This is a genomic window from Cupriavidus sp. P-10 (assembly GCF_003402535.2).
Lineage (GTDB): Bacteria > Pseudomonadota > Gammaproteobacteria > Burkholderiales > Burkholderiaceae > Cupriavidus.
The window spans coordinates 2,432,083-2,885,710 of record NZ_AP025170.1; the positions used below are offsets into that span (position 1 = coordinate 2,432,083).

Annotated in this window: 405 protein-coding genes, 5 tRNA genes, 1 other RNA gene, 2 pseudogenes and 2 riboswitches (2 of these 415 running past the window's edge); of the genes and pseudogenes, 181 read left to right on the forward strand and 232 right to left on the reverse strand. The window is 66.4% G+C overall.

Translation table 11 applies throughout. The annotated features are described in order from the left end of the window. The 8 genes from fabF to CTP10_RS11255 form a co-directional block, all read right to left on the reverse strand. On the reverse strand, positions 1 to 1,225 hold the 5' portion of the coding sequence (gene fabF, locus CTP10_RS11220; protein WP_116322242.1) for a beta-ketoacyl-ACP synthase II. The gene continues 8 nt to the left of window position 1, outside the view; the window shows 1,225 of its 1,233 coding nt (coding positions 1-1,225); the start codon lies at positions 1,223 to 1,225; its stop codon lies beyond the left edge, outside the window. A 184-nt stretch (positions 1,226 to 1,409) separates the two neighbouring features. Beyond that, positions 1,410 to 1,649 (reverse strand): acyl carrier protein, encoded by a 240-nt coding sequence (acpP, locus tag CTP10_RS11225; protein WP_008644813.1) that lies wholly within the window; start codon positions 1,647 to 1,649, stop codon positions 1,410 to 1,412. Positions 1,650 to 1,829: 180 nt separating this feature from the next. Further along, positions 1,830 to 2,579 (reverse strand): 3-oxoacyl-ACP reductase FabG, encoded by a 750-nt coding sequence (fabG, locus tag CTP10_RS11230; protein ID WP_116322243.1) that lies wholly within the window; start codon positions 2,577 to 2,579, stop codon positions 1,830 to 1,832. A gap of 41 nt (positions 2,580 to 2,620) precedes the next feature. Then, a complete protein-coding gene (gene fabD / locus CTP10_RS11235; RefSeq protein ID WP_116322244.1) occupies positions 2,621 to 3,550 on the reverse strand; it encodes an ACP S-malonyltransferase in 930 nt (309 codons plus the stop codon). A gap of 78 nt (positions 3,551 to 3,628) precedes the next feature. Then, the gene (locus CTP10_RS11240; RefSeq protein ID WP_116322245.1) at positions 3,629 to 4,609 is read right to left on the reverse strand and encodes a beta-ketoacyl-ACP synthase III; all 981 of its coding nucleotides are present in this window, start codon (positions 4,607 to 4,609) and stop codon (positions 3,629 to 3,631) included. A gap of 52 nt (positions 4,610 to 4,661) precedes the next feature. Beyond that, positions 4,662 to 5,741, reverse strand: coding sequence for a phosphate acyltransferase PlsX (gene plsX / locus CTP10_RS11245; RefSeq protein ID WP_116322246.1), 1,080 nt, complete (start codon positions 5,739 to 5,741; stop codon positions 4,662 to 4,664). Positions 5,742 to 5,904: 163 nt separating this feature from the next. Further along, the gene (gene rpmF / locus CTP10_RS11250; RefSeq protein ID WP_029046300.1) at positions 5,905 to 6,084 is read right to left on the reverse strand and encodes a 50S ribosomal protein L32; all 180 of its coding nucleotides are present in this window, start codon (positions 6,082 to 6,084) and stop codon (positions 5,905 to 5,907) included. Between the two features lie 120 nt (positions 6,085 to 6,204). Further along, positions 6,205 to 6,795, reverse strand: a complete 591-nt coding sequence (locus CTP10_RS11255; RefSeq protein ID WP_116322247.1) for a YceD family protein — start codon at positions 6,793 to 6,795, stop codon at positions 6,205 to 6,207. Between the two features lie 195 nt (positions 6,796 to 6,990). Between CTP10_RS11255 and CTP10_RS11260 the strand changes: the two genes are divergently transcribed. Together CTP10_RS11260 and CTP10_RS11265 are read left to right on the forward strand one after the other, a co-directional pair. Next, positions 6,991 to 7,590 (forward strand): Maf-like protein, encoded by a 600-nt coding sequence (locus CTP10_RS11260; protein ID WP_116322248.1) that lies wholly within the window; start codon positions 6,991 to 6,993, stop codon positions 7,588 to 7,590. Positions 7,591 to 7,606: 16 nt separating this feature from the next. Then, positions 7,607 to 8,338 (forward strand): SAM-dependent methyltransferase, encoded by a 732-nt coding sequence (locus CTP10_RS11265; RefSeq protein ID WP_116322249.1) that lies wholly within the window; start codon positions 7,607 to 7,609, stop codon positions 8,336 to 8,338. 65 nt (positions 8,339 to 8,403) lie between these two features. Here the strand turns inward: CTP10_RS11265 and CTP10_RS11270 are convergent, their stop codons facing one another. The 4 genes from CTP10_RS11270 to CTP10_RS11285 are packed head-to-tail and all read right to left on the reverse strand — an operon-like array spanning position 8,404 to position 11,720. Then, a complete protein-coding gene (locus CTP10_RS11270; RefSeq protein ID WP_116322250.1) occupies positions 8,404 to 9,579 on the reverse strand; it encodes a S49 family peptidase in 1,176 nt (391 codons plus the stop codon). 56 nt (positions 9,580 to 9,635) lie between these two features. Further along, positions 9,636 to 10,034 (reverse strand): Rieske (2Fe-2S) protein, encoded by a 399-nt coding sequence (locus CTP10_RS11275; protein ID WP_116322251.1) that lies wholly within the window; start codon positions 10,032 to 10,034, stop codon positions 9,636 to 9,638. Beyond that, a complete protein-coding gene (locus CTP10_RS11280; protein WP_116322252.1) occupies positions 10,027 to 10,686 on the reverse strand; it encodes an HAD-IA family hydrolase in 660 nt (219 codons plus the stop codon). Before CTP10_RS11280 ends, CTP10_RS11275 begins: the two co-directional genes overlap by 8 nt. Before the next feature lie 29 nt (positions 10,687 to 10,715). Then, complete coding sequence (locus tag CTP10_RS11285) at positions 10,716 to 11,720, reverse strand: RluA family pseudouridine synthase (protein WP_116322253.1); 1,005 nt, start codon at positions 11,718 to 11,720, stop codon at positions 10,716 to 10,718. Between the two features lie 803 nt (positions 11,721 to 12,523). On the opposite strand from CTP10_RS11285, the gene CTP10_RS11290 reads away from it, so the two are divergent. The 5 genes from CTP10_RS11290 (at position 12,524) to CTP10_RS11310 (ending at position 19,422) form a co-directional block, all read left to right on the forward strand. Continuing rightward, complete coding sequence (locus CTP10_RS11290) at positions 12,524 to 15,664, forward strand: Rne/Rng family ribonuclease (protein ID WP_116322254.1); 3,141 nt, start codon at positions 12,524 to 12,526, stop codon at positions 15,662 to 15,664. Positions 15,665 to 15,879: 215 nt separating this feature from the next. After that, complete coding sequence (gene moaA, locus CTP10_RS11295) at positions 15,880 to 17,004, forward strand: GTP 3',8-cyclase MoaA (RefSeq protein ID WP_116322255.1); 1,125 nt, start codon at positions 15,880 to 15,882, stop codon at positions 17,002 to 17,004. Positions 17,005 to 17,022: 18 nt separating this feature from the next. Continuing rightward, entirely contained in the window at positions 17,023 to 17,622 is a 600-nt protein-coding gene (gene mobA, locus CTP10_RS11300) for a molybdenum cofactor guanylyltransferase MobA (protein ID WP_116322256.1), read from the forward strand. A gap of 37 nt (positions 17,623 to 17,659) precedes the next feature. After that, entirely contained in the window at positions 17,660 to 18,958 is a 1,299-nt protein-coding gene (gene moeA / locus CTP10_RS11305) for a molybdopterin molybdotransferase MoeA (protein ID WP_116322257.1), read from the forward strand. Between the two features lie 182 nt (positions 18,959 to 19,140). Further along, positions 19,141 to 19,422: a hypothetical protein gene (locus CTP10_RS11310; RefSeq protein ID WP_116322258.1), complete on the forward strand. Its 282-nt coding sequence runs from the start codon at positions 19,141 to 19,143 to the stop codon at positions 19,420 to 19,422. 99 nt (positions 19,423 to 19,521) lie between these two features. Here CTP10_RS11310 and rmuC read toward each other — a convergent pair whose 3' ends face one another. The 6 genes from rmuC to CTP10_RS11340 all read right to left on the reverse strand — a co-directional run bounded on the left by rmuC (position 19,522) and on the right by CTP10_RS11340 (position 26,229). After that, positions 19,522 to 21,021 carry a DNA recombination protein RmuC gene (rmuC, locus tag CTP10_RS11315; protein ID WP_116322259.1) on the reverse strand — a complete coding sequence of 500 codons (1,500 nt, stop codon included), beginning with the start codon at positions 21,019 to 21,021 and terminating at the stop codon, positions 19,522 to 19,524. Between the two features lie 37 nt (positions 21,022 to 21,058). After that, a complete protein-coding gene (locus CTP10_RS11320; RefSeq protein WP_116322260.1) occupies positions 21,059 to 22,054 on the reverse strand; it encodes a 2-hydroxyacid dehydrogenase in 996 nt (331 codons plus the stop codon). 4 nt (positions 22,055 to 22,058) lie between these two features. Next, the gene (locus CTP10_RS11325; protein ID WP_116322261.1) at positions 22,059 to 23,495 is read right to left on the reverse strand and encodes a sodium:proton antiporter; all 1,437 of its coding nucleotides are present in this window, start codon (positions 23,493 to 23,495) and stop codon (positions 22,059 to 22,061) included. 165 nt (positions 23,496 to 23,660) lie between these two features. Next, the gene (locus CTP10_RS11330; protein ID WP_116322262.1) at positions 23,661 to 24,347 is read right to left on the reverse strand and encodes a LutC/YkgG family protein; all 687 of its coding nucleotides are present in this window, start codon (positions 24,345 to 24,347) and stop codon (positions 23,661 to 23,663) included. A gap of 92 nt (positions 24,348 to 24,439) precedes the next feature. After that, a complete protein-coding gene (gene pncB, locus CTP10_RS11335) occupies positions 24,440 to 25,615 on the reverse strand; it encodes a nicotinate phosphoribosyltransferase (RefSeq protein ID WP_116322263.1) in 1,176 nt (391 codons plus the stop codon). A gap of 77 nt (positions 25,616 to 25,692) precedes the next feature. Then, positions 25,693 to 26,229 (reverse strand): hypothetical protein, encoded by a 537-nt coding sequence (locus CTP10_RS11340; protein WP_116322264.1) that lies wholly within the window; start codon positions 26,227 to 26,229, stop codon positions 25,693 to 25,695. A 308-nt stretch (positions 26,230 to 26,537) separates the two neighbouring features. Between CTP10_RS11340 and fdxA the strand changes: the two genes are divergently transcribed. From fdxA to CTP10_RS11355, 3 genes are all read left to right on the forward strand, one after another. Continuing rightward, a complete protein-coding gene (fdxA, locus tag CTP10_RS11345; protein ID WP_116322265.1) occupies positions 26,538 to 26,861 on the forward strand; it encodes a ferredoxin FdxA in 324 nt (107 codons plus the stop codon). A 97-nt stretch (positions 26,862 to 26,958) separates the two neighbouring features. Continuing rightward, a complete protein-coding gene (locus CTP10_RS11350) occupies positions 26,959 to 28,068 on the forward strand; it encodes an NAD(P)/FAD-dependent oxidoreductase (protein ID WP_116322299.1) in 1,110 nt (369 codons plus the stop codon). A gap of 210 nt (positions 28,069 to 28,278) precedes the next feature. Continuing rightward, positions 28,279 to 28,354: transfer RNA gene (locus CTP10_RS11355), tRNA-Asn, on the forward strand. Between the two features lie 134 nt (positions 28,355 to 28,488). Here CTP10_RS11355 and CTP10_RS11360 read toward each other — a convergent pair. From CTP10_RS11360 to CTP10_RS11380, 5 genes are all read right to left on the reverse strand, one after another. Continuing rightward, positions 28,489 to 29,259: an IclR family transcriptional regulator gene (locus tag CTP10_RS11360; RefSeq protein WP_116322266.1), complete on the reverse strand. Its 771-nt coding sequence runs from the start codon at positions 29,257 to 29,259 to the stop codon at positions 28,489 to 28,491. 84 nt (positions 29,260 to 29,343) lie between these two features. Beyond that, entirely contained in the window at positions 29,344 to 30,507 is a 1,164-nt protein-coding gene (locus CTP10_RS11365) for a CaiB/BaiF CoA transferase family protein (protein WP_116322267.1), read from the reverse strand. 12 nt (positions 30,508 to 30,519) lie between these two features. Further along, positions 30,520 to 31,686: an acyl-CoA dehydrogenase family protein gene (locus tag CTP10_RS11370; protein ID WP_116322268.1), complete on the reverse strand. Its 1,167-nt coding sequence runs from the start codon at positions 31,684 to 31,686 to the stop codon at positions 30,520 to 30,522. Positions 31,687 to 31,767: 81 nt separating this feature from the next. Continuing rightward, positions 31,768 to 32,745: a Bug family tripartite tricarboxylate transporter substrate binding protein gene (locus CTP10_RS11375; protein ID WP_116322269.1), complete on the reverse strand. Its 978-nt coding sequence runs from the start codon at positions 32,743 to 32,745 to the stop codon at positions 31,768 to 31,770. A 49-nt stretch (positions 32,746 to 32,794) separates the two neighbouring features. After that, on the reverse strand, positions 32,795 to 33,184 hold the full coding sequence (locus CTP10_RS11380; protein ID WP_116322270.1) for a cupin domain-containing protein: 390 nt from the start codon (positions 33,182 to 33,184) through the stop codon (positions 32,795 to 32,797). A gap of 487 nt (positions 33,185 to 33,671) precedes the next feature. Here CTP10_RS11380 and rpsU point away from each other — a divergent pair, with 487 nt between their 5' ends. From rpsU to CTP10_RS11395, 3 genes are all read left to right on the forward strand, one after another. Next, positions 33,672 to 33,884 (forward strand): 30S ribosomal protein S21, encoded by a 213-nt coding sequence (gene rpsU / locus CTP10_RS11385; protein WP_010814647.1) that lies wholly within the window; start codon positions 33,672 to 33,674, stop codon positions 33,882 to 33,884. A 180-nt stretch (positions 33,885 to 34,064) separates the two neighbouring features. Next, positions 34,065 to 34,976, forward strand: coding sequence for a nodulation factor ABC transporter ATP-binding protein NodI (gene nodI, locus CTP10_RS11390; protein WP_116322271.1), 912 nt, complete (start codon positions 34,065 to 34,067; stop codon positions 34,974 to 34,976). A gap of 13 nt (positions 34,977 to 34,989) precedes the next feature. Next, a complete protein-coding gene (locus CTP10_RS11395) occupies positions 34,990 to 35,844 on the forward strand; it encodes an ABC transporter permease (protein ID WP_116322272.1) in 855 nt (284 codons plus the stop codon). A gap of 51 nt (positions 35,845 to 35,895) precedes the next feature. Here CTP10_RS11395 and sugE read toward each other — a convergent pair whose 3' ends face one another. Beyond that, positions 35,896 to 36,216, reverse strand: coding sequence for a quaternary ammonium compound efflux SMR transporter SugE (gene sugE, locus CTP10_RS11400; RefSeq protein ID WP_116322273.1), 321 nt, complete (start codon positions 36,214 to 36,216; stop codon positions 35,896 to 35,898). Here sugE and CTP10_RS11405 point away from each other — a divergent pair. Next, positions 36,210 to 36,500: a hypothetical protein gene (locus CTP10_RS11405; protein WP_147316280.1), complete on the forward strand. Its 291-nt coding sequence runs from the start codon at positions 36,210 to 36,212 to the stop codon at positions 36,498 to 36,500. The two genes, sugE and CTP10_RS11405, sit on opposite strands and share 7 nt — an antisense overlap. Before the next feature lie 24 nt (positions 36,501 to 36,524). Here the strand turns inward: CTP10_RS11405 and CTP10_RS11410 are convergent, their stop codons facing one another. The 30 genes from CTP10_RS11410 to CTP10_RS11555 form a co-directional block, all read right to left on the reverse strand. Further along, on the reverse strand, positions 36,525 to 37,730 hold the full coding sequence (locus tag CTP10_RS11410) for an O-succinylhomoserine sulfhydrylase (protein WP_116322300.1): 1,206 nt from the start codon (positions 37,728 to 37,730) through the stop codon (positions 36,525 to 36,527). A gap of 323 nt (positions 37,731 to 38,053) precedes the next feature. After that, on the reverse strand, positions 38,054 to 39,583 hold the full coding sequence (gene purF, locus CTP10_RS11415) for an amidophosphoribosyltransferase (RefSeq protein ID WP_116322275.1): 1,530 nt from the start codon (positions 39,581 to 39,583) through the stop codon (positions 38,054 to 38,056). Positions 39,584 to 39,692: 109 nt separating this feature from the next. After that, positions 39,693 to 40,190 carry a CvpA family protein gene (locus tag CTP10_RS11420; protein ID WP_116322276.1) on the reverse strand — a complete coding sequence of 166 codons (498 nt, stop codon included), beginning with the start codon at positions 40,188 to 40,190 and terminating at the stop codon, positions 39,693 to 39,695. 42 nt (positions 40,191 to 40,232) lie between these two features. Beyond that, the gene (locus CTP10_RS11425; RefSeq protein ID WP_116322277.1) at positions 40,233 to 40,943 is read right to left on the reverse strand and encodes an SPOR domain-containing protein; all 711 of its coding nucleotides are present in this window, start codon (positions 40,941 to 40,943) and stop codon (positions 40,233 to 40,235) included. Between the two features lie 67 nt (positions 40,944 to 41,010). Continuing rightward, positions 41,011 to 42,321 carry a bifunctional tetrahydrofolate synthase/dihydrofolate synthase gene (gene folC, locus CTP10_RS11430; RefSeq protein WP_116322278.1) on the reverse strand — a complete coding sequence of 437 codons (1,311 nt, stop codon included), beginning with the start codon at positions 42,319 to 42,321 and terminating at the stop codon, positions 41,011 to 41,013. 137 nt (positions 42,322 to 42,458) lie between these two features. Further along, positions 42,459 to 43,331, reverse strand: a complete 873-nt coding sequence (gene accD / locus CTP10_RS11435; RefSeq protein WP_116322279.1) for an acetyl-CoA carboxylase, carboxyltransferase subunit beta — start codon at positions 43,329 to 43,331, stop codon at positions 42,459 to 42,461. 175 nt (positions 43,332 to 43,506) lie between these two features. Then, positions 43,507 to 44,307, reverse strand: a complete 801-nt coding sequence (trpA, locus tag CTP10_RS11440; protein ID WP_116322280.1) for a tryptophan synthase subunit alpha — start codon at positions 44,305 to 44,307, stop codon at positions 43,507 to 43,509. Between the two features lies 1 nt (position 44,308). After that, positions 44,309 to 45,220 (reverse strand): DNA-methyltransferase, encoded by a 912-nt coding sequence (locus tag CTP10_RS11445; RefSeq protein WP_116322281.1) that lies wholly within the window; start codon positions 45,218 to 45,220, stop codon positions 44,309 to 44,311. Beyond that, positions 45,220 to 46,413, reverse strand: a complete 1,194-nt coding sequence (gene trpB, locus CTP10_RS11450) for a tryptophan synthase subunit beta (RefSeq protein ID WP_116322282.1) — start codon at positions 46,411 to 46,413, stop codon at positions 45,220 to 45,222. The genes CTP10_RS11445 and trpB overlap by 1 nt, the downstream gene beginning before the upstream one ends. A gap of 124 nt (positions 46,414 to 46,537) precedes the next feature. Beyond that, entirely contained in the window at positions 46,538 to 47,260 is a 723-nt protein-coding gene (locus tag CTP10_RS11455; protein ID WP_116322283.1) for a phosphoribosylanthranilate isomerase, read from the reverse strand. Continuing rightward, positions 47,247 to 48,065 carry a tRNA pseudouridine(38-40) synthase TruA gene (truA, locus tag CTP10_RS11460; protein ID WP_116322284.1) on the reverse strand — a complete coding sequence of 273 codons (819 nt, stop codon included), beginning with the start codon at positions 48,063 to 48,065 and terminating at the stop codon, positions 47,247 to 47,249. The genes CTP10_RS11455 and truA overlap by 14 nt, the downstream gene beginning before the upstream one ends. A gap of 145 nt (positions 48,066 to 48,210) precedes the next feature. Continuing rightward, positions 48,211 to 51,021 carry a FimV/HubP family polar landmark protein gene (locus CTP10_RS11465; protein WP_116322285.1) on the reverse strand — a complete coding sequence of 937 codons (2,811 nt, stop codon included), beginning with the start codon at positions 51,019 to 51,021 and terminating at the stop codon, positions 48,211 to 48,213. A 276-nt stretch (positions 51,022 to 51,297) separates the two neighbouring features. Then, on the reverse strand, positions 51,298 to 52,434 hold the full coding sequence (gene asd, locus CTP10_RS11470; RefSeq protein ID WP_116322286.1) for an aspartate-semialdehyde dehydrogenase: 1,137 nt from the start codon (positions 52,432 to 52,434) through the stop codon (positions 51,298 to 51,300). 90 nt (positions 52,435 to 52,524) lie between these two features. Further along, positions 52,525 to 52,656 carry a hypothetical protein gene (locus CTP10_RS11475; RefSeq protein WP_012353360.1) on the reverse strand — a complete coding sequence of 44 codons (132 nt, stop codon included), beginning with the start codon at positions 52,654 to 52,656 and terminating at the stop codon, positions 52,525 to 52,527. Between the two features lie 98 nt (positions 52,657 to 52,754). Then, positions 52,755 to 53,822: a 3-isopropylmalate dehydrogenase gene (gene leuB / locus CTP10_RS11480; RefSeq protein WP_063238336.1), complete on the reverse strand. Its 1,068-nt coding sequence runs from the start codon at positions 53,820 to 53,822 to the stop codon at positions 52,755 to 52,757. Between the two features lie 22 nt (positions 53,823 to 53,844). Further along, positions 53,845 to 54,495: a 3-isopropylmalate dehydratase small subunit gene (gene leuD / locus CTP10_RS11485; protein WP_116322287.1), complete on the reverse strand. Its 651-nt coding sequence runs from the start codon at positions 54,493 to 54,495 to the stop codon at positions 53,845 to 53,847. A gap of 10 nt (positions 54,496 to 54,505) precedes the next feature. Then, on the reverse strand, positions 54,506 to 54,637 hold the full coding sequence (locus CTP10_RS11490; protein WP_116322288.1) for an entericidin A/B family lipoprotein: 132 nt from the start codon (positions 54,635 to 54,637) through the stop codon (positions 54,506 to 54,508). 14 nt (positions 54,638 to 54,651) lie between these two features. Continuing rightward, positions 54,652 to 56,061, reverse strand: a complete 1,410-nt coding sequence (gene leuC / locus CTP10_RS11495; protein WP_116322289.1) for a 3-isopropylmalate dehydratase large subunit — start codon at positions 56,059 to 56,061, stop codon at positions 54,652 to 54,654. Between the two features lie 351 nt (positions 56,062 to 56,412). Next, on the reverse strand, positions 56,413 to 57,114 hold the full coding sequence (locus CTP10_RS11500; protein WP_116322290.1) for an ABC transporter ATP-binding protein: 702 nt from the start codon (positions 57,112 to 57,114) through the stop codon (positions 56,413 to 56,415). Continuing rightward, positions 57,114 to 57,887, reverse strand: coding sequence for a high-affinity branched-chain amino acid ABC transporter ATP-binding protein LivG (gene livG / locus CTP10_RS11505; protein WP_116322301.1), 774 nt, complete (start codon positions 57,885 to 57,887; stop codon positions 57,114 to 57,116). Before livG ends, CTP10_RS11500 begins: the two co-directional genes overlap by 1 nt. A gap of 8 nt (positions 57,888 to 57,895) precedes the next feature. Then, complete coding sequence (locus CTP10_RS11510; protein ID WP_442875078.1) at positions 57,896 to 59,176, reverse strand: high-affinity branched-chain amino acid ABC transporter permease LivM; 1,281 nt, start codon at positions 59,174 to 59,176, stop codon at positions 57,896 to 57,898. A 14-nt stretch (positions 59,177 to 59,190) separates the two neighbouring features. Further along, positions 59,191 to 60,117, reverse strand: a complete 927-nt coding sequence (gene livH, locus CTP10_RS11515; protein ID WP_116322292.1) for a high-affinity branched-chain amino acid ABC transporter permease LivH — start codon at positions 60,115 to 60,117, stop codon at positions 59,191 to 59,193. 85 nt (positions 60,118 to 60,202) lie between these two features. Beyond that, entirely contained in the window at positions 60,203 to 61,318 is a 1,116-nt protein-coding gene (locus tag CTP10_RS11520; RefSeq protein WP_116322293.1) for a branched-chain amino acid ABC transporter substrate-binding protein, read from the reverse strand. Positions 61,319 to 61,855: 537 nt separating this feature from the next. After that, positions 61,856 to 63,157: a citrate synthase gene (gene gltA / locus CTP10_RS11525; protein ID WP_116322294.1), complete on the reverse strand. Its 1,302-nt coding sequence runs from the start codon at positions 63,155 to 63,157 to the stop codon at positions 61,856 to 61,858. 43 nt (positions 63,158 to 63,200) lie between these two features. Beyond that, positions 63,201 to 63,488 carry an FAD assembly factor SdhE gene (locus tag CTP10_RS11530; RefSeq protein WP_116322295.1) on the reverse strand — a complete coding sequence of 96 codons (288 nt, stop codon included), beginning with the start codon at positions 63,486 to 63,488 and terminating at the stop codon, positions 63,201 to 63,203. Between the two features lie 78 nt (positions 63,489 to 63,566). Further along, positions 63,567 to 64,268 (reverse strand): succinate dehydrogenase iron-sulfur subunit, encoded by a 702-nt coding sequence (locus tag CTP10_RS11535; protein WP_011298473.1) that lies wholly within the window; start codon positions 64,266 to 64,268, stop codon positions 63,567 to 63,569. 34 nt (positions 64,269 to 64,302) lie between these two features. Further along, positions 64,303 to 66,081: a succinate dehydrogenase flavoprotein subunit gene (sdhA, locus tag CTP10_RS11540; RefSeq protein WP_022535986.1), complete on the reverse strand. Its 1,779-nt coding sequence runs from the start codon at positions 66,079 to 66,081 to the stop codon at positions 64,303 to 64,305. Positions 66,082 to 66,084: 3 nt separating this feature from the next. Beyond that, complete coding sequence (sdhD, locus tag CTP10_RS11545; RefSeq protein ID WP_116324062.1) at positions 66,085 to 66,450, reverse strand: succinate dehydrogenase, hydrophobic membrane anchor protein; 366 nt, start codon at positions 66,448 to 66,450, stop codon at positions 66,085 to 66,087. Between the two features lie 11 nt (positions 66,451 to 66,461). Continuing rightward, the gene (gene sdhC, locus CTP10_RS11550; protein ID WP_012353373.1) at positions 66,462 to 66,872 is read right to left on the reverse strand and encodes a succinate dehydrogenase, cytochrome b556 subunit; all 411 of its coding nucleotides are present in this window, start codon (positions 66,870 to 66,872) and stop codon (positions 66,462 to 66,464) included. Between the two features lie 280 nt (positions 66,873 to 67,152). Beyond that, positions 67,153 to 68,046 (reverse strand): GntR family transcriptional regulator, encoded by an 894-nt coding sequence (locus tag CTP10_RS11555; RefSeq protein ID WP_116323731.1) that lies wholly within the window; start codon positions 68,044 to 68,046, stop codon positions 67,153 to 67,155. Positions 68,047 to 68,478: 432 nt separating this feature from the next. On the opposite strand from CTP10_RS11555, the gene CTP10_RS11560 reads away from it, so the two are divergent. From CTP10_RS11560 to CTP10_RS11590, 7 genes are all read left to right on the forward strand, one after another. Continuing rightward, a complete protein-coding gene (locus tag CTP10_RS11560) occupies positions 68,479 to 69,462 on the forward strand; it encodes a malate dehydrogenase (RefSeq protein ID WP_116323730.1) in 984 nt (327 codons plus the stop codon). Positions 69,463 to 69,592: 130 nt separating this feature from the next. Next, positions 69,593 to 70,573, forward strand: a complete 981-nt coding sequence (locus CTP10_RS11565) for an HpcH/HpaI aldolase/citrate lyase family protein (protein ID WP_116323729.1) — start codon at positions 69,593 to 69,595, stop codon at positions 70,571 to 70,573. A gap of 45 nt (positions 70,574 to 70,618) precedes the next feature. Beyond that, positions 70,619 to 71,800 (forward strand): bifunctional 2-methylcitrate synthase/citrate synthase, encoded by a 1,182-nt coding sequence (gene prpC, locus CTP10_RS11570; protein WP_116323728.1) that lies wholly within the window; start codon positions 70,619 to 70,621, stop codon positions 71,798 to 71,800. A gap of 167 nt (positions 71,801 to 71,967) precedes the next feature. Continuing rightward, a complete protein-coding gene (locus CTP10_RS11575; RefSeq protein WP_116323727.1) occupies positions 71,968 to 72,534 on the forward strand; it encodes a hypothetical protein in 567 nt (188 codons plus the stop codon). A 289-nt stretch (positions 72,535 to 72,823) separates the two neighbouring features. Then, complete coding sequence (gene acnA, locus CTP10_RS11580) at positions 72,824 to 75,532, forward strand: aconitate hydratase AcnA (protein ID WP_116323726.1); 2,709 nt, start codon at positions 72,824 to 72,826, stop codon at positions 75,530 to 75,532. Positions 75,533 to 75,783: 251 nt separating this feature from the next. Then, positions 75,784 to 75,933 (forward strand): hypothetical protein, encoded by a 150-nt coding sequence (locus tag CTP10_RS11585; RefSeq protein WP_199414746.1) that lies wholly within the window; start codon positions 75,784 to 75,786, stop codon positions 75,931 to 75,933. Positions 75,934 to 76,041: 108 nt separating this feature from the next. Further along, on the forward strand, positions 76,042 to 77,244 hold the full coding sequence (locus tag CTP10_RS11590) for a DUF2863 family protein (RefSeq protein ID WP_063242056.1): 1,203 nt from the start codon (positions 76,042 to 76,044) through the stop codon (positions 77,242 to 77,244). A 63-nt stretch (positions 77,245 to 77,307) separates the two neighbouring features. Here CTP10_RS11590 and trmB (CTP10_RS11595) read toward each other — a convergent pair whose 3' ends face one another. Then, positions 77,308 to 77,994, reverse strand: a complete 687-nt coding sequence (gene trmB, locus CTP10_RS11595) for a tRNA (guanine(46)-N(7))-methyltransferase TrmB (protein WP_116323725.1) — start codon at positions 77,992 to 77,994, stop codon at positions 77,308 to 77,310. Positions 77,995 to 78,120: 126 nt separating this feature from the next. Between trmB (CTP10_RS11595) and CTP10_RS11600 the strand changes: the two genes are divergently transcribed. Beyond that, a complete protein-coding gene (locus tag CTP10_RS11600) occupies positions 78,121 to 79,758 on the forward strand; it encodes an ABC transporter substrate-binding protein (protein WP_116323724.1) in 1,638 nt (545 codons plus the stop codon). 130 nt (positions 79,759 to 79,888) lie between these two features. Here the strand turns inward: CTP10_RS11600 and CTP10_RS11605 are convergent, their stop codons facing one another. The 7 genes from CTP10_RS11605 to CTP10_RS11635 all read right to left on the reverse strand — a co-directional run bounded on the left by CTP10_RS11605 (position 79,889) and on the right by CTP10_RS11635 (position 87,735). Further along, the gene (locus CTP10_RS11605) at positions 79,889 to 80,773 is read right to left on the reverse strand and encodes a spermidine synthase (RefSeq protein ID WP_116323723.1); all 885 of its coding nucleotides are present in this window, start codon (positions 80,771 to 80,773) and stop codon (positions 79,889 to 79,891) included. Positions 80,774 to 80,818: 45 nt separating this feature from the next. Continuing rightward, a complete protein-coding gene (locus CTP10_RS11610) occupies positions 80,819 to 81,571 on the reverse strand; it encodes a tetratricopeptide repeat protein (RefSeq protein WP_116323722.1) in 753 nt (250 codons plus the stop codon). Between the two features lie 121 nt (positions 81,572 to 81,692). After that, complete coding sequence (locus CTP10_RS11615) at positions 81,693 to 82,823, reverse strand: PLP-dependent cysteine synthase family protein (protein ID WP_116323721.1); 1,131 nt, start codon at positions 82,821 to 82,823, stop codon at positions 81,693 to 81,695. Positions 82,824 to 82,949: 126 nt separating this feature from the next. After that, positions 82,950 to 83,387, reverse strand: coding sequence for a universal stress protein (locus CTP10_RS11620; protein WP_116323720.1), 438 nt, complete (start codon positions 83,385 to 83,387; stop codon positions 82,950 to 82,952). Positions 83,388 to 83,593: 206 nt separating this feature from the next. Next, positions 83,594 to 84,097, reverse strand: coding sequence for a DNA-deoxyinosine glycosylase (locus CTP10_RS11625; RefSeq protein ID WP_116323719.1), 504 nt, complete (start codon positions 84,095 to 84,097; stop codon positions 83,594 to 83,596). A gap of 59 nt (positions 84,098 to 84,156) precedes the next feature. Next, positions 84,157 to 86,058: a molecular chaperone HtpG gene (htpG, locus tag CTP10_RS11630; RefSeq protein ID WP_116323718.1), complete on the reverse strand. Its 1,902-nt coding sequence runs from the start codon at positions 86,056 to 86,058 to the stop codon at positions 84,157 to 84,159. A gap of 138 nt (positions 86,059 to 86,196) precedes the next feature. Next, complete coding sequence (locus CTP10_RS11635; protein WP_116323717.1) at positions 86,197 to 87,735, reverse strand: aminotransferase-like domain-containing protein; 1,539 nt, start codon at positions 87,733 to 87,735, stop codon at positions 86,197 to 86,199. Positions 87,736 to 87,867: 132 nt separating this feature from the next. On the opposite strand from CTP10_RS11635, the gene CTP10_RS11640 reads away from it, so the two are divergent. The 7 genes from CTP10_RS11640 to CTP10_RS11670 all read left to right on the forward strand — a co-directional run bounded on the left by CTP10_RS11640 (position 87,868) and on the right by CTP10_RS11670 (position 92,990). Continuing rightward, positions 87,868 to 88,581, forward strand: a complete 714-nt coding sequence (locus tag CTP10_RS11640) for an alanyl-tRNA editing protein (RefSeq protein ID WP_116323716.1) — start codon at positions 87,868 to 87,870, stop codon at positions 88,579 to 88,581. Continuing rightward, positions 88,578 to 89,225, forward strand: a complete 648-nt coding sequence (locus CTP10_RS11645; protein WP_116323715.1) for a LysE family translocator — start codon at positions 88,578 to 88,580, stop codon at positions 89,223 to 89,225. Before CTP10_RS11640 ends, CTP10_RS11645 begins: the two co-directional genes overlap by 4 nt. Positions 89,226 to 89,336: 111 nt before the next feature. Further along, positions 89,337 to 90,260, forward strand: a complete 924-nt coding sequence (locus tag CTP10_RS11650) for a DMT family transporter (RefSeq protein ID WP_116323714.1) — start codon at positions 89,337 to 89,339, stop codon at positions 90,258 to 90,260. Positions 90,261 to 90,275: 15 nt separating this feature from the next. Further along, on the forward strand, positions 90,276 to 90,734 hold the full coding sequence (locus CTP10_RS11655; protein WP_116323713.1) for a RidA family protein: 459 nt from the start codon (positions 90,276 to 90,278) through the stop codon (positions 90,732 to 90,734). 6 nt (positions 90,735 to 90,740) lie between these two features. Continuing rightward, positions 90,741 to 91,070, forward strand: a complete 330-nt coding sequence (locus tag CTP10_RS11660) for a DHCW motif cupin fold protein (RefSeq protein ID WP_116323712.1) — start codon at positions 90,741 to 90,743, stop codon at positions 91,068 to 91,070. 51 nt (positions 91,071 to 91,121) lie between these two features. Then, positions 91,122 to 92,312, forward strand: coding sequence for an aminotransferase-like domain-containing protein (locus tag CTP10_RS11665; RefSeq protein ID WP_116323711.1), 1,191 nt, complete (start codon positions 91,122 to 91,124; stop codon positions 92,310 to 92,312). Positions 92,313 to 92,345: 33 nt separating this feature from the next. Next, positions 92,346 to 92,990, forward strand: coding sequence for a glutathione S-transferase family protein (locus tag CTP10_RS11670; protein WP_116323710.1), 645 nt, complete (start codon positions 92,346 to 92,348; stop codon positions 92,988 to 92,990). A 37-nt stretch (positions 92,991 to 93,027) separates the two neighbouring features. On the opposite strand, the gene CTP10_RS11675 is transcribed toward CTP10_RS11670, so the two are convergent. Then, a complete protein-coding gene (locus CTP10_RS11675; RefSeq protein ID WP_116323709.1) occupies positions 93,028 to 93,681 on the reverse strand; it encodes a LysE family translocator in 654 nt (217 codons plus the stop codon). 413 nt (positions 93,682 to 94,094) lie between these two features. Here CTP10_RS11675 and CTP10_RS11680 point away from each other — a divergent pair, with 413 nt between their 5' ends. Further along, positions 94,095 to 95,777: an L-lactate permease gene (locus CTP10_RS11680; protein ID WP_116323707.1), complete on the forward strand. Its 1,683-nt coding sequence runs from the start codon at positions 94,095 to 94,097 to the stop codon at positions 95,775 to 95,777. A gap of 183 nt (positions 95,778 to 95,960) precedes the next feature. Beyond that, entirely contained in the window at positions 95,961 to 97,790 is a 1,830-nt protein-coding gene (locus CTP10_RS11685) for an ABC transporter ATP-binding protein (protein ID WP_116323706.1), read from the forward strand. 88 nt (positions 97,791 to 97,878) lie between these two features. Here the strand turns inward: CTP10_RS11685 and parC are convergent, their stop codons facing one another. The 3 genes from parC to CTP10_RS11700 all read right to left on the reverse strand — a co-directional run bounded on the left by parC (position 97,879) and on the right by CTP10_RS11700 (position 103,152). Next, entirely contained in the window at positions 97,879 to 100,218 is a 2,340-nt protein-coding gene (parC, locus tag CTP10_RS11690) for a DNA topoisomerase IV subunit A (RefSeq protein WP_116323705.1), read from the reverse strand. 69 nt (positions 100,219 to 100,287) lie between these two features. Then, positions 100,288 to 101,094, reverse strand: coding sequence for a lytic transglycosylase domain-containing protein (locus CTP10_RS11695; protein ID WP_116323704.1), 807 nt, complete (start codon positions 101,092 to 101,094; stop codon positions 100,288 to 100,290). Between the two features lie 66 nt (positions 101,095 to 101,160). Further along, positions 101,161 to 103,152: a DNA topoisomerase IV subunit B gene (locus tag CTP10_RS11700; protein ID WP_116323703.1), complete on the reverse strand. Its 1,992-nt coding sequence runs from the start codon at positions 103,150 to 103,152 to the stop codon at positions 101,161 to 101,163. A 344-nt stretch (positions 103,153 to 103,496) separates the two neighbouring features. On the opposite strand from CTP10_RS11700, the gene CTP10_RS11705 reads away from it, so the two are divergent. After that, positions 103,497 to 104,708: an MFS transporter gene (locus CTP10_RS11705; RefSeq protein ID WP_116323732.1), complete on the forward strand. Its 1,212-nt coding sequence runs from the start codon at positions 103,497 to 103,499 to the stop codon at positions 104,706 to 104,708. A gap of 524 nt (positions 104,709 to 105,232) precedes the next feature. Further along, a complete protein-coding gene (locus CTP10_RS11710; protein WP_116324088.1) occupies positions 105,233 to 106,381 on the forward strand; it encodes an IS110 family transposase in 1,149 nt (382 codons plus the stop codon). Between the two features lie 867 nt (positions 106,382 to 107,248). Here the strand turns inward: CTP10_RS11710 and CTP10_RS11715 are convergent. Continuing rightward, on the reverse strand, positions 107,249 to 109,180 hold the full coding sequence (locus CTP10_RS11715) for an ATP-binding cassette domain-containing protein (protein ID WP_116320914.1): 1,932 nt from the start codon (positions 109,178 to 109,180) through the stop codon (positions 107,249 to 107,251). Positions 109,181 to 109,607: 427 nt separating this feature from the next. Between CTP10_RS11715 and CTP10_RS11720 the strand changes: the two genes are divergently transcribed. Next, complete coding sequence (locus CTP10_RS11720) at positions 109,608 to 110,786, forward strand: benzoate/H(+) symporter BenE family transporter (RefSeq protein ID WP_116320926.1); 1,179 nt, start codon at positions 109,608 to 109,610, stop codon at positions 110,784 to 110,786. Between the two features lie 17 nt (positions 110,787 to 110,803). Here CTP10_RS11720 and CTP10_RS11725 read toward each other — a convergent pair whose 3' ends face one another. Beyond that, positions 110,804 to 111,313 carry a hypothetical protein gene (locus CTP10_RS11725; protein WP_116320913.1) on the reverse strand — a complete coding sequence of 170 codons (510 nt, stop codon included), beginning with the start codon at positions 111,311 to 111,313 and terminating at the stop codon, positions 110,804 to 110,806. Positions 111,314 to 111,566: 253 nt separating this feature from the next. Here CTP10_RS11725 and CTP10_RS11730 point away from each other — a divergent pair, with 253 nt between their 5' ends. Further along, positions 111,567 to 111,899 (forward strand): DMT family transporter, encoded by a 333-nt coding sequence (locus CTP10_RS11730; RefSeq protein WP_116320912.1) that lies wholly within the window; start codon positions 111,567 to 111,569, stop codon positions 111,897 to 111,899. Positions 111,900 to 112,272: 373 nt separating this feature from the next. Here CTP10_RS11730 and CTP10_RS11735 read toward each other — a convergent pair. After that, positions 112,273 to 112,347: transfer RNA gene (locus CTP10_RS11735), tRNA-Arg, on the reverse strand. Positions 112,348 to 112,446: 99 nt separating this feature from the next. After that, complete coding sequence (locus tag CTP10_RS11740; protein WP_158577676.1) at positions 112,447 to 112,620, reverse strand: hypothetical protein; 174 nt, start codon at positions 112,618 to 112,620, stop codon at positions 112,447 to 112,449. Positions 112,621 to 112,959: 339 nt separating this feature from the next. On the opposite strand from CTP10_RS11740, the gene CTP10_RS11745 reads away from it, so the two are divergent. Both CTP10_RS11745 and CTP10_RS11750 read left to right on the forward strand, forming a co-directional pair. Then, complete coding sequence (locus CTP10_RS11745) at positions 112,960 to 113,253, forward strand: hypothetical protein (protein WP_116320911.1); 294 nt, start codon at positions 112,960 to 112,962, stop codon at positions 113,251 to 113,253. Positions 113,254 to 113,341: 88 nt separating this feature from the next. Then, positions 113,342 to 114,118 carry a PP2C family protein-serine/threonine phosphatase gene (locus CTP10_RS11750; RefSeq protein ID WP_116320910.1) on the forward strand — a complete coding sequence of 259 codons (777 nt, stop codon included), beginning with the start codon at positions 113,342 to 113,344 and terminating at the stop codon, positions 114,116 to 114,118. A 25-nt stretch (positions 114,119 to 114,143) separates the two neighbouring features. On the opposite strand, the gene CTP10_RS11755 is transcribed toward CTP10_RS11750, so the two are convergent. From CTP10_RS11755 to CTP10_RS11800, 10 genes are all read right to left on the reverse strand, one after another. Next, positions 114,144 to 115,472 (reverse strand): sigma-54 interaction domain-containing protein, encoded by a 1,329-nt coding sequence (locus CTP10_RS11755; RefSeq protein WP_116320909.1) that lies wholly within the window; start codon positions 115,470 to 115,472, stop codon positions 114,144 to 114,146. Beyond that, complete coding sequence (locus CTP10_RS11760) at positions 115,469 to 118,597, reverse strand: peptidase domain-containing ABC transporter (protein ID WP_442875079.1); 3,129 nt, start codon at positions 118,595 to 118,597, stop codon at positions 115,469 to 115,471. Before CTP10_RS11760 ends, CTP10_RS11755 begins: the two co-directional genes overlap by 4 nt. Next, the gene (locus tag CTP10_RS11765) at positions 118,578 to 119,330 is read right to left on the reverse strand and encodes a peptidylprolyl isomerase (protein WP_116320907.1); all 753 of its coding nucleotides are present in this window, start codon (positions 119,328 to 119,330) and stop codon (positions 118,578 to 118,580) included. Before CTP10_RS11765 ends, CTP10_RS11760 begins: the two co-directional genes overlap by 20 nt. Positions 119,331 to 119,413: 83 nt before the next feature. After that, positions 119,414 to 120,793 (reverse strand): HlyD family efflux transporter periplasmic adaptor subunit, encoded by a 1,380-nt coding sequence (locus tag CTP10_RS11770; protein ID WP_116320906.1) that lies wholly within the window; start codon positions 120,791 to 120,793, stop codon positions 119,414 to 119,416. Next, positions 120,790 to 123,402: an FHA domain-containing protein gene (locus CTP10_RS11775; protein ID WP_116320905.1), complete on the reverse strand. Its 2,613-nt coding sequence runs from the start codon at positions 123,400 to 123,402 to the stop codon at positions 120,790 to 120,792. The genes CTP10_RS11770 and CTP10_RS11775 overlap by 4 nt, the downstream gene beginning before the upstream one ends. A 260-nt stretch (positions 123,403 to 123,662) precedes the next feature. Further along, positions 123,663 to 125,090, reverse strand: a complete 1,428-nt coding sequence (locus CTP10_RS11780) for an efflux transporter outer membrane subunit (protein ID WP_116320904.1) — start codon at positions 125,088 to 125,090, stop codon at positions 123,663 to 123,665. Between the two features lie 224 nt (positions 125,091 to 125,314). Continuing rightward, positions 125,315 to 125,578 (reverse strand): hypothetical protein, encoded by a 264-nt coding sequence (locus CTP10_RS11785; protein ID WP_116320903.1) that lies wholly within the window; start codon positions 125,576 to 125,578, stop codon positions 125,315 to 125,317. Positions 125,579 to 125,637: 59 nt separating this feature from the next. Continuing rightward, on the reverse strand, positions 125,638 to 125,907 hold the full coding sequence (locus CTP10_RS11790) for a hypothetical protein (RefSeq protein ID WP_063241792.1): 270 nt from the start codon (positions 125,905 to 125,907) through the stop codon (positions 125,638 to 125,640). Between the two features lie 549 nt (positions 125,908 to 126,456). Continuing rightward, positions 126,457 to 126,885, reverse strand: a complete 429-nt coding sequence (locus CTP10_RS11795) for a DUF4399 domain-containing protein (RefSeq protein WP_116320902.1) — start codon at positions 126,883 to 126,885, stop codon at positions 126,457 to 126,459. Positions 126,886 to 126,930: 45 nt separating this feature from the next. Further along, positions 126,931 to 127,356, reverse strand: a complete 426-nt coding sequence (locus tag CTP10_RS11800) for a DUF4399 domain-containing protein (protein WP_116320901.1) — start codon at positions 127,354 to 127,356, stop codon at positions 126,931 to 126,933. 316 nt (positions 127,357 to 127,672) lie between these two features. Here CTP10_RS11800 and CTP10_RS11805 point away from each other — a divergent pair, with 316 nt between their 5' ends. Then, a complete protein-coding gene (locus CTP10_RS11805) occupies positions 127,673 to 128,839 on the forward strand; it encodes a formylglycine-generating enzyme family protein (RefSeq protein ID WP_442875125.1) in 1,167 nt (388 codons plus the stop codon). Positions 128,840 to 128,932: 93 nt separating this feature from the next. On the opposite strand, the gene CTP10_RS11810 is transcribed toward CTP10_RS11805, so the two are convergent. Then, the gene (locus CTP10_RS11810) at positions 128,933 to 131,014 is read right to left on the reverse strand and encodes a serine/threonine protein kinase (protein WP_116320899.1); all 2,082 of its coding nucleotides are present in this window, start codon (positions 131,012 to 131,014) and stop codon (positions 128,933 to 128,935) included. A gap of 428 nt (positions 131,015 to 131,442) precedes the next feature. Between CTP10_RS11810 and CTP10_RS11815 the strand changes: the two genes are divergently transcribed. The 5 genes from CTP10_RS11815 (at position 131,443) to CTP10_RS11835 (ending at position 135,590) form a co-directional block, all read left to right on the forward strand. Next, entirely contained in the window at positions 131,443 to 131,712 is a 270-nt protein-coding gene (locus CTP10_RS11815) for a hypothetical protein (protein WP_116320898.1), read from the forward strand. Between the two features lie 59 nt (positions 131,713 to 131,771). Next, positions 131,772 to 132,041 (forward strand): hypothetical protein, encoded by a 270-nt coding sequence (locus CTP10_RS11820; protein WP_116320897.1) that lies wholly within the window; start codon positions 131,772 to 131,774, stop codon positions 132,039 to 132,041. 91 nt (positions 132,042 to 132,132) lie between these two features. After that, entirely contained in the window at positions 132,133 to 132,405 is a 273-nt protein-coding gene (locus CTP10_RS11825) for a hypothetical protein (RefSeq protein ID WP_116320896.1), read from the forward strand. 115 nt (positions 132,406 to 132,520) lie between these two features. Next, positions 132,521 to 132,763, forward strand: coding sequence for a hypothetical protein (locus tag CTP10_RS11830; RefSeq protein ID WP_116320895.1), 243 nt, complete (start codon positions 132,521 to 132,523; stop codon positions 132,761 to 132,763). 859 nt (positions 132,764 to 133,622) lie between these two features. Continuing rightward, the gene (locus CTP10_RS11835; RefSeq protein WP_116320894.1) at positions 133,623 to 135,590 is read left to right on the forward strand and encodes a DEAD/DEAH box helicase; all 1,968 of its coding nucleotides are present in this window, start codon (positions 133,623 to 133,625) and stop codon (positions 135,588 to 135,590) included. Positions 135,591 to 135,684: 94 nt separating this feature from the next. Here the strand turns inward: CTP10_RS11835 and CTP10_RS11840 are convergent, their stop codons facing one another. Both CTP10_RS11840 and egtD read right to left on the reverse strand, forming a co-directional pair. Then, positions 135,685 to 136,944, reverse strand: coding sequence for an SUMF1/EgtB/PvdO family nonheme iron enzyme (locus CTP10_RS11840; protein WP_116320893.1), 1,260 nt, complete (start codon positions 136,942 to 136,944; stop codon positions 135,685 to 135,687). Between the two features lie 136 nt (positions 136,945 to 137,080). Further along, positions 137,081 to 138,187, reverse strand: a complete 1,107-nt coding sequence (gene egtD / locus CTP10_RS11845; protein ID WP_116320892.1) for an L-histidine N(alpha)-methyltransferase — start codon at positions 138,185 to 138,187, stop codon at positions 137,081 to 137,083. A 527-nt stretch (positions 138,188 to 138,714) separates the two neighbouring features. Here egtD and CTP10_RS11850 point away from each other — a divergent pair. From CTP10_RS11850 to ilvA, 4 genes are all read left to right on the forward strand, one after another. Beyond that, a complete protein-coding gene (locus CTP10_RS11850; protein ID WP_116320891.1) occupies positions 138,715 to 139,419 on the forward strand; it encodes a TerC family protein in 705 nt (234 codons plus the stop codon). 133 nt (positions 139,420 to 139,552) lie between these two features. After that, positions 139,553 to 140,347 (forward strand): thymidylate synthase, encoded by a 795-nt coding sequence (locus CTP10_RS11855; protein WP_116320890.1) that lies wholly within the window; start codon positions 139,553 to 139,555, stop codon positions 140,345 to 140,347. After that, on the forward strand, positions 140,344 to 140,844 hold the full coding sequence (locus CTP10_RS11860; RefSeq protein WP_116320889.1) for a dihydrofolate reductase: 501 nt from the start codon (positions 140,344 to 140,346) through the stop codon (positions 140,842 to 140,844). Before CTP10_RS11855 ends, CTP10_RS11860 begins: the two co-directional genes overlap by 4 nt. 214 nt (positions 140,845 to 141,058) lie before the next feature. Further along, positions 141,059 to 142,666, forward strand: coding sequence for a threonine ammonia-lyase, biosynthetic (ilvA, locus tag CTP10_RS11865; protein WP_116320888.1), 1,608 nt, complete (start codon positions 141,059 to 141,061; stop codon positions 142,664 to 142,666). Between the two features lie 72 nt (positions 142,667 to 142,738). Here ilvA and pmbA read toward each other — a convergent pair whose 3' ends face one another. Then, a complete protein-coding gene (gene pmbA, locus CTP10_RS11870; protein ID WP_116320887.1) occupies positions 142,739 to 144,106 on the reverse strand; it encodes a metalloprotease PmbA in 1,368 nt (455 codons plus the stop codon). Between the two features lie 57 nt (positions 144,107 to 144,163). Between pmbA and yjgA the strand changes: the two genes are divergently transcribed. Both yjgA and mog read left to right on the forward strand, forming a co-directional pair. Then, the gene (gene yjgA, locus CTP10_RS11875) at positions 144,164 to 144,778 is read left to right on the forward strand and encodes a ribosome biogenesis factor YjgA (RefSeq protein ID WP_116320886.1); all 615 of its coding nucleotides are present in this window, start codon (positions 144,164 to 144,166) and stop codon (positions 144,776 to 144,778) included. Then, positions 144,775 to 145,422, forward strand: coding sequence for a molybdopterin adenylyltransferase (mog, locus tag CTP10_RS11880; protein WP_116320885.1), 648 nt, complete (start codon positions 144,775 to 144,777; stop codon positions 145,420 to 145,422). The genes yjgA and mog overlap by 4 nt, the downstream gene beginning before the upstream one ends. 51 nt (positions 145,423 to 145,473) lie before the next feature. On the opposite strand, the gene CTP10_RS11885 is transcribed toward mog, so the two are convergent. Both CTP10_RS11885 and orn read right to left on the reverse strand, forming a co-directional pair. Continuing rightward, positions 145,474 to 146,355, reverse strand: coding sequence for an AEC family transporter (locus CTP10_RS11885; protein ID WP_116320884.1), 882 nt, complete (start codon positions 146,353 to 146,355; stop codon positions 145,474 to 145,476). Between the two features lie 96 nt (positions 146,356 to 146,451). Then, entirely contained in the window at positions 146,452 to 147,090 is a 639-nt protein-coding gene (gene orn / locus CTP10_RS11890; RefSeq protein WP_116320883.1) for an oligoribonuclease, read from the reverse strand. Between the two features lie 96 nt (positions 147,091 to 147,186). On the opposite strand from orn, the gene CTP10_RS11895 reads away from it, so the two are divergent. From CTP10_RS11895 to CTP10_RS11905, 3 genes are all read left to right on the forward strand, one after another. Further along, positions 147,187 to 148,434: a M48 family metallopeptidase gene (locus CTP10_RS11895; RefSeq protein ID WP_116320882.1), complete on the forward strand. Its 1,248-nt coding sequence runs from the start codon at positions 147,187 to 147,189 to the stop codon at positions 148,432 to 148,434. Continuing rightward, positions 148,431 to 149,399, forward strand: a complete 969-nt coding sequence (gene rsgA, locus CTP10_RS11900; RefSeq protein WP_116320881.1) for a ribosome small subunit-dependent GTPase A — start codon at positions 148,431 to 148,433, stop codon at positions 149,397 to 149,399. Before CTP10_RS11895 ends, rsgA begins: the two co-directional genes overlap by 4 nt. 65 nt (positions 149,400 to 149,464) lie before the next feature. Beyond that, entirely contained in the window at positions 149,465 to 149,770 is a 306-nt protein-coding gene (locus tag CTP10_RS11905; RefSeq protein ID WP_116320880.1) for a putative signal transducing protein, read from the forward strand. Positions 149,771 to 149,800: 30 nt separating this feature from the next. On the opposite strand, the gene CTP10_RS11910 is transcribed toward CTP10_RS11905, so the two are convergent. Continuing rightward, positions 149,801 to 150,793 (reverse strand): CobD/CbiB family protein, encoded by a 993-nt coding sequence (locus tag CTP10_RS11910; RefSeq protein WP_116320879.1) that lies wholly within the window; start codon positions 150,791 to 150,793, stop codon positions 149,801 to 149,803. 168 nt (positions 150,794 to 150,961) lie between these two features. Next, on the reverse strand, positions 150,962 to 151,660 hold the full coding sequence (locus CTP10_RS11915) for a pirin family protein (protein WP_116320878.1): 699 nt from the start codon (positions 151,658 to 151,660) through the stop codon (positions 150,962 to 150,964). Between the two features lie 161 nt (positions 151,661 to 151,821). On the opposite strand from CTP10_RS11915, the gene CTP10_RS11920 reads away from it, so the two are divergent. Together CTP10_RS11920 and gluQRS are read left to right on the forward strand one after the other, a co-directional pair. Beyond that, on the forward strand, positions 151,822 to 152,742 hold the full coding sequence (locus CTP10_RS11920) for a LysR family transcriptional regulator (protein ID WP_116320877.1): 921 nt from the start codon (positions 151,822 to 151,824) through the stop codon (positions 152,740 to 152,742). Between the two features lie 10 nt (positions 152,743 to 152,752). Next, entirely contained in the window at positions 152,753 to 153,658 is a 906-nt protein-coding gene (gene gluQRS / locus CTP10_RS11925) for a tRNA glutamyl-Q(34) synthetase GluQRS (RefSeq protein WP_116320876.1), read from the forward strand. A gap of 52 nt (positions 153,659 to 153,710) precedes the next feature. Here the strand turns inward: gluQRS and CTP10_RS11930 are convergent, their stop codons facing one another. Continuing rightward, positions 153,711 to 155,210, reverse strand: coding sequence for a DEAD/DEAH box helicase (locus CTP10_RS11930; protein ID WP_199414626.1), 1,500 nt, complete (start codon positions 155,208 to 155,210; stop codon positions 153,711 to 153,713). 284 nt (positions 155,211 to 155,494) lie between these two features. Here CTP10_RS11930 and CTP10_RS11935 point away from each other — a divergent pair, with 284 nt between their 5' ends. Continuing rightward, positions 155,495 to 155,692: a hypothetical protein gene (locus tag CTP10_RS11935; protein ID WP_147316222.1), complete on the forward strand. Its 198-nt coding sequence runs from the start codon at positions 155,495 to 155,497 to the stop codon at positions 155,690 to 155,692. 167 nt (positions 155,693 to 155,859) lie between these two features. Here the strand turns inward: CTP10_RS11935 and CTP10_RS11940 are convergent, their stop codons facing one another. From CTP10_RS11940 to rpoD, 4 genes are all read right to left on the reverse strand, one after another. Continuing rightward, positions 155,860 to 157,494, reverse strand: coding sequence for an acyl CoA:acetate/3-ketoacid CoA transferase (locus CTP10_RS11940; protein ID WP_116320874.1), 1,635 nt, complete (start codon positions 157,492 to 157,494; stop codon positions 155,860 to 155,862). 647 nt (positions 157,495 to 158,141) lie between these two features. Continuing rightward, positions 158,142 to 158,495, reverse strand: coding sequence for a DUF1428 domain-containing protein (locus CTP10_RS11945; protein ID WP_116320873.1), 354 nt, complete (start codon positions 158,493 to 158,495; stop codon positions 158,142 to 158,144). A gap of 217 nt (positions 158,496 to 158,712) precedes the next feature. Beyond that, positions 158,713 to 158,791: transfer RNA gene (locus CTP10_RS11950), tRNA-Ile, on the reverse strand. A gap of 10 nt (positions 158,792 to 158,801) precedes the next feature. Beyond that, positions 158,802 to 161,072: an RNA polymerase sigma factor RpoD gene (rpoD, locus tag CTP10_RS11955; RefSeq protein WP_199414625.1), complete on the reverse strand. Its 2,271-nt coding sequence runs from the start codon at positions 161,070 to 161,072 to the stop codon at positions 158,802 to 158,804. 19 nt (positions 161,073 to 161,091) lie between these two features. Between rpoD and CTP10_RS11960 the strand changes: the two genes are divergently transcribed. Continuing rightward, a complete protein-coding gene (locus CTP10_RS11960; protein ID WP_063241761.1) occupies positions 161,092 to 161,448 on the forward strand; it encodes a hypothetical protein in 357 nt (118 codons plus the stop codon). A gap of 92 nt (positions 161,449 to 161,540) precedes the next feature. Here the strand turns inward: CTP10_RS11960 and dnaG are convergent, their stop codons facing one another. The 3 genes from dnaG to CTP10_RS11975 all read right to left on the reverse strand — a co-directional run bounded on the left by dnaG (position 161,541) and on the right by CTP10_RS11975 (position 165,524). Continuing rightward, positions 161,541 to 163,361 (reverse strand): DNA primase, encoded by a 1,821-nt coding sequence (gene dnaG / locus CTP10_RS11965; protein ID WP_116320871.1) that lies wholly within the window; start codon positions 163,359 to 163,361, stop codon positions 161,541 to 161,543. A gap of 200 nt (positions 163,362 to 163,561) precedes the next feature. Then, on the reverse strand, positions 163,562 to 164,011 hold the full coding sequence (locus CTP10_RS11970; protein ID WP_116320870.1) for a GatB/YqeY domain-containing protein: 450 nt from the start codon (positions 164,009 to 164,011) through the stop codon (positions 163,562 to 163,564). 253 nt (positions 164,012 to 164,264) lie between these two features. After that, on the reverse strand, positions 164,265 to 165,524 hold the full coding sequence (locus CTP10_RS11975) for an NAD(P)/FAD-dependent oxidoreductase (RefSeq protein WP_116320869.1): 1,260 nt from the start codon (positions 165,522 to 165,524) through the stop codon (positions 164,265 to 164,267). A 157-nt stretch (positions 165,525 to 165,681) separates the two neighbouring features. Between CTP10_RS11975 and tsaD the strand changes: the two genes are divergently transcribed. Continuing rightward, positions 165,682 to 166,716 (forward strand): tRNA (adenosine(37)-N6)-threonylcarbamoyltransferase complex transferase subunit TsaD, encoded by a 1,035-nt coding sequence (gene tsaD / locus CTP10_RS11980; protein WP_116320924.1) that lies wholly within the window; start codon positions 165,682 to 165,684, stop codon positions 166,714 to 166,716. Positions 166,717 to 166,793: 77 nt separating this feature from the next. Here tsaD and folE2 read toward each other — a convergent pair whose 3' ends face one another. The 4 genes from folE2 to CTP10_RS12000 all read right to left on the reverse strand — a co-directional run bounded on the left by folE2 (position 166,794) and on the right by CTP10_RS12000 (position 170,996). Next, on the reverse strand, positions 166,794 to 167,597 hold the full coding sequence (gene folE2, locus CTP10_RS11985; protein WP_116320868.1) for a GTP cyclohydrolase FolE2: 804 nt from the start codon (positions 167,595 to 167,597) through the stop codon (positions 166,794 to 166,796). Between the two features lie 255 nt (positions 167,598 to 167,852). Then, entirely contained in the window at positions 167,853 to 169,769 is a 1,917-nt protein-coding gene (gene dxs, locus CTP10_RS11990) for a 1-deoxy-D-xylulose-5-phosphate synthase (protein WP_116320867.1), read from the reverse strand. A gap of 43 nt (positions 169,770 to 169,812) precedes the next feature. Next, positions 169,813 to 170,697: a polyprenyl synthetase family protein gene (locus tag CTP10_RS11995; protein WP_116320866.1), complete on the reverse strand. Its 885-nt coding sequence runs from the start codon at positions 170,695 to 170,697 to the stop codon at positions 169,813 to 169,815. Then, positions 170,694 to 170,996, reverse strand: a complete 303-nt coding sequence (locus tag CTP10_RS12000; protein ID WP_116320865.1) for an exodeoxyribonuclease VII small subunit — start codon at positions 170,994 to 170,996, stop codon at positions 170,694 to 170,696. Before CTP10_RS12000 ends, CTP10_RS11995 begins: the two co-directional genes overlap by 4 nt. A gap of 391 nt (positions 170,997 to 171,387) precedes the next feature. On the opposite strand from CTP10_RS12000, the gene CTP10_RS12005 reads away from it, so the two are divergent. From CTP10_RS12005 to CTP10_RS12015, 3 genes are all read left to right on the forward strand, one after another. Next, positions 171,388 to 172,491, forward strand: coding sequence for an aromatic ring-hydroxylating oxygenase subunit alpha (locus CTP10_RS12005; RefSeq protein ID WP_116320864.1), 1,104 nt, complete (start codon positions 171,388 to 171,390; stop codon positions 172,489 to 172,491). Between the two features lie 193 nt (positions 172,492 to 172,684). Beyond that, positions 172,685 to 173,608 (forward strand): DMT family transporter, encoded by a 924-nt coding sequence (locus tag CTP10_RS12010; protein ID WP_116320863.1) that lies wholly within the window; start codon positions 172,685 to 172,687, stop codon positions 173,606 to 173,608. A 53-nt stretch (positions 173,609 to 173,661) separates the two neighbouring features. After that, entirely contained in the window at positions 173,662 to 174,519 is an 858-nt protein-coding gene (locus CTP10_RS12015) for a sulfurtransferase (RefSeq protein WP_116320862.1), read from the forward strand. A 13-nt stretch (positions 174,520 to 174,532) separates the two neighbouring features. On the opposite strand, the gene CTP10_RS12020 is transcribed toward CTP10_RS12015, so the two are convergent. The 4 genes from CTP10_RS12020 to polA all read right to left on the reverse strand — a co-directional run bounded on the left by CTP10_RS12020 (position 174,533) and on the right by polA (position 180,875). Further along, the gene (locus tag CTP10_RS12020; RefSeq protein WP_233528196.1) at positions 174,533 to 175,345 is read right to left on the reverse strand and encodes a ZIP family metal transporter; all 813 of its coding nucleotides are present in this window, start codon (positions 175,343 to 175,345) and stop codon (positions 174,533 to 174,535) included. Between the two features lie 202 nt (positions 175,346 to 175,547). Further along, positions 175,548 to 176,426 carry a dienelactone hydrolase family protein gene (locus tag CTP10_RS12025; protein WP_116320860.1) on the reverse strand — a complete coding sequence of 293 codons (879 nt, stop codon included), beginning with the start codon at positions 176,424 to 176,426 and terminating at the stop codon, positions 175,548 to 175,550. A 111-nt stretch (positions 176,427 to 176,537) separates the two neighbouring features. Continuing rightward, positions 176,538 to 177,863 carry an NAD(P)/FAD-dependent oxidoreductase gene (locus CTP10_RS12030; RefSeq protein ID WP_116320859.1) on the reverse strand — a complete coding sequence of 442 codons (1,326 nt, stop codon included), beginning with the start codon at positions 177,861 to 177,863 and terminating at the stop codon, positions 176,538 to 176,540. Positions 177,864 to 178,052: 189 nt separating this feature from the next. After that, positions 178,053 to 180,875 (reverse strand): DNA polymerase I, encoded by a 2,823-nt coding sequence (polA, locus tag CTP10_RS12035; RefSeq protein WP_116320858.1) that lies wholly within the window; start codon positions 180,873 to 180,875, stop codon positions 178,053 to 178,055. 4 nt (positions 180,876 to 180,879) lie between these two features. Between polA and CTP10_RS12040 the strand changes: the two genes are divergently transcribed. The 4 genes from CTP10_RS12040 (at position 180,880) to CTP10_RS12055 (ending at position 184,414) form a co-directional block, all read left to right on the forward strand. Continuing rightward, entirely contained in the window at positions 180,880 to 181,827 is a 948-nt protein-coding gene (locus tag CTP10_RS12040; RefSeq protein ID WP_232232318.1) for a TIGR00730 family Rossman fold protein, read from the forward strand. Positions 181,828 to 182,061: 234 nt separating this feature from the next. Beyond that, the gene (locus CTP10_RS12045) at positions 182,062 to 182,475 is read left to right on the forward strand and encodes a hypothetical protein (protein ID WP_116320923.1); all 414 of its coding nucleotides are present in this window, start codon (positions 182,062 to 182,064) and stop codon (positions 182,473 to 182,475) included. 143 nt (positions 182,476 to 182,618) lie between these two features. Continuing rightward, entirely contained in the window at positions 182,619 to 183,611 is a 993-nt protein-coding gene (locus CTP10_RS12050) for a homoserine kinase (protein WP_116320857.1), read from the forward strand. Positions 183,612 to 183,616: 5 nt separating this feature from the next. Beyond that, entirely contained in the window at positions 183,617 to 184,414 is a 798-nt protein-coding gene (locus tag CTP10_RS12055; protein ID WP_116320856.1) for a BPSS1780 family membrane protein, read from the forward strand. Positions 184,415 to 184,465: 51 nt separating this feature from the next. Here CTP10_RS12055 and CTP10_RS12060 read toward each other — a convergent pair whose 3' ends face one another. Then, complete coding sequence (locus CTP10_RS12060) at positions 184,466 to 185,224, reverse strand: IclR family transcriptional regulator (protein WP_116320855.1); 759 nt, start codon at positions 185,222 to 185,224, stop codon at positions 184,466 to 184,468. Positions 185,225 to 185,403: 179 nt separating this feature from the next. Between CTP10_RS12060 and sauS the strand changes: the two genes are divergently transcribed. The 3 genes from sauS to CTP10_RS12075 all read left to right on the forward strand — a co-directional run bounded on the left by sauS (position 185,404) and on the right by CTP10_RS12075 (position 189,917). Next, positions 185,404 to 186,861 carry an acylating sulfoacetaldehyde dehydrogenase gene (sauS, locus tag CTP10_RS12065; RefSeq protein ID WP_116320854.1) on the forward strand — a complete coding sequence of 486 codons (1,458 nt, stop codon included), beginning with the start codon at positions 185,404 to 185,406 and terminating at the stop codon, positions 186,859 to 186,861. After that, positions 186,858 to 188,387 (forward strand): acyl--CoA ligase, encoded by a 1,530-nt coding sequence (locus CTP10_RS12070; protein WP_116320853.1) that lies wholly within the window; start codon positions 186,858 to 186,860, stop codon positions 188,385 to 188,387. Before sauS ends, CTP10_RS12070 begins: the two co-directional genes overlap by 4 nt. A 237-nt stretch (positions 188,388 to 188,624) precedes the next feature. Next, positions 188,625 to 189,917: an MFS transporter gene (locus CTP10_RS12075; RefSeq protein WP_116320852.1), complete on the forward strand. Its 1,293-nt coding sequence runs from the start codon at positions 188,625 to 188,627 to the stop codon at positions 189,915 to 189,917. A 35-nt stretch (positions 189,918 to 189,952) separates the two neighbouring features. Here the strand turns inward: CTP10_RS12075 and CTP10_RS12080 are convergent, their stop codons facing one another. Continuing rightward, complete coding sequence (locus CTP10_RS12080) at positions 189,953 to 192,301, reverse strand: UvrD-helicase domain-containing protein (RefSeq protein WP_116320851.1); 2,349 nt, start codon at positions 192,299 to 192,301, stop codon at positions 189,953 to 189,955. Positions 192,302 to 192,565: 264 nt separating this feature from the next. Between CTP10_RS12080 and CTP10_RS12085 the strand changes: the two genes are divergently transcribed. Continuing rightward, on the forward strand, positions 192,566 to 195,433 hold the full coding sequence (locus tag CTP10_RS12085; RefSeq protein WP_116320850.1) for a valine--tRNA ligase: 2,868 nt from the start codon (positions 192,566 to 192,568) through the stop codon (positions 195,431 to 195,433). Between the two features lie 122 nt (positions 195,434 to 195,555). Next, positions 195,556 to 196,446, forward strand: a complete 891-nt coding sequence (galU, locus tag CTP10_RS12090) for a UTP--glucose-1-phosphate uridylyltransferase GalU (protein WP_116320849.1) — start codon at positions 195,556 to 195,558, stop codon at positions 196,444 to 196,446. 63 nt (positions 196,447 to 196,509) lie between these two features. On the opposite strand, the gene CTP10_RS12095 is transcribed toward galU, so the two are convergent. The 6 genes from CTP10_RS12095 to CTP10_RS12120 form a co-directional block, all read right to left on the reverse strand. Then, positions 196,510 to 196,737 carry a sulfurtransferase TusA family protein gene (locus CTP10_RS12095; protein ID WP_029045528.1) on the reverse strand — a complete coding sequence of 76 codons (228 nt, stop codon included), beginning with the start codon at positions 196,735 to 196,737 and terminating at the stop codon, positions 196,510 to 196,512. A gap of 28 nt (positions 196,738 to 196,765) precedes the next feature. Beyond that, positions 196,766 to 197,350 carry an NUDIX domain-containing protein gene (locus CTP10_RS12100; protein WP_116320848.1) on the reverse strand — a complete coding sequence of 195 codons (585 nt, stop codon included), beginning with the start codon at positions 197,348 to 197,350 and terminating at the stop codon, positions 196,766 to 196,768. 50 nt (positions 197,351 to 197,400) lie between these two features. Then, positions 197,401 to 198,444, reverse strand: coding sequence for a threonine aldolase family protein (locus CTP10_RS12105; protein WP_116320847.1), 1,044 nt, complete (start codon positions 198,442 to 198,444; stop codon positions 197,401 to 197,403). 64 nt (positions 198,445 to 198,508) lie between these two features. Further along, positions 198,509 to 198,697 carry a 4-oxalocrotonate tautomerase gene (locus CTP10_RS12110; protein WP_029045525.1) on the reverse strand — a complete coding sequence of 63 codons (189 nt, stop codon included), beginning with the start codon at positions 198,695 to 198,697 and terminating at the stop codon, positions 198,509 to 198,511. Between the two features lie 54 nt (positions 198,698 to 198,751). After that, entirely contained in the window at positions 198,752 to 199,528 is a 777-nt protein-coding gene (locus tag CTP10_RS12115; protein WP_116320846.1) for a class II aldolase/adducin family protein, read from the reverse strand. Between the two features lie 139 nt (positions 199,529 to 199,667). Further along, positions 199,668 to 200,939, reverse strand: a complete 1,272-nt coding sequence (locus CTP10_RS12120; protein ID WP_116320845.1) for a YbfB/YjiJ family MFS transporter — start codon at positions 200,937 to 200,939, stop codon at positions 199,668 to 199,670. 141 nt (positions 200,940 to 201,080) lie between these two features. Between CTP10_RS12120 and CTP10_RS12125 the strand changes: the two genes are divergently transcribed. The 3 genes from CTP10_RS12125 to CTP10_RS12135 all read left to right on the forward strand — a co-directional run bounded on the left by CTP10_RS12125 (position 201,081) and on the right by CTP10_RS12135 (position 204,361). Further along, the gene (locus tag CTP10_RS12125) at positions 201,081 to 201,977 is read left to right on the forward strand and encodes a LysR family transcriptional regulator (RefSeq protein ID WP_116320844.1); all 897 of its coding nucleotides are present in this window, start codon (positions 201,081 to 201,083) and stop codon (positions 201,975 to 201,977) included. A 126-nt stretch (positions 201,978 to 202,103) separates the two neighbouring features. After that, positions 202,104 to 203,588: an NfeD family protein gene (locus tag CTP10_RS12130; RefSeq protein ID WP_116320843.1), complete on the forward strand. Its 1,485-nt coding sequence runs from the start codon at positions 202,104 to 202,106 to the stop codon at positions 203,586 to 203,588. A gap of 2 nt (positions 203,589 to 203,590) precedes the next feature. Then, entirely contained in the window at positions 203,591 to 204,361 is a 771-nt protein-coding gene (locus CTP10_RS12135) for a slipin family protein (protein WP_116320842.1), read from the forward strand. A 62-nt stretch (positions 204,362 to 204,423) separates the two neighbouring features. Here the strand turns inward: CTP10_RS12135 and alaS are convergent, their stop codons facing one another. Further along, complete coding sequence (gene alaS / locus CTP10_RS12140) at positions 204,424 to 207,048, reverse strand: alanine--tRNA ligase (protein ID WP_116320841.1); 2,625 nt, start codon at positions 207,046 to 207,048, stop codon at positions 204,424 to 204,426. Positions 207,049 to 207,343: 295 nt separating this feature from the next. Between alaS and CTP10_RS12145 the strand changes: the two genes are divergently transcribed. The 3 genes from CTP10_RS12145 (at position 207,344) to CTP10_RS12155 (ending at position 210,190) form a co-directional block, all read left to right on the forward strand. Next, entirely contained in the window at positions 207,344 to 208,564 is a 1,221-nt protein-coding gene (locus tag CTP10_RS12145) for a CaiB/BaiF CoA transferase family protein (protein WP_116320840.1), read from the forward strand. A 134-nt stretch (positions 208,565 to 208,698) separates the two neighbouring features. Further along, positions 208,699 to 209,154, forward strand: a complete 456-nt coding sequence (locus CTP10_RS12150) for a DUF2214 family protein (protein WP_116320839.1) — start codon at positions 208,699 to 208,701, stop codon at positions 209,152 to 209,154. Between the two features lie 37 nt (positions 209,155 to 209,191). Continuing rightward, a complete protein-coding gene (locus CTP10_RS12155) occupies positions 209,192 to 210,190 on the forward strand; it encodes a tripartite tricarboxylate transporter substrate binding protein (RefSeq protein WP_116320838.1) in 999 nt (332 codons plus the stop codon). 113 nt (positions 210,191 to 210,303) lie between these two features. On the opposite strand, the gene CTP10_RS12160 is transcribed toward CTP10_RS12155, so the two are convergent. Next, complete coding sequence (locus CTP10_RS12160) at positions 210,304 to 212,085, reverse strand: potassium/proton antiporter (RefSeq protein WP_116320837.1); 1,782 nt, start codon at positions 212,083 to 212,085, stop codon at positions 210,304 to 210,306. A gap of 376 nt (positions 212,086 to 212,461) precedes the next feature. Here CTP10_RS12160 and CTP10_RS12165 point away from each other — a divergent pair, with 376 nt between their 5' ends. From CTP10_RS12165 to CTP10_RS12175, 3 genes are all read left to right on the forward strand, one after another. Next, the gene (locus tag CTP10_RS12165) at positions 212,462 to 212,923 is read left to right on the forward strand and encodes a tripartite tricarboxylate transporter TctB family protein (RefSeq protein ID WP_116320836.1); all 462 of its coding nucleotides are present in this window, start codon (positions 212,462 to 212,464) and stop codon (positions 212,921 to 212,923) included. Positions 212,924 to 212,936: 13 nt separating this feature from the next. Next, entirely contained in the window at positions 212,937 to 214,439 is a 1,503-nt protein-coding gene (locus CTP10_RS12170) for a tripartite tricarboxylate transporter permease (protein WP_116320835.1), read from the forward strand. Between the two features lie 175 nt (positions 214,440 to 214,614). Further along, entirely contained in the window at positions 214,615 to 215,088 is a 474-nt protein-coding gene (locus CTP10_RS12175) for an aminoacyl-tRNA deacylase (RefSeq protein WP_116320922.1), read from the forward strand. Between the two features lie 107 nt (positions 215,089 to 215,195). Here the strand turns inward: CTP10_RS12175 and katG are convergent, their stop codons facing one another. Next, positions 215,196 to 217,460 (reverse strand): catalase/peroxidase HPI, encoded by a 2,265-nt coding sequence (gene katG / locus CTP10_RS12180; protein WP_116320834.1) that lies wholly within the window; start codon positions 217,458 to 217,460, stop codon positions 215,196 to 215,198. 348 nt (positions 217,461 to 217,808) lie between these two features. After that, positions 217,809 to 218,693 (reverse strand): LysR substrate-binding domain-containing protein, encoded by an 885-nt coding sequence (locus CTP10_RS12185; RefSeq protein WP_116320833.1) that lies wholly within the window; start codon positions 218,691 to 218,693, stop codon positions 217,809 to 217,811. 157 nt (positions 218,694 to 218,850) lie between these two features. Here CTP10_RS12185 and CTP10_RS12190 point away from each other — a divergent pair, with 157 nt between their 5' ends. The 4 genes from CTP10_RS12190 to CTP10_RS12205 all read left to right on the forward strand — a co-directional run bounded on the left by CTP10_RS12190 (position 218,851) and on the right by CTP10_RS12205 (position 223,249). Then, positions 218,851 to 219,828, forward strand: coding sequence for a Bug family tripartite tricarboxylate transporter substrate binding protein (locus tag CTP10_RS12190; RefSeq protein ID WP_116320832.1), 978 nt, complete (start codon positions 218,851 to 218,853; stop codon positions 219,826 to 219,828). A 71-nt stretch (positions 219,829 to 219,899) separates the two neighbouring features. Then, complete coding sequence (gene ggt, locus CTP10_RS12195; protein ID WP_116320831.1) at positions 219,900 to 221,525, forward strand: gamma-glutamyltransferase; 1,626 nt, start codon at positions 219,900 to 219,902, stop codon at positions 221,523 to 221,525. A 169-nt stretch (positions 221,526 to 221,694) separates the two neighbouring features. Beyond that, positions 221,695 to 222,555 carry a PhzF family phenazine biosynthesis protein gene (locus CTP10_RS12200; protein WP_116320830.1) on the forward strand — a complete coding sequence of 287 codons (861 nt, stop codon included), beginning with the start codon at positions 221,695 to 221,697 and terminating at the stop codon, positions 222,553 to 222,555. 76 nt (positions 222,556 to 222,631) lie between these two features. After that, positions 222,632 to 223,249 carry a pyridoxamine 5'-phosphate oxidase family protein gene (locus CTP10_RS12205; RefSeq protein WP_116320829.1) on the forward strand — a complete coding sequence of 206 codons (618 nt, stop codon included), beginning with the start codon at positions 222,632 to 222,634 and terminating at the stop codon, positions 223,247 to 223,249. 3 nt (positions 223,250 to 223,252) lie between these two features. Here the strand turns inward: CTP10_RS12205 and CTP10_RS12210 are convergent, their stop codons facing one another. Continuing rightward, on the reverse strand, positions 223,253 to 224,689 hold the full coding sequence (locus CTP10_RS12210; RefSeq protein ID WP_116320828.1) for a CoA transferase: 1,437 nt from the start codon (positions 224,687 to 224,689) through the stop codon (positions 223,253 to 223,255). Positions 224,690 to 224,945: 256 nt separating this feature from the next. On the opposite strand from CTP10_RS12210, the gene CTP10_RS12215 reads away from it, so the two are divergent. The 7 genes from CTP10_RS12215 to CTP10_RS12245 all read left to right on the forward strand — a co-directional run bounded on the left by CTP10_RS12215 (position 224,946) and on the right by CTP10_RS12245 (position 229,503). Beyond that, positions 224,946 to 226,703, forward strand: a complete 1,758-nt coding sequence (locus tag CTP10_RS12215) for a glutamine--tRNA ligase/YqeY domain fusion protein (RefSeq protein WP_116320827.1) — start codon at positions 224,946 to 224,948, stop codon at positions 226,701 to 226,703. Continuing rightward, complete coding sequence (locus CTP10_RS12220; RefSeq protein WP_116320826.1) at positions 226,703 to 226,939, forward strand: RNA-binding S4 domain-containing protein; 237 nt, start codon at positions 226,703 to 226,705, stop codon at positions 226,937 to 226,939. The genes CTP10_RS12215 and CTP10_RS12220 overlap by 1 nt, the downstream gene beginning before the upstream one ends. Positions 226,940 to 227,012: 73 nt before the next feature. After that, positions 227,013 to 227,396 carry an MAPEG family protein gene (locus CTP10_RS12225; protein WP_116320825.1) on the forward strand — a complete coding sequence of 128 codons (384 nt, stop codon included), beginning with the start codon at positions 227,013 to 227,015 and terminating at the stop codon, positions 227,394 to 227,396. Positions 227,397 to 227,399: 3 nt separating this feature from the next. Further along, complete coding sequence (locus CTP10_RS12230) at positions 227,400 to 227,999, forward strand: YceI family protein (RefSeq protein ID WP_116320824.1); 600 nt, start codon at positions 227,400 to 227,402, stop codon at positions 227,997 to 227,999. A gap of 101 nt (positions 228,000 to 228,100) precedes the next feature. Further along, a complete protein-coding gene (locus CTP10_RS12235) occupies positions 228,101 to 228,409 on the forward strand; it encodes a hypothetical protein (RefSeq protein WP_116320823.1) in 309 nt (102 codons plus the stop codon). A gap of 136 nt (positions 228,410 to 228,545) precedes the next feature. Continuing rightward, positions 228,546 to 229,094 carry a YaeQ family protein gene (locus CTP10_RS12240; protein ID WP_116320822.1) on the forward strand — a complete coding sequence of 183 codons (549 nt, stop codon included), beginning with the start codon at positions 228,546 to 228,548 and terminating at the stop codon, positions 229,092 to 229,094. A gap of 61 nt (positions 229,095 to 229,155) precedes the next feature. Next, positions 229,156 to 229,503, forward strand: coding sequence for an FKBP-type peptidyl-prolyl cis-trans isomerase (locus tag CTP10_RS12245; RefSeq protein WP_116320821.1), 348 nt, complete (start codon positions 229,156 to 229,158; stop codon positions 229,501 to 229,503). 72 nt (positions 229,504 to 229,575) lie between these two features. Here CTP10_RS12245 and CTP10_RS12250 read toward each other — a convergent pair whose 3' ends face one another. Beyond that, complete coding sequence (locus CTP10_RS12250) at positions 229,576 to 229,896, reverse strand: hypothetical protein (protein ID WP_116320820.1); 321 nt, start codon at positions 229,894 to 229,896, stop codon at positions 229,576 to 229,578. A gap of 267 nt (positions 229,897 to 230,163) precedes the next feature. On the opposite strand from CTP10_RS12250, the gene CTP10_RS12255 reads away from it, so the two are divergent. Together CTP10_RS12255 and CTP10_RS12260 are read left to right on the forward strand one after the other, a co-directional pair. Next, on the forward strand, positions 230,164 to 230,928 hold the full coding sequence (locus CTP10_RS12255) for a gamma-glutamylcyclotransferase (RefSeq protein ID WP_116320819.1): 765 nt from the start codon (positions 230,164 to 230,166) through the stop codon (positions 230,926 to 230,928). A 15-nt stretch (positions 230,929 to 230,943) separates the two neighbouring features. Then, a complete protein-coding gene (locus CTP10_RS12260; protein ID WP_116320818.1) occupies positions 230,944 to 231,744 on the forward strand; it encodes an ankyrin repeat domain-containing protein in 801 nt (266 codons plus the stop codon). Positions 231,745 to 231,812: 68 nt separating this feature from the next. Here CTP10_RS12260 and CTP10_RS12265 read toward each other — a convergent pair whose 3' ends face one another. Next, positions 231,813 to 233,528: a long-chain fatty acid--CoA ligase gene (locus tag CTP10_RS12265; RefSeq protein ID WP_116320817.1), complete on the reverse strand. Its 1,716-nt coding sequence runs from the start codon at positions 233,526 to 233,528 to the stop codon at positions 231,813 to 231,815. A 189-nt stretch (positions 233,529 to 233,717) separates the two neighbouring features. Between CTP10_RS12265 and trxA the strand changes: the two genes are divergently transcribed. Further along, positions 233,718 to 234,563 (forward strand): thioredoxin, encoded by an 846-nt coding sequence (gene trxA, locus CTP10_RS12270; protein WP_116320816.1) that lies wholly within the window; start codon positions 233,718 to 233,720, stop codon positions 234,561 to 234,563. 17 nt (positions 234,564 to 234,580) lie between these two features. Continuing rightward, positions 234,581 to 234,958 carry a cupin domain-containing protein gene (locus CTP10_RS12275; RefSeq protein ID WP_116320815.1) on the forward strand — a complete coding sequence of 126 codons (378 nt, stop codon included), beginning with the start codon at positions 234,581 to 234,583 and terminating at the stop codon, positions 234,956 to 234,958. 44 nt (positions 234,959 to 235,002) lie between these two features. Here CTP10_RS12275 and CTP10_RS12280 read toward each other — a convergent pair whose 3' ends face one another. Then, positions 235,003 to 235,443 (reverse strand): bacteriohemerythrin, encoded by a 441-nt coding sequence (locus CTP10_RS12280; RefSeq protein WP_116320814.1) that lies wholly within the window; start codon positions 235,441 to 235,443, stop codon positions 235,003 to 235,005. A gap of 133 nt (positions 235,444 to 235,576) precedes the next feature. Here CTP10_RS12280 and CTP10_RS12285 point away from each other — a divergent pair, with 133 nt between their 5' ends. Then, on the forward strand, positions 235,577 to 236,155 hold the full coding sequence (locus tag CTP10_RS12285) for an AAA family ATPase (RefSeq protein ID WP_116320813.1): 579 nt from the start codon (positions 235,577 to 235,579) through the stop codon (positions 236,153 to 236,155). A gap of 13 nt (positions 236,156 to 236,168) precedes the next feature. On the opposite strand, the gene tcdA is transcribed toward CTP10_RS12285, so the two are convergent. After that, entirely contained in the window at positions 236,169 to 237,038 is an 870-nt protein-coding gene (gene tcdA, locus CTP10_RS12290) for a tRNA cyclic N6-threonylcarbamoyladenosine(37) synthase TcdA (protein WP_116320812.1), read from the reverse strand. A gap of 204 nt (positions 237,039 to 237,242) precedes the next feature. Here tcdA and CTP10_RS12295 point away from each other — a divergent pair, with 204 nt between their 5' ends. From CTP10_RS12295 to CTP10_RS12315, 5 genes are all read left to right on the forward strand, one after another. Next, positions 237,243 to 239,576: an AsmA family protein gene (locus CTP10_RS12295; RefSeq protein WP_116320811.1), complete on the forward strand. Its 2,334-nt coding sequence runs from the start codon at positions 237,243 to 237,245 to the stop codon at positions 239,574 to 239,576. Positions 239,577 to 239,915: 339 nt separating this feature from the next. Beyond that, positions 239,916 to 241,109, forward strand: coding sequence for an MFS transporter (locus CTP10_RS12300; RefSeq protein WP_116320810.1), 1,194 nt, complete (start codon positions 239,916 to 239,918; stop codon positions 241,107 to 241,109). 161 nt (positions 241,110 to 241,270) lie between these two features. Next, positions 241,271 to 241,909 carry a pyridoxamine 5'-phosphate oxidase gene (pdxH, locus tag CTP10_RS12305; protein WP_116320809.1) on the forward strand — a complete coding sequence of 213 codons (639 nt, stop codon included), beginning with the start codon at positions 241,271 to 241,273 and terminating at the stop codon, positions 241,907 to 241,909. 210 nt (positions 241,910 to 242,119) lie between these two features. Beyond that, complete coding sequence (locus CTP10_RS12310; protein ID WP_116320808.1) at positions 242,120 to 243,361, forward strand: SAM-dependent methyltransferase; 1,242 nt, start codon at positions 242,120 to 242,122, stop codon at positions 243,359 to 243,361. A 27-nt stretch (positions 243,362 to 243,388) separates the two neighbouring features. Continuing rightward, complete coding sequence (locus CTP10_RS12315) at positions 243,389 to 244,456, forward strand: DUF72 domain-containing protein (RefSeq protein ID WP_116320921.1); 1,068 nt, start codon at positions 243,389 to 243,391, stop codon at positions 244,454 to 244,456. Between the two features lie 12 nt (positions 244,457 to 244,468). Here the strand turns inward: CTP10_RS12315 and msrA are convergent, their stop codons facing one another. The 5 genes from msrA to CTP10_RS12340 all read right to left on the reverse strand — a co-directional run bounded on the left by msrA (position 244,469) and on the right by CTP10_RS12340 (position 249,896). Then, positions 244,469 to 245,011 (reverse strand): peptide-methionine (S)-S-oxide reductase MsrA, encoded by a 543-nt coding sequence (gene msrA / locus CTP10_RS12320; protein ID WP_116320807.1) that lies wholly within the window; start codon positions 245,009 to 245,011, stop codon positions 244,469 to 244,471. A 112-nt stretch (positions 245,012 to 245,123) separates the two neighbouring features. Beyond that, on the reverse strand, positions 245,124 to 246,680 hold the full coding sequence (locus tag CTP10_RS12325; protein ID WP_116320806.1) for a class I adenylate-forming enzyme family protein: 1,557 nt from the start codon (positions 246,678 to 246,680) through the stop codon (positions 245,124 to 245,126). Beyond that, a complete protein-coding gene (locus CTP10_RS12330; protein ID WP_116320805.1) occupies positions 246,677 to 247,930 on the reverse strand; it encodes an acyl-CoA dehydrogenase family protein in 1,254 nt (417 codons plus the stop codon). Before CTP10_RS12330 ends, CTP10_RS12325 begins: the two co-directional genes overlap by 4 nt. A gap of 80 nt (positions 247,931 to 248,010) precedes the next feature. Continuing rightward, the gene (locus CTP10_RS12335) at positions 248,011 to 248,829 is read right to left on the reverse strand and encodes an alpha/beta fold hydrolase (protein WP_116320804.1); all 819 of its coding nucleotides are present in this window, start codon (positions 248,827 to 248,829) and stop codon (positions 248,011 to 248,013) included. Next, positions 248,826 to 249,896 (reverse strand): peptidase M29, encoded by a 1,071-nt coding sequence (locus tag CTP10_RS12340; RefSeq protein WP_116320803.1) that lies wholly within the window; start codon positions 249,894 to 249,896, stop codon positions 248,826 to 248,828. The genes CTP10_RS12335 and CTP10_RS12340 overlap by 4 nt, the downstream gene beginning before the upstream one ends. Positions 249,897 to 250,049: 153 nt before the next feature. On the opposite strand from CTP10_RS12340, the gene CTP10_RS12345 reads away from it, so the two are divergent. Next, positions 250,050 to 250,610: a flavin reductase family protein gene (locus CTP10_RS12345; protein ID WP_116320802.1), complete on the forward strand. Its 561-nt coding sequence runs from the start codon at positions 250,050 to 250,052 to the stop codon at positions 250,608 to 250,610. A gap of 17 nt (positions 250,611 to 250,627) precedes the next feature. Next, the gene (locus CTP10_RS12350) at positions 250,628 to 251,065 is read left to right on the forward strand and encodes a MarR family winged helix-turn-helix transcriptional regulator (protein ID WP_116320801.1); all 438 of its coding nucleotides are present in this window, start codon (positions 250,628 to 250,630) and stop codon (positions 251,063 to 251,065) included. Between the two features lie 19 nt (positions 251,066 to 251,084). Here CTP10_RS12350 and CTP10_RS12355 read toward each other — a convergent pair whose 3' ends face one another. After that, a complete protein-coding gene (locus tag CTP10_RS12355; protein WP_116320800.1) occupies positions 251,085 to 251,570 on the reverse strand; it encodes an Lrp/AsnC family transcriptional regulator in 486 nt (161 codons plus the stop codon). A 149-nt stretch (positions 251,571 to 251,719) separates the two neighbouring features. Here CTP10_RS12355 and kynB point away from each other — a divergent pair, with 149 nt between their 5' ends. The 3 genes from kynB to kynA are packed head-to-tail and all read left to right on the forward strand — an operon-like array spanning position 251,720 to position 254,573. After that, positions 251,720 to 252,370, forward strand: coding sequence for an arylformamidase (kynB, locus tag CTP10_RS12360; protein WP_116320799.1), 651 nt, complete (start codon positions 251,720 to 251,722; stop codon positions 252,368 to 252,370). A gap of 36 nt (positions 252,371 to 252,406) precedes the next feature. Continuing rightward, positions 252,407 to 253,663: a kynureninase gene (gene kynU / locus CTP10_RS12365; protein WP_116320798.1), complete on the forward strand. Its 1,257-nt coding sequence runs from the start codon at positions 252,407 to 252,409 to the stop codon at positions 253,661 to 253,663. Positions 253,664 to 253,676: 13 nt separating this feature from the next. Further along, positions 253,677 to 254,573 carry a tryptophan 2,3-dioxygenase gene (gene kynA / locus CTP10_RS12370; RefSeq protein WP_116320797.1) on the forward strand — a complete coding sequence of 299 codons (897 nt, stop codon included), beginning with the start codon at positions 253,677 to 253,679 and terminating at the stop codon, positions 254,571 to 254,573. A gap of 89 nt (positions 254,574 to 254,662) precedes the next feature. On the opposite strand, the gene CTP10_RS12375 is transcribed toward kynA, so the two are convergent. Next, positions 254,663 to 255,472, reverse strand: a complete 810-nt coding sequence (locus CTP10_RS12375) for an IclR family transcriptional regulator (protein WP_116320796.1) — start codon at positions 255,470 to 255,472, stop codon at positions 254,663 to 254,665. Between the two features lie 219 nt (positions 255,473 to 255,691). On the opposite strand from CTP10_RS12375, the gene CTP10_RS12380 reads away from it, so the two are divergent. Beyond that, on the forward strand, positions 255,692 to 256,885 hold the full coding sequence (locus CTP10_RS12380; protein ID WP_116320795.1) for an acyl-CoA dehydrogenase: 1,194 nt from the start codon (positions 255,692 to 255,694) through the stop codon (positions 256,883 to 256,885). 169 nt (positions 256,886 to 257,054) lie between these two features. Here the strand turns inward: CTP10_RS12380 and CTP10_RS12385 are convergent, their stop codons facing one another. Then, a complete protein-coding gene (locus CTP10_RS12385) occupies positions 257,055 to 257,696 on the reverse strand; it encodes a peroxiredoxin (protein WP_116320794.1) in 642 nt (213 codons plus the stop codon). A gap of 252 nt (positions 257,697 to 257,948) precedes the next feature. On the opposite strand from CTP10_RS12385, the gene CTP10_RS12390 reads away from it, so the two are divergent. From CTP10_RS12390 to CTP10_RS12400, 3 genes are all read left to right on the forward strand, one after another. Then, positions 257,949 to 258,275, forward strand: a complete 327-nt coding sequence (locus CTP10_RS12390) for a DUF883 family protein (protein ID WP_022536174.1) — start codon at positions 257,949 to 257,951, stop codon at positions 258,273 to 258,275. A 173-nt stretch (positions 258,276 to 258,448) separates the two neighbouring features. Continuing rightward, a complete protein-coding gene (locus CTP10_RS12395; protein ID WP_116320920.1) occupies positions 258,449 to 258,829 on the forward strand; it encodes a phage holin family protein in 381 nt (126 codons plus the stop codon). Next, positions 258,826 to 259,350, forward strand: a complete 525-nt coding sequence (locus CTP10_RS12400) for a DUF3318 domain-containing protein (protein ID WP_116320793.1) — start codon at positions 258,826 to 258,828, stop codon at positions 259,348 to 259,350. Before CTP10_RS12395 ends, CTP10_RS12400 begins: the two co-directional genes overlap by 4 nt. Before the next feature lie 16 nt (positions 259,351 to 259,366). On the opposite strand, the gene CTP10_RS12405 is transcribed toward CTP10_RS12400, so the two are convergent. The 11 genes from CTP10_RS12405 to ybgC form a co-directional block, all read right to left on the reverse strand. Further along, entirely contained in the window at positions 259,367 to 262,198 is a 2,832-nt protein-coding gene (locus tag CTP10_RS12405; protein WP_199414623.1) for an EAL domain-containing protein, read from the reverse strand. Positions 262,199 to 262,480: 282 nt separating this feature from the next. Then, positions 262,481 to 262,556: transfer RNA gene (locus CTP10_RS12410), tRNA-Lys, on the reverse strand. A 69-nt stretch (positions 262,557 to 262,625) separates the two neighbouring features. Then, complete coding sequence (locus CTP10_RS12415; protein WP_116320791.1) at positions 262,626 to 263,741, reverse strand: YeeE/YedE family protein; 1,116 nt, start codon at positions 263,739 to 263,741, stop codon at positions 262,626 to 262,628. Between the two features lie 45 nt (positions 263,742 to 263,786). Then, a complete protein-coding gene (gene queC / locus CTP10_RS12420) occupies positions 263,787 to 264,470 on the reverse strand; it encodes a 7-cyano-7-deazaguanine synthase QueC (protein WP_116320790.1) in 684 nt (227 codons plus the stop codon). Between the two features lie 137 nt (positions 264,471 to 264,607). Continuing rightward, positions 264,608 to 265,366: a tol-pal system protein YbgF gene (gene ybgF / locus CTP10_RS12425; protein ID WP_116320789.1), complete on the reverse strand. Its 759-nt coding sequence runs from the start codon at positions 265,364 to 265,366 to the stop codon at positions 264,608 to 264,610. A gap of 18 nt (positions 265,367 to 265,384) precedes the next feature. Beyond that, the gene (gene pal, locus CTP10_RS12430) at positions 265,385 to 265,894 is read right to left on the reverse strand and encodes a peptidoglycan-associated lipoprotein Pal (protein WP_116320788.1); all 510 of its coding nucleotides are present in this window, start codon (positions 265,892 to 265,894) and stop codon (positions 265,385 to 265,387) included. Between the two features lie 15 nt (positions 265,895 to 265,909). After that, entirely contained in the window at positions 265,910 to 267,262 is a 1,353-nt protein-coding gene (gene tolB, locus CTP10_RS12435) for a Tol-Pal system beta propeller repeat protein TolB (RefSeq protein WP_116320787.1), read from the reverse strand. A gap of 208 nt (positions 267,263 to 267,470) precedes the next feature. Continuing rightward, entirely contained in the window at positions 267,471 to 268,526 is a 1,056-nt protein-coding gene (gene tolA / locus CTP10_RS12440; RefSeq protein ID WP_116320786.1) for a cell envelope integrity protein TolA, read from the reverse strand. A gap of 70 nt (positions 268,527 to 268,596) precedes the next feature. Beyond that, complete coding sequence (gene tolR, locus CTP10_RS12445) at positions 268,597 to 269,040, reverse strand: protein TolR (protein ID WP_029045462.1); 444 nt, start codon at positions 269,038 to 269,040, stop codon at positions 268,597 to 268,599. A gap of 63 nt (positions 269,041 to 269,103) precedes the next feature. Further along, positions 269,104 to 269,787 carry a protein TolQ gene (gene tolQ / locus CTP10_RS12450; RefSeq protein ID WP_199414622.1) on the reverse strand — a complete coding sequence of 228 codons (684 nt, stop codon included), beginning with the start codon at positions 269,785 to 269,787 and terminating at the stop codon, positions 269,104 to 269,106. Further along, the gene (gene ybgC / locus CTP10_RS12455) at positions 269,784 to 270,188 is read right to left on the reverse strand and encodes a tol-pal system-associated acyl-CoA thioesterase (protein WP_116320785.1); all 405 of its coding nucleotides are present in this window, start codon (positions 270,186 to 270,188) and stop codon (positions 269,784 to 269,786) included. Before ybgC ends, tolQ begins: the two co-directional genes overlap by 4 nt. A gap of 154 nt (positions 270,189 to 270,342) precedes the next feature. Further along, a riboswitch (ZMP/ZTP riboswitch) is annotated at positions 270,343 to 270,444 on the forward strand. A 133-nt stretch (positions 270,445 to 270,577) separates the two neighbouring features. Here ybgC and glyA point away from each other — a divergent pair. Beyond that, on the forward strand, positions 270,578 to 271,825 hold the full coding sequence (gene glyA, locus CTP10_RS12460) for a serine hydroxymethyltransferase (RefSeq protein WP_116320784.1): 1,248 nt from the start codon (positions 270,578 to 270,580) through the stop codon (positions 271,823 to 271,825). 158 nt (positions 271,826 to 271,983) lie between these two features. After that, entirely contained in the window at positions 271,984 to 272,448 is a 465-nt protein-coding gene (nrdR, locus tag CTP10_RS12465) for a transcriptional regulator NrdR (RefSeq protein ID WP_116320783.1), read from the forward strand. A gap of 34 nt (positions 272,449 to 272,482) precedes the next feature. Here the strand turns inward: nrdR and CTP10_RS12470 are convergent, their stop codons facing one another. The 6 genes from CTP10_RS12470 to CTP10_RS12495 are packed head-to-tail and all read right to left on the reverse strand — an operon-like array spanning position 272,483 to position 279,180. Then, a complete protein-coding gene (locus CTP10_RS12470) occupies positions 272,483 to 272,950 on the reverse strand; it encodes a type IV pilin protein (RefSeq protein WP_116320782.1) in 468 nt (155 codons plus the stop codon). After that, entirely contained in the window at positions 272,947 to 276,546 is a 3,600-nt protein-coding gene (locus tag CTP10_RS12475; protein ID WP_116320781.1) for a pilus assembly protein, read from the reverse strand. Before CTP10_RS12475 ends, CTP10_RS12470 begins: the two co-directional genes overlap by 4 nt. After that, the gene (locus tag CTP10_RS12480) at positions 276,543 to 277,157 is read right to left on the reverse strand and encodes a pilus assembly PilX family protein (protein ID WP_158577675.1); all 615 of its coding nucleotides are present in this window, start codon (positions 277,155 to 277,157) and stop codon (positions 276,543 to 276,545) included. The genes CTP10_RS12475 and CTP10_RS12480 overlap by 4 nt, the downstream gene beginning before the upstream one ends. A gap of 12 nt (positions 277,158 to 277,169) precedes the next feature. Further along, positions 277,170 to 277,994, reverse strand: a complete 825-nt coding sequence (locus CTP10_RS12485) for a PilW family protein (protein ID WP_116320779.1) — start codon at positions 277,992 to 277,994, stop codon at positions 277,170 to 277,172. Further along, positions 277,967 to 278,557: a type IV pilus modification protein PilV gene (gene pilV, locus CTP10_RS12490; protein ID WP_116320778.1), complete on the reverse strand. Its 591-nt coding sequence runs from the start codon at positions 278,555 to 278,557 to the stop codon at positions 277,967 to 277,969. Before pilV ends, CTP10_RS12485 begins: the two co-directional genes overlap by 28 nt. After that, positions 278,548 to 279,180 (reverse strand): GspH/FimT family pseudopilin, encoded by a 633-nt coding sequence (locus CTP10_RS12495; protein WP_116320777.1) that lies wholly within the window; start codon positions 279,178 to 279,180, stop codon positions 278,548 to 278,550. The genes pilV and CTP10_RS12495 overlap by 10 nt, the downstream gene beginning before the upstream one ends. Positions 279,181 to 280,499: 1,319 nt before the next feature. Here CTP10_RS12495 and CTP10_RS41260 point away from each other — a divergent pair. The 11 genes from CTP10_RS41260 to CTP10_RS12550 all read left to right on the forward strand — a co-directional run bounded on the left by CTP10_RS41260 (position 280,500) and on the right by CTP10_RS12550 (position 289,724). Continuing rightward, a complete protein-coding gene (locus CTP10_RS41260) occupies positions 280,500 to 280,778 on the forward strand; it encodes a PilW family protein (protein WP_442875082.1) in 279 nt (92 codons plus the stop codon). Beyond that, positions 280,772 to 281,347 (forward strand): pilus assembly protein, encoded by a 576-nt coding sequence (locus CTP10_RS12505; protein WP_116320776.1) that lies wholly within the window; start codon positions 280,772 to 280,774, stop codon positions 281,345 to 281,347. Before CTP10_RS41260 ends, CTP10_RS12505 begins: the two co-directional genes overlap by 7 nt. Next, positions 281,344 to 283,170: a PilC/PilY family type IV pilus protein gene (locus CTP10_RS12510; RefSeq protein ID WP_116320775.1), complete on the forward strand. Its 1,827-nt coding sequence runs from the start codon at positions 281,344 to 281,346 to the stop codon at positions 283,168 to 283,170. The genes CTP10_RS12505 and CTP10_RS12510 overlap by 4 nt, the downstream gene beginning before the upstream one ends. Further along, positions 283,167 to 283,601 (forward strand): type IV pilin protein, encoded by a 435-nt coding sequence (locus CTP10_RS12515; protein WP_116320774.1) that lies wholly within the window; start codon positions 283,167 to 283,169, stop codon positions 283,599 to 283,601. Before CTP10_RS12510 ends, CTP10_RS12515 begins: the two co-directional genes overlap by 4 nt. A gap of 1 nt (position 283,602) precedes the next feature. Continuing rightward, positions 283,603 to 284,139, forward strand: a complete 537-nt coding sequence (locus tag CTP10_RS12520) for a GspH/FimT family pseudopilin (RefSeq protein ID WP_116320773.1) — start codon at positions 283,603 to 283,605, stop codon at positions 284,137 to 284,139. 70 nt (positions 284,140 to 284,209) lie between these two features. After that, positions 284,210 to 285,325, forward strand: a complete 1,116-nt coding sequence (gene ribD, locus CTP10_RS12525; protein WP_116320772.1) for a bifunctional diaminohydroxyphosphoribosylaminopyrimidine deaminase/5-amino-6-(5-phosphoribosylamino)uracil reductase RibD — start codon at positions 284,210 to 284,212, stop codon at positions 285,323 to 285,325. A 39-nt stretch (positions 285,326 to 285,364) separates the two neighbouring features. Beyond that, positions 285,365 to 285,985, forward strand: a complete 621-nt coding sequence (locus CTP10_RS12530; RefSeq protein ID WP_116320918.1) for a riboflavin synthase — start codon at positions 285,365 to 285,367, stop codon at positions 285,983 to 285,985. 222 nt (positions 285,986 to 286,207) lie between these two features. Beyond that, positions 286,208 to 287,317, forward strand: coding sequence for a bifunctional 3,4-dihydroxy-2-butanone-4-phosphate synthase/GTP cyclohydrolase II (gene ribBA / locus CTP10_RS12535; RefSeq protein WP_116320771.1), 1,110 nt, complete (start codon positions 286,208 to 286,210; stop codon positions 287,315 to 287,317). Positions 287,318 to 287,390: 73 nt separating this feature from the next. Next, positions 287,391 to 287,888: a 6,7-dimethyl-8-ribityllumazine synthase gene (ribH, locus tag CTP10_RS12540; protein WP_029045447.1), complete on the forward strand. Its 498-nt coding sequence runs from the start codon at positions 287,391 to 287,393 to the stop codon at positions 287,886 to 287,888. Further along, positions 287,881 to 288,417 (forward strand): transcription antitermination factor NusB, encoded by a 537-nt coding sequence (gene nusB / locus CTP10_RS12545; protein WP_116320770.1) that lies wholly within the window; start codon positions 287,881 to 287,883, stop codon positions 288,415 to 288,417. Before ribH ends, nusB begins: the two co-directional genes overlap by 8 nt. A gap of 122 nt (positions 288,418 to 288,539) precedes the next feature. Then, positions 288,540 to 289,724 (forward strand): pyridoxal phosphate-dependent aminotransferase, encoded by a 1,185-nt coding sequence (locus tag CTP10_RS12550; protein ID WP_116320769.1) that lies wholly within the window; start codon positions 288,540 to 288,542, stop codon positions 289,722 to 289,724. 72 nt (positions 289,725 to 289,796) lie between these two features. Here the strand turns inward: CTP10_RS12550 and CTP10_RS12555 are convergent, their stop codons facing one another. Beyond that, positions 289,797 to 290,879, reverse strand: coding sequence for a lytic transglycosylase domain-containing protein (locus tag CTP10_RS12555; protein WP_116320768.1), 1,083 nt, complete (start codon positions 290,877 to 290,879; stop codon positions 289,797 to 289,799). A 671-nt stretch (positions 290,880 to 291,550) separates the two neighbouring features. On the opposite strand from CTP10_RS12555, the gene ubiD reads away from it, so the two are divergent. Together ubiD and CTP10_RS12565 are read left to right on the forward strand one after the other, a co-directional pair. Next, the gene (gene ubiD, locus CTP10_RS12560; RefSeq protein ID WP_116320917.1) at positions 291,551 to 293,080 is read left to right on the forward strand and encodes a 4-hydroxy-3-polyprenylbenzoate decarboxylase; all 1,530 of its coding nucleotides are present in this window, start codon (positions 291,551 to 291,553) and stop codon (positions 293,078 to 293,080) included. Positions 293,081 to 293,200: 120 nt separating this feature from the next. After that, positions 293,201 to 295,225: an acetoacetate--CoA ligase gene (locus CTP10_RS12565; RefSeq protein WP_116320767.1), complete on the forward strand. Its 2,025-nt coding sequence runs from the start codon at positions 293,201 to 293,203 to the stop codon at positions 295,223 to 295,225. 15 nt (positions 295,226 to 295,240) lie between these two features. Here CTP10_RS12565 and CTP10_RS12570 read toward each other — a convergent pair whose 3' ends face one another. After that, positions 295,241 to 295,894, reverse strand: coding sequence for a glutathione S-transferase family protein (locus CTP10_RS12570; RefSeq protein ID WP_116320766.1), 654 nt, complete (start codon positions 295,892 to 295,894; stop codon positions 295,241 to 295,243). A 240-nt stretch (positions 295,895 to 296,134) separates the two neighbouring features. Here CTP10_RS12570 and CTP10_RS12575 point away from each other — a divergent pair, with 240 nt between their 5' ends. Both CTP10_RS12575 and CTP10_RS12580 read left to right on the forward strand, forming a co-directional pair. Beyond that, a complete protein-coding gene (locus CTP10_RS12575; RefSeq protein ID WP_116320765.1) occupies positions 296,135 to 297,349 on the forward strand; it encodes a polyhydroxyalkanoate depolymerase in 1,215 nt (404 codons plus the stop codon). Positions 297,350 to 297,427: 78 nt separating this feature from the next. Continuing rightward, on the forward strand, positions 297,428 to 298,330 hold the full coding sequence (locus CTP10_RS12580; RefSeq protein WP_116320916.1) for an aldose epimerase family protein: 903 nt from the start codon (positions 297,428 to 297,430) through the stop codon (positions 298,328 to 298,330). A gap of 33 nt (positions 298,331 to 298,363) precedes the next feature. Here CTP10_RS12580 and CTP10_RS12585 read toward each other — a convergent pair whose 3' ends face one another. The 3 genes from CTP10_RS12585 to CTP10_RS12595 all read right to left on the reverse strand — a co-directional run bounded on the left by CTP10_RS12585 (position 298,364) and on the right by CTP10_RS12595 (position 300,967). Continuing rightward, positions 298,364 to 298,741, reverse strand: a complete 378-nt coding sequence (locus tag CTP10_RS12585) for a DUF5594 family protein (RefSeq protein WP_116320764.1) — start codon at positions 298,739 to 298,741, stop codon at positions 298,364 to 298,366. Between the two features lie 70 nt (positions 298,742 to 298,811). Beyond that, a complete protein-coding gene (locus CTP10_RS12590; RefSeq protein ID WP_116320763.1) occupies positions 298,812 to 299,945 on the reverse strand; it encodes a CoA transferase in 1,134 nt (377 codons plus the stop codon). 8 nt (positions 299,946 to 299,953) lie between these two features. Beyond that, a complete protein-coding gene (locus CTP10_RS12595; RefSeq protein ID WP_233528195.1) occupies positions 299,954 to 300,967 on the reverse strand; it encodes a Bug family tripartite tricarboxylate transporter substrate binding protein in 1,014 nt (337 codons plus the stop codon). Between the two features lie 90 nt (positions 300,968 to 301,057). Between CTP10_RS12595 and CTP10_RS12600 the strand changes: the two genes are divergently transcribed. After that, on the forward strand, positions 301,058 to 302,038 hold the full coding sequence (locus CTP10_RS12600) for a LysR family transcriptional regulator (protein WP_116320762.1): 981 nt from the start codon (positions 301,058 to 301,060) through the stop codon (positions 302,036 to 302,038). Between the two features lie 29 nt (positions 302,039 to 302,067). Here CTP10_RS12600 and CTP10_RS12605 read toward each other — a convergent pair whose 3' ends face one another. From CTP10_RS12605 to CTP10_RS12615, 3 genes are all read right to left on the reverse strand, one after another. Beyond that, on the reverse strand, positions 302,068 to 302,442 hold the full coding sequence (locus CTP10_RS12605) for a hypothetical protein (RefSeq protein ID WP_147316221.1): 375 nt from the start codon (positions 302,440 to 302,442) through the stop codon (positions 302,068 to 302,070). Between the two features lie 640 nt (positions 302,443 to 303,082). Further along, on the reverse strand, positions 303,083 to 303,322 hold the full coding sequence (locus CTP10_RS12610; protein ID WP_116320760.1) for a hypothetical protein: 240 nt from the start codon (positions 303,320 to 303,322) through the stop codon (positions 303,083 to 303,085). Between the two features lie 108 nt (positions 303,323 to 303,430). Further along, positions 303,431 to 304,318, reverse strand: coding sequence for a phage integrase N-terminal domain-containing protein (locus CTP10_RS12615; RefSeq protein ID WP_116320759.1), 888 nt, complete (start codon positions 304,316 to 304,318; stop codon positions 303,431 to 303,433). A gap of 1,553 nt (positions 304,319 to 305,871) precedes the next feature. Between CTP10_RS12615 and CTP10_RS12620 the strand changes: the two genes are divergently transcribed. From CTP10_RS12620 to trmB (CTP10_RS12635), 4 genes are all read left to right on the forward strand, one after another. Next, positions 305,872 to 306,087 carry a helix-turn-helix domain-containing protein gene (locus CTP10_RS12620; protein ID WP_116320757.1) on the forward strand — a complete coding sequence of 72 codons (216 nt, stop codon included), beginning with the start codon at positions 305,872 to 305,874 and terminating at the stop codon, positions 306,085 to 306,087. A gap of 19 nt (positions 306,088 to 306,106) precedes the next feature. Then, positions 306,107 to 306,259: a hypothetical protein gene (locus CTP10_RS12625; RefSeq protein ID WP_158577674.1), complete on the forward strand. Its 153-nt coding sequence runs from the start codon at positions 306,107 to 306,109 to the stop codon at positions 306,257 to 306,259. Between the two features lie 557 nt (positions 306,260 to 306,816). Beyond that, a tRNA-Gly gene (locus CTP10_RS12630) sits at positions 306,817 to 306,891 on the forward strand. A 75-nt stretch (positions 306,892 to 306,966) separates the two neighbouring features. After that, entirely contained in the window at positions 306,967 to 307,755 is a 789-nt protein-coding gene (trmB, locus tag CTP10_RS12635) for a tRNA (guanosine(46)-N7)-methyltransferase TrmB (RefSeq protein ID WP_116320756.1), read from the forward strand. Between the two features lie 64 nt (positions 307,756 to 307,819). Here trmB (CTP10_RS12635) and CTP10_RS12640 read toward each other — a convergent pair. From CTP10_RS12640 to CTP10_RS12665, 6 genes and pseudogenes are all read right to left on the reverse strand, one after another. Then, positions 307,820 to 308,296 (reverse strand): annotated as a pseudogene (locus tag CTP10_RS12640) (IS3 family transposase); the annotation flags it as partial. A 68-nt stretch (positions 308,297 to 308,364) separates the two neighbouring features. Next, positions 308,365 to 309,882, reverse strand: a complete 1,518-nt coding sequence (gene ltrA, locus CTP10_RS12645; RefSeq protein WP_116324054.1) for a group II intron reverse transcriptase/maturase — start codon at positions 309,880 to 309,882, stop codon at positions 308,365 to 308,367. A gap of 679 nt (positions 309,883 to 310,561) precedes the next feature. Continuing rightward, positions 310,562 to 311,349: pseudogene (locus CTP10_RS12650) on the reverse strand (IS3 family transposase); the annotation flags it as partial. Positions 311,350 to 311,461: 112 nt separating this feature from the next. Beyond that, complete coding sequence (locus CTP10_RS12655; protein ID WP_116317883.1) at positions 311,462 to 312,343, reverse strand: undecaprenyl-diphosphate phosphatase; 882 nt, start codon at positions 312,341 to 312,343, stop codon at positions 311,462 to 311,464. 88 nt (positions 312,344 to 312,431) lie between these two features. Then, entirely contained in the window at positions 312,432 to 312,992 is a 561-nt protein-coding gene (locus tag CTP10_RS12660; RefSeq protein WP_116317884.1) for a DUF1439 domain-containing protein, read from the reverse strand. 52 nt (positions 312,993 to 313,044) lie between these two features. Further along, positions 313,045 to 313,350, reverse strand: coding sequence for a YkgJ family cysteine cluster protein (locus tag CTP10_RS12665; protein ID WP_116317885.1), 306 nt, complete (start codon positions 313,348 to 313,350; stop codon positions 313,045 to 313,047). 286 nt (positions 313,351 to 313,636) lie between these two features. Here CTP10_RS12665 and CTP10_RS12670 point away from each other — a divergent pair, with 286 nt between their 5' ends. From CTP10_RS12670 to CTP10_RS12695, 6 genes are all read left to right on the forward strand, one after another. Continuing rightward, the gene (locus CTP10_RS12670) at positions 313,637 to 314,491 is read left to right on the forward strand and encodes a TetR/AcrR family transcriptional regulator (RefSeq protein WP_116317886.1); all 855 of its coding nucleotides are present in this window, start codon (positions 313,637 to 313,639) and stop codon (positions 314,489 to 314,491) included. After that, positions 314,488 to 315,600 (forward strand): efflux RND transporter periplasmic adaptor subunit, encoded by a 1,113-nt coding sequence (locus tag CTP10_RS12675; RefSeq protein WP_116317887.1) that lies wholly within the window; start codon positions 314,488 to 314,490, stop codon positions 315,598 to 315,600. Before CTP10_RS12670 ends, CTP10_RS12675 begins: the two co-directional genes overlap by 4 nt. A 28-nt stretch (positions 315,601 to 315,628) precedes the next feature. After that, complete coding sequence (locus CTP10_RS12680; RefSeq protein WP_116317888.1) at positions 315,629 to 318,862, forward strand: efflux RND transporter permease subunit; 3,234 nt, start codon at positions 315,629 to 315,631, stop codon at positions 318,860 to 318,862. Positions 318,863 to 318,976: 114 nt separating this feature from the next. Next, complete coding sequence (locus CTP10_RS12685) at positions 318,977 to 319,630, forward strand: protein-L-isoaspartate O-methyltransferase family protein (RefSeq protein ID WP_116317889.1); 654 nt, start codon at positions 318,977 to 318,979, stop codon at positions 319,628 to 319,630. Between the two features lie 13 nt (positions 319,631 to 319,643). Beyond that, positions 319,644 to 319,967: a rhodanese-like domain-containing protein gene (locus tag CTP10_RS12690; protein WP_116317890.1), complete on the forward strand. Its 324-nt coding sequence runs from the start codon at positions 319,644 to 319,646 to the stop codon at positions 319,965 to 319,967. 113 nt (positions 319,968 to 320,080) lie between these two features. Next, the gene (locus CTP10_RS12695; RefSeq protein WP_116317891.1) at positions 320,081 to 321,592 is read left to right on the forward strand and encodes a TolC family outer membrane protein; all 1,512 of its coding nucleotides are present in this window, start codon (positions 320,081 to 320,083) and stop codon (positions 321,590 to 321,592) included. A 102-nt stretch (positions 321,593 to 321,694) separates the two neighbouring features. Here the strand turns inward: CTP10_RS12695 and CTP10_RS12700 are convergent, their stop codons facing one another. Next, a complete protein-coding gene (locus CTP10_RS12700; RefSeq protein WP_116317892.1) occupies positions 321,695 to 322,525 on the reverse strand; it encodes an META and DUF4377 domain-containing protein in 831 nt (276 codons plus the stop codon). A gap of 300 nt (positions 322,526 to 322,825) precedes the next feature. Here CTP10_RS12700 and CTP10_RS12705 point away from each other — a divergent pair, with 300 nt between their 5' ends. Then, positions 322,826 to 323,869 carry a glycosyltransferase family 4 protein gene (locus tag CTP10_RS12705; RefSeq protein WP_116317893.1) on the forward strand — a complete coding sequence of 348 codons (1,044 nt, stop codon included), beginning with the start codon at positions 322,826 to 322,828 and terminating at the stop codon, positions 323,867 to 323,869. 8 nt (positions 323,870 to 323,877) lie between these two features. On the opposite strand, the gene waaA is transcribed toward CTP10_RS12705, so the two are convergent. The 3 genes from waaA to CTP10_RS12720 are packed head-to-tail and all read right to left on the reverse strand — an operon-like array spanning position 323,878 to position 327,666. Continuing rightward, complete coding sequence (gene waaA / locus CTP10_RS12710) at positions 323,878 to 325,176, reverse strand: lipid IV(A) 3-deoxy-D-manno-octulosonic acid transferase (RefSeq protein WP_116317894.1); 1,299 nt, start codon at positions 325,174 to 325,176, stop codon at positions 323,878 to 323,880. Next, positions 325,176 to 326,300: a lipopolysaccharide heptosyltransferase I gene (gene waaC, locus CTP10_RS12715; RefSeq protein WP_116317895.1), complete on the reverse strand. Its 1,125-nt coding sequence runs from the start codon at positions 326,298 to 326,300 to the stop codon at positions 325,176 to 325,178. Before waaC ends, waaA begins: the two co-directional genes overlap by 1 nt. Beyond that, positions 326,281 to 327,666: a phosphomannomutase/phosphoglucomutase gene (locus CTP10_RS12720; protein ID WP_116317896.1), complete on the reverse strand. Its 1,386-nt coding sequence runs from the start codon at positions 327,664 to 327,666 to the stop codon at positions 326,281 to 326,283. The genes waaC and CTP10_RS12720 overlap by 20 nt, the downstream gene beginning before the upstream one ends. A gap of 330 nt (positions 327,667 to 327,996) precedes the next feature. Between CTP10_RS12720 and CTP10_RS12725 the strand changes: the two genes are divergently transcribed. The 13 genes from CTP10_RS12725 (at position 327,997) to CTP10_RS12785 (ending at position 342,694) form a co-directional block, all read left to right on the forward strand. Further along, on the forward strand, positions 327,997 to 329,136 hold the full coding sequence (locus CTP10_RS12725) for a glycosyltransferase family 4 protein (RefSeq protein WP_116317897.1): 1,140 nt from the start codon (positions 327,997 to 327,999) through the stop codon (positions 329,134 to 329,136). Further along, positions 329,136 to 330,455: a sugar transferase gene (locus CTP10_RS12730; protein ID WP_116317898.1), complete on the forward strand. Its 1,320-nt coding sequence runs from the start codon at positions 329,136 to 329,138 to the stop codon at positions 330,453 to 330,455. The genes CTP10_RS12725 and CTP10_RS12730 overlap by 1 nt, the downstream gene beginning before the upstream one ends. A 20-nt stretch (positions 330,456 to 330,475) precedes the next feature. Continuing rightward, a complete protein-coding gene (locus CTP10_RS12735; RefSeq protein ID WP_116317899.1) occupies positions 330,476 to 331,606 on the forward strand; it encodes a glycosyltransferase in 1,131 nt (376 codons plus the stop codon). After that, on the forward strand, positions 331,606 to 332,871 hold the full coding sequence (locus CTP10_RS12740; protein WP_116317900.1) for a lipopolysaccharide biosynthesis protein: 1,266 nt from the start codon (positions 331,606 to 331,608) through the stop codon (positions 332,869 to 332,871). Before CTP10_RS12735 ends, CTP10_RS12740 begins: the two co-directional genes overlap by 1 nt. 382 nt (positions 332,872 to 333,253) lie before the next feature. Beyond that, on the forward strand, positions 333,254 to 334,723 hold the full coding sequence (locus tag CTP10_RS12745; RefSeq protein WP_116317901.1) for a UbiA family prenyltransferase: 1,470 nt from the start codon (positions 333,254 to 333,256) through the stop codon (positions 334,721 to 334,723). Then, the gene (locus tag CTP10_RS12750; protein WP_116317902.1) at positions 334,723 to 336,021 is read left to right on the forward strand and encodes an FAD-binding oxidoreductase; all 1,299 of its coding nucleotides are present in this window, start codon (positions 334,723 to 334,725) and stop codon (positions 336,019 to 336,021) included. Before CTP10_RS12745 ends, CTP10_RS12750 begins: the two co-directional genes overlap by 1 nt. Before the next feature lie 2 nt (positions 336,022 to 336,023). Further along, positions 336,024 to 336,788, forward strand: coding sequence for an SDR family NAD(P)-dependent oxidoreductase (locus CTP10_RS12755; RefSeq protein ID WP_116317903.1), 765 nt, complete (start codon positions 336,024 to 336,026; stop codon positions 336,786 to 336,788). Positions 336,789 to 336,910: 122 nt separating this feature from the next. Beyond that, entirely contained in the window at positions 336,911 to 337,855 is a 945-nt protein-coding gene (locus tag CTP10_RS12760; RefSeq protein WP_116317904.1) for an NAD-dependent epimerase/dehydratase family protein, read from the forward strand. Continuing rightward, on the forward strand, positions 337,856 to 339,136 hold the full coding sequence (locus CTP10_RS12765) for an NAD(P)/FAD-dependent oxidoreductase (protein WP_116317905.1): 1,281 nt from the start codon (positions 337,856 to 337,858) through the stop codon (positions 339,134 to 339,136). After that, the gene (locus tag CTP10_RS12770) at positions 339,136 to 339,525 is read left to right on the forward strand and encodes a GtrA family protein (protein WP_116317906.1); all 390 of its coding nucleotides are present in this window, start codon (positions 339,136 to 339,138) and stop codon (positions 339,523 to 339,525) included. Before CTP10_RS12765 ends, CTP10_RS12770 begins: the two co-directional genes overlap by 1 nt. Positions 339,526 to 340,112: 587 nt before the next feature. Continuing rightward, on the forward strand, positions 340,113 to 340,385 hold the full coding sequence (locus tag CTP10_RS12775; protein ID WP_147316185.1) for a hypothetical protein: 273 nt from the start codon (positions 340,113 to 340,115) through the stop codon (positions 340,383 to 340,385). Between the two features lie 3 nt (positions 340,386 to 340,388). Beyond that, positions 340,389 to 342,098, forward strand: a complete 1,710-nt coding sequence (locus CTP10_RS12780) for a hypothetical protein (protein ID WP_116317908.1) — start codon at positions 340,389 to 340,391, stop codon at positions 342,096 to 342,098. Then, a complete protein-coding gene (locus CTP10_RS12785) occupies positions 342,095 to 342,694 on the forward strand; it encodes a hypothetical protein (protein ID WP_147316186.1) in 600 nt (199 codons plus the stop codon). Before CTP10_RS12780 ends, CTP10_RS12785 begins: the two co-directional genes overlap by 4 nt. On the opposite strand, the gene CTP10_RS12790 is transcribed toward CTP10_RS12785, so the two are convergent. Further along, on the reverse strand, positions 342,691 to 344,340 hold the full coding sequence (locus CTP10_RS12790) for a hypothetical protein (protein WP_116317910.1): 1,650 nt from the start codon (positions 344,338 to 344,340) through the stop codon (positions 342,691 to 342,693). The two genes, CTP10_RS12785 and CTP10_RS12790, sit on opposite strands and share 4 nt — an antisense overlap. Next, the gene (locus tag CTP10_RS12795; RefSeq protein ID WP_147316188.1) at positions 344,295 to 344,741 is read right to left on the reverse strand and encodes a hypothetical protein; all 447 of its coding nucleotides are present in this window, start codon (positions 344,739 to 344,741) and stop codon (positions 344,295 to 344,297) included. Before CTP10_RS12795 ends, CTP10_RS12790 begins: the two co-directional genes overlap by 46 nt. 173 nt (positions 344,742 to 344,914) lie before the next feature. Between CTP10_RS12795 and CTP10_RS12800 the strand changes: the two genes are divergently transcribed. After that, positions 344,915 to 345,916 carry a class I SAM-dependent methyltransferase gene (locus CTP10_RS12800; RefSeq protein WP_158577636.1) on the forward strand — a complete coding sequence of 334 codons (1,002 nt, stop codon included), beginning with the start codon at positions 344,915 to 344,917 and terminating at the stop codon, positions 345,914 to 345,916. Positions 345,917 to 345,955: 39 nt separating this feature from the next. Here the strand turns inward: CTP10_RS12800 and CTP10_RS12805 are convergent, their stop codons facing one another. Genes CTP10_RS12805 through rfbB form a run of 12 tightly spaced genes read right to left on the reverse strand, consistent with a single transcriptional unit; the run spans position 345,956 to position 359,783 of the window. Continuing rightward, positions 345,956 to 347,041, reverse strand: a complete 1,086-nt coding sequence (locus CTP10_RS12805) for an MraY family glycosyltransferase (protein WP_116317912.1) — start codon at positions 347,039 to 347,041, stop codon at positions 345,956 to 345,958. 9 nt (positions 347,042 to 347,050) lie between these two features. Next, the gene (locus CTP10_RS12810) at positions 347,051 to 347,842 is read right to left on the reverse strand and encodes a glycosyltransferase (RefSeq protein ID WP_116317913.1); all 792 of its coding nucleotides are present in this window, start codon (positions 347,840 to 347,842) and stop codon (positions 347,051 to 347,053) included. Between the two features lie 8 nt (positions 347,843 to 347,850). Next, positions 347,851 to 348,873 (reverse strand): glycosyltransferase family 2 protein, encoded by a 1,023-nt coding sequence (locus tag CTP10_RS12815; RefSeq protein ID WP_271815238.1) that lies wholly within the window; start codon positions 348,871 to 348,873, stop codon positions 347,851 to 347,853. Between the two features lie 56 nt (positions 348,874 to 348,929). Continuing rightward, positions 348,930 to 350,603, reverse strand: coding sequence for a hypothetical protein (locus tag CTP10_RS12820; protein WP_147316189.1), 1,674 nt, complete (start codon positions 350,601 to 350,603; stop codon positions 348,930 to 348,932). Between the two features lie 20 nt (positions 350,604 to 350,623). Then, entirely contained in the window at positions 350,624 to 351,577 is a 954-nt protein-coding gene (locus CTP10_RS12825; protein WP_116317916.1) for a CgeB family protein, read from the reverse strand. After that, positions 351,574 to 354,105, reverse strand: a complete 2,532-nt coding sequence (locus CTP10_RS12830) for a glycosyltransferase family protein (protein ID WP_158577637.1) — start codon at positions 354,103 to 354,105, stop codon at positions 351,574 to 351,576. Before CTP10_RS12830 ends, CTP10_RS12825 begins: the two co-directional genes overlap by 4 nt. A 7-nt stretch (positions 354,106 to 354,112) precedes the next feature. After that, positions 354,113 to 355,534 carry an ABC transporter ATP-binding protein gene (locus CTP10_RS12835; protein WP_116317918.1) on the reverse strand — a complete coding sequence of 474 codons (1,422 nt, stop codon included), beginning with the start codon at positions 355,532 to 355,534 and terminating at the stop codon, positions 354,113 to 354,115. Next, on the reverse strand, positions 355,524 to 356,342 hold the full coding sequence (locus CTP10_RS12840; RefSeq protein WP_116317919.1) for an ABC transporter permease: 819 nt from the start codon (positions 356,340 to 356,342) through the stop codon (positions 355,524 to 355,526). The genes CTP10_RS12835 and CTP10_RS12840 overlap by 11 nt, the downstream gene beginning before the upstream one ends. Before the next feature lie 37 nt (positions 356,343 to 356,379). Beyond that, positions 356,380 to 356,931, reverse strand: coding sequence for a dTDP-4-dehydrorhamnose 3,5-epimerase (gene rfbC, locus CTP10_RS12845; RefSeq protein ID WP_116317920.1), 552 nt, complete (start codon positions 356,929 to 356,931; stop codon positions 356,380 to 356,382). Next, positions 356,928 to 357,806, reverse strand: a complete 879-nt coding sequence (gene rfbA / locus CTP10_RS12850) for a glucose-1-phosphate thymidylyltransferase RfbA (RefSeq protein WP_116317921.1) — start codon at positions 357,804 to 357,806, stop codon at positions 356,928 to 356,930. The genes rfbC and rfbA overlap by 4 nt, the downstream gene beginning before the upstream one ends. A gap of 8 nt (positions 357,807 to 357,814) precedes the next feature. Continuing rightward, positions 357,815 to 358,729 carry a dTDP-4-dehydrorhamnose reductase gene (gene rfbD, locus CTP10_RS12855; RefSeq protein WP_116317922.1) on the reverse strand — a complete coding sequence of 305 codons (915 nt, stop codon included), beginning with the start codon at positions 358,727 to 358,729 and terminating at the stop codon, positions 357,815 to 357,817. Next, positions 358,719 to 359,783 (reverse strand): dTDP-glucose 4,6-dehydratase, encoded by a 1,065-nt coding sequence (rfbB, locus tag CTP10_RS12860; protein ID WP_116317923.1) that lies wholly within the window; start codon positions 359,781 to 359,783, stop codon positions 358,719 to 358,721. The genes rfbD and rfbB overlap by 11 nt, the downstream gene beginning before the upstream one ends. Before the next feature lie 231 nt (positions 359,784 to 360,014). On the opposite strand from rfbB, the gene CTP10_RS12865 reads away from it, so the two are divergent. Next, positions 360,015 to 360,863, forward strand: a complete 849-nt coding sequence (locus CTP10_RS12865; protein ID WP_116317924.1) for a symmetrical bis(5'-nucleosyl)-tetraphosphatase — start codon at positions 360,015 to 360,017, stop codon at positions 360,861 to 360,863. 35 nt (positions 360,864 to 360,898) lie between these two features. Here CTP10_RS12865 and CTP10_RS12870 read toward each other — a convergent pair whose 3' ends face one another. The 7 genes from CTP10_RS12870 to CTP10_RS12900 all read right to left on the reverse strand — a co-directional run bounded on the left by CTP10_RS12870 (position 360,899) and on the right by CTP10_RS12900 (position 366,529). Beyond that, the gene (locus CTP10_RS12870; protein WP_116317925.1) at positions 360,899 to 361,732 is read right to left on the reverse strand and encodes a lysophospholipid acyltransferase family protein; all 834 of its coding nucleotides are present in this window, start codon (positions 361,730 to 361,732) and stop codon (positions 360,899 to 360,901) included. After that, complete coding sequence (locus CTP10_RS12875) at positions 361,729 to 363,036, reverse strand: dihydroorotase (protein WP_116317926.1); 1,308 nt, start codon at positions 363,034 to 363,036, stop codon at positions 361,729 to 361,731. The genes CTP10_RS12870 and CTP10_RS12875 overlap by 4 nt, the downstream gene beginning before the upstream one ends. Before the next feature lie 68 nt (positions 363,037 to 363,104). Further along, positions 363,105 to 364,076, reverse strand: coding sequence for an aspartate carbamoyltransferase catalytic subunit (locus CTP10_RS12880; RefSeq protein WP_116317927.1), 972 nt, complete (start codon positions 364,074 to 364,076; stop codon positions 363,105 to 363,107). Between the two features lie 99 nt (positions 364,077 to 364,175). Next, positions 364,176 to 364,712 (reverse strand): bifunctional pyr operon transcriptional regulator/uracil phosphoribosyltransferase PyrR, encoded by a 537-nt coding sequence (gene pyrR, locus CTP10_RS12885; protein ID WP_116317928.1) that lies wholly within the window; start codon positions 364,710 to 364,712, stop codon positions 364,176 to 364,178. After that, positions 364,709 to 365,134 (reverse strand): Holliday junction resolvase RuvX, encoded by a 426-nt coding sequence (ruvX, locus tag CTP10_RS12890; protein WP_116317929.1) that lies wholly within the window; start codon positions 365,132 to 365,134, stop codon positions 364,709 to 364,711. The genes pyrR and ruvX overlap by 4 nt, the downstream gene beginning before the upstream one ends. Continuing rightward, positions 365,127 to 365,699 (reverse strand): YqgE/AlgH family protein, encoded by a 573-nt coding sequence (locus tag CTP10_RS12895; RefSeq protein ID WP_063240247.1) that lies wholly within the window; start codon positions 365,697 to 365,699, stop codon positions 365,127 to 365,129. Before CTP10_RS12895 ends, ruvX begins: the two co-directional genes overlap by 8 nt. 122 nt (positions 365,700 to 365,821) lie before the next feature. Then, complete coding sequence (locus CTP10_RS12900) at positions 365,822 to 366,529, reverse strand: pseudouridine synthase (protein WP_116317930.1); 708 nt, start codon at positions 366,527 to 366,529, stop codon at positions 365,822 to 365,824. A gap of 169 nt (positions 366,530 to 366,698) precedes the next feature. On the opposite strand from CTP10_RS12900, the gene CTP10_RS12905 reads away from it, so the two are divergent. Continuing rightward, positions 366,699 to 368,267, forward strand: coding sequence for a cryptochrome/photolyase family protein (locus CTP10_RS12905; protein WP_116317931.1), 1,569 nt, complete (start codon positions 366,699 to 366,701; stop codon positions 368,265 to 368,267). A 34-nt stretch (positions 368,268 to 368,301) separates the two neighbouring features. On the opposite strand, the gene CTP10_RS12910 is transcribed toward CTP10_RS12905, so the two are convergent. From CTP10_RS12910 to hemC, 3 genes are read right to left on the reverse strand one after another with little or no spacing between them, the layout of a single operon-like run. After that, positions 368,302 to 369,492 carry a heme biosynthesis protein HemY gene (locus tag CTP10_RS12910; RefSeq protein ID WP_116317932.1) on the reverse strand — a complete coding sequence of 397 codons (1,191 nt, stop codon included), beginning with the start codon at positions 369,490 to 369,492 and terminating at the stop codon, positions 368,302 to 368,304. A 5-nt stretch (positions 369,493 to 369,497) separates the two neighbouring features. Beyond that, positions 369,498 to 371,807, reverse strand: coding sequence for a fused uroporphyrinogen-III synthase HemD/membrane protein HemX (hemDX, locus tag CTP10_RS12915; protein WP_116317933.1), 2,310 nt, complete (start codon positions 371,805 to 371,807; stop codon positions 369,498 to 369,500). A 9-nt stretch (positions 371,808 to 371,816) separates the two neighbouring features. Beyond that, positions 371,817 to 372,836, reverse strand: coding sequence for a hydroxymethylbilane synthase (hemC, locus tag CTP10_RS12920; RefSeq protein ID WP_116317934.1), 1,020 nt, complete (start codon positions 372,834 to 372,836; stop codon positions 371,817 to 371,819). 68 nt (positions 372,837 to 372,904) lie between these two features. Between hemC and ppc the strand changes: the two genes are divergently transcribed. Further along, on the forward strand, positions 372,905 to 375,994 hold the full coding sequence (gene ppc, locus CTP10_RS12925; protein ID WP_116317935.1) for a phosphoenolpyruvate carboxylase: 3,090 nt from the start codon (positions 372,905 to 372,907) through the stop codon (positions 375,992 to 375,994). 95 nt (positions 375,995 to 376,089) lie between these two features. On the opposite strand, the gene CTP10_RS12930 is transcribed toward ppc, so the two are convergent. Then, positions 376,090 to 376,701 carry a ferritin-like domain-containing protein gene (locus CTP10_RS12930; RefSeq protein ID WP_199414522.1) on the reverse strand — a complete coding sequence of 204 codons (612 nt, stop codon included), beginning with the start codon at positions 376,699 to 376,701 and terminating at the stop codon, positions 376,090 to 376,092. 145 nt (positions 376,702 to 376,846) lie between these two features. On the opposite strand from CTP10_RS12930, the gene CTP10_RS12935 reads away from it, so the two are divergent. From CTP10_RS12935 to CTP10_RS12955, 5 genes are all read left to right on the forward strand, one after another. After that, positions 376,847 to 377,446, forward strand: coding sequence for a sigma-70 family RNA polymerase sigma factor (locus CTP10_RS12935; RefSeq protein WP_116317936.1), 600 nt, complete (start codon positions 376,847 to 376,849; stop codon positions 377,444 to 377,446). After that, entirely contained in the window at positions 377,443 to 378,222 is a 780-nt protein-coding gene (locus CTP10_RS12940) for an anti-sigma factor (RefSeq protein WP_116317937.1), read from the forward strand. Before CTP10_RS12935 ends, CTP10_RS12940 begins: the two co-directional genes overlap by 4 nt. 130 nt (positions 378,223 to 378,352) lie before the next feature. After that, positions 378,353 to 379,765 carry an argininosuccinate lyase gene (argH, locus tag CTP10_RS12945; protein WP_116317938.1) on the forward strand — a complete coding sequence of 471 codons (1,413 nt, stop codon included), beginning with the start codon at positions 378,353 to 378,355 and terminating at the stop codon, positions 379,763 to 379,765. A 195-nt stretch (positions 379,766 to 379,960) separates the two neighbouring features. After that, the gene (locus CTP10_RS12950) at positions 379,961 to 380,503 is read left to right on the forward strand and encodes a TRAP transporter small permease subunit (RefSeq protein WP_116317939.1); all 543 of its coding nucleotides are present in this window, start codon (positions 379,961 to 379,963) and stop codon (positions 380,501 to 380,503) included. Continuing rightward, positions 380,500 to 382,233 carry a TRAP transporter large permease gene (locus CTP10_RS12955; protein ID WP_116317940.1) on the forward strand — a complete coding sequence of 578 codons (1,734 nt, stop codon included), beginning with the start codon at positions 380,500 to 380,502 and terminating at the stop codon, positions 382,231 to 382,233. The genes CTP10_RS12950 and CTP10_RS12955 overlap by 4 nt, the downstream gene beginning before the upstream one ends. A gap of 128 nt (positions 382,234 to 382,361) precedes the next feature. On the opposite strand, the gene CTP10_RS12960 is transcribed toward CTP10_RS12955, so the two are convergent. From CTP10_RS12960 to CTP10_RS13030, 15 genes are all read right to left on the reverse strand, one after another. Further along, positions 382,362 to 384,632 carry an arginine/lysine/ornithine decarboxylase gene (locus CTP10_RS12960; protein WP_116317941.1) on the reverse strand — a complete coding sequence of 757 codons (2,271 nt, stop codon included), beginning with the start codon at positions 384,630 to 384,632 and terminating at the stop codon, positions 382,362 to 382,364. A gap of 159 nt (positions 384,633 to 384,791) precedes the next feature. After that, positions 384,792 to 385,358: a dCTP deaminase gene (gene dcd / locus CTP10_RS12965; protein ID WP_116317942.1), complete on the reverse strand. Its 567-nt coding sequence runs from the start codon at positions 385,356 to 385,358 to the stop codon at positions 384,792 to 384,794. Between the two features lie 117 nt (positions 385,359 to 385,475). Further along, complete coding sequence (locus tag CTP10_RS12970) at positions 385,476 to 386,306, reverse strand: formate dehydrogenase accessory sulfurtransferase FdhD (protein WP_116317943.1); 831 nt, start codon at positions 386,304 to 386,306, stop codon at positions 385,476 to 385,478. A 64-nt stretch (positions 386,307 to 386,370) separates the two neighbouring features. After that, positions 386,371 to 386,757, reverse strand: coding sequence for a hypothetical protein (locus tag CTP10_RS12975; RefSeq protein WP_116317944.1), 387 nt, complete (start codon positions 386,755 to 386,757; stop codon positions 386,371 to 386,373). Positions 386,758 to 386,794: 37 nt separating this feature from the next. Then, complete coding sequence (locus tag CTP10_RS12980; RefSeq protein WP_116317945.1) at positions 386,795 to 388,027, reverse strand: formate dehydrogenase subunit gamma; 1,233 nt, start codon at positions 388,025 to 388,027, stop codon at positions 386,795 to 386,797. Between the two features lie 64 nt (positions 388,028 to 388,091). After that, on the reverse strand, positions 388,092 to 388,328 hold the full coding sequence (locus CTP10_RS12985; RefSeq protein ID WP_116317946.1) for a hypothetical protein: 237 nt from the start codon (positions 388,326 to 388,328) through the stop codon (positions 388,092 to 388,094). Further along, positions 388,325 to 389,059 carry a formate dehydrogenase FDH3 subunit beta gene (gene fdh3B / locus CTP10_RS12990; RefSeq protein ID WP_116317947.1) on the reverse strand — a complete coding sequence of 245 codons (735 nt, stop codon included), beginning with the start codon at positions 389,057 to 389,059 and terminating at the stop codon, positions 388,325 to 388,327. The genes CTP10_RS12985 and fdh3B overlap by 4 nt, the downstream gene beginning before the upstream one ends. A gap of 21 nt (positions 389,060 to 389,080) precedes the next feature. Next, positions 389,081 to 392,119, reverse strand: coding sequence for a molybdopterin-dependent oxidoreductase (locus CTP10_RS12995; protein ID WP_116317948.1), 3,039 nt, complete (start codon positions 392,117 to 392,119; stop codon positions 389,081 to 389,083). 69 nt (positions 392,120 to 392,188) lie between these two features. Next, the gene (locus tag CTP10_RS13000) at positions 392,189 to 392,404 is read right to left on the reverse strand and encodes a formate dehydrogenase (RefSeq protein WP_116317949.1); all 216 of its coding nucleotides are present in this window, start codon (positions 392,402 to 392,404) and stop codon (positions 392,189 to 392,191) included. A gap of 177 nt (positions 392,405 to 392,581) precedes the next feature. Then, positions 392,582 to 393,214 carry a TorD/DmsD family molecular chaperone gene (locus CTP10_RS13005; RefSeq protein ID WP_116317950.1) on the reverse strand — a complete coding sequence of 211 codons (633 nt, stop codon included), beginning with the start codon at positions 393,212 to 393,214 and terminating at the stop codon, positions 392,582 to 392,584. 27 nt (positions 393,215 to 393,241) lie between these two features. Continuing rightward, the gene (locus tag CTP10_RS13010; RefSeq protein ID WP_116317951.1) at positions 393,242 to 395,422 is read right to left on the reverse strand and encodes a 4Fe-4S binding protein; all 2,181 of its coding nucleotides are present in this window, start codon (positions 395,420 to 395,422) and stop codon (positions 393,242 to 393,244) included. Between the two features lie 99 nt (positions 395,423 to 395,521). Then, positions 395,522 to 396,145 (reverse strand): DUF3306 domain-containing protein, encoded by a 624-nt coding sequence (locus CTP10_RS13015; RefSeq protein WP_116317952.1) that lies wholly within the window; start codon positions 396,143 to 396,145, stop codon positions 395,522 to 395,524. 22 nt (positions 396,146 to 396,167) lie between these two features. Further along, positions 396,168 to 396,716, reverse strand: a complete 549-nt coding sequence (locus CTP10_RS13020) for a DUF3305 domain-containing protein (RefSeq protein WP_116317953.1) — start codon at positions 396,714 to 396,716, stop codon at positions 396,168 to 396,170. A gap of 26 nt (positions 396,717 to 396,742) precedes the next feature. Next, positions 396,743 to 397,831, reverse strand: coding sequence for an iron-sulfur cluster carrier protein ApbC (gene apbC / locus CTP10_RS13025; RefSeq protein WP_116317954.1), 1,089 nt, complete (start codon positions 397,829 to 397,831; stop codon positions 396,743 to 396,745). Further along, complete coding sequence (locus CTP10_RS13030) at positions 397,815 to 398,987, reverse strand: RNA-guided endonuclease InsQ/TnpB family protein (RefSeq protein WP_233527983.1); 1,173 nt, start codon at positions 398,985 to 398,987, stop codon at positions 397,815 to 397,817. The genes apbC and CTP10_RS13030 overlap by 17 nt, the downstream gene beginning before the upstream one ends. Positions 398,988 to 399,336: 349 nt before the next feature. Between CTP10_RS13030 and CTP10_RS13035 the strand changes: the two genes are divergently transcribed. After that, positions 399,337 to 399,975 (forward strand): OmpA family protein, encoded by a 639-nt coding sequence (locus tag CTP10_RS13035; RefSeq protein ID WP_116317955.1) that lies wholly within the window; start codon positions 399,337 to 399,339, stop codon positions 399,973 to 399,975. Between the two features lie 309 nt (positions 399,976 to 400,284). After that, a complete protein-coding gene (gene metG, locus CTP10_RS13040) occupies positions 400,285 to 402,345 on the forward strand; it encodes a methionine--tRNA ligase (protein WP_116317956.1) in 2,061 nt (686 codons plus the stop codon). A 69-nt stretch (positions 402,346 to 402,414) separates the two neighbouring features. Here the strand turns inward: metG and bamE are convergent, their stop codons facing one another. From bamE to CTP10_RS13055, 3 genes are read right to left on the reverse strand one after another with little or no spacing between them, the layout of a single operon-like run. Then, the gene (gene bamE, locus CTP10_RS13045) at positions 402,415 to 402,963 is read right to left on the reverse strand and encodes an outer membrane protein assembly factor BamE domain-containing protein (protein WP_116317957.1); all 549 of its coding nucleotides are present in this window, start codon (positions 402,961 to 402,963) and stop codon (positions 402,415 to 402,417) included. Positions 402,964 to 403,006: 43 nt separating this feature from the next. Next, complete coding sequence (locus tag CTP10_RS13050; protein ID WP_116317958.1) at positions 403,007 to 407,164, reverse strand: translocation/assembly module TamB domain-containing protein; 4,158 nt, start codon at positions 407,162 to 407,164, stop codon at positions 403,007 to 403,009. A 28-nt stretch (positions 407,165 to 407,192) separates the two neighbouring features. Then, entirely contained in the window at positions 407,193 to 409,004 is a 1,812-nt protein-coding gene (locus CTP10_RS13055) for an autotransporter assembly complex protein TamA (RefSeq protein ID WP_233527984.1), read from the reverse strand. A gap of 247 nt (positions 409,005 to 409,251) precedes the next feature. Between CTP10_RS13055 and CTP10_RS13060 the strand changes: the two genes are divergently transcribed. From CTP10_RS13060 to panC, 3 genes are all read left to right on the forward strand, one after another. Continuing rightward, complete coding sequence (locus CTP10_RS13060) at positions 409,252 to 409,443, forward strand: DUF3460 family protein (protein WP_029046065.1); 192 nt, start codon at positions 409,252 to 409,254, stop codon at positions 409,441 to 409,443. 16 nt (positions 409,444 to 409,459) lie between these two features. Further along, positions 409,460 to 410,350 carry a segregation and condensation protein A gene (locus tag CTP10_RS13065; protein ID WP_116317959.1) on the forward strand — a complete coding sequence of 297 codons (891 nt, stop codon included), beginning with the start codon at positions 409,460 to 409,462 and terminating at the stop codon, positions 410,348 to 410,350. A 167-nt stretch (positions 410,351 to 410,517) separates the two neighbouring features. Further along, the gene (panC, locus tag CTP10_RS13070) at positions 410,518 to 411,366 is read left to right on the forward strand and encodes a pantoate--beta-alanine ligase (protein ID WP_116317960.1); all 849 of its coding nucleotides are present in this window, start codon (positions 410,518 to 410,520) and stop codon (positions 411,364 to 411,366) included. A 57-nt stretch (positions 411,367 to 411,423) separates the two neighbouring features. Here panC and CTP10_RS13075 read toward each other — a convergent pair whose 3' ends face one another. Further along, complete coding sequence (locus CTP10_RS13075; RefSeq protein ID WP_116317961.1) at positions 411,424 to 412,617, reverse strand: PepSY-associated TM helix domain-containing protein; 1,194 nt, start codon at positions 412,615 to 412,617, stop codon at positions 411,424 to 411,426. 158 nt (positions 412,618 to 412,775) lie between these two features. After that, positions 412,776 to 414,284, reverse strand: a complete 1,509-nt coding sequence (locus tag CTP10_RS13080) for a cobyric acid synthase (RefSeq protein WP_116317962.1) — start codon at positions 414,282 to 414,284, stop codon at positions 412,776 to 412,778. A gap of 60 nt (positions 414,285 to 414,344) precedes the next feature. Here CTP10_RS13080 and cobU point away from each other — a divergent pair, with 60 nt between their 5' ends. The 4 genes from cobU to CTP10_RS13100 are packed head-to-tail and all read left to right on the forward strand — an operon-like array spanning position 414,345 to position 417,926. Next, positions 414,345 to 415,010 carry a bifunctional adenosylcobinamide kinase/adenosylcobinamide-phosphate guanylyltransferase gene (cobU, locus tag CTP10_RS13085; protein WP_116317963.1) on the forward strand — a complete coding sequence of 222 codons (666 nt, stop codon included), beginning with the start codon at positions 414,345 to 414,347 and terminating at the stop codon, positions 415,008 to 415,010. Further along, on the forward strand, positions 415,004 to 415,987 hold the full coding sequence (cbiB, locus tag CTP10_RS13090) for an adenosylcobinamide-phosphate synthase CbiB (protein ID WP_116317964.1): 984 nt from the start codon (positions 415,004 to 415,006) through the stop codon (positions 415,985 to 415,987). Before cobU ends, cbiB begins: the two co-directional genes overlap by 7 nt. Further along, the gene (cobD, locus tag CTP10_RS13095; RefSeq protein WP_116317965.1) at positions 415,984 to 417,003 is read left to right on the forward strand and encodes a threonine-phosphate decarboxylase CobD; all 1,020 of its coding nucleotides are present in this window, start codon (positions 415,984 to 415,986) and stop codon (positions 417,001 to 417,003) included. Before cbiB ends, cobD begins: the two co-directional genes overlap by 4 nt. An 8-nt stretch (positions 417,004 to 417,011) precedes the next feature. Next, complete coding sequence (locus tag CTP10_RS13100) at positions 417,012 to 417,926, forward strand: cobalamin-binding protein (protein WP_116317966.1); 915 nt, start codon at positions 417,012 to 417,014, stop codon at positions 417,924 to 417,926. Here the strand turns inward: CTP10_RS13100 and CTP10_RS13105 are convergent, their stop codons facing one another. Genes CTP10_RS13105 through CTP10_RS13135 form a run of 7 tightly spaced genes read right to left on the reverse strand, consistent with a single transcriptional unit; the run spans position 417,927 to position 424,818 of the window. Beyond that, positions 417,927 to 418,520, reverse strand: coding sequence for a histidine phosphatase family protein (locus CTP10_RS13105; protein ID WP_116317967.1), 594 nt, complete (start codon positions 418,518 to 418,520; stop codon positions 417,927 to 417,929). It lies immediately after the preceding gene. Beyond that, positions 418,505 to 419,320, reverse strand: coding sequence for an adenosylcobinamide-GDP ribazoletransferase (locus CTP10_RS13110; protein WP_116317968.1), 816 nt, complete (start codon positions 419,318 to 419,320; stop codon positions 418,505 to 418,507). The genes CTP10_RS13105 and CTP10_RS13110 overlap by 16 nt, the downstream gene beginning before the upstream one ends. Then, a complete protein-coding gene (gene cobT, locus CTP10_RS13115) occupies positions 419,317 to 420,357 on the reverse strand; it encodes a nicotinate-nucleotide--dimethylbenzimidazole phosphoribosyltransferase (protein WP_116317969.1) in 1,041 nt (346 codons plus the stop codon). The genes CTP10_RS13110 and cobT overlap by 4 nt, the downstream gene beginning before the upstream one ends. 56 nt (positions 420,358 to 420,413) lie before the next feature. Beyond that, complete coding sequence (gene cobO, locus CTP10_RS13120) at positions 420,414 to 421,046, reverse strand: cob(I)yrinic acid a,c-diamide adenosyltransferase (protein WP_116317970.1); 633 nt, start codon at positions 421,044 to 421,046, stop codon at positions 420,414 to 420,416. Continuing rightward, positions 421,043 to 421,891 carry an ABC transporter ATP-binding protein gene (locus CTP10_RS13125; RefSeq protein ID WP_116317971.1) on the reverse strand — a complete coding sequence of 283 codons (849 nt, stop codon included), beginning with the start codon at positions 421,889 to 421,891 and terminating at the stop codon, positions 421,043 to 421,045. The genes cobO and CTP10_RS13125 overlap by 4 nt, the downstream gene beginning before the upstream one ends. Further along, positions 421,888 to 422,895, reverse strand: a complete 1,008-nt coding sequence (locus CTP10_RS13130) for a FecCD family ABC transporter permease (protein WP_116317972.1) — start codon at positions 422,893 to 422,895, stop codon at positions 421,888 to 421,890. Before CTP10_RS13130 ends, CTP10_RS13125 begins: the two co-directional genes overlap by 4 nt. 15 nt (positions 422,896 to 422,910) lie before the next feature. After that, positions 422,911 to 424,818, reverse strand: coding sequence for a TonB-dependent receptor domain-containing protein (locus CTP10_RS13135; protein WP_116317973.1), 1,908 nt, complete (start codon positions 424,816 to 424,818; stop codon positions 422,911 to 422,913). Positions 424,819 to 424,892: 74 nt separating this feature from the next. Beyond that, positions 424,893 to 425,210, reverse strand: a riboswitch (cobalamin riboswitch). A 188-nt stretch (positions 425,211 to 425,398) separates the two neighbouring features. Here CTP10_RS13135 and CTP10_RS13140 point away from each other — a divergent pair. The 7 genes from CTP10_RS13140 (at position 425,399) to CTP10_RS13170 (ending at position 430,299) form a co-directional block, all read left to right on the forward strand. Next, entirely contained in the window at positions 425,399 to 425,716 is a 318-nt protein-coding gene (locus CTP10_RS13140; RefSeq protein WP_116317974.1) for a hypothetical protein, read from the forward strand. Then, positions 425,713 to 426,057: a cell division protein ZapA gene (locus tag CTP10_RS13145; RefSeq protein WP_116317975.1), complete on the forward strand. Its 345-nt coding sequence runs from the start codon at positions 425,713 to 425,715 to the stop codon at positions 426,055 to 426,057. The genes CTP10_RS13140 and CTP10_RS13145 overlap by 4 nt, the downstream gene beginning before the upstream one ends. 291 nt (positions 426,058 to 426,348) lie before the next feature. Continuing rightward, positions 426,349 to 426,566, forward strand: a non-coding RNA gene (ssrS, locus tag CTP10_RS13150) — 6S RNA. Between the two features lie 98 nt (positions 426,567 to 426,664). Further along, the gene (locus CTP10_RS13155; RefSeq protein WP_199414523.1) at positions 426,665 to 427,147 is read left to right on the forward strand and encodes an EVE domain-containing protein; all 483 of its coding nucleotides are present in this window, start codon (positions 426,665 to 426,667) and stop codon (positions 427,145 to 427,147) included. A gap of 20 nt (positions 427,148 to 427,167) precedes the next feature. After that, positions 427,168 to 427,992, forward strand: a complete 825-nt coding sequence (locus tag CTP10_RS13160; RefSeq protein ID WP_116317976.1) for a sulfite exporter TauE/SafE family protein — start codon at positions 427,168 to 427,170, stop codon at positions 427,990 to 427,992. A 192-nt stretch (positions 427,993 to 428,184) separates the two neighbouring features. Beyond that, positions 428,185 to 429,576 carry a transposase gene (locus CTP10_RS13165; RefSeq protein ID WP_116317977.1) on the forward strand — a complete coding sequence of 464 codons (1,392 nt, stop codon included), beginning with the start codon at positions 428,185 to 428,187 and terminating at the stop codon, positions 429,574 to 429,576. Positions 429,577 to 429,600: 24 nt separating this feature from the next. After that, entirely contained in the window at positions 429,601 to 430,299 is a 699-nt protein-coding gene (locus CTP10_RS13170; protein WP_116318260.1) for an SIMPL domain-containing protein, read from the forward strand. A gap of 126 nt (positions 430,300 to 430,425) precedes the next feature. On the opposite strand, the gene CTP10_RS13175 is transcribed toward CTP10_RS13170, so the two are convergent. The 5 genes from CTP10_RS13175 to CTP10_RS13195 form a co-directional block, all read right to left on the reverse strand. Next, positions 430,426 to 431,976: a malonate--CoA ligase gene (locus CTP10_RS13175; RefSeq protein ID WP_116317978.1), complete on the reverse strand. Its 1,551-nt coding sequence runs from the start codon at positions 431,974 to 431,976 to the stop codon at positions 430,426 to 430,428. A 105-nt stretch (positions 431,977 to 432,081) separates the two neighbouring features. Beyond that, positions 432,082 to 432,864 carry an enoyl-CoA hydratase/isomerase family protein gene (locus CTP10_RS13180; RefSeq protein ID WP_116318261.1) on the reverse strand — a complete coding sequence of 261 codons (783 nt, stop codon included), beginning with the start codon at positions 432,862 to 432,864 and terminating at the stop codon, positions 432,082 to 432,084. Positions 432,865 to 432,907: 43 nt separating this feature from the next. Beyond that, complete coding sequence (locus CTP10_RS13185; protein WP_116317979.1) at positions 432,908 to 433,921, reverse strand: Bug family tripartite tricarboxylate transporter substrate binding protein; 1,014 nt, start codon at positions 433,919 to 433,921, stop codon at positions 432,908 to 432,910. A gap of 152 nt (positions 433,922 to 434,073) precedes the next feature. Continuing rightward, entirely contained in the window at positions 434,074 to 435,579 is a 1,506-nt protein-coding gene (locus CTP10_RS13190) for a malonyl-CoA decarboxylase domain-containing protein (RefSeq protein ID WP_116317980.1), read from the reverse strand. A gap of 69 nt (positions 435,580 to 435,648) precedes the next feature. Further along, complete coding sequence (locus tag CTP10_RS13195; RefSeq protein WP_116318262.1) at positions 435,649 to 436,356, reverse strand: GntR family transcriptional regulator; 708 nt, start codon at positions 436,354 to 436,356, stop codon at positions 435,649 to 435,651. A gap of 810 nt (positions 436,357 to 437,166) precedes the next feature. Here CTP10_RS13195 and CTP10_RS13200 point away from each other — a divergent pair. Then, complete coding sequence (locus tag CTP10_RS13200) at positions 437,167 to 438,258, forward strand: YjgN family protein (RefSeq protein WP_116317981.1); 1,092 nt, start codon at positions 437,167 to 437,169, stop codon at positions 438,256 to 438,258. 26 nt (positions 438,259 to 438,284) lie between these two features. Then, positions 438,285 to 439,319 (forward strand): M48 family metallopeptidase, encoded by a 1,035-nt coding sequence (locus CTP10_RS13205; protein WP_116317982.1) that lies wholly within the window; start codon positions 438,285 to 438,287, stop codon positions 439,317 to 439,319. Positions 439,320 to 439,338: 19 nt separating this feature from the next. On the opposite strand, the gene lgt is transcribed toward CTP10_RS13205, so the two are convergent. Beyond that, positions 439,339 to 440,157, reverse strand: coding sequence for a prolipoprotein diacylglyceryl transferase (gene lgt, locus CTP10_RS13210; RefSeq protein ID WP_116317983.1), 819 nt, complete (start codon positions 440,155 to 440,157; stop codon positions 439,339 to 439,341). Positions 440,158 to 440,197: 40 nt separating this feature from the next. Then, positions 440,198 to 441,151: a LysR family transcriptional regulator gene (locus tag CTP10_RS13215; protein ID WP_116317984.1), complete on the reverse strand. Its 954-nt coding sequence runs from the start codon at positions 441,149 to 441,151 to the stop codon at positions 440,198 to 440,200. Positions 441,152 to 441,302: 151 nt separating this feature from the next. Here CTP10_RS13215 and ilvD point away from each other — a divergent pair, with 151 nt between their 5' ends. Beyond that, the gene (gene ilvD, locus CTP10_RS13220; RefSeq protein WP_116317985.1) at positions 441,303 to 442,976 is read left to right on the forward strand and encodes a dihydroxy-acid dehydratase; all 1,674 of its coding nucleotides are present in this window, start codon (positions 441,303 to 441,305) and stop codon (positions 442,974 to 442,976) included. Between the two features lie 78 nt (positions 442,977 to 443,054). On the opposite strand, the gene CTP10_RS13225 is transcribed toward ilvD, so the two are convergent. The 3 genes from CTP10_RS13225 to CTP10_RS13235 are packed head-to-tail and all read right to left on the reverse strand — an operon-like array spanning position 443,055 to position 445,547. Beyond that, positions 443,055 to 443,534 carry a hypothetical protein gene (locus tag CTP10_RS13225; RefSeq protein WP_116317986.1) on the reverse strand — a complete coding sequence of 160 codons (480 nt, stop codon included), beginning with the start codon at positions 443,532 to 443,534 and terminating at the stop codon, positions 443,055 to 443,057. Beyond that, positions 443,531 to 443,965, reverse strand: a complete 435-nt coding sequence (locus tag CTP10_RS13230) for a DNA polymerase III subunit chi (protein WP_116317987.1) — start codon at positions 443,963 to 443,965, stop codon at positions 443,531 to 443,533. The genes CTP10_RS13225 and CTP10_RS13230 overlap by 4 nt, the downstream gene beginning before the upstream one ends. A gap of 43 nt (positions 443,966 to 444,008) precedes the next feature. Continuing rightward, on the reverse strand, positions 444,009 to 445,547 hold the full coding sequence (locus tag CTP10_RS13235; protein ID WP_116317988.1) for a leucyl aminopeptidase: 1,539 nt from the start codon (positions 445,545 to 445,547) through the stop codon (positions 444,009 to 444,011). Positions 445,548 to 445,734: 187 nt separating this feature from the next. Here CTP10_RS13235 and lptF point away from each other — a divergent pair, with 187 nt between their 5' ends. From lptF to CTP10_RS13250, 3 genes are read left to right on the forward strand one after another with little or no spacing between them, the layout of a single operon-like run. Further along, the gene (gene lptF, locus CTP10_RS13240; protein WP_116317989.1) at positions 445,735 to 446,862 is read left to right on the forward strand and encodes an LPS export ABC transporter permease LptF; all 1,128 of its coding nucleotides are present in this window, start codon (positions 445,735 to 445,737) and stop codon (positions 446,860 to 446,862) included. Then, positions 446,859 to 448,028 carry an LPS export ABC transporter permease LptG gene (lptG, locus tag CTP10_RS13245; protein ID WP_116317990.1) on the forward strand — a complete coding sequence of 390 codons (1,170 nt, stop codon included), beginning with the start codon at positions 446,859 to 446,861 and terminating at the stop codon, positions 448,026 to 448,028. The genes lptF and lptG overlap by 4 nt, the downstream gene beginning before the upstream one ends. Before the next feature lie 8 nt (positions 448,029 to 448,036). After that, complete coding sequence (locus CTP10_RS13250) at positions 448,037 to 448,435, forward strand: sirohydrochlorin chelatase (RefSeq protein ID WP_116317991.1); 399 nt, start codon at positions 448,037 to 448,039, stop codon at positions 448,433 to 448,435. 84 nt (positions 448,436 to 448,519) lie between these two features. Here the strand turns inward: CTP10_RS13250 and cobA are convergent, their stop codons facing one another. The 6 genes in view from cobA to CTP10_RS13280 are tightly spaced (at most 38 nt apart) and all read right to left on the reverse strand, a layout consistent with a single transcriptional unit that may run on beyond the window. Next, complete coding sequence (cobA, locus tag CTP10_RS13255; protein ID WP_116317992.1) at positions 448,520 to 449,320, reverse strand: uroporphyrinogen-III C-methyltransferase; 801 nt, start codon at positions 449,318 to 449,320, stop codon at positions 448,520 to 448,522. Between the two features lie 38 nt (positions 449,321 to 449,358). Beyond that, positions 449,359 to 450,663 carry a sulfate adenylyltransferase subunit 1 gene (locus tag CTP10_RS13260; RefSeq protein WP_116317993.1) on the reverse strand — a complete coding sequence of 435 codons (1,305 nt, stop codon included), beginning with the start codon at positions 450,661 to 450,663 and terminating at the stop codon, positions 449,359 to 449,361. Between the two features lie 25 nt (positions 450,664 to 450,688). Next, the gene (cysD, locus tag CTP10_RS13265; protein ID WP_442875087.1) at positions 450,689 to 451,666 is read right to left on the reverse strand and encodes a sulfate adenylyltransferase subunit CysD; all 978 of its coding nucleotides are present in this window, start codon (positions 451,664 to 451,666) and stop codon (positions 450,689 to 450,691) included. Positions 451,667 to 451,679: 13 nt separating this feature from the next. Then, positions 451,680 to 452,492, reverse strand: a complete 813-nt coding sequence (locus CTP10_RS13270) for a phosphoadenylyl-sulfate reductase (protein ID WP_116317994.1) — start codon at positions 452,490 to 452,492, stop codon at positions 451,680 to 451,682. Continuing rightward, a complete protein-coding gene (locus CTP10_RS13275) occupies positions 452,489 to 453,073 on the reverse strand; it encodes a DUF934 domain-containing protein (protein ID WP_116317995.1) in 585 nt (194 codons plus the stop codon). Before CTP10_RS13275 ends, CTP10_RS13270 begins: the two co-directional genes overlap by 4 nt. A gap of 18 nt (positions 453,074 to 453,091) precedes the next feature. Next, positions 453,092 to 453,628: the final stretch of a nitrite/sulfite reductase gene (locus tag CTP10_RS13280; protein ID WP_116317996.1), read on the reverse strand. 1,146 nt of this gene lie beyond the right edge of the window; only the last 537 of its 1,683 coding nucleotides appear in the window; the start codon falls outside the window, past its right edge — the gene reads right to left on this strand; the stop codon is at positions 453,092 to 453,094.

Below are 453,628 nucleotides of genomic sequence, written 5' to 3' on the forward strand. Positions count from 1 at the left end.
GGCGGAAGACAAGCGTACCGTTGGTACCGCCGAAACCGAAGTTGTTCTTCACCGCAATGTCGATCTTCATCTCACGCGCCGTGTTGGCCACGTAGTCCAGATCGCATTCCGGATCCTGGTTGTCGATGTTGATCGTCGGCGGCGACACCTGGTTGTGCACGGCCAGCACGGTGAAGACCGATTCCAGGCCGCCGGCGCCGCCCAGCAGGTGGCCGGTCATCGACTTGGTCGAGTTCACCACCATCTTGTAGGCCTGGTCGCCGAACGCTGCCTTGATGGCATCGGATTCGTTCTTGTCGCCGAGCGGCGTCGACGTGCCATGCGCATTCAGGTAATGAACCTGATCCGCGTTGATGCCTGCGTCCTTCAGCGCGTTGACCATGCAGCGGCGCGGGCCGTCCATGTTCGGCGCCGTCATGTGGAACGCATCGCCGCTCATGCCGAAGCCGATCAGCTCGGCATAGATGCGCGCGCCGCGCGCCTTGGCCGACTCGTACTCTTCCAGCATCATCACGCCGGCGCCCTCGCCCAGCACGAAGCCGTCACGGTCCTTGTCCCACGGACGCGAGGCCGCTGCCGGGTCGTCGTTGCGGGTCGACAGCGCGCGGGCCGCGGCAAAGCCGCCAATGCCCAGCGGCGACACCGTCGACTCGGCGCCGCCCGCCAGCATGGCGTCGGCGTCACCGGCCTGGATCAGGCGAGCGGCAAGGCCGATGCTGTGCAGGCCGGTCGTGCACGCGGTCACGGCAGCCAGGTTCGGGCCCTTGATGCCGTGGATGATCGACAGGTGGCCGGCGATCATGTTGATGATCGAGCCCGGCACAAAGAACGGCGAAATGCGGCGCGGACCGCGCTCGGTCAGCACCGCTTTGGTGTCTTCGATCATCGGCAGGCCGCCGATGCCCGAGCCGACCAGTACGCCGATGCGCTCGGCGTTGGCTTCGCTCACTTCCAGGCCGCTGTCCTTCAGGGCCTGCGTACCCGCGGCGATGCCGTAATGGATAAACGTATCCATATTGCGGGCTTCCTTGGCCGGGATGTAATCCTCGGCATTGAAGCCCTTCACTTCACCGGCGAAGTGCACGGAAAGCGCGGAGTGATCGAATTTGGTAATGGTGGCGATGCCGGACTTGCCGGCTACCAGGTTGGCCCAGCCTTCGGCAACCGTGTTTCCGACCGGAGACACAAGGCCAAGCCCAGTGACGACGACGCGACGACGGCTCACTATGTTTTCCTACGGGTGCGTGAAGATGCAACGGAACGACGGATCAGCCTGCCACCGGCTCGCCGGCGGACAAACGCATTCCATTCTGCGTCTTCGAACAGACGAAAGCCACAGAAAACAGCAAGGCACGGCCGCGACGGCCCGCCCACCTGCCTTCTGTGGCTCGGAATTCAGATACGACGGCTTAGGCCTTGACGTGCGCGGTGGCGTAGTCGATTGCCTGTTGCACGGTCGTGATCTTTTCGGCTTCCTCATCGGGAATTTCCATGCCGAATTCATCTTCCAACGCCATCACGAGTTCAACCGTGTCCAGCGAATCCGCACCGAGATCGTTCACGAACGAGGATTCGTTCTTGATGTCTGCCTCGGCCACGCCAAGCTGTTCTGCCACGATTTTCTTGACGCGTTGTTCGATATTGTCCATGTAACCCTCCAGGGAAGTTCGACAAAAAGTGGGCGCATTTTAGCAGGTTTGGGGCAACAGAAATGCCGCCTGCCAAGCTTTGCAAGAATCGCGCCCGTTTGGTTCGGAAAACTACGACTTCACTACGGCTTCAGGCAGCTTCTTCCGGCTTTTTCCGGAAAACCGCCACCCGAAAACCGGTTAATTCATGTACATCCCGCCGTTCACATGCAGTGTGGTGCCGGTGATATAGGCGGCTTGCGGACCGGCCAGAAAGGCCACCGCATTGGCGATATCCTCGGGCTTACCCAGGCGGCCCAGCGGGATCTGCTGCTTGAGCGAAGCATGCTGCTCTTCGGACAGCGCCTTGGTCATGTCGGTATCGATAAAGCCCGGCGCGACGCAGTTGACGGTCACGTTACGGCTGCCGATTTCCGCGGCCAGCGAACGGGTCATGCCGGCCACGCCCGCCTTGGCGGCCGAGTAGTTCATCTGCCCAGGGTTGCCGACCGAGCCGACCACCGAAGTGATATTGATGATACGGCCCTGGCGCGCCTTCATCATCGGGCGCAGCACCGCGCGCGACAGGCGGAATACCGAAGTCAGGTTGGTCTGGATGACCGCGATCCAGTCCTCGTCCTTCATGCGCATCGCCAGCTGGTCCTGCGTGATACCCGCATTGTTCACCAGCACGCCGATACCGCCGTGCGCCTTCACGATCTCGTCGATCAGGGCTTCGCAAGCGGCCGCGTCATTGACGTTCAGCACCGCACCCTTGCCCTTCAGGCCTTCGGCGCCGAGGTATTCCGTGATGCCGGCAGCACCGGACTCGCTGGTGGCCGTGCCGATCACGGTGGCGCCCTGGCGGGCCAGCTCCAGCGCGATGGCGCGACCGATGCCGCGCGAGGCGCCGGTGACCAGCGCAACCTGGTTATCGAGAAGTTTGGTCATGCAGAGTGTCCTTTCGTACTCTTTCGTGCTTTGTGCCTGGCTTATTTCAGCAGCGCCAGCGTGTCCTGCAGCGAGGCCGGATCGAAGATCGCGCCGCCAGTCAGGTTGCCGTCAATGCGCTTGGTCATGCCGGCCAGCACCTTGCCCGGGCCGCATTCGATCACGTGCGTGACGCCTTCGGCGGCAAGCTTCTGCACGCACTCGACCCAGCGCACCGGCGCCGCGGCCTGGCGCACCAGCGCGTCCTTGATCGCTTCCGGATCGTTGACGATCGCGACATCGACGTTGTTCACCAGCGGGATCGACGGCGCCGAGAACGCCACCCCGGCCATGCGCTCGCGCAGGCGGTCCGAAGCGGGCTTGAGCAGCGACGAGTGGAACGGCGCCGATACCGGCAGCGGCAGCGCGCGCTTGGCACCCTTGGCCTTGGCGATCTCGCATGCCTTCTCGACCGCGCCCTTGTGGCCGGCGATCACGACCTGCGACGGGGCGTTGAAGTTGACCGCTTCGACCACGCCGGCGGCAGCCGCCTCGGCGCACGCGGCACGGACGTCGTCATCGGACAGGCCCAGGATCGCAGCCATGCCGCCCTCGCCCACCGGCACGGCTTCCTGCATGGCCTGCGCGCGGAAACGCACCAGCGGCACCGCGTCGGCAAACGGGATCACGCCCGCGGCCACCAGCGCCGAGTACTCGCCCAGGCTGTGGCCCGCCACGAGTGCCGGGGCCGGGCCGCCGGCATCGAGCCACGCGCGGTAGACCGCCACGGCGGCGGTCAGCATCACCGGCTGCGTATTGGTGGTCAGGTTCAGCTCTTCGGAGGGACCCTCGGCGATCAGGCGGCCGAGATCCTGGCCCAGCGCGGCCGAGGCTTCTTCCACGGTGGCGCGCACGACGGCGTTATCCGCAAAGGCATTGAGCATGCCGACCGACTGCGAACCCTGGCCGGGAAATACGAAAGCGAATTTCATCGGATTGGAACCCTTTATGGAACGGGAAGCCGGCGCGGCGGCGCGCGGCATTGGCGCGCACCGGGCACCGGCTGCGAATTACATGCGCAGCAGAACCGCGCCCCAGGTAAAGCCGCCGCCAACGCCTTCCATCAGCACGGTCTGGCCCGGGCGGATGCGACCGTCACGCACGGCGACGTCGAGCGCCAGCGGGATCGACGCGGCCGAGGTGTTGCCGTGCTCGTGCACGGTGGCGACCATGCGTTCGGCGGGCAGGCCCAGCTTCCTGGCGGTGCCTTGCATGATGCGGATATTGGCCTGGTGCGGGATCAGCCAGTCGACCTGCTCCGCCGAAAGGCTTGCCGCTTCCATGGCTTCGCGCGCAACCTTGTCGAGCACGGTCACGGCGAGCTTGAACACGGCCTGGCCATCCATGTGCAGGAACGGGTTGCCGGTGATATTGCCGCCCGAGACATTGCCCGGCACGCACAGGATGTCGACGTGGCTGCCGTCCGAGTGCATCGCGCTCGACAGGATGCCAGGCTCCTCCGACGCGGTCAGCACGACTGCGCCGGCGCCATCACCGAACAGCACGCAGGTGGTACGGTCGTTGAAATCCAGGATGCGCGAAAACACCTCGGTGCCGATCACCAGCACGTTGCGGTGCGAGCCGCTGCGGATGAACTTGTCGGCCGTGGCCAGCGCATAGACAAAGCCCGAGCACACCGCCTGCAGGTCGAACGCCGCGCAGTGGTTGGTGATGCCCAGTTTTTGCTGCACCATGCACGCGGTGCTGGGAAACACGAAGTCCGGCGTCGAGGTGGCGACGATGATCAGGTCGATGCTCTGCCTGTCGATGCCGGCGGCCTCGATGGCCTGCTCGGCTGCCTTGACGGCCAGATCGCTGCTGGTTACGTCGGGCTCGGCCCAGTGGCGCGCCGAGATACCGCTGCGCGAGACGATCCACTCGTCACTGGTCTCGATGCCCTTTTCGGCAAGCTGCGCCGCCAGATCATGGTTGGTCACGCGCCGCGGGGGCAGGTAGCTCCCGGTACCGATGATTTTTGCGTACTTGGTCATGTAGTGTCGGATCGTATGGACCGCAGTTCCCGCTGGCCGGCGCGCAAGGCGCTCAGGCGGCGTGGGTGCTGGGATGCGCGCTGGGCGCGTCTGTCTCCGGGGCGGTCTGCGCCACGCCAGCGGCGCTGGACTTATCGGCGAAAGCCCGTGCGATACGGGGAATCACGCCATTCTTGGCGGCATCATACCCGCGTTTGATAGCCCACTCAAAAGAATGGGCATCGGCCGAACCGTGGCTCTTGATCACGAGGCCGCGCAGGCCCAGCAGCGACGCACCGTTGTAGCGCGCCGGATCGAGCCGCTTGGCCAGCCGCGACAGCACCGGCATGGCCACGGCCGCGAGCAGCTTGGTGAACCACGAGCGGGTGAATTCTTCCTTGATCATGCCGCCGATCATCTTGGCGAGGCCCTCGGTACTCTTGAGCGCCACATTGCCGACAAAGCCGTCACAGACGACGATATCGGTCGTTCCCTTGAAGATGTCGTTGCCTTCCACGTTTCCGTAGAAATTGAGCTCGGAAGCGCGCAGCAGTTCGCCGGCACGCTTGACCACCTCGTTGCCCTTGATGACTTCCTCGCCGATGTTCAGCAGGCCGACGGTCGGGCGTTCCTTATGGTCCACCACGGCCACCATGGCCTCGGCCATGCGGGCGAACTGCAGCAGGTGCTCGGGTTCGCAGTCGGCGTTGGCGCCGAGATCCAGCACGGTGGTGCCCCAGCCTTCCTGGTTCGGGATGGTGGTGGCAATGGCCGGCCGCTCGATGCCCTCAAGCGTTTTCAGCACATAGCGCGACACCGCCATCAGCGCGCCGGTGTTGCCGGCGGAGATGCAGGCGCCGGCCTGGCCTTCCTTGACCTGAGTGACGGCCACGCGCATGGAAGAATCCTTCTTCTTGCGCAGCGCCACCTCGACCGGGTCATCCATGGTGATGACCTCGGTAGCCTCGACGATGCACACACGCGGATGATCCAGAGCATGCAGCTTCTTCAGCTGCGCCCGGATAGCGTCCGGCAGGCCCACCAGCACCATCTCGGCATCGTCGTGGCGGGAAAGAAAACTGATCGCCGCGGGCACGGTCACGGACACGCCGTGGTCGCCGCCCATGCAGTCGATAGCGATTTTGATCGTCATTGTTCCTGGTACGGATAGCGCAGCGGCGCACACCACGCCCGGTGGTTATCCCGAGCGCCCAACAAAAAAGCGGCAACGATCTTGCCGCTTTTTTGTGTCTGACCGTCTTGTGTCCGACTTACAGGCATGCGCGAGCGAGACGCAATGTCACGCCACGAAGCTATCAGTCGTTCTTGGTCTTGATGACCTTGCGGCCACGGTAGTAGCCGTTCGGGCTGACGTGGTGACGCAGGTGGGTTTCGCCGGTGGTCGGCTCGACGGCCAGCGGGGCGACCGTCAGGTGGTCGTGCGAGCGATGCATGCCGCGCTTGGACGGCGACTTCTTGTTCTGTTGAACAGCCATGATGACTCCTTCGAGAATTTTTCAATATTAACACACGCATCCCGCCCAAGGCGTAGCCGGGGCCCGGCCGGATGCTTCATCAACTACCACCTGCGGAACGCTGCAATCGGCCGGTTGGCCTCAGTGCTTGTTCTTCAGGCCGGCCAGCGCCGCAAAGGGCGACGGCCGCTTTTCTTCCTCTGGCTCAGCTTCGGGCTGGGCCTCGCCGTCCGTGCCGGTCACGAGGCTCTCGTGCACCGACGGGCAGGCGTCATGCTTGGGGGCCACCGGCAGCGCCAGCAGCACCTCATCTTCAATCAGTTCCAGCAGCGAAAAGTGCTTGGAGCCGGCGATCACGTCGACATCGTCGTCGTCCATCGGCGCGGCATCTGCCGCTTCTTCGCTTTCCACTACCTCGAAGCGCGTGGCCGTTTCGATTGGCTCGGCGTAGGGCGTCAGGCAGCGCTGGCAATCCAGCCACATCCGGCCCTTGACGGTCACATCGAGGAACAGCCGCCGCGCCACCGTGGCGCCCGGCTCGGCCGCCTCTTCGCGCACGAAGCCAGTGGCCGTATAGGCAAACGTCTCTTCGGGTGCCGAGGCTGGCGCTTGCGCCGCGGTCTCGGCTAAGATGCGCGGCAAATCCCGCACCGCCACGTCGCCGTTCAGGCTTTCGCTCTTGCGGCAGAACGCGAAGAGATCGAGCGCGCGCAGGTCAATTGGCTGGGTCATGTGCGTGGCTCCGGTCGTATTGCAATGACTGGCTCGCCACATTCCACGCCTGTGCTGACTGCGGCCGCGCACATCGGCGGCACAGCGCCCAGGTGAGGATGCGGCAAAACGCGCGATTATACGATGTAAACCTTGTGGAGGTCAAAGGTCTTGCCAGGCAAACCTTGCCTCATTCCTGTTACGCTTCAATCACTTATGCATCAAGACCCCCGCCCCAGGCTGATCCTCGGCTCCGGCTCACCCTACCGCCGCGAGTTGCTCGAGCGGCTGCGCATCCCCTTCGAAGTGGCCACCCCGGACATCGACGAAACCCCGCTTGCCGGCGAAACGCCGGAGGCAACCGCCCTGCGCCTGTCGCAACGCAAGGCCGAGGCCATCATGGCGCGGCACCCGGGTGCACTGGTGATCGGCTCGGACCAGGTGCTGACACTGGACGGGGCGCAGATGGGCAAGCCCGGCACGCACGACAAGGCCGTGGCGCAACTGCGCCGCATGCGCGGGCGTACCGCCACCTTCCACTCGGCGCTATGCCTGCTGGACGGTCGCACCGGCACCGTGCAACTGGCCGACGTGCAGACCCGCGTGACCATGCGCGACCTGAGCGATGCCGAGATCGAAACCTACCTGCAGCTGGAACGTCCCTATGACGTGGCGGGCAGCGCCAAGTCCGAAGGACTGGGCATCACGCTGCTCGAGCGCGTCGAGTCCGACGACCCCACGGCGCTGGTCGGACTGCCGCTGATCGCGCTGACCGGCATGCTGCGCCAGGCCGGCTACCCGCTGCTCGCGGCATGACGCACCGGAACTAACCATGAGCGGCAATCTTTTCCTGATTCCCAATACCCTCGGCAAGCGCGACGAAGCCGATCCGCTGGCCGAAGTCATTCCCGCCGGCGTGCAGCAGATCGCTGCCAGCCTCGACTACCTGGTCGCCGAAAACGCCAAGACCGCCCGTGCATTCCTGAAGAAGCTGGGCGAAACCACCCCGCTGGCACGCCCGATCCAGCAGATCGAGATCCGCGAGCTGAACGTCAACACGCGGGCCGATGCGCTGGCCGAACTGCTCGCGCCGATCCAGGCCGGCCGCGACGGCGGCCTGCTGTCCGAAGCCGGCGTGCCAGCGGTGGCGGACCCCGGCGCCGAACTGGTGCGGCTGGCGCATGCGCGCGGCATCCGGGTGCGCCCGCTGGTCGGGCCCAGCTCAATCCTGCTGGCGGTGATGGGCTCGGGCCTGAACGGCCAGAGCTTTGCCTTCAACGGCTACCTGCCGGTTGATGCCAACGAGCGCGCGCAGCGGCTGCGGGAGCTGGAACAGCGCTCGCGCAAGTCCAGCCAGACGCAGGTGTTCATCGAAACGCCGTACCGCAACGCGGCGCTGCTCGAAGCGATGCGCCAGCATTGCGCCGGCACCACGCTGCTGTCGGTGGCGGTGGACCTGACGCTGCCGACCGAAACCATCGTCACGCTGCCACTGTCGGCCTGGCGCGCGGACCGGATCGAGCTGCACAAGCGGCCGGCAATCTTTTCGCTGCTGGCCGCCTGAGCACGCCGGCAAATGCAGAAAGGGGCGCAATGGCGCCCCTTTTTCACCTGGCCAATCGATGCGCCTCAGTGCATGCCCTGCATGCGCGTGCTCCACAGCATGGTCTTCATCGCCGCGGTGCCGACCGCGGCACCGAAGCGCTTGGCCACGCGCTCGGCGATGTTCTCCCTGACCGTATAGTCGACGATATCCTCTGCCTTGAGCACGTCGCGCGCGACGGAATCGGCAGTCCCTAACGCGTCGGCCAGGCCCAGTTCGATGCTGCGCTCGCCCGACCAGAACAGCCCGGAGAACAGATCCGGATCGTCCTTGAGCCGGTCGCCCCGGCCTTCCTTCACCACGTCGATGAACTGCTCGTGGATTTCCTTGAGCATCGTCTCAGCGTAGGCCTTCTGCCTGGGCACCTGCGGCGAGAACGGGTCGAGCATTCCCTTGTTGGACCCCGATGTGTACAGCCGACGCTCCACACCCAGCTTGTCCATCAGGCCGGTAAAGCCGAAACCATCCATCAGCACGCCGATCGAGCCGACGATGCTGGCCTTGTCGACATAGATCTTGTCGGCCGCCGCAGCCACGTAATAGCCACCCGAGGCACAGATTTCCTCGATCACCACATAGAACGGCTTGGACGGATAGAGCCCGCGCAAACGGTGGATCTCGTCATTGATGATCCCGGCCTGCACCGGCGAGCCACCCGGCGAGTTGATCTTGAGGATCACGCCGGCGGCATTGGCGTCGGCGAAGGCCGCCTGCAGCGAAGCATTGATCGATTCGGCGCTGGCCGGCGTACCGGCTGAAATCTCGCCCTCCAGCGTGACCATTGCGGTATGGCGGCCGGACGTGTTGATGCCGTCGCCCTTGAAATCGAACAGCGCGATGAAGATCAGCGCCAGCAGGCCCAGCCCGACGAAGCGGAAGAAGATGCGCCAGCGGCGTGCGGCGCGCTGCTCGCGCAGCGATGCCGTCAGCACCTTTTCCAATACCTCGCGCTCCCAGCCCGCCGCGCCCACCGGTCCGCTGCCGGCCGCTCGGGCATCCCCAGCCATGCGGGCCTTGCGTTCGCGCTGCTCGCGCCGCGCCGCATCGTCGCCGGCGCGCAACTCGTGGTCCAGTGGATAGTCGGCCTGCTTCGCGGTGACCAGGCGTTCGGACTCGGGCCGGTTCGCATTGTCCTGCCCAGGTTCACGCGATTCGTCCGATGTTCCCGGTTGACCATTAGGCGGCTTCTGTTCTTCTGTCATGCAACTCGCTCGTGGAAAGCTTGGAAACACAATGGGCGGGCCAGGCCGCCCGTCATTCAGGCGCCGTCCGCTTGCGCGGCGGCGCGGTACGGACCTTCAGGCAACCAGAAGACCTGGCCATCGCGCTCTTCTATGCGCAGCTTGGCCAGCGCCGCGCCGCGGCAGGGACCGCCGACGCATTCGCCGCTATCCGGTGCATAAACCGCGCCATGTGTGGCGCACATCAAGTATAGGCCCGAGCTATCGAAGAACCGCCCCTCCTGCCAGTCCAGTTCCATCGGCACATGCGCGCACTGGTTGAGGTAGCCATGCGCGGCGCCGTCGAACCGCACCACGAAGGCACCAATCTCGCGGCTATCCAGCGCCACCGAGAAGCGCACCCCCAGCCCGCCCTCTTCCAGGTCTGCCGCGGCGCAAAGCCGCACCGGCCCCTGGCTGGCACCGACCTCAGGCATGGGCCAGCAACCAGTCGGTCAGGTCGGCGATCGACGAGGCGCAATGCACCGGCGCCATCGCCCGCAGCGAGTCGCCTGGATGTGCACCATAACACACACCAATCCCGGCAGCACCAGCATTGACCGCCATCTGCAGGTCATGGGTGGTGTCGCCCACCATCACCGTGCGCTCCATATCCTGGCCGAGTTCGCGCGTCAGTTCCTGCAGCATGGCCGGATGCGGCTTGGAGAAGGTCTCGTCGGCACAGCGGGTGGCGTCAAAGAGCTGGGTCAGGCCGCTGGCGGCCAGCGCGCGCTGCAGGCCGACGCGGGTCTTGCCGGTGGCGACACCAAGGAAGTAATGCTCTCGGCGCAGCGTTTCCAGCATCTCGCGCACGCCGTCGAACAGCACGAGGTCGGCGTCGCGGGTCAGGAAGTGGTAGCGATAGCGCTCCGCGAGGCGCGGGTAGTCGACGGGGTCAAGCGTGGGCACGGCGTACGACAAGGCATCCTTCAGCCCCAGCCCGATCACATGGCTGGCCGCGCTGTCGTCCGGCACGGGCAGGCCCAGGTCGCGGCTGGCAAGCTGGATGCACTTGGCAATGGTCGGGGTCGAGTCCATCAGTGTCCCGTCCCAGTCGAATACGATCAGGTCAAACTGTTGCCTGGCCATGGTTGTCCTTTGGCGTGAATTGCGCAGCCCTACTCCGGAGCACGCAGTTGTCGCAATTGTTGCAGGAATCCGACGCATTCGTCCGGCAACGGCGCCTCGACGGTCAGCGGTGCGCCCGTTGCCGGGTGGATAAACACCAGCCGATGGGCATGCAGGAACATGCGCTTGATGCCCGGCTTCGCCGCGGAGCGCGCCAGCGACTTGTTCAGCGCGAAATCACCGTACTTTTCGTCGCCGACGATCGGGAATCCCGAATGGGCCAAGTGAACGCGGATCTGGTGGGTCCGGCCGGTCTTGAGCTCCGCTTCCAGCAAGGTAAAACCGGAAAACGCCTCGACCCGGTTGAACACCGTGTGCGAAGCCAGGCCGTCAGCCTGGACCCGTACGCGCCGCTCCCCTTCTGCCGTGGTGTACTTATATAGAGGCAGCTTCACATGCTGCCGCGAATTCGGGAATTCGCCGGCCACGCAGGCGAAATACCGCTTGTCCATGCTGTTGCCGCGGATCTGCTCATGCAGGTGGACCAGCGCCGAGCGCTTCTTGGCCAGCATCAGGATGCCCGAGGTCTCGCGGTCGAGGCGGTGCACCAACTCCAGGAACTTGGCCTGCGGCCTGGCCTGGCGCAACTGCTCGATCACACCGAAGGCAACGCCCGAGCCGCCATGGACCGCCACGCCGGCGGGCTTGTTCACCACCAGTAGCTGAGCATCCTCGAACAGCACCGGGAATTCGCTGGCTGGCACGGGCTGCGCCCCGGCGGATTGAGACGGAGTCGCCACACGCATCGGGGGAATTCGCACCACGTCGCCCGATTGCAGGCGATAAGTGGCATCGATACGCCCCTTGTTGACCCGCACCTCGCCCGACCGCAATACCCGGTAGATATGGCTCTTGGGTACGCCCTTGGCCACCTTCAGCAGGAAGTTGTCGATGCGCTGGCCTTCAGAGCCTTCATCGATCGTGACATACGCCACCTGCGGGCTTGCCGGCGCTACATCGGCAGGCTTTTCAATTTGATGGCGTAACTCATTCATTTTCAATATAATTTCCTCGCTGTTCCGGCCGGGGGCCGGCAGCGCAAGACCTGTGTAAGCGATCAATCCCGTGATTAATCTTGGATTGACCGCATTCTACACTTGGGGTCGCCGCCAACCCGGCCCGTCTTCCGCCCTGCGCCGCTTCATTGCGTGATCCGCGCGGGCGCCAGACAACCAAATGGCGGTAAAAGCAGCACGCACGATATCGCCGGCACGCAGGAAGTCGCCCAAAGGAGGCTTCGGCGCAGCAGGCGATGACGTGGGAACAGAGTGTTCAGGTAAAACAGAATTTAAGAGTGGATGCCCCGTAGGCATCCGCTTCGGTGAGAGAAGTCCCGCCTGCACCGGGAAACGGTGCCGGCCGGCAGGCCAGCCTGCCGCCTGACTGGAAATACCGGCGCCCGGTCGCAGAACTCCAAGAAGTAGTAGGTGCGCCCGCCAGGAGATGTCAGGCAGCATTGGCAGCCTTGCCGTGTCCGAAAAATTTGCTCTTTGACGCGTCTAGGCCTTCCGCGGTCCGGCCGCGATGCCGCCGGCGCCAGTTGCGCCGCTGCCCAGCATCGCCTCCGGAACGGGAACGCGCCAGTGTCTGCCAGAGCAGCCGCCGGCGTCCTCTCCCGCCCCACGGACGTTACCCCGACGTCATCGCCTCTCTTTCACCCGCGCCCAGCCGCTCGCCTTCGCGCGAAACGGCGCTTTCCGGCAATTCTCGCGCCTTCGCTCGCTCCCTCGCGTGCTCCATGGATCGCCGCGGACACCGCCCAGACGGTGCAACCGCGGCTCTGGAGTGAGGTATTGCGATGAAACGCATGCTGTTCAACGCGACGCAACAGGAGGAATTGCGCGTCGCCATCGTCGACGGTCAGAAACTGATCGATATCGACATCGAGACTGCCGGGCGCGAACAGCGCAAGGGCAATATCTACAAGGGTGTCATCACCCGTATCGAACCCTCGCTGGAAGCCTGCTTCGTCAACTATGGCGAAGAGCGCCACGGCTTCCTGCCGTTCAAGGAAGTTGCCCGCGCCTTCTTCAAGGAAGGCATCGACGTGCGCAACGCGCGCATCCAGGATGCCCTGCATGAAGGCCAGGAACTGATCGTCCAGGTCGAGAAGGAAGAGCGTGGCAACAAGGGCGCGGCCCTGACCACCTTCATCTCGCTGGCCGGCCGCTATCTGGTGCTGATGCCCAACAACCCGCGCGGCGGCGGCGTGTCGCGCCGCATCGAGGGCGAGGACCGCCAGGAACTGCGCGAGACCATGTCGCAGCTGACGGTGCCGGAAGGCATGAGCATCATCGCCCGGACCGCGGGCATCGGCCGCTCGGCCGAGGAACTGCAGTGGGACCTGAACTACCTGCTGCAACTGTGGAAGGCCATCGACGGCGCCGCCGGCGACAACAAGGCTCCGCTGCTGATCTACCTGGAATCCAGCCTGGTCATCCGCGCCATCCGCGACTATTTCCAGCCGGATATCGGCGAGATCCTGATCGATACCGACGAGATCTACGAACAGGCCCGCGCCTTCATGAGCGTGGTGATGCCTGACAACATGAACCGCGTGAAGAAGTACCGGGACGACGTGCCGCTCTTCTCGCGCTTCCAGATCGAACACCAGATCGAGTCGGCCTACTCGCGCATGGTGATGCTGCCCTCGGGCGGCGCCATCGTGATCGACCACACCGAGGCGCTGGTCTCCGTGGACGTGAACTCCGCCCGCGCCACCAAGGGCGCCGACATCGAGGAAACCGCGCTGCGCACCAACCTCGAGGCCGCCGACGAAATCGCCCGCCAGCTGCGCCTGCGCGACCTGGGCGGCCTGATCGTCATCGACTTCATCGACATGGAGTCGGGCAAGGCCCAGAAGGACGTGGAAACGCGCCTGAAGGATGCGCTGCGCCACGACCGCGCCCGCGTGCAGATGGGCAAGATCAGCCGTTTCGGGCTGATGGAGCTGTCGCGCCAGCGCCTGCGCCCGTCGCTGTCGGAGGGCTCGCACATCACTTGCCCGCGCTGCAATGGCACCGGCCATATCCGCGATACCGAATCGTCCGCCCTGCAGGTGCTGCGCATCATCCAGGAAGAGGCGATGAAGGAAAACACCGCCGCCATCCACTGCCAGGTGCCGGTGGAGGTTGCTGCCTTCCTGCTGAACGAGAAGCGCCAGGAAATCAACCTGATCGAGCTGCGCTTCAAGGTCAACGTGCTGCTGATCCCGAACAAGCACCTGGAAACGCCGCACTACAAGCTGGAGCGCCTGCGCCACGACGACCCGCGCCTGGAAGACAGCACCGCCAGCTACAAGATGGCCGAGGCTGCCGCCAAGGAACTGGAAGCCGACACCAGCTACAGCAGCCGCCGCAAGGAAGAAGCCAAGCCGCGCCAGGAAGCCGCGGTCAAGGGCATCACGCCGGAACAGCCGGCACCGGTCTCCGTGCCGCGCCCCGAGCGCGCCCCGCGTCCGGAAGCTGCTCCGGCAGCCCCGCCCGTCCCGGCGACCAAGCCGGTGGAAGCCGGCGGCTTTATCGCCTGGCTGAAGGGCCTGTTCGGCGCGCGTCCTGCGCCTGCGCCGGTGGTTGAGCCGGCCAAGCCGGTGGCGGCCGCCGAAAGCCGCGGCGCCGAAGGCCGCCGCGAGCGCGGCCAGCGCGGCGAAGGCCGTGGCCAGCGTGGCGAACGTGGTGAACGTGCCGAGCGCGGTGAACGTGCCGAGCGCGGCGAGCGTGGCGAGCGCCAGGAACGCGGCGACCGCCAGCCGCGCGGACAGCGCGCCGAGCGTGGTGAGCGCGCCGAGCGCCAGCAAGGCGAGCGTGGCGAACAGCGCGAAGGCCGTGGCGAGCGCCAGGGCCGCCAGCCGCGCCAGCAAGAAGGCCAGGCCACCCCGGCCGTCGCCCGCCAGGCTGAAACCGCTCAGGGTGAACGTGCCCAGGGTGAACGTGCTCAGGGCGAGCGCGCCGAAGCCCGCCAGGAAGGCCGCCGCGAGCGCAGCCAGGAACGCCGTGAACGCCAGCGTGACCGCCAGCGCGAGCGCAGCGACCTGCGTGAAGCCGAGGCCGGCGAAGCGCCGCAGCCGGAAGCCGTAGCCGCCGCCCAGGCCCTGGGCGTGCTGCCGCAAGCCGCCGCAGACGAAGTGCCGGCCGTTCGCGCCGAACTGCCGGAAGGTGCTGAAGAGTTCGCAGACGCCGCCGACGGCGAGGAACGCCGCCGCCGCAACCGCCGCGGCCGCAACCGCTATCGCCGCGAGCGCGACGAGACCGGCCAGGGCGCGCAAGGTGAAGGCGAAGCCGCCCTGGAAGGCGCTGCTGAGTCCGAAGACATCGCTCCGGCGACCACCCAGGCGGCGCCGCAAGCAGCACCCCAGGCGGCCCCGCAAGCTGAACCGGCACCGCAGGCAGCTGTCGTTGTTGCCGCCGCGGAAAGCGTCGAAGCGATCCGCATCGCCGTGCCGGAAGACGTGACGCCGGCCCCGGCAGCGGAACCGGCACCGGTAGCCGCACCCCAGACCGTGCCCGTGGCTGAGCCCGCCCCGGCCGCCGTGGCCGTGCAGGCGGAAGCTCCCGCAGCAGTGACCGAGGTTATCGCAGCCGTAGCCGTTCCCGAACCGGTCGTGGCCGCAGCAGTGGAACCCGCCCCTGTCGTTGCCGCGCCCGCCGCGGAGCCGGCCGCCGCGCCTGCCCAGGTGGCCCAGGCTGCACCGGCAGCGTCCGCTACCCCGGCCGCTGCGCCGGTCGCGATGGAAAGCCTCGAGCCGATGCTTGCGGGCGCCGGCCTGCAATGGGTCCACACCGATGCCGACAAACTGCGCTCGGCCCAGGAAGCCGCTGCCCGCATCGCGCCGGCGCCGCGCGTGCCGCGCGAGCGCAAGCCGCTGCCGCCGCTGCCCCAGGGACCGATGATCCTGATCGAGACCAAGGGCCGCGAAGTGGAAATGGCGTCGCAGCAGTAAGCCTGGTTTGGGTGCCGCCGCTGGCACCCACGCCGCGGCAGAAGGGACAGCCTTGGCTGTCCCTTTTTTTATGCACGGCAAATCCCCGCGATGCGGGGGAATGCGGCTCCCCGGGCGCCCACTCGGCTAGAATGGCAGCAAATGCATCCGGGCTCCCGCAGTTCCCCCGGCCTGGCCTTGCCAGGCCCCTCACCGGAGCAGCCCACCCACAGGCCATGACCGAATCCGTCATTCCTATCTTCGACCTGCGCGACCATCGCTACCATTCGATGACGCCGCGCATTCCCGGCAAGCTGGAAGCGCCCACCGGCCTGGTGGCCGACACCCGCGGCAGGCCGCTGCATGACCTGCGCATCTCGGTGACGGATCGCTGCAACTTCCGTTGCGTCTACTGCATGCCAAAGGAAGTGTTCGACAAGGACTACACCTTCCTGCCGCACTCGGAACTGCTCAGCTTTGAAGAAATCGAGCGCACCGCACGCCTGTTCGTCGCGCACGGCGTCGAGAAGATCCGCCTGACCGGCGGCGAGCCGCTGCTGCGCAAGAACATCGAGCACCTGGTCGAGATGCTGGCAAAGATCGAGACCGTCTCTGGCAAGCCGCTCGACCTGACGCTGACCACCAACGCCTCGCTGCTGGCGCGCAAGGCACGCTCGCTGCGCGACGCCGGCCTGACTCGCGTCAGCGTCAGCCTGGACGCGATCGACGATGCCACCTTCCGCCGCATGAACGACGTCGACTTTGCCGTCGCCGACGTGCTGCACGGCATCGAGACCGCGCAGGCTGTTGGCCTGGCGCCGATCAAGGTCAACATGGTGGTCAAGCGCGGCACCAACGACCAGGAAATCGTGCCGATGGCGCGCCATTTCCGCCACAGTGGGATCATCGTCCGATATATCGAATTCATGGACGTCGGCGCCAGCAACCACTGGCAGATGGACGAGGTGTTGCCCTCCGCCGAGGTCGTGCGCCGCATCGATGCCGAATTTCCGCTCGAACCGGTGCAGGCCAACTACAGCGGCGAAACTGCCGAGCGCTGGCGCTATCGCGACGGCAGCGGCGAGATCGGCGTGATCTCCAGCGTCACCCATGCCTTCTGCGGCGATTGCAGCCGCATCCGGCTGTCCACCGAAGGCCGGCTCTACCTGTGCCTGTTCGCCACCGAGGGCTATGACCTGCGCGCACTGCTGCGCGGCAGCTACAGCGACCTGGAGATCTCGAACGCGATCGCCCAGGTGTGGCAGGGCCGCACCGACAACTATTCCGAGCAGCGCGGCGACCCGGCAGTCCGCCAGGCACGGGCTGAGCGCAAGATCGAGATGTCCTATATCGGCGGCTGAACCCGCCGCCGCACCCTCATGATTGCACGCGACGACATCACCGGCCTGATCCTCGCAGGCGGCAGGGGCAGCCGCATGGGCGGCACCGACAAGGGGCTGCAGCCGCTACACGGCACGCCCATGGCGATGCACACGATGATTCGCCTCGGCCCGCAGGTCGGCGGCCTGATGATCAACGCCAACCGCAACCTGGCCGCCTATGAATCGTTCGGCGTGCCGGTCTACACCGATTCCGTGCCCGACTTCGCCGGCCCGCTGGCCGGCATGCTGGCCGGGCTTGAGCAATGCCCGACGTCCTGGCTGGTGACCGCGCCGTGCGATTCGCCGTTCCTGCCCACCGACCTGGTGGCGCGGCTCGCACAGGCGATCGAGACCGAAGGCGCGGAACTGGCGATTCCGGTCACACTGGATGAAACCGGCAAGCGCCAGACCCAACCTGTGTTCTGCCTGATGCCGGTCAGTGCGCTCGACAGCCTGGTCGCATATCTTTCCGGCGGCGGCCGCAAGATCGAAACCTGGGCCGCCTCGCACCGGCTGGCCGAGGTGATGTTCGACGACGCCGCGGCCTTCGCCAATATCAACACGCTGGACGAACTGCGCACGCACGAAAGCCGCTAGCCGCCGACATCCGCAAACATCCCGCCGCCGAGCCACCATGCCTTCCCTGCAATCCGTCATTTCCTGCCTGTCTGACTACGACCCCACCGCACTGCCGGTGGACCAGGCCAACCGCATCATCGGCGAGGTGGTGGAGCCGGTACGCGGCATCGAACAATTGCCGGTCCGCAGCGCACTCGACCGCGTGTTGGCCGAGGATATCGTCTCGACCATCAACGTTCCCGCCCATGACAATTCAGCCATGGACGGCTATGCCTTCCGCAGCGAAGCGCTCGCCGCCGCGCAGACCGACATGGTCGAACTGGAAGTGATCGGAAGCGCCTTCGCCGGCGATGCCGGCGCGCTCGCGCCCACGGCCGTGCAGACGGTACGCATCATGACCGGCGCGGTGATGCCTGACGGCTGCGACACGGTGGTGCCGCAGGAATTCGTCGAAACGGTTGCCGACGGCGCACGCATCCGCTTTGCCGCCGACTGCGTGCGCGCGGGCGACAACCGCCGCCTGCGCGGCGAAGACCTGGCGCACGGCCAGGCCGCGCTGCCGGCGGGCCGCATCATCCAGCCAGCGGACCTCGGCCTGCTGGCCTCGCTGGGCATTGCCGAAGTCCGCGTACGCCGGCGCCTGCGCGTCGCCTTCTTCTCCACCGGCGATGAACTGCGCTCGATCGGTGAGCCGCTGGATGCCGGCTGCGTCTATGACTCCAACCGGTACACACTGCACGGCATGCTGCGGCGGATGAATGTCGAACTGCTCGACATGGGCGTGGTTCGCGACGAGCCCGAAGCATTGGAAGCGGCCTTCCGCACCGCCTGCGAGAGTGCCGACGCGGTCATCACCTCGGGCGGCGTCTCGGTCGGCGAAGCCGACTACACCAAGCAGATCATGGCGCGCCTGGGCGACGTCACGTTCTGGAAGATCGCCATGCGGCCCGGCCGGCCGATGGCATTCGGTCGCATCGGTACTGGCAGCGACGGCAGGCACTCGGCACTGCTGTTTGGCCTGCCGGGCAACCCGGTCGCGGTCATGGTCACCTTCTACCATTTCGTGCGTGCCGCGCTGCACCGCCTGATGGGTGCCGACGTGCCGCCGCTGCCGCTGCTGCGCGTGCGCAGCGCGCAGGCCATCCGCAAGAAGCCGGGCCGCACCGAATACCAGCGCGGCATCCTGGCACCGGCGGCAGACGGACAGTGGGAGGTGCGCATCACCGGCCAGCAGGGCTCGGGCGTACTGCGCTCGATGAGCGAAGCCAACTGCTTTATCGTGCTCGGCCACGAGCAGGACTCGGTCAAGGCCGGCGACCCGGTCGAAGTCATGCTGTTCGACGGGCTGGTCTGAGCGCAGCAGCAGGCCGGCCGCTTCGGTGCGGTCGCAATGTGTCGTATTTATGATGCACATTTGCCGCCGTGACGCGTCCGGCGCACGGCTTTCGACTGCGGCGCGAGCAGCGGGCTTTGCTTTGGGTCGGCCAGTCGATACACTTGGCGCACGATTCAGCAACAATCAAGTTATTCCCCGTCATGAATCAGGAGATCGCCTACCTCCACCCCGTGAAGACCGCCCGCGCGCTGGTGCTGGTCTACCTGTGCTTCTCCCTGCCGATCGTTTCGCTGGGCCTGTTTGTCACCTTTATCCGCTATGGCGACCTGCCGGCGATCACGGTCTTCAGCGCAATCATCCTGAATGCGCTGATCGGCTTCGGCCTGCTGTGGCTGGCGTGCAAGGCCTACAACTGGGTGGCCGCCCGCTTTGGCGGCATCGAAGTCCACGTGCGCGAACTGGCGCCCGAAGAAGATCGCTGAACCTTCTGAACCCAGCGGTGATCGCCGCGCGGGTTCACAGGCCGGCAGGTTGCCGGCCATCCTGCCCGCGCTGCGGGCCTACCCTGCTCCAACCCGCGCTTAGCCGCCGCTGTCATCCGGCGTCTCCGCCGTCTCCACCCCTGCCTCTGCGGCGTTGAGTCCCAGCAACTGCTGCGCGGCATCACCCGGCAGCGCTTCCACCGTCCGCAGCTTGCGCGCCATCTGACGCGTGCGCACCTCGGCCTGCTCGATATTGCGCGCGGCGCGCTCAAGCGTGTCGCGGGTCTTGGCCAGCACGTCGCCGAACTTGCCGAATTCAGTTTTCACCGCGCCCAGCACTTCCCAGACTTCACTCGAGCGTTTTTCCAGTGCCAGCGTGCGGAAACCCATTTGCAGGCTGTTCAGCAGCGCGGTCAGCGTGGTCGGGCCCGCCACGGTGACACGGTAGTTGCGCTGCAGCAGGTCGGTCAGGCCGGGGCGCCGCAGCACTTCGGCGTACAGCCCCTCGGTCGGCAGGAACAGGATCGCAAAATCCGTGGTCTGCGGTGGCGACAGGTATTTCTCGGCGATGGTCTGCGCCTCTCGGCGCAACGCAACTTCCAGTTCGCGGCCGAAGGCGATGACGCCGTCCGGGTCACCGCGTTCCTGCGCATCGACCAACCGCTCGTACTGTTCCTTGGGAAACTTGGCATCGACCGGCAGCCACACCGGCGCGCCGCCGTCGCCACCGCCGCCCGCGGCCTTGCCGGGCAGGCGGATGGCAAATTCCACCCGCGCGCCGGAGTTGCGCACCGTTTCTACGTTCTTGCCGTACTGCTCCGGCGTCAGCATCTGTTCCAGCAGCATTTCGAGCTGGACTTCGCCCCAGATGCCGCGCGACTTCACATTGGTCAGCACCTTCTTCAGGTCACCCACGCCCTGCGCCAGCGCCTGCATCTCGCCCAGCCCGCGATGCACCTGCTCGAGGCGGTCCGATACCAGCCGGAACGACTCGCCCAGGCGCTGCTCCAGCGTCGCATGCAGCTTCTCGTCGACGGTGCGACGCATTTCCTCCAGCTTGGCCGCGTTGTTGGCCTCGATGTCGTGCAGCTTCTGCTCCAGCGTGGCGCGCACCTCGGCCAGCCGGCGCTCATTGGCTTCTGACATCTGCGCCAGCTGCTGCTGCAAGCCGTCGCCGAAGCGGCGCAGCGCTCCAGCCTGTTCGTCACGTGCCTGCTGGCTTTGCAGCATCAGGTGCTGGCGCACGTGCTCGAGCTGCTGCGTGTTGGACTCGGTCAGCTTGGCCAATTGCTGCGCGAAGGTGTCGATCTGGTTGTTCTGCAGCGTGGCGATGCCGGTCAGCTGCGACGACAGCGCCTGCTGGAAGCGCAGCATCTGCTGGGCCGACTCATCGCGGTTGCCGCGCGCCGCCTCGGCTACGTCGGTGCGGACCTCACGCTCCACGCGCTCCATGCCGCGCGCCCCTTCGACGCGCAACTCGGCAAGTTGACGGGCCAGTTCGGCGCCGGGCGAGGCGGCCTGCTGGCGCAGCAGCACGATGACTAGCAGGACGACCGCGAGCAGCGCCACGGCCAGCGTCAGGAACGGAATCAGCGACATGCAGCAACTAATTAAGCGACAGACAGACGGGCGCGCCTCAGCGGCGGCGCGGCATGACTTCAGGGTTGATCACGGTGGGCGGATGACCGGCCTGCGGCCCCTGGTCGAGCGCGGCGATCAGGTTGTCGGCGGCCAGCATCGCCATGGCGCGGCGGGTTTTTTCCGAGCCGCTGGCGATATGCGGCGTCAGCACGACGTTGGGCACCGTCAGCAGGTCAGGATGGACGCCGGGCTCGCCCTCGAACACATCCAGGCCGGCGCCGAAGATGCGCTTGTCGCGCAGCGCCTGCGCCAGCGCGGCGTCGTCGACGATGCCGCCGCGGGCCAGGTTGACCAGCGTCGCAGTCGGCTTCATCAGCGCCAGCTCGGCAGCGCCGATGGCATGGTGGCTCTGCGGGCCGTAAGGCAATACCAGCAGCAGGTGGTCGGACTGCCGCAGCAGATCCTCCTTGCTGACGTAGCGGGCATTGAGCTCGCGCTCGGTGTCCGCCGGCAGCTGGCTGCGGTTGTGGTACAGCACGCTCATGCCAAACCCGCTGGCACGGCGCGCCAGCGCCTGGCCGATGCGGCCCATGCCCAGGATGCCGAGCGTGCTGCCGTACAGGTCCACGCCGACCAGCATGTCGTAGCTCCAGCGCTGCCACTTGCCGGCGCGCAGGTAGTGCTCGGCCTCGGTGACGCGTCGCGCCGTGGCCATCAGCAGCGCCCAGCCGAAGTCGGCAGTGGTCTCTGTCAGCACGTCGGGCGTATTGGTGGCGACGACCCCCGCGGCGGTCAGCGCCGGCACGTCGAGGTTGTTGTAGCCGACGGCCATGTTGCACACCGCGCGCAGCGACGGCAACGCGGCGACCAGGCCGCCGTCGATGCGGTCGGCGGCGTTGGCCAGCACGCCGGCCTTGCCGGCCAGCCGCGCCTTCAGGGCGGCGGCGTCGAGCACCGCGTCCTGCTGGTTGTCATCGACATCGAAATACTGCGCCAGGTGGTCGATGACTTCAGGATAGATGGCGCGGGTGACAAGGACGGACGGCTTCATGGCATCACACGTGGAAGAAAAGGAAGGTCATGATGACGAACAGCGGCATCAGGAAGATGCCCGAGTACAGCATGTAGCCGAAGAAACTCGGCATGCGCACGCCGCGGTTCTCGGCAATGGCCTTGACCATCAGGTTGGGCGCGTTGCCGATATAGGTGTTGGCGCCCATGAACACCGCGCCGGCGGAAATCGCGGCCAGCGTCGAGGCATCGCGCGTCATCAGCGTGGCGGCATCGCCGCCGGCGGTGTTAAAGAACACGAGGTAAGTCGGCGCATTGTCCAGGAAGGACGACAGCAGCCCGGTCGCCCAGAAGTACATGCTGTCGACCGGCTGCCCGTTACTGTTGCTGACTGCGCGGATCACGCCGGCGAAGGCGCCATCGGTGCCGGCCTTGAGCATGGCGATCACCGGGATGATGGTCAGGAAGATGCCGGCAAACAGCTTGCCGACTTCCAGGATCGGCTCCCAGTTGAACTCATTGCCGGCGCGCGCGGTATGCGGTGTGACCAGCAGCGACACCACCGCCACCACGATCAGCAGCACATCGCGCAGCGCCGCCTGCAGCGGCACGTCGGTGCCGAGGACGCTAAACGAGATGGCCGGCTGCCACAGCCCGCTCATCAGCACGAGGCCGATCAGGGCCAGCAACAGCACGAAATTGATCTTGCCGTCGATCGTGATGCCGTTCGAGTCCGGCGTGGGATCGTTCCTCTGCGGCAGTTCTTCTTCCTTGTTGCGGTAGTAGTGGCTGTCGACCAGGTAGAACAACACCAGCAGCACCGCGCAGATAAACAGCGTCTCCAGGTAGATGTTGCGCATGGTCCAGAAGAAGTCCACTCCCTTCAGGAAACCCAGGAACAACGGCGGATCGCCCAGCGGCGTCAGCGAGCCGCCGGCATTGGCCACCAGAAAGATAAAGAACACGACCACGTGCGCCACATGGCGACGGTTGTCGTTGGCGCGCAGCAGCGGCCGGATCAGCAGCATGGCCGCGCCAGTGGTCCCCATGAGGCTGGCCAATGCGGTGCCCAGCGCCAGGATGCCGGTGTTGAGCCGCGGCGTGCCGTGCAGGTTGCCGCGCACGCAAATGCCGCCCGCGACGATATAGAGCGATGCGATCAGCGAGATGAACGGAATGTACTCGGCCAGCAGCGCATGCACCGCGCTGGCGGCGGCCGCATGCGTGCCGAAGGCCGCGGCGAACGGCAGCAGGAACAGCAGCCCCCAGCCAGCGGCGATCTTGCCATAGTGGTGGTGCCAGAACTTCGGCGCGAGCAGCGGCCACAGCGCAATCGACAGCAGGATGCCGGCGAACGGCAAGCCCCAGAACGGCGACAACGAAGCCCCGTCGACATCAGCTGCATGGGCGGCTGCAGGGAAGGCAGCAAGGACCGCGGCCAGCATGGCCAGTATCGGCAACAGCACGAAGGCACGTCGCATCAGGCAGGATCTCCTCGGGAATGCAGCATTCATGGTGCATCGAGCCCCGCCACGAACGGCGTGCGGGCTCGCACGGCAAGCCTGCAAGTGTAATTCAACCGCCTCGCGCGACCGTGCTCCGTCCCGCGTTTGCAGACCTTTCTTACGTCCGTGCTGCCCGACGCTTCAAGCCTGCTCGACCAGGATCACATGCACGCGATACGGGCCATGCGCGCCCAGCACGATGGTCTGCTCGATATCCCCGGTGCGCGACGGTCCGCTGATGATATTGGTCGCGCGCGGCAGTTCGCCGCGTTCGCTGCGTACCAGCGCAAATGCATCTTCCAGGCCGGCGACCACGCGCGAGCGTGGCACCACCGCAATATGCGTTTCCGGCAGCAGCGCCGCGGAGGCGAACGTTGCCGGCCCTGACAGCAGCATCAGCGAGCCGGTCTCGGCAATCGCGCAGAAGCAGCCGGTGATGCCGACCAGGTCGCCGTGATCGCGATCCGCCTCGACCTCGCGCAGCGGCGGCCGGCATTCGACCGCGATGCCCGCGTCCTGCCATGGCAGCGTGCCCAGCGCATCCCATGCCACCGCGCGCTGCACCAGGTTCAGGCTGTCGAGAAAACGCCGCGCGGCCGCCGGCACTTCGTCCAGGGTGGCGACACGGTCGACGGTAGACGCCATGCGCTGCGCCTGCGCCAGGAAGGCATCGACGAGGTCGGCGGCGGGCATCGGGCGCGGGCCTTGCGGATGGCGCGCGAGGTAATCGGCCACCGCACCGCGTTCGCCCTGCGTGGGCTGGCGCGGCCTGCCCTGTGCGGCACGGATGCGGGCGAAGATGCGGTCGCGGGCGTCGTTGGTTTCCATAGGGCCTGGCAATGCGGTTGGCAAGGATGCGGCAAGTTGCGCGATGCGCCGATTATAGTTGCCGCGGCACGGTACGGCGTGCCGGAATCCCGCTATGCCGACTGGACCGAGAACACCTGCCGCAGGTACGACAGGTAACCGGCATCGTCGCACATGGTCTTTTCCGGCGTGTCCGACAGCTTGGCCACGGGCTGGCCATTGCAGCGCACCATCTTGATCACGATCTGCAGCGGCGTGTAGCCGAGATCGTTGGTCAGGTTGGTGCCGACGCCGAACGCCAGCCGGCAGCGGCCGTGGAAGCGCTGGAACAGCTCGATCACGCGCGGAATGTCCAGGCTGTCGCTGAAGATCAGCGTCTTGGTGCGCGGGTCGACGCGGCTGGCGGCGTAGTGCGCCACCATGCGCTCGCCCCACACGACCGGGTCGCCCGAGTCATGGCGCACGCCGTCGAACAGCTTGCAGAAATACAGGTCGAAGTCGCGCAGGAAGGCGTCGAAGCCGTAGGTATCGGAAAGCGCGATGCCAAGGTCGCCGCGGTATTCGCGCGCCCAGCGTTCGAGCGCGAACACCTGCGAATCGCGCAGCCTCGGTCCCAGCGCCTGGCAGGCCTGCAGGTATTCGTGCGCCATGGTGCCGAGCGGCACCATGTTGTGCAGGCGGGCAAAATGGACGTTGCTGGTGCCGGCCAGTTGCGGACCGAGCTCGCGCCGCATGGTCAGCAGCACCTCTTCCTGCCAGTTCCGCGAGAAGCGCCGGCGCGTGCCGTAGTCGGCGATGACGCATTCGGCCAGTTCGGGCGCCTGCAGCAGGGCCAGCTTGTCTTCCAGACGGCGACGGCCGCCGGCCAGGTCGGGCCGCGGCTGGGTGCGACGGAAATAGACCTCGTTGACGATCGCCAGCACCGGCACTTCGAACAGGATGGTATGCAGCCACGGGCCGATGATCGAAATCTCGATCTCGCCGTTGCCCTGCGGCGCCTCGCGCACGGACACATACTTTTCGTTCAGGTGGAACAGCCCGAGGAAGTCGATGAAATCGCTCTTGATGAAGCGCAGGCCGCGCAGGTAGGCGAGTTCGTCGTCAGTAAAACGCAACTGGCACAGATGCGCGATCTCGGCACGGATCTCATCGATATACGGGGTCAGGTCGACGCCGGCGTTGCGGCACTTGAAGCGATATTCGACCTGCGCCTGCGGAAACTGATGCAGGACCACCTGCATCATCGTGAACTTGTACAGGTCGGTGTCGAGCAGAGACTGGATGATCATAGCTAGCCAGACGGCGATGTGCCGGGTCAGTCCGACATGCTAACCGAGACTGCGCGCGCCCGGGCGCTGACAGGCGTTCAAGCGCCGTCGAGGAACGGCTGCGGCGCGCGCGGCGCAGGCTTCCCGGCCGCCCTGCCCTGCAGGCACCATAGTGTCCGGCCGTCGCTCCCGGGACAGGACACCAGCGTGGCGGCGCTGCGCGGCACGCGCTCCGGCAGCGGCTCGGCAAAGGCGCCGTTCTCGGCAAGGATGCGCTCGGTGTAGACGGCAGCGCCCGCGCGCTCGAAGCGCAGCACCTGCATCCGGTCTCCCGGCTTCGGCTGCAACTCAGGTCCGCAAGGCATCAGGCCGGCGCGGCCGCAATGGGCAATGGCATCGCCCGCGGGCGAATCGGTCACGCTGAAGTGGTCCCAGTCGAAGCCGGTCAGCGCCGGCAAGGCGACCGGCGCCTCGGATCGTGCGCGCCATGCCACCAGCCTGGAGACCACGCTGTCCGCCATGCCCGGCTGGACCAGGGCTTGCGCACCGGCGGGCGGCGCGATCGCCGAAAATGCCGCGAGCATCACAAACAGCGGCATGGCGACGCGGCAGCAACGATGAAACGGGCGTGGCATATAGGAATCTCCCGGCGTGGTGGCATGTGGCACTCAGGCGGACCTATCATGCCTATGGATACGCAAGCCCGCCAGCGGGCCGCCATGTCTTGGATCAAAAGCACATAAAGAAATAAGAAAACTATCTGATCCAGCTATATAGACCCGCTATCCTTGCCAGAAGGCTCGGCTACAATACCGGTTTCCGAAAGGCCATGGCCGGCGCTCGTCCAGCCCATCCTGCCACCCATGGCAGATGGACGCGTCCGCCGGCAAGAAGCGGCCCAACAGTTTCCCATCAAAAGCCGACCCGTTTTCCTGGAACCGAAATGACTCACGTTGTCACCGAATCCTGCATCCGTTGCCGCTACACAGACTGCGTTGACGTATGTCCGGTGGATTGTTTCCGCGAAGGCCCGAACTTCCTGGCCATCGACCCGGATGAGTGCATCGACTGCGCCGTGTGCGTGGCCGAATGCCCGGTGAACGCCATTTACGCCGAGGAAGACGTGCCGGGCGACCAGCAGCACTTCATTGAACTGAACGCTGACCTGGCGCGCGCCTGGCCTTCGATCACCAAGACCAAGGCCCCGCTGGCCGAGGCCGAGGAGTGGAAGGACGCCACCGACAAGCTGCAATACCTGGAGCGCTGAGCGCAAGCTGAGCCCACCAGGCAGCAAAGAAAGCCGTCCCCACGCGCTTTCCGCAATGCCGGGCACCCGCGTGCCCAACCAACGTATCAGGACGAATATGGACTTGAGCATTCCAAATCCCGTTGCCGACACGACCAAGCAGGTCGAAGTTGGCAGCCCCGCAGGCGGCCAGCCGCTGGAAATCGACGCGCTGATCGTCGGTGCCGGTCCGGTGGGCCTGTTCCAGGTCTTTGAACTGGGCCTGCTCGAGATCAAGGCCCACGTAATCGATTCCCTGAAAGTCGTTGGCGGCCAGTGCGTTGAGCTGTATCCGGACAAGCCCATTTACGACATCCCGGCCGTGCCAAGCTGCACCGGCCAGGAACTGACCGACAACCTGCTCAAGCAGATCGAGCCGTTCGAGCCCACCTTCCACCTGGGCCAGGAAGTCTCCGTGGTGGAGCGCCGTGAAGACGGCCGCTTCTTCGTCGAGACCTCGCTCGGGACCCGGTTCATCACCAAGACCATCTTCATCGCCGCCGGCGTGGGCTCGTTCCAGCCGCGAACGCTGAAGGTCGAGGGCCTCGACAAGTTCGACGGCAAGCAACTGTTCTACCGCGTCAAGGATCCGAGCCGTTTCCACGGCCGCAACCTGGTGATCGTCGGCGGCGGCGACTCGGCGCTGGACTGGACGCTGGACCTGGTCGGCAAGGCCGAGTCGGTGGTGATGATCCACCGCCGCGACGGCTTCCGCGCCGCACCGGCCTCGGTGGCCAAGATGAAGGAACTGTGCGAGCAGCTGGAAATGCAGTTCGTGGTCGGCCAGATCGGCGGCTATGAAGAAAAGGACGGCGTGCTCACCGAGATCAAGGTGACGGGCGCCGACGGCGTGACCCGCCGCCTGCCGCTGGACGACCTGCTGGTGTTCTTCGGCCTGTCGCCCAAGCTCGGCCCGATCGCCGAGTGGGGACTGGACCTGGAGCGCAAGCAGATCAAGGTGGACACCGAGAAGTTCCAGACCAATATCCCGGGCATCTTCGCGGTGGGCGACATCAACACCTACCCCGGCAAGAAGAAGCTGATCCTGTCGGGCTTCCACGAGGCCGCGCTGGCCGCGTTCGGTGCCGCACCGTATATTTTCCCCGAAAAGAAGATCCACATGCAGTACACCACGACTTCGCCGAAGCTGCACAAGGTGCTGGGCGTGGAATCGCCGGTGTTCGACTGACCGGTGACTCACGGTGCCGCAGAAAAAAGCCGCCGCAAGGCGGTTTTTTCTGGCACAAACGAAAATCCGTCGCTATAATGCGGCCTCGCTGTTGAACACCAAGGTGGGACGCAGCCAGCCAGTCGCCCCAAAGCCCTTGACGACAAACAAATTGTTGACGAGGTGTTGACGGCGAAAAGAGAAACTGGCTATAATCTTTTTCTCAGCTGTTCCCCGATAGCTCAGTCGGTAGAGCGACGGACTGTTAATCCGCAGGTCCCTGGTTCGAGCCCAGGTCGGGGAGCCAACCGATACGGAAGCCCGGTGCAAACGCACCGGGCTTTTTCGTTTGGCGCGGCCCGTTTGCCAACCGGCTTTCAGTGCTGGCCGCCACGGCAGGCCTGGTGCTGCCGCAGCGCCCTGCCCCCTCACCCTGCCCCCTTACTTATCCCGCAGCGAACCGCCTGCCGCCTTCAGTGCCGTGACGATGGCGCCGGCATTGGCCTCGACCCGGTGCAGCGGACCCGCCACCGACATCCCGTAGAGCGCGCCGCCCAGCGTTATCGGAATCGCGATGGCGCCCAGATCCGGGAACGACTCGCCGAAGTTTGGATACCACCCCTGCGCCTGCCATTGCTGCATCGCCGCCTCGAACACCCGCAGCGAGTCCACCGTGCGCCCGGTGCGCGAAGCAAAGGAAACGCCGGCCAGCAGTTCCGCGCGGCTCTCCGCGTCCAGGGCGCCGAGGATGGCACGGCCGATGGAATTGACATGCGCGTCGCGCAGTTCGCCCGGCGCGGCGATATAGCGCACCGGGTTGGCGGACTCGCGCACCTCCAGGTACAGCACGCGGCCATCGTCCTGCAGCTTGCCAAAGATCACGGTCTCGCCGGTGTCATCGCGCAGCGACTCCAGCACCGGCTGCACGCGTTCGAGCAGCGGGTCGTTGCGCGCGATGCGCTGGGCGATGTCGAGCAGCCTCCGCGTGGGGTAATAGCCCTGGCGGCGGCCGGTTTCATACAGGTAGCCCAGCGAGGCCAGCGTGCGGATCAGCCCGAGGCAACTCGACATCGGCGCGCCCAGCAGCTTCGCCAGCTCGGTCAGCGTCAGCGAGCGCCCTTCGCGCGCATAGATCTCCATGATCTCGATCACGCGCAGCGCCGTCTTGACGCTGCCGTAGCCGGATTTTTCCGCCGCTTCGTTTTCTGCCATCGTTGGCTTCCTCGACTTCCGTGTGCTTTCGCCGGAATTGTACGCGGCGTGTGCGCCGCACCTGCCAATCGCGGCGCAGTCGGGTCAGCCGCCCGCTTCGTCCTGCGCCTGCGGCAAGCCCTCCGGCCAACTGCGAATATTGCCCGGCGTGCGCGAGAACCGTGTGGGGATGCCCACGCCCCGCAGGCGCCCTTCGCTCGGATGATCGTATTCGAACATCATGCCGGTGGCACGCAGGTGCGGGTCATCCACCAGGCTGTCGAAATGCGGCAATTCGCTGTGCGGGATATCGGCGTCCCGCAGCAACGCCAGCCATTCCGCGGTAGTGCGCTGCGCGACGATCTCGGCCAGCGTGGCGTAGAGCGCGTCGATATTGGCGCTGCGCGCGGCCGGCGTGGCGTAGCGCGGATCGCGCGCCAGCCCGGCATGGCCTGACAGGTCAAAAAAGCGCAGCCACTGCGCGCTGGTATAGGGCAGCAGCGCGAGATGGCCATCGCTGGTGCGGTACGGCTTGCGGTGGGCCGACATCACGCGCGGATAGCCAGCAGGCCCGAGCGGCGGCACGAAGGTCTGTCCGGCGAGTTGCTCGGTGGCGAGGAAGGACACCAGCGTCTCGAACATCGGCACCTCGATGGCCTGCCCCTGGCCGGAACGCTCGCGCTCGTACAACGCCATCGGGATCGCGTAGGCGACAGTCAGGCCGGCGACCTTGTCGGCCAGGATGGTGTTGACATACTGCGGCCCCTCGTTCGAATTGGCGCCCTGGAACTGCGCCATTCCGCTGCGCGCCTGGATGATGTCGTCGAAGGCCGGTGCGCCGGCATATGGCCCCTCTTCCGAATAGCCATAGGCGCCGCAATAGATCAGCCGTGGATGGTCCGCCCGCAGCGATGCATAGTCCAGCCCGAGCTTGCGCAACGACTGCGGCCGCACGTTGGAGACAAAGACATCCGCCGTGGCGATCAGCGCCTTCAGCGCGGCAAGGTCGTCCGGCTGCTTGACGTCGAGCACGACGAACCGCTTGTTGCGGTTCAGGTTGAGGAAGCTCGCGCCCATCGCGGCATGGCGCGCCGGCTCGGCATGGCGGAACACATCGCCGGCGGGCGCTTCGACCTTGATCACCTCGGCGCCCATGTCACCGAGGATCTGCGTGGCATACGGCCCCATCGCGACCGAGGTCATGTCGATTACGCGGATGCCCGCCAGCGGGCCGGTGGCTGCGGGCGCGGGCGCTTGCTCGTTGTGCATCGTTCCTCCCGTTCAGTACGACTTGGGCAAACCCAGCACGCGCTCGGCGATAAAGCACATGATCAGTTGCGGGCTGACCGGCGCAATGCGCGGGATATAAGACTCGCGCAGCAGGCGCTCGACGCGGTATTCACGCGAGTAGCCCATGCCACCTAGCGTCAGGATCGCGGTCTGGCACGCGTTGTGGCCAGCCTCGGCGGCGAGATACTTGGCCGTGTTGGCCTCGGCCCCGCAGGACTGCCCCGCGTCATAGCGCGCGGCTGCCTTCAGCATCATCAGGTTGGCCGATTCCAGCTGCATCCACGCCTGCGCCAGCGGGTGCTGGACGCCCTGGTTCATGCCGATCGGGCGGCCGAAGACGACGCGCTCCTTGGCATACTGCGTGGCGATCGCCAGCGCCGCGCGCCCGAGCCCGATGGCCTCGGCAGCGATCAGGATGCGCTCGGGGTTCAGGCCATGAAGGATGTATTCGAAGCCCTTTCCTTCTTCGCCGATCCGGTCCTCTTCCGGGATGAACAGGTCGTCGATGAACAGCATGTTGGTATCGACGGCGGCGCGGCCCATCTTGTCGATCTCGCGGATCTCGATCTTGCTGCGGTCAACCTTGGTGTAGAACAGCGACAGCCCTTCCGTCGACTTCTTCACCTGCTCCAGCGGCGTGGTGCGCGCCAGCAGCAGCATGCGGTCGGCCACCTGCGCGGTCGAGATCCAGATCTTGCGCCCGCTCACTGAATAGCCGCCCGGCACCTTGCGCGCGAAGGTCTTGAGCTTGGTGGTGTCGAGCCCCGCATCGGGCTCGGTCACGCCGAAGCAGGCCTTCTCCTTGCCGGCAATCAACGGTGGCAGGAAGCGGCCCTTCTGCTCATCCGTGCCGAACACCACCACGGGGTTCAGGCCGAACACGTTCATGTGCACGGCCGAGGCACCGGTCATGCCCGCGCCCGACTGCGAGATGGTCTGCATCACCAGCGCCGCTTCGAGGATGCCGAGACCGGCGCCGCCGAAGGACTCGGGCATCGCCACGCCCAGCCAGCCGCCCTCGCACAGGGTCTTGTAGAACTCGTGCGGGTAGGTGCCGGACTTGTCGAGCCGGTCCCAGTACTCCATGTCGAACTGCGTGCAGACTTGCTGCACCGCTTCGACGATCGATGCCTGTTCTTCGGAGAGATCGAAATTCATAGGTGTTGCCTGCTTAGTGTCTTGTCGGATCGTGTCGGGTCGGGTCGGGTCGCGTCGGATCGTGTCGGGTCGCGTTCTTGCTTATTCCGGCTGGATGCCGGCGTCCTTCACCAGCCGCGACCACTTCTGCAGCTCGGCCACCACAAACTGGTTCAGCTCGGCCGGCGTGCTGCCGAACGGCTCGAAGCCCAGCGCGTGGAACTGCGCGGCATGCTGCTTGCTGGTGGCAATGGCAACCAGCGCCCGGTTGAGCCGCTCGACCACGGGCGCCGGCACGCCGGCGGGCGCGAACACGCCGTTCCAGGACGTGATATCGAAACCCTTGAGTTCGGGCGCACTGCCAACCGGCGGCAGGTCGGGCAGCAGTGCGCTGCGTTGCGCGGTCGTCACGGCCAGCGCGCGCAGCTTGCCGGCGCGCACGTTGGCGATACCCGCGGCAAAGTCGACGAACATCGCCTGCACCTGGCCGCCCATCACGTCGGTCATCGCCGGCGGCGTGCTCTTGTACGGGACGTGCAGCATCTTCAGGCCCGCCATCTTCGACAGCGTCGCGCCGGCAACGATGCCGGTGCTGTTGCCGCTGGCGTAGCTCATGCCGGGATGCGCCTTGGCGTAGTCGATGAATTCGCGCAGCGTCTTCACTGGCAACTGCGGATTGACCACCAGCATGAACGGCAGGTTGCCCATGCGCGAGACCGGAGTGAAATCCTTGACCGGGTCGTAGCGCAGCTGCTTCATCAGCGACGGGTTGGCCGAATGCGTGGTGTTGGTGGTCATGAACAGCGTATAGCCGTCGGCCGGCGCCTTGGCGACGAACTCGGCGGCGATGGTGCCGTTGGCGCCCGGCTTGTTGTCGACCACCACCGGCTGCTGCAGCGACTCGCCCAGGTACTTGGCGGTCAGCCGCGCCACGGCATCGGTGCCGCTGCCAGCGGCGAACGGCACCACCAGGCGCAGCGGCTTGGACGGAAATTCATCGGCGGCCAGGGCCGGTGCCGCGAACAGCGCGGCGGTACACCCCAGCACGAGGCTGGCAAAAGCGGTCTTGAAGCACTTCACGGTCTGTCTCCTGTCGTTATATGAACCCTTGCCGTGGCCGGCCGCAATCTCAGGCGGGCCGTATCACGCGCTCGGGCGATTCCTCATACGGTGGGGAATAGATCACCAGGATCCTGGCCGGCTCGTCGCTCACCACCGTGAACACATGCATCTCGTCCGGGGGAAAGAAGCAGCAGTCGCCCGGACCCAGTTCCTTGCGCTGGCCCGCAACCTCTGCAATGGCGCGACCTTCCAGCACGTAGCACACTTGCTCGATGCCGGGGTGCGCATGGGGCAGCGCGCCCTTGCCCTTCTCGATGGTGCCGTGGATCACTTCCAGGTGGCGCGAACCCACGGTCTCGGGGCCGATCAGCCGGCGGTTCAGCGTGCCGACATGGTTGGCGGGGTGGTATCCCTCGACCTCTTCGGTCGAGATGAAATAAACGGGGGGTTGCGGCACGCTGCTCTCCTGTCGGGGCCTCGCCAATGCTCGGCGATTAATTCATATCCATGAATCTTAGTTTATACATATGAATTACATCGTCAAACGATTTCGGGCGTTTTGCGGGTTTACCGGGAGCAGTGTCCGGGTCATCACCCGATGCTTCCGATGGGCTGGTCGACAAGGGAGGAAAGGCGGATAATCCGCCGCTTGGTACCCGCGCCTGCGGCGCCAATCGCACGCCATTCTTGACAGATGCGTCGTATACCTGCCATAGTTACGGGCGTATAGCATTCATGGAAACCGGTACTGTCAGGCTCCGGCTGTATTTGGACCTGGCGATATCACCCCTGACACTGGTTGCACGGACTGAAACGTCCACATCTTTCAGGTTCGCGGGGGCGCATCCGGGCATCAGCCCGGCGTGCAATACCAGTCGCTCCGGCGACCGCAGTTTCCCCCCGTTTGAACCAGCCGCTAGTGCGGCAATCCCTAAAGGACTGAATTGACTAAGATCGTCTTGAAACCCGGTGAGCCCGTTGAAGTTGCAATGCGGCGTTTCCGTCGTGCCATTCTGCAGACTGGCCTGATCGTTGAACTCAAGAGCCGTACCGCTTACGAGAAGCCGACGACCGAGCGCAAGCGCAAGAAGAAGGCCGCCGAAGCACGCCTGCGCAAGCGCCTGCGCATGCAAATGCTGCCGAAGAAGATGTACTGATTCGGGCAAGCTTCGCAAAAGACCGCCAGTTCGCTGGCGGTTTTTTTATGCCCGCGCGCAATGCGTTCCGGACATCCGCCACCCGGCGGCTTTTGCTGCACTGCGCCACCTGATCGATATGCCGATGCCCGGCATAATGGCGGATATTGCGCCCCCTTAAGGCGCCAACCGGATCCTGCCTTGACTGCCATCCTCGAGTTGCGCAAGGTGCGCAAGCAATACGGCGATACGGTCGTTGTCGACGACCTCGACCTCCAGGTGTTTCGCGGCCAGTGCTTTGGCTTGCTCGGCCCAAACGGCGCCGGCAAGACCACCACGCTGCGCCTGCTGCTGGGCCTGACAACGCCCATGGCCGGCACGCTGACGCTGTGCGGCGAACCCATCCCCGAGCGGGCGCCGCAGGCACGCATGCGCGTGGGTGTGGTGCCGCAGTTCGACAACCTCGACCCGGATTTCTCGGTAATCGAGAACCTGCGCATCTTCGGGCGCTACTTCGGGCTGTCGTCGGCCGAGATCGAGCGCCGCGTGCCGAAGCTGCTGGAATTCGCCCGGCTGGAAAGCCGTGCCGACGCCCAGGTGCGCGACCTCTCCGGCGGCATGCGCCGGCGCCTGACGGTGGCACGCGCGCTGATCAACGACCCCGACCTGCTGGTGATGGACGAGCCCACCACCGGCCTGGATCCGCAGGCGCGCCACCTGATCTGGGAGCGACTCAAGTCGCTGATGGCGAGCGGCAAGACCATCCTGCTGACCACGCACTTCATGGAAGAAGCCGAACGGCTGTGCAACTACCTGTGCGTGATCGACGGCGGGCGCAAGATCGCCGAAGGCAAGCCGCACGAGCTGATCGACAGCCAGATCGGCTGCGATGTGGTCGAGGTCTATGGCGATGAACTGGACACGCTGCGCGGCACGCTGACACCGCTGGCGCAGCGCACCGAAATGAGCGGCGAGACGCTGTTCTGCTATGTGCGCGAGCCGGCCCCGCTGCTGGACGCGCTGCACGGCAGGAGCGGCGTGCGCTACCTGCACCGCCCGGCCAACCTGGAGGATGTGTTCCTCAAGCTGACCGGCCGCGAGATGCGGGACTGAACCAGGGACTGACATGAGCGAACAGGATCCGCGCACTGACACGCCCGCCATCGCCACCCGGAGCGCTGGCCCGCCAACGCGCCAGACCTATCCCCAGCCGCTGCTGCCGCGCAACCTGCGCAACTGGATGATGGTCTGGTATCGCAACTACCTGGTGTGGAGGAAGCTGGCCATCCCGTCGATGATCGGCAACCTGGCCGATCCGATGATCTACCTGTTCGGCCTCGGCCTGGGGCTGGGGCTGATGGTGGGCCAGGTCAACGGCGTGTCGTACATCGCCTTCCTCGCCGCCGGCACCACCGCGTCGAGCGTGATGATGTCGGCCAGCTTCGAGTCGATGTACTCGGCTTTCTCGCGCATGCACGTGCAGCGCACGTGGGAAGCGATCATGCACGCGCCGCTGACACTGGGCGACGTGGTGCTGGGCGAGATCTTCTGGGCGGCCAGCAAGGCGGTGCTGTCGGGCCTGGCGATCATGCTGGTGGCGGCCGCGCTGGGCTATGCGCAGATGCCGGGCGCGCTGCTGGCGCTGCCGGTAATCGTGCTGGCCGGCATTGCCTTTGCCGCGCTGGCGATGATCGTCACCGCGCTGGCGCCCAGCTACGACTTCTTCATGTTCTACCAGACGCTGGTGATGACGCCGATGCTGCTGCTGTCGGGCGTGTTCTTTCCGGTGGAGCAATTACCGGAAGGCGTGCAGACGGCCACCAGGTTGCTGCCACTGGCGCATGCGGTCGAGCTGATCCGGCCGCTGATGCTGGGCCGGCCAGTGGAAGGCGCCGGGCTGCACCTTGCCGTGCTTGCCGCATATGCGGCGGCCGCGCTGGTGGTTTCGCTGGTGCTGCTGCGCAGGCGGTTGCTGCGCTGAGGTTCGGCTGAGGTTCGGCTGAGGTTGCGCTGGTGCTGGGCGCGGGCAGGCTCAGGCACTGCCCACCAGCTTGAGCCCGGCAATGCCGCACACGATCAGCGCGATGCAGCCGATGCGCGCCGCGGTCGCGGGCTCATTGAAGAGTATGATGCCGAAGATCGCGGTGCCGACCGCGCCGATGCCGGTCCAGACCGCATAGCCGGTTCCCACCGGAATGTGGCGCAGCGCCAGTGCCAGCAGGATCACACTGATAGCCATGCCGACCAGCGTGATGATGCTCGGCACCAGACGCGTGAACCCGTCGGTGTATTTGAGCCCGATTGCCCACACCACCTCGAACAGCCCTGCCAGGGCCAGCAGTGTCCATGCCATACCGAAATTTCCCGTTGCGACGTATCGCGCGCAACGATAGCGGAGAATCCGCCATCTTGCAGCGCGTTGCCGTGGCGTTGGCGGCCGTGTTGACCACCCTTTCGCTGGGCGGCTGCATGGTGATGGCCGTGGGTAGTGCCGCGGTTTCGACCGTGGCAACCGTCGGCTCCGCCGCGGTCAGCGTGGCCTCGACCGCGGTCGGTACCACCTATGACATCACCGCTGCCGGCGTGAAAGCGGTGGCCGGCAGCAACGATCCGCCGCCGGCGCAGGAAGCACCGTAAGCGCTGTCAGCCTCGCAGTCAGCCTTATGCGCCCAGGCCGCGCAGCAGATCGGCCTTCAGGTCCTCGACCGACTCCAGCCCCACCGCCAGCCGGATCAGCCCTTCGCCCACGCCCGCCGCGGCCTTGGCCTCCGGGCTCACGCGCGCGTGCGTGGTGGTGTACGGGTGCGTGATGGTGGTGCGGGTGTCGCCCAGGTTACCCGTGATCGAGCACACGCGGGTGTTGTCGATCACGCGCCAGGCGTTGGCGCGCTGCTGCTCGGGCGTGGCGCCCTTCAGCTCGAACGAAACGATCGCGCCACCGCCGCTCTGCTGCCGCATGGCGATCTCATGCTGCGGGTGCGACGCCAGCGCCGGGTGGAACACGCGCGCCACCGCGGGATGCGACTCCAGGAACTGCGCCAGCGCCAGCGCGCTGGACGAGTGGCGTTCCATGCGGATTGCCAGCGTCTCCATGCCCTTGAGCAGCACCCAGGCGTTGAACGCCGACAGCGTCGGGCCGGCGGTGCGCACGAACGGGAACACCTTGCCCATGATGAAGTCGTGCGAGCCCAGCACCGCGCCGCCCAGCACGCGGCCCTGGCCGTCGATATGCTTGGTGGCGGAGTGCACCACGATATCCGCGCCGAACTTCATCGGCTGCTGCAGCGCCGGCGAACAGAAGCAGTTGTCGACCACCAGCAGCGCACCCGCGTCGTGGGCTATGTCGGCCACCGCGGCGATGTCGGCCACTTCGGTCAGCGGATTCGACGGCGTCTCCAGGAAAAACAGCCTGGTGTTCGGCCGAACGGCGGCGCGCCACGCGTTCAGGTCGCTCGGGTCGACGAAGGTGGTCTCGACGCCGAACTTCGAGAAGATATTGCCAAACAGCGTCATGGTCGAGCCGAAGATCGCGCGCGAGCTGACCAGGTGATCGCCTGCCTGCATCGACGACAGCACCACCGACAGGATCGCGCTCATGCCCGACGCCGTGGCCATGCAGGCCTGCGCGCCTTCCAGCGCAGCCAGGCGCGACTGGAACATCGACACAGTGGGATTGGTGAAGCGCGAATAGGTGAAGCCCTCTTCCGAGTTGGCGAAGCGTTCGGCGGCCTCGGCTGCGCTGTTGAAGCAGAAGCTCGAGGTCAGGTACATGGCCTCGGAATGCTCCATGAACTCGCTGCGCAGCGTGCCGGCGCGCACGCCAAGGGTATCGATGCCGAGCGTTTCAGGATTGAGCGGTTCGTTCATGCTGGTGTCGCGGTCGTACCCGCGCGAATGCAATGGTTGCGGCCCGCCGCGCCAAGGCGGCCGGCCATGAAAAAAGCCCGTGCGATCGAATGGTCGGATCGACGGGCTTGCTGTTCTGCGGATGCCTTTGGCAGGCTGTAGCGGGCTGTAGCGGTTGGCCAGCCAGTTGCGCAAACACTGTGCGCATTGGCAAGGTTGCCGACCGCCATCTCTTTAGCTGTTTCGGGCTGGACCCGCGTCCGCAAGCTGACTATCAAATCGACGCCCGGCCATGTTACGGCCGGGCTTCGCATCCGTCAACGCGCGGGCGCGTGGTGCGCGGCTTACTCGTTGCCGCCGGAGCGCTGCAGGTGCAGTGACGAGCGCTCGGTGTCGCCGCCGGTGCCGTCGCGGTCAGCCTGGCTGCGCGCCGTTTCCAGCCGCTCCAGGTAGGCCTCGTCGATATCGCCGGTGACATAGCGGCCATCGAAGCACGATGCGTCAAAGTCCTTCAGCGCCGGGTTGATGTCGCGCACCGCCTGCTTCATCGCTTCCACGTCCTGGTACACCAGCTTGTCCGCGCCGATGATCTTCGCGATCTCTTCGTGCGTGCGCCCGTGCGCCACCAGTTCGCTGCGGGTCGGCATGTCGATACCGTACACGTTGGGGAACTTCACCGGCGGCGCTGCCGAGGCGAAGATCACCTTGTTGGCGCCGGCGTCGCGCGCCATCTGCACGATCTCGAACGAGGTGGTGCCGCGCACGATCGAGTCGTCGACGATCAGCACGTTCTTGCCCTTGAACTCGACGCCCATGGCGTTGAGCTTCTGGCGCACCGACTTCTTGCGCACCGCCTGGCCGGGCATGATGAAGGTGCGGCCGACGTAGCGGTTCTTGAAGAAGCCTTCGCGGTAGTTCACGCCCAGGCGGTTGGCCACCTGCATCGCGGCCGGGCGGCTGGAGTCGGGGATCGGCATCACCACGTCGATGTCGCCGGCCGACACTTCCTCGCGGATTTTCTCGGCCAGGTAGTCACCCATGCGCAGGCGCGCGTCGTAGACGGGCACGCCGTCGATGCACGAATCCGGGCGGGCCAGGTAGACGTACTCGAAAATGCAGGACGTCAGCACCGGGTTGTCCGCGCACTGCTTGCTGTAGAGCTTGCCGTCCAGGTCGATGAAGATCGCCTCGCCCGCCGCCACGTCGCGCTCGAGCTTGTAGCCGATGCCTTCCAGCGCCACCGACTCCGATGCCACCATCCATTCCTTGCCGGTCGGGGTCTCGATGCTGCCCAGGCACAGCGGGCGGATGCCGAACGGGTCGCGCACCGCAAGCATGCCATAGCCGGCGATCTGCGCGGCGATCGCATACGAGCCGCGTACGCGGCGGTGCAGGCCGCTTACCGCGGTGAAGATGGTGTCCGGGTCCAGCGCCATGCCGCTGCTGGCACGCTGCAGTTCGTCGGCCAGCACGTTCAGCAGCACTTCCGTATCGGAGTGCGTGTTGATGTGGCGACGGTCGCGGCGGAACATTTCTTCGCGCAGCTGCTGCCAGTTGGTCAGGTTGCCGTTGTGCGCCAGGATCACGCCGTAAGGCGCGTTGACGTAGAACGGCTGCGCCTCTTCCTCGCTCGACGCCGAGCCGGCGGTCGGGTAGCGCACCTGGCCGATGCCGGCGTCGCCCGGCAGGCTGCGCATGTTACGGGTGCGGAAGACATCGCGCACAAGGCCGTTAGCCTTGTGCATGTGAAAAGTACTGCCGTTGGCGGTGGCGATGCCGGCAGCATCCTGTCCGCGATGTTGCAACAACAGCAGGCTGTCGTAAATCAGTTGGTTGACAGGCGTGGCTGAAACCACACCGACGATACCGCACATGCCAAGCTCCCAGGAAAGGCTTTGAATCAGGGGGCGCAGCCTGGTCCGGCTATCCTTCCGGACCGCAAGGCCTGCGTACTACTGACCGGGCACCATGCCCGGCTTGATGTCATGTCTTGACGTACTTCGCCAGCTCCGGCGGCAGCCAGGGCTTCATCGATTCCATGGCTTGCATCACATAGGGGCGGCTCACCGCATCGCGCCAGAACGGTTCTTCCGGCAATTTCGTCAGGCTGGCGAGCGTCACCATCACCATCACCAGCAGCACGCCGCGCAGCAATCCGAACACCAGCCCGAGCCCGCGGTCCGCCGGCTTGAGGCCGGTGCTCTCCAGCAACTGCCCGACCACCATGCCGGCCAGCGACGCCCCGAGCACGGTGCCGATCAGCAGCACCACGAAACCCAGCGCGTGGCGGGCCAGTTCACCGCCGGGCAGCGACTCGGGCATCCAGCCCGCGGCCACTGCGCCGTAGCGGAACGCGACCCAGAACGCCACCACCCAGCCGATCAGCGACAGCACCTCGCGCACCAGGCCGCGCAGCACGCCCAGCACGCCCGAGGCCAGCAGGATAAAGACCACGGCATAGTCGAAGAAAGTCGGCTGCATCGTCGCTCGCTGCCGCGCCCATGCGCCAGGCAGCGCTGGTCCTTACTGTTCGATCACCTTCGAGGTCAGGCCCGCCGCGCGCACGCGCTTGTCGGCGGCATCGGCGGCGTCGCGGTCGCTGAAGGGACCGGCGCGCAGCAGGATGCGCTCGCCGTCGGCCAGCGCTTTCTTTTCCACATAGGCCGGAACCTTGCTCGCCTTGAGCTTGGCCAGCCAGGTCTTCGCCTTCTCTTCCGACGAGAAGGCGCCGATCAGGATCAGGTACTTGCCGCTGCCCTGGGGCTTGGCCTCAGGCTTGGCGTCGGGCTTGGCCTCGGCGCGCTGAATGGGCTTGTCGGCAGGCTTGTCCGCCGTATTGACGATTTCCTCGCCGGCATCGAGCGCCGCGGCGTCGCTGCGGGCCGCCGGCGCCGGCGGCAGCGGGTCGGCCTTGCGCGGCTCGACGCGGGGCTTGCTGCTGCCCTGCCCGCCGCTCACCTTGACCGCGACATCGTCGGCCACCGGGCGCGGCTTGGTCTCGAACACGATCGGCAGCACGATCACCGCGGCCACCACCAGCACCACGGCGCCGATCAGCCGGCGGCGCGCGCGCTGCTTCTGCGGGAATTCAGGGTCCAGCGTGTCGTCGGCATATTCGTCGGCGAGACGGCGCGACGAGGCGATGCCTGCACCCGGGTCGTTGCGCTGACGGCGCGCACGCTCTGGTGCCGGGTCGTTGCCCTTGCGGGAAGAAAACAGCGAAAGCAGGCCCATAGATTGGTTCGGTGCGACGGCCCCCTCAGGCAGGGGCCAGTCTTTGCGTTTGCCGCTCAGTGCCAGGTCAGTTGGCTTGCGTGGCCCGGTAGGCCATCACGCCGGCGACGGTATAGAACGATCCGAAGACGAGAATTCTATCATTCTCGGTCGCTCTCTCCATGGCGTCGCGGAACGCCGCCTCTGGACTGGAAAAGCAGGCGGCCGTGGCGTCGGGGCCGGCGCGGAAACCGCCCCCCTCCAGCTTCGCCAGCACGTCGGCGGCGCTGGCGGCGCGCTCGGTCGGCAGGTCGCACAGGCACCAGTGGTCGACCTTGTCGGCCACGTGCTGCAGCACGCCGGCGATATCCTTGTCCTGCATCGCGCCGAACACCGCATAGGTGTAGCGGAAGAAGCCCATGTTCTCCAGGTTCTGCCCCAGCGTGGCGGCAGCATGCGGGTTATGCGCCACGTCAAGGATCACCGCGGGCCGTCCCGGCAGCACCTGGAAGCGTCCCGGCAGCTCAACGAAGGCCAGCCCGTTGCGCACTTCCTGCGCGCTCACCGGCAGTTGCTGGCGCATGGCCTGCAGCGCGGCCAGCGCAGCGGCGGCGTTCAGAAGCTGGTTGGCGCCGCGCAGCGCGGGGTAGCCCAGCCCGTTGAGCTTGCGGCCGCCGCCGCTCCAGTCCCATTGCTGGCGTTCCTGGCCCTTGGCCGCGTGGAAGTGGAAATCGCGGCCCACCATCCACAGCTCGGCGCCGATGGCCTCCGCATGCGCCACCAGCGACTTGGGCGGCACCGGGTCGCCGCAGACCGCCGGCACGCCCGGGCGGAAGATGCCGGCCTTTTCAAAGCCGATTTCCTCGCGTGTGTTGCCCAGGTACTGGGTATGGTCGATATCGACGCTGGTGACGACGGCGCAGTCGGTATCGATCACATTGGTCGCATCCAGGCGGCCGCCCAGCCCGACTTCGAGGATGATCGCGTCCAGGCCGGAAGCGGCGAAGAAATGGATGATCGCCAGCGTGGTGAACTCGAAGTACGTCAGGCTGACCGGATCGGCAAAGCTGTTGCGCGCGCGCTCGACCGCCTCGAAGTGCGGCAGTAGCTGCGCGTCGGTCGCCATCTCGCCATTCAGGCGCGCACGCTCGTTGAACGAGATCAGGTGCGGCGAGGTATGGCAGCCCACCTTGTAGCCGGCTTCCAGCAGGATGCGCTCGAGCATGGCGCAGGTCGAGCCCTTGCCGTTGGTTCCGCCCACGGTGAAGACCGTGGCGTCGATGCGCAGCCCGAGGGCTTCCTTTACGCGCGTGATGCGCGTCAGGCCCATGTCGATGCCCACGGGATGGGCGGTTTCGAGATGGGTAAGCCATTCGGGGAGCGTGTGGAAGACAGGCATTTCAGGTGTACGAGGAAAGCGTTTGCTACCAGATTCGGGCAGGCGGGCGCAAAGTCAAGGGCCGGCGCTGCGGGCGTCCAGAAAAGGCGAAAGGCGCGTCAACCACCCGCGCCTTCGGTATTGCGATTGCTGCGGCGTTATGCCACCGCGTCGGCCGGCTGCTTCTGCAGCAGCGCCAGCAGCTGCGCCAGTTCGGCGCGCATCTTGCGGCGGTCGATGATCATGTCGATGGCGCCCTTCTGCAGCAGGAACTCCGAGCGCTGGAAGCCTTCCGGCAGCTTCTCGCGCACGGTCTGCTCGATCACGCGCGGGCCGGCAAAGCCGATCAGCGCCTTGGGCTCGGCGATCACCACGTCGCCCAGGAAGGCGAACGAGGCCGACACGCCACCCATGGTCGGGTCGGTCAGCACGCTGATGAACGGCAGCTTGCTCGCGCTCAGCTGATTCAGCATGGCCGTGGTCTTGGCCATCTGCAGCAGCGACAGCAGGCTTTCCTGCATGCGCGCGCCGCCCGTGGCGGTAAAGCAGATGAACGGCACCTTCTGCTCGAGCGCGGCCTGCGCGCCGCGCACGAAGCGCTCGCCCACGACCGAACCCATCGAGCCGCCCATGAATTCGAACTCGAAGCAGCTCGCCACCACCGGGATGGTGTGGATGGCACCGCCCATCACCACCATGGCGTCGGTTTCGCCAGTTTCTTCCATGGCCGCCTTGATGCGGTCCGGGTACTTCTTCGAATCCTTGAACTTGAGCGCGTCGACCGGCACGATCTCCTGGCCGATCTCATAGCGCCCTTCGGCGTCCAGCAGCCCGTCCAGCCGCGCACGCGCGTTGATGCGCATGTGGTGGTCGCACTTGGGGCAGACGTGCAGGTTGGCCTCGACGTCGGTCCGGTACAGGGTGGACTCGCACGACGGGCACTTGACCCACAACCCCTCCGGGATGCCCTTGCGGGTACGGGGGTCGGTCTGTTGAATCTTGGGGGGCAGGAGTTTATCCAACCAGCTCATGAAAGCTCCTTTCGGATAGCTGCGCGCCGCCGGCAAACCCTGTGTCAGGGCGCACTTCGGCAGGTGGCAGGGAATCAACCCGCAAATTTACCACGCCGGGCCCGTGACCTCGAAGCGCGGCGCGCAAATTGAGCACGCCGCATCACTTACCGAGGCCTGCCGAGCCCGGATTAGATCACTTGCTGTCCAGCGCCTGGCGGATCTCGGCGATAAACGCCTGCAGCGCCGCCACCGCCTGCTCGCGCGGCGTGTCTTCCAGCAGTTGCACCAGCCTGCTGCCGATCACCACGGCGTCGGACACGCTGCCGATCGCGCGCGCGGTCTGCGCGTCGCGGATGCCGAAGCCCACGCCCACCGGCAGGTTGGCGTGCTGCTTGATCAGCGGCAGGCGCGAAGCCACGCTGTCCAGGTCGATCGATGCAGAACCGGTCACGCCCTTGAGCGAGACATAGTAAAGATAGCCGCTGGCGACCTTGGCCACTGCCTCGATGCGTGCATCGGTGGAGGTCGGTGCCAGCAGGAATATCGGATCCATGCCGTTGTCGCGCATCAGCCCGGCGAAGGATTCGCACTCCTCGGGCGGATAGTCGACCACCAGCACGCCATCCACGCCGGCCGCGCTCGCAGCCTTGGCGAAGGCCTCTTCGCCCATGCGCTCGATCGGGTTGGCGTAGCCCATCAGCACCACCGGGGTCTCGGCATTGGTCTGGCGAAACTCGCGCACCCACTGCAGCACCTGCGTCAGCGACACGCCCTGCGCCAGCGCGCGCTCGGAGGCGCGCTGGATCACCGGGCCGTCGGCCATCGGGTCGGAGAACGGCACGCCCAGCTCGATCACATCGGCGCCGCCCGCCACCAGCGCGTGCATCAGCGCCACGGTCAGGCCGGGCTCGGGATCGCCGGCGGTGACAAACGGAATCAGGCCCTTCTTCTGCTGCGCGGTCAGCGCCGCGAACGTCTTCTGGATACGGGACATATCAGGGAATCAGGTGAGGCCGCGGCGCCGGCGAGGCGTCGTCGTTGGCGGCGGCCGGGGTTGCGGTGACGTCAGGCTCGATCGCGGGCATGGCTTGCGCGGCCGCGGCCACGCGCCCGCACGCCACCTGCACGTACTCCGGGTTGATCTCGTAGCCCACAAAGCGCCGGCCGTGGCGCAGGCAGGCCACCGCGGTGGTGCCGCTGCCCGCGAACGGATCCAGCACCAGGCCGCCCGGCGGGCAGCTCGACAGCACCATGCGCTCGACGATTTCCAGCGGCTTCTGCGTCGGGTGGTTGGCGCGTTCGGGATCCTGCCGGTGGATGCGCGAGATGCTCCACAGGTCCTTGGGGTTGTAGCCCACCTCCAGCCACTTCTTGCCCTCGAAGCGCGGGCGGCTGCGCGCCTTCTTGGTCTCGGGGTCATACGGAATCCGGACCGGGTCGAGATCGAAGTAGTAGTCGCGCGCCTTGGCAAAGAAGCCGATGTTGTCGTGCACCGACGAGAACTTGCGCGTGGTGCCGCCCATGCTGGGCACGCGGCGGTCCCAGATGATCTCGTTGATCATCGTCAGGCGCCGCTTGAGCATCACGAACAGCTCCGGCGAATACTGCCAGGTGCAGAACAGGTAGAGCGTGCCCCTGGGCGCGAGCTTGGGCACGACCGCGTCCATCCAGCGCTCGGACCAGTCCAGGTAGGCCTGGCCCGACAGCAGGTCGGAATCGTTGCCATAGTCCTTGCCCAGCCCGTACGGCGGATCGGCGACGATCAGGTCGACCGAGCCGTCCGGCAGGCGGGCAATGCCCTCGAACATGTCTTCCTGGAACAGGTGCAGCGGCGGCGCGTCGGGCGCGCCAGGCAAGGCGTCGGGCCCGCCGACGGCAAGGCCCTGGGGGTGGGACAGCGCGCGCATCAGAGCTTGAGCCCCGCGCGCTCGGCGACCGTGTGCATGTCCTTGTCGCCGCGGCCGGACAGGTTCACCAGCAGCAGCTTGTCCTTGGGCAGCGTCGGCGCCAGCTTGCAGGCGTAGGCGATCGCGTGGCTCGATTCCAGCGCCGGGATGATGCCCTCGATGCGGCAACAGTCATGGAAGGCCTTGAGCGCTTCGTCATCGGTGATCGGCACGTACTGCGCGCGGCCACTGTCCTTGAGCCAGGCATGCTCGGGGCCAACGCCAGGGTAGTCCAGGCCGGCCGAGACCGAATGCGTCTCGATGATCTGGCCGTTGTCGTCCTGCAGCAGGTAGGTGCGGTTGCCGTGCAGCACGCCGGGCGTGCCGCCGGTCAGCGACGCGGCATGGCGGCCGGTGTCGAGGCCGTCGCCGGCGGCTTCCACGCCGATCAGCTGCACATCCTGGTGCTCGATATACGGATAGAAGATGCCCATGGCATTGGAGCCGCCGCCGACGCAGGCAATCACCGCATCCGGCTGGCGGCCGGTCATCTCCGGCATCTGCACCTTGGCTTCCTCGCCGATCACGCACTGGAAGTCGCGCACCATCATCGGGTACGGATGCGGGCCGGCCACTGTGCCGATGATGTAGAAGGTGTTCTCGACGTTGGTGACCCAGTCGCGCATGGCTTCATTGAGCGCGTCCTTGAGCGTGCGCGAGCCGCTTTCCACCGGCACCACGGTCGCGCCCAGCAGCTTCATGCGGTAGACGTTGGCGGCCTGGCGCTTGACGTCTTCGGCGCCCATGTAGACCACGCACTCCATGCCGAAGCGTGCAGCGATAGTGGCCGTCGCCACGCCATGCTGCCCTGCCCCGGTCTCGGCGATCACGCGCGGCTTGCCCATGCGCCTGGCCAGCAGCGCCTGCCCGATGACGTTGTTGATCTTGTGCGCGCCGGTGTGGTTCAGGTCTTCGCGCTTGAAAAAGATCTGCGCGCCGCCGAGCGTCTCGCTCCAGCGTTGCGCGTGGTAGATCGGCGACGGGCGGCCGACAAAGTGCTTCAGTTCGCGGCGGAATTCGGCATCGAACTCCGGGTCCTTCTGAGAGTGCGCATAGGCTTCGCGCAACTCGTCCAGCGCGTGGACCAGTGTCTCGGAAACGAAGGTGCCGCCATAGGGGCCGAAATGGCCACGGGAATCGGGCAGGTCGTACATGTCTAGGCTCTTCGGAACAGCGGCCTTGCCTTGACCGGCAAGGGCGCGTAGTTGGCTGGGGTGCGCGATGGCCGCCTTGAAGCGGCGGACACGGGGTGGGCAAGGGATCGGGCTTCGATCCGGCTCATCCGGCCTCGGCGCTGCGGACAGCGCGCACGAATTCGGCAATGCGGGCGTGGTCCTTCACGCCCTTGGCGGCCTCTACCCCGCTGCTGACGTCCACAGCGTAGGGCCGCACGCGTTCAATCGCGCCAGCGACGTTTTGCGCGTTCAACCCACCACTCAAAACGATGCGAGGAGCGCCGCTTGCGTTCAGGTTGCCGGTTGCCGTAACCGGAGGATTGGGCGGAAGCCATGCCGGAGGAATCAGGGTCCAGTCGAAGACGTGGCCGCCACCGCCGTAGCCTTCGACGAAGGCATCGAGCAGCAAGGCAGCGGCATCACGGTATTGGTCGGCAAATTCTACCAAATCGAGCCCCGGACGGACACGGGCGGCGCGCAGGAACGGCAGCCGGCAGCGCTGGGCGGCCTGGGTGCAGAACTGCGGGGTTTCGTCGCCGTGCAGCTGCAGCAGCGTCAACGGCACACGCTCGGCCACATGGGCGATGTCCTCCAGCTCGGCGTTGACGAACAGCCCCGTCACCGCGACGAACGGCCCCGCGGCCTCGGCCAGCGCCGCCGCCCGCGCCACTTCGACGTAGCGCGGGCTCTTCGGGTAGAAAACCAGCCCGATCGCGTCCGCGCCGGCATCGACGGCGGCGCGCACGTCGTCCTCGCGGGTCAGGCCGCAGATCTTGATGCGGGTACGCTGTGGCAGGTGCATCGCACTGCCCTCAGGCTGCGTCATTGAACACTCCATGAAACAGGCTCGCGGACGGATCGGCCGCGGGGATCGGGTAAGCATCAGGATACTTGACCCCGACCAGGTAAAGGCCATCCGGCATGAACGTAGGCGCTGCCAGCTTGCGGTCGCGCCCGGCCAGCACCTGCGCCAGCCACTGCGGCGGGTAGCGGCGGCGGCCCACCGCCACCAGGCAGCCCATCAGGTTGCGCACCATGTGGTGCAGGAAGGCGCTGGCGCGGAAGCGCAGGAACACCCAGTTGCCGTCGTCACGGATGGTGACGTCGTACATGGTCTTGACCGGCGACTTGGCCTGGCATTCGGCGGCGCGGAAAGCGGAAAAGTCATGCTCGCCGACCAGGCACGCGGCGGCTTCGCGCATTGCCTCGACGTCGAGCCGCTGGCCCGGCGGCAGCATCTGGTAGCCGGCGCGGCCATGCACCATCGGCACCCGATGCGGGCCGGTGTAGAGCGCGTAGTAATACATGCGCTCGTACGCCAGGAAGCGGGCGTGGAAGCCCTCGTCGACGGGCCGCGCCCACTGCAGCGCGATCGACGGCGGCAGGAACGCATTGACGCCGCGGACCCAGGAAAAAGGCTCGCGTTCCAGCTCGGTATCCAGGTGGATGACCTGTCCCAGCGCGTGCACGCCGGTATCGGTGCGCCCCGCCACGGTGGTCAGCAGGCGCACGCCGGCGAAGCGCTCGATGGCGTCTTCGAGGTGATCCTGCACGGTATTGCGGTGCGGCTGCGACTGCCAGCCGGAAAAGGCGGCGCCGTCGTAGTGCAGGCCAAGAGCGATGCGGTTCATGTCAGGGGAAAAAGCATGGGTCCGGCAACGTCGGGCAAGCTTGCGTGCCGCGCGCGCCGGAAAAGCAAATGCGCCGGAAGGGACGCTTCCGGCGCATCGCTTCATGCCGCGGCAGCGGGTGCCGCGGCGGACCGTCAATGATAGCTCAGGCCACTTCCAGCAGCAGCGAACGGGCCTCGGCCTGCAGCGGATCCTGCGACTGATCTACCACCTCCTGCAGCAGCTCGCGCGCCCCTTCCTTGTCGCCGATCTCGATATAGGCACGGGCCAGGTCGAGCTTGATCTGCATGTCGCGCCCGCCGTCGACACCATCGGTCGACAGCGTGCTGGGCGAAACGCCGCGAGCGGTGTCGGGATTGGTCTCGTCGGGAACGCGGGACAGGTCGAACGGCTCGGCCAGCTTGCCGTCGCGCAGCATGGTCGTTGCAGGCAACGGCGCGAACGCCTCGTCCGCCGCGGCCGGCGAGCCGCTGGTAGCCGACGGCCCACCGCCCAGGTCGAGCGACAGGCCGGACATGTCGAACTCCAGCGGGCGCGAGCGGGTGGGCGTATCCAGGCGCGGCACCTCGTGCTCGTCCTCATCATCTGCCAGCGGGTCGGTGGCACGGGCCGGGAAGTCCAGGTGCAGTCCGCGGTCCAGGCGCACGGCCGGTTCGGTCGGGTCCGAATCGGTGCCGAACACCATGGCCGCCGATGCCGGCGCCACGATCGGGTCGCCCGCCGCGGGCGCCGGGAAGGCGTCCAGCGGCAGTGCCAGGTCGCCCAGCGAGGGCTCCAGGCGCGGGATCGATGCCGGATCCTGCGACGGGTCCTGCGTGCGCCACTGGTCCGTTGCCGGCGAGGCCGTATCCGGGCCCGCGGCCTCCGGCGTCACCACCATATACATCGCGTTGCCCGGCTCGAGCGCGCGCCCCATTTCTGCTGCCTTCAGCCATTCCGCACCGTGTCCGCCGGTCTGGGCGAACATTTCTTCTGCTATCACGCGGAAACCTTCCACATCCTGTCTGTTGCTGTAAATCTCCAGGAGCTTGAGCCGCACCGGCTGCTGCTCCGGGTTTTTCTCCAGGGCTTCGCGCAGGATCTCCTCGGCCTGCACATCGCGCCCGTAGGCGATATAGACCTCGGCCTCGGCGATCGGGTCGACCTCATTGGCTTCCGGCGTGTTGTTGCCGATGCGGAAATCGGCGCCGAACACGCTGTGCTGCGAGGTGTCGACACTCTGCCCGCCGGCGGCACCGAACAGCGAATTGGTGCCGGCCATCACCGTGCTTTCCTGCGACAGGATGCTGTCGCCAAAGCCGGTCGCCTCGCTTTCCTTCTGCTGCTGGCGGCGCCGATAGATCGCGAAGACGCCGAGCAGCGCCACCACCAGGCCACCGCCGGGCAGCAGCAGCGGGTTGGCGAGCAGGCCGTCAAGGAACGACGGTTCCTGCACCGGTGCGGGCGGTGCCACCACGGGTGGCGTCGGCTTGACTGCCGGGGCCGATGCCGGCGCAGCAGCAGCCACTTGCGGCGCCGAGGCTCCGGCGGCAGCCACTGCCGACGCTGCGCCAGCGGCGGCGGGCACGGCGGCGGCAGCGGTAGCCGCCGCTGCCGCTGGTTCCGCCGCATCCGCCTTCGGCGCCTGCGCGGCCACCACGTTCGGTGCGGCCGCTTCCGGCTTGGCCACTGCGGCCGCCTTTTCCTTCTCCTTGTCGGCAGGCGCCGCCTGGTTGGACTGGCTCAGCTTGGCGATCTCGGCATTCTTCAGCTCGAGCAGCTTCTGCATGTCGCCGATATTCTTTTCCAGCTGCGCCAGGCGCGTCTCGGCTTCCTTGATCTGGCGCTCGCGAGCGACGTTGGCTTCGGCCTTGGCGGCAGCATCCGCCTGGGCACCCCGCTCGGCCTTGCTCAGCTTCAGTTCGTCGCGCGGGCCATCGGTCGGGGCCGCCTGTTCCTGCACGCGCGCCGTCACGTTGCCGGACTGCTGGCGGCCGCTGTCGGGCTCGACCGACTTGGCCGCGGCGGCACTCGCCAGGCGGCTGCGATAGGCGTCGAAGCCCTGCGTGCGCGCGACCACTTCGCGGCGTGCCTCCTTCCGCGTGACGGACTGCGCCTGTTGCTGGGTCGGCACCTGCAGCACCGCGCCGCTGCGCAGCCGGTTCATGTTGCCGCCGATAAAGGCATTGGGATTGTTGCGATAGAGCGCGACCAGCATCTGGTCCAGCGACACCGATTCGGCGCCCTGTACGGCTTCGCCGGCAATCCCAGACAGCGTATCGCCGCGCTTGACGGTATAGCCGCCGCCCGGCGCCGTGTCGGCGCTCGGTGCGGTTGCCGGTGCCGGCGCGCGCCTGGCTTGCCGTGCCGGGCGCACGGGCGCTGCCGGACGGGCGGATTCGGCGGCGGACGCGGCCTCCTGTGCCGCCGCTTGCGGCGCTGCGTCAGCCGCGGGCTGCGGCGCGGTGGCGGGTGAAGCGTCGGGCGTTGCCGCCTGTACCACCGTCGACGGCGAGTAGGTCTCGTTGGAGGGCTTGGCTCCGGCGGGATCAAGCAGGAATGTGTAGGCGCGCGAAACCTTGCCGCTGGCCCAACTCATGTCGACCAGGATATCGACAAACGGCTCGCTGATCGGCTGGGTCGAACGGACCTTGGCGACATAGCTGCCGTTGCGTCGGCGCTCGACCTCCAGGCGCAGCGTACTGACCGCGGGCTGGTAAGTCAGCCCCGCCGCGGCATACGCCCCCGGCGACGCCAGCCTGACGTTCAGCCCGGCGGCCTCTTCGGGCGTGACCCCGCTGATGTCGATTTCAGCCTGTAGCGGCTGCCCCAGATTCGACTGAACCCGCAATTGCCCGAACCCCGCGGCATATGCGGCCGGCTGCGCAAGCAGCAGGCCCAGTGCCGTGACGGCCAGCGTTGACCAGCGCTGACGGGCAGTAGGCGCATCTTTCCGGCGATGTTGGCTCACACTCACCTTTATGCTCCGTTATGTTTTAGTAGCGATATACATCGACAAACCGACCCCATAAACAGGTCCGGCAGGCTGGCGAGGCATTCTGGTTGCACCTCTTGTCCAGCCGGCGCGCAGGCGCCGACCCCTGCGAGCCGGGGCGCATGCCGGCGTATTGTGACGCATCGCCCGGGAAAATAGGCGCCCGGATACAACAACGCCGCGCGTGGGCGCGGCGTTGTCGGCAAAGCGGTCTTTTCTGTTGCCTGGCTGCAACGGACGCAACCAGGCAACTTCCCATCAGGATTCGATCAGGATACGCAGCATGCGGCGCAGCGGCTCGGCCGCGCCCCACAGCAGCTGGTCGCCCACCGTGAAGGCCGACAGGTACTCGCCGCCCATCTGCATCTTGCGCAGGCGGCCGACCGGGATCGTCAGCGTGCCGGTCACGGCAGCCGGGGTCAGGTCGGTCATGCTGGCTTCACGCGTGTTCGGCACCACCTTGGCCCACGGGTTGTGAGCGGCCAGCATGCCTTCGACCTCGTCCAGCGGCACGTCCTTGCGCAGCTTGATGGTCAGCGCCTGCGAGTGGCAGCGCATCGCGCCGATGCGCACGCACAGGCCGTCGACGGCGATCGGCGTGGCGCCGGTCGCGCCCAGGAAGCCTTCGCCACGGCCCAGGATCTTGTTGGTCTCGGCGCCGCCCTTCCACTCTTCCTTGGACTGGCCGTTGCCCAGGTCCTTGTCGATCCAGGGGATCAGGTTGCCGGCCAGCGGCACGCCGAACTGCTTGGTTTCCTCGGCGGACAGGCCGTGCTGGGTCGCCAGGATCTGACGGTCGATTTCCAGGATGGCCGAGGCCGGGTTATCCAGCAGCGGCTTGACCGACGCGTTCAGCGTGCCGAACTGCGTCAGCAGCTCGCGCATGTGCTGGGCGCCGCCGCCCGAAGCGGCCTGGTAGGTCATCGAGGTCATCCATTCGACCATGTCGGCCTGGAACAGGCCACCCAGGCCGATCAGCATGCAGCTGACCGTGCAGTTGCCGCCGATGAAATTCTTGACGCCCTTGGACAGCGCGTCCTTGATCACACCCTGGTTGACCGGATCCAGCACGATGATGGCATCGTCCTTCATGCGCAGCGACGAAGCCGCGTCGATCCAGTAGCCCTTCCATCCCGCCGCGCGCAGCTTGGGGAAGACTTCGTTGGTGTAGTCGCCGCCCTGGGCGGTCAGCACCACGTCGCACTTCTTCAGTGCCTCGATGTCGTTGGCATCCTTGAGCGTGGTTTCGTTCTTGGCCATGGCGGGCGCCTTGCCGCCGGCGTTGGACGTGCTGAAGAAGACGGGCTCGATGTGGTCGAAATCACGCTCTTCCTGCATGCGTTGCATCAGGACGCTGCCGACCATACCCCGCCAACCGACGAGACCTACAATCATGATTTACCTCGGATGTGATTTTTACTTCCCCGCCATTTTCCTCGCCCGGCGTGGCTGCGCGGGGAAGACGGGCAGGCACGACGAACGGATCTAGGCGATCGCGGTTTTAATAATGGTTTTAATCGTCGTTGCGGTCTGGCCGAGCGAAATCGTGCCGACCGGGCCGCGGGTAGCGGTCAGGGCGACAACAGCAGTCAGGGTGGACTGGGAAAATCGGGCCATTCGCAGAGTCTACACGATTTTGCGGCGCCGCCGCAGCGTGCAAATTGGGGACAAATAAAACGAGGGCACCGCGCTGGCGGTGCCCTTTTGCGTGTGACTTACAGTGCCGCCAGCACGGCTTCACCCATCTCGCGGGTGCCGACCTGCTTGCAGCCCGGCGTCAGGATGTCGCCGGTGCGGTAGCCCTGGGCCAGCACCTTCTTGACGGCGTTCTCGATGCGGTCGGCCTGCTCGGCGCGGTTCAGCGAGTAGCGCAGCATCATCGCCGCCGACAGGATGGTGGCCAGAGGATTGGCCACGCCCTTGCCGGCGATGTCAGGTGCCGAACCGTGCGACGGCTCGTACAGGCCCTTGTTGTTCGCATCCAGCGACGCCGACGGCAGCATGCCGATCGAGCCGGTCAGCATCGCGGCCTCGTCCGACAGGATGTCGCCGAACATATTGCCGGTGACGATCACGTCGAAGCTCTTTGGCGCCTTGACCAGCTGCATGGCCGCGTTGTCGACATACATGTGCGACAGCTCGACTTCCGGATATTCCTTGCTGACGTCGATCACGATGTCCTTCCAGAACTGGAAGGTTTCGAGCACATTGGCCTTGTCGACGCTGCACAGCTTCTTGCCGCGCTTGGCCGCGGCCTGGAATGCCACATGCGCAATGCGGCGGATTTCCGGCTCGCTGTAGCGCATGGTGTCGAAGGCTTCGCGCGCCCCCTTGAACAGGCCGTCCGGCGCTTCGCGCAGGCCGCGCGGCTGGCCGAAGTAGATGTCGCCGTTCAGTTCGCGCACGATCAGGATGTCCAGGCCGGCCACCAGCTCGGGCTTCAGGCTCGAGGCGCCGGTCAGCTCCGGATAGCAGATCGCCGGACGGAAGTTGGCAAACAGTTGCAGGTGCTTGCGCAGGCCCAGGATGGCCTGCTCGGGGCGCAGCGCGCGCTCCAGGCTGTCGTATTTCCAGTCGCCGACGGCGCCGAACAGGATGGCGTCGGCTTCCTTGGCCAGCTTCAGCGTGTTCTCCGGCAGCGGATGGCCTTCGGCCTCGTAGCCGGCGCCGCCCACCGGGGCGGTTTCCAGTTCGAACTTCTCGTCGAGCGCGTTCAGGACCTTGACGGCCTCTGCAACGATTTCGGGACCAATGCCGTCACCCGGCAGGACTGCGATCTTCATTGTTGTCTTCCCTCGTAGAGTCTTATCCGACCAGGCGGTTGTTCAGCCACGGCATCTTCGCCACGCGCTCGGCCTCGTAGGCCTTGATCTTGTCGGCATGGCGCAGGGTCAGGCCGATATCGTCGAAACCGTTCAGCATGCAGTACTTGCGGAACGGGGCAATGTCGAATTCGTAGCCCTGCCCCGACGGCGTGAGCACCACCTGCTTGTCCAGGTCGATGGTCAGCTGGTAGCCGTTGAACGCGTTGGTCTCGTTGAACAGGTGGTCGACCTGCTGCTCGCTCAGCACCACCGGCAACAGGCCGTTCTTGTAGCAGTTGTTGAAGAAGATATCGGCAAAGCTGGGCGCGATCACGGCGCGGAAGCCGTATTGCGTCAGCGCCCACGGCGCGTGCTCGCGCGAGCTGCCGCAACCGAAATTGCGGCGCGCCAGCAGGATCGACGCGCCCTGGTAGCGCTGCTGGTTCAGCACGAAGTCCGGGTTCAGCGGACGCTTGCTGTTGTCCATGCCGGGCTCGCCGACATCCTTGTAGCGCCACTCGTCGAACAGGTTGGGGCCGAAGCCGGTGCGCTTGATCGACTTCAGGAACTGCTTCGGGATGATGGCGTCGGTGTCGACGTTTTCGCGGTCGAGCGGGGCCACGAGGCCGCTGTGTACGGTGAACTTGTCCATGTCTCTTTCCTTACTTCTTGGCCGCGCGCTCGAGCGAGCTGCCTGCGGCCTGCGTGTCCTTGCCCAGGCCGGCCATGGTATTGCAGCCAGCCAGCTGCAGCATGCCCAGGCATGCCAGCCATGCGATCAGGGTTCTTTTCATCTGCCGCGCCCCGCTTAGCCCAGCTTGCGGATGTCGACGAAATGGCCTTCGATGGCGGCAGCGGCTGCCATCGCCGGGCTCACCAGGTGGGTACGGCCACCGGCGCCCTGACGGCCTTCGAAGTTGCGGTTAGAGGTCGACGCGCAGCGCTCGCCCGGATCGAGGCGGTCGGCATTCATGGCCAGGCACATCGAGCAGCCCGGCTCGCGCCACTCAAAGCCGGCGGCCTTGAAGATCTTGTCCAGACCTTCGCGCTCGGCTTGCTCCTTGACCAGGCCGGAACCCGGAACCACCAGCGCCAGCTTTACGTTCGATGCAACCTTGCGGCCCAGCTTCTGCACCACCCACGCGGCGGCACGCATGTCTTCGATGCGGCTGTTGGTGCACGAGCCGATAAAGACCTTGTCGATATTGATGCTTTCGACCGGCACGTTGGGCTGAAGGCCCATGTATTCCAGCGCGCGCTCCATGGCGTTGCGCTTGTTCTGGTCCTTTTCCTTCTCGGGATCCGGCACGCGGTCTTCAATGCTGATCACCATTTCCGGCGATGTGCCCCAGGTCACCTGCGGGCGGACGTCTTCGGCGCGCAGTTCGACCACCTGGTCGAACTTGGCACCGGCATCCGAATGCAGCGTGCGCCAGTAACTAACCGCCTGCTCCCACTCCACGCCCTGCGGCGCGTACGGGCGGCCCTTCACGTATTCCAGCGTGACATCGTCCACCGCCACGAGGCCGGCGCGCGCGCCCGCCTCGATGGCCATGTTGCAGACCGTCATGCGGCCTTCCATGGTCAGGTCGCGGATGGCCGAGCCGGCGAACTCGATGGTGAAGCCGGTGCCGCCGGCGGTGCCGATCTTGCCGATCACGGCCAGCACGATGTCCTTGGCGGTGCAGCCGCGCGGCAGCTTGCCTTCCACCTTGACCAGCATGTTCTTCGCCTTCTTGCCCAGCAGCGTCTGCGTGGCCAGCACGTGCTCGACTTCAGACGTGCCGATGCCGTGCGCCAGCGCGCCGAAGGCGCCATGCGTGCTGGTATGCGAGTCGCCGCACACCACCGTCATGCCCGGCAGCGTCGCGCCCTGCTCCGGCCCGATCACGTGCACGATGCCCTGGCGGTGATCGGTCATCTTGAACTGGGTGATGCCGAAGCTGTCGCAGTTTGCATCCAGCGTATCGACCTGCAGCTTCGACACCGGATCGGCGATGCCCTGGCTGCGGTCGGTGGTCGGCACGTTGTGGTCCGACACGGCCAGGTTCGCGCTGATGCGCCATACCGGACGCTCCGCCAGCTTCAGGCCCTCGAACGCCTGCGGGCTGGTGACTTCATGCAGCAGGTGGCGGTCGATGTAGAGCAGCGTGGTGCCGTCTTCCTCGACGTGGACGGTGTGGTCATCCCAGAGTTTGTCGTAGAGCGTCTTGGCCATGATGCGATGGCGGGCCGAATGACCGATCCTTGGCAGGAGAGGTCCGCGGTGACCGCGCAGTAGTTTGCAGGGGTTTTTGTTCGCTTCGGTCGCGGTGGCGAACACGGGCGTCGTATTGCAATCAGTCTCGATGATCGCGCCGGAAGCCGCCTGAAGCGAGCGTTATTTCAAGCGTTGCCGCAATGCTTGACTTGGCAATCGATTATGCCACAGGGGGTATGGGGATCAGCGCCCTGCCCGGCCGGGACGGCGCCTGGAATGTAATGTGATTGGCGAAAGGGGGCTTTCGCGGATGGCGAAAACGAATCGCCAGAGGGCCGCCACCCCGTTGCAGGGTGGCGGCCGCGGACATCAGCCGCCCAGGTAGGCGGCCTTGATCCGGTCGTTGGCCAGCAGGTTGGCGCCGGTATCGGCCAGCACCACCTTGCCGGTTTCCAGCACATAGCCGCGATCCGCGACCTGAAGCGCCTTGTTGGCGTTCTGCTCGACCAGGAACACAGTGACGCCTTCGTCACGAATGGTCCGGATGATGTCGAAGATCTGCGCGATGATCAAGGGTGCGAGGCCGAGGGTGGGCTCGTCCAGCAACAGCAGGCGCGGCCGGCTCATCAGCGCGCGACCGATCGCCAGCATCTGCTGCTCGCCGCCCGACATGGTGCCGGCGCGCTGGCTCGCGCGCTGGTTCAGGCGCGGGAACAGCTTGAAGACGTGCTCGATGCCTGCCTCGATCTCGTCGCGCCTGGCAAAGAAGCCGCCCATCTTCAGGTTCTCCAGCACCGTCAGGCTCGGGAACACGCGCCGGCCTTCGGGCGAGATCGCCATGCCCAGCCGCATGATCTCGTGCGTCGAGCGGTTGGTGATGTCCTCGCCTTCGAACAGCACGCGCCCGCTGGAGGCGCGCGGCGTGCCGCACACGGTCATCATCAGCGTCGTCTTGCCGGCGCCGTTGCTGCCGATCAGGGTGACGATCTCCCCCTTGTTCACTTCGATCGATACGCCCGACAGCGCCTCGACGGCGCCGTAGTGGGTATGGACCTGTTCCAGCTTCAGCATCAGTCCTCTCCCAGGTAGGCCTTGATCACGCGCGGGTCGTTGCGCACTTCCTCCGGCTTTCCGATCACGATCGGCTTGCCGTGCTCCATCACCAGGATGCGGTCGGACACGCCCATCACCAGGCTCATGTCGTGCTCGATCAGCAGCACGGCAATGCCGAACTCTCGCCGCAGCTGGTCGATCAGCTGCTGCAGCTCGACCTTCTCCTGCGGGTTCAGGCCGGCGGCGGGTTCGTCCAGCATCAGCAGGCGCGGCTTGGTGATCATGCAGCGCGCGATCTCCAGCCGGCGCTGGTGGCCGTACGACAGCGTGCCGGCCTCGCGGTTGGCAACCTTGGTCAGGCCCATCCGCTCCAGCCAGACCGCCGCGCGCTCCAGCGCTTCACGCTCGGCACGGCGATAGGCCGGGGTGGCAAACAGGCCGCGCAGGATGCCGGACTGCACCTGCAGGTGTTGCGCCACCAGCAGGTTCTCCACCACCGTCAGCGACTTGAACAGGCGGATGTTCTGGAAGGTCCGCACCAGGCCCTGGCGCGCCACCTTGTGGCTGGGCAGGCCGGCGATGTCGTGGCCATCCAGCGTGACATCGCCCGCGGTCGGCTTGTAGAAGCCACCGACACAGTTGAACACCGTGGTCTTGCCGGCGCCGTTGGGGCCGATGATGGCGAAGACCTCATCCTTGCGGACATCGAAATCGATGCCGTCCACGGCCAGCAGGCCGCCGAAGCGCATCTGCAGGCCCGAGACCTTCAGCAATTCTGCGTTTGTACTCATCGGCGCATTCATCGAGGAAGCTCCACGTGGGGACGGTTCGCGGGCAGCAGGCCCTGCGGTCGCCACATCATCATCAGCACCATCACCAGGCCGAAAATCAGCATGCGATATTCGGCAAAGCCGCGCGCCACCTCGGGCAACACGGTCAGCAGGATCGCCGCCAGGATCACGCCCAGCTGCGAGCCCATGCCGCCCAGCACCACCACGGCAAGGATCAGCGCCGACTCGATGAAGGTGAACGATTCCGGGTTGACCAGCCCCTGGCGCGCCGCGAAGAACGCGCCGCCGATGCCGGCGAACGAAGCGCCCAGCGTGAACGCCGACAGCTTGATGCGGGTCGGGTTCAGGCCCAGCGAGCGGCACGCGATCTCGTCGTCGCGCAGCGCTTCCCAGGCACGGCCCATCGGCATGCGGATCAGGCGGCTGGTGACGAACAGCGTGAAGCCCACCAGCAGCAGCGCCAGCAGGTACAGGAAGATCACCATGTGCTGGCCGCTGTAGTCCAGGCCGATCAGGTCATGGAAAGTCTTGGCGCCCTCCACGCTTGCGCTGCGCGCCATCTCGATGCCGAACACGGACGGCTTCGGGATGCCCGAGACACCGTCCGGGCCGCCGGTCAGGCTGGTCAGGTTATTGGCCAGCAGGCGGATGATCTCGCCGAAGCCCAGCGTCACGATGGCAAGGTAGTCGCCGCGCAGCCGCAGCACCGGGAAGCCGAGGATGAAGCCGAAGGTCGCCGACATCGCCGCGGCGATCGGCAGGCATTCCCAGAAGCCCAGACCGAAGTACTGGTTCAGCAGCGCGTAGGTATAGCCGCCGATGGCGTAGAAGCCGACGTAGCCCAGGTCGAGCAGGCCGGCATAGCCCACCACGATGTTCAGGCCCAGCCCCAGGATCACGTAGATCAGCGCCAGCGTGGCCACGTCGACCGCGCCGCGCGAGCCGAAGAACGGCCATACCAGCCCGACCGCCAGCAGCACCCATACCGCCACGCGCTGCTGGCGCGCGCCGAGCTGCGGCACCGACGGCAGGCGCACGGCGCTGCCGGCACGCGACAGCATCGGCTTGAACAGCTGGAACAGGAACACAGCGGCCACGGCAATCCATACCGGACGCCAGTGCGGCTCGAGCACCACCTTGTAGCCTTCCAGCTTGAGCTGCAGGCCCAGGATGGGAATGGTCAGGATCGCCGTCATCACGGCGGCCGTGATCGCGCTCTTCAGCGACTGGCCCGGCGTGGCGCCGCGCGCGGCTTGCCCGACGGGCATCGCAGAAACTTGATTAGTCATTGTCTCGCCCTCCCTCACACCTTCTCGACATCAGGCTTGCCCAGCAGCCCGGTCGGACGGAACAGCAGCACCAGCACCAGCAGGCTGAATGCGACCACGTCCTTGTATTCGGCCGGCATGTAGCCCGAGGCGAAGGTTTCCGCCAGGCCCAGCAGCACGCCGCCGAGCATCGCGCCCGGGATGCTGCCGATGCCGCCCAGCACCGCCGCGGTAAAGGCCTTGATGCCGGCGATAAAGCCGATAAAGGGATTGAGCTTGCCGATGCTCAGCCCGATCAGCACGCCGCCCACGGCGGCCAGCATCGCGCCCAGCACGAAGGTGAACGAGATCACCTTGTTGGTGTCGATGCCGAGCAGGTTGGCCATGCGCATGTCTTCAGCACAGGCGCGGCAGGCGCGGCCCATGCGCGAACGGCCGATAAACAGCGTCAGCGCGATCATCATCACCAGCGTCACGCCGACGATCAGCAGACGCGAATACGGCACGGTCACGGCGAAGTCGCCGCCCATCTGGAACTCGATGGCGCCTGAAATCAGCACCGGCACGGACACGTCGCGCGCGCCCTGCCCGATCTGGACATAGTTCTGCAGGAAGATCGACATGCCGATGGCGGAAATCAGCGGCACCAGCCGCGGACCGCCGCGCAAGGGCCGGTATGCCACCCGCTCGACCGCAAAGCCGTAGACGCCGGTGACCAGCACCGAGACCAGCAAGGCGGCGCCCAGCACCAGCGGCAGGGGGTAGCCTGCCTGGGCGCCGATCGCGGTGAGCGTGACCAGGCCGACATAGGCACCGATCATGTAAATCTCGCCGTGCGCGAAATTGATCATGCCGATGATGCCGTAGACCATTGTGTAGCCGATGGCGATCAGCGCATAGATCGCACCCAGCGTCAGGCCGTTGACCAGCTGCTGGGTGAACTGTGGAAGGAATTCATTCATTGGGGAAGCCTCAGGAACTTGAAGCCCGATACCAGAACGCCCCGCCCGGAGTCCGGGCGGGGCGTGTGCGGGAGGGAGCGCCTGCTTAGTTTGCGGCGGTCTTGCTGGCGTCCTTGTGCCAGGTGTAGACCACGAACTTGAAGGACTTCAGGTCGCCCTTGTCGTCGTACTCGACCTTGCCGATCGGCGTCTGGAAGGCGTTCTTGTGCATGTACGCCGCGACCTTGGCCGGGTCGGTGCTCTTGGCGCCGGCGATGGCGTCGCCGATGATCTTGACGGCGGCATAGGCCGGCATCTGGAACGGACCGTTGGCGTCACGCTTCTTGTCGGCAAATGCCTTCACCAGGCCGGCGTTGGCGGGGTCGGCCGAGAAGTCGGCCGGCAGCGTCACCAGCATGCCTTCCGACGACGGGCCGGCGATCGCGGTCACGTCCTTGTTGCCCACGCCCTCGGGACCCATGAAGGTGGCCTTCACGCCCTGCTCGCGCGCCTGGCGCAGCAGCAGGCCCATTTCCGGGTGGTAGCCGCCGAAGTAGACAAAGTCCACGCCCTGCGACTTCAGCTTGGTGATGACGGCGGAGTAGTCCGAATCGCCGGCGTTGATGCCCTCGAACACGGCCACCGGGATCTTGGCGGCTTCCAGGTCCTTCTTCACCGAGCTGGCGATGCCCTGGCCGTACGACTGCTTGTCGTGCAGAATCGCGACCTTCTTCGGCTTGACCTTGCTGATGATGTACTGGGCAGCGGCCGGGCCCTGCTGGTCGTCGCGGCCGATGGTGCGGAAAATGAACTTGCGCTTCTTGGTCTCGGTCAGCTGCGGCGCGGTGGCCGACGGCGTGACCATCACGATGCCTTCGTTCTCGTAGATGTCCGAGGCCGGGATGGTCGAGCCCGAGCACACGTGGCCGATCACGTACTTGATGTTCTGGCTGACGATCTTGTTGGCCACCGCGACGGCCTGCTTCGGCTCGCAGGCGTCGTCCATCATCACCACTTCGAACTTGTTGCCGCCGGCGCCGCCGGCTGCGTTGATCTGTTCGATGGCGGTCAGCGCACCGGCCTTGACCATGTCGCCGTACTGCGCCACCGAGCCGCTCATCGGGCCGGCAATGGCGATCTTCACGGTTTCGGCGTTGGCGGCGGCGCCAAAGGTGGCCAGCATGGCGGCCAGCGAAATGGTGGTAAGACGGGACAGCGTCATCAGGAGCTCCTCGATTTATGTTTGGGTCATCCAGGCAGAAACGGAATGACCTGCGCAATCGAACAACACCCGCGGACTACTGAGATCGGACTGGCGGAAAGGCGGCCCGAGACGCGGAAGACGGGCCTGCAGAACAGCTGAAGAGATGCGGGGCCCGGCGTGTGTCAGTCCCGCTGGGTATGGGGACCAAGGTTCGGAAAGACAACGTTTGATGCGTTCTCTATTGCGCAAGCGATTCGCCTGCCCCGCTTGCCGCACCGCACGCCGGAGGGATGGCCCGGCTGCCGTCGGCAAAGCAGCCCGCATTATAGGGTCAAATTCCCTGCGCCACGCGACAATCGCACAATAAATGCGGAACTCTATTGGGGAAACGCGACACAATTTTCCACTAATTGCGCCCCGGACCATTCAAGGTGCAATTTCCTGCCCTTGTCGGCGTTGCACCGCACAAGAGCGTCCATTGCCACAAAAACAAACGCCCCGGCGGGCCGGGGCGTCTGCATTTGCTGCTGCGCAGCGCGGGATGTCAGCCAGCGATCAACGCTTGGCGATATCCGGCACGTCGCGGCTGGCTGCGCCGACGAACAGCTGGCGCGGACGGCCGATCTTGTATTCCGGATCGGTGATCATCTCTTCCCACTGCGAGATCCAGCCCGGGGTGCGGGCCAGCGCGAAGATGCAGGTGAACAGCGAGGTCGGGATGCCCAGCGCGCGCTGGACGATGCCCGAGTAGAAGTCGACGTTCGGGTACAGCTTGCGGCTGACGAAGTACTCGTCTTCCAGCGCGATCTTTTCCAGCTCCATGGCCAGCTTGAACAGCGGGTCGTTGTGCAGGCCCAGTTCGTTCAGCACTTCATGGCAGGTTTCGCGCATCAGCTTGGCGCGCGGATCGTAGTTCTTGTACACGCGGTGGCCAAAGCCCATCAGGCGCACGCCCGAGTTCTTGTCCTTGACCTGCTTGATGAACTCGCCGATGTTGTCGACGCTGCCGATCTCTTCCAGCATCTTCAGTGCGGCTTCGTTGGCGCCACCGTGGGCCGGGCCCCACAGGCAGGCCACGCCGGCGGCGATGGCTGCGAACGGGTTGGTGCCCGACGAGCCGGCCAGGCGCACGGTCGAGGTCGAGGCATTCTGCTCGTGGTCGGCGTGCAGGATGAAGATGCGGTCCAGCGCACGCTCCAGCACCGGATTGACGGTGTACGGGGCGCACGGCGTACCGAACAGCATGCGCAGGAAGTTGCCCGAGTAGGACAGGTCATTCTGCGGATAGATGTACGGCTGGCCGATGTTGTACTTGTACGCCATGGCGACCATGGTCGGCATCTTGGCGATCAGGCGGATGGCCGAGATCTCGCGCTGGTGCGGATCATCGATGTCCATCGCGTCGTGGTAGAACGCGCTCATGGCACCCACCAGGCCCGTCAGCACGGCCATCGGATGGGCATCGCGGCGGAAACCGCGCATGAAGAACTGCAGCTGCTCATGAACCATGGTGTGGTTCATGACGTGGCCGGTGAATTCTTCCTTCTGCTTGGCGTTGGGCAGCTCGCCCTTGAGCAGCAGGTAGCTGGTCTCGAGGTGGTCGCACTTCTGCGCCAGTTGCTCGATCGGGTAGCCGCGGTACAGCAGCTCGCCCTTGTCGCCATCGATATAGGTGATCTTGGAATTGCACGAAGCCGTCGACATGAAACCGGGGTCGTAGGTGAACTTACCGGTTTGTCCGTACAGCTTGCGAATGTCGATCACGTCCGGGCCAACGGTGCCCGTATAAATCGGCAGCTCAACGCTGGGGGAACCATCGGAGAACGATAGCGTGGCTTTCACATCGGACGGCGTCATGTCGGATCCTTCAAATGCTGTGAATAATAATGTTGACCAAAACTCAGACCGAACGCAGCAGGTTCACTACGCGCTGCATCGGGGGCGTGTCGAGCTCACCGTCCAGTTCCTTGCGGGCAAGGAGCAGGTCCATCAACTCGTTGTCGCTGAGCTCGAACAGCTGGCTCAGCGCAGCCACGTCCTCATCGGACAGGCTCTCCTCGTAACGGTTGAAAAAACGTTCGACGATGATGTCGTTCTCCAGCAGGCCGCGGCGGGCGCGCCAGCGCAACCGTGCGCGCTTGTGCGGATCGGCCTGATGGGAGAAGGTGGTGGCAGGACTCTCAGTCATGGCTTCCTACTTTCGGCGCGCCCGCCAGATATAGCCGCTCTGGCTGACGCGCCGCTTACTACAGTGACAGCCGCAGGATCAGACAGCGCGGCGGACCATCAGCTCCTTGATCTTGCCGATGGCCTTGGTCGGGTTCAGACCCTTGGGGCACACGTCGACGCAGTTCATGATGCTGTGGCAGCGGAACAGGCGGTACGGGTCGTTCAGGTTGTCCAGGCGCTCGCTGGTGGCCTGGTCACGGCTGTCCGCGATGAAGCGGTAAGCCTGCAGCAGGCCGGCGGGGCCGACGAACTTGTCCGGGTTCCACCAGAACGAGGGGCACGACGTCGAGCAGCTGGCGCAGAGAATGCACTCGTACAGGCCATCCAGCTCGTCGCGCTCTTCCGGCGACTGCAGGCGCTCTTTCTCGGGCGGCGGCTCGTCGTTGATCAGGAACGGCTTGATCGAGTTGTACTGCTTGAAGAAGTTCGTCATGTCGACGATCAGGTCGCGCACCACCGGCAGCCCGGGCAGCGGACGCAGCACGATGCGGTCCGGCAGCTCGCGCATGTTGGTCAGGCAGGCCAGGCCGTTCTTGCCGTTGATGTTCATCGCGTCCGAGCCGCACACGCCTTCGCGGCACGAGCGGCGGAACGAGATGGTCTCGTCCAGCTTCTTGAGCTTGACCAGCGCGTCCAGCAGCATGCGCTCGTGACCGTCCAGCTCGACCTCGTAGGTCTGCATGCGCGGTGCCGCATCCTTGTCCGGATCGTAGCGGTAGACTTCGAAAATACGCTTCATTTCTGTGGGTCCTGTTTTCTCTACGACGCGGTGCTCAGAAGGTACGGGCCTTCGGCGGCACGCTTTCCACCGTCAGCGGTTCCATCTTCACCGGCTTGTAGTCGAGGCGGTTGCCTTCGCTGTAGAACAGCGTGTGCTTGAGCCAGTTCTGGTCGTCGCGGTTCGGGAAGTCGCTGTGCGCGTGGGCACCGCGCGATTCCTTGCGGGCCGCCGCCGAGATCATGGTGGCCTTGGCCACTTCCACCAGGTTGGCCACTTCCAGGGCTTCCACCAGCGCGGTGTTGAAGACCTTGGACTTGTCCTTCAGGTGGATGTTGTTGGCGCGCTCGGACACTTCCAGGATGCGCTCGACGCCTTCGTCCATCAGCTTCTGCGTACGGAACACGCCGGCATGCGACTGCATGTTCTTGCGGATGTCGTTGGCGACGTCCTGCGTGTACTCGCCCGACGACGTGGCCTGCAGCTTGGCCAGGCGCGACAGCGCGAGGTCGGCGGCATCGGCCGGCAGCGGCTTGTGTTCCTTCTGCTTCAGGTTCTGCGCGATGATGTGGTTGCCGGCGGCACGGCCGAACACCACCAGGTCGAGCAGCGAGTTGGTGCCCAGGCGGTTGGCGCCGTGCACCGACACGCACGAGCATTCGCCGATCGCATAGAAACCGTTCAGGACTTCGTTCGGGTTGCCGTTCTTCGGCACCACGACCTGGCCGTGATAGTTCGTCGGGATACCGCCCATCTGGTAGTGGATGGTCGGGACCACGGGGATCGGTTCCTTGATCGCGTCGACGTTGGCGAACTTCATGCCGATTTCGCGGATCGACGGCAGTCGCTTCATGATGGTCTCGGCACCGACGTGGGTCAGGTCGAGCAGCACGTAGTCGCCGTTCGGGCCGCAGCCGCGGCCTTCCTTGATTTCCTGGTCCATCGAGCGCGAGACGAAGTCACGCGGCGCCAGGTCCTTCAGCGTCGGGGCATAGCGCTCCATGAAGCGTTCGCCGTCCTTGTTGCGCAGGATACCGCCTTCGCCGCGCACGCCTTCGGTGATCAGCACGCCCGCGCCGGCCACGCCGGTCGGGTGGAACTGCCAGAACTCCATGTCTTCCAGCGGCACGCCAGCGCGTGCGGCCATGCCCAGGCCATCACCGGTGTTGATGAAGGCGTTGGTGGAAGCGGCGTAGATACGGCCGGCACCGCCGGTCGCGAACAGCGTGGTCTTGGCTTCGAGGATGTAGACCTCGCCGGTTTCCATTTCCAGCGCGGTCACGCCCAGCACGTCGCCGTCCTGGTCGCGGATCAGGTCCAGCGCCATCCACTCGACGAAGAAGTGGGTCTTGGCGCGCACGTTGCGCTGGTACAGCGTGTGCAGCAGCGCGTGGCCGGTACGGTCAGCCGCGGCGCAGGCGCGCTGCACCGGCTTCTCGCCGTAGTTGGCGGTGTGGCCGCCGAACGGGCGCTGGTAGATGGTGCCGTCCGGGTTGCGGTCGAACGGCATGCCGAAGTGTTCGAGCTCGTACACGACCTTCGGGGCTTCACGGCACATGAACTCGATGGCGTCCTGGTCACCCAGCCAGTCCGAGCCCTTGATGGTGTCGTAGAAGTGGTAGTGCCAGTTGTCTTCGCTCATGTTGCCCAGCGAGGCACCGATGCCGCCCTGCGCCGCCACGGTGTGCGAGCGGGTCGGGAACACCTTGGACAGCACGGCCACGTTCAGGCCGGCTTCCGCGAGCTGGAGGGATGCGCGCATCCCGGCGCCGCCAGCACCGACGATGACCACGTCAAAGCGGCGACGCGGCAATCCAGTCTTGACTGCGACCATTTATTACACCCTCCAGAGAATCTGAGCAGCGTAGCCCGCGCAACCGACGAGCCACAGAATCGTAAGTACTTGCAGCACGAGGCGCACCGCCATCGGCCTCACATAGTCCATCCAGATGTCGCGCACGCCGATCCAGGCGTGGTAGAGCAGCGACAGGATGGTCAGGAACGTGATGATCTTCATCCACTGGTTGGCGAAGAGCCCTGCCCACGCTTCGTACGAAGCGCCGTTCGACAGCAGGAAGGCAATGGCCAGGACCACGGTGAACACCACCATGATCACGGCCGTGACGCGTTGCGCGAGCCAGTCTTTCAGGCCGTAGTGGGCACCGACGACCAGACGCTTGGGACCGATATTGTTATTTGCCACCTTGATTCTCCTCAGAACAGGCCGAACAGCTTCAGGCCGAAAATCAGGGTAAGCAGCAGGCTGACAACCAGCACGCTGATGGCAGACTTAGCCGAAGCGGGCTTGGACACACCAACGTGCACATCCAGCAGCAGGAAGCGGATACCCGCGCAGAAATGATGCAGATACCCCCAGATCAGGGCCAGCACAACCAGCTTGACAAAGCCACCGGACAGCAGGGCCGAAAACTTTGCGAAGCTCAGTTCGGAGGTGATGCTCTGCTCGAACAGATACAGGACGAAGGGAAGGAGGAGGAACATCAAGGCACCGCTCACGCGATGCAGGATGGATACCTTGCCGGCCCAGGGCAACCGGTATTTCGCGATCTGCGAAATACCGATATTCCGGAACTCCGGCCTGGCTTGTTTGACGGCTTCAGCCATGCGAGACCCCATTAGCGGTAAACAAAGAAACGAAACTGCCATTGCCTGCATGCAGCGGGATGCACTGTGGCAAATCCACGAGATTTTAGCGCCTTTGTTGCGCGCTGCACCAATAATTTTCAGCTATCGCGCACCAACACGCGCCGCCCGACAATCGCACACTGCACACAAAACACGGCAATTGCCACGCAACATCCACCTGCGCCGCGCAACAGCCAACGCCACCATCACGAAAGCCGCAATAATCCACACCAATGCGGGAGAACACCGGCGCAGTAACTCAGCTCAGGTCGTTCTGGTAGTAATGCCTGGTCGTCACATACAACCCGCGGCGCACCTCTACAGGGCGATCGCCGTAGGTATAGGAAACGCGCTCGACCGACAGCAGCGGCGAGCCCAGCGGCACGGACAGCAGCTCGGCCGCCGTCTCGTCGGCGGCCACGGCACGGATCTTTTCCGAGGCGCGGATCATGCGCGTACCGAACTCGGCCTCGAACAATGCATACATGGGGCCCTTCCACTCGGTCAGCTTTTCCGCGGTGAGGCCCTTGAAGTTGGCGCCGAGCAGCCAGATCTCGTCGAGCACGGTCGACTCGCCGGAGAAATTCAGCACGCGGCGGATCTGGACCACGCTGTCGCCGGTGCGGATATCGAGCAGCCGCGCGATCTCGGCGGGCGCGCGCAGGCGCTTGCACTCCAGCACGTGGCTGGCGCCGTAATGGGGCTCGCCTTCGTCGGGAACGAGGCGCAGGAAACGGAACTTGACCACGTCCTCATGGTGCGTGGTCACGAAGGTGCCCTTGCCCTGCCGGCGCGCCACCAGGTTCTCTGCGGCGAGTTCGTCGATGGCCTTGCGCACCGTGCCCTGGCTCACCTTGTACCGTGCCGCCAGCTCCATTTCGCTGGGGATCATCTCGCCTGGCTTCCACTCGCCGGACTGCAGGCTGCGCATGATGAGCGCCTTGATCTGCTGGTACAGCGGGCTGAAGGTGGGCGACGGGGAGGCCTGCGGGCCTGGCTGCGCGACGGCCTGCGGTGCGGGGGATGCCGACGGGGTGGACGGGGGCAACGAGGGCGACGAAGACGGCTGCGTCCCGGCGCCAGGGGTGGCCGCGCCAGAGTCCTGCGCGCCAGGGGCGGCAGCGCCGGAGAGGGACGTAGACAGGGAGGACATAGCGGGGATTTCACCACAAAAGGGCGGCGGGCGCCAGCCTGACGTTAATTGTCTTATGTCTTATATAAGACATATGAATTGACAGCCAGTGAGGCCGGGCCTACACTCGCGCTGGTCCATGCCCGCGAATGCCGTGAATGCCGCGCTCGTGCCGCCGGCGGATGCCTTTGCCGGCACCCTCCCCCGCGGCCCGGACTGGAAATCAGTCTGGAAATGGCGGCTCGCTTCGCAGTAGACTTACGCTTCGTTGTATCACCATGACCCGTTGTGGCTCTCCCTCACCGGTTCCGCCCCGTGGCCCCCGCCACCTGGCGCCGGCGGACGGCCGCTCCCCGCTGTGGCGACAACCAGCACCCGGCGTGCACGCCGCCTTGAGTTGGCGACGGTGTGCCGCCGACCGGCTACCCCCTTCTATCGTTTGGAGATTTACTCATGGCTAAAGCCCCAATGCGCGTCGCAGTGACCGGCGCCGCTGGCCAGATCGGCTATTCCCTGCTGTTCCGCATCGCCAACGGCGACATGCTGGGCAAAGACCAGCCGGTCATCCTCCAACTGCTCGATCTCCCGCAAGCCCAGGCCGCCGTCAAGGGCGTGGTGATGGAACTGGAAGACTGCGCATTCCCGCTGCTGGCTGGCGTGGTCATCACCGATGACCCCAAGGTTGCCTTCAAGGATGCCGACGTGGCCCTGCTGGTTGGCGCCCGTCCGCGTAGCAAGGGCATGGAGCGCAAGGACCTGCTCGAAGCCAACGCCCAGATCTTCACGGTGCAGGGCAAGGCGCTGGACGAAGTCGCCAGCCGCAATGTCAAGGTGCTGGTGGTCGGCAACCCGGCCAACACCAACGCCTACATCGCCATGAAGTCGGCACCGAACCTGCCGCGCGAGAACTTCACCGCCATGCTGCGCCTGGACCACAACCGTGCCCTGTCGCAGATCGCCGCCAAGACCGGCAAGCCGGTGTCGTCGATCGAGAAGATGTTCGTGTGGGGCAACCATAGCCCGACCATGTACGCCGACTACCGTTACGCGACCGTCGACGGTCAGAGCGTCAAGGACCTGATCAACGACCAGGTGTGGAACAACGACGTGTTCCTGCCGACCGTCGGCAAGCGCGGCGCCGCCATCATCGAAGCGCGTGGCCTGTCGTCGGCTGCCTCGGCCGCCAACGCCGCCATCGACCACGTGCATGACTGGGTCCTGGGCAGCAACGGCAAGGTCGTCACCATGGGCATCCCGTCGAACGGTGAGTACGGCATCCCCGCCGACACCATGTTCGGCTACCCGGTGACCACCGCCAACGGCAAGTACGAAATCGTCAAGGGTCTGGAGATCGACGCCTACAGCCAGGAAAAGATCAACATCACCCTGAAGGAACTGGAAGAAGAGAAGGCCGGCGTGCAGCACCTGCTGGGCTGATCTTCAGCGCGTTCCAGGAAAAGGACCGGGGTTCCGCAACGATTCAAAAAATCGGCGCGGAACCCCGGTTTTTTCGTATTGGGGCGCTATGATGTGCCCTCCCCGAGCAACCATAACCACCTGAATTCCCGTGCATCCATCCGAGGTCTTGTTCCAGGGCGAAGCCATCCCGGTCCAGTTGCCGGTGTGTGACCACTACGCGGGCAGCGAAAAGCTGATGCGCAAGTCGCTTGCCCTGCAGCAAGAGCTTGGTCCCGTCTTCGACATCACCTTCGATTGCGAGGATGGCGCCGCCGTCGGCGAGGAGCGCGAGCACGCCGAACTGTGCGCGCAACTGGTCAACAGCCCGCTGAACGCGCACAACCGCGTCGGCGTGCGCATCCACGATCCCGCCCACCCGAACTGGCGCCAGGATGTCGACATCCTGGTGCGCGCCGCCGGCGCGCGGCTGGCCTACGTGGTGGTGCCCAAGGTGACCGACGTGGTCGAGGTCGCGCGTGTGACCGACCATGTCAACCAGGTGGCGCGCAATGCCGGCATCGCCCGCCATATCCCTATCCATGTGCTGATCGAGACACATGCCGCGCTCGAGCAAGCTTTCGATATCGCCGCGCTGGTACAGGTGGAGTGCCTTAGCTTCGGCCTGATGGACTTCGTCTCGGCGCACCACGGTGCGATCCCCGGCGATGCCATGCGCTCGCCGCAGCAGTTCGAGCATCCGCTGATCCGTCGCGCCATGCTGGAAATCTCCGCGGCCTGCCATCGCCACGGCAAGGTGCCGTCGCACAACGTCAGCACCGATGTGCAGGCACCGCAGCGGGCGGGCGACGACGCACTGCGCGCGCGCGCCGAATTTGGCTACCTGCGCAAGTGGAGCATCCACCCGGGCCAGATCGCGCCGATCGTCGCCGCCTTCCGGCCGGGCGCGGAAGAAATCGGCGCAGCCAGCCAGATCCTGCTGGCCGCCCACGAAAACAACTGGGCGCCGATCCGCCACGACGGCCAGCTGCACGACCGCGCCAGCTACCGCTATTACTGGTCGCTGCTGCAGCGCGCCCAGGCCACCGGCACCCCGCTGCCGGACAATGTGGAAGCGCTGTTCTTCGCCTGACACCGCCAGAACAACAAAATACGGACGCGACCGAAGGAGACCCGGATGTCCGCTTCGAAGACCGCTGCACCCGCCGCCACGACCGAGCCCACGGCGCCAAAAGCCAAGAAATCCGTCGCCCTGTCCGGTGTTGCCGCCGGCAATACCGCGCTGTGCACCGTCGGCCGTACCGGCAACGACCTGCACTACCGCGGCTATGACATTCTCGATATCGCCGAAACCTGCGAATTCGAGGAAATCGCCCACCTGCTGGTGCACGGCAAGCTGCCGACCAAATCCGAACTGGCCGCCTACAAGGCCAGGCTCAAGGCCCTGCGCGGCCTGCCCGCCAACGTCAAGCTGGCGCTGGAATGGGTTCCGGCCAGCGCGCATCCGATGGACGTGATGCGCACCGGCGTGTCGGTACTGGGCACGGTGCTGCCGGAGAAGGATGACCACAATGCCCCGGGCGCGCGCGATATCGCCGATCGGCTGATGGCCAGCCTGGGTTCGATGCTGCTGTACTGGTACCACTACAGCCACAATGGCCGCCGCATCGAGGTGGAGACCGACGACGACTCGATCGGCGCCCACTTCCTGCACCTGCTGCACGGCGAGAAGCCCTCGGCGCTGTGGGAGCGTGCCATGCACACCTCGCTGATCCTGTACGCCGAGCACGAGTTCAACGCGTCGACCTTCACCGCACGGGTGGTCGCCGGCACGGGCTCGGACATGTACTCGTCGATCTGCGGCGCGATTGGCGCGCTGCGCGGCCCCAAGCATGGCGGCGCCAATGAAATGGCCTTCGAGATCCAGAAGCGCTATGACAACGCGGACGAGGCCCAGGCCGACATCACCCGGCGCGTCGAGAACAAGGAAGTCGTGATCGGCTTTGGCCACCCGGTGTACACCACCGGCGACCCGCGCAACCAGGTGATCAAGGAAGTGGCGAGGAAGCTGTCGAAGGATGCCCGCTCGATGAAGATGTTCGCCATCGCCGAGCGGCTGGAAACCGTGATGTGGGACATCAAGAAGATGTTCCCGAACCTGGACTGGTTCAGCGCGGTGAGCTACCACATGATGGGCGTGCCGACCGCGATGTTCACGCCGCTGTTCGTGATCGCGCGTACCTCCGGCTGGGCCGCGCACATCGTCGAGCAACGCATCGATAACAAGATCATCCGCCCCAGCGCCAACTACGTGGGCCCCGAAAACCTCAAATTCGCGCCGATCGGCAAGCGTAAGTGAACCCGGACTAACCGGACACCCGGATTATGTAACCAAAGGCCAGCGCACTTCGCCGGCTCAGGCAAATCGTAGAGAATAGCGGCGGACTTCCATTCCAGGCGCCGCCTGATGTGACGGCGGCGAACGACAAACAGACCAGATTTCAGAATCCGAAAGGCACTCACAAAATGAAACATCTTGTACTCGCAGCCTGCATTGGCGCCTTCAGCCTGACCACCGCGACCGCCGTGATGGCGCAGGAACCGGCCAAGAAGACCACCACGAAGAAGTCCTCGACCAAGAAGAAGGCCGCAGCCGGCGCCGCTGCCGGCGCAGGCGCCGCCGCCGCTGCCACCCCGACCGGTGAAAAGTGGCAGTGCGAGCTGGGCAACAGCATCTATATCTCGGGCGACATGCTGCGCGACGAAGTGCTGACCGTCCACTGGCAAGGCCGCGACTACAAGCTGCCGCGCCAGTCCACCGTGACCGGCGCCGACCGCTACTACGACGCCCGCACCGGCCTGGACCTGGTGGTGATCCCGAGCAAGGCCATGCTGTTCAACAAGAACCTGGGCCAGCGCCTGGCCGACGACTGCCAGAGCGCCGCCATGCAGGCCGGCGCCGCCGCACCGACCCAGGCCGGCGGCCTGCGCGCCCCGGTTACCGCCCCGCTGCTGGTCACGCCCCCGGGCGGCCCGACGATCCAGCCGCAGCAGCCTGACGCCGCCCAGCAGTCCGCGGCACCCAAGCAGTAAATCCGTGCAGGGCACTCGCGGCCGCCTGCCTGGCGGCCGCCGGGCGCCCTGCCTGCCTTGCCGGCGGGGGCAATCCCCGCGGGAAGCCGCTGTCGCGCCGACAGGGCAAGCGACCTGGCCGATCGAGACCGGGTGGCGGCAAAGCCGCGCGGCGGTTAGAGTATGCAGTTGCAGTGCGCTGCCGACCTCGGACCGCGGTCACATGCCGCGGCAGCGCACCGGGGTCTGATTCCAGTTTCAGAGGTCCGAGCCAAATGCCATCGCATCATTCTTCGATCGGAGTACGGCAATGCCCCATAACCTCAAGAACACGCTAAAAGAATTCAAGATCGGCGCTTCCGGCAAGGGCCAGTTCTATTCCCTGCCGCAACTGGCGCAAGAACTGGACCTGGACCTCGGGCGCCTGCCGGTATCGATCCGCGTCGTGCTGGAAGCGGTGCTGCGCAACTGCGACGGCAAGAAAGTTACCGAAGAACACGTCAAGCAGCTTGCCGGCTGGAAGCCGATTGCCGAGCGTGTCGACGAGATCCCGTTCGTCGTGGCCCGCGTGGTGCTGCAGGACTTCACCGGCGTGCCGCTGCTGGCCGACCTGGCCGCGATGCGCAACGTGGCCGAGAAGATGGGCCAGGATCCCAAGAAGATCGAGCCGCTGGTGCCGGTCGACCTGGTGGTCGACCACTCGGTGCAGGTCGACCATTTCCGCGAGAAGAAGGCGCTGGACCTGAACATGCAACTGGAATTCAAGCGCAACCACGAGCGCTACCAGTTCATGAAGTGGGGCATGCAGGCGTTCGACACCTTTGGCGTGGTGCAGCCGGGTTTCGGCATCGTCCACCAGGTCAACCTGGAATACCTGGCTCGCGGCGTGCACAAGAAGGATGGGGTCTACTACCCTGACACGCTGGTCGGCACCGACTCGCACACCACCATGATCAACGGCATCGGCGTGGTCGGCTGGGGCGTCGGCGGCATCGAGGCCGAGGCCGGCATGCTAGGCCAGCCGGTGTACTTCCTGACGCCGGACGTGGTCGGCGTGGAGTTGACCGGCCGCCTGCGCGAAGGCGTCACCGCCACCGACCTGGTGCTGACCATCACCGAGATGCTGCGCAAGGAGAAGGTGGTCGGCAAGTTCGTCGAGTTCTTCGGCGAAGGCACGGCCAGCCTGTCGGTGCCGGACCGCGCCACCATTGGCAACATGGCGCCGGAATACGGCGCCACCATGGGCTTCTTCCCGGTCGACGGCAAGACCATCGACTACTTCCGCGGCACCGGCCGCACCGACGAGGAAATCGACGCGTTCGAAGGCTACTTCCGCGCCCAGCAGATGTTTGGCATCCCCCAGGCAGGCGACATCGACTTCAGCAAGACGCTGAAGCTGGACCTGTCCACGGTGGCGCCGTCGCTGGCAGGGCCGAAGCGCCCGCAGGACCGCATCGAGATCGGCAACGTCAAGAGCACCTTCGCGTCGCTGTTCAGCAAGCCGGTGGCCGAGAACGGCTTCAACAAGGATCCGGCCGAGCTGGACCAGCCCTACAGCACCAGCAACGGCATCGAAGTGAAGAACGGCGACGTGCTGATCGCCGCCATCACCTCGTGCACCAACACCTCCAACCCCAGCGTGCTGCTGGCCGCCGGCCTGCTGGCCAAAAAGGCGGTCGAGGCCGGGCTGGAAGTGGCGCCGCACATCAAGACCTCGCTGGCGCCGGGCAGCCGTGTGGTGACCGAATACCTGAAGGCCGCGGGCCTGCTGCCGTACCTGGAAAAGCTGGGCTTCGGCGTGACCGCCTACGGCTGCACCACCTGTATCGGCAATGCCGGCGACCTGACGCCCGAGCTGAACGAGGCCATCATCCAGAACGACCTGGTGGCGGCCGCCGTGCTGTCCGGCAACCGTAACTTCGAGGCGCGCATCCACCCGAACATCCGCGCCAACTTCCTGGCTTCGCCGCCGCTGGTGGTGGCGTACGCCATCGCCGGCAATGTCACGCGCGACCTCATGACCGAGCCGGTCGGCAAGGGCAAGGGCGGCCGCGACATCTGGCTGGGCGACATCTGGCCGACTTCGGAAGAAATCCATGCGCTGATGAAGTTCGCGATGGACGCCAAGACCTTCAAGGGCAACTACGAGCAGGTCAAGAAGCCGAGCAAGCTGTGGGGCGCGATCCAGGGCACCAAGGGCCAGGTCTACGACTGGCCCAGGTCAACCTACATCGCCGAGCCGCCCTTCTTCCAGGACTTCAGCCTGGAGCCGTCGGGCGCCACGGCCAGCGTGCGCGGCGCGCGCGCTCTGGGTATCTTCGGCGATTCGGTGACCACCGACCATATCTCGCCGGCCGGCTCGATCAAGGACACCTCGCCCGCGGGCAAGTACCTGCAGGAGCATGGCGTGCTCAAGGCCGACTTCAACAGCTACGGTTCGCGCCGCGGTAACCATGAGGTGATGATGCGCGGCACCTTCGCCAACGTTCGCATCAAGAACCTGATGATCCCGCCCAAGCCGGACGGCGCACGCGTGGAAGGCGGCATTACCATCCACCAGCCCACCGGCGAGCAGATGTCGATCTACGACGCGGCCATGAAGTACGTCGCCGAGGGCACGCCCACGGTGGTGTTCGGCGGCGAGGAGTACGGCACCGGCTCGTCGCGCGACTGGGCCGCCAAGGGCACGCAGCTGCTGGGCGTGAAGGCCGTGGTGGCGCGCAGCTTCGAGCGGATCCACCGCTCCAACCTGGTTGGCATGGGCGTGCTGCCGCTGCAGTTCAAGGGCAGCGACAGCGCACAGACGCTGGGCATCACCGGGAACGAGACCTTCGACATCGAAGGCATCGAGGGCGACCTCAAGCCACAGCAGGACCTGGTGCTGGTGATCAAGCGCGCCAACGGCGACGTGCAGCGCGTGCCGGTGTTGCTGCGCATCGACACGCCGATCGAGGTCGATTACTACAACCACGGCGGCATCCTGCCGTTCGTGCTGCGTCAGCTGCTGGCAGCCGCCTGACGCCCCGCGGACCGCGATCCGCGATCCGCGAAAGCCAACGCCGCCTGCCCGGCCCCGTGACGCGGGGCCGGGCAGGCGGCGTTTGTCATTGTGAGCATGGTGCGGCCTCGGGATCACCTCGCGCCCCTGCGCCGTCTGGTGCCCGTGTAAGTTCCACGCAAGGCAGTGCTGCCACACTGTGTCCCAAAGAACAGCGGTCGCAACGACCCGGAGGCGGGGCCACCCCGCCTCAGACAGATACAGGAGACAACATGGCAAAGATCATCATCGCATTCGTCGTCATTGCCGGCGCGGCCCTCTACCTGCTGACCAAGGGCGGCAGCGACGTGTCGATTTCCGGCGAGCAGCACGGTGTCGAGACCCACGCACCGGCGGTGCCGGCAGCCAGCGAAAAGAAATAAGAGCGATCCTTCAGCCTCGCCAAGTACAAGGCGCAACGTATCGCGCGGCCGCCTTGTCAACGCAACGAGTAGAATACCGTTTTACGCATAAACGGACGGTTTCATTCTATGGCAGGTTTTCGCCCCAAGGCTTCCCCACGTCTTTCGCCCGACGCCGAGCGGTTGGTGGCCGATGCGCTCGCCCTCGACGCATCGGGCAGCCGCATGGAGGATGGCTACTGGGAACGGCGACTCTCGCAGCGCCTGGGCCGCCTGCTGAAGAACGGTAGCCAGACCGCGCTTGACGCGGCGTTGGAACACCTGTTCAAGCACAACGCCGACGCCTCCGACGTGCTGGCCGAGCAGGCCGAGACGCTGGCCGAATCGGCCACCATCGAGGTCGATGGCCAGCGCTACGACGCGCTGCTGATCGCCGCGCCGATCCTGGCGCACACGCGTTACGCCATCCCCTCGGGCGCGCTCAAGCCGGAGCTGGCCCAGACGCTGGCCGTGCACTTGCAGGCACATGTGCTGGCTTCGGCCACCAAGGTCGCGCTGTCGCCGTACCTGTACAGCATCGACCAGCTGCCGCGCACGCACAGCGACACGTTTGCGCTGACGCACAAGCTGGCCGCGGCCGCGCTGGCCGGCTCGGTGCCCAAGGTCGACCTGCGCGACCTGCCCGAGACCGCGCCGATCCTGGCCGACCCCCGCTACCTGCTGGCCGTGGTGGTGGCCCCGCACGAGCAGGCGCTGTTCCGCTGGCAGGAGGACGCCAAGGAGCACCATGCCGAGCGCTCGGTATGCCTGGAGCAATGGCGCAGCCAGGTCCAGCCATCGGTGGCGCTGCTGCTGCCGGGCTGCGAGTTCGAGTTGCTGTTGCCCGACGCCTTCTTCCTGTCGTGCCGCGAATCCGACAAGAGCATCCGCCCGCTGACGGTGCGCGCCGCCGTCAACTACCTGGCCGGCACGCTGGATATCTCCGCCGGCCAGCTGGCCGCGGTGGTGGCCGCGTTCGGCGAGGAAGTGGTCGAGGAATACCGCGTCGGCTTCACCATGCGCGGCGAGAAGGACGTGATCTACGGCATCGTCTGGCCGGTCTACGGCCGCGAAGCCGGCGAAGTCGATGCCGACGAGAAGGGCAACCCGCTCGAGCAGATCTGCGAGGAACTGCGCAATGCGGGCGTGGAAGACATCTTCCGCCACGCGGCGCTGTTCGATCCGGAGTACTGCGAGGATTGCGGCACGCCGCTGTATGCCGACCGCAATGGCGAGATCGTGCATGCAGAACTGCCGGAAGACGCGCCGACGCAGCAGCCGCTATTTCACTGAAATCCTGCGTCCTGGCAAGCAAACGGCCCGCATTGCGGGCCGTTTTTGTTTTCCTTGCTGGCTTCAGGCACCCCGCTCGCTGACGCAGCGCCACAGACCATGCCCCGAAGCCGCGTACTTGCGTTCGAACGGCGTCATCGCCTGCGCCGGCTGCCATGGCTCGACCACCTGCGCCGGACGACCTGCCAGCGCCAGCGCCTGCGCGAACTCGTCGATATAGACCTGCCAGTTGCTGCGGCATTCCAGGTATTCGCCGCACGCCGCCAGTGCCGGGAACACCGCATGGCCCTGCCAGCGCCGCCCCAGGTGGCCAATCTTTGGCCACGGGTTCGGGTACAGCACGTAGTGGCGCGCCACCGGCACCGCGTCGGCCTGCAGCATGCGCCAGACATCGACCAGGTCGGCCCGCGCCCAGCAGAAATTGGCCGGCATCGTTGCCTCGCCCCACCAGTCCTTGCCGGCCGCCAGGCGCTTTTCGGACTGGTCGACACCGATCACGTAGTGGTCCGGGAACGACGTCGCCAGCCGCAACGTGCTTTCGCCCACGCCGCACCCGGCATCCAGGATCAGCGGCGCGCCGCCGGCCTGCTGCCAGTTGTCGAGCGCTACGGCCAGCGCGCGGCGGCTGGCTTCGCCGATGGGCTTGCGGAACGGCTCGGCCAGGTGGCGCGCGACGCGCGCGGCCAAATGCTCGTGGACATCGGACTGCGCCGAAACGATGGTGCGGGAATTGGCAAACATGGCCGCCATTCTACCGGCGCCGAACCCGTCGGCTTGCACAGGACGCTGCAACCATGCCACTTTAGCGGCACAATGCGGGACAAACCGCCTGAGAACCCGTCCGCAAGCGCCGGACCCGTATGAGGAGCCAGCCCCATGCCATCGACAACCGCTACGTCCCGCCCGCCTGCCCGCCAGTCCGCTCCCCGCAATCTGCTCCACGCCACCGCCGCGCTGGTGCTGGGCAGCGCTGTTTTCACCGCCTTGGCGCTGCTGCCGGCCGGCGCCGCCCATGCCGAGGACCTGCGCATCGGGCTGGCCGCCGACGTCACCTCGATGGACCCGCACTGGAACAACGCCGGCCCCAACAACGCGATCGCGCTGCATGTTTTCGAGTCGCTGGTGTTCATGGACAAGAACGCCCGCTATATCCCCGGCCTGGCGCTGTCGTGGAAGCCGGTCAATGCCATCACCTGGGAAATCAAGCTGCGCCCCAACGTGAAGTGGCATGACGGCTCGCCCTTCACCAGCGAAGACGTCAAGGCCTCGCTGGAGCGCCCGGACAAGCTGACCAACAGCCCGGGCTCGTTCACGAGCTATACCAAGCCGATCGCCCGCATCGACACGCCCGATCCGCTGACGGTGCGCCTGACCATGAGCGTGCCCAACTACGCCAACCTGGCCAACGACCTGAACAGCGTGCCGATCATGCCGAAGAAGGTCGCCGCCACGCTGACGCAGGCCGATTTCGATTCGGGCAAGGCCATGATCGGCACCGGGCCATTCAAGTTCGTGCGCTTCGCGCGCGGGCAGGAAATCGTGATGGAGCGCAATCCTGACTACTGGGGGCCCAAGCCGGAGTGGGACCGTGCCGTGTTCCGGATCATCACCGACAACGGCGCGCGCAGCGCCGCGCTGCTGGCCGGCGACGTCGACGTGATCGAAAGCGTGCCATCGGCCGACGTGGCCAAGCTCAAGCAGAACCCGAAGTTCAAGGTCGAGCAGCAGGTGTCGTGGCGCACCATCTTCTGGCAAATGGACCAGTCGCGCGACAGCCCGCCCTTCGTCACCGACAAGGCCGGCAAGCCGCTCGGCAAGAACCCGTTCAAGGATGCACGCGTGCGTGCCGCGATCAGCAAGTCACTGAACCGCGACGCCATCGTCAACCGCATCATGGAAGGGCTGGCGGTGCCGGCGTCGTCGATCGTGTCGCCGCAGATCTTCGGGCATCCGGGCACCAAACCCGAAGCCTACGACCCGGAAGGCGCCAAGAAGCTGCTGGCCGCCGCTGGCTACCCGGACGGCTTCGGGCTGACGCTGCACGCCACCAACAACCGCTACCTGAACGACGCCGCGGTGGCGCAGGCCACCGCGAGCATGCTGACGCGCATCGGCATCCAGACCAAGGTCGAGACCATGCCGGTGGCGGCCTACTTCACGCGCGCGCGGCAGGGTGAGTTTGCCTTCCAGATGCTGGGCTGGGGCTCGGCGGCGGCTGATGTGGCGCTGCGCTCGATCACGGGCACGCCCAATCCCAAGACGGGGTATGGCACGTGGAACTGGGGCAAGTACAGCAATGCGCAGCTGGACCAGCTGATCGAGAAATCGCTGACCACCGTTTCCAGCGAGAAGGCACGCGAAGAGAACGCGCGCACGGCGGCAAAGTTTGCGCTGGCCGACCACGCGATCATTCCGTCGCACAGCCAGCTGGCGATGTGGGCGATGAAGAAGGGATTGAAGTATGAGGCGCGGACGGACGAGTGGTCGTTGGCGCAGTTTTTCCACAAGGAGTAAGCGCGGCGGCTCGTCATCAGCCCGCGGTTTTCTCCCTCTTCCGCTGAGGGGAGAGGGAGAACACCTTGCTTGGGCGAGTTCAGGCAGCTTGGGCGCACCCCACACCGCCCTCCCCTTTTCGTGTTTTCGCTTAGATCTTCAACCGTTCTTCCTGCCGCGCATTCGCCGCGCGCAGCTTCTGCACCCAGTCCCGCGCCGGCAGTCCGGTGGTGCTTTCGACCACCTCGGCACGCGCTTCCAGCACTTCCCACGCCACATCGATCTCGGGGCCGTTGAACGCCATCGCGATGATGTTGCCGTCATGCACCTCCGGGAACACCAGCACGCGGTTATCGAAGGCTTCGCAGATGCGCTCGATATTCTTCGGGAAGCTGTCGTGGTCGCCGAACAGGTTGATGGTCATCACGCCCGGCCCCTTCAGCGTGCGGCGGCAGGCGCGGTAGAACGCGGTGGTATCGAGCACCGGGCCGCGCGCGGTGGCGTCATACAGGTCTACCTGCAGCACGTCGATGGCGTCGGCGTGGGTGCCGTCCATCACGTAGTCCCACGCGTCCTGCTCGCGCACGGTCAGGCGCGCGTCGTCCTGGCGCAGGCCGAACATGCTGCGCCCGGCAATGATCACCGCCGGGTTCAGTTCGACCGCGGTCACGCGCGCGCGGCTGAACTGGCGATGGCAGAACTTGGTCAGTGCCGCCGCCCCGAGGCCGAGCTGCACCACATGGAACTCATCCACCGAGGGCGACAGGAACAGCAGCCACGCCATCATCTGCTGCGCGTATTCCAGCTCGATCGCATCCGGCTTGCGCAGGCGCATCGCCCCCTGCACCCACTCCGTGCCGAAATGGAGGTAGCGCACGCCATCCAGTTCGGAGAAGGTCACCGGCGCAAAGCGCGGCGTCATGCGTTTTTCTTCGCGTGCTGTGTCGGAGCCTGGCGCCTCGCCACGGTTGCGGTTTCCACGTGCCGGTCGGCGCGAGGCCACGGCTTCAATCGATTTGCGTTTCAGTAGGGTCATAGTGTCGAGAATTTCACGGCGGCCATGCACGGGCCGGCAGGCGCCTTACTTGCCCAGCGCCGCCTGGGCGCGCTGCAGCCACTCGCGGTTGTGTTCGCGGGCATGGCGCGGCCAGTGACGGGCATCGTGGACGATTTCGGCATACAGCTCGCGCGCGCGTTCGCGGTCGGCGGCGTCGGGCTGCGTTGCCAGCCAGTCGGCGAACAGGCAGCGCGGCGCGACGTCGCTGGCGCTGGTCAGGGCCTGCTCGAACGCGGCGCGCGTGCCGGGCGCGCCGGTGGCAGCCAGCGCGCGAGCATACAGCAAGGCGGGGTCGGGCTGCTGGCGCGCGTGCGGGCTGGCGGCGAACAGCTTCTCCAGCGTCACCAGCGCGGCGGACGCGTCGCCGTTGGCGAACTGCGCCTGGGCCAGCCCCTGCAGCAGCGCCGGATCGGACGCGAACGGGCCGTTGGCCGCGGCCTGGTAGTGCTGCAGCGCCTCGGCCGGCTCGCCGGCTTCGAGCAGTGCGGCGCCCAGGCGCATGCGGTGCGCCACGGTCGGGGCACGGTCAAAGTCGGCGCGGGCCTCGCGCACCGCCCGGTTGGGATCGACCAGCTGCGAAATGGCGCGCGTGGCCACGCGTGCGCCGCGCGACTGGCGCAGCTCGGGCAGGAAGATCGCAAAGAAGTAGACCACGCTGCCCAGCCCCGGGAACAAAAACAGAATCAGCAACCAGTACATGTTCTGGTGCGTGCGCACCGCATGCACGGCGAAAAACAACGCAACGATGATATGGAGGCTGATGCCGAAGATACGCATGGATAAGTCACCCTGTGAGGTCACCCTTTGAGGTCACCGGTGGAGCAATGGCCAGCGCCGAAGCACTGGCCGCCGGCATTTTGACAGAATGGCGGCGGCGCGATTCCCACGACTCATGCATTCAGCCCGGAATGCCCGCACCGGCCGGCTGCAGCCCCGCCACCGCCTGCGGCGTGAGCACCGCTTCGCCTTTCACCGCGCGCGCCACCAGCGCATCGGCGGCGTCGATGGCAATGCGCTGCTCGGCATACCAGTCTTCGTCGTAGTAGGTATTGCCATAGCGGTCGCCGCTGTCGCACAACAGGGCGACGACGGACCCGGCCTGCCCTGCCGCTTGCATCTGCTGCGCCAGGTACAGCACGCCGACGAAGTTGGTGCCGGTCGAGCCGCCGACGCGGCGGCCGAAGCGCTTTGCCAGGTAGCGCATGGCGGCGAACGACAGCGCATCGGGCACCTTCAGCATGGCGTCGATGCAGCTGGGGATGAACGAACGCTCCACGCGCGGCCGGCCGATGCCCTCGATGCGCGAACCGGTCGGCAGGGCCAGGTCCGGTTCCGGCTTGCCCGCCAGGGAGCTGCGGAAATAATCAAAGAACACCGAGTTCTCCGGGTCGGCGCACAGCACGCGCGTCTTGTAACGGCGGTAGGCAACGTAGCGGCCAAGCGTCGCGATCGTGCCCCCGGTGCCGCCGCTCGATACCAGCCACGCCGGCACCGGGTGCTCCTCCTCGGCCATCTGCTTGAAGATGGACTCGGCGATATTGTTGTTGGCGCGCCAGTCGGTGGCACGTTCGGCGTAGGTGAACTGGTCCATGAAATGGCCGCCGGTTTCCTGCGCGATGCGGTGCGACGCGGCATAGATCTCCGACGGGCTGTCGACCAGGTGGCAGCGCCCGCCATAGAACTCGATCGCCTCGACCTTGGCGCGCGAGGTGCCTGCCGGGATCACCGCCACGAACGGCAGCCCCAGCAGCCTGGCAAAATACGCCTCGGAGATCGCGGTCGAGCCGCTGGACGCCTCCACCACCGTGCTGCCCTCATGCAGCCAGCCGTTGCACAGCGCGTACAGGAACAGCGAGCGCGCCAGCCGGTGCTTCAGGCTGCCGGTCGGGTGGCTGGATTCGTCCTTGAAGTAGAAGCGGATGTCGGGATAGCCCGGCAGATCCAGCGGGATCAGGTGGGTATCCGCGGAGCGGTTGAAATCCGCCTCGATCTTGCGGATGGCTTCATGGGTCCAGTCGGAAAGTGGCATGGCGGCTTGCGGGCGCGGTGGCCGGGCATTGAGACAGGCCGTCAGCATGCCAGAAGCGACCACGGGCGGCAAAAATACATCCCCGCGCCGGCCCGCAAGCCGGCGGCTGACGGCAGGGCCGCAAGCTTACCGGTAGACCAGCACCGGGATCTTGCTGTGCGTCAGCACCTTCAGGGTCTCGCTGCCGATCAGCAGCCCCTGAACCCCGCGTCGCCCGTGCGAGGCCATCACGATCAGGTCGCAGTCTTTTTCTTCGGCCGCATTGATGATGGCTTCGTAGGGATGGTCGTTGACGGCGTACGTGGTATCGCACTTCACGCCTGCGCCGCCGGCCTCGTCGGCCAGGCCGCGCAGGTAGCGGGTGGCATCTTCCCACGCCTGCTTCACATAGGTCTCGCGCGTGTCTTCCAGCATTTCGACCTGGTAGGTCAGCACATGGTAGTTCGGACAGACGCGCACCGCGGTGATCCGCGCCCCCGTTTCCCGCGCCAGCACGATCGCCTTGCGGAATGCCGATTCAGACAGGTCGGAGCCATCGACCGCCAGCAGGAGATGCTTGAACATGATTGCCTCCTCGCTCGCCTATTGCGCTCACTTTCGATGTGTCATCGCCTTGCGGCCGAAAGTGTGAGCCGCAAGGCGCACGGCAAGGAGCGACCGATACCCCCGGTTTCGAATGATTCGTCACTCGATTGCAGTATAGGGCGCCATGACCCACGGCAATACGGGATACCTCACGCGCGCGATGCACCAAAAATGAGGAAGCCGGACTACGCCACCAAGGCGCGCCACAGCGCCAGCTTCTGCTCGAAATTGCGCGCCGCGTGCGCCGGGCTGGACGAAGGCAGCACCACCGTCTGATAGCCCTGCCCGGCAAACTGCGGCGCGAAGCGGCCGGAAGTGCCGCCATTGAAGCCGACGCGCTCGAGCGCGGGCGCCAGCTGGCGCAGCCGCGTGAAGTCGTTGGCCTGCGGATAGCGGATATTGCTGTCGAGGCTGCCCTCGCGCATGCATGCGCCGAGCACGTCCCAGACGCCGATGCGGTGCGCCAGCAGCCGCCCCAGCCGTTCGGCATAGGGCAGCGCCGGCAGCGGTTCGCCGGTCAGTGCGGCCATCAGCGGCCAGAACTGGTTGCGGGGATGGGCGTAGTACTGGCGCGCGGCCAGCGAGGCGGCGCCGGGGAAGCTGCCCAGCACCAGCACGCGGGTGTGGGTGTCGATGACGGGCGGCAGGCCCTGGTGCAGGTCGGTCTGGGACGGTATGGTGTCTGGCATGGCAGAAACGCAGCGGCCCCGACTACCTGCTTCGGGGCCGCTGCGTCAGTCGCCGGCCGTCAGGCCAGCAGCTTGTTGACGCGCTGCACGTAGGCGGCCGGGTCTTCCAGCATGCCGCCTTCGGCCAGCAGCGCCTGGTCGAACAGCACCTGCAGGCGGTCGCTGAACGCATCCCCTTCCGGCAAATCGCGCAGCTTCCTCACCAGCGCATGTTCCGGATTCAGTTCCAGGATCGGCTGGGCGTCCGGCGCCTTCTGCCCCGCCTGCTTCAGCAGGCGCTGCAGGTAGCCGCTCATGTCGCCCTCGTCCGACACCAGGCACGATGCCGATTCCGTCAGGCGCAGCGTCACGCGCACGTCCTTGGCCTTGCCTTCCAGCACTGCCTTGGCGCGCTCGACCACGTCCTTCCAGTCGGCCTCGGCCTTTTCCTGCTCGGCCTTCTCGGCTTCGTCGGCAAGCTTGCCCAGGTCGAGGTCGCCGCGCGCCACCGACACCAGTTCCTTGCCGTCGAATTCACGCAGGAACGACAGCATCCACTCGTCGACGCGGTCGGTCAGCAGCAGGACTTCGATGCCCTTCTTGCGGAACACTTCCAGGTGCGGGCTGTTCTTGCCCGCGGACCAGGTATCGGCCGTGACGTAGTAGATCTTGTCCTGCCCTTCCTTCATGCGGCCGACATAGGCGGCGAGCGACACGTTCTGCTCGGCGGTGTCGTTGTGCGTCGAGGCAAAGCGCAGCAGCCTGGCCACGCGTTCCTGGTTGGCCTGGTCCTCGCCGGCGCCTTCCTTCAGCGCCTGGCCGAACTGCTGCCAGAAGGTGTCGTACTTGGCGCGTTCGGCTTCATCCTCGCTGTCGGCCAGCGCTTCCAGCATCGACAGCACGCGCTTGGTGCAGCCCTCGCGGATCGCCTTGACGTCGCGGCTTTCCTGCAGCAGTTCGCGCGATACGTTCAGCGGCAGGTCGGCGGAATCGACCACGCCCTTGACCCAGCGCAGGTAGCCCGGCAGCAGCTGCTCGGCGTCGTCCATGATGAAGACGCGCTTGACGTACAGCTTAAGGCCGGCCTTGTGGTTGCGGTCCCACAGGTCGAACGGTGCGCGCGCCGGGATGTACAGCAGCTGCGTGTATTCGCTGCGGCCTTCGACGCGGTTGTGGGTCCATGCCAGCGGCGCCTCGTTGTCATGCGCGATATGCTGGTAGAACGCGGTGTACTGCTCGTCGGAAATATCGGACTTGTTGCGGGTCCACAGCGCGCTGGCCTGGTTGACGCTTTCCCACTCGTCGGTGCGCTTGTAGGTGCTCGACTCGGCGTCCCACACTTCCTTGGGCATGCGGATCGGCAGCGAGATGTGGTCCGAGTACTTCTGGATGATGCTCTTCAGGCGCCAGGCCGACAGGAAATCGTCTTCGCCCTCGCGCAGGTGCAGCGTGATGGTGGTGCCGCGCTCGACGCGCGAGATCGCATCGACGCTGAACTCGCCGTCGCCAGTGCTTTCCCAGCGTACCGCTTCCTCGGCGCCCACGCCGGCGCGGCGGGTTTCCACCGTGACCTTGTCGGCGACGATAAAGGCCGAGTAGAAGCCGACGCCGAACTGGCCGATCAGCGCGGCGTCCTTCTGCTGGTCGCCGGAAAGCTGCTGGAAGAATTCCTTGGTGCCCGACCGGGCGATGGTGCCGAGATTGCGGATCGCTTCGTCGCGGCTCATGCCGATGCCGTTGTCGGTGATCGTCAGCGTGCGCGCCGTGGCGTCGGCCTCGATGCGGATGGCCAGGTCGGCGTCGTTTTCCAGCAGGGAAGGATTCGCGATCGCCTCGAAGCGCAGCTTGTCAGTGGCGTCCGAAGCATTCGATACCAGCTCGCGCAGGAAGATTTCCTTGTTGCTGTACAGCGAGTGGATCATCAGGTGCAGCAGTTGCTTCACTTCCGCCTGGAAGCTCATCGTCTCGTGCGGTGCGGTCATGGTTCTCCTCTTGAATCTCGAAAACAGGCGAATCTGGGGTGGTCGGGTGGCCGTCGGGGGCCGGTGACGCCAGAAATAGGGCCGCCCGGGCCATTTTTCAAGGCCCGGGGAATGTAACGGGTGCAGCAAGAAGGCGGCTCAGCGCCGTTCCAGCTGGCGCGCCAGGAAGCGCAGCATGTCCGGGTCGCCGCTGCTGGCGACGTTGAAGCGCATCCACCCCGACGGCATCTGCGACGGCGAGAACAGGCTGCCCGGGGCGAACAAATAGCCCTCTTCATGCCCGGCGGTGGCGATGGCATTGGTATCGCGCCCGGTATCGGCCCACAGGTACATGCCAGCGTGCTGGCCCGGGAACAGGCGCAGGCCCAGCCGCTCCAGCTCGCGCCGGGTGTCGTCGCGGGCGCGGTCCAGCCGGGTGCGCACGCGCTCGACATGCTTGCGGTAGTGCCCCTCGGTCAGCACCTTGTACAGCACCCGCTCGTTGATCTCGGGCGAGGCCAGTCCCGCCAGCAGCTTGCTGTCGGTCAGCGCCGACGCCATCTCCGGCGGCGCGGCGATAAAGCCCACGCGCAGGTTGGCCGCCAGCGTCTTGGAAAAGCTGCCCAGGTAGATCACCCGGCGCAACTGATCCAGGCTGGCCAGCCGGGTCGCGGCGTGGCCAGGCGGGCACAGGTCGCAATAGATATCGTCCTCGACGATCAGGAAGTCGTACTGCTCGGCCAGCTTCAGCAGCTGGAAGGCCTTGGCGGCGGACAGCGAGGTCCCGGTCGGGTTGTGCAGCACCGAGTTGATGACGAACAGCTTCGGGCGCCGCGCCTGCACGATGCGCTCCAGCGCCTCCAGGTCCGGCCCCTCGGCGGTGTAAGGCACGCCGATCACCTGCGCACCCTGCGCGGCAAAACGGGCGAACATCACGAACCACGCCGGGTCCCCGACCAGCACGGCATCGCCGGGCTGCAGGTAGAGCCGGGCGATCAGGTCGAGTGCCTGGGTGATGCCGGAGGTCAGCACGATCTGCTCGGCGCCGGCGCCGATCTCCAGTTCCTCCAGCCGGGTGCGCAGTTGCTGGCGCAGCGGCAGGAAGCCCTGCGGCGTGCCGCTGGCCAGGAAATGGTTGCCCGGCTGGCGGCCCAGCCCGCGCAGCGCGCTGGCGATCAGTTCGCCATCGAGCCATTCGTTGGGCAGGAAGCCCAGCCCCGGCGCCTTGTGTGCCTCGGCGGTATGGAACATGCTGCGCAGCAGCCAGGTGACGTCGATATTGCGCGACTCGGCCACATTGGACGACACCGCCGCGGCCGGCGCCGCCGGCGCGCGCTCGCGCACGTAGAAGCCCGAGCCCCGGCGCGATTCCAGGTAGCCGAGCGCCACCAGCCGCTCATAGGCCTCGACCACGGTAAAGCGCGAGATGCCTTTTTCCTGCGCCAGCTGTCGGATCGACGGCATGCGCATGCCGGCTCGGAACACGCGTTCGTCGATGCGCATGCGGGCCCATTCGGTCAGCTGCTCGACCAGCGTCATCTGCGCCGACGGGATCGGGTCGGGCAGGCGCTCGGTAGGCGGCAACACCAGGCGCAGCGGGCGTCCGCCGGCCTGGGCGGAGGTCACGCGGGCGCCACTTGCGCCAGGCTGACTGGGGATCGCGGGGGTGGTGTCCGCGTCCCGGGTGTTCGCATCCATGTGCTGCTCCTGCAACTGTACTGAAGACGATCCGCAGAACTGTACCGGTACTGTACCGACTACCTTGTCTACCATCAAGCCACGATGAAGCTAGCCGTACCAACAAGCACAAGCATCCCCAAGGAGACACCGATGTCCGCGACCCGCAAGCGTTTCGACCACGATCCCTACCTCGATCACTGCGCCGCTACCGTGCTGGCGGCCAGCGCGGAAGGCATCGAGCTGGACGAGACCGTCTGCTACGCACGCAGCGGCGGGCAGGCCGGTGACACCGCCACGCTGGCACTTCCCGACGGCCGCACCGTGACCATCGTCGACACGATCTATGCCCAAGACCGCAGCCGCATCCTGCATATACCTGCGCCGGACGCCGCGCTGCCACGCGTGGGCGAGCGCGTCACGGTCACCATCGACTGGGCGCGCCGCCACCGGCTGATGCGCCTGCACACCTGCCTGCACCTGCTGGGCTCGCTGATCCCGGTGCCGGTGACCGGCTGCGGCATCTCGCCGGACTCGGCGCGGATCGACTTCGACCTGCCGGAATCGACGCTGGAAAAGGCCGACCTGACCGAGCGCCTGAACGCGCTGATCCGCGCGGAAACGGCGGTGCGGATCACGCTGATCACGCCGCAGGAGCTGGCCGCGCAGCCGGAACTGGTGCGCACCATCGGCGCGGCGCCGCCGGCGGGAACGTCGAGCATCCGCATCGTCGAGATCCCCGGCGTCGACCGCCAGCCCTGTGGCGGCACGCATGTGGGCAATACCAGCGAGATCGGCACCGTGGCGGTAACCAAGATCGAGAAGAAGAGCCGCACCAACCGCCGCGTGGTGGTGGCGTTCGCATGACCGCCGTGACTTCTGGCCTGCTCACCGGCCTGAGCGCCGCGCAGTTCCTGGCCCTGCTGACGCTGCTGACGGTCGGCCTGTTCACGCCCGGGCCCAACACCACCATTGCCGCGGTGACCGGCGCCAACTTCGGCCTGCGCGCGACGCTGCCGCATTGCGTCGGCGTGGCCTTCGGCTTTGCCAGCATCCTGGCGCTGTGCGCGGTGGGCGTGGGCGCGCTGATCCTGGGCCAGCCTGCGCTGGCATCGGCCGTGCACCTGGCCGGCGTGGCCTACCTGCTGTGGCTGGCGTGGAAGATCGCGCGCAGCACGGCGCTGGCCGAAAAACAGGTGCTGCGCCCGCTGAACGTGTGGCAATCGGCGGTGCTGCAGTACGCCAACATCAAGGCGTGGATGCTGGCGCTGGCCGTGGCGGCGTCCTACATGGCCGGCGCCCCCGCGCCGCTGCAGCGCCTGCTGCTGGTGTGCGGCGTGTTCGCGCTGCTGGGCTTCGTCAGCAACGGCGTGTATGGCGTGCTGGGCGCGGCGCTGCGGCAATGGCTGAAGCAAGGCCAGCGCGTGCGCTGGTTCAACCGCGCCATGGGCGCGGCGCTGGCGCTGACCGCGCTGTGGATCGCCGTCAGCGCCCGGCCCGGCGTGCATTGAATCGACCGACAAGAAAGCAAGAGGCCAACCATGCCCGCTCCCTCGCCCTCGTCCTCGTCCGTATCTGCCGCGCCCCCTGCCGCGCCTCATTCCGCGCCCCAATCAGGCGGCATGCTGCTCGGCTTTATCGGCGTGGCCATCTTCAGCCAGACGCTGCCGTTCACGCGCATGGCGGTGGCTGAACTGGACCCGATTTTTGTCGCGCTGGCACGCGCCGTCCTGGCCGCGCTGCTGGCGCTGGCGCTGCTGGCCATACGCGGTGCGCTGGCCGCGGCACGGCGCCCGCGCGGCGGCCAGTGGCCGCGCCTGGCGGTGACGGCGCTGGGCGTGGTGGTCGGCTTCCCGGTGTTCTCGTCGCTGGCGATGCGCGAGGTGCCGGCCAGCCACGGCGCCATCGTGGTCGGCCTGCTGCCGCTGGCCACGGCCGTGTTCGCGGCCTGGTTCGGGCGCGAGCGGCCGTCGGCGGGGTTCTGGCTGTCGGCCGTGGCCGGCAGCGCGCTGGTGGTCGGCTTTGCCGTCTGGCAAGGCGCCGGCGGCCTGCAGCACGCCGACTGGTACCTGTTCGCCGCGGTGGTGCTGGGCGCACTGGGCTATGCCGAGGGCGGCAAGCTGTCGCGCGAACTGGGCGGGCTGGAGACGATCAGCTGGGCGCTGGGAGTGTCGCTGCCGGTGCTGGTGCCGGTGGTGGCCTGGCTGGCGCTGCGCGACCTGCCGGCGATCGCCGCGGCGTCGCCGCGTGCCTGGGGCGGCATGGCCTATGTTTCGGTGTTCTCGATGTTTGTCGGCTTCCTTTTCTGGTACGCCGGCCTCGCAAAAGGCGGCGTGGCCCGCGTCGGGCAGATACAATTGCTGCAGCCGTTCCTGACGCTGGCGGGCGGTGCGCTGATCCTGGCCGAGCCGCTTGACGCCCCCACCATCGCCTTTGCAGTGGCGGTAATCGCTGTCGTGGCCCTCGGCCGCCACGCCGCCGTGCGCCAGGGCGCACCTGCCCCCGCCCCGGAAACGTCCCCTGTCCTTCCAGGACACATTCACTGACCAGGAGTCCAACGCATGTCCGTCTACGACACCCTTGCCCGCCTCGGCGTCGAACTGCCGACCGCCAACGCCCCTGCCGCCGCCTACGTGATGGCCGCGCAGACCGGCAACACCGTATTCCTGTCGGGCCATATCGCCCGCAAGGACGGCAAGGTATGGACCGGCAAGCTGGGCAAGGACATCGACACCGAGTCCGGCAAGGCCGCCGCACGCGCCATCGCCATCGACCTGCTGGCCACGCTGCATGCGCACATGGGCGACCTGAACCGCGTCACCCGCATCGTCAAGGTGATGAGCCTGGTCAACTCCACCCCCGAGTTCACCGAGCAGCACCTGGTCACCAACGGTGCATCCGAGTTCCTGGCCGAAGTCTTCGGCGAACAGGGCAAGCACGCGCGCAGCGCCTTCGGCGTGGCGCAGATCCCGCTGGGCGCCTGCGTCGAGATCGAGATGATCGTCGAGGTCCAGGGCTGAGGCCCCATGCGCATCGACAACCTGCCCTTCGGCACCACCGACTGGTCGGCCATCGCGCCGACCCGGCACCCGGGCGAGCAAGGCGAGGCCACCTGGCGTACGCGCCAGTTCGGCGATATCCGCGTGCGGATGGTGGAATACTCGCCCGGCTACCTGGCCGACCACTGGTGCAGCAAGGGGCATATCCTGTTCGTGCTGGACGGCGAGCTCCACACCGAACTGGATGACGGCCGGCAGTTCGTGCTCACCGCGGGCACCAGCTACCAGGTCGCCGACCAGGCGGAAGCGCACCGTTCGTCCTCGCCGACAGGTGCCAGACTTTTTATCGTTGACTGAGCGGCAGGCTAGCCTCTCTCCAGAATTCCCCCAGACCACAAGAGACACATCATGAAATGGGCCATCTCCCGCCGGGCGCAGCAACTGACCAGCTCGGCCATCCGCGAAATCCTCAAGGTCACCGAGCGTCCGGAAGTCATTTCGTTCGCCGGCGGCCTGCCCTCGCCGGAGTCGTTCCCGGTAGCGGCCATGGAGGCAGCGACGGCCCGCGTATTTGCCGACAACCCGCAGGCGGCGCTGCAATACGCCGCGACCGAAGGCTACCTGCCGCTGCGTGAATTCGTCGCCAAGCGCCATGGCGTGGCCGTGGAGCGGGTGCTGATCGTGACCGGTTCGCAGCAGGCGCTGGACCTGATCGCCAAGGTGATGATCGACCCGGGCAGCAAGGTGATGGTGGAAACCCCCAGCTACCTCGGCGCGCTGCAGGCGTTCTCGCTGTTCGAGCCCGAGTTCGTCTCTATCCCGACCGACGACAAGGGCCTGGTGCCCGAGGCGCTGACGCCCGAGCTGACCACCGGCGCGCGCTTCCTGTACGCCCTGCCCAACTTCCAGAACCCGACCGGCCGCCGCCTGCCGCTGGAACGCCGCCAGGCGCTGGTGGCCCGCGCGCAGGAACTGGGCGTGCTGGTGGTGGAAGACGATCCGTACGGCGCGCTCAGCTACACCGGCGACCAGCTGCCAACGCTGCTGTCGATGAACCCGGACGGCGTGATCTACATGGGCTCGTTCTCCAAGATCCTGGCCCCCGGCATGCGCCTGGGCTACGTGATCGCCCCGCCCGAGCTGCATTTCAAGCTGTGCCAGGCCAAGCAGGCATCGGACCTGCACACGCCGACCTTCACGCAGCGCGTGGCCTACGAGACCGTGCGCGACGGCCTGCTCGACCGCCATATCCCGACCATCCGCGAGCTCTACAGCAAGCAGTGCCAGACCATGCTGGACGCGCTCAGGCGCCACATGCCGGAAGGCGTGACCTGGAACACGCCTGAAGGCGGCATGTTCATCTGGATGGAGCTGCCCGAGGGCCTGGACAGCATGGCTATCCTGGAAGAGGCGGTGAAGCGCAACGTGGCCTACGTGCCGGGCGCGCCGTTCTACGCCAGCAACCCGAAGCGCAATGCGCTGCGCCTGGCGTTCGTCACGGTGCCGCCCGCGCGCATCGAGCAGGGCGTGGCGATCCTGGGCGAGCTGTTCCGCGAGTCCATCGCCGCCGCTGGCGCCAAGCAACCGCGCGCGGCCTGACCACGTCCGGGCGCGCACCTTCCAGGAGCCGACATGCTGCGTATCTGGGGCCGACTCTCCTCCATCAACGTGCAGAAGGTGGTCTGGTGCGCACGCGAGCTCCACCTGGACCATGAGCGCGTCGATATCGGCGTCAACAAGGGCGACCTCGACACCGAGGCCTACGTCCGCCTGAACCCGAACCGCCAGATCCCGGTAATCGAGGACTTCCGCGGCACGGACGTGGGCGGCGAGCCCTTCGTGCTGTGGGAATCGAATGCGATCGTGCGCTACCTGTGCGCGCGCTATGGCGAGGGCACGCTGTGGCCCGAAGACGTCAAGGCGCGCGCCTCGGCCGACCGCTGGATGGACTGGCAGACCACGACCTTCAGCCCGGCCATGGTGACGGCTTTCCTGAACCTGGTGCGCAAGCCCGCAGGCGAGCGCGACGAGGCCGCTGTCCAGGCATCGCGCGCGCGCACCGAGCCGCTGGCAGACTTGCTCGACAAGGCGCTGGCAGGCCGAGAATTCATCGGTGGCGACCGTTTCACCATGGCTGATATCTCGCTGGCCTGCGCCGCGCACCGCTGGATGGGACTGCCGATCCAGCATCAGCCGCGGCCCGACCTGGAGCGATGGCTGGCGTCGATGCGCGCCCGCCCTGCCGCCGGCGGGATCCTGGAACTGCCGCTGCGCTGAGCGGCGGCAGTTTTTTCCTTCCCCTGCTTCTGCCTGCCTACTTCGCGGCGCGCGAGCCCGACGTCGCCGTAAAGATCCCCAGCCCGATAAACGCCGCACCCGTCAGGTAGCGGCCAAACGCGCGCGCGCGCCCGGCACGGCGCAGCGCCGGCATTACCGCGGCCGCGGCCATGACGTAGCAGGCGTCGGTGGTGGCGGCGATCAGCACGAAGGCCACGCCCAGCGCCAGGCTCTGCGCCAGCGCCGAGCCGGCCGGGTTCATGAACTGCGGCAGGAAAGCGGCGAAGAAGATCGCGGTCTTGGGGTTGAGCAGCGCCACCACGAAGCCGTCGCGCATCACCTGGCGCAGGCTGCGCTGCGCCACTTCGGGCGTGCCGCCGTCCGCCGCCGCACCGCCGCCACGCAGCGCGCGGATGCCCAGCCAGATCAGGTAGGCCGCCCCTGCGTACTTGACCACCGAGAACGCCAGCGCAGACACCGAGAACAGCACTGCCAACCCCAGCGACGCGCCGATCGCGTTGCCCAGGTTGCCCAGCGCCACCGCGCCGATCGAAGCCAGCCCGGCCTGCCGGCCTTGCGCCAGCGTGCGCGTCACGATATAGACCACGGCCGGGCCGGGCGTGATGGCCAGCGCCAGGCTGGCCAGCACAAAGGCGGTCAGCAGCGGCCACGCGGGCAGGAATTCAGTCATTGGGCAGCCTCGTTGGATATGGGGATACGGGCAGCGCGCCCGCTTGATGGCGAACGCCAGTATGCGCCGGCCCACCGCGCTTGCGCCAGTCCCCGCCATGGCTGGCGGGCCAGTCATCCGAGCCGTACGCCGGCAGGCAGACTTTTGCAACAGGCGCCGTTTAGAGTACTCTGGCCGGTGTGCCGGGCACATCCCACGTGCGCTGTAATGCCCCCAGGGAAACCCTGATCCCTGAATGTGGCTCATGCCATGCATGACGCAATATACGGCAGCGAACACGGAACCCGTTCCTACAATCGCTGGTTCTTTCCCGCGCGCGGTGGATGTCGCGCGCCGGCTGCAAAGCGCAAGCAGGCGGCCCAGGGCACGCAGATCGCCCGGGCGCCCGAGCCAACCTGAGGAGGATTTCGATCGTGTGGAGTCAAGTCTATGACCCGCTAGGCAATATGGCGCTGTCGACCATTGCCGCGGGTATTCCGGTCGCCGTGCTGCTGGCAGCGCTGGCGTTCTTTCATATGCAGGCACACCTGGCCGCGGGGCTGGCGCTGCTGATCGGCATCGTGGTCGCGTCCACGGTGTTCGGCATGCCGGCGGCGATGGCCGGCAAGGCCGCGGGGCTCGGCATCGTGTCCGGGCTGTTCCCGATCGGCTGGATCGTGCTGAACATCATCTTCCTGCACCGGCTCACCACCCTGAACGGATCGTTCAAGGTGCTGCAGAACTCGATCTCCGGCATCACCGAGGACCGCCGCCTGCAACTGCTGCTGGTGGCGTTCAGCTTCGGCGCGTTCTTCGAGGGCGCGGCCGGCTTCGGCACGCCGGTGGCCGTGACCGGCGCCATCCTGATCGGGCTGGGCTTCTCGCCGCTGGCCGCCTCGGGGCTGGCGCTGATCGCCAATACCGCGCCGGTGGCCTATGGCGCGCTGGGCGCGCCGATCATCGGCCTGGCCTCGGTGACCGGGCTGGACCTGCTTGACCTGTCGGCCATGATCGGCCGCCAGTTGCCGTTCTTCTCGGTGATCGTGCCGTTCTGGCTGATCTGGGCCTTTGCCGGCTTCCGCGGCATGCTGGCGATCTGGCCGGCGATCCTGGTGGCTGGCGTGAGCTTTGCCGTGCCGCAGTACCTGGTGTCGAACTTCCACGGCCCGTGGCTGGTGGACGTGATCGCGGCGCTGGTGTCGATGGGCTCGCTGACGCTGTTCCTGAAGGTCTGGCACCCCAAGGACATCTGGACTTCGACCAAGATCCTGGGCCGCCACGACGACTCCAAGGTCGACCACCCCGAAGCGCTCGAAGCCGACGCCCGCGCCAGCGCCGCCTCGGCCGGCATTTCGGTGGCGAAGGCCTGGATGCCGTGGGTGATCCTGACGGTGTTCGTGTTCGTCTGGGGTATCCCCGAGTTCAAGAAGCTGATGGATAGCCTGTGGGCGTGGAAATTCCCGGTCCCGGGCCTGGACAAGGCTATCGTCAAGGTGCCTCCGGTGGTGCCCAAGGAAGTCATCGAAGGCGCCGTGTTCAACTTCAACGTGCTGTCGATGGCCGGTACCGGCATCTTTGTCTCGGCGATCGCGGGCGGCCTGCTGATGGGCTACTCGGTGCCGCGCCTGTTCAAGGAGTACTGGGAAACCATCAAGCTGGTGCGCTACTCGCTGCTGACCATCTGCGCGATGTTCGGCGTCGGCTACCTGACCCGCTACTCGGGCCTGGATGCCACGCTGGGCCTGGCTTTTGCCCACACCGGCGTGTTCTACCCGCTGTTCGGCACCATGCTGGGCTGGCTGGGCGTGGCGCTGACCGGTTCGGACACGGCCTCCAACGTGCTGTTCGGCGGCCTGCAGAAGACCACCGCCGAGCAGCTGGGCCTGTCGCCGGTGCTGATGGCGTCGGCCAACAGTTCGGGCGGCGTGATGGGCAAGATGATCGACGCGCAGTCCATCGTGGTGGCCTCCACGGCGACCAAGTGGTACGGCCACGAGGGCGACATCCTGCGCTACGTGTTCTTCCACTCGATCGTGCTGGCGATCCTGGTGGGCCTGTTCGTGACGCTGCAGGCCTACGTGCCGCCGTTCACGCACATGGTGATCCACCACCCCTGATTGCCCTGCCGCCGCAGCAGTTTCGGCATGGCGTTTCAGACAAGGCCCCGCCCCAGGCGGGGCTTTTCCATTGGGCAATGGCGCGTATCATGTTGCGTCTGATCCGCCGCAAGCGCCCCCGGCATCCCACAAGGACAACACAAGGACGACCGGGCGCGCCGTGCCACACAACGGGAACCTGCCATGTTGCGTCGCCTGGAAAGACTGATCGACCCCTTCCGGAACATGCCCGACCGCGAGCCGCCGGGTCAGGTCTTGCGCTTCTATACCTGGTACCTGCGTGAAGTGTGGGGCGTGTTCGCGCTGCTGTTGCTGGTGGGCCTGGTCGGCGCGCTGATCGAGGTGGCGCTGTTCAGCTTCCTTGGCCGGCTGGTCGACATGGCGCAGACCACGCCGGGCGCGGAATTCTTCAGCCGGCATCGCGACGAACTGATATGGATGCTGGTGGTGGCAGTGCTGCTGCGGCCCATCTTCTTCGGCCTGCACGACGTGCTGGTGCACCAGGTCATCAACCCCAGCCTGTCCAACCTGATCCGCTGGCAGAACCACCGCTACGTGCTCAAGCAGAGCCTGTCGTTCTTCCAGAACGACTTTGCCGGCCGCATCGCCCAGCGCATCATGCAGACCGGCTTCTCGCTGCGCGACTCCGCCGTGCAGGCGGTCGACGCGCTGTGGCACGTGGTGATCTACGCGGTCAGTTCCCTGGTGCTGTTCGCGCAGGCCGACTGGCGGCTGATAATCCCGCTGCTGCTGTGGATCGTATGCTATGTGGCCGCACTGCTGTACTTCGTGCCGCGCGTGAAGGAGCGCTCGGTGATCGCCACCGAATCACGCTCGCGGCTGATGGGGCGCATCGTCGACGGCTATACCAACATCACCACGCTCAAGCTGTTCGCCCATACCCGGCAGGAAGAAGACTACGCGCGCGACGCCATGGCCGAGCAGACCGAAAAGACGCGGCAGGCGGGACGCATGGTGAGCGGCATGGACGTCACCATCACCGCGATGAACGGCGCGCTGATCGCCGGCACCACCGGGCTGGCGGTGTGGCTGTGGAGCACCGGGCACGTCACCACGGGCGCGATCGCGCTGACCACGGGGCTGGTGATCCGCATCAACAACATGTCCGGCTGGATCATGTGGGTGGTCAACGGCATCTTCGAGAACGTCGGGCAGGTGCAGGACGGCATGAAGACCATCGCCGTGCCGCGCAAGGTCACCGACCGCGCCAACGCGCAGCCGCTGCGCGTCACACAGGGCGAAGTCCGCTTCGAGCAGGTTGGATTCCACTACGGCAAGGGCTCGGGCGTGATCGAGGGCGTCAACCTGATCGTGCATCCGGGCGAGAAGATCGGGCTGGTCGGGCCTTCCGGCGCCGGCAAGTCGACGCTGGTCAACCTGCTGCTGCGGCTCTATGACGTGGAAAGCGGCCGCATCCTGATCGACGGGCAGGACATCGCCGGTGTCACGCAGGAAAGCCTGCGCGCGCAGATTGGCATGGTGACGCAGGACACTTCGCTGCTGCACCGCTCGATCCGCGAGAACCTGCTGTACGGCAAACCCTCCAGCACCGACGCCGAGCTGGCCGAAGCGCTGCACCGCGCCCGCGCGGACGAGTTCACGCCCAACCTGGTCGATGCCCACGGCAATACCGGGCTGGAAGCGCAGGTGGGCGAGCGCGGCGTGAAGCTGTCAGGCGGACAGCGCCAGCGCATCGCGATCGCGCGGGTGCTGCTGAAGAACGCGCCGATCCTGATCCTGGACGAAGCGACCTCGGCGCTGGATTCTGAAGTGGAAGCGGCAATCCAGGACAGCCTGGAAACGCTGATGCAAGGCAAGACGGTAATCGCCATCGCGCACCGGCTGTCGACGATCGCGCGCATGGACCGGCTGGTGGTGCTGGACAACGGGCATATCGTCGAGAACGGCACGCATGCGCAACTGCTCGCGCATGGGGGGCTGTATGCGCGGTTGTGGGCGCATCAGACTGGGGGATTTGTGGGGGTGGATTGATCCCGCTGGTTTCCTCCCCTCTCCCGCTTGCGGGAGAGGGGCCCAGAGGGAGAGGGAAGACAACAATCGGTTGCGGGTCGGAAATCGATCAATTGCCGCCGGTCGCCTCCACCCGCACCGGATCGATCCTCGGCTCCTTCAGCCTGGCCTCGATCTGCTTGCCCTTGCGCGCGCGCTTGCCGACATACGGCAGCAGCGACTGCCCGGCCAGCTTCTGTGACGACGGCTTGCCGCCGCGGCCCGCGCCCGACAGCATCAACCCCAGCGCGCCCACGGCAACCGCCTGCAGCAGCTTCTCCTTGGACTCCAGTTCCATCAGGATCACGCCGCGGCCGCCGGCCGACAGCACCTTGACCTCGTCCAGCGCCACCAGCAGCAGGCGGCCGTTGCCGGACAGGCAGGCCGCATGCGTGGCCTCGTTGCCGATCGGCGCCGGCGGCAGCGGTGCATCGCCGTCATCCAGCGTCAGGAACGACTTGCCGCCCTTCTGCCGGCCGGTCATGTCGCCCACCGTGGTCTGGAAGCCGTTGCCGCCCGCGGTGGCGAGCAGCACGCGCTGGGTGGGGCTGCCGGCAAAAGTGTGCGCCACCTGGCTGCCGGACTGCAGCTCGATCAGCGTGGTGATAGGCACCCCATCGCCGCGCCCGCCAGGCAGGCTGGAAACCGGCACGGAATAGACCCGGCCATTGGTGCCGAACACCAGCAGCACGTCGACCGTGCGGCAGTCAAAGGTGTTGTAGAGCGCATCGCCCGCCTTGAAGGTGAACTGCTGCGGATCGTGGCCATGGCCCTGGCGCGTGCGCACCCAGCCCTTCTGCGACATGATCACCGTCACCGGCTCGTCGATCACGCGCACTTCGGCGGCGGCGCGGCGCTCTTCCTGGATCAGCGTGCGGCGCGGGTCCTTGTCTTCCGGGCTGAACTGCCTGGCGTCGGTCTCGATCTCCTTGATGATGCGACGGCGCATCATGGTCTCGGACTTGAGCAGCACATCCAGGTCGGCCTGTTCTTCGCGCAGGTCCTTCAGCTCCTTCTCGATCTTGATCGCTTCCAGCCGCGCCAGCTGGCGCAGGCGGATTTCAAGGATGTCCTCGGCCTGGCGGTCAGTCAGTTCGAAGGCTTCGATCAGCGCCGGCTTGGGCTCGTCGCTCTCGCGGATGATGCGGATCACCTCGTCGATATTGAGCAGCACCAGCATCCGGCCTTCGAGGATGTGGATGCGGTCCTCGACCTTGCCCAGGCGATGGCGCGTGCGGCGCGTGACCGTCTCGAAGCGGAACGCAATCCACTCTCCCAGGATCTCGCGCAGGCCCTTCTGGCGTGGCCGGCCATCGGTGCCGATCATCACCAGGTTGATCGGCGCGCCCGATTCCAGGCTGGTATGCGCCAGCAGCACCTGGATGAACTCCTGCTGGTCGATGTTCTTGCTCTTGGGCTCGAACACCAGCCGCACCGGCGCATCCTTGCCGGATTCATCGCGCACCGCATCGAGCACGCCCAGCACGGTAGCCTTGAGCTGCTGCTGGTCCGGCGTCAGCGCCTTCTTGCCGGTCTTGATCTTGGGATTGGTGATTTCCTCGATCTCTTCCAGCACCTTCTGCGCGGAAGTATTCGGCGGCAGTTCGTTCACCACCACCTGCCACTGGCCACGCGCCATTTCCTCGATGGTCCAGCGCGCGCGCACCTTCAGGCTGCCGCGGCCGTTCTCGTAGATCTGGGCAATGTCCGACGCCGGCGAGATGATCTGGCCGCCGCCGGGGTAGTCCGGTCCCGGCATCAGCGCCAGCACCTCGGCCAGCGAGATGTTCGGGTTGCGGATCATCGCCACGGTGGCCGCGGCGACCTCGCGCAGGTTGTGCGGCGGGATCTCGGTGGCCATGCCCACGGCGATGCCCGAGGCGCCGTTGAGCAGCACGAACGGCAGCCGCGCCGGCAGCAGCTTCGGCTCCTGCATCGAGCCGTCGTAGTTGGGGATGAAGTCGACCGTGCCCTGGTCGATCTCATCGAGCAGCAGCCGCGAGATCGGCGTCAGGCGCGCTTCGGTGTATCGCATCGCCGCCGCGCCGTCACCGTCGCGCGAGCCGAAGTTGCCCTGGCCGTCGATCAGCGGATAGCGCAGCGAGAAGTCCTGCGCCAGGCGCACCAGCGCGTCATAGGCGGACTGGTCGCCGTGTGGGTGGAACTTGCCCAGCACGTCGCCGACCACGCGCGCGGACTTGACCGGCTTGGCATCGGCGCGCAGGCCCATCTCGTGCATCGAGAACAGGATGCGGCGCTGCACCGGCTTCTGGCCATCGGCCACTTCCGGCAGCGCGCGGCCCTTGACCACGCTGACGGCGTAATCGAGGTAGGCGCGCTCGGCGTAGCGGGCCAGCGTCAGCGAATCGGCCGGCTCTTCAGGTTGAAACGTGATGTCTTGTTGTTCCATGGATAGGCAAGAATTCGGCGCGCCATGTTGAAGCAGCGCGCCGGGTTGCTTGTGGTTCGGTCATGCCGGTCAGGGCATATTGCGCCGCGCGCCGATCACCATCTTCACGCGCGGGCCGTCGGCACTGGCACGCATGGGACCCGCGCCTTGCGCGGGTTGGTAGAAGCGATAGAACTGCAGCACCGTGCTGACATACTGCTGCGTCTCGGGGTACGGCGGAATGCGGTTGTTGTAGCGCTGCACCGCGCCCTCGCCCGCGTTATATGCCGCCAGCACCAGTTCCAGGTTGTTCGGAAACAGTTGCATCAGCCAGCGCAGGTAGCGCACGCCGGCGGTGATGTTGGTGCGCGGGTCAGCCAGTTTCTGCTCGACCGTGCGGCGCTGGTCGGCGCTGACGCCAAAGCGCGCGCCGGTGTCGGGAATCACCTGCATCAGCCCGATCGCGCCCTTGGGCGAAACCGCGCCCGGGTTGAAGCCCGACTCCACCGCCATCACCGCCTTGACCAGCGCGGGATCGACATCCTGCTTGCTGGCGATCTGGTGGATCAGCGGCTCGACGGTCTTGATGTTGGGATGGTTGACGACGTAGCGGTAGAGCTTGTGCCGCTCGAGGTCGACATTGTCCGCGCCGTCCGCGCCGGCCGGCGCCTTGCCCCGCTGGATCGCCGCCAGACGCGCGCTGTCGAGCTTGCCGCCGTCCTTCATGAACAGCTTGTAGCGCGCGTCGAGCTTCTCGTCGGCGAAGTGCGCGACGCCGTCGGTATCGATATAGCCCCACAGCTCGGCATGGGCCGCCGGCGCGCAGGCGAGCCCGGCCAGCGCCAGCACTGCGGCTGCCGCCTTGCGCCATGGGTTGCCGGGGGGTCTCGTCGTCATCGTGCGTTCCAGCTGGTCATGCGGACTCGGGGATTATCCCCCAATCGCGGGCCGCCGCTCCTGCGATCAGATATCGGCCTCGACCTCGTTGCCCTTCTCTTCGAGCCAGCTGCGGCGCTGCGCGGCCTCGCCCTTGCCCATGAGCATGTTCATCATCTCGACGGTCTGCGGCAGGTCGTATTCGCCCAGCGTCACGGGCAGCAAGCGGCGCGTGTCAGGGTTCATGGTGGTTTCCCACAGCTGCTCGGCGCTCATCTCGCCCAGGCCCTTGAAGCGAGATATCTGCCAGCTGCCATCCTTGACGCCGTCCTTGACCAGCTTGTCCTGGATGGCCACGAGTTCGCCTTCATCCAGCGCATACAGCTTCTGCGCCGGCTTCTTGCCGCGCGCCGGAGCATCGACGCGGAACAGCGGCGGACGCGCCACATAGACGTTGCCGGCGTCGATCAGCTTGGGGAAGTGACGGAAGAACAGCGTCAGCAGCAACACCTGGATATGCGCGCCGTCCACGTCCGCGTCCGACAAGATGCTGATCTTGCCGTAGCGCAGGTTGGACAGGTCGGGCTCGTCGTTGGTGCCGTGCGGATCCACGCCGATCGCCACCGCGATGTCGTGCACCTCGTTGTTGGCAAAGAGGCGGTCGCGCTCGGTTTCCCACGTGTTGAGCACCTTGCCGCGCAGCGGCAGGATGGCCTGGAATTCCTTGTCGCGGCCCATCTTGGCCGAGCCGCCTGCGGAATCGCCCTCGACCAGGAACAGCTCGTTGCGGGTCACGTCGGTGGATTCGCAGTCGGTCAGCTTGCCGGGCAGCACGGCCACGCCGGAACCCTTCTTCTTCTCGACCTTCTGCGCCGCGCGCGTGCGCGCCTGCGCCTGGCGGATCACCAGCTCGGCCAGCTTCTTGCCGTACTCGACATGGTGGTTCAGCCACAGCTCCAGCGCCGGACGGCTGAAGGTGGAGACCAGCCGCACCGCGTCGCGGCTGTTCAGGCGTTCCTTGATCTGGCCCTGGAACTGCGGGTCGAGCACCTTGGCCGACAGCACGAACGAAGCGCGCGCAAACACGTCTTCGCTCATCAGCTTGACGCCCTTGGGCTGCAGCGCGTGCATCTCGATAAAGCTCTTGACCGCCTGGAACAGGCCTTCGCGCAGGCCGGACTCATGCGTGCCGCCGGCGGGAGTGGGGATCAGGTTGACGTAGGACTCGCGCACCGGTGCGCCGTCCTCGGTCCAGGCCACCACCCACGACGCGCCCTCGCCGTCGGCAAAGCCTTCCTCGCCCGGGTTGGCGTCGGGGTCGGCGAAATGCTCGCCCTCGAACATCGGGATCACCAGCTCCGAGCCGCTTCCTTGCGCCAGCGCTTCGACCAGGTAGCCCTTCAGGCCCTGGTCATACTGCCAGGTCTGGGTTTCGCCGCTCTTCTCGATCACCAGCGTCACCTTGACGCCCGGCAGCAGCACGGCCTTGCTACGCAGCAGCCGCTGCAACTCTGCCTGCGGGATCGCGGCCGAATCGAAATACTTGGCGTCGGGCCACACCTGCACGCGCGTGCCGTTCTTCTTCTCGCCGCGCTCGAACTTGCGCGAGGCCAAAGGCACGGTCACGTCGCCCCCGGAGAAGGTCAGCGTCGAGCACATGCCGTCGCGCCAGACGGTCACGTCCAGCTGCGTCGACAGTGCGTTGGTCACCGACACGCCCACGCCGTGCAGGCCGCCCGAGAAGGCATAGGCGCCGCCCTTGCCCTTGTCGAACTTGCCCCCGGCGTGCAGCCGGGTAAAGACGATCTCGACCACCGGCACGCCTTCTTCCGGGTGGATGCCCACCGGGATGCCGCGGCCGTCGTCCTCCACGCTGACGCTGCCGTCGCGGTGCAGGGTCACCAGGATCTCGGAGCCGTGGCCGCCCAGGGCCTCGTCCGAGGCGTTGTCGATCACCTCCTGCACGATATGCAGGGGGTTGTCGGTCCGGGTGTACATGCCGGGGCGCTGCTTGACCGGCTCCAGGCCCTTCAGGACCCGGATGGAAGATTCGCTGTACTGACTGGTTTTGCTCGCCATGGAGTCGCTACGAAAGTGGATGTCCCGCCTGCCGCGGGCGTACAACTGTGCACGCGCCGGGGCACCGGGCACTGCATTGTAATGGATGCCGGCGGCGGTATTCCCGCCGGAAAGCGCTTGCCGCTGCCGCCGGGGACTCGCGCCGCATTTGCCGCGGCGCCGCCACTTTTTGCCGCGCCACCGGCTTCAGGCGGCGGCGTACGCGTTTTCCGCGTCCGGGGTAAACTCGCCTCCACCCGGCCCACGGCAAGCCTGATTGCCGTCCCGGCACGGTACACAACAAGCACAGACAATCCATGCCGGCGCCGCGCCACCGCGCGGTCAGCCGCACACCGAGCCAAGACATGCAAAACCGACAACTTTCCCTGACCACCGTACTGGTGTGCGGGGGCCTGCTCGTGACGCTCTCGATGGGCATCCGCCACGGCTTCGGCCTGTTCAACCTGCCGATCACGCAGGCACACGGCTGGAACCGCGAGACCTTCGCCTTCGCGCTGGCGCTGCAGAACCTGATGTGGGGCGCCAGCCAGCCCTTCGCCGGCGCACTGGCCGACAAGTTCGGCGCGCTGCGCATCATGCTGGTCGGGGTGGCGCTGTATGTGGCGGGCCTGGTGGTGATGGCGCTGGCGACCAGCGGCACCGCCTTTGCCACCGGTGCCGGGGTGCTGATCGGCATCGCCCAGTCGGGCACCACCTACAGCATCGTCTATGGCGTGATCGGCCGCGTGGCCAGCCCCGAGAAGCGCGTGTGGGCAATGGGCATCGCCGCCGCGGCGGGCTCGTTCGGGCAGTTCCTGATGATCCCTATCGAACAGGGGCTGATCTCGGGCCTGGGCTGGCAGAACGCGCTGTACGTAATGGCGCTGATGGCCTGCGTGATGCTGCCGCTGGCGCTGACCCTGCGCGAACCGCGCGAGGCGGCGCACACGGCGGGCCAGCACCAGACCATCGGCCAGGCGGTCCATGAAGCCTTCAGCAACCGCAACTTCCAGCTGCTGACGCTGGGCTACTTTGTGTGCGGCTTCCAGGTGGTGTTCATCGGTGTCCACCTGACTCCGTACCTGAAGGACAAGGGCCTGACCGACCCGAAAGTCGCCGTCGTGGCGCTGGCGCTGATCGGGCTGTTCAACGTGTTCGGCACCTACACCGCCGGCGCGATCGGCCAGCGCCTGCCCAAGCGCTACCTGCTGGCGTTTATCTACCTGGCGCGCTCTGTCGTGATCGCCGGCTACCTGCTGTTGCCGCTGACGGTGGCCAGCACCTGGGTGTTCGCGGCGCTGATGGGCTTCCTGTGGCTGTCGACGGTGCCGCTGACCAACGGCATCATCGCGCAGGTGTTCGGCGTGAAGTACCTGTCGATGCTGTCGGGGGTGGTGTTTTTCTCGCACCAGATCGGCAGCTTCCTGGGCGCGTGGCTGGGCGGCTATCTCTATGACCGCACCGGCGGCTACAACACGGTGTGGCTGATCTCGATCGGGCTGGGCGTGATGGCGGCGCTGGTCAACCTGCCGATCCGCGAGCAGGCGCTGGTGCGCACCCAGCCGGCGGCGGCGTGATGGTGGCGGCCCGCGCGCGCATCGCGAAGGCAGCCGGGCTGGCGGTGCTGGCCGGGGTGCTGGCGGTTGGGTTCGTGGGGTATTTGCGGCCTTCGTTTATGGTCGATCTGACCAATATGGTGTTGGCTTGGTGTGGGTGAGGTTGGGCAGGCCGCCCGTGGAACCGCCGCTTTCGCTGTTGGTGACATGCTGTCGGCCGTTGAACCGCCTGGTTCCGCCCTGCTGGGCGGGTCACTTTTTGTCCGAGCGACAAAAAGTAACCAAAAAACGCGTCGCCTGAGCGGCTGGCTATCAATTTGGCGGTGTGGGTAGTTCGGGCGGTGGTGATTTCCGTTTGGGCTTGGGTGGCCGTTCGAACCTGCTAACGCCAGGTGAGTGAGTGTGGGTGCCTGGCGTTAACCGGCTCTTGAACGATCCCCATGCCGGGCGTAGGCCGCCTGCTAGATCCTATGAGATAGAGGGAGCCATCGACAAGCGCCCATACCTAAAATCAGCGTGTCGTGCTTGGCTCACAGGAGAGCATCATGCGTACAGATCAGACCACGGGTACCGAGGAGCGGGTGTTGGCGGTGTCGCTCGAACTGGCGGCCGCGAAGTGGAAAGTGGCGTTACACGACGGGCACCGCGAGAAGCCTGCGGTGCATACCGTCGCGCAGCCGCAAGCCTCAGCGCGTCTGCAGGCCGTCATGGAGCTAATCGAACAACACAAAGACAAGTGGTCGCTGCCAGCAGGTGTGCGCGTCGTCATAAGCTACGAGGCAGGCCAGGACGGGTTCTGGATCTGTCGCGCGCTTCAGGCACGCGGCATCGAGTGCTACGTCATCGATCCGGCCAGCATTCCGGTCGAACGCCACAAGCGGCGCGCGAAGACCGACCGGCTCGATGTCATCAAGCTGGTGATCAGCCTGCGCGCCTGGCTACGCGGCGAGCGCGACCGCATGCACGTCGTTCACGTGCCATCCCCGCAGGACGAAGCGTCGCGGCACCTGATGCGCGATCGCGGGCAACTGCAGAAGGAAGTGCTGCAGCACTGCGACCGCATGCGCAAACTGTTGGCCACCTTCGGCTGCTGGGATGAGGTGCATCACAGGCACTTCGCCGGCCGGCTCGCCCGTGACGAGGTGAAGTGTCACGACGGCGCGCCGTTGCCGCCCGAAATGCGCGAGCGGCTGCTGCGCGAGTGCGATCGGCTGGCGCTAGCGCAGCAGCAACTCGCGGCGCTGGAGAAGACGCGGCAGGCAAGCCTGCCCGCACCCGCGTGCCAGCGACGCGATAACCTGGCGCGCCTGAAAGGAATTGGCGAAGTGGGCGCGTCACGCCTCGCGCTCGAACTGTTCTGGAGGGAGTTCGGCAACCGGCGCCAAGTGGGTGCCTGTACGGGGCTGGTGCCCCAGCCTTACGACAGCGGCGAGAGCCAGGTCGACCAGGGCATTAGCAAACAGGGGAACCGACGAGTGCGCGCGTTACTGATCGAGATGGCATGGTGCTGGCTCCGCTACCAGCCCGACAGCGCACTCACGCGCTGGTTCAACGAGCGCACCCAGAGCACGGGACCAAACCGGCGCGCCCGGCGTATCGCGATCGTTGCAGTCGCACGGCGACTGGCCATTGCGCTGTGGCGCTATCTGAAAGACGGTGAGATTCCCGAAGGCGCACGGCTGAAGTCGGCATAGGCCTCCTAAAAGCTTGCAGGAAAGAGGTAACGCTCGGTCAGGGCAACTACGCAAGCACAAACGGTCTGAGGTGAACATGCCCGTTAGGCTCCTGGGTTGCTGAAGCAACCGATTTATCTAGATGGGGCATTTGTTCCTGGTTGATGATTCCGGCGTAATGCGCATGCAGGATGAGGCCGGCCAAGCGCCGGCGGATAGAAGGTGGTCGGACGTCACGTCTGACGCGCGCACACAAACGGACTTCAGACCTATGCACCTACCAAAGTAGGAATGTTCGATCGCCCGGTCGACTTAGCCAGTTCTGCAAAAGGATTTGACAAACCACTGTTCATAGAAGGAGCCTCATCGGTGGGACGCCTTCGGCTGCGCTACGCGCGGGCCCAAGGTGGCAGAGCGGCCGATTTCGATTCGGTCACCAAGCGCCCTGCGAGCGCAGCGATGCAGGTCCGTGCCCGAGCATTTCACCGGCGAGACTGAGCCGCGCGCAGCGCAGCCGTAGGCGATGATGCGATACCGCAGGCAGCAGGCGGCCTACGCCCGTCCTGGGGATTGTTCAAAAGTCGGGAATCGTCAGGCACCCACACTCACTCACCTGGCGTAGCAGGCTGGAATCGCGACCACGCCTCACTGAGACCAAAATCGCCAATATCACCAAAATCGCCAAATTGGCTCAGCCAGCCGCAGGCGACGCGCTTTTTGGTTACTTTTTGGCCCTCGGCCAAAAAGTGACCCGCCCAGGAGGACGGAACCAGGCGGTTCAACGGCCGACAGCATGTCATCAACAGCGATAGCAAGACGCTAAAACAGCCGACAGCATGTCACCAACAGCGACACCGGCGCTTGAACAAGCCGAGAGCCTGTCGCTCCTTATTCACCCTCCCCCTTCCCCTTCCCCTCCAACACCTCCCACCGCTCCAGCGCCTCCAGCAATTCCATCTCGATCTCATCATGCCGCGTGGCGAGCTGCGCTGCCTTGGCCGCGTCGCTTACATAAAGCGAGCCATCCTCCAGCTGCCCCGAGATCGTCTTCTGCTCGGTCTCCAGCGCGGCGATGCGTTCCGGCAGGCCGTCCAGTTCGCGCTGCTCCTTGTATGACAGCTTGACGGTCCGGTTGGCGCCGCGCGCCTCGCGCGAATCCTTGCCCTTGGCCGGCTCGGCCGCCTTCTGCTCCGGCTTGCGAGCGGCCTGGATCGACGCGGCGCGGGCCGATTGCTCGACCCAGTCGGAATACCCGCCCACCGACTCGCGCCACACGCCTTCGCCCTCGGCGGCAATGGTGGACGTCACCACGTTGTCCAGGAACGCGCGGTCGTGCGAGACCAGGAACACGGTGCCGCTGTAGTCCTGCAGCAGTTCTTCCAGCAGTTCCAGCGTGTCGATATCGAGGTCATTGGTCGGCTCGTCCAGCACCAGCACGTTGGCCGGGCGCGCGAACAGCCGTGCCAGCAGCAGGCGGTTGCGTTCCCCGCCCGACAGCGACTTGACCGGCGAACGCGCGCGCTCCGGCGCGAACAGGAAGTCGCCCAGATAGCTCATCACGTGCTTGCGCTGGCCGTTGACCTCGACCCAGTCGCTGCCCGGACTGATGGTGTCGGCCAGCGATTTCTCCAGGTCGAGCGCGGTGCGCATCTGGTCGAAGTACGCCACCTGCAGGTTGCTGCCGTTGCGCACCGTGCCGCTGTCCGGCGCCAGCTCGCCCAGGATCAGCCGCAGCAGCGTGGTCTTGCCGGCGCCGTTGGGACCGATCAGGCCGACCTTGTCGCCGCGCATGATGGTGGCGGTGAACTCGCCCACCACCGCCTTGTCGCCATAGGCCTTGTTCACATCGATCAGCTCGGACACGATCTTGCCGGAGCGGTCGGCCTGCGACACCTCCAGCTTGACGTTGCCCTGCACCTCGCGGCGCGCGGCGCGCTCGGTGCGCATTGCCACCAGCCGCTGGATGCGCGACACGCTGCGCGTGCGGCGCGCCTCCACGCCCTTGCGGATCCACACTTCTTCCTGCGCCAGCAGCTTGTCGAACTTGGCCTGCTCGACCTGCTCGGCGGCGAGCAGCTCTTCCTTGCGCGCCTGGTAGGCGGCGAAGTTGCCGGGGAAGGACACCAGCCGGCCGCGGTCCAGCTCGATGATGCGGGTGGCGACGCGGTCCAGGAAGGCGCGGTCGTGGGTGATCAGCAGCACGCTGCCGCGGAACGTCAGCAGCAGGTCTTCCAGCCAGCGGATCGCTTCCACGTCGAGGTGGTTGGTCGGCTCGTCCAGCAGCAGGATGTCGGGTTCGGCCACCAGCGCCTGCGCCAGCGCCACGCGCTTCTGCAGGCCGCCGGACAGCGCATCGACGCGCGTGTGCGAATCCAGCCCCAGCCGGGCCAGCGTGGTTTCCACGCGGGTGCGCAGTTGCCAGGCGTTGGCGGCGTCCAGCTCGGACTGCAGCCGGTGCAGCTCGGCCAGCGCGGCTTCGTCGTCATGGTGCTCGGCGACGCGCTCGGCGGCGGCCTCGTAGCGCACCAGCAGGTCGTGCGCGTCGCCCATGCCCTGCGAAACGGCATCGAACACGGTGATACCCGGCTCGAACTGAGGCTCCTGCGGCACGTAGGCGCTGGTCACGCCGCTCTGGCGGGCGATCAGGCCGTCATCTGGCGCCGAGAGTCCGGCCACGATTTTCAGCAGCGAGGACTTGCCCGAGCCATTGCGCCCGATCAGGCCCACGCGTTCGCCGGCCTCCAGCGAGAAATCGGCGTGGTCGAGCAAAGCCACGTGCCCGAAGGCGAGCTGGGCGTCGGTGATGGAAAACAGGGCCATGGGAAGAGGACGACGGAAAACGGCGTAAGGAAAGACAGACGGGATGGTTGCCGGCTATGGCACGGCAGCCCGCATTGTAGACGACCCCGGGGCGACGCTGAGTTGCCCCCTCGGCGACCCCGCTGGCCGGAAGGCGGCCCAAAAAAGAAAGGCCCGCGCATTGCGGGCCCAAGAGTCTCTCCTCGGTGCCCTGCTCGCAAGGCACGACTGCAGAATATCAATGCTGCCAGTCCCGCTCCAGTCGGAGAACTCCGTAAGGGAAAGTCCCGTCAACCCGGCCATGTGGCGCCGTTGGTTGCGCAGTACGGTTGCCCCGACGGCAGTTGTCCGCACCCGGAAGACCGGCGCGGCGGATTGGTACGGCCAAGGCACTCGTGCGAACATGGCGGCCGTGCCAATGTGCGCGCTCATTTTCCGCGCCTCCCCGATGACCACCGCTTCACTGAAATTTTCCGACCTGTCCGTCTCCGCGCTCGTTGCCGGGCTGGTCGCCACGCTCACCGGCTATGCCAGCTCGCTGGTGCTGATGATCCAGGCCGGCCAGGCCGCGCACCTGACCGACGCGCAGGTCTCGTCGTGGATCTGGGCGCTGTCGATCGGCATGGGCGTGACCACCCTCGGCCTGTCGCTGGCATCGCGCATGCCGATCGTGGTGGCCTGGTCAACGCCCGGCGCCGCGCTGCTGATCGCCAGCCTGCCCGGCGTGCCCTATCCCGAGGCGATCGGCGCCTTCCTGATGTCCGCGCTGCTGATGGTCGCCGCCGGCATGACCGGCTGGTTCGACAAGCTGATGCGGGCGTTGCCGGCCAGCATCGCCTCGGCGCTGCTGGCCGGCATCCTGTTCCGGATCAGCGTGGATGTGTTCGTGCAGGCGCAACACCAGACCGTGCTGCTGCTGGCGATGTTCGCCGCCTATCTGCTGGGCAAGAAGCTGTGGCCGGCCTACGCGGTGCCGGGCGTGCTGGCGACCGGGGTGGCCATAGCCGGCGTACTCGGCCAGCTTGATTTTTCCGGCCTGCGGCTGGAGCTGGCGGTTCCGGTATGGACCACGCCGGCGTTCTCGCTGTCGGCCTTCATCAGCATGGCGATTCCGCTCTTTATCGTCGCGCTGGCGTCGCAGAACATCCCGGGGCTGGCGGTGCTGCGCGCCGACGGCTACCACGTCCCGGCCTCGCGCCTGATCACGGTCACCGGGCTGGCGTCGGCCGTGGTGGCTCCGTTCGGCTCGCACGGCATCAACCTGGCGGCGATTACCGCCGCCATCTGCACCGGCCCGCAGGCCGACCCGGACCGCAACCGCCGCTATACCGCGGCCGTGGTCTGCGGCATCGGCTACCTGGTGGCGGGCACGCTGGCCGCCAGCATCGCCGCGCTGTTCGCCGCCTTCCCCAAGGCGCTGGTGGTCGGCGTGACCGCGTTCGCGCTGCTGGGCTCGATCGCCAACGGCCTGACCGTCGCCATGCAGACCCCGGCGGAGCGCGAAGCCGCGCTGCTGACCTTCATGATCACCGCCTCGGGCATGACCCTGGCAGGCATCGGCTCGGCGTTCTGGGGCGTGGTCGGCGGCATGCTGGCGTTCTACGTGCTGCGACCGCGCGCGGCCTGAGCGCTCCCCGGGCGCGGCTACAGCATCAGGAAGCCAACGTCGGCGGCGCGGATCTCGTCCGGCGGCACGCCCTTGCGGCGCTGGAACAGGATGTGCTGCAGCACGCGGTCGCGGTGCGCGGCAAAGGTCTGCGGGTCCAGCCGCAGCGCCATGCGGGCGTAGTGCTCGGCCATCAGCTTGTAGACCCGGTGGCGCACCAGCAGCATCTCGTTTTCCGCCTTGAGCCGGCTCATGGCCCCGGTGTGGTCGTCCTCCAGCTGCCGCATGCCGACCACCACCCGCGCATGCATGCCCCGGTAGCGGTCGATCTCCGCATGGGCCTTGCGCAGCTCTTCGCGCAGCGACCGGACTTCCTGCATCAGCTTGAGGTTGTGCTCCACGCCGCGCTGGATACGCGTGGCTTCCTCCAACGCATGGTCCGCGGCGGCGATGGTGTCCTGCCACGGCGTCGCGTCTGGCGCGGGCGCCGGCTCCCCGAACTGCGTTTTCGGCCAGACGGTGGTTCCGTCGATACCGGTGTGACTCATACCGCTCCCCTTACCCCAAAGCCAGCCGCCGGCATCGTGAAGTTCGTGCCGGCTTGGTCAGGCCGCAATACCGCGACTGCCTTGTGCCGCAGGCCCGCGCGGGACCTGCCATTGTTCTTGGTTTTTGTGCCATTCAAAACCGCTTTGCCGCTTCGCACAACCACCGCAAGGGAGGGAGGAGGCTTTGGCGCAACATGGCGGCGGCGCTAAGATGCCGGTCTGGCACTTACCGCCCCCCTTTCCCGCCCCAGCCATGAACGGATACCTGCTCCTCGCCCTCGCCATCGTCGCCGAAGTCATCGCCACCAGCAGCCTGAAGGCCTCGCAAGGCTTTACCCGGCTGGTGCCCAGCGTGCTGGTGGTCGGCGGCTACGTGGCGGCGTTCTGGCTGCTGATGCTGGTGATGCGGACCGTGCCGGTGGGGATTGCGTACGCGATCTGGAGCGGTGCCGGGATTGTGCTGGTGTCGCTGATTGCGGTGGTGCTGTACCGGCAGATTCCAGACCTGGCGGCTTGCCTGGGCATTGGTCTGATTATTGCCGGCGTCGCGGTAATTCAGCTTTTCTCGAAGACGAGCGCGCACTGAGCAACGCTATGCTCGGATGGCGGAGCGCAACGCGGCTTGACTGGTGGCAGCCGAACCGCTTACCGCACCTCGCACGGCCCAGGCGTGCAGGTCACGGTGGACCCCGGCGGCACGATGACCGTACGACCGCTCGGCGGTGGATCGGAAACCGTTCGTTGCACCGAGATGCAGCTGGCGAGCCCAAGAAGCGGCAACAACGCCAGTGAACGTACGAGCAGTCCGACACGTGCCATGGCAATCTCCCTGTCTGGCAAGGCCGCCGCGGGCAGGTGCCCGGAACGCAACCTTTTGCCTTTGCGAAAGTATAGGCAACGAAAGGCGCAATTGGCCCCGGAGGCGATCGGACTGGGAGGGGAAGAATTTACTGAAGGAATGGTCCCGCCGACAGGAATCGAACCTGTATCTAGCGCTTAGGAGGCGCTCGTTCTATCCATTGAACTACGGCGAGGGGACCCTGAAGCAGGAGGGGAGTATATCAAAATCCTCTTGCCGGAAGCCACCCGACACAGCCCCCACCCCACCATCGAGGATTTGCAGCGGCCGTGCCTCAGTGCGACTGGAGGTCCGCCGCGAATGCCAGTGCCTGTCCAAGCGACTCGCATTCGGTAAGGTTGCCGAAGTCGTCTGTCACGCATATATCCCGATGCCCCCAGAAAGGTGTCCTCACGACGCTTAGTCCAAGGCGGTTCAGGGGTTCGACGATGGTCAGCAGGATCAGCATGACGCCCTCGCAAGGTTGCGTGAGGGCTCAGTGTCGCCGCGGGCACGTGCCGCATCGGTGGTCTGCGTCACATAACAGAAGAATATTGCGGTTGAAGCCGGGTTGGTCCGCCAGCGCCCCAGTGATGGGGAAATGCCGACACGTGTTCGCGCGGGTGTCGGCACCAGGCCAACGCAAGCTGCCGGTGCGCTGATGGCGCGACGCCGTGCCGCTGCCCGGCTAGCCGCGCCGGATGGCATGCTGGCGCCGACCCGGCCAGCCGCCGCTGTCCATGGCACGCGCCTTGCTCTAATCCGGTACCGCCCCCGGCGCCACGCCGCTACTACCGGAGACAGAAACATGGCCACCCTAGCTATCCACGACCTTGCCAGCTGCCGCGAACTTGCATCCGACGCCATGGCCCGCGTGCGCGGTGCCGGCGGGCAGTGGGTGTTCGGGTGGATCCGCCCGTTCGTGCCGTCGTCGCCGGTGCCGGCTGGCGCAGTGATCAACTTTTACGAGATCAACTACAGCTTCTATGCTGATCAGATGAACAACCAGTTCCAGAACATCGATATCCGCAATAACGCGCCCAACTCCAATATCAGTGTCCAGGGTGACCAGGGCGCGAGGAACGACGGCCGCTTGGTCTGAGCGAGCGTCGTGGCACGCCCCGGCGCGAGGAGGCACCAAAGGCACCAAAGGGGCAATAAAGGGGCGCGATGCGGAGCGGAGGCTAGATTTGGGTTTCGATTCGCACTTTCAGTGGACCTCGGCGGCCTGCACCGATGTGGGCCGCGTACGCGAACGCAACGAGGATGCGTGCCTGGACCTGCCTGCGCAGCAGTTGTGGGCGGTCGCCGACGGCATGGGAGGACACGCCGTCGGCGACTTTGCCAGCCAGGCCGTGGTCCAGGCGCTGGCCGCGCTGCCGCCGCAGCCGTTGCTGGAAGACCGGATGGAGGCCACGCGTGCGGCGATGCAGGGCGTCAACCTCGCGCTGGTCGATGAAGCCGCGCGGCTGGGCGTGCGCTGCATCGGCAGCACGGTGGTGGTGATGCTGGCCGGCGACCGCCGCTGCGGCTGCCTGTGGGCCGGCGACAGCCGGCTGTACCGGCTGCGCGGCGGCGAGCTGGTGCGGCTGACGCGCGACCACAACCAGGTCGAACGCCTGCTGGCGCGCGGGCTGATCACGCCCGACCAGGCACGCCATCATCCGGCGCAGAACACCATCACGCGCGCGGTCGGCGCCGCGGCGACGCTGATGCCGGAACAGCTGCTGACCGACGTTGCCGATGGCGACATCTTCCTGCTGTGCAGCGACGGATTGAGCAATGAGGTCGACGACCCCGACATCGCCGCGGTGCTGGCGCAACAGGACCCGCCGCAAGCCGCGCAGACGCTGCTGAAGATGGCGCTCGATGCCGGCGGGCGCGACAACATCTCGGTGGTGGTGATCCGCGCCGCCGATCCCTACGGCTCGGACAAAACGCTGGTCAATCCCGAGCTGGACACCTGAGCCCCGCCCCTACCGAGTACCGCCCCTACCCCTTGCTCCCGTCCGCCTGCCGGCTGGCGCGGAAATCCTTGGAGTGGATGCCGTGCTTCTTCAGCAGCATCTGCAGGTGCGAGCGGTTCATGTCGAAGCGCCGCGCCAGCTCGGCCACGGTGCCGCCAACCTCCTGCAGCCCGCGTTCCAGGAAGGCGCGCTCGGCTTCGTCGCTGGCCGCGCGCTTGGCCTCGCTGAGCGACGTCGGCATGGCGATGTCCGCCGCACCTGCCCCCACCGCCCCAACCACCGCCAGCGCCGCCGGCTTGGGCCGGATGTCCTGCGGCAGCTGCGCCAGGTCGGCGGTGTCGCCGGCCAGGCACGAGAGCCGGTACATCAGGTTGCGCAGCTCGCGGATATTGCCCGGGTAGTCGTAGTGCAGCAGGAAATCGCGCAGCCGCGGCGTCAGCCTGACCGGCGCGCGCTTGAGCATGCTGGCGGCCTCGTCGCTGAAGTAGGACACCAGCAGCGGGATCTCGTCGTGCCGCTCGCGCAGCGCCGGCAGGCTGACGTGGATGACGCTCAGTCGGTAGAACAGGTCTTCGCGGAAGGTGCCGACCTCGCTCATCTTGCGCAGGTCCTTGTTGGTGGCGGCAACGATGCGCGTGTCGACCGAGATGATCTCGTCCGAGCCCACGCGCTGGATCTCGTGCGCCTCCAGCACGCGCAGCAGCTTGACCTGCCCGGTCAGCGGCAACTCCCCGATCTCGTCCAGGAAGATGGTGCCGGTATGCGCGCTCTCGAACTTGCCGCGCCGGTCGTTGCTGGCGCCGGTGAATGCGCCCTTCTTGTGGCCGAACAGTTCGGATTCGAGCAGGCTGTCGGGAATCGCGCCGCAGTTGACCGAGATGAACGGCTTGTCCGTGCGCGAACCATTGGCGTGGATCACCTTGGCCATCAGTTCCTTGCCGGTGCCGCTCTCGCCGTCGATCAGCACCGGCAGGTCGGTTGGCGCGGCTTTCTCGGCAATTTCCAGCGCTTCGAGCAGCTTGGGGTTGTCGCCAAAGGTGCCCTCGAAGATAAAGCTGCGCTCCATCAGCGCCTGGCGCCGCTCGCGCGGCATGCGCTCGACTTCCTGCGCCGGCGGCGCGGCTTCGGCATCGGCCGAGGTTGCCGCCTGCACGAAGCGCTCCTTGTGCGACAGCCCCATGACCTCGTCGCGCAGCGTGGTGGCCTGCTTGAGCAGCTTCTCGATATCGGGCCGGTCTAGCCGGGATGCCCAGCGCAGCGTCGAGCGCAGGATCTCGATCTTCTCGATCAGCCCGGCGAACGACACCGGCGAGGTCACCGAGGCGGGGGTGGCACCCTGGTTGAATAGCTTCATGCTGCGCTCAGTTGCTTCTGCACCAGTTGGAAATACATGCCCTTGCGTTCCAGCAGTTCTTCGTGCCTGCCCTGCTCGACGATCGAGCCTTCATACAGCACCAGGATCTTGTCGGCCTGCATGATGGTGCTGAGGCGGTGCGCGATGATGACCGCGGTGCGCCCACGCAGGATCTCCTGCATGTTCGCCAGGATGTTGCTTTCAGATTGCGTATCCAGCGCCGAGGTGGCTTCGTCGAACACCAGCAGCCGCGGGTCGTGGTACAGCGCGCGGGCGATGCAAAGCCGCTGGATCTGCCCGCCCGACAACCCCATGCCGCGCTCGCCCACCACCTGCTCGTAGCCGAGCGGCAGCTTGCTGATAAAGGCGTGGGCGTCGGCCATGCGGGCCACTTCCTCGATGCGGCGGCGGTCGGGACTGTCGTCGCCGCAGGCGATGTTCTCGGCGATGGTGCCGGAGAACAGCAGGTTGGACTGCATCACATAGCCGACCTGCGCGCGGTAGAACGCCGCGTCGATCACGTTGAGGTCATAGCCGTCCACCGACATCGAGCCCTCGGTCGGCTTGTAGAAGCCCACCAGCAGCTTGGCCAGCGTGGTCTTGCCCGAACCGCTGCGCCCGACGATGGCGACCATCTCGCCTGGCCGGATGGTGAAGCTGATGTTCTCCAGCACGTAGGGCGTGTCTTCGCCGCCGTAGCGGAAATACAGGTCCTTCATCACGATCTCGCCCTGCAGGTCGGGCAGCATCACGCGCGACAGCACGTCCTGCGGCTTCTGCTCTGGCTCCAGGTCGAGCACGTCGCCAAGCCGCTCCATCGCCACGCCCGCATCGTTGAGCTGGCTCCACAGGGCGACCAGACCCATCAACGGCGCCAGCACGCTGCCCATGAAGGCGTTGAAGGCGATCAGCTGGCCGATGGTCAGCTCGCGCTCCAGCACCAGCGTCGCGCCCACCCACAGCACCGCGATGGTGGTGGCGGCGTTGAGCAGCTGGCTCACCAGCCCCACCAGGATATGGAACGCCTGCGCCTTGTACTGCGCCTCCAGCGCCTTGGTGTACTTGCGCTCCCAGCGCAGCCGCACCGGACGCTCGATGCCCATGCCCTTGACGGTCTCGGCGCCGCCCAGCGTTTCCATCAGGTAGGCCTTGGCATCGGTCGACGCGGCAAAGACCTCGCGCGCATAGGTCTTGACCTTCGGCGTCACCACGATCGTCAGCGCCGCGATCGGGATCACGAAGGCAATCAGCAGCAGCGTCAGCTTGACGTTGTAGAGGAACATGATGGTGAAGTAGATAAACACCATCAGCAGGTTCAGCGCCGTGGTCACCGTCGACTCCGTCAGGAAGGCGCGGATGGTCTGGTTCTCCTGGAAGCGCGCGAAGATGTCGCCGGTCTTGCGCTTGGCGAAGAACGAGAGCGGCAGCGACATCGTGTGCTTGAAGAAGTGCGACATCATGGCGAAATCCATGTTGCGCACCATGAAGTTGGCCAGGTAGGCGCGGATCGTCGACATCAGCTGCGAGAACACGTTGGCGATGATGAGCCCGGCGATCAGCAGGTGCAGCAGCCCCACGTTCTGGTGCACCACCACACCGTCGAGGATGTTCTGGATGATCAGCGGCGGCACCACGCCCAGCATCTGGATCACGAAGGTGGCCAGGAACAGGTGCGCCAGGATCTTCTTGTACGGCGCCAGGTAGCTGATGAAACGCAGCCACGGCGAGCGCTGCACCGACAGCTGCGTCATGCTCTCGCCCGGCGAGAACAGCAGGCAGGTGCCGCTCCAGCCGCGCTCGAACTCTTCCGCGCTCATCTTGCGGAAGCCGATGGCGGGATCGGCCACCCACACCCAGCGCGACGAGATGCCGTACACCACAACGTAGTGGTAGCCTTCCCAGTGCACGATGAACGGCAGCTCGAAGCCCATCAGCGAGTCGCGCGTGCATTGCACGCCGCGCGTGGTGAAGCCCAGCGACTCGCCCGCACGCGCCAGGCTGTCGAGCGTGGCCCCCTGCGTGGTCACGTTGGCCAGCTCGCGCAGCTTGCCCAGCGTCATCGGGATGCCGTAGTGCCGGCAGATCATCGCCAGGCAGGCCGCGCCGCAGTCCATCTCCTCGGCCTGCTCGACCAGGCCGAAGCGGCGGATCATCTTCTCGCCCAGCTCGGGCTTCGAATGCAGGTCCAGCAGCACCGGGCGCTTGCGCCGCTCGGCCAGCTTCTTCTGCCGATGCAGCTCGCGGTCGAGCGCGCGGATGCGCTCTTCCAGCACCTCGCGCAGGCGCGGGTTGCGCTCAAGGATCAGCTGCACGGTCTTCTCGGGGATGACCAGCAGGCGCACGTCGGTCTCGGCGATGGCCGATGCCAGCTGCTCCTGCCGCATCACGCAGGCGCGCTCGCCGAAGATGTCGCCCTGCCCCAGCGTCGCCAGCGGGAACTCGCTGCCCTCCTCGCTGCGCACCACGCGCACGGTGCCCTGGCGCACCACGTACAGGCGGCGGTCCTCGCGCCCGTCCTGCTTCAGGATCTCCTTGCCGGCTCCCACGCGCTTGACGCCAACGCTGCGCACGGCATCCGCAAGTTCCTGCTTGTCGAGCTTGCCGCGAAGGTCGAACAACCGCGCGACAAAGCCCCCGGCGGAACTGATCGCGACATAGCTGGTAACAAAGGACAGCGCGGCCGGGTTGCCGGCGACCAGCGGTTCGGCCACGCTGCGCGGGATCATCAGCAACTCGGTCTTGCCCGAGGCGCGCACCGACGATTCGTGCCGGTACTCGCGCAGCAGCGCGATATCCGCAAAGACCTCGCCGGCCTTGCGCACGCCCATGCTGATTTCCTTGCCATGCTCTTCGTTGAACACGCGCACGGAGCCCGACTTGACGATAAACAGGCCAGGCGCGGCGTCGCCGGCATTGCAGACCGTGTCGCCAAAGCCAAAGGTCAGCACCTGCGCGGCGTCGGCCAGGCGCGCCAGCTCCTCAGGCGTCAGCACCGACAGGATTTCCACGCTGGCCAGGAAAACGGCCAGCGCGGATCCGCCCTCGGCCATTCCCGAGGCTGTCGGGGCCGTCGGGGCAGTGGCGGCGGCCGATTCGCCAGACTCGCTAGCGGGCTTCGATGACATGTTCCTGCGCCCTGCCCATCAGCCAGTCCTCGCGCAGCAGCCGTCGCACTTCGACCGCGACTTCGCTGTCGAGCGTGGCGGGATGCTTGGCGCGCACCAGGAAGACCTCGAAGAAGGAGCGGTCCGGCGCCGGGAACGGTCCCAGCAGGTCGCCCGGCTCTGCGTTGAACACCTTGGCCTCGATATCGGTCTTGAGCGAGCCGCGCAGCACCTTGCCGATCTCGCCGCCGTGCTCGCGCGTGTCGGCGATCGAATGCTCGCGCGCCATCTCGGCGAAGCTGTCGGGATCGTCCTGCAGGTAAGAGATCAGCTCCTTGGCCTTGCCTTCGCTGTCGACCACGATATGGCTGACCTCGATGCTGTCGAAGCGCGGCGAGTTGAGCGAAAAGTACTCCTGCACCGCACCCTCGCTGCAGACCTGTTCCATCATCCGCTCCTGGTACAGGTTGTCGGTGATGAACGCTTCGAACTCGTCGAGGCTGACGTTCAGCGCGTCGAGGTAGTGGTTCATGTCGGCGGCGCGATGCAGCCCCTGCACGCGGCGGAACTGGTCGGCGCGCTCCTGGATTTCCTCGGGCGTGACCACCATGCCCTGCCGTTTCGCGGCATGCACGGTCAGCTTGTCGCGCACCATCTGCTCGACCAGCCCTTCGAACTGCCCGGTCAGCTTGAGCAGCCGCACGAATTCCTCGACGCCGAGCACCTCGTCGTCGATACGGACAATGCCAGTCATGTCTAGGCTCCTTTGACGGCCCGGTGCGTGCGCACGGGCTTCCAGATCGGGTATTCCTGTGTTCCCCCGGCTGCTGCCGGCATTTATCCCGCCACCTCGCGGAAGGGGTCGAGCCCCAGGTCGATCAGACGGCGCTCGCGCACCACGATCTCCGCCGTGGCAGTCATGCCATAGCGCAACGGATACTTGCTGTCGGCCACGGTGTAGTAGTCGCGCGCGAGGCGCACCCTGCCTTCGTAGACCGGCTGCTTGTCGGGGCCCGGCTTGGTCGCGGGCGAAATGAATTCGAGCGTGCCTTCCAGGATCCCGTAGCGCTGGTACGGGAATGCGCTGAACTTGAGCTTGACCGGCAGCCCTTCGCGCAGGAAGGCGCGGTCGCGCTCGGCGATGACGATCTTGACCACCGGGCGCGCGTCCTTCGGCGCAATCCCGCCCAGCGGCGAATTGGCCTGCACCTTGTCGCCGCGCTGGGTAGAGGTGACGTCAGTGATCACGCCCGACACCGGCGCCAGGATCAGCAGGAAGTTGTCCTTGTCGATGTTCTCGAAGCGGATGCGCGCGGCCGCGTCGGCCACCAGCCGTGCGGTCTGCACCTGCAGCCGCAGCTTGTCTTCGGTACTGGAGATTTCGCGCATCGCGGCGTCGTACTGCACGCGCAGCCCGGCCAGGTCTTGCCCGCTGCTTTCGAGCAGCGCGCCGGCCTGGGTCATCTCGCGGGCCAGTCGCGCGTCGAGTTCGCTCAGCCGAGACTGCGCCACACGCAGGTTGTTCTCTGCGTCCTGCGCCGCGGCGCGCTTGGCATCGACCTGCGACTGCGAGACACCGCCGCCACCGGGCAGCGCCAGCAGGCGCGCATAGCGGTCCTGTTCCTGGCGCGCGAACTCGCGCGCACGCCGGCTGTTCTCCAGGTTGCTGCGCGCTTCCTGCAGCTGCGCGCGCTGTTCCTCGGCCAGCCGCGTGGTGCCCTGGGCCAGGCGATTCTCGTGCTGGCGCGTGGCCACGTCGATCTGCTGCTTGAGCGCGGCCGCGCGGCGTTCCATCAGCGCCTTCTTCTCCGGGAACTGCTTCCAGTCGCGCTCGGAATCCTCCAGCTTGAGCTGCGCCTCCAGCGCATTGGCGGCGGCCTCGATCGCGCCGCGCGCATTCAGCCGCGCCAGCACGTCGTCCTTGGACACCGGCTGCCCTTCGGCGACGTACAGGTCGGCCAGCTCGCCGTCGACCGGCGCATAGAAGCGCCGCACTTCCGATTCGGGGGCCAGCGTTCCCTGCGCGGTGACGATGACATCGGCATGGCCGACGAATGACCACACCAGCCCGCACATCACCAGCGCAAACGTAGTGACGATGGTCAGCATGCCCAGCCGCGAAGGCTCGGCGGTCAGCAGGCCGATGCCTTCGGCGCTGTGGTCTTCCAGCGCTTCGGACAACGGCTTCAGGCCAGCCTGGCGGGAATCGTCCTTCATGGTTGCCACGCTGGCTTTGGCGGCGCGGCGGCCGCGTCTGTAGTGGCGGCATCCGCGGGAACCTTGCCGCTGTCTTCGCCGCCGATCAGCTCAAGCTTGGTCTTGAGTACGGCGGGATCGAGCACGGTGCGCAGCTCTTGCAACGCATGGCGCTGATGGTCGGCCTCGGCACGGATCTCTTCCTCGACCTTGGCCAGCTGCGCCAGGTCGGCACTTTCGCCGGCGCGCAGCTGCGTAAAGATGCGCATGCCCTGGCGCGCGTCTTCCTGCGCCTGCGACAACAGCCGGGCCTGCGCACGGAACTTGGGCGAGATGCCGGGTTCGAGCCGCTGCTCGCTGCCGATCACGCCGTTGCTGCGGTATTGCTTCCACGCGGCGACGGCGCTGCCCATCAGTTCGCGCGCGCGCCGCAGCGCGCTGTCGCGCACGCCGTTGACATCGGCCTCCACCGCCTTGGCGAAGAACTTGTCCTCGTCGGCGTCGAGCATGGCGTAGAAGCCGAGCAGGCGGTCTTCATAACCCTTGCTGCCGCGCGCCGACTGCAGCTCGGCAAACTGCGCCGCCACCTTCTGCTTGTGCGCGAGGTCGCGCGCCACGTCGTCGGCCCAGGCACCGCCGCGGATCTGCCTGATCCCTGCCAGCGCGGTGTTGCTGTCACCCTTCTGCCACGCGCTGGCGGCGCTGGCGTACTGCGTTGCCATCTCCGGCGGCGGCAGCCGCGGTGCCAGTTGCGCGAACTGGGCCCGGAACGGCGGCGTGGCAAAGCGGCTGTCGGCCAGTCGCGCCACCAGCGTGCCGGGGCGGCGCGCGCGCAAGGCCTGCAGCAGCGCGGTATAGCGGTCCAGGTCGCCCTGCACCTGGTCCAGGCCCGACAGGCGCGGATACTTCTCGCGATAGTCGGCGATTACCGGCTGCAGCGCTTCCGGGCGGTCGCGCCCGAGTTCGGTGGCGATGCTGGTGTCGAGCCGCGCAATCGCCGCCAGGTAGACCGACGCATCGTTCTGCAGCCGGCGCACGTCGCTGAGTGCCTCGGCGTAGAGATCGCGGAAGGCCGGCACATCGGCGGCGATGCGCCCAAGCGCGCGCTGGTGCGCGATGGTGTCCTGATTCCAGTGTGCCAGCAACTGCCGGATCGGCGCCTCGTCGGCGTAGAGGCGGACCGGGGCGTCGGCGCCGCGCTGTGCGGCATAGCGTTCGAGCCGGCCGATCCATTCGAGCTCGGCCACCAGCGGCCGGACGTCGGCGTTATGCGTGCCGAGCTTGCGCATCTGCGCGAGCGCGTCATCGGCGCCACCGAAGTCGCCGGCCTTGAGCTTCGTGACCCAGCCAGGCACATAGGCGCGCAGCAGCGCTTCGGTGCCAAGCGCTTGCACCTCGGCATCGTCGGGGTGGCGTGCGAGATAGCTGTCGGCAGCCCTTGCCGCGCCGGCATAGTCGCCCGCCGCGTGCAGCGTCTGCACCGCGCGCTCGTCGGCGCCGTGCCAGTAGAGCGCCACGCCGGCCAGCACCGCCAGCAGCAACAGCGCGCCGCCCCAGCGCGCGGCGCGCCGCACGCGTGCGCCGTCGTCCAGGCCAAAGCTGCGCGCCGCCTCCGCCAGCAGCAGCGCGACGCGCCCGCGCTTGCGCGGCGGATGCGCACCGTCCGGCGCGGCGGTGGCGGCCGCGGCCTGTGCCTCGGCGTCGGCGTTGACTTCGTCTTCCTGGTGCGCGGCGTAGTCGACACAGAAGATGTCGAGGAAGGAATCGGCCGCGCCGACGAAGGTGGTGCGGTCCTCATCATCGCCTGCGTTCGGTTCGGCAGACACGGGCACCGGCACGGCAGGCTCCAGCACCGAACGCGTCGCGGTGGCATCGTCGTCGCCGGCGCGGCTGACCTCGGCCTTGTAGACGAAATGGCTGCCGCCGAACGCGATGCGGTCGCCGTTGTCCAGCGCCACGCCGTGGTCCGCCAGGCGCCTGCCGTTGACGAAGGTGCCGTTGGTGCTGCCCAGGTCCTCCAGGAACGGCACGCCGCCCTTCAGATAAACGTGCGCGTGCCGCCGCGACAGGTAGTTGACCTGCTGCGGATAGTTGTCACGATAGCGCGCAAAGGCATCGTCGGCCTTGCTGATCAGGTATGGGAAACCGTCGACGTGGATTGGCTGCAGGCCGACATCGCTGCGTTCGGGCAACAGCGTCAGCGCCACCCGCGGCGGCTCCGGCTGCGGCGCGCGCGCCGACAGCCGCACGCGGAACGACAGCGCGGGACCGAATGCCACCTCATCGCCATCGCGCAGCTGCGCCGGCTGGCGCGCAACCGCGGCACCGTTCACGCGCGTGCCGTTCTTGCTGCCCAGGTCAGCGACATAGACCGCGCCGTGCTCGGCAAAAATGCGCGCGTGGCGCCGCGACAGCGGCGCGGCCAGGTCTTCGGGATAAGCGGCAAACGGCAGCTCGGTGCGGCCGACCGGGAACAGGTCTTCGTCGATGCGGATCTCGCCCAGGTCCGGCCGCGCGACCGGCGTCAGGAACACATCGAATTCCCGCCCCAGATCCTGGCTCGAGTCCCGAGCGATCCCCTGGGCCATTTTCACCGGCATTTCCATGATCAGTGCTTCGTCAGGAGCCATGTTTCCAGGGAGCCAACAGCGCGGCTGCCGCGGCGGCCGGCCAAGGGGGGGTGAAGCGACTAAGAACATAGTAGGCGACGGCTTAGGCTAGTCAATCGGCTGCGGCACGCGCGCAGACGCGTGTTTTCACGGCGTTGGGCAGGAAAAGAGACAATGGCCGCGCGCATTGCGCAACGCGTTGCGTACGCATGCGTCACGTCGCGATTCAGCGCGCTGCGGGCGCAGCCGGAACCGGCCCGCGCCGCGCGGCAGGGAGCGCACTATTGCGGCTGGCTGGCCGCCGTGTTGCGCACTTCGGCATCGGGCCAGCCGCCGCCAAGCGCCTTGTACAGCGTGACAGTGTCGGCCAGGATCTGTTGGTGGACCGCCAACAGCTGCAGCTGCGCGTTCAGCAGCGAGCGCTCGGTCTCGAACACCTCGAGTTGCGAGACCACGCCTTCCTTGAGTTGCGCCTCGATCTGCGCGGAGACCACGCGCAGCTGATCGACCTGCTGCTGCAGCTCGACGCGCTGCTTCTTGTGCGCATCGACGTTGACCAGTGCGCTCTCCACCTCTTCGAACGCGGTCATCACGGTGCGGCCATATTCGTTTTCCGCCACGCCCACCTGCGCCTCCGTGGTTTTCACGCGGGCGCGCACGCTGGGATCGAGCATGGGCAGGTTGATGCTGGGCATGAAGCCGAAGGTGAAGGACTTGAGCAGGTCGCTCAGCGCAAAGCTGGCGGTGCCGCCGCGCGCGGTCAGGCTGATGGTGGGCAGCTGCGCCAGCCGCGCCTGGCCAACGATGTTGTAGGCCGCCAGCACGCGATATTCGGCCGCGACGATATCGGGACGGCGCGCCAGCAACTGCGACGGCAGGCCAGCCGGCACGCTAGGCGGCTTCACGCGGTCCTGCAGGCGTCCCGCCGGCACCTTGAGGTTGCCCGCGGGCACGCCCACCAGCGTCGCCAGCGCGTTCTCCGCCACATCGCGCGAGCGGCGCAGCTCCAGCAGATCCTTGTTGAGCCGGTTGATTTCGGCCTGCTGCTGCATCACGCGGATTTTTGGCACCAGGCCGTTCTGGTACATGGCCTGGTAGGTGGTGAGGATCTGACCGTTCTTGGCGACGGTGCGCGTCTGCTGCTCGATCTGCTCGTCGAACTGCAGGATCGTGAAGTAAGTGGTCGATACATTGGACACCAGCGTCAGGTAGCCGGCGCGCCAGTCGGCTTCGGTGGCGCGGAACTCAGCCGTCTGCGCCTGCACGCCCTTTTCGACCTTGCCCCAGATATCGATGTCCCAGTTCAGCTGCGCGCCGGCGTTGTAGGTCCAGGTCGACTTCTGCCCGGTGCTTTTCTCGAAGCTTGCACCGGCGCCGATATCGATCACCGGCAGCCCGCCGGCGCGCGCTTCGCCGATCTGGGCATTGGCCACGCGGATGCGCGCGGCCAGCACCTTGATGTCGTAGTTGCCGGCCAGCGCCTGGTCGATCAGCCCGTTCAGGTACGGGTCGTTGAAGCTATGCCACCAGTTGGGCTGCACCGCTTCCCTGGGCGACACCGTGATCGAGTCCTGGCGCGACCATTCGGCCTTGGCCGGCGTTTCCGGGCGCTGGTACACCGGCGGCCGGAAATCGGCGCAGCCGGCCAGCAACGCAGCGCAGGCTGTGGATGCGAGCCAGGCAAGGCGGCGCGAGGCTTGGGTCGGCATGACCCTGGAAGCGGCAGTAAGGGATACGGGCACGGTGCGTTCCTGCGTGCGTGCGCGGCGGGCGGGACGCGCTGGCGTGCCGTGGCCGCGGATGTCTGTCTGTATTGTGGTGCGCGCGGGCGCGCGCTCCAACCCCGATCTGCATCAGGGGCGATCGGGCATGGATGGGCGCATATTGCGCCGCGGGGACGCCCCCGCGGCGCAGCGCCATCTCAACAAGCTTCTCAACGATAGATATTGTTGCTGGCGTTCTGGTTGGTATCCACATGCGAACGGACATGGTCGAGGAAGGCCGAGCCGTTGCCATTCAGGTTGGTGACAGACTGCATCTGCGCGATTTCCTGCGTGGCGGTGATGCTGCTGTCGAGCTTGAGCTTGATCGGGGCGTAGACCGCCGCGAAAGGCATGTAGGCGAGACCGCCGCGCACGGCTTGCATGCGCTTGCTGTCGAGGGTTTCGGTGGCGGCCAGGTCTTTGATGGTCAGCATGATCGTTCTCCGGGTATCGATGTGTGTGCGTGTGTGCGTTGGCAGCTATGGCGTGGGGCTCAGCCGTAGATGTTGTTGGTGGCGTTCTGGTTGGTGTGGACGTTCGACTTGACGTGGTCCAGGAACGCGGAGCCGTTGCCGTTCATGTTGGTGACGGTCTGCATTTGCGCGATTTCCTGCGTGGCGGTGATGCTCTTGTCGATCGACAGCTTCAGCGGCATGTAGGCGGCGACGAACGGGACGTAGGCGAAGCCGCCGCGGACGGCGTGCATGCGCTTCTGGTCCAGGGTGTCGATGGTGGTCAGGTCGTTGATGGTCAGCGTGGTCATGATGGGCTCCTGGTGCGGATGGTGTTGCTTGGGTTGGGTTCGAGCATCGGGTTGGTGTCGCGCTCGGTTGGGATATCGCAGGGAGCGTGCCAGGGGATGGGGTTGGGTGATTGGTGTTTCGTAAACGCTTGAAAATATGGGGGTTTTTTATCGATCCTGGGGTTCCGCTCGGGTCAACGCGGCTTTGTGGCGGGCTGCGGATGATGGGTACTGACCAACAGGTTGGGGCTGGGTGTTGGGTGAGTTGTGACAGGGTGGATTGGTATTCAGAACGCGTTCGCCTGCGCTTGGGAATCTGGCGGTTGGCCTTGCGCCCTGTTCCGCCCTGAAGGGCGCGGGTAAAGGCGGCCACTCTTATCGTACTGTGCGAGGGATTACGCACGGGGCCGCGCTTCCTCACATAGCGGCGCTGCCTGCCGCAGGGGTGCACCACGGTGGCAGGGATGGACAGGCTGGCTGAACGAGCCCAGAAGGTTGGTGGCCCCTGCTATCCGGATCAACGTAAGAACGCCTGCGGCTGCGCTGCGCGCCGGTCCTATGTGAGCCGTTCTACTTCACGTAGATCGTGATCCGCTTCGAATACACCGGCGGGTTGGTAGGAATGTGCTTGTCATCCCCCATGATCAGCTGCAACGTATGCTTTCCCGGCGGCAGCTCCAGCATGGTCTCTGTCTCGCCGGCGCCGAAATGCAGGTGGTTGCGGTCGTTCGGGATTTCCTTGTCCATCGGCGGCAGTTCGACGTCGATCAAGAGGTGGTGGTGCCCGGTGTTCGCGTACTTCACGTCCTTCGGAGCCACCCCCATGTTGCGCAGGCCGAACCACACCTTGAACGGCTTGCCGGCAGGCATCACCTGCCCGTCATTGGGCCAGCCGATGTAGAGATAGGCATTCGGCGGCGCCGGCGTCGATCCGCCCTGGGCCGCGAACGACAACAGCACGCTGGCAGCCAGCGCAGCGGCAGCAAGTAGTCTGGACATAACCCTCTCCCCTGGTGACCGTGCAATGCCACGCCGCGCGCAACGCTAGCGCACGGTGATCGTGATCTTCTTCGAATAGATCGGCGGCTCGAACGGTATGTGCTTGGCGTCGCCCATCAGCAGCTGCAAGGTGTGCTTGCCAGGCGGCAGTTCGATGCGCGCATCCGTCTCGCCCGCCCCGAAATGCAGGTGGTTCCGGTCGTTCGGGATTTCCTTGTCCATCGGCGGCAGTTCGACGTCGATCAACAGGTGGTGATGGCCACAGCGCGGCAGCTCGATGCCCTTGGGACACACGCCCATGTTGCGCAGCCCCATGCGCACCCAGAACTTGCCGCCGCTGATCACGGTGCCGTCGTGTGGCCAGATGATGTAGGCCTCGGCATTGGGCGGAGCCGCCGTCGACAAGGACAGCGATGGCGCGGCGGCAAACAACGCGGCCGCCGCCAGGCGGAACAGGAATCGTCTGGACATGCGCCCTCCCCGGAGATCTGCCCGAAACCCGATCACGTTGTCCCGTCAGCCCATTCTTGTTGCTTGTTGGCCAGCGCTCGGCGATTCGTCATTCAGGTTAGGACGCAAGACCGGAAAATGCGACCCCGGCGAAGCGTGGCGGGATTGCAATGCTTCGCCCGGGACACAGGCGCTGTGCTATCTTGAAGCAAGCCGGTCGAGGTCTCGGCAACACCACAATGCGCCCGCAGGCATGTGCCGGCATGCAATCGGGTTCGCTGCCGTCCGACGAGGTGTGAAGATGTGGCGCAATCTACCAGTCGTGCATCTGGCCGCGATGGCCGGGATTCTCGCCTCCGCTGCACTCTCCGCGGGTGCGGCGTCTGCAGCGCCCGCCGCGGACCCGCTGCTGCTGGCCGGCATCCTGCCCAAGGATACCGACGAGCAATACGAGCTCAGCTTCTGGGAATCGATCAAGAACAGCAACTACGCCGCCGACTATGAGGCTTACCTGAAGCAATACCCCAACGGGCGCTTCGCGGTGCTGGCCAAGGCACGGCTCGAGCGGCTGAAGGCGTCCGCGCCACCCGCCAAGGCGCAGCAGCCGCCGCCCGCAGCTGCGGCGCCGCCCGCACGCCCTGGCACGTCGGCCGGCGGACAGGTCTCGCGGGCGCCGGCTGCTTCGCCGCCCGCCGCACGCCCTGCCACGCCACCGCCAACCGCGGCAGCGCCCAAGGCAGGCACCGCCGCCGGTGGCTCGGTCAGCGTCGCAACCCCGCCACCGCGAGCCGGCGAAATCCGCGATTGCCCGGCCTGTCCGGCGCTGATTGCGCTGCCCGCAGGCAATTTCACCATGGGCAGCAACACCAGCGATCCGGCGGAGAAGCCGCCCCATCACGTCACCATCAGCCAGCCGTTCGCGATCGGCCGCTTTGAAGTCACGGTCGAGCAGTGGAATGCCTGTGTCGACGCAGGCGGCTGCCAGCGCGTGCCGACCGTCGCCGAAAGCGCAAAGAACTCGCCCGTGCGCGATGTCAGCTGGGACGATGCGCAACAGTATGTGGCGTGGCTCAGCAAGACCACTGGCAAGGACTACCGCCTGCCGACCGAATCGGAATGGGAGTACGCGGCGCGCGGCGGCACCGCCAGCGCGTTCTGGTGGGGCGACCAGATGCGCAAGGGCAACGCCAACTGCAAGGATTGCGGCGATCCGTGGAGCAATGATGCACCTGCGCCGGTGGGTTCGTTCGCCGCCAACCCGTGGGGCCTGCATGACGTCAACGGCAGCGTGTGGGAATGGGTGGCCGACTGCTGGCACAGCACGTACAAGGGCGCACCCGCCGACGGGCGCGCATGGAACGAGAACGCCTGCGGTTCGCGCGTGATACGCGGCGGCTCATGGCGTGAAGGGGCCAGCTACATGGTGTCTTCCACGCGCTTCAAGTACAGCCCGAGCGTGCGGCAGTCGCAGAACGGCTTCCGCGTCGCGCGCGACATGAAATAGCGAGTGGATAGCGCGTGAAGTAGCGTGGAATAGCGTGGCCGGGCGCGTGGCAGGGCGCGTGGCGTGAAGCGCAAGTCCGCGCGGGCCGCCCCGTCAGCGTGCGCGCGTCGAGATCTGCACGACCTCCGCGCTGATGCGGTCATTGCCGTAGGTGCGCGCCATCTGCGCCAGCGGCTTCTCCAGCGCGCGCAGGTAGTCCTGCCGCGCTTCCACTTCCGTACGGCGCCCTTCGAACAGCGGCACCGGCGTGGTCAGCAGCACCACCAGCTCGGTGCCGAACGGCGCCGACACGACCCACGCGCCGCCCTCGCCAATCGTTGCCTGATGGCCTGCCGGGGCCTGGTGGGCCGGCACGCGCGTGCTGGGGACCATGTGCGCGACCTTGCCGTCGGCCGCGAAGTAATCGACGTAGACATAGGACTCCTGCGCCGGCGTGCGCAGCTCCAGCACCAGCGGCGTGCCATCGGTCAGCTGCGAGCTCTTGCCGCGCAGCCGCAGCGATGACGCGCCGCCGCCCTCGCGATTGCCGGACCAGTACGGCGCGATCAGTTTGGCGACATCGCACTTGTCGGCGGCAAAGGGCTGGGTTTCGACGGTCACGCCCTTTACGCCGGGCATTGCCGCCAGTTGCTCGCGCAGGCGCGCCGGCCCCACGCTCTCGTCCAGGAAGCCGCGCACGCGCAGCGTATGGGCCTTCTCGCTGACGCTGAGCAGCGAACACGGCACCGCGGCGAGCGCCTTGCTGACGTCGGCCATTGAGAACACGGCCGGGCGCGGCGGAGGTGACACGGGAGGCGGCGCGGGTGTTTCTGCCCGCGTTGGCGCAGGCGGCGTGGCGGGCGCTTCCGCAGGCGATTCGGCGCGTGACTCGGCGCGCGACTCGGCCGGCGGCTCGGCCTGCCGGGAGGCATGCCAGGCGTAATAGCCGATCGCCGACACCCCGGCGAGCACGGCGGCGACACCGCCGAGCATCATCGGCGAGCGCTGCGACGGGGTTGTCGCCGGCACCGCGCTCATGCCGTGCAGGAAGCGCGCGACGGTCGGCGTGCGCGTGGCCCGGTCCAGCGACAGCGACTCGCGCAGCGTTTTCCATTGGGTGCGGCTGAGCTGCGGCGGCTGCAGCGGCTTGACGCCCGCTTCGCGCGCCTGGTTGGCCGACATGCGCTGGTACGGATGCTTGCCTGTAACCAGTTCGTAGGTCACGCAGGCCAGCGCGTAAATGTCATCGCGCGGATCGGGCTCGCGATGCTCGAACATCTCGGGACTCGCATAGGCCGGCGTCATGCCGCCCAGCGAGCCCGGATCGAACACGGTCCGGTCTGACTCGTCCGCCGGCGGCAGGAAGCCCCGCGCGATGCCGAAGTCGATCACCTTGACCTCGCCGCTGTCGGTCAGGAACACATTGGCGGGCTTGAAGTCGCAGTGCACGAAGCCGCGTTCGTGCGCGTAGGCCAGTGCGTTGCCCATGCCATTGATGATGGGCATGGCGCGCGCCATCGGCATGCCGCTGAAACCCGGCGCCTTCAGCACATGGTTGAGCGAATTGCCCGACAGGTATTCCATGGTCAGGAAGACCACCGGCCCGTCGCGGTCAAAGTCGTAAACGGTAACGATGTTCCGGTGCGCCAGCGTCTGGGCCTTGCGCGCTTCGCGCTGCAACGCGATCAGCGACTTGGGATGGCCGCTGAACTGCAGGTTCAGCACCTTGATGGCGATATAGGGCTTGCGGTCAGACGCTTCCAGCTTGCGCAGGTCCAGCGCCTTGTACACCGTGCCCATGCCGCCCACGCCCAGGCACTCCTCCAGCACGAAGCGGCCGTTCAGCGTATCGCCCACGCCCTTGGTATGCGCCGCATTCGGCAGCGTGCCGGCCTCCGGCGAGGTCGCGTAGAGCGAACCGGTATGCGGGCCGCTGGCCATGCGCGTGGATTCAGTGGCGCCCTCGTACTGGGTGGCACTGCGGCGCTCGATGCGCCGCATGACCTCCGCATAGACCGCGGGCGGGAACGGGAAGCGCGTGTTTTCCTCGATCACCACGCGCGCCGCCTGGCTGGGCGAGGTCGGGTCCTGGGCCAATGCCGTCTCGAACGACGCAACGAATTCGTCGTCGGACAGTCCGCCGTTCTGGAACTTTCGGATCAGGTCTTTAAGACTGGCCACGGCTCGCCCTGACATGGTTTTCGGGCAGGGTCGCCCGCGCTCTGTGTGCAGTGCGAAGTTGCCCTGTCTCCGATGGATACTAGTGCGCACCCATGGCATGCGCAATCCGTGCGCTTCCCTTGCGCTGTCGGCACGCAACGCCATGCACGTGCGGATTCAGCGTGCGTCGGCCGCGATCGGCGCCAACTGTCACTGCTGCGCCAACACCAGCGCTTCACGTGTTGGCGCGACACCGCCATTCCTGGCCCCGCTTTTCCGCATGCGGCCCGTGCTGCCAAGCCGACATGCCGGCCAAAAATCCCTTGTTTTCAGGCATTTACGCGCGGCACGCGAAGCCGGCCGCAGCGCTGGCACGCTCCCTGCGATATCCAACCCGAGCGCGACACCAACCCGATGCTCGAATCCAAACCCAAAGGCAATACCTTCCGCTACCGGAGACCATCATGACCACGCTGACCATCAAGGACCTGTCCTCCGCCGAAACCCTGGACCGCAAGGGCATGCAAGCCGTACGCGGCGGCATGACCTACATGCCGTTCGCCGCGGTGTACATGCCGCTGAAGCTGTCGATCGACAAGAGCATCACCGCCACGCAGGAAATCGCGCAGATGCAGTCTGTCACCAACCTGAACGGCAACGGCTCCGCGTTCCTGGACCACGTCAAGTCGAACGTCCACACGAACCAGAACGCCACCAACAACATCTACGGCTGAGCCCCGCGCCATAGCTGCACACGCACACACGCACACACATCGATACCCGGAGAACGATCATGACCACGCTGACCATCAAAGACCTGTCCGCCGCCGAAACCCTCGACAGCAAGCGCATGCACGCCGTGCGCGGCGGCCTCGCCTACCTGCCCTTCGCCGCTGTCTACGCGCCGATCAAGCTGGCGTTCGACGGCAGCATCGACGCCAAGCAATCGATCGCGCAGATGCAATCCGTCACCAACCTGAACGGCAACGGTTCGGCCTTCCTGGATCACGTCAAGTCGAACGTGCATACCAACCAGAACGCCACCAACAACATCTACGGCTGATCCAGCCACGGCCGCGGCGCGCGGTGGACATATGCAACCTCCGCGCCAGCCGCCCCGCCAAACTCATCGAAATACCTGAAGGAGCACCATCATGTCATCCATCATCGTTCGCGACCTCGCCGTCAGCAAAGACCTCGACCGTGCCTCGCTGCGCGCCGTGCGCGGCGGCAATTCCTGGCTCACCCGCGGTGTCGGCAACGTCGGCCCGCTGGCCAACGTCACCGTCAACGTCAACCAGAACATCGCCCAGTTGCAGAGCATCAATGTCAACACGCTCAACAACAGCTTCGTCGGCCACGGCGTGGGCCCGGTGAAGGTCGACGTCAACCCGTCGCAATGGGCCGGCAACTTTGCCGCAGTCTGAGCGCCTGGGTACGGGGAGCGGCGGCCGGCCCGCGGGTGAGCACCGCGAGCCGGCCGCCTATACTGAAGCGGTCCCGCGGCCGCATGGCCGTGGCGCCGCGTTACCGGAGACAGCCATGGCAGTAATCGTCATCAAGGATTTGTCCGACAGCATGGATCTCGACCGGCAGGCCATGACCGCCATCCTGGGCGGCGGGCGCACTGCCGGCGGCCAGGGATGGCACGGGCTGCGGCGTAGCGGACCGGCGCGCATCGTCGATTACCCGGGCGGCCTGCCCGGCAATCGCCATGTGATGCCACGGGAGGTCCCGCTGGGCCGGTTGCCACGCAAACCGGCAGACAAGGGGACGGGCGGCTAAGCGCGGGCGGTAACGGGTAGAAAGAAACGGTCAAGCAAATGAAAAGCCCGCCAGTCACTGGCGGGCTTGGTTGCGGACGGGCCCGGACCTTCTGGGTCACACGGTCAACAGTTCGGTCATTCTTTGCCAGGCAGGCTTCCCATGATTCCGCCCATGACGCGGACGCCCATCCGGACCACCCGGAGAGTCGCAGGAAGACTGGCGCTTGGGCGCAATGACCGCAATGCTCGCCGCTAGCAGTGGCGCAATGCCGCTGGAGGAGGTCAAAGCGGGAACGTTATCGTCCGCCCCGTGCGGGCATCCTGTGTGCTCGCGCCTCCAGTATAGGCAGGCGCCGCGGCCTTTCAACCCGGCTGGCACGTTCTGCGAGCCCGGGTGGCGGCGGCGATGCATGCAGGTGACGCCCAGCCGACATATCTGGTTACATTTTCGCAGTGCAACAAAAATTCCCCACTCTGCTATAATCCGCGCCGTGAGTTTCGCAACTGTGAGATCCGCCAACCGCCCGGCACCGGCTTCACCTCAATGCCGCGGCGAATCCGCTGCCCTCCCATGCTCTGTTTCCTCGCTGCCGGACGCCTAGTTGTTGTTTGCGCCAGCCGCCCAGCAGAACGCACCGCTCACCTGACGTCGCCTCGTCTCCGATCCTGTTGAACAGCCTGAAACCTGAGCTGTTTGCCTGCCAGGGACATGGCCGGACCGCCTAGCGGAACCAGCCAACGCCCTGCCTGCCGCCGTACTGCCAGCTGTGTCTGTCGTAACGGCCTCACCGATTGGCGCCGAAGCCTTTTTAAGACTTTGCACTGCGCCCACCCCATTCTGCGTTCGGGGTGCCATGCATTTATTTGACCATTACGACATGACCCAGCACGACATTCGTGCGGAGCAAGCTATTGCCTCCGCGACCGACGCTTCGATCACTTCCGACGCTGCCCAGATTATCGAGAGCCCGCTCGACAAGCTCGACGCCATGCTCAACGGCAACCCGGCAGCCGAAGCTGCGGCCGCCACTGAAACCACTCCGACTGAAAGCGGCTTTGCCAAGCTTGGCCTCGACGCGGCCATCCTGCGCGCGCTTTCCGAACTGAACTACAACACGCCGACCCCGGTGCAGGCGCAGGCCATCCCCGCCTTCCTGGCCGGCCGCGACCTGCTGGTGTCGAGCCAGACCGGCTCGGGCAAGACCGCCGCATTCATGCTGCCCGCGATTCAGCGCATCAGCGAAATGCCGGCGCCGCAGCGCTCGACCGAACCCGCCAAGCGCATGAAGGGCAAGCGCCCCCGTCCGTCGCCGGCCCAGCCCGCACTGCTGGTGCTGACCCCGACGCGCGAACTGGCGCTGCAAGTGACCGAAGCCGCCGCCAAGTACGGCCGCAACCTGCGCCGCATCGTCTGCGCCAGCATCCTGGGCGGCATGCCCTACCCCAAGCAGCTGGCCGCGCTGTCCAAGATGCCTGACATCCTGGTGGCGACGCCGGGCCGCCTGCTCGACCATATCGACGCCGGCCGCATCGACCTGTCGGCACTGCAGATGCTGGTGTTCGACGAGGCCGACCGCATGCTCGACATGGGCTTTGCCGACGACATCGACGCCATCGTCAACGCCACCCCGGCTTCGCGCCAGACGCTGATGTTCTCGGCCACGCTGGATGCGCGCATCGCCCAGCTCGCCTCGCGCCAGCTGAAGGATCCGCAACGCATCGAGATCGCCGCGGCCCGCGCCGACCAGAGCCATATCGAGCAGCGCCTGCACTACACCGACGACATGTCGCACAAGGAGCGCCTGCTCGACCACCTGCTGCGCGACGCCGGTCTCAAGCAGGCGATCGTCTTCACCGCGACCAAGCGCGATGCCGACTCGCTGGCCGAGCGCCTGTCCGACACCGGCTTCGCCGCCGGCGCACTGCACGGCGATATGACCCAGGGCGCGCGCAACCGCACGCTGACCGCACTGCGCCGCGGCAACCTGCGCATCCTGGTGGCCACCGACGTTGCCGCGCGCGGCATCGACGTGCCCGACATCACCCACGTGGTGAACTTCGACCTGCCCAAGCAGGCCGAGGACTATGTGCACCGCATCGGCCGTACCGGCCGCGCGGGCCGCTCGGGTATCGCCATCAACCTGGTCAACCACGGCGACGTGTTCCAGTGGCGCCGCATCGAGCGCTTTACCAACCAGCGCGTCGACGCGTCGGTGATCGAAGGCCTTGAGCCGCGCCGCTCGCCCAAGCCGCGCTCGAACTTCGGCGGCAAGCCGGGCGGCCGCGGTGATTCCCGTGGCAACGGCGGCGGCTACCGTGGCGGCGAGCGCAGCTTCGGCGACCGCAAGTTTGGCGGCAACGGCGGCGAGCGCAGCTTTGGCGACCGCAAGTTCGGCGGTGAAAGCCGCGGCTTCGGCAACCGCACGGAAGGCGCGCGCCCGTTCGGCGACGACAACCGCGGCGGCTTCGGCAACCGTGAGGGTGGCTACCGTGGCCAGGGCGGCAATGGTGGTAACGGCGGCTACCGCGGCGCGAATGATGGCGCCCGTGGTTTCGGCAACCGTGAAGGCGGCCGCAGCTTCGGCGACGAGAACCGCGGCGGCTTCGGCAACCGCGACGGCGCCCGCAGCTTCGGCGACGAGAATCGCGGCGGCTTCGGCAACCGCGATGGCGCCCGCAGCTTCGGCGACGGCAACCGCAACAGCGGCGGCTACCGTGGCAACGGCGAAGGCCGCAGCTTCGGCAACCGTGACGGCAACCGCGGCTTTGGCGGCGGCTTCGGTGGCAATGGCGGCAATGGCGGCAATGGCGGCAACCGCAACAGCCGCTCGCGCTACGAGCGCTGATCGGCCGGTGCGCTGAGCGCACCTTGCCTCCAGCAGCAAAAAGGGCACCCACGGGTGCCCTTTTTGCATGCGCGCGTGGAGACGCTGGAGCGCGCTACAGCGCGCAGGTACGGAACCCGACGAACGCCAGGTCATCCTCCGGCAGCAGTGCCCAGCGCGCCCGCGCATGGCGCAGCCGCGACGGGCTGGCGAACGATACGCCGCGCACCGCCTGGTGCGTGCCGAAGCGGCCGACAAACTCGCCGTCCGACGGCGCCGCGGTGAAGCCCGCATAGGGCTCGTACGGCGTCGCTGTCCACTCGCGCAAGGCCCCCCACTGCAGCCCGCGGTTTTGTGTGGCCGCGAGCTCCCATTCCGATTCCGCCGGCAGACGCCGGCCGGCCCAGCTACACCACGCCTGCGCTTCGAACAGCGTCACGTGGCGCACCGCCTCGTCAGGGTTGAGCGTGCGCAGCGTACCGAAGCGCTCCATCATCCATTGGCGCGACTCCGGGTGGCGCGACCAGTAGCGCGGAACCGAGCGCTCCTGCGTCATCAGCCACTGGCGGCCCGACACCGACCACCACGCGGGCCGCTCGTAGCCACCGTCTTCGATGAATTCCAGGAACTGCGCGTTGCTGACGGGCGCGACATCCATCTCGAAGGCCGGCACATAAGTAGGTTGCGGCGGCAGTTCGTCGGGCCAGGCGAACCCGTCCGCCTCGCACCAGCCCAGCGTGAAGCGCCCGCCCGGGAACTGCAGCGTGCCGCCCTGCCCCGCCGGCCGGGCGCTGCCGAGGGCAGGCGCAGATTCCGTGGGCGCCATGCCCAGCGCCTGCAGCAGCGCGGCCAGCCCCTCGCCTTGCGCATCTTCATGGAGCAGCGCGCGGCGGTACGGATACAGGGTCAGGTCGCTGTCGTCGGGCAACAGCGCTATCCGGCGCAGCACGCCGTCGAGCACATCGGCGGCATAGCGCTTGACCACGGCCACATCGGGCAGCGTGACTTCCCAGCGCTCATCGGGGCCGATGCGGTCGGGATCAAACCATTCATCGGCGCCGTCGAGCAGGGAAGGATCGGACGCCACCGGCACCGGCACCCCGCCGCGGTCGACCTGGCGCACGCCACGCAGGCACCACCACTCGGCATGCCAGGCGACATGACCCAGCGTCCACAATGGCGGATCGGCATCGTACTGGCGCGGCACGTCCCAGGCACGGCGGGTCTGGCCGAACGGGGCCAGCCACCCTAGCGTGCGGTTGCGCGTCTCGACCAGCGCCTGCGCCAGGCCTTCGCGCGGCAGCCGGCGCGGGTCGGACCATGCCGCCTTGCCGCCGGTGAAATAAAGATCGGGAAGCATGGGAAAGCCGCTCATCGGTAGATCCGCGCAGGGAAATGGGGTGGACAGGCAACGGCCGCATCGGCGTGAGGCCTGCAGCGCACGCCGGTGCGGCCATTATGACACCACCTTCCAGCCCTGCCCGGGCGCGGACCGGGACGACCGGCGGAACTCAGCCGCGCGCGTGGAACACCGCGAACCAGCCGCGCGGATCGGTCCAGCAGACCGGATCCTCGAAGCCCGCGGCTTCCAGCAGCAGGGCGAAGTCGGCCGGCTTGTACTTGTACGAGTCCTCGGTATGGATGCGCTCGCCCGTGCGGAACTCGCGCGCGCCACCTTCCCACTGCACACGCACGTCGCGGCACGCCTCCAGATGCATCTGGATGCGCGAAGCCTCGCGGTCGAAGCTGGCCACGTGGCGCCAGTCCGCCAGCACGAAGTCGGTGCCCACGATCCGGTTCACGTTGCGCAGCATGTTCCGGTTGAAGGCGGCCGTGACGCCCAGCGCATCGTCGTAAGCGGACACCAGCGCGTCCTCGTCCTTGTGCAGGTCGACGCCGATCAGCACGCCATCGCCCCGCCCCGCCGCGCCGCGCATCCGCTGCAGCAGCGCCAGCGCTTCCATCGGGGAGAAATTGCCGATGCTCGAGCCGGGGTAGAAGAACAGCCGCCGGCCGCGCCTGACGTTGCGCGGCAGGTCGAACGGTGCGCACAGGTCGGCGCCCAACCCCAGCATCGGGATGCCAGGATGTTGCTGCTGGAGCGATGACAGCGTCGCACGCAGGAAGTCGACCGAGATATCCAGTGCCACGTACTGCGCCGGCCGCAGGCTGCCGAACAGGCGCGCCGCCTTCTCGCAGTTGCCGGCGCCCAGGTCCACCAGCACGCAGCCGCTGCCGGCCCGTGCCGCGATGGCGGGGGCGGCGCTGGCAAAGATGGCCGCCTCGGTGCGCGTCGGGTAGTACTCGGGCAGGTCGGTGATGGCCTCGAACAGGCGCGAGCCGAGCACGTCGTAGAAGAACTTGGGACTGATCGCCGCCGGCTCGGCGCACAGCCCGGCCAGCACCTGCTGGCGCAGGGCGCCGCTCTCCTCGCGATACTGCTGCACGAACTCGGGCTGTGGCGGCGGGCGGTGCGCATGGCCGTTGGCCAGCGCCACCAGTGCGGGCTGGGCGCCGGGCGCTGGCGACACGGCATGGCCGTTATGGTGGTGGTTGCGGGAAAGATTCTGGGGGATGGATTGCGGGGAGGCGTTCGGCGGGTTCGGGACAGCCGGCATGACGTTTCCTTGTGTGGTCGCGAATGGTCACTGCTTCACTGCGTATTCCCCAAGGCCGCGCGGTGGATGTCGTGCGCGCCGGTCTCTGCAACCCGCCCCTGTGCTGTCCGGGGCGCATCAGGCGGAGCCGAGCTTCAAGGATAGGACCATCCGGCGGATTGCGCACCGTTGCATGCCCGGACGGGCACGATGCGGCACACGCCGCAGCTTTAGTCGGTATCTCCCCCAATGTGCCACTCCAGCAACAGTTCGTTTATAATCCCGCCCAGCGCGGCCTCAGCGGCCCGCGACCCTCAAAGGGGAGTAGCTCCGGGGCCTGAAGCCCTTAGCACAATCGTCATTCCGGGATCCACGTCCCCGGTTGTGCTGACCGCCGGCGCGCATACCGCGCCTGTGGTCGAGCAAGACCTTTGCAACCTGGACTTCATGGTTTGCAAAGGCGCCCCCACGCTCCCGTGCTCCGCGAATCCAGGCGAACCAACGTTAGACGTGCGCATTAGCGCTGTTATGTACCCTGAGGAGAGTTCATGGAGTGGTTTACCGATCTGTTCACGATGCAGTTCCTGACGGCCCTGCTGTCGATCGTCGTCATTGACCTGGTGCTGGCCGGCGACAATGCCATCGTGATCGCACTGGCGGCACGCAACCTGCCCCCGCACCTGCAAAAGAAGGCCATCATCTGGGGCACCATCGGTGCCGTGGTGGTGCGTTCGGCCATGACGATCGGCGTGGTCTGGCTGCTGAAGATCCCCGGGCTGCTGCTGGTCGGTGGCCTGGCGCTGGTTTGGATCGCCTACAAGCTGCTCTCCGACGAAAGCGGCGAAGAAGGGCACGGCTCGGGCGCCGCGACCCTGTGGGGCGCGATGAAGACCATCATCATCGCCGACGCGGTGATGGGCGTTGACAACGTGCTGGCCGTGGCCGGCGCCGCGCACGGCAGCTTCCTGCTGGTGGTGCTGGGCCTGCTGATCAGCATCCCCATCGTGGTGTGGGGCTCGAGCCTGGTGCTCAAGCTGATGTCCCGCTTCCCGGCCATCATCTACGTGGGCGCGGGCGTGCTGGCGTTCACCGCGGTCAAGATGATCGTGCACGAGCCGCTGGTCAAGGCCTTCTTCGAGGCCAACCCGGTGGTCAACTGGGGCCTGTATGTGCTGATCATCGGCGGCGTACTCGGTGGCGGCTACCTGGTGCAGAAGCGCCGCGTGCAGCAAGAGCCGGCCGGCAGCCACTAAGGCTTGCCGCCGCGCCAGGGCCGCGAGCCCTGGACCACCTGCGAGAAGGGCTGCCCGAGGGGGCGGCCCTTCTTGCTTTAAAATGCCTGCTTTGCGGGTCCAGCGCCCGCGTCACATCCCCTGCCCCGCGCCGATGAAACAGTATCTCGACTTCATGCGCCATGTGTACCAGCATGGCACCGACAAGGCCGACCGCACCGGCACCGGCACGCGCTCGGTGTTCGGCTACCAGATGCGCTTCGACCTGCGCGAAGGCTTTCCGGTGGTCACCACCAAGAAGCTCCACCTGAAGTCCATCATCCTCGAACTGCTGTGGTTCCTGCAGGGCTCGACCAACGTGCGCTGGCTACAGGAAAACGGCGTCAGCATCTGGGACGAATGGGCCGACGAGAATGGCGAACTGGGCCCGGTGTACGGCTCGCAGTGGCGCTCGTGGCCCGCGCCGGACGGCCGCCATATAGACCAGATCACCGACCTGATGGCGCAGATCCGCGCCAACCCGGACTCGCGCCGGCTGATCGTGTCGGCCTGGAACGTGGCCGATATCCCACGCATGAAGCTGCCGCCCTGCCACGCGTTCTTCCAGTTCTACGTGGCCGACGGCAAGCTGTCGTGCCAGCTGTACCAGCGCAGCGCTGACATCTTCCTTGGCGTGCCGTTCAATATCGCCAGCTATGCGCTGCTGACGCACATGATCGCGCAGCAGGCCGGGCTGGAAGTGGGCGACTTCATCTGGACCGGCGGCGACTGCCATATCTACAACAATCACTTCGAGCAGGTGCAGACCCAGCTGGCGCGCGAGCCGCTGCCGCTGCCGCAGCTGAAGATCCTGCGCAAGCCCGACAGCATCTTCGACTACCGCTACGAAGACTTCCAGCTGGACGGCTACCAGTCGCACGCCGCCATCAAGGCACCGGTGGCCGTATGACGATCCTGACCCTGGTTGTCGCGAAGGCCCGCAACGGCACCATCGGCCGCGACAACACGCTGCCATGGCGCCTGCCGGAAGACCTCGCGCATTTCAAGCGCACCACCATGGGCGCGCCGGTGATCATGGGCCGCAAGACCTGGGACTCGATCGGCCGCCCGCTGCCCGGCCGGCGCAATATCGTGGTCAGCCGCAATCCGGACCTGCGCATCGAAGGCGCAGAGGTAGCAACGTCGCTGGAAGACGCGCAGCGCTTGTGCGTGGGCGTCGACCAGATCTTCCTGATCGGCGGCGCGCAGCTATATGCCGAGGCGATGCCTTGCGCCGACCGTCTGGTCGTGACCGAGATCGATGCCGACGTGGAAGGCGACGCCTTCTTCCCGCCCATCGACCGCACGCAATGGCTGGAAACCGCGCGCGAGACGCATCATTCCGAGGCCAACGGCTTCGACTATGCGTTTGTCACCTACGATCGGCCGCCTTCGGAAGAGTCTTGAGCCGATGCCGGCGGCATTGACAAATCCCGCCGCATCGCCCAAAGTCTGGCCCATGGACCGCCGTCGCTTCCCCATCGCGCGAATTATTCGCACCATTCTCCGAATGGTGGGTTAGCGCGCGTCCAGAACCAGTTTTCCGCAAACACCCGCCCTGCAGGCGGGTGTTTTGTTTTCCGGCTCCAGGGCAATCGACAACGAATCCCGGAGCCACCCCATGCAGGCCACTGCCGAAGCCACCGCCGAAGTCGCCACCCAAGTCGCCACCGAAGTCGCCACCTCAGCCGCGTCCGACCAGCACGACTACCTGAAGCGCATTCTGACCGCGCGCGTCTACGATGTGGCGCGCGAGACCGAACTGGACTTTGCCAGGCACCTGTCCGCGCGGCTGCACAACCAGGTCTACCTCAAGCGCGAAGACACCCAGCCGGTGTTCTCCTTCAAGCTGCGCGGCGCCTACAACAAGATGGCACACCTGAGCCCCGAGGCACTGCGGCGCGGCGTCATCACCGCCTCGGCGGGCAATCATGCGCAAGGCGTGGCGCTGTCCGCGGCGCGCCTCGGCGTGCGCGCGCTGATCGTAGTGCCGACCACGGCGCCGCAGGTCAAGGTCGATGCGGCGCGTGCGCACGGCGGTCCGACTGTCGAGGTGGTGCAGGCCGGCGACTCCTATACAGATGCCTACCGCCACGCGATGCAACTGCAGGCGGAACAAGGATTGACCTTTATCCCGGCATTCGACGACCCCGATGTCATAGCGGGCCAGGGCACGGTGGCGGCGGAAATCCTCAACACGCACCGCGGCCCCATCCACGCGATCTTCGTGCCGATCGGCGGCGGCAGCCTCGCCGCGGGCGTGGCCACCTACGTCAAGGCGGTGCGGCCGGAGATCAAGGTCATCGGCGTGCAGACCGAAGACTCATGCGCGATGGCGCAATCGGTCCGCGCGGGACGGCGCGTCGAACTGGAGGAAGTGGGACTGTTTTCGGACGGCACCGCGGTCAAGCTGGTCGGCGAAGAGACCTTCCGGCTGTGCCGCCGCTACCTGGACGAGATCGTCACCGTCGATACCGACGCGCTGTGCGCGGCGATCAAGGATGTCTTCGAGGACACCCGCAGCGTGCTGGAGCCCGCCGGCGCGCTGGCGGTAGCCGCGGCCAAGCAGTATGCGGCGCGCGAGGGCCTGCGCAACCAGACACTGGTGGCGGTCACCTCCGGCGCCAATATCAACTTCGAGCGCATGCGTTTTGTCGCGGACCGCGCCGAGCTCGGCAATGCGCGCGAAGCCATGTTCGGCGTGACGCTGCCCGAGACCTGCGGCGCGTTCCGGCGCTTGTGCGCCCGTTTGGGAGATCGGATGGGCGACCGGCAGATCAGCGAATTCACCTACCGCATTGCCGATGCGAAGACCGCGCACGTCTTTGTCGGCATGCAGCTGCGCGCACCCGGCGAGGCGGCAGAGATCCTGGACACGCTGCACGCCGATGGCTTCCCGTCAATCGACCTGACCGCCGACGAGGTGGCCAAGGAACATGTCCGGCATATGATCGGCGGCCGCTCGCCGCTGGCGCGCGGCGAGCGCTTGTTCCGCTTTGAATTCCCCGAGAAGCCGGGAGCATTGATGGCCTTCCTGTCGGCGCTGGCGCCGGACTGGAACATCAGCCTGTTCCACTACCGGAACCAGGGCGGCGATACGGGCTCGGTGCTGGCCGGCATCCAGGTGGCCGACGGCCAGGCGCAGGCGTTCCGCGAGCGGCTGGCCACGCTGGGCTATCCGTGGCAGGAAGTCAGCGACAACGCGGCTTACCGCATGTTCCTCGCATAATTCGTGGCGTAGTTCGTGGCATAAACGAAAACGAGCCGCCCGAAGGCGGCTCGCGCATCTGTCAGTCTCTGATCAGTTGCCGGCGATGGTCATCTGCTCGATCAGGATCGAGCCGGTTTCCTTGGTGCCGCGGATCAGCGAATCGGCGCCGATGGCGACGATCTGCTGGAACATTTCGGCCATATTGCCGGCGATGGTGATTTCCTCCACCGGGTACTGGATCACGCCGTTCTCGACCCAGTAGCCCGAGGCGCCGCGCGAATAATCGCCGGTCACGTAGTTGACGCCCTGCCCCATCAGCTCGGTCACCAGCAGGCCGGTGCCGAGCTTGCGCAGCATCGCCGGGAAGTCGTCGCCGGGCTCGGTCAGGTTGCTGTGCAGCGTCAGGTTGTGCGAGCCGCCGGCGTTGCCGGTGGTCTGCATGCCGAGCTTGCGCGCCGAATACGTCGACAGGAAGTAGCCCTGCACCACGCCGTCGAGGACTACGTCGCGCTCGCGCGTGCGCACGCCTTCCTCATCGAACGGGGCGCTGCCCATCGCGCCCGGGGTGTGCGGCTGCTCGTGGATCTGCACGTGCGGCGCGAACACGGCCTTGCCCAGCGTATCGCACAGGAAGGTGGACTTGCGGTACAGCGCGCCGCCCGACACCGCCTGCACGAAGGCGCCGAGCAGGCCGGCGGCCAGCGGCGCCTCGAACAGCACCGGGCAGCGGCGCGTGGACAGCTTGCGCGACTGCAGCCGCGCCAGCGCGCGCTCGGCGGCATAGCGGCCGATGTCCTCGGGGTTGGCCAGTGCCAGCGGCGAGCGCTTGGACGAGTACCAGTCATCGCGCTGCATGCCACTGCCGCTGCCGGCGATCGGCGCGCACGAGATGAAATGGCGCGAATACGGATAGCCGCCCGAGAAACCACGCGTGGTTGCCAGCACGAACTGCGAATGCTGCGCCGACACGCTGGCACCGTCGCTGTTGCGGATGCGCGGCGACACCGCGAAGGCGGCGGCCTCAGCGCGGGTGGCGATATCGATGGCGGCCTCGGCATCGATGGCCCAGGGATGGAACAGGTCCAGGTCCTGCGGCGAGCGCTCCAGCAGTTGTTCCTCGGCCAGGCCCGCGCACTCGTCTTCCGCGGTGAAGCGGGCGATGTTGTAGGCCGCCTCGGCGGTGGCGCGCAGCGCGGCCGGCGAGAAGTCCGAGGTGCTGGCGTTGCCGCGGCGCTTGCCGATCATCACCGTGACGCCGACCACCTTGTCGCGGTTCTGCTCGATGGTTTCCACCTGCCCCTTGCGCACCGATACGGACAGGCCGCTGCCTTCGGAGATCTCCGTGGCAGCGTCCGTCGCGCCCAGCTCGCGTGCCACACGCAGCACATCGGCGGCCATCTCGCTGAGCTGGGCCTGGGTGTAGGTGAAATGCGCGGTCTGTTCTGCGATCTGGTCCATGTGGGATCCGTGCCTGGGGGTCATCAAAAGTCCAAGGGGCAATCATAGCAAGATAAAATGCCGGTCATGACGCGAAATTCCCGTAATTCCCAAGGCTCGCGCTTCCCCGGCGCATTCTCGCCGGAGCCCGAAGACGACGAACCAAAAAGCAAGTCGCAGCGCAAGCGCGACATGACCGCCCTGCAGGATCTTGGCGCCGAGCTGGAAAGCCTGGCCAAGGACCGGCTGGCGCGCGTGCCCATGCCCGAAGCGCTGGCCGACGCCATCCACCAGGCGCGCCGCATCACCAGCCATGAAGGCAAGCGCCGCCAGATGCAGTTCGTGGGCAAGGTCATGCGCGGCCTCGACGACGACGAGGTCGAGGCGATCCGCGCGGCGCTGGAAGGCTTCAAGGGCACCAGCAAGGCCGAAACCGCGCGCATGCACCTGATCGAACGCTGGCGCGAGCTGCTGCTCGCCGATGACGCGGCGCTGACGCGGTTTCTCGGCGAGCACCCGGTCGCCGACGTCCAGTCGCTGCGCAATATCATCCGCAACGCACGCAAGGAGAAGGAGCAGGCCAGGCCGCCGCGCTACTTCCGCGAACTGTTCCAGGCCATCAAGGCAGCGCTCGACGCCAAGGACGGCGCTGCATCCAGCGACGCAGCCCCTTCCCCGGAGCCCGAGGCATGACCCAGACCACGCAGTCCACGCAGCCGGTGTCCCGCAACCATCCCGACGAACTCGTCGTCGGCTTCGTCTCGATCTCGGACCGCGCCTCGGCCGGCACCTACCAGGACGAAGGCATCCCGGCGCTGCGCGAGTGGTTTGGGCGCACGCTGACCTCGCCGTGGCAGGCGGTGGAGCGGCTGATTCCCGATGAGCAGGCGCAGATCTCGCGTACGCTGATCGAGCTGGTGGACGTGGCTGGCTGCGACCTGGTGCTGACCACCGGCGGCACCGGGCCGGCGCGGCGCGATGTCACGCCGGAGGCCACGCTGGCGGTGGCCACCAAGGAAATGCCGGGCTTCGGCGAGCAGATGCGGCAAGTGAGCCTGCACTTCGTGCCGACCGCGATCCTGTCGCGCCAGGTGGCGGTGATCCGCGAGACCGCCAGCCGCGCCGCGCTGATCGTCAACCTGCCCGGCCAGCCGCGCGCCATCCGCGAGACGCTGGAAGGCTTGCGCGATGCCGACGGCAAGCCGGTCGTGCAAGGCATCTTTGCTGCGGTGCCGTATTGCATCGACCTGATCGGCGGCCCTTACATGGAAACCGACGAGGCCGTGGTAAAGGCCTGGCGGCCGAAGAACGCGGTGCGCGCCAAGCCCGCGGCGTAAGTCAAGGATGCTGCCCGCCGGCGCCTGCCGGCGGCAGCCCTCTCCTGCGCTTCAGCGCAATCCCAGGTACAACCCCACCGGCACGAACACCACCGCGGCAATGTTGCCGAGCAGCACGATCGACGCCACCTGGTCGGGCTCCTGCCGGAAATGGTCGGCAATCAGGAAATTCAGCACCGCCGGCGGCAGCGCTGCGAATACGAACAGCAGCCCGCGCTGCAGTTCCGTCAACGGCACCCACTGCGCCAGCACCAGCGCCACCGCGATCCCCGTCAGCGGGCATGCCGCCGCGCCCACCACCCCCATGCCCCAGTTGCGCAGGCTCACGTCCTTCATCCGCACGCCCAGCGCGAACAGCATCAGCGGCACGGTGGCATCGCCCAGCAGCTTGATGGACTGGTAGACCGGGTCCGGCAACGTGAACCAGGGACGCGCCAGCGACAGCCCGACGCCGGCCACCGTGGCCAGCACCATCGGGTTACGCGCGATCTGCGCCATCGACGCATGCCGGTTGACGATCTTCAGGCCGAGGGTGAAGTGCATCAGGTTTGACGCCGCGAACAGCGCCACCGCCGGCGCCAGCCCGGCGTGGCCAAAGGCAAAGACCGACAGCGGCAAACCCATGTTCCCGCAGTTGTTGAACATCATCGGCGGCACGAAGGTGCGCGGATCGACCTTGAGCAGCCGCGCCGCCCCCCACGCCAGCACGCCGGAACCCAGCACCACCGCCACCGCGCAGACCAGCAGCACCAGTTGGTCGGCCAGCACGAACTCCTTGCTGACGAAGGCCGACACCACCAGCAGCGGCGCGATCACATCGAGCGTGGCGCGGTTGATGCCGGCCATGTCCGGATGGGCCTTGCGCCCGTACAGCCACCCGACCAGGATGATCAGGATGACCGGCGTGATGATGGAAACGATGCGCTCGAACATGGCAGGCTCGACGGGAAGTGCCCGGGAGGGTGTCCCGGTCAGCGCGCGCCCCGTCGGTGGTGGTTGGTTGTTGTTATCGGAGGCCGGGAACCCGGCTTATTGCGCGGGCGTGTCGGCAGCCGGGGTGTCAGCAGCCGGAGTATCGGCAGCCGGGGCGCCCGGCGGCGTGTGACGGATAAAGTGCGTGCGGTAGTAGCGCAGCTCTTCCACCGACTCCAGGATGTCGGCCAGCGCCGTGTGCAGCTGGCGCTTGACGAAGCCCTTGTGGATGACCGGCTCCCAGCGCTTGCACAGTTCCTTGAGCGTGGACACGTCCAGGTTGCGGTAGTGGAAGAACGCCTCCAGCTTGGGCATGTAGCGTGCCATGAAGCGGCGGTCCTGGCAGATCGAGTTGCCGCACATAGGCGACTTGTTTGCGGGCACCCAGCGCTTGAGGAAGGCCAGCAGTTCGGCCTCGGCCTGTTCCTCGGTCAGCGTGGACGCCTTGACCTTGTCGATCAGGCCGGAGCGGCCGTGGGTGCCCTTGTTCCAGTTGTCCATGCCGTCGAGCACGGCATCGCTCTGGTGGATCACCAGCACCGGGCCTTCGGCCAGGATGTTGAGTTCGGAGTCGGTAATGACGACCGCCACCTCGATGATGCGGTCGGTATCCGGCTGCAAGCCGGTCATTTCCATGTCCAGCCAGATCAGGTTGTTTTCGCTTTTGACGGATTTGGCGGTGGCGTGGGTTGTCATCGGGACTGCGGAAAAAGGATTTCAGAAAGGCGGCCGCGGCGGAGGCGGACGCGAACAACTTATAATTCTCGCATATCCGTCCCAAGGCTCTTGCCGATGTTCACGATTGTCTTCCTCGCCGCGCTGGTGCTGATGGTGCTGACCAAGCTCTGGCTGGCCGCGCGCCAGGTGCGCCATGTGGCACAGCATCGCAACGCGGTGCCGGCGCGCTTTGCCGACACCATCACCCTCGCCTCGCACCAGAAAGCGGCCGACTACACCATCGCCCGCACCCGGCTGTCGATGCTCGAGGTGCTGGCCGGCGCCGCGGTGCTGATCGGCTTCACCATGCTGGGCGGGCTGCAGTGGCTCAACCAGCTCTGGCTGGAAACCTTCGGCCCCGGCTATGCATATGGCGTGGCGCTGGTGGCCAGCGTGGCGGTGATCGGCGGGCTGGTCGACCTGCCCTTCTCGCTCTACGGCCAGTTCGGCATCGAGGAGCGCTTCGGCTTCAACAAGATGACCTTCGGCCTGTGGCTGGCCGATATGGTCAAGATGCTGGCGGTCGCGAGCGTGCTGGGCCTGCCGCTGCTGCTGGCGGTGCTGTGGCTGATGGAGGGCGCCGGCTCGCTGTGGTGGCTGTGGACGTGGCTGGTGTGGATGGGTTTCAACCTGTTCCTGCTGGTGGTGTTCCCCACCTTTATCGCGCCGCTGTTCAACAAGTTCGAGCCGCTCAACGACGAATCGCTGCGCCAGCGCATCGAGGGCCTGATGCAGCGCTGCGGCTTTGCCAGCAAGGGCCTGTTCGTGATGGACGGGAGCAAGCGCAGCGCGCACGGCAATGCCTACTTCACCGGCTTCGGCGCGGCCAAGCGCATCGTCTTCTTCGACACGCTGCTGGCACGCCTGTCGGGCGACGAGATCGAGGCGGTGCTGGCGCACGAACTCGGCCACTTCAAGCGCCGCCACGTGGCCAAGCGCATCGTCGTCACCTTTGCACTGAGCCTGGTGTTCCTGGCGCTGCTGGGCTGGCTGGCCACCCGCACGTGGTTCTATACCGGCCTGGGCGTGGCGCCCAACCTGGGCGTATCCAACCACGCGCTGGCGCTGGTGCTGTTCTTCCTGACGCTGCCGGTGTTCACCTTCCTGCTCGGCCCGCTGTCGAGCCAGTCGTCGCGCCGCCATGAATTCGAGGCCGACGCCTTCGCCGCCGACCAGACCAATGCCGGCCACCTGGTGTCGGCACTCGTGAAGCTGTACAAGGACAACGCCTCGACGCTCACGCCCGACCCGCTCTACAGCGCCTTCTACTACTCGCATCCGCCCGCCGCGCAGCGGATCGACCGGTTGCTGGCGCACGCATGAGCCGCACCACGCGACACCGCACTGCCGGCGGCGCCAATACCGGCACAAGCACCGAACCCGCGCTGATCATCGCCGCGCACGGCCGCCACTACGTGGTCGAACTGGCCGACGGCACGCGCATGCATGCCTTCCCGCGCGGCAAGAAGAGCGACAGCGCCGTGGGCGACCACGTCGGCGTCGAGCGCGCCGCCGCGGACCAGTGCGTGATCACCAGGGTCTCGCCGCGCAAGAACCTGCTGCATCGCTCGGACCAGTTCAAGTCCAAGCTGCTGGCGGCCAATATCGACCAGGTCATCATCGTGCTGGCGACCGAGCCGGGCTTCTCCGAAGACCTGCTGGGCCGCGCGCTGGTGTCGGCCGAGGCGCTCGATATCCGGCCGCTGATCGTGCTCAACAAGACCGACCTGCCCGATCGGCTGGACGAGGCGCGCCGCCGCCTGGCGCTGTACGGCGAACTGGGCTACGACACGCTGGAGCTGTCGGTGCGCGCCAATCCGGAGCAGGCGCTGGATGCGCTGCAGCCGCGGCTGGCGGGGCTGTCCAGCATCCTGATCGGCCAGTCGGGCATGGGCAAGTCATCGCTGCTGAACCTGCTGATCCCCGGGGTGGACGCGCAGACGCGCGAGATCTCGGCCAAGCTCGATTCCGGCAAGCACACCACCACGTTCACGCGGCTGTACCACCTGCCGGCGGACTGGGGCACGGTCGACGGCCGCCTGGGCGCGCTGATCGATTCGCCCGGCTTCCAGGAATTCGGCCTGTACCACCTGAGCGAAGGCATGCTGGAACGCGCTTTCCCGGAGTTCCGGCCACGCCTGACCGAGTGCCGCTTCTACAACTGCCATCACACCAACGAACCCGGCTGCGGCGTGCTCGCCGCGGTGGCATCGGGCGAGATTGCCGAGCGCCGCCACCAGCTCTACGCGCAGTTGCTGCACGAATCCAGCCAGCAGAAGCCGTGGTGAGCCGGTGCTGAATCGCTACTGGCACCGTGGTAAGGTAAGTGCACCTGGGTAACCGGTGCGCCGCCATGAAACTGCTACTGTCAGCCACCTCTCTCGTCCACGCCGCCCATTGCCAGAACGTCCTGCGGGCGGCCGGCATCCGGGCGGAACTGCGCAATACCTGGCTGGGCGGCGCCACCGGTGAAATTCCGTTCCGGGAAAGCGCGCCGCAGGTCTGGCTGGTCGATGACGAGATGGAGGCGCAGGCGTGGGCCGCGCTCAATGCGGCGGCCAACCCGGTACCGGGTCCAAGCTGGCAATGCCGGCATTGCCACGAATGGCATGAGGCGCAATTCGGCGCCTGCTGGCGTTGTGGCGCGGCGCGCGACTAACGCCAGCGGCCGCTTTCACATACGCAGGTATCAGCCCACCCAGAGCGCCAGCGACAGCATGGCGAGCAGCAGCATCCACAGCACCACCGCGCGCCATACCAGGCCAACGGCGGACTGCAGCGTGCGCACGCCCGGCTCGGCACCGAATTCCGGCGCCGATGGCTCAGGACCGTTGTCTTCTTCCATGCCTGGCGCGTAGTCGATCGCCGGGCCGACCACGCTGGCGCGCAGCACCACGGTAGAGTCGTCCTCGGCCAGCGGCGTGCCCAGGCGCACGCCCAGTGCCCCGCCGCCGCTGGCAAGCAGGATGCCGTTGACCGCATCGTTCCACTTGCGCGCATGGTTGCGCCACGCGTACACCGCATCCTCGAAATTGCCGACGATGGCAAAGCCGATCGCGGTCAGGCGCGAGGGGATCCAGTCGAGCAGGTAGAACGCGCGCGCGGCGAAGCGGCCCAGCGCGGGGCTGCGTTCGGTCGACGGCTCGTTCCAGTGGCGGCCGAGGTATTCCGCGACGCGATACAGCACCACGCCGCCGGGACCGATCGGCACCAGGAACCAGAAGAACACGCCGAACACATGCCGGTGTACGGCGATGATCGCCGCTTCCAGCGTGTGCCGCACGATCTCGGTGACCGGCATCTCGACCGTGTCGATACCGGTCCACTCATGCAGCAGCGTGCGCGCGGTATGGACGTCGTCGCGGTTCAGTGCCTCGTGGATGTCGGTGAAGTAGTGGCTGAACTGGCGGAAGCCCAGCGTCATGTACAGCACCAGCACGTTCCAGGCGAGCGTCAGCGCCACGCTGATCGAAGCCAGCAGGTAATGCACCACGACCACGGCCAGCGTCAGCGGCAGTACGACGGTGAACCAGGCCAGCGCGGCATCGCGGGGGCGGCCGGTGTCGAAGGCGTGCTCGGCGCGGTCGCCCAGTGCGCGCACGATCTCGTAGATCGGGTTGTTGCGGCCCAGGGCGCGGAATTGCTCGGCGATCAGCGCCAGGAGAATAGAAACAAAGGTCATCTTGGTACGGGTGTTCCAAGGGGCGCGCCTGCCCGATGTGCCGGTGCAGGCGCAATGCATAGCGAGAAGATAGCACAGCGGTACCTGACCCTACCCGTTGCGACACAAAAAGCAAAAGCCCGCCGGTGGGCGGGCAAGATTTTCCGGATCAAATTGGCGTGGTGTTGGTCAGGGCAGGTCGAACACCAGCACCTCGGCGTCATCGCCACCAGACAGCGCGACCTCGCCGACCGACTCCAGCCTGGCCGCATCGCCCGCTTCCAGCGCCTTGCCGTTGACGAGCACACGGCCACGCGCTACATGGACATAGGCGCGGCGTCCCGGCGCGAGGGCCAGCGTGGCCGCCTCTTCGCCGTCGAACAGCCCGGCGTACAGACGCACGTCCTGGTGCACCACTACCGAACCGTCGGCGCCGTCCTGGCTGGCCACCAGGCGCAGCTTGCCCCGCTTGTCAGCCGGCTCGAAGTGCTTTTCCTCGTAGCCCGGCTCGATGCCGTTCTGCGCCGGCATGATCCAGATCTGCAGGAAATGCGTGGTGTCGTGCGCCGCGTGGTTGTACTCCGAGTGCCGCACACCCGTGCCGGCGCTCATGCGCTGCACGTCACCGGGCCGGATCACGCTGCCATTACCCATGCTGTCCTTATGCGCCAACTCGCCTTCGAGCACGTAGCTGATGATCTCCATGTCGCGGTGGCCATGCGTGCCGAAGCCCATGCCCGGCGCGACGCGGTCCTCGTTGATCACGCGCAGCGGCCCGAACTGCACATACTGCGGATCGTAGTAGTCGGCAAACGAGAAGGAATGATAGGACTTCAGCCAGCCGTGATCCGCATAACCGCGCTCTGCAGACTTTCTGATTTCAATCATTTTGATGGCCCTCCTTGGCCTGTTTCCGTGTCGCCACCGGCATCGGAACTGCTTGCAACCGTTTGGCGGCATGTGTTTCGTTGTTGATGCTAGGAAGTTTAGGCCGCCAGGCGTATATTTACGGGGACCGCCTTAGAAGCACTCATTCAGAATTTCTGAATATGCCACTCTCACTCGAATCCCTTGAAGTCCTGGACGCCATCGAACGCAAGGGCAGCTTCGCCGCCGCCGCCCACGAGATGGGCAAGGTGCCTTCCGCGCTGACCTACGTGGTGCGCAAGCTGGAAGAAGACCTGGACGTGCTGCTGTTCGACCGGCGCCGCCACCGCGCCGAACTGACCCCGGCCGGGCGCGCGCTGCTCGACGAAGGCCGCCACCTGCTGCACGCCGCCGACGACCTGGCGCGCCGCGTCAAGCGGCTGGCCACCGGCTGGGAAGCCACGCTGACCATCGTGGTCGACGACCTGATCAATTTCCGCGCGCTGCTGCCGGTGATCCATGACTTCTATGCCGAGAACACCGCCACGCGGCTGCGCTTTGCCAAGGAAGTGCTGGGCGGCGCCTGGGACGCGCTGGTCAGCAACCGTGCCGACCTGGTAATCGGTGGCGCCTACGATGCGCCGAGCACGCAAGGCTTCCAGATCCGGCCGCTGGGCACGGTGCCGTTCGTGTTCGCGGTGGCGGCGCACCACCCGCTGGCGACCGAGGAAGGCCCGCTCACCACCATCCAGATCGCCAGGCACCGCATCGTCGCGGTGGGCGATACCTCGCGCAACCTGCCCGCGCGCACCCACGGCGTGCTGGCCGGCCAGGACGTGCTGGTGGTGCCGACCATGCGCGACAAGATGGAAGCGCAGATCCGGGGCCTCGGCTGCGGCTGGTTGCCGGCGCCGATGGCGCAGCCCCATATCGAAAGCGGCGTGTTGCAGGTGCGCGAGACCGTCGAGGTGCGCGCCCCGGGCAACTTCAAGGTGGCCTGGCGCACCAGCAACCGGGGCAAGGCGCTGCAGTGGTGGGCCGGCAAGCTGGAAGACCCGCGACTGGCGCAGGCGCTGCTGCAGCAACCCGATTTCGCCGGCTGAGGGCCTCCGCATGGCAGTGACGGCTGCAATGTTTGCCTCGGCGGCCGGCTACCGCGGCCGCTTTGCCCCCTCGCCGACCGGCCCGCTGCATATGGGCTCGCTGGTCACCGCGCTGGCCAGCTGGCTGGATGCGCGCGCGCACGGCGGCCAGTGGCTGGTGCGCATCGAAGACATCGACATGCCGCGCTGCGTGCGCGGCGCCGACGAAGACATCCTGCAGACGCTGGAGCGCCTGGGCATGGCGCCGGACGAGCCGCCGGTGTGGCAGAGCCGGCGCGAGGTGCATTACGCCGAAGCGCTGCGCCAGCTCGACGCCGCCGGGCAGCTCTACCCCTGCGGCTGCTCGCGCAAGGAAATTGCCGATTCGCTTGTGCACGTGCGGGAGCGGCACCAGACGCTGGGCTACCCCGGCACTTGCCGCCACGGCCTGAACGGCAAGCTGCCGCGCGCCTGGCGCGTGCGCGTGCCGGATGGGCCGGCCGCCACGATCTGCTTCCACGACCGCTGGCAGGGCCGTCAGTGCCAGGACCTGGAAACCGAGCTGGGCGACTTCGTGCTGCGCCGTGCCGACGGGCTATGGGCCTACCAGCTGGCGGTGGTGGTGGATGACGGGCTGCAGGGCATCACGCATATCGTGCGCGGGGCCGACCTGCTCGACTCCACGCCGCGCCAGATCCACCTGCAGCAACTGCTGGGCCTGCCCACGCCGAGCTACCTGCATGTGCCGGTGGTGGTCAACGAGATCGGGGAAAAGCTGAGCAAGCAGAGCGGCGCACAGGCGATCGACACCGGCGCGCCGCTGGAGGCGCTGCGCCAGGCCGGCATGCACCTGGGCCTGGCGAACAACGAAGGGAATGTACAGGACTGGCTGGCGCGCGCAACGGAGGACTGGCGCCAGCGAATGGCGGCGGCCTGAGCCTGAGCCTGAGCCGCAGGCCGCATCAGGCCCGATCAGGCGGGCCGCCGGATCAGGACTTGCGCGGCACGCCGCCCAGCAGCGCCGCGACCGGACGCTTGGGAGCCTGGCGGCCACGGCTCAGCGCGGCGGCGATTTCCTCCGACGGCTTCACCTGCGAGCTGCTGGCGCTGGGCTCGTACGGACGCGAGAAGAACGGATCGTCGGAAGGACGGAACACCTGGCGGCTGCCGCTGTGCTCGTGGCGGCGCGGGCGCTCCTCGCCTTCGCCGTTGCCGCGCGCGCGGCGCAGGTCGCCGCGCTGGCGGCGGCGCTCGGCTTCGTCCTGGCGCGACTTCTCGCCGGTCGGGTCAAAGCCTTCCAGCTTGCCGCGCGGGATGCTGCGCTTGATCAGCTTTTCGATATCGGACAGCAGGCGCTCGTCATTGCCAGGCACGTAGATCGACAGCGCATCGCCGCTGGCACCCGCACGGCCGGTACGGCCGATACGGTGCACGTAGTCCTCGGCGCTGTACGGCACGTCGAAGTTGATCACGCACGGCATGTCGGGGATATCGAGCCCGCGCGCCGCCACGTCGGTGGCGACCAGCGCGTCGATGGTGCCGCTCTTGAAGCCGTCCAGCGTCTGCATGCGCTCAGTCTGGGTCTTGTCGCCGTGGATCGCGGAGGCATTGATGCCCTCGCGCTCCAGGTGCCGTGCCAGGCGCGAGCAGCCGATCTTGCTGTTGACGAAGACGATGCACTGGCGGGACAGGCCCTGGTCGGCACGCTGCTTGAGCAGGTGCACCACCGCCGCCTGCTTGTGGCCATCTTCGACCTGGTACACCATCTGGCGCACGTTCTCGTTGGTCGAGTTGCTGCGCGCCACCTCGATGGTGACCGGCTGCTTCAGGTAGCTGGCGGCCAGCCGCTTGATTTCCGCCGAGAACGTCGCCGAGAACAACAGCGTCTGGCGCTGCGCCGGCAGCAGGTTGATGATGCGCTGCAGGTCCGGCAGGAAGCCCATGTCGAGCATGCGGTCGGCTTCATCCAGCACCAGCATCTGCACCTGCGACAGGTTCACCGACTTCTGCTGCACGTGGTCGAGCAGGCGGCCGGGCGTGGCCACCAGGATCTCGACACCGCGGCGCAACGCATCGGTCTGCGGGTTCATGTCGACACCGCCGAACACCACCGTGCTGCGCAGGTCGGTGTGCTGGGCGTAGCGGGCAACGTTGTCGTAGACCTGGTCGGCCAGTTCACGCGTGGGCGTCAGCATCAGGGCGCGCACCGGGTGGCGTGCCGGCGAGGCGCTGGCGTTGGCCAGCGGCAGCAGGCGCTGGATGATCGGCAGCGCGAAGCCGGCGGTCTTGCCGGTGCCGGTTTGCGCGGCGCCCATCACGTCCTTGCCGAGCAGCACGACGGGAATGGCCTGCGCCTGGATCGGCGTGGGCGTGGTGTAGCCCTGGTCGGACAAGGCACGCAGGATGCGCGCGTCCAGGCCAAAGCTTTCGAAGGTTTGCACCGCGGTCTGCCCTGCGGTGGTGGGTTCTGGTGCGGTCGTAGTGGTCATGGGTATCGGTGTCTGGCGGGAGGCGAACCCGGCACAAACGGATACGCGTCTGGAACTCATCTCGCCCTGGTTCTCGGCTGGCACCGGAGGGGCGCCGGCGCGGCCATGCCGCTTAAAGAGAGCTTGCAGCTTTTGGCCAAGAGAATCAAAGACTTAAATTTTAGCATTTCTGCCAGCACAGTGACCAGCTTGGCGCGGGCGTGCGAGCGCCGCGACAGTGCGCGGCCTGGCCGGGCGGTTTTCAAGAAACTGTCACATCGGCGATGGATGATGCCGGCGGCGCCATGGACAAGGCCAGCCCCGACCGGCCACGCGGACGCCACCCTCCGACCACCGAGACCATTATGGACTTCGAGCAATTCCGCCAGACCTGCCAGCAGTTCCTGCGCACTTCGAGCCAGTTTCTGGGCCTGGCTGCCGCGCTGCCCGTGCCGGCACTGCCGATTGGCCAGCCGGCCCAGCCTGTGCAGCAGCCGGCCTGATTGAGCTTTCCAGCGAACGGCCGCGCAGCGGCACCAGGTGATTCAATCGACGCGCATGCCGTGATCCTGGATCACCGCCCCCGTTTCCTGTAGTCCGCGCTCATGCGGAATTACAGGCAAGTACAAGCGCATTACAGGCGCATCTATAGGCGCAACTGCAAGCGCAACTACAGCCGCATGGTGCCGGCCAGGAACAGCCGCGCATCCATCTGGCGCAGGTCCGGCGCCACTGCCACCGGCGTGGCGCACTGGTCGAGCACGTCGCGTTGCAGGTCAACGCCGGGCGCGATTTCGACCAGCGTGAGGCGCGGCTCGCCGTCATCGCCCGCGCGCATCTCGAACACCGCGCGCTCGGTGATGTACAGCACCGCGATGCCCAGCGATGCCACGTACGGGCCGTTGAAGCTCAGGTGCGAGACCGCCGGCACGATCTTCCTGACGCGGCCTTCGCGCACGATCTGCAGCTGGCCATCGCAGGCGCGGACTTCCAGCCCGCCCGCCGTAAGCGTGCCCATGAAGACCACGGCACGCGCGCTCTGCGTGATGTTGATAAAGCCGCCCACGCCCGCGATCAGAGCGCCCTCGCCTTCACCGAACTTGCTGACATTGACGTTGCCGTGGCCATCGAGCTCGGCCAGCCCGAGGATGGCCAGGTCGATGCCGCCGCCCTCGTAGAAGTCGAACTGCGCCGGCTGGTCGACCACCGCTTCCGGATAGGCCGAGGCGCCGAAGCTGAGCCCGTCGGCAGGCGTGCCGCCGATCGGGCCTGCCTCCACCGTGAGCGTAAAGCCACCCAGCCCGGCCTCGTGCGCCAGCGCGCCGACCGCCGCCGGCATGCCGACGCCGAGGTTGACCACGCGCGGCGCGCGCCGGGCCAGCTCCATCGCCGCACGACGCTGGACGATGGTGCGCGCGTCGAGCGCCCCGCCGACGGCCGGCACCAAAGCCGCTTCCACGGCGGCAGCGGCGGCCTCGCCCTGCCACGGCGTGACGTAGGCCGGATTGAAGGCCTCGGCAAACGTCATCTGGTGGTTGGCGGGGTTGTCGCAGACCACCACGTAATCCACCAGGATGCCGGGCACGTGGATGGCGTGCAGGTTCTCGTGATGATCGACCAGGCTTTCCACCTGCGCGATCACGATGCCGCCCGAGTTGTGCGCGGCCTGCGCCATCGCCAGCAACTCGTGGTGGAAGGCTTCCCGGTGCGTGCTCAGGTTGCCGCGCGCATCGGCCGCGGTGCAGCGGATCAGCGCGCAATGGATCGGGAAGCTGGGATAGAACAGGTATTCGTCGCCGCGGAAGTCAACCGCCTCGACCCAGCACGCCTTGCCCTCGGCCAGCGCCTGGCGCGCGCGCTCGTTGACCGCGCCGCCGTGGTAGCGCGGGTCCTGGCCGGTGCGCGGATCGACAAACGTGTGCAGGCCGATCTTGGTCATCACACCGGGCTTGCCGCCGGCGATGGCGCGATACAGGTGCGTCAGCACGCCCTGCGGCAGGTTGTAGCCCTGGCATTGCTCCGCCATTGCCAGCGTCGCCAGCCGCGTGGCCGAGCGCCAGTGGCCGCCGACGATGCTGGCGGTCATGCCGGCATTGCCGAAGTGGTTCACGCCGCGCGCGCCGCGGTCGCCCTGCCCGGCCGAATACACCAGCGTCAGGTCGCGCGGCAGGCCGCTTTGCAGGAAGCGCTGCTCCAGCGCCTCGGTCACGGCCTCGGCATGGCCGGCGCCGACAAACCCCGCGCTGGCCACGGTCCAGCCATCCCGCACCAGGGCGGCTGCTTCGCGTGCGGTGATCACCTTCATCGCTGTCTCCGGTTCTTGTCTCGCCTCCTCATCGGGGGCGGCTTGTGCCTGCATGGAATCGCGAACGCCAGCCGCTTCGCAATGGAAAAAGCCCCGCGTGCCGGGGAGGGCAGCGGGGCTTAAGTGGTAGCGGGGCAACCTTCCGATTACCCACGCAGTGATCTTGGCTGATCGCGCCGCGGCCCACATCACCCAAATGCGGGTTTTTGAGCGGCCGGCAACCTAGCGCCGGCGGCGGCGCGCCTGACGCTGCCTGTAAAGCCTGTCAATCATCACTCGCGCCTTCCGGCCCTGGAATCGGGGTTTTCTCCGAGCGGGTTTCCGCCAGCTTCCCGTCCCGCCGCGCATGCGGTCTACTGGTATCACATTGACAGGGCAAAGCCAACGCGGCGTAACGCCGCAGTCGATGGAGCACCAAGACGATTCCAATAACCGGGAGACAGACCATGGTGACGAAAAAAGAAGACGCATTCGTACTGAAGAACCTTCTTGCCCTCGCAGCAGTGGAAACCGTTGGCGGCGCGATCGCCCTCAGCATGGTCTTCCACCTAATCTGATCTGAATTTGCCCGGGCACCGCGCCGCCACGCCGGCGCGGTGTTTGCTGGCCCTGCGTTAATCGGCGCCCTTCGGCGCCCTCCCGGCGCCCTAGGCGTCGACAATCACCTCGAAGCCGCCGTAGATCATCCGCTGGCCATCGAACGGCATCGGGTCCATCCCTTCCTTCAGGCGCGGGTCTTCCATTGCTGCCTTCATGCCGGTGTCGCGTTTTTCACGCGACGGCCACAAGATCCAGGAAAACACCACCGCTTCGTCATCCTTGCGCTTGACCGCCATGGTGAAGGACGTAACCTTTCCTTCCGGCACGTCATCGCCCCAGCATTCCACCACCTTCAGCGCGCCGTGCTCCTTGAATACCGCAGCGGCTTTCTGCGCCACCTGGCGATAGGTTTCGCGATTGGCCTGCGGCACGGCCAGCAAGAATCCGTCGATATAAGGCATGGATCTGACTCCTCGTCGGGTTGAACGGTTGCGAACGGCAGCGAACAAGTCGCCTCCGAATACCTTAGTCCATCGTTAGGCGGGCCGAGGTTCCCCCAGGGATCGCGCCGTTCACCTCGACGAGCGGTGCGCTGCCGCCGGAAACGCTCGCGGCAAAGCAAACGCAACAACGCAAAAGGGGTTACGGCATTCACCGTAACCCCTTTTTTGACAGCATTGGTGGGCCTCCCGTGAGTCGAACACGGCACCAACGGATTATGAGTCCGCTGCTCTAACCAGGCATGAGCTAGAGGCCCTTGGAAGCGTTTAGTTGCCTTCCAGGAAACTCTTCAGCTTGTCCGAGCGGCTCGGGTGGCGCAGCTTGCGCAGTGCCTTGGCCTCGATCTGGCGGATCCGTTCACGCGTGACGTCGAACTGCTTGCCGACCTCTTCCAGCGTGTGGTCGGTGCTCATTTCGATGCCGAAGCGCATGCGCAGCACCTTGGCTTCACGCGGCGTCAGCGAGTCCAGCACGTCCTTGACGACGTCGCGCATGGAGCCGTGCAGCGCCGCTTCGGCCGGGGCCAGCGTGTTGGTGTCCTCGATGAAGTCGCCCAGATGGGAGTCGTCGTCGTCACCGATCGGCGTTTCCATGGAGATCGGTTCCTTGGCGATCTTCATGATCTTGCGGATCTTGTCTTCCGGCATCTCCATCTTCTCGGCCAGCGTTGCCGGATCCGGCTCATTACCGGTTTCCTGCAGGATCTGGCGCGAGATGCGGTTCATCTTGTTGATCGTCTCGATCATGTGCACCGGAATACGGATGGTGCGTGCCTGGTCGGCGATCGAGCGCGTGATGGCCTGGCGGATCCACCACGTGGCGTACGTCGAGAACTTGTAGCCGCGGCGGTATTCGAACTTGTCCACCGCCTTCATCAGGCCGATGTTGCCTTCCTGGATCAGGTCGAGGAACTGCAGGCCGCGGTTGGTGTACTTCTTGGCGATCGAGATCACCAGGCGCAGGTTGGCCTCGGTCATCTCGCGCTTGGCTTCGCGGGCACGACGCTCGCCTTCGGCCATCTTGCGGTTGACGCCCTTCAGTTCCTTCAGCGGCAGCACCACGCGCGACTGCAGGTCGATCAGCTTCTGCTGCAGCTCATGTACGGCCGGTACGTTGCGCTCGACGATGCCGCTGTAGGCCTTGCCGTCGGCCACCACGGTGCTGATCCACTCGAGGTTGGTCTCGTTACCCGGGAAGCGGGCGACGAATTCAGAGCGCGGCATGCCGCACTTGTCGACCACGATATTCAGGATCGAGCGCTCGAGCTTGCGCACTTCATCCACCTGGCCGCGCAGCGTGTCGCACAGGCGCTCGACATTGCGGGCGGTGAAGCGGATGCTCATCAGCTCGGCCTGGATGGCTTCCTGTGCCTTGACGTAAGGCTTGGACTTGTAGCCCTCCTTCTCGAAGGCACGGCGCATCTTGTCGAACTGCTCGGCGATCACGCGGAATTTTTCCAGCGCGTTCTGCTTCAGCTCTTCCAGCTGGCGCGCGGAAGCACCGGCGCCGGCATCGCCTTCGTCGTCTTCTTCCTCGTCGGCTTCCTCGTCGTCGTCGGACTCGATGTCCTCGTCGTCGGACGCTGCAGCCGGTGCCGAGGGCGCTTCCGGTGCTTCGTCGGCGTTCGGATCGATCAGGCCGTCGACGAACTCGTCGATCTTGATCTCGTCGTTGGCCACGCGCTCGGCATGGGCCAGGATCTCGGAAATGGTGACCGGGCACGCCGAGATCGCCATCACCATGTCCTTCAGGCCGGCTTCGATGCGCTTGGCAATCTCGATCTCGCCTTCGCGGGTCAGCAGCTCGACCGTGCCCATTTCGCGCATGTACATGCGCACCGGGTCGGTGGTGCGGCCGAACTCGGAGTCCACCGTGGACAGGGCCGCCTCGGCCTCTTCCTCGGCTTCTTCCTCGCTGGTGGCCGAGGGCGCGTTGTCGTTGAGCAGCAGCGTCTCGGCATCCGGCGCCTGTTCGTAGACAGCGATGCCGATGTCGTTCAGCGTGGCGACCAGCGTGTCGATCGTTTCCGAATCGACCATGTCGTCCGGCAGGTGATCGTTGATTTCCGCATAGGTCAGGTAGCCGCGCGACTTGCCGAGCTTGATCAGCGCCTTGAGCTTCTGGCGACGCAGCTCGAGCTCCTCTTCGGTCCCCTGCTGGGTCGAGGCGAACTCCTTGAGCAGGGCCTTTTCCTTGGCCTTGCGGTCCTTGGCTTTCTGCTTTTCGGTCTTCGGCGCGGCTGCGGGCGTCGCGGCGCGCTCGTTCTCGTAAAACTCTTCAGTCACGTCGTCTGTTGTGCTGTCGTCGTGCTGCATCTCGGCCTTGGGCTTGCGGCCGCGCTTTTTCGGCTCCGGCTTGATTGCCGGGGCAGCGGGACGCTCGGATGCAACGGATGCAGGGGTCGCGGTGCGTGCCTTGGATGCCGTTGCGGTGCTGTCCGCCTTGGCGGCTCCGCTCTTGGCGCCGGCTGCTGCCGCTCGCTTGCTCTCGACTTCGGTATTCTGCTGTTTCGCCACGGTGATACTCTTGCCTTTCACTGGTGCAGACACGGCAACCTTGCCGCTCGTACTGGCGCCCTCGCGTGCCGAAGTCGAGGCCTGTGTTTCTTTGGATGTGCGAGTCCTGGCAGGAGTCGTCACGGCGGGCGCTTGCGCGCTACGCACTGACTTGGATGGCGCAGACCGGGCTGGTGTCTTGACTGGCGCGGTCGATGTCTTCGCCGCCGTCGTTTTCGCAGACGCCTTGCCGCTCCCTGATTGGGGAGCCTTCGTTGTAACCTTTTCGGTTGCTTTGGCCTTTGCCATTGGCACGCTCACTTTCACCAGAACTGGGAAGAAAGATTTCGCAATCCAAACCGGCTATTGTAGCACGCCACGGATAGCCGGCTTCCTGTCAGGTGAGGTTTTCACCTGAAAAATCAAGGCTTAAGCTCGGCGATGCCGGCCTAGACCTCCATCCAACGCCTGATACTGCCTCCCGGTTGATAGCCGTTGCGCCGCGACGCCTCAGCCAAGTTGACGCCGCCGGTGGATCTCCCCCACCAGCCAGCGCATGCGTTGCTTGGCCGCCTCATCCGCGGTCCCTGCCACCACTTCGGCCTGCAGCATGTCGAGTTCACGCCGCAACGGTTCGGCCAGCAGCTTGGTGATGGCGGCATCGAACTCGTGTGTGGCAGGCTCCTCTTCAATCTCTTCCTTCAGCACGGCGGTGCGCGCGCCCGCATATACCTCGGCATAGGGCGACTGGGCCAGCTGCTCGCTGAATGCCGCGAAATTCACCTCGCCCTGCAGGCCGTCGCACGCCGACACCAGGTGAGAAAGCACTTCGCTCTCCCCGCCCATGCCGCCCTCGCCGTCCAGCAGCAAGGCACGCGCATCGTCGTCGAGCCGCGCCGACAGCGCCGGGTAGCACATCAGCAGCTGGATCACGCGCTGCTCCAGGCCCGTCGGCGCCTGCCGCCGCGCGCGCGGGCGCGGTTTCTCGAAACGGCCCACACGGGCCGGGTCGCTGCGCAGGCCGCAGATGGCTTCGATCTCGGCAGGTGTCGTACCCGTGGCATCGGCAAGTTCGCGCACGATCTGTAGCCGCAGGCCGCCGGCGGGCATCGCCTGCAGCAGCGGCTTGGCCTCGTACTGGGCGCGCGCGCGGCCCTCGGGCTGGCGCAGGTCCAGTTCCTCGGTCACCGATTGCAGCAGGAAGCGCGACAGCGGCATGGCATTGCGCACCTGGGTGGCAAAGGCCTCGGTCCCTTCTTCGCGCACATAGCTGTCGGGGTCGTGCTCGGCCGGCAGGAACAGGAAGCGAATGGTCTTGTTGTCGGCCACGTGGGGCAGGCAGGCTTCGAGTGCCCGCCGCGCCGCGCGGCGGCCGGCGGCATCGCCGTCGAATGAGAACACCACCGCGTCGGTCTGGCGCAGCAATTTCTGCACGTGCACGGGCGTGCACGCCGTGCCAAGGGTAGCGACGGCATTGGCAAAACCGAGCTGGGCCAGTGCCACGACATCCATATACCCTTCGACCACCAATACGTAGCCGGTTTCCCGGATCGCATGGCGCGCCTCGAACAGGCCGTACAGTTCGGTGCCCTTGCTGAACAACGGGGTTTCGGGCGAGTTCAGGTACTTTGGCTCGCCCTGCCCCATCACGCGGCCGCCGAAGCCGATCACGGCCCCCTTGGTGTTGCGGATGGGGAACATGATGCGGTCGCGGAAGCGGTCGTAGCGCCGCGGCTTGCCGTCGGGGTCGCGCTTGTCGCTTTCGATCAGCAGGCCGGCCTCGACCAGCGGCGCGGCGATATTGTCGTCGCGATAGCTGCCGAACACCGTTTCCAGCCCTTGCCAGTCATCGGGCGCATAGCCCAGGCCGAACTGCGCGGCGATCTCGCCGGTCAGCCCACGCCCCTTCAGGTACTGGATCGCCTGCGGCGCGGTGCGCAGCTGCCGGCGGTAGAAGTCGGTCGCGCGGCTCATGACGTCGGACAGCGCCACCGAGCGGGCCTGCTGTTCGGCGCGCTGACCAGGCGGCAGGCGATCGCGCTCTTCCGGCACGGTCATGCCGACCGACTGGGCCAGTTCGCGCACCGCCTCCGGGTAGGACTGGCCGGAGTACTCCATCAGGAAACCGATGGCCGAGCCATGCGCGCCGCATCCGAAGCAGTGGTAGAACTGCTTGGTCGGCGAGACCGTGAAAGACGGCGATTTCTCGTTATGGAAGGGGCACAGCCCCATGAAATTCGCGCCGCCCTTCTTCAGCTGCACATACTTGCCCACCACATCGACAATGTCGACACGGTTGAGCAGGTCCTGAATAAAGGATTGCGGAATCACCCGACTGACCGTCCTGAGGCTTGGCCGTCCCGCGACGGGAGGCAATTTCTAGGAATGCGTGACCGGTGCGACGCCCGGTTGCTATCGGAATATTGTAGTGCAGCGCGCTCAGCCCGCCCGCGATGTTATCAACTCCGTGCATTTACGCCGAATCCCAGCGATCCGGCATGCATCACACCAATATCTGATTAAATCAGCACTTACTTCGGAGCCAACGCCGCCTTGACGAGCGCCGACACGGCAGTCATGTCCGCACGGCCGGCGAGCTTGCCCTTGAGCACGCCCATGACCTTGCCCATGTCCTGCGGGCCGGCGGCACCGGTGGCGGCCACTGCTTGCTGGACCTCGGCGGCGACTTCGGCCTCGGACAGCGCGGCAGGCATATAGATCTTCAGCACCTCGACTTCGGCCAGTTCCTTGTCGGCCAGGTCATTGCGGCCGGCCTGCTGGAACTGGGAGATCGAGTCCTTGCGTTGCTTGATCAGCTTCTCGACCACGGCCAGCACGGCGGTATCGTCAAGCTCCGTGCGCTCGTCGACCTCGCGTTGCTTGATCGCGGCCAGCAGCAGGCGGATGGTGCCGAGGCGCTCCGCTTCGCGGGCGCGCATGGCGTTCTTCATGTCTTCGCTGATACGGGCTTTGAGGGACATCGTGATCTTCCAGAAAGTGGGCGGACACTCACAGGTGGCGGCGGGAGCCGCTCGCTGCAAGGCCCATAACGCAAAAACCCGCCGAAGCGTGCGCCACAGCGGGTTGGTGCAAGCGCAAGGCCCGGTCAGTACAGCTTCGATTTTCGGGATAGCGGCTTTACGAAGCTCTGGATTGTAGCACCAAGCCCGGAGCCCGGAAGTGGCGCGCAGCGTACACTTGGAAAACGACGCCCTGGCTCAAACAGACCGGCTCTCAGGCCACTGACTGCCCCGCGGCGGCGCTGCGGCTGGCCTCCGCTACCGCCTTGCCCGCCGCAACGGCAGACGCCCAGGCCCATTGGAAGTTGTAGCCGCCCAGCCAGCCGGTGACATCGACCACTTCGCCAATGAAGTAGAGCCCCGGCACCTCGCGCGCCATCATCGTCGCAGAGGACAGCGCGCGCGTATCGACGCCGCCGATCGTCACCTCGGCCTTGCGATAGCCTTCGGTGCCCGACGGCACGATGCGCCAGTCGTTGAGCGATGCGCCAAGCTTGCGCAGCGCCTTGTCCGTGACATCGTGCAGCGGCATGGTGGCATCGACGCCGGCGGCCGCGCACCACGCGTCGGCCAGCCGCGACGGCAACCGCTGCGCCAGCAGGTTGCCGAGGTGCTTGCGGCTGCCGCCCTTCTGCTCCAGCAGCCAGTCCGCCGCGTCTTCGCCGTCGAACAGGTCGATGGCGATCGGCGTGCCGGGCTTCCAGTAGCTTGAAATCTGCAGCACCGCCGGGCCGGACAGCCCACGGTGGGTCCACAGCAGGTCTTCGCGGAACGCGCCGGCCGTCTTGCCATTGCCGGTGGCGATGTCCACTTCCAGCGACACGCCGGCCAGCGGTGCGAACGGGGCCCAGTCCTTGCCGTCGAAGGTCAGCGGCACCAGCGCCGGCCGGGTTTCAACGATGCCCAGCCCGAACTGGCGCGCGATGCGGTAGCCGAAGTCGGTGGCGCCGATCTTGGGGATCGACAGCCCCCCGGTGGCGACCACCAGCGCGCCAGCGCGCACCGTGCCGGTGGAGGTCAATAACAGGAAGTCATCGCCCTCGCGGCGGATTTCCGTCACCGAGCAGCCCGCCTGCCAGCGTACGCGGCCTGTGTCGCATTCGGCGCGCAGCATGGCGATCACGTCTTCGGCGCTGTCGTTGCAGAACAGCTGGCCGCGATGTTTTTCATGCCAGGCGATGCCGTGGCGGCGCATCAGGTCGAGGAAGTCCGGTGGCGTGTAGCGGGCCAGTGCCGAACGGCAGAAATGAGGATTGGACGACAGGTAGTTGGCCGGACCCGCCTGCAGGTTGGTGAAGTTGCAGCGGCCACCGCCGGAGATGCGGATTTTCTCGGCCAGTTTGGTGGCGTGATCGACCAGCACCACGCTGGCGCCGTTCTGGCCGGCGACGGCGGCGCACATCATGCCGGCCGCGCCCGCGCCCAGCACGGCCACGTCATACCGGCCCGTCCGGGTTCCCGTCGCCCCGCTCATTGCTTGCCTCGCCAATCCATCTGTTGCCACCGCTCAAGAAAGGGCAGATTGTAGCGAAAAGCACGCGCCGCGCCGGTGTGCTACCCTGCGCGCTTCCTGCAACCTGTTGTTTCAACGGCCGTTTCGCCCCGTTGCGGCGGCCTTCAGCTTCTTCCTCATGCTTGTCCTCGGCATCGAATCTTCCTGCGACGAAACCGGGCTGGCCCTCTATGACACCGAGGCCGGCCTGCTGGCGCATGCACTGCATTCGCAGATCTCCATGCACCGCGACTATGGTGGCGTGGTCCCCGAACTCGCCTCGCGCGACCATATCCGCCGTGTGCTGCCGTTGCTCGAACAGGTGCTGGCCGACGCCGGCCGCACCCGCAAGGACATCGACGCCATCGCCTTTACCCAGGGACCGGGCCTTGCCGGCGCGCTGCTGGTCGGCGCCTCGGTGGCCAATGCGCTGGGCTTCGCGCTGAATGTGCCGATGCTCGGCGTCCACCACCTGGAGGGCCACCTGCTGTCGCCGCTGCTGACGCGCGAGCCGCCGCCGTTCCCGTTCGTGGCGCTGCTGGTGTCGGGCGGGCATACCCAGCTGATGGATGTGCGCGGCGTTGGCGACTACACGCTGCTGGGCGAGACCCTGGACGACGCCGCGGGCGAGGCCTTCGACAAGACCGCCAAGCTGCTCGGCCTGGGTTATCCAGGCGGGCCGGAAGTGTCGCGGCTGGCCGAGTTCGGCACGCCGGGCGCGTTCGCGCTGCCACGGCCGATGCTGCATTCAGGCAACCTCGATTTTTCCTTCGCGGGGCTGAAGACCGCGGTGCTGACGCAAACCCGCAAGCTGTCCAATACCTGCGAGCAGGATCGGGCCAACCTGGCTCGGGCCTTTGTCGATGCGATCGTCGATGTGCTGGCGGCCAAGTCGTTCGCGGCGCTGAAGCAGACCGGCCACAAGCGGCTGGTGGTGGCGGGCGGCGTCGGTGCCAACCGCCAGTTGCGCGAGCGGCTGGACCAGCTCGGCAGGCAACGCAGGATCGACGTCTATTACCCGGACCTGGCGTTCTGCACCGATAACGGCGCGATGATTGCGTTTGCCGGCGCGATGCGCTTGCAGGCCGCGCCGGAACTGGCCCGGCGCGAGTATGGCTATGGCGTGACGCCGAGGTGGGACCTGGCGGATATCCGGCTGCCGTCCGCGGCCTGACAGTTTTCTCGCCAAAGAAAAAGCCACCGCATGCGGTGGCTTTTTCGTATCAGCGACGGTTTCCGCAACCGAGGGGATCAGTTCACCCGCTTGTCCCGCTCGATCACCGCATACGCGCTGTGGTTGTGGATCGACTCGAAGTTCTCCGCCTCCAGCACATAGGCCGCGATGCGGTCATCCGCATTCAGCCGCATCGCGATGTCGCGCACCAGGTCTTCGACGAACTTGGGGTTCTCGTACGCACGCTCGGTGACAAACTTCTCGTCGGGACGCTTGAGCAGCCCCCACAGTTCGCACGACGCCTCTTCCTCGGCCATGCGCACCAGCGCTTCCACCGGCAGCTCGTCGGCCAGCTCCACGTCCATCGTGATGTGCGAGCGCTGGTTATGCGCGCCGTACTGCGAGATCTTCTTCGAGCACGGGCACAGGCTGGTCACCGGCACCATCGCCTTCAGGAACACGCGCGTCCGGCCGTTGCGCACTTCTCCGGTCAGCGTGACTTCGTAGTCCAGCAGCGACTGCACGCCGGACACCGGCGCGATCTTGCTGATGAAATACGGGAAGGTGACCTCGATGCGGCCCGCCTCGGCTTCCAGCTTTTCGAGCATCTTGTCGAGCAGCAGGCGGAAGCTGGCCAGCTCCAGCGGCGCGCGCTCTTCTTCCAGCAGCGCCACGAAACGCGACATATGCGTACCCTTCTGGTCCGCCGGCAGGTGCACGTCGAGGTTAAACGTGCCCACGCTCGGCACGATGCCGGTCGGGGTCTTCAGGGTCACGGGATATCGCACGCCCTTGACACCGACGCGCTGGATGGGGATCTGGCGGGTGTCGACGCTCGACTGGACGTCGGGCATCACGAAGGCGGGATTGATGTCATTCATCTACGGTTTCCTCCAGGGCTGCGCCAGCGGTTGAGCGATTGGCACAGGTCCTTACGGTCGCGGCATTTTCGCAGTCCATCCAAGCCGCGCAACGAGTGTGAAACCACGGGACCCGGCACTGGGCGCGCCGACCCGCAGCTGCGAACACAAAAAAGGGGAGTTTAAGGGAATTCGGACGCACTCGTTGCCGAGGGCCGAATCCCCTTAGCCTGCGCGGGTGATCTCAGCCACCCGCCAGGAACACGCCGGCAGCGGTCAGGCCACGCGCGAAGCGACCGTAACCTTGGGCTGGTCCAGGCCAAAGCGCTCGCGCACCGAACGCTCGATGCCGGCCGCATCCAGCCCGCATTGCTGCAGCAGGTAGGCCGGGTCGCCATGGTCGACGAAGCGGTCGGGCAGGCCCAGCACCAGCACCGGGACATCGATGCCGGCTTCGGCCAGCGCTTCGAGCACCGCGCTGCCCGCGCCGCCCATCACGCTGCCCTCTTCCACCGTGACCAGAAAGTCGTTCTCGGCGGCCAGGCGCTTGACCAGCTCCACGTCGAGCGGCTTGACGAAGCGCATGTCGGCGACGGTCGCATCCAGCGCCTCGGCGGCGCCCAGGGCCGGATGCAGCATCGAGCCAAAGGCCAGGAAGCCGACACGCTGGCCGGCGCGCGCCGCGCCTTCGCGGCGCACCACGCCCTTGCCGACCGGCACGCTGGCCAGTTCGGCGGCGATCACCGCGCCCGGGCCGGAGCCGCGCGGATAGCGCACCGCGGTCGGGCAATCCTGGTGGAACGCCGTGGTCAGCAGCTGGCGGCACTCGTTCTCGTCCGACGGCGTCATCACCATCATGTTGGGGATGCAGCGCAGGTAGGCGATATCGTAGGCACCCGCGTGGGTGGCACCGTCGGCGCCGACCAGGCCGGCGCGGTCCAGCGCGAACACCACTGGCAGGTCCTGCAGCGCCACGTCGTGGATCAGCTGGTCATAGCCGCGTTGCAGGAAGGTCGAGTAGATCGCCACCACCGGCTTCAGGCCTTCGCAGGCCAGGCCGCCGGCGAAGGTCACCGCGTGCTGCTCGGCAATGCCGACATCGTAATAACGATCCGGGAAGCGCTTCTCGAACTCGACCATGCCTGAGCCCTCGCGCATCGCCGGGGTAATGCCAACCAGCCGCTTGTCGGCGGCAGCCATGTCGCACAGCCATTCGCCGAACACCTGGGTGTAGGTCTTGCGCGCCGGCTTGGCCGCCGGGCGGATGCCCTCGGCCGGGTTGAACTTGCCCGGGCCGTGGTACAGGATCGGGTCGGCCTCGGCCAGCTTGTAGCCCTGGCCCTTCTTGGTGACCACGTGCAGGAACTGCGGGCCGGCGCCTTCCAGCGCGCGCTCGCGGATGTTCTGCAGCGTCGGCACCAGCGAATTCAGGTCGTGGCCGTCGATCGGGCCGATGTAGTTGAAGCCGAATTCCTCGAACAGCGTCGCCGGCACCATCATGCCCTTGGCGTGTTCCTCGAAGCGCTTGGCGAATTCCAGCACCGGCGGCGCCACCGAAAGCACCTTCTCGATGCCTTTCTTGGTGGCCGCATAGAACTGGCCGCTCAAGAGCCGCGCCAGATGGCGGTTCAGCGCGCCCACCGGCGGCGAGATCGACATGTCGTTGTCGTTGAGCACCACCACCAGCGGCAGGTCCTTGTACACGCCGGCGTTGTTCAGCGCCTCGAAAGCCATGCCCGCGGTCATGGCGCCGTCGCCGATCACTGCCACCGAGACGCGCTTCTCACCCAGCGTGCGCGCGCCCAGTGCCATGCCCAGCGCGGCCGAGATCGAGGTCGACGAATGCGCGGTGCCGAAGGTGTCGTACTCACTCTCGCTACGGCGCGGGAAACCCGAAATACCGCCCCACTGGCGCAGCGTGCCCATGCGCTCGCGGCGCCCGGTCAGGATCTTGTGCGGGTAGCTCTGGTGGCCCACGTCCCACACCACCCGGTCATCAGGGGTGTTGAAGACGTAGTGCAGCGCGATGGTCAGCTCGACCGTGCCGAGGTTCGAAGACAGGTGGCCGCCGGTCTGCGAGACCGACTCCAGCACATAGGCGCGCAGTTCATCCGCCAGCGTCTGGAGCTCGCGCCGGTCGAGCTTGCGCAGGTCTGCGGGGGCGTCAATCTTCTTGAGGAGTGCGTAGGTCATGATTTCCGTTCGGCCGCCGGTTTCTTTCGTCCGGCTCGTCATTTCAGTGTGTGCGCAGCACAATCAGGTCCGCCAGGTCGGCCAGGCGGGCCGCGCGGCTGCCGAACCCGGCCAGCGCCGCATGCGCCTCGGTGCGCAGCGCCCCGGCAAGGTCCCGCGCCGCTGCCAGCCCCATCAGCGACACATAGGTCGGCTTGTCGTGCGCGGCGTCCTTGCCGGCGGTCTTGCCCAGCGTGGCGGTATCCGCGGTGACGTCCAGAATATCGTCAACCACCTGGAACGCCAATCCCACCGCCGCTGCATACTTGTCCAGCGCGGCCAGGCCGCTGCTGTCGATTTCCCCACACAGCGCGCCCATGCGCACGCTGGCACGCAGCAGCGCACCGGTCTTCATCCGGTGCATGGCCTCGAGCGCGTCGCGCGTCATGGCGCGGCCCACGTTCTGCAGGTCGATCGCCTGGCCACCGGCCATGCCGGTCGAGCCCGATGCCTGGGCCAGCTCTGCCACCAGCTTCAGCCGTGCCGCGGGCGTCACCGCTTCGGCGCCGGCCAGCACGAGGAAGGCCTGGGTCTGCAGCGCGTCACCCACCAGCAGCGCGGTGGCCTCGTCGTACGCCTTGTGCACGGTGGGCCGGCCGCGGCGCAGGTCGTCGTCGTCCATGCACGGCATGTCGTCGTGGACCAGCGAGTAGGCATGGATCATCTCCACCGCACAGGCCGCGGCGTCGCAGGCGGCGGGGTCGGCCCCGCTGACCTCGCCGGCGGCATGCACCAGCAGCGGCCGCACGCGCTTGCCACCGCTCAGTGCAGCATAGCGCATGGCTTCGTGCAGCGTATGGGGCACGGTGTTGGCATCGGGCAACGCCGCCTGCAGCGCGGCTTCGGTACGGGCGCCCTGCGCCTGCATCCATTGGGCGAAATCGGTCATGCCTCGTCCGCCCCCTGCGCACCATTGGCCCCGTTGCCTTCGCCGGCGAGCGGCTTCAGCACCTCGCCTTCCAGCACCCTGACCTGCTGCTCCACGCGCTCCAGCTTCTGCTGGCAGTAGCGCACCAGCTCGGCGCCGCGCCGGTAAGCCGCCAGCGAGGCCTCGAGCGGAAGTTCGCCGCTCTCCATGCTGGCCACCAGGGTCTCGAGTTCGGCCATCGCCGCTTCATAGGAAGCAGGAGGCGCGGAGGCCATGGTGGTGTCTTCGGTCTGGACCGCAGCGGTCGTCGTCTTTGGCATGTAGGGCCCTGAGAATATGGCGCCGGGGGAAAACCCGGATGGGGAAGCCCGGATTTTACGCCAAAGCCGGCGCTTGCCCCATCCTTGAGCATGCACGAGTGGACCGCAAAGGAGTGGCAAAGGAGTGCTGTCGGGGCATATGTGACTTGTGCGCTCGGGTCGTCTTTACGAATGCGCCCGGAACGGCACCCCGATGACGACCCGGGTCGACTTTTTCGCTAAAAAGGCAAAAAAATCAGGCCCTTAACTTTTTGGCTCGGGTACAATCCCCCGTTCGCCGCAGGGGTCCCGATGGAATGCTTCCAACCCCCGGCCGTGTTTCCCAAATCGATTCAATTTTCGATGGTTGGGTTGTTCACTGCTTTCACCTGTTCATCTGGGAGTGGGGATAATGTCCAATCTCAGCACCGCGCTTAAGTTGGCGCCGGCTGATACGCAATTGCCCGTCGGCGTCTACTTCGACGAAGCGCTGCACCAACAAGAACTGGAACTGCTGTTCAGGCAAGGTCCGGGCTACGTCGGCCACGAACTGATGGTTCCCGAGGTCGGCGACTACCACACGCTCAAGGCCGAGGACGAGGGCCGCATGCTGGTGCGCAATGCCGCCGGTGTCGAGCTGATGTCCAACGTGTGCCGCCACCGCCAGGCCATCATGCTCAATGGCCGCGGCAACAGGCAGAACATCGTCTGCCCCCTGCACCGCTGGACCTACGACCTCAAGGGCGAACTGCTCGGCGCGCCGCATTTCGACCAGCAACCCTGCCTGCACCTGAAGCGCTCCCCGCTGCAGAACTGGAACGGCCTGCTGTTCGACGGCAAGCGCGACGTTCGCGCCGACCTGGCCAGGCTCGGCGTGGCGCAGGACCTGAACTTCGACGGCTACATGCTCGACCACGTCGAGGTGCACGACTGTGACTACAACTGGAAGACCTTTATCGAGGTCTATCTGGAGGACTACCACGTCGTGCCGTTCCACCCGGGGCTCGGCAGCTTTGTCTCGTGCGACGACCTGAAGTGGGAGTTCGGCGAGTGGCACAGCGTGCAGACCGTGGGCCTGCATGCCGGCCTGAAGCGTCCCGGCAGCCCGACGTACCAGAAATGGCACGACGCGGTGCTGCGCTTCAACAACGGCGTGCTGCCCAAGCACGGCGCGATCTGGCTGACCTACTACCCCAACATCATGGTGGAGTGGTACCCGAACGTGCTGGTGATCTCGACGCTGCACCCGCTGGGCCCGCGCAAGACGCGCAATGTGGTGGAGTTCTACTACCCCGAGGAAATCGCGCTGTTCGAGCGCGAGTTCGTCGAGGCCGAGCGTGCCGCCTACATGGAAACCTGCATCGAGGACGACGAGATCGCCGAACGCATGGACGCGGGCCGCCTGGCGCTGATGAAACGTGGCACCAGCGAGGTCGGGCCGTACCAGTCGCCGATGGAAGATGGCATGCAGCACTTCCACGAGTGGTATCGCCGCGCCATGTCTTACTCTGGCTAATACGCCGGCCAGCGCGATAACCGCACGGCTCGCGCAAAGACGGACCGCCACGGCGGTCCGTTTTGCCTTGCGGCCCGATGTGCGCTGATAGAATCATTGCTCCGCAACGCCGGGCCACCGCGCCTTGCGCACGAGCACGACCCTCGCAACACCTTCCCCCCTTCCCACCCCCTTCCCATCTCCCGCCCCCGCCATGCAATCGCTCTGGATGCTGTTCGCCGCCTTCTCGTTCTCCTTGATGGGGGTAGGCGTCAAGCTGGCATCTGACCTGTACACCACGGGCGAGATCGTGTTCTACCGCGGCCTGATCAGCGTGCTCATCATGTGGGTGCTGCTGTCGTCGCGCGGCGTGCCGGTGCGCACGCCGTACATGCTGTCGCATATCAAGCGCAGCGTATTCGGCGTCACCGCGCTGATGCTGTGGTTCACCTCGATCACGCTGCTGCCGCTGGCCACGGCGATGACGCTGAACTACATGTCGCCGGTGTGGATTGCGTTGATCCTTGGTGCCAGCGCGGCCCTGGCCGGCACCGCCGGCAATGCCGACCGGCGCCTGGTCATGGCGATCCTGCTGTCGTTCGCCGGCGTGATCTGCCTGCTGCAGCCCTCGGTCGGCAAGGACCAGCTCACCGGCGGCCTGGTCGGCCTGATCTCCGGGGTCTTTACCGCGCTGGCCTATGTCGAGGTCCGCCAGCTCGGCCAGCTGGGCGAGCCCGAGGGCCGCATCGTGTTCTATTTCTCGCTGGTCGGCATGGTCGCCGGCCTGGTGTGGATGCTGTTCAGCGGGGTCAGCCCGCACACCTGGTATGGCGCGGGCCTGCTGCTGGCCATCGGCATCCTGGCCACGCTGGGCCAGACCGCGATGACCCGCGCGTACAAGCGCGGCAACACCCTGCTGACCGCCAACCTGCAGTATGCCGGCATCGTCTTTTCCAGTATCTGGGGCATGCTGATCTGGTCCGACAAGCTCAACTGGCTGTCGTGGCTGGGCATGGGGCTGATCATCGCCAGCGGTATCGCCACCACGCTGATGCGCGCCCGCCAGGGCACCGACGCCAAGCCGACGCCGGCCACGCCGGTCAAGTCGCCCGAGGCGGAAGTGCATCCAGAGGTGTAGCATCGGATAAGCTTTTCCCCCCCTCATACTTTTTGGCTCGCTACAGGATTCCCATGCAGAAACCGCTGATTTCCGTCACCGCACTGCAGGCGCTGCTGGCCGGCCCGGGCCGCTGCGTCGTGATCGATTGCAGCTTTGACCTGGCCAATCCGGCCGCGGGCCGCGAGGCCTACCACACCGGGCACCTGCCAGGCGCGTTCTACCTGCACCTGGACAACGAGCTGTCGGGGCCCAAGACCGGCTCCAACGGCCGCCACCCGCTGCCCGACGCCGACGACTTCGTCGCCCGGCTGCAGGCGCTGGGCGTGGAAGACGACACCCCGGTGGTGGCCTACGACGCGCAGGGCGGCATGTTCGCCGCGCGCCTGTGGTGGCTGCTGCGCTGGATCGGCCATGACGAGGTGGCCGTGCTCGACGGCGGCGCACAGGCCTGGGTCAAGGCCGGCCTGCCGCTGGAACATGATGCCGCTCCCGAGCCGGAATTCCCCGGCAAGGTCGCGCGCCGCAAGTCGCTGGTGCCGACAGTGGAAGCCGCCGCGCTGCTCGACAACCTGGACCGCGCCGCGCTGCTGGTGGTGGACGCACGCGCGCCCGACCGCTTCCGCGGCGAGAACGAAACGCTGGATCCGGTAGGAGGCCATATCCCGGGCGCGGCCAACCGCTTCTTCAAGGACAACCTCGACGCCGAGGGCCGTTTCAAGTCGCCGGAAACGCTGCGAGCGGAATTTGGCGCGGTGCTGGGCCAGCGTGCGCCGGCGCAGGCGGTGATGCAGTGCGGCTCGGGGGTCACGGCCTGCCACAACCTGCTGGCACTGGAAGCGGCCGGCCTGGGCGGCGCGGCGCTCTACCCGGGCTCGTGGAGCGAATGGTGCGCCGACCCGGCGCGACCGGTGGCGACGGGCGGCGCCTGACGCCAGCGCCCGCTCAGTGCGATGACGCCACCGGCGCGGCGCTGCCGTGCCCGTGGCCGTGCCGCTCGTGCACGCCGTTGGTGATAAAGACGATCGCCGAAATCCCCGCCGCCACCAGTACCACCTGGATCGCCGACTCGCGCCAGCGCGGCTTGCGCTGCATCTGCGGCATCAGGTCACTGACGGCGATATAGAGGAAGCTGCTGGCGGCGATCACCAGCACGTACGGGATCCAGCCGCTCATCTCGTCGAGCAGGAAGTACCCCACCAGGCCGCCGGCGAGGGCGGCCACGCTCGACAGCAGGTTGAAGGCAAAGGCGCGCGCCTTGGAGAACCCGGCGTTGAGCAGCACGATGAAGTCGCCCACTTCCTGCGGGATCTCGTGCGCGGCGATCGCCAGCGCGGTGACCACGCCGATGTGCGGGTCGGCCAGGAAGGCCGCCGCGATCACGATGCCGTCGGCAAAATTGTGGAAGGTATCGCCCACCAGGATGGTCAGCCCGCTGCGCCCCGCCTCCTCGCGGTCATGGCCGTGGTGGTGGTGGTGCCCGTCGCCCTCGTGGTGGTGCGAGTGGCGCAGCAGCGAGATCTTCTCCAGCAGGAAGAAGCCCAGCAGCCCCGCCAGCAGCGTGCCGAACAGCGCGCGAGGGTCGGCGCCGGACTCGAACGCCTCCGGCAGCGAATGCAGCAGCGCGGTGGCGAGCAGCACGCCCACCGAAAAGCTCACCATGCGCTCGACCACGCGGGACGCCACGGTCAGCGACAGCAGCGCCGCCCCGAAGATGCTGCCCACGCCCGAGATCGTGGCGGCGAGCAGGATGTACAAAAGCGTCGAATGGATGATGGGCTCCCAGGTGGCGACGCTGCCGGCCTTTCAGCCATCCCTTACGCGGGTCAAGCAGCTCCGCCGTTCCACCCGCATTGCGCCGGGCGGCTAACGCAACAATGTTGCAACAACTCAAAGGCCGCATTGTACGTATCCGCCGGGACTTTGCAATCCTGCTGTCGGCCGGGTCACCCCGAAAGCATCACGCCACGCCGTGCTGCCTGAACCAGGCCAGGCACTTTTGCCAGCCGTCCCTGGCGTCCGCCTCGCGGTAGCTCGGACGGTAATCGGCATGGAAGGCGTGGCCCGACTCGGGATAGACGACGAAGCGCGAGGCCTTGGCGGCCGGGTCGGACGAGGCCGCCAGCGCCGCCTTCATCTTCTCCACCTGTTCCAGCGGGATGCCGGTGTCCTTGCCGCCGTACAGGCCGAGCACCGAGGCATGCAACTGGCCGACAAGGTCGATCGGGTTCTTCGGCTTGAGCGGCGTCGGCTCGGGCGACAGCTGGCCATACCAGGCCACGGCGGCCTTGAGCTGCCGGCTGTGCGCCGCGAACAGCCAGGTGATGCGGCCGCCCCAGCAAAACCCCGTGATGCCGAGCCGCGACACGTCGCCGCCATTGGCGCCGGCCCAGGCCACCGCGGCGTCGAGGTCGTCCATGACCTGCGCGTCCGGGGTCTTGGCGATGACCTCGCGCTGCAGCTCCTGGATGGAGCCGAAGCTCTGCGGGTCGCCTTGGCGCGCAAACAGTTCGGGCGCGATCGCCAGGTAGCCGAGCTTGGCGAAGCGCCGGCAGACATCGGCGATGTATTCGTGCACGCCGAAGATCTCGCTGATGACCAGTACCACCGGCAGGTTCTTCTTGCCTTCCGGCTGGGCGCGGTAGACCGGCATGCTGAAGCCGCCGGACGGAATCGTGACCTCGCCGGCGGTCAGGCCGGCGAAATCGGTCTTGACGGCTTGCTGGGCCATCACCGGCAAGGCGGCGGCGGCAAAGGCGGAACCGAGCGCGGTCTTGACGAAGCCGCGGCGGTCGAAGGTCTGGCCGGGGACGAGGCTTTCTACTTCTGGTTTGAGCATGCGTGTCTCCAGGAACGTTGGTGGCTGGCGCGCCAAAAATCGCCAGCCACCGATTCTAAGCAGACATGACGCTTCGTGCTCATGCTTGCACGGCGCTCTTTCAGTGCAGCTTCAGTGCAGTTTCACCCGCGGGCTGGTCTTGCTGCGCAGCCAGTGCGACACCGTGTCCAGCGCCATGCCGACCGCGCCGTGCAGCGCCATCACGTGCATCCGGTACAGCGAGGTGTACATGACGCGCGCCATCAGCCCCTCGATAAACATCGAGCCGCCGATCAGCCCGCCCATCAGGCTGCCCACCGCACTGAAGTGGCCCAGCGAAACCAGCGAGCCGAAGTCCTTGAAGCCGAACGACGGCAGCGGCTTGCCTTCGAGCCGCGCGCACAGTGCCTGGTAGAGGAAGGTCGCCTGCTGGTGCGCCGCCTGCGCGCGCGGCGGCACCGAGGTCTGCTTCTCCGGCCACGGGCAGCTGGCGCAGTCGCCGAAGGCGAAGATGTCGGGATCCCCCTCGCTCTGCAGCGTCGGGCCGACCACGATCTGCCCCTGGCGGCTGGTCGGCAGGCCCAGCGTGGCCAGCACCTGCGGCGCGGTAATGCCCGCTGCCCACACTGTCAGGTCAGCATCGATGTTCTTGCCGCTGGCGGTCAGCACCGCCTGCGGCGTGACCTCGGTAACGCGCTCGCTGGTGAAGACATCGACATCGAGCTTCTGCAGCAGCTTGGCAGTCTCGGCCGAGACGCGCTCGGACAAAGCCGGCAAGATGCGCGGGCCGGCTTCGATCACATGGATGCGCACGTCGCGGCGCGGGTCGAGACGGTGCAGGCCGTAGGCGCTGAGCACATGCGCGGTGTTGCGCAACTCGGCCGACAGTTCGACGCCGGTGGCACCGGCGCCGATGATGGCCACGTCCACGCGCGGGCGGCCGTCCTCGCCCATGCGCCCGCGCCCGTTCTGGGCACGCACGCAGGCGGCGATCAGGCGCTTGCGGAAGCGTTCCGCCTGCGCCACGGTATCGAGCGCGATGGCATGTTCGGCGGCGCCCGGCACGCCGAAGAAATGGGTGACGCAGCCGATCGCCAGCACCAGCGTGTCATACGGCAGCTCGCGCGCGGGCAGCAGCTCGGCACCGTCCTGGTCGTAGCAGGCCGACACCGCAATGGTCTTGCTGGTGCGGTCGATGCTTGTCAGCTCGCCCTGCTGGAACTCGAAATGGTGCCAGCGCGCCTGTGCCGCGTATTCGAGCTGGTGCGTGTTGGGATCCATGCTGCCGGCGGCAACTTCATGCAGCAGCGGTTTCCAGATGTGGGTGGGCAGGCGGTCCACCAGGACCACTTGCGCCGTTCCCTTCCTGCCGAGCTTGTCGCCCAGCCTGGTTACCAGTTCCAGCCCTCCTGCCCCGCCACCGACAACGACGATGCGGTGCGCCTTTGCTTCTGTCATGGTCTACCCGATGCGTATTGTGAAATCCGTGCCTGAGGCATGGCCACAGTCTGCTGCATTGCAGCATGCATGGCAAGCCGCATAAACCGACTCAGCAGTCGCTTCAATCGATACCGCCATGCAGCACCATGCAGCGGCGGGCGGACGTTGTTAGCTCAACCTTCAGCTCAACCTGTCAGCTCAACAACTTCAGTGCGCTTCTTCCCAGTTGGCGCCGCTGCCCACCTCGGCCACCAGCGGCACGCGCAACTGCGCGACCGAGCACATCAGTTCCGGCAGGCGCGCCTTCACCAGCTCCAGCTCATGCTCGGGCACTTCCAGCACCAGTTCATCGTGTACCTGCATGATCTGGCGCGTCTGCAGCCCGTCACCCTCCAGCCAGCCCTGCACCGCGATCATCGACAGCTTGATCAGGTCGGCGGCAGTGCCCTGCATCGGCGCGTTGATGGCCGCGCGCTCGGCGGCCTGGCGGCGCGGACCGCTGCCGCCATTGATGTCGGGCAGCCACAGCCGGCGGCCGAACACGGTCTCGACATAGCCCTGCTCGCGCGCGGTCTGCCGGGTTTCTTCCATGTAGTGCGCCACGCCCGGGTAGCGCATGAAGTAGCGGTCGATGTAGTGCTTGGCCGCCTCGCGTTCGATGCCCAGGTTGCTGGCCAGCCCGAATGCGCTCATGCCGTAGATCAGGCCGAAGTTGATGACCTTGGCGTAGCGGCGCTGCTCGCTGCTGACCGCTTCGCGCTCGACGCCGAAGATCTCGGCGGCGGTAGCGCGGTGGATGTCCTCGCCGTTGGCGAAGGCACGCAGCAGGTTCTCGTCGCCCGAGATATGGGCCATGATGCGCAGCTCGATCTGCGAATAATCCGCCGACACGATCACGCTGCCCGGCTCGGCGATAAAGGCTTCGCGGATGCGGCGGCCTTCCTCGGTGCGCACCGGGATGTTCTGCAGGTTGGGTTCGGTCGACGCCAGCCGGCCTGTCACCGCGGTGGCCTGGCCGTAGCTGGTGTGCACGCGGCTGGTGCGCGCATTGACCATCCTGGGCAGCTTGTCGGTGTAGGTGGACTTGAGCTTGGCCAGGCCGCGGTAGTCGAGCAGCAGCTTGGGCAGCGGGTAGTCCTCGGCCAGCTTCTGCAGCACCTCTTCGTCGGTCGACGGTGCGCCGCTGGCAGTCTTCTTCACCACCGGCAGCTTCATCTGGTTGAACAGGATCTCGCCGATCTGCTTGGGCGAGCCCAGGTTGAACGGCTGGCCCGCGGCCTCGTAGGCGGACTGCTCCAGCGCCAGCATGCGCTGGCCCAGTTCGGCGCTCTGCGCGGCGAGGCGTTCGGCGTCGATCAGCACGCCGTTGCGCTCGATCTTCTGCAGCACCACGGAGACCGGCATTTCGATCTCTTCGTACACCCGGCGCAGCCCCGCGGCGGCTTCCACCTGCGGGAACATCTTGCGGTGCAGGCGCAGCGTCACGTCGGAGTCTTCGGCGGCGTACTCGGTGGCGCGCGCCAGGTCGATCTGGTCAAAGCAGATCTGGCCAGCGCCCTTGCCGCACACCTCTTCGTAGGTGATGGTCTTCAGGCTGAGCAGCCGTTCGGCCAGGCTGTCCATGCCGTGGTTGCGGTGCGAGGCCAGCACGTAGCTCTGCAGCATGGTGTCGTGCGCCACGCCGCGCAGCGTCACGCCGTGGTTGGCGAAGACGTGGATGTCGTACTTCAGGTTCTGGCCGAGCTTGAGGCGGCCGGCGTCTTCGAGCCAGGCGCGCATGCGCTCCAGCACGGCTTCACGCGAGAGCTGTCCATGCTCGGGCAGGCCGGCCACGTCCGGGCCGCGGTGCGCCACGGGGATGTAGCAGGCTTCGCCCGGCGTCGCCGACAGGGAGATGCCGACCAGCTGCGCCTGCATCGGGTCGAGCGAATCGGTCTCGGTATCGATCGCCACCAGCGGTGCCGTCTCGATGCGCCGCATCCAGTCTTCCAGCATGCCTTGGGTGGTGACCGTCTCGTAGCGGATCTCGGTCGGCGCGCTCTCTTCCGTGGCCTGGACCACATTGCCAGCAGACGCAGCCGGCGCATCGAACAGGCCGCCCTGCGCCGGCGCCGCCGCCGCGCGGGCCTGCGCGCGCGCCTGGGTGCGCGAATCCGGCAGGCGTTCGCCGGTGGCTTCGCGCAGCCAGGTCTTGAAGCCGTAGCGCTGGAAGAAATCGACCAGCTTGTCCTTGTCTTCGCCGATCTCGCGCAGCGCATGGAAGTCCGCCACCGCCTTGCTCAGGTCGCAGTCGGTCTTGACCGTGACCAGCTGGCGCGCCATCGGCAGCCAGTCGAGCGTATTGCGCAGGTTTTCGCCAACCACGCCCTTCATGCCCGGCGCGGCAGCCATCACGCCGTCGAGCGAGCCATGCTCGGCCAGCCATTTGACCGCGGTCTTGGGACCCACCTTGGGCACGCCGGGGACGTTGTCGACCGCATCGCCGATCAGCGACAGGTAGTCGATGATGCGCTCGGGCGGCACGCCGAACTTGGCCGCCACACCCGGGGGATCGAGCACTTCACCGCTCATGGTGTTGACCAGCGTGACCTGCTCGTTGACCAGCTGCGCCAGGTCTTTGTCGCCGGTGGATACAACCGTACGCACGCCCTGCTCGGTGGCCTGGCGCGACAGCGTGCCGATCACGTCGTCGGCCTCGACGCCGTCCACCACCACGATCGGCCAGCCCAGTGCGCGCACGGCTTCGTGGATCGGCTCGATCTGGCGGGCCAGGTCTTCCGGCATGGATGGGCGGTGTTCCTTGTAGGCCGGATACATGTCGTCGCGGAAGGTCTTGCCCTTTGCGTCGAACACGCAGGCGCTATACTCTGCCGGGTAATCGTTGCGCAGCTTGCGCAGCATGTTGATCATGCCGTAGATTGCCCCTGTGGGCAGACCCTCTCCATTCCTCAGGTCCGGCAGAGCGTGATAAGCGCGATACAAATAGCTCGATCCGTCGACGAGCAAGAGTGTTTTTGGACTATCCGACATTCCCATGGACTCAAAATTGACTGGTGCCGCTGCGGGCGGTGCCTCGACCGCCCCCCTTGCTGATCCGGATGTTTCCGATATCTCCGGCGATACCGTGCAACCCCCGCCGGAAGCAGCGTCCGAACACGCCGCGGCCATAGCCGCCGCAGCCGATGCCGCCGCCGCAGGCCATCCTCCCGAAGTGGCGGCCGAAAAAGCCGCCGCGGCGGCCGCTCGCGCCAATCCGCGCAAGATGATCCCCAGCCTGCGTGCGCTGGCCGACGAAGACCGCGCTACCGCAAAGAAGGCGCGCGCATCGTGGCAAATGTTCACGATTATGGCAGAGTTCATCGAGGCGACCGAGTACCTCTCGGAGATCCGCCCGGCCGTGTCGATCTACGGCAGCGCGCGCCTGCGCGAGGATTCGCCCTACTACCAGCGCACCATCGAGATCGCGCGGCTGTTCTCCGATGCCGGCTTTGCCGTCATCTCGGGCGGCGGCCCCGGCATCATGGAAGCGGCCAACAAGGGCGCGCACGCCGGCAAGTCGGCCAGCGTGGGCCTGAACATCGAGCTGCCGCACGAGCAGCAGGGCAATCCGTACCAGGACATTGCCATGCGCTTCCGCCACTTCTTCACGCGCAAGGTCACCTTCGTCAAGAACTCGGACGCGTTCATCGTGATGCCGGGCGGCTTCGGCACGCTCGACGAGCTGGCCGAGGTGCTGACGCTGGTGCAGACCGGCAAGTCGCGTTCGGTGCCGGTGGTCATGTTCGGCAGCCGCTTCTGGAAGGGCCTGCTCGACTGGTTCCGCTTCACGCTGCTGCCGATGGGCCTGATCGCCGAACACGACCTCGACCTGATGAAGATCGTCGACGAGCCGCATGAAGTGCTCGAAGCGGTCTACGACTACTACGAGCGCCGTGGCGGCGACAAGCCGATCCCGCCCAAGGAAGAGATGTTCTACCTGTAAGCGCGCCGCCGGGCCCGGGCCTCGTCCGGCTTGCCGCCGCAAGCCACGTGTCCGGCACACCGGGCGTTGCGCGGGGTGCGCCGCGGGGCACGGCACGGCCTCCGGGCACGGCAGAATTGCTAGAATGGAACCTGTCCGTTCTGCCAAGCCCGGCGCCGCCGGGTTGCAGCCAACCGCCGCATGCCGCGGCGCCGCCCGCCGCCCCCGCGCCGCGACGCCGCACAGGAGCCCCTGATGACCTCCCGTTCCACCCGGTCGTGCCGTTCTGCCCGGTCCGACGACCCCCTGCCCGCAGGCCTGCGCCTGGTGGCCGCAGCTGTCGCCACGTTGGCGCTGGCGGCCCCCGTGCTGGCCCAGGGCAACCAGGAAAGCAGCGCACTGACGCAGCAGGAACTGAACCAGATCAACAACCAGCCGATCGCGCCGGCAGCCAAGACGCAGCTGAACCAGCCGCGCCAGCCGAGCTTCCAGCTCAACGAGCGCGACGGCACGCAGGTGCGAGAGTACCGTGACAAGGGCCGGGCCACCGATATCCAGGTCAAGTCGGGTTTCGGCACCAAGTACGAGATGAGCAAGCCGGAAGACAGCTCGCCCCGGATCCGCGAGCACGATGTCAACCGCGTGCCCTCGGTCAACCTGAAGTTCTGACCACGCAAGCGCCCTGCCGCAGCGGCGGCGGGACGCTGACCCACGGCCTGGCAAACACCGGGCCGCGCCGGCCCTCCGGCAGTCATGCCGCGGCGGCGGCCCTTGTTTTGCCGCCGCTTTCCGATTCGCTTCACACAACGAGTATGGCCGTATTCACCACGGTCTCGCAGGACGAGATCGCCAGCTGGCTGCTTGATTTCGACCTTGGCGAAGTGCGCGAACTGCGCGGCATCGCCTCGGGCATCGAAAACAGCAATTTCTTCCTTACCATGGAGCAGGATGGCCAGACACGCCAGTACGTGCTGACCATCTTCGAGCGGCTGTCGTTCACGCAGCTGCCCTATTACCTGCACCTGATGGCGCACCTGGCCGAGCGCGGCATTCGCGTGCCGGCGCCGATCCCGGCGCGCGACGGCGAGATCCTGCGCCCGCTCAAGGGCAAGCCCGCCACCATCGTCACGCGCCTGCCCGGCGCCTCGCAGCTGGCACCGGACGCGCAGCACTGCGCCGAAGTCGGCGACATGCTGGCGCGCATGCACCTGGCCGGCCAGGACTACCCGCGCCGCCAGCCCAACCTGCGCAGCCTGCCGTGGTGGCAGCAGACCGAGCCCGAGGTCCTGCCCTTCCTCGATGCCGGCCAGCGCGCGCTGCTGCAACAGGAAATCGCCCATCAGGCCGCGTTCTTCGCCAGCGCCGACTACGCGAGCCTGGGCGAAGGCCCGTGCCACTGCGACCTGTTCCGCGACAACGTGCTGTTCGAAGAAGACGGCAGCGGGCGCCACCGTCTCGGCGGTTTCTTCGATTTCTACTTTGCCGGCAACGACAAGTGGCTGTTCGACCTGGCGGTCACCGTCAACGACTGGTGCATCGACCTGGCCAGCGGCGAACTCGACCACGCGCGGGCGCAGGCGATGCTGCGGGCTTATCATGCGGTCAGGCCGCTGACCGACACCGAGGCCGCGCACTGGCAGGACATGCTGCGCGCGGGCGCGCTGCGCTTCTGGGTGTCGCGGCTGTGGGACTTCTACCTGCCGCGCGAGGCCGACATGCTGCAGCCGCACGATCCCACTCATTTCGAACGCATCCTGCGCCGGCGCCTGGACGCCAGTCCCGCGCGGCCGCTCCCCTGGATCTGATCCGTATGCAACTACTGGAAGTCTCTGCCAAGGAAGGCTACGTCTGGTTCCGCCAGGGCATCTGGCTGTTCCGCAAGAACCCGCTGACCTTCCTGATGCTGCTGTTCGTCTACCTGATCGCCGCGCAGCTGGCCATCGTGGTACCGCTGATCGGCATCATCGCGCTGCTGGTGGTCACGCCGGGGCTTTCGGTCGGCGTGATGACCGCATGCCGCGACGTGATCCAGAACAAGCGCGTGCTGCCCACCGTGCTGCTGGCGGGCTTTCGCGCCAACGGCAAGGAAGCCACGCGCAACCTGCTGGTGCTGGGCGGCATCTACGCCGGGCTGGTGTTCATGCTGGGGCTGATCGCCGGCGCCGTGGTCGACATGAGCGCGCTGGTGCCGATCGTGCTGAAGGAAGAAGCGCCGTCAGCCGAAGCGGTGCGGCAGCTTTACTACGCGATGCTGATCGGCGCGATGCTGTACACGCCGATCGCGATGATGTTCTGGTTCGCGCCGCTGCTGGCGGCCTGGCACGGCGTGCCGCCGGTCAAGGCGCTGTTCTTCAGCTGGACCGCGTGCTGGCGCAATCGCGGGGCGTTCTTTACCTATATCGTGCTGTTCGCGATGCTGCTGGTCGCGATCCCGTTCCTCCTGGAAGCGGTGTTCAGCGCGTTCGGGGCGGAGACGGTGCTGTCGTTCCTGGTGACGCCGTATTCGCTGCTGATGCTGGCGATCCTGTATTGCTCGTTCTATGCGACGTACCGCGGTTGCTTCAACGTGACGCCGCCGGGCGTGGAGCCGGCTGCGCCGGCGGTTTAAACCACCTGCCCCCTGCCCCTCTCCCGCAAGCGGGAGAGGGGAGCAAACCCACTACTCCCCGAACGTCTTCACCATCGCGTCCGCCGCCATGCGCAGGTCGGGCACGAATCCCATCAGCCGGTCCATCGTCATCCGCGCCATCGGCGCCTGCACCGCGATCGCGGCGCACGCGCGGCTGCGGTTGCGCATCACCGGCACCGCTACCGCAATCATCCCTTCAAGGTTCTCCTGGTTGTTGACGCCCAGGCGCCGCCGCCGCGTCTCCGACAGCTCCGCGTGCAACGCCGCGGCATCGGTGATGGTATGCGCGGAATGCGCGCGCAGCGGCAGGTTGGCCACCAGGCGCTCGCGCTGCGCGCTGGGCAGGAAGGCCAGCAGCAGCTTGCCGCTGGCAGTGCAGTGCAGCGGCACGCGCGAGCCCGGCTGCAGGTGCATGCGCAGCGGCCATTGCGTTTCCACCCGATCCAGATAAACGACGTCGTCGCCCGACAGCATGGTCAGGTTGCAGGTCTCGCCGACCTTGTCGACCAGTTGCTGCAGGATCGCGTGGCGCGCCGCCGCCGGCCCCGCCTGCATCAGCACATTGACCGCAAGCTGCCGCACGCGAGACGAACATTCATAGCCCGGGCTGCCCGCCGTGCGCGACACCAGCCAGGTGCTTTCCAGCTGCTTGAGGATGCGGTGCACGGTCTGCTTGGGCAGTCCGATCTCCTCAACGATGGCGCACAGCGGCATGGGTCCGTCAGCGGCGGACAGGATCTCCAGGATGCGGAAAGCGCGCACTGCGGCGGCGTTCGAGTGATTGCTCATGGATGCAATTTAGCGGATTCCGGGACGCCCTGGCGTCCCGAAAACTGCATTACCGGGTGCAGCCCGCAGCCGTGCTCGCGAAAGCGCACAAATTGGGACGGCATGCCAGTTTGGGTTCACTAGATTCGATCCGGGGCCCGCCGCGGCGGACCTACCTGACCCAACCCCGGAGCCGATCCATGAGTGTGCAATCACTGCAGCGCCAGCAGTCCCATTCCACCGATGTGCCCGTACAGGGATATCCGGCAGACCAGGCGGTCGATGCGATCGTGGCGCGTGCCCGGCAGGCGCAACGCGCATTCGCGCGTGCCGGCCAGGCCACCGTCGACACCGCCGCGGCGGCTGCCGCGTGGGCCATCATGGAGCCCGCGCGCAACCGCCAGCTTGCCGAGCGGGCCGTGGCCGACACGGGCCTCGGCAACGTCGACGACAAGATCCGCAAGAACCATCGCAAGACGCTGGGGCTGCTGCGCGACCTGCACGGGCGCAAGACCATCGGCGTGATCGCGCGTGACGCCGCCACCGGCATCACCGAGATCGCGCGGCCGGTCGGAGTGGTCGCCGCCATCACGCCGTCGACCAACCCCGGGGCGACGCCGGCCAACAAGATCATCAACGCGCTCAAGTGCGGCAACAGCGTGGTGGTGGCGCCGTCGCCCAAGGGACAGGGCACGTGCGAGTTGCTGCTGTCGTTCATTCACGCCGAATTCGCGCGCGCCGGCCTGCCTGCGGACCTGGTGCAGATGCTGCCCGCGCCAGTGTCGAAAGCCTCGACCGCCGAGCTGATGCGGCAGGCCGACCTGGTAGTGGCCACCGGCTCGCAGGCGAACGTGCGCATGGCCTACACCTGCGGCACGCCGGCGTTCGGCGTCGGGGCCGGCAATGTGGCCGCCATCGTCGATAGCAGCGCGGCGCTGGGCGATGCGGCGGCAAAGATCGTCCGCTCCAAGACCTTCGACAACGCCACCAGCTGCTCGTCGGAAAACAGCCTGGTGATCCTCGACGCGGTCTACCAGCCCATGCTGGAAGCACTCACCGCCGTCGGCGGCGTGCTGCTGACCGCCGAGGAAAAAGCCCGGCTGCAGGCGCTGATGTGGCGGCACGGCAAGCTCGCCGGCGACATGACCGGCCAGAGCGCCCGGCGCATTGCCGAGCTGGCGGGCCTGCCGCGCGTGCGTGCGTTGCAGCCGGCCATGCTGCTGGTGCCGGAGACCGGCGTCGGCAGCGACTATCCCTTCTCCGGCGAGAAGCTTTCGCCGGTGCTGACGCTCTACCGCGCCGCCGATTTCAACGCCGCCGTGGCGCGCGTGGCGAGCCTCTACGACTACATGGGCGCGGGCCACTCGGTCGGGCTGCATACAGCTGATCCTCAGCAGGCGCTGCAACTCGGGCAGGAACTGCCGGTGGCGCGCGTGATCGTGAACCAGGCGCACTGCTTCGCCACCGGCGGCAATTTCGACAACGGCCTGCCGTTCTCGCTGTCGATGGGCTGCGGTACCTGGGGCGGCAACAACTTCTCCGACAACCTCGGCTGGCGGCAATACCTCAACATCACCCGCATTGCCGAACCGATCGCCGAACGCGTGCCCGACGAGCGCGAGCTGCTGGGCGACTATTTCGCGAGGGTCGGCCAATGAACGCGCGCATCCGACCCGAAGTGCTCGACACGCTCGCGACGTTGCTGGCCGCCCGTGCCGCGCAAGTTCCCGACAAGCCCTACCTGCTGTCTCCCGACAGCGGCCGCGCGCTCAGCTTCGGCGCCCTGGCCGCCGACGCGGATGCGCTCGGCCGCCGCTACGCCGAGGCCGGCCTCGCCAGCGGCCAGACGGTGTCGGTGTACCTGCCCAACGGCGAACAGACCGCGCGGCTGCTGCTGGGCACCATGGCGTGCGGGCTGGTGGCCAATCCGATCAACCTGCTGTGCCAGCCCGCACAGCTGCGCTACATCCTCAGCCACTCCGACACGCGGCTCGTTTTCACCTCGCCTGAAGGTGAAGCCGCGATCCGCACGGCGCTGGCCGAAGCCGGCGTGGCGGTGCCCGTGGTGGTCACCGCGCCGGACGGCAGCGCCTTGCCCGCGCTGCCGGTGCGGCAGCCCGGCGCAGCTTCCCTTGCGCCACCGCAGCCACACCAGCCGGCGCTGCTGATGTACACCTCGGGCACCACCGGCACGCCCAAGGGCGTGCTGCTGACCCACCGCAACCTCGCCGCCAACGGCGCCAGCGTCAGCCGCGAGCACGCGCTCGGCGCGGGGGATCGCGTGCTGGCCACGCTGCCGCTGTACCACATCAACGGGTTGGTGGTGACCGCAATCGCGCCGCTGGTGCACGGCGGTTCGGTGGTGATGCCGATGCGCTTCTCGGCCAGCGCGTTCTGGCATGACATTGCCCGTCATGGCTGCACCTGGCTCAACGTGGTGCCGACCATCATCGCCTACCTGCTCAACGATGCCAATGGGCGGGCACCGGCCGGCGTGCGCTTCTGCCGCTCCGCATCCTCCGCGCTGCCGCCCGAGCACCACCGCGCCTTCGAGCAACGCTTCGGCATCGGCGTGATCGAGACCATGGGCATGACCGAAACCGCGGCGCCGGCCTTCAGCAATCCGCTCGACCCCCAACTGCGGCGCATTGGCAGCATCGGCCGTCCCTCAGGCGCGCATGCGCGCGTGCTGGGGCGCGATGGGCAACCGCTGCCCGACGGCGAGATCGGCGAGATCGTGCTGCAAGGCGAGAGCGTGATGGCGGGCTACTACAAGGCACCCGAAGTCACGCGCGAGGCCTTCACGCCCGACGGCTGGCTGCGCACCGGCGACCTCGGCTACCGCGATGCGGAGGGCTACTTCTACATCACCGGCCGCGCCAAGGAACTGATCATCAAGGGCGGCGAGAACATCGCGCCGCGCGAGATCGATGAAGCGCTGCTGCGCCATCCGGGCGTGCTGGAAGCGGCGGCGGTGGGCGTGCCCGACCCGGCCTACGGGCAGGAGATCGTCGCCTTCATCGTCAGGCGCGAGGCCGTGGCCTGCGACGACGCGGCGCTGCGCGCGCACTGCCTGCGCGAGCTGGGCCGCTACAAGACGCCCAGGGAATTCCGCTTTATCGCGGAATTGCCGCGCGGGCCCTCCGGCAAGGTGCAGCGGCTGAAGCTGCTGGACCCTGCCTGACCTGAGGCCCCGTCCCTTCCCCCAACCCTCGCCAAGGAGCCCGCTCACCCGCCACACGACATCCGGAGACACGCTCAGAGACACACAGAGACACGCAGCTGATTGCTCAAGGACGGGGCAGCGCAGCCAGGACTTGCCACTGGCGCGCTCCGGCGAGCCGCAAGCGCATGGCAATGACCATGCGCCGGCCGCCGCCCCGTTATCGCCACGCGCGCCCGCCGCGCATAGGAGGTGGTTATGAAGCAACGCATCAAGACCCGGCACATGATCCTCGGCGTCATGTGCCTGATGTATTTCATCGCCTATATCGACCGCGTCAACATCTCGGTCGCCGCCCCGCTGATCCGTGAAGAGATGGGGCTGACGTCATCGCAACTCGGGCTGGTGTTCTCTGCCTTTGCCTATCCCTATGCCGCCATGCAGATCCTCGGCGGCTGGATGTCCGACAAATTCGGACCCAAGAAGGTGTTGATCGTGCTGTCGCTGATCTGGGGCGTGGCCACGGTGCTGACCGGATTCGCCGGCAGCGTGATGATGCTGGTGGTGCTGCGCTTCGTGCTGGGCATCGGCGAGGGCGGCGCGTTTCCGACCGCAACGCGCGCCTTCACCTACTGGATGCCGGTGGCCGAACGCGGCTTCGCGCAGGGCATTACGCACAGCTTCGCGCGGCTGGGCGGCGCGATCACGCCGCCGATCGTGCTGGCCATCGTCGCGGCTGCGGGATGGCGCGAGGCCTTTGTCGTGCTGGGTGTGGTGAGCCTGGGCTGGACCGTGCTGTACGCGATGATGTTCAAGGACTCGCCCGACAAGCACAAGCGCGTCACCCCCGAAGAGCTGCAGGAAATCGGCTACCGGCGCGGCGACTCGCAGCAGGCGGCCAAGGCGCCCACGCCGTGGCGGCGGCTGTTCCGGCGCATGTGGCTGGTGACCTTCGTCGACTTCTGCTACGGCTGGTCGCTGTGGGTCTACCTGACGTGGCTGCCGTCATACCTGAAGGAAGCGCGCGGTTTCGACCTGAAGCAGCTGGCGCTGTTCACCGCGCTGCCGTTGATGGCAGGCGTGGTCGGCGATACGCTCGGCGGCGTGCTGTCGGACCGCATCTACCGGCGCACCGGCAACCTGCGGCTGGCACGCGGCGCGATCCTGTTCGTCGGGCTGGCCGGCTCGCTGATGTTCATCGCGCCGATGACCTTCACCGCCGATGCCGTCAACGCGGTGATCCTGCTGTCGCTGTCGTTCTTCTTCCTGGAGCTGACCAACGCCGTGCTGTGGAGCCTGCCGCTGGACATTGCCGGCAAGTACGCCGGCACCGCGGGCGGCATGATGAACACCGGCTTCGGCCTGGCCGGCATGGTGTCGCCGGTGGTGTTCGGCTACCTGATCGAGCGGACCGGCAGCTATGACCTGCCGTTCATGATCTCGGGGGCGTTGCTGGGCGTCGGTGCGGTGGCGTCGCTGTTCATCAACCCGTTGCTGACCGTGGACAGTCCCGAGCCCAAGGCCGGCGAAGTACGGCACGCCCTGTCCTGAGCCTGCCAGCGGCGCCGGCTCCCGGCCGGCGCCGCTCAGTCGATCGCGTCGAGCTTCGCCACCGACAGCGCCAGCCACTTGGCGCCGTGGCGCTTGAACTTGATATTGGCGCGGGCATCGTTGCCTTCGCCCTCCAGCGCGGTGATCACGCCTTCGCCAAACTTGTTGTGGAACACCGACTGGCCCACGCGGAAGCCGGTGCCCGCCTCGCGCTTGGCGTCGGCATAACCATTGCCCTTGTCCATGCCGCCGGTCGGGCGCGTGCCCGTGTAGGGCACATCCTCCGGCTTGCGGAACCAGTCGCGGCCCCAGGCGTTGTCGCGTTCCTGGCGGCGTACGCCACCGTAGTTCTGCACCGCGGGCGTCAGCCACTTGAGCGCTTCCTCGGGCAGTTCCTCGAAGAAACGCGAGCGCACGTGGTACTTGGTCTGGCCGTGCAGCACGCGGCTCTGGGCGAACGACATGAACAGGCGCTTGCGCGCGCGCGTGATCGCCACGTACATCAGGCGGCGTTCTTCTTCCAGCCCGTCGGGATCCATCATGCTGTTCTCGTGGGGGAACAGCCCTTCTTCCAGCCCGGTGATAAAGACCACGTCGAACTCCAGCCCCTTGGCCGCGTGCACCGTCATCATCTGCACCGCATCCTGGCCGGCCTGGGCCTGGTTGTCGCCGGCCTCCAGCGAGGCATGCGTCAGGAACGCGACCAGCGGCGTCATCACCACCGGCAGCGCCTCGGGGTCCAGCACCTGCAGGGACTGGTCGCCATCGGCCAGCACCGGCGTGGCGGGGGCACGATCCGCGGGGATCACCGCGGCGAGCGCATCCAGCCCGTAGCCTTCTTCCACCACGAAGGCCTGCGCGGCGGTCACCAGTTCCTGCAAGTTCTCGATGCGGTCCTGGCCTTCCTTCTCGCCCTGGTAGTGGGTGATCAGGCCGCTGGTGTTGATCATGTACTCGACGGTCTCGGCCAGCGTCATGCGGCGGGTATCGTCGCGCATCTTGTCGACCAGGCGCGTGAAGGCGGCGAGCTTGCTGCCGGCCGCGCCGGGCACGTAGGCCACCGCCTCGGACAGCGCGCAGTTGTACTGGCGCGCCATGTCCTGCAGCACTTCCAGCGAGCGCGCGCCGATGCCGCGCGCCGGGAAGTTGACCACGCGGCCGAAGGCCGCGTCGTTGCGCGGGTTCTCCAGCAGTTGCATATACGCCAGCGCGTGCTTGATTTCGGCGCGCTCGAAGAAGCGCAGGCCGCCATAAACGCGGTACGGGATGCCACCGGAGAACAGCGCGTGTTCGATCACGCGCGACTGCGCGTTGCTGCGGTACAGGATGGCGATCTCGGCGCGGCTGGCGCCCTGCGCGATCTGGTCGCGGATCTCCTCGATGATCCAGCCCGCTTCCTGGCCGTCGGAGCCGGCCTGGTACACGCGCACCGGCTCGCCGTGTCCGGCATCGGTGCGCAGGTTCTTGCCGAGGCGGCGCGCGTTGTGCGAGATCAGGTGGTTGGCCGAATCCAGGATATGCCCGTGCGAGCGGTAGTTCTGCTCCAACTTGATCAGCCGGCGCACGCGGAACTCATGCTCGAAGTCGCGCATATTGCCGACGTTGGCGCCGCGGAAGGCGTAGATGCTCTGGTCGTCGTCGCCCACGGCAAAGACCGCGGCCGGGTTCTGCGTGCCGTGGCCGGCCAGCAGCTTGAGCCACTGGTACTGCAGCACGTTGGTGTCCTGGAACTCGTCGACCAGCACATGGCGGAAGCGGTGCTGGTAGTGCTGGCGGATGGCGTCGTTGTAGCGCAGCAGTTCGTAGCAGCGCAGCAGCAGCTCGGCGAAGTCGACCACGCCCTCGCGCTGGCACTGCATGTCGTAGGCGGCGTAGAGGTCGACGAAGCGCTTGTTGAAGTCGTCGTTGGCCTCCACGTCGGCCGGACGCAGGCCCTGTTCCTTGGCGTTGTTGATGAAATACTGCAGGTTCTTGGCAGGGTACTTCTCGTCGTCGACGTTGAGCGACTTGAGCAGCCGCTTGAGCGCCGAAAGCTGGTCCTGGCTGTCCAGGATGGCAAAGGTCTGCGGCAGGCCGGCGTCGCGGAAATGCGCGCGCAGCATGCGGTTGCACAGGCCGTGGAAGGTGCCGATCCACATGCCGCGGGTGTTGATCGGCAGCATCGACTGCAGCCGCGTCTGCATTTCCTTCGAGGCCTTGTTGGTGAAGGTCACCGCCAGGATGCCCGCCGGCGAGACCCGGCCGTTCTGCAGCAGCCAGGCAATGCGCGTGGTCAGCACGCGGGTCTTGCCGCTGCCCGCGCCCGCCAGGATCAGCGCCGGCTCGTCAGGCAAGGTGACGGCGGCAAGTTGTTCGGCATTGAGGTTGGCGAGCAGGTCGGACATCGGAGGGGCCTTGTGGAATGGCGCCAATTATACCGGTCGACCCTGTCCGATCCGTCACATTGAAGGGGCGAAAACTGCCCCGCATGCGGCCGTGCACCGGCCCCGTCCAGCCTTTCCGGGCCGGGGCTGCTGTCTGCAAAATAGGCGCCGACCGGCCCGCCCCCGTATAATTTGGGGTTTCACTGGCGCAACGCCGCCAGGCGCAGGCTGCCGCACCCCGCTGAGCCCTGCGACGCATCCAGACGCCAACCTCGACATCCCAGCATGACCGCCCAAGACCAATCGCTTGCCAAGAGCTTCGAACCCGCCGCCATCGAGGCGAAATGGGGCCCCGAGTGGGAGAGCCGCGGCATCGCCAAGCCGACCTTCGACCCTGCCCGCCCGGACTTCGCGATCCAGCTGCCGCCGCCGAATGTGACCGGCACGCTGCACATGGGCCATGCGTTCAACCAGACCATCATGGATGGCCTGGCGCGCCATGCGCGCATGCTGGGCGCCAATACGCTGTGGGTGCCGGGCACCGACCACGCCGGCATCGCCACCCAGATCGTGGTGGAGCGCCAGCTGGAGGGCCAGGGCGTGTCGCGCCATGACCTCGGCCGCGAGAAGTTCACCGAGAAGGTGTGGGCCTGGAAGGAAGAATCGGGCTCGACCATCACCCGCCAGGTGCGGCGCATGGGTGCGTCGATCGACTGGAGCCGCGAGTACTTCACCATGTCGCCGGAGATGTCGACGGCGGTGACCGAAGTGTTTGTTCGCCTGTACGAGCAGGGCCTGATCTACCGCGGCAAGCGCCTGGTCAACTGGGACCCGGTGCTGGGCACCGCCGTGTCGGACCTGGAAGTCGACAGCGTCGAGGAAGAAGGCTCGCTGTGGCATATCCGCTATCCGCTGGTCGAGGCTGACGCCAAGGGCGGCCTGACCCACCTGACCGTGGCCACCACGCGTCCGGAAACCATGCTGGGCGACGTGGCCGTGATGGTTCACCCGGAAGACGAGCGCTATGCGCACCTGATCGGCAAGTCGGTGCACCTGCCGCTGACCGGCCGCCAGATCCCGGTGATCGCCGACGAATACGTCGATCGCGAGTTCGGCACCGGCGTGGTCAAGGTGACCCCGGGCCACGACTTCAACGACTACGCCGTCGGCCAGCGCCACAGCCTGCCGCAGCTGTCGATCCTGACGCTGGACGCAAAGATCGTCGCCGACGCGCCGGCCGCCTACGCCGGCCTGGACCGCTTCGACGCACGCAAGGCCGTCGTGGACGACCTGGAAAAGCAAGGCCTGCTGGCCGAGGTCAAGAAGCACAAGCTGATGACCCCGCGCAGCGAGCGCACCGGCAGCGCGATCGAGCCGATGCTGACCGACCAGTGGTTCGTCGCCATGAGCAAGCCGGCGCCGGAAGACACGTACTACCCGGGCCGCTCGATTGCCGAGGTGGCACTGGAAGCCGTGCAGAGCGGCGAAATCAAGCTGGTGCCGGAGAACTGGATCAGCACCTATAACCAGTGGCTGGGCAATATCCAGGACTGGTGTATTTCGCGCCAGCTGTGGTGGGGCCACCAGATTCCGGCGTGGTATGACGATGCCGGCAACTGCTTCGTTGGCCGCACCGAAGAGGAAGCGCTCGCCAAGGCCAGGGCCGCCGGCAGCACCGGCGCCCTGCGCCGCGAGGAAGACGTGCTCGACACCTGGTTCTCGTCGGCGCTGGTGCCCTTCTCCTCGCTGGGCTGGCCCGAGGAAACGCCTGAGCTGAAGCACTTCCTGCCGTCGTCGGTGCTGGTCACCGGCTACGACATCATCTTCTTCTGGGTGGCGCGCATGGTCATGATGACCAAGCACTTCACCGGCAAGGTGCCCTTCCATACCGTCTACGTGCACGGCCTGGTGCGCGATTCGGAAGGCAAGAAGATGAGCAAGTCCGAGGGCAACACGCTCGACCCGGTGGACCTGATCGACGGCATCGACCTCGACACGCTGCTGAAGAAGCGCACCACCGGCCTGCGCCGCCCCAAGGACGCGCCCAAGATCGAGAAGAAGACCAAGAAGGAATTCCCGGAAGGCATTCCCGCCTTCGGCGCCGATGCGCTGCGCTTCACCTTCGCCTCGCTGGCGACGCTGGGCCGCAACATCAACTTCGACACCGGCCGCTGCGAGGGCTACCGCAACTTCTGCAACAAGCTGTGGAATGCGACCCGCTTCGTGCTGATGAACACCGAGGGCCATGACTGTGGCATGGGCCCGTGCAACAACGACTGCGGCCCGGACGGCTACCTGCACTTCTCGCAGGCCGACCGCTGGATCGTGTCGCTGCTGCAGCGCGTGGAGGCCGACGTCGAAAAGGGCTTTGCCGAGTACCGCTTCGACAACGTCGCCAACGCGATCTACAAGTTCGTCTGGGACGAGTATTGCGACTGGTACCTGGAACTGGCCAAGGTACAGATCCAGAACGGCACCGAGGCCCAGCAGCGCGCCACCCGCCGCACGCTGCTGCGCGTGCTGGAAACCGTGCTGCGCCTGGCGCACCCGATCATCCCGTTCATCACCGAAGAGCTGTGGCAGAAGGTGGCCCCGCTGGCCGGGCGCGCCAGGGGCGACGGTAGCGAGACCCTCGCGCTGCAGCCCTACCCGCTGCCGGCCGTGGCCAAGATCGATGAAGACGCCGAGCAGTGGGTCGCGCGCCTGAAGGAAGTGATCGATGCCTGCCGCAACCTGCGTGGCGAGATGAACATCTCGCCGGCGCAGCGCATTCCGCTCTATGCCGAAGGCGACAGCGAATTCCTGAAGGCGGCCAGCACACATATCCAGGCACTGGCGAAACTTTCCGAGGTGCGCGTCTTCGAAGACGAGAGCGCCCTGCAAGCCGAAGGCGCCGGTGCCCCGGTGGCCATCGCCGGCGGCAACCACCTGCTGCTGAAGATCGAGATCGACGTCGCCGCCGAGCGCGTGCGCCTGTCCAAGGAGATCGAACGCATCGGTGGAGAGATCGGCAAGTGCCGCGGCAAGCTCTCCAATGAGAGCTTTGTCGCCAAGGCGCCGCCCGCGGTGGTGGCGCAGGAGACACAGCGCCTCGCCGATTTCGAGCAAACTCTGGCCAAGCTGCAGGGCCAGCTGCAACGGTTGCCGGCCTGACCGGCAACCGATGACGCCCCTGCCAGTCTGGTCCCCGTCCGGCCTCGTCGGACGGAACCGGACAGACGGCGCCGGCAATGGCTGGCAGGGTTATGAACCAGAATCTGAGAGGTACACCTGATATGGAAAATCGCGTCACCAAGGCCGTCTTCCCGGTCGCGGGCCTGGGCACCCGCTTCCTGCCAGCCACCAAGGCCAGCCCGAAGGAAATGCTGCCGGTGGTGGACAAGCCGCTGATCCAGTACGCCGTGGAAGAAGCCATGGCCGCCGGCATTACCGAGATGATCTTCGTCACCGGCCGCTCCAAGCGCGCCATCGAGGACCATTTCGACAAGGCCTTCGAGCTGGAAGTCGAGCTGGAAGCCAAGAACAAGCAGGCCCTGCTGGACGTGGTGCGCTCGATCAAGCCCGCCAACGTGGAGTGCTACTACGTGCGCCAGCCCGAGGCACTGGGCCTGGGCCACGCGGTGCTGTGCGCCGCCAAGCTGGTCGGCGACACCCCGTTCGCGATCATGCTGGCCGACGACCTGATCGACGGCAGCCCGCCGGTGATGAAGCAGATGGTGGATACCTACAACCACTACAACTGCTCGGTGCTGGGCGTCGAGGAAATCTCGCCGGAACAGAGCCGCTCCTACGGCGTGGTCGATGGCCGCGAGTGGGAACCGGGCGTGATCAAGGTGTCGAACATCGTTGAGAAGCCGGCGCCGGAAGACGCCCCGTCCAACCTGGGCGTGGTCGGCCGCTACATCCTGACGCCGCGCATCTTCGACCACCTGCGCGAGCTGAAGCCCGGCGCGGGCGGCGAGTTCCAGCTGACCGACGCGATCCAGTCGCTGCTCAATCAGGAACAGGTACTGGCGTACCGCTACCAGGGCCGCCGCTATGACTGCGGCAGCAAGCTGGGCTACCTGAAGGCGACCGTCGAGTTTGCGCTGAAGCACCCGGAAGTGGGCGCGGAGTTCAGCGCGTACCTGGAGTCGCGCGAGCACCTGACGCGACCGAACAGCTGAGCGATCGCTCCGCCCAAAACGAAAAAAGCCGCTTCGAGCGGCTTTTTCTTTGTTTTTCTTCGATCAGCGGCGCCGCATGTAGAACACGAACACCTTGTCGACTTCCGAATGCGACAGCAGCTCGTTGCCGGTCTGCTTGGCAAAGGCCTGGAAATCGCGCGTCGCGCCGGGATCGGTCGCCAGCACTTTCAGCACTTCGCCGCTGGCCATGTCGGCCAGCGCCTTCTTGGTGCGCAGGATCGGCAGCGGGCAGTTCAGGCCGCGCGCATCCACTTCTTTCTGGAACTCCATTCGTCTCTTCCTTCGGTTTCTGGGACTGTTACCAGCGGTATTGTAGCGAAGCCCCGACCTGGCTGAAGTCATGCGGGCGGCGCGGGTCGGGGATGTCCTCGCCGGTCTGCCGGTCGAAGAAGCGCACCGGGTAGCCGCGCGCGGCCAGCCAGTCGGCAACGGCGAAGCCGGTGCCTGCCGACCACACGCGCACGTCCTCGGGCGCCACCAGCTTGTATTCGGCCAGTTCCTCGGACAGTTCGACGGTGCCGGTCGCCTTCACGTGGTAGGCGATGATCAGCTCGTTCTTGCGCATGAACTCGTAGACGCCGATCAGCGAGACCGACTCGGTATCGAGGTTGGTCTCCTCCTTCAGCTCGCGCGCGACGCCCAGTTCGGGCGGCTCGTCGCGCTCCAGGAACCCCGTCACCAGCGCAAACATCTTCTCCGGCCAGGCAGCATTGCGCGCCAGCAGCAGCTTGTTCTCATACTCGACAACCGCGGCCAGCACCGGCAGCGGGTTGTTCCAGTGCACGAAGCCGCATTCATGCTGCACGCAGGCGTGGCGTTCGCGCCCGGACAGCGGCAGCACCTCGAGCGGCGCGCCGCACTGCGGGCAGAATCGGTATTGCATTTGGGGGCTCCTGTAGGTGTCTCGTTATCAGTATGATCGCGCTGCCGCGTTCAGGCACCCGTTCCGGCACCGCAGGCCGCGCGCATGTCGGCGGCCAGCGCCTCCACCGTCTGCGGCTGCAGGTCCCACGAACACATGAAGCGGCAGCCGCCGGCGCCGATGAAGGTATAGAAGCGCCAGCCTTTGGCGCGCAGTGCCTCGATCGCCGGCAGCGGCAGCTCGGCAAAGACGGCGTTGGACTGCGTCGGGAACATGATGCGCACGCCGGGGATGTCGGCAATGCGCTGCTGCAGCAACTGCGCCATCGCATTGGCATGGCGCGCGTTGGCCAGCCACACATCGTTTTCGAGCAGTCCCAGCCACGGCGCCGAGATAAACCGCATCTTCGACGCCAGCTGCCCGGCCTGCTTGACGCGGTAGGCAAAATCCTCGGCCAGGCGGCGGTCGAAGAACACCACCGCCTCGCCCACCGGCAAGCCGTTCTTGGTGCCGCCGAAGCACAGCACGTCGACGCCGGCACGCCAGGTGATCTCGGACGGATGCACGCCCAGCGACGCCACCGCGTTGGCAAAGCGCGCGCCGTCCATATGCACGCGCAGCTGCCGGCGCTTGGCGATGGCGGCGATCGCGCGCACCTCTTCCACGCTGTACACCGTGCCGACCTCGGTCGACTGCGTCAGCGACACCACCTTGGGCTTGGGGTAATGGATATCGGAGCGGCGCGTCACCAGCGCCTCGATCGCATCGGGCGTGAGCTTGCCGTTCTCGCCCGGGGCGGTCAGCAACTTGGAGCCGTTGGAGAAGAACTCCGGGCCGCCGCACTCGTCGGTCTCGATATGCGCCAGCTCGTGGCAGATCACAGAGTGGTACGACTGGCACAGCGCCGACAGCGCCAGCGAGTTGGCCGCCGTGCCGTTGAACACGAAGAACACCTCGCAATCGGTCTGGAACAGGTCGCGGATACGGTCGCAGACCTTCTGTGTCCAGCTGTCGTCGCCATAGGCCTGTTCGTGGCCGCTGGCATTGGCTTCCAGGAAATACTTGAGCGATTCCGGGCAGAAGCCGGCGTAGTTGTCAGAGGCGAAGTGCTGCATGGTGTTCAGTCAGGACGGCGAGCGAGGACGGCCAGGGAGGACTCGGCGGATTACTCTCGGCGGACTACTTCTTGTCGGCCCAGAGTTCGCCGCCGGTGGCCCAGTTCTCGCGCTTGACGTCGGTGATGATGATGTCGACGGCCGAAGCCGAGCAGCCCAGCGTCTCGCAGGTAACGCGCGTCACTTCCTCGACGAACTTGCGCTTCTGATCGATGGTACGGCCTTCAAACATTTCGACGTGGAAAGTCGGCATGCAATGCTCCTTGTGATGATTGGTATTCTGGAAAGTCGCCAGGGAACGTGGAAATCAGTCCCGGTAGGAAGGATCGATTCTATCGAGTTTGCGCAGCAGCGCGGGCCACTCCATCACGCCCTCGACCGCGCCGTTGTCGAACAGTTGCCCGGATGTCCTGTGCGCGACCGCCTCATCCGGCTGCACCAGCGCGCCGCCCGCCTGCGCGGCGATCTGGATCTCGCAGGCCTTGATCAGCGTCGCCATCAGCACGTAGGCCTCGGCCACGGTGCGGCCGGCCGTCAGCGTGCCGTGGTTGCGCAACAGCATGGCCGGGTGCTCGCCCAACGACGTGGTCAGACGCCCGCCTTCGGCCGGGCTGAAGGCCAGACCCTCGTAGTCGTGATACGCGATGCGGCCGTAAAAGCGCATCGCGTGCTGCGACAGCGGCAGCAGGCCGGCGGCCTGCGCCGACACCGCGATACCGGCGGTGTTATGCAAGTGCATCACGCACATCGCGTCGGGGCGGGCCGCGTGCACGGCGGCATGCAGCGCGAAGCCGGTGACGTTGACCGGGTGGACCGTCTCCCCGACGACCTCGCCGCGGCCGTTGATCTTGACCAGGTCGCTGGCGCGGATCTCGTCGAAGGCGAAGCCGAACGGGTTGATCAGGAAGTGGTCGGGCTCACCGGGCACGGTGGCCGAGATATGGGTGTAGATCAGGTCATCCCAGCCCTCGCGCGCGGCCAGCCGGTAGGCCGCGGCAAGGTCGACGCGCACACGCTGCTCTTCGGCGGAGGCAGGCTGCGGGGAGGCGCCCGCGGCACGCGCGGGCTGCAAGGCAAAAGACATGGGGCTCGCTCCTGCGCCGCCCGGTCTCGCGTGCCGGGGTCGGCCCCGGCCTTCTGTGCTGCGCCACCGGCTGCGGCGCACGCGCGGCAGCCGCGATGCGTGGCGCGTCAGGCGGCAAAGGCAATATCGTAGCGCACCTTCACGATCCGCTCCGTGCGGGCGCCAGCGGCCAGGCGCGGCGCATCCAGGCGAACACCAGCGCGCCCACCAGCAGCGACGCCGCCGCGCACGACAGCGAGCTGGCGAAGCCGCCCGTGCGCGCCACCAGCGCGGTCGCCAGCGGCGGCCCGGCGATCTGGCCGAGGCCGTACGACGCGGTCATCAGCCCCATCAGCCGCGGCGCGTGCGGACCCCACAGGCGCCGGGCCTCGCGCATGGCGAACGCCACCAGCGCGGTGAACGGCAGGCCGGTCAGCAGGCTGCTCAGCGCAAACCCCGCCACCGTCGGCCACAGCACCGCAATCCCCACACCCAGCGCCTGCATGCCGTACGCATACGCCAGCAGCTTGCGGCTGTCGTGCGCCATGCTCACCCGCGTCGCCAGCAAGGCGCCCACCGCTACGCCGGCGCCGAAGATCGGCCAGAACAAGTCGGCCCAGACCGTGCCCGGCAGCGCCTCGCGCGCGATCACCGGCAGGAAGGTGGCGGTGATGATGTAGCCAAAACCGGCCAGGCCGTAGGCCAGAGTCAGGGCCCAGGTCTGGGCGTCAAGCCGCGCGCCGGCGCCGGCCGGCTGCGCGGCGTCAGGCGCCTGGCTGGCGTCCGCGGCCATCGGCCTGGCCGCGAAGATGCGCCACACCAGCGCCACCAGCACCGCGGCCAGCACGGTGAAGGCCAGCCAGCCATGGTCGGCATGCCAGCCCGCGCCGACCATGCCGGAGGCACCCAGGCCCGTGGCGACGATGCCCAGCCCCGGCCCGCAGAAGATCAGCCCGCCCAGTTCCGGCTTGCCCAGTTCGGCCAGCCGCTGCAGGCACCAGCCGGCGGTATAGACCAGCACCACGGCGCTGGCCACGCCGGCGGCGAAGCGCCACAGCGACCACGCCGGCATGCCGCCCGGCAGCGCCATTCCCAGCGTCAGCAGCACCGTCGCCACCAGGCCCCAGCGCACCATGCGCACGGCGTCCGGGCGGATAAACATGCACAGCGCGGCGCCAAGGAAATAGCCGATGTAGTTGACCGTCGCCAGCCACCCTCCCTGATGCAGGTCGACGATGCCGTCGTGCAGCATCATCGGCAGCAAGGGGGTAAAGGCGAAGCGGCCGACCCCCATCACCACCGCCAGCGACACCAGTCCGGCCAGCGCCACCGCCACCGGGCCGGCCTGGCGCAGGTCGGGCCGCGTGGCGGGCTGCGGACTGGCGGCGTCGGCGGCGGCCTGGTCGGGATCGAGGCTGTGGAGCTTGGACATTGACTCTGGCTGTGTGGGGCAGCGGTTGCATTGCAGTCTCTGTATGCTACGCTGGGCAAACCATCCCGAAAAATGAATTATCAAGATGCAATGCATCCTGAGTCGAGATGGATCCTGGATTCACGTTCCGGAGCCGGTGCCATGGACCTTGCAGCACTTGAAATCTTCCGTGCCGTCGTCGAAGCCGGCGGCATCACCCGCGCGGCCGAGCGGCTGCACCGGGTGCAATCCAACGTCACCACGCGCATCCGCCAGCTGGAGCAGTCGCTCGGTGTCGAGCTGTTCGTGCGCGATGGCCGGCGCATGGTGCTGACGCCGGCGGGACAGACGCTGTTCGACTACGCCTGCCGCATCCTGCAGCTGACCGAAGAAGCGCGCCAGGCCGTGCTGCCGGCACGTCCCAGTGGCCGCCTGCGCATCGCCTCGATGGAAAGCACCGCCGCCAGCAGGTTGCCCAATGTGCTGGCGGCGTATCACCAGGCGTGGCCCGAGGTGCAGCTGGAACTGGTAACGCTGGCGACGCGGCAGGCGCTCGATGCGCTGGCGCGCTTCGAGGTCGATTGCGCCTTTGTCGCCGAGCCGCTTGCCGAGCCGGGACTGGCGGCCATTCCCGCCTTCGAGGAAGAACTGGTGGTGATCGCGCGGGCGGGCCATCGCCCGATCCACTCCTCCGCCGACCTCGAAGTGCCGACGCTGCTGGCGTTCGAGCCCGGCTGCAACTACCGCGCGCGGGTCGAGGCCTGGTATGCCGGCGGCGACTCGGCGCCGCCGCCGCGCGTGCTGGAGCTGGGCTCCTACCATGCCATCGTCGCCTGCGCGGCGGCCGGCATCGGCGCCGCGATCGTGCCGCGTTCGGTGCTGGGCCTGTACCGGGACCTGCCCGCCATCAGCCAGCACAGCCTGGGGCTTGCGGGCCGCGTGCGCACCATGCTGGCCTGGCATCCGGCCATGGCCGGCGCCGCGCTGCATGCCCTGGTCGATATGCTGCGGGCGCACGCGCCCGGGCCGCAGGGCGAGGCCGAACTCGTCGCCGCCTGAACGACGGCCGGCGGCGGCCGGCTGTCGCAGCATGCATCCGGCATGCATTGCCGGCATGCAAGATGTGGCCGGTGGCCTACACTGAAAGTGGCGCCACCCCGGCACCTTGCGTGCCCCGCCCTTGCGATGAAACCTGCCACCGCGTCCATGCGGGCGATTCGGCTGCTGGCCGGCCTGGTGCTGGCATGCAGCGCTGCACTGGCCATCGGCTTCGCTGCCCTGCATGCCCGCGCCGCACCCGCGTCCGCCCCCGCCTCCGCGCCTGCCGCCACGGCCACCGCGCCGGTCTACGTGATCCCGCTCAAGGGCGCGGTCAGCCCGGCCAGCGCCAGCTTTATCCTGCGCAGCATGGCGCGCGCCCGCGAAGCCGGCGCGCAACTGGTGGTGCTGGAAATGGACACGCCGGGCGGGCTCGACGCATCGATGCGCGAGATCATCCAGGCCATCCTGGCCTCGCCGGTCCCGGTGGCCACCTATGTCTATCCGGGCGGCGCCCGCGCGGCCAGCGCGGGCACCTACATCCTCTACGCCAGCCACGTCGCGGCGATGGCGCCGGGTACCAACCTGGGCGCGGCCAGCCCGGTGCAGATCGGCATCGGCGGGCCACAGAAGCCGGACGCCCTGCCGGGCGCGACGCCGGCCTCGTCTCCCGCCAGCGAACCGGCCGCGGCCGACACCATGGCCCGCAAGCAGATGCACGATGCCTCGGCCTATATCCGCGGCCTGGCCCAGTTGCGCGGGCGCAATGCCGAATGGGCCGAGCGCGCCGTGCGCGAAGCCGTCAGCCTGTCGGCCGACGAAGCCCTGGCCCAGAAGGTGATCGACGTGGTCGCGCCAGACCTGCCGGCGCTGCTGCGCCAGGTCGAAGGCCGCAAGCTGGCCACCGCCGGCGGCAAGACCAGCGAACTGCGCACGCGCGATGCCCCGGTGGTGACGCTGGAACCTGACTGGCGCAACCGCTTCCTGGCCGTGATCACCGAGCCCAGCGTGGCGCTGATGCTGATGATGATCGGCATCTACGCGCTGATCTTCGAGTTCTCCACTCCGGGCATGGTGGTGCCCGGCATCGTCGGCGCGATCTGCCTGCTGCTGGCGTTGTTCGCGCTGCATATGCTGCCGGTCAACTACGCCGGGCTGGCGCTGGTGGTGCTGGGTATCGGCTGCATGGTGGCGGAGCTGTTCCTGCCGACCTTCGGCGCGCTCGGCGTGGGCGGCATCATCGCCTTTGCCTTCGGCGCGGTGATGCTGATCGACACCGACGTGCCGGGCTTCGGCGTGCCGCTGTCGATGGTGGCGGCGCTGTCGGCGATGTCCGCGTTCTTCGTATTCGGCATGTCGGCGCTGCTGGTGCGCTCGCGCAGGCGGCCGGTGGTCAGCGGCGCCGACACGCTGGTCGGCAGCCGCGGCGAACTGCTCGACGACCTGCGCGATGAAGGCTGGGCCATGGTGCGCGGCGAGAACTGGCGCGTGCGCAGCGCCAGCCCGCTGGCGCGCGGCACGCCGGTGGTGGTCACCGCGCGCCACGGCCTGCTGCTCGACGTGATCCCCGCCGGTAGCGCCCCGCCCTGCTCAACGACTCCACCCCAACCGACTCCAGACAAGGGAGCCTGACCATGGCATTCGGAATCAGCTTCGGCGGTTTCATCTTCCTGCTGGCACTGCTCGTCATCATGTCGTTCCGCGTGCTGCGCGAGTACGAACGCGGCGTGGTGTTCATGCTCGGACGCTTCTGGCGGGTCAAGGGTCCGGGACTGGTGCTGCTCATCCCGGCCGTGCAGCAGATGGTGCGGGTGGACCTGCGCACGGTGGTGATGGATGTGCCGCCACAAGACGTCATCTCGCGCGACAACGTCTCGGTCAAGGTAAATGCGGTGGTGTACTTCCGCGTGGTGGACCCGGAACGCGCCATCATCCAGGTCGCTAACTTTCTCGAAGCCACCAGCCAGCTGGCGCAGACCACGCTGCGCTCGGTCTTGGGCAAGCACGAACTGGATGAAATGCTGGCCGAGCGCGAGAAGCTGAACCTCGACATCCAGCAAGCGCTGGACGCGCAGACCGACGGTTGGGGCATCAAGGTTTCAAACGTCGAGATCAAGCATGTCGACCTGAACGAGACCATGATTCGCGCGATTGCGCGGCAGGCCGAGGCGGAACGCGAGCGGCGCGCCAAGGTGATCCATGCCGAGGGCGAACTGCAGGCTTCGGTGAAGCTGCTCGAAGCCGCCCAGATGCTGGCGCGCGAGCCGCAGGCCATGCAGCTGCGCTACCTGCAAACCTTGACGCAGATCGCCGGCGACAAGAGTTCGACCATCGTTTTTCCGCTGCCGATCGACATTCTCACCCGGCTGGCCGGCAAGCCGACCAGCGGCGAGGATCGCCCATAGAAAATGGCGCCGAAGCGCCATTGAGGGAGTGCTGTTGGCGGGGGTTGCCCCCCCTCAGCCGATCAGACCTTGCCCGCCACCCACTCGCTGACACCCGCCAGCGCCTGCGGCAGCTTGGCCGGCTCGGTGCCGCCAGCCTGCGCCATGTCCGGACGGCCGCCGCCCTTGCCACCCACCTGCTGGGCGACAAAGTTGACCAGTTCGCCGGCCTTGACCTTGCCGGTCGCATCGGCGGTCACACCGGCGATCAGGCTGACCTTGCCGTCGGCCACGGCCGCCAGCACGATGGCCGCGCTCTGCAGCTTGTCCTTGAGCTTGTCCATGGTCTCGCGCAGCGTCTTGACGTCGGCGCCGTCGAGCTGGGCAGCCAGCACCTTCAGGCCCTTCACGTCGACTGCCTGCGCCGCCAGCTCATCGCCCTGCGACGCCGCCAGCTTGCTCTTCAGGCGCTCCAGCTCCTTCTCCAGCGCGCGTACCTGCTCCTGCACCTGGCCGATACGCGGCACCAGTTCGGACGGCTGCGCCTTCAGCACGGCAGCGGCTTCGTTCAGCTTGGCATCGAGGCTCTGCAGGTAGTGCAGAGCGTTATCGCCGGTGATCGCTTCCACGCGGCGGATGCCGGCAGCGACGCCGCCTTCCACCACGATCTTGAACAGGCCGATATCGCCGGTGCGGTGCACGTGGGTGCCGCCGCACAGTTCCTTCGAGGTGCCGATCGACAGTACGCGCACGTCGTCGGCGTACTTCTCGCCGAACAGCGCCATCGCGCCGCTCTTGACGGCATCGTCGAACGGCATGATTTCGGCGTGCGTATCGTCGTTGCGCAGGATCTCGGCGTTGACGATCTCTTCCACCCGGCGGATCTGGTCTTCCGTCAGCGCGGCGTTGTGCGAGAAGTCAAAGCGGGTCTTGTCCGCATCCACCAGCGAGCCCTTCTGCTGCACGTGCGTGCCCAGCACCTCGCGCAGCGCCTTGTGCATCAGGTGGGTGGCCGAGTGGTTACGCACGGTGCGCGCGCGGCGCTGCGCGTCGACCTGCGCCGACACGGCGTCGCCCACCTTCAGCGCGCCGCCTTCCAGCGTGCCCTGGTGGCCGAACACGTCGGCCTGGACCTTGGTGGTGTCGGCAACCACGAATGCAGCATTGCCGGCCTTCAGCACGCCCTGGTCGCCAGCCTGGCCGCCCGACTCGGCGTAGAACGGCGTGTTGTCCAGCACCACCACGCCGGTCTGGCCGGGCTGCATGGCATCGACCGACGCGCCATCCACATACAGCGCGGTGACCTTGGCCTGCGGCAGCTCCAGCTTTTCGTAACCGTGGAACACGGTCTTGTCGCCCGTGTACTCCAGGCCGGCGGCCATCTTGAACTTGCCGGCGGCGCGAGCCTGCTCGCGCTGGCGGTTCATGGCGGCGTCGAAGGCGGCCTCGTCCACCGCGATTTCCTGCTCGCGGCACACGTCCTGCGTCAGGTCCAGCGGGAAGCCGAAGGTGTCGTGCAGCTTGAACGCCAGTTCGCCGTCCAGCGTCTTGCCGCCCTTGAGCTTCAGGTCGGCCAGCGCGGCGTCCAGGATCGACATGCCGTTCTCGATGGTCTCGAAGAAGCGTTCTTCCTCGGCCTTCAGCACTTCGACCACGCGCGACTGGGCTTCGGCCAGTTCCGGATAGGCTTCGCCCATCTGCGCGACCAGGTCCGGCACCAGCTTGTGAAAGAACGGGGTCTTCTGGCCCAGCTTGTAGCCGTGGCGGATGGCGCGGCGCACGATGCGGCGCAGCACGTAGCCGCGGCCTTCGTTGCCGGGGATCACGCCGTCGACGATCAGGAACGAGCACGCGCGGATATGGTCGGCGATGACCTTCAGCGAGTTCTGGTTCAGGTTGTCGATATGGGTCTCGCGCGCGGCGGCCTTGATCAGTGCCTGGAACAGGTCGATCTCATAGTTGCTGTGCACGTGCTGCAGCACCGCGGCAATCCGCTCCAGGCCCATGCCGGTGTCCACGCACGGCTTGGGCAGCGGCGTCATGTTGCCCTGCTCGTCGCGGTTGAACTGCATGAACACCAGGTTCCAGATCTCGATGTAGCGGTCGCCGTCTTCCTCCGGCGATCCCGGCGGGCCGCCCCACACGTCCGGGCCGTGGTCGTAGAAGATTTCCGAGCACGGGCCGCACGGGCCGGTATCGGCCATCTGCCAGAAGTTGTCCGAGGCGTAGCGCGCGCCCTTGTTGTCGCCGATGCGCACGATGCGATCGGTCGGCACACCCACTTCCTTGGCCCAGATGTCGTAGGCTTCGTCGTCTTCCGCGTAGACCGTCACCCACAGCTTCTCGGCCGGCAACTGGTAAGTCTTGGTCAGCAGTTCCCAGGCGTACTGGATGGCTTCGCGCTTGAAGTAGTCGCCAAACGAGAAATTGCCCAGCATTTCGAAGAACGTGTGGTGGCGCGCGGTGTAGCCCACGTTCTCCAGGTCATTGTGCTTGCCGCCGGCGCGCACCGAACGCTGCGACGAGGTCGCGCGGGTGTACGGGCGCTTGTCGGTGCCCAGGAACACGTCCTTGAACTGCACCATGCCGGAATTGGTGAACAGCAGCGTCGGGTCGTTCGCCGGCACCAGGCTGGACGAGCGGACCACGGTATGGCCCTTCGATTCGAAGAACTGCAGGAACTTGCTGCGAATGTCTGAGACTTTCATGGGATGGCGGACGCTTGCCGCTGCGTGGCAGGGCGCGACGAATGATGTTGGATTTGCAAACCGTTGATTATACGGGCAAGCCAGCCCGCAAGGCACACCGGGCGCGGCGTCACGGGACCGGCCGGCTATCGCCCAAATCGAACACCAATAAGAGCCTCATGAATCACCCCTCACCCCGCCTTGCCGGTCCCGGGTGGTAGAGTGCAGGCAACCCGCGCCGGCCCCCACGCGATGCAGCGCCGACAGCCGGATTTCCGATTCTTCCCCCAGCATTTCTCAGCCTTCGCCTATCGCCATGGGAGCTTTAAGCCATCTCCGCGTCCTCGACCTGACCCGCGTCCTCGCCGGGCCATGGTGCGCCCAGAACCTAGCCGACTTCGGCGCCGATGTGATCAAGATCGAGCGCCCCGGCGCCGGCGACGACACCCGCACCTGGGGCCCGCCCTGGCTCAAGGACGAAGACGGCCGCGACACCGCCGAGGCCGCCTACTACCTGGCCGCCAACCGCAACAAGCGCTCGGTCACCTGCGACATCAGCACGCCCGAAGGCCAGCAGATCGTGCGCGACCTGGCCGCGCAGAGCGACGTGGTGCTGGAGAACTACAAGGTCGGCCAGCTGAAGAAATATGGCCTGGACTACGACTCCCTGAAGCAGGTCAAGCCCGACCTGATCTACTGCTCGGTCACCGGATTCGGCCAGACCGGCCCGTACGCCGCGCGCCCCGGCTATGACTTCATCATCCAGGGCATGGGCGGCTTCATGAGCCTGACCGGCGAGCGCGACGACCTGCCCGGCGGCGGCCCGCAAAAGGCCGGTGTGGCCATCTCCGACCTGATGACCGGCCAGTACGCCACCATTGCCGTGCTGGCGGCGCTGGCGCACCGCGACCGCACCGGCGAGGGCCAGTACATCGACATGGCGCTGCTCGACGTGCAAGTGGCGATGCTGGCCAACATGAACACCAATTACCTGGCCAGCAGCGAGGCGCCGCGCCGCTGGGGCAACGCGCATCCGAACATCGTTCCCTACCAGACCTTCCAGGCGGCAGACGGCTGGCTGATCGTGGCGGTAGGCAATGACGGGCAGTTCCGCAAGTTCGTCACCGACGGCGGCAAGCCCGAGCTGGCCGACGACCCGCGCTTTGCCAGGAACCCGCAGCGCGTCGCCAACCGCGACATCCTGGTCCCTATCCTGGCCGAGATGGTGCGCCCGCGCACCCGGGCCCAGTGGATCCGCGACCTGGAAGCCGCGGGCGTGCCGTGCGGCCCGATCAACACGCTCGACGACGTGTTCGAGGACGACCAGGTCAAGGCGCGCGGCCTGCGCGTGGACCTGCCGCACCCGAGTGCCGGCGAGGTCAAGCTGGTCGGCAGCCCGATCAAGATGAGCGCAACGCCGCCGCAGGCGCTGCGCCACCCGCCGCTGCTGGGCGAGCACACCGACACGGTGCTGGCCGACGCGCTCGGCTACAGCGCCGAGCAGATTGCGGCACTGCGCGCAAAGGGTGTGCTGTAAGATTCTCCTCCTGCCGGCGGCGGCCGGATGGTCCAGGCGCGCCGCCGGTGCTTTCCCGGAAGTTCAGTCCCCACTGAAGCACTTTCGACGGACCGGCGCGCCAGCGCGGGCCCGCGCAAAGCAAAGGAGAACCCATGCTGACCGATGCCATCCTGGCCTTCCTGCATTTCCTTGCGATCTTTGTCCTGATCACGCTGATGGCCGCCGAGGCCGTGGTGCTGCGCCCCGACCTGACTCCAGCCACGGTGCGGCGCCTGTCGCTGTACGACCTGTTCTATTTCCTGTCCGCGATGGTGGTGCTTGGCACCGGCCTGCTGCGCCTGTTCTACGGCGCCAAGGGCCTTGATTTCTACCTGCACAACCCGTGGTTCCACGCCAAGGTGGGCCTGTTCGTGCTGATCGCGCTGTGCTCGCTGCCGCCGACCTTTGCCATCTCGCGCTGGCGCAAGCAGGCGCGCCGGCTGCCCGATTACGTGCCGCCGCCGTCCGAGATCAAGGCGGCGCGGCGCTGGGTCATGATCGAATCGCACCTGGTGATCCTGCTGCCGCTGTGCGCCGTGATGATGGCGCGCGGCATCGGGGCCCGATGAGTTGCCTTGAGAATTTCAATCCTTCCGTAGTCCAGACATGCTGAAGAAACTGCTTGCCGCCGCGCTGACCGCGGCGCTGCTGCCCGCCACCGCCGCCGTGGCGGCGACCAACGCCTACCCCACCAAACCGGTCCGCTTCGTGGTTCCCTACCCGGCTGGCGGGCCGCTCGACACCGTGGCGCGCGCCATCGGCGAGAAGCTGCGCGACAGCCTCGGCCAGCCGGTGGTGGTGGAAAACAAGCCGGGTGCCGGCGGCAACCTGGGCGCGGACTACGTCGCCAAGCAGCCGGCCGACGGCTACACCATCGTCATGGGCGCGGTGGCCACGCATGCCATCAACCCGACGCTGTTCAGCAAGATGCCCTACGACCCGGTGAAGGACTTCGCGCCGATCACGCTGGTCGCCGACGTGCCCAACGTGCTGGTGATGCACCCGGGCAAGGCCGCGGAACTGCATATCAACAATGTGCGCGACCTGGTCGCCTATGCGCGCAAGAACCCGGGCAGGCTGGATTACGCCTCGGGCGGCAACGGCAGCGCCGGTCACCTGTCGGGCGAGCTGTTCAAGAGCATGGCGAAAATCAGCATGGTCCATATCCCGTACAACGGCGCGTCGCCCGCGCAGTTGTCGGTACTGTCGGGCCAGACCGACCTGATCTTCGACAACCTGGCTTCGGCGTCGGCCAATATCAAGGCGGGCAAGCTCAAGGCCTTCGCCGTGACCACCGCCAGCCGCGCGGCGGCGTTCCCCGAGCTGCCGGCCATTGCCGAGGCCGGCAAGGGGCTGGGGCTGGAAGGCTTCGATATCTCGACGTGGTTCGGCGTGTTCGCGCCGGCCAATACGCCGCGCGAGATCGTGGACAAGCTGAACCACGAGATCGTGGCGATCCTGAAGACGGATGACATGAAGGCACGCCTGGCCCGCATCGGCGCCCAGCCCGCGCCGACCACGCCGGAGCAGTTCGCGGCGTTGATCCAGAAGGAACTGAAGAAGTACGCGCAGATCGTGAAGGTGTCAGGGGCGAAGGTCGACTGAAGACAGGCGCTCGCAGCCCCAACGGTTTTCGGGTGCTCCCAAGCCGCGCGAGCTAGCCAAAGCAAGGTGTTCTCCCTCTCCCGCGGGCGGGAGAGGAGAGAAAACCGGAACAATTACACGCGATCGCGGCTCTCGTCGCCCCTGCGCCGCCGCACCCACAGTTTCCCGCCGGAATCCCCCTCCAGCCGCGGCAGCAGCAATCCCACCTGCACGATCTCCGCTCCCTCCATCCGCGTTACCGTCAGCGGCACCCCGGCGATCTCGACGCTGTCGCCTTCCACCGGCGGCGACGTGAACACGCGCTGCATCGCCGTTTCCAGCGTCAGCGGTGCTTCCTCGGGCGTCAGTTCGCGCGTGCCATAGAGCGCCGCCACGTCCCGCAGCGGCGCATCGCCTGACAGCAGGAAATCGTGCGACACCTCTTCCCAGGTAGGCGCCCGGCCCGGGGTCTGGAACAGCGCCGACAGCATCGGCAATGTGGTGGTCGGCGCCAGCACGCAGACCGCGTCGCCGGCGCGCAAGACGGTCTGGCCCGGGTCGGCCAGCGCGTCGTCGCGCGCCACGGTCAGCAGGCGGCTGCGCGGCGGCAGCTCGAGCTGGTCGGCGCGTACGTTTTCCACGGGCGCATTCGGGCCCACGCAGAACTGCATGACTTCCAGGATCGGCGCAAGCGTGCCGCGCAGCCGCGAACGCGCCACCGGTTCCGGATAACCGGGCCGGCGCACGCGCGCCAGCCGCGCCGCGACCGAAACGGTAGTGCCCTGGAACAGCAGGCTGGCCAGCACCACGGCAAAGGCAATGCGGAACAGCAGGCCTGCCTCGGGCACCTCGCGCAGCAGCGGGAACAGCGCCAGCACGATCGGCACGGCGCCGCGCAAGCCCATCCACGCGATAAAGCCCTTTTCGCGCGAATTGAAGCGGAACGGCAGCAGCGCGATCCATACTGCCACCGGCCGCGCCACCAGCATCAGGAAGGCGGCGACCGCCACCGCGGGCCCGGCCACTTCCCAGATCCGGTGCGGCGCTACCAGCAGGCCCAGCAGCAGGAACATCGCCGACTGCGCCAGCCAGGCCATGCCGTCCATCGCGCGCATGGTGTCGGCGGTGACCGCGCGCTCGCGGTTGCCGATCAGCATGCCGGTCAGGTACACCGCCAGAAAGCCGCTGCCACCGGCGGTCTGCACCAGCGCGAACACCATCGCCCCGCCCGCGCACAGCAGGATCGCCTGCAGCCCTTCGGCCACGTGGATGCGCTCCAGCACAAGGGCCAGGCAGTATCCCAGCCCCAGCCCGAGCGCGCCGCCCACCCCGAACTGCACCAGCAGCCGCGTCGCCAGCCCCAGCGGCGTCAGCCCGCCGGGGGCGGTCAGCCATTCGATCAGCGTCAGCGTCAGGAAGATCGCCATCGGGTCGTTGATGCCGGACTCGATCTCCAGCACGCTGGCGACCCGGTCCTTGAGCCGGATGCCGCTGCTGTGCAGCATCGAGAAGACCGCGGCCGCATCGGTCGAGCCGACGATGGCGCCAAGCAGCAGCCCGAGCCGCCAGTCGATACCGAGCAGCCATGACGCAAACACGCCCACCAGCGCGGCCGTGGCCAGCACGCCCACGGTCGCCAGCGACAGCGACGGCTTGAGCGCGACCCGGAAGGTCGCAAAGCGCGTACGCAGGCCGCCGTCGAGCAGGATTACCGCCAGCGCCAGGTTGCCGACCAGGAAACTGAGCCAGGTGTCGTTGAAGCGGATGCCGCCGGGGCCGTCCACGCCGGCCAGCATGCCGACGGCCAGGAACACGAGCAGGAACGGCACGCCGAAGCGTGCCGAGAACGCCCCCAGCACGATGCCGAGCGACATCACGATGCCGCCGATCAGGATGACGTGGTCGATGCTCTCCAAGCTGCTCCTTGCGTCACGTTGAGGTTCCTTGCCGCAACCTTTCAAACCTTACAGGGCTTTCAGGCCGGCGACCCCGCGAGAGGCCGCTTCAGGATGCGCGAACTGCACCGGATGATAGCGCAGCACGCCTGCCGCCTCGCCCGCCAGCCCGCCTCCAGACTGGATTTGCGGAATGCGCCAGTGCCCTTTTAAGCGCCATCTCACTAGGGGATACCCGAACCATGACCCTGTTTGCAGACATCTGAAAGGTAGCTGAAAGGTCGCCCCCTTAACTTCCACCCTGCCCCGCAGGAGGGCCCTTCGCTGCAGACCGCATTGATGCGATGCAACAAAGGGTCAACCGCAGATTTCAAGCGTCTTAACGAGGAGATTCACTTTGCGCATACGTAGCCAAAAGGACTTTGCCTCCGGCCTGATGTTCATCCTGGTCGGATTCGGCTTTTCCTGGGTCGCCCGCGGCTATTCCATGGGAACCGCCGCAAAAATGGGACCGGGATACTTCCCGTTCTGGCTCGGCATCGTGCTCGCCCTGCTGGGCGTGCTGGTGCTGGCAGGCTCGCTGTCTTCCAAGATGGAAGAGGATCAGCTGGCCCGCTGGGATATCAAGACGCTGCTGTGGATCCTCGGCTCGGTGGTGCTGTTCGGCCTGCTGCTCAAGCCGCTGGGCATGGTGCTGTCGGTGCTGGTGCTGGTACTGGTGTCGTCAATGGCCAGCCACGAGTTCAGCTGGAAGGGTGCCATCCTGAACGCCATCATCCTGGTGCTGATCAGCCTGGGCGCGTTCGTGTACGGGATCAACCTGCAGATGCCGGTGTGGCCGGCTTTCCTGGCAAGCTAAGGAGCCCGCCAACATGGAACTACTCACTAACCTGGGCCTGGGCTTCTCCACCGCCCTGACCTTCCAGAACCTGGCCTACGCCTTCCTGGGCTGCGTGCTGGGTACCCTGATCGGCGTGCTGCCGGGACTGGGGCCGCTGGCGACCATCGCCATGCTGCTGCCGGTGACCTACACGCTGCCGCCGGTGGCCGCGCTGATCATGCTGGCCGGCATCTACTACGGCGCCCAGTACGGCGGTTCGACCACCGCCATTCTGGTGAACCTGCCGGGTGAATCGTCGTCGGTGGTGACAACCATCGATGGCTACCAGATGGCAAGACGAGGGCGAGCGGGGGTGGCGCTAGCGACAGCGGGCCTGGGCTCGTTCTTCGCTGGCTGCGTGGCCACCATGATCCTGGCCGCCTTTGCCGCGCCGCTGTCGGAACTGGCCTTCAAGTTCGGCCCGGCCGAGTACTTCTCGCTGATGGTGCTGGGCCTGATCGGGGCCGTGGTGCTGGCCTCGGGTTCGCTGGTCAAGGCGATCGCCATGATCGTGCTGGGCCTGCTGCTGGGCCTGGTGGGTACCGACGTGAACTCGGGCGCCGCGCGCTTCTCGTTCGACGTGCCGGAACTGACCGACGGCCTGAACTTCGTCTCGGTGGCAATGGGTATCTTCGGCTTTGCTGAAATCATCGCCAACCTGGAGCAGAAGGAGCAGCGCGAGACCTTCACTGACCACATCACCAACCTGTTCCCGACCAAGGAAGACTTCAAGCGCATGATCCCGGCTGTGCTCCGTGGCACGGCACTGGGCTCGGCGCTGGGTATCCTGCCGGGCGGCGGCGCCTCGCTGGCTTCGTTCGCTGCGTACTCGCTGGAGAAGAAGACCTCCAAGTACCCGCAGGAATTCGGCAAGGGCGCCATCGAAGGCGTGGCGGGTCCGGAATCGGCCAACAACGCAGCCTCGCAGACCTCGTTCATCCCGCTGCTGACGCTGGGCATTCCGCCCAACGCGGTGATGGCGCTGATGGTGGGTGCGATGACCATCCACAACATCCAGCCCGGCCCGCAGGTGATGACCAGCAACCCGGCGCTGTTCTGGGGCCTGATCGCCTCGATGTGGATCGGCAACCTGATGCTGATCGTGCTGAACCTGCCGCTGATCGGCATCTGGGTGAAGCTGCTGAAGGTGCCTTACCGCTACCTGTACCCGGCCATCCTGACCTTCTGCTGCATCGGCGTGTACTCGGTCCAGAACACCACCTTCGACGTGTTCCAGACCGCCGCCTTCGGCGTGATCGGCTACCTGTTCATCAAGCTGCGCTGCGAACCCGCTCCGCTGCTGCTCGGCTTCGTGCTGGGACCGATGATGGAAGAAAACTTCCGCCGCTCGCTGCTGCTGTCGCGTGGTGACTTCAGCGTGTTCGTGACGCGCCCGCTGTCGATGGGCCTGCTGATCGCCGCTGCGGTGCTGGTGGTGATCGTGGCGCTGCCGTCGATCAAGGCCAAGCGCGAAGAAGCGTTCCAGGAAGAATAAGCTGGACTTGCCGCCGGCCTGCGGGCCGGCCCGCAATGCAACACTGGGGGCACCGCAAGGTGCCCTTTTTTTGTTGCCGGAATTGACGCAACGACCCGCCTCCGCCGGGCCCGCCGCGACCTATAGTATTAGCACTCGGACAACTGTCGCGATGAGCGCGTCGGAGGTTGACATCATGACCATGGCTAATACGCTGGCGAAATGCCTGAGCAACAAGCACAGCCAGTTCGACACCGTTAGGCACCCCTACAGCCTGAGCAGCATGGCCACTGCACACGCTGCACACATTCCCGGAGACCGGCTGGCCAAGACCGTCCTGCTGGAAGACGACAGCGGCTACGTCGCCGCGGTGATCCCTTCCACGCACCACCTGAAACTGTCGGAAATCCGCGAGCAGACCGGACGCAACCTGTCGCTGGCGCATGAGGATGGCGTGCGCGAAGTGTTCAGGGACTGCGATCACGGCGCGATCCCGCCCGTCGGCATGGCGTATGGCACGCAGACCTGGCTGGACGACAGCCTGCTGACGCATGCCGATGTCTATTTCGAAGCGGGCGACCACCAGGAACTGGTGCACATGAGCACCGACGAGTTCATGTCGCTGATGGTCGATGCAAAGCGCGGACACTTTGCGCACAGGATGATGTAGGGCAAAGCCAAACCATGGCGGCCGGCGCATGCCGGCCGTTTTTTTGCGCGGCCCCCGCCACGGCATGACACCGTGACGGGGCCGCGCTGCCGCTCAGGCAGCAGGCGTCAATCCAGCAGGTCGAAGCGGTCCAGGTTCATCACCTTGGTCCAGGCCGCAACGAAGTCCCTGACGAATTTATCCTGCGCATCCTCGCTGGCATAGACCTCGCAAAGCGCCCGCAGCTGCGAGTGCGAACCGAACACCAGGTCGACACGCGTGCCGGTCCACTTCTTCGCTCCGGTCTTCCGGTCGCGCCCTTCGAACAGCTCGCGCGCGTCTGACTGCGGCTTCCACTCCAGACCCATGTCGAGCAGGTTGCGGAAGTAGTCGTTGGTCAGCGTTTCCGGCCGGTCGGTGAGGACGCCATGCGCATCGGGGCCGGTATGCACGTTCAGCACGCGCAGGCCGCCGATCAGTACCGTCATCTCGGGCACGGTCAGTGTCAGCAGTTGCGCCTTGTCGATCAGCAGGTGCTCCGGCGGGATGCTGTACTTCGCCTTGACGAAGTTGCGGAAGCCGTCCGCCTTCGGCTCCAGCGATGCCATCGCCTCGACGTCGGTCTGTTCCTGCGATGCATCCGTGCGCCCCGGCGAGAACGGCACGGTGACCTTGTGGCCCGCCTTCTGCGCCGCCTGCTCGACGGCTGCGCCGCCGGCCAGCACGATCAGGTCCGCCAGCGAGATCTTCTTGCCGCCGGACTGCGCGCCATTGAACTCGGCCTGGATACCTTCAAGCGCCTTGAGTACCTTGCCCAGTTGTTCGGGCTCATTCGCGGCCCAGTCCTTTTGCGGCGCCAGCCGGATGCGGGCGCCATTGGCGCCGCCCCGCTTGTCCGAACCGCGGAAGCTCGATGCCGACGCCCAGGCGGTCTGCACCAGCTGCGATAGCGGCAGGCCCGAAGCCAGCACCTTCTGCTTCAGCGCGGCGACATCCTGGTCGCCGACCAGCGGATGGTCGGCCTCCGGCACCGGATCCTGCCAGAGCAGGTCTTCCTTCGGGACTTCCGGGCCCAGGTAGCGCGCGCGCGGGCCCATGTCGCGGTGGGTCAGCTTGAACCAGGCGCGGGCAAAGGCATCGGTAAGCTGGTCGGGATGTTCCAGGAAGCGCCGCGAGATCTTCTCGTACTCGGGGTCGAAACGCAGCGACAGGTCCGTGGTCAGCATTGTCGGCCGCAGCTTCTTCGACGGATCGAACGCATGCGGGATGGTTTCGCCACCATCCTTGGCCACCCACTGGTTGGCGCCGGCGGGACTCTTGGTCGGTTCCCAGTCATGGCCGAACAGGTTTTCCAGGTAGCTGTTGCCCCATTGCGTTGGCGTCTTGCTCCAGGTCACCTCCAGCCCGCTGGTGATGGTATCGGCGCCCCTGCCGGTGCCGAAGCTGCTCGACCAGCCCAGGCCCTGCAGTTCGAGATCCGCGCCTTCCGGTTCGGCCCCGACGTTGTCCGCCGGTCCGGCACCGTGGGTCTTGCCGAAGGCATGCCCGCCGGCGATCAGCGCGACGGTTTCTTCGTCGTTCATGGCCATGCGCGCGAAGGTCTCGCGGATATCGTGCGCCGCGGCAAGCGGGTCCGGGTTGCCCTCCGGGCCTTCCGGATTCACGTAGATCAGGCCCATCTGCACGGCGGCCAGCGGGTTTTCAAGGTGGCGGCCGTGGTCGGTACGGCTGGCTTCGGCGCCATGCATGTCCTCGTCGGCAACCAGCACGCCGGCGTCGTCGTACTTGCCCGCGGCACCCTTGCCGTAGCGCACGTCACCGCCGAGCCAGGTCTTTTCATCGCCCCAGTACACATCGCCGTCAGGTTCCCAGGTGTCTTCGCGGCCACCACCGAAGCCGAAGGTCTTGAAGCCCATGGTCTCCAGCGCGACGTTGCCGGTCAGCACCAGCAGGTCGGCCCACGAGATGTTCTGGCCGTACTTCTGCTTGATCGGCCATAGCAGGCGGCGCGCCTTGTCCAGGCTGACGTTGTCCGGCCAGCTGTTGAGCGGCGCGAAACGCTGCTGGCCGCGCCCTGCGCCGCCGCGGCCGTCGCCGATGCGATAGGTGCCGGCGGCGTGCCACGCCATGCGGATGAACAGCGGGCCATAGTGGCCGAAGTCCGCCGGCCACCAGTCCTGCGAGTCGGTCATCAGCGCCGCCAAATCCTTCTTCACCGCGGCCAGGTCCAGGTCCTTGAACGCTTTACGGTAATTGAAGTCCGTGCCCAGCGGGTTGGACTTGCCCGAATGCTGGGAGAGCAGGTCCAGCCGCAACTGCCTCGGCCACCACTCGCGATTGGTCGTACCGCCGCCGGCGGTATGCGTGAAGGGACACTTTGCTTCGTTAGACATACGTTCTCTCCTTGTGGGGACGTACCGAACACGCATGCAGCGTTATCGCCAGCGTTCGCTCGTTTGCTCGTCTGCTCGATTGCTCGTTTCTTGTCTGACTTCGACGATCCCGCTCCGGCACTTGCGCCGGATCTTTCTGCATCGCAACACGGCTGGATACCGCCGGTGCGCGGACGCATGCGGGCGCGCACCGGCATGACGATCCGGGCGCGCCCAGGGCGAAGCCGCGCTTGTCTGACTTCCGCGGCGGTGTCCGCAACCAAAATATATGCACAGCAAGGCCTGAGGAGAATGCGATTCTGTCTATCTGGCCGATAGATCGCGCTTATAGCTCCAGGGCGACCTCCTTCAGGCGCCAAACAGCTCGCTGCACGCCGCTCGCACCGCTGCCGTTACCTGGCCGCGCCCGTGGTCGCGCCGCTCCAGCATGCCGATGTGGCGCATGACCGGCTCGCCGTGGACCAGCAGTGGCAGGATCCGCAGTGCCTCGTCGTCGTGCCAGCGCGCGCGCCGCAGCAGCGGCACCACGGTCACACCGACTTCCTGGCGTACCAGCTCGACCAGCGCCTCGATGGCGTTCAGTTCCAGGAACTCGTTGACCTTCAGGTGCGCGCGGCGCAGCGCGCGCTCGACCAGCACGCCGGTGCGCTGGCTGCGGTCGAAGCGCAGGTAGGGGTTCTGGGCCAGCGCCTCGCGCGCATCATGGCCGGGGCTCCCACGTGCCGCGATCGCCACCAGCGGCTCCTGGTACAACGGCGTCCAGCGCAGCGTGCCGGGCACGCGCGTGGCCCCTTCGACCAGGATCGCCGCGTCGAGCTCGCCGGCCTCGACCTGTGCCGCCAGTTCGATCGACTTGGCGCCGACCAGGCGCACATCGAGCGCGGGGTAGGTGCGCTTCATGCGCGCCACCGCGTGCGACAGGCCGCCCATCACCGACACCACCGCGCCCACGGCCACGGCACCGGCCATGGCCTGGTCCGAGGCCAGCGGCAGGCGCATCTCGTCGTACAGCGCGAGCAGGCGCCGGGCCTGCGGCAACAGTGCGCGGCCATCTGCATTGAGCACCGCGACGCGGCCATTGCGGTCGAACAATTCGCGCCGCAACTCGGTTTCCAGCGCGCGCATCTGCAGGCTGACGGCGGCCTGGGTCAGTGCCACCTGGCCGGCGGCCGCGGCGAAGGAGCCTTGTTCGGCCACGGTGACGAAGGTACGGATGAATCGGATAGTGCTCATCGGTGCACGTGCAGAAGGGTTGCGAGGGTTCGCCGATACTTAAATTTTTCTTGTGACATCGGCAAGAAATATTAGCTTTCTTTGTGAACCGCGCCACGGAATAATTAAGCCGGCTCATCAATCTTTGCCCGCCTTTCGCCTGACTCCGGAGACAAGCATGAAATCCTGGCTGCGCCTCGCCGGCATCGCCGCTGCCTGCGGCATGTGCCTGGCCGCCACGCCCGCACTGGCCGACAACTTTCCCAGCAAGCCGATCCGCCTGATCGTGCCGTTCCCGGCCAGCGGCGCGACCGATTTGCTGGCGCGTGCCATTGCGCAGAAAGTGGGCGCCAACATGGGCCAGCAGATCGTGGTCGACAACCGCCCGGGCGCCGGCGGCGCGATCGGTTCGGACATGGCGGCCAAGGCCGCGCCGGACGGCTACACGCTGCTGATCGCGACCACCAGCACGCACTCGATCGGCCCGTACATCAACACCCGCCTGCCGTACAACACCGACACCGACTTCACCCCGGTCGGCCAGGTGGCGATCGCCACCAATGTGCTGGTGGTGCCGAACAGCCTGCCGGTGAAAAACGTGCGCGAGCTCGTCGACTACGCCAAGAAGCACCCCGGCGAGCTCAACTACGCCTCCAGCGGCAATGGCACCGTGGTGCACCTGACCGCCGAGGCTTTCAAGGCGCAGGCCGGCGTGTTCATCACCCATATCCCGTACCGCGGCACAGCGCTGGCCGTGCCAGACCTGATTTCGGGCAAGGTGCAGGTGCTGTTCGACAGCATCGTCTCGGGCCTGCCGCACGTGAAGGACGGCAAGCTCAAGGCGCTGGCCGTGACCAGCGCGAAGCGCTCGCCACTGGCACCGGAGATCCCGACGGCCAGCGAGTCGGGGCTGCCCGGCTTTGAGTCCGATACGTGGTTCGGCATCTACGGACCCAAGGGCATGCCGGCGGACATCGTCAACCGGCTGAATGCCGAATTCAACAAGGCAATCCAGTCGCCGGAAGTCAAGGAACGCCTGGGCAAGCTGGGCGCCGAGCCGGTCGGCGGCACGCCCGCGCAGTTCGCCGCCATGGTGAAGAAGGACAGCGCCCGCTGGGGCAAGCTGATCAAGGATCGCAAGATCACGGCAGAATAACGGCGCGGCGAGTGCCAACGCGGCCGGTGCCGACAACCGCCCGGCCGCCTCCTGAAACGACAGACAAAGCCATGCAGAACTTCAACTGGACCAACCCCTACCCCTCCGTGCGCATCCCGCTGTTTGCGCGCAACGTGGTGTCCACCTCGCACCCGCTGGCCGCGCAGGCCGGCCTGCGCATGCTGCTCAAGGGCGGCAACGCCGTCGACGCGGCCATCGCCGCGGCGGCCGCGATCACCATCGTCGAGCCGGTATCGTGCGGTCTGGGCAGCGATGCCTTCGCCATCCTGTGGGACGGCAAGGAACTGCATGGGCTGAACTCCTCCGGCGTGGCCCCGGCCGCCTGGAACCCGGAGTATTACAAGAACAAGTACGGCACCGATGCCAACGGCCTGGCCAACCGCCCGATCCGCGGCTGGGACTCGGTCACGGTGCCCGGCGTGATCGCCGGCTGGGCCGCAATGCACGAGCGCTTCGGCAAGCTGCCCTTCGCCGACCTGATGGAGCCGGCGATCGAGATCGCCGAGCGCGGCTACGCCGTGCCGCCGGTGGTGGCGCACAAGTGGGCCGCCGCGGTGCCGGAGCTGAAGGACCAACCCGGCTATGCCGAGACCTTCATGCCCAACGGCCGCGCGCCGCTGGTCGGCGAGAAGTTCACCATGAAGGCCGCCGCCGAGACGCTGCGCAAGATCGGCGAGACCCAGGGCCGCGCCTACTACGAAGGCGAGATCGCCGAGAAGATCGCCGCCTTCAGCAAGCAGTGCGGCGGCGCGATGACGCTGGACGACCTGCGCAACTACCGTCCCGACTGGGTCAAGCCGATCAGCCAGGCGTACCGCGGCTACGAGCTGCACGAGATCCCGCCCAATGGCCAGGGCATTGCCGCGCTGGTGGCGCTGGGCATCCTCGGCCAGTTCGACATGGCCTCGATCCCGGTGGACTCGGTCGATTCGCAGCACCTGCAGATCGAAGCAATGAAGCTGGCCTTCGCCGACCTGTACCGCTACGTGGCCGATCCTCGCAGCATGGAGGTCACGCCGGAAGAAATGCTGGATGACGCGTACCTGAAATCGCGCGCCAAGCTGATCGACATGCAGCGCGCCACGCATTTCAACTTCGGCATGCCCAAGGTGGGCGGCACCATCTACCTGACCGCCGCCGACGAGAACGGCATGATGGTCTCGTTCATCCAGTCGAACTACATGGGCTTCGGCTCGGGCGTGGTGGTGCCGGGCACCGGCATCAGCCTGCAGAACCGCGGGGTGGGCTTCTCGATGGATCCCAAGTCCGCCAACGCGGTGGCCGGCGGCAAGCGCCCGTTCCACACCATCATCCCGGCCTTCCTGACCAAGGGTGGCCACCCGGTGATGAGCTTCGGCGTGATGGGCGGCGACATGCAGCCGCAGGGCCATCTGCAGACGGTGGTGCGCATGCTGGACTACAACCAGCAGCCGCAGGCCGCGTGCTGCGCGCCGCGCTGGAAGGTCAACCGCGATTTCACGCTGGACGTGGAGGGCACCATGGACCCGGCCACGGTCGACGGGCTGAAGGCACGCGGGCACCAGTTGAAGTCGGTGGAAGACCCGTACATGGACTTTGGTTCGGGACAGTTCATCTGGCGCCTGTCGGACGATCCGGAGCAAGGGTACGTGGCGGCCAGCGACAGCCGGCGCGACGGGCAGGCGGTAGGGTTCTGAGCCCGCCGGCCTGAACTGCCAACGACCTGCAAAACGCCCCGAACGGGGCGTTCTTGCTTTCCGCCCCCCCATCCCGCAACTGGCCCGCTCGCGATCGCTGCAACTGTGCATGGCGCGGGCGCCACGGCTCCGTACACTGGTTCCCCGACAAGCCTCCGGAGCCTGCACCATGCCCACCTACGCCTTCCGCCTGCTCAACGTCTTCGCCGAATCCACCTTCGGCGGCAATCCCCTGTGCGTGTTCGAAGACGCGCGCGGCATGGACGAAGCCACCATGCAGGCGCTGGCGCTGCAGTTCAACCTGTCGGAAACCACCTTTGTCCTGCCGTCGGACAACGCCAGCGCGCGCGTGCGCATCTTCACGCCCGGCTATGAGATGCGTTTTGCCGGCCACCCCACTCTGGGCACCGCGCACGTGGTGCGCGAACTGGCCGGCACCAGCGACACGCTGATGCTGGAATTTCTCGCCGGCGTGGTCCCGGTGACGGCGCAGGGCGATGTCTGGACCTTCACCGCGCCCCACAGCGGCATGCCGAAGACCGCCCCGGCCAGCCTGCCCGATGCCGAGATGGCAAGCCTGCTCGGCCTGCAGGAAAGCGACCTGCTGGTTTCGCCGATGTGGGTCGACACCGGCGCCGACCAGCTGCTGGTGGCCGTGCGCAGCACCGATGCCGTGCGCCGCGCCAATCCCGACAGCGCGCGCCTCGACATCTGGCCGCAGAGCAGCCTGGGCCGCAAGACCGCCTACGTGTTCGCCTTCGATCCCGAGCAACCTGGCCGCGTGCTGTCGCGCTATTTCTTCACCAAGCAGGGCGGCGGCGTGGCCGAGGACCCCGGCACGGGCTCGGCCTGCGCCAATCTCGGAGGCTGGTTGCTGGCCACCAGCCGCGCGCTGCCGGCCGAATACGCCATCGACCAGGGCGAGGCCGTCGGCCGCCCGTGCCGGCTGCGCTTGGCGGTCGACACCGGCGGCGACATCCGCGTGGGCGGACGCGTGCTCGAGATCGGCCGCGGCACCGTGACACTCTGAGCGCACAGAGCGTCACGATGCCGCCCCGCCGGCTGCGCTACATTGTGGGCTTGCCCGCCAACCGCCCCGATCCGCCATGACCTCGCACGCCATCACCTCCCTGGCCGAACTGGAAGCGCTCTACGCCCAGCCCGCGGCGCCGTCGCTGTCAAAGGAAGTCGACTACCTGCATCCGCACTACCGCGCCTTTATCGAGGCCGCACCGTTGTGCCTGCTGTCGACGGTCGCCGACGGCTGGGCCGAATGCTCGCCGCGCGGCGACACGCCCGGCTTCGTGCAGGTGCTGGACGAACGCACGCTGCTGCTGCCCGACCGGCGCGGCAACAACCGCATCGACAGCCTGCGCAATATCGTGGCCGATCCGCGCGTGGGCCTGCTGTTCGTGATTCCCGGCGTCAATGAGACCATCCGCGTCAACGGCACCGCGCAGATCAGCGTCGACCCGGCGCTGATCGCGCGCTGCGTGGTTGACGGCAAGGCGCCGACCACGGTGCTGGTGATCACGGTGCAGTCGATATTCTTCCAGTGCGCCCGCGCGCTGATCCGCTCGCGCCTGTGGGCGGCGGATGCGCAGGTCGCGCGGCAGACGCTGCCGAGCAATGGCGAGATCCTGGCCACGCTGAGCCAGAACGCGATCGACGGCGCCGCCTATGACCGCGACCTGCCCGAGCGGCAACGTAACACGCTCTACTAACTGCTAGCGCGGCAGCCACGCCGGCGCATGCGTGCCGAGCGGCTCGGACGGCAGCGTCCAGCGCGCCGGCGTCTCGGACAGGTGCGCGGCGTGGCGCACCACGGTCAGCATGCCAAAGCCGGATGGCACCGCTTCAAGCAGGTCGGCGACATCGTCGATCTTCTGCTCGGGCGCCTTCAGCCCCTCCGGCACCCGCCCCAGCCCGCGCAGCCACTGTCCCACCTGCGCCAGCGACACGCGCACGTGCCAGCTGCCGCCTTCCACCGCGCGCCGCTGCAGCGCGGCCATCGCGCCGAATGCCAGCAGGTAGCCCGCGGCGTGGTCAAGCACTTGCGCCGGCAGCGGCCGCGGCGTGTCGCTGCCGGCCGCCTGGGCCTCCGCATGGTTAAAGCCGGTGGCGGTCTGCACCAGCGAATCGAAGCCGCGCTTGTGCGCCCACGGCCCGACGTGGCCATACGCGCTCAGCGACACATAGACGATGCCCGGCCGCGCCCGCGCCGCTGCCTCGGGGCCGACGCCCAGTTCCGCCAGGCCGCCGGGGCGGTAGCCCTGCACCATCACGTCGGCGCCATGCAGCAGCTTGTGCAGCGTGCGCTTGTCGTCGGGGTCACGCAGGTCGAGCTGGCAACTGCGCTTGCCGCGGCCGGTGTCGATCACCAGCGGCGCGATCGACGGCAGGTGCGCGGCGGTCACCAGCAACACGTCTGCGCCATGCGCGGCCAGGGTGCGCCCCGCCACCGGGCCGGCGATGATGCGGGTGAAGTCGAGCACGCGCACGCCCGACAGCGGCTGCGCGTCGGCGGAAGCCGGCGTCGGCAAAGCCTGCGGCGGCGCATCGCCGATGCGCTCCAGCGTTACCGGCGGCAGGCCGCGCAGCGCCGCGGCCTGCGGGTGTTGGTCCCATTCGTCGAAGCTGCGCAGCGCGGCGACCACCAGGCCGGCGTCGGAGGCGGCGGTTTCGAAAGTTTCGGCTTCCCACTTTTCCAGCGCCGCCTGCACCGCGGCCTTTTCATAGGCGCAGCCCAGCAGCCGCAGCACGCCGTCGCGGTGATGCGGGAAGTTGGTGTGCAGCCGGACCCAGCGGCCGTCGCCGCAGCGGTAGATGCCGGCGATCTTGTCCCACAATTCGGGCGCGGGGCCTCCGTCGACGCGCAGGTAGCGCTCGCTGCGGAACTCGGTGATGGCATGGCGCATGTCGACGCTGACTTCCTGCCAGCGGCCGGTGCGTCCCTGCCACAGCGCCGCCGCGGCGAGCGCCGAAGCGGCCAGGCTGGCCTGCGCCGCGGTGCCCACGGCAAAGCCTGAAGGCAGCACCGGCTCGGCGCCGTCCAGGCGCAGGTGGGCCAGCGCCTCGGCCGGCAGCCCGGCATCGCGCCACAGCGCGCCGACAACATCGAGGGGCATGGGCGGCACTTGTGCCGCATCGGGGTGGGCGTTCATGGGCGTTCCTGCTGCGATGGACGACAGCCGGCCGCGGCCGGCACGGGTCTCCATGCTACTCCGACGCGTCACTTTCGGCGCGGTCAATCGGGACCGGCGACGGACAAGACCACAAATGAGCCGATGCTCACGGCGTGCGGCGCCGCCGGCACGGTAAAATCCCGGTATTGGCATTCCGCCACGCAATCTGACGACCCGACCGGCCAAGTATCGATCCCTACGTCGATCGATATCCGGCCGGCCAACCGGCGCCACCATGAGCCACGACAACAAGCCTACCGACAGCACCCCAGCCGCCTCCAACTTCCTGCGGAGCATCATCGACCAGGACCTCGCCGCCGGCACCTATGCCGGCCGCCAGGACAAGCAGGGCGAGCCGCTGCCGACCGTCATCACCCGCTTCCCGCCGGAGCCCAATGGCTACCTGCATATCGGCCATGCCAAGAGCATCTGCCTGAACTTCGGGCTGGCGCGCGACTACGGCGGCCGCTGCCACCTGCGCTTCGACGACACCAACCCGGTCAAGGAAGACACCGAATACGTCGATTCGATCATCGACGCCGTGCACTGGCTCGGTTTCTCCTGGGACAGCGAGGGCAAGGACGGCCAGAAGCAGCCGCACCTGTACTACGCCAGCGACTACTTCGACCAGCTCTACGCCTTTGCCGAGACCCTGATCGAGCGCGGCGCCGCCTATATCGACAGCCAGTCGGCCGAGCAGATCGCCGCCAGCCGCGGCAACTTCTCCGAGCCGGGCAAGCCGTCGCCCTACCGCGACCGGACCGTCGAGGAAAACCTGCAGCTGTTCCGCGACATGCGCGCCGGCAAGTACGGCGACGGCGAGCACGTGCTGCGCGCGAAGATCGACATGACCGCGCCCAACATCGTGATGCGCGACCCGGTGCTCTACCGCATTCGCCACGCCCATCACCACCGCACGGGCGACAAGTGGTGCATCTACCCGATGTACGACTTCACCCATTGCATCTCGGACGCGCTGGAGAATATCTCGCACTCGCTGTGCACGCTGGAGTTCGAGAACAACCGCCCGCTGTACGACTGGGTGCTGGAGCACCTGCGCGACGCCGGCGTGTTCGGCGACCCGCTGCCGCACCAGTATGAGTTTGCGCGCCTGAACCTGACCTACGCCATCACCAGCAAGCGCAGGCTCAAGCAACTGGTCGACGAGAACCGCGTCGACGGCTGGGACGATCCGCGCATGCCCACGCTGGTCGGCGTGCGCCGCCGCGGCTATACGCCGGAATCGATCCAGCTGTTCTGCGACCGCGTCGGCGTGGCCAAGGCCGACAGCTGGATCGACATGAGCACGCTCGAAGGCTCGGTGCGCGACGACCTGGACGGCCGGGCCGCCCGTGGCGTGGCCGTGCTGGACCCGCTCAAGCTGATCATCGACAACTACCCGGAAGGCCAGAGCGAGGAATGCTCGGCGCCGGTCCATCCGAAGAAACCGGAACTGGGCAAGCGTGTGTTCCCGCTGTCGCGCGAACTGTGGATCGAGCGCGAGGACTTCAACGAGACCCCGCCCAAGGGCTATTTCCGCCTGTTCCCGGGCAACAAGGTGCGCCTGAAGTACGGCTACGTGGTCGAGTGCACCGGCGTGGACAAAGACGCCGACGGCAAGGTCATCGCCGTGCATGCCAGCTACCTGCCCGACACCAAGAGCGGCACCCCGGGCGCAGACAGCGTCAAGGTCAAGGGCGTGATCCACTGGGTCAGCGCGGCGCACGGCTACGAGGCCGAGGTGCGCCTGTACGACCGCCTGTTCAACGACCCCAACCCGGACGCGGGCGGCAAGAACTTCCTGGACGCACTGAATCCGGATTCCAAGAAGGTGATCACCGCCTACCTGGAGCCGGGCCTGCGCGAGGCACAGCCGGAAGACCGCTTCCAGTTCGAGCGCCATGGCTACTTCGTGGCCGACCGCAATGATTCGCAGCCAGGCAAGCCGGTCTTCAACCGCATCGTCGGGTTGAAGGACAGCTGGGGCAAGTGATGGGCAAGGCAAGTTCGGTACAAACCATCACCTTCCCGCTCGAGGGCGAGTTCATCGCCCTCAACGACCTGCTCAAGCTGGCTGGCGTGTGCGACAGCGGCGGCGCCGGCAAGGCGCTGGTCGCCGCCGGCGAAGTCTCGGTGGACGGCGCGCCTGAATCGCGCAAGACTGCGAAGATTCGTGCCGGGCAGGTGGTGGGCCTGACAGGCATCGAGATCCGCGTGGTCGCCGCCTGACCGCGCTACCGGCCGCAGTGGCTGCCGCAGCCGCCGCGGCCGCTCCGGCACTGCAACGGAGAGGACGGGAACCATGCCGATCGCGTTCTGGTGCGTCTTGCTGGCCGGCGTGCTGCCGCTCGCCACGGTAGCCATTGCCAAGGCCAGCGGACCGGGTTTCGACAACCATGACCCGCGCGGCTGGCTCGACCGGCAATCTGGCCGGGCGCGCCGCGCCGACATGGCGCACCGCAACCACTTCGAGGCCTTTCCGTTCTTTGCCGCGGCGGTGCTCACCGCCAGCTATCTTCAGGCGCCGCAGGCGCGCATCGACGAACTGTCGATGGTCTTCATCCTCACCCGCATCCTCTACACCGTGTGCTACCTGACCGACCGAGCCACGCTGCGCACGCTGTGCTGGACCATCGGATACCTGACGGTGGTGGGGATATTCCTGCTGCCGGTGTTCGTGCACTGAGCCATGGCAACACCCGCCCCTCTCCTGGCCGCTGTTGCGATCGCGCTGCCAGGCAGCATCAGCGCCAGGGCCGCGCCGGTCGAGTACGTCCTCGACCCGGTCCACACCTCCGTCTATTTCGCCGCCAGCCATTTCGAGCGCAGTTCGGTGCGCGGGCGCTTCGGCAAGATCGACGGCCGCATCGTGTATGACGCCGACAGCGGCGCCGGCGCGGTCGACGTGACCGTCGACCTGGCCTCGGTCGACACCAACAACCGCACGCTGGACGGGGTGCTGCGCTCGGCACAGTTCTTCGATGTCGCGCAGTTTCCCCTGGCGCGGCTGCGCGCCGATCGCTTTATCAGCGACGGCGGCCGGCTCGTGGCGGTAGAGGGCGAGCTGAGCCTGCACGGCGTCACTCTCCCGGTCCGGCTGCAGGCCGAGCGTTTCCGCTGCGGCGAGGTTTCGCTGTTCGGTGTGGCGCGGCAGGTGTGTGGCGGCGACTTCCGCGTGGAAGTGCCGCGTAGTGCCTTCGGCATGACCCGTTTCCTGCCCGAGGCGGGCGACATCGTGACGCTCCATGTGGCGGTCGAGGCATCGCCGGCGAGCAGCGCCCCGCGCTAGCCCGACGCGTCACCTTCAGGACCGATTTCTCTTGTAGAATCAGCGCTTTGCCGAAATCCCTGCCACGCCCGCCGCGTGCGCGGCAACGCGAGACAGAGACCATGTTCGAGATCCATTCCGGCGACATCGTGGCGGCCGCCCTGGCCGCCGCTGGCGCCTGCCTGCTGTGCAGCATCCCCGGCGACTTCCTGCGCCGCTTCCCGCTGTGGGCGGTGCGTACCTATGGCCGCGGCGCCCTGCTGATGCCGTTCCTGGCCATGATGGTCGGAACGTGGCTGTTCCGCCTCGGTGTGGCCGGCCAGCTCGAGTCCGACGCCGGCCAGGCCTTGGTGGTGGCAGCCGGCTTCCTGAGCACGCTGCTGCTGTCGGCACTGCTGCGCTTCTACCTGAAGGAATACCGCAAGCGCTAAGCTCCCGGCCGGCGCCGAGTGCCGGCTGGCCCGCCTTGCCCCACCTTCGCGCGTACGGCGGCGCCGCCGAATCGCGTATGATGCGGCCTTTCGCGCTCCGCGCCGCCGCGCCGGACGCAGCCGCACACTTCACCTCATGGCGCTCAAGTCCACCATCTTCAAAGCCGAACTGGCCGTCTCCGACATGGACCGGCCCTACTACGGCAGCCACGCCCTCACCATCGCCCAGCATCCGTCCGAGAACGACGCGCGCATGATGGTGCGCCTGCTCGCCTTTGCCTGCGAGGCCACCGAGACGCTGGCCTTTACCCGCGGTCTGGACGAGCCTGACGAGCCCGACCTGTGGGACAAGCGCCTGACCGGCGACATCGAACATTGGGTCGAGCTGGGCCAGCCCGACGAAGCGCGCCTGAAGCGCGCCGCCGCCCGCGCCGAGCGCGTGACCGTCTACACCTACAGTGGCGCCAGCGCGCGCGAGTGGTGGAAAGGCATGGCGGGCAAGGCCGGCAAGCTGCGCAACGTCACCGTCTACAATGTCCCGACGGAAGCGGTCGACGCGCTCGCGGCGCTGGCGCAGCGCGCGATGCGCCTGTCGGTGACGATCCAGGATGGCGACATCTGGGTCGCCGACGACGACCGCAACGTGCAACTGCAACTGGACGTGCTGCAGCGCGCCCAAGGCTGAGCGCAGCGCCCGCGCTGCGCTCCCGATTCATCCCGTCTGTCCTCATCGGAAGGAAATCACCATGCAAACCACGCCCTCTGGCCTGCAATACGAAGACACCACCGTCGGTTCCGGCACCGAAGCCACCGCCGGCAAGCACGTCACCGTGCACTACACCGGCTGGCTGTACGAAAACGGCCAGGCCGGCCGCAAGTTCGATTCGAGCAAGGACCGCAACGACCCGTTCGTGTTCCCGCTGGGCGCCGGCCATGTGATCCGCGGCTGGGACGAAGGCGTGCAGGGCATGAAGGTCGGCGGCGTGCGTCGCCTGGTGATTCCGGCCGACCTCGGCTATGGTGCGCGCGGCGCCGGCGGCGTGATCCCGCCGAACGCGACGCTGCTGTTTGAAGTGGAACTGCTGGCGGTCTGATTGCCGCCGAGTCGCTCCCGCGCTGGCGGGAGCGACATCGTGGGGCGCGCCGTGCGCGCCCCGGAACCCAACTCAGAACCCGATGGCGGCGTTGCCGACATCGACCCGGACCTTGTCGCGGTCCAGCAGCCGCGCCGCATGGCGCGCATAGTCCTGCGCCCAGGCAGGATCGCCGGAGAAGCGCGATTCTCCGGAAAACTTGGCGACATTCAGGATCTTGTCGATCACCAGCACCTTGCCAACCGGGCTCGACGCCTGGCAATCCAGCTCGGTGTACTCCCGGTCGAACCAGCGCCACGCCGCATCCTCGCTGACCGCGGCAAGTTCGTCCGCGCCGATCGTGAAGTCATATTCCTTGCCGCTGCCGAACACCACCGTAAGCGTACGCGCCATCGCAGGTTCCTCCTGGTCGGATTGAGGCTCCCATTGTAAAGACTGCCCGCCACCGCGGGCCAGCAAAACGCCCCGGGCTGACCGCGGACAAGCGTGCGCGGGCACGCATCGGTCCTGCTCCATGCCGGGTGGCAAGGCCGCCACGCGGCGGCAACCGTTGTCAGGCGCCCACACCGGCGCCGCAGACTCGGACATTTCCGGGAAAAACTGGCACTTATGTCATTTCCCCCACCTGCCCGGGACGCAGCTTTGATTTATGCTTGCAGCATGGCCATTACGCGACAGGACCTCGAATCCGACCGGCTGCGCACCTCGCTGTGCAGTACCCCGGTCGCGTCCTCGCTGTTGCCCGAACACGTGCTGGAGCAGTCCCTCTGCGACGCGCTGGCTTGCAAGCCCGACGATGCCGCGCTCGGCGGCGATGTCTGGGTGTTCGGCTATGGCTCCCTGATATGGAACCCGATGGTGGTGCACACCGAGCGCCGGCGCGCGACCGTGCATGGCTACCATCGTGGCTTCTACCTCTACTCCCGTATCAACCGCGGCACCTGGGACAACCCGGGACTGGTGCTCGGCCTGGATCGCGGCGGCTGCTGCCACGGCATGGTGTTCCGCATCCCCAGCCACGTGGTCGAGCAGGAATTCCGCGTGCTGTGGCGCCGCGAGATGCTGACCGGCGCCTACCACCCACGCTGGCTGCGCATCCGCACCGGTGAGGGCTGCGAGGGCGGCGAAAGCGGCGAGGGCCCGGAGCAACGCGCCCTGGCCTTCGTCATGAACCGCGCGCACGAGTCCTACGCCGGCCGGCTGCCGGACACCAGCGTGGTCGAACGGCTGCGCCACGCCGCCGGGCTGTATGGCCCGGCGCGCGAATACCTGCAGCAAACCCTGCTGGGGCTGGCCACCAACGGCGTCGACGATCCCTACCTGGGCCGGCTGTGGCGCCAGCTCCAGGCGGACGATGCCGCCGATGCCGAACGCGCTTGCGCAACGTCGCCCTTGGCGGCCAGCAACCCTCACGAAACCGTCTGAGCCAAGGAGCCCGCCATGACGCGCGCCGCCGCCCGCACCCGCAGACAGGCACTCAATGAGATGCTGGGCCTGATGGGCCTGCTGGTCGGGGGCAGCCTGCTGGCGGCGCAAGGCGGGCAGACGCTGGCGGCGCGCCCCGGCGCCGGTTCAGCCAGCCAGCCTGGCGCCGCCCGCGCCCCGCGCAGCACCGCGCACGTGCCGCTGCGCAGCGATGGCATCAGCGCACTCGACCGCAACCTGATCACCGCCGCCAGCATCGGCGACCAGGACATGGTGGCGCGCCTGCTGGCCGCGGGCGCCACCGCGCGCGCGGCCGATGAACGCGGACGCAGCGCGTTGCTGGCCGCCGTGCAGACCCGCCACGTCGACGTCGCGCGGATGCTGATGCTGGCCGGCGCGGACGTGAACCACAAGGATGCCGACGCCAACAGCCCCTTCCTGCTGGCCGCCGCCAGTGGGCAGGCCGAGATTGTCCGGCTAGCGCTGGCGCACGGCGCGGACCTGGGCAGCACCGACCGCTACGATGGCACCGCGCTGATCGCCGCGAGCCAGCAAGGGCATGTGGAAGTGGTGAAGCTGCTGCTGAAAGCAGGTGTCGCCGTTGACCACGTCAACAACCTTGGCTGGACGGCACTGCTGGAAGCTGTGGTGCTGGGCGATGGCAGCACGCGCTACGAGGAAACGGTGCAGCTGCTGCTGGACGCCGGAGCCGACGCCAACCTGGCCGACCGCGAAGGCGTGACGCCGACGCGCCACGCCCGCGAACGCGGGTACAAGACGATGGTGAAGATGTTGATGCGGGTGCGGGGGCATTGAGCCGGCCTTGCCCCGCGCGGTTCCCTTTGCGATGGGAACCCGCCGCGGGCATAGGCCGGCAGCGTGGATCAGGCCGCTGCGGGCTTCTGTTCTCCTGCATTCCGCGCGTTCTCGCTCTCCTGCAGCTGCCGCCACATCACCTTGCCGGTCCCCGACTTGGGCAGCGCCTCAACGAACTCCACCACCCGCGGATACTTGTACGCGGCCATGTTCTCCTTGGCCCATTCGATGACCTCGTCCGGCGTGGTCTTGCCCTTGGCATGGGCGCGCAGCACCACCACCGCCTTGACGGTCTCGCCGCGGTACGGATCGCGCGTGCCGATAATGCAGGCCTCCTGCACGTCGGGGTGCTTGTACAGCAGGTTCTCCACCTCGGCCGGCCACACCTTGAAGCCCGACGCATTGATCATGCGCTTGAGGCGGTCGGTGATGAAGTAATAGCCCTCCTCGTCCATCCGCCCGAGGTCGCCGGTGCGGAAGAAGCTCTTGCCCTCGAACTCGATAAAGGCCTCGCGCGTGGCGTCTTCCTTGCCCCAGTAGCCCTTGAACACCTGCGGGCCGCTGACGATGATCTCGCCGATCTCGTTGGGCGGCAGTTCCTTGAGCGTGACCGGGTCGATCACGCGCGCATCGGTATTGAAGGTCGGCACGCCCAGGCACTGCAGCTTGGGCCGGTCCGACGGGTTGCTGTGCGTCGGCGCCATGGTCTCGGACAGGCCGTAGCCTTCCAGGTAGTGCAGCCCGAACTGCTCGCGCAGGCGCTCGGCCACGGCCTGCGGCATGGCCGCGCCGCCGCCGCCGATATAGCGCAGGCTCGACAGGTCGAACTGCGCCAGGTTGGGGCTGGCCAGGAAGTCGATCACCATGGTCGGGATATTGGTCCAGTGCGTGACCTGGCAGCGCGAGATCAGGCGGCCGGCCACCTCGCGGTCCCAGCGCGGCAGCATCACCACGGTGGCGCCGCTGTAGATCGGGCCGTTCATGCCGTACTGCATGCCGGTGACGTGGAACAGCGGCAGCACCGAAAGGATCACCGACTCGGCGCCCGAGCCAGACCAGGTCGCGCCGCCGACGATGTTGTGCATGACCGAGCGGTGCGTATGGATGCAACCCTTGGGGAAGCCGGTGGTGCCGGAGGTGTAGGGCATCACCGCCAGGTCGTCCGGGCCGGCGGTGTGCGGGCCGGGCTCCATGCCGGCGCCCAGCGCCTCGGGCCACGCGGTGGCGCCCGTGGGCAGCGGATGCGGCGTAGTCAGCCAGGCCGGCGGCGCGTCTTCCGGGTGTTCATGGGTGGGCGGCAGCGCGTCGGCATACTGGGTCACGAGCAGGTGCTGCAGGCGCTCGGCCGGCGCCAGCTCGGCCTGTGCCTGCTCGACTCCGGCGGCCAGGTCGGCGGTGAAGATCGCCACGCGCGCCTGCGCATCGGTGACGTAATGCTTGAATTCCTCGGCGCGGTTCATCGGGTTGACCGGCACCACCACCGCATCGGCGCGCAGGATGGCGTAGTAGCTGATGATGAACTGCGGGCAGTTTTGCATGTACAGCAGCACCCGGTCGCCCTTCTTCACGCCCGCCTTCTGCTGCAGCCACCCGGCCAGCGCGGTGGCCTGCGCTTCGAGTTCGCGGAAGGTGACGGCGTTGCCGAAATAGCGGATCGCCGCCTTGTCGGCATAGCGGTGCGCCGACGCTTCCAGGTTGTACCAGAGCGACGTTTCAGGCAGCACGATGGCAGTCGGCAAGCGCTTTGGCCAGAACTGGAAATGCGGGCGGGCGGGGTTCTGCATGAAACGTCTCCTGTGCGTCGGTCTTGGGACCGGGTCTGTCGGTATGGTCAATGACTATAACTGAACGATCGTTCTATTTTCAACCGATGACTTTCCCGAACGCCGGCAGGCGCCTGCAGCGCGCGGCCGTTGTATTTGGCGCCTTCGCCCTCACAATAGAGGGATACCCGCCTCTTTCCAGGATTTCCCATGAGCGACGTCACCCTGCAGAATTTCGAGACCGAAGTGATCGACGCCTCGCGCCAGGCGCCGGTGCTGGTCGACTTCTGGGCACCGTGGTGCGGCCCCTGCCGCACGCTGGGGCCGATGCTTGAACGGCTGGAGGCGGAAGCGGAAGGCCGCTGGAAGCTGGTCAAGGTCAATGTCGACGAGAACCAGGAACTGGCCGCGCACTTTGGCGTGCGCAGCATCCCCCATGTGGTGGCGATCGCCGACGGCCAGGCCGTGGACCAGTTCACCGGCGTGCTGCCGGAATCGGGGCTGCGCGAGTTCCTGGACCGGCTGGCGCCGGGCCAGGCCAGGTCGCCGCTGGACGAGGCACAGGAACTGGCCGCCGCCGGCAACCGCGACGGCGCGGAAACCCTCTTCGCTGAAGCCATCGCCCAGGAGCCGGACTCCGACGCCCCGCGGCTGGCCTATATCGGCTTCCTGCTGGACGGCAGCGCCGTCGACCGGGCCAAGGCAGAATTCGCGGCGCTGTCGGCCCGCGCCGAGCACGAAGATGGCTACGGCGCACTGCGCACGCGCATCGAAGCCATGGAAAGCGCCGCCGGGCTGCCCGATGAGGCCACCCTCACCGGCCGCATCGACGCCGACCCCCGCGACCTGGCGGCCCGGCTGGACCTGGCGCGGCTGATGATCGCGCACCAGCAATACGAGCCGGCGCTGGAGCAATTGCTGGAAATCGTGCGCACCGACCGCGGCTTTGAAGACGATATCGGCCGCAAGACCATGCTGTCGGTATTCGAGATGCTGGCCGACCGGCCGGACGTGGTGTCGCGCTGGCGCCGGCAGCTCAGCACGTCGCTGAACTAAGCGGGGAGCCGATCGCCATGACCACGCCCCGCCTGATCGATTTCAGGTCCGTACCCGCCCCGACCCACGACCGCCCGCGGGCCGACCGGCTGGTGTCGGGCAACCCCGACCGCACCACCTGGACGCACTACAGCGCCGAACACGGCGATTTCGATTGCGGCATCTGGGCCTGCGAGCCCGGCGCGTGGCGCATCGCCTTCCCGGCGGGCAAGGAAGAGTTCTTCCATGTGATCAGCGGCCGCATCCGCATCAGCGACGAGTCCGGCGAGGCCAGCGAATTCGGCCCGGGCGACGCCTGCGTGATCCCGGCGGGGTTCACCGGCGTGTTCCAGGTGCTGGAGCCGGTGCGCAAGTATTTCGTGGTGATCGACCGCGACGCGGCGCGGCCGGCCTGAGCCGGGCGGGCTTCGGCGCGCTTCAAGCGGGCTTCAAGCGAGCTTCAGGCCGCCGCGGCCGGCCCTTCCACCAGCGTGAAGCCGTTCTCGCGCATATGTTCGACCATCATCGCGTCCATCGACCTGACGTGATGGTCGAACCAGCCTGACAGCTCGGCCACCAGCCGGCGCCCGAGCCCGAATTCGCCGTCGGTGTGGACCTTGTCGCGCACCGCTGCGGCCACGGCCAGCACCTGCTTGTGCTCGCCCCCGTGGCAATGGCGCGGGCCGAAACCCATCGCCTCCATCCACTGCTCTTCCTGCGCGAAATGATGGCGCGTATGGTCGATCCACTCGTCCATCGCAGCCAGGAAACCGGCATCGTCCGCGCTGGCCACGGCGGCCAGCAGTTGCACGAACTCGGCGTGGGTGGCATCGGTGACCGGTTCGCCAAGATGGAGGTCTTCGGGCAGGCCGGCGGAGGAAAGCTGGTCGTTGGCGTCCATGGGGAGCGGCGGCAATCGTGAGGAAACGGCAAGGATACCGAATCGCCGCGGTCCGGACCTGATCTCGCGCAAGCCGGGCGGGTATGCTGTGGGGTATGCGCCCCGCTCGCCACCTCTCTGCCCAACGCCCACCATGCCACGACTGATCTTCTTCTGCGGCCATGCCGGCACCGGCAAGACCAGCCTCGCCCACCGCCTGATCGGCCCATTGATGCAGGCCACCGGGGAGCCCTTCTGCCTGCTCGACAAGGACACGCTGTACGGCCGCTACAGCGCCGCCGCCATGGCCGCCATCACCGGTGACCCCAACGATCGCGACAGCCCGGCCTACCTGGACAACCTGCGCGATCCTGAATACCAGGGGCTGCTCGACACCGCGCGCGAGAACCTGATGCTGGGTATCAGCGTGCTGGTGATCGGCCCGCTGTCACGCGAGATCCGCGCGCACCTGCTGAACGATCCGGAATGGCTGCAGGTGCCGCAAGGGACCACCGTCCGGATCGTCTGGGTGCACCTGCCGGAAGACGAGGCGCACGCGCGCATCATCCGGCGCGGCAACCCTAACGACGCCTACAAGCTGCAGCACTGGGAAGCGTACCGCACGCGGCGCTTCATGCCGGGCGCGGACGAGTATCCGGAACTGATTTTCTTCGACAACCTGGCGCCGGGCGAGGCCGAGGTCGACGGCCTGCTGCGCGCGTTGAGCGCCTGAGCGAGGGGCGGCTTCAGCCGCGCACGATCGCGCCGATCGCCGCCGACGCCGCCACGAAGCCGAATACCGCCGTTACCGCCACCGACGAGCCAAACCCGGCGCAGGCCAGCCCCTGCGGCCCGCCAGCAACCGGATGGCTGGCGTGCCCATCGTGCGGCGGCGCCTCGTCGATCTCGCAGGCCTGCTGCTCGGGTTCCGGATACTGCAGCGGCTCGTCGGAATAGACCGCCGCGATGCCGAACTTCTTCTTGGGGTCCCGGGTGAAGCCCCACTGCTTGCGCAGCCCGGCGCGCACCTTTGCCAGCAGCGGGTCCTGGATCGTGCGCGCCAGGTCGTCGATACGCACGCGCGTGGGATCGAGCTGGCCGCCGGCGCCGCCGCAGGTGATCACCGGCACGCCCTGGCGCCGCGCCCAGCCCAGCATTTCGGTCTTGACCCGCACGGCGTCGATGGCGTCGATCACGTAGTCATAGCCGGCGCCGAGCAGCGCCGGCACGTTGTCGGTGGTGACGAAGTCGTCGACCTGCGTCACCCGGCAACGCGGGTTGATGGCGACGATGCGCTCGGCCATGGCCTCGACCTTGGCGCGCCCATAGGCGTCGCCCAGCGCGTGGATCTGCCGGTTGGTATTGGACAGCGCGATATGGTCGAGGTCGATCAGCGTGATGCGGCCGACCGCATTGCGCGCCAGCGCCTCGGCAGCCCAGCTGCCGACGCCGCCGATGCCGACCACACACACGTGCGCCGCCTCCAGCCGTGCCAGTCCCGCGGCACCATAAAGCCGTGCCACCCCACCGAAGCGGCGGTGGTAGTCGTCGTCGGCCGGGCTTTCGTGGGTCAGCGGCTCGGGCAAGCCGGCCAGGTCGTGTGCGGCATCGTTCATGCTGAAGACTCGGATCGCTTGGGGTGGCGTAAAAACCGGCACAAAAAGCCGGCATTATCCGGCGGCGATGTCAGCCAATCCCCGACAAAGACAGGAAGCGCGCAACTATACAATAGCAATGCAGTGGTCTGTTCGCCGCCCCACGCAATGCCTTTGCAGGCGGCCGGCGCCAGCGAACCTGCCCGCCATAGAGGAGCCCGCCTCATGCCCGTGCGCCGCAAGGTCGTCCTGTGGAGTGTGCTGACACCGCTAGCGCTGATCGCGCTGCTGGTGGTCCTGATCCTGACCTTCGACTGGAACCGCCTCAAGCCCTGGCTCAATGACAAGGTGTCGGAGGCCATCGGCCGTCCCTTTGCCATCAATGGCGACCTCACCGTGACGTGGCGCCGCGGCGAGGGCGAGACGGGCTGGCATACGCTGGTCCCCTGGCCACGGCTGTCGGCACGCGACGTCACCATCGGCAACCCGGACTGGGCCAAGGAGCCTAACCTCGCCAGCGTACGCGAGCTGATCTTCGTGCTGCGCCCCATTCCGCTGCTGGCGCACCAGATTGCCGTGCCGACCATCGTCGTCGACAGCCCGGCAGTATGGCTGGAGCGCCTGGCCGATTCCCGCAACAACTGGACGCTCGAGTTCGGCCCCAAGAAAGGCCCGTCGAAATGGGAGCTGGATATCGGCGAGGTGGTGCTGGCGCGCGGCAACCTGGCGCTGTCGGACCAGCTCAAGAAGATCGAACTGCAGGCCCAGCTCGATACCATCGGCGAAAACCCGCTGTATGAGAAGGCGCGCGACGGCGCGCTGATCGGGCCGCAGGCATCCGCGGTCCCGCCGGGCCCGCCAGCCAGTGCTGTCGCCGCAGCCTCTGCCCCGGCCGCATCGGCACCTTCGGCCTCCGGGCCACCGGCCTCTGCCACCGCCGGCGCCGACCGCTACGGGCTGCGCTGGAAGGCCACCGGCCGCTACAACGACGCCACCATCAACGCCAGCGGCAAGGCCGGCACGGTGCTGAGCCTGCGCAATACCGACGTGCCCTTCCCGTTGCTGGCCGATGTGCGCGTCGGCACCACCCGCGCGGTCATTGAAGGCACGATCACCAATCCCGCGCACCTGGCCGCGGTCGACGTCCACCTGACACTGGCCGGCGACAGCATGGCCAGGCTGTACGCGCTTACCGGCGTGGTGCTGCCGTCGACCCCGCCGTATGAAACCCGCGGCCGGCTGATGGCCACGCTGCGCAAGGAGGGCTCGATCTACGAGTACCAGAAGTTCACCGGCCGCGTCGGCGGCAGCGACATCTCCGGCACGCTGACCTTTACCAAGCGCGAGCCGCGCCCGCTGCTGGCCGGCACGCTGCTGTCGAACCAGCTGCGCTTCGTCGACCTGGCACCGCTGATCGGCGCCGATGCCAAGCCCGGGCGCCCGGCCAAGGACAGTGTCGTGCGGCAGCCGCCCGACAAGGCGCTGCCGGTGGCGCCGTTCCACACCGAACGCTGGGACAAGATCGACGCCGACGTGCGTTTCACCGGCAAGCGCATCATCCGCGACGCCGAGCTGCCGATCACCAACCTGGTCACCCACGTGAAGCTGCAGGATGGCGTGCTGCTGCTCGATCCGCTCAACTTCGGCGTGGCCGGCGGCAACCTGGTGTCGACCGTGCGCCTTGACGGCAAGCGCGAGCCGATGGGCGCGGTGGTCGACATGACCGCGCGCCACATGAAGCTCAAGCAGCTGTTCCCCACCGTCGACCTGATGCGCGCCAGCATCGGCGAACTCAATGGCAGCGCCAGGCTGTCGGCGACCGGCAATTCGGTCGGGGCGCTGCTGGGGTCGTCCAATGGCGAGGCCAAGCTGCTGGTCGAGAACGGCACCGTCAGCAAGTTCATCCTGGAAGCGATCGGCCTGAACGTGGGCAGCCTGGTAATCAACAAGCTGTTCGGCGACAAGCCGGTGCAGATCAACTGCGGCGTCAGCGACTTTGCCCTCACCAATGGCATCGCCCGCGCGCGCACCTTTGTGCTCGATACCGACGACGCCGTCATCACGACCACCGGCGGCATCGACCTGCGCAACGAGCGGCTGGCACTGACCATCCATCCGGATTCCAAGGGCCTGCGCATCTTTTCCCTGCGCTCGCCGCTGTACGTGGGCGGCACCATGAAGAAGCCGACCGTCAGCCCCGACATCGGCGTGCTGGCGCTGCGCGCCGGCGGCGCGCTGTCGCTGGCGCTGCTGGCGCCAGTCGCCACCGCGGTGCTGCCGCTGGTGGACCTGTCCTCCGGTGGCGACAAGACCCAATGCGCGGCACTGCTGGCCGACCTGCGCAAGCGCCCGGTCGCGCCACCTCCCGGCAAGACCTACAAGGATCCAAAGGCCGGCGGCACCGCGGGCATGACCGCCGGCAGGCCGATTCCGCCGGAAACCCCCGGCACTGCTGCGCAAGCCGAGGCGCAGGCCGGCCAGCCCGCACGCCCTGCCGAGCGCGAAGCACGCAAGCCGCAGCGCCCGAGCAACGACGCCACGCTGTACCAGGGCGGCTGAGCCGACGCAGGGCTGCGGCGCCTGCCACAGCCCGCGTCGGCCACGCTGTTGCCACCCCGCGACATGTCTTCCATTGTCTGAAGCGAAATCGCAACACTTGCGCCCTCTGCGACATCCCGTCGCATATTGCCGTTGTAACGCGCCTACATGCGGCGCATAATTAAACGGCCATTTACAAGAAGTTTAAGCATGGCAAGCATCGGATGCGGTGCGGGCTCGCCCGTCCGTGTCCTTCGGAAGGCGCGGCTCCGGCCGCCCTTTGTTTCCGTTTGATGTCCGCCTCGGCACGGCCGCCGGCCGCCCACGAGCGCGGTCTCACGACACCACTCGCCTGCCCCCATGTCGCTGCCGCACGCCGCCGTCCCGCCGATCACCTGGCTGATCGCGCTGACGGTGTGCAACCACGTGGCATTCAACGCCAGCCGCGTGGTGGTGTCGCTGTTCGCCATTTCCCTGAAGGCTTCCACCGTCACGCTCGGCGTGCTGATGTCGCTGTATGCGCTGCTGCCCATGCTGCTGGCCATCCGCGCCGGCAAGCGCATTGACGAGATCGGCCCGCGCAAGCCGATGACCGCCGGCTCGCTGATGGTGGTTGCCGGCACGCTGTTGCCGGCGCTGTGGCATGAACTTGACGCGCTGTATCTGTCGTGCGCGCTGATCGGCGTCGGCTTCATGCTGGTCCAGGTCGCGATGCAGCTATTGATCGGCCAGGTCTCGACCGACGAGACGCGGTTGCGCAACTACACCTGGCATGCGCTCGGACTGTCGGTGTCGGGCACGCTGGGGCCGGTGGCAATGGGCTACGTCATCGAGCATGCCGGCTTCCGTCCCGCCTTTGCCGTGCTGGTCGCGGTGGCACTGGTCGGCCAAGCCGGCCTGCAGTGGGTCCGCCCGCGGCTGCCGGCGCAAGGCGGCAATGCCGGCCACATCGCCATCGAGGACGGCAGCCGCCGTTCCACGCTCGACCTGCTGCAGTATCCCGAGCTGCGCGCCGTCTTTGTCGCCAGCGCGGTGCTGTCGGCGGCCTGGGACCTGCATGCCTTCCTGATCCCGATCCAGGGCTCGCGCATCGGCCTGTCGCCGTCGTCGATCGGCTGGGTGCTGGGCGCCTTTGCCATTGCCACCCTGATCATCCGCGTGGCGATGCCAGTGGTGTCGCGCCGCCTGTCGGAGTGGAAGATCATCCGCACCGCGCTGCTGGTGGGCGCGCTGGCCTACCTCGTCTACCCGTTCGTCACGCACTTCTGGCTGATGTGCGGGCTGGCCTTCGTACTCGGGCTGGCGCTGGGCAGCGCGCAGCCCAATGTCATGAACATCCTGCACACGGTATCGCCGCATGGGCGTGCCGGCGAGGCGCTGGGGCTGCGCTCGGCGTTTCTCAATACCAGCCAGGTGGTGTGGCCGCTCACCTTCGGCGTGGTCGGTACGGCACTCGGCATGCTGCCGATCTTCCTGTCGATGGCCGGCGCGATGGGCGTGGCGGGTTACTACTCGCGGCGCCAGGGCCGCCGCAGGGCGCTGCCGCCGGCCTGAACACGCGCCGTCAGTGGCAGTGGCCGCGGTGACGACGCCCGCACGCCTTGCCGGCGCGCAAATGCGCCCCCCGGCGCATTCGCTATACTCAAATCAGCCGGACCTGCGCCCCCGCCCCCGGGCACACCGCGCATCCCGACCGATTCCTTGATGATTGCGACATGACTCAACTCGCCGACCTTCGCCGTACCTATGTCCTGGGCTCGCTGACCGAAACCGACGTGGCCCCCGACCCGATGAGCCAGTTCAAGCGCTGGTTCGACGAAGCGGTCACGGCCAAGCTGCCTGAACCCAATGCCATGACGCTGGCTACCGTCGGCGCCGATGGCCAGCCCTCCGCGCGTATCGTGCTGCTCAAGGGCATCGACGACCGCGGCTTCACCTTCTTCACCAACTACGAGAGCCGCAAGGGCCTGGACCTGGCGGCAAACCCCCGCGCCGCGCTGCTGTTCCACTGGGTACAGCTGGAGCGCCAGGTGCGCGTGGAAGGCATCGTCGAAAAAGTTGCCGAAGACGAGAGCGATGCCTATTTCGCCTCGCGCCCGCTGGGCTCGCGCGTGGGCGCGTGGGCTTCCGAACAAAGCCGCGAAGTGCCCGGCCGCGACGTGCTGGAGCAGCGCGAGCTGGAATACCGCAGCAAGTTCGGCGACAACCCGCCGCGCCCGCCGCACTGGGGCGGCTACCGCCTGGTGCCGACCGCGCTGGAATTCTGGCAGGGGCGCCCGTCGCGCCTGCATGACCGCATCGTCTTCCGTGTCCAGCCGGGCGGTGCCTGGCAGATCGTGCGCCTGTCGCCCTGACGGCTGGCCACGGAGGTCCGAACGGGTCTGTCCCCGGGGCTTCCCGAGGGTGCGCTGCACTGCCTGCGGAATTCGACTAAAGTGAGACTGGCGTCGCTTGGTGATTTTTACCAAGCGCTCGCGGCGGACTCGGGTCAAGGCTCGGGGCAGTACCTGCCTTGTCCAGAGGATCGGTCGAGCGTGTGCCGCAACCATCGGGAGGTAGAGCGCATGTTTTTCAAGCAAGCCCTGGAAAAGCAACTCGACAACTGGATCGCCGATCTGCGTGACAATGCCAACCTGCCGGTCTGCTTGCGCCTGTGGAATGGCACCGAATATGCCCTTGGCCATTTCGACAAGCCGCAGGTCACGATGACCGTGCGCGAGGCCGCGGCACTGCCGCTGCTGCTGTCGCCAAGCCTGGACAACCTGGGCGAGGCTTACGTGCAGGGCAAGATCGACTTTGACGGCAGGCTGGCCGACATCATCAAGGTCGGCTACGGCCTGTCGTCGGCCGCCACACGGCGAGCCGGCGGTGCACTGGCCAAGGTGGCGCAGCACTTCTCGCACACCAAGCAGGAAGACCGGGAGTCGATCCAGTACCACTACGACGTCTCCAACGACTTCTACAAGCTCTGGCTAGATCCCGGCATGGTGTATTCGTGCGCCTATTTCGAGAATGGCGACGAGGACCTGGCCACCGCGCAGTTGAAGAAGATCGACCATATCCTGACCAAGATCCGGCTGCAGCCCGGGCAGACGCTGCTGGACATCGGCTGCGGCTGGGGCGCGCTGGTGCTGCGCGCCGCGCAGAAGTACGGCGCGCGCTGCGTGGGCATCACGCTGTCGCAGAACCAGTTCGACCTGGCCACCGAGCGCGTCAGGGCGGCAGGATTGTCCGAGCGCATCGAGATCCGGCTGCAGGATTACCGCGACACCAGCGGCACCTTCGACCGCATCACCAGCGTGGGCATGTTCGAGCACGTGGGCAAGGACAACCTGCCCGGGTACTTCCGCCGCATGTGCGAACTGCTGGCCGACGACGGCTACGCGATGAACCACGGCATCACCTCGCCCGATCCTGACAACGGCCAGACGCCGATGGACGGTGCCGAGTTCATGGGGCGCTACGTGTTCCCGCAGGGAGAACTGCCGCACATCGGGCTGGTGCTGAAGACGCTGGAGCAAGGCGGCCTGGAAGCGTTCGACGTGGAACTTCTGCGCCGTCACTACGCGCAGACGCTGCGCCACTGGGCCGATAATTTCGAGGCGAATGGCGAAACCATCCGCGATATGGTCGGCGAGAAAAAGTACCGCATCTGGCGTGTCTACCTGGCCGGCTGCTCGCATGCATTCGAGACCGACAAGATGTCCATCTACCAGGTGGTCTGCCACAAGGCCAGGATGTCGGCGAGCACGGTGCCATGGTCGCGCCGCTATATTTATGAGCAGCCCATCGGGGGCAACGATTGAACGATACCGAACCGATTGACCGAAGACCTGACTGAAGACCTGTTTGGCGGGCTGCCGATTCCCGCCCCGCAGCGAGGCCCCGCCCCTTCCGGGGGCGCCGGCGCCAACCCTCCCGTCCCTCCCGGAAAGTCCGTCCGTGCCCAGGGCGTGCAGCCCGCGACCGTGGACGACGCACTGCGCGCGCTGTCGGCGCGCCTGCCCGCCAACCTCTGCTTCGGCACCTCGTCGTGGGCGTACCCCGGCTGGAACCACCTGGTCTATGGCGGCGAGTACGGCGACAGCGTGCTGTCGCGCAAGGGACTGGCCGCGTACTCGCGCCATCCGCTACTGCGCGCGGCGGGTATCGATCGCGGCTTCTACGGGCCCATCCCGCTGGCGGACTACCTGTCCTACGCGGCGCAGGTGCCTGACGGTTTCCGCTTCGTGGTCAAGGCGCCGGCCAGCGTCTGCGACGCCTGGCTGCGCGGCTCGGACGGCGCTGGCCGGCTCGCCAACGCGGCGTTCCTGGATGCGGAGATCGCGGTGCGCGACTTCATTGCTCCGGCGACCGCGGGCCTCGGCAGCAAGTGCGGGCCGCTGCTGTTCCAGCTGTCGCCGATGGGCAGCCTGGCGGACAGCGGCGTGTTCCTGGAGCGGCTCGACGCGTTCCTCGGCGCGCTGCCGCCGCTGGACCCGTCCATCACGCCGCATGCCTGCCATGCCGTCGAACTGCGCGACCCGGCGCTGCTGACGCCGCGCTATATCAAGCTGCTGCGCCGCCACGGCGTGCGCTTCTGCCTGTCGGCGCGCGACCGGCTGCCGCCGGTGCCGCGCCAGGCCGCCGCGCAGGCATTGATGGACGAAGACGGGCCGGGACCGCTGCTGCTGCGCTGGATGCTGCATGCGGGCCGGCCGTACGCGTATGCCGAGAAGCTGTACACGCCGTTCGACCGCATCGTCGACGACGATCCCGACACGCGCCACGCCATCGCCGACGTCGTGGCGCGCACCCTGCGCGCCGGCCAGCCCGCCATCGTTATTGTCAGCAACAATGCCGAGGGCTGCGCGCCAGCCAGCATCGTGCGACTGGCCGAGGCCATCGCCGCGCGGCTCTGAGCCGCGCCGCGTCTACACCCGCAGCTTGGCGGCGAACTGCTTGCGGAACTTGGCCAGCTTGGGCGAGATCACGAAGGCGCAGTAGCCCTGGCTCGGGTGGTCCTGGAAGTAGTTCTGGTGGCCCTCTTCCGCCCGCCAGTACGGCTGCTCGGGCTCGACCTGGGTCACGATCGGGGCATCGAATACCTTGGCCGCGTCCAGCTCGCGCATCACGTACTCGGCGACGGCGCGCTGCGCTTCCGAATGCGTGAAGATCACCGAGCGGTACTGCGGCCCGACGTCGTTGCCCTGCCGGTCCGGCGTGGTCGGATCGTGGATGGCAAAGAAGATCTCGACGATTTCGCGGAAAGTGATCACGGACGGGTCGAAGGTGACTCGCACCACTTCGGCGTGGCCGGTAGCGCCTTCGCACACCTGCTGGTAGGTCGGGTGATCCACATGGCCGCCGGTATAGCCCGACTCCACCGCGACCACGCCCTTGACCTGCTGGTAGACCGCCTCCAGGCACCAGAAGCATCCGCCGCCCAGCGTGGCCGTATCAACTTTTTGTTCCATGTGCGCCGCTCCCTTGGCTGGTATGTGTATGTCTTGGTTGTCCGGTGTCACGGACCTCAAGCATAAGCGCAGACGGGCGCGCGCGCATCGGCCATGCGGCTGGCCTGCCAGATCAGCCAGTCCGGCGTTGCGACTCCAGCAGCGCCCGCAGCTGCGGCTTCATCACCTTGCCCAGCGCGCTGCGTGGCAGGTCATCCAGCAGCACCACCTCGCGCGGGAGCTTGAAGCGGGCGATGCGGGCGGCCAGCGCCGCGCGCACCGACGCCGGCGCCAGCGGCGCGCGGTCGGCGCCCGGCGCCGGCACGATTACCGCCACCGGCACCTCGCCCCAGCGCGCGTCGGCCACGCCCACCACCGCGCATTCCTGCACGCCGGGCAGGCCGAGCAGCACGTTTTCGATCTCGGCCGGGTAGATGTTCTCGCCGCCGGAAATGATCATGTCCTTGCTGCGGCCGACCACTTCGATGCAGCCGTCGGCATCGCGGTGGGCCAGGTCGCCGGAGTGGAACCAGCCGCCGGGCAGGCCATCGCCGGGCAGGCCATCGCCGGGCTGGCTCCAGTACCCGGCCATGACGTTGGCGCCGCGCACCCACACTTCGCCGACCTCGCCCTGCGCTACCTCGGCGCCGTCGGGGCCGGCCAGCCGCACGGCCACCTCCGGCACCGGCCAGCCGGCATAGCCGGGCCGCGCCATGGCATGCTCCAGCTTCAGCACGGCCGACACCGGTCCGGTCTCGGTCGCGCCATAGACCTGTCCGAGCGGCACGCCACGCGCGTGGAACGCGTCGATATACGACCGCGGGATCGTCGACGAACCGGCCATCACGCCGCGCAGCGGCGACAGGTCGGCGTCGCCCCAGCCGGAATGCTCCAGCACCGCGCGCAGCGTGGCCGGCACCATCAGCGACAGGCTTGGGCGCGATTGCGCGACCGACGCCAGCCACGCGCCGGGCGCGAAGCGGTCATGCAGCGTCACCTGCGCACCGGCCAGCAGCGCCGGCAGCGTCTGGATGCACAGTCCGCCGACATGAAAGGTCGGCAGCACCGACAGCACGTGGTCGTCCTGCGTCATGCCGTGCGCCCACCAGCTGGCGCGGGCATTGGCCAGCAGGCCGGCCTGCGTATGCACCGCGCCCTTGGGCCTGCCGGTGGTGCCCGAGGTGTAGGCCAGCAGCAGCGGCGCGTCGTCGGCAACATGCGGGAAGCTAACAACGAGCGGCGCCGGGTGATCGATGATGCGTTCCAGATGCGCCAGCCGGCACTGGCGATCACCGGCCTCCGGCGCCAGCGTGGCATGCGCGTCATCATGGAAAAGCAGCGCCAGCTGCGCATGGCCGGCGATGGCCTGCAGCTCGGCCGCGGCGAGCCGGTAGTTCAGCGGCACGAACATCGCCCCGACCCGCGCGCAGGCGAACAGCAGCACCAGCTGCAATTCATGGTTCAGGCACAGCGTGCCGACGCGGTCGCCGGGGCGGATGCCCCATGTCGCCGCGAGGTGGGCGCTGGCGCGCTCCACGCGGCGCCACAGCTTGCCGTAGCTGAAGGTGCGGCCGAGGTAATGCAGCGCGGGACGCTGCGGCGCCGCGTCGGCGTGCGCCCACAGCATGGCCGGCAGCGCGCCGAGTCCGGCGGCGCCGGGACGCGAGGAGCCAGGGCGGGCGCCGCTCATTCGTCGCGCTCGCCGGATTCGTACAGCGTTTCGCGGCCCATGCGGTCCAGGATCAGTTCCGCGGTCCATGGCAGCATCAGCGCGCCGCAGCGCGAATCGCGGTACAGGCGCTCCAGCGGCAGGTCCTTCAGCATCGACTGCCCGCCGCAGGTCCGGATCGCCAGCCGCGCGATGTCGTTGGCGCCTTCCATCACGGTGTAGTGCGCGGCGTACAGGCGCAGGCGCTCGTCCTTGGAAGGGTTCGGTTTCGCTTCATGGATGACGCGCCAGAAGATCGAGCGCATGGTCTCGAGCTGGATGCGCATCTGCGCCACCGCGATCTGCTTGGTCGGATACATGCGGCGCTTGACCGGCGGCTGGCCCGGCACCTCGCCGCGCAGGTACTGCACCGTGAAGTCGTAGGCGGCCTGCGCCACGCCCAGGTAGGTCGGCGACAGCGTGAAGAACATCGCCGGCCAGGTCTGCGCGGCGCGGTAGTAGACCCCGCGCGGCATCAGCTGCTCCTGGTCGGGCACGAACACATCCTTCAGCAGCAGCGTGCGCGAGACCGTGCCGCGCATGCCCATCGGGTCCCATTCGCCGGTGACGGTGAGGCCGTCGGCCTTGCCCGGCACGGCGATATAGAGGGTATCGCGCATGTCGGGATGCTGGTCGCCGCGGTCCTCGGTGCAGAGGATGCCGTAATAGTCCGCCGCGCCCGACAGCGAGGCAAAGATCTTGCGGCCGTTCAGCACCCAGCCGCCTTCGACCTTGCGCGCGGTGGTGCCGAACGGCGCCTTGCCGGCCGCCGCTGCCGAGCCTTCCGAGAACGGCTGCGCGTAGACCGCGCCGTCGCGCACCACGCGCCCGAAATGCAGCGCACGGCGGGCTTCGTGCTCGGCGCGCTGTTCGGGCGTCATCTCGATGCCATCGGACAGCGTTCCGGTCCACATGGTCGAGCAGATATGCATGTTGTACGTCAGCGCCGTGGCGCCGCAGAAGCGGCCGATCTCGGCACCCACCATGCAATAGGTGGCAAAGTCCGCGCCCTCGCCGCCGAACGCTTCCGGCACGCACAGCGCCAGCAGCCCGGCTTCGCGCAGGTCGTCGTAGTTGGCAAAGGGGAAGCTGGCCTCGCGGTCCCAGGTGGCCGCGCGCTCGGCAAAGCGATCACGGCCCAGGCGGTTGGCCAGCGCCAGCAGGTGCGCCTGGCGCGGGGTGAAATCCGCCGTACCGACGGCAGGAATGAAGTCGAGCTGGCCGGATGGCATGTCGCGGTCTCCTTGGCGCCGGTCGATGTGAAGCGGCGCCTTTGTTCTGGTTTTCTGGTACTGGTGGACCGGCGCGCGCTTCAGCGCACCGGGAAATGCCGCTGGAGGAAATCGAGGACGGGGGCGTTGAATGCCGCCGGCCGCTCCATGCAGGCCAGGTGGCCGGCATCGGGCAGGCAGAGGTACTCGGCACCGGGGATGCGCTGCGCCATGCGCTGCATCACTTCGGGCGCGGCGTTGGTGTCGTGCTGGCCGGCCAGCGCCAGCACCGGCACGGCGATGCCCGGCAGCGCGTCGCGCTGGTTGAAGCGCACCAACGCGCCCAGCGCGGCGCGGTAGGTCAGCGCGGGCACTGCGGCCATCACGGCGGTGGCGAAGGCCACGGCGGGAGCATCGGCATCCGGCGCGACCATCGTGCGCACCAGCCCCACCGCCATCTCGGCCATGGTCTTGCCGGCATCCAGCGGCGCGGTACGCGCGGCGATGAACTCGCGCTGCCACGGCCCGTCGCCCTTGCCAAAGGCAGGAGAGGTGCCGGACAGCACCATGCCGTCGATCAGTGCCGGCGTGGCGGCGTACGCCTGCTGCGCCACCATGCCACCCATGCTGTGGCCGAGCAGCACCACGCGCCGGCCGGCATCGCGCTCGGCCTGCAGCAGCGGCGCCAGCGCGCGGGCCAGGCCGTCGAAGTCATAGGGGTCGATCATGGCACTGTCGCCATAGCCGGGCATGTCCCATGCCAACGCGCGGTAGCCCGCCTGCGCCAGCGCTTCGCCCTGCGCCGGCCACGCGGCCTTGCCGCCGCCGATGCCGTGCAGCATCACCACCGCGACCGGGCCGTCGCCCCATTCCAGCGTGGCGATGCCGTTGGCGTGCTTGCGGAGGTTGGGGGCGCTCATGCCTGCACCTCCACCAAGTGGCCTGCCTCCACTTCATGGCGGCCGTCGAGCGAGACCGTACAGTTGCGCAACGGCAAGTCGAAATGGCCCAGCGTATGGCGGCCGGCGACCTCGTTGGCGCCCGTGGAAAACAGGAAATTTCCGCCGAACGCGCGCAGCTCGGTGCCGTTGCAGTCGCGCTTGTCGTAGAAAGCCAGCGCGTCCCAGCGCGCCATCCGGTTCAGGCCCCAGCCCACGTGCGAAACCGCATACGCGTCGCGCGTGCCTTCGCGGTCGGCCCACGCCTGGTAGTAGCCGCGCATCATGTCGGCGTCGACGCCCTGCCCTTCGACGGCGACGATGTAGTCGTCCTCGATATGGCAGACCACGGTGTCGCGCAGGTAAGTCTTGAAGGTCAGGTTGACGTCGCCCGGCGCCAGCACCAGGGTGCCGTTGACCTGGCGGCTGGCCGGGAACGCCAGGCACAGGCCGCCCGGCCAGTGCGAGACCTGCCCCGGCTTGTTGCAGAAGCCCCAGACGCCGCCCACGCGTGCGTCGGCCAGGCCAATGCGCAGTTCCGTGCCGGCGGCGGAATGCACGCGCATTTCCTTCGCGCCGCGCAGGCGCTTCATGGCGGCGCGCACGGTGCCTTCCAGCGCCGGGTCGGGCTGGCAGCGTTCCAGGATCTCGGGGTGTTCGTTGCTGACCATCAGCATGCGCGGCACCACGCCGTCGGCGCCGCGCAGGATCAACGGCAGCTCGGGCGCGTGCAGCAGGCCTTCGACCGTGCAGTCGAGCACCAGGTGGCAGCGCGACAGCGCCGCGACGACCGGGGCAAGGTTCTGCAGCGCATCGCTGGCGCCGGTCGAGCGCACTGGCGCCGGCGCGCTGAGTGCCGGCGTCGGCACCTGGATCCGGACCGGCGTGGCGCCCAGCGACTGCACCGCCAGCTCGGCCAAGGCCACGTTGACAGGGCGGGATTGCGACTCCGTTACAATTCCAACGACTTCCGCGCCCTGCAGGGCACAGAGTTCCAGGGTTCGTCGGAATGCCGCCAGCCAGCGGTGTTCGATCTGCTCGATGAGCATGACTTGTCTCCTGCTTGTTATCGTGGCGGCATCAGCCGCGTTATTTTTATGCGCCGGCCGTCCCTTTTAGCAGGGCGGCCCGTCAGCGGACTTGGTTGCTGTCCCTGGCGGGAATAATATATATGAAATTTCATGAACTCCAGTGGAGCCCCCATGGGCATGCCTGAAGCCCAGCCACGGACCGTCAACGCCGCCGCCGCGCCAGACTTCGATGTGCAGCACTTCCGCCGCACGCTCTCGCAATTCGCGACCGGCGTCACGGTGATCACCACGCGCGCCAGCGCCGAAATGGTTGCGGCCGGCGCGCCGCCGTTCATCGGCATCACGGCCAGTTCGTTCAACTCGGTTTCGCTGGACCCCCCGCTGGTGCTGTGGAGCATGGGCACCCGCACCAATAGCCTGCCGATGTTCCGCGACGGCACCCACTACATCATCAATGTGCTGTCGGCGTCGCAGATGGACCTGTGCCAGCGCTTCGCGACCCTGAAGGGCGACCGCTTCGCTGGCGTGGACTATCGGCTGTCGGCCACCGGCCTGCCGATCCTGACCAACGCCCTGGCCTGGTTCGAATGCCATAACCGCAGCCGCTACGACGAGGGCGACCATGTGATCTTCGTCGGCGAGGTGGAGCGCTGCGGCGTGCTCGAAGGCCCGGACGGCCCGCTGGTGTTCCAGAGCGGCCAGTTCTCCACCACCACCCCGCTCGAGCCCTGAGCGGCCGCGGCTCCGTGATGTCGGACCAGCCTTTCGTCGATGGCTACCTGGCCTACCTGCTGGCCCGCGCGAGCCACCTGATTTCCGGCGAATTCCACCGCGAGGTCGAAGCCCGCGGCCTGTCGGTGCCGGAATGGCGCGTGCTGGCGACGCTGGCCGACCGCGCCGACTGCACCATCGGCGCGCTGGCCGAGATCACGCTGACCAAGCAGCCCACGCTGACCAAGCTGGTCGACCGCATGGCGGCCGAGGGGCTGGTCAAGCGCACCGCCGGCACCACCGACCGCCGCCATGCGCTGATCTCGATCACGCCGCACGGGCTGGCGCTGGCCCGGCCGCTGCTGGAGCGCGCCGCGCAGCATGAGCGCGCGGTGCTGAATGACTTCGGGCCCGAGCAAGGGGCCCAGCTCAAGGAAACGCTGCGGCAGCTGATCGCGCTGCACACCCAGCGTTAAGGCCGCTGCCCGCGCAGCATCAGCCTCCCTCCGCACCCGACTTCAGGATCGCCAGCGGCGAGCTGTCGGTCTTGATCCGCTGCAGCACGATGTTCGAGCGGATATCCATCACGCCCTTGGTGCGGTACAGCCGGTTCACGATGAAGTCCGAGTAGTGCTTCAGGTTGCGCGCCTGCACGCGCAAGATGTAGTTGCTGTCGCCGGTGATGATGTACGCCGACAGCACTTCGGGCCAGGCCTGCACCGCGGCGATAAAGGTGTCGTGCCAGCCTTCCACGTCATGGCGCATCGACACCTGCACGATCGCCTCCAGTTCCAGCCCAAGCTGCTCGGCGTCAAACCAGGCGCGGTAGCCGCCGATCACCCCTGACTCTTCCAGCAGCCGCACACGGCGCAGGCATGCCGAAGGCGACAGCGCCACGCGGTCGGCCAGGTCCTGGTTGCTGATGCGGCCGTTCTCCTGCAGGCAGCTAAGGATGCGTAAATCGACGGGATCGAGGGTCATTCGAATTTCCTGCGATGATTTTTCAGATCTTCGAATTTTATGCGAAAGATGGCGTGCCGGACGGCCCATTTCGCAAGCCTCTTCCCGGGGAATTTGTCTAATATGCCGACATCGAGGCAGACAAAAGACGGCACCGCCGCCCCATTCCAATGACCGCCCCCAGACAAGACCCGCGCCGGCTGTGGGACATCAGCCCGCCGCTGTCACCGGCCACACCGGTGTGGCCCGGCGACACCCCCTTCCAGCAAGCGCCCGCGTGGCAGATGGACGAACACTGCCCGGTGAATGTCGGCCGCATCACGCTGTCGCCGCACACCGGGGCCCACGCCGACGCGCCGCTGCACTACGCGGCCGATGGCGCGCCGATCGGCGATGTGCCGCTGGCGCCATACCTCGGCATCTGCCGGGTGATCCACTGCATCGGGGCATCGCCTGTGGTGGAACCGCGCCATGTCGAACACGCCCTGCGGGACCTGCCGCCGCGCGTGTTGCTGCGCACGTACCAGCAGGCGCCGCTGGCGCAATGGGACCCCGCTTTCTGTGCCGTCGCCGCTGACACCATCGCGCTGCTCGCGTCGCACGGCGTGCAGCTGGTCGGCATCGACACGCCTTCGCTCGATCCTCAGGAATCCAAGACCATGGACGCGCACAACGCCGTGCGCCGCCACGGACTGGCGATCCTGGAAGGCATCGTGCTGGATGACGTCGCCGAAGGCGACTACGAACTGATCGCGCTGCCGCTGCGCTTTGCCGGGCTCGATGCCAGCCCGGTGCGCGCCGTGCTGCGCAACCTGGACTGAACAACTCGAAGATTCACGCATAACCACCTTCAAGACATGACGACCATTGACCGCGAGCATTGTCTACAGCTCGACCAGCAAGACCCGCTGCGCCCCCTGCGCGACCAGTTCGCCCTGCCCGAGGGTGTGATCTATCTCGACGGCAACTCGCTCGGCGCCCGCCCGCGCGCCGCCGCCGCCCGCGCCGCCCAGGTAGTGGCCGAGGAATGGGGCGATGGCCTGATCCGCAGCTGGAACACCGCCGGCTGGTTCGAACTACCGCAGCGGCTGGGTAACAAGCTGGCCCCGCTGGTCGGCGCCGGCGAGAATGAAGTGGTGGTGACCGACACCACCTCGATCAACCTGTTCAAGGTGCTGGCCGCCGCGCTGCGCGTGCAGCAGACGCGCGATCCGGCGCGCAAGGTGATCGTGTCCGAGGCCAGCAACTTCCCGACCGATCTCTATATCGCCCAGGGCCTGGCCGACCTGTTGCAGCAGGGCTACTCGCTGCGCCTGGTCAACTCGCCGGCCGAGCTCGACGCCGCCGTAGGCGCCGACACCTCGGTGCTGATGCTGACCCACGTCAACTACCAGAGCGGCGAGATGCTCGACATGGCCGGGCTGACCGAGCTGGCCCACGCCCGCGGCGCGCTGACGGTATGGGACCTGTGCCACTCCGCCGGCGCGGTGCCGGTCGACCTGAAGGCTGCCGGCGCCGACTACGCCATCGGCTGCACCTACAAGTACCTGAACGGCGGCCCGGGCTCGCCCGCGTTCGTGTGGGTCGCGCCGGCGCTGCGCGACGCGTTCTGGCAGCCGCTGTCGGGGTGGTGGGGCCACGCCGCGCCGTTCGCGATGGAGCCGCAATACCGCCCGGTCGACGGCGTGCGCCGCTTTCTGTGCGGCACCCAGCCGGTGACTTCGCTGGCGATGGTGGAATGCGGGCTGGATATCTTCGCCCAGACCAATATGCGCGTGCTGCGCGCCAAGTCACTGCTGCTGACCGACTTGTTTATTGAACTGGTGGAGGTACGCTGCGGCCAGCACCCGCTGACGCTGGTCACGCCGCGCGAGCACGCACGCCGTGGCAGCCAGGTCAGCCTTGCGCATCCGGAAGGCTATGCACTGGTGCAGGCGCTGATCGAGCGCGGCGTCATCGGCGACTACCGCGAGCCGCGCATCGCCCGCTTCGGCTTTACGCCGCTGTACACCAGCTTTGCTGAAGTCTGGGATGCGGTGGAAATCCTGCGCGATGTGCTGGACAGCGGCGCGTATCGCGACGCGCGCTTCCAGGTGCGCGGCCAGGTGACCTGATCGGGAGCGCATCATGAGTGATTTCAAGGGATGCCCTTTCTCGGGCGCGGCGGCTTCAACGCAACCGGCGGCGCAACCGGCGGCGCAAGGCGATGGCTGGCATGGCGCGCAGATGGATTTCGCCAGGGACATGAGCTATGGCGACTATCTCGGCCTGGACCAGATCCTGAGCGCACAGCACCCGCTGTCGCCGGACCACAACGAGATGCTGTTTATCGTGCAGCACCAGACCACCGAGCTGTGGATGAAGCTGATGCTGCACGAGTTGCGGGCCGCGCGCGAATCGGTCAAGACCGACAGTTTGCCGCCGGCGTTCAAGATGCTGACGCGCGTGTCGCGCATCATGGACCAGCTGGTGCAGGCCTGGAATGTACTGGCGACGATGACGCCGCCGGAGTATTCGGCGATGCGGCCTTACCTGGGGATGTCGTCTGGCTTCCAGTCGTACCAGTATCGTGAGATCGAATTCATTCTCGGCAACAAGAATGCGGCGATGCTGAAGCCGCATGCGCATCGGGCTGAGCATCTGGCGCTGGTGGAGACGTCGTTAAAGACGCCGTCGCTGTATGACGAAGCGATCCGGCTGATGGCGCGGCGTGGGTTTGCTATCGATGCGGAATGCGTCGAGCGCGACTGGACGCAGCCTACTGCCTACAACGCTTCGGTTGAAGCGGCATGGCTGCAGGTTTATCGCGATCCTTCCGCTCACTGGGAACTGTATGAGCTGGGGGAAAAGTTCGTCGACCTGGAGGATGCCTTCCGGCAATGGCGGTTCCGGCATGTGACGACGGTTGAACGCGTGATCGGGTTCAAGCGTGGCACGGGCGGCACCGAGGGCGTCAGCTATTTGCGCAGGATGCTGGATGTGGTGTTGTTCCCTGAGCTCTGGAAGCTGAGGACGGATCTTTGATCCTTGCTGCCGCACTCCGACTGCGGCGGCTGCGGCCGGGCATCTGTCGGATGCCTGGCCGCAACGCAGAAGCACCAGGCGCAAGCCAGCTAGACCCCATCCGACAACCTGCCTGCCAGCGCCACCAGCGCCGGCGCCAGCGTTTGATGGAAAACCTCTTCCTCCACCGCCCCATATGAAGCGCTGCAGCTCAGCAGATGCAGATCCTTCTCCCCAACGGGCCGGAACGCCACCGCGCAAGCATGGATAGCGGGATGCCAATCCCGGAATGAGGATGCATACCCCCGCTGCTGCGCATCCGCCAACGCCACCCGCGTCGGCCCTTCCTGCTGCTTCCACTGCTCCGGAAACGCCTGGCTGAATTCAGCCAGTACCCGATCCCGCCGCGCCGGCGGCAGAGCCGCCAGATACGCCCGTCCCATCGAACTGGACACCAGCGACAGCCGCGATCCCACCCCCAGCCCCAGCATCACGCCAGCGTCGTTACGGATCGACTCGAGATAAATCACCTCCATCCGCTCACGCTTGCCCAGCGACACCGACACGCCGTACGACTGCGCGAACGCCAGCATATGCGGCCGTGCCAGCGCCACCACGTCGGATGCCGACAGGTATGCATACCCCAGCGCCAGCACACCCGCATCGAGCGCGTACTTGCCCAGGCTGTCGTCATAGCGCAGGTAACCCAACTGCACCAGCGTGCCGGCCAGGCGGCTGACCGTGGCCTTGGGAAACCCCGTGCGGCGTACGAAATCCTGGTTGCCAAGCATCGCTTCGCCGGTACGGAAGCAGCGCAACAGCTCCAGCCCGCGCGCCAGCGCGGTGACGAAATTGGGATCGCTCTCACGTACCGGTGTGTCCGGTGCCGGGGCGTCGTTCGAAAGTGACGGACTGTTCAAGATGTGCTCCTCTCTGGGCGGTTGTCCGCTCATCGCACAAGGCATCGGTGGCTCGGGGTTTTGCCTGTTGCATGGCAAAGCCTTTGCGATATACTAATTCAACGGAACACAGTTCCGCAATGCGGAACCAAAAAATCCTCCGCCGACGATTCACCGAACCACTCCGGAAGCACCCGCGCAAGACGCCCCGCTTCCGCCGCGCCACCGAAGGAGACCTGCATGGCTGCCAACGCCGAATTCCACTGGGCCGATCCCCTGCTGCTCGACCAGCAACTCACCGCCGACGAACGCGCCGTGCGTGACGCCTCCGCGGCGTACTGCCAGGACAAGCTGATGCCGCGCGTGCTCCAGTCCTTCCGCAACGAGAAGACCGACATCGAGATCTTCCGCGAGATGGGCGAACTCGGCCTGCTCGGCCCGACCATCCCCGAGCAGTACGGCGGCCCCGGCCTGAACTACGTCAGCTACGGCCTGATCGCCCGCGAAGTCGAGCGCGTCGATTCGGGCTACCGCTCGATGATGAGCGTGCAGTCGTCGCTGGTGATGGTGCCGATCTATGAGTTCGGCACCGAGGAACAGAAGCAGAAGTACCTGCCCAAGCTGGCCACCGGCGAGTGGATCGGCTGCTTTGGCCTGACCGAGCCGAACCACGGCTCCGATCCGGGTTCGATGGTTACCCGCGCCAAGAAGGTCGACGGCGGCTACGAGCTGACCGGCGCCAAGATGTGGATCACCAACTCGCCGATCGCCGACGTGTTCGTGGTGTGGGCCAAGCTGGCAGGCGAAGACGGCAAGGAAGACATCCGCGGCTTCATCCTGGAAAAGGGCTGGAAGGGCCTGAGCGCCCCGGCCATCCACGGCAAGGTCGGCCTGCGCACGTCGATCACCGGCGAAATCGTGCTCGATCAGGTCTTCGTGCCGGAAGAGAACATCATGCCGGGCGTGAAGGGCCTGAAAGGCCCGTTCACCTGCCTGAACTCGGCCCGCTACGGCATCGCCTGGGGCGCGCTGGGCGCCGCTGAGTTCTGCTGGCACACCGCGCGCCAGTACACGCTGGACCGCAAGCAGTTCGGCCGTCCGCTGGCCGCGACGCAGCTGGTGCAGAAGAAGCTGGCCGACATGCAGACCGAGATCACGCTGGGCCTGCAAGGCTGCCTGCGCCTGGGCCGCATGAAGGACGAAGGCACCGCCGCGGTGGAAATCACCTCGATCATGAAGCGCAACTCGTGCGGCAAGTCGCTCGACATCGCCCGCGTGGCGCGCGACATGCTGGGCGGCAACGGCATCTCGGACGAGTTCGGCGTGATCCGCCACGTGGTGAACCTGGAAGTGGTCAACACCTATGAAGGCACGCACGACATCCACGCGCTGATCCTGGGCCGCGCCCAGACCGGCCTCCAGGCGTTCTTCTGAGGCATCCGGAACCAGGCCCTTACGGACAGGACCTCCTGAAATGAAAAAAGCCCGGCTGCAAAGCCGGGCCAAGCACACTACCAAGGAGACGACGAGGCTGCCCCCGTCGATAAAACACCTGTTCTGGACGCCGGCCCCGCACCATGCGGGGCCGCGTTCATTTGTAGGGTTACGCTTTGTTGGGTTGCGGCGTCAGCCGCAGGTACGGCCGCACGGCCGTATATCCCTTCGGGAATTTTTCGCGGATCACGGCCTCGTCCTTCAGCGAGGGCACGATTACCACGTCGTCGCCGTCCTGCCAGTTGCCAGGCGTGGCCACGCTATGGTTGTCGGTCAGCTGCAGCGAGTCGATGACGCGCAGGATCTCGTTGAAATTGCGCCCCGTGCTGGCCGGGTAGGTGATGATCAGGCGCACCTTCTTCTTCGGGTCGATGACGAACAGCGAGCGCACCGTCAGGGTCTCGTTGGCGTTCGGGTGGATCATGTCGTACAGCTGCGACACCTTGCGGTCGCCGTCGGCCAGGATCGGGAAATTGACCGTGGTCGACTGGGTCTCGTTGATGTCGCGGATCCAGCCTTGGTGCGATTCCACGCCGTCGACCGACAGCGCGATCGCCTTGACGCCGCGGCGCGCAAACTCGTCCTTCAGCTTTGCCGTGAGGCCCAGTTCGGTCGTGCACACCGGCGTGTAGTCAGCCGGGTGCGAGAACAGCACGCCCCAGCCCTCGCCGAGCCACTCGTGGAAGCGGATGTGGCCTTCGCTCGAGTCCTGCTCGAAGTCCGGGGCGATATCGCCGAGACGCAATGCCATGTTCAGATCTCCTGATTTCGAAGTGGAACCAGAGTATCCCGATTGATATCCAACCCAAACGAATATAAAGTCACTACAAAATCACTCGTAGTCATATAGACATTTTCTGACAGTCTTTTCGCGCGCTTTCGGGCATGCTGGCAATGGCCTCGCCGATACCGGCGTTGACGCGCGTGGCCTTGAAACCACCGTCGCCCGCCACATATGCTAAGTATCAGACAGACAATTGCCGTTAGCCTCGGAGCGTAGAAAATGTCAGAATCCGCACAAACCGAACCAACCGCCCGCAAACAGGAGAAACTGATGAGCGATGTCAAGACCGTACTGTCCGACGCCGAAGAGCTGCTGAAGCAAGCAGCTTCGACCACCGGCGAAAAAGCCGCCGAACTGCGCGAACGCGGCATGGGTCTGCTCAAGCAAGCCAAAGAAAAGGCCCAGGACCTGCAAGATGCCGTCGTGACCAAGAGCAAGGCAGCCGCTCGCGCCACCGACGACTACGTGCATGACCACCCCTGGCGCGCCGTGGGCGTGGCGGCCGGCGTGGGCCTGCTGGTCGGTCTGCTGCTGAACCGCAAGTAAGCGGCTGAAGTCCCGGTGCGGCGCCAGGCGCCGCACCATAGCGGCAACCCGGGCGAGGCGCGGGTTGCCAGAGGCCCGGGGGCCCGCACTGCGGCGCCCGGCCCCGTCCGCAGAAAGGCACGCACGGCTTGCGCCGGCGTGCCGCTTTCACGCCGGAGCCGCCGAGCGAATCCATGAGCGAACCCACCCCCTCTCCCAAATTGCTGGAATCCGTGCGCAATCTCTTCCACTCGGTGGTTGCCATGGTCCAGACCCGCCTGGAGCTTGCCAGCGTCGAATTCGCCGAGGAGCGCACGCGCCTGATGAAGGTCGCGCTGCTGGCCTGCTTCGGGCTGGTGTTCTTCGGCATCGCGCTGGTCACCTTCACCGCGCTCGTCGCTATCCTGTTCTGGAACAGCTACGGCTGGCAGGCGCTGGGCGTGCTGGTGGTCGTCTACCTGCTGCTGTGCGTCGCCTGCCTGGCGTACGCCCGCAACCTGGTGCGCAACGCCCCGCCGATGTTCGAGGCCACGCTCGCCGAAATCGACAAAGACCGGGAGATCCTGCGCCGATGACCACCCTGGAACCCGAAGAAGGCGCGAACGAGCGCAACCGCCGCGAGCAGACGCGGCCCGTCCGCTTCACGCAGGAAGTCCGGTTGCCGCTCGACGTGCGCAAGGAGCTGCTGCTCACGCGCGCGGCGCTGGAACGCCACGACTGCCTGCAGGCGCTGCACCAGGTACGCGGCGGCGCGCGCCGGCTGGGCAATATTGCCAGCTGGCTGCCGCGCATTGCGCGGCCCGGCTCGCTGATGAAGGTAGCGGGCGTTACCAAGGACTACCCGCTGCTGAGCACCGCCGTCACGCTGGCGCTGCCGCTGCTGCGGCGCACGCCGGTGCTGCGCTGGACCTGGAAGCTGTCCAAGGTCGGCCTGGCCGCCGGCGCGGCGTACTGGGCCTACAACACCTGGCGTGACGCCAAACGGCAGGCGATCCCTCCTGCCACGGCACCTGCCACGGTGCCGGACACCACCGCGGCCGCCACGCCAGGCGCGCCCCCCACCGACACCGGCTTCCGCGACCCGCTCGTTCCCTGAGTCTCGCGTTTGCGCCCTAGCCCGTCCGCGCCGCCGCGGACGGCACCATCGCGGCCAGCCCGCACGGGGCGAACGGCTGCGGCGGGCCGATATGAAAGCCCTGCACCAGGTCGATACCCAGTTCGCGCAGCCGCTCCAGCATGGCCTCGTTCTCGACGAATTCGGCGATGGTCTTCTTGCCCATGGCATGGCCGATGCGCTGGATCACCTCCACCATCACCAGGTTCACCGGGTCGGCCAGCATGTCGCGCACGAAGCTGCCGTCGATTTTCAGATACGCCGCCGGCAAGTGCTTCAGGTACGTGAACGACGACATGCCGGCGCCGAAGTCGTCCAGCGCGAAACTGCAGCCAAGCTGCTGCAGCTGCTGGATGAATGATCCCGCCTGGGCAAGGTTGGCGATCGCCGCCGTTTCCGTGATTTCGAAGCAGATGCCGTCCAGCGCGATGCCGGCGCGCTGGGCCTGCTCGCGCACGAACTCAGGGAAGTGAATGTCCGCCAGCGACGAGCCCGACAGGTTGATGGCACAGGTGGCGATCTCCCCCTGGCGGCCCGCCAGCGCGTGGAAGGCGGTCTCGACCACCCAGCGGTCAATCATCGGCATCAGGTTGTAGCGCTCGCACGCCGGGACGAACGCCATCGGCGGCACCAGCCGGCCGCGCTCGTCGAGCATGCGCAGCAACAGTTCGATATGGCGGCCGCCTCGCCGCGCCGCGGCGTCCGGCTGCGCCGGCACGATCTCCTGCGCGAACAGGCAGAAGCGCCCGGCCGCCAGCGCGGCGTGCACGCGGCTGACCCATTCCATCTCGCCGTGCCGGGCCTGCACGACGCCGTCCTTGGGATGGTAGACCTGCACGCGGTTGCGCCCGCCCTCCTTGGCCACATAGCAGGCAGCGTCGGCCGCGCTGAGCGCTTCGGCGACGCTGCCGGTCTGGGCGTCCAGCGAAATCAGGCCAATGCTCACGCCCAGCGTGAAGGTGCGCTGCCGGTGCGCGAAGCGGAAGCACGCAATGGCGTGGCGCAGCGCCTCGGCCACGCGCTCGCCGTCGCCGGTGGAGCAATGCTCGAGCAGCACGCCGAACTCGTCGCCGCCCAGGCGCGCCAGCGTATCGCTGCGGCGCAGCTGGCTGCGCATGACCTCGGCCATCTGACGGATCAGCTCGTCGCCGGCGGCATGGCCGCAAGTATCGTTGACCACCTTGAACTGGTCGAGGTCCAGGTACATCAGCGTATGGCGGACACCCTGCGCATGCGCCCGTGTGATCGCGGCGCCGACGCGGCGCTCGAACTCGGCGCGGTTGACCAGGCCGGTGAGGCCGTCGTGGCTGGCCTCGTACGCCAGCCGCGCGGCATGCGCGCGTTCCTGGCTGATATCGTGCAGCACCACCACCACGCCGATCGCCTGCGCCACGCGGTCGCGGATCAGCGCCACCGAGGGCTTGACCGCCAGCGCCTGGCCGGGCTGTCCCGACCCGGCGCGCTGCACCAGCTGTGCCGACTGGCTGCGCCAGCGCCGCCTGAGCGCGAGCGTGACAATATCGGGCAGCGGCGCCAGGCTGTCTTCGTCGCGCAGCACGCACACCTTGCCCAGCGGCTGCCCGAGGGCATCGGCTTCGCGCCAGCCAGTCAGCGCCTCGGCAGCGGGATTGAGCGACTGCACGCGGCCCCAGACATCGGTAGTCACCACCGCATCGCCGATCGCCTGCAGCGTGACCTGGGCACGCTCCTTCTCGGCAAACAGCTGCGCCTCGTAGCGCTTGTTGTCCGAGATATCCGTCAGCGAGCCCGCCATGCGCGAGTGCTGCCGCGCGGCAGCACGTACCAGCCGGCCGCGCGCGCGCACCCACAGGTAATCGCCGTCGCGCTTGCGCAGCCTGAACTCGGCGTCGTAGGGCTCGCCGCCGCGCAGGTGCCGCGCCAACTTGGCCTCGAAGGCTTCGAGGTCCGACGGATGCAGCAGGCCGAGCACGGTCTCGCGCGCATGCGGCAGCTCGCTTGTGCCATAGCCCAGCATCTGCGCGCATCGCGCGGAAAAATACAGTTCGCCGCTGCCAAGATGCCAGTCCCACAGGCCATCGTTGCTGCCCTCCACCGCCAGCTGCAACTGCTCCTCGCGCTGGGACAGCGCCTCGCGCAGCCGGCGCTCGCGCCGCAGCGGACCGTGCGACAGCAGGATCGCCGACATCAGCAGCAGCGTCGCCACCACCGCGCTGCCGGTGGTCAGCAACCGCGTCACCCGGCGCGAGGCCTGTCCGAGGTGTCCCGAAAACTCGCGTTCCAGCGGGGTCAGCCGGGCATCGATCTGCGCGATCCGGCGCAGCACGGGCGCCACGCAATCATCGTCGCAGCCGGGTCGGTCGACCAGCCGTCGCAGTGCCAGCGCCTGCTCGTGCAGCGCGGCGATTTCTGCATCGCCGGCAGCCCAAACGCGGATCGCGGCATCAACCTCGTGGATATGACGGAAATTGCGGTATAGCCGGACCATCCGCGGGATGTCTTCCGGGTGGTTGCCGCCGGCCAGCAGCCCTTCGCGCACCCGCTCCAGGTCCGGCTCGTCCCGGTCGAGTTCCAGCCGGGCGCGCTGGTCGCCCAGCGGGATGGCAATGGCGGCGCGATAGGAAGCGAAGTCTTCGGGGTTGCGGTCCTCGCCGTAGCGCAGCAGGTGCAGCACCGCGTTCTTCTGGCTCCTGGACCACTGGCTCTCGCCCGCGACGAATGCGCGCGCGGCCGACAACAGGTCCAGGCTGGCGATGCTGATCAACGCCAGCGCGACCACCACCGGAACGAACGGCCAGATGATGCGCAGCACGTGCCCACTGGCCGGTAACGATTTACCCGCTCGCCGCATATGGAATCCTGCCGGGTGCTTTCCCGGCTTAGTGCATTCTGTGTCTCCCCCGCCGCCCCCCATGGCAGGGCGGCATTTCATTGTCCTGTGTGTAAGACAACAAGTCTCTAACTCGATCTGGTTAATACGCCGCCTTGCCGGCCGGATTGCGGCCCCTTGGCGCACCTTGCATGCGTGCGTGAGTCTTCGCGCTGAGGCCGCGTTACCACCACCGAGGGGAATGCCAGCGCCGTAAACGACAAAGGCCTGCGCAATGCGCAGGCCTTTGTGTACTTCGAATGCTGGTGGGTCGTGCGTGACTCGAACACGCGACCAACGGATTAAAAGTCCGCTGCTCTACCGACTGAGCTAACGACCCGAAAAAACAGAACCGCGATTATAGTGACACAGTTCTCGAACTGTCAAGAGAGCGCCGCGCGTGCGGTGTTCACATCATGCGTTCCAGCCGCCACATCTGGTAGCGGAACGCCAGCACCGCACCCGCCAGGATGCCGGCCAGCGCGATAAAGGAGCCGATCGCCAGCGTCGACACGCCGGACAGCCCCTGCCCCACCGTGCAGCCCAGCGCGGTCACGCCGCCCGCGCCCATCAGGATGCCGCCGACCATGTGGTTGGCCACGTCCTCGGCATTGCCGAAACCTTCCCAGCGGAACGTGCGCGTCGCCAGCGCATAGACCGCCGCGCCGGCGATCACGCCGAACACGCTGACGATGCCGACGGTCAGCACCTTGCTCTTGTCGCTGAACATCATCAGCCAGTCGAGCGTATAGGCGTACGGCGCGACGAAACTCAGGCTTTCCATGCGGCCGCTGTTGGTCGAGACGAACAGCTCTTCGAGCGTATTCGGATCCTCGGCGACGTAGCCCAGGTGGCCCGACACGTACCACATCGCCACGATGATCAGACCGACGCCGATGCCGCCGAGCAGGTTGTCGAACGAGCGGAAGCCGCGGCCCGCCAGCGCCCACACCACCAGCGCGCCCCCCAGCAGCAGCCCGAGGCCAAGCTGCAGCGCGCCGCGCGCCATGCCCGTGCCCTGCGCCAGCACCGACGGCAGGTCCTGCGTGGTCGGCAGCGTGACCGTCACCGCGTCGACGGTATTGACGCGCACCACGCCGAACAGGCCACGCAGCGTCATGTAGGCCGACAGCCCCAGGAACACGAACACCACCAGCGACTTCAGGTTGCCCGCGCCGATGCGCACCAGCGTCTTGCTGCCGCATCCCGACGCCAGCACCATGCCGAAGCCGAACATCAGCCCGCCCGCCAGCGCCGACAGCCAGCCCAGCTTGCTGGCGGTATAGATGGTCTTGGTCGGATCGACGGCGCCGGCCCACGCCAGCACGCCGGTGCCGATCATGGCCACGCCGATCGCCAGGCCCCACATGCGCGCGCGGCTCCAGTCGCCCATGTTGACCACGTCGGACACGGCGCCCATCGTGCAGAAGTGCGTGCGCTGCAGCACCGCGCCGAACAGGAAGGTCAGGACGAACGTGCTCAGCAGCACGGTGCGCGAGAGCGCGGCAAGGTCGATATCAGGCATGTCGTTGGGAGGGGACGGCTTCTGGCGGCGGTCGGTTCGGAATATTCAGGCGGCGCCCTGGTAGCGGGTCGGGTCGGGCACGCCGGCGGCCTCGAAGCCGGCGCGGCGGATGCGGCAGGAGTCGCACACGCCGCAGGCGCGGCCGTCGTCGTCGGCCTGGTAGCACGACACCGTCAGGCTGTAGTCAACGCCCAGGGCCATGCCGGCACGGATGATCTCGGCCTTGGTCATGTCGATGATGGGCGCATGCACGCTGAAGCGGTCGCCCTCGACGCCCGCCTTGGTGGCGAGGTTGGCCAGCGTTTCATAGGCGGCGACGTACTCCGGGCGGCAATCGGGGTAGCCCGAGTAGTCCACGGCATTGGCGCCGAAGAACAGGTCGCGCCCGCCCACGGCCTCGGCCCAGCCGAGCGCCAGCGACAGCATGATGGTGTTGCGCGCCGGCACATAGGTGACGGGAATGCCGCCGGTGGCGCCGTCGGTCGGCACTTCCAGCGCGTCATCGGTCAGCGCCGAGCCGCCGAAGCGGCGCAGGTCGAGGTCGACGATCTCGTGGCGGGTGGCGCCCAGCGCCGCGGCCACGCGCCTGGCAGCCTCCAGCTCGGAGGAATGGCGCTGGCCATAGCGCATCGACAGCGCATAGGTCTCGAAACCCTGGGCGCGGGCCATGGCAAGTACGGTGGCGGAGTCGAGTCCGCCGGAAAGCAGGACGATGGCGCGTTTGGTCATGGTGCGGGGGGCGCACCGGGGGCGGCGCGCAAGAACGTTCAGGCGAATCACATATTCTAGCGCGACAAACGAAAAAGGCCCGCCAAAGCGAACCTTGGCGGGCCTTGCAGCAGCGGGCGGCGCGCCGCCGCCAACGCTTACTTCAGCGTCTTGAGGCGGTTGCTCGCCGCCTGCGCGCCTTCGGTGCCAGGATACTTGGCCACCACCTGCTCCAGCGTCTTGCGCGCGGCCGCCTTCTGGCCGGACTCGAGCTGGTTGTTGGCAATGGCGATCATCGCGTCCGGCACCTTGGGGTGCGTCGGGTTGGCGTTGACCATGGTCTGCAGCACCGAGGTGGACCCCTTGTAGTCGCGCTGCGCATACAGCGAGTTGCCGAGCCAGTATTGCGCCAGCGGCACGTACGGGCTCTGCGGGTACTTCTTGACGAACGACGAGAACGAAGTCCCGGCACTCTTGAAGTCGCCCGCCTGGAACTGCTTGAGCGCGGCGTCGTATTCGGGCTTCTCGCCCGGCTGCGACAGGCCTTCGCGGCCATCGACCGTGACCTGCTGCGGCTCGAATTTCTTCAGGCGCGCATCGAGGTCGGCGTAGTAGTCCTTCTGCTGCTTCTGCAGCGTGTCCACCGTGTTCTGCAGCACTTCGTTCTGGCCGCGCAGCCGCGCCACTTCCTGGCGCATGCCCTCGAGCTGGTTCTGCATGTCGAGTATGGTGCGGCTGTTCTGCTCGATGCGCTGGGTGGCGGTCGCCTGGAAACCATTGAACTGGTCGCGCAGGCCGATGACCGCCTTGCGGGCCTCGTCATCGTCGAACACACCGGCATGCACCTGCGCGAGCGGGAGCATGCCGCCGCCGGCGACGGCGGCAAGCCACAACAGGGTGGAAACGCGTGCTTTCATGGAGGGTCAGTCCGCAGATCAGTAGTTGATGTCCGCGCGGCGGTTTTCCGCCCACGAGGCTTCATCGTGGCCGGCGGCCTTCGGCTTTTCCTTGCCCAGGCTCACGGCTTCCATCTGGCCGTCGGCCACGCCCATCGTGGCCAGCGAACGGCGCACGGCTTCGGCGCGCTTCTGGCCCAGCGCCAGGTTGTACTCGCTGGTGCCACGCTCGTCGGTGTTGCCCTGGATCAGGATCTTGCGGCCCTTGTTGGTGCCGAGGTACTTGGCGTGCTCGGTCAGCATGCCCTGGTAGTCGGACTTGACGGAGTAGCTGTCGAAGTCAAAGTACACGCTGCGCTTGGCCAGCGGGCTGTTCGGGTCGTTCAGCGGATCGGCGGCGGTCACCGGGGTCACGGCGCGCGGGTCCGCACCGGTGCCGGCCTTGCCGGCGCCGGCGTTGGCAGTGTCGTCCAGCTTGACGCCGGAGCTGCAGGCACCCAGGGCCAGCAGAGCGGCGACGGCAAGGGTTTTGCTCATCAGTTGGGGCATGTTGAATGACTCCTGTTATTGCATGAAAGGACCCCAGGACGGCTCGCGAACATCGCCGGACTGGAGGGACAGAACCTGCCGGGTACGCCCGTCAGTGGACACCGCCGCCAGCACCGCGCGGCCGCCCACGCGGGTGGCATAGAGAATGTACTTGCCGTTGGCGGCGAAGCTCGGAGCCTCGTCGTTGGCCGTATCCGTCAGCGACGTCACGTCGCCGTTGCTCAGGTCCTGCAGTTGCAGCTTGAAGCCGCCCGCGCGCGAGATGTACGCCAGGTACTTGCCGTCCGGCGAGATCCGCGGGCTCACGTTGTAGCTGCCCTTGAAGGTGACACGCTGCGCCGCGCCGGCTTCTTCGCCGCCGGCGGGCATGCGGTACACCTGCGGCGCACCGCCGCGGTCGCTGGTGAAGTAGATGCTGCGGCCATCGGGCGAGTACTGCGGCTCGGTGTCGATGGCGCTGCTGCGCGACAGGCGGCGGATGCCCGAACCGTCGGCGTTCACCTGGTAGATCTGGGTATTGCCGTCGCGCGACAGCGCCAGTGCCAGGCGCTGGCCGTCAGGCGACCACGACGGCGCGCTGTTGTTGCCCTTCTGGTTCGACACCAGCGTGCGCTTGCCGCTGGCGAGGTCATGCACGTACACCACCGGCTTCTTGGCTTCGAACGAAACATAGGCCACGCGGCGGCCGTCCGGCGACCACGACGGCGAGATGATCGGCTCGTTGCTGCTCAGCGCAACCTGCGAATTCTGGCCGTCCGAATCCGAGATCAGCAGCTGGTAGCGGCCGCCCACCTTCGACACGTACGACAGGCGCGTTGCAAACACGCCGCGCTCGCCCAGCAGCTTTTCATAGATGTAGTCGGCAATCTTGTGCGCGGTCACGCGCAGCTGGCTCTGGTTGACCGTAAAGGCCAGCCCGCCCAGGCTCTGGCCCTTGACCGTGTCGTACAGGCGGAAACGCACCTCGTACTGGCCACCGGCGGCCGGCGTCACGCTGCCGGCGACAAAGGCGTCGGCACCGCGCGACTTCCAGCTGCCCAGGTCGACATTGGCGGATTCCGCCACCGTGGCGCCGCCCGGGTCGACATTGCGCAGGCGGCCGCTGCGCGCCAGGTCGGCGCGAATGATCGCGGTCAGGTTCTGCGGGGCCTGGGCCTCGCCCTGGAAGTTGGCGGTAGCGACCGGGATCTGGCTGGAGCCGACCCCGGAGATTTCAACGTTGAGCTGCGCGTGCGCGGCGCCGGCGGCCACGGTCAGTGCCGCAGCCAGCCACGCCATCAGCGCGCGGCGTCCCGCCCTGTGGGCGGCTCGTTGGTTTGCATGGTGCCGCCTCGCGGACAGCCAGTTGGGGGCCCAAAGCTTTCGCATGCTGCTCCTCAGTCGATTTCAAGATTCGTCGGGCACGGCAGGAAATCCAGGCAGACGGCAACACGGGCAGGACCGCGCATGGCGCATCCCCGTTGTGCGTGCGGTCTGCACACTGCCGGCTGCGTCAGGCAACCTGCCATCGTAGCGATGGGACTGAAAGCCGGCGATGAAGGTTGCATTATGTTGCAATTCATGGCGCCCAGGTCACTCAGTCCTTTGGCCGGAAGGTAATGGTAAAGCTGGCCGGCGCCTTGCCATCTTCGTCGCGCGGCAGTGGGTCGGAACGCTCGACCGCGCGCAGCACGGCGTTGTCCCACGACGAATCGCCGCTGGACTTGGACAGGCGCGCCGACATCAGCGAGCCATCCGGCGCCAGTCGCACCGATACCACCGCACTCGGGTTGCCCGGCACGTCTTCCGTGAAGACGATGTTCGGCTTCACGCGGCGGCGCACGCGGTCGGCATAGCCCGGCGACGCCTTGCCGCCACCACCGGCACCCGCCCCGGTCGTGCTGCCCACGCCGCCGCCGCCGGCGCCGCCGCCGGCCATCGCCTGCAGGCGCGCCAGCTCGCTCTTGCGCTGTGCATTGGCAGCCGCCTCCGACTGCGCCTTGGCCTTGGCATCGGCCTGTGCCTTGGCCTTTGCCTCTGCCTGGGCCTTCGCCTTGGCGTCGGCCTGCGCGGCCTTGGCCTTCGCATCGGCGGCTTCCTTGCGCTCGCGCTCAGCCTGTTCCTTGCGTTCCTGTTCCTGCTGCGCGACCTTCTTCTTCGCGTCGTCCTTGCGCTGCGCTTCCTTGCGCTCGGCTTCCTTGCGCACCGCGTCCTTGCGGGCTTCTTCCTTGCGAGCTTCTTCCTTCCGTGCCTCTTCCTTGCGCGCCGCCTCCTTGCGCTCGGCTTCCTTGCGGGCCGTTTCCTTGCGCTCCGCTTCCTCGCGCGCGGCGGTCTCGGCCTGGCGCTTCTTCTTCTCGAGCGCGATGTCGGCGTCTTCCTCGACCTTGCTCTTCACCTGCGGGGCCGGCGGTGCGGGCACCGGCCGCGGCTGCACCACCGGCTCGGGCTCGGGCTCGGGCGGCGGCGGCGCGGTGGCGGCGGGAACCTCTTCCCACAGCTCGGCCTCGGCGCCGACCGGCGTGCTGCTCTGCCAGTGCACGCCGTAATACAGCACGATGCCCAGCAGCAGGTGCATGGCAAGCGCGAGCACGAAGGAACGCATGGTTCCCCGCTCTCTCACCGGCTGGTAGGGATAGGCGGCGACGGTATTCATCGGGCGCAACGGCAATCGCGGTGGCTGTCAGTCGGGCGCATCAATGCGGCTTCAGTACGGGTTCAACGCGTCAGGAAGTCTTGGACTTGACCATCAGGCCCACGCGCTTGATGCCGTCGGCCTTCAGGACTGACATGACATCGAGCACGGCTTCATACTTCACCGAACGGTCGGCGGCGATCACCACCGGCTGGTCCGGGTTCTCGTTCTGGCGCTGGTGCACGAAATCGAGCAGGCCCTGCTTGTCGAGCTTGCGCTCGAAGGCATTGCCGGCATTGTCCTTGCCACGCGCGGTCAGATCGCCGTTCTCGTGCACGGTGACCACGATCGGCGGCGCCTTCTGCTGGGGCGTGGCGTTGGCCACGGTGGGCAGGTCCACGGTGGCGGGGCTCACGATCGGCGCTGCCACCATGAAGATGACCAGCAGCACGAGCATGACGTCGATATAGGGCACGACGTTGATGTCGGCGCTTGCCCGGCGGCGCGAACCGCCGCGGCGCTGAATGGCTGCCATTGCAGGACTCCTGGAAACGACGGGGGCCGGGCCGGTTGCCCGTGCCGCCCGTGCTGGATTCGGTTAGCGCGTCTGCCGTTGCAGGATGTTCAGGAACTCTTCCATGAAGCTTTCGAAACGGATCGCGAGGCGGTCGATTTCGGTGGCATAGCGGTTATAGGCGATCACCGCCGGGATCGCCGCGAACAGGCCGATCGCCGTGGCTACCAGTGCTTCGGCGATGCCGGGCGCCACTGACGCCAGAGTCGCCTGCTGCACATTCGACAAGCCGCGGAACGCGTTCATGATCCCCCAGACCGTGCCGAACAGGCCGATATACGGGCTGACCGAGCCCACCGACGCCAGGAACGGCAGGTGCGACTCCATCACGTCCATCTCGCGCTGGTACGCCGCTCGCATGGCGCGGCGGGCCGCGTCGAGCAGCGCGCCCGAATCGTTGCCGCGCTCGCGCGCCTTCAGGAACTCGCCCATGCCGGATTCAAAGATCCGCTCGAGCGCGCCGGTGTTGTGGCGGTTGTTGACGGCACTGTTATAGAGCGCCTGCAGGTCGCCGCCGGCCCAGAAGTCGCGCTCGAACCCCTCGGTCTGGGTGCGCGCCGAGCGCAGCGCCAGGTGCTTGCGGAAGATATAGGTCCACGAAAACAGCGACATGACGAGCAACAGCGCCATGACGGCCTGTGCCAGCAGGCTGGCGTGGAGCACCAGCGATACGATCGACAGGTCTTGCGTGACGGTCACGGGATTCATCGGGCGGACTTGATGGTAGCTAGGACGGGGGCGGGAATCGGGGCGGGGCGAAAAGTGCTTCGATCGACGCATCCAACGCGGATGACGCCGGTCGCCAGCATCAGCTCGCCACGCCAGGCTTCCTGCGTGAACTGGACCGAAGCCGGGCCGACCCGGTCGATGCGCGTACGGATCTCGAGCTGGTCATCGAGGCGGGCGGGCGCATTGTAGTCCACCGCCGTACTACGGACGATAAAGACCACGCCGGCCTCGTCGGCCAGCGCCTGCTGCTCGATACCGAGCGAACGCAGCCACTCGGTGCGGGCCCGTTCGAAGAACTTGAGGTAGTTGGCGTAGAACACTACGCCGCCCGCGTCGGTGTCTTCCCAGTACACCCGCAGGGTCCAGACAAAATTTGTCATGGCCGCGATTGTAACGGAGAGAGATCGCGGTTTCGTGTAAACCCGCAGTACGAGTTTGCAACAGCAAGTTGCTGGCCAGCCCTTGACCAGCCTTGGCTGGCGGGTTGACGGCTTGCGGCGGGCGCACTCTACGCGCTACACTGCGCCCAACCATTCCATCTTGCGCGACTGGCGAAGTCAGTGGGCACTACCACGAGGAAGCGCAAGTTCTCTGGCGTGTTGTTTCTAACGCCTGCCGCTCGCCTGGGCAGCGAATGGGAAGCAGGGTGCGCCCTGCGCCGACGGTTAAAGTGCCGCCAGCGCCGGTCGCCGCTAGCCTTCCCCGCGCGCCCTAACCCGATGCTCCCGATGCTTGAATCGGATTCCCCTTTTTTCAGACGAGTTTCGCCATGTTCGAACGCAGCCGTTTCACGATCGACCAGATCGACCCTGAAGTCTTTGCCGCTATCCAGAAGGAAAACCAGCGCCAGGAAGACCACATCGAGCTGATCGCCTCCGAAAACTACACCTCGCCGGCCGTGATGGCCGCGCAGGGTTCGCAGCTGACCAACAAGTACGCCGAGGGCTATCCCGGCAAGCGCTACTACGGTGGCTGCGAGTTTGTCGACATGGTCGAGCAGCTCGCCATCGACCGCGTCAAGCAACTCTTTGGCGCCGAAGCCGCCAACGTGCAGCCCAACTCGGGTTCGCAGGCCAACCAGGGCGTGTACTTCGCCATGCTCAAGCCGGGCGACACCATCATGGGCATGAGCCTGGCCGAAGGCGGCCACCTGACCCACGGCATGGCGCTGAACATGAGCGGCAAGTGGTTCAACGTGGTCAGCTACGGCCTGAACGCCCAGGAAGACATCGACTACGACGCGCTGGAAAAGCTGGCGCAAGAGAAGAAGCCCAAGCTGATCATCGCCGGTGCCTCGGCCTTCGCGCTGCGCATCGACTTCGAGCGCATCGGCAAGGTCGCCAAGTCGATCGGTGCCTACTTCATGGTCGACATGGCCCACTACGCCGGCCTGATCGCCGCGGGCGTCTACCCGAACCCGGTGCCGCACGCCGACTTCGTCACCACGACCACGCACAAGAGCCTGCGCGGCCCGCGCGGCGGCGTGATCCTGATGAAGGCCGAGCATGAGAAGGCCATCAACTCGGCAATCTTCCCCGGCATCCAGGGTGGCCCGCTGATGCACGTGATCGCCGGCAAGGCCGTCGCGTTCAAGGAAGCGCTGACGCCCGAGTTCAAGGAATACCAGCAGCAAGTGGTGAAGAACGCCGCCGTGCTGGCCGAGACCCTGATCGCGCGCGGCCTGCGCATCGTTTCGGGCCGCACCGAAAGCCACGTGATGCTGGTCGACCTGCGCGCCAAGAACATCACCGGCAAGGACGCCGAGCGCATCCTGGGCGAGGCGCACATCACCGTCAACAAGAACGCCATCCCGAACGATCCGGAAAAGCCGTTCGTCACCTCGGGCGTGCGCCTGGGCTCGCCGGCCATGACCACGCGCGGCTTCAAGGAAGAAGAAGCCCGCATCGTCGGCAACCTGATCGCCGACGTGCTGGAGAACCCGCACGACGCCGCCAACATCGCCAGCGTGCGCGAGCAGGTGGCTGCCCTGACCAAGCGTTTCCCGGTCTACGGCTGATGCATCGAGGCCGCTCGCGCCCTTGCGCGTGAGCGGCCGGCAGCCCCGCAAGCCACGCCCTTCACGGGGCTCCGGCTTGCGGGCCTCGCCAACCCGCCCCGCCACCGCAGAAGACCCAACGGAAATGGCGACGGGGTGTTAACTGAAGGTGGTCCGGCATGAAATGCCCCTTTTGCGGTCATTCCAATACCCAGGTTCTCGACACGCGCATGTCCGAAGACGGCGATGCCGTGCGCCGGCGCCGCCGCTGCGAGTCCTGCGACCGCCGCTTCACCACCTATGAGCGGATCGAGTTGTTCTTCCCCGCCATCGTCAAGAAAAACGGTTCGCGCGTCGACTACACGCGCGCCAAGCTGAAGGATTCGATGCGCCTGGCGCTGCGCAAGCGTCCGGTTTCGGCCGAGGCCATCGATGAAGCCATCACCCGCATCGAGGAAAGACTGCTGTCGCTGGGCGAAAAGGAAATCGCCAGCAGCCAGGTCGGCGAGCTGGTGATGATCGAGTTGCGCAAGCTCGACAAGATCGCGTATATCCGGTTTGCGTCGGTGTACCGGAGTTTCGAGGATGTTTCCGAATTCTCCGATGTACTCGCCGAAGTGACCGCGGGCAACAGCAAGCGCTGAGCGCCCTTCCCTTCCCCGACTTTCCACTCGTCTCTCAACGCTCCCAGCAGTCCTGCCGGTACGCGGCGGGAGTAGCCCCGACCGCGTTCAGCCGAGTGCCGGCCTGGTCCAGCAGGTAGGTGCCGCACGCGTCCGCCGCATCGACCGGGACCGCCTGCAGTACATAGCCGTTCGCTGCCAGCGAATTGGCCACCAGCGAGATGTTGTACCGGACCCGGTTGCTGTCGCGCGGCGAGGTGCGGAACGCCGCCGGCAAGGCAAACGCCGCTCCGGCGGTGTCCTGGTCATAGCGCCCATTGACCGAACGAAAGCGCTCCAGCTGCTGCGCCGCCTCGGTCATCATGCCGCGCGCATCGGTGCGATAGCCGCGCCTGACGTATTCGGTGTAGTTGGGGATGGCGATCGCGGCGATGATGCCGAGGATCGATACCGCGACCATCAGCTCGATCAGCGTCATGCCGCCCGTGCCTGGCATGCAGCGGCGGCCAGTTAACCTGTTCATTGTGCGATCTGCCTCCACGACAGCCGGTTGCGGGCGATATTGCCCTTCTCCACCACGCTGATGACATCGCCCGTGGTGGCGCTGGCAACCTTGAGGTGGTCGCTGCTGCCGCCGCCCCCGGTAAAGATGGTCGAGCCGAAGTTGCCCTGCTGGGCGATGCCCGATACCACCAGCACTTTGTCGTTGACCTTTATGTTGTCGTCTCCATCGACCTTGCCGTCGCCATTGACGTCGAGCACCGCATACGGCAGCGCGGCGCCGGTCAGCGCGGCAAAGTCGAGCAGGTTGGAACTGATGCCGCCGACGCACTCGTCGGTCGATGGCGTCAGCGTGGTGATCACCAGCCGTTCCGCGTCGGTCTTCGGCTTGACCACCACGCGTTCGCCCTGCGTCAGCAGGTCGATGTACCAGCCGCGCCGGGTGGTGTAGTCGACCGCATTGCTACTGAGCGTCAGAACGGGACGCGACACCCCATCCACGATCGTCGAACCAGGCGTCAGCGCCTGCGCGCGCAGGTCGCTGCGCGTTGCCGCTGCGGCATTGTTGTCCCACACGCCGTAGACCGAGTTATAGCCCGTGGCCGCGGTGTCAGCGGCGTCGTAGAAGCGGCCGGTGCCAAAGGTCAGCAGGAAGCCTTTCTTCGGATCCTTGGGATTGACCAGCGCAGTCGGCGCGGCGGTGATCGGCTGAACCACGCCCGCGGCGCTTTGCGCGGTGAACAGCGGCGCGCCCTGCGTGGTGCCCATGCGGGCGCTCCAGGCCGCCGGGTTGTCGCCGGCGAGATCGAACTTCCACATCCGGCCTTTCAGGTCGCCGGCATAGACTGCCTGGATGGTCAGGTTGTCGTCGTAGACCACCTCGGGGCTGCCCAGCCCGTTGTTGTTGCCGCTCGCAGCGGTTTCCTTCGCATCGGCATAGATCTTCTGGATGCCATTGCTGGCAAACGGGTTGGCCAGATCGACGATATACAGCACCGCCTTGCCGGTGTTGCTCTCGTAGCCGTTGCCGAAGATCGCCACCCATTTGCCATTGTTGACGCGGCCGATCGCCGGCGTGCCGAGGGTGTAGCCCAGGTCATTGTCGCTATCGGCGGCAATTTCCCACATGACCTTCTTCTCGTCGAAGGCGGACGGGTCGGTCACGTCGAGCGCGAACATACCCTTGCCGCCGGCGCCCATGCCGCCGACCAGCACCGTGCGCCAGCTGGCGGTGCTGTCCGTGCCGCGCCGGATGAATACGTCGCCGGCGCTCGGCGTGGCATCGACCAGGAAGCGGTGGACGTAGTCGGGAGAGGCCAGCGCCTTGACCGAATTGGTGCCGACGATCGCCTGGTTGGGCAGGTAGGCAAACTTTTCCACCCCGGTCAGCGCATCGAAGCCGTGCAGCATGCCGTCGTTGGCGCCCACATAAATCATCGCGCGGCGATTGGTGCGGTTGTTGGCGAGGAAGCTGAAATAGCTGTTGCCGCCGTCTCCGTTCAGGTAGTCATAGCCGGCATCCGCGGCCTTCACGTAGATCGGCGAGGAGTTGACGATGTCGCCTAGCACGTTGGACACCGAACCGCCGGAGCCGTTGTCGGTCACCCGGTCGCGGTACTTGCCGCCGTTGCGCTTTTCCAGCGTGGTGTCGCCGCGCAGGTAGGCGACGATGGCCCTGTCGCCCCCCAGTGCGGTCTTCTGCGCGGTGGTCAGCGAGGCGTCGCTGTCGCTGGTCCACTGGAACGGCTTGCCGGCCGGCGCGGTACCGGGCGACCACGTATAGATCTTGCGCGACGCCGCGGCAGGCATCTGCTGGTAGGCATTCCAGTTGAGGTTCGTGAAGGCTCGGTCCGTGGCGTTATAGCTTTGCGACAGCAGTTCGCCGGTCCATGCGCCCGAGCGGAAGCGCGTCAGGAACAGCGCGGTGTCTGTGTTCAGCGTGGTCGAATTGGTCGCCGCCGACGAGGACGAGCCGCTGCGCGAGGCGATCTGCGTCAGCGCGTTGTTCAGCGCCGCGGCAAGCCCGGTAGCGTCTCCCGCGCTGTAGTTGTCGGCGCGCGTGTTCACCGCGGCATGCCAGAGATCGTCGATCTTGTTCTGGTCGCTGCTGGACGGCTTGGGCCAGCTGATGGTGCCCGCCTTCAGCTTGGCCAGGATGGCGTCGAGCACATCGCTGCGCGTGGCATTGGCGTTGGCCGGCTTGTTGGCCGGGTCGGACTCCAGCGAGCCTTTCACGCCCAGCCCCAGCGTGAAGGTGACCAGGTGCTGCCAGAAGGCTTCGTCGCGCGCGTTGGTCGGCACGCGGTTCTCGGCGGTGCGCAGGTCGTTGACCCAGTACTTCATCGCCACGTCGGCGAGGGTATTCGAATAGCCGTCCTTGTACGGCGCCACTGGCTGGTACTGGTAGGCCGTGCCTGACACCGGCGTGATCTTTGAACCCTTGCTGCTGTCGACATCGCCGACCGAGGTGCTGTCGCCGTAATAGCCGTCGGTGGACAGGATGTGGTAGCTGGCACGGCAGGCGCTCTCCCTGGTGCCGCCCGGCTCGACCCACGGCTGGGCGTTGTTCTGGAAATACTTGCCCACGGTGTCCATGCCGCCCAGCAGCGGCGTGCCGTTGGCGCCGAGGTCCAGGCTGTAGAAGTCCTGGTAGAACTGCGTCTTGTTGGTGGTGTTGAACGGCGCCACCGCGCGTCGGATGCCGGTAAAGCTGGACGAGCCGGAGCGGGTATTGTCATTGATGGTGGTGAAGCCCACCCGGATGGCTTCGTTCTGGCCCGCGAAAGCCTGGCCTACCGCCGCGCGCATGGCCAGGATGCGCGAGCGGTAGTACTGGAACCAGTTGGCGAAGTTCTGGATTTCTTCGTCGTAGGTGCAGCTGGCCGATGATGCGCAGTCCATGCGCTTGCCGTTGTGCGGAAACGTCGACCCCGAACGGATCTCGTAGCGCTTGAAGCATTTCAGGCTCGACGTGCTGGCGTTGCAGCCGCTGAGCGTGCTGTCGTACCGGTAGTAGAGGGCAGGATAGAACGTGACCTTCTTTTCGCTGAAGCCCTTGCCATCGTCGTCCAGCCAGTACGTCTTGACGGTGTTGTCGGCGGTCAGGTCGATCGAGCCGTTGTCCGGCAGCATCGGGTTGTAGTAGGCCTTCTTTGGCGACGCCTTGGCCAGGTTGCCGGACGGATCGAACCATGCGCCGTAGGTGACGTCCGGGTTGTAGTACGACACATTCAGCGCCGCGGTCCGGTAGCGTGCCGCCGCCAGCGAGGTACTGCTGAAATTGACGACCGACGCATTGGCGTCCTTGTAGTAGGTGCCGCCGGCCGAATAGACCTGACCGCCGCCGGGCAACGGGAAGGTATAGATCAGCCAGTTGCCGCGGTCGGGCGTCAGGTCCCAGCTGGATTCCGTGCCGTTCGGCGACAGGCTTTCCGGCGTGATCTCGAACATCATCGAGCCGGAATCGTCCAGCGTGAACATCACGTTGGGCGCCACCGAGGTGCTGAAGATCAGCGGCTGCTGCGACACCGCCGCGCCGCCCGCGACCGGCAACAGCGCGATCGCGACAGCCATCGTCGCTGCGACGCCCTGGCGGAACCTCCTGTTGAAGCCTGTCATTGCCGTACCTCCGACTGGAGCGTGACCTGCGTGCCGGGATTGATGCCGGTGCCCAGCGCCGTCACCCGGTAATGGATATTGATCGGCATGCCGGTCTGCGGATTCCTGACCTTGGACGGCTTGCGGATCTCTTCGATAAAGCAGCGCGGCGCCGCCGCGGCTTCGCGCAGCGTGACGCCGTCGCTGGCGGGAATCACGATCACGTTGGTGTTGGGCTCGGCGTTCACGCTGGTATCCCAGTTGGCCGGCACCTCCCAGAACTGGCGGCCGCTGGCATCGAGATAGCCCAGCTTGAGCTGGCCGCTGCTGTCCACCGGCGGCCTGGCTGCGCTGACGATGGCACTCATGTCCTTGCGGTACATGCGGTTGAACAGCGCGGCCGGCTGTCCCGTGACCACCACCCCTTCGCAAAAGCGCAGCCCCAGCTCCGCCGCCTGGAACGCGACCTGATGGTCACGGTTGTTGCCCGCCAGGCGTTCGTCGAACAGGCTGCCGCGCATGCTCCATATGGTCAGCAGCGACACCACCGCGATGATCACCAGTGCCACCACCAGCACCACGCCGCGCGCGCGGCGCCTGCGCAGCGCCGGTCTGCACTCTTGTCTGTCCATGCGATGGCTCATCTATCCCACCCGGTTGCGCAGTGCAAAGCTGCTGGTAAAGCGCCGGCGCAGGCGGCCGTCGGCAATGTTCTGCACGTTGTCGGCGCAGTCGCGGTAAGTGGTGGCGACATCCGCATTGACCGGGCTGGGATCCGCCACCAGCAGGCAGACGCGCACGCTCACCACGCGGCTCCAGTCGGCCGCCGCCAGCGCGCTGGCCGGCTGGTATTGCGTGACGTTGGCGGAGTCGGCGTCTTGCGCCACGCCGTAGGTCAGCTGCAGGTCCTGGACGTTCTCGAGGATCGGTTCGGCACGCGATGCGGCCATGGTCGCGCCATCCGAGCCGCGGCACATCAGCGTGTTGCCGGTCACGTAGAAGGCGTTTTCGGCCACGCCGCGTGCCACCGGGACCGCGCGCCCGTTGCAGTCGGTAACGCTGGCAAGCGAGCCATCGATGCGCAAATAGCGCACCGTGATCGCATCCGCATTCGTGGTCGCCGGCGCCACGCATGCGCCCGTGCCGACATCGGCGATCCCGCCGTCGCAGCCGAGCACGGGCGCGCCATCGAAGGTGACCGGGCGCGCGCTCAGCAGCGACAGGTCGACGCGCCCCAGTCCGGCCAGGCGAAGCTGGTCGCCCATGACCGACAGGGCCCAGCGCGCGCCGTCGTCGGCGCTGCGCAAGCCTTCCTGCGTGCGCGTGCTGCGCTGCGTGGTCAGGTAGAACGCGGTGATCGATCCCAGCAACAACAGGCTGAGCACCAACGCGACCATGATTTCCACCAGCGAGCGCCCGCGGCTGGCGATGCGGCGCCGGATCAGGGCCGGAGCGTGACGGTCGCGCATGTGACTCCCCTGGTGTCAAACCCGGCCAGCGTGGCGAAATAAGCGTTGGCCGCCGCGGAGCAATCCACGGCGGCAATGTTCGATGCGGGATCCTTCCAGTACAACTCCAGCCGGTAGCTGACAAAGCCCGCCGGCACCGTGCCGGCAGGTGCCGCGACCGCGGGGGAAGTCCATGCCGCGACGCCGGCGCCGGGCAATTGCGCCGACAGCGCGCGCCACCATTGCGAGACGTCCCAGGCGGCATATTCGGCACCGTCGCACGTAACCCGGCTGCAGTCCTTGGCCGGCGCGGCGGGAGGCTGCACGGCCAGCGCATCCAGGTAGGCGTTGGCCCCTTCGGGCACGCCTTCGGCCAGGCCTGAGGTATTGGCGCGGATCCGCTCGGACAGGTCCGTGGCCGCGTCGACGATGGTGTAGCGCACGCTGGCCCCGGAGCGGTAGCGCAGCGATGCCGCCTGCAGCGACATCATGCCGATCAGCACGATGGCGACCAGCACCATGGTGATCAGCACCTCGATCAGGCTCGCGCCGCGCTGGCGCAACGCGGATCGGCTCAACTGCATGCCGCGGTCCTCTGGTCGACGCGCCCGGCATGCGATACGCAGATATTCAGCGCACGCTCATCCGACCCGGAAGCCACGCGCAAGGCGAGCGCGCCATCGGCGGACAGGAAGCCGCGTGCGCTGACCTGGATCGCCTGCACCGGCGCCGCCAGCAGCAGCGACAAGCCGCCATTGCCGGCATCGCGCATGCGGATGATCTCTTCGCCGGCCGCGCGGACCTGGTCGTTGTTGCTGTCCTGGAACAGGATCCAGCGGCCGCCCCAGTCAGCCTGCGCATCCTGCGCGCAGACGGTGCTGGTCGCCGTGGTCGCCCGGCAGATCGTCACCGGCACGTTGCGGCGGATCGCTTCGCTGCGCGCCAGCGAGAACAGGCCCGCGACTTCGGCCGCCGCCGCATCGGCGCGGGCGCGTTCGAGAAAGCGCTGGAAGGATGGAATGGCGATCGCGGTCGTGATCGCGATCAGCGCGATCACGACCATCAGTTCGATCAGCGTAAAGCCGGCCGCAGGCCGGGCGCGTGCCAGCGGTGAAGCGCGCCCGCCGTCGATGCCCGCGCAATGCGCGCGGCCAAACGGCGAACGCCCTCCACACCCGGCTGCGCGGGTGCGAATCGGGCTGCCCATGTCAGCGCAACCGGCTGACTGGCAAGCCTTGCTGCCAAGCTCGTGGAACGACCCTGCTCATGATGACCCCCGGAAAATTCCGTTCTGGCGACGGGTGCCTCTCTGCGGAAGCACGCCATTGCCACACCCGACTGTGTTCTTTTGATTTTTTCAGCTTGCCGTGGCGGCGAGCGGTGAGCCGGAAGACTGTGGATCAAGTTCCGGCCAAAGCGATACCCCGCCATAGTGGGGAATTCAATATGCGGTGTCAATACCACTTTACAAGGAGATGATTCTCATTTGTCGCCGGCGGACAACGCTGTAATTCACAGCTGGCGAGCGGTTCAGCGCGGCCTAACCAAATTTTGCGCATCCATATCAGCCGGCTACAAACCACATCGCGGCGGCGGGATACGGTGGAGGTCCCGAAACGTCCTGACGCCTCGCGATGCGCCCATCCTGTGCCCTGCCCTGCCGCCCGCCTCGCTGCCATCCCCTCCCTGGCGCCGTCCGCGGCTACATCCTGTTCGAAGCGCTCTGCGGGCTGGTGATCTTCACCGCCGGGCTGGCATCGCTCGCGATCCTTGGGCCAACGGGACTTGGCTGGCAGCGGACGCTGGATCAGGCCACCTATGACACGCGCAGGACAGCAGAGTCAGCCGAACTGGCGCCATGGCCGGCCGGATTGCCGCTGAACCGCGTCGGCGCGAGGTTGCCATGAGAACGCTCCCGATGCGTCGCAACGCCCCGGGCTTTTCGCTGACCGAAGCCATGGTCGGCCTGGCGCTCGGGCTGATCGTCGCCGCCGTCGCCACGGCGGCGTGGCAGGTGGCGCTTTCCGCCTACCGTAGCGCGGCGGAGCGCGTGCTGATGGAGGAGCGCGGCCAACGCGCGCTCGCCATCCTGACCGCACTGCTGCGCCAGGCCGGATGGCATCCAGGCCCACTCGACGCGGCAGTGCCGCCCGCAGTCAGTGGCGCCGATGACTGCGGGCAGCCGGGCATCGCCGAGGTGCCGACATGCGCCCGCCGCGGTGTTGCACAAAGCGATGCCCTGCTGGTGCGGTTCAGTGGCCAGGGACAGCCCGGCGATCCGAGCCAGCCCGACGAGACGATGATCGATTGCAGCGGCTATCCGCTGGCAGCACGGGTGGCCGGGGCGGAGAGCACCACGGATTTTGTCGCGGCAAACATGCTTTACATCGCCGCCGCGGCGGACGGAGAGCCGCAACTGCTGTGCCGCTACCCGTCCCGTGGCAATGGCCAGGTCGACGGGCACGGCTGGACTTCCGGCGCATTGGTCCGTGGCGTGGCATCGCTGCAACTGCGCTACGGGTCGACATGGATGGCGACCGGCAGCCCGACGTGTACCTGCCTGCCGCACGGGTCCAGGCAATGGGAGCGCATGCATGGCACCGCGTGCTGGCGGTGCAGGTCGCGCTTGCACTGCAGGGCGAGCAGCGCGGTTCTGCCCGCGACGCTGCCGGGCTGGCGCGCGCCGACGATGCCTTGGCCGACCTGCAGGCCGCGCCGGTCGACACGCACCGCGCCAACCGTCGCGTGTTCGCCACGACGGTCCGCTTGCGCAATGCCGCGCGCTGCGAGGAGACGCTATGTTGAGGCGCCACGCGATGACGCAACGCGGCGGCATCACGCTGCTGTTCGCGGCGACGATGCTGCTGCTGGTGTCCGCCACCGCGGCGGCAATGCTGCAGATGCTGTTGGCAGGCCGGCAGCTGGCGGTTGCCGGCCGCGATCGCGAGATCGCGTTCCGGGCTGCCGAAGCGGCGCTGTTCGCGGCGGAGGCCGAACTGCTCGCCGCCGCGGGCGGAAGTGGCGACCGCTTCGGCCAGTGGCCCGCCGCCGGCGAATGCGGCCGCGGCGCGCAGGCAGCGCTGTGCAACACTGCGCAGGCACGAACGCCGGTATGGCAGCCGTGGCTGCATGGCTCGGCAACGGACCTGGCGATTGGCGTGCCGGTGGGCAGCTTTGCCGGCGTGTCGGAAGCTTTCCTGCCGGAAGCCTTTGCAGGCTCGCACACGGCGCCGCGTTACGTTGCCGAGCTGCTTGACGACGGCCCCGTGATCGACGAAGGCCGGCCAGCCTTGCCGCGGCTGCGCGTCACCGCCGTCGGCTTCGGCCGCTCGCCCGCGGTACGGGCCGTCGTGCAGAGCATCGTGCAGCCATGAACGCACGCGCCGCCTTCCTGCTTGCCTGCGTGCTTGCACTGATTCCCGCGCTCGCGACGCCAGCCGGCAATGACAGCCCTGCAGGCCGCCTCCCGCTCGCCTACCTGATCGAACCGGGCGCCAGGCCGTGGACTGGGCGGTTGCGCGCGGTCGGATGGCAGGCTTCGCTGGCAGCAACTGACAATGATCGCCAGCCGCTGTCGGGCCTGTGGGAAGCGGGGGCCTTGCTGGATGCCAGGCAACCCGCATCGCGCAGGATCTACACCTCGCTGCAGGCCGCCATGCCGCAGCCGGAGCGGCTGGCGGCGCTTCAGTGGCCCGACCTGGACGAGTCCATGCGCGAGCGCCTCGACGCCCGGCAACTGGCCTGGCTGCGCGGCGACAACGCCAGTCCCGCGCTGCGCCCGCGCGATACGCGGCTGGCCAGCGCGCGCGGCGCGCGCGTGCTGGTGGTCGCACCGCCCATATGGCGCCCGGGGCAGACAGGGCAGCCGGGCCATGCGCAATTTCGCGAGCGCCATGCCCAGCGGCCACACATGGCGTGGATCGGCACCGTCGACGGCCAGCTGCACGGCTTCGATGCCATCTCCGGCGAGGAGCGTGCCGTCTACCTGCCGCGCACGCTGCTGCCGCTTGCCGCGGCCATGGCCGATCCCAAGGCACCAGTCGCGCCCAATCCTTGCCCCCGCCCGGAAAGCACCGACGCCGTGGTCGACGGTGCCTGGCGCACGCTGCTGCTGTGCGCGTTCCGCGGCGGACCGGAGGACATCGCCGGCGTGTTTGCACTCGACATCACCGAACCAGAGGCCGCGCTGCCATTGCGGTTGCTATGGGAACACGCAGCCACGCCAGCATTGCCGCTTGCCGGCATCGGCCCGGTTCGCACAGCCGCGCTGGGCGACGGCCATGCGCAACGCTGGCATGCCGTCACACTGCTGGCGCCGCCTGCGGAGCCCGGGCTCGCGCTGTTGCCACTCGACACGGCCGCGGCGCCGCGGCGTGTGTTGCGCGTCGCCGCACAAGGCTGCGACGGCGGGTTATCCACGGCCGCGCTGCGCGCCGTGACGGTGGCCACGGCGTTTGACGGCACGGCGCTCGCCGCCTACGCCACCGATGAGGCGGGCCAGCTATGGCGTTTTGCGCTGAGCGATGTCCTGCGGCAACCTGCGCCGCCAGCCACGTGCCTGCACCGCTTGCGCAGCGGGCCCGGCGTGGCAGAGCCCGCGCCGCCAGTGGTGATCGGCACGCCTGCGCAACCGCTCGTCGTCTATGGGGCCGGCAACGAATTGGCTGCCGTGGCGGATGGCACCCAATCCGCCGGCCAGCCTGCCAGTATCGAAGCGCGGGCACAGGGCGAGGGTTTTGTCCTGCAGGCCGCGCCGGGCCAGCGTCCGGCGGCACAAACGTTGGGGTGGCACCTTGTCCTGCCCGATGCCGGCGAACAGGTCGAGCACGTCAGCCTGGCCTCGCCCGGCTACCTTGTCTTCGTGACACGGCTACCGGATGGCCGGCAACGGACCTACCTGGTACTGGCTGCCAGTGGCGAGTCGGCCGGCCGCAAGGCGGACGGCGCGCCGGTGCTTCCCTTTGTCACGGGGCTAGTCAGCGGCACCGCCGACGCAAGCGCACCGACCCTCACCCGTGAAGCCCTGCCTGGGATAACGCCCCAGGCCGGCAGCGCCGGCCGCGAGGTCTACGCGCTGGCGCTATGGACGTTGAAGGACGGCGCCGCCACGCGCCTGGCACAGGTGGTGGCAAGCCGGCGCACCGGCCGCCTGTCATGGCGCGAACTCGCCGGGCCGGCGAAGGAGACCGCACCATGAGATCCAGCGGCTTTTCCCTGATCGAGCTGATGGTCGTGGTGGTGATCGCCGCCCTCTTGGCCTCCCTTGCCGTACCCGCCTGGCACGAGCATCTCCGGCGCGGCTGGCGCGCCCAGGCACGCGCGGAACTGGCTGCCGCCTTGCTTGAGCTCGAACGGCACGCGGCGCAGGCCATGAGCTTTGCCGGGCAGCCCGGAGACGACACCGTTGCCGGCGACTGGCCGCGCCCGGTGCCCCCCGCCGGGCAAGCACGCCACGTCATTTGGGCGACGGCCTGCCCGACGGCAAGCCTGGATACCTGCGTGGAGCTGCGCGCGACGCCGCGTCAGCCCGACCGGCAGTGCGGCGTGCTGATCCTGCGCAGCACCGGCCAGTGGTTGTCCTGGCCAGACAACGCGGACCGGCCCGGCCCGCTGCCGGCCGAATGCTGAAATGCGCCCAGCTTCCCGCTGCACCGGCCTGAGCCTGGCCGAACTGCTGGCCTGCCTGGCCATCCTGTCGGTGCTGGTTGCCACGGCCTGGCCATCCTTCAGCGAACTGCTGGCGCGCCAGGCGGTGGAGCAGGCCGCCGACCGGCTTGCCGCGTCGCTGGCGCTGGGGCGCTCCACCGCCATGGCGCGCCGCATCGAGGTGATGTTACAACCACTTGACGGGCAGCCCGGTCTCGACCGCGGCTGGCAACTGGTGGCTGGAACCGGCCCTGGCACGACGCCCCTGGCGGTGGTCGAGCCGGGCACGCCTTGCCTGCGCGTGGCGCTGCGGCAGACCGGCCGCGAGAGCCATACGGTGCGATTCACAGCTGTGGGATACTCTCGGTCTGAACAAGGCGGCTTCCAGGCCGCCACCTTCGCGCTCAGCTGCCGCGGCGCGCAGCGCCAGGTGCGCCTTGGCGCCCAGGGCCGCATCCGGCTCTGCACGCCAGGTCGCGACAGCGACTGCGACGCGGCCGACGGCCCCGAGCCGCCGTAACCCTGGAACCCCGGACAGACTTTCAGCTTTCCTCCCATCCACAGCAAACCGGCCAAGAGCTACAGGCGCCATGTTTTCCGATACCGACCACGCCGCCATGCAACAGGCCCTCGCGCTCGCCGCGCGGGGCATGTTCACCACCACGCCAAATCCGCGCGTCGGCTGCGTGCTGGTCAAGGACGGCCAGGTCATCGGCCAGGGTTTCACCCAGCCAGCTGGACAGGACCATGCCGAAATCCAGGCGATGAAAGACGCGCTGGCGCGCGGGCTGGACCCCGCCGGCGCCACTGCCTACGTCACGCTGGAACCGTGCAGCCACTTCGGGCGCACGCCGCCATGCGCCGATGCGCTGGTGCGCGGCGGTGTGTCGCGGGTGGTGGCGGCAATGGAAGACCCCAATCCGTCGGTATCCGGGCGCGGCCTGCAGCGGCTGCGCGATGCCGGCGTCGACGTGCGCTGCGGCCTGCTGGAAAAGGAAGCGCGCGACCTCAACATCGGCTTCGTGTCGCGCATGACGCGCGGGCTGCCGTGGGTGCGCGTCAAGGTGGCTGCGTCGATGGACGGCGGCACCGCGCTGCATGACGGCACCAGCCAGTGGATCACCGGCCAGGCCGCGCGCGACGACGGCCATGCCTGGCGCGCGCGCGCCTGCGCGATCCTGACCGGCATCGGCACCGTCCGCGACGACGACCCGGCCCTGACCGTGCGCGCGCTCGCCACCCCGCGGCAGCCGCAGCGGGTGCTGGTCGATTCGCGGCTGGAAGTGCCGCTCGATGCAAAGATCCTGACCCCGGACGCAGGCGAGTTTGCCAAGCCGGCGCTGGTGTTCTGCGCGGTGGAGGACCGCGAACGCCAGCGGGCGCTGGAAGCGCGCGGCGCCGAAGTGGTGGTGCTGCCCAACCCCCACGGCAAGGTCGAGCTGCCCCGGATGCTGCAGGAACTGGGCCGGCGCGGCATCAACGAGCTGCACGTCGAAGCGGGCTTCAAGCTCAATGGCTCGCTGGTGCGCGAGCACTGCGCCGACGAGCTGCTGATTTACCTCGCACCCAAGCTGCTCGGCGACGCGCAGGGCATGTTCAACCTGCCGCCGCTGGCGCGGCTGCAGGATGCCGCGCAGTTCCGCTGGCACGAAATCCGGCAAATCGGCGACGACCTGCGGCTGATCGCGCGCCGCAACGACGCCTGACCCGCCCATCCAAGATTGACCAAGACAGAAGACACCACCATGTTCACTGGCATTGTCGCGGCCGTCGGCCGCATTGAAGACGTAACCCCGCTGGGCGCCGCCGATGCCGGCGTGCGCCTGCATATCGCCGCCGGCGGCCTGGACCTGTCCGATGTGATCATCGGCGACAGCATCGCGATCCAGGGCGCCTGCATGACGGTGATCGCCATGGGCGCGGACAGCTTCGACGTCGAGGTCTCGCGCGAGTCGCTCGACAAGACCGTCGGCCTGGAGCGCGCCGGCCGCGTCAACCTGGAAAAGGCGCTGCGCCTGGCCGACCGGCTCGGCGGGCACCTGGTCTCCGGGCACGTCGACGGGCTGGGCGAAGTGGTGCATTTCGCGCCCGTCGGCGAATCGCATGAGCTGCGCATCCGCGCTCCGCGCGAGCTGGCCCGCTACCTGGCCTACAAGGGCTCGGTGGTGGTCAACGGCGTCTCGCTGACGGTCAACCGTGTCAGCGACGAAGCCGACGGCTGCGTGTTCTCGATCAACCTGATCCCGCACACGGTCGAGGTCACCACGCTGCAGGAGCTCAAGCCCGGCGCCCGGGTGAACCTGGAAATCGACCTGATCGCCCGCTACGTGGAGCGGATGCTGTCGACCACTGACGCGGTCAGGTAAGTCCCGACCGGCCGCCGCACTTTCCCGCGCCGCGGCCGCCCGCGCCGCCTGCCTTGGCGTACAATAGCGGGCTTGACTGGGCATCCTGCCGGGCGTATATGCCAGGGCCGGTTGGCCCGACGCCCCGCCTCAGTCCGGCCGCCTTCCGACGCGGCCACCGTTCCCGTCCGCCTTATTCGCGGCATTTCGCTCGTTTCGCCTCAATTTGCCGTCCTGCACGCCATGACAATCGCCCGTACTGAAGACATCATTGCCGACATCCGTGCCGGCCGCATGGTCATCCTTGTCGACGAAGAAGACCGCGAGAATGAAGGCGACCTGGTGCTGGCTGCCGACTTCGTCACTCCGGAAGCGATCAACTTCATGGCCAAGCACGGGCGCGGCCTGATCTGCCTGACGCTGACCGCCGAGCGCTGCCGCCAGCTGGACCTGCACCCCATGGTCACCCGCAATGGCACCCAGCACGGCACCAACTTCACGGTGTCGATCGAGGCCGCCGAAGGCGTGACCACCGGTATCTCGGCAGCCGACCGCGCCCGCACCGTGCAGGCAGCGGTCGCCCGCGAGGCCAAGCCCGCCGATCTGGTCCAGCCCGGCCACATTTTCCCGCTGACGGCCCAGCCCGGCGGCGTGCTGATCCGCGCCGGCCATACCGAGGCCGGTTGCGACCTGGGTGCCCTGGCCGGCCTGACGCCCGCCGCCGTGATCTGCGAGATCATGAAGGACGACGGCACCATGGCGCGACTGCCCGACCTGATCGAATTCGCGCAGGAGCACGACCTGAAGATCGGCACCATCGCCGACCTGATCCACTACCGCAGCCGCACCGAGAGCATCATCGAGCGCGTCGGCGAGCGCGCCATGCAGACGCCGTATGGCACCTTCCACAGCATCGCCTACCGCGACAAGCCTACCGGCCAGGCCCACCTGGCGCTGGTACGCGGCACGCCCTCGCCGGACAAGGAAACGCTGGTGCGCGTGCACGAGCCCTTCTCGGTGCTGGACCTGCTGGAAGTGAAGTCCACGACGCACTCATGGAGCATCCCGGCGGCGATGCAGGCCATCGACCAGGCCGACAGCGGCGTGATCGTGCTGCTGAACTGCGGCGACACCGTCGAGCAGCTGTTCACACAGTTCACCGCGCTCGACGCACCGCAGAGCCGCCCCCGCCGCAAGCCGGACCTGCGCACCTACGGCATGGGCGCGCAGATCCTGAAGGACGTCGGCGTGGGCAAGATGCGCGTGCTGGCCGCCAGGCAACGCATGCCCAGCATGACCGGCTTCGACCTGGAAGTGACCGGTTATCAGCCCATGCAGGGCAAGGACGACTGAGCCTTCCTACCCCCAATACCCCGTCCGCGGCGCCATGCCGCCGCGGACGCCCCGAAAACTGGAGAACTGAACAATGGATCACGGCTTCTACCCCAGCAACCTCGACGGTGAAGGCCTGCGTATCGGCATCGTGCAGGCACGCTTCAACGAGCCGGTCTGCGCCGAACTGCTCGAAGCCTGCGTGGCCGAGCTGGAAAAGCTCGGCGTCGAAGGCGAGGACACCCTGGTAGTGACCGTCCCGGGCGCGCTGGAAGTGCCGCTGGCACTGCAGAAGATGGCCGAGAGCGGCCAGTTCGACGCGCTGGTCGCGCTGGGCGCCGTGGTACGCGGCGAGACCTACCATTTCGAGCTGGTCTCGAACGAATCCGGCGCCGGCATCACCCGCGTCGGCCTGGATTTCAACGTGCCGGTCGCCAACGGCATCCTGACCGTCGATACTGATGAACAGGCCCATGCCCGCACCCGCGAGAAGGGCCGCGACTGCGCCCGCGCCGCGGTGGAGATGGCCAACCTGGTCGACGCGCTCGACTCGCTGCGTGGCCAGGAAGACGATGAGGACGATGATGAGTGATACGTCCAACGCCCCCGAGAATACGGGCGGCAATGACGGCGGCAAGCCCGCCGGCCCCGCCGGCAACAAGCCCGCGGCCCGCACCGAAGCCAAGGCGCCGCCCAAGAGCGCGCGCCGCCGCTCGCGCGAGCTGGCATTGCAGGGCCTGTACCAATGGCTGCTGAACCGCAACGACATTGGTGCAATCCAGGCCCATCTGCATGACGCGCAAGGCTTCAACAAGGCCGACCGCGAACATTTCGACGCGCTGCTCAACGGCGCCGTCCGCGAGGAGGCCCGCCTGACCGCCGCGTTCGAGCCGTTCCTGGACCGCACCGTGGACGAGCTGTCGCCGGTGGAGCGCGCCGCCCTGCTGGTCGGCAGCTACGAACTGGTGCACTGCATCGACATCCCGTACAAGGTCGTGATCAACGAAGCGGTCGAGCTGACCAAGACCTTCGGCGGCGTCGAAGGCTACAAGTACGTCAACGGCGTGCTGGACAAGCTTGCCGCCCAGGTGCGCGCGGCCGAGGTCGCGGCGCGCCGCTGAGCGGTCGCCCGTCTGGCGCCCGCGCCGGCCAGGACCTGACGAAACACCCGCCGCGGCGGGTGTTTTCGTTCTTACCTATTCTTTTTGCTGAACGGGCCCTTGCCCGCCTCTTTCCGATCGCCATGGACATGCAACGTCTTGCCACCGCCGCCCGCGTCGCCAACATCAATGCCTTCCACGTCATGGAACTGGCCAAGCAGGCCGCCCAGCTCGAGCGCGCCGGCCGCCACATCGTGCACATGGGCATCGGCGAACCGGACTTTACTGCCGCCGAGCCGGTGGTGCGCGCGGCCGAGGCGGCAATGCGCCGCGGCGTCACGCAATACACCGGTGCGCTTGGCATCCATCCGCTGCGCGAGGCCATCGCCGGCTATTACAAGACGGCCTACGGCCTGGACATCCCGGCGCGCCGCGTCATCGTCACGGCTGGCGCTTCCGGAGCGCTGCTGCTGGCGTGCTCGGTGCTGGTCGAGATCGGCGCCGAAGTGCTGATGCCAGATCCCAGCTACCCGTGCAACCGGCACTTTGTTGCCGCCTTCGACGGCGCGGCACGCATGATCCCGAGCGGCCCGGCCGAGCGCTTCCAGCTCACCGCCGCGCAGGTCGAGGCCAACTGGAGCGAGCAGACCCGTGGCGTGCTGCTGGCCACGCCCTCCAATCCGACCGGCACCTCGATCCTGCCCGACGAGCTCGACCGCATTCTGCGGGCGGTGCGCGCGCGCAACGGCTTTGCCATCGTCGACGAGATCTACCAGGGCCTGTCGTACGACGCGGCGCCGGTTTCGGCGCTGGGCCTGGACGACAACGTGGTCACGGTGAACAGCTTCTCCAAGTACTTCAACATGACCGGCTGGCGGCTGGGTTGGCTGGTGGTGCCGGATGCACTGGTCGAGGCATTCGAGAAGGTCGCCCAGAACCTCTTTATCTGCGCCTCCGCCGTGGCGCAGTATGCGGCGCTCGCCTGCTTCACCCCCGAGGCGCTGGCGATCTACGACGAACGCAAGGCCGAGTTCCGCCGCCGCCGCGACCTGATCGTGCCGGCGCTGGAATCACTGGGCCTGCGCGTGCCGGTACGCCCGGACGGCGCCTTCTACGTCTATGCCGACTGCCGCGGCGTCAACCACCCGGCCGCCGGCGACGCCGACCGGCTGACGCAGGCGATGCTGCACGATGCGGGCGTGGTGATGGTGCCGGGGCAGGATTTCGGGCCGCATACCGCCAGCGACTACATCCGCATCTCGTATGCGACTTCGCGCGAGAACATCGAAGAGGCGATGGCGCGGCTGGCGAAGCTGTTCCGCGGCTGAGTCGATAGCGGCCGCGGAAAAAGAAAAAGCACCCCGCGGGGTGCTTTTTCGATTGAGGGCCAGTTGCAGGCCTCAGGCGTTGTTCGAGCCGTTGCTGGCTTCCAGCTTCTCGGTCGGCGCGGCATGCTCGGCCGGTGCCTTGCCGCTGCCACCCGCCTTGCCATTGTCGGCCGGCGCCGCGCGCACGCCGAGCAGCTGGCGCAGGCGGGCACGCTCGGCCAGCACCTTGGCGCCGTAGCCGCCATCGGTCGCCGTGGTGGCGCCGACGTAGTACTTCAGGCCACCCTCGATCGAGCCGGCGCGGGCGATGCAGTCCTTCAGCACCAGCGCGCCGATCTTGATGTTGGCGTACGGGTTCAGCGCCGCGGCGACGCCGCCCACGGCCTCGTACTTGTCCTGGTGGACCTTGGTCATGACCTGCATCAGGCCCTGCGCGCCCACGCCGCTCTCGGCGTACGGGTTGAAGCTGGACTCGATCGCGATCACGCCCAGGATCAGCAGCGGGTCGATGCCGACCTCACGGCCGGTCAGGTAGGCTGCCTTGACCAGTTGCGCGGTGGCCTGCGCCGCCACGCGGTACTTGCGGGCGATGTATTCGGCCACGGCCGCCTGCTCGCGCGCGGTGCCGAGCGTGGCAGTGCTGCGGGCGTCCGCCGCCACGCGCGTGACCGGGATGCGCTCGGCCAGGTGCGCCACCGAAGGCACCTTGGCATTCGCCGCCAGGCCATATTCGTCCACGCCCGAAACCGTCGGCAGGCCGCCCTTGCCGCGTGCCAGACGAGCAGCCGCGGCGTCGGCCGACAGCGCCGGCACGGCTGTGCTGGCCATGGCCGGCGCGGCTTCCTTGGCCGCTACCTTGGCCGGCATGGCGGCGCTGACCAGCACCGACGGTGCTTCGTCGCCAGCCAGCAGTGCCGCCAGCGTGGTGCGCCATTCCTGGCTCAGCCACAGCGACACGGCCGAGACGACCGCTACCACGCCAAGACTGTTCAGCGCGTACTTCAGCGTTGTGCGGCCACCGCGCAACGCGCGGCCCGCGACCGGATGCGCGAGACGGACCTGCAATGCCCGACTCACTCCGGGTACCGGCTGTCGGAGGCGAACCTGCAAGGCGCGCCCGATGCCGGGAAGATGAAGGGTTTTCCAACCGCTCATGCTTACCTCCATCCGTTGCCCGCTTCGCATGCCAGACTGCGGCATACGCCCGATCTCAACGTACTCAAGTAAGGATGCCGCGCCGTCTAGCAGTGACAGCCAAGCATCTGTTGGCAGGCGCTCCCCATGCGCCCAACTGGAAACAGGGTCGACTCTGGGGGAGCCCACCCTGCCACGACTAATCTCGACAACCGCAAAACGCTCCGGCTCCCTGCCGGAGGCAACCGCCTCGGCCCGCTTTGCATCGGGCCGGTAACCTCGGTCTGTTCGATCTGACTGGAGCGAATCGTGCGATCCCCCTGCACTTTTTCTATGTGCACCCCTTGACACAAGGGTGAAATCTATGTTGCGACGCAACACTCCATCAGCAAGACCGGATTGTAGGAACGGTGTTATACCTCGTCAAGAATAAGAATAACGATTCACACTACTTTTAGTTATTTGTAACAAGGCTAATCTTGTCGTGCCGGCGTCACTCGTTGGCCCGCAAACGTAGGCCACGCCTGAGTTCGCCGTCCTTGGCGCTGCGCTTGCAGCGACAAAAAACTTACAATTTGCCCCACCCTGATTCGCTTATTTTTTTGCTGCGGCGCCGGTCTATGTGTATCGTCACCGACTTGGATGCCGTCTTGCGTCGGCCGCACACGGCCTGCGCCACAACCGAATTCACTATGCAATACAAAGACTTGCGCGACTTCATCGGCCAGCTCGAGAACATGGGCGAGTTGCGCCGCATCAATCGTCCGGTTTCGCCCAACCTGGAAATGACCGAGGTCTGCGACCGGCTGCTGCGTGACGGCGGCCCCGCGGTACTATTCGAGCGGCCCGCCGGCGCGCGCGCCGGTGACGGTATCTATAGCGTCCCGGTACTGGCCAATCTGTTCGGCACGACACACAGGGTCGCGCTCGGCATGGGCGCCGAATCGATGGAAGACCTGCGCGACATCGGCCGCGTCCTGTCAGCCCTGAAGGAACCTGAGCCGCCGCGCGGACTGCGCGAAGCCGGCAAGCTTTTCACGCTCGCCAAATCTGTGTGGGATATGGCACCAAAGCGCGTCAGCAGCCCGGCCTGCCAGGAGGTGGTTTGGGAAGGCAATGACGTCGACCTTGCGCGCCTGCCGATCCAGACCTGCTGGCCCGGCGACGCCGCGCCGCTGATCACCTGGGGCCTGGTCGTCACCAAGGGCCCGCACAAGAAGCGCCAGAACCTGGGCATCTACCGCCAGCAGGTGATCGGCCGCAACCAGGTCATCATGCGCTGGCTGGCGCACCGCGGCGGCGCGCTCGACTTCCGCGAGCATGCGCTGGCCAACCCTGGCAAGCCGTTCCCGATCGCCGTGGCGCTGGGCGCCGACCCCGCCACCATCCTGGGCGCGGTGACGCCGGTGCCCGATACGCTGTCCGAGTACCAGTTCGCCGGCCTGCTGCGCGGCAGCCGCACCGCGCTGGCCGGCTGCGTCACGCCGACCCTGTCCGAACTGAGCGTGCCCGCGTCGGCCGAGATCGTGCTGGAAGGCCATATCCAGCCCGACCCCAACCACCCGTCCGGCTACCAGCATGCGCTGGAAGGCCCGTTCGGCGACCACACCGGCTACTACAACGAGCAGGACTGGTTCCCGGTGTTCACGATCGACCGCATCACCATGCGGCGCGACCCGATCTACCACTCCACCTACACCGGCAAGCCGCCCGACGAGCCCGCCGTGCTGGGCGTGGCGCTGAACGAGGTGTTCGTGCCGCTGCTGCAGAAGCAGTTCCCCGAGATCACCGACTTCTACCTGCCGCCGGAAGGCTGCAGCTACCGCATGGCGCTGGTGCGGATGAAGAAGCAGTACGCCGGCCATGCCAAGCGCGTGATGTTCGGCGTCTGGAGCTTCCTGCGCCAGTTCATGTATACGAAGTTCATCGTCGTGGTCGACGACGACATCGACGTGCGCGACTGGAAGGAAGTGATCTGGGCCATCACCACGCGCGTCGACCCCAGCCGCGACACGGTGCTGGTCGACAACACGCCGATCGACTACCTCGACTTCGCCTCGCCGGTGTCCGGCCTGGGTTCCAAGATGGGTATCGACGCCACCGACAAGTGGCCCGGCGAGACCACGCGCGAATGGGGCACGCCGATTGCCATGGATGCGGCGGTGAAGGCCAGGGTGGACACCATGTGGGAAAGCCTGTTCGACCGGTCCGCGGGCACCTGACCGGCAACCGGCTCCATCCCCGGCTATCATGTCACGCTGATGCCCGGGTGCCGCCACAGGCGCCCGGGATCTCCATCGCCACCATCCGATGCCCGCGACAGACGGGCGCAAGGAGGAGACATGCGCAGCACCGCCCCTCTCGCCGAAGGGAACCTGATGTGGATGCCGTCCGGGGCGTTCCGCGACAGCAGCCAGATCGCCGCCTTCCTGCGCTGGCTGCGCGCCGAGCGCGGCCTCGCCTTTGACGACTACGACAGCCTGTGGCAGTGGTCGGTCACCGAGCTGGAGGCCTTCTGGGACGCGGTGCGCGCCTACTTCGACGTCCGCTTCGACACGCCCGCGGCGCAGGTGCTGGACAAGCGCACCATGCCGGGCGCGCGCTGGTTCGACGGCGCCACGCTGAACTACGTGCAGCAGGTGTTCCGCCACGCCGGCTCCGGCGCGGCCCGCGAGCGCACCGCCATCCGTTACGCCGGCGAAGCGCAGCCGCTGGCGGATCTCAGCTGGGCCGCGCTCGAAGCGCAAGTCGCCTCGCTGGCGCACGCGCTGCGCCAGATGGGCGTGCGGCGTGGAGACCGCGTCGCCGGCTACCTTCCCAATATCCCCGCCACCATCATCGCCTTCCTGGCCACCGCCAGCCTGGGCGCGGTGTGGTCCGGCTGCGCGCCCGACATGGGGCAGGTGGCGGTGATCGACCGCTTCCGCCAGATCGAGCCGAAGGTGCTGATCGCCGTCAACGGCTACCGCTACGGCGGCAAGGTCTACCCGCGCGGCGCAGTGGTGGCGGACCTGGTCGCCGCCCTGCCCTCGCTGACCGACCTGGTGCTGGTGCCGCAGGTGGACGGCAATGTGCCAGCGCTTCCCGGCATACGCACCCACGCATGGCCTGACGTGCTCGCCCACGACGTCCCGCTGGCAATCGAACCGGTGCCGTTCGACCATCCGCTGTGGATCGTCTATTCCTCCGGCACCACCGGCATGCCCAAGCCGATCGTGCATGGCCACGGCGGCATCGTCATCGAGCAACTCAAGCTGATGGCGTTCCACAACAACCTCGGCCCGGACGACGTCTTCCACTGGTACAGCAGCAGCGGCTGGATCATGTGGAACGCGCAGGTGGCGGGCCTGCTGCTCGGCACCACCATCGCGCTCTACGACGGCAACCCGGCCTGGCCCGACGCCGGCGTGCTGTGGCGCTTTGTCGACGATGCCGGCGTGACCATGTTCGGCGCCGGCGCGGCATTCTTCACCAGTTGCATGAAGGCGGGCATCGAGCCGGCACGGATCGCCGACCTGTCGCGGCTGCGCGGGCTGGGCTCGACCGGCTCGCCGCTGCCGGTCGAGGCCTACGACTGGATCTACCGCCACGTGCGCGAAGACATCTGGCTGGTGCCGATGTCGGGCGGCACCGACTTTGCCGGCTCGTTCGTGGCGGGTTGCCCGCTGCTGCCGGTCTATTCGGGCGAGATGCAGTGCCGCTGCCTCGGCGCCAGGGTGGAGGCGTTCGACGACAACGGCCAGCCGCTGCTCGACCAGGTCGGCGAACTGGTCTGCACCGAGCCGATGCCGTCGATGCCGCTGTACCTGTGGGGCGATGCCGATGGTAAGCGCTACCGCGACAGCTATTTCGACACCTATCCCGGCGTTTGGCGGCATGGCGACTGGATCAGGATCACGCCGCGCGGCGGCGCGGTGATTTACGGGCGCTCGGACGCCACCATCAACCGCCACGGCATCCGCATGGGCACCAGCGAGCTGTACCGCGTGGTGGAAGACCTGCCGGAAGTGCTCGACAGCATGGTGGTCGACCTGGAATACCTGGGCCGGGAGTCATACATGCCGCTGTTCGTGGTGCTGCGCGAAGGGCTGGTGCTGGACGAGACCTTGCGCGACACCCTGCGCGCACGCATCCGCGAGGCCCTGTCGTCGCGCCACGTGCCCAACGAGATCGTGCAGGTGCCGGGCGTGCCGCGCACGCTGTCGGGCAAGAAGATGGAAGTACCGGTCAAGAAGCTGCTGCTGGGCCATGCGCCCGCCAGCATCGCCAACCGCGATGCCATGGCCAACCCGGATACGCTGGACTGGTACTTCGACTACGCCGCGCGTTTCCTGCAGGCGCGGCAAGCCGAGTCCGCCACGGCATAGGCGCGGCGGCGGCCGCTAGAACTCGACGTCCAGCTCGCTGATCTCGTCGGGTTCCGCGCGCGCCGCCGTGATCCACTCCTGCAGTTCCGGCATCGCCAGGATCTGCTTGCAGTAGGCGACCGGTTCCGGGTCGAGCATCACGCCGTAGGTGACGAAGCGCGTCACCACCGGCGCGTACATGGCGTCGGCCATGGTGCGCGTGCCGAACAGGTAGGGGCCACCGTAGCGCGTCAGGCACTCGGTCCAGATGGCGGTGATGCGGTCGATGTCCGCCTGGGCGCGCGACCACACCTTCATCCCCGGGAAATTCCCCTTCAGGTTCATCGGCAGCGCCGAGCGCATCGCCGCAAACCCGGAATGCATCTCGCCACAGATGGCGCGGCAATGCGCGCGCGCTGCGCGGTCCTCGGGCAGCAGGCCGGCCTTGGGGCGGATCTCGTTCAGGTATTCGGCGATGGCCAGCGTGTCCCATACCGTGACGCCCTGATGGCGCAGGCAAGGCACCAGGATCGACGGCGACAGCAGCAGGATTTCGGCGCGCGCGGCGGCATCGTCCGGCGGGACCAGCACTTCCTCGAACTCCAGGCCGGCAAAGCGGGCCAGCAGCCAGCCGCGCAGCGACCATGACGAATAGGTCTTGCTGCTGATGGTGAGTGTGGTCTTGCTCATCACGCCTCCTTAGCGGCGCACTTGAACGGTGCGTTCGTGCGGCACATATGGCACCAGTCTGATGCCAGCGCCCCGGCGCGCATCATGAGGCGGTGCCCCGCCGTTCGGCAGGCGCAGCCGGCACAACTTTACGCATGCCCCCGCAGCCTTCCGCGTGGCACCGCGCAAAGCGCATGCCAGGCGCGCGCCGATGGCATATATATTGCGGCATGGGAACACCAGAACCACGAGGGCCCAGCCATGCTGTACCACGCGTACCAGACCTACGCGGACATGATACTGCCGGCGTGCACGCTGGCGGAACTGGCCGCCGCGACGCTGGCCGCCCACCCCCGGGCGACCAGCTTCGACGCCGTACGCACGCTGCAGGCCGCCTGCGAGATCATCGCGCTCGGGCGCCTGACGCACCACCGTCCGGCCTTCGGCATTGACAGCGCCATGGTTGCAGGCCGACCGGTGCCGGTCACCGAGGAAGTGGTGCTGCGCACGCCGTTCTGCTCGCTGCTGCACTTCCGCCGCCAGGGCATCGGCGGCCAGCCGCGCGTGCTGCTGGTGGCGCCGATGTCCGGCCACTTTGCCACGCTGTTGCGCGGCACCGCGCAGACCATGCTGGCCGACCACGACGTCTATATCACCGACTGGCACAACCCGCGCGATATCCCGCTGATGGCCGGACGCTTCGGCTTCGATGAATTCGTGCAGCACCTGATCCACTTCCTGCAGGCGCTTGGCGGCGGCACGCACGTGGTGGCGGTGTGCCAGCCCACGGTGGCCGCACTGGCGGCGGCGGCGATCATGGCCGAGGACGGCGACCCGGCCCAGCCGCCCAGCCTGACTCTGATGGCCGGCCCGATCGACGCGCGGGTCAACCCGACCAAGGTCAACGAACTGGCCATCAGCCAGCCGATCGACTGGTTCGAGCGCACACTGATCAGCCTGGTGCCACTGCGCTTTGCCGGGGCGATGCGGCGCGTCTATCCGGGCCATGTGCAGCTGCTGGCCTTCATGAACATGAACCTGGAGCGCCATGAGCAGGCGCTGCGCGAACTCTACGCCTATCGCGAGCGCGGCGAGCATGACAAGGCCGACGCCATCCGCGACTTCTATATCGAATACTTCGCCACCATGGACCTGACGGCGGAGTTCTACCTGGAAACCGTCAGCCTGGTGTTCCAGCGCTTCCTGCTGGCGCAGGGCCTGCTCGACGTGGCCGGTCGCCGCGTGTGCACAAGCGCCATCCGCCACACGGCGCTGCTCACGGTAGAGGGCGAGCGCGACGACATCTGCGCCATCGGCCAGACCATGGCCGCGCAGGATCTCTGCCCGAGCCTGCGGCCATACATGCGCACGCATCATGTGCAGACCGGGGTCGGCCACTACGGGGTGTTCAACGGCAAGCGCTGGGAGACACAGGTGTACCCACTGGTGCGCAATACGATCTACACCAGTAGCTGACGCCGGCGCGCCGCGGGCACTGCGATGCGGTGGCTTATCATGGCGGCTGCACGCGCCGGCGCGGCGCCTTCGACCACCATGCCACTGCTTCCGACACAAGACTTCCAGGGCCAGACGCTGGTCCGCGTCGGCGATGCCGACAACTTCATGCTGCTCGCTCCGCAACACGGCGGCCGCCTGGTGCGCTGGGTGCATCGCGGCGAGGACATCCTGTACTGGCCCGACAACGCCGACTGGAGCCGCCCTGCCAAGGTACGCGGCGGCAATCCGCTGCTATTTCCATTTATCGGCCGGCACTTCGTCGACAGCGTCGCCGGGCAGTGGCGCGATCGGCAAGGCACCCTGCGGACGCTGGCGCAGCACGGCTTTGCGCGCGACCTGCCGTTCGACGTCACCGCGATCGATGCAGCCGGGTCAGTCACGATGACGCTGCGTGACAGTGTGCAGACACGGCCGGGCTACCCCTATGCATTTGTGTTCGACGCGGTGTACGCGCTGCTGCCCGACGGGCTGGAGGTCACGCTGCGCACCACCAACACCGGGGACCAGTCGCTACCCTGCTATCCCGGCCACCACTTCTACTTTGCGCTGCCGCACGCGCAGCGCGCCGCGTCGACACTGGCCTTGCCGCCGGCCGATCGCGTGCGCCAGCTGCCCGATGGCACTCCCGGTCCGGGCGATGCGGGCGAGCCCGCCTACCGGCTCGACGACCCGCGCCTGCAGGACACCTACCATGTGTTCCGCGGCGGTGCCGGCGCCATGCTGTCCATGCCGGGGCGCACCATCTCCTTCGAACTGGACGTTGCCGGCAGCGTGCCGTGGCACGCCGTGACGACGTGGTCCGAAAGCGAACAGTCTGATTTCTATTGCGTGGAACCTTGGGTGGGATTGCCCGATGCGATCCACCACGGCCAAGGGCTGCGCTGGCTCGCGCCGGGCCAGTCGGAAAGCGCCGTGTGCCGGCTGCGGGTGACGGCCTGAGGCAAAGCGACGGGGCGGCGGCTCAGTGTTCGCTCAGTGTTCAAAGTCCAGCCCGCCGATCAGAATGGCCGGATCCGCCTGCGACAACGAGCCAAAATCGATGCCGCGCGGCTCCTGCCACGCGCGCAGCTTGCCCGGCAGTGCCGCCAGGTAGCCGGCAAAGCGCGCCTCGCCACCAGCGGCGAACAGCCGCTGCACCTCCAGGCCATCCCACGCCAGCGTGACATCGAGCGGATAGGCATGGCGCCGCAGTTCCGCCGGTCCGTCGCCCGTCATGCGCAGACTCGGGGGACGGTTCGGCGCCTCGGCAGGCAAGGCATGCAACTGCACGCGCCGGTGCAGCTTGGCGATGGCGTCGACGATGCGAGGCAAGCATTCCGCTTCAAAGCGGGCGTAGAAGTCCGTGGTCAAGGTCGGCCGTCCTGACGTTGCGAGTCGGAGGCGCCGGCTGCCCGGTATGGCGCGCCGGCGCTGCCAGCCACTATACGCCGCCGTGCGCGCCAGCGGACGACCGGTACACCTGGAAGCCCAGCCCCGGCGACTGCACCTCGGTCTCCCCCTCCTGCAACGTCACCGGCCGCAGGCTGCCGTTCGCCATCGATTCCGCCGCAAACTCCGCGATGTTGCGTAGCCGGGCCGCCGGGATGCCGCGCGCGCTGAGTCGCGCTTCCAGCGCTGCCGCCGTACTGCCGGCCACGGCCCGCGCAATCGCCTGCTTCAGCGCGGCCGGGTCACGCGCGCGCACGAAGGCAGGCAAGGCGCCTGCATCAAGCGGAGCCTCGAACAGCGCCGGGTCCCGTGCGAGGTCGCCCTGCCCGAGCACATCCAGCAGCGCCAGCAACTGCCGCGGCGTATTGGCGCCAATGGCAAGCCAGCCGTCCTGCGTGCGAAAGAAATCCGCCGACGGGCTGCCCGAGTAGCCCTGGTTGCCTTGCCGGACCGGCACCGAGCCGGTGGTCATGGCATCGCAAGTCATTGGGTACATCAGCTGCATGCCCGCGGTTGCCATCGACACATCGAGCAGCATGCCGTGCCCGCTGCGCTCGCTTTCGCGCACACCCGCCAGGATCGCAAGGGCCGCCAGCATGCCGGTCGCCGAATCGATCACCGGGAAGCCCGTCTTCAGCGGCGGATCGCCTTCGCTGCCGCCCATCCAGGCCATGCCGGTGGCGGCCTGGACCACATGGTCGTACGCCGGCCGGCCATGCCAGTCCGGCGCACCGCGGCCAAACCCGGAAATGCTGCAATAGACCACGCGCGGATTGCGCGCGCGCACCGCCTCGTAGCCCAGGCCGAAGCGCTCGAGCACGCCGGGCCGCAGGTTGTCGACAAAGACGTCGCAGCGGCTGGCCAGCTCCAGTGCGTGCTCGCGCCCGGCTTCGTCCGACAGGTCCAGCGCCAGCGACGACTTGCCTGCATTGAGCGCGACAAAGGCGGCATGGCCCCGGCCGGCGCGGCGCATCACGTCGCCGCCGCCGGCATGCTCGACCTTGGTGACCTGCGCGCCCAGCTGCGACAGCAGGAACGTGGCGAACGGCCCGGCGATCACATGCGAGAAGTCGAGCACGCTGATGCCGGACAGCGGTGCAAAGGCGGTATGTTGGGTAAGCGTCATGGCGGGCCTTATTCGATGGTGATGCGGTTCTTGTCGATGACGCGGCGCATGCGCGCGCTCTCGTCGGCGACCAGCCTCGAAAATGCTTCGGGCGTCGGCGTCGGCGCGATCACCGCGCCCATTTCGGTGTAGAGCCGGCGCAGGCCGGGATCGTCCAGCGCCTTCAGGATCGCGGCATGCAACCGAACCACGATCGGCGCCGGCAGGTTGGGCGGCGCCCACACGCCGCTCCACGCATCGAGGTCGAGATCCTTGCGCCCGAGCGCTTCGTCCAGCGTCGGCACCTGCGGCAGCGCGGCGGCGCGGCTGGCCGACGTCACCGCCAGCGCGCGGACCTTGCCAGCGCCGAGCTGTGGCAGAGCCGTCGTCGCCACGGGGAAGCCGAACTGGGTATCGCCCTTGAGCAGCGACGGCACGATTTCCACCGAGCCCTTGTACGGCACGTGCACCACGTCGATCCCCGCGGCCGCAGCGAACGCCGCGCCCGACACATGCGCCGCCGAGCCGATCCCGCCGGAAGCGAAGTTCAGCGCGCCCGGCGCCCGCCGTGCCGCTGCAACGAGATCGGCCACGGTCCGATACGGCGAGCCGGCGCTGACTATCAGCACCGCCGGGCTGACGCCGACGCGAACGATGTGGGTGAATGCCGCGGGATCGAATTTCGCGCCCGGCTGCAACAGCTTCTGCGTCACGTGGGTGGAAGCGCCAAGCATCAGGGTGTAGCCATCGGCCGGCTGCTGCGCAACGAACTCGGCCGCCAGGATGCCGCCGGCCCCCACCTTGTTCTCGACCACGACCGGCTGGCCGAGCTGTTTCGCCAGCACCTCGGCCAGCTTGCGGGTCTGGATGTCGGGCCCGCCGCCGGCCGCGTAGGGCACGACCAGCCGTATCGGCCGGCTTGGATAAGGCTGTGCCGCGCGGCTTACGCCGGACAGGCCCAGTGCGCCGGCGGCCGGCAGGGCCAGCATCGACTTCAGCAGCAGGCGGCGCATGGGGCTGCGCCCGCCGGGATTGGTTTGCATCGCAGGTCTCCTCACTGGTTTGACCCGATTGTCCGGCCCGACGTCATTCGAAACAATTATCCAGTTCTGATAGAGCCATCACGATTTGTTATGAGCAAAGCCCCTTCCGCACCGGCATCGCCAAACCGCATCGACCGGCTGCGCATCCGGCACCTGCGGTTGCTGGACCTCGTCGCTCGCAGCGGCTCGCTGACCGCAGCGGGCGAAGCGCTGCACATCAGCCAGCCCGCCGTCACCAAGATGCTGCAGGAGCTGGAGCAGGCCTTCGGCTGCCGGCTGATCGAGCGCACCACGCGCGGCGGGCGCCTGACAACGGCGGGCGAACGCGCGCTGGAACGGCTGCGGGTGGTGCTGGGGGCGATCGATGCCGCCAGCGAGGCGCTGCAGGCCAGCCCGGAAGTGCCGCTGGTGCGGCTGGGCATGCTGCCGCTGGTGGGCGTCGAGGTGCTGCCGAAAGTGGTCGCGCTGCTGCGCAGCCACGGCACGCTGCCCCGGCTGGCCGTGCGCGAACATACCGTGGGCGGCCTGACCGCATTGCTCGGCGACGGTGAACTGGACTGCGTGATCGGGCGGCTGCAGAAGGAAGACGTCGACCAGCTCCAGGCGCAGTTGCACATCACGCCATTGCGGGACGAATACCTGGCAGTCGCCTGCGCACCCGACCACGTGCTGGCCCGGCGCCGCGATATTACGCTGGCCGACCTGCACGCCGGTCCATGGATCCTGCCACCGCGCGGCACCCACACCCGCGACGTATTCGAGCAACCCTTCCTGAATGCAGGGCAACTGCCGCCGACGCCGCATATCGAATCGGCCTCCTTCCACAGCAACCTGGCCATGACTGCCGCAGGCGGTTTTCTTACCGTGGCGCCAGCAAGCGCGCTTGCTCCCTATGTGGCGATGTCGATGGTGCAGGAAGTGCGGCTGCGCACGCAGCTCGCCTCTGGGCGGCTGGTTTTCATCACGCCAGCGGATACTGAGACGCCGCCCGCCGTTACGGCTCTACGGCAGGCCCTGGAAGCGGTGGCGCGCGAGCCCGCGCAACCGACGGGGCGCTCGCCGCGCCGCTGACCGCGCGCCGCACCCCCCAAATAGCTTCGTTATGGTGCGATGCAAACTGGCAAATTGCAGGTGCCGGCCGCGCCCACGCAAGGTCCCCGTTTAGGACCAGTGGAGACAGTTGATGACATGGACACTAGGCAACTGGCCACGATGCTGCTTGGCAGCGGCGCCGCGCAGGCACAGGCGATCGGCCCCGGCTTGTTCGACATGATGGCGGTACGTGACGAAAGCACGCTCGCGTCGGTGATTTCCCGCGCGATGCCGTGGTGCCCTGCTGGGCGTGTCCCCGCAAGCGCGATATCGTACTGCGCTTCGAAGGTCGCGATGTCGTCGCGGGCCTTGGCAAGTCCATAGTCCAACATAGCCTCCACCGAAAGAAACAACGCCGCTCCCAAATTCAGTTCATAGAGCACGGTCGGAGATTCGGACGCATCGGCGCGCCGTTGGTAGCTGCGCTGGTGTATCGCACGGCATTGCCAGCACCTTGGCCGGCCCGCCCTCATCGGATTTCGGTTTGGCCTGGATCTAAACCCGATGCTGGGGCACTGTGCATCCCGGCGCGCATGCCGAGCATGCCTGGACTATGGCGTGGATGTGCTCAAAGGCTCGCCGGATTCCATGCAGTGGTAGAGGTCCACCTGTCGCATCGGCACCTGACGGGATACCGTGGACCTACCGTTCGCAGCTCATATTCGGCCATGTGAAATCCGAGCGGCCGTTGGTGAAAATTGAGCCACATAGTGATACGGCGGCAGACCGGGATGCCGGTGTTTTCGCCAAAGTCGAATTCCACCTGATAGTGGCCGGCAAGCACTCATTCAGGAAGTTCCTGAACCACCTTGGCGATCATCTGGTTAAACACTGACAAACACACTTGTACTAGCCCCCTGCGTCATTGAAATGGCACCGGTCGAATTCGTCGCGATGTATCGTCGTACTTCCACTTGTTGAGAGTGGCCCTGGCTCATTGCCATTTCTTCGTGCGACGATGCAGCAGTCCTCGCACCCTCGCACGGTTCGTTGCCGGGCTTAATGAGACACGTACGGAGCAGACTATGACACGTCTGGCCAAACGTTCAGATGCACCATCACGCGGATGCAGCCCAACTCGCGTAGGTACGCCAAGGTCTTTTCCAGCCGATCAAATCGGTGCGGGCACTCACGAGACGAGCGCAACCACTGGTAACCATTGATGCGCACGTGCCAGCCTTCCGGCGTCTGCAACAGCTCGACAAATCCCACTAGACCACGCTCAAGCGAGGCCATGAACTGGTGTTCTAACAGGTTGGGCAAAGTATCTCTCCTTCGCAAAAAACATCGAATTAGGTCAAAGGAAATTCGCATCGCAGCCTCCGAATGGGCAGCAGCGTGGGTTTTATTGAGCAGGGCCACAGCAACGCGTTAGCGGCCCAGATAAACGGCAGTAATCTCCTCGCGATTGTGACCGAGCTCTCCTGAAACCTGCAGTCGCGCTGAACGATCTACAGCCCGCTGTTGCTGCGTGAGCTCTGCTGAAACTGGGCCACCTGCGGCAGGAGCTGGCCAGCCAGTGAGCTGCTGGTAACGACGCTGTGCATACGCATGCCGAAGTCCATGTAACTTCGACAGGCCAGCCTTTTCAACCGCCGACTTATAGCGATGAAGCTGATCGACATACTTGAGATCCTTAGGAATCATCGACCCGCTTTCACAGAAGGCAGTCGCACGCGCAAGTACGGCCCGCTGATGCTCATCGGTGATAGGTATAGCGCGTGCCCGACCTCCCTTACACCACGTTGGCCCGAGGTGAATCTCCTGCACTACATCCGCCGTCAGACCTGCCAGCGCATATTTCGCCTGAAACTTGAGGCACTCCTCTCGACGCAGGCCAAAGGCCTGCTGCAACTCGACAGAACAGCGCAGACGCTCGTCGGCAATCTTCTCAAGATCCCCCGACGTGAGCACCAGTGCCTTCGAAATGTTGGTGACATAGCGGCGCCTACCAATACCCGACTCGGCATTGGTGCGTGGGACGCAATTTTGCTTGCCAACCTTCTCTGCCCACCACCGCACATGTGACATACGGTTTTTCATGGTGCCCACAACAATACCGGAGGCCTTCCAGCGCTCAACCAACGCGGCAACATGTTTTGGCTTCAACCCGGTAGCGGGAAGCGTCCGGAAGCCCATATCTTTAAGGTCATGAGCCACCTGTGCGAGCACTTCCCTGCGGGCCGCTCGGGTCGCATACGAGCCATCACGATTGCGCTCAACCAGGCGCATTAGGTCAGCAAATATATCGATCTTCATCGGGATCCTCACTTGGTCAGTCTTAACGTTGGTCAGTGTTAACTGCGGCTGGCTAAACCAGCCCTAGCACCGTGACCCTTGGGTACGCGGTACGGGTACAACGACCAGCCTCGGCATTACCAGCCGGCCTGTGCGTCCCGTCGGGCACACACAGACGTTCTGGCGACAACATGCCGGGGCTACGTGAGGCGGAGCCCTATGTCCACCTTCATTGCTTTCCAAACGGGCAACCGGTTGGTTCCGTTGGATGTCTGCTTTGAGAGTGCAGACGAACTCGCCAGAAGAGTTCTGGCTATGCTCAGATGTGCTGAGGAAATAAGGAGAGGGGAAGGGCGTTGCCCCCTTATCGACGCTGCCGGATACGGCAATAGCGAAAGGGCAAGAATGACGTGACAGCGAGGCATGCGAAGCCCTCGGCTAAGGTCAGGAAAGGCGGGAAAGGGAATGACCTCCGCAACTGCTACGGTACGGAGCACCATCGAAGGATGGTTGACCAGAAATTGGACGGACTTAGACAGCCCAGCCGATCAGCCAAAAAATGTAGACGGGTTATGACTAGAACAGTAGTTACAGCGCCAACCGCCTCACCACATAGTAGTCACGCCACGTCCAGCTGTGGCACGCAATGCCAATGTCGATGCCCAAAGGGCGAGAAGTGCTCAGTAGATTAATGTGTCACATCGATTTTGGCAAGCCCGTCAATATCCCGTGCTGCCATTCGGAGACCCTCTCGTGTTATCGGACTGCCTGCGCAGCAGTCAACGGGGTCCATACACGGGATGATTTGGAACAAACACCCCACCTCAAGGAGGGTCGCAAGGGCGCGAATTACGCATTAAATGACGGCGATGGGCTATTAGGACAAATCGTGATCTGCACAATCCTGACGACATCGACAACGGCAGCCTCGCAGATGGCGCTCTTCGCGCTCTTTCTCCTGAGCGCGAAGACCGTTCCGAGCAACCCAAATGAAGAAGGCCGCGATGGGGGCCCCTATCACCAAGACAGCCAAACCGATCGTCATAGCAATCCTCCCGAACTTCAGTGTGAAATATAGGGATATAGCTCCTGCCTAACAGCGTAAATGCGGCTCGACAGAAAGAGGGGACGTGCTAGGCTGAATTCGAAGCGCAGCACCTGGTTTCGTATCCTGCGCCAGTAGCAAGGCAACATGCCCTTACCCTGCCAGTAGGCAGTACAGGCGGCAACACATTGCACAGCTGACTGATAGTGGGCGAGCTTGCCCTCCTCGTATTGCAGGTAGGCTGCCACGAGCGAGTGGAGTTGCACTGCAATAGCCTCCTGGGAAGCCGGAAGGCGAAATGGCCGATGCGCCAAGGTAGCGCCTAAGGTGTGGTACGGTGCAGCCGCCCGGGCGAGATTGCCGGCGTGGTGCGCCGTGTGCCAGAGGACAAACATGCCGCTCATGGTAAGAGTTGGTCCGGTTCGGCGCCGCCAAGGATACCGACGCAGACGTAGCATAGCCAATTCGGCCCAAAATGTCACGATTAGTGTGTGGCCGATTAGTGTTCATGCTTTGACAGTGGGGGGGTATGAAAAGAACCCTACGCCATCGCTTCGGCAAGCGAATACGTGAACTTCGGCAAGCCACCGGCCTCTCCCAAGAAGCATTTGCGGACCATGTAGGCTTTGCGCGTACCTACATGAGCCGTATCGAAACCGGCGCTGCCAACCCCTCGCTGGATGCGATCGAAACACTGGCCACGGCGCTTCAGATTAGCGTGGCTGAACTCTTCAGTACGCTATGAGCGTAGTGATCTGGGCGACATGAGCGTGACCGGATTTACGCCGGGTCCGCGGGCATTTGCCGCGACCGCTGCCGACCAGCGCAGCCTGATCGCCGTGCGCGCGGAGCGGCTGGACGGCTACAGGAAGGCGGACGCGATCGCCGAGGGAATCGAGTCGGACGACGATGGCTGAAAGTCCTACGCTGGTGGCTCTTGTGTACGGCCTTTTCCTACCACCAGCTACGCATCGCTATGAGACAGCATCAGCCGCTGCGCGACGCCATGTCCTGACAGGCACCTGGTGGTCAAGCAACCCCAGAAGGGCGACCCTGCGCATCCATCATCGGCGAGCTAAAGCCGCGCCTGGACCGGATCAAGGTCCACAAGGCCGGGTTCGATGTCAGCGAAATCTACCTGCTGGTCAACGAACGCGGCCTAAAGCTGAGCCAGCCGGTGCTGCTGGCACTTCCAAAACGCCAAGGACACCACAGTGTAGGAATGCCCCGGCCACGCAGAGCGCCTGGTTAACTTCTGGACGTATGATCTGCGCGCGAAGGCCGCAGTGACCAGAGGGGGCAACGCCGCTGCGGCCGACCTGCTTGGGCATGCCGACGTAGGCACCACTAAGCGCCACTACTCGCGGCGCGGGAAACGGGTGACGCCGACGAAGTGAATTGCGGAGCGGAGGTTCAGTTGCTGAGCATGGACCGCTGCCAGAATCGTGCTAGAATCCGCTCCCAACAAGCCATAGCGGGCGTCGTATAATGGCCATTACCTTAGCTTCCCAAGCTAAAGACGTGGGTTCGATTCCCATCGCCCGCTCCACCTCAAGTCGAGACAAGCCGCCATTGCCACCGTTAACACTGTTACGGTGATCTGCCCGGCGGCTTTTTTGTTGCCATGCTTCCCCAAGACCCCAGCACCGGACCTACGCCGTCCGATGACGCCACGCCGGTGGACAACGCCCAGCAGCCGTCCGCCCCCTCTCCTGCCGATCCCGAAGGCGTCGCGCATCCGCGCCGCATCCGCTCGTTCGTGCGCCGTGCCGGCCGCACGTCGACCGGGCAGCAGCGCGCCATCGATGAAGTCGGTCCGCGCATGCTGGTGCCGTACGCGCCACAGCCGCTGGACTGGGAAGCCACGTTCAGCCGCAAGGCGCCGTCGATCCTGGAGATCGGCTTCGGCATGGGCGAGACCACCGCGCATATCGCCGGGTTGCGGCCGCAGGACAATTTCCTGGGTTGCGAGGTGCATGAACCCGGCGTCGGCGCCCTGCTCAAGCTGATCGACGAGCGCGGCCTGGAGAACGTCCGAATCCTGCAGCACGACGCGGTCGAGGTCATCGCCCACATGCTGACCGACGACTGCCTGGACGGCGTGCATATCTATTTCCCGGATCCGTGGCACAAGAAGCGCCATAACAAGCGCCGGCTGGTGCAGCCGCCGCTGGTGAAGCTGCTGGCGGCCCGACTGAAGCCGGGTGGCTATATCCACTGCGCCACCGACTGGGAAGAGTACGCGCACCAGATGGTCGAGGTGCTGGCGGGTGAACCGCTGCTGGAGAACACCTCCGGCGCGGCGGATGGCTTTTCCGAGCGGCCGGACTACCGGCCGGTGACCAAGTTCGAGCGCCGCGGCGTGCGGCTCGGGCATGGGGTGTGGGACGTGGTGTTCCGCAAGCGCGCCTGAAGGCAGGCACGCAAGGCTGTCAAGTCCTGACATAGGTTGACAGGTTCTGCTGGGTCATTTGAACCTAGCAACCCATAGCAACGGACGCCCGATGAACCTCATCGGGCGTTTTGTATTTCAGGGCTTGATGGGGGCGTTCACGGTTATAGATCTCAACTGACTCCCTTACCATGCGAGCCGCTTGCTGCAGATCAGCCGGTCGGTTCAGCAGGAATTCGCTCTTGAGGATGCCGTTGATGCGCTCTGCCATGGCGTTCTGGTAGCAGTCGTAGCCGTCGGTCATGGAACAGGTCAGGCCATGCCGCTGATGGATGGCCTGGTAGTAGGTGGCGCAGTATTGAATTCCTCGGTCCGAATGGTGCACCAGCGCCTGCCGGGACTGGCGCGAGCGTAGCGCCATCTTCAGCGCCTGGCTTACTTGCTCGGTCTGCAGGCCGTCATGGACGTGGTAGCCCACGATCTTTCGCGACCAGGCATCCGTGACGAGGCTCAGATAGACCGTCTGCCCGGCGGTGGGAAGTGGAGTAAGAGACAGGGCGTAGTCGGACTATTTCCCTGTCTCTCCTCCCCGAACCGGACTTGCGCCTCTCAACGCATCCGGCTCTCCGTTCAAGTGTTGCTCATAGCAAAGGCAACATCGGGGTAGCGCGACTCGATGGTACGGCGTGTCTCATCGCGCAGGATGTACGGATTTTCTGTCAGGGTTCGCCAGGTAAAACGACCTTTGCGACTGGTAACGAGACGCCGAAGCGCCACTACCCCATACCATCCCCGACTGTTCTGGCCTTGTAACACCCATGTTGTAGCCTGTCCCGGCTCCGGCGCTCGAATGTAGTCGCGCATCAGCGACCTGAACCCGCGCCGATACTTGCGCGCGAGCCAGTATCCGAGTTTCCAGAAGACCGTTCGGTCTACTTTCTTGAACATGGTGGCCGTGTAGTCGGTGTATTGATAGAAGGCAGCCCAGCCAGCGATCTGCCGATTCAGGCTTTCCATCAGGTCCATCCGGTTCATGCTGTAGTTGCCCGACAGTTGCTTGACGAGCCGCCCGGCAAAGCCCCGATACTTCTCCCACGGTATGGACGTCACAGGCCGCATGCGGCCGCGTGGACCACGCTTGCGAATGATCCGGTGACCGAGGAAGACAAAGCCGTCGTTCACATGCGTGATATGGGTCTTCTCCATATTCAGCGTGAGCTTCAGCTCGCCTTCGAGGAACCCACGGCATGCTTCACGCACTGTCTCAGCATGTTCACGAGTCCCCTTGACCACGATCACAAAGTCATCCGCATACCGGCAGTAGGCGATAGCTGGTTTCCACTGCCGGTTTTCTCGAACAGTAATGGGTCGCTGTTTAAGAATGGCGAAGTTCCATGCCCACCGATCCTTCCGCACCTTCTTGTTCAGGTAGTTCCGCTCCATCCACGCATCGAATTCATGCAACATGATGTTGGATAACAGGGGCGAGATGACACCGCCCTGAGGAACGCCTTCACTCGATGCACGAAACAGCTCGCGATCAACACAGCCCGCCTTGATGAACTTCCAGAGCAGGGCAAGAAAGCGCTGATCGGCAATCCGCTTGCGAATCCCCTTCATGAGCAGGCGATGATGAACCGTATCAAAGTAGCTGGCGAGGTCGCCCTCGATAACCCAGCGTCCCGCCGTACTTTGTTCACCGCTGTCTTGTAGCTGGAGCTTCACCGCGCGAATCGCGTGATGTACGCTACGGGCAGGCCTAAAGCCATATGAAGCCGGGTGGAAATCGCTCTCCCATATCGGCTCCATCGCCATCAACATTGCCCGTTGCACGATCCGATCCCGCAGGCTCGGTATGCCAAGCGGCCTGAGCTTGCCGTTCGCTTTCGGTATGTACACGCGTCGCGCAGGCAGCGGACTGTACGAGCCCGCCAACAGCTCTTCACGTATCGCCGCCAATTCATGCTGGAGATTCGCTTCCAGCCTGCATTTGTCGACCCCGTCAACGCCCGGCGTGCGAGCTCCGCTGGAGGCCAGCGTAATGCGAGCCGCTTCGCTCAGCCAACTTCTGTCGGCAATCAATCTCAGGAGGCGATCGAACTTGCGCTCTTTGTTCTCCGTTGACCATGTCGCCAGTTTGCTTTGCATTTCACTGATTATCAAAGGTCTTCACCTCACTATGGTCAGCTAATCAACCAAACAAACCACTTCAACTGCCTCCCTTCGCCATGTGGCCGGCTTTCCCGGCCTCGGACTACTACGGAGGCTCCGCCAGTTTGCACATCATCGGGGGCACACTCCCTTGGCATCTGTGCAAACCTTCCCCAGTTCACATGCTGGACTCAACGCATGGGCGAGGTTGCCTGTCGCAGTCTTTATCCTTGCTTGCCGCAAGTCGTCGCGAACACCACGGTCTAGTTGCGCGCTCCCCGTGGCTCCCTGCTGCTGGGCTTATATATCCAAGTAGCATTCGTGTCGCCGGCCCATACCTGTACCCGGCGGCAGTCCGCGTCCTGCCTGTAAAGCGGTGTAGGCAGGGGTGACATTTCAACCCTCAGATGCGTTTCAACAGGTTCGTGTTCCTCAACCGTCCCATGCTCAGCCTAGAGACTCATCTTGGCGTAACCGCTTCGCCGCAAGTCCCGTTTCCCACGGACTACGTCACCCTGCCAGTGTCAGCAGGTCACCGCCGCTTCGGCTCACTTCCCCTCGCAGCAGAGGAAGGGCATGCCCGGTACTGCAACGTCAATTCCACCGGGTCCTGCATTCCATACATGCTCAAGCAGCTTCACCCCCAGACGGGCGGGCTACGCTGGCTGGGCGTACGATACGTAATGTCAGCCACCCAGACCTGTTCGGCGGCGGTAGGCACCACCTTCTGCGGCCCGTCCTTGAGTAGGTTGGGATGGCGTCGGAAGCGGTGATGGCTGTTGGTGGTCTTGTGATACGCCCGATGCGGCTTCACAAGCAGCCGCGCCGCGCGCAGGACATCGAACAGCCGATCACGGCCCACTCGGATATCCGCCTTCTCCAACGGCACCTGCAGCACCCGCTGCAGTTTGCGAGTGCCTATGCGCGGCTGGCGCAGTCGCACCTCGGTGACCAGCGCGCAAATCCTGGCATCCCGGGCGGCCTGCCTAAGCTCACTGTCGCGGCGCTTGTAGTATGCCTGGCGGCTGATGCCGAAGTAACGGCAAGCCCTGCTAACGCTTAGCCCTTGGATGAGCTCTTGCGCGAGGACTTGCCCGAAGGCTTTTTTACGATGCGAACCCCGTGCTCCTTCTGAATCACGTCGATCACCGTCTCGAACAGCCGCGCTTTCTCCTGCGCTTCGCGCAACTGAGCCTCCAGCTCCTTGATCCGCTGCTCAGGGGTACGGGGCTTGGCTTTGTCTTGTTTTCCCATCGTGGCGTACCGGGTGCCCTGTGGCAACGTGCCGCTCCAGTCCTGTAGTCCGTGCTTGCGTAACCATACCAGCACCGTGGACCGGCCCTGGATTCCATACTTGCTTTGCGCCTGCTTGTACGTCAACTCGCCTCTTTCTACTTCCTCCACAACCGCCAGCTTAAAAGCCAGCGTGTAATCACGCTGGGTTCGCTTTCGATCCGTCTCCAAGGCACTCTCCTCGTCACAGCCAGAAAAGTGTCAACCTTATTCAGGACGGGTCAGGCGCAAACAAAAAAGCGTGGCAAGTGCCACGCTTTTTTGTTGTCCGGATGTGTGCCGCTTATGCGTGCCAGGACACCAGGCCGGAGTAAGCGGTAAACAGCACCACGATGCCGAAGGCAATGCGATACCACGCAAACGGCTTGAAATCGTGCGTGGCGACAAAGCGCAGCAGCCAGCGCACGCACAGGAACGCGGACAGGAAGGCGAAGACAAAGCCGACGGCGAAGACGCCGAGGTCATCCCCGTTCAGCAGTGCGCGCGCCTTGTACAGTTCATAGACCGTCGCGCCGAAGATCACCGGGATCGCGAGGAAGAACGAGAACTCGGTCGCCACCTGGCGCGACAGCCCGAACAGCATGCCGCCGATGATGGTGGCGCCCGAGCGCGAGGTGCCCGGCACCAGCGCGAAGCACTGCGCCAGGCCCACCTTGAGGGCATCGCGCCAGTTCAGATCATCGACCGATTCGATGCGCGGCGCGCCCGCCTTGGCCGCCTCCAGCAGCGCATTGCCCTGCGGGTGCGAAACCGTGCCGCGGCGCGCGTCGCGCCACTCGGCCAGCAGGATCACCACGCCGCCGACGATAAAGGCCAGCGCCACCGAGATCGGGTTGAACAGGTGTGCCTTGATCCATTTGCCGAAGATAAAGGCCAATACGATTGCCGGCGCACTCGCGATCACCACGTTGATGGCAAAGCGCTGCGCCTTTGGCTCCGATCCAAGGCCGCGCACCACGTTGGCGATGCGGGCGCGGAATTCCCAGCAGACTGCCAGGATGGCACCGAACTGGATCACGATCTCGAAGATCTTGCCCTTCTCGTCGTTGAAGTCGAGCAGTTGGCCCGCCAGGATCAGGTGGCCGGTGCTCGAGATGGGAAGGAACTCGGTCAGTCCTTCGACAATGCCGAGGATCACGGCTTTCAGGGCAAGTGCGATTTCCATGCGGAACGGAGAAACGTTGTCATCGGCGTGCCCGGCATGCGCCGGACCGCCTGGTTTGTTGTTCGAGCGCCCGGATACCCGAGGGCGATCAGGGACGGTTGACCTTGACGTTGATGCCGTCAGGCAAAACGGTGATTGTACCGGGCTCGACTTGCGAGCCGGCAACCCGCAACTGGTCTTCGCGGAAGGTATAGAGCGGATAGCCCTGCAGCAGTTGCTCGGCCAGGATGCCGCCCAGCGCACTGAACTGACGCGAAAACTGTGCCGGCATGCCCTGGACGTCGAAGCGCTGCACTTCGGGGTCCTGCAGCACCACCGAGCGCGTGGGGGCGTCATAGCGCAACCCGCTGTCCAGCGCGAAGCGCCCCGTCAGCGCCTGGCGGAAAAACAGCTTGTTGTCGATGGTGGCGTCGAACTGCACATTGACGCGGTTGCGCACCGAGTCCAGCGTCAGCTGCGGATTGGTGAGCTGGATATCGAACAGCTCCATATAGCGCTTGTTGAACGGGAACTTGCGTTCCAGCGCAGCCTGCAGCTGGCTTTGCGAGAACGTGTACTCGTTGCGGAACGCGCCGCAGGCGGCGAGGCCGACGGCCAGCGCGGCCGTGCCAGCGACGGCCAGCCAGCGCCGTCGGGATGTCCGGATCATGTTGCCTCCGAGTTCAGGAGTTGGGACGGGCGCGCCGGCACGGTGGCCGATGTCACCCGCGCGAGCCGGGCCGGGCAGGCGTGGCCTGCGGCGCGGTCAGGATTTCGAGTCGGGTCAGCCAGTGCAACGCGGCTTCGCGCGTGTCTCCGCACATTTCCGCCGAAGGCTTCAGCCCGGCACAGAACGCCGGCCGGTCAGGCCGGCCGAACACCGCACAGCGCATGTCAGGCAGCAGCTGCGCGCACGGCACGCCCGCGGGCTTGCCCTCCGGCATGCCGGGCAAGGCCGAGGCAATCGATGGGGCAATACAACAGGCGCCGCAGCCAGCGCGGCAGGAAAGGTGTGACCGGCAACTCATCGCAATAGTTCAGGGAACGCCGCGCATGCCATGGCAGGCAAGGCGGCTGACATCAAGGCGCCATTGTGCCCGAAGGGCCGCGATCGTCCTGTAAGAAAAGGAAAACGCCGCGTGCGCGATCGCACCGGCACAGCGCCGCAAGTCGTGCCTTGCGCGGCCTCTGCATCACATGTCTCGGATTCGCCTCGGTGAGTACCCTAGCCCGCCCCGGCCGCGCTTGACCCTCACATGACCCTACTCTACATTAATGACCCACAAGTTATTAACATCCAGCCACCGCCCCACCGTGCCCCGCAGTCCTCGCAAGACACCCGTGAAAACACCCGCCGAACCGCACAAGGAGGCCGATGTCCCGCGCTGGAGCCGGCGCAAGGCCGCGCGCCCGCAGGAGCTGGTGGCGGCGGCGCTCGACCTGTTCGTCGAGCGCGGCTACGCGGCCACGCGGCTGGAAGACGTGGCGGCCGCTGCGGGAGTGTCCAAGGGCACGGTCTACCTGTACTTCGCCAACAAGGAAGAGCTGTTCAAGTCCGTGGTGCGCGCAAACCTGGTCCCGACCCTGTCGCGCGGCACCGAGCTGGTCGACCGCTACGAGGGCAGCACCCCGGAACTGCTGCGCGAGTTGCTGCGCGGCTGGTGGGGCCTGATCGGCGCCACGCCGGTGGCGGGCCTGACCAAGCTGATCATGGCCGAGTCGGCCAACTTTCCCGACATCGCCCGTTTCTATAACGAAGAGGTAATGGTGCCGGGCGACGAACTGTTCGCCAGGGTGCTGGCGCGCGGCGTGGCACGCGGCGAATTCCGCCCGATGCCGGCCAACCCGACCACCACGCTGATCTGCGCCCCGCTGGTGTTCCTGATGATGTGGCAGCGCGCGCTGCGTGCCACCTCTGAAAAAGACATCGACCCCGAAGCCTTCCTCGACAACCTGCTCGACATGCTGCTGTTCGGCTTGACCACCGGCGAGGCGCGCGAGCGCCCGTTGCCGCCGCAGCAAGGCCCGTACGTGTGGGAGCGCATCCGCGACGAGATGCTGGCGCAAGGCGCCGACGTTGTGGACGGCACTGGGGACGACGGAAGGGACGGCGGAAGGGACGGCGATGCCGCCAACGACCCGGGCACGCGCCCGGTGAAGCCAACATGAAACGAAAGACCCTGCTGATCGCCGTGGCCTGCGCCATCGTGGTCGTGAGCGCCGTGGCTGCCGTGCGCAAGGCCAGCAGCGCGCGCCAGCCGCAACCGCCAGTACAGGCCGCCGCGAACGTGGTGGAATTCCTGCAGACCGATCTCGTCAACGTGGGCCGCCAGGACCTGCAGGTGTCGCTGCCGCTGTCAGGCAGCCTGCGCGCACTGAACCAGGCGTCGGTCAAGGCCAAGGTCTCGGGCGAAGTGCAGCAGGTGCTGGTGCGCGAAGGCGAGCCGGTGCGCGCCGGCCAGGTGATCGCTCGCATCGACCCGACCGAATACGAGGCCAAGGTGGCGCAGGCCCGCGGGCAGATGCTGGCCATGCAGGGGCAGTTCCATAACTCGCGCCAGACGTGGGAGCGCAACCGCGAGCTGGTCGGCAAGGGCTTTATCTCGAAGACCGCGTTTGACAAGTTCCAGTCCGACCTGGACGTGGCCCGCGCCAATCTCGATGCCGCGCAGGGCGGCCTGGCAGTGGCACAGAAGGCGCTGGCCGACACCGTGGTCAAGGCGCCGCTCGACGGCATGGTCGCCGCGCGCGCGGCGCAGCCGGGCGAAAAGGTGTCGCCCGATACGCGCCTGGTAGACGTGGTCGACCTGCGCGTGCTGGAACTCGAAGCGCCGGTGCCGATGGCCGACGTGGCGCGCGCCAGCGTCGGCCAGGCGGTCGAGCTCGACGTGGAAGGCGCCGGGCGTTTTACCGGCAAGCTGGTGCGGATCAACCCGTCCGTGATGCAGGGCACGCGCAGCATCATGGTCTATGTCCGTGTGGAAAATGCCGACGCGAAGCTGCGCGCGGGCATGTTCGCGCGCGGCGCGCTGGTGCTTGGAGAGCGGTCCGCCGTGGTGGCCGTGCCCGTCTCGGCGGTGCGCATGGAAGGCGAGCGCGCCTTCGTCTACGCCATCGACAAGGACGTGCTGGCCGAACGCGCGGTGCAACTGGGCGTGCGCGACGAAGGCAGCGGGCTGGTGGAGATCGTCTCCGGCCTCGACGCCGGCACCGAGATCGTGCGCACCAACCTCGGCACGCTGCGCAGCGGCAGCCAGGTGCGGCGCGTGAAGGCCTGAAGCTTAGCCACAGAACGGAACGCGCCCCATGTGGTTCACTCGCCTGTCCATTCGCAACCCGGTGCTGGCCACCATGATGATGATGGCCTTCATCGTGGTCGGGCTGTTCTCTTACCAGCGCCTGCCGGTCGACCAGTTCCCCGACATCACCTTCCCGGTGGTGGTGGTGCAGACCGAATACCCGGGCGCCGCGCCGGAATCGGTTGAATCCGACGTTACGCGCAAGGTCGAGGAGATCGTCAACACCATCTCCGGCATCGACGAGATCTTCTCGCACTCGTACCAGGGCACCTCGGTCGTGGTCATCAAGTTCGACCTCAGCGTCGATGTCGGCCAGGCCGCGCAGGACGTGCGCGACAAGATCGCGCTGATCCGGCCGCAGTTCCGCGACGAGGTCAAGGATCCGCGCGTGCTGCGCTACGATCCGTCCGACGCGCCGATCTTCTACCTGTCGGTATCCAATGCCCCGGGCGCCAACCGCAGCCAGCGCGAGCTGACCACTATCGCCGACCAGATCGTGCGCAAGCGGCTGGAGACGGTGCGCGGCGTGGGCGCGATCAATATCGTCGGCGGCACCAAGCGCGAGGTCGAGATCCGCATCCGTCCCGCGCAGCTGGAGGCGCTGGGCATCGGCGTCGACCAGGTGATGAACGCGATCCGCAACGAGAACCAGGAGCTGCCCGCGGGCGAGCTGCGGTCCTCGTCTACCGAAACCGTGGTGCAGATCAAGGGCCGCGTGCCCACGCCCGATGCCTTCCGCAAGATCATCGTGGCGCGTCGCGCCGGCCAGCCGGTCACGCTGGGCGAGATCGCCGACGTGCGCGACGGGCAGGAAGAGCAGGAAAGCCTGGCGCTGCTCGACGGCAAGCGCGCCCTCTTCCTGTCGGTGGTAAAGGCACAGGGCCAGAACACCGTCGATACCGTAGACGGCCTGGTGCGCATGACCGACGAGGTGCGCAGGCTGGTGCCCGCCGGCGTGCAGCTCAACGTCGTCAACGACACCGCGCGCGGCATCCGCAGCAGCGTGAAGGAGGTGCGGTCGACGTTGCTGGAGGGCGCGTTCCTGACGGTGGCGATCGTGTTCCTGTTCCTCGGCTCGTGGCGCAGCACGGTCATCACCGGCCTGACGCTGCCGATCGCGCTGATCGGCACCTTCGGCGTGATGTATATGTGCGGCTTCACGCTCAACGTGATCACGCTGATGGCGCTGTCGCTGTGCGTGGGCCTGCTGATCGACGATGCCATCGTGGTGCGCGAGAACATCGTGCGCCACAACCTGATGGGCAAGGACCATCGCAGCGCGGCGCTGGACGGCACCAACGAGATCGGGCTGGCGGTGCTGGCCACCACCTTTTCGATCGTGGCGGTGTTCCTGCCGGTGGGCTTCATGGGCGGGATCATCGGGCGCTTCTTCCACCAGTTCGGCATTACGGTGGTGGCGGCGGTGCTGATCTCGATGTTCGTATCGTTCACGCTGGACCCGATGCTGTCGTCGGTCTGGCACGACCCGGATCTTCACGGCACCGGCAACAAGAAGAGCTGGTACGGACGCACCATCGGCCGGATGCTCGACTGGTTCTCGGCACGGATGGATCGCCTCGGCAACGGCTATGCCGCGATGCTGGGCTGGGCGCTCAAGCACCGGCTTGCAACCGCGATCATCGCTGCGGTGACCTTCTTCGGCAGCTTTGCGCTGGTGCCGCTGATCGGCACGGAGTTCGTGCCCAATGCCGACCTGGGCGAAACGCAGGTCGGCTTCACCACGCCGGTCGGCACATCGATCGAAGTGACCGAGGCCAAGGTGCGGCAGGTGGAAGCCGCGCTGAAGTCCTTCCCGGAAGTCGCCTACACCTACGCCACCATCAACTCGGGCAATGCCTCGGGCCGCAACAACGCGCTGGTTTCGGTGCGCCTGATCGAGCGGCGCGCGCGCAAGCTTTCGACCGCGCAGCTCAACCCGCTGATCCGCGAGCGGCTGGCCGGCATCGCCGGCATCACGCTGACCATGGTCGGCATGCCCGACGGCGCCGGCGGCCAGAAAGCGATCCAGGTGTCCATCCAGGGCGACGACCTCAACGAGCTGCGCCGGCTGTCGCAGGAAGCCAGCAAGCGCATGCGGGCGATCCCCGGCCTGGCCGATCTGGACTCCAGCATGAAGGACGATCGCCCCACCATCGAGATCCGCATCCGCCGCGAGCTGGCCTCTGACCTGGGCGTGGGCGTGGCGCAGATCGGCAACGCGCTGCGGCCGCTGCTGGCCGGTGACGCCATCAGCTCCTGGCGCGCGCCCGATGACGAGAACTACGACGTGCGCGTGCGCCTGCCCAGGGACGCCCGCACCGGCATGGCCGACCTGAGCGCGCTGATGATCGCCAGCAGCCAGACCAACACCGACGGCTCGCCGAAGATGGTGCCGCTGCGCCAGATCGCCGAACTGGTGCCGACCACCGGTGCCAACCAAATCAGCCGGCGCGACCTGAACCGCGAGGTCGAACTGACCGCCAACGTGGCCGGGCGCTCCGCCGGCGAAGTGGCGCGCGACGTCAAGGCCACGCTGGACGGCATGAACTGGCCGGCGGGCTACAAGTACCGGTTTGGCGGCTCGACCAAGTCGATGAACGAATCCTTTGGCTACGCCGTGTCGGCGCTGGCGCTGGCGGTGATCTTCATCTACATGATCCTGGCCTCGCAGTTCGCCAGCTTCTTCCAGCCGATCGCGATCATGACCTCACTGCCGCTGACGCTGGTCGGCGTGTTCGCGGCGCTGCTGCTGTTCCGCTCGACGCTGAACATGTTTTCGATCATCGGTTTCATCATGCTGATGGGGCTGGTGACGAAGAATGCGATCCTGCTGGTTGACTTCGCCAACCAGGCCCGGCAGGGCCATGTCGATGGAACGGACGGCAGCGCCGGCCGCCAGCCGCTGTCACGCGAGGCTGCGCTGGTCGAAGCCGCCCGCGTGCGCCTGCGCCCGATCCTGATGACGACGCTGGCGATGATCTTCGGCATGGTGCCGCTGGCCTTCAGCCTCGGCGAAGGCGCCGAGCAGCGCGCGCCGATGGGGCAGACGGTGATCGGCGGGATCATTACCTCGTCGATCCTGACGCTGGTGGTCGTGCCTGTGATCTATACGTATCTTGATGATTTCGGCGCGTGGCTGCGCCGGCTGTGGCAAGGGAAAGCGGCCGTGCCCTCCCCGGCCGCGCCCGCCCGGCCGGCCGCAAAGGAATCGCCGCGGCCCACGGAAGCCAGCGCGGAATGAACCCGACGGCGCCCGCAAGGTTAAAATAGCAGGTTAGACAAGACTGTCCGGCCGTGGGCACCGCGCGGCCGGCGCACAGAACGACAGCGGTTGGCCTTGGTAAGGAATGGCAAGATGGATCTCGAAAAAGCCCGATTCAACATGATCGAACAGCAAATCCGCCCGTGGGACGTGCTGGACCAGGAAATCCTGGACCTGCTGGCGGTGGTCAAGCGGGAGCAGTTCGTCCCGGCCGCGTACGCCTCGCTGGCGTTCGTCGACATGGAGATTCCGCTGCCCGCCGGGCAGAACATGCTGCCGCCGCGGGTCGAAGCCCGCCTCCTGCAGGACCTGGCCGTGCGCAAGCATGAGAACGTGCTGGAAATCGGCGCCGGCTCCGGCTACATGGCCGCCCTGCTGGCCAACCGCGCGCGCCACGTGCTGACCGTGGACATCGTGCCCGAGCTGGTCGAGCTGGCCCGCACCAACCTGGCCAACGCCGGCGTCACCAACGTCGACGTCGCCGAAGGCAATGCCGCCGACGGCTGGGCCGCCGCGGCGCCGTACGATGTGATCTGCATCTCGGGCTCGCTGCCGGCCTTGCCGCAGTCGATCCTGTCGCAGGTCAAGGTGGGCGGCCGCATCGCCGCCATCGTGGGCGATCTGCCGGTGATGGAAGCGCGCCTCATCACACGCGTGTCCGAGACCGAGTACCAGGTCGTCAACCTGTTCGAGACCGCGGTCAAGCCCCTGCAGGGCGCGGCCCGTCCGTCGCAGTTCCAGTTCTGAGGACGGTTTCATCATGCAGGTAATCAAGCCGACCGAACTGGCCCAGTGGCTGGCCGATGCCAGCCGCGCCAAGCCGGTCCTGCTGGATGTGCGGGAAGGCTGGGAGGTGCAGACCTGCGCCATGCCCGGCATCACCCATATCCCGATGCGCGACATCCCGGCACGCGCTGCCGAACTGGACGAAGACGCCGACATCGTCTGCATTTGCCACCATGGCATGCGCAGCATGCAGGTGGCCGCGTTCCTGGAGCGCCAGGGCTACGCCAAGGTCTACAACCTGACCGGCGGTGTCGACGCCTGGGCCAGCGAGGTGGACCCGGCGATGCCGAAGTACTGAAGCGCGTTGCGGCCTGCCCGGTCAGGCCGGCCGCTCCCGCTCGCATCTCAAGCAGCATTCCGAAGAAGAAACGACCGTAGGCCGAGGCTTGCGCCCGGCATTCTGGAGGTGTCATGACGTTTGCGCCCAACGCCCAGTCCGGAGCGATCCGGACGCGCCTGGCGATCGCGGCTTCCCTGCTCGCCCCGCTGCTGCTTGCCGTGCTGCCCGCGGCACCGGCAGGCGCGGCCGACCTGCTGCAGGTCTATCGCGATGCGCAATCCAATGACGCGCAGTTTGCCAGCGCCCGCTCGCAGTTGCTTGCCACGCGCGAGAAGCTGCCGCAGGGCCGCGCCGGGCTGCTGCCGCAGGTCGTCGGCACCGCTGGCGCCAACCGCACCAAGCTCGACCAGACTGCCTCGCTGCCGATTGGCGGCTCGCCCAGCGCTTCGGGCACGCGTTTCTTCAACAACAACAACTGGCAGTTGCAACTGAGCCAGCCGCTGTTCCGCTGGGACCGCTGGGAAACCTACAAGCAGGGCGAGCTGGCCGCGATGGCGGGCGAAGTCACCTTTCACCAGGCCGAACTCGACCTGATCACGCGCAGCGCGCAAGCATATTTCGACGTGCTCGCCGCGCAGGACAACCTGTACCTGGCGCGCGCGCAGAAGAAGGCCATCGGCGAGCAGCTGGAACAGGCCAAGCGTAATTTCGAGGTCGGCACCGCCACTATCGTCGACTCCAATGACGCCCAGGCACGCTACGACCTGGCCACCTCGACCGAGATTGCCGCGCAGAGCGACCTTGAGATTAGGCGCGCCACCCTGCAGCAGATCACCGGCAAGCCTGTCGACGAACTGATGGGCCTGCGCTCCGAGGCACCCATTCCCGGCCCGCAGCCGCCCGACGTCAATGCCTGGGCCGCGCAGGCCGAGACCAGCAACCCGCAGGTCAACCTGGCCGGCTACAACCTGGAAACCGCGCAGCGCGAGACCAACAAGGCCAAGGCCGGGCACCTGCCGTCGGTCGACCTGGTGGCCTCGTATGGTTTCAACAACCAGACCGGCAGCGCAACGCAGGCAATCTCGACGCACTACAACGCTTCGCAGATCGGCGTGCAGCTGACCATGCCGATTTTCTCCGGGGGCCAGATCCAGTCGCGCGTGCGCGAGACCATCGCACTGGCGGACAAGGCCGCCAGCGACCTGGAATTCGCGCGCCGCACCGCCGCGCAGAGCGCGCGGCAGACTTACTCCGGCGTATCCAATGGCCTGGCGCAGGTCAAGGCGCTGGAAGCCGCTGAGCGTTCGGCACAGAGCGCGGTGGAATCGAACCAGCTGGGTTATGAGGTCGGCGTGCGCATCAATATCGATGTCCTGAACGCCGAGGCACAGCTGTTCTCCACGCGGCGCGACCTGGCCAAGGCACGCTATGACACCATCATGAACGGCTTGCGGCTGAAGGCTTCGACCGGTGTGCTGGAGGAAGGCGACGTGGTGCAGATCAATACGCTGCTGACGTCGGTGCCGGGGACGATGTACAAGCTGCCGGTGCCGGCGCAGGCTGGCGGCAGGGCGCCTGCAAAGGCGCCGGCCACCGCGGATCGCCGTGGTGCGCGGCGCGATGGCGGAACGCCGCGCTCCTGATCCCACTGACACGATGCAAACGGGCCGCAACAGCGGCCCGTTTTCTTTGTGCGGGGATGCCAGAGCGGCGTTTGCCCCTCTTGCCGCACCGCAAAAGCGCTGCTACTGCGCCCGCGTCCGCGACTCCACCTTCAGCAACTGCCACCGGATCGACGAAGCATCCGCCGGCGGGTTCGGCACCTGGTATTCGCGCACGCGCAGCTTGTACAAAACCCCCTGCTCGAAATCCAGCCCCTCGATCGGCCCGTACCAGAGCTGCCACGGCGCGTCCGGCGACTCGCGCCAGCGGTAGCACATCATCTTGCCGACGCCCGAACACTCCACGCGCTGCGAATCGATATAGACAACCTTCTCCACGCCGCCCGCCGCGGCGCTTGCGCCGCGCTTGCCCACGCCTTCGCGCTCGACAAACTGCAGGAGGTCGCCGCTGGCCGTCTTCCAGACAACCTGCCGCCCGGTGCTGCCCGCCGACGGCTGCGTGCCGACGGTGGTAAACGATGCCTGCATCGCCTTGAGCAGCGCCGACTCCAGTTCCATACGCGGCGGCGGGCAAGCCATGCGCGTGCCGGCCACGCGGTCGAAGCGCACGCCGGTGTCGGTCTTGCCGTAGCTGCCGGTAAAGCGGTTGCAGCCGCTGGTGCCGCTGACCGTGCCCTGCGCGGCGTCGATGCCATCGCTGAACTCGAAGATGATGGGCTGGCCGTTGTCACCATGCGGGATGTCGCGCAGCGTGCCGTCGGCTTGCTGCCAGCGCATCAGTTCCCAGCGACTGGGACCAGACGACTGCGTCTGGTTGAGGTTGGCACCGGCGCTGGGCAAGCCCGGGGCGGGTGCGGTGGCGCAGGCGGCAAGTGTGGCGGCGGCGGTGGCAAGCGCAATGGCCGCGCTGCGCAGGCCGATGTTCCGGCATGTGGCACGAAGGGATGTCTGCATTTAGGTAAGCTCCTGTGACTTGGGCGGGAACGCCGCTGGCAAGCGATTGACTATCACACAGCAGCGTCCGCGCTTCATGCTGGCTTAGAGCCTGGCTGATTCATGCAAGTTCAGCATTGCCGGCTGCACAATGCTGCCGTCTAGTGTAACGTGCGCCCCATGTCTCGCCGCGGCCGGATGCCGGCCACGGCCTTTCGTGCCTCGGAGCACCCTGGATCCGCTCAGATCGCCTTGCCCACCACCACGCATTCCTCGCCTTCCGGCCGCAACATCTGCTTCCTGACTGGCACGCTGAACGCCATGGCCGGCGCCGAACGCATGACGGCGACGCTTGCCAATGCGCTGGCCGCGCTCGGCCATAACGTGACCATTCTGAGCTTGTGGGACAAGGCCAGCCAGTTCGCGCTCGATCCGCGCATCCGGCATGAAGCGCTGTTTGCCCAGCGGCCTTCGTTCAAGCGTGCTTACCTGGCCACCGTGGCCGGCATCCGCCGCCATTGCCGCACGCACAAGACCGACGTGCTGGTGCAGGTCGACACCATGCTCGCCCTGTTCGTGCTTCCCGCCACCGCCGGCCTGGGCCTGCACCATATCGCCTGGGAGCATTGCCACTTCGACGAGGACCTCGGCAAGCCGGCGCGCAAGCTGGCGCGGCGGCTGGCGGCGCGCTTCTGCCGGCAGGTCGTGGTGCTGACGGAGCGGGACCGCCAGCGCTGGCGCGAAGCGCTGCAGCCGCGCAGCGACATTGTCTGCCTGCCAAACCCCCTGCCTTTCCCGATGCCCGCCGAGCCGGCGCCGCGCGAGCAGAAGACCGTCCTGGCCATGGGCCGGCTGGTTGCTGCCAAGGGGTTCGACATGCTGCTGCACGCCTGGCAGCAAGTCGCCGCGCAGGCGCCGGAATGGCAATTGCTGATTCACGGCGAGGGCGAGGAACGACCTGCCCTGTCCGCGCTAATCGCTGAGTTAGGCTTGCAGGATCGCGTCAGCATGCCGGGCATCTGCCACGATCCGGAGCAGGCGTACGGACGCGCATCCGTGTTCTGCCTGAGTTCGCGATACGAGGGCTTCGGGCTGGTGCTGATCGAAGCCATGGCATTTGGCCTGCCCATCGTCTCGACCGATTGCGAGACCGGCCCACGCGAGCTGCTTGCGCCCGGACAAGATGCACTGGTGGTCGCGACAGGCAGCGCGGACGCGATTGCGCAGGCCCTGCTGACCGTGATCCGCGAGCCGGCGACCGCCGCCCGGCTTGCCGGCGCCGGGCGCCGCAAGGCCGCCGGCTTTGCGCTCGAGCGCATCGCGCTGCAGTGGGATGCCTTGATCAAGGCGCCGGCGGCACCCTGACTGGCGGCTTAGTGTTCCAGCGCGGGCGCCAGTGCCGCCAGCGTGCGCACGGTAGCACCGCGATGCAGCCCGGCAAAGGTCTGCGCATGCGCCCTCATATCCGCCAGCCGCGCCCGGTCCGCCAGCACGCTGCCGGCGGTACGCACCAGTTCATCCGCATTGTCCACGCGCACGCACGCGCCCGCGGCAATGGCGTCTTCGGTCGCCTGCGCAAAGTTGAACGTGTGCGGGCCGATCAGCACCGGCGTGCCGACCGCGCAGGCCTCGATCAGGTTCTGCCCACCCAGCGGCAACAGGCTGCCGCCGATAAAGGCAAGGTCCGACGCGGCGAAGTACATCGCCATCTCGCCCATCGAATCGCCCAGCAGGATATCCGCGTCCACGGGCGCCGTTTCGCTATCGAGATCCAGCGCACTGCGCCGATCCACCGAGAACCCCGCGCGCGCCGCCATCGCCGCCACTTCATCGAAGCGCTGCGGATGGCGCGGGATCAGCAGCAGCACCGGACGCGGCACGTCGCCGGCCAGCGCCTGCCAGCGCGAGAAGGCGTCGAGCAGCAGCGGCTCCTCGCCTTCGCGGGTACTGGCGGCAGCAAGCACCTGGCGACCGCCAGCCCCCGCGAAGGCCTTGCGCAGTCGCTCGCCCAGCGCCATGCCTGCGGGTGGCGGCTGCATGTCGAACTTGAGGTTGCCCGTGATCTGCACCGCCGGCACGCCCAGCGCGCGAAAGCGCTCGGCATCGCCAGCGGTCTGCGCCAGCACGCCGGCAAAGTCCCGATACATGGCCGCCGCCGCGCGCCCGAAGCGCGCCGTGCGCCGGAAGCTGCGGGGCGACAGGCGCGCATTGACCAGGTACAGCGGCACACCCGCCTTGCGCGCGCCGCGCACCAGGTTCGGCCACACCTCGGTTTCCATCAGCATCCCCGCCTCAGGCCGGAAATACCGCAAGAACCGCCGCACCAGCCACGGCAGGTCGTACGGCAGGTAGCACTGCAGGATGCGCGGCTCGTTGCCGAACAATTGCGCTCCGGTCTGGCGACCGGTCGGCGTCATGTGCGTCAGCAGCAGGCGATGGTGCGGATAGGCGCCAAGCAATGACTCGATCAGCGGTTGCGCGGCACGGGTCTCGCCCACGGACACGGCGTGGACCCACAGCCATGGCCCCTGGTTCGGCAGGCTGCCATACGCGCCCAGCCGCTCGCCGACATGATGCAGGTAGCCGGGCTCCTTGCGCGCGCGCCATGCCAGCCGCAACAGCGCCAGCGGCAGCACCGCCACCCACAACAGGCTATAGACGAGGCGCAGCATCAGGCAGCCACTCCTCGCACGCGGCGGGCGGCCTCGTAGACTTCATCGACCGACGGCACCACGCCGTCGTCGCCGACGTTGGCGATGCGGTCGGACCAATAGCCTTCGGTTTTCCAGCGCCACGTGGCGGTATAGATTTCCACCGTCGGCCGGCACAGCGCCGCCGCGATATGGACCAAACCCGTATCGACGCCGATCACCACTTCGGCCCGGTTGATCAGGCCAAATCCCTGCATCACCGAGAACTTCGGCAGCACGCGGGCCTGCAGCACGCCCGCGGCAATCTCCTCGGCGGCCTGGCGCTCCTTGTCGTTGCCCCACGGCAGCAGCATCGTCAACCCTTCAGCGGCAAGGTGGTTGCCCAGCGCGTGCCAGTTCTGCACCGCCCATTTCTTGCGCGCCCCCGCTGTCGCGTGGAAGCAGACGGCATAGCGCGCCGGCAGGTCGGCCCACAACGGATCGTCGACATGCAGCACCTGCGCCGCCTGCCCAAAAAACCTTGGCGGCTCCGCCGGGGCGCTCCCGGTCAGCGCCGCGCCCAGCAGGCGCGAGCGCTGCACTGAATGGGTCTGGCGCGGCACGCGCACCGCGTCCGTGTACAACAGGCGCGCCGCCGGCTCATAACCCGAGCCCTGCGTCGCATTGCCCAGGCCGATGATCGGCGCTCCGGGCGCGCGCGTCGCTACGCGCGCCACCACCGCGGTCTTTAGCAATCCCTGGCTTTCGATCACGGCGTCGTAGCGCTCCTGGCGCAAGGCGTCGCGCACGGCGCCCATTTCCTGCCAGGTCGCGCCCTGCAGGATGCGCTTGCGCCAGCGCCGCAACGCGAACGGGATCACGCGCCGCACCTCGGGCAACAGGCGCACCAGATCCACGTAGCCCTCTTCCACCACCCAGTCGATCTCGGCACCGGGCCAGCGCGCGCGCAGGTCGTGCACCAACGGCATGTTGTGCACCACATCGCCGAGCGAAGACACCTTGACCAGCAGGATGCGCGGCCGCTCTGGCAGCGTGAACGGCACCGCGGCCGGCATGGGCTGCGCCACGCCGGCCGCGCCGACTGCATCGGGCGAAGCTGGCGGTGCCGGCGGCACCGCCGTGCGCTCAGAACGGGAGTTGAGCATCCGGTTTCTCGGCCAGGATCACACGCTTGAACTCGGCCTGGATGCGCGCCAGCGCGGCGTCGTTGTCCGCCTCGAAGCGCATCACCACCACCGGCGTGGTGTTCGACGGACGTGCCAGGCCGAAGCCATCGGCATATTCCACGCGCACGCCATCAATCTTGTTGACCTCGCGCGCGCCCTCGAACTTCGCGTTCGCCTTGATCTTGTCAAGCAGCGTAAAGGGCTCGCCTTCCGCGCACTTGAGCTGCAGTTCCGGCGTGTTGTTGGCGTTCGGCAGCGCGTTCAGCACCGCGCTCGGGTCGGCATGGCGCGACAGGATCTCCAGCAGGCGGGCGCCGGTGTACAGGCCATCGTCAAAGCCATACCAGCGATCCTTGAAGAACACGTGGCCGCTCATCTCGCCAGCGATCGGCGCGCCGGTTTCCTTCAGCTTCGCCTTGACCAGCGAATGGCCGGTCTTCCACATCAGCGGCTCGCCGCCGTGCTCGCGGATCCACGGGGCCAGCTTGCCGGTGCACTTCACGTCGTAGATCACCTGCGCACCCGGATTGCGCGACAGGATTTCCTCGGCAAACAGCATCAGCTGGCGGTCCGGGAAGATCACCTGTCCGTCCTTGGTCACCACGCCCAGGCGGTCGCCGTCGCCGTCGAAGGCCAGCCCCAGTTCGCAGTCGGTCTCGCGCAGGGCCTTCATCAGGTCCTGCAGGTTCTCGATATGCGCCGGATCGGGGTGGTGGTTCGGGAAGTTGCCGTCGACGTCGCAGAACAGCTCGATTACCTCGCAGCCCAGGCCCCGGAACAGGTCGCCGACGAAGGCGCCGGCCACGCCGTTGCCGGCATCGAGGGCGATTTTCATCGGGCGGACGAGCTTGACGTCGCTGGTGATGCGGTCGAGATACTTCTGGCGCACATCGACCTGCTTGTAAGTGCCGTTGCCGCTGGTGAACTCGGCGGCTTCGATGCGTTGGCGCAGGGCCTGGATCTGCTCGCCGTAGATAGCCTGGCCGGCGAGGACCATCTTGAAGCCGTTGTAGTCGGGCGGGTTGTGGCTGCCGGTGACCATGATGCCCGAGGTAGCACGGACGCCATCGAGCTCGACATTGGTACCGAAGTAGACCATCGGGGTGGCGACCATGCCGAGGTCGATTACGTCCAGGCCGGCTGCGCGCAGGCCCTCTACCAGGCCACCCAGCAGGTCAGGGCCGGAAAGGCGCCCATCGCGGCCGACCACGATGGACTTCTCACCCAGCTCCACAGCCGCAGAGCCGAACGACAGTCCGATCTGGCGTGCGACCTCGCGGGTGAGCGTTTTGCCCACGATGCCGCGGATGTCATAGGCTTTGAAGATGGAGGGATCGATTTGCATGTGGCTTCCTGTCAGTCTTGTCGGGCACGCCGCACACCGCAAGGGCGCGCCGGCGATACCGGATAGGGCTCTTGGAAAGAACCAAAGGGGGGTATTTTGCCGGATTGCGCGACTGGCGGGCGGTATAATCGCCGGAATATACCGGACAAGCGCAACTTTCAGCGTCTGTCCTACACCTGAGGCTACACTTCGCCGCCCGCCAGGCCGCGCCCTTCACCGTCCGGGCACATCGGCCCCGGAAGCGATCGCCCGACCACCCGAAAATGCCATAGATCCCCGGCATCTTCGGGCCACGTGGCGGTTGCGGCCTAGCAAATTTCGTAAGCAAACTTGACGTCCGCCGCACAGCCTTCGCCGCGCCTGCGCATCGCCTATCTGATCACCAACTCGGAGATCGGCGGGGCGCAGTCGCATGTTGCCGACCTGGTGCAGGCGGCGCCGGCCGATGCCGACCTCATCCTGCTGGCTGGCGGCGATGGACCGCTGTTTGACATCGCCAGGCGCGCCGGCGCGCAAATCATCCGGCTGGCGCGGCTGGACAACGCTCTGTCGCCCTTGCGCGCGGTGGGTGCCTTGCGGGAACTGCTGCAGGCCCTGAAGCAGGCGCGCCCGGACCTGATCCATGCGCACAGCGCCAAGGCTGGCGCGCTGGGACGCATCGCCGGCGCGCTCCTTGGCATTCCGGTGGTCTACACCGTGCACGGTTTTGCCTTCAAGCCACAGGCACCCACGCGCCAGCGACTGGCGGCACGCGTTGCGGAATGGCTGCTCGCACCGCTGACCAGCCGGCTGATCTGCGTGGCCGAAGCCGAGCAGCAGCTGGCCAAGTCACTCCCCATCCCCGCCCACCGTATCGCCGTCATCCCCAACGGGATCGCCGACGCCGCCACCCGCGCCTCCCCTGCCAACCCGATGCGCCGCATCGTCATGGTCGCCCGCTTCGCGGCGCCAAAGCGGCCCGACATCCTGATCCGCGCCTTCGCACACGCAAACCTTCCCGACTGCGAACTGGTGCTGGCCGGGGACGGACCGCAACGCGCCGCCATGGAAGCACTCGCCGCGCAACTTGCGCCGGGACGCGTGGCGTTTCCGGGCAATGTCGCCGACATCGCGGGCTTGCTGGCATCGGCACAGGTGTTCGTGCTGGCTTCGGACCACGAAGGCTTTCCGTTGTCGGTGCTCGAAGCGATGCGGGCCGGGCTGCCGGTGATCGCATCGGACCTGCCTGGCATCCGAGAGCAGATCCAGGGCCCACGGCATGGCCTGCTGGTCGACAGCAATGACGCCAACGCGTTTTCCGCTGCGCTGGCGCGCATCGCGGGCAACGGCGCATTGCGGGCGGAACTCGGCATCGCCGCGCGCCGCCGCTGGGAACAGTGTTATGGGCTGGATCGCATGACCGAGGCAACGTGGCAAGTCTATCGCGATGCCCTGCCCAGACTCCCCGCCAGCACGCGGGTGCCGACATGATGAACACCAAGACCGACAGCCTGCGCCGCCACGCCTTGCGAGGCCGCATCGGCGGTTCCGAGACCATGCGCCGGGTCAGCCGGATGCTCGCCTGGGCAGTGCTCGGGTTGACGCTGTTTGCGCTCAGCGGCGTGTTCGCCGAAGCCGCGCATCGGTCCGGCCTGGTCACCTATGTCTTCACGCGCACGCTGTTGTGGTCGGTGATGCCGTACCTGGCGGCATTCATGCTGCTCCACCGCTCCCTGCACCTGCCGGCGATGGAGGGCAACAGCCTGGTCGGCCTGGCCGTGACACTGCCCTTTGCCGGTTTGCTGTTTGGCTTCGCGGCCTTCCATATCGAATATTCGCGCGGCGCCCTGCTGCTCTCGTATCTCATTACGCTTGGCTGGATCTGGGCGGGTTATCGGCGCTACGTGCATAACTACGTGCCGTTGTTTGGGTACACCGATCCGCACACCCTCGCCCAGCTCGAAGGCATCCTTGCCATGCCCGGCGCGGCCCCGGCGGCACGCATGCGCTTTGAACCGGTCGGCTCACTGGAAGACGCCGGGCATTTCGACGGGCTGATGGTGGATCGCAGCGCGACTGGCGATCCGGAGCGCACGCGGTTGCTTGCGCATTACAAGATGAGTCATGTGCGGATGTATTCGGTCGAGCGCGTTGGCGAGATGCTGACTGGACGCGTGGGGCTGGCGCATATCGATGAGAATTTCCTGGACGACTATGCCGCGCATTATCTGTATGGCTATTTGAAGCGGGCCATCGATATTCTCGCGGTGCTCTGCCTGGCACCGTTGGCCGTGCCGGTGGGGCTCATCGTTGCGCTGTCGATTCGCCTTGAAACACCCGGTGGCGCGATCTTCCGCCAGCAGCGCACAGGCCTGTTCGGCAAGCCTTTCGTGATGCTCAAATTCCGCAGCATGGGCATCGACAGCAGCGCACCCGCCATGTTCGCCACGCGCCGGGACCCGCGCGTGACCCGAGTCGGCCGCATCATCCGCAAATACCGCCTGGACGAGATCCCGCAATTGTGGAACGTGCTGCTCGGCCACATGAGCTTTATCGGACCGAGGCCGGAACAGGTGCCGATGGTCGAAGAATTCTCCGAAACCATTTCCTATTACCCCTATCGCCACCTGGTCCGCCCGGGCCTGTCTGGCTGGGCGCAGGTACAGCAAGGTTATGCCGGCAGTCACGAGGAAACGGTGACCAAGCTGAGCTATGACCTGTATTACGTCAAGCATTGCTCGCTGGCGCTGGACCTATTGATTGCGGTGAAGACGTTGCGGACGCTGGCGACGGGGTATGGGGCTCGGTGACTAGCCCATTTACCCGGCGCATGCGCATTCTCCTGCTTTCCACCGGACTGAAGACAGGCGGCGCTGAACAGCAGGTGGCCGGCCTGGCGCAAGCGTTCGTCCGGAAGGGTCACGACGTCGCGATCGTGAGCCTCACGCCCGGTTGTGAGGTGACCTTGCCACAAGGCATCACCGTCCTTCATCTCAATATGCGCAAGACGGTGCCGTCCATGGCGCGCGCCCTGCAGCAATTGAACAGGTTCGTAAGGCAGTGGCGGCCACACGTCATCCATGCCCACATGGTGCATGCCAACTTGCTGGGCCGCACACTCGCGGCTCTGACGACTGCACCCCCGGTTATCTGCACGGCGCACAGCGCCCGCGAAGGCGGGCGCCTGCGCATGCTGGCCTATCGGCTGACCGACCGCTGGGCGGCATTGAACTCGCACGTGAGTGAAAGCGCCAGGCAGGCGATGATCGACGCAGGCGCCGTGGCGCCGGAACGTATCGTTGTCATGCCCAATGGCATCGACACCAATCGCTTCCACCCGGATCCGGCACTGCGGGAAGCCTCCCGCAAGACGCTGGGCATCGAAACTGGCACCAGGCTGGTGGTCAATATTGGCCGCCTGGTGCCAGAGAAGGCCCAACTCAGGCTAGTCCAAGCATTTGCCGCCATGGCGCAAGACCCCGAACACGCCGACACCCGCCTGCTGATAGCGGGAGAAGGCCCGATGCACGGCGAACTGGAAACAGCCATCCGCCACCATCGCGCGGAGAACTTCATCACCCTGGCCGGTACCCGCCGAGACATCCCCGCCCTGCTCAATGCCGCTGACCTCTTCGTGTTGTCCTCGGACGTGGAAGGCATGCCGCTGGCCGTAGGCGAAGCGCTGGCCTGCGGCTGCCCGGTGGTTGCCACCGATGCGGCTGGCGTGGCTGAACTGCTTGGCGATACCGGGACCATCGTTCCGCGCGGTAACGAGGACGCTCTCGCCAAAGCCATGTCCGACGCCCTGGCGCGTGGCCCCGGATCCGACACGGACCAGACCCGCCGCCGCCAGCGCGTGCTAGTGCACTGCAGTCTGGACGCTGTCGCGCACCGATGGCTGGCATGCTATGCGGCTGTGGCCAACGCCCATGGCGGCATAACCTGCGCGGAGCCGTCCTGATGCGGCGTCAGGTTGCCAGCAACCTTGCCTGGATGCTGATCGAGCGAGGGCTCCAGGTAGCCGGCGGCATCGGCATCGTGGCCATGTTGGCACGAGGTTTGGGACCAGAGGGGTTCGCACATTTTCAGTACGCGCAGGCAGTGGTTTATATCGCTGCGTCCGTTGCGTTGATTTGCAGCGCAGAAGTGATCATCCCTCGGTTGGTCGCAAGCACTGAGCCGATTGCCCAGCATCGCTTGCTGATGCATGCATTTGGATTGCGCTTCGGGGCCGGCGTAATTGCCTACTTGCTGATCGGCGCATTTCTGCTGGTCACAGGCCAAGGTCCGGATATCTGGGTGCCAACGCTAATCCTGGGCGTTGCGGTCATGCTGCGCGAACCGTTTGGCGTGGTGACTGCCTGGATGCAGTCACGCACATCGACCAGGCCCAATGCCGTCTTCAATGTCTCATCGCTGGCAGTCAAGGCAGCCTGCGTAGCACTGCTGTTCTGGGTCGGCAACCAGAGCGTTCCTGCCTATGCGGCCGCGTTCTCCATCGAGCCGCTCCTTGTTGCGATCCTTCTGACTCTGTACTACCTAACCCGCGCACCACGCACTCATGTAAAGGCTGACCCGGCGCTCGCTGGCGATCTTTTGAGAAGCGGGACCTTGTTCTGGGTGAGCTTCGTGCTGATGATGGGATCGCGGCGCGTGGACCAGTTGCTGCTAAAGCCGCTGGTCCCGTTGACGGAGTTCGGCGCCTATGCGGCCTCGATGCAGATCCTCGACAATTTTGTCGTGCTTGCAACGATCTTGTCAGCTGGCATTGCTCCTATCTATGTCTATGCTAAGCCCACTCTCGCGCAGGCGCGGCGCAACATCATGAAGATCACCGGCGGGATGTTCGCCGTTGGACTGGCAGGCGGGCTGGCCATAGCTGCCTGCGCTCACTGGATTGTTGATTTGCTCTACGGCCCGGCATTTGCCGAGGCCACCTCTCTGCTGCAGTTAGCCGCTCTCGCCTCGACCCTCGTCTTTGCTGATGTTGCCTTGACGCTGTTACCCATTTACATGCGCCGGCCGCATCTGGTTGCCATCAAATGGGGGTTGGTGTGCGCAGCCACGATAGCCATCGATGTAGCTGCCATCCCGGTCTTTGGCGCACGGGGAGCTATTTTGGGGTACGCGGCGGCCAATTTGCTGGCCGTGCTTTTCGGGTTCTTTGTCTGGTTGCGACAGGAACCGGCGGTGCTCTCTCGACGGGAGGCCGGCGCAAAAGTCTAGCCAATCACTGGTTTCGGGTTTTGACTGCGCTGATTCCATTGCCGTGACCGTGAGCCCTGTGGTCACGCGCGTGCCCTTCTAATACCCCTTCATCAGCGAAATTAGCCGCCCCCGCAAAGGCTACGCCATGGCTTGAATGCAACCTAGCATGCCATTGTGGCGCGCACTTAACCTGCCAATCGCCAACGCATGGAGGGGATCCGGTTAAAATGCGCGCTGCGGGCCGATAATACGTTGCTCGGGCAAGCAACGTGGCAAGCCCAAGTGCCGGAACGGGCTTCCGGCGAGAGTTACTTGCGCGCTACGCCGTACGAAGAAATTCGTGCAATGACAACACAAACTAACGAGAGCTCTCAGCTTAGTAGGGGGCATCCGTAGGGTCATGCACGAAAGGAAACAGAAAACAATTTCAGGGAGGGGTTTCGTGGTTGCCATGCCACTTGTAGTCGACTTAGACGGTACGCTGATTCGCACAGACATGCTGCACGAATCTGCCTTGCGCGTATTGCGTGACAGCCCGACCGACATCCTGCGCATGCCGGTTTGGCTTTCGCGAGGGAAAGCTGTACTCAAAGCACGCCTGGCTGCACTCGTAAACATCGATCCCGCCTCTCTGCCGTACAACACAGAGTTGCTTGAATGGCTCAAGATTCAAAAGGCTGCAGGCCGCAAGCTAATCCTGTGCACAGCGTCGGACAAGTCAGTGGCACTGGCCATTGCCGAGCACCTGACCATCTTTGATGAGGTTATGGCTAGTGACGGAGTTACTAACCTTGCCGGCCCCAACAAAGCAGCCGCTCTCCACCAGCGTTTCGGGCAAGCAGGCTTCGACTACGTTGGCAACTCGAGTGCCGACATCACGGTCTGGCGCTGCGCGCGCAATGCCATTGTTGTAAACGGTTCCGCCAGCCTCGCTAAGGCAGCAAGCGACTGTTGCAAGGTTGAGCGCGTATTTCCTGCAGAAGGTCTCAGCCTCACGGCGTGGCGTCGCATGCTACGTGTTCACCAATGGCTCAAGAACCTGCTGCTGTTCGTGCCAATGTTCGCCGGCCACGAACTGACCAACGGCACAACTTGGATCGCAATGATCCTGGCATTCTTTTCTTTCAGCGTTTGTGCGTCGTCCGTCTATATCGCAAATGATCTACTCGACCTGGAAAGCGACCGCCAGCATCCCCGCAAGCGATACCGCCCGTTTGCGTCAGGCCAGGTTCCTGCATGGATAGGCGTGATAGTAGCGCCAGTGCTGCTGCTGATCAGCGTGGCGTTGGCACTATTCGTCGGTGGCAACTTCCTGCCCTGGCTGCTTGTCTACTTCGTCGTCACCTGCGTCTACTCTCTGGCACTCAAGCGAATCATCCTGGTTGATTGCATGGTGCTAGCCTTGCTCTACACGCTGCGCATCATTGCTGGTGCCGCTGCGGCAACGCTCCCGATGACGTTTTGGCTGCTGGCGTTCTCCATTTTTCTGTTTCTCTCGCTAGCCTTCGTCAAGCGCTATGCCGAACTCGAAGTTCAGTTGCAGAGTGGAAAACAGAAAGTCCACGGCCGTGGTTACTACACTACCGACGCCTCGCTTATCCAGTCGCTTGGGATCGGCTCCGGCATCGCTTCGGTGCTGGTTCTGGCGCTCTACCTGGATAGCAGTTCGGTCTTGATGCTCTACCAGACCCCCGAGTTTGTCTGGGGCGCAGTGCTTGTCATGCTCTTCTGGATCAGTTGGATGTGGATGAAGGCCCATCGTGGAGAAATGCATGACGATCCGCTGATCTTCGCAGTCAAGGACCGCGCCAGCCAGATCGCCGGACTTGCCTTCGCTGCGGCACTGATTGCGGGAACGGTGAGTTGGTGATGACCACTGTCACCTCGTGGGGCCGTCTCGGCAGATGGGAACATGACGTCCAGCTGCTGACCGACCGCTCAAGCATCGCCAGCCACCTCGCCGGGCCGCGCCCAGGCCTTGCGCATGGAATGGGCCGCAGCTATGGCGACGTGTGCCTAAACCCTGGCAATGTGCTGTGGAAGACCACGGCACTGGACCACTTCATTGCCTTCGACGAGACGCAAGGCAGAATCGTCTGCGAAGCAGGGGTGCTGCTGCGCGACATCCAGCGTCTCGCCGTAACGCGCGGGTGGATGCTGCCGGTGACACCGGGCACGCAGTTGGTCACCGTGGGTGGCGCCATTGCAAACGATGTGCATGGCAAGAACCACCACGTGTTCGGCACGTTCGGTGACAACGTCCGCCGGCTGACTCTCGTACGTACCGATGGAACCCAGCTCGATTGCGGCCCCGACGAGAACGCGCCCTGGTTCGCCGCCACCATCGGCGGCCTCGGACTCACCGGCGTTGTTGTCACCGCCGAACTGCAATTGCGTCGAGTCAGCGGCCCATGGCTCGACACAGAGACAGTACCGTACGCCAGCCTCGACGAATTCTTCGAGATCGCGGACGGTTCGGAAGCCGGGTGGGAACACACCGTGTCCTGGATCGACTGCCTGAGTGCTGGCAAGCAGCGCGGCTTATTCATGCGTGGCAATCCGAGCGAAACGGCGAACGGGCCCCAACCGAAGAGTCGGGTTAGAACCATGCCTTTCGTGCCGCCGGTATCTCTTGTCAACGGCTTGACACTACGTCCGTTCAACATGACCTATTTCCACCTAAACAAGTGGAAAGCAGGCCGCGGCGTCGCCCACTACGAACCCTTCTTCTATCCGCTCGACAATCTTCACGAGTGGAACAGGATGTACGGACCGCGCGGATTCTTCCAGTACCAGAGCGTGGTGCCACGCTCGGTGGGGCGCGACGCCGTGCAGGCCATGTTGCAGGAAATCGCCCGCTCTGGTGAGGGTTCGTTCCTCGCCGTGCTCAAGACTTTCGGCGAGCGAGTTGCACCTGGCATGCTGAGCTTTCCAGAGCCGGGCGTGACACTCGCGCTTGACTTCCCCAACCGGGGCGAAAAGACCATGGCGCTGTTCGATCGTCTAGACGCCATCGTCCGCGGTGCTAAGGGGCGCCTCTACCCAGCCAAGGACGCACGAATGCCACGCGACCTCTTCGAATCCGGCTACTCCCGCCTGACGGAATTCCTTGCTTACCGTGACCCGGGCATCAGCTCCGCGCTGTCACGTCGACTCTTGGGACACTGAACTTGCAGAACCAGAACAAACGAATCGTAATCGTTGGCGCCACGTCGGCTATCGCCGAACACTGCGCCCGCAACTGGGTCGCTGAACCCGGCGCAGATCTCACGCTGGTGGTCCGCAACCGCAGCAAGGCGGAAACTATCGCCACTGACCTGCGAGTGCGCGGCCCAAGCGCGGCGGTTCGGATCGTCGAAGCGGACTTCGCCAATGCCGCCGCAATCCGTCATCTCGCGAACGAACTCGCCGAAACCGGCCCCATCGACATCGTTCTGATTGCACACGGCACACTGCCCGACCAGGATCAGTGCGAACAGGACCTAGAAATGGCGAACGAAGCCATGCACATCAATGGCATTTCGCCCGTGCTGTTTGCCGAAGCATTCGCCGGCAAGATGGCTGCCGTCAACCGAGGCACGCTAGGCATCATCGGCTCCGTCGCCGGTGACCGTGGCCGCAAATCTAACTATGTCTACGGCGCCGCAAAAGGCCTGGTGACACGCTACGCACAAGGCTTGCAGCATCGCATGGCATTGACGAAGCGCTCTGGCGTGAAAGTCGTGCTGATCAAGCCAGGGCCTACCGCGACGCCAATGACCGCACATCTGACAGCACAAACCGGCAAGATGGCCCAGGTCGAGGATGTCGCTAAATGTATTGTCAATGGCATGGCTGCGGGCATGCCTGTAGTTTACGCGCCAGGCAAGTGGGCAGTGATCATGATGGTGATCCGCCATTTGCCGCGGTTCGTGTTTGATCGGATGGATATCTGACGACCATCGCACCGGAGTCGGAGACCGGCCTGGCTGGCGCAATAGCCAATACCGTATCAGGCGACGTCCGCCGGGCCTAGACAAGTGCATATACAAACCCGTCTGAATTGATTGAGACAAGCGTGAAGAACCTGAATGACAAGATCATCCTTCCGGGCGGAGCCGGCCTGGTCGGACAAAACCTCGTAGCCCGACTGCGTGATCTGGGCTATACGAACATCGTGGTGCTGGACAAGCACCGCACCAACGTCGACGTGCTCAAGAAGACGCAGCCCGATGTCCATGTCGAGTGCGTCGATGTCGCATCCACCGGCGAATGGCTCAAACATTTCGAAGGCGCATCCGTCGTTGTCATGCTGCAAGCCCAGATCGGTGGCACCGACTGGCAGGATTTCGTCCGAAATAACGTCGACTCGACACGCGTGGTTCTCGATGCTATCAAGGCGAACAACGTGCCATACTTGGTGCACATCAGCTCATCTGTTGTCGAATCGGTGGCCGATGATTTCTACACACGCAGCAAGAAAGCTCAGGAAGACATGGTGCTGGCCAGTGGAATCCCTTGCCCTGTGCTGCGCCCAACGCTAATGTTCGGCTGGTTTGACCGCAAGCACCTCGGCTGGCTCTCGCGTTTCATGCAGAAAGTCCCGGTTTTCCCGATCCCTGGGAACGGACGCTATATGCGCCAACCGCTATATGTCGGCGACTTCTGCCGCATCATCATCAGTTGCATCGAGAACCGACGCGGCGCAGGTGTGTACAACATCTCCGGCCACGAGAAGGTCAACTACATCGACATCATCCGCGAAATCAAGCGGGCGACCCGCTCCAAAACGCCAATCGTCCGCATCCCGTATGGGCTGTTCTATGCGCTATTGTGGACTTGGTCGCTATTCGACAAGAATCCACCGTTCACGACGCAACAGCTCGCCGCACTTAGCGCCAAGGACGAATTCGAAGTCATCGACTGGCCTGGCATCTTCGGCGTCGATTCGACCCCGTTCAAGAAAGCTGTCGATGAAACCTTTAACGATCCGCGCTACAGCCGCGTGGTGCTGGAGTTCTGAATGTCGCAACGCATCGCCGTACTCGGCGCCGGCCCAATGGGACTGGGTGCTGCCTACCAACTCGTGCGCGATGGCCATAAGCCCGTCATTTACGAGGCCGATGACCGCGTCGGGGGCATGGCAGCCTGTTTCGATTTCGGCGGCACATCGATCGAACGCTACTACCATTTCCATGCAACGTCGGACGTTGCCTTTTTCGAAGTGCTGAAGGAACTAGGCCTCACAGACAAGCTGCAATGGCGCGAAACCAGGATGGGCTATTACTTTCAGGGACAAGTACAGCCATGGGGCAATCCGATCGCACTGCTGAAGTTCAAGGGCCTTAGCTTCTTCGCCAAGTTCCGCTATGGCCTGCACGCCTTCCTGTCGACCAAGCGCAACGACTGGCGCCCCCTCGACAAGGTCGAGGCGACCGGCTGGATCCGTCGCTGGATCGGTGAAGAGGCGTGGGAAGTTCTCTGGCGGCGCTTGTTCGACTACAAGTTTTACGACTACGCCGACAACCTGTCCGCAGCCTGGATCTGGAGCCGCATCCGCCGAATCGGCCGCTCACGCTATAACCTGTTCCACGAGAAGCTTGGCTATCTCGACGGCGGTTCGGACACATTGCTGAACGCCATGCGCGACGCCATCATTGCCGGTGGGGGCGAGTTCCGCCTGTCCACGCCCGTCCAGCGCGTCGTCATCGAGAATGGCATCGTCAAGGGTATAGAGACCAAAGGTGGCGTGGAAAGCTATGACAAGGTGATCAGCACCGTACCGCTCCCTTATGTCCCCCGCATCATGCCCGATCTGCCCACGGACGTGCTCGACAAGTTCAAGAACGTCAAGAACGTTGCGGTCGTCTGCGTCATTGCCAAGTTGAAGAAACCGGTCACGGAGAACTTCTGGCTCAATGTCAATGACCCCAACATGGACATCCCGGGTATTGTCGAATACACGAACCTGCGCAAGATGGATGATCACATCGTCTACGTACCATACTACGTGCCAGGCGAGCATCCGAAGTACCAAGAACCCGACAACGTCTTCATAGACAAGGTGAAGTCTTACCTTATGAAGATCAACCCGTCGCTGCAGGAAAGCGATTTCATTGAAGTCCGTGCCAGCCGTTATCGCTTCGCGCAACCGATCTGCGAGCCGGGATATCTCGACCGCCTGCCACCGATCCAGCTTCCGGTAAAGGGCCTGCTAGTCGCAGACACTTCATACTACTATCCGGAGGACCGGGGCATCTCGGAGAGCATCGGGCTATCCCGCAAGATGGCCAGGATGCTCTGATGCCATCTCGCACATTCCTACTGTTCCTACTGACCGGTGGCTTCGCCGCTGTCGTAAATTGGAGCAGCAGAATTTTCTATAACCTCTGGATGCCGTACTCGTATGCGATCGTGGTTGCATACCTGACCGGCATGGTGACGGCATTCGTGCTGGCGAAGATGTTTGTCTTCACCACCTCGACGCAATCTACCGGACGTTCGGCGCTGATATTCACGCTGGTCAACGTGGCAGCGGTCGCGCAAACTTGGGCGGTCAGCATGGTGCTGGCGTACCATGTACTGCCGGCGCTGGGTATGACCTGGTACGCAAAGGAGATCGCACATTTCGTGGGCGTGGCGGTGCCGGTGTTCACCAGTTATGTGGGACACAAGCGGTTTACGTTCCGCTAGAAGGCGCTGGCCGACCGGCGCCGAAGGGGCCTCGACAATCGATGTTGCCGTGCGTCCCCCTGCCTCCTCATCGGCGTTCTCGTCTGCGCCCCCAGTTGATCGCGATCGCAAGCGCACCGCTGACAAACATCTGGCGAAAATACCAGCCGACTTCGTTTGGCTTGCAGCAGCTTCTGCGATAAAGAACACCGGAGTGAAGTGCCCGTTGCAGGACTTCAGCATGTAGTCGCGGATAAATGAAATCTGGTGCCCGGTCCTTGCAAATGCAACGTTCAAGTACAGCCCCGACTCTGCACGCAGAAATCCGATCTGAACTCCCAGATACCGACAATAGAGCCAATGCAAGAGCGCGAATGCACCGCTCGCAGCAAACCCGGCAGCGAGCATGGCCGGCCAACGCAATATTTTTGTATTTATGAACTACCTAAAATAAATGAATCCGGCAATGAACCCGCAAGAAAAGCTTTACTCTATCTCGACGACGTCGCACATGAACGACGCGATTCGACCAGCCGCAACAGCCATCGCGGTTCCGTGGCTATACTTTCCGTTCCGTATCGGCCGCCATTTTCAGCCCGCAGGATAGTATGAGCAACCATTCGAGAATTGCCCCATTCCGACCGCTCGTCCGCACATACTCGGCGCTGCTGCAGGTCGCGGATCCGACAGATCGGATGTCCGTGCGCATCGACCAGACCAGCGCAAAAAGCGAACACCGCCACCGTGCAGACGCGGACCTTCATCGCTCCCTGACCGCAACCGACGGCTCCATCGAATACATCACCAACACAGCACGCCGGGCTTTTCACACAGCGGAATACACGATCTTCCACCTGGCAGTTGCCAAATCGGCGTACTAGTCAATGACCCGAGTCATATTCCTGGCCATCCTTTTTGCGATTGGCTATCAGGCCGTGATGTTGCTACTGGGCGCCCGAATTCTCCGGCGATCATGGCTGCAATCCTGTACCCTCGATGACAATATTCGAATCCTGCTTGCTCCCATCGTTGGCGTACTCGCCCACGCGTTGATCACGGCGGCGGCGCTGTCCGTCGATGCACGCATCGTCAAGTTTGTCCTTCCGGCAATCTGCATATTTCTGGGGCTGACTTGGAGGAAAACCCAGCTGGACCTCAAGACCGCGTGGCCCTCTTTGGGTCTGAACTGGGCCTATGGGTTGTTTTGCTTCGCCATTCTGGTTTCGTTCGAGTATGGCGCAGCTCGGGGCGAGAATCTGTTCTGGACGCTCTACCGGTTGACCGCCATTACACCTGGCGACTCGCCGCAGGCCCTTTGGCAGGCGCAATATCTCCTGTATGGGAAAAGCCTGGCCAATCTGCAAAACTTTTCACTTTTCGACAGGCCTTTTCTCGGCGGTTTGATTACACTTGGCGCTTTGACCGGTATCGGACGTCCACCGGGCAGCGAATACAATCTCTTCCCTGCAGAGTTACTGTATTTTTACATTGCGCTCTGGACTTGGCTTAATGCCAATATTGCGCTCGCCGTGACCTGGATAGGCCGCCGATTCGTGGCTCACGATGCGCGGGTGGTGCTTTACTTCATTGTGCTCGCGTCACCAGCGCTCGTATTCAATATCACAGGAACTTGGCCGAAGTTGTTCGGTGTCTATGTAGCCGTTTGTGCCGCCGCTTTGATGTTAAGCGGTCGCTATCTTGTCGCAGCGGTTATGAGCGGGATTACCTTTCTGATTCACGGCTCGTTCCTGTGGGCGCATCTTTCGCTCTGCGGGGTCCTGATCCTATATCTGATATTCTGCGCCCCAACGGTCCCGAAGCGCCTGACTGCTGCAGGCAGTGTCCTGGCAATTGCAGCGGCATTCCCGGGACTATGGTTCGTAGCGGAACGATTGACCGGAGACTCTTCTGCGCTGCGCCTTTACTATCTTTATGATGTTTCCGTCTCGCATGGCTTTCACCATGGCATCGAAGAGATCGCACGGAATTTCTATCGTCAAACGACAGCAGGCAATCTCTCCTCACTGCCATTCATGAATCTCTTGAAGGCGCTCGTTCCGTATGAGTTATTCATCTGGCTGGGATCGTTCTCGTATAAGCATCAGGAACTCACTTGGCGAAGCTTTGCCTCTGCACTGTTCTTGACGCAGATGAATCGCCCCTTGTTTGGTTTTTGTGTTACCGCTGGCATTGTCGCCATAGTTGGCATGGCGAGATCCTTAGGCACTAATTGGAAGCTGTCTCTGGCGGTCATTGCTTTTTTCCTGCTACCACTCATTCCGGGCATGGCGCTCTATCGGCGTGACGATCACTTCATCCTTGGCATTATGCTGTTCGCGCTGGTTCCAATGGTACTGGCAGTTGGTGCAGGGCTGTCATCCATGAGCGCGAAGGCATCCATCCTGCTGCTGAATCTCGTCGGTTTCGAGTATTGGCTTGTCTATCTATCGCGCTACCCGAGCTTGCGTTACCCAGGCGAATTCCATGAATTCTATGTCTGGCTCGTCGGCATCGCCCTCGTCGCTTCTGTGCTCGGCGTCGTCGCCATGCGTATGCGCATGTCAGCGCACGGATCATGGAGTACGGTGAGATGATGAGAGTACTGCCGTTTGGACAGTTGCTTTTCAGTACTCCAGGTCGTGCTTGCCTGTCCGCCACGGCAGCAGTGCTGCTCGCTGGCACGTTGGGTCCGACTGCTTTACTCCACTTACTTCATGATGGCGGATTCCGTACCAATAGGCAGACCGTTGAGCTTGCGATGTGGCCGCAAATCGAAGGGAGCCGTACCGCCAAGGTCAACGGTGGCGTCAACACCGATTTGAGAACAATCGAGGGTAACTTCGAGCACAAAGATATCTTCCTCAAGACCGGGCACGCTGTCCACATGCGTAAGGTGCCGGTCCACGGGCCATCGACCTTGATCGTTCATGTGCGTATCGACCCCGTGTGGAATGCCGGCGCCGTCATGGAGCCGGTCGTAATGAAGCTAACGGCGGCGACCCCAGAGGAAGCGAAGTCCGTCGAGCTGACCCTGTCAGGACCGCGCAACGTCACGGACCGATGGCATGATCTGGCCATTGATGTTAGCCAGTTCGAAGGCAAGTTGCTTGTCGTTTCCCTGCACACAATGGCGCGAAGCGACGGGATCTGGACTAACTGGAGAGACCCGCGCATCGCTCCCAGCAATTAGGGCCAACGATGCGCGGCTGGGCTTTGCGGTTGGATCGCCGTTTCCGTTTGCATGCTGGCTGCGGCACCCACTTCGGGTCTCACCTCAAACTCCAGGGTCGATAATTCCATGGCAATCTCCGGCTCGTAGGCTTGGATCCACGACGTGGACTGCGCAATGCGGAAGGCATCGACCGAGTAAGGCGCCGCCTCTCCCTGCTCGATGGCTCGTGTCAGTTTCTCGAATTCCCGGCTATCGTTGACTTTGGGCGACAACAGAAAGCCGCCTTCGCCGACGCTTGCTAGGTATCGATAGCTTACCCAGCGACCGCTCACATCTTTTACGTCGATCCGCAGATGAGGTGGGCGAAAGAGCAACCCGAGCAGTTTCCCCGAAAGGGTTTTCTTCATTTCCACCCTAACCCAGACTAGCTCTCCCCGACGCTCTGCGATGGAAACCTCATCGCCTAGCCGCGCCCGAAGATGCGTCACCCTCGCGTACTTCATGTGTCGCTTGTCCTCCGCCTGGAACAAGAGTCCCGCCGAAGTGAGCCCAGTCAAAGAATAGTGACTCCAGATCTCCGGCCAGCTCCTGCCGTCGTCCATCGAGCTAAAGCGCCCATCGATCGGCTCGACATGAAACAGCAGACGGTCAGGTCTCGTCTGTTGTGACAAGTGGGTGGCGTTGGCCTCAGCCAGTGCTGCCGTATAGGCGGAATAGCTCTGCATTACAGGCCTTGGATTCCATACCGCACCGTTAGCTATCACCGCCGTCTGGTGGTACGAGTAGCTATCCAGCGAGCCTTTTCCCTTCACCGGATGTTGGCGCGCAATTTCCTTTAAATCGCGGCGAAACCGCTTTTCAAATGAATGCGGATCGCTTGCTAGGGCTATAACCCCAAGTAGACTTTCCTCGGCATGCCGCGCCCACGTTTCCGCCAGTTGCCGGGGACCGAGATTGGCCTGAACCCGTATGCTGTAGCAGCAGAGCACAAGCGAAATCAGCACGAGCCCCATCGTCCGGACATCCGGCTTCCGACCGACATGCCACAGCGAGATCAGCATTAGCGTACCGGCGGCGATGACCTCGTGGATATCCTGCCGTACATAGGCGGCTTTGAACGAGAAGAATAACGTCATCAGCATTGCCAATGCCTCCACCGACCTTCGCGCGGCGACGGAAATGAGGAATGCGATGACCGCACCGACAACGAACAACACGACGGGCAGTAGGGATCCATCCAGCGACATCGCATCCGTATAACCGGAGACGATCGGAATCGCCTCGACGAAGTAGGCGTGAAGATCGGCCGGTTGTTGGCCAGAAAAAACCCAAAGGAGCATTAAGCAAAGCAGGTAGAGCACAATCGGTGCAACTCGCTGCCACGCCTTCCCTGGCAGAAAGAGCGATAGGCAAAGTATCGAGATGCTCGCAATCGCGAATGTCAGCTTTACCAGGCTGATAGCTGCCAATAGAATCAGTCCGAAAAGCGATATCGTGCCGATGCCCGTCGAATCATGCTTATCTTGTTGTAGACTGCAAAGTACAAGGTATGGTGAAAACAAGAATAGGGCGTCGCGCAGATATAGCACGCAGATGATCGTGATCGCGAATGCCCAGACTACGAAATGTGAGGTATTGCCGCATCCATGGGCCGCATTCGCCATTTACATGCGAGTAGAACAAAGCCAAGCAACGCGGAGACAGACTGCGCCCAGAAAAAAATATTTGGATAATAATTCCTGGTATATACCGCGCTGAACGGACCGAACGTAAAAATGACATCCGAACCGAAACGAAGACCATTAGCTGCTGCATAGTTCAAGCCGAGTTGCCACGAACGTTCCAAATCCTCGCCAGGAAATATAGGGGCCCATGGCATCACGAAAAGCAGCACGACCGCTGACATTAACATTACCACCATCAAACCGAGCGTCGATTCGTTTTCCCATTTCCGCAACAACGTCTTCTCCTTCTTCGGGTAGGACAGGAGTATATCCTGTGCGTGCACCCGGATCCTGTGCGTGCACCCGGATGAACCGGCATCGGCTCTAGCTTCGTTCGACAATGCGGCACTGCTAGCCCGTAAGGAGGTCAAGCGACTTACGACGGAGAATCGGGGCACAGTAGCGTCACTCACCGCCACCACGGCGATCGAGGTACAATGTTGAGCTTCCAATGCATCTTCAAGGCGGACTTCTCATGGGAGGAACTCTCTCTAGCTTTCCGACGAACGCAGCGATGTTCATCAAACCGACCCGACTCGTTTTGAGCGCGTGGACCGGACATGTGCCATTTGGCGCATGGTTAGTGGCTGAAACCAAGCCGCGTATCTTTGTTGAACTGGGATCGCATACTGGAATGTCGTATGCCGCACTCTGCCAAACCGTGGCTGCTGAGCATCTCGACACTAAATGTTATGCCGTCGATACCTGGCAAGGTGATGAACACGCCGGATATTATGGTGACGATGTGTTTTTCGATCTCGCCAAGTTCAACGAAGACAACTTTGCAAATTTCTCCCGCCTAATGCGAATGACATTCGATGAGGCAGCAGAATATTTTGCAGAGGGCACGGTCGATCTTTTGCATATTGACGGCCTGCACACCTACGACGCTGTACGCCATGATTTTGAGACCTGGCTGCCAAAGCTTTCGGATCGCGCCATAGTGATTTTCCACGACACCAACGTCCGCGAACGTGGATTTGGCGTGTGGCAGTATTGGAGCGAACTCACCAAACAGTACCCGGGTGTCGAGTTCGACCATTCGGCAGGATTGGGAGTGCTGCTGGTGGGAAAAAATCAGAGTCCCGCGGTGACCCGGCTGCTTGAGATCGCCAAGGAACCGAAGTTACTGCAATATACGAAGGAAATGTTCGCCAGTCTGGGCGATTCCGTTCTGCGGCGATGGGAACTCGATCGTGCAAGACGTGAGCAGTTCCAGGAAGTTCAGAGACTGCGGGAGCAGGTGGCGACGCTTTCGGTCGAGTTGCGCGAAAAAATCGGACTGAACGAAGAATTACAGCGCGAGGTGGTCATTTCCAAGGCGTTGCAGGAAGTCGCTACCATGACCGAGACGATCAAGACCCTGTCACAGGACATCAAGACCCTGTCACAGGACAATGAGGCGCTACGCGGCAAACTGAGGCAGTCCGAAGAGGTGGCAAATCAGTTGAAAAATTCCGTGTCCTATCGCATGACATGGCCACTGCGTCTGGTGCGAGGGCTATTCCGTCATTAAGAAATGCATGAAATAAAAAGGCTCCTGGTGAGCCTTTTTTTATGGCCGCCCACGCCAACGTCGTGAAATCATTCGGCGGCTGAAGCGAACGAAGCGCCACGCATTCCGCGTTGCCAGCAAATGCAGGATCGTTACGGCCAGGAAGATCAGGAACAACACCTGCTCCGAAATTCCCAGCTTCCACCCCAGCACGCCTACAAGCCCCATCAGCGCATTGCTGACGAGAATGATCCACACGATCGCATCCGGGCTTAGTTTCAAGCGCAGCAGAATATGGTGAAGATGCGTTCGATCGGCGGCGAGCGGATTCTTGCCTTTCATCATGCGGCGTAGCACGACCGCCAGCAAATCGATCAGCACAAAGCCCAAAACCCACAGCATGACCACCGGCGGCACATGGCGGCCTGAATTGTAGGGCGCCTGGGATAATTCAACGGCAAACCAGACGATCCCGAAACCCAGCACCAGGCTTCCGGCGTCACCGAGAAACACACGCATTTTCCCGCGCAACGGCGTGCTCATATTGAAGACCAGGAAGCCCAGAAGCGCGCCACAGAAAATCACGGAGATTCGTTGTGCCGCGCCATTTCCCAACTCGCCGCTGAGATAGGCAAACCAGGCGAACATGGAGAACGCGAGTCCGCCGCACAGGCCATCGAGCCCGTCGCTCATATTCATCGCATTCACGACGGAGACCGCAGCAAACAGCGTTAGCGGAATTCCCCAGTTCGCCAGTTCGATTTCGCGACGGCCGAACAGGTCGCCGAGCGACGTCAGATAGACCCCGCCCCAAGACGTCATCAGGATCGCGGCAAAGATCTGCACCGCCAGCTTGGCAACCGGCGGTACGCCGCGCGAATCGTCTAGCACGCCAATCAGCATCATCACAGTCACCCCCCCGAGCAAGGCCACGTAGTAGCCTTGGGCGCGCATGAACAGCATGGCCCCCGCCAACACAGCGATCGTGACGGCAATGCCGCCGACCAGAGGCACTTCGCCTACATGCCGTTTGCGCGCATCGGGACGGTCGACCAGGCCGCCAGCGCGTGCCAGTGGGCGCAGCAGGAAGATAAAAGAGGCACTAATGACGAATGCCGCTAATGGAACCCAAAAGAAATCGAACATGCCAGCCCATCAGTGAATATTGTTGTTATGGCCCTTGATGCGAAACCGCCAATAGGCGACCGAGCTCAATAGTCGACAAAGGCTCCGAATATGCCACATACGGTAGCGCCAGTTTCGATGGCTCGTACGCTGCGCATCGTGCACGACAATTCCATTCTGGACCCAACTGACAGCGCGCCCGGCCAGATGCACCCGAAGGCAGATATCGACATCTTCACAATAGAGGCGATAACGCTCGTCAAAGCCGGAGACCGCGTGGAACGTGGCCCGGTCGAAGACCAGGCACATTCCCGCAAGCCAATCGACCTGCTGCTCGGACGGCTCGGTGGCATAGTCCGCTTCGAATTGACGGTGCCACCAGCGACTGCACAGCCGCAGCGGCGTGGGAACGCGCCGGGCGCTATCCTCGACGCGCCCCGCGGGAGACACGACGCGCGGGCCCGCCACGCCCGCCTTCTGCGCGACGCTGGCCAGCAACGGCGTCAGGCTTTCTGGAGTCAGGCGAACGTCAGGATTCATGACGCAGAAGAACTCCGTCGTGCACAACCTGAACGCGGAGTTGTGATTTTCGCCGAATCCACGCGGCACGGCATTCTCGATCCAGTCGAGCACAAAGCCGGTCTGCGATTCGATCTGCGTCCGTGGCTCCGGCAAATTCTGCGTCACGACAACATGCATCGGCAGCACGGCAGCCGCATCGCGCAACTGCCGCAACAACGGGTCAAGCAACCTGCCCTGGCCGTGACTGACGATAGACACGGTAAGGCGAGGCGATGTGGAGCTTGGCTGCGGGAAATGCATTGCGCTCCTCACAGGCGAACGAGGTCACGCAGGACGCCGCCATAGCCGTCCGCGAATCGATGATAGCCGTGCATGCGGAACTCGCGCAGTATCCCCGCGACGCGGCCGGGCAGTCCGTGCGGGAAGGCAATGCGACGATCGAAGTGGCTCACAGCCTCGTCCAGCAGGGACAGTTTGCATGGCTCAACGCCGACACAGCCGGCAAGCCGCTCGCGGAGCGCGCCAATGCGGCGGCGCTTATAGCGAAGATGCTCGTCGTGGGGTGTCTTCCTGACCCGCCGACCGTAATGGACCAGCCGCGCGAACAGATTGGTCGGTACGCCGATGGCGTTGGTCCCGTGCTGCCGGTACTGCGTCAGCCGATCCGGCAACATCGCGACCGTCTTCGAGGCAGCCGCGCACGCTGCCAGCCACTCGTCATGAATCCAGTCTTCGGGAATCGGCAGTGCAAGCGCGAGCAGTTCGCGCCGGAATGCGGCCGTCGTGCCGGTTACCAGATTTCGGCGACAGTAGACTTCGAAAAAGCGTGCTTCCGCGATCAGGTCCTGTTCCAGCTTTGATATGCAGAGCGCCTCGAACAAGCTCTTACCCAAGTCTCGCCCCTGCTCGTCGATCAGATCCGCATCGGTATGGACCAGCAGCACGTCCGGCAGCGCCTCCATCCGGCAGGCGATCACTTCGATCTTGCTCGCGCTCCAGACATCGTCCTGATCGGCCAGGAAGATCACATCGGTCCGGAGCTGCTCGATGGCTTGCTGGAAATTGCGTCGCACACCCAGACGGGGTTCGTTGCGCAGCACCAGCACCTCGATCGACGTCGATGCACGCACCTCGCGTGCCCATTGCTCGATGACTTCCCAGCTACCGTCATCCGAGGCGTCGTCGCTAATGACAACCTGCAGCGGCTGGCGGCTCTGGTTGACCAGCGACTCCAGCTGCACACGCAAGAAGGCACCGCCATTGCATGTGCACATGGCGATACCGCAAGTGAGAGGTGCTACGACCGTCGCCGTATCAACTGGAGAATGCATAGATCCATGAATGCGCCGCGGCGCTCCTGCGTCGATACCCTTGTGGGCATCAACCGTTATTTGAGTACCGTTGGGAGTCGCCCACCTTTCATGGCCACATAAGCGGCAAGGGTCGCGATGTTTACCACCACCTGGGCCCACGCCACCCGCTCGACCATTTTCCCGGAGCGGGCCGCCTGCACGGCTACCAGACCCAGCAGCACCGCCGCAAATGGTTGCCAGCCATGCAGCAGCGGCACCGCGTGGTTCGAAAAGACCAGGCTCAGCAACAAGCTCGCGGCGCCAAGGTAGACCACAACCACCTTGAAGTCGAGCATTCCAGCCGCGCCCGGCTGCGCATACGGCGCCCCGCCGGAGCCGCCGAAACGGTACGCGTTCAAAAGTCCAATCAGAAAAAGCAGCAGGCCCATCGCACCGGCGAGATTCAACTGCGACGCCGCGAAGATCGTGTCGTAAGGCGCCCCATATGCGAGCAGATGCTCGGGCACGACGGTGTGCACGATGTTCACGATACGCGCGAGCAGGAACTGATACGTCGACATGCCATTAGACGAGAAATTCTGATCGACCAGGTCAGAGTCGATGCCGATCACGAGCTTTGCCCAGATAAACCAGGGTGCCACGCAAACGGCAAAACCGATACTGAGCGCCGCCGCCTGCTTCAGCTTCTCACCAAGACCGCGACTGCACAGCAACAGTCCCAGGACACCCACCCCCACATAGCCGATCGCATAGGGATGGGACCAATAGGCAAGGCCAAGCAACACGCCTGTCAGCAGGCTCTTGCGATATGACACCTGGGCAACTACCGCGAGCAGCACGAAGAACCCGGCCAGCGCCTTGGGCCAGGTGAAGATCGTCTGGAACAGGAAGTACGGGCTCGTGATGAATAGCAGCGAGAACAGCAAACTCTGGCGCGTATTCGGATTGACCATGCGGGTCAGGATCAAGCCCGCACCCAGCAGCAAGCACGCGTTCAGGAAAATGCCGACGCCCAAGAAAATCGAGAGCGGCTTGACGTCGCGAGCGAGCACGCGGAAGTCCGGCCACTGGGTGTCGACATATTCGTAGCGTGGCAGGTCATGGAGCGGCGTCACCGCTGCCAATGCCACGCGGATCGGCAGCCCCACCAGGCTGACCAGGATGGGTCGGTTCGTGACATGCTGGCCAGGCAGGATCGGGCTGTTTCGCTCGAACGAGATATCGCGTGCCAGATACTCCTGTGCCACGTAAGGCACCACGTTATCGGCTGGCAGGTTGCCCGTCAGATACTGGATCTGCACGGGCTGGACGGACTCTTTATTGACGTAGGCCCCATCCGCCAGCTTGGCCGGCAACGGATAGCGGCCGCTCGACAACGCGATCGCGAAGACCGCCAGCGCGAACGCGGCGGCATGGAACAGGACATCTTGCGTGCCGCCGCGCGGAAAGAACACGCGCATGCCATCGCGGCGCAGCATGGCCAAGCCGGTCAGTATAGGCGCGAGCAGGCCGACCCACGCCACTGTCCGCCGCACGGGCAGCGGCACCAAAGCCAGCAGAAGCCCCAGCAATGCCAGATAGACAACCGATACTGCGATCGCGATCGCCGAGCGCTCGAGCAGGCTTGCCTCCCTCTCCTGCTGCCGCGCTATGGCCTGACTGACCAGCGGCAGCGCACCCAGAAAGCAGAATGCAATCATCGCACCCAGCCCCCCCAACCCGTACTTCAATTCCCCAAGATCAATCATTCGGCCTTTTCTTCTTCGTCTTATTGCAGCGATGCGAGCATGGACCGCGCCCGTGCTTCGTAGGTATGGTCACGTAGCGCCCGGTCCTGTGCTGCCTGGGCAATACTGCGGCGCCGCTCCGGCTCCCCTGCCATCGACTCGACCAACTCCGCCAGTTCGGCGGGCGAGTCGAAGATCAGCATCTCGCTGCCGACGTCGAAGTGATCCAGCAGTTCCGGCCCCTCAAAATAGGTGCACTGCACCGCGCCCGCCATCGCCGCCTCGAAGGTCCGTGGACCGGGCGTACTGGCATCGAGCGAATAGCGGCTGTTGGCAAGGTTATAACGTCGTCCGATATTCAGCGTCACCCGTGACGAGGCGTATAGATCCGGAAGCGCCTCGTTATGGACCCGTTCATTGCGACAGAACGGCAATGCGGTGTCCCACTCCGCGCCGAGGATTTCGACCTTGAAATTGCCGAGCAGCGGCACGCAATCCGCCACCAGTTGACGCCGGTTCGGAAAGCCCACGCCACAGAAGAACACGTCGCGCGCGATATCCTGGCCGACCGGCCGGAAATGAGCGTCGCGGTCGGCGGCCAAAGGCAAGTGACCGACGCGGGGATGATCGAAGTGCTGCGCCGCCCAACGGTCGTTTGAAAAGATCATGTCCGCATAGCGATAGATCTTGTAGTTGAAATCGAACTCGTAGGGGTCGTCATGCAGCCAGAACACCAGCGATGCACCGCTCCGGGCGCAATAGGTCCGCAGACCGGTGTAATCGCAGCTGTCGGGCATGCAGGAGCCGAACACCACGATCAGATCTGGCCGGAAACGCTTGGCACTCTCGACGGCCGAGTCCAGCGACGTCGCGATGACATGACCGGGCTGCAGCACGCCTTCGAATCCACGTGCGACGTAGTTACGTAATACCGCGTTGTGATTGACTCGGTCGGGCGAAGCGCTGCAGACCAGGACCTTGATATCGTTGTTCATATGCGCCTTGCCACATAGCGCACGCATGCGCGTGCCGTCGATGTCGCGCCATACACCCTGTAATGCCGCACTGCGCGCCCAACTAATCCGACGATCCGGCGACGCAGCGTCGGACGACTGACCACGGCGCCCGCGCTCGGCGTCACCGCCCAGACCGGCGAGCCCAATGGGCGTTGCAACTGGGCGCGGCGCAGGGTCCCGACTTCCTTGACCTGCGAGCTCGCGCGTCGATGGAAGACGAGCGGCTGATAGACGTCCGCCAAGCCGTCGAAGTGTTCGCGCGGATGGGAAATCGGCGCAGTGGCAATGCCCGCCCGCAGTCGTTCGAGCAGGCCAGGCATCTCCGCCAGCCGATGCAGCGCCTGTACGAGCTGCCCCTCCGAATTCGGCGCGATCTTGATGCCGTTGATGTTGTCGAAGACACGCTCGCCCAGCGCGCCGATATCGGTGACGATCGGCACGAGGCCGAGGTCCCAGGCCTCGGACAAGGTCAGGCAATAGGTCTCCGGCCAGATCGACAGATGCAGCGAGACATCGCAGTCGCGGATAGCCGCCGGGATCTCACCGGGGTTGTAACCACCGTGTACGTGCACGAACGGATACTCGCTCTTGTTGGCAAGCCAGCTATATTGCCCTTCCACGCGGCCAAAGATATGGAACTCGACATTGGAATTGGCCAGCAAGGGAATGACGCGCGCGATGATGTCGCCGCCCTTGTGTGGCGTGAAGTTGCCGAGCACCGCGACCTTCAGCACCTGTCCGGGCTGGCGCGTCGCCTCAACGACGCGCGACACCGGCTCGATCGGCACGGGCAGCACTACTGTTTTCGGATGCGCCGCCACTGACGGAAAAATACGCGAGGCAAGATCCAGCGCCCCTTGCGTATTGAAGACCAGCGCATCGCAGAGCGCGAGCACACCATCCCAATAAGCGCGCCGTGCCGCCTGGCCGCCTGGCAGTATATGGTGGCCATTCCAGAGGCAAACATCGCACTGCGACAGTGATATCTCGTCCGGATGGCAGTACGTACCGCGGAACGACAGCAGCGTGAAATTGTGGCAGATCGTGAAGTAGTCGTGGAACGTTAGGGCCGTCGCCACGCCGAGCGCGCTTGCCACTTCGATCAGGCTCGGCACATGACCGAGCAGATGATGGAAATGAACGGCGCTGATGTTGTACTCGGACAGCAGCGAGGCAAACGCTTCCTCGCGTTCAGGGCAGCTCAGTACCCACGGCGAATAGATCTCAGTAAAACTGAACTTGCGCAGCACCTCGCCCTCGGCGTTCAGCAGCACTGTGTTGCGCGTATCGCCCTGCCGTTCCGGCACATAGAAGAAAACGTCGTACTGCGCTCCCAGCGACTTGCGCACCAATTCGAGATAGACCTCGACACCACCGAAATGCCCATTTCGAACGACATTGTGCGCAACCAGCAATAGCCGTGGTCGCTTGGCGGTCGTGACCGAGGTGGGCTGCGCCTCGACTACGGCAGAACCGAGATGCCGCTCCAGTTCGTCGAGCACATAGGCCACACGGTGCTCGTAGCAATGCTGTTCCAGCGCCTTTTTCTGGGCGAGGAAAGCGATCTCGTTGCGCCAGTCGATATCGGCACGGAGTGCGGCGACCTGCTGGACGAGCTGGGGTGCATCCTCGAAGTAGAGAAACTCTTCGCCGGGCACGAAATAGTTTTCGGCTTCCGTCAACTTCGATTGCACGAGCTGCACCGTGCCCGACAGCGCGGCCTCGAACAGCCGCGGCGGCGGCGTTTCCGCGAAATCGCGGTTGCCCGATGCGGAGAACACGCGCGGCAACACCAGCGTCGCCAGGCTCATATTGGCAAACCGCGCGAAGTCAACCGGCGACGTGCGCCAATTCAATTGGCTCGGCGGCAGGTTGAGGTCGATCGGCGGCAGATGCTCATTGGTGGGCAAAGCGATCTTGGCGCGGATGGCATGCTCGCCCCAATCGGCGTTGAGAAATTCCTTCAGCAGGGCAACCCGGTTCGGCCAAGCCGTGCCGGCGAAGAACAGGTCGTAGCGCAGCTTCGACGGGGCGGCAGCGAGCGGAAGCAGATGAAAGGGCTTGGCACCCGCCAACGGCAGATGCCGCCCCTTTTCGCCGTAGGACTTTACGCTAGCCGAATCGTTGGTGAAGACGAGATCGAACAGGCCGGCATTGCGGACGTTGACCTCCAGTTCGTATGGATCCTCCGTCACCCACAGCACCGAGCGTCCACAGACCGCGGCAACGCGCGCACAAACGGCGGGATTAAGTTCTTCGCCATCGAAGGCAAAGAACAGATTGCAGCGTTGGCGGATCGCCTCGTTCACCGCATTGTCGATTCCGGCCTTGACGACGCACTCGACCGTCCCGGTTGCCTGCAGGGCACGCTGGATGGCGAGGCAGATATAGTGGTTGGGGTTGCTGCTCTTCGTATCCAGCAGCAGGACACGATAGCGGCTGCCTGCCGGCGACATCACGTCGCCCACATCACCGGTCGCGATGGGAATTGGCGTGCTGGCTAGCATTTGCCTCCTAGATTGAGTGAGCGCAGGCATCCGGCCGTTGCTTGGCTGGGCCGGACGCCGGAACGAGCGTCACTTCGCGCATCGGTAAACCCACCAATCCGCCAATGTCACCGATGCCCTGCGTCTTGATCCCCATGGCATCGTGAATCCAATGCAGTTGGACGTGGTCCTGTTGCGTACCGTCGGCAACCGCGATCGAAATGGTGTAGTCCCCATCCGCGAGGGCCGGGAACACGAAACGGAACGACGCGCGGAACCGTGTGCCAGCAGCACAAGCCATGCCTGCCGAAGCGGCAAACGTATTGGAACCGAATAACGTCTGGCCCAGGCGATCGCGTACAAAGAACCCGACGATCGGGGACTCGATGACATCATCCGCCGCCACCTCGATCTCGAACTGCACTTCGTTGTGGTGATCGACGCTAGCCAGGCGCGTGCCCGCCGCATCCCGGAATTGCGCGGCGACGATACGGGCACCACCGGCGCCAAAGTGTGCCGCGTCAGCGCGGAACGGCAAGAAGCAAACCGTTCCCAGCCCCGCGAGTTCAGACGCTTCCGCAGTAGTCTGCTTATCTGACAGGCTCGCGAGGTTACGCTCGACGTCGACGGCCTGCGCTTGCGCTTCCCGTTCGCTCCCCTGATTCGCCTCGATCATTTCGCCAAGATAGCGGTCGCATACCGCCTTGGCAGGCCCGCTGGCGATCATCCGGCCATTCTGCAACCAGACTGCGCGCGTGCACAGTGCCTTGACGGCCGCGGTGTCGTGGCTGACGAACAGCACCGTTCCCGTGCGCATGAACTCCCGCAGGAAGCGCATGCACTTCTGCGTGAAGAAGGCGTCGCCCACGGCCAACGCTTCGTCGACCACGAGAATATCGGCATCCACGTGCGCGATGACTGCGAACGCAAGTCGCACGAACATGCCACTCGAATATGACTTGACCGGCTGGTCGATGAAGTCGCCGATATCGGCGAAGGCAACGATTTTCTCGAAGCGCTCATCGACCTGCACCCGCGTCAGGCCGAGCAACTGGCCGTTCAGATAGACGTTTTCGCGACCGGTGTACTCGGGGTTAAAGCCGGAACCGAGTTCCAGCAGAGCGGCAACGCGACCACGCGTGGCGACCTCCCCCTGAGTCGGGTTCAGCGTGCCGCAGATGATCTGCAGCAGCGTGCTCTTCCCCGAGCCATTGCGCCCGATGATGCCGACGGTCTCGCCACGATCTACGTGAAAGGAGATGTCGTCCAATGCATGAAAGTCACGTGCGCGTGCGGCAGCCGCACAGCGCAAGCGCTGCTTCGGGGCGGCGCTTGGGATCATACGCGCCGCCAGCGAAAAGAGCCCCTGGACGAGCCTGTCCTTCGGCCTGTCGTAGATACGAAAGACCTTGGAGACGCCCTTGACCGAGATAGCGTGATCAGAGGACATCGGCAAAACCTCGGCGGATTCGCTGGAAGCAGAAGAAGCCGGACCAGCAGAACAATGCGGCGATGCCCATATAGGCACCCCAATGGGCCCAATTGAGTGACTCGCCCCAGAACAGCACATTGCGCGCCTGCTCGATCGGGAACGTCAGCGGATTTAATTGCGCCACCTTCTGCCAGCGCGGCGACAGCGCATGCAGCGGGAAAAAGATCGGCGAAAGGAACATGAGCGCCGTGATCAGGATGTTAATGGTCTGGGCAATATCGCGCAGATAGACACCGAGCGCCGCCAGCCACCAAGTGGCGCCGAGCACGAACAGCAGGTAGGGAAACACGAGCACCGGCAACTGTAACGCAGTGGGCGGCACCAAGCCTTTTACAAACAATTCGAATGTCAGCAACACCGTTACGCTAACACACGCATGAAACAATGCCGAGCCAAGAATCGTCACCGGCAGGATTTCCAGGGGGAAGACCACCCGCTTGACGTAGTTGGCATTCCCTATGATCAGGGACGGCGCCCGGCTGATGCATTCCGCGAAAATATTGAACAGGATCAGCCCGGCGAACAGCAGAATAGCGAATTCCCCCCGCGTCGCGCTGCTATCGCCCCAGCGGGCCTTGAAGATCTCGCTGAAGACGAAGGTATAAACTGCCAGCATCAGCAGCGGCGTCACCAAAGACCAGGCGACTCCCATCACGGAGCCACGATAGCGCCCAACTGCCTCGCGCTTGGTCAGATCGAGAATCAGGGAGCGGTTGGCGATCAGCGATCGTAAGATTTCTTGTGGAGAGCCGCGATATGCCTGCATCGTTAATACCCAATGTGTGAAGTAAAACGCCTGAACATCAAGCGAATACTTCAGCAAGCGCCAGCGACTTACCTTCCTTGTCTTTCTGCGACACCAGCGGTTCGCCTTCGACGGGCCACGCGATGTTCAACGTCGAATCGTTCCACACGATGCTGCGCTCGTGTTCCGGGAACCAGTAATCCGTCGTCTTGTACAGAAATTCGGCCGACTCGGAGGTCACCACGAAGGCGTGTCCAAAGCCTTCTGGCACCCACAGTTGTCGCTTGTTCTCCGCAGACAGCGTCACGCCGACCCACTGACCGAACGTCGGCGAAGACTTGCGCAGGTCGACGGCGACATCGAACACTTCGCCGGATACCACGCGTACCAGCTTCCCCTGCGGGTGCTGGATCTGGTAATGGATGCCGCGCAACACTCCCTTCGCGGAACGCGAATGGTTGTCCTGCACGAAGGTGCGCTCAACGCCCGTCGCTTCCGCGAACTGCTTGGCATTGAAGCTTTCGAAGAAGAAGCCGCGCGCATCGCCGAACACCTTCGGCTCCAGGATCAGGACTTCGGGAATCGCGGTGCGGATGACGTTCAGGCTCATTTGATGGCTTCCGTGATGATCTGCTGCAGGTACTTTCCGTAGGCGTTTTTGCACAGCGGCGCTGCCAGTTCCTCGACGTGCTCGGCGGTGATCCAATGGCTGCGGAAGGCAATTTCCTCAGGACACGCGACCATCAGCCCCTGCCGGTTCTGTAGTGTGGCAATGAAGCTGGCGGCTTCGAGCAGTGAATCGTGCGTGCCCGTGTCCAGCCAGGCGTAGCCGCGGCCCATGATCTCGACGTCGAGCTGTCCCTTTTGCAGGTACTGCTTGTTGACGTCGGTGATCTCGAGCTCACCGCGTGCCGACGGCTTGATGTCGGCGGCGATATCGCAGACCTGGTTGTCGTAGAAGTAGAGGCCCGTCACCGCGTAGTTCGAACGAGGCTTGAGCGGCTTCTCCTCAAGCGACAACGCGCGGAAGTTCTCGTCGAACTCGACCACGCCGTAACGCTCCGGATCGTGGACGTGATAGGCGAACACGGTGGCGCCGTCATTTACGCTGGCAGCACGCGTCAGCTGGCTGACGAGGTCGTGACCGTGAAAGATGTTGTCGCCCAGGATCAACGTGGACGGATCGTTGCCGATGAAGTCGCGGCCGATGATGAACGCCTGGGCCAGGCCGTCCGGTGACGGCTGCACCGCATACTGCAGATTCAGACCCCACTTGCTGCCATCACCCAGCATGTCGCTAAAGCGAGGCGTGTCTTCCGGCGTCGAGATAATCAGGATGTCGCGAATCCCCGCCAGCATTAGCGTGGAAAGCGGATAGTAGATCATCGGCTTGTCGTAGACCGGCAGCAGTTGCTTCGATACCGATCGCGTGATCGGGTACAGGCGGGTACCGGATCCGCCAGCGAGAATAATGCCCTTGCGCATGATGACTGTCAGGTAAGGATCTGGTCGAGCAGGTGATGCACACCGTCTCGCCAATCCGGGAGATGGATACCGAAGGTGTCGCGCAGCTTCGATGTGTCGAGCCGCGAATTGGACGGCCTGGGCGCCGGCAGCGGGTAGGCGGTGGCCGGGATCGCTTCGATCGCGGCCGGGTCGACCTTCAATTCGATGCCCAGCGCTGCGGCATAGACCAGCACTTCAGTGGCATAGCCGTGCCAACTGGTTTCACCAGCGGCGGCGAGGTGGTAGATGCCGAACGGAAAGGCGTCGCGATCGGTGGTGAGCCAGCGACGGGCGACGATCTGGGCGGTGACGTCAGCGATCAGGGATGCGCAGGTTGGGGCGCCAACCTGGTCGACAATCACGCGCAGCGCGTCGCGCTCGCGACCCAGGCGCAGCATGGTCTTGGCGAAATTACCGCCATGCTGGCCGGCGACCCAGCAGGTGCGGAGCACCAGCGCATTCGCGCCGCTGGCGAGCACAGCCTGTTCGCCAGCGAGCTTGCTCTTGCCATAGACGGATTGCGGATTGACGGCATCGTTTTCGACGTAGGCGCCGTCCTTGGTGCCGTCGAAGACATAGTCGGTCGAATAGTGGACCAGCAGGCTGCCGAGCGCCCTTGCCTCCTCTGCAAGGATGCCGGGTGCGGTGCCATTGATGGCAAAAGCCAGATCCGCTTCGGTCTCAGCCTTATCGACTGCCGTGTAAGCCGCGGGGTTAACAATCACGTCGGGCCGGAAGTCACGCATTACACGACGGAGTTCGTCCGGATGCGACAAGTCGCAGCCAGTACGATCCATTGCAACCACATTTCCCAGCGGTGCAAGGCTCCGGCGCAGTTCGAACCCGACTTGCCCGTTGCTGCCCGTTACGAGAATGGTCGGAACCGCCCGCTTACGCTGCATATTGCTTCGCCACCCAATGCCGGTAATCGCCGGACATCACGTCCTGCACCCACGCCTGGTTATCCAGATACCACTGCACCGTCTTGCGCATCCCGGACTCAAATGTCTCAGCCGGCTTCCACCCCAACTCACGCTCCAGCTTGCGAGCATCGATGGCATAGCGACGGTCATGTCCCGGACGATCTTTCACGAACGTGATCTGGTCGCGGTAGGAACCGGTGGCCTTGGGACGCAGTTCGTCGAGCAGGTCGCACAGGGTGTGCACCACGTCGAGATTGGTCTTTTCGTTCCAGCCGCCGACGTTGTAGGTTTCACCCAGCTGGCCTCGTGCCAGCACTTCACGGATGGCGGAGCAGTGGTCCCGCACGTACAGCCAGTCGCGCACGTTTTGCCCGTCGCCATAGATCGGCAGCGGCTTGCCGCCGAGCGCATTGGCGATGATCAACGGGATCAGCTTTTCCGGGAAGTGGTATGGGCCGTAGTTGTTCGAACAGTTCGTCGTCAGGACCGGCAGGCCATACGTGTGGTGGTACGCGCGTACCAGATGATCCGAGGCTGCCTTGGATGCCGAGTATGGGCTATTGGGCGCGTACGGCGTAGTCTCCGAGAACTGGGGATCGGCCTCACTCAGCGAGCCGAACACCTCATCAGTGGAGACATGGAGGAAGCGGAAGTCAGACTTGGCCTGCCCTTCCAGAGTGCCCCAATAAGCGCGAGCCGCTTCCAGCAGCGTGAAGGTACCAACGATATTCGTCTGGATGAACTCGCCCGGACCATGGATGGACCGGTCTACATGGCTTTCCGCCGCGAAGTGCACCACAGCACGCGGCTTGTACGTAGCAAAGAGTTTGTCCAGTGCCTCCCGGTCACAAATGTCCGTTTGCGAGAACACGTGCCTCGGATCGTCCTCGACCGACGCCAGCGTCTTCCGATTGCCTGCATAAGTGAGCTTGTCGACGTTGATGACCCCATCCGCCGATTTGTCGCCCAGCCATGCCAGAACGAAATTGGCGCCAATGAAACCAGCGCCCCCAGTGACCAAAATATGGGACAAAACTTGCTCCTTGCCTCGATATGTTTCGACGACCCGACAAAAGCCGAGCGCCCACCTTGTCCTCTTCCAGGACGGCGGGGCGTTAAGTGCCTGCAGAAGTGGCGGTATTCTATCCGACGGAATGGTCTAACTTACTGCCCCACCCCCGCTTTTTGTTGCCTCATGTAACCGAGCCACGGTATATCGGTCACAAAACTACAAATGGAAGCGAAATAGTTGCTCAGATTCTCAATGACAAAGACCAACGTAACCGTTACGCCACATTTCGCCGTCGGCGACCTCCAAGGCTGCGCGCCGTCCCTCTCTACCTTGCTCCCCAGGCTCGGTGAGCAGCCTACCCTCCGCTTCGTCGGCGACATCGTCAACCGCGGCCCCGCCTCCCTCCACACCCTTCGCACCATCCATGCCATGGCTCCCCGCGCCGAAACTGTCCTCGGCAACCATGACATCCACCTCCTTGCCGTCGCCGCCGGCGTCCGCAAGAAAGGCAAGTCCGATACCCTGGACGACATCCTCGCCGCGTCCGATTGTGAGGACTTGCTCACCTGGCTCCGCCACCGCCCGCTAGCGATGCTGGAAGACTGCTTCCTGCTAGTCCACGCCGGCGTGCTTCCTCAGTGGACCGCAGAGCAGGTCATCGACCTCGCCCAGGAAGTCGAAGAGCAACTCCAGGGCCCCAACTGGCAAGGCTTCCTCGCCGACATCTTCGGCAATGCCGCCAATCGCTGGCACGACGGCCTGCGGGGCATCGAACGGCATCGCGTGGTGGTCAATGCACTTACCCGACTGCGCTATTGCACCGTCGATGGCGTGATGGACTTCAAGACCAAGGAAGGGCTCGGCAAAGCGCCGGACGGCTTTATGCCGTGGTTCGATGTGCCGGGACGGCGCACCGGGGATGTGACCGTGGTGTGCGGACACTGGTCGACGCTGGGCCTGGTGATGCGGCCGGACCTGATGGCGTTGGATACCGGTTGCGTCTGGGGCGGCAAGCTGACGGCTGCGCGCATGGCGGCGCATCCGGCCGAGCGGACCGTGGTCCAGGTCGATTGCCCGCAATATTGTGACCCGTTGGCCTGAGGCGCAATCCCGCGTTGGCGGGGAGGACAATCGCGCTAGCTGATGGCAGCGGAGGCAGCTTCGGGCCTGGCGGCAGGCTCGGCCGGCTGATTCAGCCGGTCGACCGTTGCCACTGCCTCGTTGCTGGCACCCCGGGCGAGATGCCCGACCACCTCGCGGGCGGCGTCTGCCAGTTCGCGGCGGCCGGCGGAGGCCGGTGCCAGTGCAGGGCCGATGACGAGCCGGGCCTTGATGCCCGGGGCGCGCAGGACGGCGTTCAGCGACTGCAGCAGCGTGGTGTCGTCGATGTAGGCGGCCGCCAGCGTCGGTTGCCCGGTGGCGGCGTCCAGGTAGTTCAGTCCGACCGGCTGCACCGGCAGGCCGCCGGAAATCGGGGCCTGCATCAGGTTGGCGTGAAACGGCAGTACCCTGGTGCCGTCGGTGGTGGTGCCCTCGGGAAACACGCCGACCAGGTCGCCCTGCAGCATGACGTCGGTGATGTCGTGCAGGACCCGGTGGGCGTCGCGCTTGCGCGCCCGTTCGATGAAGATCGTGCCGGTCTTGTCGCACAGCCAGCCGATCAGCGGCCAGGCGCGGATCTCTGACTTGGCAACGAACCGCACTGGCTGCCAGCTATGGATCACATAGATATCCAGCCACGAGATATGGTTGGACACCACCAGCGCGCCCTGGCGCGCGGCACCGTGTGGAGCCTCGCCGCGGATGTCGACGACCTCGATCTCCACGCCGCAGATGCGCAGCAGCCGCCGCGACCAGCGCCGGATGTGCCAGGCGCGCGACCGCGCGCCCAGCCACGGGAACAGCACCGCGCAGGTCAGCAGCCCGCGCAGCAGGTGCAGAACCAGCGCCGTCTTGCGCAGCCAGATCATGCGCTGGCGTGGTTGCCGTTACCGTTGCCGCCGCCGTTGCCATAAACGATCTGGCCGCCGACCAGCGTCATCCGCACCTTGCCTTCCATCTCGTAGCCGAGCCACGGCGTGTTCTTGCCCTGGCTCTTGATCGAGCGGCGATCGACCTTCCACACCTGTTTGGGGTCGAACACGCAGACATCGGCGGCGGCACCGGCGGCCAGCGTGCCGGCCTTCAGGCCACTTACGCGTGCGGGCTCGGAGGTGATGCGGGCCAGTGCCTGGGCCAGCGGGACCTTGTGCTCGGCGGCCCAGCGCAGGGTCAGCGGCAGCAGCAGTTCCAGGCCGGTGGCGCCGGGGGTGGCTTCGGCGAAGGGCAGCAGCTTCTCGTCGTCGTCCACCGGGGTGTGGTCGGAGCACAGCGCGTCGATGGTGCCGTCGGCCAGCGCGGCGACGATGGCGTCGCGGTCGCGGGTGCTGCGCAGCGGCGGCGAGAATCGCATCTGGGAGTTGAAGTAGCCGATATCCATGTCGGTCAGCGAGACGTGGTGGATATTGACGTCGCAGCTGACCGGCAGGCCTTCGCGCTTGGCCTGGCGCACCAGTTCCAGCCCGGCGGCGGAGGACAGGCGGCACAGGTGCACGCGGGCGCCGGTGGTGCGCATCAGTTCGAAGATGGTGTGCAGGCGCACGGTCTCGGCGATCACGGATACGCCGGACAGGCCGAGGCGCGATGCAACCGCGCCGCTGGCGGCCACGCCGCCGCCCAGGAACGGGTCTTCCGGGCGCAGCCAGACCGTGAAGCCGAAGGTCTGCGCGTACTGCAGCGCGCGCAGCAGCACCTGGGTGTTGCGCACCGGCTGCTCGGCCTGGCTGAAGCCAACGCAGCCGGCTTCAGTCAGCTGGTTCATTTCGGTCAGCACTTCGCCTTTCAGCCCCAGTGTCAGCGCGCCCAGCGGGTAGACGTGGGTCTGGTTCAGCGTGCGGGCGCGGAACTTGAGCATCTCGACCAGGCCCGGCTCGTCCAGCACGGGGTCGGTGTCGGGCGGGCAGATCAGGCTGGTGACGCCTCCGGCAGCGGCGGCGGCGACTTCGGATTCGAGGGTGGCCTTGTATTCGTAGCCGGGCTCGCGCAGGCGCGCGGACAGGTCGACCAGGCCGGGGCACACGATCAGGCCCTTGGCGTCGACGACCTTGTTGGCGGTGAAGTCCGCCGGGGCGCTGCCGACGCCGACGATCTTGCCGGCGGCGAGGTAGAGGTCCTGCACGGCATCGGTGTTGCTGGCCGGGTCGATCAGGCGGCCGCCCTGGATGTGAATCTTCATAGCGTGGCTTGTCGTATCGGTCGTGTCGCTTGGCGTGTTCGGTAGGTCTTGGCTATGCCGCATCGTTGTCAGTCGTTGTTCCCGGCCACGATGCCCATCACCGCCATGCGCACGGCAATGCCAAAGGTCACCTGGTTCAGGATCACGGACTGCGGGCCGTCGGCCACGGCGGAGTCGATCTCCACGCCGCGGTTCATCGGGCCCGGGTGCATCACGATGGCGTCGGGCCTGGCCAGTGCCAGGCGCTCTGGCGTCAGGCCGTAGGCCTTGAAGTATTCCTGCGCCGACGGCAGCAGCGCGCCGCTCATGCGCTCGTTCTGCAGCCGCAGCATGATGACCACGTCGACGCCCTTGAGGCCCTCTTCCATGTTGTGGAAGACGCGCACGCCCATCTGCTCCAGGCCAGACGGCAGCAGCGTGCGCGGGCCGATGGCGCGCACTTCGGGCACGCCCAGCGTGGTCAGCGCGTGGATGTCGGAGCGAGCCACGCGCGAGTGCAGGATGTCGCCGACGATGGCCACCGTCAGCTTGGTGAAGTCCTTCTTGAAGTGCCGGATCGTGTACATATCCAGCAGGCCCTGCGTCGGGTGCGCATGGCGGCCGTCGCCGGCGTTGATCACGTGCACGTGCGGCGCGACGTGCTCGGCGATCAGGTAAGGCGCACCCGAGCTGGCATGGCGCACCACGAACATGTCGGCGGACATGGCCGACAGGTTGTTGATGGTGTCGAGCAGCGACTCGCCCTTGCTGGTCGACGAGGCGTTGATGTTCAGGTTGAGCACGTCCGCCGACAGCCGCTTGGCCGCGATCTCGAAGGTGGTGCGGGTGCGGGTGGAGTTCTCGAAGAACAGGTTGAACACGCTCTTGCCGCGCAGCAGCGGCACCTTCTTGACATCGCGGTCTGAGTCGGACAGCGATACGAACTGGCTGGCGGTGTCGAGGATGTGCGTGATCATGTCACGCGACAACCCCTCGATCGACAGCAAATGCTTCAGTTCGCCATTCTTGGTGAGCTGCGGGTTGCGGAACGTCTTGGTCATGGCAGGTCGGGCGCGGGCAAAAAACGGGGTGGTCTGGTCTCGTGGCAGGCGCCAGGCGCGCGCTACAGCGTAATGCGGCGCCTGGCTGACAACGCCGGCTCAGCTGGCGGCGGTATCGGTAGGTTCGGTGGCGAAGGCGAAGCGCGCGTCGGCGCCCTCGCCCTGGCGCGACAGCACCAGCGTCGTGCCGCGCGGCAGTTCGATGTCCGCGGCCACGAGGTCAGCGGCAATCGGCAGCTGGCGCCCGCCGCGGTCGGCCAGCACGCCCAGCGCCACGCGCGCCGGACGGCCGTAGTCGAACAATTCGTTGACGGCGGCGCGGATGGTGCGGCCGGTGGCCAGCACGTCGTCGATCAGCAGGATGTTGCGGTCTTCCACGGCGAACGGCAGCGTGGTCGACTGGGCCTGGCTGTGCAGGCCTTTCTTGGCGTAGTCGTCGCGATGGAAGGCAACGTTGATCACGCCATGCTCGGGCAGATTCAGGTCCTTGGCCAGGCGCGCGGCGATCCACGCGCCGCCGGAATGGATGCCTGCCACCGACCAGCGTTCACGCTCGGCGTCGGGGATCAGGGCGCGGGCCTGGTCCAGCAGCTTGCGGTACAGCGACTCGGCGTCGGGTGCGGAAATCTGCGTCATAGCGGGAATTGGTCGAAATACTGTTGCAGGATGATGCGCGCGGCTTCGGCGTCGAGTTCGCCGCGGCGCGCGCCGGCCATCGAGGCGGCGCGCGAGGAATAGCGCTCGTCCACCCATTCCACCGGCAAGTTGAAGCGCCCGTTGAGCTGGTTGCCGAAGCGCCGCGCCAGCCGCATCATCGGCTGCTCGCCGCCTTCCGGGTTGACCGGCATGCCGACGATCAGCTGCACCGGGTTCCACGCCTGGATCAGTTCGCCGACGGCCTCGAAGCGACCTTCAACGGTGATATTGGGAAGGATGGTCAGCGCACGCGCCTCGCGCGTGATGAAGTTACCCAGCGCGACGCCGATCTTTTTCTCGCCGTAGTCGAATGCCAGGACCGTGCCGTCGCGGGGCAGTTCGCGCCCCACGGCGTCAGGCATGCCCGGCCTCGCCCGACAGCATGTTGACGTCGACGCCAAGCAGGCCGATGGCTGCGGCAAAGCGCCCTTCCGGTGGCACGCTGAAGATGATCTCGGGATCGGCCAGGACGGTCAGCCAGCCGTTGCGGCTGAGTTCTTCTTCCAGTTGGCCGGCACCCCAGCCGGAATAGCCCAGCGTCAGCAGGAAGCGATGCGGGCCGCTGCCATTGGCCACGGCTTCCAGCACGTCCTTGGAGGTGGTCATTTCCAGCCCGCCCGGCACCGCCAGCGACGAGACATAGACGCCGACCGGGTCGTGCAGCACGAAGCCGCGCTCGGTCTGCACCGGGCCGCCGAAATAGACGGGCTGGTGCGCCACCGGCTGGATTTCAAGCTTGAGGTCGATCTTGTCGAACAGCGTGGCCATGTCGATGTCGATGGGCCGGTTGATCACCAGCCCGAGCGCGCCACGCTCGTTGTGTTCGCAGATATAGACGACGGAACCCGAAAAGGTCGGATCGGCCATGCCAGGCATGGCAATCAGGAACTGATTGGTCAGATTGATGGGTGCTTCGGGCTTCGCCATGCCTTGCATTTTATCAAATCGCCGGGGGTCTTCCGGAAAAGATTGGCGGGCGTTGCAGTGCAGCAATGGGCGCCCGCGCGGGCCGCTTGCCGGGAGTTACGGACCGATGATACGGCCTTCCTTCATGCCTTGCGGGTCAGCGCCGCGAGTTCGTCCGCCGTGAGCCAGCGCCATTCCCCTTCCGCCAGCTCCGGCTCCAGCTGCAGGCTGCCGATGGCGCTGCGGTGCAGGGCGTTCACGTGGTTGCCAGCCGCGACGACCATGCGCTTCACCTGATGGTACTTTCCCTGCAGCAAGGTCAGCCGGAGGCTGTGTTCACCAGTGATCTCACAGGCTTCTGCCGCGATCGGCGCCGGTTCGTCCAGCAGTTGTACCCCGCTGACAAGCGCTTGCACCTGTTCCGGCGTGACCGGCTCCGCAGTCGTCACTTCATAGACCTTGGGCACCTTGCGCTTGGGCGAGGTCTGGGCGTGGATGAACTGGCCGTCGTCGGTCAGCAGCAGCAGGCCGGTGGTGTCATGGTCGAGCCGGCCCACGGCCTGGACTTCGCGCTGGCGCAGCGGCACCGGCAGCAGGTTGTAGACGCTGGGATGGTGGCGCGGGCGCTGCGAGCACTCATAGCCAGCGGGCTTGTTCAGGATCAGGTAGGCCTTGGTGCAGGCGATCCATTCTTCGCCGTCGACCGTCAGGCGCAGGCCGTCCACCTCGAACTGGGTGCGCGGATCGTCGCAAGGCTCGCCGTTGACTTCGACCAGCCCGGCGGCGACCAGGTCGCCGCAGTAGCGGCGGGTGCCGAAGCCCTGGGATTGAAGAATGCGGTCGAGTGTCATGTGCTTCGTTGCTGTAATCGTTGGTTGGGTGGCGGGTCGTGCCGAACCGTTATGTTAGGGTATTGGCGCGACGCACCCCCGCGACAGCCGTTTTCCGGCATATTCCGGCATATTCCGACATTTCCCGGCATCATTGCGCGCATTCCTTCGACTCCGTCAGGCAGCGAGCATGCAGCCAGCAGACCCTTCGGCATCGGGCCGCAAACCTTACCGGATCGGCCAGGATTTCGAGCGCGGCCTGGTCTGGTTCCGGCGCGACCTGCGCGCCAGCGACCACGCGGCGCTGCATTATGCCCTCAGGCATTGTGCCCGGGTATGGTGTGTCTTCGTGTTCGATCGCGACATCCTCGACCCGCTGCTGGCGCGCGGCCTGCAGGCGGACCGGCGCGTCGAGTTTATCCTCGATTCGGTGCGGGAGCTGGCCGACACGCTCGCCGCGGCAGGCGGCGGGCTGATCGTGCTGGACGACCGCGCTGTCGACACGATTCCCGCGCTGGCGCAAGCGCTGGACGTCCAGGCGGTCTTTGCCAACCACGACTACGAGCCTGCCGCCAGCGCCCGCGATGACACCGTGCGCCAGGCGCTGGCGGCACAGGTACGCCTGCTGTTCACGTTCAAGGATCAGGCCATCTTCGAGCGCGACGAGATCCTGAACGGCCAGCGCAAGCCGTTCTCGGTGTTCACGCCGTACAAGAATGCCTGGCTGCGGACGGTGCAGCCGTTCGACCTGCGCCCGTATCCGATCGACCCGTACCTGCACGCGCTGGCGCCGGTGCCAAAGGCGTATCGCAAGCCGTTGCCGACGCTCGAACAGCTCGGCTTCCGCACCAGCAACCTCGCCGAGATCGCCATGCCGACCGGCGCCACAGGCGCACAAGCCCTGCTCGAAGAATTCACCGAGCGCATCGGCGACTACGGCCGCCGCCGCGACTACCCTGCCCTGCGCGGCCCCAGCTACCTGTCGGTGCACCTGCGCTTCGGCACCATCCCGATCCGCACGCTGGCGCGCACGGCGCACGAGGCGGTGCTGCGCGGCGGCGCCGACAGCGCGGGCGCGGCGGTGTGGTTGTCGGAGCTGGTCTGGCGCGATTTCTATTTCATGATCCTGCACCACCATCCGCAAGTGGCCGACGGCGCCGCCTTCCACCCGGCCTATGACAAGATCCGCTGGCAGGACGGCGAAACCGGCGAGCGCTATTTCCGCGCCTGGTGCGATGCGGCCACCGGCTATCCGCTGGTCGATGCCGCCATGCTGCAGATCCGGCAGAGCGGCTATATGCACAACCGGCTGCGCATGGTCACGGCCAGCTTCCTGGTCAAGGACCTGGGCGTGGACTGGCGCCGCGGCGAGCAGTACTTTGCCGACCAGCTCAATGACTTCGATTTTTCCGCCAACAACGGGGGGTGGCAATGGGCGGCATCGACCGGCTGCGACGCGCAGCCGTGGTTCCGCATCTTCAACCCGGTGACGCAGTCGCAGAAGTTTGACCCCCAGGGCCGCTTTATCCGCAAATACCTGCCGCAGCTGGCGGCGTTACCGGACAAATACCTGCATGCGCCATGGACAGCGCCCGACGATGTGCTGGCCGACGCCGGCGTGCGGCTGGGCGAGGACTACCCGCGTCCGCTGGTGCAGCACGACGTGGCGCGCAAGGAAACGCTGGCGCGGTATGGGGTGGTGAAGGAAGCCGGCAAGCGCAGCGCCGCCGGCCTGGAGAAGGACGGCCCGGACGACTGAACGCCCGGCGTTGCGGCAGCGGCTGCCCGCTTGCTCAGGCCGCCAGCATGGCGCTTTCGCGATAGTGCCGCTGCGCGTCCTCGAAGCGCTCGGTTTCCTCGAACAGCCGGGCCAGCGCCAGGTGCGTGCGCACGCGCAGCCGGCGCTGCTGGTCGATATCTGCGTATTTCAGCGCGCGCTCGAAGCTGGACTGGGCCTTGCCCCACAGCTTCTCGCCCAGGCACAGCACGCCCAGCGTGTAGTAGAGGTCGGCATCGGCCGGATGCGCGGCCAGCCATTTTTCGGCCTGCTGGATCTGCGGCAATGCGTGGCCGGGCACCGCGCAGTCGGCGTAGCGCAGCACCAGGCGGCTGTCCCAGTTGACCTTGAGCGCGTCCTCGACAATGCGGCGGGCTTCGTTCTGCCGGCCCAGCGCGGCAAAGTAGCGCGCGGCGGGTTCGGCGATGCGCGTGGCGCGGCGCTCGTCGGCGGACAGCGAGCGCCAGAATTCACCGAGGGCGTCGGCATCGTGGCGGCGCTCGTCGAGCATGGCCTCGACCGCCATCTGCTTTAGCCGCAGCGCCAGCACCGGATGCAGCGCGTTGCGCTTCTCCAGCGAACGCGCCAGGCGCAGCACCTCGGACCAGTTTTTCAAGTGCTGGTGCGCGCGCAGCGCGATGCGCTGCACGTGGATCTGGCGTCCGCCCTGCGCCTGCAGCTGGGCGATGGTTTCCAGCGCGCCGTCGGCATCGCGGGCGTCGACCAGCAGCTCGGCCATCGACACCAGCCGGGCCTGCTCGCGCTCGGGGTCGGTCACCTGCGACATCCAGGCATCGCGCCGTTCGGTCTCCTGCATCCGGTGCGCGGCGCGCGCGCCGATCAGTGCCGCGGTCTGGGCCTGGTCGTCCCACGACTGGGCCTCGCGCGCGCAGCGCTCGGCGCGGGCAAAGCGGCCGGCGAACAGGTTCTCGATCGATTCGCGCAGCGCCGCCTGCGCCTTGTTCATGCGGCTGCGTTCGCGGTAGGCGGCGGCGCGGCGGGGCATGTCGCCCAGATGGCGGATGGTGGACATCACCGTCCAGACCACGAAGAACACCAGCAGCAGCAAGGCCAGCGCCAGGTTCAGCGACAGCTCGACACGGTAAGGCGGATAGAACAGCACCACATTGCTGTGGTTGAACTGCGTGAAGAGCGCCAGCCCGACGGCGCCGCCGAACAGGACCGCAACCCAGAACAGAAGGCGCATGGGGCTTACTCCTTCTTCAGGGCGTGCAACGCGCCCAGGCTCTCGGACATGGTCGGCAACTGCACCGTGACCGCGCCCGCCTGTGCCTGCCTGAGCAGGGTCAGCACGCCCTGCACGCGGCGCGACTTGGTGTCGAAATACCGGCCGATCATCGCCTGCGCGGCTGCGAGGTCGTTACGGAACACCGCCTCGTTGCGCGACAGCAGCGCCAGCCGCGCATTGAGCAGGCGCAGCTTGACGTTCTCGCGCAGGAACCAGCCCTGATCACCGGATAGCAGCAGCGCCTCGGCATCGTCGACCTTGCGGATGCGGACGACCTGGGCGATCTCGTCGCGCAGATAGTTCCACAGGCGCGAGAACCAGCCGTTGGTGCTACCAGCGGCCGCGGGGCCGCTGGCCGCGCCCTTGCCGGCAGCGGCATCCTTGCGGGCATCGGCCTCGGTGCGTTCGAGCATGCGTTCGCTGGATAGCAGCGGCAACGCATCGACCTGGTTGATGGCTTCGTCCAGCTTGATCGCGGCGCCGGTCAGGTCGGTGTCGGGCACGGCCTTCATGCGCGCGATGTCGCGGGCAATGGCACGGCGCAGCAGGTTGTATTGCGGCTTGTCGGTGCGCGCCAGGCGGGCGTCGGCGCTTTGCAGCGCGGCCAGCGCGACCTGCACGTTGCCGGTCAGCTGCAGCTGCTGGCCGGCGTTGGTCAGCAGTTGCTGGATCTCGGCGATTTCCCAGTCGTCGCGGTTGCGCATCAGGTCTTGGTAGACCTGCTCCAGCGCCACCTGCTTGTCGCGGGTCTCGCCGACCTGGTTTTCGAGCGCGCCGACCTTGGCCTGCAGTTCCTTGACGGTGTCCTGCGCATTGCGCGTCAGTACGCGCGACTCCTGCACCAGCGCATCGTTGCTCTGCTGGCGCCGGGCGAGTTCGCCGGTCAGGTGGTCCACGCGCTGCTGCAGCCACCAGAAGCCGCCGGCAGTGGCCACCACCAGCACGGCCACCAGGGCCCACAGCGCCGCTGGCTTGCGCACGGCGGCAGGATGGCCGGCGGCGGACGCGGAAGCGCCAGGGCCCGGAGCGGGCGCGGAGGCCGCCGAAGCCGCCGAAGCTGCGGAAGGCGGCGGCGTAGCGGAGGAGGACGTGGTTTCTTGCGTCACGCGTTCGACCTTCGTTGACGTTGCAGGGACTGTGACAGCCGGCGCGAGCGCCGGTGCCTCGGCGCGCGCCGGGCTGGTGTCTGTTCTAGCGCTGGCGTGGCCCGCTCCGGACGAACCGGACGCACCGGACGCACCGGACGCACCGGACGCACCGGTCGCTCCGGCCATGCCCGGCACAGCGGCCACCGGAGCCGGATGCGGCACCGGACCGGCGTGGGCATCGGCCCATTGCCGGCACGCCACGAGCAGGCCGGCATCGCCCGGCGCGGCGCGCAGGATATGGCTGAAGCCCAGTGCCAGCGCTTGTTCGGCGATTCTCGCATGCGGCGCGATGCACTGCACCTGCCTCAAGCCTGCATTTTCCTGCGGCGACAGGTGTTGACGCGCGAGCGTATCGAGGTTACGCACCGCCTCGGAGCTGGTCAGCAGCCATACATGGGGCGGCGCGCCGGCCTGCAGGCTGTCGCGCACGGCCTGCCACTGCATCGCGCCAGGCTCCGGCAGCGTGCGCCGGTAAGCCTCGACGGCCTCGACCACGGCACCGGCCTCGCGCAGGCGGTCGCCGAGCCAGTCGCGGCCGCCGTTGCCGCGGACGATCAGGACTGGCTTGCCGGCGAGCGTGGCGGGATCGAGCCGGGCCCAGAGCGCCTCGGAATCGAAGCGTGGGCCGTCAGCGTCGTGGGTGGCGTCGTGGGTGGCGTCGTGGTTGGCGTCGTGGTTGGCGTCGTGGTTGGCATCGTGATGGGAACCGTGATTGCCATTGTCGCCGGCATCGCCGGTGTCACCGGCGCCCTGCCCGTTGGTGGCGGCGCCAGCCGGCGCGATCACCCGGCAGGCGGGCGGCGCAATGCCGCGCTCGGCCAACGCAGCCACGCTGGCCGGGCCAACCACGGCGGCCGGCACCTGCGCCGGCCATTGCGCCGTGGCGGCACCCTGCACGCCGGCCAGCGCATCCAGCGCATAGGCGATGGCGTTGGGACTGACAAAGACCACCAGCGCAAACTGCTCCAGCCGCGCCAATGCCGCGCGCAGCGGCGCGTCGTCGGCGGCCGGGCCGATCGCCAGCAGCGGAAAGCTGAGCACGTCGAGACCCGCGGCCTGCAGCGCCTCGGTCAGTTGCCGGGACTGCCCGGCGGGTCGTGTGACAACGACGGTCGGGCGGGGCATCGGGCAGCCTCAGGCGGGTGCTTGCGTGCCGGAGGAGCCGGCTGCCGGATCGGCGAGCGCGGCGAGAATCGCTTCGGCGCCCTGCGCCAGCAGGTCGCGCGCGCAAGCCTGGCCGAGGGCTTCCGCGGCAGCCAGGTCGGTGGCCGGGCCGGCAACGGCGGCGCGCAGCCCGCGCGTGCCGTCGGGCATCCCGACAAAGGCGTCAAGCTTGAGCTGGTCGCCATCCCAGTATGCGTGGGCCGCCAGCGGCACCTGGCACGAACCGTTCAGCATGCGCGCCACGGCACGCTCGGCGGCCACGGCCAGCAGCGTCGGCTGGTGGTTGAGCGGAACCAGCCAGGCGGCCAGCTCGGGGCGATTGGACGGGATCTCGATGCCCAGCGCGCCCTGCCCGGCGGCGGGCAGCGAGGCCTCGACCGGGATCAGCGCGCGGATGCGGTCGCCCATGCCCAGGCGCTTGAGCCCCGCGGCAGCCAGGATGATGGCGCCGTATTCGCCGCGATCTAGCTTGCCGAGCCGGGTGTCGAGGTTGCCGCGCAGCGGCTTGACCACCAGGTGCGGATAGCGGCTGCGCAGCAAGGCTTCGCGGCGCAGGCTGGAGGTGCCGACCACGGTCCCGGGCGGCATCTCGTCGAGCGAGGCAAAGCTGTTCGAAACCAGCGCGTCGCGCGGATCCTCGCGCTCCATCACAGCGGTCAGCGCAAAGCCGGGAGGCAGCTCCATCGGCACATCCTTGAGCGAATGCACCGCCAGGTCCGCGCGGCCTTCGTCCATCGCGAACTCCAGTTCTTTGACAAACAAACCCTTGCCGCCGACTTTCGACAGCGTACGGTCTAGAATCTGGTCTCCGCGCGTGGTCATGCCAAGAATAGACACGTCGCACGCGGGATAGTATTGTTGCAATGCAGCACGCACATGTTCAGCCTGCCACATGGCCAGACGGCTCTCGCGGGAGGCAATGACGAGCTTTTGCGGAAGGTTGCTAGACACGACAGCGGTAGAGGAAGACGGGATGGCGGATGCTTGCATCCGTGAATGGTAGCACGCGACCCAATAGCCCCTCCGCACCAATATAGATAAGCAGACGAGGAGATTGCATGACGCAGCACGCTGCGCGCCCCACCGGCCGCAAGACCGCTTCGGGCCCATCGAGTGCATCGGCCGCGAAGGACCCGGCCGCCGGATCGGGTGAAGCAAACGGCGCATCCGCCACCAAACCGACCCGCGCGGCCCGCCGCAGCGGCACCGAAGGCAGCAGCGGCACCAGCGGCACCAAGCCGCGCACCGCCAAGCGCGTCACCAAACCCCAGCTTTCCATCGTGTCGAGCAACGGAACCACTATCGCGGCCGCTGCCGGCCGCCGCACCCCCGACAAAGACCTGCCGCTGCGCGAGGACATCCGCTTCCTGGGCCGCCTGCTGGGCGAATGCCTGCGCGAGCAGGAAGGCGACGCCGCCTTCGAGGTGGTCGAGACCATCCGCCAGACCGCGGTGCGCTTCCGCCGCGAGAACGACCGTGCCGCCGGCGCCGAGCTGGACCGGCTGCTCAAGCGCCTGTCCCGCGACCAGACCAACCAGGTGGTGCGCGCCTTCAGCTATTTCTCGCACCTGGCCAATATCGCCGAGGACCAGCACCACAACCGCCGCCGCCGCGTGCATGCGCTGGCCGGCTCGCCGCCGCAGGCCGGCAGCCTGCCGCACGCGCTGGAGAAAATCGACGCCGCCGGCGTGACCGGCAAGCAGCTGCGCAAGTTCCTGGACGAGGCGCTGATCGTGCCGGTGCTGACCGCGCACCCGACCGAAGTCCAGCGCAAGAGCATCCTGGACGCCGAGCGCGAGATCGCCCGCCTGCTGGCCGAGCGCGACCTGCCGACGACCGCGCGCGAGCGCGAGCACAATACCGCTCAGCTGCGCGCCAAGGTCACCACGCTGTGGCAGACCCGCATGCTGCGCGACGCGCGCCTGACGGTGGCCGATGAGATCGACAACGCGCTGTCTTACTACCGCACCTGTTTCCTGCGCGGCATCCCGCAGCTGATGACGGAGCTGGAAGAAGACATTGCCGCGGTGTTCCCGACCACGCGCAAGCGCAAGGGCACCCCGGGCACGCAGCCGGCACCGCTGGCGCCGTTCCTGCAGATGGGCTCGTGGATCGGTGGCGACCGCGACGGCAATCCCAACGTTACCGCCGAGACCCTGGAGCATGCCTCCAGCCAGCAGGCCCAGATGATCCTGGACTGGTATCTGGACGAAGTCCATGCGCTGGGCGCCGAACTGTCGATGTCGACGCTGATGGTCGACGCCAGCCCTGAGCTGCTGGCGCTGGCCGAGCGCTCGCCCGACCATTCCGAGCACCGTGCCGACGAGCCGTACCGCCGCGCGCTGATCGGCATCTACGCGCGCCTGGCCGCCACCTGCAAGACGCTGACCGGCCACGCCGCGCCGCGCCGCCCGGTGGCGCCGGCCGAGCCCTACGACAGCGCCGAGGCCTTCGCCGCCGACGTGCAGCTGGTGATCGACTCGCTGCGCGAAAACCACGGCCAGGCGCTGGCAGGCGCCCGCATCGACGCGCTGGCGCGTGCCATCGGCGTGTTCGGCTTCCACCTGGCGTCGGTCGACATGCGCCAGGTGTCGGACGTGCATGAGGCCGTCATCGCCGAGCTGTTCGCCGCCGCCGGCATCGCCCCGGACTACGCCGCGCTGTCCGAGCAGCGCAAGCTGGAACTGCTGCTGGCCGAGCTGCGCCAGCCGCGCCTGCTGACGCTGCCGTGGCACGAGTACTCCGAGCAGACCCGCAAGGAGCTGGCAATCTTTGCCGCCGCGCGCGAGCTGCGCAAGCGCTACGGCAAGCGCATCGCGCGCAACTACATCATCTCGCACACCGAGACGCTGTCTGACCTGGTCGAGGTCATGCTGCTGCAGAAGGAGTCCGGCATGCTGCAAGGCACGCTGGGCAGCAAGACCGACCCGGCGCGCATGGAGCTGATGGTGATCCCGCTGTTCGAGACCATCGAGGACTTGCGCAACGCCGCCGGCATCATGCAGTCGCTGCTGGACCTGCAAGGCTTCGATTCGGTGATCGCGCACCATGGCGTCGAGCAGGAAGTGATGCTCGGCTACTCGGACTCCAACAAGGACGGCGGCTTCCTGACCTCCACCTGGGAGCTGTACAAGGCCGAACTGGCGCTGGTGCAGCTGTTCGAGGAGCGCAAGGTCAAGCTGCGCCTGTTCCATGGCCGCGGCGGCACCGTCGGCCGTGGCGGCGGCCCGACCTACGACGCGATCCTGTCGCAGCCGCCGGGCACTGTGAACGGCCAGATCCGCCTGACCGAGCAGGGCGAGATCATCAACAGCAAGTTCGCCAACGCCGAGATCGGCCGGCGCAACCTGGAGACGGTGGTCGCCGCCACGCTGGAAGCATCGCTGCTGCCGCAGCAGAACGCGCCCAGGGACCTCGACATGTTCGAGGCGGTGATGCAGCAGCTGTCGGACCGCGCCTTCTCGGCCTATCGCGACCTGGTCTACGAGACCCCGGGCTTCAAGGATTACTTCTTCGCCACCACGCCGATCACCGAGATCGCCGACCTGAACCTGGGTTCGCGTCCGGCCTCGCGCAAGCTGATGGACAAGAAGCACCGCCGCATCGAAGACCTGCGGGCAATCCCGTGGGGCTTCTCGTGGGGCCAGTGCCGGCTGCTGCTGCCGGGCTGGTACGGCTTCGGCAGCGCGGTGAAGGCGTTGCTGGACAGCGCGCCGGACGACAAGGCACGCAAGTCCGCCGTCACCACGCTGCGCCGCATGGTCAAGACCTGGCCGTTCTTCTCCACGCTGCTGTCCAACATGGACATGGTGCTGGCCAAGACCGACCTGGCGGTGGCTTCGCGTTATGCACAACTGTGCGATGACGCGGCGCTGCGCCGCACCGTGTTCAACCGCATCAGCAAGGAATGGCACCTGACCAGCGAGATGCTCGCGCTGATCACCGGGCACCAGGACCGGCTGGCGGACAACCCACTGCTGGCGCGCTCGATCAAGAACCGTTTCGCCTACCTGGATCCGCTGAACCACTTGCAGGTGGAGCTGCTCAAGCGCTACCGGGCGGGCAAGGACGGGGACGATATCCGCGTCCGGCGCGGCATCCACCTGACCATCAACGGGGTAGCGGCGGGGCTGCGCAATACGGGCTGACGGCAATACGGGCTGACGGCAATCGCGGGACCGCCGGTTGGCTCCCTCTCCCATCATGGGAGAGCGGAGCCAACTATCGGCAAGTCCCTGTCGCTTCAACCAACAAACGCCCCCGGCACCGGGTCCTCACCCAGCGCATGCAGCAGGATCGCCCAGTGCATCGCCTCGTCCCCGAGGATGCTGCCGGCGGCCCGGGTCAGCTCGCGGTTGTGGAAGTTCGGCAGCACACCCAGGTAGGCGGCGGTCGCGCCCTTCTCCAGTCCCGCGGCAAAGCGCAGCACATCGGCCTGGTTCTTCAGGCTCTCGGTCGGAAACTTGTATTCCGACGCTTTCTTCGCCATCACCGGCGTGCCCCCCAGCTTCGACACCGTCCCGGCCAGCACCTGCGCATGGGCCTTGTGGTGGTCCTGGAACTTCACCGCGGTGGCCAGCACCGGCTTCTGCAGCAGCCCGCTCTCCGCGCCGACCTGGTAGGCGGCGATCGCCTGGTATTCCAGCCCCAGCGCGGTATTCAGGATATTGATGTCGTCCTTGGTGCTGCCCGACTGCGTCTGCGCCCACGCCGGCATCGACTCGCCGAGCGTGATGACGGCCAGCGAGCCGAGTGCGAACAGGCCGGGCGCCTTGAGCAAGCCGCGCCGGCGGGCATCCGGCAGCGTGATGATGGTTCCGGCCTCGCGCGCGGGCTTCTGTGACATGCGGTCCATGGTGTTCTCCTGTGAGGGATGACAACGCGGCGCCCCGTTTGGCCGGGGTGCCTGGCTTGCGCCTGTCACTTCTACGCACGCGCCGCGCGTTTGGATGCGGCGCTACCTATAATCCGGCAAAGCTCCCTTGCAAGGACCCGTCCCGGTGCCGTCCTCCCCCCAGCCGTCCTATGCCGCGCCTGCCGGTCCCGATCGGCTGGAGGCGCTGCTGCAGGCCGTGGCGGTGGGCGACCGCCAGGCACTGCGCCGCCTCTATGACCTCACCGCAACGAAACTGTTTGGCCTCGCGCTGCGTATCACTGGCAGGCGCGATCGGGCGGAGGATGTCGTGCAGGAGAGCTTTATCAGCATCTGGCACCACGCCGGCGACTACCGGCCGCACCTGGCCGCGCCGATGACCTGGATGACAGCGATCGTGCGCAACCGGGCGCTCGACAGCCTGCGCCGCGCTGCCGCGGCGCGCGTGTCGCAAACCGTTGAGCTGGAAGAAGACCTGGGCGAGTGGCTGGCCGACGACGCCGCCGGCCCCGCCGAACTGGCCGATGCCAGCCAGCAGGCGCGCGCGCTGAACCGCTGCCTGCAACGGCTGGAGCAGGCGCAGCGGCAGGCCATCGTGCTGGCCTACCTGCAGGAGCTGAGCCACGCTGAGCTGGCGGCGCGGCTGCGCGTGCCGCTGGGCACGGTCAAGTCCTGGGTCCGCCGCGGCCTGGAACGGCTGCGCCACTGCATGGAGGCGGCAACATGAAGCTGGCCGCCCATCCCGAACTGCTCGACCGCCTCGCCGCCCAGTACGCGCTGGGCGTGCTGCGCGGTGGCGCGCGCCGGCGCATGGAACACCTCGCGCGCGAAGAACCGGCGGTGCACGCCGCCATCCTGCGCTGGCAGGACCGGCTGGCCGGCGTGTCCGAGTTGCAGGCGACGGCAGAACCGGTCGACAAGGTCTGGTGCGGCATCGAAGCCCGGCTGGGCTGGAAGCCGCCCGTCGAACGTCCGGCTACGGTGCAGGCGGCCTCACCGGCTGCATCACCGGCTGCATCACCGGTTGCCTCACCGGCGGCCGGCTGGTGGCAGCGGCTTTGGTCGACCCCGGTGTTCTGGCGCGGCGCGGCGGCGGCAATGGCCGTGGTGACGGTGCTGTCGATCGGGATTGGCATGCACGGGGCGCAGCAGCGCGAGGCCGCGCCAGCCGCGGTCATCGCCGTGCTCAATGACGACCAAGCCAGGCCCGCGATGCTGGTGTCGTGGGACGCGAGCGCACGTAGCCTGATCGTGCGTCGCCTGGATCACATAAAGCTGAGCGAGCAGCAGGTGCTGCAGTTGTGGGCCCTGCCCACCGACGGCAAGCCGCGCTCGCTCGGCGTGATCGGACGGGCGCCGCAGGCCCGCCTGGCGATGGCCGCGGCCCCCGCCGCGGTGCCGGCCCTGGCGGTCAGCATCGAGCCCACCGGCGGCTCGCCCAGTGCCGACGGGCCGAGCGGCCCGGTGGTGTTCAAGGGGCCTGTGCTCCACAACCCGCTGTAACGGCGCCGGGCCGGTGCCGCCATGCCCCCCGCGGACGATATAATCGCCCTTTTCCAAAATCTCCAATTCGCTTGCGCCCGCCGACGCTCATGCGCCGGCCGCCCGCGGCGAGCCACTGCAGCCGACGTCCATGTCCACCTCCCAACTTGCCAAGAAAGGCGAAGCCTGGTCCGCCCGCTTCTCCGAACCGATGTCCGACCTGGTGAAGCGCTACACCGCCTCGGTGTTCTTCGACAAGCGCCTGGCCCTGTTCGACATCCAGGGTTCGCTGGCCCACGCGGCCATGCTGGCCAGGCAGGGCATCATCGCCGAGGCGGACCGCGCCGAGATCGAGCGCGGCATGACGCAGATCCGCGGCGAGATCGAGGCCGGCAGCTTCGAGTGGAAGCTGGACCTGGAAGACGTCCATCTGAATATCGAGGCGCGCCTGACCGCGCTGGTGGGCGATGCCGGCAAGCGCCTGCACACCGGCCGCTCGCGCAATGACCAGGTTGCGACCGACATCCGCCTGTGGCTGCGCAGCGAGATCGACAACATCATCGGCCTGCTCGGCGCGCTGCGCGTGTCGCTGCTGGACCTGGCCGACCAGAACGCCGACACCATCCTGCCGGGCTTCACCCACCTGCAGGTCGCGCAGCCGGTCACTTTCGGCCACCACCTGCTGGCTTACGTGGAAATGTTCACCCGCGATGCCGAGCGCATGGCCGACTGCCGCAAGCGCGTCAACCGCCTGCCGCTGGGCGCCGCCGCGCTGGCCGGCACCAGCTACCCGATCGACCGCGAGTTCGTGGCGCAGCAGCTGGGCTTTGACGGCGTCTGCCGCAACTCTCTGGACGCCGTGTCGGACCGCGACTTCGCCATCGAATTCTGCGCCGCCGCCGCGCTGGTGATGACGCATGTGTCGCGCTTCTCGGAAGAACTGGTGCTGTGGATGAGCCCGCGCGTGGGCTTTATCGACATCGCCGACCGCTTCTGCACCGGCAGCTCGATCATGCCGCAGAAGAAGAACCCGGACGTGCCCGAACTGGCGCGCGGCAAGACCGGCCGCGTCAACGGCCACCTGATCGGCCTGCTGACGCTGATGAAGGGCCAGCCGCTGGCGTACAACAAGGACAACCAGGAAGACAAGGAGCCGCTGTTCGACACGGTCGACACCGTCGTGGACACGCTGCGCATCTTCGCGGACATGGTGCCGGGCATCACCGTCAAGCCGGAAGCGATGCGCGCCGCCGCGCTGCAGGGCTACGCTACCGCCACCGACCTGGCCGACTACCTGGTCAAGAAGGGCCTGCCCTTCCGCGACGCCCATGAGGCCGTGGCCCACGCCGTGCGTGCCTGCGACAGCCGCCAGTGCGACCTGGCCGACCTGACCGTGGCCGAGCTGCGCGACGTGTCCGGCCTGGGCGACAAGGCCGCGCTGATCGGCGACGACGTTCACACCGTGCTGACGCTGGAAGGCTCGGTCGCCGCGCGCAACCATATCGGCGGCACCGCGCCGGACCAGGTGCGCGCTGCCATCGCTGCAGCCCGCGCCGCGCTGTAAATGCCAGACTGCGCACTGTAAGTTTCGCGTAAGTTTTACGCAAGAAAAAGCCACCGTGGCGCGAGCCCGATGGCTTTTTTCATTGGCGCTACCCGCTTTGGCGCAATCTCGCCATCGTCCGTAGGTAGTAGCCCCTAGCGCCTCCACTTTTTGTTACAGATAAACTAGGCGCCGCAAAAACCGGGGAGACAACCCATGTATTACTTGCTTGGTCTGTCACGACAGATCGACAGGTTGAATCAGCACACGGGCAGGCTTGCAAACATCATGATCCTGCTGTCGTGCCTGATCAGCGCAGGCAACGCCCTTCTGCGCTATGGCTTCAACTTGAGCGATAACTGGCCGCTCGAACTGCAGTGGTACATGTTTGCCATTGCCGTGATGTTCGGCGCCTCCTACACCTTCCAGCGCAATGAGCACGTGCGCGTAGACCTGATCTACGGCAACGTCTCCGAACGCGCGCAGCACTGGATCGACATCTTCGGCATCGTGGTGTTCCTGCTGCCGTCGTGCATCCTGTTCACCTGGCTGTCGTGGGAATCGCTGTTCCTGCCCTCGTGGCGCATCCTCGAGCAATCGGGCAACTCCGGCGGCCTGCCGCGTTACCCGATCAAGCTGGTGGTGCCCGTCGGCTTCGCCCTGCTGACGCTGCAGGGTGTGTCCGAACTGATCAAGCGCTTCGCCGCCCTCAAGGGCCTGGTGCGCATCGAATCCAAGTACGAGAGGCCGGTTCAATGATTCCGTTGGAATATATGCCGCCGATGATGTTCGGCGGCCTGGTGCTATTCATGCTGATCGGGTTCCCGGTCGCATTTTCCCTGTCGGCGGTGGGCCTGGCCTTCGGCTTCCTGGCGATCGAATGGGGCTACTTCCCGCTCAGTTTCCTGCAGGCAGTGCCTAGCCGCGTGTTTGGCAGCGTGCTGGGCAACGAGCTGCTGCTGGCGATCCCGTTCTTCACCTTCATGGGCGCGATCCTGGAGAAATGCGGGCTGGCCGAAGACATGCTCGACTCGATGGGCCAGCTGTTCGGCCCGGTGCGCGGCGGCCTGGGCTACTCGGTGATCATCGTCGGCTTTATCCTCGGCGCGATCACCGGCACGGTGGCGGCGCAGGTGATCGCCATGGCGATGATCTCGCTGCCGGTGATGATGCGCTACCGCTACAACATGAAGTACGCCACTGGCGTGCTGGCGGCATCGGGCACCATCACGCAGCTGGTGCCGCCGTCGCTGGTGCTGGTGGTGCTGGCCGACCAGCTCAAGACGCCGATGGGCAGCGCTGACGTCGGCAGCATGTACCTGGGCGCGTGGGGCCCGTCGGTGGTCCAGATCGCCCTGTTCGCGCTCTACACCTTCGTGCTGACCCGGCTCAAGCCCGACTGGCTGCCGCCGGTGCCGGCCGAGGCGCGCACGCTGCGCGGCTGGGCGCTGTGGCGCAAGTGCCTGCGCGGCATCGTCCCCTGCGCGGTGCTGATCTTCCTGGTGCTCGGCACGATCATGCTGGGCATCGCCACGCCGACGGAATCCGGCGCCATGGGCGCGGTCGGCGCGCTGGTGCTGGCGGTGATCCGTGACAAGGCGTTCACCAATATCGACCGCCAGGTCTACCGCGTCGGCATCGCCGCCACCTTGGTGGCCGCCGCGGTGGGCGTCTTCGCCTTCGGCTCGCATGTGTTCCGCATCCCGCTGGCCGTGGTCTACCTGGTCATCCTCTGGCTGTTGATCCGCGCCGGCCAGATGACCGAGCTGCGCCTGCTGATCGTCGATGCCTACCAGTCCACGGCGCGCATCACCGCGATGGTGGTGTTCATCCTGATCGGCTCCACCTGCTTCTCGGTGGTGTTCCAGGGCGTGGACGGCGGCGCGTGGGTCGAGCACCTGTTCACCTCACTGCCGGGCGGCTGGATCGGCTTCCTGATCGTGGTGAACCTGTTCATCTTCTTCCTGGCCTTCTTCCTGGACTTCTTCGAGATCGCCTTTATCGTGGTGCCGATGCTGGCGCCGGTGGCGGTCAAGGTGCTGGCGCCGGTGGTGGCCGATTCGATGGGCGGCAACCCGGAGGCCGCGGCGACAGCCGCGCTGGTGTGGTTCGGCGTGATGCTGTGCGTGAACATGCAGACCTCGTTCATGCACCCGCCGTTCGGCTTCGCGCTGTTCTACCTGCGCGGCATCGCGCCGAAGGAAGTGAAAAGCTCGGACATCTACTGGGGCGCGCTGCCCTGGGTCGGCCTGCAGATGGTGATGGTGGTGGCGGTGATCTTCTGGCCGGGCATGGTGACGGGGCTGCTGGACAAGGGGTCGCTCAAGCACAGCGGCTCGGCGGAGGTCAGCATCCCGCTTGGCGGCGAGCCGGAAAAACCGGCCTCGATACCGGGGGCGCCGTCCGCGCCGGGTTCGCTGGAGTTGCCGGGCGCCCCGGCGCAGAGCGAGCCGGCCGCGCCGCAGTTCGAGTTCGAGAAGAAGAACTGAGCCCCGGCATCGTCCGGACCGGCAAACTGGAAGAGCCCCGCAGCGATGCGGGGCTTTTTCATTGGCGCAAGCAAAAGAGAAAGCCCCGCTTGCGCGGGGCTTTTCAGGTGCCGACTTCAGCTGGCCGCTCAGGCTACCTGCTTCACGCAGTCCACGAAGTAAGCCTTCTTGCCGTCCACCTCGTCCTCCACCAGCCCGTGGATATCGGTCTCGAAGCCCGGGAACAGCTTGTTGAACTCGCGCGCGAACTTCAGGTACTGCACGATGGTGCGGTTGAAGCGCTCGCCCGGGATCAGCAGCGGAATGCCCGGCGGGTACGGCGTCAGCAGGATGGCGGTGACGCGCCCTTCCAGCTCGTCCACCGGCACGCGCTCGATCTCGCGGTGCGCCATCATCGCCCACGCGTCCGACGGCTTCATCGCCGGCTCCATGTCCGACAGGTACATCTCGGTGGTCACGCGCGCCACGTCGTTGGCCTTGTACACGCTATGGATCGCATCGCACAGGTCACGCAGGCCCATGCGCTCGTATTGCGGGTACTTGCCGACGAATTCCGGCAGCACGCGCCACAGCGGCTGGTTCTGGTCGTAATCGTCCTTGAACTGCTGCAACTCAGTCACCAGCGAGTTCCAGCGGCCCTTGGTGATGCCGATGGTGAACATGATGAAGAACGAGTACAGCCCGGTCTTCTCGATGATGATGCCGTGCTCGGCCAGGTACTTGGTGACGATCGCCGCGGGAATGCCGCGCTCGCTGAACTCGCCGTCCACGTCGAGGCCCGGGGTGATAAGGGTGGCCTTGATCGGGTCGAGCAGGTTAAAGCCGTCGGCCAGGTCGCCGAAGCCATGCCAGCGCTCGTTGGCCTTGAGCATCCACTCCTCGCGGTCGCCGATGCCGTCTTCGATCAGCGCGTCGGGGCCCCACACCTTGAACCACCAGTCGCCGTTGTTGCCGGCATCGTACTCGCCCTCGACCTTGCGCATGGCGCGGCGGAAGTCCATCGCCTCCTGGATGCTTTCTTCAACCAGCGCAGTGCCGCCAGGCGCTTCCATCATCGCCGCGGCCACGTCGCACGAGGCAATGATCGAGTACTGCGGGCTGGTCGAGGTGTGCATCAGGTACGCCTCGTTGAAGCGGTAGCGGTCCAGCTTGCGCGTCTCGGAGTCTTGCACGAGGATCTGCGAGGCCTGCGACAGGCCGGCCAGCAGCTTGTGCGTGGACTGCGTGGCGAACACCAGCGCGTCCTTGCTGCGCGGGCGGTCCTTACCGATCGCGTGCATGTTGCGATAGAAGTCGTGGAACGCCGCGTGCGGCAGCCAGGCTTCATCGAAATGCAGCGTGTCGATCTCGGCCGCCAGCATCTCCTTGATCTGCTCGGCGTTGTACAGCACGCCGTCGTAGGTGCCCTGCGTGATCGTCAGGATACGCGGCTTCTGGTTCTTGGCCTTGCTGGCGAACGGGTGCGAGGCGATCTTGCGCCTGATCGTTTCCGGATCGAACTCGCTCTTCGGGATCGGGCCGATGATGCCGTAGTGGTTACGCGTGGGCATCAGGAACACGGGAATCGCGCCCGTCATCATGATCGCGTGCAGGATCGACTTGTGGCAGTTGCGGTCCACCACCACGATGTCCCCCGGCGCCACGTTGGCGTGCCACACCATCTTGTTCGACGTCGAGGTACCGTTGGTGACGAAGAACATGTGGTCCGAGTTGAAGATGCGCGCGGCATTGCGCTCGGACGCCGCCACCGGGCCGGTGTGGTCGAGCAGCTGGCCGAGTTCATCCACCGCGTTGCAGACGTCGGCGCGCAGCATGTTCTCGCCGAAGAACTGGTGGAACACCTGGCCCACCGGGCTCTTCAGGAATGCCACGCCGCCCGAGTGGCCCGGGCAGTGCCACGAGTAAGAGCTGTCCTGCGCGTAGTCGATCAGCGCCTTGAAGAACGGGGGCGCCAGCGTGTCCAGGTAGACCTTGGCCTCGCGGATGATATGGCGCGCGACGAACTCCGGCGTGTCCTCGAACATATGGATGAAGCCGTGCAGCTCGCGCAGGATATCGTTGGGGATATGGCGCGAGGTGCGGGTCTCACCATAAAGGAAGATCGGCAGGTCCGAGTTGCGGCGGCGCACTTCGGCAACGAAGGCGCGCAGCTTCTCGATCGCGGCGGCTTCGGGCTGGTCGTCGTCGCGCACGAACTCATCGTCGTCGATCGACACGATAAAGGTCGACGCGCGGCTGGACTGCTGCGCAAACGACGTCAGGTCGCCGTAGCTGGTCAGGCCCATGACCTCCATGCCTTCTTTCTCGATCGCCTCGGCCAGCGCGCGGATGCCCGAGCCGGAGATGTTCTCGGAGCGAAAGTCTTCGTCAATGATGATGACGGGAAAGCGGAATTTCATTGGGCATCCTTGATGGAAAGCAGGACATAAAGGACTTGAGCCACATGGCCGGCAGGGGTTCCCCTGCGACGGCGACATGTGGCTCTCACGTCAGGTCTTGGCGGCCCGCGCGGTCATCGCGGCGCGGCCTTTCCGGCAAACGCCGGCATTGTAATGCGATCAGGTCTTCGGCAGTGTGACACCGTGCTGGCCCTGGTACTTGCCGCCCCGGTCGGCGTACGAGGTCTCGCAGACTTCATCGCTTTCGAAGAACAGTACCTGGGCGCAGCCTTCGCCGGCGTAGATCTTGGCAGGCAGCGGCGTGGTGTTGGAGAACTCCAGCGTCACATAGCCTTCCCATTCCGGCTCGAACGGGGTCACGTTGACGATGATGCCGCAGCGCGCATAAGTGCTCTTGCCGAGGCAGATGGTCAGCACGCTGCGCGGGATGCGGAAATACTCCATCGTCCGCGCCAGCGCGAAGGAATTCGGCGGAATGATGCAGACATCACCCCTGAAGTCTACGAAGGACTTCTCGTCGAAGTTCTTCGGGTCGACGATGGTGCTGTTGATGTTGGTGAAGATCTTGAATTCGTCGGCGCAGCGGATGTCGTAGCCGTAGCTAGAGGTACCGTACGACACGATCTTGCGCCCGTCGGCCTCCCGGACCTGGCCTGGTTCGAACGGCTCGATCATGCCGTGCTGCTCCGCCATGCGGCGGATCCATTTGTCGGATTTGATGCTCATAGTTGGGAGGTAGACACACTGGCTCGGAGTGCGCCGCATTGTACAACCATTCCGCCCGCGTTCTGTTGAGACAGCGCCGCATCCTCGCCGACGCTTAACGTGATGCACGGATCACATTCAAGCTGCCGCGTCCTCGGGAACCCGGTGACGGAACCGTTCGCGGCCCGTGTAGAGCAGGAAATGCTTGCCGGTACAGCGCGCGAACAGCGTCAGGTTGAGCCGCGTGGCCATCTGGTAGCCCATCTGCGTCACGCCCGAGCGCGACAGGAGGAACGGAATCCCCATCTGCGCGCCCTTGATGACCATCTCCGAAGTCAGGCGCCCGGTGGTGTAGAAGATCTTGTCGGCGCCGGTCATGCCTTCCAGCCACATGCGCCCGGCGATGGCATCCACCGCGTTGTGGCGGCCAACGTCCTCGACAAACATCAGCAACTCGGTTCCGCGGAACAGCGCGCAGCCATGGACCGAGCCCGCCTGCTTGTAGACCGACTGCTGCAACCGGATGGTGTCGATGATGCCGTACAGGGTGTCCTGGTCGAGCATGGCACCGACCGGCAAGCGGATATTGTCGACCTCGTCCAGCAGCGAGCCGAACACCGTGCCCTGCCCGCAGCCGGTAGTCACTACGCGGCGCGCGGTGCGTTCCTCGATGCGGTCGACGCCGGTGCGGGTGCTGACGGCGGCGGATTCGGTTTCCCAGTCGACCTGCACCGCGGCAATGTCCTCGATCGATTCGACCAGCCGCTGGTTGCGCAAGTAGCCCAGCACCAGGTGCTCGGGCGCGCCGCCCAGTGTCATCAGCGTGACCAGTTCGCGTTTGTCCAGGTAGACCGTCAGCGGGCGCTCGCCAGGCAGGTAGGCCGCGCGCACGCGCCCCTGCTCGTCGACGACTTCGACCTCTTCGATCAGCGGAACGGCTGCCTGGGTAAGCTCGGGACGCAAAATCATGACGGGAAGGCTCAGGGCTGCTGGAAGGTGCCCCGTGCCGTCCAGGCGAGCATCGGGGCTGCGGTTACGGTGCCTTTGCGGGGGATTGTACCCCGCCGGGCGCAGCCGGTCTGGCGTCGGGCCCGGTGCTGGCGACTGCGGGCGCCGGGGCTCCGGCGGGTGCGGATGCCACGGGCGGGGCGAACGGTCCCGGGTCGGCACATGGCGCACCCTGCGCCGCCGCGCGCGCTTCCTTGCCCTGTGCCTGGCGTTCGGCGTAATAGCGGGTCGCGATCTTGTCCTGCGCACGGCACAACTGGAAGGCAGCGACCTTGTCCGACCAGGCGGCGCGGGCCTTGGCCTCGGCGGCCTTGGCCTGCTGGGCTTCGCTCGGCGGCGGCAGCTTGGCCAGCGCGCCGGCGCTCAGGGTGGCGCCGGCGGCCAGGACGATCAGCGTCAGGGTGCGTGTCATGGTCGATGCCTTCCTAAGAATCAGGCGCCCAGCCGCATCAGGCTTCGCCAGGGGTATGCCGGGCGGACCGGCCTGCCGCCGCATCCGGGCCGGCCGGATCGGGCGAACGCTGGGCGGGGATCTTGCCGGACTGGATGTCGTCGTACCAGAGCTCGTGATGTTCCTTCGCCCAGGCTTCGTCGACCCAGCCGTCGCGCATGGCGCGGTACGCGCCTTCCATGCCGACCGTGCCCATGTAGATATGGCCACACGCCATCGCGATCATCAGCACGGCCGAGATGCCATGGATCACGTTGGCGATCTGCATGGTCGCGCGGTAGTAGTCCATGCCCGGCACGATCATGTCGAGCACCCAGCCCGAGGCCGACAGCACGATGCCGAAGATAAACACGCCGACCCAGAACCACATCTTCTCGCCGGCATTGAAGCGCCCGCTCGGCACGTGCTTGCCGGACGTCAGCCCGCCGAGGCGGGTGACCCAGCGCACGTCATCGCGGCTGGGCAGGTTGTCGCGCACGAACACCACGAAGGCGACGATCACCGACAGCGTGAAGATCGGCCCGACCACGTTGTGCAGGTTCTTCAGGATGTAGGTGAGCCAGCCGAACAGCATGTGCCCCATCAGCGGCAGCAGAAAATGCTTGCCGAGCAGCATCACGATGCCCGACACCGCCAGCACCACGAACGAGATCGCCATGGTCCAGTGGACGATGCGCTCCAGTGGCGTGAAGCGCTCGATCATGCGGCCGGTGCGCGGCTCGCGCAGCGGGATGGTGCCGCGCCACAAATAGAAGCCAAGGATTGCCAGCGGCACTACCAGCAGCAGCCAGCCACCCCAGACGGTGATCACGCCATTGCGGAACAGGCGCCATTTCTGGCCGGTGCGCTGGATCAGCACGCCGGCTTCCTTGTCGGGCAGGCTGCTGTAGTGGCGCTGGTCGGAGTTGATCTCGCGCCAGACCGGCGCATTGTTGCCGGGCTGCGTGACGGTGCGTTGCTGCTGCGACTGGGCCTCGGCGGCGATGTCGCGGCGCGGCACGTCGAAGATGTTCTCAGACGCAATGCCCGCAAGCGGCTGCGCCGGATGCGTGGCGGGGTTGTTGGTATCGGCGCTGCCCGACGCGGTGGCCGGCCCGGTCGACGGCCCGGGGGCGGGAGCCTGGGCCGCGGCGGTTCCGGCCACGGCCATCAGGGCCAGCGCGCCGGCCACGAGCCAGCGGCGCCAGCCGGCGCCCTGCCCGCTGCGGCATGCATTGTGCGACGGCGTCATACGCCCTCCTTCAGATCATCGGGAGCCTGCGCGCGGATGGCGGCGCCTCCCCACTGCGGCGCATTCATTGCACGCGGTTGTACTCGTTCTGGTACTGGTTGCGCTGGCGGATCTGGTTATGCCAGCTGGTCTTGTCGCCCGCGGTCCAACCCTTGGAGACAAACGGGTCGTCGGGCGCGCCCTGGTAGGCCTGGGCGTCGGCCTTGCGGTGCGACTGGTTGATCGTCTGCGGCTTTTCGCCGCACGCGGCCAGCAGCGCACCGCACAGTGTCAGCAGGGTGATGGCGCAGGCGCGGCTCATGATGTCTGGCCTCCCTGAGCGCCGGTTGCGGCGGGGGTAGCCGGTGCAGCCGGCGCGGCCGGTGCGGCTGGCGTGGAGCGGGCCCCGGGCGCGTCCGGCGCGGCGGAACCAGCCGGAGCTGCCGGCGCGCCTGGCGCGGCCTTGGGCACGCCATAGGCCGTGCCCCAGCCGAACACGTCGCCGCCGGTACCGCGCTTGATCACGCGGTTGCGCAAGATGTCGGCGATCACATCGCCGTCACCGCCCAGCAGCGCCTTGGTCGAACACATCTCGGCGCACAAGGGCAGCTTGCCCTCGGCCAGCCGGTTGCGGCCGTATTTCTCGAACTCCGCCTCGCTGCCGTTCTTTTCCGGGCCGCCGGCGCAGAAGGTGCACTTGTCCATCTTGCCGCGCACGCCGAAGGTGCCGGTCGACGGAAACTGCGGCGCGCCGAACGGGCAGGCGTAGGAGCAGTAGCCGCAGCCAATGCAGACGTCCTTGTCGTGCAGCACCACGCCGTCGTCGGTGCGGTAGAAGCAGTCGACCGGGCACACCGCCATGCACGGCGCGTCGGAGCAATGCATGCAGGCTACCGAGATCGACTTTTCGGCGCCGACCATGCCGTCGTTGACGGTGACCACGCGGCGCCGGTTCACGCCCCACGGCACCTCGTGCTCGTTCTTGCAGGCCGTGACGCAGCTGTTGCACTCGATACAGCGCTCGGCGTCACAGATGAATTTCATGCGTGCCATGATGTCCCTCTGTCCTGTGACTTATGCAAACCGCTCGATCTGGCAAACGGTGGTCTTGGTCTCCTGCATCATCGTCACCGAGTCATAGCCATACGTGGTGGCGGTGTTGACGGCCTCGCCCCGCACCACCGGCATCGCGCCCTCGGGGTAGTAGTCCTTCAGGTCCTTGCCCTGCCACCAGCCCGAGAAGTGGAACGGGATAAAGGCGGTATCCGGCCCGACCCGCTCGGTCACCAGCGCACGCACCTTCAGCATTGCGCCGGTTGGCGTCTTGACCCAGCAGAAGTCGCCGTTGCGGATGCCGCGATCGGAGGCCGCGCGCGGGTTGATCTCGACGAAGTTCTCCTGCTGCAGCTCGGCCAGCCACGGGTTGGAGCGGGTTTCCTCGCCACCGCCCTCGTACTCGACCAGCCGCCCGGAGGTCAGGATGATCGGGAACTTCTCGTAGACCTTGTTCTCGATATTGCGCTGCTGCACCGACTTGTACAGCGTCGGCAGCCGCCAGAACGCCATCTTGTCGTCGTGGGTCGGGTACTTGGCGACCATGTCGGCGCGCGTGGAGTACAGCGGCTCGCGATGCTGCGGGATCGGGTCGGGGAAGTTCCACACCACCGCGCGCGCCTTGGCATTGCCGAACGGATGGCAGCCATGGTTCTTCAGCACCACGCGCTGGATGCCGCCGGAGAGGTCGGTCTTCCAGTTCTTGCCTTCGGCCTTGGCCTTCTCGGCGTCGGTCAGGTCATCCCACCAGCCCAGCTTCTTCAGCAGCACGTGGTCGAATTCCGGATAGCCGGTGGTGATTTCCGCGCCCACGGAATACGAGCCGTCCTCGGCCAGCAGGTTGACACCGTCGCGTTCCACGCCGAAGTTGGCGCGGAAGTTGCCGCCGCCGTCCATCACATGCTTGCTGGTGTCATACAGGTTGGGCGAGCCCGGGTGCTTGAGCTCCGGATTGCCGTAGCACGGCCACGGCAGGCCGAAGTAGTCGCCGGTCAGGTCGTAGCCGGTGAGGGGGTCCTTGCCTTGCTTGCAGCGCAGCGTCTTGACGTCGAACATCTGCATATTGCGCATATGCGACTTCAGCCGTTCCGGCGACTGGCCGGTGTAGCCAATGGTCCAGTTGCTGGCGTTGATCTCGCGCAGGATCGACTCTGGCTCCGGCTCCATCCAGGTGCGGCCGGCGCGCTTGACCTCGATCATCTTGTAGTTCTTCGACAGCTCCTTGCCGAAGCCGAACTTTTCGGCGAATGCGTGCATCAGCGTATGGTCGGGCATCGACTCAAACAGCGGCTCGATGACCTTCTCGCGCCATTGCAGCGAGCGGTTCGATGCCGTGCACGAACCCGACGTCTCGAACTGCGTGCATGCCGGCAGCAGGTACACGGCACGGTTCGGGTTGACCTTGTCGCCTTCTGCCGGCGGCATGTTGGCCATGGCCGCGGTGGCTGACGGATACGGATCGACCACCACCAGCAGGTCGAGCTTGTCCAGCGCCTTCTTCATCTCCAGCCCGCGCGTCTGCGAGTTGGGCGCATGGCCCCAGAAGAACACGCCGCGCACGTTGTTGTCCTGGTCGATCAGCTCGTTCTTCTCGGTGACGATATCGATCCAGCGCGACACCGTGGTGCCGGACTTCTCCATCATCGTCTGCGAGACGAACTGCTTCTTGATCCATTCGTAGTCCACGCCCCACACCGCCGCGTAGTGCTTCCACGCGCCGGTGGCGAGACCGTAGTACCCGGGCAGCGAGTCGGGGTTGGGCCCGACGTCGGTGGCGCCCTGCACATTGTCATGGCCGCGGAAGATATTGGCGCCGCCGCCCGACACGCCGATATTGCCCAGCGCCAGCTGCACGATGCACGACGCGCGCACGATCGCGTTGCCGATGGTGTGCTGGGTCTGGCCCATGCACCACACCAGCGTGCTGGGGCGGTTCTTGGCCATGGTTTCGGCGACAAGGTAGACCTGTGCCTCGGGCACACCGGTCACTTCCTCGACCTTGTCGGGCGTCCACTTGGCCAGCACCTCTTCCTTGACCTTGTCCATCCCATAGACGCGGTCGTTCAGGTACTTCTGGTCTTCCCAGCCGTTCTTGAAGATGTGGTACAGCATGCCGAACAGGAAGGCGATATCGGTGCCCGAGCGGATGCGCACATAGTGATGCGCCTTGGCCGCGGTGCGCGTGAAGCGCGGATCGACCACGATCACCTTGCAGCCGTTTTCCTTGGCGTGCAGCAGGTGCAGCATCGACACCGGGTGCGCCTCGGCCGCGTTCGAACCGATATACAACGCAGCCTTCGAGTTCTGCATATCGTTGTACGAGTTCGTCATCGCACCGTAGCCCCACGTGTTGGCCACGCCCGCCACGGTAGTCGAGTGGCAGATGCGCGCCTGGTGGTCAGTGTTGTTGGTGCCGAAGAACGAAACCCATTTGCGCAGCAGGTACGACTGCTCGTTGCTGTGCTTGGACGAGCCGACGAAGAACAGCGAATCCGGGCCGGTCTGCTGGCGGATCTCCTTCATCTTCGCGGTGATCTCGTCGAGCGCCTGGTCCCAGCCGATGCGCTGGTACTTGCCGTTGACCAGCTTCATCGGATATTTAAGCCGGTATTCACCGTGGCCGTGCTCGCGCAGCGCGGCGCCCTTGGCACAGTGCGCGCCCAGGTTGATGGGCGAATCGAACACCGGTTCCTGGCGGATCCACACGCCGTTCTGCACCACCGCATCGACGGCGCAGCCGACCGAGCAGTGGCCGCACACGGTGCGGCGCACGACGATGCCGTTCTTGCCGTCGGCAGCGCCCTTCTTGTCGTCGGCGGCATCGGCCTTGCGCAGCAGCGTCAGCTGCGACGCCGCCAGGCCGGCACCGACGCCGATGCCTGAGCGCTTGAGAAAGCTGCGGCGGTCCATGGTCGGCATGGCGCCGGCCAGGCTTGCGGCGAGCCGCTGTGAGAGGCGTCCGGTTCCGGCTTGCGCGCCGGCAGGGTCGTGCCGGTTGGCGAGGCCGTCAGCGAGGCGGGCGGATGCGCCCTGCGCCGCGCGTTTGCGGGTCAAGATCATGTCTCACCTCAGATGCGGACGAGAGCCGTCCGGTTGCAGGCGGCGCGGCGAACCACGCCGCCCTGGCATTTACACCAGTGTGGTCCGGTAGTACTTGCGAATGTGTTCGGAGACCCGGTAGCCCTTGCTGTCCGACGGGGTGTCGGTGGGTTCCGGCAGAGCGGCGGCCTGGTCCGGTAGTGCCGGTCCACGCGCTGTCAGCGCAGCCGCACCCGTTGCGGCAGCCACAACTCCAGCGCCCGCGAGAAACGTGCGGCGCGCGACCCGGGTTGGCTTCTCTCTCATGTGGGGGGCTCCTCGGCTGTCAAAGCCCGATGGTTTTCGCCGTTATGCGTTGTTATGCATATTCTAGAATCAACTCAGCGGAAAGACCATGCAATGCACGGGTTTTTCCTTACATTCCCGCTGATTTTGCGGTATAGCGCACGCCCCCCTCGGATACCCGACCGCGCGCAGTCCTCTTCAGTTCATCTCAAGCGCGAGTGCCTCGACACCAGCGAAGGCGGCCAGCAGGCCGGCAACGCTGCGGTAGAAACGCGCCTGCGGGTGCGCGATCACTGCATCGCACAATTTCTCCACCCACGGCTGCAAGTGCTGCGCATAGAAGCGCTGCTGCTCGCCGAGGTTCGACACTGACAGGTCGTCGCCGGCCACCAGGAAGCGCATCACCTCGCACAGCGTGGCAATGTGGTCTTCGGTCTCGCTTACTTCCTCGTGGCGCTCCAGGCCATAGCGGGCCAGGTCTTCGCGCAGCGCCACCAGCGGGCGCTCGTTGAGGAAGCCGGTCAGGTAGAACGAGCCATACAGGAACACGTCCTGCCGGCCCACGCCGACGAACAGCTGCCGATATTCCTCTTCGGCCTGCGCCGCGGTGGTCTCGGATGCTGCGTCGCACAAGGCGTTCCAGGCTTTGCCCAGTACCGTATCCGCGTCTTCGCCAACGGCGCGGTTGGCAGCAATGTGGTGCAGCAGTGCCGCATCGGGGGCGCGATAAAACAGCGTGGCCAGCAACCCGTACAGGTCGGCGCGAGCGGTGTCCTCGGCATCGTCGGCGGGCGGTGCGGCGGTGAGCTGGATCGGCTGGAAATCTGTCATGTCGTGATGGTTTGTATCGAAAGCGGCTCAGCGCAGCGTGGCGCCGCTCACAGTGCCCGTATCGTGCTCGATCATGTCGACCACGCGGCAATCGGGGCACATTTTCAGCCGCTCGGCGGCGGCGCCGGAAAACGCCGGGTGGCCGGCCAGCCGGACCAGCATCGACTGCACCATCTGCGCCGTGCCGAACGGCCTCGCGCAGCGCACGCAGAGGAACGGCTGGGCCTCGTTGAGCGTGACCGGGCGGCGCGCCGCGTCGCCGGCGAGCAGGCGCGGCACCAGCGTGATGGCATCTTCCGGACAGGTCTTTTCGCACAGGCCGCACTGCACGCAGTTGCGCTCGATCAGGCTGAGCACGGGGCGCTCGGGGTTGTCGCGCAGCGCCTGCGACGGGCAGGCGCCGACGCACGCCATGCACAGGGTGCACTTGCCGGAATCGACGGCGATCGCGCCAATCGGCGCGGCGGCCGGCAACGGCACGATATTGGCGGGCACCGGCGCGTGGCGCACCAGGTGGTCGAGCACGAAGTCCAGCATCTCGCGCTTGGCGGCGACCGCGCCGAACGGCGCCGGCGGCAGCGCGTTGCGGCCGGGACGCAGCGCGGACAGGCCGGCATCCAGCGACGGCACATCGATCGCACTGGCCGCCTCGACCAGCGACAGCACCTCGGTGTCATAGCCCAGCCCCGCCATCAGGGCGCGGCCGACTTCCATCTGCTCGCGCAGCGCGGTGCGGTACTGCGGCGCCTCGTCGCCGGTCAGCAGCACCGCCACGCGGCTGGCGCCCCAGCACACCGCGGCCAGCCACAGCTCCAGCCCGGCCGCGGCCGGGTGGAACAGCGACAGCGGCAGCACATGGGCGGGCACGCCGGCGGCACGGCCGGCGCGCGCGGCGCGGCCCAGCGCCAGCAAGGCGGGCGTGCCATATTCCTCGCCGTGCAGCAGCACGACCGGATCGCGCGCGCCGGCCTGCCGGTAGGCCGACAGCAGCGTGCGCAGCCGTGCGCCGGTGGTTTCAGGGCCGGGGTAGCCGTAACTGATGGCGCCGCTCGGACACACCGTGGTGCAGGCCCCGCAGCCCATGCAAAGGTTCGGCGTGACCTCGATGCGGCCCTTGCCGTCATGCCAGCTCGACTGGATCGCCCGGGTCGAGCAAATGTCGATACAAGCCGTGCAGCCGGTGGTCTGGTTGCGGCCGTGCGCGCACAGGGCTTCCTTGTAGCGGAAAAATTTGGGTTTCTCGAACTCGCCCACCAGGCCCACCAGCGTCAATGCCAGTGCTTGCTGCCGCGCCGGATCGGCGCCGGCATGCAGGTAGCCTTGCGGCGGCTGGTGCATGGTGAAAGCGGGCTGGTCGCACAGGTCGAAGACCAGGTCGAAGCGTCCCTGCATGGTGTTCGGCGGCCGGTCGAAGTCGATGGCCGCGGCCGCGCCGCAGGCGCGCACGCACTCGCGGTGCGAGCGGCAGCGCGACAGGTCGATCTGGTAGCTGAAATCGATCGCGTCCTCCGGGCAGGCTTCGATGCAGGCATTGCAGCGGGTGCACAGGTCCAGGTCGATCGGATTGCTTCGACCCGCGCCGGTTTCCCAACTGGCCTCGAAGGCGCCGAGCCAGCCGCTGAGCGATGCCAGCCGGCCGCTGTGGACGGGCCAGGCGCGCGCGGCCGGCTGTGCGCCTTCGCCCGCGGCGCTGCACGTCAGCAATACCGTGACTTCGAACTGCATCGCCGCGAGCCGCTCGGCCCAGGGCAGCGCGCGCTGCGCCGGCCCCAGCACCAACACCGCGCCGTCGGAGCGGTAGTCGACTACGGGCACCGGATCGGGCTCGGGCAACGCAGCCACCGCCAGCAACGCGGCAATCTTGGCATTGGCGGTCTTCGGATCGCGCCGCGCCCCCTGCGACCAGCCTCCGGTCTCGCGGATATTGACGAAACGGACCGGCGCGGTCACCACCGGCCGGCCGTCCTGGCCCTGCGCGGTCTGCGCTGCGACTTCGGTAAACAGCGCGCGTTCCTGCGTGCAGGCCACGATGACATCGTCGGTGCCGTCCAGCGCGGCGGTGAAGGCGCCGATCTCGCGCCGGCACAACAGGCGGTGGACCTTGAGCGGACCTTGTTGCGAGCCTTGCTGCGGGCCCTGGCTGGCTTCCGACAGCGCCGCCCCGTCGAGCGGCATGGTGTCGTTGCAATTGCAGATCAGCGTCGGCATGGCGAATGCGGCTGACCGGCCCGGACGTCCTTCTTGCGAGGATCTGCGGCCCGGCGGATTGTGGGGATGCCTATTGTAGGCTGCGGCTGCCCGGTCGGGCTACGCGCACTTATCCAGGTCTTGCGGGTCTTGCGGGCCCTGTTCTGCGTTTTGACTGGCCAGCGGCGGCGGCGTTTCGGCGGCTGCGGGTATGTCCGTAGCCTCGGCCGGCTCGCCGGCCACGGCAGGCGCCGCCGGCGGTACATGGTCCGCTTGTGCGTCGGGTTGTGCGTGCGCTTGTGCGTCCGCTTGTGCGGCGGCCTGGGCTGCCGCACGCTCCTCGTCGGTCGGCTCGAACAGCCCCAGCGACTCGGCCTGGCGCAGCTGGCGCAGGATCTCGAGCGGGATCGGGTCGGGCTTGCTGTAGTCGTCGATGTAGGTATCGAGGCCGTCCATCACATTGAAGTGCGGATCGGCGAACAGCGTCTTGAGCGCGGCGCGCTTGACCGATTCATCGACCCCGCGCGCGACGAAGCGGGCGATGTTGTCGCCGGGGCGCAGCGCCGCCACGTCCGCCAGGGTCGGCAGCGGGACTTCCGGCTCGGCCACCGCGGTCGCGGCCTCCGGTGGCACGGGCAATGGCTGCGGCTCGGCAGGCTGCAACGGCTCCGCGGGCACGGCCACGCCCTCCCGCACCGCCGCCTTGCGGCGCGACCAGCGTGACAGGAAGGACGAATCGCTCATCGGCGTGTTCGAAGCAGTCGGGTCAGTAGCGCGCGCGGTCCTGCGGCGCCTTGAAGGATTCGGGCCGGCGCCGCTGCTTGGGCTCGGGCCGGTAATGCTCGCTGACGTAGGCCTGCAGCCAGTCGCGCTGCTCGGGCGCGAGCGGCACGTTCTCGACGATCTCGCCGGCGTCGAGCCAGCGGCCGGCTTCGTTGTATGACAGCGTGACCGTCATCGGCACCGGGTGGGCGTCTTCGCCGGTGCCGCCGCCATCCTCGTCCTCGGGCATGCGCCACAGCACGAACCAGCATGGCGTAGTCGAGGTCAGGTTCAGGTAGTAGCCTTCGCCTTGGTCGCGGAACAACTCGACCTCGAAGCCGGGATACAGCCAGCGCGCACCGTGTTCGTCGTGCTCGAGGCAGACCGGGTGCGTGCCGAACTCGCCGAGGTCCGGCAGCACCGCGTCGAGTTGCCACTTCCATGGCTGCCAGCGGCTGGCCAGCGCGACCCTGCGCATCACCACCGCCATGGTGACGGCGGGACGGGCGCCGGGTGGCGGCGACTGTGGCACGGGCGTGGTTTCGGCTTCCATGGCTGCTGGCGCGGCAAGCCGCGCGCTCAGGTGTTCTGCACGACGATGCTCGGGAACTTGCTGGTCATGTCGCGCGCCTTGTCGGCGACCTTGATCGCCACCTTGCGCGCGATGCCGCGGTACAGCTCGGCCACCGGGCTGTCGGGCTCGGCCACTACGGTCGGGCGGCCTGAATCGGCCTGCTCGCGGATCTGCAGGTTCAGCGGCAGGCTGCCCAGCAGCTCCACGCCATAGTCGGCGCACATCTTCTCGCCGCCGCCCTGGCCGAAAATATGCTCGACGTGGCCGCAGTTCGGGCAGCAGTACACCGCCATGTTCTCGACGATGCCGAGGATCGGGATGCCGACCTTCTCGAACATCTTCAGGCCCTTCTTGGCGTCGAGCAGCGCGATGTCCTGCGGCGTGGTGACGATCACCGCGCCGGTGACCGGCACCTTCTGCGACAGCGTCAGCTGGATGTCGCCGGTGCCCGGCGGCATGTCGACGATCAGGTAGTCGAGCTCGTGCCAGTTGGTCTGGCGCAGCAGCTGTTCCAGCGCCGAGGTAACCATCGGCCCGCGCCATACCATCGGATTGTCCTGCTCGATCAGGAAGCCGATCGAGTTGGCCTGCACGCCGTGGCCCTCCAGCGGCTCCATGGTCTGGCCATCGGCGGATTCGGGGCGGCCGTCGATGCCGAGCATCATCGGCAGGCTGGGCCCGTAGATATCGGCATCGAGCATGCCCACGCGCGCGCCTTCGGCGGACAGCGCCAGCGCCAGATTGACGGCGGTGGTGGACTTGCCCACCCCGCCCTTGCCAGACGCCACCGCGATCACGTTCTTCACGCCCGGCAGCAGCTTGACGCCCCGCTGCACCGCGTGGGCGACGATCTTCATGGTCACGGCCACGCTGACATTGGTGACGCCCGGCAATTGCCGCACCGCGGCAACCACCAGCTTGCGAATCGGGTCTAGCTGGCTCTTGGCCGGATAGCCGAGTTCGACTTCCAGCGAAACCCCGCCCCCGTCGACCCGGATGTTCCGGGCCGAGCGCGTGGACACCAGGTCCTTGCCCGTGTTGGGGTCGATGACGGTGCGCAGGGCTTCGGTGACCTGCTCAGTGCTGACGCTCAAGACAAACTCCGCTTGGTTTTTCTGAATGTGGGGGATGGCCCGGACGGCCGGCGCCACCGGCTGGACTGGCACCTAATGTATCAAAGTTTGACGTCTTCCCCTGCCTAAGGAAGGGGATTCCCACACCTGGCGATGCACGTCCGCATCGGAGAATGTTCAGCGCAGCATTAGTATCACGGTCATGCACGGCACCGCAGCTACTACAGGACCACTCTCTTATTCGCAGTCCTGCGATACCTTTCGGCCGCGTCGTGCTGTCTTTCGAACCGCACGCCGAACAGGACTGGGTAGAACCGCTTTCATTCACTTCCTCAAAGGTGGCCCCGTGCGCAATCGCTTTGTAGCGGAGCTTGGCCCGGAAGGACGACCAGGATGCGTCATAGACGCTTTTCGCCATCTTGGTCCTGGCGAGTTTCACAGCCGACACGTTGCCAACTGCGATGTAATCGAAGCGGCGGACGAGGTCGAGCGCAAGCTTGTGCTGGAAGTCGGCGCGGGAATTCGCCACCTTGGCATGCAGCTTGGCGATATGCCGCTTGTGCTTTCGCGCACGCTGCGCCTTGGCCAGTCGTTCGGCGGCATGTCGGCCAAACCGGTCATTGAAAAACTTCTCGCCGGTTGAGAGCGTCGCGAAGTCCTTCAAGCCAAGGTCGATGCCGACGCCAGCTTGAATCGGGCGTGCCGGCACATCAGGAATCTCGATCACAATGTTGAGAAACCAGTTCCCGCGCGAATCCTGCGCAAAGTTTGTGCCGTCCTTGATCTTGCCTTCAGGCAACGGGCGGCTGTTGAACACGCGGAAGGTATTGCCGGCAAAGCGAAACGCCTCGCCTTCTCGTTTCAGATCGCGGCCCTTAAGAGGCACCCATCCCAGGCACTTCTTGCCGCGGTATCCCAGGTAAGGACGGCGATGCTGGCTGCGCGATTTCGCGTACTGCTCGCACGTCGCATTGACGGTGCCGGAATGGATACAGAGTTCCTTGCTGCTGCCAGTGGTCAGCACGTTCAGATCGAACCCGCTCGGCCACTTCTTACCCCATTTGACTGCGTGCTTCTGCGTGTCATTGCAGAAGTTCCAGACGAAGTTCACCGCTCGGCTCTGCCTATTGAGCAGGCCGTTGAGCGACTTCACCCGGTAGCGGTAGACAAGCACCATGCTGCTCATTCTAACGTTGGAATGCCGCCTGGCGACGCCGCTCCTTTCACTTCCCGCCTGAAAGGCTGGGAGTGAAAGGAGCGAATCTGAAGCAACGGTCAATGGGAGTCTGAGAAGAGCGGGCAAACCCCTGTGCCAGGTGTGGGATTACAGACATTTACAACTCTCACAACCTTGCACTTGTGCGCGCGTCGCCATATCCATATTGTAGTGCGGTTGGGCGGGCAGGCACCGCCGCGCCGGGCCGCGCCGCCGCCAACGCATACAAAGGGTTACGTGCGGTATCGCCATGGGGTTACCATCGCATGCGGTACCAGGAACATTTACGGGAACATCAGAAGGAGAACGCATGAAGATCAAGTTCGTCACTGTCTCGCTCGCCGCCGCCACCCTGCTGGCCGCGGGTTGCGCCACCGAACAGCAGACCCATACGGCGGTCGGTACCGGCGTGGGCGCCGCAGTGGGCGCCGGGCTTGGCAACCTGATCGGCGGCAATACCACGGGCACGCTGGTCGGCGCGGCCGTGGGCGGTGCCGTCGGCGGTGCGACCGGCTACAACTGGAATGCCATCCGCGGCAAGCTGAACAAGGACACCGCCGGCACCGGCACCCAGATCACCGAGCAGCCGGACGGCTCGCTGAAGGTGAACATCCCCAGCCAGGTGACCTTCGATACCGACAGCGCCAGCATCAAGCCGTCGTTCCGCTCGGTGCTCGACCAGGTCGCGCAGACGCTGGGCCAGCACCAGGACGTCAGTGCCAATGTCGTGGGCCATACCGACAGCACCGGCAACCCCAACTACAACATGCAGTTGTCGCAGCGCCGGGCGCAGAGCGTGGCGGGCTACCTGGGTGACCGCGGCGTCGCACGCAACCGCCTGACGGCCGAAGGCCGGGGCCAGGGCCAGCCCGTTGCAGACAATGCCACCGAGGCCGGCCGGCAACAAAATCGCCGCGTCGAAATTTTTTTGAAACCAATTCAGGGATGACCTAGTCATAGAAACAGGTACCGCTTGCCACCGTTGCTGGCTCGCGATGGGTGGCTGACCTCCCGGGCGGTGCCTGATTTCTCCTCCTTTTCCGTTGTGGAAAGCTGCGCCGGCTCTGACCGGCGCTTTTTTTTGCCTTTCTGCCTCGCAAGTGCCGGCCGGTGATCGCCCGATCGCCGAACATTCCGCCATGCGGAACCGACGCGTCCACGGCGGCCACTTGCTAAAATAGCCCTTCCCCGGCACGCGCCCGCCCCGCGCGCAGCGCCGTCGCCACTGATTTCCCCGCTCCTGACCGGCTCTTCGTCTATGACCGCACGTCGCATCCTCGTCACATCCGCCCTGCCTTATGCCAACGGCCAGATCCATATCGGCCACCTGGTGGAATACATCCAGACCGATATCTGGGTGCGTTTCCAGCGCATGATGGGCAACGAGGTCTACTACGTCGGCGCCGACGATACGCACGGCACCCCTGTGATGCTGCGCGCCGAAAAGGAAGGCATCACCCCCAAGCAGCTGATCGACCGCGTCTGGACCGAGCACAAGCGCGATTTCGACAGTTTCCTGGTGTCGTTCGACAACTACTACAGCACCGACGCGGATGAAAACCGCGAGCTGTGCGAGAAGATCTACCTGGCCCTGAAGGCCGAGGACCTGATCGCCGAGCGCGAGGTCGAGCAGTTCTTCGACCCGGTCAAGAACATGTTCCTGCCGGACCGCTTCATCAAGGGCGAATGCCCGAAGTGCGGCGCCAAGGACCAGTACGGCGATTCGTGTGAAGTCTGCGGCACTACCTACGTGCCGACCGACCTGAAGAACCCGTACTCGGTGGTGTCCGGCGCCACGCCGGTACGCAAGTCGTCGACGCACTTCTTCTTCAAGCTGTCCGATCCGCGCTGCGAGACCTTCCTGCGCGAATGGGTGGCCGACCTGGCCCAGCCGGAAGCCTCCAACAAGATGCAGGAATGGCTGGGCGCCGAGGGCGAGGCCTCGACCCTGTCCGACTGGGACATCTCGCGCGACGCACCCTACTTCGGCTTCGAGATCCCTGGCGCGCCCGGCAAGTATTTCTATGTGTGGCTGGACGCACCGATCGGCTACTACGCCAGCTTCAGGAACCTGGCGCAGCAGCGCGGCATCGACTTCGACGCGTGGGTCGGCCCGCACTCGACCGCCGAGCAGTACCACTTCATCGGCAAGGACATCCTGTACTTCCACACGCTGTTCTGGCCGGCGATGCTGCGCTTCTCGGGCTACCGCACCCCGACCAACGTGTTCGCCCACGGCTTCCTGACGGTGGACGGCGCCAAGATGAGCAAGTCGCGCGGTACCTTCATCACCGCGCAGAGCTACATCGACACCGGCATGAACCCGGAATGGCTGCGCTACTACTTCGCCGCCAAGCTCAACGCGAGCATGGAAGACCTGGACCTGAACCTGGATGACTTCATCGCCCGCGTCAACAGTGACCTGATCGGCAAGTACGTCAACATCGCCAGCCGCGCGGCGGGCTTCCTGGTCAAGCGCTTCGAAGGCAAGGTCGACGAGGCCGCGCTGGCACACCCGCTGCTTGAGCAGCTGCGCCAGGCCGCGCCGCAGATCGCGCAGCTGTATGAAGCGCGCGAGTACAGCAAGGCGCTGCGCCAGGTGATGGAGCTGACCGACGCGGTCAACGCCTTCGTCGACACCGAGAAGCCGTGGGAACTGGCCAAGGACGAAAGCAAGCGGGCCGCGCTGCACGCCGCCTGCTCGGTGTCGCTGGAAGCCTTCCGCCTGCTGACGGTGTACCTGAAGCCGGTGGTGCCGGACGTGGCCGCCGGCGTCGAGCGCTTCCTGAACGTCGAGCCGCTCGACTGGCGCGCGATCGACAAGCAGTTGTCCGCAGCCAGGCCGGTGCAGGCGTACCAGCACCTGATGACGCGCGTCGATGGCAAGCAGGTCGATGCGTTGCTGGCCGCCAACCGCGAATCGCTGCAGGCCACGGCGGCGCCCGCCGCCGCTGCACCGTCGGTCGAGCCGGTGGCCGAGACCATCACCATCGACGATTTCGCCAAGGTGGACCTGCGCGTGGCCAGGATCCTCGAGTGCCAGAAGGTGGAAGGCTCGAACAAGCTGCTGCAGCTGACGCTCGACCTGGGCGAAGGCAAGACCCGCAATGTGTTCTCGGGCATCCAGTCGGCCTACACGCCGGAGCAACTGGTCGGCAAGCTGACCGTGGTGGTGGCCAACCTGGCACCGCGCAAGATGAAGTTCGGCATGTCCGAGGGCATGGTGCTGGCGGCATCGGCGGCTGACGAGAAGGCCGCGCCGGGCCTGTACATCCTGGAGCCGCACAGCGGTGCCGTGCCGGGCATGCGCATCCGCTGAAGCGGACCGGCAGGAAAAAAAACGGCGGCGCCTGCGGGCGACCGCCGTTTTTTTTGTCCCGCGCCCGCGTCAGCCGCCCTGCATCTTCGACGGATCGTCGCTGCGTGAAGTCGTCGTCACCGTGCCGTCGCTGTTGAAATGCACGTTGAAAAAGGCCTTGTCGGTCGAGGTCTCCATCCAGCGGTAGCCCCACACCTCTTCCTTCTTCAGCGCGAAGGCCTCGACCTTGGTCGGCTTGCCCAGCAGGCGGCGGATGTCGTCCTTGCTCATGCCGGCGCGCACGCGCGCGAAGTTCTCCGGCGTCAGCACCTGCTCGATGCGCGCCACCTTGCCGTCGGCGCCGATGGTGACCATCCACGTGGTCGTACCCTCCGGCCCGCGCGGATATTCCAGCCGGCGGCCGCCGTCGGCCTCTTCCCAGACGATCTCCGGCTTGCCGGCCTGGCGCCGCAGTTCTTCCTCGGTGGACTGGCCGGGCACGATGCCCTTGAACAGCTCGCTGTCGGGCTTGATCGCGTTCCAGGTATTGCGCGCGGTCTCGCCCGCCTTCTTCATCGCTTCATCGACCTTCCGCTGGTCGCAGCCGAACAGCGCAAGCACAGAGGCAATCAGTCCCATGGCGGCAAGGCGTCGCGGCGACGCGTAGTTGGCGGGGCGTACTTCAGCGGCGCACGGGCTCGGCAATGACTGACGAGGCGGCCTGCGCGGCGCTTTCGGGGTCGAGTGTCTGGCCGTCATCCTGGCTCCTTCTGGTGCCGCTGCGGTTCGAGGCGCCCGAGAACAGGATCGCCCAGCTGTCGAAGCGGCGGTTGAACAAGACCGACAATCCGTTGATGGAACCGCCCTTGGCAATCAGCGACCAGCGCCGCGAGAACTGCCACGTCAGCTTTACCACGTTGGAGGCCGAGGTCAAGCTCTGTTCATAGCCCACCGAGATCTGGTCGGTGATGGCCTTGCCCATGCTGACCACCTGCTGGTCGTTCAGGCCCGCGGTGCTGGGCCCGATCGAGAACTCGTCGATGCCGAAATGCGAGACGATGCCCTTGCCCGCCTTGCCGCCGATCAGGCCGAGCGCCGCGCCGCCCAGCGCGGCACCGCCCAGCTGGCGCTGCTGGCCCGCGCCGGCGCTTTCGGCGCCGTAGCCGAACATCAGCCACGACAGCTTGTCTTCGTCCGGCACGTTGGGTTCCGACACCAGCCGCACGCGCGGCAGCCGCACCGTGCCGGTGACTTCGACACCCGCCTCCACTTCCTGGTTGCGGCGCATGGCGCGGATGTTCATGTTCGGGTTGTCGATCGGCCCATTGAAGTTGATGATACCGCGCACGATGTCCAGCTTGCGGCCAAAGGCCTCGTAGGTGCCGTCGGTCACGCGCACCGTGCCGATGGCCTTCAGCGGCACCAGCGGCTCGCTCTTGACCCCGAGCTGGCCGGCGAGCAGCAGGTCGGCGCCCGCGCCGCGGAAGCGGAAGTCGTTGCCCAGGTCGACGGTCAGGTCGATCACCGGGCTGAACTTGCTCGCCGGCTTGGTCTCGGGCGCCACCGGCGTCGCGGCGGTCTTGACCGCGCGCTGGTCCTTGCGGCGGATCACCACCACGTCGTCGCCCAGCACCGGTGCGCCGGCCTTGGGCAGATCGAACAGGCCGCGGTCGACGCGGAACTTGCCGCGGATCACGATCTGCTTGTTCTCGTTGGCGATGCTGGCGTCGCCCGACACCACCAGCGTGCGCTCCGGACTGGCGAACAGCTGCAGCTTGTCGGCGACGATCTTGCCGGTCAGGTTGGGATCGGCCTCGCCCAGCTTGACGTTGCCGGTGGCGGTGATCTTGCCGTCGCCGCCGTGGAACTCGACGTGCTTCAGCTCCACCGTATTCTGGTCCAGCGCCACGCGCACGGTGCCGTCGGTCAGGCGCAGGCCCATGTCGTACAGCGTGACTGCGAGGTTGTCGCCATCGATGGTGCCGGCCAGCAGCGGCGCGCCGACCGTGCCGCCCAGGCGCAGCGCGGCGGCCAGGCGCCCGTCGAAGGCATACTGCGGCCCGGTCAGCGCCTCCAGCGACTTCAGGCGCGGCACGTCGACCGTGACCGTGCCGGCCAGCGTCGACGCCGGCCCCACCGTCTGCAAACCCTGCTCCTGCACCAGCCCGGCCGAGGCATCGACCGCGACCTTGCCGATGCGCCCCGACACCATGCCGCCGCGCAACGCGATGCGGTTGCCGCCCGCTTCGGCGCGCAGGCTGGTCTCGCCCAGGCCCATCGTGGTAAAGCCGCGCCCGGCATTGACCGACAGATCGCCGCTGCGCCGGCGCACTTCGGCGAACCCGCTTGCGGTCTCGGCCAGCGCGAGGTTCCAGCTGCCGTCGATGACCAGGTCGGAGCGCACCGGCGGCTTTTCGCCGGTGATGGTTTCCATCAGCTCCAGCACGTGGCCGACCTGCAGGCCATTCAGGCTGCCCTGGGTGCGGATGCGGCCGTGGTCCCAGTCGAGGCTGTCGATGGCGAGCGTGGCGTTGTCCAGCAGCAGCCGAGTGGCGCCCAGGCGCACGCGCTGGTCGGCCACCAGCAGCTGCGTGGGCGCCGCCAGCCGCAGGTTGACGGTGCTGCGTTCTTCCAGAGTACGGATGGTGCCGTTCCAGCCCTCCTTGTCCTTCCAGGCGCCCTGCCCCGCCAGCACCAGCTGCAGCGGCCGGCGGTTCAGGGTGCCGGCGGCCTTGACGTCGAAGACGTGGTTGGCCTGGGTGCCATTGAGGGTGGCGTCGAGCGTGCTCAGGCTGGCCTGCGGCCCGCGGTAGTCGCGCGCGGCCAGCTGCACCGACAGCGGGCCGTCCAGGCCGCCGCGCACTTCGGCGCGGCCAGTAGCGCTGGCTACCTTGTGCGGTCCGACCTCCAGCGCCTGCGCGTTGTAGTCGGCCACCACCTCGGGCTTCTTCAGCGTGCCGGTGATGGTGGCGTCGAGCTTGAGCTTGCCGGCCACGCCGAACTTGAGCCGCTCCAGTTGCGGCGCGTCGACCGCCAGCTTGAGCTGGTCGCCGCGCGCGCCGAAGCTGCCGCGCAGGTTGGCCTGGTTGCCGGCCATGTTGAGCGAGGCTTCGCTCGGCAGCAGCCGCTCGCCGGCCAGCCGCACCTTGCCGCCGCCGGTCATCGGCAGGCCGGCATATTCGCTCTCGTGCACGGCGAAATCCACAGCCACGCCAAGCACCGGGGCAATCTCGCCGCTGGCGCTGAAGTCGGCGTTGATGCGGCCCGCGGCCACCTTGGCCAGCCGCGACGGATCGAACGACGCCAGCTTGCCCTTGAAGCTGAACGGCTGCTTGTCCTTCAGGCCGAGCTTGCCTTCGGCGCTCAGCACGCCGGGGCCCACGGTGGCGCGCAGCGTGGTCAGCGTAACGGTCTCGGCGTCCACGCTGGCATCGGCGAACAGCTTGAGCGCCGCGCCCGACAGGTCCAGCGCCACGCTCTGCCGGCCCGGTTCCATGCGTAACACCACCGGGCCGGACAAGCTGGCGCTGGTCGCCGAGCCGTGCAGCGCGGCCGGATCGAGCCGGCGCACGTCCAGGTCAAAGCCGCCGCGGCCGCCGCGCAGCGTGCCGCCGCCGGTGATCTCGGCCTTGCCGGTCAACGACACGCGCAGGTCGCTGATGGCCTGCGCCGATTCGCTCAGTTCGACGTGGGCGCGCACGGCATGGACCGGCAGGCGGTCCTTGTCGAACGGGCCGGCTTCCAGGTTGCGGATCTCGATGTCGCCGGCGACGGCCAGCGGTGCCGGGGGTGCGGGCGGGGGTGCGGCTGCGGGAGCCGAGGCCGCCGGGGCCGCAGGGGCCGCCGGAGCCGATGCCGCGGGCGCACTCGCCGCTGGCGGCTGGGCCCCCGCGGCCACGCCGTCCACCGGCCGCAGGTCGGCATGCACCGTCAGGTTGGCCTGCGGCGCCGTGGGGCTGAACAGCCGCGGGTTGATGCGCTCGCCATCGACCAGCAGGTGCGTGAACGGCACCTTGCCGAACGGCGTCAGGTCAGCGCCGGCGCGCGCATGGATGCGGTCGCCATTGGCCTGCAGCTCGGCGCGCAAGGCTTCGAGCGTGCCCCTGGCGGTGGCGTTGACGGCGAAGGACTCCTTCTGCCAGCTCGCCTCCAGCAGCGCCTCGGCGCCGAGCGGAAACGGCGCGCGCGCGCCGATCTGGGCGTTGGCGGCAAGCTTGCCGTACGGCGTCTCGAGCCGGTCCACGCTGACGCGGTGGTGCTGGCCGTCGCTGTGCAGCGCGCCGGACAGGTTGGCGAACACCATCGGCTCGGCGGTGGGCGACGTGCCCTGCAGCAGCGCCAGTCGTTCCAGCGTCAGCGCATCGACGTCGATCGCCAGCGGCAGTTCCAGCGACTTCGGCATCTGCGCCGGCTCGGTGCCCGGCTCCGACGGGCCCAGTCGGACCTCGGCCTTGCCGATGCGAAGGTATTCGAAGTGCAGGCGGCGCGGCTGCCAGGTCATGGCCCAGCTGCCGTCGACGCGGTCCACGGTCACGCGGGTCTGGCCGCTGGCGAAGACCACGTCGCGCAGCCGCAAGCCATGCGCCACCGTGCCACCTTCGAGCCGCCCGCTGAGCATGCCGGCCGACAGCCGCGTGGCCAGCGTCCAAAGGTGGCGCGTGCCGGCCTCGGTGCTCAATGCCGCCACGCCCGCGCCGATCAGCGCCACCACCAGCACCAGCAGCAAGCCAAGCAGCCAGGCGAGCGCGCGCAATACGCCCCGGCGCTTGCGCGGCGCGGGCGGGTTCGGCTCATTGGGCGTGCCCTCGCCGGGCACGTCGGGCAGGTCGTGGGCGCTCATGCCGGCATCCCATGCGCGCGGGCGGCCATCAGAAGGCCACCCCCAGCGAGATATGCGGCCGGAACTGCTGCTCCTGGATGCCGTAGCCAACGTCCAGCTGCAGCGGTCCCACCGGCGTGCGCCAGCGCACGCCTACGCCGACGCCGTTGTAGATCGTCACGCCGCGCAGGTTGTCGGCGGCCGTGCCCAGGTCCCAGAACACCGCCACGCCCCAGTCAGGCTTGAACCAGTACTGGTACTCAAGGCTGCCGGTGCCGAGGTACTTGGCCGGCAAGATACTGGCGCCGCTGGGCGTGCCGATCGACTGGTAGGTGTAGCCGCGGATCGAATCGGTGCCGCCGGCGCGGAAGCGCAACGTCGCGGGGATCTGGCTCGAACTGTCGCCGGTCAGGTCCGCGCCCAGCTCCAGCCGCGCCACCACCAGGTCGCGCTTGCCCACCGGGATGTACTGGCGGATACGGCCATACAGGCGCAGGAAGGTGGCATCGCTGAGGAAACCCCGGGCGGCCACGCCGACCTGGGTGCTGATGACATTGCCGCGGCGCGGAAACACCGGGTTGTCGACATCGCGCCGGGTCCAGGCAAAGGCCGGCACCAGCGCCTTGCTGATCTGGGCGGCCTGGCCCTCGGGCAGCAGCTTGTCATAGTAGAAGTCAAGCGACGTGGTGACGTCGTACTTCTCGCGCGAGCGCGAGCGCTTCAGGCCCGCGCGCAGGCTGGTGGTATCGGTGTTCTCGATATCGATGGTGTGCTCGTAGCTGCTGTACACGCTGTTGCGGTACGCGCCGGGGGCAGGCGGCATCGCCGCTTCGGCAAACAGGTAGGAACGCTTTTGTTCCAGCCGCGCCTGCGAGTCGAAGGTCCAGGCGCGGTTGAACAGGTTGTAGTAGGAATAGCGCCCTTCCACCTGGGCGCCGGTGTCGGTGGTAAAGCCGACGCCGCTGTTAAGCCGGTGCACCGGATATTCGCGCACGCGCACCGAGACCGGCGCAGTGACTACGCCGTCAGGGGCCTTGTCGGCATCCGGCGGCGGTTCCAGGTCGACCTGCACGTTGGAGAAATACGGCTGGTTCTGGATCGCGCGCTGCAGCTCCAGCAGCCGCTCCACGCGGTACGGCTCGCCCTCGCTGAGCGGATTGACGTTGTAAATGATCTGTTCCGGATAACGGCGCGTGCCGCTCACCGTCAGCGGCCCCAGCAGGTAGGCCGGTCCGCTGGCGTAGTGCGTGGACAGGTCGGCGCGCAGGTCGTCCGGTTCCACCCGCGCCTGCGACGCGGCCAGCCGCGCGCCGTAGTAGTTATGGCTTTGCAGCGTCACCAGCGCGTCTTCCTTGGCCTTGTCCCAGTCGGCCTGGCGGAACGGGTCGCCCACCGGCAGGCCCCACTTGGCCTGCATCTCGGCGACCTGCTCGGGCGAGCGCGTCGCCGCCGGGCCGGTCACCTGGATATCGACATTGCGGATCAGCGTGCGCGCGCCCGGGTCCACCGTGACGTGGACCACGCGCCGGTCGCCCTCGCCTTCCACACGGGTGGTGGTGGTCGGGTCGAAATAGCCTTCGGTCGAGGTGAACTGGCGCACCTGCTCGCCGACGGTCTCGACCATGTAGTCGAACTGGTCTTGTGACAGGTCGGTGCGGTCCTTGTAGCGCGCCAGGTCCAGGTGCTCTTCGAGCATCTCCTTGATCGGCTTGGGGGCTTCGACCTCGACCTTGTAGGCGCCGAGCGCAGCGCCGGCTGGCAGCAGCATCAGCACGGCAAGCGCGAACGCAGCCGCGCGCCCCCGCCAGCGCAGCGGCGCGGGATGTGCCGTATCCGGCCTCCCGGTGGGGGCGATCCTCATCCGTTGAAGGCGCCGGGCGCCCCGGGCACGGTGTCGGCAGGTTTAGCGGTGATAGCGGTGTCTCGCGGCATCGCCGATTGTCCACACATACGAAGTCGGTATTTGACCACACACCGCGCTGCCTCCGGAATCTTCCTACCCCCGCAAAGCAAGCCCAGCGCCAAATGCGACCCCGCGGCGGGCCGATACTGTAAAATCCTGCCCCACTGCATCCATTACACGCCCACGCGGCGCATACGGTTTCACCATGGCCATGTACGAATCCGAGATCACCCAGTTCCTGAAGCAGCTCAAGCAAGAGCGCCCGACGCTCGAAGCCGAACAGCGCGACGGCCGCGCCCTGCTGTGGGACAAGGCGCCGATCGACCTGGAAGAGCGCGCCCGCGCCCAGGCATCGCGCGTGGCCCAGAAGCCGTACGTCTACTCGCAGGACAACTGATCTCCGCCAGCGCCGCGTGAGCACAGCCGATCAGGACAAGGTGCCGCTGCCCGTCGCGGTCGCCGGCGCTGCCGACAACCCTGCCGGAGCCTCGGGTCCCGCCGACATGGTCGACGGGATGGCGTTCGCGCGCCTGTACGGCGAGCCGCTGTTCAAGCTGCCGCAGGACCTGTACATCCCGCCCGATGCGCTCGAAATCTTCCTGGAAGCGTTCGAAGGCCCGCTGGACCTGCTGCTGTACCTGATCCGCAAGCAGAACTTCAACGTCCTCGACATCCCGATGTCGCAGGTCACGCGCCAGTACCTGTCGTATATCGAGCAGATCCGCAAGACCAACCTGGAGCTGGCGGCGGAATACCTGCTGATGGCGGCCATGCTGATCGAGATCAAGTCGCGCATGCTGCTGCCGGTCAAGAAATCCGACAGCGACGAAGACGCCGAGGACCCGCGCGCCGAGCTGGTGCGCCGCCTGCTGGAGTACGAGCAGATGAAGCTGGCCGCGCAGCGCCTGGACACGGTGCCGCAGCTGGGCCGTGACTTCCTGCGCTCGCAGGTCTATATCGAGCAGAGCCTGGCGCCGCGCTTCCCCGAAGTCGAGACGATCGACCTGCAAAGCGCCTGGGCCGACGTGCTCAAGCGCGCCAAGCTGAACCAGCACCACAAGATCTCGCGCGAGGAACTGTCGGTGCGCGAGCACATGAGCCAGATCCTGCGCCGGCTGCAGCATGCGCGCTTCATGGAGTTCTCGGAGCTGTTCGAGGATGCGATCCGCTCGGGCAAGGGCGTGCCGGTGGTGGTGGTCAACTTTATCGCCATGCTGGAGCTGTCGCGCGAGTCGCTGGTCGAGATCACCCAGGCCGAGCCGTTCGCGCCAATTTATGTGCGATTGGCGTACAGCCCTTCCTGACCCACCCGCAGGGCAGGGTCCACCCCCGCCCCACTTGATCTACAATCCGCCGACAGCCGGCACCATACGCCCAGAAGGCAAGACGCCCGAAGGCCCGGCATGGCACAGCGCCGCCCCCCGGAGACCGGCGCCACGGGTCACACCCTCACGACAGCACACCTAGCCAGATGAAAGTCATTTCCTCCATCCAAGAGCTGCGGGACCAGCTGCGCGGCCAGAACCGCGCTGCCTTCGTTCCTACCATGGGCAACCTGCACGAAGGCCACCTGTCGCTGATGCGCCTGGCGCGCCAGCACGGCGACCCGGTGGTGGCATCGATCTTCGTGAACCGCCTGCAGTTCGGCCCCAACGAGGATTTCGACAAGTACCCGCGCACGCTGCAGGACGATATCGAGAAGCTGCAGAGAGAAGGCGTCTATGTGCTGTTTGCGCCCTCCGAGCGCGATATGTACCCGGTGCCGCAGGAATACCGCGTCGAGCCGCCGCACGACCTGGGCGACATCCTGGAAGGCGAATTCCGCCCCGGCTTCTTCAAGGGCGTATGCACGGTGGTGATGAAGCTGTTCTCGTGCGCGCAGCCGCGCGTGGCCGTGTTCGGCAAGAAGGACTACCAGCAGCTGATGATCGTGCGCCGCATGGTGCAGCAGTTCGCGCTGCCGATCGACATCATCCCGGCCGAGACCATTCGCGACGAAGATGGCCTGGCGCTGTCTTCGCGCAACCGCTACCTGAGCCCCGACGAGCGCGCCGAGGCGCCGGTGCTGTACCGCACGCTGCATGAGGTGCGCGACACCGTGCTGGGCAGCGACCGCGCCGGGGCCGACCTGCTGGCAGTGGAGGCCAACGCCGTGGCGGCGCTGGCCAAGCGCGGCTGGAAGCCGGACTATATCTCGATCCGCCGGCGCAGCGACCTGCAGGCGCCGACGCATGAAGAATTCGTCGCCGGTGAGCCGCTGGTGGTGCTGACCGCGGCCAAGCTGGGCGCGACCCGCCTGATCGACAACCTGGAAATCTGAACCCGGGCGCAGGTTCGCGGGTTCACAGAAAAAAAGCAGGCCGCCGGCCTGCTTTTTTCATGCCCGGCGCATGGCCGCGCGCTGCGCCGCCTTCGCGACATGGCGGCGGTGCCCGCGCCGGCGCTTCCACCAGATCAGCACGCCGGTCAGGGCAAACGCCAGCGGCGCCAAGCCGAACAGCGTAATGAAGATCCGCCCCGGCAGGCCGAACGCCTCGCCGGTATGCAGCGGGAACAGCCAGTTCAGCAGCGTGTCCCCGGCGGGGGCGTCGTGCGGGTCCTTCACGCCCAGCCGCGTACCGGTCCAGGCGTCGAGCCAGAGCCGGGTCGCGCCGCTGTCCTTGCGCACCTCGTCCGGCTGGCGCAGCCGCACTTCGAAGGCGTCGCCCGGCTTGCGCGGGAAGCTGATGCGGGTAACCTGCGCGTCGGGATACTGGGACTGCGCCGCCGCCATGATCTGGCCGGCATCGAGCGGACGGGCGTCGGGCGCGGGCGGGGCCGAAACGTGCTTGGCCGGCGGCGTGACCGTCATCACCCCCGCCACGATCGGCGTCACCCATTTCGGCAGGTTGAGATACCAGCCGGAAAAGGCAATGGTGGCCAGCACCGGCGCTGCCAGGATGCCGCCGGCCCGGTGCAGCGAATAGTTGAAGCGCGACCACGAGCCGCCATGGCTGATCCGCAGCGCCTGCCCCCACGCGCGCAGTTTCGTCTTGGGCCACCACACCACCACGCCCAGCAGCGTGGTCAGCAGCATCAGCATGCCGGCCACGCCGGTGATGGTCTTGCCGGTCTCGCCACTGAGCAGGTAGCGGTGCAGGTGGAACAGCGTCGGCAGCAGCAGCCGGCGCGAGACGCCGGCCTCGCCCCACACGCGCTCGCCCTTCACTGCCAGCGTCACCGGATCGACCATCACCTGTCGCGAGCGGCCCGGCACGGCGCCCTCCGGCCCCTTGACCGGATACCAGGCGGTGAAGACGCCGTCGTCATGGGTCGGCAGCATCAGCAGGTTGGGCCGGCCGTACGGCGGCGCGGCCAGGCGTTCGGTCACGGCCTGGACTGTCGCCCCCGTAACGGGGCCGGTAGCGGGTGCCGAGGCAACCAGCAGGTCCGGGTTGAGCCAGGCATCGAGCTCATCGCGCCACGCAATGGCCATGCCGGTCAGGCCCAACAGGACAAAGAGCAGGCCGAGAGTCAGCCCGATATAGAGGTGCAGCTTGACGAAGACGACGCGCAGGCGGCCGGTGACCATGACTTGTGTTGTGAATGTGGGGCGCTGCAGCGTGCGGCGATATGGCTCGAAAGCCATATCACAACAGAATGCAAATGCGAAGGATTCGCGATTCTAGCAGGGAGATGTTGCGTGGAGACGGCATGATCCGCGCTGTGGCGGATCGGGCACCGTGCAGATCAGCGTTGCAGCGGCGCGAACATGGCGTCCAGGTCGAGGTGCGCCGCCAGGGTGTCGGCGAGCCGCTCGATCGAGGCTTCGCGCAGCGCGTCGAGGTCCACTGCCTGCGCCTTGTCGAGTCCTGCCCAGCGCAGCAGCGCCTGGCACCCGGCCGGGTCGTCGAACAGGCCGTGGACGTAGGTCGCCAGCACCTGGCCATCGGCCGAGCAGGCACCGTCGGGACGCATGGAGCCGTCGCCGCGGTCGAGCCACACCGCGGGCCGGTCCAGCCCGGCACCGGTGGTGACGCCGAGGTGGATCTCGTAGCCCCGCACCGGCGCGTCGGCATCCGCCAGCCGCCCGCTGACCTGGCGCAACTGCTTCTCTGCCGCGAGCGTGGTTTCGTAGTCGAGCCATCCCAGCCCCGCGCTGCTGCCGGCCGGGCCTTCGCGGCCATCGGGGTCATGCACCTGCCGGCCCAGCATCTGCATGCCGCCACAGATGCCGACCAGCTTGCCGCCGTAGCGCAGGTGCCGCTGCAATGCCGCCTCCCAGCCGTTGGCGCGCAGGAAGGCCAGGTCGGCACGCACGCTCTTGCTGCCGGGCAACACCACCAGGTCGGCGGGCGGGACCGGCATGCCGGGACCGATGAACCGCAGGTCCACCTGCGGATGCGCGCGCAGCGCGTCGAAGTCGGTATGGTTGGCGATGCGCGGCAGCACCGGAACGATCACGCGCAGCCGCTGCGCCCCGGACTTGGTGGCCTGCGTGCCGATGATGGCGTCCTCCGCATCCAGGTGCAGGCCGTGCAGGTACGGCAGCACGCCGAACACCGGCTTGCCGGTGCGCGCGGTGAGCCAGTCCAGCCCCGGTTCGAGCAGGCTGATATCGCCGCGGAAGCGGTTGATGATGAAGCCGGTCACGCGCGCGCGTTCGCTGTCGGACAGGCAATCGAGCGTACCGACCAGGTGCGCGAACACGCCGCCGCGGTCGATGTCGGCGACCAGCACCACCGGGCAGTCGACCCGCTCGGCGAAGCCCATGTTGGCGATATCGCGCTCGCGCAGGTTGATTTCCGCGGGGCTGCCCGCGCCTTCCACCAGCACCACGTCGTAGGCCTGTTCCAGCCGCGCATGCGAGGCCAGCACCGCCTTCATCGCCTCGGGCTTGTAGGCGTGGTAGGCGCGGGCATCGAGGTCGAGCCGCGCGCGGCCGTGGATGATCACCTGCGCGCCGGTATCGCTGCTGGGCTTGAGCAGCACCGGGTTCATGTCGGTATGCGGCGCCAGCCGCGCGGCCTGCGCCTGCAGCGCCTGCGCGCGGCCGATCTCGCCGCCGTCGGCGGTCACCGCGCTGTTCAGCGCCATGTTCTGCGGCTTGAACGGCGCCACGCGCGTGCCTGCGCGCGCCAGCACGCGGCACAGCCCTGCGACCACGGTGCTCTTGCCGGCATCGGAGGTGGTGCCTTGAACCATCAGCGTGCCGCGCAGGGCACCCGGCGGCAAGGAAAGCGGGGAATCGGTATGCATCGGCGGATTATCGCACCGGCCCTCCATGCGAGGGCCGGATGCGGCGGCTACAATACGCGGATGGAAACCCAGGCAATCGCCCCTGAATCCGCCACCGCCAGCGCGGCGAAGCCGCTTGCGGCCGGCTCGTCCGGCGCGCGGCAGCTGACGCTGGTGCTGGGCGGCGCGCGCTCAGGCAAGAGCCACTACGCCGAACAACTGGCGAGCGAGCACGCCGGCATCACCGGCGGGCCGGTCACGTATATCGCCACTGCACGCCAGGATCCCGCACTGGCCGACCAGGAACTCGAAGTCCGCATCGCGCTGCACCGTGCCCGCCGCCCCGCCGACTGGCGCCTGGTGGAAGAGCCGGTGCGGCTGGCCGATGCGCTCTATGCCAACGCGCGCCACGACGGCTGCATCCTGGTGGACTGCATGACGCTGTGGATGAACAACCTGCTCTTCCCCGACGGCCGCAGCTATCCCGATCATGGCGTAATCACGCCGCCCGATGCCTTCACCGAAGAAATCGAGTCGCTGCTGACCGCGCTGCCAACGCTGCCCGGCCACGTGATCCTGGTCTCCAACGAGATCGGCTTCGGCGTGGTGCCGATGGGCGCGATCACCCGCTTCTATGTCGATGAACTGGGGCGCCTGAACCAGAAGCTGGCCGCCGCCGCCGACCGCGTGCGGCTGCTGGTGGCGGGCATCCCTGTCCCGGTCAAGGGCGCCGATCCCGCATGCTGATGCAGGCCTGGCCGGCCTGGCCGGCTTGTGTGGCCGCGGCACTGGCGGGCGTACTGCTCGACCAGTGGCTGGGCGAGCCGCGCCGCTTCCATCCGCTGGTAGGCTTTGGCCGGCTCGCTACGGCCCTCGAACGACGCTTCAACCATCCTGAACGCCGCGGCGCGCCGTGGCGGCAGCGCGTGGCGGGCCTTGCCTGCTGGTGCGTACTGGTGCTGGTACCGGCGGCGCTCGCATGGTGGCTGGTCGATGCGGCGGCGCGCTGGCACCCGCTCGCGGCACTGGCGCTGCATGCCGCCGCGCTGTATGCCGCGCTCGGCGCGCGCAGCCTGCACCAGCATATCGCCCCGATTGCCGCCGCCCTCGCTGCCTCCGACCTGCCAGCCGCACGCGCGCTGACTGCGCGCATTGTCTCGCGCGATACCGCCGATGCCGATGCCGAAGCGCTCGCGCGCGCAGCCTGCGAATCGGCGCTGGAGAACGGCAACGATGCCGTCTTCGGCGCGCTGTTCTGGTTCCTGCTCGGCGGCGCGCCGGCGGTGATCGTATTCCGGCTGGCCAATACGCTCGATGCGATGTGGGGCTACCGCACGCCGCGGCTGCAATATTTCGGCTGGGCGGCGGCGCGCATCGACGATGCGCTCAACCTGGTCCCGGCGCGGCTGACCGCGCTGTCCTACGCGCTGCTGGGCGCCACGACTCAGGCGCTGCGCTGCTGGCGCACGCAGGCGCCGGCATGGTCCAGCCCCAATGCCGGGCCGGTGATGGCGGCGGGCGCCGGCGCGGTCGGCGTGCAGCTTGGCGGTCCGGCGCGCTATCACGGCGAACTGGAACAACGCCCGCCGCTGGGCGCGGGCAGCGCACCGCAAGCCGGACACGTGATGGCGTGCCTGCGGCTGGTGCAGCGTACCTTGTGGCTGTGGCTGGCGCTTGCGGGCGCCAGCGCGCTGGCCGTTCTTGCCTTGTCCGCACCGACGTGAGCGCTGCCCTTCCCCCGATCCGCCATGGCGGCAACCTGCTGGCCGCGGTACGCCGCTACGGCCGCGCCGAAGCGGACTGGCTCGACTTGTCCACCGGCATCCATCCCGACGGCTATCCCGTGCCGGCGCTGCCCGCTTCCGCGTGGCAGCGGCTGCCGCAGGACGGGGATGGACTGGCCGAGCTGGCCGCCCAGGCCTTCGGCGCGCCGCAGGCCTTGCCGGTGGCCGGCTCGCAGGCCGCGATCCGCGCGCTACCGGGTCTGCTGCGGCCGGGGCGAGTCGGGATTGCCGCGCTCGGCTACAGCGAGTATGCACCGGCCTTCGCCGCGGCCGGACATACGGTGGTGCCGCTGGACGAAGCGGATTTCGCCCGCGCGGACCTTGCCGATGCGCTCGACCATCTGGTCGTCGTCAATCCCAACAACCCGACCGCCCGGCTGCTGCCGCCGGCAACGCTGCTGCGCTGGCATGCAGTGCTGGCCGGGCGCGGTGGCACGCTGCTGGTCGATGAAGCCTTCATCGATTGCCTGCCTGCGGCTTCGGTCGCCGCGCACAGCGGCATTGAGGGATTGGTTGTGCTGCGCTCGATCGGCAAGTTCTACGGTCTCGCCGGCATCCGCTGCGGCTTCGTGCTGGCGCACCAGCCGTTGCTCGATGCGCTGCATGAGCGGCTGGGCCACTGGACCGTCTCGGGGCCGGCGCGCGCCGTCGCCCGCCATGCGCTGGCGGACCGCCAGTGGCAAGAAGCCAACCGTGCGCAACTGGGCCTGTCCGGCGCGCGGCTCGGCACGCTGCTGGCACGCCACGGGCTGACCGCCGTGGTGCACCCGTTGTTTTGCTGGGTACCGCATGCCGAGGCGCTGGCGCTGCACGAAGCACTGGCACGCCATGGCGTCTGGACCCGATACTTCGAAGCCGCCGGCGGCTGCCTGCCAAGCCTGCGCCTGGGCCTGCCGCCCGACCGGGCCGAAAGCTGGCAACGGCTCGATGCCGCGCTGGCCGCCGTGACCGCCTGACCCTCACCATGCACACACTGAAATTCGCCATTGCCCCGGCGCTGGCCGCCACCGCCCTGCTTGCCGCGCCCTCCGCCCAAGCCTCGGTATCGGTGGTCGACGATGCCGGCCAGACCATCACACTGGCCCAGCCGGCGCGCCGCGTGGTCTCGCTGGCGCCGCACGTGACCGAGATGATCTTTGCCGCGGGCGGCGGCGATCGCATCGTCGGCACGGTCCACTACAGCGACTACCCGCCGCAGGCGCGCGACATCCCGCGCGTGGGCGACAACAAGGCGCTGGACCTGGAGCGCATCGCCGCGCTCAAGCCCGACCTGATCGTGGTCTGGCGCCATGGTAACGCGCAGAAGCAGACCGACCGCCTGCGCGCGCTCGGCCTGCCGCTGTTCTACAGCGAGCCGCGCAAGCTGGCATCGATCCCCGAAAACGTAGAGAAGCTGGGCACGCTGCTGGGCACGGAAGCCACCGCGCGGCGCGCCGCCGACAGCTTCCGCCAGCAGGTGGAAACGCTGCGCAAGACCTACGCGGCGCGGCCGCCGGTGACCGTGTTCTACCAGGTCTGGCAGCAGCCGCTGATGACGCTCAACGGCCAGCACCTGGTCAGCGACATGCTGGCGCTGTGCGGCGGGCGCAACCTGTTCGGGGCCGAGACGCCGCTGGTGCCGACGGTGTCGGTCGAGGCAGTGGTGGCGGGCAATCCGGAAGCGATGCTGACCGCGGGCATGGGCGCCACGCGCTCGGACCAGCCGCTGCCCGACTACGCGATGTGGCAGCGCTGGAAGCAGGTCACCGCGGTGGCGCGCAACAACCTGTTCGTGATCGACGGCGACCTCGTCAACCGCGCCGGCCCGCGCGTGGTGCAGGGCATCGAGCAGATCTGCAAGGACCTCGACCTGGCGCGCAGCCGGCGCCCGGGGCGCTGATCAGCCGCCGCGGTTCCACCCGCAGTTCCACCATTCGAGCCGCGCGGCTCCCGCACCCAGGCGGAAGCGGCAGCTCGCGCCGAAGCCCAGGGCCCAGTTGACCGTCACCGCCAGCGGCACGCCGAGCCAGTGCGCGGCCAGCATGCGCATCGGCCCGGCATGGCTGACCACCCACAAGCAATGGTCGTCCCGTACGTCGAGCGCATCGGCCCAGCCGACCACGCGCGCCATCGCCTGCGCCGGCGACTCGCCGCCATGCGGGCGCGCATGCAGCAGGTCCGCGGCCCACTGGTCCAGCGCGGCGCGGTCGATCGCATCCCACGCCACGCCTTCCCAGTTGCCGAAGTCCAGCTCGCGCAACAGCGGTTCGGTGGCAATGGCCGGCACGCCGGCCGGCAAGGTCTGCACCAGCGCCTGCGCCGTGCCAAGCGCGCGCGCCAGCGGGCTGCTGACGATGCGCGCGGGCGCCGGCAGGCCCGCCGCGATCTGCGCGGCCGCCGGCATCAGTGGCGACACCAGCGGCAAATCGAGGCAGCCGTAGCAGGTGCCCGCGGCTACCTCCGGCTGCGCATGGCGGATCAGGACCACGTCCATGCGGCAGCCACCAGGTAGAGCAGGATCTCAGCGCACTGCTGGGCCATGCCCAGGCAGTCGCCGGTATAGCCGCCGATGCGGCGCACGAAGTAGCGGCCGAGCAGCAGGCGCAGCCCCAGCAGGGCCGCCATGGCCGCCACGCAGAACGCCGGCGATAGCAGCCACAGCGGCACCACCCCGCACAGCAGCGCGAACACCAGCCCTGCCCCGGCCAGCCGCTGCGCCACCGGCTTCGCCTTGCCTTCCGCGCGCACGTATTGCAGCGTTGCCAGGTAGCTGACCGCCATCGCGCGGCTGGCGGCATGCGCGGCCACCAGCACCGCCAGTAATATCGCCGGCCCGCCCTGCGCGCCGATCGTCACCAGCAGTTGCCACTTGAGCAGCAGCGCCACCACCAGCGCGATCGCGCCGAACGCGCCGATGCGCGAGTCATGCATGATGCGCAGCACGTCTTCGCGCTGCCATGCGCCGCCGAAGGCATCGACGCAGTCGGCCAGCCCGTCCTCATGGAAGGCACCGGTCAGCAGCAGCGTGGCGGCCATGCCCAGCAGCACCGCCACGCCGATCGGCCACCACTGCAGCGCCCCCCACGTGACCAGCGCACCGGCGCCGCCCACCAGCAGCCCCACCAGCGGGAAATAGCGCGCGGCGGCGTGCAGGTAATGCGGCTCGAATCCGACCCAGCGCGCCAGCCAGCCCGGCAACGGCACACGCGTAAAGTAGCCCAGCGCGGTCAGGAAATAGCGCAGCTCGCCGCCGGATCCGGCTGGCGTGGGTACCGGGTCGGACGGCACGCTCATGCCGAGGCGGTGCTGACGCCGGCGCCGCTGAAGGTCGCCATCTCGTTAAGGAACGCAACCGCGGACGCGAGCAGCGGCCACGCCAGCGCCGCGCCGGTGCCCTCACCCAGGCGCAGGTCCAGCGCCAGCAGCGGTTCGGCGCCGAAGTGGTCCAGCAGTGCGCGGTGGCCGCGCTCGTGCGAGCAATGCGTGAACACGCAGTACTGCAGCACGTTGGGGTCGATGCGCTGCGCCACCAGCAGTGCAGCCGACGCGATAAAGCCGTCGACCAGGATCACCATGCGGCTGGCCGCGGCGGCGAGGAAGGCGCCGGCCATCATCGCGATCTCGAAGCCGCCGAACGTCGCCAGCACATCGAGCGGCGCCTGCGCATCGGCGTGCAGCGCGAGCGCGCCTTCCAGCACCTCGCGCTTGCGTGCCAGCCCGGCATCGTCCAGCCCGGTGCCGCGGCCGATGCAGTCCGCCAGCGGCAACCCGGTCAGCCGCTGCATCAGGCATGCTGCGGCCGACGTATTGGCAATGCCCATCTCGCCGAAGCCGATCACATTGCAGCCTTGCTGGGCATGCCGCAGCACGCGCGCCATGCCGGCGGTCATCGCCGCCGCGGCCTGCTCCGGCGTCATCGCCGGTTCCTGCGCGAAGTTGCGGGTGCCGTCGGCGATGCGGCAGTTGACCAGCCCGGGTGCCGCCGGCAGCGGCACGCGCACGCCGGCGTCGACGATTTCCAGCGCAATGCCGTGCTGGCGCGAGAACACATTGATCGCCGCGCCACCGCCCAGGAAATTCTTGACCATTTGCGCGGTGACTTCGGCCGGATAGGCGCTGACGCCCGCGTCGGCCACGCCGTGGTCGGCGGCAAAGACGATCACCGTGGGCCGCTGCAGCACCGGCCGCTGCGTGCCGAGGATCAGGCCCAGCTGCAGCGCCAGCGGTTCCAGCCGGCCGAGCGCGCCGAGCGGCTTGGTCTTGTCGTCGATGGCGGCCTGCAGCGCGGGCCGCAGCGTGTTGTCGAGGGGAGTGATTTCGGGAAACTGCATGATGCTGTGGTTCTGGTGGTCTGTATCGGGGGCTACATCGGGGGCTACATCGGGGACTACATTTCCACGCCGCGCTGCGCCTTGATGCCCTGCTGGAAGGCGTGCTTGACCGGCGTCATGTCGGTGACGGTGTCGGCCGCCTCGACCAGCGCCGGCGGCGCGCCGCGGCCGGTGATGACTACGTGTTGCATCGGCGGGCGCGCGCGCAGGTCGGCGACGACCCGATCCACATCAAGATAGTGCAGCTTGAGCGCGATGTTGAGTTCGTCGAGCAGCACCAGCCCGATCGCCGGGTCGCGCAGCATGGCGCGAGCCACTTCCCACGCGGCTTCCGCCTTGGCCACGTCGCGCGAGCGGTCCTGGGTGTCCCAGGTATAGCCCTCGCCCATCACGTGGAACGCACATTCCTCGGGGAAGCGGCGCAGGAACATCTCTTCGCCGGTCGGCTGTGCGCCCTTGATGAACTGGACCACGCCGGCACGCATGCCGTGGCCGAGCGCGCGCACCACCATGCCGAAGCCGGAGCTGGATTTGCCCTTGCCGTTGCCGGTGGTGATGACGATCACGCCACGCTCGTCCTGCGCCGCGGCGATCTTGGCGTCGATCACTTCTTTCTTGCGCATCATGCGCGCCTTGTGGCGCGCGTCGCGCTCCGGGTCATCGGTGGCGGGGTTGTGGGAGTCAGTCATGGGTTCGGGTCTTGCGTAAAGGGACGCGGCGCCTTGGCGCCGTCGGGAATCAGTGCAGTATGCACGCCGTCGCTGACGCTGACGATGGGCGTGCGCAGCGCACGCGAGCAGCGTTCGGGGGTCAGCACCTCGGCCGCGGCGCCGTGCAGCGCGGTGCCGTCTTCGGCCATCAGCAAGGCATGGGTGGCGTAGCGCAGCGCCAGCGTCAGGTCGTGCAGGATCACCACGATGGCGTGGCGACCGGCGCGGGCCAGCGCGGCAAGCTGCTCCAGCACCAGGATCTGGTGGCGCAGGTCGAGGTGCGACACCGGCTCGTCGAGCAGCAGCAGCGGCGCCTGCTGCGCCAGCGCGGCAGCCAGCGAAGCGCGCTGCCGCTCGCCGCCGGACAGCGTGAGCACGTCGCGGGCCGCCAGTGCCTCGATGTCCATGGCGCGGATCGTGTCGCGCACCACGCGGTCATCCTCGCGCCCGGTCCAGCCCCAGCCGGACAGGTGCGGATGGCGGCCCACGCGCACCGCATCGAGCACCGACATCGAGAACGTATCGTGCACTGCCTGCGGCAGGTACGCGCGCTGGCGCGCCAGCGCCGACGGCGCGACCTGAGCCGCCGGCTTGCCGTCGATCTCGACGCTGCCGCCGTCCACGTGGCGCAGGCCCGCCAGCGCGGTCATCAGCGTGGACTTGCCGGCGCCGTTGGGACCGGCGATGCACCACAGCTGGCCGACGCCGATGTCCATCGTCAGGTGCTCGACCAGCACGCGCTGGCCGGTGCGCAGCCGCACATCGCGCAGCGCCAGCACGGGGCAGGCCGCAAGCGGCTGCGACCAGTCGGCGGGCGCGTTCATCGCGGCCTCCGCAGCAGCAGGTAGAGGAAGGTCGGCACGCCCAGCAGCGCCGTGATCACGCCCACTGGCAGCTGTGCCGGGGCGATCACGGTGCGGGCGATCAGGTCGGCCGCCATCAGCAGCGCGCCGCCCAGCAGCACCGCGGCCGGCAGCAGCAGGCGCTGGTCGTTGCCCCACGCCAGCCGCACCAGGTGCGGCACGACCAGGCCGACAAAGCCGATCGAACCGGCAGTGGTGATGGCCACGGCAATGCAAACCGAGGAGAGCAGGAAAGTCAGCAGCCGCACACGGCCTACGCGCACACCCAGCGACTGCGCCACGGTCTCGCCCAGCAGCATCACGTTGAGCGCGCGCGCCATCGGCATGGCCAGCAGCAGCGCGACGATCATCGTCGCCAGCGCGCCGCCGTAGCTGGCGGTGCCGCCCAGGTCGCCGGTCAGCCAGAACAGCATGCCGCGCAGCCGGGATTCCGGCGCCACGGCGAGGATCAGCGTGATCACCGCGCCCCACCCCGCGGCGAGGATCACGCCCGTCAGCAGCAAGCGCGCGCCAGCTTCGCGATGGCCGCCCTGCACCTGCGGGTGCAGCAGGTCGCGCCGCGCCAGCGTGGCCACTAGCAGCATCGAGCACAGCGCGCCGACGGCGGCGGCCGTCTGCACGCCCCACCACGGCGCCAGCACCAGCATCGCCAGCAAGGCGCCGACCGACGCACCGCCGGAGACGCCCAGCACATAGGGTTCGGCCAGCGGGTTGCGTAGAAGCACCTGCATCAGCGCGCCGGACAGGGCCAGCAGCCCGCCGCAGGCAAAGGCGGCGGCCGCGCGCGGCAGGCGCAGCTCGCGCACGATGGCGCCGGCGGTGCCGGTGTCAGCACCGGCGAGCGCCTGCCACAGCTCGCGCGCATCGAGCGAGACGCTGCCCAGCGCAAGCGACGCCGCGAAGACTACGACTGACGCCAGGGCGAGCGCCAGCCACAACGCCAGGGCGCGCCGGAACTCAGACATGGCGCGCCCGTGCGCTCATCGCTGGCGCCAGCCCAGCGTGATGAAACCCGCGCGCCCCTGCGTGTTGTAGGGGTAGGCGAGCTGGTAGTCCTTGTCGAACAGGTTTTCGACGCGGGCGGCAACGAACCATTGCTTGTCGATGTTGTAGCGGGCGTTGAGGTTGACGATACCGTATCCGCCCAGGCGGCGCGAGCCGGCGTCCATGCGCGACGACGATACCAGCCATTCGCCGCCGAAGCGCCAGTTGCCGAAGTTGCGGCCCACGTCCAGCGCGGCGTGGCGGCGCGCGCGGCGCAGCAGCTGGGTGTTGTTCTGCTCGTCGACCGGATTCTGGAACGTCACGCTGGCGCCGAGGTCGGTGCCGTAGACGGTGGCGCGCCACGACGCCTCGATACCCTGCACCTTGGCCTTGTTGACGTTCTCGGCCAGGAACATGCCGTTGGGCTGCAGCGCCGACACGATCAGGTCGTCATAGCGGGTCTCGAACGCGGTCACGCGCAGCAGCCCCGCCGTGGCGGTGGTGTACTGCACGCCCGCCTCGACCGACTTGGCGCGCTCGGGCTGCAGGTTGGGCTGGCCGAAGTTGGGGAAGTACAGCTCGTTGAAGGTCGGCGCGCGGAAGGCGTTGCTGACGCTGGCGATCAGCTTGAACGCATCGGTCACGTTATAGCCGTAGCCGGCGAAGAAACTGCCCTGGTTGCCGAAGTCGGAATAGTGGTCGTTGCGCGCATTGAGCTGCAGCTGGTGCTTGCCGATGCGCCCGTCGTAGCCGCCGAACACCGAGAACACGTTGCGCGTGGGCGCGCCATAGGAACTCGACACCAGCTCCTGCTGCAGGTAGTCGGTGCCGAACAGCAGCGTGTGGTTGGCGGCAACCGCGTACTCGTTCTGCCAGTTGAACTGGCGGTTGCGGGTATTGAAGGTGCCGTTGGGACGCCCGTTCAGGAAGGTGTCGCTGTTGTCCGCGCTCTGCGACAGCTTGAAGTGCGTGGTCCAGTCGGCGCCGACCTTGCCGTTGACGAAGGCCGACAGCGCGTACAACTCGCTGTTGGTGCGGTTGTCGTCGGTCGGGCGGCCGAAGGCGCTGTCGAACGACAGCTTGCTCTTCGAGTAGTAGCCGGAGAAGCCCGCATCCCAGTCGGGTGTGAAGCGGTGCTTCACCTGGCCCGACACGCTCTGGTTCTCGTACGGGTTGTCGTTGGGGTTGGCGCGGGGCGCCTGCTGCGTATTGATCGCCGAGAAGCCATCGGTCTTGAATGCCGAGCCGGTCAGGTTGAACGAGGTATCGCCGACCTGCCCGCCGTAGCCAACGGTGCCCTGGCGCGTGTTGTTGCTGCCGTACTCCACCGCCGCATTGACCGCGGGCGCCTGGCCCGCGCCGCTCTTGGTAAAGATCTGCACCACGCCGCCGATCGCGTCCGAGCCATACAGCGCCGACACGTTGCCGCGCACCACCTCGATCCGGTCGATCTGGTCGGGCAGGATATTGGCCAGCTGCGCGGTGCCGCTGCTGACGGACGACACGCGCACGCCATCGATCAGGATCAGCGTCTGGTTGGAGTTGGCGCCGCGCATGAACAGCGAGGTGTTGGTGCCCATGCCGCCGTTGGCCGTGAGCTCCACGCCGGCCTGGTTGCGCAGCAGCGTGCGCAGGTCGGGTGCCTGCGAATTGACGATATCTTCCTGCGTCACCACCGTGGTATGCGGCAGCGCCTCGGTAATGGATTGCGCGGTACGGGTGGAGGTCACCACCACCGGGGCCAGCTGTTGGGCGGTGCCGCTGTCGGCGGCTTGCGCGAACGAGGTGGCCGGGACCACGGTGAACGAGGCAATGGCTGCCGCAATCGCAGACGAAGTTGCGGGCACGAACGGACGCACCGCCGGGGCTGCCGGGCGGGTCGACCTGTGAAGCGATGAACGCATGATGCAGGACTAGGTAGGAACGGCCGGGCCCGTTCCCCCGCGGACCATATGGCGATGAGGCGTGCCGCGCACGGGCGGCAGCCCGCGTTCAGGCCGGTATCCGGGCTGGCGACTCGGAACCGGCGCCTTCCCGAACGTGAGGTTCAGTGGCGTGTGGCCGGTCCTGCGTGGACATGTGGCCGGGATCGGATCCCGGTCATTGCCGGCGGCCCTTCCGGCAGGCTGGTGCGGAAGTGGCTGGCGCTGGCGGATGCGCACGCGGTCGCTTACCGTTGCGGGGGCAGCACAGGTTGGCCCGTCCGGCGCGCGGCCGGCAAAGCTCCCTGTTTCCCGTTGAACTGCCCTTTCGCCAGGGACGAAAAGGGCGAGCACCTGGAACGTGCGCGAGTGTAGGGAGTTTCGCAACCCGCGTCAACGCGGTGCCCGTAGTGTTTTGTCACAACTCTGCCGAGGTTTTGGGTGCAGAAGGCTGCAACTTCCATGCAGGTACCCGGTCACAAACGCTTCCCATCGCATTGTGTGCGGCGGCGCATCGGCTAGAATCGCGTTACCTGACTTTTATCCCATCATGACAGGCCCTATGCTCAACGAACTCGAACAACTGGCCGCGAAGATCGGGCGCGTGCTGCACCATGCGGACACCCTGGCGGCAGAAAACCAGCGGCTGCGCGACGAGATCGCCCGGCTGGAGGGTGAAGCCGCGCAGTTGCGCAGCGAGCGCGAGGCCATGGCTGCCGACCGCGAGTTGCTCAACATCAAGATCGAAGAAGCGCAGCTGCGCATCCAGTCCATCCTTGACAAGCTGCCGACAGCCAGCGACACGCGCCAGCTCGACCTGCTGGGCGAGGGCGCCGCGGCAGGCGCAGAGCCGCACAAGGCCCCCGGAGAACACGCATGAGCAACAAGCAAGTCGAAGTCAACATCGCCGGCCAGCCGTACCGATTTGCCATCGCTCCCGAGAACGAGGCCGCGCTGCTCGAGGCGATCGCACTGGTCGACACGCAGATGAACAAGCTGCGCAACGGCCTCGCCGCCAAGGGCGTCGAGCGCGTGGCGGTAATGGCCGCCATTTCGATCGCGTCCGATCTGCTGGCCCTGCAGCGCAAGCAGCAGGCCGAGGGCACGATTCCGGTCGAGGCCATCCACGCGCGCATCCGCGAACTGAACGAACGCGCCGACGAAGCGTTGCGGCAATACGCGCACGTGGGCACCGGCACGAGGGCTGAGCGGGCCGGTTGAAGCCCGCCCGGGCAGCCCGATATACCGTGGAAATGGGGGGATGTGCAGCGGATGCCGCGCTGTCGCGCAAAATGTAACGATACGCGGGTGTGGACTTGGTAAGGCCTGCGACGCGGTGTATAGTGTAGCCAGACTGCACGAGGCACCACAGAAGTGCAGCTAACTGGCCAGGTTATCGCGCCCGGCCGCCGTTTTCATCCCATCCTAGTTAGAAACGGCAAACGTCTGACATCCCGCAGGCAGGTCACCTACCCGACCGGTCGAAGCGGTTGTAGCGTCAGACGTTTGACAGTTTCCCTGCCTGGTTCGTGAGGGTCATAAACTCCTTGAACCGATATGCATTGCATGGTGCGGGATCATGTCGCGTGGGCGAGCGCGTCGTCGCATTCATAGTCTGGGCCTGGCTTGGACTCCCTGAGTGGATGATGTACCCGAAATGCGACTTCCGCAGCCACTCTGAACCTCACTTGGGTTCAGGATGCCGACCCAGCGGCCGAGGCGGGGACCCCCTAAAAAGGCGGTGGTTTTCTGAACCATCGCCTTTTTTCTTTGCGCACGCGCGTGGCCATGCACGCGCACCCCGACCCCTTCATCCACGAACCGCGCCGTGAGCCCGAACCCGAACAAACGCGCCCGCCAGTACTGGCTGATGAAATCGGAACCGGACGAGGCCAGTATCGACGACCTCGCCCGCGAGGGGACGCTGCCCTGGACCGGCGTGCGCAACTACCAGGCGCGCAACTTCATGCGCGACGCCATGCAGATCGGCGACGGGGTGCTGTTCTACCACTCGTCGTGCCCCGAGCCAGGCATTGCCGGCCTGGCGGAGGTCTGCTCCACGCCCTACCCCGACCCGACCCAGTTCGATGCCAAGAGCCCGTACTACGACGCCGCGTCCAAGTCCGATGCGCCGCGCTGGCTGCTGGTCGACGTGCGCTATGAACGCAAGAGAGCGCTGATTCCGCTGGCGGCGCTGCGCGAGCATGAGGAACTGGCCGACATGGTGGTGCTGCGCCGTGGCAACCGGCTCTCGATCACGCCGGTCACGCCGGCGGAATGGCGCTTCATTACCGCCAAGCTGATGCGCTGAGGCCGGGGCGCGGATCATCTATGCAGCTTGCTACCCTGCCGGTGCTGATCCCTGCGCTGCTGGCCCTTGGCGCCTTCACCGGCTTCTGCGCCGGGCTGCTCGGCGTCGGCGGCGGCATGATGATGGTGCCGTTCCTGACGCTGCTGTTCACCGCGCTGGGCTTTCCCATGGAAGCCATCGTCCATATGGCGATCGCCACGTCGATGGGCACCATCCTGTTCACTTCCCTGTCGTCGGTGCGCGCGCACCACAAGCGCGGCGCGGTGCGCTGGCCGGTGGTGCTGGCGCTGGCACCGGGCATCGTGCTCGGCGGCATGGTCGGCGCCGGGAAGGTCTTTGCCGCGCTCAAGACCAGCTGGCTGTCGCTTGCCTTCGCCGTGTTTGTCGGGTTTTCCGCGCTGCAGATGCTGCGCAGCCGCCGCCCTGTCCCGAGCCGGCAACTGCCGGGCGCGGCGGGCATGATGGGCACGGGTGGCGTGATCGGGTTCCTGTCGAGCCTGGTCGGCGCGGGCGGCGCCTTTGTCTCGGTACCGTTCATGACCTGGTGCAACGTGCCGATCCACAACGCGGTGGCGACATCGGCGGCGCTGGGCTTCCCGATCGCGGCGGCCAGCGTGGCGGGCTATGTCTGGAGCGGCTGGCAGATGCCGGGACTGCCGGCGGGATCGCTCGGCTACATCTACCTGCCGGCGTTGCTCGTCATTGCCGCGGCCAGCGTGCTGACCGCGCCGCTGGGCGCGCGCACCGCGCACCGGATGGATGTGGGGCAGTTGCGCAAGGCGTTTGCGCTGCTGCTGCTGTGCCTGGCCACCTATATGCTGTGGAAAGCCTGGCAGGCCTTCTGACCCGTACGAGTTTGCACCCCGCCTTTGCAACAATCGTTTGCAATCTCGCGGAACATTTCACGCCCTGTTTCCGTCTGATATCCACTATGTTTTTTTGGGAGTTCTCATGCCGCCTGTCCGGCATGCGCAAGGTCAAAAAAGGCAGATCAAGGAAGACTATCTGGGTAGCAAGGAACCGAAGGAAATTCTGGAATGACAATCGTCACCCGCACTCTCTATGCGACGTCGTCGTGCGTGTCTACGCTTCGCGCAGTGTGCAGGGCGACGGCGTTCGTCCGAGCAGACCTCTGGCGTCGCTACGGCGCGCTGGGGAACGTCGGCAAGAGTGCGGCCGATATTCGCAAGGAAGTGACGGCTGGCGGCTGGTATGCCTCGCTGGCGGTGGACGGCACAATCCGAGCCGAGACCACGAAGGACGCCGTCAATGACATCCTGACGTACAAGGCGGCTGCCTGCGCGAAGGTGCGACAAGCCATCGCAAAGCGGACCTCCGAGGAGGCAGAGCGAAAGCGACTCTATACCCTGCTCAAACGTGACAAGTGGCTCGAAGACAAGTACCTGCACCGGATGATGCGCAAGTACTTTCGGCACGGCGTTTCGAGTTGCGACAATCAGTTCATCGTCCGCTCGGACAAGCATCAGAGCCGCGTCAGGGACGGGCACCTTGTCGTCACCATACACATCGCTAGGCAGTACGGCCCTCCGATCGAGCTCACGACGAACAGCAACGGCAAGAACGTGGACCTCACGGGTTGCAACCTGCGTGTGATCGTCAAGGGTGACGCGGTCGAAATCCACTACGCTACGGCGAAGGCCCACGGGCGCCCCTGCGGCTCGGGGGAAATTGGCGTCGACAAAGGCTACACCGAGGCCTTCGCCGATTCAGATGGCGAGCATCATGGGCAGACGTTCGGCGCCGTGCTGAGCGCTTTCAGCGACCAGGTTTCGAAGACCGGCAAAGCACGAAATCGGCTGCATGCTCTCGAAAAAGCCAATCGCAAAGCCGGTCGCATCGCCAAGGCGGAGCGCATCAGGAAGTGCAACCTTGGACGCGTGAAACTGCAGGCGCGCAGGGACCGCACGCAGCAGCGGTTGCGCACGATTGCCTATCAGTGCGCCCATGCCATCGTGGACAAGGCGGCAGTGGTCGGTTCGGAAGATCTGACGTCCCCCATCAAGGGGAGGAGTCAGTGGCGGCACTACAACCGCCGCATGAGCGCATGGGCCAAGGGTGTACTGGCTCAAGCGCTCGATGAAGTTTGCACGCAGCGTGGAGCGACGCACGTCGTCGTCAACGCCGCCTACACGTCGCAAATGGACTCGTTCACGGGCTTGCTGGAAGGCAAGCGCGAGGGCGACAAATTTTACCGTGCCAACGGGGACGTGCTTCAGGCGGACACCAATGCTGCGCGGAACGTGCGGAGCAGGATTCACGACCGGGAAATCGCCCAGTATATGCCTCACCTCCAGGTGAAGCAGGTTCTGCTCGCGCGCTCCTCCGGCGCAACTGAGCGTCAAGCGGCTTCAGTTGGGCGGCGCAAGCCGCGTCAACGAAGTGCGGATAAATCCAATGCTCAACTTTGAGCAGATTTTATGGAACAGAACAAGATGAAACAATGGCTTGCCGCCACCCTGCTGGGCACCACCGCCATCGTCGCTTCGGCGCATGGCGGGCCGACCGAAACGCCGGCTGGCGTGCTGTCGCTGTCGGCACAGGCCGTGAGTGAAGTGCCGACCGACATCGTGCACCTGACGCTCGCCGCCGAACAGGAAGGCGCGGAGCCCGCGGCAATCTCGTCGGCGCTGGCCACGCGCACCCAGGCCGTGCTGGCACAGGCCAAGCGCACGCAGGGCGTGACCGCGGAATCGGGCGGCTTCACCATCCACCCCAGCACCGACCGCAACGGCCGCATCAGCACCTGGCGCGGGCGTTCCGAGGTCATCCTGAAGTCGCGCGATTTTTCCGCGGTGTCGAAGCTGGCGGGCGAGCTGGCCAGCCAGATGCAGGTGCAGAACATTGCCTTCTCGCTGTCGCGTGAAGCGCGCGAAGCAGCCGAAGCCAAGCTGGCCGACCAGGCGGTGGCGTCGTTCCGCAACAAGGCGCAGTCGACCACCAAGCTGTTTGGCTACAACAGCTACACCATCCGGGAAGTCAACGTGAGCGAAAGCGGCGTGGTGCCGCCGATGCCGCGCATGTATGGCGCAGCCAAGGCGATGATGGCCGATGCCGCGGTGCCGGTGCCCGTGGAAGGCGGCAAGACACAGGTGACGGTGTCGGTGAACGGGTCGGTGCAGATGCTGAAGTAAAGGCCGTTGAGAGGCGGCCGGCTTGCGGTGCTTCCAAGCCGCCTGAGCTAGGCTCAGCAAGATGTTCTCCCTCTCCCCTCATGGCTTCATGGGGAGAGGGAGCAAACCCTCAGCGTCACAAGCGTGTTACAGCGCTGCAAACTGCTGCCGCAGCACGTTCTTCTGCACCTTCCCCATCGTATTGCGCGGCAGCTCGTCCACCACGTGCACGCGCTTGGGCACCTTGAAGTTGGCGATACGGCCCTTGAGCGTGCCGATCATCGCCGATTCATCGATCTCCGCGCCCGGCTTCTTTACCACCACCGCCACCACCGCCTCACCGAAGTCCGCGTGCGGCACGCCGATCACGGCACTCTCGGCCACCCCCGGCATCTCGTCGATAAAGCTTTCGATTTCCTTCGGGTAGACGTTGTAGCCGCCCGAGATGATCAGGTCCTTGCTGCGGCCGACGATGGTCAGGTAGCTTTCCGGCACCTGGCGCTCGCCAGCCTGGCTGGCGATGGCACCACCGAAGCGGCCGACGTCGCCGGTCTTGAACCACCCGTCGGTGAACTCTTCCCTGGTTTTTTCCGGCATGCGCCAGTAGCCATGGAACACGTTCGGGCCCCTGACCTCGACGTTGCCGATCTCGCCCGGCGCGCAGAGGCCGCCTTCGCCATCAACCACGCGTACCGAAACGCCAGGCAGCGGCAGGCCGACGGTGCCGCCGATGCGCTCGCCCAGCGCCGGATCATACGGGTTCGACACCAGCATCACCGTCTCGCTCATGCCATAGCGCTCCAGGATGGTGTGGCCGGTGCGCTCGCGGAAGGCGTCGAAGGTTTCCAGCAGCAGCGGCGCCGAGCCCGACACGAACAGCCGCATGCGGCGGCAGGTGTCGTCGTCGAAGCGCGGCTCCTGCAGCATGCGCACGTAGTAGGTCGGCACGCCCATCATCACGGTCGAGCGCGGCAGGAATTTCAGCACCTGCGCCATGTCGAGCCGGGGCGCCCAGATCATCTTGGCGCCGGCCAGCAGCGCGCCGTGCGAGGCCACGAACAGGCCGTGCACGTGGAAGATCGGCAGCATGTGCAGCAGCACGTCGTCGCTGCGCCAGCCCCAGTATTCGTGCAGCGTCTGCGCATTGGAGGCGAGGTTGCGGTGCGTCAGCATCGCGCCCTTGCTGCGGCCGGTGGTGCCCGAGGTGTAGAGGATGGCCGCAAGGTCGTCGTCCGCGCGCGCTACGGTGGCAAAGGTGTCGTCCTTGCCGGCGGCGCGTGCCAGCAGCGAGCCGCTGCGGTCATCGTCCAGCGTAAAGACGTGGTTGACGCCGTGGCGGAACGCCACCTTGGAGACCCAGCCGAAATTCTTGCTGCTGCACACCACCACCGACGGCTCGGCGTTGCCGACGAAGTAGTCGATCTCCGCCTCCTGGTAGGCGGTATTGAGCGGCAGGTAGACATAGCCCGCGCGCAGCGTGGCCAGGTACAGGAACAGCGCCTCGGGCGACTTCTCGACCTGCACGGCCACGCGCGCGCCTTCGGGCAGGTTCAGCGAGGCCAGCAGGTTGGCCAGCTTGGCGGTGGCGCGGTCGAGGTCGTCCCAGCTGTAATACAGGCCGTCGTGGGTCTCGATGCAGCAGGCGGTGCGGTCGGCGGGAAAGCGGGTTTCGAACAGGGCGAACAGGTTGGCGTTCATGGTGTGGATCGAACGAAAGGCATGGAACGGTATGGAACACGCAGGGGCGAGGCCCGGGGTGCAGGATCGTGCGGGCATGACAATCCTGCATTCTGGCAGATTTGCCTACTCTCCCCGGAACTGCGGCGCCCGGCGCGCCAGGAAGGCGGCCACGCCCTCGGCATGGTCGGCGCCCTCCGCATAGGCGAAGTGCTCGTCAAGCTCGGCCGGTGACAGCGGCGCCGTCATCGGCGCCAGCCGGCGGATGGTGGCCTTGTTGATGCGTGCCGCGGCGGGTGCGCCGGCGGCAATGCGACGCACCGCGGCATCGACTTCGGCGGCCAGCGCGCCCGGCTCGACCACGCGCGTAAGCAGCCCCTTGGCACGTGCCTCGGCAGCGTCGAAGACGCGGCCTTCGAGCAGTATCTCGAGCGTGGCCGCGCGGCCGGCCAGCGCCAGCAGGCCTTGCAGCTCGCCCGGCGCCATCGGGAAGCCGAGGCGGTTGATCGGTACGCCGAAGCGGCTGTCCGAGGCGGCGATCCGCAGGTCGCAATGGCACGCGATCTCCAGCCCGCCGCCCACGCACACGCCCTCGATCATCGCCACGGTCGGGTGCGGGCATTGCGCCACCGCCGCCAGCGCCGGCGCGATGGTGGCCATGTGGTAGTTCCGCACCGCGGCCTCGTCGCCGCGTTCGGCGGGAAACTCGGCGATGTCGGCGCCGGCGGCAAAGTTGCCGTCGGCGCCGCGCACCACCACGCAGCGCAGCGCGGGATCGGCCGCCAGCCGGGTGAAGCCCGCGGCCAGCTCGCGCCACATCTGCGCGGAAATGGCATTGAGCTTGCCGGCGTGCGACAGCGTCACGGTCGCCGTGGTGCCCTGCGAGGCAAAGATGACGGTGCCGCTCATCGCGGCGCCCCGGTGCATCGGATCAGCATGGCATGGCGCTCCGTCAGTCCATCTTGGCGCCGGACTGCTGCACCACCTGCGCCCAGCGGCGGATCTCGGCACGCTGGAACTGCGCGAACTGCTCCTGCGTGAAGGCCGGCGTCTCGGAGCCGTTGTTGAGCCAGACCTGTTTCATTTCCGGCGTGTTCAACGCCTTCTCGGTCTCGGCGTACAGGCGGTCGACGATCTCCTTGGGCGTACCCTTGGGCACCCACATCGCATACCAGGTCGAGACCTCGTAGTTCGGCACCCCGGCCTCGGCGGCGGTCGGCACATTGGGGAAGGCTGCCGAGCGCTTGCTCGATGCCACTGCCAGCGCCTTGATGCGGCCCGCGCGGATATGTTGCGCCGACGAGCCAAGGCCGTCGAACATCAGGTCGACCTGGCCCGCGATCAGGTCGGACAGCGCCGGGCCAGCGCCCTTGTACGGGATATGGGTGATGAAGGTCTTGGTCTGGATCTTGAACAACTCGCCCGCCAGGTGGTGGGCCGAGCCGTTGCCGGCCGAACCGTAGTTGAGCTTGCCGGGATTGGCCTTGGCGTAGGCGATCAGCTCCTGCAGCGTGTTGGCCTTGACGCGGTTGGGATTGACCACCACGACCTGCGGCGGCTGGGCGATCACCGTCACCGGGATGAAATCCTTCTCGATGTCGTAGTCCAGCTTCTTGTAGAAGGACGGGGCGATCGCATGGTGCGCGCCGCCGATAAACACGGTGTAGCCGTCCGGCGCGCCCTTGGCCGCGATGCTGGCGCCAACCGTGCCGCCGGCGCCGCCGCGGTTGTCGATCACGAACTGCTTGCCCAGTTGCTTGGACAGCTGCGCGGTCAGCGGGCGCGCAAACGCGTCGGTGCCGCCGCCGGCCGGGAACGGCACAATCACGGTGACGGGCTTGGACGGCCAGGCATCGGCATGCGCGGCGGGTGCCGCGAACAGCGTGGCGGCGCCGATGCCGGCCACACCCAGTGCCATGCCCGCTGCGCGAGCGCACGCGGCCAGGCTGAACTGACGACGATTCATCTTGCTGTCTCCTCTCTCTCTTTTCTTCGGAAAGTCGATCTGATTGCCGCGAGCAGGCGCCGCGGCATGGGTCTACTGCAAAGGTCCCGACAAGCAAACGCGGCGCGCGGGGCACCGCGGGTGCGGGGGCGATCCCCGTGACCTGACCAAAGTCACAGCAGCTTCCCGACGCTACGACCGATGCGCGGGTTGCCGGCACCCAAGCGTGCCAGATTGTCATCCAGCGCCTCGGGCACGTAAAGGTAATTCACCATCATGCCGCAACTCTGGCCGCGGCCTTTTCGCGACAGGTCGGCGGCCCAGTTGAGCCGCTCGACACAGGCGCCGTTGCCCAGATGGAAGCGCGCCACCGGGTCCGCCGGCAGCGACTGGTGGCGCTCGCGAACCAGGTAATGCGCGGCCAGCGCCATCGCGATATCGCGCGTCAGCGGGTCAGCATCCGCGGGCGCGTCAGGCGACAGCGCCGTCAGCCACCCTGCCCCGTCTGCCGGCGCCTCGCCGTGGCGCTCGCGCCAGCGCGCCAGGCGCTTGTCGCCAAGTGCGCGCGACACGGCGCCGGCGTCCTGCTTGCGCAGCCAGTCGGCAAACCCCGGAATCGGCGACAGCGTGGCGAACTGCTTGACCTTGGGAAATTCGCGCTGCAACTCCTCGATCACGCGCTTGAGCAGGAAATTGCCAAAGCTGACGCCACGCAGGCCGGCCTGCGTGTTGCTGATCGAATAGAAGATGGCCCACTTCACGCGGCGCAGGTCTTCCAGCGGCGCGGCCTCGTCGAGCAATGTCTGCACATTGGCGGCCATCTCGGGAACGAACGCCACCTCGACAAAGATCAGCGGCTCACGCGGGATGCGCGGATGGAAAAAGGCGTAGCAGCGGCGGTCAGTGTCGAGCCGGTTGCGCAGGTCGGTCCACGACGCGATCTCGTGCACGGCCTCGTAGCGGATCAGCTTTTCCAGCAGCGACGCGGGCGAGTCCCAGGTGATGGGCTGCAGTTCCAGCAGGCCCACATCGAACCAGTTGGAGAACAGCGCCTCGAGGTCGTCGTCAAGCGCGCGCAAGCCAGGTATGCGGCGCTGCCAGCGCAACATGTCGGCGCGCAACTGGATCAAAAAGTGCAGCCCGCAGGCGCTGCTGCCGCGCTGGCCGTGCAGCGCCGCCAAACGCTTGAAGAATCGGATGCGGGCGTTGGACAGCGCCTGGGTCAGCCCGGAATGGCCGCCATCGGCGCGTGCGCCGGCCTTGCCATCCCCTTTGCCATCAGCCTTCCCGTCACCCTTGGCATCAGCCTTCGCATCGGCGGGCTTTTCGCCGCTGCTGCTGGCAACCTCTGCCAGCAGCCCCAGCATGGCACGCCGCGTGGCCTCGTCCGCGGCCTCGTACTCTGCCTGCCATGCCTGCGCGGCGGCATTGGCGGCGCCGTCGGTCAGGCGGGCATCGAAGCACAGCCGCAACTGCTCGCGCTGGCGGCGCGCCACGCGCGCTGGCAGCGGTGACTCGCCATCGGCGTGCGCCACGCCGTTGGCGGGCCTGGGCGCGGCCTCGCCCTCGCCTTTGCGGCCCCACCAGCGGCCCAGCCGCGACAGGAAATTAGCGCCGGCCGGCTCGCTCTCGCCCAGCGGCGCGCTGATTCTCTGGTCACCCGTGTCGAAGGAGTTCATGCGGTACCTGCCTTGTGCATCGATCGGAACGTGAAGGACTTTTCATGCCGCCGCGTGCGGCGTGTGCGGCTATTCGTCGCCGCTGGCCACGCGCAGCGCCGGCGGGGCCCGGCTCGGCTGCGCCGCGCCGGCGCCGGCGTCGAGCGCCTGCAGCGCCGCGCGCTGGCGCAGCAGGTGGGTCTTCATCATGGCTTCAGCGCCTTCGGGGTCGCGCGCCTTGAGCGCGGCAAACACCGACAGGTGCTCGGCGCAGGACTCGTGGATGCGGCCCGGCAGCTTCAGGCTCTTGTGGCGCGACAGCCGCAGCACCTTGCGCAAGTCGCTGATCAGCCCGGACAGCCAGCGGTTGCCGGCCAGCCGCTGGATCGCTTCATGGATCTGTGCGTTGGTCTCGTAATAGGCGTCGATATCGCCGGCCTGCGCGTAGCGGGCCAGGTCGGCGTGCAGGCCGTCCAGCGCGTCCAGGTCCGCCCGCGTGGCATTGCGCGCGGCCTCGTAGGCGCAGCGGCCCTCGAGCAGCGCCATCAGCGGGAAGATCTCGTCCAGGTCCTGCTCGGACAGTTTGTTGACAAAGCAGCCGCGGCGCGGCTCGAGGCGAACCAGCCCTTCGGCGGCCAGCACCTTGAGCGCTTCACGCAGCGGCGTGCGCGAGATGCCGAGCGACCCGGCCATCGCGCTTTCGTCGATCCAGGCACCGGGCGTGAGCGTATGGGCGTCGATCATCGCGCGCAGCCGGTCTGCGACTTCGAGGTACAGGGCCTGCTGGACGATGCGCATTACCATCCTCGGGAATCCCGGCCGGAATCATGTGTCCCGGTCGCCATAATTCATAATTATGGATTAGGGCGCGAACGATACAAGTGATTTCGATGCTGCGCCGCAGAATGCCGGAATGAAGAGGTATAGCGCTGGATTATGTGCGGCCATGCGATCGGAGCCGTGAAGACGGCAGCATGGTGGCAGGAGGTGCGGCGGGCGTTTCCATGCCTCCCTGCAAAGAAACGCCCGCGCCTGAAAGGACTGCTGGACTGCTTACATCGCCTGCGCGTACGGTTCTGTACTCGCGGCGTGGGTCATCATGGAAAGCTGGCGCTGGCCCGGCGCCCCCCTTGAAACGCGCTTGCGCGCGGATTTTCCCGTTGCCCTGTTCTGTGGCGTGAAGCGTCCGACCCCAGTGGTCCGTCGCAAACCCTGCGGACCCTCCCTGAACCCTTCCGTGGCGGTTGTGGCTTACCGCTCATCTTGTAACAGTAACGTTAGCGATTAACGTGCCAGCGGCTCTAAGTCCTTGAATTTATTGATGGCACGCATCCGAAACTTGTTACAGATTGCGATCAGTGTAACAGGATGTTTCTCGATTGTTACGAGGGTTTTCCCATGGGGCTAACCAGCCGAACCCGCTGTCGGCAATTGCATATGCGAAATGTGCCGCCATCGCTATTTATCGATGCGAGAATGTGAGCCGCGCGTCGCAACGGCCTCTTTTGATTTGGTTGCATTCTTGAGACAACAACGCCGGGCTATTTGCCGGGTTCCGTTCGCCGAACCGCATTTCCACGCATTTCCATTTCCCCGGGAGCTTCAGCCATGCACGCCGGCAGCAGCGATTTCACCTTCTTTTCGTCCGCCGCGTTTGATACGGCGCCGGCGTCGCCGCAACCTTTGCGCCTGTCCTTCACCGGTTCCGGATCGGAATATTTCCGTATCTGGATCGTTAACGTACTGCTGACCATCGTCACCTTCGGCATCTATTCCGCGTGGGCCAAGGTGCGCACGTTGCAGTATTTCTATCGCAATACCCGCCTCGATGGCGCCAGCTTCGATTACCACGGCAAGCCCTCCGCGATCCTGAAAGGCCGGGCCATCGTGTTCGGACTCGTGTTTGCGTTCCAGCTGGCCTCGAATGTGTCGCCCTTCCTCTCGCTGGCGATGCTGGTGGCGCTGCTGGCGGTGTTCCCGCTGCTGCTGGTGCGCTCGCTGCGCTTCCGCATGGCCAATTCCAGCTACCGCGGCCTGCGCTTTGCCTTTGCCGGCGGCGATGCCGAGGCCTGCAAGGTATTCGTGCTATGGCCGCTGGCAGCGGTGTTCACGCTGGGGCTGCTCGGGCCGCTGGCGCACCAGCGTTTCAAGCAGTACCAGCACAACAACACGCGCTTCGGCACCGCGCCGTTCGCGTTCACGGCAGGCGCCGGTGAGTTCTACAGCGTTTACCTGCGCGCGGCGGGTGTGATCGTGGCTGTCGTCATTGCGGGTTTTGCGCTCGGCAACATCCTGGGCGCCGTGGTCATGCCCGGGACACAGGGCAAAACCATCGCGGTTGTGCTTGCTCTTGCCACCGTCGGTTTTTTCTACCTCGGTGCGCTGGCGGTCAGCCCCTACCTGACGGCGCGCCTGCAGAACGTGGTGTGGAACCACACCACGCTGGCACCGCACGCGTTCCGCAGCCAGGTCAGCGCCGCCCGCATGGTCTTTATCTTCGTCACCAACCTGATCGCCATCGCGCTGACGCTGGGCCTGTACCTGCCGTTCGCGCGGGTGCGCTCCACGCGCTACCGGGTCGAATGCGTGACCATGCTGGCCGCCGGCCCGCTCGACAGCTTTGTTGCAGGCGAGGTACAGCAGGTCGGTGCGCTGGGCGATGCCGCAGTAGACTGGTACGACATCGACATCGCGCTCTGACTGCCACGCCCGGTAGCATCAGCACCATGATCCCAGTCACCTTCTTCGATGGCCGCACCTCGCGTGCGCATCCGGCAACCCTGGCCGTGGAAGCGCAGCAGGCGGTGCTGCGCGACGACAGCGGCGCCGAGCTGCGCCGCGCCGCGCTGTCCGCCGTGCGCGTATCCGAACGCGTACGGCGCGCGCCGCGCCTGGTCACGTTCGCCGACGGCGCCTTCTGCGAAATCAACGACCACGCCGCCTTCGACCACATGCTGGCCGCCACCGGCCACCGCGAAGGGCTGGTGTCGCGCGCGCAGAACAGCTGGCGGCTTGCCGGGATGGCGGTGGCGGCGCTGGTGGCGGTGCTGGTGCTGGGCTACTACGTGCTGCTGCCGTGGGGCGCGGGCGTGATGGCGCGCACCATACCGGCCGAAGTGGAAGCCCACCTCGGCAAGCTGACACTGGCGAGCCTGGACAACGGCGTGGTCAAGCCGACGCAACTGCCGCAGGCCGAGCAGGAGCGCATCCGCCAGGGCTTTGCCACGCTGAAGCGGCCGCCCGACGCGGGACACGACTACCAGATCCTGTTTCGCCAGGGCGGCGAGATCGGCGCCAATGCGCTGGCGCTGCCGGGAGGCACCATCGTCGTCACCGACGAGCTGGTCGGCCTGGCAGGCACCGGCGCGGGCATGATGGGGGTGCTGGCGCATGAAGCCGGCCATGTGGCGCGGCGCCACGGCCTGCAACAGGTGATCCAGGCTTCGGCGCTGGGCGCGCTGTCGGCCTACCTGTTCGGCGATATCTCGACGGTGCTGGCCGGCGTGCCGGCCGCCATGCTGACGCTGCGCTACTCACGCGATCACGAGCGCGAGGCCGACGACTTCGCCATCGAGGTCATGCAGCGCAACGGCCTGCCGCCGGCGGCGCTGGCTGATGTGCTGCTCAAGCTGGAACATCGTGCGGACGCCGGCGCGGCATCGCCAGCCTCGGAGGCCGCACCGGATCGCGGCCAGGACTTCCTGTCGACGCACCCGCATACGCAGGCGCGCATCGACGCGCTGCGCCGGGCCGCCAGGTAGTCCGCGGTGGCGCCTGCGCTCAGGCCGCCGGCTGCGGGGCGCCGGCGCCGGGCTGGCGGCGGTAGGCCCAGATCACCATGGCGATGCCGGCCAGCACCATCGGCACGCTCAGCCACTGCCCCATCGACATCTTCAGTGCCAGCAGGCCGAGGAAGCTGTCTGGCTCGCGCGCGAATTCCGCGGCAAAGCGGAACGCGCCATAACCGATTAGGAACACACCCGAGACCGCGCCCATCGGCCGCGGCTTGCGCGCGAACAGCCACAGGATGATGAAGAGCGCCACGCCCTCGCCGGCGAACTGGTACAGCTGCGACGGATGGCGCGGGATGTTGTCGCCCGCCTGCGGGAAGATCATGCCCCAGGGCAGGTCGGTCGCGCGGCCCCACAACTCGCCGTTGATGAAATTGCCGATGCGGCCGGCGGCGAGCCCGCACGGGATCATCGGCGCGATGAAGTCGGTCACCTCCATCCAGTGGCGGCGGCGCAGCTTGGCGAACAGCCACATCGCCACGATCACGCCGAGAAAGCCGCCGTGGAAGGCCATGCCACCCTCCCACACCTTGAAGATCTCCATCGGGTGCGCCAGGTAGTACGTCGGCTTGTAGAACAGCACGTAGCCCAGCCGCCCGCCCAGGATCACGCCCAGCACGCCGAAGAACAGCATGTCGTCGAGGTCGCGCGTGGTCCAGCCCTTGGCCGCCATATGCGGCTGGCGGATGCGCAGGCGCCCGAACCACAGGAACATGATGAACCCGGCCAGGTACATCAGCCCGTACCAGCGGATGGCAAGCGGGCCCAGGTGGATGGCAACCGGGTCGAACTGGGGATGGATCAGCATGTTGGCGTGAATAAGTTGTCTGTATGGGCTGGCCGCGCGCTCAGCGCGGCGCCGCGGCGGCCTCGTTGGCCAGAGCGCCGGCAATCTCGATGAACGACCGCAGCACCGGCGCGACGCCGGCGCCGCCGCCGTCGCGCCAGGCCAGCCCGGTCTCGATCTGCGGGCCGGACTCGCGCAGCGCCAGGTACGACACGCCAGTGCGCCGGAGGTTGCACAGCGATGCCGGCACCAGCGCCACGCCCATGCCGGCCGACACCAGGCTGACGATGGTCTGCATCTGGATGGCTTCCTGCGCGATCGCTGGCACCAGGCCCTCGCGCGCATAGTAGCCCGTAATGATGTCATAAAACGCCGGCGCACTTCGGCGCGGGAAGATGATCAGCGGTTCGGATGCCGCATCGCGCAGTGATACCGTCCCGTCCTGCAGCGATACCGTGCCGCCCTGCGCGAGCCCGCCTGCCGGCCGCCAGCCGTCGGGAACGGCCAGCACCAGCGGTTCGCTCACCAGCGGCAGGTAGGCAAGTCCGTGCGGCATCGCGGGCAACTGGGGCCGGATCACCAGGCCCGCGTCAATCGTGCCCTCCAGCAGTGCTTCGAGCTGGACGTCGCTGGTGGCCTCGCGCAGTTGCAGCTGCACCTCCGGATGACGCGCCCGGAACCGCCGCAGCAGGTCGGGCAGGATGCCGTAGTCGGCCGTGCTGACGAAGGCCAGCGACAGCGAACCCAGTTCGCCCCGCGCCAGCCGCTGCGCCAGCCCGGGCAGCGCCGCGGCATCGGCCAGCACCCGGCGCACTTCGGGCAGCCACTGCGCGCCGGCGGGCGTCAGTGCCACGGAGCGCCGCGTGCGCACGAACAGCGGCACGCCGATCTCTTCCTCCAGCGCCTGGATCTGCTGCGACAGCGGCGGCTGTGTCATCGACAGCCGTTGCGCGGCACGGCCGAAATGCAACTCTTCCGCCACGGTGACGAAGTAACGCAACTGACGCAGGTCCAAGCCGGCTCCTGATATGTTTTTCGACTCAATAGAGGGCAAATAATATATTTGACACTCCAAAATGCAAGGGGCATGCTTTCCGGCACAACATCGGCTGCCCGCGTGACAGCGCGCGACCCCGCGGCGCCGGACATTCCCCCGGAGACCCACCATGGCATTCAACAAACGCTCGCAGAACATCACGCAAGGCGTGGCGCGTTCCCCCAACCGCTCGATGTACTACGCCCTCGGCTACAAGAAGGAAGACTTCGACAAGCCGATGGTGGGCATCGCCAACGGTCACTCCACGATCACTCCCTGCAACGCCGGCCTGCAGCGCCTGGCCGACGCGGCGATCGACGCGATCAAGGCCTCGGACGCCAACCCGCAGGTGTTCGGCACGCCGACCATCTCGGACGGCATGTCGATGGGCACCGAGGGGATGAAGTACTCGCTGATCTCGCGCGAGGTCATTGCCGACTGCATCGAGACCGCGGCGCAGGGCCAGTGGATGGACGGCGTGGTCGTGATCGGCGGCTGCGACAAGAACATGCCCGGCGGCATGATCGCGCTGGCGCGCACCAACGTGCCGGGCATCTATGTCTACGGCGGCACCATCAAGCCGGGCAACTGGAAGGGCAAGGACCTGACCATCGTGTCGTCGTTCGAGGCCGTGGGCGAATTCACCGCCGGGCGCATGAGCCAGGAAGACTTCGAGGGCGTGGAAAAGAACGCCTGCCCGTCGACCGGATCGTGCGGCGGCATGTACACCGCCAACACCATGAGCTCGTCGTTCGAGGCGCTGGGCATGTCGCTGCTGTACTCGTCGACCATGGCCAACCCGGACCAGGAGAAGGTCGACAGCGCCGCCGAATCGGCGCGCGTGCTGGTCGAGGCGATCAAGAAGGACATCAAGCCGCGCGACATCATCACGCGCCGGTCGATCGAGAACGCCGTGGCGCTGATCATGGCCACCGGCGGTTCGACCAACGCGGTGCTGCACTACCTCGCGATCGCGCACTCGGCGGAAGTCGAATGGACCATCGAGGACTTCGAGCGCATCCGCCGGAAGGTGCCGGTGATCTGCAACCTGAAGCCGTCCGGGCAGTACGTGGCCACCGACCTGCACAAGGCGGGCGGGATCCCGCAGGTCATGAAGATCCTGCTGAAGGCCGGCCTGCTGCATGGCGACTGCCTGACCATTACCGGCCGCACGCTGGCCGAAGAACTGGAACACGTGCCGGACACCCCGCGCGCCGACCAGGATGTGATCCTGCCAATCGAAAAGGCGCTCTACAAGGAAGGCCACCTCGCCATCCTGAAGGGCAACCTGGCCGAGGAAGGCGCGGTCGCCAAGATCACCGGCCTGAAGAACCCGGTCATCACCGGCCCGGCGCGCGTGTTCGAGGACGAGCAGAGCGCGATGGACGCGATCCTGGCCGACAAGATCAACGCCGGCGACGTGCTGGTGCTGCGCTACCTCGGCCCCAAGGGCGGCCCGGGCATGCCGGAAATGCTGGCGCCGACCTCGGCCATCATCGGCAAGGGGCTGGGCGAATCGGTGGGCTTTATCACTGACGGCCGTTTTTCGGGCGGCACCTGGGGCATGGTGGTTGGCCACGTGGCGCCTGAGGCGGCGGCAGGCGGCACCATCGCGCTGGTGCGGGAAGGCGACTCGATCACGATCGACGCGCACAAGCTGCTGCTGCAGCTGAATGTGCCGGAGGATGAGCTGGCGAAACGGCGTGCCACCTGGAAGGCGCCGGCGCCGCGTTATACACGCGGAGTGCTGGCGAAATTTGCGCGGCTGGCATCGACGGCCAGCAAGGGTGCGGTGACGGACTGACGGAGTCCGACAGATGTGAAAAAGCCTGCGATCTCTCGCAGGCTTTTTTACCTTGGTGGAGGACGTGGGGAGAAACCCTCAATTTTCACCCGGCGTCCGCTCGATCTCCTCCAGCGTTGCATCCAGCCACTCCACCAGCCTGGCCTCCAGCGACTGCGTCAGCTCGCTGGCCAGCTGCGCGGTCAGCGGTGCCAGCCGCGCCTGCAGCGTGGCTTCGGTATGGGCTTCGACCACCTGCGGCCATTCGGTGCGGAAGCGCAGCATCACGCGCGACAGCAGTTCGCTGCGCATGGCGCGCAGGTCGTCCTCGCCGGGATCGGTCAGCGCCGCCGGGGCTTGCGGCGGCGGTGCTTCGGACTGAGGCTCGCCGGTATCGCCGACATGCATGACCATGCCGGATTCGGCCATGCCGAAGGTGTCAATGACGCCTGCCTGCGCAGCCGCAGGCGGCTGCGCCACCGATTCCGTATCCGGCAGGTCGACCACCTCGGTCAGCAGTGGAATGCTGTCGTTGGGCCCGGGCCGCGGGATCACCCGCGATGTGGTGCGTTCGCTCATGCTGCGTCTCCCTTGGGCTGGCCGATATCGTGATGCGTCAGCGGATAGCCGCGTTCGCGGTAGAAGCGGTAGCGCTGGCGGCCGGCTTCGCGGGCGCCGTCGCCGGACCCCACCACTTCAATCAGGCGTTCAAAGCTGGCGAATTGCGCCGGCGGCTGGTCGGACAGGTTGATCAGCAACTGGTGGTGCGGCACGCCCTCGGTGGTGGCGGCCAGCAGGATCGGCGTGACCGCCGCATTGGGGTGTTCAAGCCCGCAATGCGGCAGGAAATCCAGCGCCGAAAAGGTCCACAGGCGCGCATCCAGGTCCGCCAGCTGCGCCGGCGTGCCGTGGATCACTACCTTCTGGCCGGCGCCGTAGGCCTTGCGGACCAGACGGCAGACATAGCCGAGCAGGTCCGGCACGTTGCTGTGGAAGTCGATGCGCGTCATGGACGTTTGCTGCTTGCGTTGCCGGGGTGGCTGACTGCGGCCGTCAGGCCGCGCGGTCCATCAGGAACTGCGTCAGCAGCGGCACCGGGCGGCCAGTGGCGCCCTTGGCCGCGCCGCTCTTCCAGGCGGTGCCGGCGATGTCGAGGTGGGCCCAGTCGTACTTCTCGGTGAAGCGCGACAGGAAACAGGCCGCGGTCACGCTGCCTGCCGGGCGCCCGCCGATATTGGCCATGTCGGCGAAGTTGGACTTGAGCTGCTCCTGGTACTCGTCATCGAGCGGCATGCGCCAGGCGGTATCCATGGCATGGCGGCCGGCCTGCAGCAACTGGTCGGCCAGCATGTCGGAGCGCGAGTACAGGCCGCTGTTCTGGTGCCCCAGCGCGATGATGCAGGCGCCGGTCAGCGTGGCCACGTCGATCACCGCGGCCGGCTTGAAGCGCTCGACATAGGTCAGCGCGTCGCACAGGATCAGGCGGCCTTCGGCGTCGGTGTTCAGGATCTCGATGGTCTGGCCAGACATGCTGGTGACGACATCGCCCGGCTTGGTGGCGATGCCGCTGGGCATGTTCTCGCAGGTCGGGACCACGGCCACGACATTGAGCTTCAGGCCCATCTCCGCCACGGCCTGGATGGTGCCCAGCACCGAAGCGGCGCCGCACATGTCGTACTTCATCTCGTCCATGCCCTCGCCCGGCTTGAGCGAGATGCCGCCGGTATCGAAGGTGATGCCCTTGCCCACCAGCACCACCGGCGCCTGCTTGGCGCCCGCGCCGTCATAGCGCAGCACGATGAACTGCGGCGGCTCCTCGCTGCCCTTGGTCACTGCCAGGAACGCGCCCATGTTGAGCGACTCGATCTGCTTGCGGCCCAGCACTTCGGCCTTGAGCTTGTGGCGCTTGGCGATGCTGCGCGCGGCATTGGCCAGGTAGGTCGGGGTGCAGATATTGGACGGCAGGTTGCCCAGGTCGCGCGTCACTTCCATGCCGTTGGCGATGGCGGTGCCGCGCACCGCGGCCTGGGTGGCGGCGCGGGCGTCGCTGCTGTCGACCGCGATCACGACCTTGCGCAGCGTCGACTTGTCGGCGCCGTTGGGCTTGCCGTTGGCATTGGCGCGCTTCAGGCCGGGATGACGCTCAAGCAGCCGGTAGCCGGCGTCGCGCACCAGCGTGATGGTGGTGATAATGGCCCAGGAGACCTCGCGCTGCTGCGGCGCCTGCTGCGCCAGGCACCACAGCGCGGTGGTGGCGCGCGTGGACGACAAGGCACGCACCGCGGTGCGCACGGCGTCGGCAAAGGCCTTGTCCGAGAACTCGGCTTCCTTGCCCAGGCCCACCAGCAGCACGCGCGCGGCACCGATGCCGGCCACTTCATGCAGCATCAGGTGGGTGCCGCGCTTGCCTTCGAAATCGCCCTGCTTGACCAGCCGCGCCACCAAGCCCTTGGTGGCCGTGTCCAGCGCCTTGGCCACGCCGGCCAGGTTCTGGCCTTCGAACAGGCCGACCACGAGGCAGTCAGTCTTGGTCGCCAGGAAACCATTTTGGCCGGCTTTACTCCAATCCAGGGCTTTTGTGCTAAATTCCATCGCGCTTCCTTCCAGGGGCTCGTTAGACACGAAAGCCTCTATTATCCGCGATTTTTACCCCGCGACCTGCCGCCGCTGATACGCCCCGGTCACGCTGCCAGCCAGTTGTGCTGCCAGCCCGCTGTTCTGCCAGGCACCTCGCACGGCACATCGCCCGCTCCGGCCGGCAGCCCGGAACAGAACCCGCATGATCCTTCAACAAGCCCTGCGACGCGAGCTCGCCTACACCGCCGGGGCGGTGTTCCTGGTGATGCTGACCTTCATGCTCACGTCGCTCGTGATCCGCATCCTGGGGATGGCCGCCAGCGGCAAGGCCAGCCCCAACGACGTGCTGATGCTGATCGGCCTGGCCACCATCGGCTACCTGTCCATCCTGCTGTCGGCCACCCTGTTCATCTCCACCCTGATCGTGCTTACGCGCTGGTACAAGGATTCGGAGATGGTGGTGTGGTTCTCGGCCGGCATCTCGCTGCGCGACCTGGTCAAGCCGGTGCTGCAGTTCGCGGCGCCCTTCATCGTGCTGGCGCTGCTGCTGGGCATGTTCGCCTGGCCGTGGGCCAACCAGCAGAGCGCGCTGTTCCGCGACCGCTTCGAGCAGCGCGGGGTGATGTCGATGATCGCCGCCGGCCGCTTCATCGAACCCGCCAAGGCCAACTACGTGCTGTTCATCGAGGGCATGGACCCCGACATGAAGCATGCGCGCAATGTCTTCGTCGCCAATTCCGAAGCCGACAAGATCGGCGTGGCGCTGGCGCACCAGGGCAAGTTCGAGACCATGCCCAACGGCGACCGCATGGTGGTGATGGAAAACGGCCGCCGCTATTCCGGCACGCCCGGCCAGATCGACTACCGCATCGTCGAGTTCGAACGCTATGCGGTCAAGGTGGACAGCAAGCCGCCCGAGTCCGAGGCCAAGCTGCCGCCCAAGAGCCGCGACACCATCGAGCTGATCCGCAACCCCACGCGCGAGAACCTGGGCGAGCTGATCTGGCGCATCTCGCTGCCGATCCTGGCCTTTAACTTCGTGATGATCGCGATTCCGCTGGCCTACGTGAACCCGCGTTTGGGCCGCTATACCCCGCTGGTGTTCGCGGTGCTGATCTACCTGACCTACAGCAACCTGATCAACCTGACGCAATCCTGGGTGCGCAACGGCTCGATGCCGTTCTGGCTGGCCTGGTGGCCAATCCACCTGACGGTGTTCCTGGGGGCGCTGGTGCTGTTCCGCTACCGGCAGAACCGCAGCCTGGGCGGCTGGAGCGCCGTGTTCGGCCTGAAACGGCGCAATGCCGCCACCAGCGGGAGCCGGGCATGAGGATCCTGCGCGTCTACGAACGCTACTTCGGCCGGCTGGTCTATGGCGTGTTCGCCTTCATCCTGTTCGCGGTGCTGTCGCTGTTTGTGTTCTTCGACATGCTCAATGAGCTGGAGAATGTCAACGCCCAGTACACCTCCCTGGTGGCGCTGTTCCACGTGCTGCTGCAGGCCCCAACCCGGGTCTACGAGGTGCTGCCGATCGCGGTGCTGATCAGTGCGATCTACGTGTTCTCGCAGCTGGCCAGCCAGTCCGAGTTCACCATCTTCCGCGTCGCCGGGCTGAATACTCGGCAGGCGCTGTTCTCGCTGTTCAAGCTGGCGGTGCCGCTGGCGATCGTGACCTTTATCTTCGGCGAGTTCATCGGCCCGCGCGCCGAGCAGTACGCGCAGAAGATCAAGCTTGAGGCGATCGGCGCGACGGTGTCGGCGGGCTTCCGTTCCGGCGTCTGGGTCAAGGACCGCGACCAGGACCCGGCCGGCGGCGGCGAGATCACCCGCTTCGTCAACGTGGCGGGGCTGCGGCCGGACCAGACCATCACCGGCATCACCATCTACGAGTTCGACCCGCAATACCGGCTGCGCGTGATCCGCGTGGCCAAGGAAGGCCGCTACCAGGGCAGCCAGGCCTGGGAGCTGCAAGGGGTCAGCGAGACACGCTTCACCGAGCTGATGCCGCAGGCCGATGCGGCCAGGAGCGCACCGCCGCGTGATGCCCTGTCGCCGGATTTCCGTGCCGAGCAGCTGAAATTCCCGCGCGTGGCCATGCACTCGGAATTGACGCCACAGATCCTGTCGGTGCTGCTGGTGACGCCGGAGCGGATGTCGACGCTCGACCTGTTCCGCTATATCCGCCACCTGCGCGACAACAAGCAGGACACGCAGCGCTATGAGATCGCGTTCTGGAAGAAGGTGATCTACCCGCTGACGCTGTTCGTGATGGTGGCGCTGGCGCTGCCCTTCGCCTACCTGCACGCGCGTGCAGGCGCGGTGGGCGTGAAGGTGTTCGGCGGCATCATGCTGGGGCTGTCGTTCCACCTGTCGAATACGCTGTTCTCGCACGTCGGCCTGCTGCATACCTGGCCGCCCATCATCTCCGCGTTGGTGCCAGGCACGCTCTACCTGACGGTGGCGCTGCTGGCCCTGCGCTGGGTTGACCGGCACTGAGGACGGCCATGGCAGCTAGCGATCGTGCCCTGGTCCTGTTCGCGCACGGCGCGCGCGATGCGCGCTGGCGCGAGCCGTTCGAGCGGCTGCAGCAGAAGCTGGTTGCCGCCCTGCCCGGCTGCGAGGTGCGGCTGGCGTTCCTGGAACTGATGTCGCCGCTGCTGCCGGATACGCTGGCGGAACTGGCCGCGGGCGGCGTCGGCGAGGTCACAGTGGTGCCGGTGTTCTTCGGCCAGGGCGGCCACATCCGGCGCGACCTGCCGGCCCTGCTCGACCAGTGCCGGCAGGCCCATTCCGGCCTGCGGATCCATTGCGCGGCCGCGGTCGGCGAGTCCGATGCGGTGCTGGATGCGATCGCGGCCTACTGCATGGCGTCGCTGCCGGCTGGGGATCCTGCAAAGCCCTGAGCGGCCCATGGATCCACGAATGAACAAAGCCCCGTGCCGGCATACCGGCACGGGGCTTTGTCTTTGTGGCGCGGAGCCTTCGGCTCAGGCAGCGCGCGGGGTGAGCACCCCGGTCGTGCCGGCGTCTTCCCGCGGCGACTCGGTGGCGCGCGCGGCCAGCGCCTCGCCGATCATCAGCAGGCTGGGCTGCACCGGGTCGATCCAGGCCGCGGCCTCGCCTGCCGCCATCCGGCCAAGCGTGAACTCGCGGCTGCGCTGGCGCGGCGTGGTGGCGGCTTCCACCACCCATGCCGGCGTCGACGCGGGCTTGCCGTGCGCGATCAGCTGCGCGGCGATCGAAGCGGCCTGGTCGCGGCCCATGTAGTAGACCAGCGTATCGGCCTTGACCGCGGCTTCGATATCGGCCGAGCCCTCGCCGTCCGCCGCCTTGGCCTGCGTGGCAAACGCCACGCTGCGCGACACGCCGCGCTTGGTCAGCGGCTTGCCGATGGCCGACGCAGCCGCCAGCGCGGCGGTGATGCCGGGCACCACTTCATACTCGATGCCGGCCGCTTCCAGCGCCTGCAGTTCCTCGTCGGCACGGCCGAACAGCATCGGATCGCCGCCCTTCAGGCGCACCACGCGTTCGTACTTGCTGGCCAGGTCCACGATCTGGCGGTTGATGAACAACTGCGCGGTGGAGCGCTGGCCGCAGCGCTTGCCGACTTCGACCAGTTCGGCCTGCGGACACCAGGCCAGCATCTCCGGCGACACCAGTGCATCGTGCAGCACCACCTGGGCTTCGCCCAAAAGCCGTGCACCACGCACCGTAATGAGGTCTGCCGCACCGGGGCCTGCCCCGATGAGGAACACCTTGCCGTAGGTCTTCTGCGCCTGCTTGTCCATCTGTTGCCCCTTGTCCGCTCGTTCCTGTTCGTTACCGATCAGGAGAACGCACGGATCATGCCTGCGGCCACCGTGTGGTTGGTCGCCTCGTCGATCAGCACGAATGCGCCGGTCGCCGGGTTGTCGCCGTAGGCATCGCACACGATCGGCTTCTGCAGCGAGATCTGCACCGAACCGATGTCGTTCAGGCGGATGTCGTGGCGGCCGGTCTCGTGCGACAGCGTATGCACGTCCAGCACGCGATCCACCGACGACACGCGCGCGAACACGCTGGCCGTGGTGTGCTTGAGCACGTACTTGCGCGACGGGTTCAGCGACTCGTCGTCGAACCAGCACAGGTCGGCCTGCAGCTTCTTGGCGGAGGCCGTGGTCGCATCGGCGGCAACGAACATGTCACCGCGTGATACATCGACGTCCTCGGCCAGGCGCACCGTGACCGTGTCTCCGACATTGGCCGATTCCGCGGCGCCGTTGGGCGTCAGCACCTCGGCCACCACGGCATCGCGGTTGGCGGGCAGCACGCGCAGCTTCTGGCCGACGCGCACGGTGCCGGCCTCGACACGGCCGGCATAGCCGCGGAAGTCGTCCGACTGCGAACCGTCCTGGCGGATCACCAGCTGCACCGGGAAGCGCAGCGCGGCGTCGTCCTCGGGCGCGGCCTCTTCCACCGGGAGGTCTTCCAGCAGCGGCAGCAGCGGCTCGCCCTGGTACCACGGCGTGGCGTCGCTCGCGTGCACGATGTTGTCGCCGCGCAGCGCGGAGACCGGCACGTAGCGCACGTCCTTCAGGCCCAGCTGCTCGGCCAGTTCGGCGTAGGCGGCGCGGATCTCGTTGAAGGTCTGCTCGCTGAAGTCGACCAGGTCCATCTTGTTGACGGCCACGATCACGTGCTGGATTTCCAGCAGCTTGAGGATCGCCGAATGGCGCTTGGTCTGCGCCAGCAGCTCGGCGCGGCCGTCCTTGACGGTGACGCGCGTGGCATCGACCAGCACGATGGCCGCGTGCGCGGTCGACGCGCCGGTAACCATGTTGCGGGTGTACTGCTCGTGGCCCGGCGTATCCGCGATGATGAACTTGCGGCGGGCGGTCGAGAAGTAGCGGTAGGCCACGTCGATGGTGATGCCCTGCTCGCGTTCGGCTTCCAGGCCGTCGGTCAGCAGCGAGAAGTCGATCTGCTCGCCGGCGGTGCGCTTGTTCTTGGCATTGGCCAGCGCGGTCAGCTGGTCCGACAGCACAGCCTTGCTGTCATACAGCAGGCGGCCGATCAGCGTGCTCTTGCCGTCGTCGACGGAGCCGGCGGTGATGAAGCGCAGCAGGCCTTGGTGGGTTGCTTGGTGAGTCATGTCTGGATCCTTTGCTGCGTGCGGCTTAGAAGTAGCCTTCCTTCTTGCGGCGCTCCATCGAAGCTTCGCTGGTCTGGTCGTCCATGCGGGTGGCGCCGCGCTCGGTGATCTCGGTCACCGCGGTCTCGGCGATGATCGCTTCCGGCGAATCGGCAACGCTGGCCACCGGGCAGGTGCAGCTGATGTCGCCAACGGTGCGGAAGCGGACCGACAGCACTTCGCTGACGTCGCCGTCCTGCTTGGGCGTGATCGGCGTGACCGGCACCAGCAGGCCGTTCTTGCGCACCACTTCGCGCTGGTGCGAATAGTAGATCGGCGGCAGGGCCAGCTTCTCGCGGGCGATGTACTGCCACACGTCCAGCTCGGTCCAGTTCGAGATCGGGAACACGCGCATCTGCTCGCCCTGCGCCATGCGGGCGTTGTAGAGGCTCCACAGCTCGGGGCGCTGGGCCTTGGGGTCCCACTGGCCGAACTCGTCGCGGAACGAGAAGATGCGCTCCTTGGCGCGGGCCTTCTCTTCGTCGCGGCGGGCACCGCCCATCAGCGCGTCGAACTTGTGCGCCTCGATGGTTTCGAGCAGTGTCACGGCCTGCGCCGCGTTGCGCGAATCGGTTTCCTTGCGCAGGCGCACGGTGCCGCGCTTGATCGAGTCTTCCACATGACCCACCACCAGGCGCGCACCCAGTTCGGCCACGCGCTGGTCACGGAACGTGATGACTTCCGGGTAGTTGTGGCCGGTGTCGATATGCACCAGCGGGAACGGCAGCTCGATCTTGCGCTCGCCCAGGCGGAATGCCTTCAGCGCCAGGTGCAGCATCACGATCGAATCCTTGCCGCCGGAGAACAGCAGCGCCGGGTTGCGGCACTCGGCCACCACCTCGCGGATGATGTAGATCGATTCCGCTTCCAGGCGGTCGAGATGGTCGTTCTGTACCTGCAACAGGTGCGCCACGCTGCTCGTTTGCGTCAACCCTGCTTCTGCGATGTCGTTCATGATGCCCATTTTTGTACCGGCCTCAATGCTTGATGTTCTGTTCGTGGAGCCCGCACTCTTTCGAGTCCTTGCTCTCCCACCACCACCGTCCCGCGCGCACGTCCTCGCCCGCGCGCACTGCACGCGTACAGGGTTCGCAGCCGATGCTGGGATAGCCCTTGGCGTGCAGGTCGTTGACCGGCACGTTGTGGCGCTTCAGGTAGGCCCACACCTCCGGCTCGGACCAGTCCGCCAGCGGGTTGAACTTGGGGATGCCGCGGGCGTCGTCCATTTCCTCGAACGGCAGCTCGGCGCGCGTCACGGCCTGCTCGCGGCGCTGGCCGGTCAGCCAGGCGTCGGCGTGCGACAGCGCGCGGTTGAGCGGCTCGACCTTGCGGATGCCGCAGCATTCCTTGCGCAGGTCGATGCTGTCGTAGAAGCCGTTCAGGCCATGCTTCTTCAGGTAGTTCTCGACTGCCTCGGCGTCCGGCGTGTACTGCTCGATGCTGTAGCCGTAGTGCGACTGCACCTTGTCCAGCACCGCCAGGGTCTCGGCGTGCAGGCGCCCGGTCTGCAGGGTGAAGACACGGATGCCAGCGCGCACGGCGGGGGTACCGCGCAGGATGGCATCGGTCAGCACCATGTCTTCGGCGGCCAGGCTGGAGGCAAAGCGCGCGCGGAAAAAACGCGCGGCGATGCCGGCCAGGCGCTCGCCCAGCTCGCGCTCCTTCTGTTCCAGCGCTTCGATGCTGCCGGTGTATTCGGGCGCGACCCACAGCGCGGGCGGACGCAGGCCGGACACTGAACCGGCACCCGTGTCTGCCACCACCGCAATATCGCTCAGCACCGTGCTCATGCCGTGGCCTTCGGTTGCACGACGCCATCTTCGGTGCGGGCGCGGCGGAACAGCGGCAGCGGCTCGTCGACCGAAGCCTGGTAGGTCACCGTGAACTCGGTGAAGCCCTTGATGGCGTCGTCGATGTTCTTGTCGGCGCGCACCGCGAAGGCGTCGAAGCCGCAGCGCTTCATGAAGTTGAGCTGGTCGCGCAGCACGTCGCCGATGGCGCGCAGCTGGCCTTCCCACTTGTAGCGGGTGCGCAGCAGGTAGGCCGTGGAGAAGCCGCGGCCATCGCGGAACACCGGGAAGTCCACCGCCACCAGCGACACGCGGTCGAAGTACGCGGCGGCATCGCCCGGCTCGTCTTCCGGCGCCAGCCACACGCCGGTGCGTGCCGCGTCGCGGCCGGCCAGCAGCGCTTCATTGGCCTTCCACACCGACAGCGGGAACAGCACGGCGTCCTGGCCTTGCACGGCAGCAGCGACCAGTTCCTCGGTCAGCGGTTGCTCTTCAGTGGCGCGCAGCACGGTCCAGTTGTCTTCGACGATCACCGGGGTGACGTTCGCACCGTCGCGTTGCAGTTGAATGATCTTTGCCATGTTCAGTCTCTCCGGTCCTCAGGCTTCAGCGCGCTCGCGCGGCTGCTTGTCGGCATAGACGCGCTCCTTGAACGGGGCGATGCCGATGCGGGACAGGGTTTCGATAAAGCGTTCGTCTTCGATGCGGTTGGCCACGAAGGTGTCGATGATGCGGGTCACCACCTCGGGCATTTCCTCGGCGCTGAACGACGGGCCGATCACCTTGCCCAGCGCGGTCTTGTTACCCTGGGCGCCGCCCAGCGTGACCTGGTACCACTCCGAACCGTCCTTGTCGACGCCCAGCACGCCGATGTTGCCGACGTGATGGTGGCCGCAGGCGTTGATGCAGCCCGAGATGTTCAGCGAGATCTCGCCCAGGTCATAGACATAGTCCAGGTCGTCGAAACGGTCCTGGATCGCCTGCGCGATGGGGATCGACTTGGCGTTGGCCAGCGAGCAGAAATCGCCGCCCGGGCAGGCGATGATGTCGGTCAGCAGGCCGATGTTCGGCGTGGCCAGGCCGGCCTTCCTGGCCAGTTGCCACAGCGCGTACAGGTCCTGCTTCTTCACGTCCGG

Excerpts from the sequence above, each read along its gene's own strand:
- CTP10_RS11240 (WP_116322245.1), bottom strand. The coding sequence starts at position 4,609 with ATGACCAAGTACGCAAAAATCATCGGTACCGGGAGCTACCTGCCCCCG.
- CTP10_RS12930 (WP_199414522.1), bottom strand. The coding sequence starts at position 376,701 with ATGGACCGCATGTCACAGAAGCCCGCGCGCGAGGCCGGAACCATCATC.
- CTP10_RS12235 (WP_116320823.1), top strand. The coding sequence starts at position 228,101 with ATGTTCGAGATCCATTCCGGCGACATCGTGGCGGCCGCCCTGGCCGCC.
- CTP10_RS12550 (WP_116320769.1), top strand. The coding sequence starts at position 288,540 with ATGGACATGCAACGTCTTGCCACCGCCGCCCGCGTCGCCAACATCAAT.
- CTP10_RS13130 (WP_116317972.1), bottom strand. The coding sequence starts at position 422,895 with ATGTCTGAGTTCCGGCGCGCCCTGGCGTTGTGGCTGGCGCTCGCCCTG.
- CTP10_RS12485 (WP_116320779.1), bottom strand. The coding sequence starts at position 277,994 with ATGCGCGACCGTCACGCTCCGGCCCTGATCCGGCGCCGCATCGCCAGC.
- CTP10_RS12470 (WP_116320782.1), bottom strand. The coding sequence starts at position 272,950 with ATGAACAGGTTAACTGGCCGCCGCTGCATGCCAGGCACGGGCGGCATG.
- CTP10_RS13135 (WP_116317973.1), bottom strand. The coding sequence starts at position 424,818 with ATGCGTTCATCGCTTCACAGGTCGACCCGCCCGGCAGCCCCGGCGGTG.
- msrA (WP_116320807.1), bottom strand. The coding sequence starts at position 245,011 with ATGGAACAAAAAGTTGATACGGCCACGCTGGGCGGCGGATGCTTCTGG.
- CTP10_RS11670 (WP_116323710.1), top strand. The coding sequence starts at position 92,346 with ATGCTGCGTATCTGGGGCCGACTCTCCTCCATCAACGTGCAGAAGGTG.
- CTP10_RS11765 (WP_116320907.1), bottom strand. The coding sequence starts at position 119,330 with ATGACTGGCATTGTCCGTATCGACGACGAGGTGCTCGGCGTCGAGGAA.
- CTP10_RS12215 (WP_116320827.1), top strand. The coding sequence starts at position 224,946 with ATGAGCCACGACAACAAGCCTACCGACAGCACCCCAGCCGCCTCCAAC.
- CTP10_RS11365 (WP_116322267.1), bottom strand. The coding sequence starts at position 30,507 with ATGCACAACGAGCAAGCGCCCGCGCCCGCAGCCACCGGCCCGCTGGCG.
- livH (WP_116322292.1), bottom strand. The coding sequence starts at position 60,117 with ATGAATGAATTCCTTCCACAGTTCACCCAGCAGCTGGTCAACGGCCTG.
- CTP10_RS12285 (WP_116320813.1), top strand. The coding sequence starts at position 235,577 with ATGCCACGACTGATCTTCTTCTGCGGCCATGCCGGCACCGGCAAGACC.
- pyrR (WP_116317928.1), bottom strand. The coding sequence starts at position 364,712 with ATGACGCAGATTTCCGCACCCGACGCCGAGTCGCTGTACCGCAAGCTG.
- CTP10_RS13110 (WP_116317968.1), bottom strand. The coding sequence starts at position 419,320 with ATGAGCGTGCCGTCCGACCCGGTACCCACGCCAGCCGGATCCGGCGGC.
- CTP10_RS12200 (WP_116320830.1), top strand. The coding sequence starts at position 221,695 with ATGCCCACCTACGCCTTCCGCCTGCTCAACGTCTTCGCCGAATCCACC.
- CTP10_RS12675 (WP_116317887.1), top strand. The coding sequence starts at position 314,488 with ATGAAACGAAAGACCCTGCTGATCGCCGTGGCCTGCGCCATCGTGGTC.
- leuB (WP_063238336.1), bottom strand. The coding sequence starts at position 53,822 with ATGAAGATCGCAGTCCTGCCGGGTGACGGCATTGGTCCCGAAATCGTT.
- CTP10_RS12825 (WP_116317916.1), bottom strand. The coding sequence starts at position 351,577 with ATGAACAACGATATCAAGGTCCTGGTCTGCAGCGCTTCGCCCGACCGA.
- CTP10_RS11420 (WP_116322276.1), bottom strand. The coding sequence starts at position 40,190 with ATGCAGCCGACTTTCTTCGACTATGCCGTGGTCTTTATCCTGCTGGCC.
- ppc (WP_116317935.1), top strand. The coding sequence starts at position 372,905 with ATGACGCAGCACGCTGCGCGCCCCACCGGCCGCAAGACCGCTTCGGGC.
- CTP10_RS12495 (WP_116320777.1), bottom strand. The coding sequence starts at position 279,180 with ATGGGCAGCCCGATTCGCACCCGCGCAGCCGGGTGTGGAGGGCGTTCG.
- trpB (WP_116322282.1), bottom strand. The coding sequence starts at position 46,413 with ATGTACGACCTGCCCGATTCCCGTGGCCATTTCGGCCCCTATGGCGGC.
- CTP10_RS11555 (WP_116323731.1), bottom strand. The coding sequence starts at position 68,046 with ATGTCCTCCCTGTCTACGTCCCTCTCCGGCGCTGCCGCCCCTGGCGCG.
- CTP10_RS11995 (WP_116320866.1), bottom strand. The coding sequence starts at position 170,697 with ATGACCGATTTCGCCCAATGGATGCAGGCGCAGGGCGCCCGTACCGAA.
- CTP10_RS12595 (WP_233528195.1), bottom strand. The coding sequence starts at position 300,967 with ATGCAAACCAATCCCGGCGGGCGCAGCCCCATGCGCCGCCTGCTGCTG.
- CTP10_RS11930 (WP_199414626.1), bottom strand. The coding sequence starts at position 155,210 with ATGACCACTACGACCGCACCAGAACCCACCACCGCAGGGCAGACCGCG.
- CTP10_RS11895 (WP_116320882.1), top strand. The coding sequence starts at position 147,187 with ATGTTCACGATTGTCTTCCTCGCCGCGCTGGTGCTGATGGTGCTGACC.
- CTP10_RS12015 (WP_116320862.1), top strand. The coding sequence starts at position 173,662 with ATGCAGAAACCGCTGATTTCCGTCACCGCACTGCAGGCGCTGCTGGCC.
- fdxA (WP_116322265.1), top strand. The coding sequence starts at position 26,538 with ATGACTCACGTTGTCACCGAATCCTGCATCCGTTGCCGCTACACAGAC.
- CTP10_RS12250 (WP_116320820.1), bottom strand. The coding sequence starts at position 229,896 with ATGGCGCGTACGCTTACGGTGGTGTTCGGCAGCGGCAAGGAATATGAC.
- CTP10_RS11490 (WP_116322288.1), bottom strand. The coding sequence starts at position 54,637 with ATGAAAAGAACCCTGATCGCATGGCTGGCATGCCTGGGCATGCTGCAG.
- rfbC (WP_116317920.1), bottom strand. The coding sequence starts at position 356,931 with ATGAGCCTGAACGTCATCCGCACCGCGATTCCCGAAGTCCTGATCCTG.
- CTP10_RS13270 (WP_116317994.1), bottom strand. The coding sequence starts at position 452,492 with ATGAGCACGGTGCTGAGCGATATTGCGGTGGTGGCAGACACGGGTGCC.
- pdxH (WP_116320809.1), top strand. The coding sequence starts at position 241,271 with ATGACTCAACTCGCCGACCTTCGCCGTACCTATGTCCTGGGCTCGCTG.
- CTP10_RS11740 (WP_158577676.1), bottom strand. The coding sequence starts at position 112,620 with ATGCTGATCCTGCTGACCATCGTCGAACCCCTGAACCGCCTTGGACTA.
- CTP10_RS12045 (WP_116320923.1), top strand. The coding sequence starts at position 182,062 with ATGACCTCCCGTTCCACCCGGTCGTGCCGTTCTGCCCGGTCCGACGAC.
- CTP10_RS12875 (WP_116317926.1), bottom strand. The coding sequence starts at position 363,036 with ATGAAGATTCACATCCAGGGCGGCCGCCTGATCGACCCGGCCAGCAAC.
- pilV (WP_116320778.1), bottom strand. The coding sequence starts at position 278,557 with ATGCAGTTGAGCCGATCCGCGTTGCGCCAGCGCGGCGCGAGCCTGATC.
- CTP10_RS12170 (WP_116320835.1), top strand. The coding sequence starts at position 212,937 with ATGGAACTACTCACTAACCTGGGCCTGGGCTTCTCCACCGCCCTGACC.
- CTP10_RS13175 (WP_116317978.1), bottom strand. The coding sequence starts at position 431,976 with ATGAACGCCAACCTGTTCGCCCTGTTCGAAACCCGCTTTCCCGCCGAC.
- ggt (WP_116320831.1), top strand. The coding sequence starts at position 219,900 with ATGCAGAACTTCAACTGGACCAACCCCTACCCCTCCGTGCGCATCCCG.
- ybgF (WP_116320789.1), bottom strand. The coding sequence starts at position 265,366 with ATGAAAGCACGCGTTTCCACCCTGTTGTGGCTTGCCGCCGTCGCCGGC.
- CTP10_RS12395 (WP_116320920.1), top strand. The coding sequence starts at position 258,449 with ATGAGCGAACCCACCCCCTCTCCCAAATTGCTGGAATCCGTGCGCAAT.
- CTP10_RS13225 (WP_116317986.1), bottom strand. The coding sequence starts at position 443,534 with ATGAGCGAACGCACCACATCGCGGGTGATCCCGCGGCCCGGGCCCAAC.
- tcdA (WP_116320812.1), bottom strand. The coding sequence starts at position 237,038 with ATGAACGATGCCGCACACGACCTGGCCGGCTTGCCCGAGCCGCTGACC.
- waaA (WP_116317894.1), bottom strand. The coding sequence starts at position 325,176 with ATGCTGCGCCTCGTCTATAGCCTGTTGTGGGTGGCGGTGCTGCCGCTG.
- CTP10_RS11935 (WP_147316222.1), top strand. The coding sequence starts at position 155,495 with ATGGACAAGGCCAGCCCCGACCGGCCACGCGGACGCCACCCTCCGACC.
- moeA (WP_116322257.1), top strand. The coding sequence starts at position 17,660 with ATGCCTTCCCTGCAATCCGTCATTTCCTGCCTGTCTGACTACGACCCC.
- CTP10_RS11820 (WP_116320897.1), top strand. The coding sequence starts at position 131,772 with ATGACCACGCTGACCATCAAAGACCTGTCCGCCGCCGAAACCCTCGAC.
- CTP10_RS12655 (WP_116317883.1), bottom strand. The coding sequence starts at position 312,343 with ATGGAAATCGCACTTGCCCTGAAAGCCGTGATCCTCGGCATTGTCGAA.
- sauS (WP_116320854.1), top strand. The coding sequence starts at position 185,404 with ATGAGTGTGCAATCACTGCAGCGCCAGCAGTCCCATTCCACCGATGTG.
- CTP10_RS13050 (WP_116317958.1), bottom strand. The coding sequence starts at position 407,164 with ATGAGCGCCCACGACCTGCCCGACGTGCCCGGCGAGGGCACGCCCAAT.
- CTP10_RS12720 (WP_116317896.1), bottom strand. The coding sequence starts at position 327,666 with ATGCAAATCGATCCCTCCATCTTCAAAGCCTATGACATCCGCGGCATC.
- CTP10_RS12145 (WP_116320840.1), top strand. The coding sequence starts at position 207,344 with ATGGGAGCTTTAAGCCATCTCCGCGTCCTCGACCTGACCCGCGTCCTC.
- CTP10_RS11610 (WP_116323722.1), bottom strand. The coding sequence starts at position 81,571 with ATGCGTATCTTCGGCATCAGCCTCCATATCATCGTTGCGTTGTTTTTC.
- CTP10_RS12515 (WP_116320774.1), top strand. The coding sequence starts at position 283,167 with ATGAGATCCAGCGGCTTTTCCCTGATCGAGCTGATGGTCGTGGTGGTG.
- CTP10_RS12700 (WP_116317892.1), bottom strand. The coding sequence starts at position 322,525 with ATGCAGACATCCCTTCGTGCCACATGCCGGAACATCGGCCTGCGCAGC.
- CTP10_RS12900 (WP_116317930.1), bottom strand. The coding sequence starts at position 366,529 with ATGACACTCGACCGCATTCTTCAATCCCAGGGCTTCGGCACCCGCCGC.
- CTP10_RS12835 (WP_116317918.1), bottom strand. The coding sequence starts at position 355,534 with ATGTCCTCTGATCACGCTATCTCGGTCAAGGGCGTCTCCAAGGTCTTT.
- CTP10_RS12350 (WP_116320801.1), top strand. The coding sequence starts at position 250,628 with ATGTCGGACCAGCCTTTCGTCGATGGCTACCTGGCCTACCTGCTGGCC.
- CTP10_RS12830 (WP_158577637.1), bottom strand. The coding sequence starts at position 354,105 with ATGCTAGCCAGCACGCCAATTCCCATCGCGACCGGTGATGTGGGCGAC.
- lgt (WP_116317983.1), bottom strand. The coding sequence starts at position 440,157 with ATGCTGATCCATCCCCAGTTCGACCCGGTTGCCATCCACCTGGGCCCG.
- CTP10_RS11815 (WP_116320898.1), top strand. The coding sequence starts at position 131,443 with ATGACCACGCTGACCATCAAGGACCTGTCCTCCGCCGAAACCCTGGAC.
- CTP10_RS12940 (WP_116317937.1), top strand. The coding sequence starts at position 377,443 with ATGAAGCTGGCCGCCCATCCCGAACTGCTCGACCGCCTCGCCGCCCAG.
- CTP10_RS12555 (WP_116320768.1), bottom strand. The coding sequence starts at position 290,879 with ATGAGCGGTTGGAAAACCCTTCATCTTCCCGGCATCGGGCGCGCCTTG.
- CTP10_RS11970 (WP_116320870.1), bottom strand. The coding sequence starts at position 164,011 with ATGTCCCTCAAAGCCCGTATCAGCGAAGACATGAAGAACGCCATGCGC.
- ybgC (WP_116320785.1), bottom strand. The coding sequence starts at position 270,188 with ATGACAAATTTTGTCTGGACCCTGCGGGTGTACTGGGAAGACACCGAC.
- CTP10_RS11560 (WP_116323730.1), top strand. The coding sequence starts at position 68,479 with ATGGCTAAAGCCCCAATGCGCGTCGCAGTGACCGGCGCCGCTGGCCAG.
- CTP10_RS12480 (WP_158577675.1), bottom strand. The coding sequence starts at position 277,157 with ATGGACAGACAAGAGTGCAGACCGGCGCTGCGCAGGCGCCGCGCGCGC.
- CTP10_RS12680 (WP_116317888.1), top strand. The coding sequence starts at position 315,629 with ATGTGGTTCACTCGCCTGTCCATTCGCAACCCGGTGCTGGCCACCATG.
- ilvD (WP_116317985.1), top strand. The coding sequence starts at position 441,303 with ATGGCATTCAACAAACGCTCGCAGAACATCACGCAAGGCGTGGCGCGT.
- accD (WP_116322279.1), bottom strand. The coding sequence starts at position 43,331 with ATGAGCTGGTTGGATAAACTCCTGCCCCCCAAGATTCAACAGACCGAC.
- ilvA (WP_116320888.1), top strand. The coding sequence starts at position 141,059 with ATGCAGGCCACTGCCGAAGCCACCGCCGAAGTCGCCACCCAAGTCGCC.
- CTP10_RS11270 (WP_116322250.1), bottom strand. The coding sequence starts at position 9,579 with ATGACAGAAGAACAGAAGCCGCCTAATGGTCAACCGGGAACATCGGAC.
- CTP10_RS12415 (WP_116320791.1), bottom strand. The coding sequence starts at position 263,741 with ATGCCTGATATCGACCTTGCCGCGCTCTCGCGCACCGTGCTGCTGAGC.
- dcd (WP_116317942.1), bottom strand. The coding sequence starts at position 385,358 with ATGAGCATCAAATCCGACAAATGGATCCGCCGCATGGCGGAGCAGCAC.
- prpC (WP_116323728.1), top strand. The coding sequence starts at position 70,619 with ATGTCCGCTTCGAAGACCGCTGCACCCGCCGCCACGACCGAGCCCACG.
- sdhA (WP_022535986.1), bottom strand. The coding sequence starts at position 66,081 with ATGGTCGCAGTCAAGACTGGATTGCCGCGTCGCCGCTTTGACGTGGTC.
- CTP10_RS12960 (WP_116317941.1), bottom strand. The coding sequence starts at position 384,632 with ATGAAATTCCGCTTTCCCGTCATCATCATTGACGAAGACTTTCGCTCC.
- CTP10_RS11665 (WP_116323711.1), top strand. The coding sequence starts at position 91,122 with ATGAAATGGGCCATCTCCCGCCGGGCGCAGCAACTGACCAGCTCGGCC.
- CTP10_RS12070 (WP_116320853.1), top strand. The coding sequence starts at position 186,858 with ATGAACGCGCGCATCCGACCCGAAGTGCTCGACACGCTCGCGACGTTG.
- truA (WP_116322284.1), bottom strand. The coding sequence starts at position 48,065 with ATGAACCGCATCGCTCTTGGCCTGCACTACGACGGCGCCGCCTTTTCC.
- CTP10_RS11940 (WP_116320874.1), bottom strand. The coding sequence starts at position 157,494 with ATGAAGGTGATCACCGCACGCGAAGCAGCCGCCCTGGTGCGGGATGGC.
- CTP10_RS12810 (WP_116317913.1), bottom strand. The coding sequence starts at position 347,842 with ATGCATTTCCCGCAGCCAAGCTCCACATCGCCTCGCCTTACCGTGTCT.
- CTP10_RS11325 (WP_116322261.1), bottom strand. The coding sequence starts at position 23,495 with ATGCGACGTGCCTTCGTGCTGTTGCCGATACTGGCCATGCTGGCCGCG.
- CTP10_RS12230 (WP_116320824.1), top strand. The coding sequence starts at position 227,400 with ATGGCAACACCCGCCCCTCTCCTGGCCGCTGTTGCGATCGCGCTGCCA.
- CTP10_RS12575 (WP_116320765.1), top strand. The coding sequence starts at position 296,135 with ATGCTGTACCACGCGTACCAGACCTACGCGGACATGATACTGCCGGCG.
- CTP10_RS11640 (WP_116323716.1), top strand. The coding sequence starts at position 87,868 with ATGTCCGCGACCCGCAAGCGTTTCGACCACGATCCCTACCTCGATCAC.
- CTP10_RS13075 (WP_116317961.1), bottom strand. The coding sequence starts at position 412,617 with ATGGTCACCGGCCGCCTGCGCGTCGTCTTCGTCAAGCTGCACCTCTAT.
- CTP10_RS12695 (WP_116317891.1), top strand. The coding sequence starts at position 320,081 with ATGACGTTTGCGCCCAACGCCCAGTCCGGAGCGATCCGGACGCGCCTG.
- CTP10_RS12300 (WP_116320810.1), top strand. The coding sequence starts at position 239,916 with ATGTCGCTGCCGCACGCCGCCGTCCCGCCGATCACCTGGCTGATCGCG.
- CTP10_RS12780 (WP_116317908.1), top strand. The coding sequence starts at position 340,389 with ATGACCCGAGTCATATTCCTGGCCATCCTTTTTGCGATTGGCTATCAG.
- CTP10_RS12050 (WP_116320857.1), top strand. The coding sequence starts at position 182,619 with ATGGCCGTATTCACCACGGTCTCGCAGGACGAGATCGCCAGCTGGCTG.
- ribH (WP_029045447.1), top strand. The coding sequence starts at position 287,391 with ATGGATCACGGCTTCTACCCCAGCAACCTCGACGGTGAAGGCCTGCGT.
- ribD (WP_116320772.1), top strand. The coding sequence starts at position 284,210 with ATGTTTTCCGATACCGACCACGCCGCCATGCAACAGGCCCTCGCGCTC.
- CTP10_RS12905 (WP_116317931.1), top strand. The coding sequence starts at position 366,699 with ATGCAGCCAGCAGACCCTTCGGCATCGGGCCGCAAACCTTACCGGATC.
- CTP10_RS13030 (WP_233527983.1), bottom strand. The coding sequence starts at position 398,987 with ATGGTGCTTGTCTACCGCTACCGGGTGAAGTCGCTCAACGGCCTGCTC.
- gltA (WP_116322294.1), bottom strand. The coding sequence starts at position 63,157 with ATGACGCCGTCCGATGTGAAAGCCACGCTATCGTTCTCCGATGGTTCC.
- CTP10_RS12085 (WP_116320850.1), top strand. The coding sequence starts at position 192,566 with ATGACCGCCCAAGACCAATCGCTTGCCAAGAGCTTCGAACCCGCCGCC.
- CTP10_RS12190 (WP_116320832.1), top strand. The coding sequence starts at position 218,851 with ATGAAATCCTGGCTGCGCCTCGCCGGCATCGCCGCTGCCTGCGGCATG.
- CTP10_RS12705 (WP_116317893.1), top strand. The coding sequence starts at position 322,826 with ATGGCCGGCGCCGAACGCATGACGGCGACGCTTGCCAATGCGCTGGCC.
- parC (WP_116323705.1), bottom strand. The coding sequence starts at position 100,218 with ATGGAACAACAAGACATCACGTTTCAACCTGAAGAGCCGGCCGATTCG.
- CTP10_RS11635 (WP_116323717.1), bottom strand. The coding sequence starts at position 87,735 with ATGGATGCGAACACCCGGGACGCGGACACCACCCCCGCGATCCCCAGT.
- CTP10_RS11455 (WP_116322283.1), bottom strand. The coding sequence starts at position 47,260 with ATGACGCAGCCTGAGGGCAGTGCGATGCACCTGCCACAGCGTACCCGC.
- CTP10_RS13180 (WP_116318261.1), bottom strand. The coding sequence starts at position 432,864 with ATGAGCGGCACCGTCATCTTTGCCTCGCAGGGCACCACGGCGACCGTG.
- CTP10_RS12820 (WP_147316189.1), bottom strand. The coding sequence starts at position 350,603 with ATGATTGATCTTGGGGAATTGAAGTACGGGTTGGGGGGGCTGGGTGCG.
- CTP10_RS13185 (WP_116317979.1), bottom strand. The coding sequence starts at position 433,921 with ATGAATCGTCGTCAGTTCAGCCTGGCCGCGTGCGCTCGCGCAGCGGGC.
- fdh3B (WP_116317947.1), bottom strand. The coding sequence starts at position 389,059 with ATGGCACGCATGAAATTCATCTGTGACGCCGAGCGCTGTATCGAGTGC.
- CTP10_RS11920 (WP_116320877.1), top strand. The coding sequence starts at position 151,822 with ATGCCACTCTCACTCGAATCCCTTGAAGTCCTGGACGCCATCGAACGC.
- cobA (WP_116317992.1), bottom strand. The coding sequence starts at position 449,320 with ATGGACAAGCAGGCGCAGAAGACCTACGGCAAGGTGTTCCTCATCGGG.
- lptF (WP_116317989.1), top strand. The coding sequence starts at position 445,735 with ATGATCCTTCAACAAGCCCTGCGACGCGAGCTCGCCTACACCGCCGGG.
- CTP10_RS13035 (WP_116317955.1), top strand. The coding sequence starts at position 399,337 with ATGAAGATCAAGTTCGTCACTGTCTCGCTCGCCGCCGCCACCCTGCTG.
- CTP10_RS13000 (WP_116317949.1), bottom strand. The coding sequence starts at position 392,404 with ATGAGAGAGAAGCCAACCCGGGTCGCGCGCCGCACGTTTCTCGCGGGC.
- CTP10_RS12895 (WP_063240247.1), bottom strand. The coding sequence starts at position 365,699 with ATGGCGAAGCCCGAAGCACCCATCAATCTGACCAATCAGTTCCTGATT.
- CTP10_RS12600 (WP_116320762.1), top strand. The coding sequence starts at position 301,058 with ATGAGCAAAGCCCCTTCCGCACCGGCATCGCCAAACCGCATCGACCGG.
- CTP10_RS11780 (WP_116320904.1), bottom strand. The coding sequence starts at position 125,090 with ATGCCGACCCAAGCCTCGCGCCGCCTTGCCTGGCTCGCATCCACAGCC.
- mobA (WP_116322256.1), top strand. The coding sequence starts at position 17,023 with ATGATTGCACGCGACGACATCACCGGCCTGATCCTCGCAGGCGGCAGG.
- CTP10_RS12380 (WP_116320795.1), top strand. The coding sequence starts at position 255,692 with ATGGCTGCCAACGCCGAATTCCACTGGGCCGATCCCCTGCTGCTCGAC.
- bamE (WP_116317957.1), bottom strand. The coding sequence starts at position 402,963 with ATGGGACTGATTGCCTCTGTGCTTGCGCTGTTCGGCTGCGACCAGCGG.
- CTP10_RS12345 (WP_116320802.1), top strand. The coding sequence starts at position 250,050 with ATGGGCATGCCTGAAGCCCAGCCACGGACCGTCAACGCCGCCGCCGCG.
- CTP10_RS12095 (WP_029045528.1), bottom strand. The coding sequence starts at position 196,737 with ATGGAGTTCCAGAAAGAAGTGGATGCGCGCGGCCTGAACTGCCCGCTG.
- CTP10_RS12735 (WP_116317899.1), top strand. The coding sequence starts at position 330,476 with ATGCGCATTCTCCTGCTTTCCACCGGACTGAAGACAGGCGGCGCTGAA.
- cysD (WP_442875087.1), bottom strand. The coding sequence starts at position 451,666 with ATGGGCATCATGAACGACATCGCAGAAGCAGGGTTGACGCAAACGAGC.
- CTP10_RS12225 (WP_116320825.1), top strand. The coding sequence starts at position 227,013 with ATGCCGATCGCGTTCTGGTGCGTCTTGCTGGCCGGCGTGCTGCCGCTC.
- folE2 (WP_116320868.1), bottom strand. The coding sequence starts at position 167,597 with ATGAATGACATCAATCCCGCCTTCGTGATGCCCGACGTCCAGTCGAGC.
- CTP10_RS11855 (WP_116320890.1), top strand. The coding sequence starts at position 139,553 with ATGAAACAGTATCTCGACTTCATGCGCCATGTGTACCAGCATGGCACC.
- CTP10_RS13100 (WP_116317966.1), top strand. The coding sequence starts at position 417,012 with ATGCACACACTGAAATTCGCCATTGCCCCGGCGCTGGCCGCCACCGCC.
- nrdR (WP_116320783.1), top strand. The coding sequence starts at position 271,984 with ATGAAATGCCCCTTTTGCGGTCATTCCAATACCCAGGTTCTCGACACG.
- CTP10_RS13250 (WP_116317991.1), top strand. The coding sequence starts at position 448,037 with ATGGCAGCTAGCGATCGTGCCCTGGTCCTGTTCGCGCACGGCGCGCGC.
- CTP10_RS11255 (WP_116322247.1), bottom strand. The coding sequence starts at position 6,795 with ATGACCCAGCCAATTGACCTGCGCGCGCTCGATCTCTTCGCGTTCTGC.
- CTP10_RS11620 (WP_116323720.1), bottom strand. The coding sequence starts at position 83,387 with ATGTTCAAGCATCTCCTGCTGGCGGTCGATGGCTCCGACCTGTCTGAA.
- CTP10_RS12100 (WP_116320848.1), bottom strand. The coding sequence starts at position 197,350 with ATGCAATACCGATTCTGCCCGCAGTGCGGCGCGCCGCTCGAGGTGCTG.
- CTP10_RS12340 (WP_116320803.1), bottom strand. The coding sequence starts at position 249,896 with ATGCTCATCGAGCAGATCGAACACCGCTGGCTGGCGGCATTCCGACGA.
- CTP10_RS12005 (WP_116320864.1), top strand. The coding sequence starts at position 171,388 with ATGTCCAATCTCAGCACCGCGCTTAAGTTGGCGCCGGCTGATACGCAA.
- CTP10_RS13160 (WP_116317976.1), top strand. The coding sequence starts at position 427,168 with ATGCAGCTTGCTACCCTGCCGGTGCTGATCCCTGCGCTGCTGGCCCTT.
- rfbA (WP_116317921.1), bottom strand. The coding sequence starts at position 357,806 with ATGCGCAAGGGCATTATTCTCGCTGGCGGATCCGGTACCCGCCTGTAC.
- CTP10_RS12105 (WP_116320847.1), bottom strand. The coding sequence starts at position 198,444 with ATGCAGCACTTCGCCTCTGACAACTACGCCGGCTTCTGCCCGGAATCG.
- CTP10_RS11945 (WP_116320873.1), bottom strand. The coding sequence starts at position 158,495 with ATGCCTTATATCGACGGATTCTTGCTGGCCGTGCCGCAGGCCAATCGC.
- CTP10_RS11310 (WP_116322258.1), top strand. The coding sequence starts at position 19,141 with ATGAATCAGGAGATCGCCTACCTCCACCCCGTGAAGACCGCCCGCGCG.
- CTP10_RS11745 (WP_116320911.1), top strand. The coding sequence starts at position 112,960 with ATGGCCACCCTAGCTATCCACGACCTTGCCAGCTGCCGCGAACTTGCA.
- CTP10_RS11370 (WP_116322268.1), bottom strand. The coding sequence starts at position 31,686 with ATGAATTTCGATCTCTCCGAAGAACAGGCATCGATCGTCGAAGCGGTG.
- CTP10_RS12120 (WP_116320845.1), bottom strand. The coding sequence starts at position 200,939 with ATGTCCAAGCTCCACAGCCTCGATCCCGACCAGGCCGCCGCCGACGCC.
- CTP10_RS11800 (WP_116320901.1), bottom strand. The coding sequence starts at position 127,356 with ATGTCCAGACGATTCCTGTTCCGCCTGGCGGCGGCCGCGTTGTTTGCC.
- CTP10_RS11575 (WP_116323727.1), top strand. The coding sequence starts at position 71,968 with ATGAAACATCTTGTACTCGCAGCCTGCATTGGCGCCTTCAGCCTGACC.
- CTP10_RS11730 (WP_116320912.1), top strand. The coding sequence starts at position 111,567 with ATGAACGGATACCTGCTCCTCGCCCTCGCCATCGTCGCCGAAGTCATC.
- CTP10_RS12815 (WP_271815238.1), bottom strand. The coding sequence starts at position 348,873 with ATGCATTCTCCAGTTGATACGGCGACGGTCGTAGCACCTCTCACTTGC.
- trmB (WP_116323725.1), bottom strand. The coding sequence starts at position 77,994 with ATGGCGGCCATGTTTGCCAATTCCCGCACCATCGTTTCGGCGCAGTCC.
- CTP10_RS13260 (WP_116317993.1), bottom strand. The coding sequence starts at position 450,663 with ATGACTCACCAAGCAACCCACCAAGGCCTGCTGCGCTTCATCACCGCC.
- CTP10_RS11615 (WP_116323721.1), bottom strand. The coding sequence starts at position 82,823 with ATGCCACTTTCCGACTGGACCCATGAAGCCATCCGCAAGATCGAGGCG.
- CTP10_RS11280 (WP_116322252.1), bottom strand. The coding sequence starts at position 10,686 with ATGGCCAGGCAACAGTTTGACCTGATCGTATTCGACTGGGACGGGACA.
- CTP10_RS12220 (WP_116320826.1), top strand. The coding sequence starts at position 226,703 with ATGGGCAAGGCAAGTTCGGTACAAACCATCACCTTCCCGCTCGAGGGC.
- CTP10_RS11475 (WP_012353360.1), bottom strand. The coding sequence starts at position 52,656 with ATGGCCCGATTTTCCCAGTCCACCCTGACTGCTGTTGTCGCCCTGACC.
- CTP10_RS12980 (WP_116317945.1), bottom strand. The coding sequence starts at position 388,027 with ATGACGCCGTCGCACAATGCATGCCGCAGCGGGCAGGGCGCCGGCTGG.
- CTP10_RS11425 (WP_116322277.1), bottom strand. The coding sequence starts at position 40,943 with ATGGGCCTGCTTTCGCTGTTTTCTTCCCGCAAGGGCAACGACCCGGCA.
- CTP10_RS12620 (WP_116320757.1), top strand. The coding sequence starts at position 305,872 with ATGAAAAGAACCCTACGCCATCGCTTCGGCAAGCGAATACGTGAACTT.
- livG (WP_116322301.1), bottom strand. The coding sequence starts at position 57,887 with ATGAGTACAAACGCAGAATTGCTGAAGGTCTCGGGCCTGCAGATGCGC.
- CTP10_RS12060 (WP_116320855.1), bottom strand. The coding sequence starts at position 185,224 with ATGAGCAATCACTCGAACGCCGCCGCAGTGCGCGCTTTCCGCATCCTG.
- pmbA (WP_116320887.1), bottom strand. The coding sequence starts at position 144,106 with ATGGACCAGATCGCAGAACAGACCGCGCATTTCACCTACACCCAGGCC.
- CTP10_RS12690 (WP_116317890.1), top strand. The coding sequence starts at position 319,644 with ATGCAGGTAATCAAGCCGACCGAACTGGCCCAGTGGCTGGCCGATGCC.
- orn (WP_116320883.1), bottom strand. The coding sequence starts at position 147,090 with ATGACAACCCACGCCACCGCCAAATCCGTCAAAAGCGAAAACAACCTG.
- CTP10_RS12260 (WP_116320818.1), top strand. The coding sequence starts at position 230,944 with ATGACGCGCGCCGCCGCCCGCACCCGCAGACAGGCACTCAATGAGATG.
- CTP10_RS12615 (WP_116320759.1), bottom strand. The coding sequence starts at position 304,318 with ATGAAGATCGATATATTTGCTGACCTAATGCGCCTGGTTGAGCGCAAT.
- CTP10_RS12665 (WP_116317885.1), bottom strand. The coding sequence starts at position 313,350 with ATGAGTTGCCGGTCACACCTTTCCTGCCGCGCTGGCTGCGGCGCCTGT.
- CTP10_RS12330 (WP_116320805.1), bottom strand. The coding sequence starts at position 247,930 with ATGCCATCCGGCCAGCTCGACTTCATTCCTGCCGTCGGTACGGCGGAT.
- CTP10_RS11775 (WP_116320905.1), bottom strand. The coding sequence starts at position 123,402 with ATGGCTCCTGACGAAGCACTGATCATGGAAATGCCGGTGAAAATGGCC.
- CTP10_RS13060 (WP_029046065.1), top strand. The coding sequence starts at position 409,252 with ATGGCCATGTACGAATCCGAGATCACCCAGTTCCTGAAGCAGCTCAAG.
- rpmF (WP_029046300.1), bottom strand. The coding sequence starts at position 6,084 with ATGGCTGTTCAACAGAACAAGAAGTCGCCGTCCAAGCGCGGCATGCAT.
- galU (WP_116320849.1), top strand. The coding sequence starts at position 195,556 with ATGGAAAATCGCGTCACCAAGGCCGTCTTCCCGGTCGCGGGCCTGGGC.
- CTP10_RS11585 (WP_199414746.1), top strand. The coding sequence starts at position 75,784 with ATGGCAAAGATCATCATCGCATTCGTCGTCATTGCCGGCGCGGCCCTC.
- cobT (WP_116317969.1), bottom strand. The coding sequence starts at position 420,357 with ATGCAGTTTCCCGAAATCACTCCCCTCGACAACACGCTGCGGCCCGCG.
- CTP10_RS12840 (WP_116317919.1), bottom strand. The coding sequence starts at position 356,342 with ATGCAGGCATATCGCGGCTCTCCACAAGAAATCTTACGATCGCTGATC.
- CTP10_RS12880 (WP_116317927.1), bottom strand. The coding sequence starts at position 364,076 with ATGACCAAGACGTTCCGCAACCCGCAGCTCACCAAGAATGGCGAACTG.
- CTP10_RS12985 (WP_116317946.1), bottom strand. The coding sequence starts at position 388,328 with ATGAGCCGCGCCTGCGCCATCACCCTGCTGACACTGTGCGGTGCGCTG.
- folC (WP_116322278.1), bottom strand. The coding sequence starts at position 42,321 with ATGCCTGTCTTCCACACGCTCCCCGAATGGCTTACCCATCTCGAAACC.
- CTP10_RS12240 (WP_116320822.1), top strand. The coding sequence starts at position 228,546 with ATGGCGCTCAAGTCCACCATCTTCAAAGCCGAACTGGCCGTCTCCGAC.
- CTP10_RS11405 (WP_147316280.1), top strand. The coding sequence starts at position 36,210 with ATGCCATACCGAAATTTCCCGTTGCGACGTATCGCGCGCAACGATAGC.
- CTP10_RS12210 (WP_116320828.1), bottom strand. The coding sequence starts at position 224,689 with ATGAACGCCCACCCCGATGCGGCACAAGTGCCGCCCATGCCCCTCGAT.
- CTP10_RS11910 (WP_116320879.1), bottom strand. The coding sequence starts at position 150,793 with ATGACCTTTGTTTCTATTCTCCTGGCGCTGATCGCCGAGCAATTCCGC.
- CTP10_RS13195 (WP_116318262.1), bottom strand. The coding sequence starts at position 436,356 with ATGCGCATCGTCCAGCAGGCCCTGTACCTCGAAGTCGCAGACCGGCTG.
- CTP10_RS11605 (WP_116323723.1), bottom strand. The coding sequence starts at position 80,773 with ATGACCCTACTGAAACGCAAATCGATTGAAGCCGTGGCCTCGCGCCGA.
- CTP10_RS12865 (WP_116317924.1), top strand. The coding sequence starts at position 360,015 with ATGACAAAGACCAACGTAACCGTTACGCCACATTTCGCCGTCGGCGAC.
- CTP10_RS12805 (WP_116317912.1), bottom strand. The coding sequence starts at position 347,041 with ATGTTCGATTTCTTTTGGGTTCCATTAGCGGCATTCGTCATTAGTGCC.
- argH (WP_116317938.1), top strand. The coding sequence starts at position 378,353 with ATGTCCACCTCCCAACTTGCCAAGAAAGGCGAAGCCTGGTCCGCCCGC.
- CTP10_RS11695 (WP_116323704.1), bottom strand. The coding sequence starts at position 101,094 with ATGACGACGAGACCCCCCGGCAACCCATGGCGCAAGGCGGCAGCCGCA.
- CTP10_RS11340 (WP_116322264.1), bottom strand. The coding sequence starts at position 26,229 with ATGCCACGCCCGTTTCATCGTTGCTGCCGCGTCGCCATGCCGCTGTTT.
- CTP10_RS11500 (WP_116322290.1), bottom strand. The coding sequence starts at position 57,114 with ATGCTGAAGCTGGAACAGGTCCATACCCACTACGGCGCCGTCGAGGCG.
- CTP10_RS12580 (WP_116320916.1), top strand. The coding sequence starts at position 297,428 with ATGCCACTGCTTCCGACACAAGACTTCCAGGGCCAGACGCTGGTCCGC.
- ltrA (WP_116324054.1), bottom strand. The coding sequence starts at position 309,882 with ATGCAAAGCAAACTGGCGACATGGTCAACGGAGAACAAAGAGCGCAAG.
- ribBA (WP_116320771.1), top strand. The coding sequence starts at position 286,208 with ATGACAATCGCCCGTACTGAAGACATCATTGCCGACATCCGTGCCGGC.
- CTP10_RS11710 (WP_116324088.1), top strand. The coding sequence starts at position 105,233 with ATGCGTACAGATCAGACCACGGGTACCGAGGAGCGGGTGTTGGCGGTG.
- CTP10_RS11510 (WP_442875078.1), bottom strand. The coding sequence starts at position 59,176 with ATGACTAATCAAGTTTCTGCGATGCCCGTCGGGCAAGCCGCGCGCGGC.
- CTP10_RS12130 (WP_116320843.1), top strand. The coding sequence starts at position 202,104 with ATGAAACCTGCCACCGCGTCCATGCGGGCGATTCGGCTGCTGGCCGGC.
- CTP10_RS13140 (WP_116317974.1), top strand. The coding sequence starts at position 425,399 with ATGCTCAACGAACTCGAACAACTGGCCGCGAAGATCGGGCGCGTGCTG.
- leuC (WP_116322289.1), bottom strand. The coding sequence starts at position 56,061 with ATGGCCAAGACGCTCTACGACAAACTCTGGGATGACCACACCGTCCAC.
- pal (WP_116320788.1), bottom strand. The coding sequence starts at position 265,894 with ATGCCCCAACTGATGAGCAAAACCCTTGCCGTCGCCGCTCTGCTGGCC.
- CTP10_RS11285 (WP_116322253.1), bottom strand. The coding sequence starts at position 11,720 with ATGAATGAGTTACGCCATCAAATTGAAAAGCCTGCCGATGTAGCGCCG.
- tolA (WP_116320786.1), bottom strand. The coding sequence starts at position 268,526 with ATGAATACCGTCGCCGCCTATCCCTACCAGCCGGTGAGAGAGCGGGGA.
- CTP10_RS12565 (WP_116320767.1), top strand. The coding sequence starts at position 293,201 with ATGCGCAGCACCGCCCCTCTCGCCGAAGGGAACCTGATGTGGATGCCG.
- tolR (WP_029045462.1), bottom strand. The coding sequence starts at position 269,040 with ATGGCAGCCATTCAGCGCCGCGGCGGTTCGCGCCGCCGGGCAAGCGCC.
- CTP10_RS12530 (WP_116320918.1), top strand. The coding sequence starts at position 285,365 with ATGTTCACTGGCATTGTCGCGGCCGTCGGCCGCATTGAAGACGTAACC.
- CTP10_RS11975 (WP_116320869.1), bottom strand. The coding sequence starts at position 165,524 with ATGAGCGGGGCGACGGGAACCCGGACGGGCCGGTATGACGTGGCCGTG.
- CTP10_RS11675 (WP_116323709.1), bottom strand. The coding sequence starts at position 93,681 with ATGACTGAATTCCTGCCCGCGTGGCCGCTGCTGACCGCCTTTGTGCTG.
- CTP10_RS11860 (WP_116320889.1), top strand. The coding sequence starts at position 140,344 with ATGACGATCCTGACCCTGGTTGTCGCGAAGGCCCGCAACGGCACCATC.
- CTP10_RS11720 (WP_116320926.1), top strand. The coding sequence starts at position 109,608 with ATGACCACCGCTTCACTGAAATTTTCCGACCTGTCCGTCTCCGCGCTC.
- CTP10_RS11645 (WP_116323715.1), top strand. The coding sequence starts at position 88,578 with ATGACCGCCGTGACTTCTGGCCTGCTCACCGGCCTGAGCGCCGCGCAG.
- CTP10_RS12135 (WP_116320842.1), top strand. The coding sequence starts at position 203,591 with ATGGCATTCGGAATCAGCTTCGGCGGTTTCATCTTCCTGCTGGCACTG.
- CTP10_RS13020 (WP_116317953.1), bottom strand. The coding sequence starts at position 396,716 with ATGGAAGCCGAAACCACGCCCGTGCCACAGTCGCCGCCACCCGGCGCC.
- katG (WP_116320834.1), bottom strand. The coding sequence starts at position 217,460 with ATGTCTAACGAAGCAAAGTGTCCCTTCACGCATACCGCCGGCGGCGGT.
- acnA (WP_116323726.1), top strand. The coding sequence starts at position 72,824 with ATGCCCCATAACCTCAAGAACACGCTAAAAGAATTCAAGATCGGCGCT.
- trxA (WP_116320816.1), top strand. The coding sequence starts at position 233,718 with ATGAGCGACGTCACCCTGCAGAATTTCGAGACCGAAGTGATCGACGCC.
- CTP10_RS12870 (WP_116317925.1), bottom strand. The coding sequence starts at position 361,732 with ATGATCTGGCTGCGCAAGACGGCGCTGGTTCTGCACCTGCTGCGCGGG.
- CTP10_RS12125 (WP_116320844.1), top strand. The coding sequence starts at position 201,081 with ATGGACCTTGCAGCACTTGAAATCTTCCGTGCCGTCGTCGAAGCCGGC.
- CTP10_RS12390 (WP_022536174.1), top strand. The coding sequence starts at position 257,949 with ATGTCAGAATCCGCACAAACCGAACCAACCGCCCGCAAACAGGAGAAA.
- fabG (WP_116322243.1), bottom strand. The coding sequence starts at position 2,579 with ATGACCAAACTTCTCGATAACCAGGTTGCGCTGGTCACCGGCGCCTCG.
- CTP10_RS12280 (WP_116320814.1), bottom strand. The coding sequence starts at position 235,443 with ATGGACGCCAACGACCAGCTTTCCTCCGCCGGCCTGCCCGAAGACCTC.
- mog (WP_116320885.1), top strand. The coding sequence starts at position 144,775 with ATGACCCAGACCACGCAGTCCACGCAGCCGGTGTCCCGCAACCATCCC.
- CTP10_RS12770 (WP_116317906.1), top strand. The coding sequence starts at position 339,136 with ATGCCATCTCGCACATTCCTACTGTTCCTACTGACCGGTGGCTTCGCC.
- CTP10_RS13170 (WP_116318260.1), top strand. The coding sequence starts at position 429,601 with ATGAAACAATGGCTTGCCGCCACCCTGCTGGGCACCACCGCCATCGTC.
- lptG (WP_116317990.1), top strand. The coding sequence starts at position 446,859 with ATGAGGATCCTGCGCGTCTACGAACGCTACTTCGGCCGGCTGGTCTAT.
- CTP10_RS11915 (WP_116320878.1), bottom strand. The coding sequence starts at position 151,660 with ATGATTGAAATCAGAAAGTCTGCAGAGCGCGGTTATGCGGATCACGGC.
- fabD (WP_116322244.1), bottom strand. The coding sequence starts at position 3,550 with ATGAAATTCGCTTTCGTATTTCCCGGCCAGGGTTCGCAGTCGGTCGGC.
- CTP10_RS12520 (WP_116320773.1), top strand. The coding sequence starts at position 283,603 with ATGCGCCCAGCTTCCCGCTGCACCGGCCTGAGCCTGGCCGAACTGCTG.
- trpA (WP_116322280.1), bottom strand. The coding sequence starts at position 44,307 with ATGTCCCGTATCCAGAAGACGTTCGCGGCGCTGACCGCGCAGCAGAAG.
- rsgA (WP_116320881.1), top strand. The coding sequence starts at position 148,431 with ATGAGCCGCACCACGCGACACCGCACTGCCGGCGGCGCCAATACCGGC.
- CTP10_RS11760 (WP_442875079.1), bottom strand. The coding sequence starts at position 118,597 with ATGTCATCGAAGCCCGCTAGCGAGTCTGGCGAATCGGCCGCCGCCACT.
- CTP10_RS11600 (WP_116323724.1), top strand. The coding sequence starts at position 78,121 with ATGCCATCGACAACCGCTACGTCCCGCCCGCCTGCCCGCCAGTCCGCT.
- CTP10_RS13235 (WP_116317988.1), bottom strand. The coding sequence starts at position 445,547 with ATGGAATTTAGCACAAAAGCCCTGGATTGGAGTAAAGCCGGCCAAAAT.
- CTP10_RS12910 (WP_116317932.1), bottom strand. The coding sequence starts at position 369,492 with ATGCGCCTTCTGTTCTGGGTTGCGGTCCTGTTCGGCGGCGCCGTCGGG.
- CTP10_RS12785 (WP_147316186.1), top strand. The coding sequence starts at position 342,095 with ATGATGAGAGTACTGCCGTTTGGACAGTTGCTTTTCAGTACTCCAGGT.
- CTP10_RS12000 (WP_116320865.1), bottom strand. The coding sequence starts at position 170,996 with ATGCCAAAGACGACGACCGCTGCGGTCCAGACCGAAGACACCACCATG.
- hemDX (WP_116317933.1), bottom strand. The coding sequence starts at position 371,807 with ATGCCCCGCCCGACCGTCGTTGTCACACGACCCGCCGGGCAGTCCCGG.
- alaS (WP_116320841.1), bottom strand. The coding sequence starts at position 207,048 with ATGAAAGTCTCAGACATTCGCAGCAAGTTCCTGCAGTTCTTCGAATCG.
- CTP10_RS11660 (WP_116323712.1), top strand. The coding sequence starts at position 90,741 with ATGCGCATCGACAACCTGCCCTTCGGCACCACCGACTGGTCGGCCATC.
- asd (WP_116322286.1), bottom strand. The coding sequence starts at position 52,434 with ATGATTGTAGGTCTCGTCGGTTGGCGGGGTATGGTCGGCAGCGTCCTG.
- rfbD (WP_116317922.1), bottom strand. The coding sequence starts at position 358,729 with ATGCAGCGTAAGCGGGCGGTTCCGACCATTCTCGTAACGGGCAGCAAC.
- CTP10_RS12030 (WP_116320859.1), bottom strand. The coding sequence starts at position 177,863 with ATGACAGAAGCAAAGGCGCACCGCATCGTCGTTGTCGGTGGCGGGGCA.
- CTP10_RS11330 (WP_116322262.1), bottom strand. The coding sequence starts at position 24,347 with ATGGAAACCAACGACGCCCGCGACCGCATCTTCGCCCGCATCCGTGCC.
- CTP10_RS12955 (WP_116317940.1), top strand. The coding sequence starts at position 380,500 with ATGATTCCGTTGGAATATATGCCGCCGATGATGTTCGGCGGCCTGGTG.
- CTP10_RS12775 (WP_147316185.1), top strand. The coding sequence starts at position 340,113 with ATGAGCAACCATTCGAGAATTGCCCCATTCCGACCGCTCGTCCGCACA.
- CTP10_RS12745 (WP_116317901.1), top strand. The coding sequence starts at position 333,254 with ATGCACGAAAGGAAACAGAAAACAATTTCAGGGAGGGGTTTCGTGGTT.
- CTP10_RS11785 (WP_116320903.1), bottom strand. The coding sequence starts at position 125,578 with ATGCTGACCATCAAAGACCTGGCCGCCACCGAAACCCTCGACAGCAAG.
- CTP10_RS13105 (WP_116317967.1), bottom strand. The coding sequence starts at position 418,520 with ATGGACGTGGTCCTGATCCGCCATGCGCAGCCGGAGGTAGCCGCGGGC.
- CTP10_RS12150 (WP_116320839.1), top strand. The coding sequence starts at position 208,699 with ATGCTGACCGATGCCATCCTGGCCTTCCTGCATTTCCTTGCGATCTTT.
- CTP10_RS11650 (WP_116323714.1), top strand. The coding sequence starts at position 89,337 with ATGCTGCTCGGCTTTATCGGCGTGGCCATCTTCAGCCAGACGCTGCCG.
- CTP10_RS13125 (WP_116317971.1), bottom strand. The coding sequence starts at position 421,891 with ATGAACGCGCCCGCCGACTGGTCGCAGCCGCTTGCGGCCTGCCCCGTG.
- CTP10_RS13005 (WP_116317950.1), bottom strand. The coding sequence starts at position 393,214 with ATGACAGATTTCCAGCCGATCCAGCTCACCGCCGCACCGCCCGCCGAC.
- CTP10_RS11395 (WP_116322272.1), top strand. The coding sequence starts at position 34,990 with ATGAGCGAACAGGATCCGCGCACTGACACGCCCGCCATCGCCACCCGG.
- CTP10_RS11840 (WP_116320893.1), bottom strand. The coding sequence starts at position 136,944 with ATGAGCGGCTTTCCCATGCTTCCCGATCTTTATTTCACCGGCGGCAAG.
- CTP10_RS12255 (WP_116320819.1), top strand. The coding sequence starts at position 230,164 with ATGGCCATTACGCGACAGGACCTCGAATCCGACCGGCTGCGCACCTCG.
- CTP10_RS12355 (WP_116320800.1), bottom strand. The coding sequence starts at position 251,570 with ATGACCCTCGATCCCGTCGATTTACGCATCCTTAGCTGCCTGCAGGAG.
- plsX (WP_116322246.1), bottom strand. The coding sequence starts at position 5,741 with ATGACGATCAAAATCGCTATCGACTGCATGGGCGGCGACCACGGCGTG.
- CTP10_RS12730 (WP_116317898.1), top strand. The coding sequence starts at position 329,136 with ATGAACACCAAGACCGACAGCCTGCGCCGCCACGCCTTGCGAGGCCGC.
- CTP10_RS12400 (WP_116320793.1), top strand. The coding sequence starts at position 258,826 with ATGACCACCCTGGAACCCGAAGAAGGCGCGAACGAGCGCAACCGCCGC.
- CTP10_RS12110 (WP_029045525.1), bottom strand. The coding sequence starts at position 198,697 with ATGCCGACTTTCCACGTCGAAATGTTTGAAGGCCGTACCATCGATCAG.
- CTP10_RS12800 (WP_158577636.1), top strand. The coding sequence starts at position 344,915 with ATGTTCATCAAACCGACCCGACTCGTTTTGAGCGCGTGGACCGGACAT.
- CTP10_RS12590 (WP_116320763.1), bottom strand. The coding sequence starts at position 299,945 with ATGACGCTTACCCAACATACCGCCTTTGCACCGCTGTCCGGCATCAGC.
- waaC (WP_116317895.1), bottom strand. The coding sequence starts at position 326,300 with ATGCTCAACTCCCGTTCTGAGCGCACGGCGGTGCCGCCGGCACCGCCA.
- moaA (WP_116322255.1), top strand. The coding sequence starts at position 15,880 with ATGACCGAATCCGTCATTCCTATCTTCGACCTGCGCGACCATCGCTAC.
- kynA (WP_116320797.1), top strand. The coding sequence starts at position 253,677 with ATGAGTGATTTCAAGGGATGCCCTTTCTCGGGCGCGGCGGCTTCAACG.
- gluQRS (WP_116320876.1), top strand. The coding sequence starts at position 152,753 with ATGGCAGTGACGGCTGCAATGTTTGCCTCGGCGGCCGGCTACCGCGGC.
- rmuC (WP_116322259.1), bottom strand. The coding sequence starts at position 21,021 with ATGTCGCTGATTCCGTTCCTGACGCTGGCCGTGGCGCTGCTCGCGGTC.
- CTP10_RS11835 (WP_116320894.1), top strand. The coding sequence starts at position 133,623 with ATGACCCAGCACGACATTCGTGCGGAGCAAGCTATTGCCTCCGCGACC.
- CTP10_RS11905 (WP_116320880.1), top strand. The coding sequence starts at position 149,465 with ATGAAACTGCTACTGTCAGCCACCTCTCTCGTCCACGCCGCCCATTGC.
- sdhC (WP_012353373.1), bottom strand. The coding sequence starts at position 66,872 with ATGGCTGAAGCCGTCAAACAAGCCAGGCCGGAGTTCCGGAATATCGGT.
- CTP10_RS11715 (WP_116320914.1), bottom strand. The coding sequence starts at position 109,180 with ATGGCCCTGTTTTCCATCACCGACGCCCAGCTCGCCTTCGGGCACGTG.
- CTP10_RS11655 (WP_116323713.1), top strand. The coding sequence starts at position 90,276 with ATGTCCGTCTACGACACCCTTGCCCGCCTCGGCGTCGAACTGCCGACC.
- CTP10_RS12740 (WP_116317900.1), top strand. The coding sequence starts at position 331,606 with ATGCGGCGTCAGGTTGCCAGCAACCTTGCCTGGATGCTGATCGAGCGA.
- CTP10_RS11445 (WP_116322281.1), bottom strand. The coding sequence starts at position 45,220 with ATGCGCGCGCTGTCCCACCCCCAGGGCCTTGCCGTCGGCGGGCCCGAC.
- CTP10_RS12025 (WP_116320860.1), bottom strand. The coding sequence starts at position 176,426 with ATGCTCAAACCAGAAGTAGAAAGCCTCGTCCCCGGCCAGACCTTCGAC.
- CTP10_RS11290 (WP_116322254.1), top strand. The coding sequence starts at position 12,524 with ATGAAACGCATGCTGTTCAACGCGACGCAACAGGAGGAATTGCGCGTC.
- CTP10_RS11755 (WP_116320909.1), bottom strand. The coding sequence starts at position 115,472 with ATGAAGCTATTCAACCAGGGTGCCACCCCCGCCTCGGTGACCTCGCCG.
- CTP10_RS12970 (WP_116317943.1), bottom strand. The coding sequence starts at position 386,306 with ATGATTTTGCGTCCCGAGCTTACCCAGGCAGCCGTTCCGCTGATCGAA.
- CTP10_RS11520 (WP_116322293.1), bottom strand. The coding sequence starts at position 61,318 with ATGACGCTGTCCCGTCTTACCACCATTTCGCTGGCCGCCATGCTGGCC.
- CTP10_RS11350 (WP_116322299.1), top strand. The coding sequence starts at position 26,959 with ATGGACTTGAGCATTCCAAATCCCGTTGCCGACACGACCAAGCAGGTC.
- tolB (WP_116320787.1), bottom strand. The coding sequence starts at position 267,262 with ATGCGAAAGCTTTGGGCCCCCAACTGGCTGTCCGCGAGGCGGCACCAT.
- CTP10_RS12335 (WP_116320804.1), bottom strand. The coding sequence starts at position 248,829 with ATGAGCGCCCCCAACCTCCGCAAGCACGCCAACGGCATCGCCACGCTG.
- CTP10_RS11825 (WP_116320896.1), top strand. The coding sequence starts at position 132,133 with ATGTCATCCATCATCGTTCGCGACCTCGCCGTCAGCAAAGACCTCGAC.
- CTP10_RS11360 (WP_116322266.1), bottom strand. The coding sequence starts at position 29,259 with ATGGCAGAAAACGAAGCGGCGGAAAAATCCGGCTACGGCAGCGTCAAG.
- sugE (WP_116322273.1), bottom strand. The coding sequence starts at position 36,216 with ATGGCATGGACACTGCTGGCCCTGGCAGGGCTGTTCGAGGTGGTGTGG.
- CTP10_RS11830 (WP_116320895.1), top strand. The coding sequence starts at position 132,521 with ATGGCAGTAATCGTCATCAAGGATTTGTCCGACAGCATGGATCTCGAC.
- leuD (WP_116322287.1), bottom strand. The coding sequence starts at position 54,495 with ATGGACAAGTTCACCGTACACAGCGGCCTCGTGGCCCCGCTCGACCGC.
- CTP10_RS11320 (WP_116322260.1), bottom strand. The coding sequence starts at position 22,054 with ATGAAGCCGTCCGTCCTTGTCACCCGCGCCATCTATCCTGAAGTCATC.
- CTP10_RS11725 (WP_116320913.1), bottom strand. The coding sequence starts at position 111,313 with ATGAGTCACACCGGTATCGACGGAACCACCGTCTGGCCGAAAACGCAG.
- CTP10_RS13275 (WP_116317995.1), bottom strand. The coding sequence starts at position 453,073 with ATGGCAAAGATCATTCAACTGCAACGCGACGGTGCGAACGTCACCCCG.
- cobU (WP_116317963.1), top strand. The coding sequence starts at position 414,345 with ATGGAAACCCAGGCAATCGCCCCTGAATCCGCCACCGCCAGCGCGGCG.
- CTP10_RS12570 (WP_116320766.1), bottom strand. The coding sequence starts at position 295,894 with ATGAGCAAGACCACACTCACCATCAGCAGCAAGACCTATTCGTCATGG.
- CTP10_RS12995 (WP_116317948.1), bottom strand. The coding sequence starts at position 392,119 with ATGATCTTGACCCGCAAACGCGCGGCGCAGGGCGCATCCGCCCGCCTC.
- CTP10_RS11810 (WP_116320899.1), bottom strand. The coding sequence starts at position 131,014 with ATGTCAGGGCGAGCCGTGGCCAGTCTTAAAGACCTGATCCGAAAGTTC.
- purF (WP_116322275.1), bottom strand. The coding sequence starts at position 39,583 with ATGTGCGGTATCGTCGGTGTGGTTTCAGCCACGCCTGTCAACCAACTG.
- CTP10_RS13015 (WP_116317952.1), bottom strand. The coding sequence starts at position 396,145 with ATGAGCGATTCGTCCTTCCTGTCACGCTGGTCGCGCCGCAAGGCGGCG.
- CTP10_RS11790 (WP_063241792.1), bottom strand. The coding sequence starts at position 125,907 with ATGACCACGCTGACCATCAACGACCTGACCACCATCGACACCCTGGAC.
- panC (WP_116317960.1), top strand. The coding sequence starts at position 410,518 with ATGAAAGTCATTTCCTCCATCCAAGAGCTGCGGGACCAGCTGCGCGGC.
- CTP10_RS12975 (WP_116317944.1), bottom strand. The coding sequence starts at position 386,757 with ATGACACGCACCCTGACGCTGATCGTCCTGGCCGCCGGCGCCACCCTG.
- yjgA (WP_116320886.1), top strand. The coding sequence starts at position 144,164 with ATGCCGGTCATGACGCGAAATTCCCGTAATTCCCAAGGCTCGCGCTTC.
- CTP10_RS11625 (WP_116323719.1), bottom strand. The coding sequence starts at position 84,097 with ATGCCAGACACCATACCGTCCCAGACCGACCTGCACCAGGGCCTGCCG.
- queC (WP_116320790.1), bottom strand. The coding sequence starts at position 264,470 with ATGACCAAACGCGCCATCGTCCTGCTTTCCGGCGGACTCGACTCCGCC.
- CTP10_RS12055 (WP_116320856.1), top strand. The coding sequence starts at position 183,617 with ATGCAACTACTGGAAGTCTCTGCCAAGGAAGGCTACGTCTGGTTCCGC.
- CTP10_RS11885 (WP_116320884.1), bottom strand. The coding sequence starts at position 146,355 with ATGTTCGAGCGCATCGTTTCCATCATCACGCCGGTCATCCTGATCATC.
- CTP10_RS12245 (WP_116320821.1), top strand. The coding sequence starts at position 229,156 with ATGCAAACCACGCCCTCTGGCCTGCAATACGAAGACACCACCGTCGGT.
- CTP10_RS11850 (WP_116320891.1), top strand. The coding sequence starts at position 138,715 with ATGGAGTGGTTTACCGATCTGTTCACGATGCAGTTCCTGACGGCCCTG.
- CTP10_RS11535 (WP_011298473.1), bottom strand. The coding sequence starts at position 64,268 with ATGAAGCGTATTTTCGAAGTCTACCGCTACGATCCGGACAAGGATGCG.
- ruvX (WP_116317929.1), bottom strand. The coding sequence starts at position 365,134 with ATGCCTGACGCCGTGGGGCGCGAACTGCCCCGCGACGGCACGGTCCTG.
- CTP10_RS12265 (WP_116320817.1), bottom strand. The coding sequence starts at position 233,528 with ATGCAGAACCCCGCCCGCCCGCATTTCCAGTTCTGGCCAAAGCGCTTG.
- CTP10_RS12115 (WP_116320846.1), bottom strand. The coding sequence starts at position 199,528 with ATGTCTTTTGCCTTGCAGCCCGCGCGTGCCGCGGGCGCCTCCCCGCAG.
- nusB (WP_116320770.1), top strand. The coding sequence starts at position 287,881 with ATGAGTGATACGTCCAACGCCCCCGAGAATACGGGCGGCAATGACGGC.
- CTP10_RS13055 (WP_233527984.1), bottom strand. The coding sequence starts at position 409,004 with ATGAGGATCGCCCCCACCGGGAGGCCGGATACGGCACATCCCGCGCCG.
- CTP10_RS12080 (WP_116320851.1), bottom strand. The coding sequence starts at position 192,301 with ATGTCCGACCTGCTCGCCAACCTCAATGCCGAACAACTTGCCGCCGTC.
- CTP10_RS13230 (WP_116317987.1), bottom strand. The coding sequence starts at position 443,965 with ATGACGCGCATCGACTTCCACAGCAACGTGCCGGACCTGCTCGGCTAT.
- CTP10_RS12040 (WP_232232318.1), top strand. The coding sequence starts at position 180,880 with ATGGACTCAAAATTGACTGGTGCCGCTGCGGGCGGTGCCTCGACCGCC.
- CTP10_RS12185 (WP_116320833.1), bottom strand. The coding sequence starts at position 218,693 with ATGAGCACTATCCGATTCATCCGTACCTTCGTCACCGTGGCCGAACAA.
- CTP10_RS13080 (WP_116317962.1), bottom strand. The coding sequence starts at position 414,284 with ATGCATACCGATTCCCCGCTTTCCTTGCCGCCGGGTGCCCTGCGCGGC.
- CTP10_RS13010 (WP_116317951.1), bottom strand. The coding sequence starts at position 395,422 with ATGCCGACGCTGATCTGCAATTGCAACGACACCATGCCGCTCGACGGG.
- kynB (WP_116320799.1), top strand. The coding sequence starts at position 251,720 with ATGACCGCCCCCAGACAAGACCCGCGCCGGCTGTGGGACATCAGCCCG.
- dxs (WP_116320867.1), bottom strand. The coding sequence starts at position 169,769 with ATGACCTACGCACTCCTCAAGAAGATTGACGCCCCCGCAGACCTGCGC.
- htpG (WP_116323718.1), bottom strand. The coding sequence starts at position 86,058 with ATGACCGCACCGCACGAGACGATGAGCTTCCAGGCGGAAGTGAAGCAA.
- CTP10_RS12625 (WP_158577674.1), top strand. The coding sequence starts at position 306,107 with ATGAGCGTGACCGGATTTACGCCGGGTCCGCGGGCATTTGCCGCGACC.
- CTP10_RS12275 (WP_116320815.1), top strand. The coding sequence starts at position 234,581 with ATGACCACGCCCCGCCTGATCGATTTCAGGTCCGTACCCGCCCCGACC.
- CTP10_RS12155 (WP_116320838.1), top strand. The coding sequence starts at position 209,192 with ATGCTGAAGAAACTGCTTGCCGCCGCGCTGACCGCGGCGCTGCTGCCC.
- CTP10_RS12075 (WP_116320852.1), top strand. The coding sequence starts at position 188,625 with ATGAAGCAACGCATCAAGACCCGGCACATGATCCTCGGCGTCATGTGC.
- tolQ (WP_199414622.1), bottom strand. The coding sequence starts at position 269,787 with ATGAATCCCGTGACCGTCACGCAAGACCTGTCGATCGTATCGCTGGTG.
- CTP10_RS13205 (WP_116317982.1), top strand. The coding sequence starts at position 438,285 with ATGATCCCAGTCACCTTCTTCGATGGCCGCACCTCGCGTGCGCATCCG.
- CTP10_RS13200 (WP_116317981.1), top strand. The coding sequence starts at position 437,167 with ATGCACGCCGGCAGCAGCGATTTCACCTTCTTTTCGTCCGCCGCGTTT.
- CTP10_RS11795 (WP_116320902.1), bottom strand. The coding sequence starts at position 126,885 with ATGTCCAGACTACTTGCTGCCGCTGCGCTGGCTGCCAGCGTGCTGTTG.
- CTP10_RS11260 (WP_116322248.1), top strand. The coding sequence starts at position 6,991 with ATGCATCAAGACCCCCGCCCCAGGCTGATCCTCGGCTCCGGCTCACCC.
- CTP10_RS11685 (WP_116323706.1), top strand. The coding sequence starts at position 95,961 with ATGTTGCGTCGCCTGGAAAGACTGATCGACCCCTTCCGGAACATGCCC.
- kynU (WP_116320798.1), top strand. The coding sequence starts at position 252,407 with ATGACGACCATTGACCGCGAGCATTGTCTACAGCTCGACCAGCAAGAC.
- CTP10_RS12790 (WP_116317910.1), bottom strand. The coding sequence starts at position 344,340 with ATGGCGAATGCGGCCCATGGATGCGGCAATACCTCACATTTCGTAGTC.
- CTP10_RS12510 (WP_116320775.1), top strand. The coding sequence starts at position 281,344 with ATGAACGCACGCGCCGCCTTCCTGCTTGCCTGCGTGCTTGCACTGATT.
- CTP10_RS12750 (WP_116317902.1), top strand. The coding sequence starts at position 334,723 with ATGACCACTGTCACCTCGTGGGGCCGTCTCGGCAGATGGGAACATGAC.
- CTP10_RS12310 (WP_116320808.1), top strand. The coding sequence starts at position 242,120 with ATGTTTTTCAAGCAAGCCCTGGAAAAGCAACTCGACAACTGGATCGCC.
- CTP10_RS12405 (WP_199414623.1), bottom strand. The coding sequence starts at position 262,198 with ATGCGGCGAGCGGGTAAATCGTTACCGGCCAGTGGGCACGTGCTGCGC.
- acpP (WP_008644813.1), bottom strand. The coding sequence starts at position 1,649 with ATGGACAATATCGAACAACGCGTCAAGAAAATCGTGGCAGAACAGCTT.
- polA (WP_116320858.1), bottom strand. The coding sequence starts at position 180,875 with ATGTCGGATAGTCCAAAAACACTCTTGCTCGTCGACGGATCGAGCTAT.
- cobO (WP_116317970.1), bottom strand. The coding sequence starts at position 421,046 with ATGACTGACTCCCACAACCCCGCCACCGATGACCCGGAGCGCGACGCG.
- tsaD (WP_116320924.1), top strand. The coding sequence starts at position 165,682 with ATGCTTGTCCTCGGCATCGAATCTTCCTGCGACGAAACCGGGCTGGCC.
- CTP10_RS12475 (WP_116320781.1), bottom strand. The coding sequence starts at position 276,546 with ATGACAGGCTTCAACAGGAGGTTCCGCCAGGGCGTCGCAGCGACGATG.
- CTP10_RS13145 (WP_116317975.1), top strand. The coding sequence starts at position 425,713 with ATGAGCAACAAGCAAGTCGAAGTCAACATCGCCGGCCAGCCGTACCGA.
- CTP10_RS11530 (WP_116322295.1), bottom strand. The coding sequence starts at position 63,488 with ATGACTGAGAGTCCTGCCACCACCTTCTCCCATCAGGCCGATCCGCAC.
- CTP10_RS11590 (WP_063242056.1), top strand. The coding sequence starts at position 76,042 with ATGGCAGGTTTTCGCCCCAAGGCTTCCCCACGTCTTTCGCCCGACGCC.
- CTP10_RS12175 (WP_116320922.1), top strand. The coding sequence starts at position 214,615 with ATGACCATGGCTAATACGCTGGCGAAATGCCTGAGCAACAAGCACAGC.
- CTP10_RS12295 (WP_116320811.1), top strand. The coding sequence starts at position 237,243 with ATGCCCGTGCGCCGCAAGGTCGTCCTGTGGAGTGTGCTGACACCGCTA.
- CTP10_RS11805 (WP_442875125.1), top strand. The coding sequence starts at position 127,673 with ATGGCCGGGATTCTCGCCTCCGCTGCACTCTCCGCGGGTGCGGCGTCT.
- CTP10_RS12950 (WP_116317939.1), top strand. The coding sequence starts at position 379,961 with ATGTATTACTTGCTTGGTCTGTCACGACAGATCGACAGGTTGAATCAG.
- CTP10_RS12765 (WP_116317905.1), top strand. The coding sequence starts at position 337,856 with ATGTCGCAACGCATCGCCGTACTCGGCGCCGGCCCAATGGGACTGGGT.
- CTP10_RS11265 (WP_116322249.1), top strand. The coding sequence starts at position 7,607 with ATGAGCGGCAATCTTTTCCTGATTCCCAATACCCTCGGCAAGCGCGAC.
- pncB (WP_116322263.1), bottom strand. The coding sequence starts at position 25,615 with ATGATCATCCAGTCTCTGCTCGACACCGACCTGTACAAGTTCACGATG.
- CTP10_RS12660 (WP_116317884.1), bottom strand. The coding sequence starts at position 312,992 with ATGATCCGGACATCCCGACGGCGCTGGCTGGCCGTCGCTGGCACGGCC.
- egtD (WP_116320892.1), bottom strand. The coding sequence starts at position 138,187 with ATGCCGGCTGTCCCGAACCCGCCGAACGCCTCCCCGCAATCCATCCCC.
- CTP10_RS11410 (WP_116322300.1), bottom strand. The coding sequence starts at position 37,730 with ATGAACGAACCGCTCAATCCTGAAACGCTCGGCATCGATACCCTTGGC.
- CTP10_RS12685 (WP_116317889.1), top strand. The coding sequence starts at position 318,977 with ATGGATCTCGAAAAAGCCCGATTCAACATGATCGAACAGCAAATCCGC.
- CTP10_RS12325 (WP_116320806.1), bottom strand. The coding sequence starts at position 246,680 with ATGAGCGGCGCCCGCCCTGGCTCCTCGCGTCCCGGCGCCGCCGGACTC.
- CTP10_RS12385 (WP_116320794.1), bottom strand. The coding sequence starts at position 257,696 with ATGGCATTGCGTCTCGGCGATATCGCCCCGGACTTCGAGCAGGACTCG.
- CTP10_RS11700 (WP_116323703.1), bottom strand. The coding sequence starts at position 103,152 with ATGGCGAGCAAAACCAGTCAGTACAGCGAATCTTCCATCCGGGTCCTG.
- CTP10_RS13165 (WP_116317977.1), top strand. The coding sequence starts at position 428,185 with ATGACAATCGTCACCCGCACTCTCTATGCGACGTCGTCGTGCGTGTCT.
- cbiB (WP_116317964.1), top strand. The coding sequence starts at position 415,004 with ATGCTGATGCAGGCCTGGCCGGCCTGGCCGGCTTGTGTGGCCGCGGCA.
- hemC (WP_116317934.1), bottom strand. The coding sequence starts at position 372,836 with ATGCAAGCATCCGCCATCCCGTCTTCCTCTACCGCTGTCGTGTCTAGC.
- CTP10_RS11770 (WP_116320906.1), bottom strand. The coding sequence starts at position 120,793 with ATGAAGGACGATTCCCGCCAGGCTGGCCTGAAGCCGTTGTCCGAAGCG.
- glyA (WP_116320784.1), top strand. The coding sequence starts at position 270,578 with ATGTTCGAACGCAGCCGTTTCACGATCGACCAGATCGACCCTGAAGTC.
- CTP10_RS12505 (WP_116320776.1), top strand. The coding sequence starts at position 280,772 with ATGTTGAGGCGCCACGCGATGACGCAACGCGGCGGCATCACGCTGCTG.
- ubiD (WP_116320917.1), top strand. The coding sequence starts at position 291,551 with ATGCAATACAAAGACTTGCGCGACTTCATCGGCCAGCTCGAGAACATG.
- CTP10_RS11705 (WP_116323732.1), top strand. The coding sequence starts at position 103,497 with ATGCAAAACCGACAACTTTCCCTGACCACCGTACTGGTGTGCGGGGGC.
- CTP10_RS41260 (WP_442875082.1), top strand. The coding sequence starts at position 280,500 with ATGGATGGCGACCGGCAGCCCGACGTGTACCTGCCTGCCGCACGGGTC.
- CTP10_RS12010 (WP_116320863.1), top strand. The coding sequence starts at position 172,685 with ATGCAATCGCTCTGGATGCTGTTCGCCGCCTTCTCGTTCTCCTTGATG.
- CTP10_RS13190 (WP_116317980.1), bottom strand. The coding sequence starts at position 435,579 with ATGAACTCCTTCGACACGGGTGACCAGAGAATCAGCGCGCCGCTGGGC.
- CTP10_RS12205 (WP_116320829.1), top strand. The coding sequence starts at position 222,632 with ATGACCTCGCACGCCATCACCTCCCTGGCCGAACTGGAAGCGCTCTAC.
- trmB (WP_116320756.1), top strand. The coding sequence starts at position 306,967 with ATGCTTCCCCAAGACCCCAGCACCGGACCTACGCCGTCCGATGACGCC.
- metG (WP_116317956.1), top strand. The coding sequence starts at position 400,285 with ATGACCGCACGTCGCATCCTCGTCACATCCGCCCTGCCTTATGCCAAC.
- CTP10_RS11275 (WP_116322251.1), bottom strand. The coding sequence starts at position 10,034 with ATGCCTGAGGTCGGTGCCAGCCAGGGGCCGGTGCGGCTTTGCGCCGCG.